The organism is Streptomyces sp. NPDC042346 (assembly GCF_055581845.1).
The window spans coordinates 1-379,801 of record NZ_JBVJEH010000011.1; the positions used below are offsets into that span (position 1 = coordinate 1).

Here is a 379,801-nt window from a genome sequence, read left to right on the forward strand (position 1 = left end):
GGAGCGATCAACGCCCACGACTCATCCGTCAGTTCATGTCGACGCACCACAAACGGAGCAACGACCGACCGACTTTCCGGACACGGCCTAGGGCCTGTCCGGCGGATAAGTGTCCGGCGGATCACGTGACTGCCTCGCGCTCGGGTCACCGGTCTGGGCGCGGGCAGGGTGGCCTGAGGGTCCCACCTGGGCGATCTGGCACGACGGGAAGGTATTCCGGTGCGGCGCACCAGAGAGCCCGACTAGCCTCCCTGACATGCCCCTTGAGATGAACGACACCGTGCGCAGCCTGCTTGACGTACCGCACCCGGCCGTCTTGTCCACCCTCAACCCTGATGGCAGCCCGCAGAGTTCGGTGGTCTGGGTGAGCCGCGACGGCGGCGAGCTGCTGATCTCCACCGAACAGGGCCGGCGCAAGGAACGGAACATACTCCGCGACCCACGCGTCGGCCTGACCGTCTTCGACCTCGCCAACCCCTACCTGTACGTCGAGATCCGCGGCACGGCCACCGTTACCGAGGACGCCGACCGCGCGGTGGCCGTCCGCATCGCCGAGGAATACCTCGGCCCGGGCGGCGGCAAGGAGTACCTGGAGGCCCCGCCGGAAGAGGTACGAGTGGTCGTCCGCATCACCCCGACCAAGATCCTCGGCAACGCCACCAAGACCGCCTAGATTCTGTCCGGCGAGTCATGGGCGGAGCCATAAGCGGATCGCCGCGACTGTGACGGTGCCGTGGAAGACGTAGGCCCTCTTGTCGTAGCGGGTGGCGACATCCCGGAAGTTCTTGCCGGTTGATCGTGCGCTCGACCTCGTCGCGGCGTTTGTAGATCTCGTTGTCGAAGCCGGTGGGCCGGCCGCCCTTGCTGCCGCGGCGTTTGCGGATGGCCCGCTGGTCCTTCGGTTTCGGGGATGGTGTGCTTGATCTGGCGTCTCCGCAGGTAGCAGCGGTTGCGCCGTGAGCCGTGAACCGTATGCCTTGTCGCCGTCGAGGTGGTCCGGCGGGGTGCGAAGGTGACCCCTCCGCGGGCGGGGAACGCGGATGCGCTTCAGGGCCTCGATCATCTGCGGTGCGTCGCCCCTCTGTCCGGGCGTAACCAGGAAGGCCGGCGGCCGGCATCCACCTTCACCCGCGAGATGGATCTTGCTGGTCAAACCGCCCCGGGGCCGGCCGAGTCCTTCGTCGGGGTGGTGGTGCCGGGGCGTTGTCCTTTTCTCGGGACGCGTGGCTTCTTCTTCCGGGCCCCGGCCGCGTGCTGATGGGCCCGACAGGACATCGAGTCAACGCTGACCATGCTCCAGTCGATCCAGCCCGCGAGGTCGGCTTCGGCCTGGACGGCACGCAGGATCCGGTCCCACGTGCCGTCCGCCGACCAGCGCCGGTGCCGTTCATGGACGGTCCTTCGCTGCCGAAGCGCTCGGGAAGGCCCCGCCGCGGTATGCCCGTTCGGAGCTCGAACAGGATCTCCTTGTCCGCCACGCTGCCCCAACGCCGGCAACTACGGCTCCAACCGGACCCACTCGGCATTCGTCAGATCACCCCGCCCCATGCCGGGAACAACGATCGACAATCCGACAGTCACATAGTCCGCCGGACGCTGCCTAGCCGATACCTCTTTCACGACAGCGCCCAGACCGGGGCACACTTCGTGAGCAAGCCGAGGTCCTCGACCGCCGCGACAACGCCCCCGGCCAGGCCGAGGGCGGCGGCCACCACGCCTGCAAACCAAGAGCCCCCGCAAACAGCACGCCTACGAAGACGACCCCGCCCTGTCACCGCCCACGAGGCTTTGACCCCCGCCAGCGGCGCGCCCACGGGCCAGAGCGCCGCCACGCTCGCCAAACAGCACGGAGGCACACCCCGCGCCTGGGAACGCCTTCTCGCAGCCGCCGCGGCAGTCCAGAACGACGGGGCTCCGCACCCGTGACGACGCCCTCCCCCGAGTTCGAACCAGTGCCGCTACGGGTGGTGCTGCCCGGAGGTGGCCAGGAGGCCGTGAGGCGCCTGTACGCACAGAAAACAGCTACCCGACGGGTAGCTCTACCTCGTCTTGGCTTGGGGCGACAAGAGACGGGCACGGTTCCGGAGAACATGAGCACGGAACCGGGGTCCGGCTCGGGTGAGGTTCCCTCAACCAAGGGCGACCTGATATGAGTTGATCATGACTGCTGAAACTCTTGACCCGATGGAGCGCCTGCTCTCAGAGCGGGCTTGTGAGCGGCTGGTCGTCGAGTTCGTCCACCGGCTCGACCTCGGGGACCCGGGGTCGGTAGCGGACCTGTTCACGCGGGACGGCACCTGGGAATGGCCCGCCGGCGACCGCCGCATTGCGGGTCACGATGCCCTGCGCAGCTACTTCGGCAACCGGCCCGCAGACCGACTGTCACGCCGTATATGCACCAACATCCTGGTTACCGTGACCTCTGCGGACACCGCCGCCGCCACCACCTACTTCACCACGTACCGTGTCGACGGCTACAGCGAGGGCCTCATACCGCCGCGACCTCCGGTTCAAGTGGGCCACTACGAAGACACGTTCCGCAAGGTCGAAGACACCTGGCTGCTCACCACGCGGACTCTCTTCCTCTCCTTCGCCGGTCCCACGGAACGCCTCGACGGGCCCGGCCAGTCATGAGAACGGCTCCCAGCCGACCGGCCGTCAAGATGCCTGCGCCACGGAGCGTGACACTCCACAGAACATGATCCAGAACCCCGCTTCGGGAGACGCTGGAGTGATCCCTGGATTCGAACAGGCTCTGTGCGGAGACGAGCCGGACTCCCTCTGTGCAGGGCTACTTCGAGCCATGCGGCTGTTGATCCCGGCGATCGGGTACGGAGCGCGTGGCCACGCCTGCCACACATGCCTCCTGCGATAGCTCCCGGATGGAAGGCCGTGGGGCCCCAGGGGCCGGGGGCAACACCTCAAAGGCGTAACACCCTGTCACTAGCCGCGCATACACAAAGATAAAAGCCCGCGGCGGTCCCTGCCCGAGCAGTTCCGCGACCACGGTGACCGCATCGCCCTGCCGCGTCACGCTGACGAAGCCCTTGGCGGGCTTCGAGGGAGGGAAGACCTGGGCGATCTCCGTATCGGGAAGGCTGCCGTCGGCCGCTGCCTCGCCCAGCCGGTCGCGGAGTCTTTCAGCGTTCTCCCGCAGGTTCTTGCGCGCCTGGGCATCATCACGCGCCGGCTGCGTCTCCAGCCAGATCCACACGCCGACGACGGCCACGAGCAGCAGTCCCAGAATGGTCAGGCATCCGTTGAGAAGGCAGCCACCCGGCGTACCTGTCCGGACCTGTAATCGTCTCGCCATGGGCACAGCGTGTACCGCAGGCACACGACAGGCCCATCCACTCCCCAGTCGTGGCCGAAATGCATCATCACCAGCGAAGTACCTCGCGAGACCTCACAGCCGAATCTCATCGGTATGCCATTCGAACAAGCCGGCCTCACCGCCTGAGGCGCATGTCTCAGACAATCGGCGCTCTCAGCCGCGGGGAGACCATCCGCATCCGCTGCGCCACGCGATTCCGATACTCCGGCGGAGGCAGACAGCGCGCCCACCTGACGATGACGGCAGAGGGCGCCTTCGTCTCGACCGTCGACGACACCGTCTCGAAACTCCAGCTTGGAGCCCAGGCGCCAACCTCAAGATCATCGCTGAGCTGTCGACGAGCGTGTGTGACGTCGCCGGGCGCCGGCTCGACGCCTTGCTGCCAGCCGGGGAGCAACAGCTTCTCCAGCCGGTGACGGCCAGACTCTCGGACGGCGGCGAGGAACGCTCCGCAACCAGGAACAGGGTCCAGCGGATCGCATCGGCCGTGTGGACGAGACGCGCCGCAGAGCTTGAGCCAGAGCCCTGAACGGTTCTGGCACAGCTTTCGTGCAGTGGTGTCGAGGTACCCGTCCCGGTGCCCAGCCAGGTACACCGGAGCATGCCCAGCGGCAGGGCGGCTCCATGAGGCCGGACCTCGCGTGGCCCGGGGCCGCAACTGAGATCATGAACTTGTGTCCGAGGAATCGAACCTGCTGTCAGGCCTTTGGCCGCTCTCGCCGGCCGGCGAGCCCCGCAGGCCCGGACACCCGCTGCCTGGCCTACTACAACCCGTTGACGCTCGGGGCCGTCGACTTCGACAACCTCCATGTGCGGGTGGGGCGCCTCGGCGACGCCGAGATCCTCTACGACATGTCCGAGGCCGAACTGCCCGACTTCAGCCCCGCCAACCTCTGGGCCGAAGACCGCTCATGGGTCCTGTGCACCGACTACGACCTGTGGGCCACCAAGGTCGCCGGGTCTCCAGCCCTCATCGAGGCGCTGCTGAACGACACCGGTGTCGAGGCGGTACGGCTGCCCTGGGCTACCTGAGGACGAGCTGCACCATCCTGTCCCTGCCCAGCGGCCTCGTGATCAGCCTTCCCTAGGTTGTCCCCCGGACCGGGCGAGCCCTCTTCGAGCCGGTGACGCCCACACGGCTCCCCTGGACCCACCCGGCATCGTGGTGCCAGCCCGCGTACCGAGCCCGGCCGGCCCAACGACGGCATGAGGAAATGCCGCGTTCGTGAGACCAAGCCGACGGGCGTCTGTCTGAGAAAGCGGAAGAGTAGCTGGCCAGAAGGCAGGACCTGTGGCACGAGCGGCGAGCCCCTACAGATGGGGTATCTCAGATCCCGTGTCGGAATCACATGGTCGGTTCCGGATGGAACGCGGAGGTGAAAAAGACCGCGAGACCTCCTTCGGCGAGCCATCGCCCTCGTGGCCGAGGCGCGCGTGAGCGGCAGCCCACCGGGGGTCAGGAAGACGGGCGCGGCTGCGGGCGGGTCGTCCCCGGGAGGCAGGTGACCGCCGGGTTGTATGTGGTGAACTGGCCCTTGGGATTCTTCTTCCACAGCCAGAGGTGCAGGGCGTAGTGGACGGGCTGGCCGGGGAAGTTGCCGCGGCTGGGGCCCTTGAAGGGCACCCCGAACATGTACGGCCGGTCGTCGTCCGTCTTCAGGTTCTGGTCGCGGTCGTAGACCAGCCACTCCACGCCGACGAGACGCTTGCCGCCCTTGCCGTCGTCCTCGTAGAAGAGGGCGGTGGGCTGGGCAGGGTCCGTCGAGTTGTCGTAGACGTGGTTGAAATGCGGGTAGCCGAGCGCGCCCGTGCCACCCGCCCGGTCGAAGACGCAGTACTGGTCGGGCTTGTAGCCGGCCCGCACACCGTTCGCATGCTGCTGGTATGGAGCGGTCACCCGATAGGTGACCGCCTTGTCCGCCGCCGCCCTTCCTGGCTCGGGTCCTGCGGCGGCGGGCGTCACTGCGAGCGCGGTGGCGCCGGCCAGGACCAGGGCGATCGTGCGGGCCATATTCGGACTCCTCACAAGCGGCGGCGCTCGGATGCGCCACTAGCCCTTCCCCCACCCGCCTCGCCCATCCCACGATGAGGACATCCGTCGCCCGCCCGGCCGCACCCACGACATCTCCGCCGTCCGCCACGACCACGTCCTGGCCCACCTGCGGGCCGCCGGCCTCGGGACGTTGGCGTACTCGGCTTCCGCAGCCTGGACAACGACATCAGCGACCCCATGACTCTCTGCTCGTCCTGACGAACCTCGAAGTCAGCAGCTGACGATGACCTTCTCCGCGACTCACGCCCACGACCAGCACGAGCACCCCCAGTACCGGTCAAGCCAGCCCTTTGGCCTGGGACTTCAAGGCGGCAGAGGCTCACTGGCCTGAGGGTGGGTCGTGGTCGCCCGTGGCGGGTTGGGCAGGAATGCTTGTTCAGAGCACCGAGCGGATACGGCGGACCAGGATCGAGCCCGCGAGGGCCAGGCCTCCCGCGAGGGCGTAGAGGGCTGCGTATCCGCCGAGGTGGGTGACGACCGGGGCCGCGATCACCGGGGCCAGGACCTGGGGCAGCGCATTGGCGATGTTGATCACGCCCAGGTCCCTGCCCCGGTCCTCCGCGGTCGGCAGTACGTCCGTGAGCAGGGCGAAGTCCACCGCCGTGTACACGCCGAAGCCGAGGCCGAGGACAAGCGAGGCGACGACCGCGCCGGTCCAGGTCTGCCAGACGGCGAGCAGCAGCGTGGCCGCAGCGATGACCAGCCCCGACCGGATGACGTAGGACTTCCGGCGGCCGCTGCGGTCGGAGCGGATGCCGCTGATCACCACCGTGGAGAGCAGGGTGAGCGCGTTGAGCGCCGTGAGGATCAGTACGCCGGTGTCCGCGTCGCCTCCGTAGCGCACCGCGTCGGTCAGGTAGTAGAGCAGGTACATCGTGCTGATGGAGTACGACAGGTTCATCAGGAACCGGGTGAGCCAGGCCCAGCCGAAGTCGGGGTGGCGGCGCGGGTCGATCCAGAAGCCGGCGAGGAAGGTCCACCACTGGAAGGCCGGCCGGTCAGCGGGGGCGAGCACCGAGTCGCGCCGCATCAGGACGTACGGCACGGCCGCAAGCACCGAGAAGCCCGCGCAGGCCAGGTAGCCGGCGGTGATCCCGCCCGCGACCGTGGCCAGTGCCGTGCCGACCAGGATGCCGACGACCTGGGAGACGCCGAGCCAGCCGCCGACCATGCCGCGCTGTCGGGGCTGGACCTGGTCGGGGACGGCGGCGGTGAGTGCGGCGAAGGCCGCGTTGAGGGCGAGCTGGACCAGGCACCAGCCCGCGATCACAGCCGTGACGCTCGCCGCCAGGGAAAGAACCACCAGGCCGGCGGCCCCGCCCGCCACCCCGGCGACCACCCAGGGGATCCGACGGCCCGCGCGCGCCGTCGTACGATCGGACAGCGCTCCGAAGACGGGGTTGGCGACCATCGAGACGGCCGCCCCCAATCCCGTCACCAGGGCGAGAGTGGACGCCTTGTGGTCGGGGGTGAGGTGCTCGGCCTGGCGCGCCAGGAGCAGTTGCAGCGGGCCGAACCAGCCGACCCACACCCCGAGGTTGGCGAGGGACAGCGCGCTCACCCACCGACCGCCGGGCGCAGTGCCCGATTCCCCGGCCACCGCGGCCTTCGGCTCGGCAGTCATCTGCCGCTCTTGATCAGGTCGCGGTACCAGGCGTAAGACTCCTTGGGCGTCCGCGCCAGCGTCTCGTAGTCGACGTGGACGAGCCCGAACCGTTGCCGGTAGCCCTCCGCCCATTCGAAGTTGTCGAGGATCGACCAGATGAAGTAGCCGCGTACGTCGGCCCCCTCGGCCATCGCCTGGTGCAAGGCGCGTACGTGGCCGTCGTGGTAGGCGATCCGGCGCGCGTCCTCGACCCTGCCGGTGCCGGCGTCCGGCCCGTCGCCGTACGAGCAGCCGTTCTCGGTGATGTACAGGGGCGGCAGCCGGTCACCATAGCGCTCGCGCAGCGTGGCGAGCAGCTCGCGCAGTCCGTCCGGAACCACGGGCCAGTCGAAGTCGGTGCGTTCGTACCCCTCGATCTCCCGGAGGGCAAAGGGGAGTCCGGAGGGGATCTCGATTCCGCCGAAGGCGGAGGTGCCGGCCGGCGTCGGCGCGCCGACGAGCATCGGGTTGTAGTAGTTGACCCCGTACCAGTCCAGCGGGGCCGAGATCGTCTTGAGGTCCTCCGACACCGGGCCGGGCAGGAGGGAGTCCAGGCCGTCCGGGTAGGTGCCGGTCAGGATCGGGTCGGCGAAGAGGCGGTTGGTGAGCGTGTCGTACAACTCGGCGGCGGCACGGTCCTCGTCGCTGTCACCGGCGGTCCAGACGGGGCTGTGCGAGGCGGCTATGCCGATCTGGCGGGCACCCGCTGCGCGAAGGGCCTGTACGCCCAGCCCGTGAGCCAGGAGCTGGTGGTGGGCGGCGGGCAGGGCGTCGAAGACGAGCTGCTTGCCGGGGGCGTGTTCGCCCAGGCCGTATCCGAGGAGGGTGACTTCGGCGGGCTCGTTGATGGTGATCCACATGGGCACGCGGTCGGCGAGGCGCTGCGCGACCACCGAGGCGTACGCAGCGAACCGCTCTGCGGTGTCGCGCTCCAGCCAGCCGCCCCGCTCCTCCAGGGCGAGCGGGGTGTCCCAGTGGAAGAGGGTGGGCACCGGGGCGATCCCCGCGGCGCACAGCTCGTCGACGAGCCGGTCGTAGAAGTCCAGCCCCGCGCGGTTGACCGGACCGTGGCCGTCGGGCAGGACGCGGGACCAGGAGACCGAGAACCGGTAGGCGTCTACGCCGAGTTCGCCCATCAACGCCACGTCCTCGCGGTAGCGGCGGTAGTGGTCGGTGGCCACCTCCGCGTGCGAGCCGTCCTTGACGCGTCCCTGCTCGCTGGTGAAGGCGTCCCAGGAGGAGGGGCCCCGGCCGTCGGCCGTGGGCGAGCCCTCGATCTGGAAGGCGGAGGCGGAGACTCCCCAGAGGAAGCCGGCCGGGAACTCGGGTACGGGCGCTGTCATGCGGACTCGCTTCGGTCGGGGGAGCGCGAATCCCTCGACACGGGTGCGGGGAGGCGCTGTCGGGCGGGCTGCTCAAGGCACTTTCGGGTCCCAGGGTCCGCCCTGTCAATGGAAAGTGAACAATCCTCAACTTACGACTGGGGAGGCCGCTGCCTCGCCGTCACACCCCGGACCCCGCGGGCCACCATCACCGGAGAACGCTTCCGCGCAGGCCGACGGGCCGCCGGATCAGCCCCTGGACGGCGGCGACCGTCGGACCAGAACACCGAACGGCACGGGCCGGTACGAGAAGACCAACCGACCGCCGCCATCGACCCGCCGCCATCGACCCCGCCGCCATCGACGTCGCCCCGCCGGTCCCACCGTGACGCTGTCGGTCGGCCCGGAGGGGTCGCCGCCGTGACTCTGCTGAGCCTGCCCCTCGGGGACCGGGCGGAACGCCACTGGTCGCCCAACGGATGCACGAGACAACCGACGACCAGTAGCCAGGGCCACCGGAGACAGATTCCGCCGCCTATCGGAGTTGCCGCAGTCACCATGGCCCGCCAGGTCACCTCGGCTCTGTCTTCCCTCAGTTGGATCCGCAGGGCGTGCTCGGTACGTCCGGGTGACAGTGGGCCTGGGAGGTCAGAACGGCGTAGCCGTTGAGGTGGACGCTTCGCCCGGGCAACGCTCCGTGCGACTGAAGTTCGACGACGAATCCGGGTATTCGAGCGGACGGTTTCCGCCCTGCTGTGCGCGGGCTCTCCAAGCACCCCGGACTCACAAATCGGGGATCTCCCCGATGGCGCAGTCGGACGCGGCCGACGACCATGCACCGCATGGTCATACCCACCCTGCCGACGCCGACCGGGTCTCATCCGGTCGGCACCACATCGGTGTACCTCGAAGATGTCTCCCGCCCGGACCCGTGGGTCGCGGACGTGCCAACGCGCGAGCTGATGATTTCGATCTGGTACCCGGCCGCACGTTCGTCCGGTCCGCGCGCCCGCTACCTGACGCAGGCCGAGTCGGCGGAGATCCTGGCCGGTCAGCCGGCAGCCATCGCGCCCGACGCGCTGAGTTCGGTGCGCACCAACGCCTTCCCGGACGCCCCTCTCGGCCCCGGGCTGCGGCAACTGCCCCTGATCGTTCTCTCGCCCGGCTTCACCCGGCCCCGCGCCACGCTCACCTCGATCGGCGAAGACCTGGCCAGCCACGGTTACATCGCGGTCGCGATCGACCACACCTACGAGACCGCGGCCACCACCTTTCCGGACGGCCGGGTGGCCGCCTTCGCCCTCGGCCGCGGGTTTGCGCGCAACGCCGAGTTCTGGCACAAGGTGAAGACTGGCCGCGCCCGGGACGCCTCTTTCGTACTGGACGAGCTGCTCGGCAACAACCCGCCGTGGGCAGGCGCACCCGTGCTGGACCCGGACCGGATCGGCATGGCCGGACATTCCGCGGGCGGCGCGGCCACCATCGCGGCGATGCTTGCAGACGAGCGTATCCGCGTGGGGATCAACGTGGACGGCAGCACCACCCCTCTGATCCCGCACACGGGCCTGGACCGCCCGTTCTTGTTCTTCGGCCGGGACGGCCAGTACTCTCCCGGCGACGGGCCCGCTGCGGACACCTGGGCCCGAGACTGGCCACTACTGACCGGTTGGAAGCGCTGGCTGGTGGTGGCGGGCACCAAGCACCCGTCCTTCACCGATCTCGGCCTGCTGGCCGACCAGTTCGGTGTGCCGAGCGGCGCGGCCACCTCAGGCCTGCGCACCATGACGATCACCCGCGCCTACCTGCGCGCCTTCTTCGACCAGCACCTGCGTGACGCCCAGCAGACACCGTTCGACCACCTGAACGCGGACCACCCGGAGGTGCGATCCTGCCTGCCGCCTGACCATCCGGTCGGCCACGGATCGAGTTAGGACCTGTCCGGCCGATCATGTGGGGGCCGGATTGAGTGCTTCTTGCCGGGCGCCAACGCCAGCTTCATTCTGGTCAGCGAACAGGCAGTCAGTGATTCGGCGGGACGCGTGACAACTGGAAGCGGCAGGGCGCAGCGTACGACATGGTACTGACGGCCTTGGCGTACGTCCTGCTCGGGCTCGGACTGCTGGGGCTGATCGTTTCCACACCATTCGTACTGGCCGCCGTGGCTCCGGCGAGCGCGGACTGGGGGAAGCTCAGTGACATCAGCCAGACGTACGGGGCCGTGTCCGTCGTGCTCTCAGCCATCGCTTTGGCGGGTGTGGCTCTCTCGCTCCTCTTCCAGGTCCGGCAGGCGCGCACGAGCAACGAGCAGGCCATCAGGGATGGCCATATCCAGCTCGCGACACTCGCGCTGAGCGACCCGAATCTGCTCCAGGCATGGCCACCGCCCGTTGCACCGGTGACCTTGAAGCGGCATCTGATCACGTCTCTCGCTCTCGGAGAGCTGTTGCAGCGCTTCCGCATCGGCCATCTGTCCGTCGAGAAGCTCACGGTGAAACTCGACGAGATCGGCCGGACAAGTCCTAGGGCTTGATCGCCGGTGTAGTCGAGTACACGGTGGGCGGTCACGACTACGAGCTGCCGCCACAGGGGCCAGTGAGCATTTTCAGAGTGCCACTGATCGGGTGACGCGGCCACCGTGACACTGTCGGCCGGCATATCGAGCCACGCTCGTACCGATTCCTGCGCTGCGGGCGCTCGTACCGCGAGTGGATCCGACCTTCGCCGGCATGCACAACCTCGACATGTGGTGCGCCAGGACCAAGATGGAACGGATCGATGCCCTTGTGGCCGACCAGCTCGGGAGGGCCAAGCGCAGGAAGCCCTCGAATGTCATGGAGAACGCCGCGGCCGGGACGACATTCAGGCGTTCGGGAGACTCACCGGCATCGTCGACGGGGAGCGCCGGATCATCGCCACCCCGTCGCTCGCGGTGCCGATCGGCGACCTGTTCCCGGATGTCGATCGCGCCGTCCTGGAGCACGAGATCCGCGAGCTGCTCGAGTGGTACGCGGACACGCTGCGGCCGGACCACCGGCAGTTGCTCTCGCAGTTCCGGTTGGTCGATATGGCGCGCGAGGTGGTCGATGTGGGCAGTGTGGGCACCCGCTGCTGGATCATCCTCATGCTCGGCAGGGACGAGAAGGACCCGCTGCTCATCCAGGTGAAGGAAGCCAAGCGATCGGTACTCGCCAAGTACGCCGGAGGGACACGCCGTGTCGGGTGCCCCGACACGGTCAGGAGTACCAGTCGGCCTCCGTCGGCCGCGCCCGCCGGGGCACATCCCGGGCGGGCATGGGCTTGCGTTCGCCACCCGCGAGCAGCGTGCTGGTCGGATCGCCGCCGAGCCTGCCCGGGAGCGTCACCTCGACATCGATACCGCGAGGCGGGTCGGTGGGCAGGATCCCGGTCAGCACCGTCGTCTGGGCGTGGTGACCATGGGCGATGGCGGCGGCGACCTGTTTCCCATCCACGAGGAGCTCCAGCTCCCGCGTCCCGCCCATCCGCAGGCCCACGGTGACCGAGCAGCCGGCGTGCTCGCAATGAAAGTGATACTCGCGGCCCATGGTTGCCTCCCTGAAGCGCGCGGCCACAAAGCCTCGTCCCTCCATCGTGGCACCGGGTGGCGGCTGCGCCAGCCCTGGATCTCGTTCCCGCGGTCGTCACCCGCCGCGTCGCCTCTCCCAACCGACCGCACCACCGTCGCAGAGCGGAGGAGGGCGCCGGCGTCGCTCCCTCGACCGATACCGCCGCGTCGACCGCCTGCCACGACCCGGCGGCCCGACACGGCAGCCAAGGCCGGCGCGCCCGCCAATTCGTCGACGCCGCCCCACAGCGCAGGAGCGCTCGGATTCGTCGTTGCTCCGGCCGAGGTCGAGGCGCCAGCACTCGCTGGCGCCCCGGGCCGCCTACCGGCCACCAGGGTCGGCTGCTCACGGCGTCTGGGCGCTGTGGTCACATGTCACGTCGGCATCAGGAGTGGGGCGAGGGCGACCGCGCTGTGCAGGACTGGGTTGGTCCTGTCTTGCCAGGTGGTGATGCTCCGCCACTGCTTCACGTGGCGGATGCCGATCCACGACGTCGCGGTGCCTTCAGACCGTGTGGTCGAAGGCTGGTGAGCGGCCTCCGGTGCTGTTCTGCCAGGTCCGGTCGTTGCGGACCATCGGCCTGGGTCCGTTCCTGGACCCAAGGCTCTTCCATGGACGCGGTGAATCGGGTGCCGTTGTTGGCGTTGCCGCCCGTGACGCCGACGGCGAGCGGCCTGCTCTGCCTGGCACGGGACAGGTGAGTCCTGTTTACCGGCCAGGCTGCCTGGCGGTATCGGCAGGCGATCGTTCGGCTTGACGCAGTTCCTGGGGCCGGATGCCCCGGAGCTTTCCGCGTGCCGGTCGGCCGCCTCACTTATGGGGCCCTGCGCGGGGCCGTCGTTCCGCGGGATCTAGGGACGCGATTCAGAGACTGGCCGGTGAGCCGGAAGGGGTTCCGGCGGGTTCTGTGCGCCGGCGGGCCAGGAGGGTCACGGCCAGCGGCACGATGATCAGGTCGAGGGCGACGTGCCACACGCTGAAGGGGTTCGTGTGGAGGAAGAAGTAGCGGTAGATGCCGAGCAGACCGCCGATCGCGGGGAGCACGGCCGCGAGGTGGAGCGCGGCAGGCCATCGCCTGAGGATCGCGATTCCGATCATGAGGTACACGGCGCCGAACCCGGCGGCGCCCAGCACGTTCGCCTCGTGCTGGTAGACGGCGAGTTGTGCGAGGTGGGTGACGCCGGACAGCAGGAGCAGGCCCGCCAGCACCCTGGCGGCCTGCGGGAGGGTCGAGTGTGCCTGGGGCGGTGTGGTCATGGCGAGTGTTCCTTCCGGTGTGCCGGCGGTTCCGGTAGCGGAGCCGCCGGCAGGCTTCAGGGCACGAACAGTACGGTCACCTGACTATTTAGGGAAGGTATGGTGACCTGACCATGTCGAGGAACCCGCATTCCCCCGCAGACACCGGTCAGCTCGCCGACAACCGCCTGGAACCGGACTCACGGCTCGGCGCGCTGGCGCGCCGGCTCGCCGCGATTGTCACCGACCGGGTGCAAGGCGACCTCGCCGGCGAAGGCATCACGGATCTGCGCCCCGCGCACCTGCGGATCTTCGCGGCGCTCGGCCATGACGACGGGGCCCGCGTCACCGAGATCGCCGAACGCCTCGGAAGCACCAAGCAGACCGTCGGCCCCCTGGTCGACGAACTGGTGGCAAAGGGCTACCTCCACCGCCGGCGCGACCCGGCGGACGCGCGAGCAAAGATCGTCGACTTCACCCCTGGCGGAATATCCGCCGCCGAGGCCGCCCGGCGCAGCGCGGAGAACATCGACCGCCAGTGGGCCGACCGGATCGGCGACCGGCGCCTGGCTGAATGCCGCGCCACCCTCTGGGAACTGGTCAACGAAACGGCGAACCCCACAGGGGTCCCTAAGGTTCGACCGTCGGATGTCACTCCCACATCAGGAGTGATGCGAGGGTGACGGCCGCCTTGTAGGACTCGACGGTCCTGTCGTATCGGGTGGCGATGCCGCGCCACTGTTGCAAGCCGTTGAAGCAGCGTCCCCCGACGTTGCGGTGCTCGTAGATCTCGCGGTCTAAGGCCGGCGGCCGGCCGCCGTGGCTGCCGCGCCGGATCCGGTTGCGGCCCTGACACGGGGGCTGCCAGGGCCCACGCGGGGCACCCGGATCTGTTCCATCACGGCGGTGAACCGGGCGCAGACGTTGGAGTTGCCTCCCGTCACGACGAACGCGTTCCGACGGCCCCGGCCGTCGCAATCCAGGCCGATCCTGCTGGTCAGACCACCTCTGGACCGGCCGAGGTGCGCGAAAGCCGGAGTTGGACGAGGGCGACGAGGTGGTCTGAGCACAGCCCCCGTCGAAGGTGAGATTTCAGGTTCTCAGCGCGGGTCCCTGCGCATGCACCACGTGCGGGGGCCGTTGTCGGGGAGCTGAACATCGGCTGCGACCTTGAAGCCGAGGCGCTCGTAGAACCGCACGTTCGCCTCGCTGGAGGTCTCCAGGAACGCCGGACACCCAGCGCGCTCGGCCTCCTCGATGCCGGGAATCAGCACCGCACTGCCGAGGCCCTGCCCCTGAGCCTCGGGGGCGGTTCCCACGGTTTCCAGGAACCATCCCTGCTCCTGGGACCGGTAGGGGGCCATGGCCGCGTCCGCGGCTGCGTAAGCGGCAGCCCGGTCGCCGCTGAGTTCGCCCAGCATCGGCCCGAGTTCAGCGAAGGCGGGCGAGGGATCCTGGCCGGGAACGGCCCATACAGCCACGGCGCGGCCTTCGTCGGCGACCCAGACCCGGCCGTACACCATGCCGATGCGGGTCAGGCACAGCTCCTGGAACCGCCGGATCCGCTCCTCGTGATCGTCCGCTGCGATCACGTGCCGCGTGTAGGGATAGTCGGCGAAGGCGCGGGCGAGGGTATCGACCGCGGCAGGAATGTCGGCGTCGGTGATGGGACGCACGACAGGGGGCTTGGGGTTCTGTGCCATGTTCACCGAGCCACCCTGCCACCGGGTGAATCCCTCGCCAAACCATTTTGCCCAGGGACAGCCGGCGGGGCGACGGGGCCTTTGTCCCGGCCAGGTCAAGAGGGGGATGGGTCAGTCTGGTGTCCCGGCCCGGTCAGGAGGGGGATGGGTCAGTCCGGAGTGATGCCCGTGAGGACGGCGAGAACGGCGAGACGGATGCGGTTGTCTCGGCCCGTCTTCGCCATCAGGCTCGCCACGTGCGTCTTCACCGTGGTGACCCCGAGATGCAGCCGGTCGGCGATCTCCTTGTTGGACAGGCCCACGCCGAGCAGGCCGAGCACCTCCCGCTCGCGCGGGGTGATGGCCGGTAAGGGGAGGTCCGTAGGGGTGTCGGAGGGGGAACGGGCGTGGAGAGCCTGGGCGACGAGTCGGTTGAGGATGTCCCGGCTGAAGGGGGCCTCTCCGTTGGCGGACCGGCGTACGGCATCCAGGATTTCGGTCGGTGGGGTGTCCTTGACGAGGAAACCGCAGGCTCCGGCCGCGAGCACCGGATACAGATGGTCGTCATCGTCGAACGTGGTGAGGGCGACGACCCGGGTGGCAGGGCGCGCCGCCAGGATGCGGCGGGTGGCCGTGATGCCGTCCATGCCGGGCATTCGCAGGTCCATGAGGACGACGTCGGGAGTGAGGCGTTCAGCCAGTCGTACCGCCTCTGCCCCGTTGGCCGCCTCGCCCTGGATCTCGATGTCCTGAGCCTGCTCGAAGAGCATGCGCAGCCCCATGCGGACAAGCTGCTGGTCGTCGACGACGAGGATGCGGATCACAGCTTGGGCTCCATGTCGGATGTGAAGGCGGGCAGTTCGGCCGTGAGTCGCCAGCCGCGAGCCGCGGGGCCCGCATCCAGCCGGCCGCCGAGCAGGTCCACGCGTTCACGCATGCCGATCAAGCCGTGTCCGGATGGGCCCGGGGCCGGTGGCCGGGTTCTTCCGGCCCCGTCGTCATGGATCGTCACGTGTACGGCGTCATCGGCCACCCGGACGGCCAGCTCGGCGTGTGCGCCGGGCCCGCCGTGCTTGGCCGCGTTGGCCAGGCCCTCCTGGGCCAGGCGGAGGACCGCGAGGCCACGTACCGCGTCGAGCCGTGCGACACGGGGATCCACGGAAGCGGTGACGGCCAGGCCGCTCTGGCGGCTGTGGTGCACCACCGACTCCAATGCCGCCGACAGTGCCCCGGGCGAGACCAGGGAACCGGTGTCGGAACCGGTACGGTCCGGGGCGCGCAGTACAGCCACCAGGCGCCGCAGGTCGGTCAGTGCCGCGCCGGCACTGGAGTGCAGGTCGTCGAGGACTTCGGTGATCCGCGGGTCGGTGGTGCTGGTGGCGGCGACGACATGCCGGGCGACACCGACGCGCAGCACCATGGAAGAGACGTGGTGGGCCACGAGGTCATGCAACTCGCGCGCGATGGTGGTGCGCTCCGCTGCGCGGGCGGCCAGCAGCTGTTGCTCGGCGCGCAGTTCCTGCTGTTCCGCGTACTGACGGGCGTGCACTGCGGCGTCGCGGGTCACGCGTACGTACGCGCCCAGGAGCAGTGGCAGGCCTGCGACGATGCCCATCTTGTAGAGCACCGGGAGAAGTTCGCCGGGCAGGTCCTCAAGACGGTTCACAGCGACGGCAAGCGCCAGCGCCGTCGTTCCGGCGGCCAGGCGGCGCCCGGACTGCCGAACCGCCAACTCGAAGAGAGTCACGGCGGCCAGCACCTTCAGCGAAGAGACGGTGCTCGCGCCCAGCGCGTGTGCGACGACGAGCAGGCCCGACTGCGCCAGGAGCGCGCCGAACGCCCACTTCCCCGCGGCCAGGCACAGCACGACCCCGGCGGCGGCAAGGCCCCAGTCCTGTGCTCCGGACGGCCGCTGGAGCAGCAGGAAATCGCCGAGCAGTACGCCGGCGAGCGCAAGGACCCGTATGACGGCGAATCTCCGGTCGAAGGCAAGCTCGATCCAAGATCGGTTCACGCGGCCCACGATAGGCGGGCGCCCGTGCTCCTCGGGTCCTGCCATGGGAGGAGGGCAACTCCTCCTACCGGCCGCGATGTCCGGCCCGAGGAGGGAGTCGTGCGCCCGGCACGGGCTGCCAGTGTGCTCGTCATGGATACGAACACGAACACGAACACGGACACGAGTACCGGCACGAACACGAAGTCCGAGGCCACGGGGCGACGGGCCCTCCTCGGTGGTGCAGCGGCCCTGGGTCTGGCGAGCGCGGCCTTCGGCACCACCGCCCACGCGGTCGGCGCCCCGTCCAGGTCCCGCAAAGCGGTCGGCCGCTTTGCGGGGAAGTCGGTGCTCATCACGGGTGCCACATCGGGTATCGGCAGGGCGGCGGCGAAGGCGTTCGCCGGGGAGGGTGCCCATGTCGGATTCTGTGGCAGGCGAGCCGACTTGGGGCGCCAGGTGGAACGGGAGATCCGGGACGCGGGCGGCGAAGCCACGTACATCCAGGCCGATGTCCGGATAGCCAACCAGGTACAGACCTTCGTGGACCGGGTCGCGAGCCGTTACGGCGGCATCGACGTGGCCTTCAACAACGCCGGCATCGGCGGCGGCAAACTGCCCCATGAGATGAGCGTCGAGGAGTGGGACGACGTCCAGGCCACCAACGCCCGAGGCGTGTTCCTCGCGATCAAGTACGAGATCCCGCACATGCTCAGGGCGCAGCGCGGCGTCATCATCTGCACCTCGTCGTCAGCGGCCGAACAGGCGCGGCCGAACGGCGCCGCATACACCGCAAGCAAGCGGGCGGTGCAGGGAATAGTGAAGTCCGCAGCACTCGCGTACGGGCCTAAGGGAATCAGGCTCAACGCCCTGCTGCCCGGCACCACCGACACCCCCTTCGTCCGCCCGCCGGGGATCCCGGACACGGAATGGGCCAGGTACAAGCAGGCATGGGGGCCGCTCAACGTCGACGGTCTCGAACGGATGGCCGATGCCGAGGAGATCGCACGCGCGGTGCTCGGGCTCGCGTCCGACGACTTCCCCTACATGACGGGTGCGTCGGTCACCGTGGACGGCGGAAGCACCACGGGCCGGAAAATGATCCAGCCGAGCGGTATCTGACGTTGGGCCCTTGACGCCCTTGACCGTTGCGGCGGTCATCGACGGACACCGATGCGGGTGGCGAGCCAGGTCGTCAGTGCGGCCACGCCGATGCCGATCGTGCAGTGGAGGGCGGAGTCGAGTCCAGCAGGGCTGTCCCGGGACCGGAGAGCTCGGTGGTGATTTCGCCCTCGGCCACTCCCCCACCGACCTTCAGGTCGATCCTCTCCGCCCACGTGGGCCTGTGCATGATCGCGCTGTCGTTCCCCGACCTGTTCGGGGGCTCCGAGATCTCACCGGCGGTACGTGACGCGGTGATCGGAAAGGTCACCGGGGACGAGCTGGAAGACACCCGGATCGGTACGGCGACCGTCCTCGCCCAGGCTCTCGTCGGCACCCTCACGGGGACTGCGCCGTCGAGCACGAGCGACCTCGACCGGCTGACCCGCGCGCTGCGGCCTCCGGGGCCGGCCCCGGAGGCGTAACCGGCCTCAGAGGCAGTGTGCCGTACCGCCCTGCTGAGAAGCCGATCCCCTTCGGGTGATGGGGCAGGCATCCCTCCCGGCCCCGACAGGCGCGGAGTACGCCGCCGCGCCCGGCGTCGCCGCACCGAGCTGGTCCAGGATCTCGTCGGCGAGCAGATCCTGCGGGCCCTTCAGCGCATCGGCGGCCGCCCGGTCCGAAGGAAAGACCAACTCGGCCGCGATGTTGTCCTGCACGATCCGGGCGAGGTTGTCCAGGGCCACGAAGACCGGGTCCGAGAGCGGCTCGGCGGCCGCCAGGTCGATCAGATGGGTGGCCACCTTCGCCGGGTTCATGCACGGCCCGATGATGATCGAGTTCTGGTTCAGTTCGGACGTGGCCCACTGGGACAGCACGACCGTGTACAGGTCCTGCCACGCCTCCTCACCGATCCGGGCCCGCCACCTCCGCAGGACTCCCTGCACACCCGCGATCTGGGCCTCGGCCGCGTACCTCATGTTGGTGCGGATGCCCGCGTACACACTGGAGGAGAAGTCCTCGAACGACCGGATGTCGAAGGACCGGGCCTCGGTGGAGACCTCGATGAACGAGAGTGCGCCGTCGAGCACCCGCGCGCACGAGACCACCATCTCCGGCGGGATGCCGGCCTGGTCGAGTTGCCGGCGGGCGGCGGCCAGCGTGTCGGCGTACTGCCGGAGTGGTGTGATCCAGTCGGTGGTCGCGGTGTTCTTGAACGCGACCATGGCGAGGTCGTGCGAATCGATGCGGTCCGCGCCGGGGACGTTCGGAACCCTGTCGCTCAGGTGGGGCGCGATGATCGAGAAGACGCCGAGCGGCACATGGCTCACGGACTTCGCCAGCTCGAACACCTCCCCGACGGGATGCAGCGACTCCTGCGTGCCGTCGTGGACGAGGGTGAACCTTCCGCCCTTGGCGTCGTTCTGGACCACGAGGACGGGACTGAGCTGCGCGATCAGATCCGACTTGAGCGCGGCGTAGTGCGACCGCATGCCGCTGTTGACCGCGACGATCGCGTCGCGGGCACGACCGCGCCGAACGGCCGGGTCGGCGGCGGGTGCCCCGCTCCCGTCCTCGGCCGCCGCCGGTGAGGCCGCGAGGCCCGCCATGACGCCGGCCGCGGTGGTGTGGCCGAGGAAGCTTCTACGTGTGGTCATTCTCCGCCTTCCGTAAGGGCCCACTCGCCGGGCGAGGGGCGGGGAACACGAAGTGGACGGCGCGCGGCCCGCCCTCCCTGCGGGGAAGGCACCGACGCGCCGGTGTTCCCGGCAGACGGACAACGATCCCCAGCAGCCGCGCGCATCGGGTTGTCGCGTATCGGATGGCGCGGCGGCGACCCCGTACCGGCGCGCGGCGCCCGCTCAGCCGGGGGAACCCACAGGTCGTGATCGCTCTCGGCGGCAGGTTCCTCGGCGTCGGCGGGCACATCCGCGGTCGTGAGGGGACAGCCCACTACAGGACGCGTACCGCCGGGGCTGGTGCTGGTCCCGTCGCTTCCCCCAGCACGACGGGCCGGTGGGTGGCCGAGACCGCAACACCGGAGTTGAAGGAGAAACCGGGCACGGCCCGGTCCTCGACTTCTCGGCCTGCCCAGTGATCGTGCTGTACGTCAGGCGCGCGTGAGACATGGGCGGGGCGTCGGCTGTTTCGGCGCTCCGGTCGCGTCGCGCCGGGTCAGTCCGCGGCGGGCCGGAGGAAGTCGGCGCCGACGGACCGGGCCGTCTCCTCGACCGCGTCGCGGTCCTTGTCCGCAGCCGTGAACAGGACCGTGCCGATGCTGCCCTTGTCGCCCCACAGGCACATCGCCCGCAGCGTGCCAGTGGCCACCTCGGTGTACCTGAGGCACCGCATCCAGGCGCCGTGCGGGCCGGCCTCGGCCCGCCAGGTGTCGTGGACGCTGCCGACCTGCTCCGTCTCCTTGGTGAGGATCCCGCCGTCGTACAACCACGACTCCCGCATCTCATGGAAGTCTCCCGTCGTCACGGCCACCAGGTACTCGGCGGCGGCGTCAGGAGCGGCGTCCTCGGCGACGTACACCCGGGCCGTCGACCCTTCCTTCTCGCTGTCGGGCACGGCACCGAACGGGTCGAACTCCTCACGCAGGTCGAAACCTTGCAGCCCCCGGAAGGTGTCGTGAGCGACGATGTCGTAGCGGGGGTAGGAGAGGGAGGAGGCGTACGCCGCGGCGCCGACGACCAGGAGGAGGGCGATTCCGGCCCCGGCGAAGGCGTACTCGCGCGCGGTCACGCGCGGCACAGGCCGCAGCTCCGGCGGCCCGAACCCGTCACCCCCGGCACCCGCCTCTTCATCCGGTACGGCATCGGTAACGGGGGCGGTCATCCGCTCGGCAGCCCTCTCGCGGGCCGTCCGCAGCTGTCTGCGGAGACCGAGGAACGGCAGGCCCAGCAGCAGCCCCACTCCCGTCGCCATGGCGTATGGCACCGTCGGCAGGACGGTGATGCGCAGGACGATCAGCACAGCGACGACCACACCTGCGGCGAAGCGGTATTCGAGGCCCCGGCGCAGCAGCAGGCGCGGCCAGGTCCGTCCGGTGGCGGCGAGAGCGGCCGTTGTCTCGGCAAGCACGGCGAGCCGCAGATCGTGCGGGGCTGCGGCTGCCCACTGTGCGGCCTGAGCGGCGGCAGCCTGAGGCGTGGGCGCTTCGGCGAAGGCACGGGCCGCGTCGAACGACTGCACCCGGCGCACCGAGATCCTGTCCTTGGCGCTCGTGGAAACGGAGCTTCCCGCAGCCTCGGCTCGCAGCAACTCCGGCGAGTACGGCGCGAGTTCTCGCAGACGGGCCAGGAGCACGGGGCCCCGGGCATGTCGCCCCGGCCGGTCCAGGGCGTCGGTGCGGGTGCAGAGTTCCGCGTATCCGGCGAGCAGGCCTATGTCGTCAGGGAAGGAGTCCAAGCCCTCACGGAAGACCCGCTCGGCGGAGTCGTCGTGGTCGTCGTCGTCCTCGGCCATATGGGCACGGGCCAGTGCGAGGAGGAGCCCTGCGTCAGGCCCGTCGGTGTCAAGCGCGGCCCGAGCGGTGGCCCGTGCCTCGGTCGGCCGGCCCGCGGCGACAAGCGCGTCGACCCGCCCTCGCAAGTCGTCACGCACATTGTCCTTGTTGTCGTTCAAGAGTCCCCACCCCTGGTGCAGCAGGCCGGACGAACGCGGCCGCGAGCGCCACTATCGCCCGGACCGGAACCCTGGTCAACCAGAAATCTCCCCCTCTGACCTCCCCTTTTACCGCACAACAGGATGCAATCGGACGCACTTCGGGAACCCGTGCCGCTTGAGCTCCGTCAACCCGGACGGTGTGCAGGACCGCGGGTGGAGTTCGGCGAGGGTGCGTTCGACCTGGCCGAGCCATGACGCATCAGCAGCCATTCTTCGAACGACCGTGCAACCTTGAACGGCTTTCATCAGTCCTGGGGTTGTGGCGTGCTGACGTCACGACCGCATTCTTCGGAAGGAATTCTCTTGAAGGGATCCAGCGCCGTCGGCCGGCGTCACGCCGCCGCGATAGCGGTCGCTCTCGCCGCCACCGGCGGTCTGACGGCTCCGGCCCTCGCGGCCGGGCCGGCGGTTCCCCCCGTCTCGGTACAGGCGACGGTGGAGGCGGAGGAGGGGGTAATCGCCCCGCTGACCGTTCCGGCCGATTCGGTGCTCATCAGTGCCGGGCGTACCGGGATGCTCACCCGGTCGGGGACGGGCAGCGGTACCGTCCACCGCTGGACGCGGCACGCCGACGGTGTGACCACCGTCCTGCCGGGCAGGGCCTATTGGGGCAGCCCGGGCGAGGACCTGGTGGTCACCCAGGCCGGTGCGGTGTTCACGCTCACCGACATGGGCGGGGCGGCGGAGCCGGTCGTGATCGACACGTCCGCGTTCAACACGGCCGCCACCCTCTACCACCTCGAGCGGGTCGTGGGCCGCACGCTGGTGATGACGGCGACGGTCGACGGTGTCTGGCAGCACCGTCTGGTCTCCTGGGAGGCGGGCAAGGTCGTCGACCGGAAGGTGGCCGTGCCGGACGGCGACGTCACCTGGCTCGACCACGCCGCCGGGGCGGGGGCACTCGCGGTGGTCCACCGTCGGGCCGACCACTCCGCGCGTTCCCTGTCCGTGGTGGACCTGGCCACCGGTGCGTTGACGGAGACGTACGCCCTCAAGGTCGAGACGGACATCGCGTCCGTCACCCTGACGCCGACCCATGTGGCCTGGGTGGAGAACCCCTACTCCGTGGACCGCAGGCTTGTAGTCGTCCCGCGGGGCACGAATCAGGCCCAGCCGGTCACACTGACCTCCCCGGGGTACGCCGACGGCACCGTCCTCCAGGCGCTCGGCGACTGGCTTGCCTACGTCAAGCCGGGCGGCGGAACCTCCATATCCCCCAACGGTCTGCACCAGCTCACCGTCCGCTCGGCGAAGACCGGCGAGACGTTCCCGCTCCTCGACCATGCCACCTCGCTCGTCCCCGACGCGAACGGCGATCTGCTCGCCGTCGGCGGCACCCTCGCCCACGGCGAGGGCCTGTACCGGATCGCCCTCGACGAGACCACCGGCAAGCCCGCCGTCACCCTGGTGCGCAGCGCCGGACTGCCGACCGCCCTGACGGTGGTGAAGGAGACCCTGCCGCCGACCGGCACCTTCGACTTCGACCGTGCGGGCGGCAAGCTGAAGGCCGGCTGGACGCTCAGCCGCTTCAACGCCAGGGTGTCGCTGACACTGACGCACACCGCTTCGGGACGCACGGTCAAGATCGGATCCGGCGAGCCCAGAGAGGGCGTCACCGCCTTCCCGCTCGTCTGGGACAGCCGCTACAAGGACGGCCTTCCGGCGTACAACGGCGCCTACTCTTGGACGATGAAAGCCGAGCCCGCCAACGGCATCGGCCCCTCCCTCGTCCGTACCGGCGCCTTCACCCTCAGCCGCGCGCCGCGGCTGCACGACTTCGACGGCAACGGTTCCCCGGACGTGCTCGCCCGCCCCTGGACCGGGTACCTCACGGCGTACGACGTGAGGCAGACCTGGGGCCTTTCCGCTTACCAGGAGCCGTACGAGCTCCCGGTAGGCGGCGGCTGGGGCGACTACGACCGGATCCTCGCCGCCGGCAACCTCGGCGGCACCCGCGACAGCGACCTCGTCGCCCGCGACAAGGCCGGCGTGTTGTGGTTCTACCAGGGCAAGGGCAACTACAAGGCACCCTTCGCCCCACGCACCCGAATCGGCGGCGGTTGGGGAATCTACAACCAGCTCGCCACCGGATCCGACGTCACCGGCGACGGCCGCACCGACCTCCTGGCCACCGACAAGTCCGGCGTGCTGTGGCTCTACTCCGGCACCGGCAACACCACGACACCTTTCGGGGCCCGTAAGAGGATCGGCGGCGGCTGGGGCTCCTACAACCTGCTCACCGCCACCGGGAACCTGGCGGGCGGCCCGGCCGGGGACCTCCTCGCCCGCGACCGCACCGGCGTCCTGTGGCTCTACCTCGGCAAGGGCGACGGCACCTTCGCCTCCCGGACCAGAATCGGTGGCGGCTGGGGCTCGTTCAGGAACCTCATCAACATCGGCGACGCGGACGGCGACGGCCGCAACGACCTGCTCGCGCAGGGCGAGGACCACGCCACGTACGACACCGTCCTGCACCTCTACCGGGGCACTGGCGACTGGAAGACGCCGTTCGCCCCTGCCCAGACGAACAACGTCGAACAACGAGCCTGGATCGGCGACCTTTTCTAGGATCCGACGAACCCGTCTGCCGGCCGCGCGGCACTCTTGCCCGCGGCTGGCAGCGGCTGGCATTGTCCGCGCCTGGATCCCTGCACCGGCGACAAGCTCCACATATCGAGGTCGAGGTCACCCGCCAAGACCTGGGCCAGAAGGGCTTCAAGGTCGTCCCGCGGCGCTGGGTCGTCGAGCGGACCTTCGGCTGGCTCATGAACTACCGCATCGCCCGCGACTACGACACCCACCCGCACCGCTCCGAAGCGACGATCCGCCTCGCGGTGATCGACCTGATGAGCCGCAGGCTCACACGAGAGTCGACTCCGAATCGGAAGGACTCATAGCCGCCGGGCCACGCTGACCCGCGCGCCCTCGCCCCTCATCGCCTGCGGCCAGCGGCCAGCGATGGCACCCGCCACCTCGCGGCAGGCGCCAAAGGCGTTCTCCCGCTCCGGCAACCACCAGTGGTCGGACAGCGACATGCCGGCTTTCTGGATTCCGCACAGCGTCGTGTCGAAGACGCCGAAAGCGTGGGGGGCGTCGGTGGGAAGGCCGTCCGCGACGGCCCTCTCCCCACGCATGTCCATGGGCAAGTACGGCGGCCGCGAGACCCAGAATCTTGTCGATCGGGCCGGATCAGTGAGCCTGTTCATCTCTGAGGACGACACGAGACACCTGCCGCTCCGGCGACAGCGATGTCCCGGGGCGCTCGCGGTCGCAGGGTGGTCAGTCTCCGATGCCGGGCTGCTTCGCGGTGGCACCGTGTCACGAGGCACCCGATCCCCCGGTTTCGCTGGATTCGTACAACCATCCGCACGCTCAAGAGTCATCTAAGGCGAGTGCGCCACAGGCGTATTCGATCCGTTTCCAGGGGGACCCACATGACTCACCACATATCCCTGCGTGCCCGCGTGCTACCGGTCGTGGCCGCCGCGGGGATGCTCGTGCCCGTCGTCGCGGGCGCGGCGCCCGCTTCCGCCGCTACCGCGCCTCGGGTCAGCTGCACGTCGGGCAAGGCCGGGCTCGCCGCCAAGCTTCAGAGGGACATCACCGCCGCCCTCGCCACGCGCACCGGGACCGTCGCCGTCGGCCTGCGCGACCGCACCACGAACACGACCTGCACCCTGCGCGCCACGACCTCGTACGACTCGGCCAGCATCGTGAAGGTGACCGTCCTCGCCACGCTCCTCTGGGACGCCAAGAAGACCAATCGGTACCTGACGTCACGCGAGTCCAACCTCGCCACCGCCATGATCACCAAGTCTGACAACGCGGCCACCACCTCCCTGTGGAACCAGCTCGGCGTCGCCAAGGTGAAGGGTTTCCTGGCGGCCGCCGGCATGACACGGACGGTGCCAGGGTCGGGCGGCTACTGGGGGCTCACCCGGATCAACGTCACCGACGAGCAGCGGCTCCTCTCGCTGATCACGGCCAGGAACTCGGTCCTGAGTGACAACTCCCGCGCCTACATCCTCCAGCTCATGGGGCGCGTCATCACCTCGCAGAGGTGGGGGACCCCGGCCGGCGCGCCCTCCTCCGTGTCCAAGCACGTCAAGAACGGCTGGCTGCAGCGCTCCACGCGCGGCTGGCGCGTTCACAGCATCGGCACGTTCAAGGGTGGCGGCCACGACTACACCATCTCCGTGCTCACCGACGGCAACAGCACGATGAACTACGGAGTGAACACCATCCAGGCCGTGGCCAAGGTGATCCACCGGGATCTGATCCCGACCGCGCCCGCCGCGTCCCGCTACACGCCGACCGCCACGCCCAAGGAGGCGTACATCGCGGTGCCCCAGGCGGAGTCACCTTCACCCGGGATCAGCACGGCCGCCCCTGCAAGATGAGCGCCATCGTCACGCCGCACATTTGATGATCGCCAATCGCCTCGGCGGCCCCCGCGCCGAACGGCAGAACAGCGGTCCGCACCGTAACCTCGGCCGCCAGGGCGCAGCCGACCGGTGGGATGAGCCGGTGCGCAAGATGCGCGAGAAGGCAGGCGCAGCCCAGGGCGCTGGGTGACAACACCGCACGGAACTGACGCACCGCCGCCGCGAGGCGGCACCGTACGAGGCAGGGCCCGGACCGTAATGCGTGGTCCGGGTCCTGCTGCCGCACCCGGCGCGGCCGGTCCCGCTCATCACCACCAGCGCAGCAGTACGCGGTACTCCAGCGGCAATCCCCAAGGCTGGCCGCGCAGTGGTCGCGGGCCAGACGCATGGCCCGCGACCATCGGGCCGAGGGCGAGCTGGAGGGCGTCGCCGGAGGGGAGGGCGGTCGGGTCCAGGGTGCCGAGGCCGGCGGCGGCAACCACGGCCGGTGATCAGCACCCCGCGAGCCCACCCACCATCCGCTACCCGGAGCTGGACCCCATCTGGGGCTTCGCTTTCGACGACCACAGCGAAATGACTCGCCGGCTGCCCAGCGGGACGAGCCGACGGCTGCCGCGCAACGGCGAGGTACGGAGGAGGAGTTCCGTACCCGGAATCGCCGGAACGAAGCTCATTGACCTGGCGTCGCGGCCGGGGTGGACGGCGAGGACGTCCGCTTCCGCCGCGCACGGCTGTCAGGCCGGGCGCGCAAGGTACGCCAGGCCGTGCGCGCCGGCCTCGCCGAGCTTGGCGATGTCCAGCCGGGCCAGGCGATCCAGCGTCTCCAGGTCGACGACATCGACGGTGGAGGAGATGACGCAAGCCACATAGGCGAGTCGGCCGTCGGGAGACGAGGTGATGGTCAACGGGAACCGCCCGACCGCGAGTTCACCCAGGTGCTTGCGGGTGTCGGCAGCGAACACGGTGAGACGGCCCGGTGCGTGGCGTCCGAGTCGCGACCCCGAATCGGGTGCCATGCGTACTTCGCCCGCGAGCAGCTTCCCCGTCGAGGTCAGATGCACCGGCAGGACGATGTCTTCCGTGGGCAGGGTGTCGACGACAGACGCGGTGCGGGCGTCGATGATCCGGATTCCCGTGGTCGGCCGCCCTTCGGCTGCGGCGGAGAAGTCGCCGTAGGGCGCGGCGACGAAGGCGTGAGCGCCGTCGGCGGAGACGGCGAGTCCCTCACTGCCCGGTACCTCGACCTTCGAGGCGAGGACGCCCCGTTCGAGGTCGACGACCGACACGAACGGCGCCTCCTTGTTGGTGGCGTAGCCCGTCCTGCCCGCCGGGTCGATGGCGAACCAGTGCGGGCCGGGCGCGTCGGTGTCGATCCTGCCCACAGGCCGGCGGGTCGCCGTGTCGATCACCACGACACCGCCGGGCCGGTTCGCGGCGCCTTCCACGCTGACGTGGATCCGGCCGCGCGCCGGGTCCAGCGCCAGGCCGTGCGGCCCGTGTTCCGGGCCGATGTCGACGATCTCGACGACCCGGCGGGTGTCGGGGTCGATGACGGCCAGGTCGGTGCGTCGGCCGCCGTTCGCGTGGTAGTAGCCCGAGCGGTACGTCAGCGTGCACCACAGGAGCCGGTGCGTCGCGTCGAAGCACAACTCGTGCGGCTCTGACGGAACTTGTACGTGGCCGAGGTAGCGGTCGGATGCGGCGTCGAAGAACGAGACGGTCGGCCCGCTCTGGCTGACAACGGCCAGGACATCGCCTTCTCGACCGGTACGAGGGGACTGGTGCACAGCGGCTCCTTGGGATGGGGCGGAGGGAGGAATGCCGCGCGCGTTTCCGCGGGCGTCTCCACTCTCCGTGCCGCAGAGCGCCACATCAATGCAAAGATGAGCATCCAATCATTGCCTCAGATGCAAAATTCCAGCTCAGGAGCGATTGATGGATCTCAACCTGCTGCGCGCCCTGGACGCCTTGCTCCAGGACAACAGCGTGACCCGAGCAGCGGAACGCCTTGGTACCTCGCCCGCGGCGGTGAGCCGCACCCTGGCCCGGCTGCGCCGTGCGGTCGGCGACCCGCTGCTCGTCCGGGCCGGCCAGGGAATGGTCCCGACCCCGCGCGCCCTGGAACTCCGGGAAGAGGTGGCCGCGTTGCTGCGCGGCTGCGACAACGTCCTACGGCCCGGTCCCGGTTTCGACGCCGCACGTCTCCAGCGCACGTTCACGGTGCAGGCCGCCGACCTGCTCCTGGTGGGACTGGCCGCGAACCTGACCGAGCGGATCCACGCGGAGGCCCCGCTGGTGGACGTCGTCTTCCTGTCCGAGGCGGTCGAGGGCGGCCCCGGGCTGCGACAGGGCTGGGTGGACGTCGAGCTCGGCGTCCTCGGGCACCTGGACCCGGAGATCCGTACCCGTCAGCTCACGCGGATGACACCTGTCGGCATCGCCCGCCAGGATCATCCCCTCTTCGACGGGCCGATCGACGCCCGTCGGTTCGCCGCGGCCGACCACATCGGCATCTCCCGGCTCGGCAAGCGCCTCGGGCCCATCGATCACGCGCTGGCGGAACTCGGACTACGGCGCCGGACCGCGATCGTGGTGCCCAGCCATACGAGCGCGATGATGCTCGCCCGGGACACCGACCTCGTCGCGCTCAGCCTGGCCGGCTGGCTCCCCGACACCGTCTCCGCCATGGGGCTGCGGACGTTCGCCATCCCGCTCGATCTGGCACCCATGGACCTGGGGATGGCCTGGCATCCCCGCAACTCGTCCGACCCGGGCCACAGTTGGTTCCGCGAGCACCTGGCTGCCGCCGTCCTCGCCCCGGCAGGACTCGGCGACGCCGAGCGCTGATCCGCGGCCTGCACGAACCTGCACCCGGGCAGGGCCTCTGAGGATCCGCGGCCCCGACCCCATGCGCGGGGTCAGGGCTGCGTCAACGATTCTCGGCTTCCCCTCATTCGGCACCCAGGGCTGTGTGTCGCGCCGCCTCCCGGCTGCTCCCCCGGCCGGCACGCGTCAGGCCGAGTGCAGAAACGAACGTCCGTCGGAGACGGCCTCGGCCGCTGCCGACTGCCCCACCTCGGGGTACGTCATCGTCGCCGACGCCACCGCAGCATCGCGGCACGTTGCTGCGAAGACTGCGCCGACCCCGACCTGACGGGGCCTCAGCCGTTGCTTCCGATACCGCGATCGGGCAGGCTCATGTCCCCCGTCGCGGGAGTGCCGTCGGCGACCCCGTAGCGCAGGAAGACGGTCCCCGCAGGGCCGGCCACCGGGGGCGCGAGGAGCGTGACGTTGGTGGGCACCGCGCCGTCGTCGAACACCTTCTTCCCGACGCCGAGCACGATCGGGTGCAGCCAGAGATCGAGACGGTCGAAGAGCTTCTCGCGCAGCAGGGTCTGCACGAGGTTCAGACTCCCGACGACCTTCACGTCCTCATGCCGGTCGCGGATCTCACGCACCGCGTCGGCGAGATCCGGGCCCAGCTGCGTGGACCCGGCCCACGGGAGGTCGGGCCTGCCGCGAGACGCCACGTACTTCGGGACGCTGTTGAACAGCGTGGCGATCTCGCTGTCCTCGCCGCCGTCCTGGTGAGGCCAGTAGGCGGCGAAGATGTCGTACGTTCGCCGGCCGAGCAGGAGCGCGTCCGTGCCCTCGTACGCGGCACCGATCTGCGCCCCGGCAACCTCGTCCAGCAGGGGCGCCTGCCAGCCGCCGAACGGGAATCCCACCGGGTCCTCGTCAGGACCGCCGGGCGCCTGCCCGACAAGGTCGAGGGTCGCGAACAGCTCGATGGTGATGAGGCCCATGGCTTACTCCCGATGAGTCGATTGTCTCCGTCAAGAGATAGGCCTTGCCTGTCGGCCGCCGATTCATCGACGCGACGCAACCCGCCTCGCCCGGTCGAAGGTTGGGCCGTCCGGCCTAAGCGGGCGGCATGCCGGCCGAGGCCCGGCCGGTGGCTCGGCCGATGGCTCGGCTGCTGTCGCTCCACCGGCCGGGCCGAGCATCAGGAGACGGGGAGATCGACGGCACTCGCGCGCTTTGCCTCCGGCGACGGCGTGCCCGATCTCCGACCCGCCGTTCCGTCCTTGGGAACGCTGAAGAAGGCCGTGGCCAAGGCGGTGTCACGCGGTGTCAACACGGTCGGCCTGGGCCTGGGAGCAGGCGCGCCGAAGCCGTCACAGTCCCGTGGCGTCCCTGGCCTTCCTGAGCACCGAGTCGAGCGTGGCCATCGCTCCGTCGCGCCGCCTCGCGCGCTCCGCTCGTTCCTGCGGCACCAATGCCTCGGCGACCTGCACGGCGTAGGCGTCCGGGTCTCCGAAGGCAGCCCGCGGGTGCTCTCCCGTTTCCGCGCAACGCGCCGTGACCTCCTTGATCGCCTGGAGCACGATCGCCCGGTCCACGCCCGGCTGCATGGCCAGCCGTACCTGGAAACGCGCCATCCACTTCTCGCGGTCCTTCTCCTGCGCCGCCTCCGTCGTCAGGTCCTTCTTCGCCACGTGCTCTCCCAGGTGATCAGCAGCCGTCCGTCATGAAGCAGGACGCCAAGTGGTCGACGTGGGTTGCGTGAGCGAGATGCCTCCCGGATCGCCATGCGGGCGATGCAGCGGCACTGGGGCACGCGCGGGCACGGACGCCGTAGGGCGGCATTCCTTTGGGTGACGGTGAGCTCGACCGTACGGCCGAGGAACGCGACCACAGTGCGGGACTCATCACCGCCGGCGCCTGTTGCCGTGGCCTCGGCGAGTGACCTGCCACCGCAACTGCACGCCGCTCACCGGGCGAACAGCCTGGACGCGCCAGGGGGCGATGCCCGTTCGGGCCAACGCCACGCGCTGCGGCCGTGGGGCGCTCGTAGCGTGGTGTGAGGGGATGCTTACGCGGCAGCGAGGAGGTCGTCTGATGAGCAGTCGCAGCATGGTGGCAGCCGGTATAGCCCTGGCCATCGCTTCCGTCACGTCTGTCGCCGCGTTGTCCGGCGTCGCTCACGCGCAGGATCTCGATTGCCGGAACTTCCTCTACCAGGAAGACGCCCAAGCCGAGTTCAATCGGGACACGCGCAACCCTCACCGGCTTGACGAGGACCAGGGGCCCGATGATGGCATCGCCTGCGAAGCACTGCCCAGGCGTACCAGCGCGGACACGGTGCAGCCGCTGAGCCCGAACGCCACTGTCAGCCCGTCGGCGGCCCCCATCGTTCCCGCCCCCGTCGTTCCGAGTCTCGGTACCCGGGCGGGCGTCGGCGGCACGTCAGGTCCCTCGGCTCTCAGCCTGGGCATCGGCCTCGCCCTGGCTGCCGGTGCCAGCGTGGCCGGCGGCCACCTCACGGCACGCCGCCTCACCCGCGGATCGAAGCGGCCGTAAGCGGGAGAGCCACATGAACGCCCGCGCCCCGGCCATCCGGACGGCCGGCCTCCGCGCAGAGCGGGCACGTGCTTCCTCCCCGATGGCTGTAGGGCGTTCCCCGGCCCCTCCCCCGGTTCCAGCGGCAGGAACCGGGGGCCCGGATCGTCCGTGATCCCGGCTTCCACGAGCCGAGGCACCATGACCCGAACAAACGGCCCCCATGTCCTCATACACGGTGGCGTTTTGCGTACGACCAGGTCACCGCGCTCATCAGGGCGGGAATGGCGAACAGCGGGGCGAAGGCGAGCCACCAGACGGTCAGTGCCGTGCTGCTCGACATGTACGTCTGGCTCTCGACGGTGAAGGCGACCACGAGTTGCCACAGCGCCACCAGGACCAGGAGACCCGAGGCGGTCCACGCCAGTCCGGCGAGAGCTCGCGGGCGCAGCGGCTGCCACCGGTCGCTGACGAGGAGCAGCGGAAACAGAGCGGCTGCCTCGGCAAGGACGGAGAGGCCGACGACGTACGCGATGCCCCATCCGGGGATGTCGAAGACGTCGCGCAGCACTTGGTCGCTGTAACCCACGTAGACACCACAGGCCATGGCGATACGCCACAGACCGGACGGGACCGCGCACAGGGCTATGGCATGGGCGGCGCGGCGAGCCCAGACGGGCGCGGGTACGGAGGCAGGGAGAGGAGTGGTGGCTGTCGTCATGACGTACATGCTGTTTCGTACGCGGCTGCCGCACATCGTCCGCCACGGTGGGCTGCCTCCCCCTTCCGGGGGACGGGACACCCGCTGCGGCAGGAGCTGGAGAGGCCTCCGGGTCAGCCGAAAGGCTTGCTTGTCCTCCGAACCGTCCGGCGATTGGCTTCGTCGAGCGCCGCAGTACCGTGACTTCTCCAGACACCGCTCTGACGCTCGTTGAGCCGTGGCTGCCCGTGCCCCCGGGCGCGGACGGGCACGTCTGGCGGCTGCGTGGCGTTCCGCTAGGCCAGGACGGGTAGTGATGCCAGCCCACGGATGAGTCGGGTGTGCCGCCATTCCAGCTGGTCCGCCGGTATGGCAAGGCGGATGCCGGAGAATCGGGTCAGGAGGGCTCTCAGCGCGATCTCCACCTCGGCCTTCGCCAGGGGCGCGCCGACACAGCGGTGAATGCCGTGGCCGAAGGCCAGGTGGGCGGTCGCGTTCCGGTCCAGGTCGAGCCGGTCCGGCTCCGGGAACCGCTCTGGGTCTCGGTTGGCCGCGCCAAGCGCGACCAGGACCGGGACTCCGGCCGGGATACCGGTACCGCCGAGCTCGACGGCTTCCGTGGTGAACCGGAAGGTGGCCGTACTCACCGCCGAGTCGAAGCGGAGCAGTTCATCCAGCGCGGCAGGCAGGTCGCCGGGATTCGCCCGAAGGCGCTCCAGCGCGACTGGGTGCTGGAGCAGTGCCAGAAGTGCGTTGCCGAGGGCGTTGGTCGTGGTCTCGTGGCCGGCCACGAGCAGGAGCACCGCCAGGGAGACCAGCTCCTCCTCGCTCAGGTGATCGTCTCCGTCGCGGGCGGCGATGAGCCGGTCGAGGAGAGAGCTGCCGGGGTCCCGGCGCTTGGTGGCGAGGAGGCCCGTCATGTAGTCGGCCATCGAGTGCGAGGCGGCGTCGATGACATCGGGCTCTCCTGCCGCGAAGAGCTGCGCGGACCAGCGCTGGACATCGGGCCGGTCCGCCTGCGGGACCCCGAGCAGCTCGCAGATCACGATGACCGGCAGCGGCACGGCCAAGCCGGCCACGAAGTCGAACGGCCCGTCGGCCGGCCACTGATCCAGCAGCTCGTCGGTGACCCGGGCGATGAACGGACGCAGCTCCGCGACAGCCCCGGTGGTGAACGCCTTGGTCACCAGTTTGCGCAGCCGGGTGTGCTGGGGCGGGTCGCTCGCCAGCATCGTGTGGGCGACCGCGGGGTGCAGACGGCGCCGTGACCCCTTGCCCGCGAAGAACGCGGCCGTATCCTTCGAAAGGCGAGCGTCGCCGAGGGCTTCTCTGGCTTCCGCATAGCCTGTGACCAGGTAACTGGGGCGCCCGCCGGAGCCGGGGACGGGCCGCACCGGGGATATCGAGCGCATAGCCGCGTAGGCCGGATAGGGGTCCTGGAGGAAGCGAAGCCCCTGAGTCGTGTCGGTCATGTCCTCAGGCTCCGACGTGCTCTGGTCGACCAAGGCAGCGACACGCCCGACACGGCTCGAGATCGTCAATCTGCGACGCGATGGAACGCCGAACTCTGCCCGGGGCCAGGGAGTCGGTTGTCCCTCCGCTTCCCGCGGTCTCGGCCGGCCTCTCTCACCGCTGACCGCTCACGGCTCACGGCTCACCGGCAGGCCGTCAGCTGGCCTTACCTCGCCCGACCGCCACGTCGGGGCGGGGATCGCGAGCGAGCCACTCCAGGCGCCCGCCCGGCGACACCGCCAGGTGCGCGCTTAACCGCCAGGTGCGCGCTTAGACGTGACCGGTGCGGCTGTCGGGGTGCTGTGCGACCTCCTGGGTCACCTGTGCCCGCAGGTCCTTGCCCGACATCCGGTACCAAGCGGAGCAGGCACCTCGACGAGCTCCCGGTATCCGTTGCCGGAGATGTTGGAGAAGTGGGCGAAGACGTCCGGGCCACCGTCCTGGGCGATGAAACCGAAGCCCTTCTAGGCGTTCACCCCCTCAACGATGCCGCCGGCCATACCGCGTGTCCTTCGAACGTGCCGGGGCTACCGGCCGGAGTGCGGTGCTATGCCATCCCCCTGGGGGGAAGGCGCCCGGCCGCCGTCCGTCTGCGGTCCGAACCGTTCAGGCGGCACGGAGCGCCTCTGCGCAGCTGGAGCATTCCCAGTCCCGCTTGTCGGCAGGCAGCCACGGCACGTCCGGGCCGCTGGGCTGATAGGACAATCGCTCCATGTCCTCGGCCGGCATTCCGCAGAGAGTTCGGTCACCCGGTTCCACGGGCACGACATGGACCGCCTCGATGCGTGCCGCAGGATCGCCGGGACCGAAGTCCCCGGCAGCGATCTCCTTGCGCAGTTCCTGCACCACCATGATCTCCATGCCACCACCCTCGGCTCCCACGACAGTCAGCGCATCCCGAAGGACCCCACACCACACGGAAAGCGACCCCGCGCCACCTGCGGCAGGGGTCAAGCCCGAGATGCCCGGGAACGCAGCGCCAATGGCTCACAGACTCCACGTGGCGCGACCACCAGGAGGGCAGGTACGCACCGCGTGACATCGACCGCATGGGGCACCCTGCGCATACACGCCGGGCTGTCTGCGTCCAACGGATCACGCACTCCGCCTGACCACTCAGACCTGCCACCGACCACCTCCCGCCGGCCCTGCCCGACAGGCGCCCGGCCCACAGTCCAGCGAGGCAGATGCGCCGACCGAACTGTGCGGACGAGCACACGCTGAACCGGGGCCGAAAGCGCCGACCCGGGCTACGCGCCACTGGCATTCCGCGACATGAGCCCGCGTAGGCCTTCGATTCCAAGACGTGGAGGCGCGGGACCGCCTTCGACTTACCGAAGCTCCCGCTCCACCGATCAGTTCTGGACACGGCGCCCGAAGACGCCGCCAGAAGTGGTCGGGCCGCCGCCCCGCACGATTCGTGAACCGCCGATGCGCGCGCCGATACGTATACAGGTCACCACGAGCCTGAACTGCGGCGCCGCAGTCGGCTGACGACGGCGTCGTCCCTCCATCCTGGGAGGTCATCGTTCTCGAAGACCAGGGCCCCACAGGCTCCGCGGTCCACAGCACCGTCTCCGGCGCTGACCCGCGCCGGCTCCCGAACCCCTCGCACAGCGCAGCACAGACGACAGACAGGATGCGGGGCCCCCGGGGTTTGCGACCCGGACGCCCATGGCTTTCCGGGCGCCCATAGGCTCGCAGCCGACGACGACAGGAGATCTTCATGTGGAAGCGTGCCCTGGACCGGGCCGGGGTCACTGAGCCACGGCTACGGCGGGACTACACCGAGCAGCGGCGGGCGGTGCGGAGGTTCACGACGGCCGAGTACGCGGCCGCGCGGCTGCTGCTGCCCTCCGCTCTGGTGCCACACGTCGTGGCCGCAGTCGCGTTCATGCACGACACCGACGACCGCATCGACCGCGGGACACACGATGAACGCGCGGCCGCGCTCACCAAGTGGGACGGGCTCGTGCGGAAAGCCTTCGCCGAGGGGGACTCCGCGCTGGGTGTACTGCGTTGCCTGGTACGCACCGCCGAACGCCATCCGGATCTGCGCGCCTACGTGGAGGAGTTCCTGGACGGCTGTGAGCTCGAGGTGGCGTGGCGGAGCATCGCGGACGAGGGGGAACTGGAGCGGTACGTGGAGGGGTACTCGCTGCCCGCGTTGATGCTCACGGCCTGTCTCCTGGCACCCGCGGACGAGGAGGCGCGGGTGGTGTTCACCGGTGGGTGCCATCGGCTCATGCGTGCCATGCAGCGGATCGATTTTCTGGAGGACCTGTCCGAAGATGTGCGAGCGGGCCGGCCCGGTGTACCTGCGGAGGCGGTTGCGCGCCACGGTGCGGATCTGAGCCGGCCCGGTGCGGCGCTGGGCAGGCTTGTCGTGGAGCAGGCGGACCTGGCCGCCGGTGACCTGGCTGCGACGGGCTCTCTCACTGGTGTGGTGGATGCTTCGTACCAGCCGTTCATGCGGGCCCTCATCGGTGTCCAGCGACTCCGCCTCGAGGCCGTACGCCGCGCGGGTGCGTCGTTGGCGACGCGGGCTTCCGGTCCCCCGCCGCTGGCGGCCGCCGCATTGCTGTTGCGGGAGACAGCCGCACGAACCCGGCTCGTTGTGTCCAGGGCGTCGAAGACCCGGTGAGCCCCATGAGCCAGGGCCTGAAGGGGTGTCCGGTCGATCAGGGCGTATCAGCGAAGGCAGTGTCCTGTTCGGAGCCGGGCGAGCAGACACGTCGTCCGATTCGTGCGCCGGCACGCCGCGACCAGCAGTGCCCAGTCCTCCAAGAGAGGACTCCACGCCCGGCCAGGACGAGGGTGCGAAGATGCGTTCGTGATGACAGATGCCGAGTACGGGTTTCGAGATCTGGTGGGCAGACAGCCGTCAGCAGATCCGGCTGAAGCCGTCCGATTCTCGGTATCTCAGGAACGACTTCACAGACTTCATGGGACGTTTCCGTCCCAATTGGCCATCCGAGGTGGGTCAGCCCGTTCGTGATCCCGGGCCCCCGACTCTCGATGAGGTGTGGTTCGCGCTGCGACCTGATGGCCCGTCGGCCAGCTCCCCGTGAGTTCTGGTGAGGTGGCCGACTGTCGTGGCGGGAGCTAGTGCCGTGACCGCAGAGGTTCGCCGGGTTGCCGGTTGGGACCGTGGCCCGGTGCGCTCTCGAACTTGGCGTCGAAGTCGGGGTCGGTGGATTCCTTCCAGGTCTTGGTGCGCTGGAAGGTGATGCCATGCCGCTTGAGTAGCATCCGCAGGGCCTCGCGGCCGACGCGAATCACGCGTCCGTGGACTTTGCGTAGGTAGGCGGTGAGCTTGCGGATCGACCATCGGGTGAACGGCCGGCCGAGCTTGACCGGGCGGTTGGTGGCCGTCTGGATGACGAGGGCTTCGTCGTCATCGCTGAACAAGCGGGGATGGCCTCCCGTCCACCGAGGGTCCAGGCAGGCCAGGCCGATCTCGTTCGAAGCGGTGGATGACATCGCGGACGGTGTCCTCGTCGGCGGCCACGAGACAGGCGATGACCGGGACGGTGTTGGCTCCCGCAGAGGCCAGCAGGATCATCGCCCGCCGGTAGCGCACGCTGTTCGTGCTGCCCCTCCGGACGATCTGCTGCAGCTACTGGCCCTCGTAGTCGGCGATCCTGCTGACTAGAACCCGTGGTGCCACCACGTCTCCTGACGCTGGATCGGGTCGATCGATCCCACCCGATCGCATCGGCAGCCAGACGGGACACCCGTGAACCGGTGCACCTTCCCGGTCGCAGCACAATCGTGTTGACCACCCCGGCAGGCAGTGCTTGAGTCGGCGCGTGGACAGTATTTCTGCCAACCGGCGGTTCTGGAATCAGATCAGCAGCGCGTACCAGCACGAACACGACCCGCAGATCGGCGCAGCGCCCCGACTGTGGGGCACATACGCCATCCCCGACGCGCACCTGCACGCCCTGGGCGACGTCACCGGCAAGCGCGTCCTCGAACTCGGCTGCGGCGCCGGCCAGTGGTCCAGGGCGCTCGCCGCCGAGGGCGCCACCGTGGTCGGGCTCGACCTGTCCGAAGCCCAGCTCACCGCGGCAGCTCGCGCGATGGGAGCGGCCCGCTACCCGCTGGTGCAAGGCACCGCCGAACACCTCCCGTTCGCCGCCGACAGCTTCGACCTGGTGTTCTGTGACTACGGCGGGCTTAGCTGGGCGCCCCCGCACCTGGCCGTCCCACAGGCCGCACGCATCCTGCGCCGCGGTGGGCGCCTGGTGTTCAACGTCGCCAGCCCATGGTTCGAAGCCTGCTACGACGAAGCCGCCGGCCGCGCAACCACGACGCTGCACCAGGATTACTTCGGGCTGGACACCATCGCCGAAGGCCAGGGCGCGGTCAGCTATCAGCTCACCTACGGCAGCTGGATCAAGGTCCTGCGTGGCGCTGGTCTCGTCATCGACGACCTCATCGAGCCGCGGCCCGAATCCGGAACAGCCAACGGCTACAACCAAACCGACCCGCCTGACTGGGCACACCGCTGGCCGGCAGAAATGCTCTGGGTAACCCACAAACCGTAAGCACCGCCGCACCGAGACGTGAAGGCATCCCCTCCCCGGTTGGCCCTGGAAGGTCCCCCACGGGCCATCCGCCGACCAGCGCTGGTGCCGCTCATACACGGTCTTCCACGGACCGAAACGCGCAGGCGGATCCCGCCAAGGCACCCGTGCGCTGCCGGTACAGGATCCCGTTGATGATCCTGCGGTGACTGGCCCACCGGCCGCCGCGCAGCCCTGACTTCGGCAGGCGCGGCTTCAGCCGGACCCACTCCTCATTCGTGAGATATCCCCGTCCCATCACCGTGCCAACGACACGCGCCTAGGACGGCCTCTTTTGACCCCGGGGGAACGGCTTCGTGTGGCCCCACCGAGGAACGGTTTGAAGTGGCCCCACCTGGCAGTCGGTACGGCGGGGATGCACTCGTTTGGAGTAGTGCGGTATTGACCCGGGTTCCAGCCCAGGATCACGCTTTGTGAGTACTTGATTACGGCCGTGCCAGGAGGCCGGATTTTGCAGCGTGTTGAGTTGTTCGAGCGGATCCGTCGCGACCGGAGGCTGGAGAACGCCTCTGTTCATGAGCTGGCCCGCCGTTACGCGGTCCACCGCCGGGTGGTCCGCCAGGCCCTGGACAGCGCTTTGCCGCCCCAGCGCAAGGAGCCTGTGATGCGCCGGTCGGCGCTGGATCCGGCAAAGGGCTGGATCGACGAGATGCTGCGGTCGGATCTGACCGCGCCGCCGAAGCAGCGGCACACCAACAAGCGGATCCTGGACCGGCTGCGCGACGAGTACGGCTTCACCGCCGTCGCCTACACCACCCTCAACGACTACCTGCGGGTCCGCCGGCCTCAGATCAGGGAGGAGGCGGACCGGGCCCGGATGATGCACGAGGGCATGGTTCCGCAGTTCCACCGGCCCGGCGAGGAAGCCGAGGTCGACTTCGCCGAGGTCTGGGTGCGGGTGGACGGCAAGCCGATGCAGTGCCAGCTGTTCACGCTGCGGCTGTCATATTCGGGCAAGGCGGGCCACCGGGTGTTCTCCACGTCGGGCCAGGAAGCGTTCATGCAGGGCCACGTGGACGCCTTCCGGATTCTCGGCGGTGTCCCGACCAGGCACATCCGTTACGACAATTCAAGCTGGCGCTCTCCCAGGTCTGCTTCGGCCGCTCGCGGGTGGAGTCGCAGAGGTGGGTGGCCTTCCGGTCGCACTACGGATTCGACGCGTTCCACTGCAGGCCCGGCATCGAGGGCGCCCACGAGAAGGGCGGGGTCGAGCACGAGGGCGGCCGGTTCCGTCGCTCGCACCTGATCCCGGTCCGGGAGTCCCGGCCCGCTTCGCGGAACTCGGATGCTGGCCGTAACGGCCTCGAAGGCCGGCGCTTCACCCGCCTGTCCTGCGGTGACACGGAGGACCAAGGGACGGGCTTGGCTGTCGCTGACGAGATGGACTTTCGTACTCATGCCACCGCGCGAACGACCGAGCGCATGGCCGTCGGGCTCAGCCTGATCCGGAGCCCGATTTTCCTGGCTCCGGCGGCGTGCTGGTGGGCGCGGCAGACGGTGGAGTCCACCGAGACAGTCCAGCCGATGCCGTCAGCTTCGTCGGCCGCTGCGAGGAGCATGGCGACGATCCGTTCCCAGGTGCCGTCCACGGCCCATCTGAGCAGCCGTATATGAGCGGTCGGGCCCCAGGTCGTCAGGAGTCCGTCTGCGGTTGCGCCCTGACGGTAGAACGGCAGTGGGGCACTCGTGGCTCGAAGGCCCACTGCACGGACAGACAGCCGTGTCGGTCAGGAGCGGTCCTGCCGCTCGGGGAGGCCTTGAGGCGTCGGCGGCGGGAGGTCCGGACCATTCTGCGCCTGGGCGGGCGTGGCCTGGCAGGTCAGGTCCGCGGCCGGCAGCCTGCCTGTCGTCAGATAGGCGGTGGCGGCGGTCCTGTCCGCAGAGGACTTGGAACCGTACTGGAGTCGGCATCGGGGCGCGACACCACCGCCTCCTGCGGCGCGTGTCCGGCGAGGGCGAACGTCTCGCTGACAGCGGTCGACCACCCGGTGCTGCTCCACGACGCCGACGGCTGGGTGCCGGACTGGCGACAGGAACCTCACGACAGTCTGCGTTACCACGGGGGACGGCGGCTCGGCGGGGGCGGGCCGAGGTGATGAGGTGACGAGGTTGTCGATTACCGGCCCCGGAGGGGCGCTACCCAAGGCCGGTACGAGGGACTCTGGAGGTCCGACGAGCAGGACCTTGGAGGCGCCGCCAGGGAGACGTGAGGCAGCCAGGGGGTTCAGGCGGCGGGCAGGGAGACGAAGACCCGTTCCAGCAGGGTGTACAGGGAGTCCCGGTCCTGACCGCTGAGCCTGTCCAGGCCCTCCTGCGTGGTGCGCATCTTCGCGCGGATCGCGTCAGTGACGCGCTCACCCTCGGCTGTGAGGATGACGTTCTTGACGCGCCGGTCGGAGACGCAGGCCTCGCGGCGCACCAGGCCGCGCTTCTCCAGCCGGTCGATGATCCCGGTCATGTTGGAGGCGTCGCAGGTCATGGTCTCGGCCAGGGTGCGCATCGCGGCGGGACCCCTGCGCAGCACGGTCAGGGCCTTGCCCTGGCTCGCCGTGAGGTTCTCGCTCGCCGCCGCGACGGTGAAATCGCCGTAATAGACGCCGAGCGACACGGAGAGCAACTCCATGAGCTGGGCCGTGTCGACGCGGGGAGCTTCTGTCATGGGGGCACTCTAGCCAGAGATACTTGACTACCTCAAGCATTGACCTCTACCGTCTCCTCATTACATGAAGTACTCAAGCATCAAGGTTGTCAAGTAATCGCCACGAGGAGCGTCCCTGTGACCGTCACCACGTCCCCCACCTCCCGCGCCTCCGAGATCCTGTCCCGGCCCGTCGCGCTGAACGGCCTGACCGTCCCGAACCGCATCGCGATGGCGCCGATGACGCGCATGTTCTCCCCCGGCGGAGTCCCCGGCGAGGACGTGCGGTCGTACTACGCCCGACGCGCCGCCGCGGGCGTAGGCCTGATCGTCACCGAGGGGACGTACGTCGGCCACGAGTCGGCCGGGCAGAGCGACCGTGTGCCGCGGTTCCACGGCGAGGAGCAGCTGGCGGGATGGGCGAAGGTCGCCGAGGCTGTGCACGCGGCCGGCGGCACCATCGTGCCGCAGCTGTGGCACATCGGTATGGTGCGCCAGCAGGGCCAGGAGCCCTACGTCGACGCCCCGGCGGTGGGCCCCTCCGGCATCCGCCCCGACGGCACCGAGGGCACGGGCAAGGCCATGACCCAGAGCGACCTGGACGACGTCATCGGCGCCTTCGCCGAGGCCGCCGCGGCCGCGGAGCGCATCGGCTTCGACGGCATCGAGCTGCACGGCGCCCATGGCTACCTCCTCGACCAGTTCCTGTGGGCGGGGACGAACCGCCGTACCGACGCCTACGGCGGCGACCCCGTGGCCCGTACGAAGTTCGCGGCCGAGATCGTGACCGCTGTCCGCGAGACCGTCTCGCCCGACTTCCCGGTGATCTTCCGCTTCTCGCAGTGGAAGCAGGACGCGTACGACGCGCGGCTCGCCCAGACCCCGCAGGAGCTGGAGGCGATCCTGACCCCGCTCGCCGCGGCCGGCGTCGACGCCTTCCACGCCTCCACACGCCGCCACTGGGTAGCCGAGTTCGAGGGCTCGGACCTGAACCTGGCGGGCTGGACCAAGAAGCTCACCGGCAGGCCCACCATCACCGTCGGCTCGGTCGGCCTCGACGGCGACTTCATCCACGCCTTCGCGGGCGAAGGCGCCCCGGTACAGGGCATCGAGGACCTCCTCGACCGCCTGGAGAGGGACGAGTTCGACATGGTCGCCGTCGGCCGCGCCCTGCTCCAGGACCCGGAGTGGGCAGCGAAGGTCCTGGCGGGGCGGACCGACGAGCTCAAGCCGTACGACGCGGCGGCGGTGAAGACGCTGAGCTAGGGCCTGCTTCAGAAGTGGATCAAGTGGCGAGGGCAGCGTCGGCGAGGGCCGTATGCTGCTCTCGCATGAAGGATCTTGGTAGTCAGATCGCATACTGGGACGGCATCGGCGCGACGAAGACGTTCACCCATCCGGTAAATCTCAGCTGGCTGGCAGGGGTGAATCCGAACGCTCGGGTCTTGGACTACGGGTGTGGATACGGCCGTGTCATGGCGGAGATCAGCGATAACGGCTTCTCCGATGTCTCCGGCGTGGACCTGTCTCCGACACTGATCGAACGGGGCCGTGAGTTGCGGCCTGACCTTCGCTTCGAAGTCCTGGACTCTCCGCCGGACCTGACCTACGCCTCGGCGAGGTTCGAAGTCGTCTTGCTGTTCGCGGTACTGACGTGCATCCCCGACAACGATGCTCAGCAGGCACTGGTCGCCGAGCTGAGCCGCGTTCTGGCCCCTGGGGGACTGCTCTACGTCAGCGACGTCGTCCTGCAGGACGACGAGCGAAACCGCGACCGCTACGCCGCCCATGCCCAGCAGTTCGGCACACCGTACGGGGTCTTCGCCACGGACGATGGCGCGGTGTGCCGGCACCACGACATCGCGCACCTGCGCGCTCTGCTGCCGGATTTCGACATGGTGGAGGAGCGCAAGATCGAGGTCGCCACGATGAACGGCCACCGGTCCCAGGCGGTACAGATGCTGAGCCGTAAGCGGTAATGATCGCAGCCACTCGTTGATGACGGCGATGGTGACGGTGGCCTCGTAGCGGACGGCGAGCTTGTCGTACCTCGTGGCCACGGCCCGGTGGCGATGGAGGCGGACGGCGTTGGGCGCGAGCCGTACCGCCTGCCAGAGTGAGCAGTCGTCGATCCGGCTCGTCACGGGCAGGCTGCACGTCTCGCATGCCACGTTGGAGTCGCCTGCTCCGTCGAGGCCGCAGCAGTAGCCGCCGGCCGCTCCGGGATCAGCGGGGTGCCCGTTCCCGAACTCCTGATCAGCGTGGGCCAGCAGGGCGACCCGGGCAGCGGGTTGGTCAGCTCGGCGCCGCATCCCCCACACAGGAAGACGGACGATGCCCTCCGCCAATGAAACAGAGGGCATCGTCGGAGCTCCGTGGCACACCGGCCACGGTGCTGTGAATCCGCTGCGGGCCCAAAGCACAGTCACGCCGCCGAGAATCACCGTTCGAATCCCCGGCGGGCTCTAATGCCTCCCCAAGTGGTCGACATCAGTGTCCAGGCGTCCGGAAGCCTGGACGCCAGAACGCCACGACGGCCTCGTTGAACGGGTCCTTCGGGGGGTGCAATGAGGTGGCGGCCGTGTCGCCCAGGACGGCCGCGATCGGGCGCCACTACGAGGCAGCCGGATCCTGCCGAGCGCCCAGGCGCTCCAGCAGGTCGCGGGCCCCGTCTCAGCCTCTCGCTCGGCACCGCACCACGGACCGAGGCGAGTTCGGCGCGTGCCTGCTCGGCAGCTCCGCATGCTCGGCCAAGGCCCGTTCCTTCGCCATCGAGCACGTCGACCACTGGGTCGCGTTCTTCGGGGTGGACTCCACCGTCTCGGGAACCAGCGCGGGCCACCTGCTCGTCCGTCACCGTCCGAGAGCCACCGGGACGCGGCGTGTCACCCAGGCCGGCGATGCGGAACCGCGGTCCACGCTCGCCCCTCGAGTGCGGCCCGCTCCTCGTCCGACAACGTCGACTCGGCGTTCGACCGGAGCGTCATCGGCCCCACACAGCCACCTGAGCCGGTCAGAACGCGAAGGCCGCCCCGTCGTTCAGGGTGACACCCATGGCGCAGGTGTTGGCGAAGGTGTACTGCCACGACGTGCGGGACCCTTCCCATACTCCGTCCACGGTGACGGTGACGGGGTCGAAGTGCTGCGGGCACATGCGGTCCGGGGCCGGTGAGGCCAGCAGCCCCTCGAAGGCGCCACCCTGGGAGGTGGCCTTGAGCTCGGTACAGGCGGCCTCGGGGGCGGGGTGCGTTCCGCCAGCGGTCGGCGCGCAGCTGAGCGTGACCGCGCGCAGGACGGTAGCCGAACTCGCGTCGGCGCCCTTACTGATGCTCAGCACGACGGCCGAGGGCGCATACAGGCTTTCGGTCCGGGCTTCCGCAACACCGACGGTGCCGACGAGGCAGAGGAGAGCGGACGCGGAGACCGCAGCGAAACGGCGAAGCATGATGGGGACTCACTTTCGATTCGAAGAGTTGAAGTGGCATCTACCTTCCGATCACCACCCCACTTGCGCTTCGGAGTGTGCCTGACACGCAGAGCGACCGCAGCTTCGCGGTCACTAACCGGACACGTCCACCCACACGCCCGTGATCGAATGAACGTTCAGCAGCTCAGACCCGATGGCAGACGACTCCGCCCCCTGCCCGCACCCGCTCCCCCATGGCCCCGCAGCGGCTGCCGGCCTGCACAAGGACGCGTCAGGTTTACCGACCGGTCGTTCAGTACGACCGATTAACGACGGTCACCGGCACGGAGGCCGGCCGACGGCGCCCTTCACACCGGACAACTCCCATGCCTTGTAGTCCTTGCAGCTACCAGACGGCGGTCGGCCGGCAGCGACGACCACCTGGGAGTCGGCATCGAAGATGCTCTGGCAGATGCAGCACACCGGCGGGTGGCTGGAGACCTCCCACGGCGCGGTGCCCGTCGGTGCGCTGAGCGACGCCGCGGGAGTCAGCGGCACCACCCTGGCCACGCAGTTCAAGGCTCACATCGGTGTCACCCCGAAGAAGGTGGCTCGGTGCACCGCTTCGCACCGCCGATCCGGCCCGTGGACGCCCTGCGCCAGGTCGACCGGCCGGAGCACGCTCTCACGGCGGGCTGATTCGACCAGGCCCACTTCAGCAAGGAGATCAAGGACTTCACCGGCCGCACCCCGACGGAATACCTGGCTCCGCGGTGCCGGATCCCGGCCGGGCGGGAGTTCCCGCCGGACGACGGTCCGATGCCTGCTTCTTGATTTTCTCCAAGCACAGCCCTTGCCGAGGCCCGCGCAATCGGAGGCAACCACTCCAGAAGACTTGGTGGTTGAGCTCGTAAGTTCTTCAGGGGCCATGGGACCTGGTCGAGTACGGCAGGCCGTACTCACCTCGCGATGATCAGGGACAGGCCCGCATCGAAGACGTCGGTGGCGGTCAGGCCGACGCGGCGGCCGTCGTTCATGACGCGAGCCACGGTCGGGTAGGCCAGCTCGAACTCCTCGGTGGGCTGTGCTTCGGCGGATTCCTGCTCCTCGATGACGTGGCCGAAGGTGTAGTGGACGGCGGTGTAGATGACGGTGGCCGCCTGCGGCAGGGCCAGTCCGCCGTCTTCCAGTGCGCGCAGCCCGTATTCGGGGATGCGGGCGAGCGTGGGCGTGTTCAGCGGCCGAGCGCCCGCCACGACCCGGGCGCCGTCGGGGTAATTGAGCATGGCGCGGCGCAGGCGGCGCAGCATCTCGTGTAGCCACGGCCGCCAGTCCTGGCCGGGTGGCATCGGCGCCAGTTCGCCGAACTCCTCCCGCAGCATCGCCTCGGCCATGGCCTCCAGCAGCTCGCGCTTGTCCTTGAACCGCCAGTAGATGGCCGGCGCCGTGACATGGAGGCTGGTGGTGAGCTTACGGAAGGTCACACCGGCCAGCCCTTCCTGCTTCAGCAGTTCCAGGCTCTGGCTGACGATCCTCTCTGCGTCCATGGACACCATCGTATAGCGGTGTTACATTCACCTCGATATAACGGCGTTATAGAGAGGTGCGTCATGAATCAGGCACTCGTGGACAGCATGTGGACCTACCTCAAGGCCGGACTGGCCATGGACGTGGAAGCGCTGGACCGGCTGTACGATCCCGAGTTCCAGAACGTGCGGGTCGACCAGGCAGGGCAGACGATCACCCTGACCAAGGACCAGTTCATGGACCGCTTCCGGGCGCTGCGCGAGCAAGGGCAGAAGATAGGTGAGTCCGTCGACGACGTGACCTTCCCGGCCACCACCGACATGGGCGACCAGGCCGCGATCATGATGCGGCGGGTCCAGGACGGCGAGCCGGTGCTCTACACCTTCATCTGGCGGATGACGGACGGGCGTCCGACCACGATCCTGCGCGAGCTCACCTTCGACCGGGACATCAGCTACCTGCTGAGGCTGACCCGCTAGCCGGCCCCGTCGGGAGTCCCTCGCAATCTCGGCGAGTCCCGGCGAAGATCCTCCCGGAGATTCCCTTCGATTGCCCGTGTGTCCCGCCCGCCAGATCACCCTGTTCGCTACCGAACGCCGGCGGATTAGGCAGATCGCCCACTCCCACACCGCCCCCGTACCAGCTCGTGATCCGAGTCCGGATCGTACTGGATGCCGCGCACGGCTACTCCAACGCGCGCATCGCCCAGCGTCGAGACGTGCACATCGACACGGTCCGGCTGTGGCGGGGTCACTACGACAGCGAGCAGGGCGTCAAGAGCCTGGCCGGCCGGCCCCGCCCAGGTCGCCCGCCGACGTTCGGCCCACTGCAGCGGGCCGAGATCAAAGCGCCGGCCTGCCAGTTGCCGGCCGAGAGTGGTGTGCCGCTGTCGCGTTGGAGCTGCGGCGCTGGAGCTGCGGCGACCTGGCACGAGAGGCCGTCGCTCGTGGCCTGGCGACTGCGATCTCGGCCTCCACCGTGCGCCGCATTTGGCCACCTACGCGCTCAAGCCCTGGCAGTACCAGTCGTGGATCTTCATCCGGGACCCGGCCTTCGCGGCCAAGGCCGCCCGCGTGCTGGACCTGTACGCCCGCGTCTGGGACGGCCTCCCGCTCGGCGCGGACCAGTACGTGATCAGCGCTGATGAGAAGACCTCCATCCAGGCCCGCCGTCGCTGTCACCCCACCCTGCCACCCGGTACCTCCCGGATGATGCGCGTCAACCACGACTACGACCGCGGTGGCGCGCCGGCCTACCTGGCCGCCTACGACGTCCACACCGCTCGTGTGATGGGCCGCGCTCGGCCAAGTCCGGGATCGTCCCGTTCATGGACCTGGTAGAACAGATCATGACGAGCGAGCCATACGCCTCGGCCGAGCGGGTGTTCTGGGTCGTCGACAACGGTTCCTCCCACCGCGGCAAGGCCGCCGCCGACCGGTTGGCCGAGCGCTTCCCCACCGCGGTCATGCTGCACACGCCCGTGCACGCCTCCTGGCTCAACCAGCTGGAGATCTTCTTCTCCATCGTGCAGCGCAAGGTCATCACGCCCAACGACTTCACCAACCTTGACCAGGTCGAGGACCGGTTGACTGCCTTCGAGCGTCGTGACAACGAGACCGCCCGACCCTTCCGACGGAAGTTCACCCCGGCCGACCTCGAGGACCTGCCGGTCCGGATCGAGCGGCACGAACAGAAGGAGTCGAACTCCCAGCAGCCCCTCGGCTGCGACCAACAGCCTGCCGTACTCGACCAAGCCGCTTAACCCTCGAAGGACTTACGCACTCGACCACTTAGGGAGAACCCCCATGGGCACAGTGATCATGCATGACGTGGTGTCGGTAGACGGCTACATCGCCGACGAGAACGACGGAGTCGGGCCGCTCCATGACTGGTACTTCAACGGGGATACCCAGCTCACCGAAACCGGCGCCGGAGACGGAGACTACGACCACTCCGAAGGAACAGGCGGCTTCAAGCTCTCGCGTGTCTCGGCGGAGTACGTCCGGCCAATGTGGGAATCGATCGGCGTGATCGTGATGGGCCGCCACCAGTTCGACCTGGTGAACGGCTGGGAGGGCCAGCCGCCCGCGGGCGACCACGTGGTCGTGGTCTCCCACCGGCCCAAGCCCGAGGGCTGGCACCCCGAGGCTTCGTACCACTTCGTCGACGGCGTGAAGGCTGCGATCGAGAAGGCCCAGGAGCTCGCCGGCGACCGAGTCGTCGCCGTGAGCGCCGGCGAAGTGGGCGGCCAGATCCTCGCTGCCGGCCTCGTCGACGAGGTGGCGATGGACGTCGCGCCGGTCGTGTTCGGGTCGGGCAAGCGCTTCTTCGGCAGCTTCGACGGGCAGCAGTTGCTGGAGGATCCCCACGCGGTCATCCAGGGCAACCGCGTGCTGCACCTGAAGTTCAAGGTGCGCCGCTAAGCGAAGCCACCCACAATCTGGTGGGTCCGGATGCTGAATCTGCGAACCAGGCTGGGTCGTCCTCGTAGGGCTGGATGACGACGAAGGGACGGTCCGTGCCGTTCAATCCTCTCCACACCCGATCGACCGCACTTCACCGCCTCGCCCTGTGTCGGTGTACTTCTGAAAGTGTGCACCTGCGTACGGATGTACGTGCTCAGGACCAGGCGATTCAACGGAAGGCGTTGGCATTCTCCGAAGCCCACTGTTGGAACGTGCGGGCCGGCGTTCCGGTGACCTGCGAAACCGTGTCTCGTACCATCAGCAGCTCGTCGTTCACGTCTCCGCCCGTGACGTCGAGCACGGCGTCCGCGGCCTCGGCCCCGAAGACCGCGGCCATCTGTGCGTGGGCCTCCTGACGGCTGATCTCGGCGAAGGGAATCTCCCGGCCCAGTGCTGCCGCGATGGCCTCGACCTGCCGTCGGGCGGTCACCGGCTCTGGACCGGTCAAGGCATACGTGCGTCCCCGGTGGCCAGGCTCTGTCAGCGCCACCCGTGCCACCGCCGCGATGTCCGCAGGGTGAATGGTGGGCAGCGCGGTCTCGGCGTACGGCGCGCGGACGGTCTCGTGGCCACGGATGGAAGCGGCCCACATCAGAGCGTTGGAGGCGAACTGCGTCGGCCGCAGGATCGTCCAGGCCATGCCGCTGGCCTTGAGCAGTTGCTCCACCGCCAGGTTCTCGCCGGCGGGGCCGAGGTGCGGGTGGGTCTGGACGGTGACGGACGACACCAGCACGACGTGCTCCACGCCCGCCTGCCGGGCGGCTTCGAGGATGTCGGCGTCCGAACCCAGACGCGACACAAGAAACAGCGAGCGCACCCCCTCCAGCACGGGCTTCAACGACACCGGCTCTGTGAAGTCGCCCTCCACGGCCTCGATTTGATCCGGCCGTACGAGGCCCGGCGGCCCGGCGGTGCTGCACCTGGCCGTCGCCCTGTCGAGCAACGGTCAGCAGGGCCTGCAGGCCGGTGACGACCTCCGCGCCGAACGCATGCGGCAACTGCAGTCCATGCTCGATCACGCCCGCGACCGTGGCGAGCAGGCACCCGACGCGTTCGACGTGCTGGACCACATCCTGGCCCCGATGTACATCCGCGTCCTGTTCGGCATGGGCCCGCTCACCCCGGACTACATCGACGGGCTGGTCGACCGATTGCTGTGGGCGGGCGGTGACGGTGGAGGGTTGCCCGGAGGGGCCGGATTCTCCGGGTGGCGTACGTCGCCGCTGCCGAGCAGGACGCGGGCCCTGACCCGCATCGGCTCGTCGCCGCGCCGGGCGAGCAGAACCAGCTCGTCGACCCGGGCCGTCATGGGGCCGAGGAGAGCCTCCGCCTTACGGGCGAGGGGGTGCGGGTACGGGGTACGGCCGAGGGACAGGTGCGGGGTGAAGCCGTGCGCGTGCGATCCGCAGAGCGGGAAGCGGAGCTCCAGGGACTCCCGCAGCCGCGCCCAGGGCTCGTGGCCGGCGGCGGCCGGGTCGAGCCAGACGGTGGCGTCCTCGCGGTGTCCGAACCAGTGGACACCCGCCAGGCGGGCGGTGAACGGCGGCGTCTCGGCGAGCGCTGCGGCGACCAGCGGCAGGGCCCGGACGAACTCGGCCTCGGGGACGAACCCGAAGAGCACGTTGACGTGCGGCGGCCAGCGGCGGATCTGTCGGTCGTGTTCGCGGCGAATGTGCTGGATCGGCGGCCACAACTCGGCCGGCGGCAGCCAGGCGACGGCGGTGCGGTTCGTCGACGGGACGGCGAGGACGTCACCGGGTGCCGGGGCCGGCATGGGACCGACCTGCCCGCCGAGGCTCTCGTCGAGCCGGTCGACGCCGGAGGCGCGGTCCCAGACGACCTGGCCGTCCGCCTCGAAGAACACCACCCGATGCCAGGGGATGTCCCCGCCCGGCACGAAGTCGCCGAGCAGGACCCGCTTCGGCGGGGCCCCTCGCACGGCGATCCCCATGACGAACCGCTCGGGGTCGAAACGCGGGTCCCCGAGCACCCGGTCGTAGATCTCGTCGCTGGTGTGCACGTCAGCACCTGCCCTCGACTACCAGAGTGACGCGCTCCTGGTCGGCCCTGCAATGCAGCGCCCGGCCCACCCACCTTGCCGCGGGTCACGGCAGGAGAGCGAAAGACAGCGGCGTTCTTCGCCCCGGACTCCCACCTCGGCCACCAGGGGACAAGTAACCCGCGAGTAGGACTGCTGACGAAGGCCGTTTGCCGACACGGCGCCGCAGCGTCCTTCGCTTCGGAACCAGGGCCGTGGCGTCACCAGGTGCGGTCGAGCAAGTGGGTGAACAGCACGTCCAGTTCCTGTGCTGCGGGGTGCGGCAGGGACGCCTCTCGCAGTGTGCGGCGAGCTGCGTCCAGGTGTCGGCGTGCTTCCCTGTGGGTCCCGGTCCGGCCGCCGGCCTCCTCCACGAGCGCCGCGGCGTGTTCGGCGGTCTCGCCGTCGATCCGGTCGACGGAGTCGAGCAGCACCGCGAGTTCGTGCGCGGCCTTGCCTCCGCCGGCCAGTGCGATGAGCACCGGATAGGTCTTCTTGCCCTGACGGAGGTCGGCGTGGACGGGTTTGCCGGTCACTCTCGGGTCACCCCAGATACCGAGGATGTCGTCCACCGCCTGAAACGCGAGGCCGAGATGGCGACCGGCTCGGTCGAGCGTGGTGACGGTCCTGTCGGGGGCGCCGCCGAGGATCGCGCCGAGCGCGAGCGCGCAGCCCAGCAGGGCGCCTGTCTTCTGTTCGGCCATGGACCGGTACTGTTCCGGCTCGACCGCGCCGGGTCCGCGCCAAGGGCGGTCCTCGAAGCGCAGATCCTCCGCCTGGCCGGACACCAGCGCGTTCAGGGTGCGGCAGAGGTGCCGTACCGCGGCGGCCGTGTGGTGGCCCGGGGTCTCTGCCAGGCTCGTCACTGCCCGGGCCAGGAGCGCGTCGCCGGTCAGGACGCCCGGGCCCGTCCCGTAGGCCTTCCAGACCGCCGGGCGCTGCCGGCGCAGGGCGTCGGCGTCCATGATGTCGTCGTGGAGGAGCGAGAAGGTGTGGACGAGTTCGACGGCGACGGCTCCCGGGACGGCGACGGCGCCGTCGGCGCCGACGGCCTCGGCCCCGAGCACGGCGAGGGTCTGCCGCACCCCCTTGCCCTCGGATCCGCCCGGGTCCGGCTGTCCGGTCACATCGGCCCAGCCCAGCGCGTACGCCGCCATCTCACCGGTCCAGGGGTGCAACCGGCCCACTGCCTCCACCAGCGCGGGCCGGACCCGGTCTCGGCACCGCCGCAGGAGAACGGCCGCCGAGGCCTCGTGCACGCGAGAGGTGCTCACCGCGGTCGCGGTCGCGGCCGTGGCGCCCGGCGCGACGGCGAGTGAGCAGACCGCCAGGGCGGACGTCGGGTGGGCGGGCATCGGGCGGGCGCTCACCGCAGTCCCTCCACGTCGGCCTTCTGCAGGGCTTCCGTCCCGACGGCCGACAGCGTCGGTGCCGCTGCCCCTGGGCCGTCTCCGGTGTGGTCCGGCAGTGGGCCCACCCCCAGTTCGGCCGCGGCCTTGTCCACCATGTCCCGGGCGTGCCGCAGCCCGATGCGGTCCAGCGTCGTGCGGAGCACGGTGAGCTCCGCGGCGGTGTCCGCGGCGTCGCGGCCCAGGCGGGCGTCGGCCTTGACCAGTCCCAGCCGCGACAGTGCCGTACCCCGCGGCTCCTCCATCTCGCGGAACTCCTCCAGCGCCTGCGCGTACAACTCACGGGCTTGCTCGTAGCGGCCCGCCCGGTACAGCACGTTGCCCCGCATCTTGTGGTTGTAGGCGAGCGCGCTCGCCAGCCGTATCTCCCGGCATGCCTCCTCCGCCTGCGACAGCAGGGACAGGGCCCGCTCCACGTCCCCGTCCCGCACGGACACCACGTCGGCGATGCCCCGCAGGGCCCATGCCCATCCGCGTCGGTCCTCGGCTCGCGACGCCGTCTCGGCCGCCTCCTCGAAGAGGGCCAGAGCCCGGTCGTAGGAGCCTGTGTTGCGGTGCATCTGCGCTATGCCCTCCAGCGCCCAGACCGTGTGCCGGGCCTCGCCGCGGCGGCGGGCCTCGGCCAGGAGCTGTTCGTGCAGCCTCCCGACCGCCTCGTAGTCGCCCTGGATGCGCCCGGTCTCGGCGAGCCCCGCCAGCGAGTACCCCCGTACGACGACGTCCCCGCCCCGCTCCCCCATCTCGGCCGCGAGCCCCAGCAGCCGGTACGCCAGCCTGAGCTCACCGCGCTGGCGGGCGAGGGTGCCCCCGCTCCACAGCGCCCACGCCATGGCCCCTTCGTGTCCGGCCGAACGCGCCGCCCGGTAGCTCGCCTTCCACGCCCGGTCGGCCTCCTCGATCCGCCCGAGCCTGCGGCATGCTTCTGCCACGGCCAGCCCGCAGCGCGCCGCCTCCCGCCGGTCCCCGGCCTCCTCGGCCGCCCGGAGTTCCCGGACGCCCCGGGCGAGCACCTCGGGCAGAGAAGCGTTCACCGACAGCGATCCCAGCGCCCCTTGGTACTCCGGCGCCGATGCCATCGCCGGCCTCTCCGTCACCTGACCTGCCATCAGAACCTCCTCGGGTCGACTCGACGATCAAGCCGACGCGACGATCAAGACGCGTGTCCCGGGGCCAGGTTCCCCATCGGTCGCAATGTCCATCTCAGTAGGGGCGCCGGGTCATTCTCAAGTACTACGCGGTGGTCGAAGATCCTCAGCGAGACGTACACCGGTGCGGTCCGTGCGAGGGAGACCTCGTGGCGGCGACAGCGCAGCCGAAGTCACCTCCGTCCGCACGGGTTCCCGGCCGATGCTCCCTTCTCGTGGCGCGATCGGACGTCGTGCCGGCCGGTGGGCGGCCGGGCGCGTCGATGCGCCACGGCCGCCGCGTGCGTCAGTCGGCCGGGCACCCCTTCCACGCCAGGTGGTAGACCGTGCTGATGTCACCGTCCGTGGAGTCCATGGTCATGTAGCTGGTGGCGCCCGGGTTCGATGTGCCGGCGTTCACCCGGAGCTCAGTGTTGATGTTGACGTTGCGCTGCACACCGCAGGGCGCCCACACCAGTTGGGCCCAGTCGGTGTCGTCGGTCGCCTGCCAGTTGTCCTCGTACGGGCCCCGGAAGGTGTGCGTGCGGGAGGCGGTGTTCGGCGAGCCCTGGAAGTAGTACGAGGCCTTCTCCGTGCTGCTCGCTCCGCGCTGGAGCGAGGCGTAGCCCCGGTAGTCGGCACTGGCGATCGCGTACGTGAATCCCTGCGGCACGTGTACGAGGAGGTTCAGCTGACAGTTCCTGCGGGCCGCCGTGGGGGAGGAACCGCCGCCCACCTGCGCGAGGTACTCGCTGTAGGTGACGGTGAAGGCGGTGTTGTCCTCGGAGACGGCGATGGCGGCGGTACCCAGGGGGCAGCCGGATCCGTTCACCGTGGCGATGTCGATGACGATCCTGTCCGGCGGCGGGTCGACGATCGACGACGGGCCGGCCTTGGCGGGCAGGGCCGAGGCGAACAGGGCGGCGACCGCCCCGCTCACGAGCAGGGGAAGTCTCATGTTTCTCCCATCCGGTGCTTCGGTTCCCATGGGCGCGGACGCACGGGTGCGTCCGCGCCACGGGCTGGGATGCCACGCGCCACGCTCGTGTGCGGCGGTCGTCATGGACCTACCGCGGTGAGGCCTGGCGCGAGGAATCGGAAGGGCCGGAATTGCGCAATGGGGTAGTCCAACAGGCAATGGTTGAACTATCATGCGAATGAACTCTGTCCGGCCACCCCGCCGGTGTGAACGGGGATGGTCGAATGCTAGAGGCCCGTGCACGTCGAGGCAGGGCGGCACCCGGCCATTAACCGCCTCCCTGATCGCCTCCTTTTGGCGCGGAAGAGCGCGTGGCACCTCTTGAAGCCGATGCCGATGTGCCCGGGCGGACCTCTCCCGCAGAACGCACGGTGAGGAGATCGCCCAGTCCTTGGTCGAGGACCAGCTCAGGCGCGGCGCGGGAGTCGATGCGACCGAGTACGGCGGCGAACGGATGCTGCCCCGAGACCATTTCCCGCCTGACGGCGAGTGTCTCGTGAGGGTGTCGCTCGTGGTGGGTGCGCCGGCGCCGGTTGCCCGCGTTCAGCTCGCGTAAGGCCCCCGCGGGGGTGGCGGGCCGCGGTCGCAGACCCGCCGCACCCGCCGGTCTGGCGTCCGGCGACGGGTCTGGAGGAGTGGTTCGTTCGGGCTGATGGGCACCCGGTTCCGCTCGTGTGCAGCCGACTGCGCACGAGCGGCCCGCCGCGCAGCGCCGGGGAGGACTACGGGTGCCAGATCTCCTTGATGGTCTTCACGTTGCCCTCGCCGTCCAGCGTGATGTCGTAGATGTTCCCGGAGCAGCTGTACGGCGACTTCACCGCGGCCTGGTCCGTCATGCAGTCACCGGCATGCGCCCACAGCTCGCCGACGGGAACCGTCTTCGTGGAGCCGGGACCGGCGGACAGCTCCGCCTTCACCTCTTGCGCGAACAGGTAGTACTTCGCCTCGCCCTGACCGTGGTAGATCCAGTCGTTGGGCGTGCACGTCGGCTGGGCGTCCTTCGCGGACATCGAGCCCTTCGACGGCGGCACGGCGATCTCCACCATCTTGTGGCCGGCCGGCAGCGTGGGCGACTGCCCGCAGTCGTCGGCAGGCTCGCCCGAAGAGCTCTCGACCGCGGACGGCTGCCCCGACGGCTGGGCGGAGGCCGTAGAGCCGCCGGCCGCGCCGTCGGCGGTGGGGTCCTCCGGGCCGCACGCGGCGACTGCCCCGAGCATGGCGACGACTGCAAAGCTGCTGATGAAACGCTGAGTTGACTTCATGTCAATCCCCCGATGACTGAACAAGTTCGCGATCACGTTCGATCGCTGAAGTGTTCTACATCAGACGGTGGGTCAAGGGCCAATCCGGCGCCGCGTCGGGCAGGGCATCGCATCCCACCGGCCCTGTCCCGATACAGCGTCAGCCACCGGCGGACACGTCGTTCGTAGGTGACGATGGTGGTGGGGCAGTCCCCCGCGAGTCCGAGGAGGGGCGAATGATTCCTCGGCCTTCCGGACGGGTTGCCACTCGCCGGTTTCGGTGACGGCGTCTCGGCGGCGGATGGTGACTGATCCGTAGCTGGTTCGGGTGGCTCCCGCGGCAGAATGCGCGGCTCCCGCGATGTGCGACGGCCCCTACCGCGTGCTAGCGCAGCAGGAACTCCTCGGCGGCCCGGGCCCCGCCGTCGCTGCGGCTCTGGGTGGAGTGGCCCGCCCCGGCGAGAACGACGAGCTCGGCCCGCGGAGTTACGGCCGCCAGGTCGCGGGCCCACCGCACCGGCGTCGACAGGTCCCGGTCGCCGGCGAGGATCAGCACCGGCATCGTCAGGGTGTGGCGGGGCGCGGCTTGGTTGGGGCGCGAGGCGGGCCAGGGCAGGCAGGTCCGCGGGATGCCCTGCGCGCCCGCCGTCTCCCTCTCGAACGGCCAGACCGCCGCCGGCCGGATCCGTTGGACGGCCCGGTTCAGGGTGCGTTCCCGTCCCTCGGCGGGCGCGGAGGCATCGCCCCACGGCCATCGGGAGTCGGCGCAGAGGGTGGCGGCGTGCAGTCCGGAGCTGAACTCCGTCGGCGGTTCATCGGACGGCGCGGAGAACCCGGCGACGAGACCGTCGAGGCGGGCCCGGTCACCGGAGGCGGAGGCATGGATGGCCCCGAGAATGCCGAACCGGGGGTTGTCGAGCTTCGGGTCGATGATGCTCGCGATGACGAGGAGGTTGAACACGCCGACACCGTTGCCGTCGCGCCGGACGACCGTCGCGAGGTCCCGGGCCGGGTCGAAACGGCACTCCTGCTCACGGCAGGCGGTGCGGAGCACCTGCGCGGAATGGCCGAGGGCGTCCTCGTACAGCACGCCCGCACCGTCGAGCGGTACGACGGAGTCGAGGACGAGCTTGCGGACCCGACGCGGATGGGTCAGGGCGTACTGGCCTGCGGTGAACGTGCCGTACGAGACCCCGTCAAGCGTCCAGGAGCCCACGCCGAGGGCGCGCCGGAGGTCTTCCAGGTCGGCCACCGTGTCGGCGGTGGTGTAGAAGTTCCGCTTCGCGCCGAGGTGTTCGGCGCAGGCGGTGACGGCGCCGGGCGTGGGGGCGACGGTGTCACTGCTGCCCACCTCCCGCTGGAGCTCCGGGCAGTCGACCGCCGCGTCGCCGGTGCCGCGCTGGTCGATCATGACCAGCCGGTACTGGGCCAGTGCTTCGGGGAGCCGCTCGCGGATCCGCTGAACGTAGGGGACGCCCGGCTGGCCGGGGCCTCCTGTGAGGAAGAGCAGCGTCCCCCTGGGCGCGTCGGCGGTGCCGAAGACCGCGGTCCGGAGCTTCAGAGTGCCCGGCACGGCGCCCGTACGGTCGAGAAGTACGGTGAGATCGGCGCAGGTCACGTCGGTCTGTCCGGGGCAGGGACGCGGATCGGTGAGCCCTGGTGCCGCGACAGAGGCGGCGGTGGCGGCGGTGCGGGCTGAGGCGTACGGGGCCGGGGCGGCGACTGGTGCGGAGCCCACACATGCGACGGCCGTCAGGGCGGCCGCAACGGCCGTACCGGCTCTGGTCGGGAAGATCATCGTCACGTTCCCCCACGAGGAAGACGGAGCGCCGTACAGCACCCGCGGGGAGCACGGCACCGGCCGGGTCTCCGGCCGCCGCCAGTCTGCGGCGCACCCCGCGCGGGGGCGTTGGACATTCATACGCGATCCGCGAGAACACCCCTCAAGGCGCTGGGGACGTACCCCGTATGGCTGCGGCACATCCGGGTCAGATGGGCCTGATCGGCGAATCCGAAGGCGTACGCGAGGGTGCGCAGGCTGCCCTCGCCCTCCTCAAGCGCGTGCAGGACGCCCCTGAGCCGCAGCTCGTTGCGGTGGTGCGTGAGGGTCGTGCCGGTGACGGCGCGGAAGACGCGGCTGAGATGGTGCGGCGAGACCCCCACCGTGCGGGCCAGCTCGTCCAGGGAGAGCAGGAGCCCCGGGGTTCCGCCGGCCAGGACGGCGCAGACGTCACGGACCAGCCGGGCGTGGGCACGGGCGGCGGCGGGGCGGCCGCTCGTGTCCGTACGCCAGTGTCCGGCGGAGGCGGCCACGTCGTCGAGCAACCGGTGCAGCCGCTCTCCCAGTTCGAAGTCCTCGGCCCCGCGCCGTGCCGCGGCCAGCAGGGCGCGGTGGTGCACGTCGGTGTTGCCGGTGACCGTGAAGCGACGGGAGAGCGGCGGGCCGTCGAACCGGTCGGCGAACAGCTCGCCACCGAACCGGATCTCGGTGGAACGGTCACCGGGGCCGATCGGGTGGGCGACCCGGTGTTCGTCGCCCGGCCGGGTGAGGTAACCGCCGCTCGCGTCGACGAAGAACTCCTCGCCTGCGATCCGGCGGAGGTAGCCGCCGGACCGGGCCAGGACCACGGTGTACCCGTCCGCGTGTCCGGGCCCGACGAATCCCAAGCTGTCCTCGCAGCACAAGATGTCCTCGACGGTGATCCCAGCGGCGCTGATCCGCCCGCGCAGCGCGCCGCGCCGCTCACGAACGGCCTCGTCCTGGAGTAACTCCCCTGTGCTGCGGCCCTCATCGTTCATGCGTTCCTCCCCGTGAGGCCTCGGATCCCCCACCGAGGGGCGGTTCACACCCGCTGGCGGTACGCCGACCGGTGGGCCTGCCCCCCCCTTCAGTACGCGTCGTCGTCTGACGATCGAATTGCCCGGGGACGACACCAAGTCGGAGGAGGCCCCGCCGTACGGGGCGCCAGGGGGCGGGCCGCGGCGAGGGCACCCGGGCCGACCGGCCGCCCCTGGTCCGCACCCTGGCCGCCGGCGAGCGAAGGCGAGTTCTCCCGCTCCGGCCGCGACCCGCGCCGGACTATTCGCTCGGCTCCACATGCGCGTTGTCGAGGTACAGATACAGTCCGCCGTGCTCCGAGCATCTCAAGCCGACAGAGATACGCCGCACAGCATCGTCCTGGCCGACCACCATGGCGACAGCCACCTGAAACACCATGCTTCGGCCGGAGCATCTGAAGTAGTCCCCGGACGACAGCGAAGGAAGCGGGGTCACGGACGGTACGAGTCTCCATGGGAAGACGAGTGAGGGTGAGGGAAACGTCGCAGGGTCGTCCCCGTGCCACAGCCCGATCCCTATGAGGCAGCCCACGCAGTGGCAGTCCCCCGCCCACACCTCGAACTCGTCCACACCGTCCGAGCCGCACAACCGGCAGGCCACCGGCACGGCCACGACCCGCTCGCCCGTCTCTGCCCGCAGAGACCCCTCAACCAACGACATCAAGCCGGCGTACTCCGTGCCCGCTTCGGTCGACTCCGCGTCACACCCGTGGCCATGATCCATCCTGTGATCTTCGCACCACCGATCGCTCGGGTCGGCCGACGGACCGGCGAGGCCACGCCGCGGCCGGCTGGAGGCGGTGAGGGTCGCGGGCGTACAGCTCGGGCAGGTCCTGCGGTTGGCCGGCCCGACGAAGGCGGGTGGCGCAGCAGCTGCCGCGCCACCCGTCCTCTCAGGTCAGTTCGCGTTCACGAGGTCGTGCGCGGGGACGGTCACGGTCCGTCGGCCGGGGGCGCCGCCGAGGACGACCTTCCGCAGCGCACTGTTGTTGTCGAGGTTGGTCTCCTTCAGTCGCTTGGCCGGATTGGCCAGCACCTGGATGTAGTAGGTGCCGTTGGGCACGTCCGTGATGTCGAACGACTGGCCCGGCAGGTCCTGGGTGTAGGTGTCGCCGGATCCGACGTCCAGCACCTCGCGGACGGAGATGGAGTTCTCCTGACCGCAGGCGGTGGACAGGTCGGTGTTGAACGGGTGCCAGTTGGCGTTCTTCACCGTGTAGTCGACGGCGTCGGTGTTGGCCAGGCAGAAGGCCTCCTTGCCGCTGCGCACCGCTTCCTTCTTGTCCGCCTTCAGAAGCCGGTAGCTGGCGAAGTCGGTGAAGTGCCAGTGCACGTGGCCGGGGCGCGGGTCCCACTCCATGGTGCCGGTCGGGGTGTAGCCGACCTGCTTGCCCGCGGCGTCGTAGAAGTACTGGTAGGCGTCCATCTTGGCCTTCCCGGGCGAGCGGAAGCCGTCCACCACGAGCTGGGCCGGACCGGCGTTCCACACGTTGGCGCTGAAGGCCAGGTAGTCCTTGCCCGGGATGTTCTGGCCGCCGTCGCTGATGGTGATGCCGTATGCCGGCAGCGACCGCAGGTCGGGCTTGGGGACGTTCGGGACGGCGGGAGTCCCGCTGGGCCGCTGGGCCCGCGGGGTGAGGGCGGGCGCCTGGCGCGAGCCGTCGGTCTGCCCGGCGGTGTCACCGGCCTGCATGTCGGCACGCGCGGCCTGCTGCCTCTTCACCGCCCACGACACGGCCGGCGGCGCGGCCTTCAGCGGCCCGTGGCCCACGTTGTACGAGGGACCCGCGCCACTGGTCTCCGGTGCGCCGGCCTGGGCGGGGGTCGGAGCGTGCGCCGACCCGTGCCCGGTGTGACCGGCCGGGGCCTGGTGGGCCGCGCCGTGCCCGGCGTGTTCCCCGGCGGTCGCCGACCGGGCGGGCGCGGCGCCGGCGCCCTCCTCCCAACTGCGCTCCTGGACGGTGAGCTTCACGGTCGCGGGCCTGTCGGCGATGCCGAGGAGGTCCCGGTACTTCTTGGCGACCCCGATCTTGGCCGTGTACGTGCCGGCGGCGAGCTTCACCGGCTGGGTGTAGGAACCGCCGTAGGTGTTGGCGGCCCACCCCTTCTCGACGCCCCACACGGAACCGAGGGTGAAGGGGTTGGTGGGGCAGCTCTCCGGATACTTCGAGGTGGAGGGCGCGTCGGGTCGGACCCGTCCGCTGGCGTTGTTCGGGCAGAAGCTTTCCGTCCGGCTGACGACCTTCTTGCCCGTCCTGTCGGTGACGGTGATCTCCGCAAACCCGGGCAGCCCGGCGAAGTCCTTCACCGTGCCCAGAGGCAGCGTCTTGGCCTTGGCCTTGCCGCCCTCGTACACGGTCTGGGTGATGGTCACCGGGTCCTTGTAGGACTTCCGGGTCACCTTGAACTCCAGCGGTGTTCCCTCCGCGGTCAGGTAGGTGCCCAGGTCCAGATAGACGCCCGGCTCCTCCTTCCACGAGGTGAGCGTGACCGAGCCGGTAGCCGCGATGAGACTCAGTTTGGGTCCCGTCGCGGCCTTCGCCTGCTCCGGCGTGGCGGCCATGAAGCCGACCGTCACGGCCATGGCGGCGACAGCCGTGGTGCCGGCGAGCAGCGGACGCCGCAGCCGAATGGTGCGCGTAGTGGTCATCGATCCCTCGTTCTCCGGATGCTGTGACAAGGAAGCGGACAGCGGGCCACCCGGTCCGACGGGACAGGAATACGTCCGGCCGGAGCGATGGCGGGCACTCGCTGCGCCTGCCCCGTGAGATGAGGGGACCGGATGCCCGGTTGTCCGGAGAGTCGAAAGCGTCGGGATGTTGGCCGGAAAACGCCGCTGTGGTGGAACCGGACTGTTGCCACCACGCCGCCCCGTTCGACGCGTCAACGGCCCAACGGGGCGAACCCCTACGTCACGAGGGAGCGGCCTGCCGGGCCACCGCTTCGGCGCCGGGCACCGAGAGCCCGAGGTGGTCGCGCAGGGTGACGCCCTCGTACTCGGAGCGGAAGACGCCGCGTTCCTGGAGCAGCGGGACGACGGTGTCCGCGAACTCGTCCAGGCCGCCCGGCGTGATGTGGGGGACCAGGATGAACCCGTCGGCCGCGTCCGCCTGCACGAGGTCGTTGATCGTCTCGGCGACCGTGGCGGCGGAGCCTACGAAGGTCTGCCGGGACGTGGTCGCGATGACGAGCTCGCGGATCGACAGGTTCTTGGCCTCGGCGAGCTCGCGCCACTGCCGGGCGGTGTCGAGCGGGTCGCGGAACTGGCGGACGCTCGCCCGGCCCCGGGCGATCGTGTTCTCGCCGACCTCAGGGTCGATGTCGGGCAGCGGGCCGTCCGGGTCGTAGGCGGACAGGTCCCGGTTCCATACGTGCTCCAGGTATCTGATCGCGGTCTGCCCGCTGACCTGGAGGCGGCGGACCTCATGGGCGATCTCGTGCGCCTCGGCGTCGGTGTCGCCGAGGACGAAGGTGGCCGCGGGCAGGATCTTCAACTCGTCCGGTGAGCGGCCGTACCGGGGAAGGCGGCCCTTGACGTCGGCGTAGAACTCCCGGCCCTCGTCGAGCGTCGCGTGCCGGCCGAAGATCGCGTCGGCGTCGGAAGCGGCGAACTCTCGGCCCTCGTCGGAGTCGCCCGCCTGGAAGATCACCGGCCGGCCCTGCGGGCTGCGCGGCACGTTGAAGTGGCCCTCGATGTCGAACTGCCGCCCGTGGTGGGCGAAGGCTCCGGCCTTCGCGTCCCTCAGGAAGGTGCCCGACACGGGGTCGGCGACGACCTCCGAGCCGTCCCAGGAGTCGAACAACTCCGTCGCGGTCTTCAGGAACTCCTTCGCGCGGGAGTAGCGCTCCTCACGCGGCAGGAACCCGCCGCGCCGGAAGTTCTCGCCGGTGAAGGCGTCCCAGGAGGTGACGACGTTCCACGCGGCCCGGCCTTCGGAGAGGTGGTCCAGCGAGGCGAACTGGCGGGCCACCTCGTAGGGCTCGTTGAAGGTGGAGTTGATGGTGCCGGTCAGCCCGAGCCGCTCGGTGACGCCCGCCAAGGCGGCGAGCACCGTGAAGGTGTCGGGACGTCCGACGACGTCCAAGTCGTAGATCTTTCCGCCCTGTTCGCGGAGCCGCAGCCCCTCGGCGAGGAAGAGGAAGTCGAACTTGGCGCGTTCGGCGGTCTGCGCGAAGTGGACGAACGAGTCGAAGTCGATGTGGCTGCCGGCCGCCGGATCGCTCCACACAGTGGTGTTGTTGACACCTGGGAAGTGGGCCGCGAGATGGATGCGCTTGAGTGGCTTGCTGCTCATGGTGGGTCCTTCGGGTCCGGGATCAGGCGGCGGGGTGGGCGGCATATCGGCCGACCGGGCGGTCCAGGCCCAGCAGTCCGCGCAGGGTGTCCGCCTCGTACCTGCGGCGGAAGACCCCGCGCCGCTGGAGCTCCGGCACCAGCCCCTGGGTGATCGCGGGCAGGTCGTGGGCGACCACGCCCGGCCTCAGCCGGAATCCCGACAGACCGGCCGTCCGCCAGTCCTGGAGCAGGTCCGCCAGCTGCGCGGACGTCCCGGTGAAGACTGCCGCTTCACTGCTGTACGGGGCGCCCGCGAGCGCGTCGAGGCGACTGCGGCGCGCGTCGGCCGCGGGGGCGTCCTCGCCCAGGAACACGGTGAGGTCCGCGAAGAGGTGCAGCGGCTGCGCCGAGAGCCCGGCGGACTCACGGGCCTGCCGGATCTCCGCGACCGCGGCACGGGCCCCGGCGGCGTCGCGTACGGCGAGGTACCCGACGTCCGTGGACCGGGCGATGAGGCCGTACGCCGCGCCGGCGTCGCCGAGGGCGCCGGCAGTGCTCGCCGCGCTGACGATGGGTTGCCCCTGCGGCGGGCGGGGAGTGATCGACGGCCCTCTGACGCTGAACTGGCGGCCCTCGAAGTCGACGTAGTGCAGCTTGTCGCGGTCGACGAACCGGCCGGTGGCCACGTCCCGGATCTCGGCGTCGTCGTCCCAGCTGTCCCACAGCCGGCGGATCGCCTCGACGTGGTCGGCGGCCTCCTCGTAGGCCTCCGCGTCGGGGAGAGAGACCGCCCTGCGTCCGAAGTGCCGTGCTTCGTGGTCCAGTTGTGACACCTGGATGCGCAGGCCCGCACGTCCTCGGCTGACGTGGTCCAGGGTGGCGATCGCCTTGGATATGTGGAACGGCTCGGTGTGGGTGGCGGTCACGGTCGGGACCAGGCCGATGTGCCGGGTCAGCGGTGCGACGCGGGCGGCGGTGAGTACCGCGTCCAGCCGCCCGCGGACCTGGTCCGTGCGCCCGTCGGGTCCGTCCGCCGAGGACGACTGGAGGGCGAGGGCGTCCTCGAAGGTGACGAAGTCGAGCAGTCCGGCTTCGGCCTCGGTCACGACGTCGGACCAGTAGCGGGCCGTGAAGAGCTCGCCGGGCCGGGCACCCGGCTCGCGCCAGGCGGCAGGGTGCCAGCCCGCGCCGTCGAGCGCGACGGCGAGGTGCAGCGGTTCGGAAGACGCTGATGTGCGTCCGGATTCGGGCGGGGATGCGGACATGTCGAATTACGCCTTCCTGATCGGCCGTGCGAAAAGGAGGCCGATGCGCGTCGCGAATGTAAGGGCGTATGAGAGGAAGAGAAAGGGGCCCTCACCAGTATCTTTTCGAAACGCTACGCCCGAGAGCGGCGCCATACAATGACCGGAATATTAAGAGGACTTGGCAGCGGTGTTGCCGGGCGCGCGGACCGCCGTGAAGGACGGGCGGCGGCGCAGGGTGAAGCCGATCGACTCGTACAGTCGGATCGCCGTCGTGTTGCTCGCGGAGGTGTGGAGGAACGGGACGTCGCCGCGCTCCCGGATGCCCGCGGCGACGGCGCGGACCAGCCGTGTCGCCAGCCCCCTGCCCCGGTGTTCGGGATGGGTGCACACCGCGCTGATCTCGGTCCAGCCGGGCGGCCGCAGCCGCTCCCCGGCCATCGCGATCAGCCTGCCCTGATGCCGGATGCCGAGGTACGTGCCCAGCTCGACGGTGCGGGGCAGGAACGGACCGGGCTTCGTGAGCTCGATCAGACCGAGGATTTCGGGTACGTCGCCGGGTCCGAGCCGCACCGCCTCGGGGGCGGGTTCGGCGCGCAGCGAGGTGTCGACCAGCTGGACGCCGAGGACCGAGCCGACGGCCTCCCATCCGTCGGGCGGGGCCGGCACGCCGGAGAGCGTGGCGATGCCACCGTCGCCGACCAGCCTGTGCAGGTCGGCCCAGGAGTCCGGGTCGGCCGGGTCCGCGAGGGCGGCGAACGGCGAGACGTCCGACGGATAGCGGGCGGCCCGGGAGGGGAAGAGGCCGGTCTCGGGGCGGTCCGCCTGCTCGGCGAAGGCGGCGTGCGGGCCGGACAGCGAGGCCCAGGCTGGATTGTCCAGGACGTGCGGGGACACGAGGGCACCCAGGCTCGTACTCGTACTCGGACCTGCGTTCGTGGTCATGCGGCGGGGCTCTCCGTCCATGGGGCGGCCGGGGGGCCGGGGATTCCGGAGTGGTTACCGGCTGGCCCGCGGGTCGACCTCCGAGGTGATGACGGCCTCGTCGGACAGGTTCCGGGCGGCGGGCGGCTGCGCGCACCGGCCGTTCCTGTCCAGATGAAGAGGCCGCTGATGTCGTTATCCGCGACGTAAGCTAGGCAGCCCGGAGAAGGGCTGTCAACGGGCCTGATATCGGTATTCGCGAAAGCGTGCGGCAATTTCATACGCCGTACACACAACGCCTTCCGGTGAAATAATCCGGGCCGTTCACGCCACGGGAGCTGGCCGTCGCCGCGGCCACGAAGCCGCTGCCGCCTGCGCCCGCAGGGTGGCGACTCCCCCTGCCCCCGTTCTCTTGTTCGTGGCTCCGCATGGGGGCAACGAGGCGGCGGTCGCCGTCGGGATCGGTGTCGTTGCAGCCGACGATGCGCATCATCGGCCTTCCGACCTAGGCTCCCTCTCATGGGACTTCCTGTGCGCACCGACGACGGCAGGCTCCTGGTGGCCGAGGAATGGGGCGATCCTTCGGGTACCCCGGTGCTTCTCCTCCACGGGACGCCCGGTACCCGTCTCGGCACCCTGCTGCCCGGGCTCGCCGCGCAGCACCCCGGCTTCCGGTTCCTCGCCTACGACCGTCCTGGCTACGGGGAGTCCCGGCGCGCCCCGGGCCGCCGGGTCGCCGACGCGGCCGGGGATTCGGCAGCCGTCGCCGATGCCTTCGGCGTCGAGCGGTTCGCGGTGGTCGGCCGGTCCGGCGGGGGCCCGCACGCGCTGGCGTGCGCGGCGCTGCTGCCGGATCGGGTCCGGGCGGCCGCCGTACTGGTCGGGCTCGCCCCGCCGGACGCGGTCGGTCTCGACTGGCACGCGGGCATGACCCCGTTCAACGTGCACGAGTACGGCCTGGCCCGCGCCCATCTGGACGGGCGGGACCCCGGTGGGCTCGAACGGGACCTGGCCGCCCGGGCCGTCGCCATCCGGCGGGACCCGGCACGCCTCCTCGACGACCTGCGTGCCGATCTCTCCCCCCATGACCTCCCGGTCGTCGAGGACCCCCGGGTGCGCGCGGTGCTGCTGCGCACCTATCAGGAGGCCCTGCGGGGCTCGCACCACGGCTGGCTCGACGACTGCCTGGCCTTCGTCCGCCCGTGGGGCTTCGACGTCTCCTCCGTCACTTCGCCCGTGCTGCTGTGGCACGGCCTCGACGACGCCTTCTCACCCGTGGCGCACACCCGTTGGCTAGCCGGCCGGATCCCCGGCGCCGAGCCCGTCCTCGTACCGGACGCCGGTCATTTCGCCGCCCAGCTGGCGCTGCCCGACGTGCTGCGCTGGCTGGACGGTCAGGGCGCGGGGCGCTGATACGAGGTCGAGCGGGCGCCCTTCAAGGCGTCGAGGATCCGCTCGTGGCTGTCCCCGACGACATCGCCGACGCGGACCCTGATGTGGAGCGCCTCGACCTCGTCGACGAAGCGCTGGGAGAAGGCGCCGAGCATCGTCGTCTCGTAGGAGCCGGTGCCCACCAGGGGGAATCTCCCCATGACGACCAGCTGAAAGTCCTCCCCGACGGTGAGCCCGGCCCCGGTCAGCACCTCCGCCACGCCTTGGACGTCGGTCCACGGGGCGGCGGGCTGCGGGTCCTCACCGCGCAGGACGGCCCGGCACTCGTAGGCTTCGACCACCACGGTGTGCGAGCCTCCGTTGAGCAGTCCGACCTGCCATTCGAGTGCGCCGCCCCGCAGGTGCCCGGTCGTCCAGTCGGCGCGCCAACCCAGCATCGGCCGTACGGTGCGGGCGTACTGGGCCCTGGCGAGGACCGCGCCGGCCGCGACCGCGAGCAGACTGCCGAGCGGCTCCATGTCGAGCAGTTCCAGCCGCCACGGCCATTCAGTCCGGGCGGCCGCCGTCATGTTGGCCCGGACGACCTCCCAGCCGAGCACCGCCGTCAGGAGGACGAGCAGCACGATCGGCACCGTGAAGAGCAACGGGCTGCGTCGCACCCGCCGTTGAGCATCCGCCTCGATCGTCGGCCCACCCCGCCTGAACCTGCCCACGGCCACTCCCCCGGTTCTCGCACAACGGTCCCCCGGCCGCGCGTACGGCCCGGGGGGCCTCGACCGGCTCATGGTGCCCGAACCGGGGCGCGGCCGACTAGGTCGTGTCCGGAAAGTAGCGCCGTCTGCCCGGAGGGCAGGAGCCGCGGCGTCTGGTGCGTGCGATCGCAAGGCGCCGGGATGCCCTCGTAGCGGAGCTACGTGGGCATTTCGGCAACGCGGCGAGCGTGCGTGCCAGACGCCGCGGCTCAGGCGGGACTTTCCGGACACGACCTAGGGACTTGTCAGGCCGATCGACCGGAGGATCTGCCGTTCGTACGGCACTGAACCTCTCCGACCTCGCGAGATCCCGCTCCCTGGGCGTCCCGTAAGGCCGGCGCGAGCCGGATCCCTCGCGCACCCCTCACCGACCAGGACTTGGCCAGACCGTGGTCGGAAACGGATGCCTGCGCCTGAGCCAACGCCAGCTCCTCACCGGCCAGGACCCGCTGCGCCGCTGCGCTCGTGGATGCCCGTGTCAGTGACCGACCCGCCGGAAGCAGCGGCAGCATCGGTCTACGGGACGGGGCCTCGATGTTCTCGGGGCCGGGTCGGCTGAAACCTTTCGGCCGTCTCTTCCGTCCCCCTCTCCGGGAGAGCGTAGAGAACCGGCGAGGAGTGGCAGCACATGGGGCTGAAGGGCAAGTACACCGCGCACATAGCCGTGGCGGCATCGGCGGTCGCGATCAGCCTGGCGGCGTGGGGAGCCACCGCGCTGACGGGCACCGAGGCCGCCGCCCGGATCGGGGCGGGCTCGGAGGGGCGGACGAAGGAGCCGGCACCGGGACCGCCGCCGGTGTCGAAGGTGAGGATGCCCGAGGGGATCGCCCATGCCGCCGAGGCGGGCGGGAAGGCCGTGAACATCACCATCGACGACGGGCCCGACCCGCAGTGGACGCCCAAGGTGCTGGACGTCCTCAAGGAACACGACGTCAAGGCGGTCTTCTGCATGGTCGGGCCGCGGGCGAAGGAGTTCCCCGACCTGGTCAAGCGGGTCGTCGCGGACGGGCACCGCCTCTGCGACCACACCACGTCCCACGACACCACGATGGACAAGAAGTCCGTCGCGTACCAGCAGCAGCAGATCCTGGACGCGAAGAAGATGATCGAGGACGCCGCCGGAGGAGCGAAGGTGGAGTACTACCGGGCGCCGGGCGGTGCGTTCACCCCCGACAGCCGGCGCATCGCCGCAGAGGCGGGGATGCGGCCGCTGGGATGGAACGTGGACACCAAGGACTTCGAGAAGCCCGGCACGAGCGCCATCGTCGGCACGGTCAAGAACGAGCTGTCCAACGGGCCGACGATCCTCTTCCACGACGGCGGCGGCGACCGCGGTCAGACCGTCGAGGCCCTCAAGCAGGTTCTGCCATGGCTCAAGGAACAGGGACGCACCTTCAGCTTCCCCGTGCGAACCACCCCCTGAGGATCCGCCTGCCGGCAGGTGTGCGACCAGCCGCAGGCCATCGGCATCCGGCGACTGGCACCCGGTCATCGGCGACCCGACAGCGGACGGCGGGCGGAGGCCGTCGTCGAGTCGCCGCCCCGGCCGTCCGCCGTCATCAGCTGCCGCCGGACGTCAGCCCCTGTCGCCCACCTCGATCACCGCGCTCCTGTTCCTGGGTCGGTGTGCGCGGCACGACGAACCCGGGCTCGTCACCGGCCCGCCTGGGGGCGGGCAGGGCACGTCGGTCGAGCTTGCCGTTGGCACTGATCGGCCGGCTGTCCAGAGTCAGCACCTGGTCGGGGACCATGTGCCCGGGCGCTCGGTCACCGAGCCACCCCCTGAAACGATCAGATACGCAACCCGCTCGCCGCGATGGCCGGGGCGGTCGAGATGATCGCTCCTCAGGGGCGGCGAGTCGGGGCTGCGAGTCAGAGGCTGCGAGCGGTGATGTCGCCGTACGCGGCGGTGGCCTGGATGCTCAGGCCGGGAGTGCCGTCGTTCGTCAGGGAGTTGCTGATGCGGCCGTATGCGGTGCCTGCATCCAGGGAGGCGGAGACGCCGGCGGCGGCGCCGACCGAGATGTCGCCCTTCTGGGTGCTCAGGGTGACCGTGCCGCTCACCACTTCGGCGATGCGGATGTCGCCCCGCGCGGTGCTGATCTCCGCGGAGCCGCCCAGCCGGCCGACCTCGACGTCGCCGTCGGTCGCGGTGAGGCGGAGGCTCGCGGCCTCGTCGATCTTGATCTGGCGGTACGCGCCCTCGAAGGTCACGTCGCCGAGCCGTCCGACGGCGCGGAGTTCGGCGGCTGCGGCCTCGGCCTCGACGCGGGAGCCGGCGGGCAGCTGGACCGTCACCTCGATGGATCCGGTGTTCCCGAGGATCCCGTTCCTCGTCTTCGGGACCTCGATCCGCAGGACACCGTCGGTGTAGGTGACTTCGGTCTGCTCGGCCGTCTTCCCGTCGCGGCTCTTTGTGAGGGCGATTTCCGCGGAGGTGTCGTCCCGGCGGAGGCAGACGTATCCCTCCACCGATTCGACTTCACGAAAGCCCAGATGGATGGTGAAGAACCGGCAGGAAGCGCCCACGTCCTCCACAGTCAACGACACCTTGGTAGCGACAACGTTCATGCACTGAGCATCCGTTGTGGACGAGTTGATCATCAATAGTCGATCATGCAACGCTGGTTAAGCCAGGGGTTGACGAACAAGCGGGGGCGTGGGGGCGCGTGGAGCTGCGCGATATCGAGATCTTCCTGACGTTGTCGGAGGAGCTGCACTTCGGCAGGACCGCCGAGCGGCTGCACGTGTCGGCGGCGCGGATCAGCCAGGCGATCAAAAAGCAGGAACGGTCGATCGGGGCGGAGCTCTTCGAGCGGACCAGCCGCCAGGTCCGGCTCACGCCGGTGGGCGAACAGCTGCTGGGCGATCTACGGCCGGTGTTCCAGAGCCTGAAGGCGAGCGTGGACCGGGCCCGGCTCACCGCCCAGGGCAAGAGGGACATCCTGCGGATCGGTCTCATGGTCACCAACGGCCACGAGCTGAAGCCCTTCTGGGATGCCTTCCGCTCGCAGCACCCGCAGTGGGGCCTGCGGCTCAGCCACAACGGCTACATGGACCCGTTCGCCCCGGTGCGCAACGGCGAGATAGACCTGCTGCTGTCCTGGCTCCCGGTGGAAGAGCCCGACCTGACCGTGGGACCGGTCCTCTTCGTTGAGCCCAGGATCGCCCTGGTGGCCACCGACCACCGGCTTGCCGGCCGCTCGTCGGTGCCCCTGGAAGTGTTCGCGGACCACGGTGTCGTGGGGCCGGATGGCTTTCAGCCCGAGTACTTCCAGGAAATCTTCGTTCCCTCATCAGCGCCCAGCGGTCGTGCCATCGAACGGAAGATCCAGGTCTCGACGCTGGACCAGTTGTACACGCACGTTGCCGACGGGGAAGTCATCCACCTCTTGGGCAACCAGGTCACCCGCTTCTACGTCCGCCCTGACGTCACGTACATCCCCGTCCGTGACTTGCCCCTCCTGCGGTGGGGGCTGGTCTGGCGGTCGGACAACGACAGCCCGATGGTCCGGTCGTTCGTCCGCATCGCCCGCGAACTCGGGACGATGTCCTTGTGAGGGGCCATCCGGCCGGCGTTATGCACACCCCTCGGCCGGGGCAGCCCTACGACACCACCTAACGAAGCACTGAGCCTTTCCAACCTCAGGTTGAGGCGTGGTGCAGGGCGAGCCGCGGTCAGGTACTCGCCGACATGGCCGCCCCCCCTCTCCTCTCCCCCGGCCGCTTCCTCGCCTGGGGCTACAACCCCGACCGCGCCCTGTGCCGCACCCGGCCAACTCAGCGGACACCCCAGCCATGGACGACTGCCATCCCCTGGCTGCCTCAACACCGCACTGACGCCCGACAACCACCGCGCCCTCACAGAGCACCTGGCAGAACTGACGGCATCCACCGCCAACGGCGACCGCCTCGCCCCCTACCTCCGCCGCCCGCTCACCGAACAGCGCACCGCAACCGAAGGCTTCCTCACCCGCCACACACCGGAGACCAGCCCGTGAAACGCCCGCTGTCAGATGCCGACAGATCGGTCAACGGCGCACCTGATAGCGCAGGTGAAGCACCCGGTTGCCCTGAATCACCACGTCAGGATCCTCCAACAGCTGCTGCGCGTGGACCGACCCGAAGTAGCACTTGCCGGACCCGAACACGACGGGTACGACGTCCATGCGCACCTCGTCGAGCAGCCCCGCGGCAAGCACCTGGCCACCGACGTCGCCGGCGGCGACCTCGACCAAGCGGTCACCCGCAAGCTCCTGCGCCTTGGCCATGGCTGCCTCGACGCCGTTCACGAAGTGAAACGGCGCCTCGAGGTCCCAGCCCTCGGGCTCCGGCCGGTGCGTCACGACGACCACGTGGTCGATCCCGCCCGGCGGCTTCCCGTCCCAGCCGTCCGTCAGGTCGAAGACGTGGCGACCGACGATGGTGACTCCGATCCGGTCCCAGTACGGCCGGGTGTAGTCGTAGGACGTCTGCGACACCCTCAGCTCGCCGCTCTCGTCCAACGGGACGTCACCGCTGGACAACCAGTCGAACAGCGGACCGGGCTGGTCATTCTCGTCCGCGATGAAGCCGTCCACCGACACCGAGCCGTACATGACCACCTTGCCCACGGGGCTCTCCTCTGCTTTGGGATCCCCCAAATTAGCGTGTCGTGAGCTGTCGCTCATGTAAGAAATCAATCGGCCGGCGGCGGCCGGCCGTCCGGCGCGTGGCCGGGATGTTCGCGCAGGAACCGTCGCCGGGCTTCGATGTACCGGATCGGCGTGAGTCCGGTGAACGCCCGGAATTCGTGGCCGAAGTCGGCCTGGTCGAAGTAGCCCGCACCACCGGTGAGGTCGCCCCAGTCGATCGGTCCGGCGGGGTTGATCGCGAACACGGTGGCGGCGAAGCGGTGGGTGCGAGCCAGCCGATTCGGCGTGACGCGCTCGGCCATTCGGAGGATCGGCCGGCGACTCGGCGTCCGCGCGAGCGCGATGCGCAACGGCGAGGAGCCCGCTGGCCGGGCCGGACGTTCCGGCGGCCTGAGGACGACTTCGGCGGCGAAACGGCCCGCCAGATCGTCACACAGGCCTGGAAGGAGCTCGCCGAGAAGGGCGTGACCGGGGGCCTGTTACTGCCCGCGATCATCGAGGTCCACGCCAAGCAGGGTAGGCGTCTGCGCGCCGAGCCGATCGCGCAGCTCTACGCCCAGTGTCTCGTCCACCACGTCGGCGAGTACCCCCGGCTCGAGGGCCGGCTCGTCACGTGGATTTCCGGTATGGACTCCCCCGACCGCATGGACGCCGCCGTGCACGCCCTCACCGAACTTGCCGACCCCGCAGCCGTGCCGGCCTGGACCGGTTCGTACGACGACCAGCGTCTCGCTGGCCGCCGCTGAAACCGGATCAGGCAAGCATCCACCAGTAGTGGTCTCGCTGGCTCCCGCACGTGTAGATGATCGCCTGCGCTGCGTCGGACATGCTGCCGTCCAGGATTGCCAGGCATTTCTGGCTGTTCAGGTTGGCCATCCAGTTGACCTGGTTGCCCGGCGCGTACCTGAAGTACCAGTACTGATCTTTGTAGAGCCCGCAGGGGTACTGCGTCACCCGTGAGAAGTCCGCCGTCCCCGCCGAGTCCACTGACCGGAGGCACAGGTGAGACTCCGCGTCGCCTGATCGTGGTGTCGGTGCCGCCGCCGAAGGGTGAGGTGGTGAGACTCGGACAGCGGTCGTGCCGGGCGGTCAGTGGGCGGCGGCGGCCTTGGGGGTCGGCATCAGCTCGTCCCAGAGGGGCCGTGGATTCACCTCGGGTGCGGGCTCTGAACTTCTGCACCCGCACAATGAGTGCGCCTCGTGCGCAGCGCCGTCGTGCGTCCACTCCGCGCCTGCGATGGCGGCACCGCCCGACAGGTTGGGCCCCCCACCCCACCTCGCACAAATGGCACTGTTCGAGCCCGAGGCAGATGACCTCCGCCAGCCGCATTGCCTCGTAGGGCGTGTGTCGGAAGTGCTCTAGGTTGGCTGATGTGAGCACGCGGGGGCGGAGTTACCGATATGTCGGACCGGTCGAGCTGAAGGCTGCGGTCCGGCCTGGCAGCGGCGGGTTCCGGATCCGCTCGGCCGCTGAATTCGGCGACTGGATCGCTGGGCGATCGGCGGCGGAGCTGGCCGAGCCGTTCACCTTCGTGGTCGGCGCGGACGGTGCGCTTCGGCTGGCGCCGCGGCGGAGCGAGCACGTGGCCTGTGCCGGCGGAGCCATGGTTTTGAGTGCTGGCGAGATCGGTTTCGTGCGAGAGGCGGACCGGTGGGCTGTGAGCGAGGTCAGCAACCAGTCCACCGGGTACTGCCCCGACATCGGCTCCTGGTCGGAAGTCGCTCGCGCTCTGGACGACGTAGGGCTCGAACGGCCCTCCGGCTTCACCCATGAGGTGGTGTTCCGGCGGTGTCCTGGTTGCCAGGAGCACAACATCGTGCGCGAGGACGACTTCGTCTGCGTCTTCTGCGGCAGCGATCTGCCGGAGACGTGGAACGTGGATCCCACCGTGTGAAGGCCGAGAGTCACAGCCACTCGTTGATGGCCGCGTCGAGGACGGTCGCCCCGTAGCGGGCGGCGAGCTCGTCGTATCGCGTGGCGACAGCACGGTTCCTCTTGAGGCGGTTGATCCCGCACTCGACCGCATGACGTTCGCGGTAGTCGACCGGGTCGAAGTGCCGTGGTCGGCCACCGCGGGAGCCGAGCTTTCTGCGGTTGTGCGCCTGGTCGGCCTTGTCGGGGATGGTGCAGAGGATTCCACGTCGGCGCAGGTAGGCACGTTCTTGCGGGAGGCGTACGCCTTGTCCGCGCGGACCCGGTCGGGGCGGACGCGTGGCCGGCCCGGCCCGATGGAGGGCACGCGCACCTTCTCCAGTACGGGCTCGAACTATGTCGAACAAGGTCAGAAGCCCATGTCGATCGTGGTCACGGCCGGGCAGCGCGGCGACTCGCCGCCACGGAGATCTGCCGTGCTGACTTCGAGGCGGTATGGCTACGAGCTCAACGCGAGCCCGTTGGTTGATCCGTCCCCGCGATTTCCGCGCCGTCTCGGGGAGGGATCGGTGTATCGGCCGGCCGGGCAGGGCCCTCCTAGGGTTGGAGGGTTTCGGCCGTGGTGACGACGATCAGGGTGTCCTCGTGCGACCAACGGCGCGTTCCGGTCTTCGGCGGGTTGAGGAGCGGGATCCGGGAGCCGCCGGGGCGGTAGCCGAGGGCGGTGGCGCCCTGCCGTCCGGCGGCCTCCACGAGCGTGGCGAAGGGCGCTTCGGTCCCGGCGGGGACGTAGTCGGTGGCGGGGCGGAGGCGGACCGCGTTGCCTTCCGGGGAGAAGAGCTCGTCGAAGGCCGCCGCGAGTTCGACGGTCTGCGAGACCTGGGCCATGAGCAGGCCGACGAGCCGTCCGCCGACCACGAGGTCCGTGTGCGGGCCGGCCGGGGCGAGGGGGCGGTGCTGGGCGTCCGTCAGTTCGGCGATGGTGGGGTTCCGGCGGCCCGACTCGCGCTCGGCGGCGCCGAGCTGGAGGAGGGTGACAAGGGTGTGTTCGTCGGGGTCGGGGTGGCCGTCGGGGCCGCCGAGGACGAGGACGCGGTGTCCTGGGTCAAGGGCGGGGAGGGTCTTCTCACGGACCGTCTCCCAGCCGTTGCGGGCGAGACCGTCGACGATCTCGGGGCCGCGCCGGTTCCAGCCGAGGACGAAGACGCGGCGGGGGGCGGTGCGCATGTCGTCGGCGGTCGCGGGCTTCGCGGACGAGGGGGGCGGGAGCGGTGTTGCCTGGGGCGCGGTCCAGGTCGGTGGGGTCTCGTCCTCGGCCAGGACGACGACGGCGTCGCCGGGGCCGAGGGCTGTCTGCGGCGGCGGGTTGAGGAGCGGCGAGCCGTCCGGGCGCACGAGGCCCACCACGCACCCGTCCGCGCAGGCCGCCCGCAGCTCGGCGAAGGTCCGGCCGCCGAGCCCGGGGACACGGTGGACGTGCAGCTCGGCGCCGGCGAAGTCGAGCAGGTCCTCCAGGACGCGCGACAGTCCGGGTTCGAGGACGCACTGGACGAGGGTCCGGGCCGCGATGCCGTCGACGTCGAGGACGACCGCGCCGGGCCCGGCGGCGAGCCGGGCGGTGGTGACGTACCGGGTCTGCCGGACCGCCGCCACGACACGTACCGGGCTTGCATCACCGACCACGGCTCGCAGCGCGAGCAGCGTCTTGACGACCTGGGTGTCCGCCTCGGGGGTGTCCGGCGGCAGCACCACGACCGCCCCGGCGGCGGCCGGACTGACGCGGGCGAGCGCCGCCGGATCGGCGGGCCGGCCCCGGCGACAGAGCAGCCGGACACGTCGGCCGCCGACGGCGGTGACAGCCGCCCGCAACTCCCGCTCCATGTCGAACTTGTCACGGTCCGCGAGAACCACGACCGCACCGTGCCGCCGCTGGGCATGAGCGGCGAGCAACTCGGCGACAAGCGTCGGAGTCTGCTCGGACCAACCGAGGACCAGTGAGTGGCCGCGCTCCACTACCGTCGACTGGCCGCGCTGGAGCTCGGTCAGCCGGTCGGTGATCGCGGTGGAGACGAGGCCGACGAGGGTCGAGACGTAGAGCAGGGAGACGAGGGCCAGCAGGACGGAGAGGACCATCCGCAGTGGCGGGCCGACCTCGCCGCCGAGCCGGAGGGTCTGGCCGACGGTCCGCCAGACGGTCGCCACCTTGCCCTGGACGGTCTCGGGCGAGCGGCTGTCGGTCCAGACGAGGAGGGCGCTCGCCGGTGCCACCACGGCCAGGCAGACCAGCGCGAGCCAGCCCGCGACCGTGGTCATGCCCTTCACCACGGTCCGGTCCACCCAGTACCGCGTCCGGTCCCGCAGCGACGGCGCGGGCCGGTGGCGGGGCGGGCCGGGGGTAGGCGGGGCCGGGACGGCTGCCGGACGGGACGGCCGCTGGGGCGGGACCGTATATTCGAGCTCTTTGCGCACGTCAGCAGGGTGACGGCGGCACCGGGGCGAAACGCCGTCGACGGGCGCCGTTCATCCTTTCGGGCAGGCGGCCGGGAGTCAGGCGTTCGACCCGCAGGCGCCACCTCGCTCCTCCGTGCGCCCGGGGCGCCGGGTCGGGCCGTGGTTCCGTAGGCGGGGAGGTACGAGGCTCCGCCGAGGCTGAGGCTGAGGCCGAGGCCGAGGCCGAGGACGGTGCCGGGGCCCGTTCGGCGGCGGCGATGGGGCTATATGGAACACACAGATCGAGACCAGGTACACGCGCTCCTGCACGGCAAAACTGCCGACACCGGCCTGCCACATGAGTGACTACAGGGCACCTGCCTCGCAGTGGACCTGCCACCCGTCGCGGACGAGGCGCCCTTCGTCGAGGCATGGGAACCCCTTGCCCAGGCCGGCGCCCTCCACTGGGAGATCGGCTCCTGACCGAAAGATCATTCCGCTGGGAGTTCGACGGACTGCGCTCGTCGAGCAATGTCGGCCCGTCCTCGCGGGCGCAAGGACGGGAGCCGTTCAGGATCTGCCGGCTGAACGCCGCATGAGCCTCATCCAGAGGTGTCGCAAGTGGGAACGGGCGTAGCGGAGCCACCTGGCCGCCGAGGTGTGGAGACGCCTTCGGCAGGTCGTCGGTCTTCATATAGGTGTGGTCGCGAGGGTGACCAACTCTGGCTTCACACACTGATGTGGGACGCCTTCGTCCCATACGCGCAGCCGATGCCGAGGAACCGGTCGCCTAACATCCCGTGTCATGGCGATGTTCGTGCACTTGACCTCAGCGGCGAACGCGCCGCGCATCCGGCGGTCCGGGATTCGGGCGGCCGGCCACGGACAGGGCAGCGCGCGGGGGGTCTACTGCTTCCCGGTCCTGCCGTCGTACACCCTCACCCACCAATGGCTGCGCGAGCTGGCCCGTTTCGGCAGCCGGGGCGGGCTTGTGGCAGTCCACGTACGACTCGACGACGCCCAGGACGTGCTGGTCGGACGCTATACCGACCGGGCGCAGCATGCCCAGACCACCGTTTCCGCGTCAGAGGCAGTACGGCGGATCGCGGCACTGGAGGACCCGCGCGGGTGGGAGGTGTTCGTCCCCCGGGCGATCCGGCCGCGTGAAGTACACCGGGTCCGCACCGCGCCGCAGGTGGCGGGCTGGCGATACCTGCCGGACGCACACGGTGTGCGCCCCTGCACCTGTTTCGGGTGCCGTGTGCGCGGCGGATACGGGGCGCGGCGCCTGCGCGAGCGGTTGCCGCATCCGCTGGATGGTCCGCCGCCGCCCGTCAAGGTGTTGCTCAGCCGGGTCGCGGCCGGTGACCCCGGGGACCCGGCCGCGCTGCGGGAGGTACTGCACTGGTTCGGAATGCGTCGGCGCGGCCCGCTCGCCCAGTTGAGCCGCCTCGCCGCCCACCCCGACCCCGGGGTGCGGGAGGAGCTGGTGTGGGCGGTCGCCCGCTGGTCCACCCCAGGGGTCACTGAGCTGCTGGACGGCCTCGCCGACGACCCGCACTCAGACGTACGGGAGGCAGTGGAAGCAGCCCGAGATCCACAGTGATCGCCGACCCCCGGGAATGAGCAGATCGTCTAGGCGGTGCTGGTCGTGCCGGTCGGCGGAGCCTGCTGGTAGAGCGCCACCAACACGCCGTGCACAGGCTGGTCTTCTGCGTTCTCCTCGGCTTCGTCGACCAGTTGGGTGAGGGTCTCGCCCAGTTCTCTTGCCTTCGCGGGGCTGAGACGCAGGTGGCGCAGTGTCAGGTGGGTCTCGGCGGGAGAGCGGCCCAGCTCGTGGGCGACCGCGGCGAGCATCGCGGCGGTGCCTGCCGCTTGGGGTTCGGCGACGACCATCTGGCGGGCCGTGCGCTGGTGGTACTGCTCGGTGCCGCCGCGGACCTGGCGGGTCTCGGCGATGTGGACGAGCCCGGCTTCGCGGAGCACTTTGAGGTGGTGGGCCACGTTGCCCTTCTTCGCGTCGAGCTGCGCCGCGAGTTGGCTGGTGGTGGCAGGCCGGTGGCCCAGGGCGAAGAGCAGCCGCTGACGCAACGGGTGGGCGAGTGCCGCGAACTGCTCAGGCGCACCGATCTCCAGGACGTCCTCAGGGGGTGGCAGGTAGGGAGGCTGATCACGCATACCGAAAGTGTCTAAACTCTTTGACGCTTCCGCAAGGGTAATGCTCTACTCCCTGTCATGACGACTTCAACGAAGCTTCCGCCGGCCCCTGTTATCGACGAGACAGCCCGGCTCCTGAACGAGCACTACGTCTTCCCCGAGATAGCCGAGCAGCTCTCCGGCCTGCTGCAACGACGCCTCGCCGAGGGCGCGTACGACGTCGACGGCGCCGAGGAGCTCGCCCGTCTGGTCACCGCGGACCTGCAGTCCGTCAACGGCGACCGACACCTGAGGCTGAAGCACCACGCCGACCCGGTGTCCCCGAAGCAGGGCGCGGCCACCCTGGACGCCATGCGCCGGGACTTCGACACCTCGCTGGGCGGTGCGCCCCGGGTGCAGTTGCTCGACGGCGGGGTCGCCGTGGTGGAGCTGGCACCGATGCTGTTCCCGCTGGAGTGGGCCGCCGAACCGCTGGGCGCCGCGCTCACCGTGGCCTCCCGCGCCCAGGCGCTGATCGTGGACCTTCGCACCAACCGGGGCGGCGACCCGGACACGGTCGCCTTCGTCTGCAGTTACCTCCTGGACGAGCGCACCCATCTCAACACCATGCACTGGCGCAGCGACGAGCGCGTTGAGCAGTCCTGGAGCCTGCCGCTCGTTCCCGGCGCGCGGTTCGGTGGCAGCAAGCCGTTGTACGTGCTGTCCAGCAGCAGCACCTTCTCTGCCGCTGAAGAGCTGGCGTACAACCTCCAGCAGCTCGGCCGCGCCGTAGTCGTCGGCGAGCCCAGCCGCGGCGGCGCACACCCGTGCAGGGGCTGGACGGTGCACCCGCACCTGGAAGCCACCATCCCCGTCGGCCGCGCCATCAACCCCGTCTCCGGCACGAACTGGGAGGGCACCGGCGTGCAGCCGGACATCCCTTGCGCTGCCGCTGACTCCCTCGACCACGCGCACACGCTGGCCCTCGCCCGCCTGGCGGGCTGACCCGGTCCGGCTCATCGACAGCACTGCGCGCAGCGCCTCCCCCTGGCCCCGTCAGCGGCTGACTTCGGCGGCGAGGGCCCCGGCTCTCCGGCGGCGAGGTGGCCGGCCCCGGCGTTGTGGTCCGCGCGGGTGGCGCGGCCCGTCGGGGGCGACGGGGCGCTACACCGTGTTGAAGAGGATCTTGTGCTTGTTGGGGAAGAAGGGGTCGGCCCGTGTGAGTTTGGCCTGGACGCTCGCGCCCAGGTCGAGCGTGGCGCCGGACGTGATCTTGCCCATCACGGCGGGTTCCGCCAGGTACACGGTGCCTTCCTTCGGTTTGTTGTCCTCCGCGTCGGTGTTGATGACCAGGCCGCCGAAGACCTCGCCCACCCGGTTCTTGAGAACCGCGGCCTCCGCCAGGTCCACCGCGCGCCGGTCCGCCACCTTCCCCTTCCCCCGCGCCATGTCGCACGGCAGGCAGTACAGGGCGTCGAGCACCCAGTTCGGCGGGGCCTGGCCGGTGCACGCGGCCACGCACAGTTCGCCCGTGTACCGGTCGATCAGGCGCCGCAACGGGGCCGTGCAGTAGGTGTACGGGGCCGCGATCGCCGCGTGGAACGTGTGCTCCGGGACGTGATGGTCGCGGAAGGTGGTGTACTCCGCCTTGAGCAGCATGGCGGTGGCCTCGCTGAGGAAGGCCATGTGCTTGTGGTCAGCCGGATCGAGGGAGTTGACCAGTGCGGCGTACGAGACGCCGGGCTTCCAGTCGATGCCCAGGTGCTGTGCGATGTCGTGCACGCGCCGGACCACGTCCTGGTCGGCCTGTTCCTTCTGGGTCCGCAGGATCCCGGTACCGCTCTCCAGCATGATCCGGGCCGCGGCCATTCCGGTCATGAGGGAGATCTGCTCGTTCCAGCCCTCCACGGGCAGTGCCGCCACGTAGCCCAGCCGGAACGATCCGCCCGCCAGGGTGACCTCCTGGTCCGGCAGGTTCACCGCGACCCCGCCGCGCGCGGCCTCGACCGCTTCCCGCAACTTGCCGATCTCGCGCAGCAGGGCGACGGACTCCTCGGCCGTACCGGCCTCGATGTCCTGCTGGACCCCCTGGTAGCTGAGCTTGGCCCGACTGCAGACCTTGGCCCGGCTAACAGTCGAGTCGGTCACGTTGCCGTCGGCGTCGAGGTCGTGCTGCCACAGCAGGGCGGGGACGACCTGGTCCGGAAGCAGGCTGGCCGGCCCCTCGGAGATCGAGGGCGGGTACAGGGGCACCTTGAGGTCGGGGAAGTACAGCGTCTCGATCCGGTCGTGAGCCTCGGCGTCGAGCGGGCTACCCGCCTTGACGAAGGCGGCCACGTCGGCGATGGCGTAGTGCACGCGGTACCCGCCACCGGGCCGCCGCTCCAGGTACATGGCCTGGTCGAGGTCCTTCGAGGTCGGCGGGTCGATCGTGAACAACGGCAGGTGGGTGGCGTCCTTGTCGGGCAGTTGGAGCCCGGTTTTGGCGTCCTCCGCCGCTTCCAGCACATGCGCGGGAAATTCCGTAGGGGTCTTCAGCTCTGCCCGGAGCTGCTGCAGTGCCTTGAGCAGGGCGTCCTGAGCCTCGCGGGACATGTGCATCTGGCGGCGTCGCATGTCGCGAGCGTAAGGCGGCGACCACGGGGTGGCTCAGTGAGCGGGTCCGGGCGGGGGAAGGAGCAGCGGCCCAGGGAGGTCCTCCCCTGCGGACGCGGGGAGCGGCATCGGCCGGACGGCTCTGCGGCAGAGGTGACACCATGCGGCGTCATGGCAGATGACAGCACCAGTGCGTTTCAGACGGGCCAGACGGGCCTCATCGTCCGGATCCCGGAGGCGGAGCCGGCCGTCGGGCGGTGGCGTGAACGGCTCGACCCCTCGGCCCCGGCCGGGGTCCCCGCCCACATCACCGTGCTCTTCCCGTTCCTCGACGAGAGCCGAACAGACGCGCTTGTCCACTCCGCACTCGCGGACGTACTCGGCCGCCACCAGGCCTTCGACCTGCGGTTCGAGAGATGCGGGCGGCTCCCGGAAGTCCTGTATCTCGTCCCCGAGCCTGACACACGGCTGAGGCAGCTCACGGAGGCGATCGCTGACCGCTGGCCTGAGGCTCCGCCGTACGGCGGCCGGTTCGCCGAGATCGTGCCGCACCTGACCATCGCTCAAGGACAGGACGACGCCGTCCTGGCGGAGATCGAGGCCGACCTCGCCGACAGGCTTCCGTTCACGTCTCGCGTCTCGTCGGTTGAACTCATCGTGTACGACGGCACGAAGTGGCACGTACGGGCGTCGTTCGCGCTCGGAGAGTGAAGCAGGCCATGAGGCTTGGCTGAGCGCTGGTCCGCTGTCCCTCGGGCGGCGGACCAGCGTGGGGCCAGTCGGCCGGCTGCATACCAGGGGCCGAGGACGCAGTCTCCTGAGCCCCCGCGCGGCCCCGGATCGCGGTCGCGGTCGCCCGGCAGGGCGATCGCTCAGGGCGATCCCTCAGGGCGATCAAAACCGACGCCGTTCCTTTACGCGAACGCGTTACAAGTCAACTATCGCCGAACCCCGATCGGGAGATGCATAAAGGATTCATATAAATCCGCTATGCTTCAGGCATGAGTCTCCGAGACGCCGCGCACGGCGCTTCCGATGCCATCGGGTCAGCCCTCTACGGTCTGGCCACCAGGGCCGTGAGACGCCTTCCCCGCGACATGAGCCTGACGTCCGCCGCCACCTTGGCCACCCTGGACAAGACCGGCCCGCGACGGATCACCGATCTGGCGGTGGCCGAGGGCGTCACCCAGCCCGCGATGACCGTCCTGGTGCGGGTGATGGAGGAATCCGGGCTGGTCGTGCGGAAGGGCGATCCGTCCGACAAGCGGGTCACGCTGGTGTGCCTGACCGAGGCCGGCGCGTCGTACGTCCGGACGCGACGCCAGGCGGGCGTCGACGCGTACGCGCGGTTGATCGACGAACTCACCGGTGACGAGGTCGAGGCCTTGGCAGCAGCCCTTCCGGCGCTGCTGCATCTGGCGGAGCTCGAAAGCCACGCCCGAGAGGAGTCGGACCGGTGACCGCGGCCCAGGCTCGTGACCAGCCCATGAGCACTGCCCTGATACGTTCCGAGGCACGTCTGCTGGTCCCCGCCCTGGTGTTCATCGCCCTGGTCGTGGCGGCGGTCGCCAGCCTCGGGACACCGCTCATCACCAGCGTGGCGACCACGTTCCACGTCTCCCTCGACAGCGCGCAGTGGACGCTGACCATCGCCCTGCTCAGCGGCGCCGTCGCCACGCCCGTCCTCGGCCGGCTCGGAGCCGGTCCGCACCGGCGGGCCACGATTCTCGCCACGCTGGCGATCGTCGTCGTCGGCAGCGCGCTCACCGTGCTGCCGCTGTCGTTCGCCTGGCTGCTCGTGGGCAGAGCGGCCCAAGGCGTCGGACTCGGTCTCACGGCGCTGATGATGGGCGTGGCCCGCGACCATCTTCCCGAGGAGCGCAGCGCGGCCACGATCGCCCTGATCTCAGTGGTCTCCATCATCGGAGCCGGCGTCGGCTACCCGCTGGCCGCGCTGCTCGCCGAGTTCGGCGGACTGCGGGCCGCCTACGGCCTCGGCCTGCTCGTCACCGCCATCGCCTTCGTGACCGCGTGGCGCTCCATGCCCGCAGCTCCCGAAGGCCGCTCCGCTCACGTGAACGTGGCCGGTGCGCTCGTCCTTGCGGGTGGACTGCTCCTCGTCCTGTTCCTGGCCGGCGAGAGGAGCCTGTGGAGCCGACACCTCGCCGTGGCGGTGACCCTTGCCGTCGCCGCCGTACTCCTGCTCTGCGTCTGGACCGTTTCCGAACTGCGAACCAAGACGCCCCTGGTCGACGTCCGGGCGGTTCGGCACCCGGCGGTCGCCGGGGCGAACATCGCCATGTTCGTCGGCGGGAGCGGCATGTACCTCCTGCTCACGCTCATCACCCGCTACGCGCAGACGCCGCACAGCGCCGGCTACGGCTTCGGACTGACCACCTTCGTGGCGGGGCTGGTCCTCATCCCGTTCTCCGTGCTGGGGTTCGTCGCCGGCAAGCTCACGCCGCGGGTCCGCGAACGGATCGACGGCCCCGTGCTCCTGGCCGGCAGCGCCGCCATCGTCGGCGGCGGGTTCGTCCTGTTCGCCACCGCCCGGTCCAACCTGGCCGAACTGCTCGCGGCCATGGGCGTGCTGGGCTTCGGCGTCGGCAGCTTCTCGGCCGCCATGCCCGGCGTCATCCTGGCCGTCACCCCCAAGAGCGAGACGTCGAGCGCCATGAGCTTCAACTACGTCGTCCGCAGCGTCGGGTACTCCCTGGGCAGCGCCATCGGCGGTCTGGTCCTGGCCGCCGGCACCGCCACGGACCGCCTCTTCCCGAACGACGACGCCTACACGACCGCGGCGCTGGTCGGCGTCGCCGCGATGGCGATCACGACGATGGCCAGCCTCGCCCTCGCCCTCCGACGCTCACCCGAGACCCATCCGATCACAGCCCCAGCCGGTGTGCCGGGCCTGGGCGGGTCGAGTCGAACCGAAAGCTGAGGATCGAAGCCGTCCGACTTCGACGCCGTCTCCGTCGGCTCGCTGACCCACAGCGCGCCGGCCATGGATCTGAGCATGCTTCTGAACATCAATTCCGAACACAGGAGGCACCGTGGTCAAGGGCTATTGGGTCAGCGCCTACCGCACCATTGCGGACCCCGAGAAGCTGGCTGCCTACAACAAGCTGGCCGGTCCAGCCGTCGAGGCCGCGGGCGGGCGGCTGCTCTCCCGCGGCAGCCGGGTCGTCGCACACGACGCCGGAATCGCCGAGCGCACCGTCCTGATCGAGTTCGACAGCTTCGAACAGGCGGTCGCCGCACATGCGAGTGCGGCCTACCAGGAGGCGCTGGCCGCACTTGCTGACGGCGTCGAGCGCGACTTCCGCATCATCGAAGGCCTCGACTGACGCGCGTGGCTGCGTCGGCGACGGACACGAAGCCGACTGCGGGGATCGCCCCGGCTCGTCAGCGCGCCGCACCGTCGCGAAGAGCGTCAGGCCAGTGGCATCGGCGGTGATGTCCAGTCCGGCGACGGTTCCAGGCAGCGCGGCGGCACGGCGGCACGGACGTCGTCCTCGATGTCGGCGGGGGTGCGTTCGACGAGGTTCCAGCGGCCGATGTGGGTCAGAGCCGGGCGGACTCGATGAGTACGGTCTGGTGGGCCACGGCTTGCCGGAAGAAGTCGGCCAGCGCGGTAGGGCCGACGGTCTGATCCGCCGTGATCGCCTGATTCAGCGGTCCCGGCGGCGCGCACGGGTAAGTCCGACGGTTCGGTCGTCTCGACGTCGATGGCCGTCATCGCGGATCCCCTCGCTGCTCAGCTCCCCTGGTACGGGGCCTAAAGCGTGTTGTAGAAGGCCGTGAAGCGGGCATTTTCCCTGTATGCGTGGGGTGTTGAGGGCTGAGCCGTTGTGGGTGGAGACGTTCACCGGGCTGCGGAGGCGGCAGTTCGAGCGACTCTTGAAGGTCGTCCGTGAACGGGGCGGGAACGGTCCCGGTGGTGGCCGTCCATGGTGTCTGCCGCTGGCGGAGCGGGTGCTGCTGGTGGCTGTGTACTACCGCACGAACCTCACGATGCGACAGCTCGCGCCGCTGTTCGGCGTCTCGCCCGCGACGGTGTGCCGGGTGATCCAGCGGCTGCGTCCGCTGCTGGCGATCGAGCCGGCCACCCGGCCGGCCGACGCGGTGGAGCGGTTGTGGATCGTGGACGGCACGCTGATCCCGGTCCGCGACCGGAAGGCCGGTGCGTCCTCGCGTAACTACCGGTTCTCGGCAAACGTGCAGGTCATCATTGATGCCGACACCAAGCTGGTGGTCGCGGCTGCCCGTCCGGTGCCCGGCAACACCGCGGACGCGAGGGCATGGCGGGACTCCGGCCTGGCTGAGGCGTGCGAAGGCGTGACCGTGCTGGCTGACGGCGCGTACATCAACACCGGGCTCGTCGTCCCGCACCGCAAACGCCCCGGCCGGGCCCTGCTGCCCGGCGAAGAGGAGGACAACGCCGAACACCGCAAAGTCCGGGCCCGCGTCGAGCACGCCTTCGCCCGCATGAAGCACTACAAGATCCTGCGCGACTGCCGCCAGCGCGGCAACGGCCTCCATCATGCGGTCCAGGCCGTCGCCCACATGCACAACCTCGCCCTCGCCTCATGAACCGACCGGCCACGACCCCGGCTCTGACCTGCCCAGACAACACCTTCTGCAACACGCTTTAAGGGCCGTCCCGTAAGGATCCCGCTTGCCTATCCGGTGAGCGCGAGGTTGGGCATCCGGGCGATGCCGAGCATGGCGTGGTGGACGCCGTCGCCTTTGAGGCGGCAGTCGCGGAGGCTCTTCCATGTCTTCATGCGGGCGAAGACGTGCTCGACGCGGGCCCGGACCTGCTTGTGGGAGCGGTTGTGCTCTTCCTTCCAGGCCGGGAGTTCGCGCTGGCCGCTCTGTCGGCGGTGCGAAATAACGAGTCCGGTGCCCGGGTAGCCGCCGTCGGCGATCGTGAGGGTCCTACCGACGGCGGCCTTGGCGCCGGACTCCGCCCATGCCTTGCAGTCGTTGCGGTTCCCGGCGAGCGGCCGGCCGACCACGACGACCAGCCGGGTGTCGGCGCCGATGACGACCCGGTGGTTGGTGGAGTACCGGTAGTTCTTCGACCGCTCGGCGACGGTGTGGTCGCGGGTGGGGACCAGGGTGCCGTCCACGATGAGTACGGGGTCCTTGGCGAACCGCTTGCGGGGCTGGAGTGCGAGCAGGGGGCCGAGGTGGTTGATGACCCGACCGGCCGTGGACTTCGAGTTGCCCAGCAGCGGAGCCAGCTGCCGCAACGTCAGATTGGTGCGCCAGTAGGCCGTGACCAGCAACACCCGGTCCTCCAGCGGCAAACTCCATGGCCAGGCTCGGTGGACCACATCTGCTCCATCGCGCCGCGGCGTGGTCAGCAGTTTGCCGAAGCAGCGCGGACTCAGCCCCGCGAACGAGGTTATCCAGGAAGGCTCCGATGCCGTGATCACACTCGCCACACTCGTGATCATCACTCAGGCCGGCCCAATGCCGAGGCAATCCCACAGTTACGCTGATCGGGGCAGTCCACTGCGCAAGACCGGGGGAAACCGTGAACCGACCACTGCTGTTCCTCGACGTGGACGGGCCGCTCAACCCTTACGCGGCCAAGCCGGAGAGACGTCCCGACGGCTACACCACACTCAGAGTTCCCCGGAACGACGCCCATCAGGACAACAGAGGCCTCTCGTCCCGACGACCCCTGCGAGTCTGGCTCAACCCAGAGCATGGACGAATCCTGCTCCAGCTCGGTTTCGAGTTGTGCTGGGCCACCACATGGATGGACGACGCCAACCGGTGGATCGCCCCGGTCCTCGGCCTTCCGGAACTTCCCTTCGTGGACTTCGGCGATGTCCTGCTCCAAGAACGCCCTGATGGAGTCCACTGGAAGACCGGGCCCCTGGTGGACTACGCAGGCGGCCGTCCCTTCGCCTGGGTGGACGACGAGCAGAGCGAGCTGGATCAGACCTACGTGACCGCCCACCACCAAGGTCCTGGGCTCCTGCACCACGTCAACCCGCGGATCGGCCTACGGGAGAACGACTTCCACACGCTCGCCGACTTCGCCCGGTCCCTGGACACCTCACGAACCACCGGCTAAGCACCTCGCCAGCTCTTCAGGCTGCTCCGCACTCGGAGCCAAGATCTTTGCGGGACAGCCCTTAAAGACGTGGGCGACTTCGTGTTGGCCGTCGGTGAGTGCGATGCCGTGGAGACGCGAGCCGATGCTTTCCAGGGTCGCAGGGCTCGTCGGGCGGAGCGGGCGGGATTCGACGGCGTCGTCCGACAGGGCGTAGTCCTCGCTGGTGCAGAAGAACCCGCGTTCACCGAGGACGATGAACAGGTCGGTTTCGCAGCCCGGGCAGGAGACTTCGTATTCCTCGTTCCCGAGCCCCCAAGCCAGGTGCTCGCTCCATCCCGCGACGCCCTCGAAGCCGAGCATGGATTCCAGGAGGTCGACGTACTCGGTGTGATCGGTCGCGGTCCGGAGATGGCGGTTCGCTGATGCCAGCAGGGCCGCGATTTCTGCCGAGTGCCGTGCGCGAACTTCCTCCACTCCATGCGGCTGCTCGGCGCCCGCCATGATGGCGCCGGCCAGGCCCAGGGCGTTCACGGCTTGTCCCCGGTCTTCGTTCTCGGCCATGCCGGCCAGCCAGGGCAGCGCGGCGAAGCTGGCCGAGTAGACGCTGCCCTGATGACAGAGTGCGGACCACAGGTCACTCCAGAGCTCTGGCGTGGGCTCGGAAGCGATGTGTGCCAGCAGGGCGGGTATGTCTTCGGCGGAGCCGTAGGCATGGCTGAGTTGTGGCCAATCTGTCATGCCAGGAATCTCATCACGCCTGTGGCTGCCGGAAACGACGGGATGGCCGCCGTCTCAAGCGCATTGCACAGACGGCGACGGATGGGCGCGCGTCTCATGCCTGAGCAGGGCTGAAGAGAACGACGGTGTCCGACCACGATCGTGTCGCGCCGCGAGGCCGCACGGGCGACGCTGGAAGCAGGTGCGTCACGGCTGAGCTCCTTACTCACCGGCAGCAAGGAGTGGCGTACTGTGACCGTTTCGGTTGTCGCCTCAAGCAACTCGTGGCCGGCTCGGTGGACGCGGGCGACATCGGCAGGGGAAAGGTCGTGGGTGCGGTGCTCGGAGTCGCAGGCACGGACGATGTGGAGCCGCCGGCTGCGTACGTCGGCCTCGGCAGCAGCCCGCAAGACCGGCGTCCAGGACTGCCCTCACCCTGCCATCGAATCGCGGCGGCCGACCGAGGCCACAGGAGCCAGGACTATGCCGTGGCGGTCTTGGAACCCCTGCCGGCGTTGACGGGCACCTCGCGTCTCACAGCCCTGGGCATCGCATGGCATTTCCTGTGACGACGCACGTTCACCGCTGCGCAGCTGAGAGGACCGGTGCATGCCCGTGGGACGCGACATTGACTACACGGCGTTGTTCGCGGCCACGCCCAGTCCCTATCTGGTGCTGGGTCCGGACCTGGTGATCGTCGACGTCAACGAGGCCTACCTCCGCGCCACCGGCCGGAGCATGCAGGACCTGGTCGGTCAGCACCTGTTCGACGCGTTCCCGGACAACCCGGCGGACGCGAACGCGGACGGAGTGCGGAACCTGAACGCCTCGCTGCAGCGGGTCCTGCGGTCGAAGCAACCGGACACGATGGCGGTACAGAAGTACGACATCCCCGTCGTGGCCCGGCCCGGGACGTTCGAGGAGCGATGGTGGTCACCGATCAACACCCCCGTACTGGGCCCGGACGGGCAGGTGGCGTGGATCATCCACCGGGTGGAGGACGTGACCGACTTCGTCCGCTCCCGCCCGCCCGGACCGGCAGGGGGTCCACTGGCCAGACGGCAGGTGATGGAGGCCGAGCTGTACGCACGGGCACGGGAGCTGCAGCGGCTGAACGAGGAACTGCGGCAGGCACACGCCCGCGAACGCCAGGTCGCAGTGACTCTCCAGGAGGCCATGCTGCACTCGCCTGACCTGGAGCACCACCGGAATGTCGCGGTGCGCTATCTGCCCGCTGTCGGGTCGCTGAACGTGTGCGGCGACTGGTTCGACGTCGTCGATCTGCCCGACGGCTGCTTCGGCGTCGCGGTCGGCGATGTCGTCGGCCACGGCCTGGAGGCCGCCGCCGTCATGGGCATGCTGCGCAGTGCCCTGAGCGCCGCCGTCCGCGCCGTGCACGAACCGGCCAAGTCGCTCGAAGTCCTCGGCCTGTACTCACGATCAGTCGAAGGCGCGCTGGCCACCACCGCCTTCCAAGCCGTGATCGACACTCGTCGCCGACACATCGCGTACAGCAGCGCCGGACATCCCCCGCCCGTTCTGCTGCACCCCGACGGCACCTACGACCTGCTCGTCCGAGCGACCGACCCGCCGCTCGGCGCACGCCCCGAACACGTCACCCGCCCGCAGGCCGGCCTCCCCTACAGCCCCGGTGACACCCTCGTGCTCTACACCGACGGACTCATCGAACGCCGCGACGAGGACATCGACGCCGGACTGCACCGACTCGTCGACGCCCTCACCGACCACGCCCGCACCGGCCCGGACATCCTCGCCGACGCACTACTCGCCCGCCTCGGCGTGGCCGGCGGCGCCCGCGACGACATCGCCCTGGTCGTCGTCCGCCTCTGACCACGCGCACAGGCAGCCGGCTCAGAGGCAGCCGGCTCACAGCGATCCAGACTCAGCGTCAGAGGACCTCTGCCGCCTGTGCCTGTGCCTGTGCTGGTTCTGAGGCAGGGCTGAGGACGAGTTCGGCGGTGAGGGGCGGGGCTTTCGGTCCCGCCCCCCATGGCCGTCTACCGCTGCGAGAGCGCCGGCGTGCGCTCGGAGCCCGCCGAGCGCCGCGCGCGCAGCGAGGACTCAGGCTTTGGCCGTCAGGTCGAGCTCGGGCGATCCGGCCGGCAGGGCCCGGACCGCGGCCTCGGGGGTGGTGAGGCCGGGGAGGATCTGTTGCCACCAGCTGGTCAGGCGGTCGTGCAGGTCGCGGCGGTCGCAGGTGACGTGGGAGAGCATCTGGATGCCGGTGAAGGAGCCCACGACGCTTGCCGCCACGTCCTCGGGGGCCAGCTCCTCCCGGAGTTCGCCTGCGCCCTGGGCGCGCGCCAGGTCGCGGGTGAAGGCTCGTAGCCACCAGTCGTACACGTCCGAGTCATGCGGCTGGAACGTTCCCTGTTCGACTGTGAGCCGTATGCTCGCGCGGAAGAGGGTGTCGGTGCGCAGCCGGTGGGCCAGCTCGTGGGTGAGGTCGATCACCTGCTGCATCGGTGACGAGGAGAGGCTGTGCGACTCGAGCGCCACCTCCAGCTGAGAGGCCATCACACCCTGTGCGATCTCCTCCTTCGACTTGAAGTGGAAGTACATCGCCCCCTTTTTGACGCCGCTGCGCGCCTGGATCTCGTTGATGCTGGCGGCCGCGTAGCCGCGCTCGTCGAAGACTTCGGCTGCCCCCATCAGCAGTCTCCGTCGTGTGGCAATCGCCCGCTCCTGTTGCGCCATGCGAGTGTGTATTCCTTGTTTCCGGGGCGTGTCCGCCGAATGAGAACAGTGACCGATCGCTTCAAAACAAAACGTACGTTGGGTATTGTATGCGGTGCCCGGCGGCGTCGTGCCGCTCCTGGGGAAGCAGCGCAGACAGGAACCGCGACATGTCGATCGACCTTCCGCTTCCACCCACTCTCCCGGACACGCTCCTGCCCGTGGACGAGAACTTAAGCCCCTTCGTCTACGAGCGGTCGGCGTCCCGCGAACTGGTCCACCGGACGGCCATAGGCGAAGTACTGCTGACCGACGACTGGTTACGCATGGGCCCCCACCGCTTCAAGGTGGGAGCGCAGTGGCCGCGTGGGCACGGCTTCTACGAACCGGTCGGTGGCCACTGGCACGACCCCCTGCTGGCCGCCGAGAGCATTCGGCAGGCCTCCTCTCTTGTCAGTCATGTCTTCTACGACCTGCCCCGCGATCATCCGTCCCTGATGACGGAGCTGAGCATCGACCTCGAGCCGGACGCGCTCCTCCTCGACGACCAGCCCGCCAACGTCGAGCTGGCCATCACCTGCACGGATGTGACGTTGCAACGCAATCGCCTCGCGGGGATGACGATGGACGTCGGCCTCACCCGGGGCGCGGTGCGCCTGGGGCGGGGCCGGATGACACTCAACTGCATGTCGGGCTCCGTCTACCGGCGACTACGCGGCGCGCACGCCGAGGTGCCCGCGACCCTGCCCGAGCAGGCCGTTCCCGTGCCCGCGCACGAGGTGGGCAGGGCGCGCGGAAGCGACGTGGTACTCGGGCGGCCGGCGGACGGCGAGGAGGGGTGGCCACTGCGCGTCAACTGGACGCACCCCACGCTCTTCGACCACCCGACCGACCACGTCCCGGGGATGCTCCTGCTGGAGGCGGCGCGCCAGGCGGCTCAGCACGTGCTGGGACCCGGCGCCGTGCTGGTGACCGGCATGGCCAATCGCTTCCACCGGTACGTGGAGTTCGACACCCCCTGCTTCGTCCGGGCCCGGTCGGCCCCGTCCCCGTCCGGTGACGGGGCGTACGAGGTTCGGGTGATCGCCGAGCAGAACGGCACGGCAGTCTACGAGTGCGTCCTGACGGCCCGCACCGAGCCGGCGCCGTCGGGCGGTCGGAGATGAACCGTCCCCGCATCCTCGTGACCGGCGCGTCCGGATTCATCGGCGGCGCGGTCCTTCCGCTCCTGCGCTCCGCGGGGGCCCACGTGCGCGTGCTGGCCCACCGGCGTTCGGTGACGCCGGGTTCGTACGTCGAGATCGTGGACGGCAACCTCACGGACCCCGCGAGCCTGCGCGGCATCTGCCGCGACGTGGACGTGGTCCTGCATCTGGCCTCGTACATCGGCCAGGAAGAAGAACGGTGCGTCGCGGTGAACGTCGAGGGCACGCGCCACCTGGTGGAAGAGGCCGAGCGCGCGGGCGTGGCCAAGTTCGTGCAGTTGAGTACCGCGGCCGTGTACGGGAACGGGCCGTTCCGCGCCCTGCGCGAGGGCGACGTGGAGCCGAGCCCCGTCTCGCCGACCAGCCGCAGCCGACTGCACGGTGAGCAGTTCGTCCTCCGGGCGGGTGGGGCGGTCCTGCGCCCCTACCTCGTCTACGGCATCGGTGACCGGTGGGTGATGCCGGCCCTGCTGCGCATGGTCCGCGCCCTGAGCTCGGGGCTGCCCGAGCGCGGTACCGCGATGCTCTCCCTCACCGAGGTCGGCAGCCTCGCCGCGTCCCTCGCCCACATGGCGGTGAGGACGCCGCCGCGGCGGGCGGCCGGAGTCTTCCACGCCTGCCCGTCCCGGCCGGTCAGCCTGCGCGAACTGGTCGTGGCGGCGCACCGGCAACTCGGTTTCCCTCTCGTGGCCGGCGAGCAGTCGTTCGAGCGTGCCCGCGAGGAGCTGGTGAGCGCCGGGTGCGACGGGCATCTCCTGGATCTGTTCGGTGTCGACCACTGGTTCGACGCGAGCAGGCTCGAAACCGTGGGGGGCCATGCGCCCGAGACCGGCCTCTCGGCCGGCCTGGCGGCCCACGCCGCCTGGTACCGGGAGCAGTTGCTCTGAGCTAGGGCCCGGCTCACCCTCCGCGGGGGAAACCGCCCGGGGGGTGACGCAGAACACAAGGGTCACCCTTCCTTCCAAAACAAACCAAACGTTAGGCTTGCTTCAGAAACAAACCAAACGTTTGGCTTTGAAGACTGACTGTCCTGCTTCCTCTAGGAGAGCTCCATGCCTTCACCGATCGTGATCTTGAGCGACGTCCTTCCCGACGACGCCATCGCCGCACTGAAGGCCACTTGCGATGTCCGCCATGTCGACGGCCGTGACCGCCCGGCTCTGTTCGCCGCGCTGTCCGATGCGGACGCCCTGATCGTGCGCAGTGGCACCCGGGTCGACGCCGAGGCGCTCGATCGGGCGCCTCGGCTGCGTATCGTCGGGCGCGCCGGCGTCGGCCTGGACAACGTGGACACCACCGCTGCCGCCGAGCGCGGCATCATCGTGGTCAACGCTCCCGACTCCAACACCGTGAGCGTCGCCGAACTCACGGTGGGCCTCATCCTCGCCTCCGCCCGCCACATCACCGCCGCGGCGCGCTCCCTCGCGGCCGGCGAGTGGCGCCGGGCCGACTTCACGGGCCTCGAACTGGCGGGCCGCACCGTGGGCATCGTCGGCTACGGCCGTGTCGGCCGGCAGGTCGCGCGCCGACTGGCCGCCTTCGACATGCGGATCCTGGTGCACGACCCGTACGCCGACACCGCCGGCGACGACGTCCACCTCGCCGGACTCGACGAACTCCTCGCAACGAGCGACGTCGTCACCCTGCACCTGCCGAAGAACCCCGGCACCGCGGGGCTCATCGGGGCCAGGGAACTGTCTCTGATGCGGCCCACCGCGTACCTGGTCAACACGGCACGGGGCGGCATCGTCGACGAGACCGCGCTCGTCGAGGCGCTCCGCGAAGGCCACCTGGCCGGAGCGGCGTTGGACGTCTATGCCGCCGAACCCCCGGGTCCGTCACCGCTGTTGGCCCTGCCGAACGTGCTCGCGATCCCGCACCTCGGTGCCAGTACGCCCGACGCCCAGCTCCGAGCCGGCCTGGACGTCGTCCGCAAGGTCCTCGCGGAACTGGCTCCGCTGTCGACCCCGGCGCCCACCGCCGCCTGAGCACCCGTCACCCGCACCCGCATGCCGGAGACTCCCTTGTCTGCTCCCTCGTTAGCCGAGACCGTGCGCTCCCTGATGCCCAGAGCCCGCGACGACCTCGCGGAACTGGTCGCCCTGCGCACCGTCGTCGGCGTCTCGCCCCCGGACCAATTCGACCGCGCGGCCGACCGGATCGCCGCTCTGCTCACGGACGCCGGCTTCCCCGAGGCCCGCCTGCTCTCCACCGACGAGGGCCCCAAGACGGTGTACGCCCGCCGCCCCGGCCCACCCGGCGCACCGACCGTGGTGCTCTACGCGCACTACGACGTCGTCTCCGCGCAGGACGAAACCTCCTGGCGTACGCCCCCGTTCGAGCTCACCGAACACGACGGACGCTGGTACGGCCGCGGCAGCGCCGACTGCAAGGGCAACGTCGTCACGCACCTCACGGCGCTGCGCGCCCTCCAGGAGGCCCAGCCGCACGAGCCCTACCCGGACGTCGACCTGGTCGTCCTCGTCGACGGCTGCGAGGAGCCCGGCGACGGCAGCATCGAGAAGGTGCTGCGTGCCCACCCGGACCTGATCGCGCCGGACGTCGTCATCGTCGCCGACACCGGGAACGTCGCACCCGGCGTCCCCACCCTCACCACCTCCCTGCGGGGCATGGCAGTCGCGGAGATCGAGCTCTCCACACTCTCCACGACACTGCACTCGGGCCAGTTCGGGGGGCCCGTGCCCGACGCGCTGACCGCCCTCGTCCACCTCCTGGCCACGCTGCACGACAGCCAGGGAACACCCCGTGTGCCCAGCCCGGGCACCGCCACCGCCACCAGCACCAGCACCGGCACCGGCACCGGCGAGAGCGCCCCGCCCCGCCGCTCCGACGACTACTCCGAGGCCGACCTGCGTGCCGACGCCGGTGTCCTGGACGGTGTCGCGCTCCTCGGCACGGGCAGCATCGCCGAGCGGCTGTGGAGCCGGCCCGCCGTCACCGTGCTGGCCATCCAGTCACCGCCCCTCGACGACGCCGTGCCCGCGTTGCTGCCCTCGGCGAAGGCGCTGGTCAGCGTCCGCACCCCGCCCGGCTCGGACATTCACCGGGTCCACGAGGAGCTCGCCGACCACCTGCGCGATCACGCTCCTTGGGGTGCGCACCTGGCGATCCGGCGCGTCACCAGCGGCCCGTCCTTTCTCGCCGACTCCGCGGGGCAGGCCTACGCCGTGATGCGCGATGCCCTGCACGACGCCTTCGGCGTGCCGCCCCGTGACGTGGGAGCCGGCGGCTCCATCGCCGTCTGCTCCGCCTTCCGGACGCTCTATCCGGACGCCGAGATCATCTTGTGCGGTGTCGAAGACCCGCCGTCGCACATCCACGGCACCGACGAGAGTGTGAGCCCGCGCGAGATCGCCTCTCTGGCCCATGCCGAAGCCCTCTTTCTGCGCCGCCTGCCCACCTTGCGGACGGACCCGCACGGCTCGGGCCACCACGCTCCCTGCATCCCGTCGACCGGCCCGCAGGAGGACCGATGATCTACCAGCACGCCTGCGACATCGTCACCGACGAGGTCTTCCTCGAACTGGACGGCGTCCTGCCGGACCGGCACCTCTTCCTGAAGCTGGAAGGGATGAATCCGGCCGGTTCGGTGAAGCTCAAGTCCGCGCTGGGCATGGTGGAGGACGCCGAACGCAAGGGCGTGCTCTGGCCCGGCGGCCGGATCGTGGAATCCTCTTCCGGCAGCCTCGGCATCGCCCTGGCCGTGATCGCCGCCTCCCGGGGATACCACTTCACCTGCGTGACCGACCCGAACGTCTCCCCGCAGAGCCTGGCGCTCATCCGCGCCCTGGGAGCCGAGATCCTCCAGGTCACACAGCGGGACCACAACGGCGGCTACCTGGGCACCCGCATCGCCCGCATCCGTGAGATGACCGAGTCCGACCCGGGCCTGGTGTGGCTCAACCAGTACGCCAACCCCGCCAACGCGGAAGCGCACGCGAGACGGACCGCCACCTCGATCCTCAAGAACATCGGGCACGTCGATGTCCTGCTGGTCGGCGCCGGAACCACCGGCACCCTCATGGGCTGCACGCGTCACTTCCGCGCGTTCTCCCCCTGGACGAAGATCGTCGCCGTGGACACGGCCGGATCGGTCACCTTCGGCGGCCTGCCCGGCCCGCGCCACATCCCCGGCCTCGGCACCAGCCGCCGTCCCGAACTGTGCCGGCCCGACCAGGTCGACGAGGTCGTCCTCGTCGACGAGCGCGATGCCGTACGCATGTGCCGACGCCTGGCCCGCGAACACGGACTGCCGCTCGGGGGCTCCACCGGATCCGTACTCGCCGCCCTGGAGTCGATCGCCGACCGGATCCCCGCCGGCTCGCGCGTCGTGGCGCTCTCCCCGGACATGGGAGACCGCTACGTGAAGACGATCTACGACGACATGTGGGTGGCCGACACCTTCGGTACGGGCGTCCTCGACGAATCCGGCAGACGTCCCGTCGCCGCGTGAGCGGACACCCGAGCCCCTGCCCCGACCCCGGACCCGGCCCACGCCGGCGTCCCCGCTCAGACCACCAACGAGACAAGGGATCACCCCGCATGTTCGACTTCCACGTCGTGGGCGGCACCGCCCTGCGCACCCTCATCGACGCCTCCCGTCCCGACATCGTCGAGACGGTCCGCTCCGCCTACCTCACCCACGGCGACGGTCAATCGGTCAACCCGAACAGCTACTTCCTGCGCTTCCCGGAGAAGCCCGACGCCCGCATCATCGCGCTGCCCGCCCACCTCGGCGGCGACTACGGCGTCTCCGGGATCAAGTGGATCGCCAGCTACCCGCGCAACATCGAGCGCAACATTCCCCGTGCCTCGGCCACGCTGCTGCTCAACGACTACGAGACGGGTTACCCCTTCGCCTGCCTGGAGGCGTCCCAGATCAGCTCCGCCCGCACCGCCGCGTCCGCCGTCCTGGGTGCCCAGGAACTCACCGGCGGCCGCACCGCGGACCGGATATGCCTGGTGGGGGCCGGCGTCATCGCGCGCAACATCGCCGAGTTCTTCGCCGCGCAGTCCTGGTCCGTGAACCGCTTCGTCGTCTTCGACCAGAACCCTTCGTACGCCGCCTCGCTCACCCGGCGCATCGGCGAACTGGGCTACGGGGCCGAGCAGGCGGACTCCTTCGAACAAGCCACGGCCGACGCCGACATCGTCGTCTTCGCCACCACCGCGCCCGAGCCCTGGGTGACCCGGACCGACGCCTTCGCCGCCGGACAGACCGTCCTCAACATCTCGCTGCGGGACCTCGGCGCTGACGTCATCGCCGGCGCGCAGAACATCCTCGACGACGTCGACCACTGCCTGACGGCCAACACCTCCCCGCACCTGGCCGAACAGCAGCTCGGGCACCGCGACTTCATCGACGGCACCCTCGCGGACGTGCTGCGCGGCAAGGTCGCCCTCGCGGACGACCGGCCGCGGATCTTCTCGCCCTTCGGGCTCGGCGTCCTCGACCTCGCCGTGGGACAGCGCCTCTTCCAGCAGGCCGTCGACAAGGGCCTCGCGGTCCCTGTGCCGGGCTTCTTCGGCGAGACACAGCGATGGAGCTGACGCCGGCACGCGCCCACTCCCCCGCCTCACGAAAGGCCGCCATGCCGGACACCACCACCACTCTTGCCGACCCCAAGACCCCCGCACCCGTACGGGGAGCGGAACTGGCCGCTCTCGCCGCCGGCCATGCCCAGCGCTTCCCCTGGTACCGCGAACTCCTGCTGCGCCGAGGCGCCCTGGGCTCCGGAGACCTGTCCGACCTCCCTCTTGTCGGCACCGGTCTGCTCGGCGCGCACTACTACACCGCCGAGTACCCGCAGCTGCCGGACGCCTCCGCGTACCACACCTCGGGAACCTCCGGCGGACAGCGCAAGCGCATCCTCTACTCGGCCGCCGACGACGACGCCTACATCGCCCAACGCCGCATACTGTTCGGCGAGTTCACCGCTTCGGTGCCGCGTGGCGCGGTGGCCGTCGCGGACCTCGGCACCGGCCATGCCGCCGCCTCGGCACGACGCGTCTTCCTGGAACTCGGCTACGAGGCGTACGACATCGACTTCACCAGCCCCGTGGACGAGCACGTCGCGAAGCTCAACGCGTGGCGCCCGGACGTCTTCTTCACCATGCCGATGATCCTCGACCGGCTGCTCCAGGCCCGGCCCGCCCTGGACATCCAGCCCCGGAAGATCATGGTCGTGGGCGACGTCGCGCCCCCCGCATGGCGCGCCCACGTGGCCGAGCGGTTCGGCTTACGCCCCGAGGACGTCCTGGACGTGTTCGGCTCCATCGAGATCGGGGCCATCGGCTACTCGTGCGCCGAGACCGGCCTGTACCACTTCCACGACCACATCGTCCCCGAAGTCCTGGCTCCCGAGGAGCTGAGCCGACACACCGAGAACGACCGGGTCCCGTCACGGCAGGAAGGCAGTGGGGCGCTCCTGCTCACGTCCTTCACCCGCGGCTACTTCCCCGCCGTGCGCTACGTGACCGGCGACGCCGTCACCGGTCTGCGCCGCATCCGCCACGCCGGCCGCGAGGTGTTCGCGTTCGAACGCATCGACGGGCGGCTCGCCGGCGACTTCAAGCACGGCGAGCGGATCAGCAACCACGACCTGGCGCAGATCATCGCCGAGGTCTTCCCCGGCCACCCGTTCGAGGCGGGTGACGACGACGGCCTGGTCATCAGGGTCGTCGCCGACACGGTGGACGACGACCAGGTCGCCCGGGTGCGCGCGGCCGTGGACCGGCGGGCTCCCGACGTCGCGCAGATGATCGCGTCCGGCCTGGTCGGACCGGTGCGTGTACAGGCCGTCGCGCCGGACGGGCTCCGGTCCGGCCAGGCCAAGCGCCGTCTCGACCTGAAGGAGGGCTGACCGATGTGCGGAATAGCCGGAACGGTGTCCCTGGGACACGCTCCCGTCCACGCCTCCTATCCCCTCGCCGCCTGCGCCGCCATGGCGCATCGCGGCCCGGACGAGACGGGGTCCTTCACCACGCCCGACGCGGCCCTGGCGATGTGCAGGCTGAAGGTCATCGGCCTGCACGACGGCTCCCAGCCGGTCTTCAGCGACGACGGCACGGTCGCGTGCGTCCTCAACGGTGAGATCTACAACCACCAGGAGCTGCGCGCCTTCCTCGCCTCCCGGGGGCGCCCGGTCCACGGCGGCAGCGACGCGCAGGTCCTGCCGCACCTGTACCAGGAGCTGGGCGAGCAGTTCGTCGAGCGGCTGCACGGCATGTTCGCCGTCGCCGTGTACGACACCCGCAACGACCGACTCGTCCTGGCCACCGACCGGGTCGGCAAGAAGCCGCTGTTCTACGCGAAGCCGGGCGCCGACTCGGTGGCGTTCGCGTCGGAGCTGCCCGCGCTGATGCTGCATCCCGGCATCAGCCGGGACACCGACCCCCTCGCCATCGACCAGTACCTCGGTTACCGGGTCGTCCCCGCGCCGCACACGATCTACCAGCAGGTCCGCAAGCTGGAGCCGGCGACGATCCTGGTCCTGGAGCGGGGCCGGCCCGAACGCCGGAGCAGGTACTGGAAGTTCGACTTCACCGCCGAGCTCACCGACCTGCCGCAGGCCGATATCGACGACCGTATCGACGAGCTGCTCCAGCAGGCCGTGCATGACCGACTGGAGTCGGAGGTGCCGCTCGGCGCGATGCTCAGCGGCGGGCTCGACTCCAGCCTGGTGGTCGCCATGGCCTCCAGACAACTGGACAGGCCCTTGCACACGTTCTCCGTCGGGTTCGAGCACGCCGCCTTCGACGAGTCGGTGTACGCCCGCGCCGTGTCCGAGTACTGCGGCACCCGGCACCACGTCTACCGGATCGGGCCGCAGGACGCGAAGGATGCCGTCGACACCATCCTCAGCCACATGGGAGAGCCGTACGCCTTCCCCTCCGCGATCGCGGCCTCGTGCATGTACAAGCTGGCCAGGCAGCACGTGACCGTCGTGCTGACCGGCGACGGATCCGACGAGATCTTCTGCGGTTACGGCCGCTACCGACGTCTGCGCGACCTCTCGGGCGACGGCGACCTCGCCGACCGCTACGAGCGCATCCTGCTCGACGGCGTCCCCCACGAGCTCAAGAACCGGCTGTACACGGCCGACTTCGCCGCGCGGCTGCCGCGCCAGCCGCACAACTACCTGCGGGCCCGCTTCGACCGCACCGATCCCTCGGTTCCCGACCTGGACCGCGCCATGCAGGTCGACAGCGGATTCTGGCTGTCCGACGCCCAGTTGGTGAAGATCGACCGGATGTCGATGGCGCACTCCGTCGAACCCCGCAGCCCGCTGCTCGACCACCGGCTGATCGACTTCGTGACGCGCATCCCCGCGGACCGCAAGCTCGTCGGCGACCAGGAAAAGGCCCCCCTCAAGCGGGTGGCCGCCCGCTACCTGCCCCGGCAGATCCTGGACCGCCGCAAGCAGGAGCTGGCCGTGCCCCTGGAAAGCTGGCTCGGCACGGAGCTGCGGTCCACCATCAGCGACACCCTGACGTCCGAAGCCGCCCTGGAACGCGGCTACTTCCGCCCGGACGCCCTGCGCTCCACGGTCGCCGAGTTCCGCCCCGAGCACAGCTACGCGCTGTGGACGCTCTACATGCTCGAGCGCTGGCACCAGCTGCAGGAGGACAGCACGGCCCGCGAGACGGCTGCCGTCGTCCACGCCTGACACCCGTGCCTGACGCCCGCGCCCGCGCCCCTGAACGGACCACCCGCCCGCCCGTATCCGTACACAAGCGAAGGAACCACTGTGTCGTCTGCCACCTCGCTCCTGGGTACCCCTCCCATGCCGGCCGAAGGCATCCGGCTCAAGCCCGCGTTCGACGCCGACCGCCTGCTGCGTGAACTCACCTCGGTGCGTGAGCACACCTGGGACCAGCAGCGCGTCTACACCGAGGACGGCGTCGGCGCCTCGACCGACGTCGACTGGCGCTGCCTCGCCCTGCGCAGCCCCGGCGGCGACGGCGACCGCACCGACCCCGGTGGCCCCGGCCCGCAGGACTTCGCGGACACCGTCTGGCTCGACCGCATCCCGTACGTCCGCGACATCCTGGACTCCATCCCGGCCCCGCTGCACGCGGTCCGGTTCATGGCCCTCGGCCCGGACACCGTCGGCATCGACCACACCGACCCCAAGTACGGGCCGCGCTGGGGCGTGGGACGGTTGCACGTTCCGGTCGTGACCAACCCCGGCGCCGTGCTCGTCCTCGACGGTGTCGAACACCGCTGGCAGCCGGGCGAGTTCTGGTTCGGCGACTTCAGCCGCACCCACCGCGTGCAGAACTCCGGCAGCGACCCCCGGGTGCACCTGGTCATCGACGTCCTGGTCACCCCGGGCCTGGCGGCCCTGTTCCCGGAGACCTGGCAGGAGTACTTCCGCGACGGCGAGATCCTCTTCAACCGGCAGGAATCCCCGCAGACCGTCGACGAACGCCGCCGGCTCGGCACCACGCGCTTCTCCCTGCCCGCCACGTTCCACCTGTGGGAGGACGACACCGCGCTCTCGGCCGACCTGCCCCAGGAGACGGCGACGCTGACCGCGGACGGCGACCGGATGGTGCTGCGACTGCCCGGCGACCGGGTCTTCGCTCTGGTGCACCTCGGCGAGAACGAGTACCGCTTCGCCGGCTGGAGCGAGGAGCGCACGCTCCAGATCTTCCCCGACGGCCCGGACCCCAGGGTCGTCCTGCGTACCCGTGAGGGCGGTCACGTGCACGAGCTGCCCCTGCCCGCCGAACGCCTCTCCGCCTGATCCACCACCGTGCGGGGCGTGACACGCTCGCGCCCCGCACCCGACTGAGGGAAGCCATGACAGCCGTCGTCGTCATCACCGACCTGGTCGTGCTGGCCAAGCATCTACGTCTCCTGAGCGCGGCCGAACAGCGCGGTGTGACACCCCTGTTCGTCTTCGGACCCGAGACGCCCGCCAAGGAACTCGCCCGGCACCGCGGCGACCCGGCACACCCGCTCTCCCACCTCCCGGACGAGAACCTCCGCCACGTGACGGACACGTCGCTCGACACGCTGCTGCGCGCGGTCACGCCGTGGCTGCGCGAGCGCTCGGTGCGTGCCGTGCTGAACGTCGGCGAGGTGTTCGTGGAGGCTGCCGGAGCCCTCGCCCAGGCCCTCGATCTGCCCGGTCCCGGCACGCACGCGGCACGGGTCTGCCGCAACAAGGTGCTCCAGCGCCTGGCGGCCCCCGCCCTGGCGCCGCGCTGGACCCTGCTGGACGCGACCCGCAGCACCGCGGCGGACGACTGGGACGCGTTTCCCGCCGTACTCAAACCGGCCTCGCGCATGTCGAGTTCGGGCGTCCGGGCGGTTGCCGGAGCGGCCGACGTGCCCCCGCTCCTGCCCGACTACGGCGCGGACGAACTGCTGTTGCTGGAAGAGCGGATCGACGGCCGTGAGTTCTCCGTCGAGTCGCTGGTGCGCGGCGGACGCGTGCTGTGGGCGGGCATCACGGCGAAGGACACCAATGAATCCGGCACCTCGTTCTTCACCGAGACCGGCCACACCTCGCCCGCGCCCCACCTCACCCCGGAGCAGGAGCGGCTGCTGCTCGGGGCCAACGCGGAGTTCCTCCGGTCGGTCCTGTTCGGCACCGGCATGAGCCACACCGAGTTCCGGCTGACCGCCGACGACCGGGTGGTCCTGATGGAGGCCGCCGCGCGTCCGCCGGGCGACGCCATCACGCGCCTGTGGCGGCTGGCCACCGGTATGGACCTGGACGCCGCCCTGCTGGACCTCGCGCTCGGCATCGAACCGGCCACCGCGCCGCCGCGCCGCCGGGCCCGGCAGGTCTACCTCGACCACCCCCGAGGCCTCCTCGCGGACGTGACCGCGGGCGAGGTCCCCGTGCACTGGGTCAGCGAGCAGGGGCGGTGGCCGGATCTGCCGCCGGTCCCGCAGGAGGCACCGCCCCGCGGCCACGCGGTCCTGGTGAGCCGGCACCACGGCGATGTGCTCGGCGACCTGTCCGACTCACAGGGCCGGTCGGTCTCCGTCGTCCTGGACGCCCCGCTCGACGAGGACCTCGACGCCGCCGCGCTCCGGACGACCCGGTCCGTGACGATCCACACCGTGCAGGCTTCACCCGTCACGGTGCACGAGGAGGCCGTACGGTGACGGGCCACGCCGGCCACACTGGCCACACCAGCCACACCGGCACCGCCGACCGCACAGCCACCGCCGACACCGTGCGTACGGTGCGCGACGCCGCGAACGCGCAGGCCGTGGCCCGGCTCGTCGAAGCCCGCCCCGTCCTGGAGACCGTCGCCCCCGCCGGCGACGTCGTCCCCGGCATGACCGCGCGGACGATCCTGGTCTCCGGGCCACCCATGCCGTGGCGGAGCTACGAGGGCGGGCAGCGCCGGGCCGTCATCGGCGCCGCGCTCTACGAAGGCCTCGCCCGGGACGAGACCGAAGCCGACGCGCTGCTCGCCGACGGCACCCTCACGGTGCGGGCCTCCCACGACCACGCCACCGTCGGATCGCTCACCGGCGTGTGCACCGCCTCGATGCCCGTGGTCGTCGTCCGCGACGAGTCCACCGGCAGACGCGCGTTCTGCCGGATGAACGAAGGGGCCGACCGCGCCTCGCTCACCTTCGGCGTCTGGGACGACGGGGTCGGCACCCGCCTGCGGCACGTCTGCGAGGTCGTGTCACCGGCCCTCGCCGAGACGCTGGACCACATGGGAGGGCTGCCGCTCACCCCGCTCGTCCGCCGGGCCCTGTCCATGGGCGACGATCTGCACAGCCGCCACAAGGCCGCCGGCGCGCTCTTCCGGGCCGCGGTGCTGGATGCCGTACTCGACCTGTCGGCGCGCCGGGTCGAGGAGCGCCATCGGGCTCTGGCCGCCTACCTGCGCTCGGCCGAGTACCTGTTCCTGCACGTCGTGATGGCAGCCGCCAAGGCCGCCGCCGACGGTGCTTCCGGCATCGCCGGCAGCACGCTCGTCACCGCGATGAACCTCAACGAGAAGCAGTTCGGACTGCGGGTCTCCGGACTCGGGCAACGCTGGTTCACCGCTCCTCTGCCGCCCGAGTCCACGCTCCGGGGCCGGCTCTACGACGGCTGGACCACCGACGACCTGGCGTACGTCGGCGGCGAGAGTCTGATCACGGAGACGATCGGCCTCGGCGGCATGGCCGCCGCGGCCGCCATGCCCTTGCAGGACCACTCCGCCGGCACACCGGCCGAGATGATCCGCCTCACCGAGCGCATGTACGACATCACGCTGACGGAGCATCCCGAGTACCGGATCCCCGCCCTGGCCTACCGCGGTGTGCCGTGCGGCATCGACGTGCTGCGCGTCGCCGAGACCGGCGTCGTCCCCGCGATCCATCTCGGCGCGACGCTCCGCTCCGGAGGTCACGCCGGGGCCGTCCTCTTCCGTCCCCCCATCGAACCCTTCCAGCAAGCCGCACGGCTGCTGTCCGTACCGACGGCGTCCTCGACGCCCGGCACCTCATCCACCCCCGCACGACCCGGGAGAACTCCGTGACACCCTCGCCCCCGTCCCGCCCGGACACGGCGACGCCGCCCGCCGCCGTCCCGGAGGGTACCGACCGCCCGGCCGCAGCCCCCGCCGGTTCCGGTTCGCTCCGCAGCTGGCTCGCCGTCGTCGCCGTCGGCATGGGCGTCTTCGCCTTCACCACCACCGAGATGGTCCCCATCGGACTGCTCCCCGCCATGAGCCGCGACCTGGGCGTCTCCGAAGGCACCGTCGGCCTGTCGGTGACCCTGTACGGCGCGATCGCGGGCCTGTTCGCGCCCGTGCTGACGGTGGCGACCCGCAGGATCGACCGCCGGCTGCTGCTTCTTGTGGTCCTCGGCATCTTCGTCGCGGGCAACGTCTTCACCGCGCTGTCGTCCTCGTACGCGGTCCTCATGGTCTCGCGGCTGCTGACGGGCTTCGCCCACGGTGTGATGTGGTCGATCGCCGCGAGCATCGCGATCCGCCTGGTGCCCTCGGGGCAGGCGGTGCGGGCCACGGCGGTCGTCTTCAGCGGCATCTCCATCGCGTCCGTCGTCGGCGTGCCGTTCGGCGCCTTCATCGGCCAGTCCGACTGGCGTACCGCGTTCTGGGCGATCTCGGGGATCGGCGTCCTGATCCTGGCCGCCGTGGCCTTGCTCCTGCCCTCCCTGGAACCACGCAGCGTGGCGCGCCTGTCCGAACTCCCCAAGCTGTTGCGGGACGGCAATCTCCGCATCGCCACGCTCGTCACGGCGGCGATGGTGATCGGCCACTTCGCCGCGTACACCTACGTCGCGCCCTTCCTCGAACAGGACGCGGGCATCCCGTCCGCATGGGTCAGCGGCCTGCTGCTGCTGTACGGGGTGGCCGGCGTCATCGGGAACTTCGCGGGCGGCGCTGCGGCGGCGCGTGCGCTGCGCACCACCACGCTCGCCTGCATCCTGCTGCTCGCCACCGCTGTCGTGCTCCTCGTGGTCAACGGCCGGTGGCATCCCGGAACGATCGTCCTGCTGCTGGTCTGGGGCATCGCCTACACGGCGCTGCCGGTCTGCCTGCAGACCCTCGTCTTCGCCAGTGCACCGCAGGCCCCCGAGGCCGCGACGTCGCTGTACATCGCCGCCTTCAACGTCTCCATCGCCCTGGGTGCGATGGCGGGTGGCTGGGTCGTGGACGCGTCCGGTCCGTCCGCGGTGATGTTCCTCGGAGCCGGATTCAGCATGTTCGCCGCCCTGCTCATGACCCGTTACCGCGTCGCGCGCTCCGAGTAGCGCGCCCCTTTCCGGAGGCTTTGATGACAGCATCCCCGGCCGGACCGGTGGTCGACCTTCGGTCCGACACCGTCACCCGGCCCGATGCGCGGATGCGTGATGCCATGGCCCGCGCGGAGGTCGGCGACGACGTCCTCGACGGCGACCCCACCATGCGGGCCCTGGAGGCGGAGGTCGCCGGGCTCCTGGGCACCGCGGACGCCCTGTGGGTGCCCAGCGGGTCCATGGGCAATCTGATCGCGCTGTGCGTGCACCTCGAACGCGGCGACCGCTTCCTCGTGCCGGACCGCGCGCACCTCCTCGACCTTGAGGTGGGTACGGCATCCTGGCTGGCCGGCGGCATGCCCCAGGCCCTCCCCTGGTCCGACGGCCCCGGTACGCCGAGTCCGGCGGACATCGAGCGGGCGGTCACCCGCGGCGGACCGTACTTCGCGCTGCGGGACCGGCTGCTGTGCCTGGAGAACACGCACAACGCGGCGGGCGGCACGGTCACCACGCCGGCGCAGCACCGCCGGCTGGTCGACGCCGCCCATGACGCCGGGCTGCTGGTGCACCTCGACGGAGCCCGCCTGTGGAACGCCGCGGTCGCCCTCGGTGTGCCGCTCGCGGACCTCGCCGAAGGCGCGGACACCGTCCAGGTCTGTCTGAGCAAGGGGCTGGGCGCGCCGGTGGGTTCGGTGCTGGCGGGCAGCACCGATTTCGTACGGGAGGCACGGCGGCTGCGCAAGATGCTCGGGGGCGGCGTCCGGCAGGGCGGCGTGCTGGCGGCGGCCGGACTGGTGGCTCTGGAGCGCGTGGACCGCCTGGCGGTGGACCATCGCCACGCGCGCCTGCTCGCGGACGGTCTGGTCGACCGCGGGTGGAAGGTCGACCCCCCGCAGACCAACATCGTCATGGTGCCTGCCGATGATCCGCAGGCCACCGTCGCGCTGCTCGCGGAACACGGTGTTCGCACCGTGCCGACGGGCACCGGCGTCCGCATGGTCACGCACTGCGATGTCTCGCGCCCAGACATTCTGCGGGCCATCGAGTCGTTCCCGCAGCCCAGCTGAGCCGTGCCCCGCCGATTCTCTTCACCGGAGGCCCCATGCCGTCGCCTCGTACGCCGCGAAGCCGCCCGCACGACACCGCACCCGGGCTGTCGACCCGGCCGTTGACCCGGCCGCCGACCGATCCTGGGGTCGAGCCGGCGGTGGAACCTGCGGCCGAGCCGGGGGTCGAGCCGGGGGTCGAGCCGGCGGGTGCGCTCCGGTCCGGTGTCCTGCCGCTGGCCGGGGCGGTCGCCGGAGGCGCCGCGCTCGCCCTGGAGTCCGTGGTCAACGGCCGGCTCGGCGCGCACACGGGTTCCGTGGCCGCGGCGGCCTGGTCGAACACGCTCAGTCTGGGCGTCGCGGCGGTGGCCGCGTTCTTCCTCACGGGACTGCGCCCGGCGTTCGCCGCTCTGCGCGCCCGGCTGCGGTCCGGGACCCTGCGGGTTCGGCACTGCCTCGGCGGTGTCGCGGGCGGCAGCATGGTCCTGACCCAGGCGCTGACCGCCGCGACGCTCGGCCCTGCCTCGTACACCCTGGCGCTGGTCTCCGGCCAGACGCTGTGCGGGGTGCTCGTCGACCATCTCGGCCTGGGTCCCGGCGCGCCGCGCCGGGCCACCCGGCGCCGTCTGACGGGTGGTCTGCTCGCCGTGTGCGCCGTGGCCCTTCCGATAATGGCCGCGCCGGACGAGGGGCGTACCCTCGCGCTCGCCGCCTTGCCCTTCCTCGCCGGCTGCGCCCTGTCGTGGCAGATGGCGGTGAACGGCAAGGTGGACGAGGCCGCCGGAGAGCACCCCTACCCGGCGGTCCTGCTCAGTTTCGCCACCGGCTGCGCCCTGATGGTCGCGGCGGTGGCGGGACTTGCGGCGTTCTCCCGGCTTCCCCGGCCCGAGTCCGGACCGCTGTGGCACTACACCGGAGGCCTGCTCGGCTGTGTGGTGGTGCTGTCCGCCGTGCTGGCCGTGCGCCGCATCGGTGTCCTGGCCGCGGGGCTGGGGATGATCAGCGGTCAGGTACTGGGTTCGCTCGTCCTGGGGCCCTTGCTGGGGCAGCCACCGTCGTACCTGGCTCTGGTGGGGGCGGCGCTTCTGATCGGTGCGGCGGTGCTGGCGGCCCCTTCCGCGACCCGGGCCCATACCGGGTCCCTCCCCCGTACCGCGACCCGGGCCCGTACCTCGTCCCTCCCCCGTACCGCGTCCCTCTCCCGGGCCCGGCCTGACCGCTTGTCCGACGGGCCGGGCGCGGGAGGAAACTGACTGCCTGTGGAAAGACAGCAACGTGCCATCCGGTCACGCAACGTCATCCTGCGCGCCGCGGCACAGGTCGTCGACCGGCACGGCCTGACAGCCGCGACCCTTGCCAGGGTGAGCAAGGAGGCCGGGCTCTCCACGGGCGCGATCTACTTCCACTTCGCGGACAAGGACGCACTGGCGTCCGCGCTGGAGGAGGGAGCGGCCCACGCGCTCGACGAACTGGCTGCCGGCCGGGCCCGCGAGATCGCCCCCGCGCTGACCGCCATGGTCGAGACGACCCGCGAACTGGCCCGCCTGCTGGCCCGTGACGTGGTCGTGCGGGCGGGGTTCCAGGTCAGCTGCGACCGTGCCGAGGGAGGCGTGCCGGTCCTGCGGCGCCGTCTCGCCGCCCTCCTGACGCAGCTGCTGGAGGACGCCCGGAGCGACGGAAGCCTCGCGCCCGGCGTCGCGGTCGACGAGGTCGCCGCCACCGTGCTCGCGATCACCGTCGGCGTCCAGATCCTCTCCCGTCAGCCGGACAGCGCCCGGACGGTGGCCGTGGCTCTGGAGCGGTTCTGGCAGACGACGCTGCCGGCGCTGACGGACGGTGTGCACGACGCCGGGACGTAGCAAGCAGCGGCTCGCTCACGACAGGCAGGTGTCCGTTTCGCAGGCGCGGCTGCCCGCCCGGCCGAGGGCCTGCTGGAGGTGACGGGCCAGGCTCTCCGGATCCTGCACGTGTGCGAGGTGCCCCTGGCCCGGCATGACGACGACGCGGGCACGCGGCAGGGCCGAGGCGACGCGGGCGAATACGTCGCCGTAGGGCGGGACGCCCTCGTTCTCGGCTCCGAGAAGCAGGGTGACGGGCATGGGGAGCTCCCCCCACGCGTCGGGTTCGGTGGGGTGTTCGTTGAGGGCCGTCAGTTCCTGGGCGAGCGGGGCGGCCAGTGGGCGGAGGACCTCCCACGCGGCGCTCTGGCGCAGTCGCGCCACGTACTCCGCGGTGAACCCCGATACGTCCCGGTTCACGATCTCCACCGCGCGGTCCAGGTCGTCGGCCGCGGCGGCTTGCCGCAGCGCGTCGAGCACATGGTGGCCGAAGGGCCGTACGACCGGTTCGTACAGGGTGAGCGAGTGGACGGCTTCGAGGCGCTGCGCGGCCGACTCCAGCGCGACGAGCCCGCCGAAGCTCCAGCCGAACAGGTCCACTCCCTGCTCCTCGGCCTGCTCCGCGCCCTCGGCGGCGACGATCGCGTCGAGCACGTGGACGAGATCGTCGATCTCTGTGCGCAGCGTGTAGTGCGGACCCAGTGCGCCACTGGGCTGCCGCCCGCGCCGGTTGAGCACGTAGACCGGTCCGGCCACGTCCAGTGCGTCGACGACCGGCTGCCAGCCGGCGGCATCGGCCATGACACCGGGCACGATGAGAACAGGCCTGCCCGAACCTGCGCGTCGGGTCAACGTCAGCGTGACCCCCTCGCGTTCCACACACTTCAGCACAGCGCCGCAGTCTCCTATGTCGATCCGCTTGCCCGTGAACGGGCGGTACACAGCAGGCCCAACGAGGTGTTCGGATGCGGGAAACGCCGAGTTCACGCCGGACCGGAAACCCACCTTCCGCTCAACCCTCACCACCGGCACGTACCGGCGGTGAGGTTCGCGAGCAACAGGTGAACGGGCGGTGCGCTTCGTTCCCTACGGCATCGACCGGCTCGACGGGTGTTGATCGGCGTGTCTCCGCCCCGGCTCAGGCCGGTCGGTTGGCGGCGTAGGCCTCGATGGCGTCGCGCTGGTACGCGGCCAGACCCGGGGCGATCGCCTCGTACGCGGCGCACCAGACCTCGTTGTCGACGCAGGAGCGTCCGATGGCCCGGAACTCCTCGGCGGAGACGGTACGCAGCTCGGTCAGGCTCCGGTACTGGTCGTCGATCTCGGCCTGTACCGGTTCGGCGTCGGCGGGGTGGCCCGCGGCCATGAGTTCGGCCAGCCGGATCATCTGCGCGGTACGCGCACGGTGCGCGGCGTCGGCGTCGGCCTGGCTCATCGTGGCGGCGCGCTGTGCGACCTCGTCGGCGAGTTCGGGGAAGTCGCGCATGTTGTGCGCGTACTGGGAGGGCTGGACGCCCTCGAAGAGGTTCTCCGGTCGGTTGATGGTCATGGGGTGGCCGTCCTTTCTGGACTGCTCCAGGTCGGCGATCGTGCGGGAGACGGTGTCGGCCAGGGCGTCGATGCGGTCCCGCTCCGCGAGGAGCCGCCGGTGGTGGCCCCGCAGGGCGTCCACCTCGTCGACCTGCTCGGACAGGATCCGGCCGATCTCCGGCAGTCCGACGCCCAGCGCCCGCAGCACAAGGATCTGCTGCAGCAGCAGGAGCTGGTGCTCCTCGTAGTAGCGGTGACCGTTGGTGCCGATCCTGGCCGGCGTCAGCAGGCCGGTCTCGTCGTAGTGGCGCAGGGTGCGGGCGGTCACGCCCGACATCCGGGCCACCTCCGCGATCGGCCAGTCCATCTCCACTCCCGCGTGTGTGTCTCGCCGGGCCGGTCTCTCCGGCCCTGGTCACGACGGTAGAAGCTGCCGCAGCGGCAGCTTCAACCCCGGCGTCCATGTTCCTCCCAGCCGGGCCCGCGAAGGTCGTGGACCGGAGCGGGGCGCGGCTTCGCGCGTACTTCCCGGGGAGTAGTCGGCGGGGTGTGCCGCCCTTGGCAGTAGTCCTCGACTCGGTCTTCGGTGCGACGAATCGGCTTTCGGAGGGCGGGAGTCTGAGGGAGGCCTGAAGAGGATCTATGGAGGGAGGCCTGATGGACGGGCGTAAGAGGATCGTCGGCTGGGGGGTGCTGGCGTTGTGGGTGATCGTGCTCGCTCTCGCCGCGCCGCTGGCGAGCGGGCTCGGTGAGGTGCAGCGTGACCGGGCTGTCGACTACCTGCCCGCGAGTGCCGATTCGACGCAGGTCGCGAAGATCGCCGAGCAGCTGCCCGGCGGGGACTCCACCGACCTCGTACTCGTGTACCACCGTGAGGGCGGGCTGACCGCCGCCGACCGGGCGAGAGCCGCTCGGGAGGTGGAGGAGGTCGCTGCCGACCACCCGCTCACCTCGGTCCCGCGTGCGGTTCCTTCCCAGGACGGGACGACCCTGCTGTACGCGGTGTCCAGTACCGGGCCCGGTACGGACGAGGTGGCCAGGGACACGTTCGTCCGCGAGGTCCGCGAGACGGTGAGCGGTGAGGTCGGCGGGCCCGGTGCGCTGGCCACGGACGCGAGCGAGGTGTACGGCTCGCTCGACGGTCCGCTGCTCTACACGACCGTCGCCGTCGTCGCGGTTCTCCTGATCGTCATCTACCGCAGCCCGTTCCTGTGGCTCGTGCCGCTGGCCGTCGCCGGCGTCGCCGACTATCTGTCGATGGCCGTCACCTACGCCCTGCACCAGGGGTTCGACATCAGTGTCTCCGGCCAGAGCACCGGCGTGATGACGATCCTGGTCTTCGGCGCGGGCACCGACTACGCGCTGTTGCTGGTGTCCCGCTACCGCGAGGAGCTGCGCCGGGTCCCGCGCCCGTACGACGCCATGGTCGCCGCCCTGCGCGGCTGCGGGCCCGCCGTCCTCGCCTCCTCGGGGACCGTGGCGCTGGGCATGCTGTGCCTGCTGGCCGCCGACATGAACAGCAGCCGGGGCATGGGGCCCACCGCGGCCGTCGGTGTGCTGTGTGCGCTCGCCGCGATGATGACCCTGCTGCCGGCGCTGCTCGTCGTGCTGGGGCGGCGGGTGTTCTGGCCGCTGGTCCCCGCGTACGGCAGCCAGGTGAAGGCGGCGCGCCGTTCGCTGTTCACCGCCATGGGTTCGTCCGCAGGCCGGCGTCCCCTGCCCGTCCTGTTCGCGGGCGCCGCCGCACTGGCCGCACTGGCGCTCGGGGTGCTGAACCTGCCCGGAACGCTCAAGCAGGAGGACTCCTTCAGCTCCACCCCCGAGGCCGTCACCGCGATGAAGACGCTGGCCGCCGCGTATCCGCAGATGGGCACGCAGCCCATCACCGTCGTCGCCCCGCAGGCCGATGCCGCCTCCGTGCTGGAACGTGCACGCGGCACCGAAGGGGTCGCGCGCGTCGAACCCGGACGCAGCGGGGGCGGCTGGAGCGAGATCTCGGTCGTCGCGGCGCATCCTCCGCAGTCCGCTGGTGAGACCGCGACCATCCGGGAGCTGCGCTCGCGGCTCGGCGAGGGGGTGTACGTCGGTGGGCCCAGTGCCGAGCAGCTCGACATGGCCGACACCAGCGCGCGGGACCGCAAGGTCGTGGTGCCGTTCGTCCTCGTCGTCGTACTGATCGTGCTGATCGCGTTGCTGCGCAGTCTCGTCGCACCGCTGGTCCTGGTCGCCGCGGTCGTCGCGGTCTGGGGAGCGGCCCTGGGCGTCGGCGGCCTTGTCTTCGAGTGGCTCTTCGGTTTCGAGGGCACCGATCCGGGTCTGGCGCTGCTCTCGTTCGTGTTCCTCGTCGCCCTCGGCGTCGACTACGGCATCTTCCTGATGCACCGGATGCGCGAGGAGTGCCTGGGCGGTCTGGAAGCGGGGCCCGCGGCCCTGGCCGCGCTGCGCACGACCGGCGGGGTGATCGCCTCGGCGGGTCTCGTGCTCGCCGCCACGTTCGCGGTGCTCGTCAACATGCCGATGGTGCAGCTGGCCGAGCTCGGATTCGTGATCGCGGTCGGCGTGCTCCTCGACACGTTCCTGGTCCGTACGTATCTGGTGACCAGTGCGAGTGTGCTCCTGGGCCGCAGGGTGTGGTGGCCCGGTCCGCTGGCGAAGAAGCCTGCGGAAGACGTCGGTTCGGGATCCGATCGGCTGCCCGTAGGGGTGTGATCAGGGGCGGGTGGGGGCTCTGCCGGACTGTCAGGAGCCCCCGCTCGCAGGGAGGATGGACACCATGGACTTCGCAGCGGCTTTCACGCGTGACCCGCAGGCGGCGCCGTATCCGGTCAGGTGCGACGCGACGGCCGCGGCGTTCTTCGCCCTGCTCGCGGCGGTGCTCGCGTTCACGGTCGACGACGGACGGCGCCCGGACCTTCTGGGCTGGGCGCTGCTTGCCGCCGCGCACGTGCCGCTGGCCTGGCGGCGCAAGGCGCCCCTGCCGGTGCTCCTCGCCGTGGTGGCCTGCGTCGCCCCGTATCACGCACTCGACTACATGCACCTGGCGCCGATACCGGCGTCCATGACCGCGCTGTACACGGTCGCGTCCACCGGGCGCCCGAAGCGGACGGTGACCGTGGGGCTCGCGGTCACCTCCGTCACGCTCACCATGCAGCTGTTCGTCAACCCGCACGAGATGGTGGAGCTGCTCAGGGTCTCGGGCTGGGTGATCGCGATGCTGGTCTTCGGTGCGAGCATCCGGCTCTACCGGCAGCTGGTGGCCGGGGTGGTGGAGCGGGCCGAACGGGAAGCGGAGCAGAAGGTCGTCGAGGAGCGGCTGCGGATAGCCAGAGACCTGCACGACCTCCTCGCTCACTCCATCACCCTCATCGGCGTGCAGACATCAGTCGCCGCGCACGTGCTGGTCTCCACACCGGACCGGCTCGACCGGGAGGCGCTCGCCCGGGCCCTGGAGGAGATAGCCGAAACCTGCCGGGAAGCCCGCGCCGAGGTCCGCACGACCCTGGATGTGCTCAGGGCCACCCCCGAGGGACCGCTGCCGGACCTGGCCTCGCTGCCCGATCTCGTACGAGCCTCGGGCGCGGAGCTGACCACGCGGACCGAGAACTGGGCGGAATTGGGGGCTGGGTCCGGGACTGGGGCTGGGGCTGGGGCTGGGACTGGAGCTGGGAGCGGGATGGCGAAGGTTCCGGCGGCGGTCGGCGCGGCGGCGTACCGGATCGTGCAGGAGTCGCTGACCAATGCCGTACGCCACGGGGGCCGGGGAGCGGGTGTACGGGTCGACGTCGGCCTGGTGGAGGACGTGCTGACCGTGCGGGTGACCAACGGGGGTGGCGGATCGCATGGTGTCGGCGGTCCGGGACGTGCCGATACGCCCGAGGGTGCTGGTGGCAGTGGTGGTTCGGGGTACGGGATCCTTGGGATGCGGGAGCGGGCCAGGAGCGTGGGCGGCACCCTGAACGCGGGCCCCCGAGAAGGCGGGGGTTTCGAGGTCTCGGCGGCGCTGCCGCTCACGGTGAAGGAGGTGGCGGTGTGATCCGGGTCCTGCTGGCGGACGACCAGACGCTGGTACGGGCATCGTTCGCGATGCTCGTCGAGTCGGCACCGGACATGGAGGTCGTGGGCCAGGCCGCCAACGGCAAGGAGGCCGTGGAGCTGGCCCGTTCGGCACGTGCGGACGTGGTCGTGATGGACGTCCGGATGCCCGAGCTCGACGGGATCAGCGCGACCCGGCTGATCGCCGCCGACGAAGACCTGGCCGGAGTGAGAGTGCTGGTCCTGACGACGTACGACACCGACGAGCACGTCATGGACGCCCTGCGGGCCGGCGCGTCGGGCTTCGCGGTCAAGGACATCCACCCGGCCGAGCTCCTCGCCGCGATCCGCACGGTGGCAGCCGGGGAGGCCCTGCTGTCACCGGGCCCGACGTCCCGGCTCATCGCCCGCGCCCTCGCACTCCCCCAAACCCCGGTGACAGGCGGACCGGAAGGACTGTCGGACCGTGAACGCCAGGTCCTGACACTGGTGGGCCGGGGCCTGAACAACACCGAGATCGCGGAAGCACTCGGACTCTCCCCCCTCACCGCGAAAACCCACGTCAGCCGCATCATGGGAAAACTCACGGCCCGAGACCGCGCCCAACTGGTCATCGTCGCCTACGAATCAGGCCTGGTGACCCCCGGCCACTGACACAGGGAATGAGGTTCTCTCACAACGCGGGCAGGACGTGCGGCCGGGATGGGTGCACCACGATGTGGCGCGGGACATCGAGCGTGGCAGCATGGGTGACCAATCGCCAAGTATGGACTGGAGGTTCCGGTCGGCGGCGGAGGCCCCACACCAATGATCACCGGAGTCACCAGGGAGCCCGCAGCATGACCGGCACCACGGAGGCCCTTGGCGGGTCGGCCGCAGTCGACAAGGCGGCACGAGGCGTCACGCGCCCGTTCTACGTATACGCCGTGCTCGCCAACTCGCTGTTCCAGCGCGGCGTATTCGTCCTCTTCCTTTATCAGCGAGGCTTCTCCGTCGGGCAAGTGGCCTTGCTGCAGACACTGCTCTACCTGGTCAGCGGACTTGCGGAGTTGCCGACGGGAGTCATCGCCGACGCAATCGGCAGGCGGGCCAGCATCGTGATCGGCCAGATACTGATAGCTGGATGTCTGCTCGGTCAGGTGGCGTTCTCCGACTACTGGGTGTTCCTGACGCTGTTCATCGGGCAGGGCGTGGGCATGGCATGTGTGTCCGGTTCGGACACCGCCCTGCTGTACGACCTGCTCGTGCGTCGTGGTGCAACGGCCGGCTACGTCAAGATCAAGTCCCGGTTCACCATGCTCGGGACGGTCACCTCGGGAGCCGCCATCGCCCTCGGCGGCCAACTGCAGCAGATCTCCTGGGGAGTCGTCTACGCCGGTTCGGCGGCGTGCCTTGTCCTGGCCGTGGTGGTGCTGATGTCACGGGTGCCCGAGGTCCGCGGCGCGGACGCGGTGGACGAGCAGGACGGAGCCGAGGAGCACGCCGACGCCACAGCGTGGCGGGCGATGCTTCGGGTCGCCACACCGGCGCTCGTGACGCTTGTCGTGGTGTCCGGACTGATGCATGCGACGTTGACGCCGTACATCATTTTCACTCAGAAGACCCTCTCCGATCAGGGAGCGGGCACCGCATTGGTCAGCGTGGTCATATCGGCGGGATTCTTCGCCGGCGGGCTCACTCCGCTGCTGTCGGACCGCGCGGACCGGCGCATCGGGTATCGGGTATCGGGTCATCGTCCCGGTGTCTCTCCTGGCGCTCGCCGCGGCACTCGGCCTGAGCGGCCTCGGCCTTGTCTGGGTCACCATCGCCGCGTTCCTGGTCCTGGTCGGGGTTCCCGAGATCACCGCCGTGATCGTGGACAACGTGTTCAACGAGGCAGTGCCGTCGCGCCACCGGGCGAGCCTGCTGTCGATGATCGCCTTCGTGGAGTCGGTGCTCATCGGCATCGGCTATCTCGTCCTCGGCGCGCTCATGGACGGGTTGGGCTCCAGTGTGGGCATGGCCACCTACGCCGCGGTCCCCCTGCTGGCATGTCTACTGTGGCTCCCGGTGCTCTTCCGAGGGGCGCGGGTGACCACCGAGATCGAGAAGTCCTCCGAGTAGCACCGCGCAGGCTGCGACAGAGAACAGGCCGCCGGCGAGGAAGGTGCCCCGCACGTCGGAAAGCGGCAGTACGAGTGCCCCGAGCGCGGCGCCGGCCGCGATACCGGCGTTGTAGGCGCCGGAGTTCGCCGCGAGCGCGATGTCCGTGCGGCGCGGAGCGTAATGCAGCATCGCGTTCTGCGTGGCCATGAACACCGGCCCGAGTGCACCGCCCATCAGCACCAGGAACACCACCGCTGCCACCGGATCGGTGCCGGCCGTGTACAGGCCGAGCATGCCCACTGCCTGAGTGGCCAGGGCAGTGGTCAGCGCGGCATGCGGAAAACGATCCAGCAGAGCCCCGGTGATGCTCACCCCGGCCAGGCACGCAACGCCGAAGGCCATGAACAGGGTGGTGACCGTGCCCGGAGGGAATCCGCTCACGTCGCTGAGGAACTTCGCGAGGTAGGTATATCCCGTGAAAGCCCCGGTAGCGGACAAGCCTCCGGCCGCCAGCACGAATCCGAAGCGGCGGGCATCGGGGCTGATGCCGTAGGCGGCGTGCGCTTCTTCCGGACGTGAGGTCGGCAGCAGAACGGCGATCGTCACCAGGGAGATGATCCCCAGACCCGCAAGCATGGCGACGGGAACGCGCCAGTCACTCTGCCGCCCCAGCCAGGTCCCGGCGGGCAATCCGAGCACGAGGGCGAGCGAACCGGCGACGGACAGTGCCCCGATCACACGCCCACGGAGTGCGGGCGCGAACAGACCCACCGCGACCGGCCCCATCACGGCCCAGAACAGCGCTTGAGCGAGCGCCGTCAGCAGCCGCGCCACGAGAAGCAACCAGTACGAGGACGCCAGCGCGGCGACGAGACTCGACACGACCAGCGCGGCCAGGAGTCCCGTGAGCACGTGGCGTCGGGGCACTGCCCGCATGGCGTACGCGAGCGGCAGCGACGCGACGGCCACCGTCACGCCATAGCCGGTGACCAGAAGACCGACCGCCGACACTGACACCCGCAGGCTTTCGGAGACGACTTCCAGGAGACCGATCGGCAGGTTCTCCGCCGTGTTGAAGGTGAAGGCGGCCAGCATCAGGGCGACAAGAACCGCCGGCCCGTGCCATGGAGCCGGTCGTGGCGCGACCATGCGGCCTTTTCCCGACCTCGCCCGTTGCGCCTGCTGCATGGCACCGTCCATGGAAGTACCTCACCGGGCCCATCGGGCCACCGCAACCCCCTTGAGCTACCTCAGGTGGTCGCGGTGGCTCGCCGGGCTATTCGTGTGGCGTTCCTGGCCCGGCGGGGTCCGGTGTCCCGGCGAGTTCCGCGAGGACCTCCTCCAGCCAGCGCACGTGGGTGACCAGGGCCCTGTCCTTGCTCTCGTGGACGTGGTCCAGGACGCGGGCCATGCGATGCGGGTCCACGCCCGGCAGCCAGGGCTCCTCGCGCATGTCCCGGGCGCGGAAGCGGTCGAGCTGGGCCCGGCGTGCCTCCAGTTCGGTACGTACGAGGGCGATCCGCTCCTCCTCGGTCACGAAGACGGAGAGGAGGTAGCGCGTCAGGAACTCGGGGTCGCCGAAATCGACCGGCGGCTCGTACGGCTCGGCGAGGCGGGCGTGCAGGACGCGTTCGCCGGTAGCGGTGACGCGGTAGACCTTGGAGTCCGGGCGTCCCTCGTTCCGCTCCACGTCGTACGTCAGCCAGTCGTCGGCGGTCATCCGGGCGAGGGTGCGGTAGATCTGGCTCTGCTGGCTGGGGAACCGGCTCATGCGGCCCATCTCACTGCCCAGCCAGCGCTTCAGGTCGTACCCCGTACAGGGACGCATCGCCACGAATCCGAGCAGAACGTGCTCGAACTTCATCTCTCTCCTGTCACCTTTCGACCGCGAAGCCATAGGTGACTAGTCACCTATGGCACTCGGCATCTATGCTCACGGCGCCCACAGCTGGGCCTTCCCCTGCCTCAGGAGACCCTATGACCCTGCCCGCCAGGCGTCTGCCCGCACTGCTGCGGCGCGCGCGCCGCATCGCCCTGCCCCTGGCCGCCGCCGTCGCCGCCTCCCTCGTCCCCGCCGGCGCCGCCCAGGCCCACGACGCCACCGGCCCCACCCTCGTCCGCACCGACAACGGCTGGGTGCGCGGAGCGGCCACCGCCGAGGGGCGCCAGTTCCTCGGCATTCCGTACGCCGCAGCCCCCACCGGCCCGCTGCGCCTGCGCGCCCCGCAGCCCGCCTCCGACTGGGCGGGCGTCAGGGACGCCACCCGGTACGGCGCGTACTGCGCCCAGAACACGTACTGGGCTCCCGGCTTCGAGCAGCAGCGGACCACCGAGGACTGCCTCGACGTCAACGTCTACGCCCCGCCCGCCGGCCGTCACTCCAGCACCAAGCGTCCCGTCATGGTCTGGATCCACGGCGGCGGAAACGTCGGCGGCACCGCCCGCGACATCGTTCCCGACGCCTTCGCCCGCCGCACCGGCAGCATCGTCGTCACCCTCAACTACCGCCTCGGCGCTCTGGGCTTCCTCACCCTGCCCGGCGCCGGCGGCAACTTCGCCCTCCTCGACCAGCAGCAGGCCCTGCGCTGGGTCCGGACGAACATCGGCGCCTTCGGCGGCGACCCGGGCCGTGTCACCCTCGCCGGCGAGTCCGCGGGCGGCAGCGCCGTGTGCAACCAGCTCGCCTCCCCGGCGAGCCGCGGCCTCTACCGCGGCGCGATCATCATGAGCGGCACCTTCGGCAACTGCGCCGGGACCCCGCGCGAGCAGGCCGTCGCCTCCTCCCTCACCTTCGCCGCCGGACTCGGCTGTACGGAAGCGGCGACGGCCGCCGACTGTCTACGCGCGAAGAGCACCAAGGAGATCCTCGACGCGCAGGCCTCCACGCGCCGCTCCTGGGGCTACACGGTCGGCACCCCCCAGCTGCCCGTGCAGCCGGCCGACGCGTTCGCCTCGGGCCGCTCTTCCCGCGTCCCCGTGATGAACGGCGCCACCAGCAAGGAGGGGCTGGTCTTCGCGTACGACTCGTTCGACCGCTGGGGCAACCCCCTCACCGCCGACGCCTACCCGGCGGCCCTCTCCGCCTCCTTCGGCCCGGAGACCGGGGCGCGAGCGCTCGCCCGCTACCCGCTCACGGCGTACGAGCGCCCCGCGTACGCCTACGGCACGGCCTTCGGCGACCAGCTCTTCGCCTGCCCGGCCCTGGCCGTCGACCCGCTCCTCGCCAAGCGGGGCAAGGTGTACGCGTACGAGTTCGCCGACCGCACCTCGCCGCTGTTCGCCTCGCTCCCCCAGGACACGGACTTCGACTTCGGTGCCACGCATGCCGCCGAGCTGAACTACCTCTTCAAGCCGTACGGCATCGCCGCACCGTTCAACGCCGAACAGCGCGCGCTCGCCGACCAGATGACCGACTACTGGGGCTCGTTCGTCCACGGCACCCCGCCCCGGGCCCGCGGACAGCAGCCCATGCCGGAACACGGATCGCGGCCCGGCCAGGTGCTCCAACTCCGCACCGCGTCCGCCGGCGGCAACGCGCCCACCGGCACCCTGAGCGAGCAGCACAACTGCGACCTCTGGAACGCGTCACGCTGAGGCGACGACGACGGGGTGGGTGTCCGCGCGGACACCCACCCCGTCGTCGTCGATTCGGTTGTTCTGCCGTTCTGCCGTTCCGTGTACGCGGGCGGCGGCTACCTCGCCACCTCGGCCGGCACGCCCTGGTCGGACACCGGGCCCCGGGCCGGGGCCGTGTCGGGTACGGGGCCGGTGCCGGCGCCGCCGTCCCCTGCCTGCGACAGGGAGTGGGGCCGGGCCCGGGTGCGCAGGCCGAAGGCGCTGATGACGGTGGCGGCGAGCGCGGCGACCAGCGGCACGACCAGGGCCGCCCGGTAGCCCTCCAGGAGCGCCGCCGGGGACGTACCGTCCGTCGCGGCGATGTCGACGGCGGCGACGAAGGACAGGCCGAGCGCGGCGCCGAACTGGAACGACGTGTACAGCAGGCCGCCGGCCACCCCCTGTTCCTCCTCCGCGACGCCGTCGGTCGCCGCGATGGTGAGCGGCCCATAGGCCAGGGAGAAGGCCAGGCCCAGGATGATCAGGCTCGGGAACATCGCCAGGTACGTCCAGTCCGCGCTGACCGGCAGGAACAGGGCGTAGGCCAGGGCCGCCAGGAGCAGGCCGGCGAAGATCACCCGGGCGTTGCCGAACCGGGCCACGAGCCGGGGGGTCAGCGTCGGGGACAACACGGCGTCCACACCGATGACGATCAGGGCGAAACTGGTCTGCAGCGCCGACCAGCCGCGCAGCTCCTGCAGGTAGAGCACCGCGATGAACTGGAATCCGAAGAAGCCCGCCGCGAACAGCATGCCCGCCAGGTTCGCGCGGACCAGCGAACCGCTGCGGAAGATCCCCAGGCGTACCAGCGGCGAGGCCGACCTGCGCTCGATGGCGACGAACACGGCCAGGAGGGCCAGGCCTCCGGCGATCGTGGCCGCCGTCCAGGCCGCGGAGGCGTGCGCCGCGCGCTCGACACCGAAGACGAGGAGCAGGATCGCGCCGGTGACGGTGAGCGCGCCGGCCAGGTCCACACCCTGCCCTGCACGGTCCGGGCGCGGCGACTTCGGGATGAGGACGAGGGCCGCGACAAGGATGAGGAGCGTGAGGATCACCGGGGCGAAGAAGACCCAGCGCCAGTCGACGGCGGCGAGCAGACCACCCACGACCAGACCGACGGAGAAACCGCCGGCCGCGGTCCCGGAATACACCAGCAGGGCCTTGTTGCGCTGCGGGCCCTCCTCGAAACCGGTGGTGATGATGGACAGGCCCGCCGGAGTCATGAACGCGGCGGCGACGCCCGTCACGAACCGGGCGACGATCAGCATCCAGCCCTCCGTGGCGAACCCGCCCAAGCCGGAGAACAGCAGGAACACCACAAGCCACCCGATGAACATCCGGCGGCGCCCGAACAGATCCGCCGCCCGGCCGCCCAGCAGCATGAACCCGCCGTAACCCAGCACATAGGCGCTCATCACCCACTGAAGCATGCCCGTCGACATCCCCAGATCCTCACGGATCGACGGCAGCGCCACATTCAGCATGGCCACGTCGATGCCTTCGAGGAAGATCGCGCCGCACAACACGAACAGCACACCCCACGCGCGCCCGCTCATACGGCCCGTACCGCCGCCCGAGAACGAATCCACACTGGACACAGAAATCTCTCCTTGCACACAGAGGAACCAACGAAGACGACCGCCCGCACCCCTGACGCGGACGAGCGGAATCCTCTTGAGACACAGGCGAGAAAGGGCGAGGGAGGTCGTGAAGACCCGAACCGACCCGGTTACCTTTCGTCACCACAGGAATCATGCGACGCCCCGGGGAACCGGGGAAGAACGCACTTTGAAGTCACCCAGGCACCTCGGAGGAACCGCCCCCGCACGACGACACGCCTGGGCCGGAGAGCGCCGGAGCCGGGGCCGGAAAAAGATCGGGCGGCGATGTCGAGAAGCCGTGGCCCGCTCCGTCCCCGTAGTGAACACGGCCACAATGGGCCGCACCACACCGAGGAGAACCACCATGGCCAAGTACCTGCTTCTCAAGCACTACCGCGGCGCCCCGGCCTCCGCCAACGACGTCCCCATGGACCAGTGGACTCCGCAGGAGATCACCGACCACATCCAGTACATGCAAGACTTCGCCGCCCGGCTCGAGAAGACCGGCGAGTTCATCGACGGCCAGGCCCTCGCCCCCGAAGGAACCTTCGTCCGCTACGACGGCGAAGGCCGCCCGCCGGTCACCGACGGACCGTTCGCCGAGACCAAGGACCTCATCGCCGGCTGGATGGTCATCGACGTCGACACGTACGAACGCGCCCTCGAACTCGCCGGAGAACTCTCCGCCGCCCCCGGTGCCGGCGGCAAGCCCATCCACGAATGGCTCGAAGTGCGCCCGTTCCTCACCTCGCCCCCCACCATCACCGAGTGACGTCCTCCATGAACGACGCCCTGCTGCGCACCCTCACGCCGAGCGTCCTCACCGTCCTCGTCCGCCGCGGAGCCGACTTCGCGGCGGCCGAGGACGCCGTACAGGACGCCCTCATCGAAGCCGTCCGCCTCTGGCCCGACCAACCACCACACGACCCCAAGGGTTGGCTCGTCACCGTCGCCTGGCGCAAATTCCTCGACGTCACCCGCGCGGACACCGCCCGCCGCAGGCGCGAGGAACGCCTCGACCAGCAACCCCCGGCCGGGCCCGCGGCCGACGCCGACGACACGCTCCAGCTCTACTTCCTGTGCGCCCACCCCGCCCTCACCCCCTCGTCCGCCGTCGCGCTCACCCTGCGCGCCGTCGGCGGACTGACGACCCGGCAGATCGCCCAGGCCTACCTCGTCCCCGAAACGACCATGGCGCAGCGCATCAGCCGCGCCAAACGCACCGTCTCCGGCGTCCGCCTCGACCGGCCCGGCGACGTCGCCACCGTGCTACGCGTCCTCTACCTCGTCTTCAACGAGGGCTACTCCGGCGACATCGACCTCGCCGCCGAGGCCATCCGCCTCACCCGCCAACTCGCGACCACCATCGACCACCCCGAGGTCGCGGGACTCCTCGCCCTCATGCTCCTTCACCACGCCCGGCACACGGCCCGCACCACACCCGACGGCAGCCTCATCCCCCTCGCCGAGCAGGACCGCAGCCGATGGGACACCACCGCCATCGCCGAAGGCATCTCCATCCTGCAAGCCGCCCTCGCCCGCGACCGGCTCGGCGAGTACCAGGCCCAAGCGGCGATCGCCGCACTCCACGCCGACGCCCCGACCACCGAGGAAACCGACTGGGTCCAGATCGTCGAGTGGTACGACGAACTCATCCGCCTCACGGACAACCCCATCGCCCATCTCAACCGCGCCATCGCCATCGGCGAAGCGGACGGACCCCACGCCGGCCTCACCGCGCTCGCAGCCCTGGACCCCGCACTCCCCCGCCACACCGCCGCAACCGCCTATCTCCACGAACGAGCCGGCGACCACGCCACCGCCGCGCGCCTGTACGCGGAAGCCGCCCACCACGCACCCAACCTGCCCGAACGCAACCACCTCACCCAGCAGGCCGCCCGACTCAACAACCACCCACACCCCTAGGTGCTGTCCGGCGGATCATGCGATTCGAGGCACCGGCAGACCCGTGCCTCGCCCTCGACCGCCTTGCCCCCCCTAGAGCTGGTCTCCCCTGCCGGCCGGTTCCGGAGGATGCGGCCCGCCACCGTCCTTGATGTCCTGCTCGCAGGATCGTCCGACGTAGGACTGGTCATTGGGGATCAACAGCACGCCGGCAACCTGCTCGGGGTGCTCGACGGAGAGCCAGTCGTCGCCCGTCAGGGCACCGTCCGGCCCGAACGCCTGAGACGAATAGACCGTCTGGCACCCCAGCGCCACACGCTCCTTGTCGACCGCGCAGGCGTCCACCGCAGGGCCGGAACTCTCGTCGGCGCCGTCGAAGCGGTAGTGGAAGTGGACCCGGTCACCTTGGGAGGGCACCTGCGGGTGGGGCTCAAGGCGCCAGTCGACGACCTCGGCGGTGACGCCGAGAGGCCGCCCGGACGTGTCCTCGACCTGCACCCTGACACCGGCCTCACCGCGCTCCGCCGTCGTGTCGGTGCACAAGAGGGAAGAGCAGCCGGTCAGGGCGAGAATCACCAGAGCCAACGGGGCACCGGCAAGTACCCGTGCGGCGGGGAACACTGAGACGACCTCCGGTCGGGGTGGCGTCGGAGCAGTTTATCCCGGGGCCGGCGGACTCGGACCGCCCTCCTCGTCGAACAGACCCACCCGCCAGACCCACCCGCCGCGCACGACACAGAGGGGCCCCGCGGACGTCGTGGTCCGCGGGGCCCCTCCTGTCGCGCGCGGCGGCTGTACCCGAGCGCTACGGGATGCCGGGCTGTGTGCCGCCTGATGTCGCCAGGCTGAACGCGTCCTGGTCGATGACGCGTTCCTCGCCGTAGAACTTGCCCAGCAGACTGCCGCTGTGCGAGTTCTGCTTCGCGTCGATCATGCAGACGCTGTATCCGTCCGGGCCGGTGGTGATCGTCAGATCCTTGACGTTGCAGTTGGCGTGAACGGTGCGGCCCAGATCGGGATGGGCCGCTGCGCCTTCGTTGCTGGACGCGAACGGGTATTCGTCGCAGGACCGGCCCGCCAGGCGTCGGGCGTCAGCGACCGGGCCCTTGCGGGGGCAGGACTGCTGACGGTTGATGTCCCGCTTGGACTTGTCGGCCTGCCGGTGAAGAGGCCTGCCGGCCGAACCGGGAAGACCGGATGCGATCGCCTCGGCGACGTGCCAGGTCTGTTCGGGGGTGACGGACGTCAGCTTGAACTCGGGCTTCGCCCCGTAGAACACGCACCCCTGACGGAACTTCCCGTTGGACAGCTTCATCGTGGAATCGCACCGAACGGTGGCGACTCGGATGTTGCCCCACCGCGTGCCGGGGATGATGTCGGGGTCCAGGTTCCCGAAGTTCCACTCGATGTTGACGACCGGGTACTTCAGCGCCTGGTCGGCCATCGCCTGTTGCTTCCACTTCACGACGATGACTTTCGACTGGCCCGATTTGATCAGCGACCCGTCGTCGGCTCCGTCGACGCTGTACGACCCGGCAGGCGTGTTGTTGTACGTGAGCTTGTACCGGAACGTGGGCTTGCCCGTCTTCCCCGTCAGGCCGTGGAAGTCGACGCGGAACTCCTGCTGGAACTCGCCCGACTTGTGTGACGTCAGGACACCGGTCTTCACGGTGAAGGGGATCGACCCGGTCTCGGTGCCCCTGGTCATCACATCGACGGCCAGGTCCTTCCAGATCATGCACGCGTGCTTACGCTCCATACGCCACTGCCCGTCCCACGGCTTGTCGAGGCACAGCGGGGAGATGAACGTCCCCTGCGTATCGGGGCCGTCGATGATCGGATCGTCCGGCGGGTCCTCGTCGGAGACCGGCGTCGTGTGCATGCAGGACTCGCCCGCGACGCAGGGCTCCAGCGAGCCGGGCCCCTCCTGGATCACCGGCCCGCCGACACCTTCGGTGTTGGCGTCGACGGCGAAGTCCCCCCACGTCACCGGGACCTCGTCGCCCACGATCGGGTCCGCGTCCCCGTCGTCGGGGTCGACGGCCGCGACCGGATCGGTCGGGAACCCCATCGTCCCGAACTGGAAGTCCTGATCCCACGACGATCCACGCGGCTGCTGGTCCGCGACCGGATACCCGTACGGGCCCTTCTCGTAGCCGGACAGCTCCCACTTGGTCAGCAGCCCGCCGCTGACCGGGTGCGCCCCGTACGCGGCAGTCCAGTAGATCATTCCGTGCTCGAACCTGGCGCCGCTGCCGATCCCGTCCGGCGTGGCGAACTCGTCGGATGTGGGGTAGCCCAGGTAGCCGGCCTCCCATCCGGCTTCGGCCCACTTGTCGCGGATCGCGCCGCGCACGGCGTACGCCTCGTTCAGCTTCCAGTAGATGTCACCGGATGCGAAGTGCTGCCGGCGTCCGACACCGTCGGGGTTCACGATCTCGTCCGATGTGGGGTAGCCGATCGGTCCGGCCTCCCAGCCGTTACGGGCCCACGCCGCGAAGAAGTGGTTGACGACCGGGTGCGCGCCGCCCTGCGGGGACCAGTAGATCGGCCCGTTGATGAACTCGGTGCGTTTGCCGACCCCGTCGGGGTTCGTCAGCTCGTTGGAGTTCGGGAACGACAGGAAGCTGCTCGGGCCGCCGAGCTCGTTGTACTTGTCGCGGATCGCGCCACAGACTTCGTAGGGGGCAGGCCAGTACACCTGGCACCCGTCCGTGGCGCGGGCCTCCATCGTCTCCGCCTTGTCGGCCTGCGCCTTGCTGAACCCCTTGGGCAACCGGTCGCTGTCGGACCGCATCTGTCCCGGGGTGATCGTGGCGTGCGGCCGTAACGTCGGCTTCCACCTCTGTGCCTCCGGGCTGCCGCTGTCGGCGGTCGCGGCGGTCGTCGTCGCGGTGATCAGCAGCGCCGACGCCAGGGCAGCGGCTGCGGCTCTCAACAGGGGCACCGTACGGGCTGGTCGTCTTCTTCTTGTCATCCCACCAGTAGCAAGATGAACGGTCCCGATGGCAAGGCCCGGTGCCCGTGTCGCCGAGGATGGGCGGGAGGTCTTCCCGGACCGATGAGTAGCATGATCGATCATCGATCAAATGGCTCACGGACTTCCACGCGGACCCCGAACGGCCCGCCAAGGTCGCCGCCAACATCCCCATGGGCCGGGCCGGGCAGCCCGAGGAGGTCGCCGGCGCCGTCTCCTGGCTCCTGTCCACTGACGCCGCCTACACGACCGGCGCGGTTCTGCGCGTCGCCGGGGGCATGTAGCGAGGGTGACGACGAGGACTGGTCCTGGGGGCGCCGTGGGTGGCGTAGTGTTGAGCCTACCGACGCGGGGTGGAGCAGCTCGGTAGCTCGCTGGGCTCATAACCCAGAGGTCGCAGGTTCAAATCCTGTCCCCGCTACTGAAGTGACATGAGGCCCGGATCCTGTGGATCCGGGCCTCATGCGTGCTCCCGCCGGCCGAGGGCAGGAGCCGGAAACACGGCGCGGGCGCCCGTGCAGCGAGGCCGCGGTTCTGGAGCTGCGGTCTCGCTGCACGGATGCCTGGGTGTGTCGCGGCGCTAGCCGATGGTGAGGAAGGTGTTCCAGTCGTCCTCGTCGCGGCCGCTGGCGTCGCCGAGCCATTGAGTGGTGCCGCCGCGCATCAGGTACTGGTGGCCGATCGAGTTCACGGCCCAGATGTCGGCGACGCCGTCTCCGTTGGCGTCGGGCGTGCCCAGCACCATGGGGATGGTTGCCCGTGCCCTGACCACGGACATGTACGACCCGGTCGCACGTTTCTCAGGGTCCGAGGACGGCCATGTCCGGCGGGCGAGCACGCAGGTGAACACGACGGATGCGCTTCTCACCGTGGACGGGCGGTGGCTGGACGTGTCCACGGATGTCTGGCAGGAGCAGTCCGAGAACCACGGCAAGGGGTACTTCGGGTTCGCCGACGCCTATCTGCTCGGTCTGCCCGGCGACTGCCTGCTGAGCAGAGTGCGCTTCCGCTGTTGACCGCCCGCGTCGGCAGGCCGGCTCGCGGGCTGTTACGCGCCCGGAGCCCGATACCGGATGTGCTCGGCTCTGCGCAGAGCATCCAGCGTTTCATCGACGCTCAGGAGAACGGTCGTCTCGAACGAGCTGAGCGCGCCGCCTCCGCTGATCGCCAGCGCGACCGCGGCCATCGACACGTTGTCCGGCGCTTCCCAGAGGTTGTAGCCGTCGTGCGTGCCGAAGGCGTACCAGAAGCCGTGCAGCTTCCCGCCGACGGACTCGATGTACGCCTCAGCGGCCTGTGCTCGGTCCTCAGGGTGGCCGATCAGCCTCGCCCACGTCTCCGGCGTGTAGCTGAACCTCGACAGATAGAGCGGCATCGTGTCTCTCTTTCGTTTCGTCGACGATGCCCGCGCCGGGTGGGAGGACGGCCCGGCCGGAACGTGGTTCCCCCGAACGGCCGGGGACGTTGACCGCCATGGCCCACAGTCCTTCTGCTCTCGTCAGGGCAGGATCTCGACGTACCCGTCGGTTCCGTGCACGCGGATCCGCTGCCCGTCCCGGATCAGCCGGGTGGCCTGTTCCACGCCCACGACGGCCGGCAGGCCGTACTCCCGGGCGATCACCGCGCCATGCGTCATCAGGCCGCCCACTTCCGTCACCAGGCCCGCGATGCCGACGAACAGCGGCGACCAGCTGGGGTCCGTGAAGGTCGTGACCAGGATGTCGCCCGCTTCGAGATCGGCATCGGCCATGTCAAGGACGACGCGGGCCCTTCCCTCGACGGTCCCGGCGGAGACCGGTAGGCCGGCCAGAGCGCCGGCCGGCACGTCGTCGCGCCGGTACGCCCCGGTGACGGCCTCGCCATCCGATGTGAGCACCCGCGGAGGTGTGAGCGCGTGGTACGACCGGAACGCGTCCTTGCGCTGCTGGATGAGCCGGCCGTCCACCTGGTGCGAGCGCACGACGTCGTGGAGCTCCTGGAACGTGAGGTAGAAGATGTCCTCCTTCTCAGGAATCACGTCGGCCTGCACAAGGCGCTCGGCCTCCTCCAGCAGGGCCTGCTTGTAGACGAAGTAGCGGCTGACGATGCCGTACTTCGGGTACTCCCGGTACCCGATGAAGGTTCTCACCCGGTCGATCATCCGCTTGGCCTCGTCGGCCTTCCGGTCACCGTCCGGCAGGGCCCGCAAGCGGGACAGCACGTCCTGTTCCTTCTTCCGCGCCTTCTGCCGGCCTTGCTCGAAGCGCCGCCCGGCGGCACCCGGCTCGAAGTTCCTGACGTTGTCGAGGATGACGGGCACGATCGTGGCGGGGTGCTCGCGCCAACGGGGCCTCGTGATGTCGATCTCGCCGACACAGCGCATGCCGTACCGATCGAGGTAGGCCTCAATGGCGTCGCGCGCTTCGGTCCCGCCGTCGAGCTTCGCCAGCTCGTCCAGGAAGCCTTCGTCCTCGACGCCGCCCTGCAGGAACGCCACCACCTCCGGCCGCGGACGGATCACGTCGGCTACGTCGAGCAGCGCCAGTCCCATCTCCGACGTGATGTTGTCGGGGGCGGACAGCGTCAGGGTGTCAGCCGCGTTCTTCTCGCCGAGCCACTCCCGCAGCTTGTCGTTGAGCCACCACGTGGCCTCCATCCCCGCCATGATCGCCTGAAAGCTCAGCGGATCGCCGAGGACCCGCTTGTGCTCCTCGAAGGCCTCCAGCAGGAAGTCGAACAGCGCCGGTCCGCTCTTCGTCCGGATGTCCCGCTCCAAGGCGGCGATGGACACCCGGCTGCGCTCGATCAGCGCGGTGACGACGGCCGGATCGGTCTCGATCGGGGCGGGCGCACCGCCGGCCGGTGGCCCGCCGGGACCCGCGTCCGGGAGGGACGGGACGAAGTCGTCGCGGTCGAGGACGGTCTCCAGAGCATCCCTGACCAGCGGATCTCCCCTCCCTATGACGTCCAGGAGGCCGGCACGGCTCGCGGGCGAGGCCAGGCGCCGGGTGACATCCACGAACAGCCTCCCGCCCGCCTCGTGCATCGGCACCATGGCCGTCAGCTGCCACATGGAGAACCCCAGGGGCCTCATGGGGTCGGTCATCATCTGCTGATGGCCGACGGAGACGTAGACGTGATTCTCCTGCCCGCCGGTCTCGGGGGCGGGTGTGGGGACGGGGAACAGCGTGGTGATCGGCCGACTCTGAACGATCTGGAAGTCGTCGTCGACCAGGCACCATTCGATGTCCTGCGGGCGTCCGAAGTGCGCCTCGATCCGTCGCCCGAGCTGCACGAGCCGCACGGCCTGGGAGTCCGTGAGGGCCGGCTCCTCCTGCCGCTGCGAGTCGATCGCCACTTCCCGCGTACCGCCGGTCGGCAGGGCGTGAACGGCACGCTGCTTGGCGGAGATCGCCTTGGCGACGACCTGGCCGTCCCGCACCTTGAAGTGGTCCGGGTTCACCAGGCCGGAGACCAGGGCCTCGCCGAGGCCGAAGCCCGCGTCCACGGTGGCGACCTTGCGGTTGCCCGTGACGGGGTCGGCTGTGAACAGGACGCCGGCCGCGTGCGGGAAGACCATCCGCTGCACGACCACGGCCATGTGGACCGTACGGTGATCGATGCCGTTCCGCCGGCGGTAGGTCACGGCCCGCTCGGTGAACAGCGATGCCCAGCAGCGGCTGACGTGCCGGAGGATCGCCGTCGGCCCCACGATGTTCAGGTACGTGTCCTGCTGGCCGGCGAAGGAAGCCGTCGGCAGGTCCTCCGCCGTCGCGCTGGATCGGACGGCGCAGGCGGCTTGCTCGCCGAGCCGGGCGAGCTCGCGGGTGATCGCCGACACGAGATCGCCCGGGATGACAGTCCCCTCGATGGTCAGACGAATCTGCGCGCTGAGCGCGCGGATCGCCTCCCGGTCCTCCGGGTTCACGCGCGACAACTGATCGAGTCGTTCGTCGATCGACGGCGCTTCCGCCATGATCCGCCGGAAGGCGTCCGTCGTCACGCAGAACCCACCCGGCACGCGGATGCCGTCGATCTTCGACAGCTCGCCCAGGTGCGCGCCCTTGCCGCCGACAAGCGCGACCTGCGTCTCGTCGACCTCCTGGAGATCCCACACGTACTGATCGGTCATCGTGATCCCTCCAAGACAGCCGTGCTCCGTCGTACTGCGGTGGCCGATCGATTCACCGACGCCTCCCACTCCATCGCACCATCCCTGGTCGCCTTCCCTCCGACGAGTCGCCTGCCCGCTCGTCCCCAGTCGTGCGGCGCGCACCCCGCACCTCCGCACCGGGCACCCACGAACCGCACCGCCGGTCCCACCACTGATTCGACGTCACCGAGTCCCCGATACGTCGACAACGACACACGCACGTCGGGCCCTCATCTCCGCAGGCTGTGGCATCGGCCGACCATTCTGCGCCATGCTCCTCATCGCCGTCGCCCCCCGATGCGTTTCTCCTGATGGCCACAGCACCCCGGCCCTCACCGCATACCGATGCCGAACTAACCTTCGCACCATGGCTTTGCGACCTGACGAGTTCTACGACCACGCACGCACCGCCGCGGATGGCGAGCGCCGGCTCCCTCTCGCCCGCATGACAGGCTGGGACATCAGCCCGTTCGAACCCGACGGACTGCGCGTCGCACCACTGCGCCCTCCGGTCTTGCCCGAGCCTCCGCGGCACGGCGAGGACCCGGCGAACTGCGAGTCATGCCGCGCACGCGGCGACGGGATCTGGTTCAACGACAATTGGCGCCTCACCCGGATCACGGGAGTCGGTGTGCCCCTGGTGCTCATGCTGCACCCGATCGAGCACTACGACATGGCCGACCTCCCCGATGAGCTCGCGGCCGAGCTCGGGGTCCTGTCCACCCACATCGTCCGCCACGTACAGGCCCTGCCACACATCTCGCGGGCCCACGTCTACCGCATCGGAGACGGAGGCGCGCACCTGCACATCTGGTTCTTCGCCCGACCCGAAGGACAGACCCAGCTCTACGGATCGTGGATGCCCGTCTGGGACGACCTCCTCCCGGAATACCCGGCAGAAATCGCCGAGGCAGACGCCGCGATCGTGGCAGACGCCTTGATCACCTCCATCGGAGGCCGCCGCTCCGCCTCCGACGACACACCACACCACTGACCTGCCGGCCGACTCAGCCTTATGCATCGGCTCACCGACGAGGAGCAGTGAGCCAACACCGCTTCCGCGCCTCACGCGACAAGCCGGCAGTGACGCCGGTCGGGTCTTCGGTTGGGGATCATGGCCGGGTGATACGTCGCCACGGGATCGTGTGGCAGTTCCGGACCGGGATGGCCTGGCGGGACGTGCCCGATCGGTTCGGCTCCTGGGCCACGCTCCACACCCGCTTCCGCCAGTGGGCCAAGGACGACACCTTCGAGGGCATGCTCAGAGCCGCCCAGGCCGAGGCCGACGCGACCGGTGACATCGAGGGGCTGGTGTCGGTCGACTCCACGATCGTCCGAGCCGACCAGCACGCGGCCGGGTCCCTGGGCAGCCCTGGACCCGGCCGAACGGCGCCGGTGATCCTCGCCAGGAACGCCCGGCGCAGGGGCGCGTACTCGGGTGCGGTGTTGACCGCCTCCTGATCTCGGGCGGGACGAGGGTCCGTTCCAGGTTCTCGTTGTGGGCGTCGGCCACGGGGTCGGTGTCGCACGACCCCGCGTCGGGGGCGTCGACGTTCAGGGCCTCCGTCTTCACGTCGAGCGGCGCTTTGAGGATGTGAACTTCTGCGGGTCCAGTGCCAGCCAGGTCCGCAGATCCGCGCCGAAGTGGCACGCGGGACAGCGCGCACGGTCGGAGAATCCCCCGACGGCCTTGCCCAGGAGCGTGTCGGCCTCTTCGGCGGACAGACCGAGTTGCCGCAGGAACGGCCGCAGGATCCTCTCGTAGATCAAGGCCTCCGAATGCACTCCGGCCTCGTCGTACGCCCCCTCCGCACGGCTCACCGGAACGTTGACCGCGGTGAGTTCAAGGACGGTTCGGTCCGGCGACATCCCCGGGCGCTCGAACAGCGCTTCCTTGCCCGCGTGACGCCTCACACCCGCTCGCCGTGCCGAGTCACCGCCGGCGCCCCTCCGGCACCAGCCGTCCGGCGCCGCCGCAGCGGCTGCGCCGCCCTGTCCCTGACGAGGAACAGATGCAGCGCCAGCGGGAACAGGAGGAGAGGCAGGGCCGCCCACATCAGCCGCGGCAGACGCAACTGCCCCAACGGCGTGAAAGAGTCGGCCCGATAGCCGAGGGTCACGTACGCGTCGTCCCCGACGGCCTGGGTGTCCAGGAAGGCCAGAGTCGGGTCGTTGTCGTCTCCGGGCTTGTAGAAACCGCCGAGCCGGTAGTAATGCCCGTAACGGTCCCTGCCCTCCGGGCTGAAGTGGACGGTGACGACCTGATCCTGGGCGAAGGCGGGGGACGACCCGTGCTGCGCCTCGTTCCACGTGATGACGCACCCCATCCCCTCGCCCGCCACGCAGTGGGAGGGCAACGGCATGCGCACGGGTTGCCCGAAGCGCATGGCGTAGCCCGGCGAGTCGTACACGGAGTGTGCGATCGCGCCGAACACGGCGACCAGTACGGCGACGGCGACCGGCACCACCGTGAGCGTCACCTGTGCCCGGACCAGGGCCAGGACGGACGTGGTGGCCACACCTGCCGCGGCGACGGCGAGCAGGATCCACCCCGTCGCGTACGGCGGCGGTCCGGTGACGAAGGCGGCGACGCTCAGACACGCCGCTGCCAGCGTCAGCGCGCCCGACGCGTGCACCGCCAGCAGCAGACCGCGTGCGCCCTTGCGGTACCGCAGGACCGGTACCGCCGCCGCCATCAGCACCGGAAGGGTGGCGACCGCCCGGACATGGCCATCGTTCGGCCCCGGGTCGGCCACCGCCAGTTCCACCAGCACAATGGCCACGACGACGGCGAGGGCGACGCAGCAGCCCAGGGTCGCCTCCCCGTCCCAGCCGTCGCGCGTGTCCGCCGTGTCCTTGTCCAGAGTGACGCGCTTGACGTCCGTGGCGGATCCGCCGCCCCGGGGCGGGCTCGCTTCCGGTCTCGTGTCCCCGACCCCCCAGCCGGCGATCAGGCCCGCGAAGGGCACGCCCACCACAGCTGTGACGACCGCCGCGAAGATGCCCTGCCCCAGCGTCATGTGTGCCCTCCGAACTCGCATGGGTGGTCGGTGGACCAACGAGGTTCACTGGCCGACAGTCACACGAACAGCGGTGTCCGCCATGCCCGGGACCCGCGGACCTCGTCCGGCGCGTACCCCTGAGTACAGAGCCAAGCGTCCTCAGGTCATGACGGCCGCCCCCCGAACTGCCAGTTGTGCACCTCGATGTCGGCGTACCGGTCCGGCGTCAGGATCGCGCGTGCCGCGTGCGGGTCCGGCGCCCGGACCAGTGCCGCCGTGCCCAGCCAGGTGGCGCCGCTGTCGGACAGCAGCGGCCCGTAGGCGATCAGCTCGTCCCGGTCTGACGGCACCGTGAGGTCGGCGGCCTGCTCCGCATCGAGACCGAGACCGATCACCAGGTAGCGGTTGCCGCCGGTCCGGCCACCAGGGAAGTCCCACATGGTGCACCCCAGCAGGTTGCGCCACCGCCGTATCAGCACGTCCCGGTAGATGCCGGCCTGATAGCCGGGCTCGTCGAAGGCGAACGCACGGGCGGCGGCGGGATCGGGCAGGTCGAGGATGTGCACGCTGCCGGTGAGCGTGTCGCCGTCGTCGCCGAAGGTCGGGCCTCGGGCGATCATCTCCTTCGCGTACCGGTCCATGTAGGACCAGTGCTCTTCCACCAGCTCGTAGCGCAGCGACAAGGATCCGGGCCGGTCTCGGTGGTAACAGAGGAATTCCATGCGCATAGGGTCCCTCCAAGGAGGAGCCCAGGGCGAGCGGGTTTCACTGCGATCGCCCATCGGCACGCTCGCCCGGAAGCACACGCGCCGACTCCGCTTGGCGGCCGGCGGTCTTCTCCTCACACGGCCCCGTGGCCCCTCCGCCCGGAGCATCCCTCAGCGGACGCCCCCCCAGAGGAGCCGTTCCCGTGCGCGCGGGTCGGGGACGGCGGTGGGGGTCGTGGTGAAGGTCATCGTCGTGCGGGTCGTCTTGTCGTACGCCTCCCAGCCGGGGTCGCCCGTCTTGGCGAAGGAGATCCAGGCGCCGTGCATGGCGTCCGCGAGGGCCTGGGGTGGGCGGTCGCCGAGCAGGGGCGCGTACGACGGGTCGTGGAGGCGGTCGAAGACGAAGGGCAGTTCGAGGGCGTGGCAGGCGCCGAGGGTGCCGTCGAACCGGGGGGAGCGCCAGGCGAATTCGTAGAGGTGGGACCCGGGTACGGCCTCGGCCAGGCGGATGGCGGGGATCCGGTAGAACCAGTCGGTCGCGACCGCGTCGAGGAGTTCGCCCGGGGTGGCGTCGGGGCGGGTGTCCCGGTAGACGGGGAGGGCCTCGCCGGGGTCGAGGCCGTAGGCCGCGGTCATGGCGCGGAGCGAGGATTCCGGGAAGGCCTGGAGGCGCCGCGTCGGGACGAGGAAAAGGCGGTACTCCTCGCGGTTGCTGCCGATGAGGAGGTCGACGTCGCAGTCCGGGCCGGGGAGGGTGAGGCCCGGCCGGACCGGCTCGAAGGGCATCATGTTGAGCACCGCCTCGCCCCACCGCGCCGGGTCTGGATCGGCACTCACCGCGGTACGCAACTCCCCTTGGGCTGCGAGGAGTTCCGGCAGCGGAACGGCCTCGAAAGCCGCCGGGGTCGGCTCGATGCCCAGTCGCTCCGCCAGGCGGGCCGCGATCAGCCGGGCCGATGCCGGGCGCAGGTAGTGGTGGCAGGCTCCGCTCTGGAGGACGGCCCGCCGGAACAGGCCTCGGGCGGCTTCCGTGGTCAGCAGCGTGCCGATGCTCATCGCACCCGCCGACTCGCCGAAGACGGTCACCCTGTCCGGGTCGCCGCCGAAGGAGGCGATGTTCTCGCGGATCCACCGGAGTGCGGCGATCTGGTCGAGCAGGCCCCGGTTGTCGGGGCGGTCGGGCAGGTGCAGGAAACCGTCCGATCCCAGGCGGTAGTTGACGTTGACGCAGACGACGCCGTCGCGTGCGAAGGCGCTCCCGTCGTACCCGGACGCCGAGCCCGAGCCGTTGGTGAACGCGCCTCCGTGCAGCCAGACCATCACGGGGAGGGCGGCTCCCGGCTCCGGGGCGGGGGTCCGGATGTCGAGGTTCAGACAGTCCTCGCCCGGGATGTGGTTCTCCGGGATGAGGGCGTCGAAGGGCGGGGCGTAGGGGGCGTGCGGCGCCGTCGGCCCGTGGGTCGTGGCGTCGCGTACGCCGGTCCAGGGGTCGGGCGGGGCCGGCGCCCGGAAGCGCAGGGCGCCGAAAGGCGGAGCGGCGTACGGGATGCCGAGGAAGGAGGTCACCCCGTCGGGGGAGGTCCGGCCGCGGACCTCCCCCTGCCGCGTACGGCAGGCCGTCATGCCGACAGGACCTCGACGAGTGCCTTGCCGAACTCCTCGGGGCGTTCGAGGTGGACGGTGTGTCCGGCGTCGGCCACGGCGACCTCCCGCACCGCGCCGCCCGCCGCCGCGTAGCGGTCGAGGAGGTGACGCGTCTGCGCCACCATCGGCTGGGCCGGCGTGCCGTCCCAGCCGGGCACGGCGCCGACCGCGCCCAGGTGCGCCAGGTCGAACATCGAGGTGTCCGAGACGATGACGTCGTCCTCGCCCCGGATCCACAGGACCGGCGGCTTCGGGTCGATCAGGTGCAGGTCGTCGACACGGAAGTGGGTCGGGGCGAGGCAGTTGAGCACGCCTCGGGTGCCGGGGGCGATCCCGGGCCAGGCGGTGGACGTCGTGCTGTCGCCCGGGTAGTGGTCGTCGCCGAGGCGGGTGGTGAGCATGGACTCGACGTAGGCGTCCTCGTGCTCGGGCTCGAAGCGGAGCGGCGGCTTGACGTAGCAGGCTGCCAGGACGGAGCGCGGCGAGAGCGGTGAGTCCTCGCCTCGGTCGCCCTCGGCGAGCAGCCGGACGAAGTCCGGGTTGGCCGTGCCGCCGCCCGATCCCGCCCCGTCCTCGGAGTTGAGGGTGCCGTCCGCTCCGTGCGTGCCGCCGAAGCCGTACGGGGAGACCGGGTTGACCAGGGTCAGGGAGCGCACCGCGGCCGGGTGGTCGCGCAGGAACTGTGTGACCACCCCGCCGCCCATGGACCAGCCGACCAGGTGGGCGCGGTCGATGTCGAGGGCGGCGAGCAGCTCGGCGAGGTCGTCGGCGTAGTCCCGCAGGCCGCGCGTGGCGTCGACGGGGAGCGGGTCGGTGCCGCCGAAGCCGCGCAGGTCGACGGCGATGGCGCGGTAGGAGTCCGGCAGCGCGGCCAGGGTGGTGTGCCAGAACGGGGAGGACGAGACGTTGCCGTGGACGAAGACGACCGGTTCGCCCTCGGCGCGGGTCTCGGTGATCTGCTGGGTCAGTCTGCCGGTGGCGACACGGCGGGTGTGGAGCGTGGTCATGTACGGGTCCTTCTCGCGGGTTCTGGTCGCGGGGGCTGGTCGCCGGTTCTGGTCGCCGGTCGTTCAGGAGAGCCAGGTGGCGACCTGGGCGGCGGCCGAGCTGTGCCAGCCGAGTTCGAGGTGGTTGGCGGTGGCGACGGTGGCCTTGCCGCCGACGGTGGGGATGCCCGTGGTGTCGAGCGCGCTGGAGATGAAGACGACGCCGTCGCTGGGTCCGCGGTTCTCGTTGAAGATGCCGACGATGTCGGCGGATCCGCCGGCCAGCAGGTACGTGGTGACGGAGGCAGGCACCCCGGCGGCGTGCAGCGGGGCGATCAGGGATCCGGCGTCGATGGCGGCCTGGATGCCGGTGCCGGCGGTGTAGAAGCCCTGGCCGCCGTAGTAGGTCGTGTACCAGTCCTGGGCGGCGCCGTCGACTCCGTACGTCCCGTCCCAGCGGGCGAGCATCTGGCGCTGGCCGGGGTAGTTGTCCTGTCCGCCGGACGGGGTCATCGAGAACTCGGGGTGTGCGGTGTACAGGCCGTAGCAGGTCATGTGGGAATGCGGCGAGGGCGCGTTGACCTTGCCTCCGCACTCGGGCCAGATGGAGAAGTCGTGGGCCCAGCCGTGGGCGTACGGGTAGTCGTAGCCACCGTTCGGGCCGCCGATGGTGACGAGCCGGCGCACGTCACCGGCGTACGCGCGTCCCCAGCTCGGCTTGAGCGACGACACGTACGCGCGGGTCGACATCTCGCCCTTGCTCCAGCCGACGAGGTCCACCGTGGCGACGCCCAGCTTCGCCTTGATCGCGGCGATCGCGTCGCCGACGATCTGCGCCTGCATCAGGTTGTCGCCCTGTTTGTGCGCGAAGCCGACGGCGAACACGCGGTGGCCGCGCTGGGAGAGGTACTGCATGAGTCCGGTGGACGGGCAGGAGACGGCGCCGCAGCCGTACCCGCCCGATTCGCCGGGGTTGGCCCAGGCGCGGTCCGCGGTGTCGTTGGCGCCGTGCACGAGGAGCACGGGTGTGGTGACGCTGCCGGTGTTCCAGCCGGGGGCCGAGTAGAGCAGGAACCGGCCCGAGGACGGCCGGGAGACTCCGCCGAAGTACGTGACGCGCTTGCCGTCCTGGTCGCCGCGGCCGTCCGCGGGGAAGCCCTCGGTGCGGAATCCGGTGGTCGTGTCGAGGTAGCGCTCGACGCGCTCCCAGCCGTTGGTGACGGTCCCGGCCCCGTAGCTCGCCTCAAGGGTGAGGTACGGGGGCGGGGGGGCGGTCGTCGCGCCGCTCGCGGCGGCGGGTGGCGCCACCACGGCCGCCGCGACGACTCCCACCACAGCGATCACGCGGGCGGCGCGCAGTCGCCACCGGCTCCCAGGACTCCGTCTGTCGGCCATGTTCCGGCCTTTCCCGCTCGTGCGCTCATGGCGCGTCCGCCCGATGGCCGTCCCGGCACCGGGTCCGCACACGGTAGGCGGACCCCCACCCACGGGGCATGTGGGTGAGCCACACAAAGGGAACCGTCCAGGTGGTGCCAGGCACTCAGCAGTTGGGGATCACGGTGCCGTTGTTGTCCCTGGCCTGATCGTTGCCCCACCGCGAGAGGTAGAACGCGGACACCCACTGACCACCCGGCCCGACATCGGGATCGGTCTTCAGCCACCAGTGATTGAAGGAGTCACCACTGCGCACCTCACGACCCCAGGCCTTGCAGTACACGTAACTCGTCCCCTGATACAGGCTCCCCGTCGCCGTGACGCTGGAGGGCGAGGCGTACACCGACGCGTTGGCGAAGGTGTCGACCCAGGGCAGTCCCGGGGTCGGGTCGGGGGTCGGCTCGGGATCGGGCTCGGGCGCCGGCGGAGTGGTCGAGCCGCCGCCCGCGTACAGCCGGATCGCACCGTAGTAGTCGCTGTGCGAGGAGAGGGCGACCACGCGCACGTAGCCCCCGGAGTAGGGCGCTTCCACGATGTAGCCCTGGCCGAGGTAGAGGGCGACGTGGTGGATCGTGGACGCCGTCCCGCCGAAGAACACCACGTCACCGGGGAGCAGGGGGGGCCGTGCCGTCGGCCCGGTAGAAGCGGGCCACCGCGCGGCTGCTGGTCCACTGGGTGCGCGAGGGCCCATCTCGGGAGCTGGTTTACGCGTAGACAATGGACGGCCCTCAGGAGTGAACTGCCGTCAGAGGCAAGGGATTGATGGAAGGCGTCGGCCCTCGCATTCGGCCTCACACGAGCACAAGACCCCGGAGTGGATCTCTTCCTTTCCGGATCCACGGACGAGCAACCGACGCTTATCGGCCAGCACTTGCCCGCCCCGACATGGCCCTGCCACGCACCCTGGCGCCCCGAACCATGGGGCCTCACCACATACGCCGATGGCCACAGCGCGTCCCTACGTTCACAGGGCACTTAGCCTGCCGTTCAACGTCCGACGTCGAACGGCATCTCGAACCATGAAGATGTGATGATGTCGACCATGGCTATCGATTCAGTGGTTGTGCGGCAGCGTGTCGAGGATCTGGATGCGGCTGTGCCCTTCTACGAGAAGTTGACTGGAAGCACCGCTTCGCGGTTCGCCTTTGCCGGCGTCACCCTGGCAAGCGTCGGTCCCTTCCTCCTGTTCGCCGGACCTGACGAGGCAGTGCAGCGAGTGGCGGGTGTGGCGGCGACTCTCGTCGTCGCCGACCTGGGTGCCGCGGTCGAGGAGGCGCGGGCAGAGGGAGCCGAGATCGTGATGCCCATTCAGCCCACTCCGAACGGCCGCCGCGCAGTGCTGCGGCACCCGCACGGCGGGGTCTTCGAGTACGTCGGTGGCAGCCTGGAGGACTGAACGAAGGGGGCAGGGCCTGCCATGTCGATCGGATCTGGCCCCCGTGGCGGTACCTGCCTCCCGACTTCACTCCGTGGAAACCGTCTACGGGTACCTCGCTGCCTGTCTGCCAACCTGCCCTTCGACCGGGCCGCGATCACCCCCGAGGCCGTCTCTCTCCCCCCCCTGCGTCGCCATCGTCGACGCCAGCGCCCGTCTGCCCCAACCAGCGCCGTCGCCACACTGCGAGCGGGCAGCCTCGGCGCCTTCGGAATCCGGCTCGCCCGCCTGACCGGCGCGGCACGGCACGGCACGGCACGGCACGGCACGGCACGGCACGGCACGGCACGGCACCAATCATCGTGATCGCTCTGTGAGCAGGACGGCCGGCGATCACAAGCTCGTCCAGCGCGACACATCTCCAGCGGCGTTTCGGCCACACCCGGCATCGGCAAGAGCCCCTGTCCCACATGGATCGGTGCACACCACACGAACGCGCTTTCGCCTGGTTCTGGGGTTCGAATGACGTCCGAATCAGGCGTGCTCGAGACACAGCCCCCGGTCGTTGAGCCACCGACACATCAACTCGACCACCCGGAGGGCCCGATGCATCCCCGGCCCCCAGTCGCCCCTACACGCCCAGGTCAACCATCCCAGGTCCGCCTCGATGGCGCCCCAAACGGCCGGCTACAGAGGTCGGGAGCACAGTGCGTCGGATACGACGTGGGAGCCATGACCGGCACAGCGCGCCCCCAACCGGCCGTCGAGGAGGACGCGTCGGACTCGGAAGGGCCCACGGAGTTCCGTCCGCGCGCCATCCCACCTTGTTCCAAGGAGGACGATCGTCATGACCGCTGATCTGTCCAGCCTCACCGCCGAGTCCAGCAGTCGGCGTGCCGCCCTGGTTGAGCGCCTCGAAACCGAAGGGGTGCTCACCGACCCGCGCGTGCGTGAAGCCCTGCTGCGGGTCCGCAGGGAGGTTCTCCTGCCGCACGCGTATCTCCGGGTCAGCGGCCCGGCGGCGGATCCGATCGACTGGCGGCTGCTCGATGGCTCCCACCCCGACGACCGGGAGGAGTGGCTCGACCTCGTCCACGAAGGCGACTCCGTCCTCCTCCAGCGTGACGGAGAACCCCTCGACGCCCTCGGGCGCGGGCCGGTGACCGGTGGCCACATGACGTCGATGTCGAGCGGGCTCCCGCTTACCGTCGAAGGGCTGCAGACACTGCAACTCGCAGCCGCGCAAAGGTTCCTGGACCTCGGCACCGGGTCGGGGATCTCACTCGCGCTCGCCGCGACGATCACCGGACCCGGCTGCGCCACCGGCGTCGAACGGGACCCGCACATGGCCGTGTTCACCCAGCGGAACCTGGATCGGCTCGCGTTCGGCGTCCAGGTCGTGACCGGTGACGCGCTCGACGGGCACCCGGCCTCGGCTCCGTACGACCGCGTTCACTCCGGCTTCGGGGTCCCCTGCGTCCCGCCGGCGTGGGTCGAGCAGCTCGCCCCTGGTGGACGTCTGTTGACGACGCTCACCACCGTGACGCCCAGCTGGCCCGGGCAACTGCTCATCACCCTCACACCGCAAGGCCGGATCGAGGCCGTTCTGAGGGGCGGCGTACGCGGCACCCGGCCCCTGCTCGGCTACCAGTGGCTCACCGCCGTCCACCACCGGTCCCGGATCGACGCCGATCCCGGCCGACCGCGCGCCACTCGGCTGGCGCCGCCGGATCGGACGTCGCACGGTTTCTGGCTCGCGGCCTCGCACCTCGCGCCCGGCCTGATGTGGGACATCCGCGACGAGACGATGCGGATCGTCGCCCCCGACGACGACTCCTGGGCCGTGCCCGGCCCCGAGGAAGGAACGGTCCGCGTGCACGGGCCGCGGGATGTGTGGGCCGAATTGGAAGCCCTCCACGACCGCTGGGAGCGGGCCGGCCGCCCGGACACCTATCGGGTCGACATTCCCGGCGGCGGAGGGCCTCAGCACGTCACCTCCGGCGTCGGTCCCTCCGCGCTGGAATGGGCGCTGCCACCGCTGGCAGCTCTCCCCCGCCAGGCCGCCTCCACCGCGCCCCCGCATCAGTCGGCCAGCGAACTGTGAACCGGGACGAAGTCAAGGAGGTGCTTCATGGCTGCTGCCGGCAATGACTCGGCCACCGGGCCGATCTCGTTGTGGCGACACCGCGACTTCCGGAAGTACTTGACCGGGCAGGCAGCCGGCGTGGCCGGGAGTTCGATCAGCTCGACAGCGATCCCCGTGCTGGCCGTGCTCACGCTCGACGCCACCGCCGGTCAGGTTGCCTGGCTGGCGTTCATGGGGCAGCTCCCGCCCGCGCTGTTCGCTCTGCACGCCGGGGCGCTCGCCGACCGGTACTCCAAGCGGAGGCAGATGATCATCGGCGATCTGGTCAGCGCTGTGGCCCTTGCGACCGTGCCGGTGGTCGCGGCCCTGGGAATGCTGACCCTGACTCAGCTCATGGTCGTCGCCGCGGTTCAGGGTGCTGCCGGGGTGCTGCACGACGCGGCGGGGATCAGCCTGCTGCCGCAGCTCGTCGACCGGTCGTTGATCCAGCGGAGCAACAGCCGCGTGGGTGCGCTGTTCGCGCTCGCCGCGACCGGGGGCAGTAGCCTCGGCGCCGCGCTGACCGCGCTGCTCGGCCCGGCCCGCGCCCTGCTCGGGGACGTCGCCTCGTACCTCCTCAGCGCCTGGTGCACCACCCGCATCCAGGTCCGCGAGACCCCGCCGGCACCGGCAGGGAGACGAAGACTGCGCACGGAGATCGCCGAAGGTCTGAGGTACGTACACGGCGACCACCGGCTGAGCGTGCTCACCTGGGTCAACGCGACCACCTCGCTGGCCCTGGCCATGCTCAACACACTGTGGGCGCTGTACCTGCTGCGGGTCCTGGAGATGAGTGCGACGGCCTTCGGCGTGGTGCTCGGGCTCGGCGCCCTGGGCGCGGCCGTCGGCGCGTGGTCCGCCCCGGCCGTCGCCGGGCGGTACGGGCCCGGGCCGATGATGACGGGTGCGCTCGCCCTCACGCCGCTCACCCAGATCCCCCTGCTGCTGGCCTCCCCCGGCCTCGGCTGGGAGATCGGAATCGGCAGCGCACTGTTCCTGCAATTGGCCTGCGCCGGCGCGGCGGGCACCACCCAGCGGTCGATCCGTCAGATCATCACGGAGCCCCGCATGCAGGCCCGGATGCAGGCCGTGAGCACATGGCTGACCTCCGGCGCCCGGCCGTTGGGCGCACTGCTGGCCGGCGGGGTCGGGACCTGGGCCGGAGTGCGACCCGCCCTGGCCGTCGGGGCCTGTCTCCTCGTCGTACCACTCACGGTCCTCTCCCGTTCCCCGCTGCGCACTCTGCGGCAGATGCCCGGCCCGGCCCCTGTGCCGGACGGCCCAGGCGGCGTTGTCCCCCGAACGCTTGCCACCTCCCCGTCGGCAGTACCTGGCCCGGGACCGGCACCCACCACGAGATCACGGGAGGACTCGATGGACGGCGGAACCTCATGAGACAGACCTTGGGAGATTCATGACTCGCAGCGAAGATGCCCCCGTCGCAGCGGTGCCCGCCCCTCGGTTGGCCACCCCGGACGATGCCGGCGAGATCGTCCGGCTGCGTTCGGACTTCGTCCTGTCGGAGCCTCTCGACGAGGAGTGGGTCGGTCGTTGCCGCGATCACCTCGCGTCGCGGCTGGAGCCTGGGGGCGATGCCCGCGCCTACGTTGTCGGCGGGCCGTCCGGCCGGCTGGTCTCGTGCGCGCTCGGACTGATCCACCCCGTTCTGCCGGCGCCGAAGTACCCCAAGGGGCTGGCAGGTCGGATCCACGCGGTGGCCACCGTTCCTGCCCACCGACGCCGCGGCCACGCCCGGGCGGTGCTGGCAGCTCTGCTGGAGCACCTGGAGCGGGATGGGGTCACGCTCTACGAACTGCACGCCAGCGCGGAGGCGGCGCCGCTGTACGAGGAGTTCGGCTTCGCCGGCGATCCCGCGCTCATGCGGATGATCAGGTTCCCGCAGAGCCGGAATGGTAACGCGCGATGACCGAGGGGTGGCTCCCGCCCGAGGTGTACGCAGCCTCATTGCCGGAAGCGACCGTGTTCGGCGCGCTCTTCTTCACCGACATGAACGACTGGCACGTGCAGCTGCACGCCGTCTACAGCGCCGAGCATCCCTGGCAGCTGCCCGGGGTGGACGGCGGAGGCCGGTGAGTGGCCGTGGGAGACCGCGGTGCGGGAGACCGAGGAGGAATCGGGTCCTCCCGCTGGAGGAGTGGCGAGCGCTGATGCCGGTGCGGGACTTCGCGCGGCTCGGTGCCTTCCTGGAGGCCCGCCGAACCGGGGTGGCGGCCTACGTCGGCGACTGCGACTGGGACACGGATACGAGTACGTCCACGAGCACTGGGGAGACAGCACGGTGAACGCAACATCATCGGCGAAGGACTGGAGCGAGCACTACGCGTCGGGCCGCAGCATCATGCCGCTGTCCGTCGTCGAGAAGGCCATGGTGCGCGAGCGGCTCGTTCCGGGCATCGGCCAGGAGGCGCCGCGGGCGCTGGATGTGTGCTGTGGGACGGGCGAGCTCGCCCGACTGCTCGCCGGCCTCGGCTACAGCGTCGACGCGGTCGACTACGCCCCGGGCGCTATCGACCGCGCATCCGACGAGGCCGGGCCGGAGGTCACGTACCACTGCGTCGACGTGACCTCGGGCGACGTCGAGGGGCTCGCGCCCGCTGACGGATTCGATCTGATCACCATCCGGCGGTCGCTGGCACATCTGGGCGACCGTACGAGGATCGTTGCCGAGCTCGCCGGCCTGCTGCGTCCCGGTGGAACTCTGTGCGTGATCACCCCGCATGCCGACCGGTTCCCGCAGAGCCTCCGCGGCATCGCTTTGGACGACTCCGAGATCACTCTGCTCACCGACGGCTGGGAGCACGTCGAGCGCGTCGAGGCGGAGGACTGCACGGTCGTCCTCCTGCGTGGGTCCGGTGTGCGGGCATCGGCCGCGTATCAGGAGAAGGGGCGACCGAGTGCGGCGGCGATGGCCGGCGTCGCGGTCGTCGTGACGAACTCGTACGGGCAGGTGCTGCTGGGCTGGAACCCGTCTCGGAGAGTGTGGGAGCTGCCGGCCGGGAAGGTCGAGCCCCGGGAGGCCTTCGAAGCGACCGCGGTCCGGGAACTGGCTGAGGAAACGAGCCTGCGCGCCGACGCGGAAAGTGTGGTGCTGCTGGGAACCCTGTGCGACGACACCCATGGAATGACTCGGGTCACGGAGGTCGCCCGACTCACCGAATACGCAGGCGAACCGCAGTGCCTTGAGCCCGAGTTGATCGCCCGCTGGGAGTGGCACACACCCAGCCTCCTCGGCTCCCTGCCTCAACCGCTGTTCACCGCGTCCGCGCAGGCGCTGAACACGGCATGGCCCGGTCTGCTGCCCGGTCTCCCGCCCGCGCACTTCACTCCGCGGCCTGCCCCGGCCGGCGGTGAGCGGTCGCGGTTGCGGTTGCGGTTGCGGTTCGGGGAACCCGCGGCGGCAGTGCGGCAGCGTCTTCGGCTCGCCGAGGATCTGACCGAGGCCGGCTGGACGACCTCACCTGCTCTGCGTGCCGCGTTCCAGGTCGTGCCGCGACACGCCTTCATGCCCGAGCAGTCCCTGGACCGCGCGTACGCCAACGAGGCCGTCGCAACCGTGACCACCGACGACGGCACGTCGTTGAGTTCCGTGTCCCAGCCCGAGATGCAGGCCGTCATGCTCGACCGCAGCCGTCTGCGTGAAGGCGGGCACGGTCTGGAGATCGGGGGCGGCGGCTACAACGCGGCCCTCATGGCCGAGCTCGTCGGCCTCACCGGCACGGTGACCTGTGTCGAGTTCGATCCGTACGTGTACCGGCGCACGGTCCGGTTCCTGCAGGAGACCGGCTACGCGGACCGTGTGCGCGTGGTTCTCGGTGATGGCGTGCACGGTGCTCCTGAGCGTCTGGTCCCGCCAGGCGGGTTCGACGCGATCCTGGTCACGGTCGCCTCAATGGACATCCCCCCGGCCTGGACGGCGCAGCTGGCCGACGGCGGCAGTCTCGTGGTTCCGCTGCGGCTCGGCGGCTATACCCGCTGCGTCGCCTTCGAGAAGAAGGGCCCGCTCCTGCGCTCGACGCACGTGAGCCCGTGCGGGTTCGTGTCGATGCAGGGCATCGGCCGCTGGGACGACACCCCGGTCCCCATCGGGAAGTCCGGTTACGGAATCCGTTGGGAGGACACGCCGCCCGCCCCGGTCGACGGACTCGAGCGCGCGCTCGCGGGCGATCCGGTGGAGCTGTGGACGGGAGTATCGGTGGCAGGGGACGAGTCGTACGAGACGCTTCAGCTCTGGATGACCGTCGCTCTCCCGGGCTTCTGCCGGCTGACGGGCGGCCCTGAGCAGGGCCCTGTCCGGATGCCGAAGTACCAGGACGCCGCGGCCATGGTGTCGGGCCGGTCGCTGGGCTGCATGGCCGTCCGCCGCATGGAGCACGACGAGACCACCGGGGTGTCGCGGTGGGAGTTCGGAGCGCAGGGCTTCGGCCCTGACGCCAAAGCCGTCGCCGACACCGTGGCAGGCGCCGTTCACGCCTGGGACCATGAAGTCCGCCGCCACGCGACACCCCTGCTGACCGTCCTACCGGCCACGATGCGCGATGAGCAGGATCCCGCCCGATGCTTCGTCGACAAGGCGCACTCGCGCATCGTCCTCGCCTTTCCCGAGACATCGTCATGACGCCAAGCCCATCCCCCGGCGGCGCCCGCTTGCCGGTATCGACGGCAACTTCCTTCGCTACCTCGGTGCCGACCCCGTCCAGATCAGCGACTACACCACCGGCCACGCTGACGTGCACTGGGCGAATCTCACCCGTCCACCGACCGCCGACGGGCACCCGCCCGCCGTCTGACCTGCACCAACTCATCGGAGGGACCACCTGATGGACACAGACCCGTGGGACACGATCAACGACCTCGCACGCCTTTTCAACGAGTTCGACGCCGAACACGACATCCCGGATGAGGAGCAGTGGACCCTCCAGGTCCTCAAGATGACCGAGGAAGTAGGAGAAGCGGCCCAGGCCGTCATCGGCGCCCGTGTCACCAACCCGAGGAAGCTGCCGACCCACACGTGGCAGGACGTGCACAACGAGATCGCGGATGCGGCGATCGCCTGTCTGGTCGCTCTGGCCCGGATGCGCCCCGACGCCGATACCTTCTTCGCCCGCCTGCTACAGGAGAAGGCCGCCGGCTTCCTCCCTGCCGAATCCGGCACCGAGCACCCGTAGCCACCACCACCCGGCCTCGGCTTGCGCGTGCAGTTGGTCGGGCTGCTGCGGAAGTACGGCCCATCGACGGCCACCCGCCTCGCGGAGCGGCTGGGTGTGAACTCCGGAACGGCCAGCTACCACCTCCGGCAGCTCGGCGCGGCCGGCTTCGTCGAGGAGGACACCGAACGCGGCAACGCGCGCGAGCGCTGGTGGCGTTCGGTGCACCGGACGACCTGGTTCAACGATCCGGAGCTTGCCGAGCAAGAGCCCGAGGCCGCACTGGCCTACCAGCAGTCCGTCGCCTCCATCTACACCCTGCGCACGCAGCAGACCCTGAACGAGCTTCAGACGATGCCCAGCGTGTGGCGGAACACCTTCGACATGAGTGACTGGGCCCTGCGGCTGACGCCCGAGGAGGCAACCGCCCTGTACCGGGAGTTGGCGGAAGTCATCGGGCGCTACCGGCGAGACGCGCCGGAGACGATGGCAAGTGCCCCCGAGGGGGCCGAGCGGGTCGCCGTGATCACGCAGATCCTGCCCGAACTGGATGCGCCTGCCGCGCCGTCGCTCCCTTCCGTCCCGCGGGAAGAGGAAGGAAGTCCGACGGCATGACCAACGACGACTCGAAGGTCGGCGACATACCCGGCAAGAGGTCCTTACGGCCGTTGGGCGGGGTGCTGGCGGCCATGGCCGTGTCGCTGACCGGCACACGGATCTCCGTTGTGGCTCTGCCCTGGTTCGTCCTCGTCACCACCGGCAGCGCCACCCAGACCGGACTGGTCGCCTTCTGCGAGATGGCTCCCTACGTGGTGGTCAAGGCGTTCACCGGACCGCTGGTGGACCGGATCGGCCCGCGGGCCGTTTCCTGGACCACCGACCTGGCCAGCGCGACCGGCGCCGCCGCGGTTCCCCTGCTCCACGCCCTGGACTTGCTCTCCCTCCCCCTTCTTCTGGTTCTGGTCGCGCTGATCGGCGCGGCCCGGGGACCCGGCGACCTGGCCAAGGAGGTGATCGTCCCGGAAGCAGCTGAGCGCGGCCGAGTGCCGCTGGAGCGCGCCATGGGTCTGTCCGGCGTGATCGAGCGGCTCGCCTCCACCATCGGCCTGGCGATCGGCGGTTCCCTGGTGGCGCTGCTCGGCCCCCTGACCGCCCTCGCCGTCAACGCGGGCTGCTTCGCCCTCGGATCGGTGATCATCAAACTCGCTCTGCCTCGCGGCATGGGACACACGGCCGAGGAAGCCTCCTCGCCGGCCAGGAAGACGGAACCGGGCTACTGGCGGCGATTCGGCGAGGGCTTCACCTTCCTGCGCGGCGAGCCACTGCTGCTCACTGTCATCGTCATGGTCGGCATCACCAACCTGCTGGACGCGGCGATCACCTCGGTGCTCGTACCCGTCTGGGCCAGGCAGTCCGGCAACGGGGCGACCGCGATCGGCCTGATGGGCAGCGTGATGGGGGCCGCAGGCGTCGGAGGGAGCCTGATCGCCGCAGTGGTCGCGCAGCGGCTGCGGCGTCGGTTGGTGGTTCTCACCGGGTTCCTGCTGGCCGGGGCACCCAGGTTCCTGATCCTCGCCTTCGACGCCCCGCTGGGGGTGGTGCTGGCGGTCTTCGCGGTCAGCGGGTTCGGCGCCGGATTCGTCAACCCAGTGCTGGGGGCCGTCTTCGTCGAGCGGATCCCCCGCCGGATGCTGGGCCGGGTCAACGCGCTCGGCGACTCATTGTCCTGGGCGGGTATCCCTCTCGGCGGGCTGATCGCCGGGGCAGCGGTGACCGCTGTCGGACTCGTGCCGGTGCTGCTGGCCTGCGGCATCGCGTACTTCCTCACCACGAATCTGGCTGGACTGCGGCGGGAATGGCGGGAGATGGACCGCACGGGTGGGCGGAGTGTCCCGGAGCCGTCCTCCAAGGACGACGCTTCACGAGGCAACGCGAATCTAGCGACATGACGCCGCCGGGTCCGAGTGCCGAACCCTCGCTGAGAATTCCGTCGCCACCGCCGTTGACCAGATCCGCTGGATGCTGCGGCTGCGGCTGCGGCTGCGGTCCCAGGTCCCCTAGGCCGTGTCTCCCCGATCATGAGCTGCTCCAGATGGTGCCGACTGCGAGGGTGACTGCTGCCCAGGAGCGGCGAGCGAGGTGTGGGCAGCCGTTAGCTGCTGTGATTGCTGGTGGCGAGTTCGGGTTGTGGGCTGTGCCGCAGGAGGCGGTCGCCGATGGCGTGGACGACGGCGAGGCCGATGACGAGGATGGCGATGCCTGCGAGGATTTCGAAGCCGCGGTGTTCGGCTTCGACGGCGACCTGGCCGGGGGAGGCGAGGGCGAGGACGATGGCGAAGGTGTAGAGGCCGTACATGAGCCAGTACCTGTTGGCCTGGGTGAGAGCGGCGATGAACGCGACGGTGGCGATGGCCTGGGTGACCCAGACGGACGGGGCGAGGATCGCCACGGGCAGGGCGGCAGCGGCGCCGGCGGCAGTGCCGATGGCCTTGCCCCGGATCCGCTCGCGTTTTCCAGTGACGATGTACAGCGCGAGGATGATGATCGGCTCCGGCACCCAGTAGGGCTCGGTCCACCCGAGCGCCACCCCGAGTGCGGCCGCGGCACCGAGGGCGGCGCCGGACACGAGCGCCACCACGGCGGCCACCTTGACGGGCAGGCGGTCGCCTTCGATGACAGGGGCGGTGCCGAAGCGGTGGGCGATCACGATGCCGTAGCCCACACCGAGGGCCGCCATGATCCCGGAGATCAGCGCGTCGGTGCCGGACGGTGTCGGTGCCGCGAACGTGGCGGCGAAGGCGAGCGTCAGCAGCGGCGGGAGCCAGCCGAAGCCGATCCCGGCCCCCACCACGGCGCCGGTCGCCGCGAGGAGCGCCACCCACCACCAGTCGTAGGCGGTGAGGGCGCCCAGGCCGACCGCAACCCCCGCCGCGGGGGCGAGGTACAGCATGCGGCGGGTTCCGCCGAGCTTCGCCCCGACGACGCCGAGGAGCAGGCCGAGGAACACGGCCCGGGCACCCAGCTGCCCGGCGACGATCCCGGCCACCGCGACCGGCAGCACGATCCCCACTACGACAGCGCCGAGAATGTGCAGCCACCGATGGGCGCCCGACTGCTTGGCCGGAGCCGCTGCCGCGTCCGGCTTCCGGCCGTTCGGAACGTCCCCGTGCTCAGCCTCGCCCACCACACGACCCTTCCCACGTCCGGGGCCAGGGTCTGGCTCACTTGCCTGCCCGGCGCTGCGGTCACCCTACGCAACCGGGCATCCCAGACCGGCGAACGCCACTGACGCATCCGGGTGCGGACAGGTCGCGCACGGCGTGGTCGCCGCGGTCGCAGATTGTTTATCAAGAACTCCTTTTCTGCGCAGCCCCTGTCGTTTTGGGGTGCCACTGGCCCTGCCCCGAACCATGCCTCTCCGATCATCTGACTCGTTGGCTCGATATGACTGGCCGCGGGGATCTGACCGACAGTGAGTGGGAGCGGCTGGCGCCGCTCCTGCCGGTGAGCAACGGGCGCTGTGGCAGATGGCGGGACCACCGGCAGGTGATCAACGGGGTCCTGCATCGGGTGCGGACCGGCGTGCAGTGGCGTGATCTGCCTGAGCGGTTCGGTCCGTGGAAGACCGTGCACAAGAGGCATGTGCAGTGGTCGGCCGACGGGACCTGGGAGCGGCTTCTCCAGCAGGTTCAGGCCGTCGCGGACGCCGAGGGCGCCATCGACTGGGACATCTCGGTCGATTCCACGGTGATGCGCGCCCATCAGCACGCCGCCGGGGCTCGCACAGCGCCTCCGGCCGTGTCCTTAAAGGGGGGCAGCGGTGGTGGAACACCAGATCGATCCGGCGTGGAAGGGCCTGGCTGGCCACCTGGCGGAGGTGGTGCGGCAGGTGAGGGCCTGGGCCGCTCGCGGGGCGGGTTCACCACCAAAGTCCACCTGAGTGCCGATGGCCGGTGTCGGCCGCTGTCCCTATTGGTCACGTCCGGGCAGCGGGCGGACTGCACGCAGTTCGAGCCGGTCATGGAGAAGATCCGCGTTCCGAGGACCGGCTCCGGGCGGCCGGACAGCGTCAGTGCCGATAAGGCGTACAGCAACCGCCGGACCCGGGCCTACCTGCGCAAGCGGGGTATCCGGCACGTGATCCCGGAGAAGGCCGACCAGGCGACGAACCGCGTCAAGCGCGGCTCGCACGGCGGTCGGCCTCCCGGCTCCGACAAGGAGCGGTACAAGAAGCGCAACGTCGTGGAGCGAGCGATCAACAAGCTCAAGGGCTTTCGAAGTGTGGCAACGCGATACGACAAGCGCGGCCATGTCTTCCTCGGCACCGTGACGTTCGCAGCCATCACCATCTGGCTCCGCTCGTGATCGAAGAGACAGACTAGACCCGCCGAGCCGCGCCATGCCACGTATAGGGAGTGCCGGCCCGGCGGCCACCTGACCCACGGCTCGTTCCGGCATCTCCACGCCGGTGTGGTCGGACCACCCGTCACCGAGTACGGGCGCGGCATACCGAGGACGCAGCACGCCCAGCCACGCTGCGCATCGCGCTCCGTTGGGGGTTCGGTGCACTCCAGGAGATCGGCGTTCGCGGCAGCACGATGATCTACTGCATAGAGTGACCATGCGCCTGGCTGGTCCGTACGAGGGCTTCCGGCGGAGAGCGAATGAGGCTGCAATGAGTGAACTGACCAAGCCCGAGATCGACCTTCCGGAGGGTGACGCTCCCACCGAGCTGACCATCCGCGACCTCGTCGTCGGGGACGGGCTTGAGGCGAAGCCGGGCAGGGTTGTCCAGGTTCACTACGTCGGGGTCACCTTCGAGTCCGGAAAGGAATTCGACGCCTCCTGGGACCGGGGCCAGACGTTCAAGTTCGCCGTGGGCGGCGGCAAGGTCATCAAGGGCTGGGACCGCGGAGTCAGAGGCATGAAGGTCGGCGGCCGCCGAGAGATCATCGTTCCCCCGCGCCTCGGCTACGGCAAGCAGTCCCCCTCGCCGTTGATCCCGGCAGGCTCGACACTCGTCTTCGTGGTGGACCTGATCTCCGTCGCAGTCTGAGACCTTCTGTCACCCGGCCTCTCCCTCCGGAACCAAGGCCGGGCAACACCCGCCGTCCGATCGCGCGGCCGTAGACGCCCGCGGTGAGGACGGCCAACCTGTCAGGCTGGCCAGTTGAGGCGGCCGTCCACGATGGCCGGTAGAGACGTGGGCATCTCGTCGGTGACCCAGGCGAACTCCAGGGCTGAGAGTGTGGCCCGCTGACAGGACATGTTGAAGCACCGCGCGCTCGCTGGTGCTCAACGGGCGCGGGTCGACGGAAGGTGGAGCCATGCTCCCGTTGTGAGGTAGCGGGGGCTATCAGCCCGACGCATAGACCGACCGTCGCCGGGGCCGCTCCGCAGGCCGTCCACCCGGCCCCTCGTGACATCGCCGCGCAGCCCTGCAACCGCCCTTACAGCAGAGCCCGTTGCCTGCTGTCGAGCCCCGTGAGAGCATCAAGATTCAACGGTCCGTCTCCTTTCGCTTCCCTTCGCAACACGGACGAAAGAGTGCGGGCCATCGCCATGTCCACGGCTGTGAGCAAGCCGCCAAGATCTGCTAATGACAGGTACCGCTTGATGTACGCAACCGATCTCGCAGAAGCCCGCATCGACGATGCGAGCAACATCTTGGTTGCGCCGTCGATGTTGCACGACCATGACGTGATCAAGGACTTCTTCGGGTCCATCATCACGCCAGAGGACCTTGCTTCCGGTTCGCCCGACCTCGCGCAGAAGACCGTGTACCTGTGCGGCGATGTATCCGGGATCAACGGCCGCCACGTGGAAGCGGCTGCACGGGTGTTCGTTGTTCGGGAGCTATCGCACGGCTACCACGAGGACGTCGACCGGCCTTGGCCCCTCGTCGACCTCGGCCGAGTTCCCGTCCGCGTCCACGGCGTCGGCGTGCACTACCGCCGCTTCTTCGGACTCGGCGCCGATCACTTCGGACGGATCCGTGCGGAGCACGCGTTCCAGTCCCTGACGGAGTCCACCAAGCCTGGAACAGCCCATCGCAGCGGGATCTACCTGACGCCCGTCACACGACACGGTGACGAAGTGCATTTCCGCCTTCTCCGGTGCTCCACGAATCTCTCGGGGCCTACTGAGAACTTTCGCCCGACCGACACGAGCATCGTCGAGGCTCTGAACCACGAGGCTACCGCCGTCTTCCGGAACCACGCACCGCTCAATCACGTTCTCGCTCAGATTTACCACAACACCCCTGCCACAGCCGAGCGCAAGCAGTCCAAGGCCAAGATCTCGTCCCATGCCGACAAGACCAAGGACATGCCCGGCAATGGCGTCATGGCTTTCTGCACCTTCTATGACCGGCTCGACGAGCTGCGGCCCCTTGCCGAAGACCCCTTCGACTACGGCGTGAAGGGCGTCAGCGGGCTCACCACACTCCACTTCCGCCTCAAGAAGACGACCGAAGAACACGACGGGGTCGCGCTCCCCCCGCAGTTCACCGTGACCCTCTATCCCGGGTCCGTGTTCTTCATGCCACTTTCCACCAACCGTCTGTATACACACGAAATCCGGCCCTCAACATTGGACGCCGAGTTGCTCCCGACCCGCCTGGGATACGTGGTGCGCTGTGCGAGTGCCGAAGCCGTTCACAAGAACGGCCACACATTCCTCAATGTGGCCGGAGAATTGGTGAAGCTTGGGCCACCCACGCCGGCCGGTTTGGACGAGCTGCGCAGGCTGTACGCCGAGGAGAACAGAACCTCGTCCTTCATTGATTACGGCGACAAATTTCTCTTCAGCATGAACACGGGAGACTACCTTGCCCCCCGAGCCTAGGATCTCGGATCAGATCCTCTCGTCCGTTTTGCCGACCGATGAGAATCTCTTTGCGGAACTATCCGCGTCGACTCGCTGGGAAGACGTAGGAAAGGGCCGGCGAGGCGCCGTGCTCGCCAGGACCGACGAGGCGGGTGGTGTCCCTCTCGTACGTACTACCACTCGATATGACAGCCCGGCGCAGCGCTTCCAGGCGGTTCACGAACGGCTGGCGCAACAGATTCAAGAACGTGCGGCGCTTACGGTCGGATTCAACAACGCTCTCGTCGAGAGCTACACGAACGCTTACAGAACCATGGGTAGCCATTCCGACCAAGCTGTCGATCTGGCCGACGAGTCGTTCATCGCCGTCTTCTCCTGCTACCAATACCCCGAAGCGAGCCCACCGAGGAAGCTGGTCTTTGAATCAAAGGGGTCTGGTGGCGAGAGGTTCGAAGTCCCCCTCACCCACAACAGTGTCGTCGCGTTTCCTGTCGACTCGAATCGGCGACTCAGGCATAAAATCATCTTGGACGCGCCGGCTCCCACGGCGGACAACCAATGGCTGGGCGTGACCTTTCGAACCTCCAAGACCATCGTTCATTTTCGCGACGGACATGCCTACCTCCCGCAGGGTGCGCGCCTCACGTTGGCCGACGATGAGCAGAGGCGCGAGTTCTACCAATTGCGTCGCCGCGAGAACGATGAAAAGGACTTCACTTACCCCCTGCTGACGTACACCATCAGCGAGAGCGATCTGATGCCACTCCTCTGACCTTGAGGGCTTCGAACCATCTTCCGAGCGCCGCCCGTGTCGGACCTCATTCGCCCGTACCCGACCGTCGTCGACACCGATGACCCGGCGGGGCGGCCGCTGTCACCGCGGAGCCGCACGCGGGGATCGACGCACCGGTCGATGCTCGTGAGAAGCGACGGCGCCCCCAGTCCGCGCAGCCGTCGCAGGGCCTCACCTAGGGAAGCCTCGGCGAGAGCCTTAGTAGCCCTGCGTAGCGCTTCCCACGACAGCCCGGCGCGGCGCCTCTGTAAAACCTGCTTGGCGGATCACGGCGACCGCTGTTACGTTTCCGGAGGCCGTGCAAGAGAACGAGGAGGTGGTACCCGTGAACGCAGTATCGACATGGGTGCTCCCCTCCGGGGTCACGGTCGGACGATAGGCAGGTCGTCCGGGAGCGCCGTTTGAGAGCACTCCCGAAAGGCACGACCATGCATTTCACTTCCGAACAGCACCTCGACGACGGTGTCCTCGAGCGCGAGTTCACCCTCGGCGACATCCCCGGCACGCTGTGGACGCCTGAATCCGCGGCACCCGTTCCGCTGATTCTGATGGCCCACAACAACGGCCTGCCCAAGGCGGCAGCCCGGCTGGTGGCCCGGGCCCGGCACTCCGCGGCATGCGGGTACGCGGTGGCCACCATCGACACCACCGGGTGCGGTGACCGGCCCCGTTCCGCCGCCGACGAGCAAGTTCGCGCCGACCTTCGCCGGGCGATGCAGGCCGGCGAGCCTGTCGACGAGATCTTCGAGTCCCTCGTCGGCCCGCTGGTCGAGAAGGCCGTCCCGGAATGGCGGACCACTCTGGACGCCCTCCTTGCGCTGCCCGAGATCGAGGGCCCCGTCGGGTACTCGGGGTGGACCGCCGTCGGCATCCGTCTCGCGGCGGTCGAGCCGCGCATCGCGGCCGCCGGCTTCTTCGCCGGGGGTTACGTGCCCCGCGCCCAGCGCGAGGAGGCCCGGCAGGTCACCATTCCGCTCCTGTTCCTGCTGCAGTGGGACGACGACGGGAACCCCCGGCAGCGGGCCCTGGACCTGTTCGACGCCTTCGGCACCAAGGAGAAGACGCTGCACGCCAATCTGGGCGGACACACCGGCACGCCGTGGTTCGAGGTGGAGGACGGGAACCGGTTCTTCGGCCGGCACTTGAAGTGAGGCCGGGCCGCCCGGCCGGCAACAGGCGGTAGGTAGGAGCAGTACCGGTCGGGATGCTGCTCTTCGAGGACAGGGCCCGGCTCTCCTCAGCTTCTCCACCGCGGGCCCCTGCCGAGTCGGCAGGGGCCCGCGCTCCGCGAAGACAGCGGTTCAGTTCGCAGCCAAAGTGCCGCCCTGTTCCGTCTCGTAGAAGGAGAGTCCGCAGTGGATGTCTCATACGTCCCACCCTTTGCACCCTGCGGACACCTCCCCCGACCGTTGGTCGCCGTCCGCACGATGCTGCTCGGTGGTCTGCCGGGACGGCGTCGGCGAGGACCCCGCGGTTGCCGAAGCCGATCCATCGGGCGAACCGGTTGAACGACTCTGGGATCTGAGAACTGGGATCAAGAGTCATACCGGCGGGTAGCTTCGTTCGGACACTCTTTCTACCCGAGGAGTACGGCATGAAGACACGTCAGTTAGGCCACCTCCGGATGTCCGTGCTGGCCGTTGCGTTGGCCGCGGTCACCGCGACCACCGTGGGCACCGCCCCGGCTGCGCATGCCGCCGGACCCGTCGAGCTTCGCCTCGTACCGCTCGGTTCCGGCTACGAGGCCGGGCTCCAGCAGCAGGTCGGGTACTGGAATCTGAACCGGCTGTCCGCCGCATCGCTCAACGGCGACGGGTCCGAGGCCGTCGCTCCGGCAGCCGGATGGGATGACACCGCCCGGCCCTGGGCCGGCGGCGGGAAGATCACCAAGACGGTCGGCAAGCTGGTGATGCGCATGCGCAACGCCGACGGAGCGAGCACGACCGACGCCCTCTCGGCCTGCACCGCCACGGTGGTCCAGAGCCGGAACAAGAGTGTCGTGGTCACCGCGGCGCACTGTCTGCGCATCAACTGGGGCCTGAATGCTCCGCTGGACCTGAACCAGGTCGCCACGAACGTACTGTTCATCCCCGACTTCCGGGGCGAGAACCTGCCGCGCGTCGCTCCGGGCACCGACCTGGAGCAGGGCCCCGCGATCGGCCCCGACGTCGCACCGTACGGAGTGTGGGCGGTGACGCGGGCCTGGTGGACCGAAGGCTGGGCGGCACAGGCCAACCACCTCAACAACAACGACATGGTCGCAATGGTCGTCGACAACCCGGCCGACGAACGTCCGATCGAGGACGTCGTGGGCGGCGGCCAGTCGATCGGCTTCAACCCGGCCCGCCAGACGCCGCGCACCAACTTCGGCTACCCGACCGTGAACTTCAAGAGCTACAGCGGCCCCAACTTCTCCAGCACCGGCGCGGCCGTGATCAACGGCTCCCCCAACGTCAACAACGTCCCCGCCGCACAGCAGCGCATCTACGACGGACGCTCCCTGCTGTTCAGTCAGGGCCCGTCCTGGATCAACCGTGAGTGGTGGTGGGACACCAACAGCGACCTGATGAAGACCCAGCTCAGCCCCGGGTCCAGCGGCGGCCCCTGGTTCAAGGACTTCAACCAGACCACAGGGGAGGGCGTCCTGGTCGGCGTCACCTCTCACCTCGCCCAGTCCAGCACCGGCGGACTCGACGCGATCGCCGAAGCCGAGGGCCGTGCACCCAGTCCCTACATGGCCGGGACGAACTTCGGCGACCAGGAGAAGGCCGCCTTCGAAACGGCCCAGTCCGTCACCCCCGGAGCCTGACCATGACGCCTTCTGTGAAGCGCGTCGTGAGCGCGCTGGTCGCGGCCGTCCTTCTGTCGATTACCGCCCCCGCCGCACACGCCACCCCAGCCGCAGACGCTGCGCACGCCTTATCGCGGCCGGCGCTGACCGACGGGTTCGGACTGACTCAGGTCACGAGCGCCGCCGGCTCGGCTCCGACCAACACGGACACCAACTTCGTGATCACGGTGAAGTCCGCCGAGGTCCGAGGCGAGCAGAACATCCGGATCATCCTGCCCGAGGACTACGCGACCCACCCTGCCAAGCGGTACCCGGTCCTCTACTTCCTGCACGGTTCGCCCGACGACCCGGCCATGCCCTTCTACGGCAACGCGGCGCTCACCGGGGCGTCCGGCATGATCACCGTCGTGCCGGACGGCGGCAACCGCGGCTGGTACGCCAACTGGCTCAACCAGAACACCGCCGCCGGAGCCGCGAACTGGGAGAACTTCCACATCAACCAGGTGATTCCGTTCGTCGACGCGAACCTGCGCACCATCGCCACCAAGCAGGCCCGCGCCATCGCCGGCATCTCGATGGGCGGCTTCGGCGCCTTCCACTACGCCCAGCGGCACCCCGAGCTCTTCAGCCAGGTCGGCTCCCTGTCCGGCGACCTGGAGCTGGGCGCCAACCAGATGGCCATGCGCCTGGTGGTGGTCGCCTCCCTGACCAACGCGACCGGTGCGCTGTGCGCCTCCACCTCCGGGACGGTCGGCTGCGACGGTGACGCCTACGCGCCCGGCGTGGACAGCGACGCCCTCTTCGGCACCCCCTACCCGGTGTTCAACGCCGACTGGCGCTGGAACGAAGCCGATCCGGTCGCCAACGCCGCCAAGCTCAGGGGTATGGGCATCCACATCTACATCGGCAACGGTGATGGCGGGAACCACGATGTACGGGAGTGGTGGCTGGAAAGCGGCTCCGTCCATATGAAGGCCGCGCTCGACTCCCTGAACATCCCCGTCCACTACGAGAACTACGGCAACGGCACCGACTGGGGCGAGTACTGCAAGGGCGGCGGCCATGAAGCCGGCTGCTGGTACCAGGATCTCGTCGACCTCATGCCGCGCCTCCAGTCCTCCCTGACCCCGGCCGCCTGAGCCTGGCCACCTGACGCCGGCCACCTGATGCCGGATTCCGGAACGGCAGGTGACACCTGCTACTTCTGCGGCGCGTTGCCACCGAGGGACGCGCCGCGCCTCTTGATCCCCCGGACGACTCCCCCCTACGCTCGGGTAACCACTACGGACCAGGAGCGATGCCGACGTGCCTCACCCCACTGGCGACCAGCGGCTGCGGATCGCGGTGTTCGGCGCGGGCAGTATCGGCTGCTACCTCGGCGGCCACCTCGCCCAGCACGCGGACGTCACCCTGATCGGGCGGCCCTCGGTACTGGACGGGCTGCGCGACGGGGTGAAGCTCAGCGGCGGAGGCCGTCCCGCGGTTCACATCCCCCGGGATCGGCTGACGCTCACGACGGAGCCGGACGCGGTCGCCGACGCCGACTGCGTACTCGTCACCGTCAAATCCGCCGCCACGGTGTCGGCCGGACGGGAACTGGCCAGACGGCTCCGCCCGGACGCCGTCGTCGTCAGCTTTCAGAACGGATTGCACAACGCCCGCCTGCTACGGGACGAACTCCCCGGCATCACCGTGCTCGCGGGGATGGTGCCGTACAACGTCGCGCGCACCGCACCTGACACCTTCCACCAGGGCACGGGCGGGGCGCTGATGCTCGACGGGGGCCTAGCCTCGGCACCGCTCGTGGCGGCGCTGACGGCCGCTGGGCTGCCGGTCGAGCCGCGCGACGACATGGTGCAGGTGCAGCACGCCAAGCTGCTGATGAACCTCAACAACGCGGTGAACGCGTTGTCCGGCCTGCCGCTGCGGGAAGAACTGGGCGCGCGCCCGTACCGGATGTGCCTCGCACTGTGCCAGGAGGAGGCACTGGCGGCGTTCGCCGCGGCAGGAGTCCGACCGGCCCGGCTCGGTCCCGCCCCGGCCCGGCTCATGCCACGGATTCTGCGCCTGCCCGATGCCCTGTTCCGCCGCATCGCCGCGGCCGGGCTCCAGGTGGACGCGCACGCGCGGTCCTCGATGTGGGACGACCTGGAGCACGGGAGGGCGACGGAGATCGGCAGCCTCCAGGGCGAGGTCGTCGCCATGGCGGAACGCCACGGCCTGACCGCACCGGCGAACGCCCGGCTCATGACCCTGGTTCACGAGGCCGAACATGCGAGCGGCGACCGCCGTTCCTGGACCGGCCCTGAGCTGCTGCACGCGGTGCGTCAGCCGTGAGTCGGCCGGATCGCGGATGCACCTGAGGCAGCAGACCCGGTCCGCGTCCTCGTAGTCCGTCACCGGACGCAGTGCGCCACGCTTCCCTCGCATTCCCAGGCTTCCGCCGCGCTTCGGGCGCACTCCAGGTTCGGCAGGGCTTCGGCCGCCCGGCGGGGGCGATACTGCTCTGGTAGTCGCCCCGTCGCCGAACCAGCTCCGGATGCGCGCCGCGCCGGACCGGGCCGCTGGGGATGCACCCTTGTCACTGTCTCCGAAGGGAGCCGTTCATGACCACGGCGAAAGACCTGTTCATCATCGCCATCGGCCGCCCGAGGCCGGATCATGCCGTGGGACAGGGTGACCTGTCGCTCGCACTCGCCGGAGCCGAGTTGATCGATCTCATCAGCGCGGGTGCCATCACCCTGGACGGCGATCACATCGTGCCGGGCAGGCCGCCGACGCTCGACGATCCGCTCCTCGGCGAGGCCGCGGCACAACTCATTCGGCAGGCGCCCTACGAGCGGATCGAGGACTGGCTTTGGCGCCGGGGCCGAGACCTTTCGACCGTGTACCAGACCACGCTGGAGGAGGCCGGTGACCTGACGCGGAAGCGAAGCAGCCGTCTGTCCTTCGGATCAGGAAGCATGGAAACGGTCGATACGCCCAGCAGCCGCCGGGCAGCCGACCGTTGGGACGATGAGGAACCCGTCCTGGCCGCCCTCGCCTCGGTCGTGGGCATCGGCGACGGCCGGTCCGACGACGAGCCCGACCTCGCTGACGAGGCAGTGACGAACGTCGTGGCCACGGTCCACGACGCTGTGATGGAACTGGAGGCCGTACGTCAGAGGCGGACCATCGAGAACGCGGCCTTCGCCAACCTCTGGCGTGGATAAGTCGAGCTCGTGCAGCCTCCGCGGTCGAGGCCGATCACAGGGATGACCGATCGCCCAGGCGTCAGGCGGCGACCAGGCCGGTCCCTTCATCGGAACCGTAGCGGGGACCCGGCGCGATCGGTCCGACCGGTCCGACCGGGTCCACGGCGACAAGGCGTACGCCTCCCGCAAGAATCTGGTCCCTCGCGGCCGTCGACCGCCCGAAGTCGATGCCGAGGGCCACCGGGCTCGACATGCTGTCGAGTGCGGCCCTGATCGCCTCAAATACCACCGCGCGGTGGCTGCCCGCTCCAACAGACTCGCGCTCCGCCACGAGGCGACGGTCCTCTTGGCAGCCGTCAACAAGTGGCAGTGACCAGCGCGTTCGAACTATTCTCAGGGCCCGGTGCTACCCCATCCACTCGCCATCGCGCATGACCACCCTGCCACGGAGTTCCGGTTCTCCGCGCCAGGCGCGCACTGTCCGCGGCGCCACGCGCAGGTACAGGTAGGGGGTCTCTTCCTTACGCGGATCCCAGCCGAACTTGCCCGTGAACGCATCGGCGGCATCCTTCGGCACATCCTGCGCGGAGTAGCACACCGCCTCCCCCTGCAGCAGCACCACATCGACGGTATCCGGCAGTGCGAGCCGTACGCGCGGTTCCTCGCGAGCATTGCGCGCGGTCGCGGAGTCCGCGCCGGTACACATCCACACCGCTTGCCCGTCCCACAGAAACCAGAGCGGCACCTGATGCGGGCCGTGGTCGGGGTGGGCCGTCGACACCCACATGTCGCGCTCTGAGCCGAGCCGTTCCAGGGTGTCCCGCCTGCGCTCCGCCGCGTTACGGCGAATGATCTTCCTATCTTGCATGGACGCTGACCTTAGCCAGCAGGTTCACGGTGCGCATGGGGCGCAGGTCCTAGACCCGGAGGCGGACCCCCTATCCAGCGTCCCACCAGCAGCTACACCGCGAGCGTCAACACGGCGGACAGAGCACTTCACAACACGAGCGCAACCAGCCGGTCGCGGAGCCGTGGCTTCGAACCGACAGCCCCGTGAACGCGTGGCTCCTCAGATGCCCGTAGAGAGTGCCACGTGGCGCCATTCGTCCAGTTCACGCCGCACCCGGTCCAGCTTCGCCTCCACACGCTCGATCGCATCCGCGCCCAACTGCAGGCGCAGCGGCGGCTCGGCAACCTCAGCGATGTCGACTATGGCCTTCGCCGCCTTCGCCGGATCTCCTGGCTGACGGCCGTCGTTGTTGGCCAGTGCCTCTCGCACCGGCCCCGCGCCGGCGACGTAGTCCGCGATGGAGGCCGGTTCGACCTGCATGCTCGAGCTGCTGAGGAAGTCCGTGCGAAAGCCGCCCGGCTCCACGATCGTGACGTGTACGCCCAGCGGGGCCAGCTCGCCGTGCAGTGCCTCGGAGATGCCCTCCAGGGCGAACTTCGACGCCCCGTACAGGCCCGCCGCCGGCGCCGTGGCGAAGCCGCCCACGGAGCCGATGTTCAGGACATGTCCGGATCGCTGGGCGCGCAACGTCGGCAGGGTTGCCCGCAGTGTGTTGAGTACGCCGAACACATTGACGTCGAAGAGAGCGCGGGCGGCTCTGTCGGACGTTTCCTCGATCGCGCCCACGAGCCCATAGCCGGCGTTGTTGACCACGACGTCGATCCGTCCGAACTCCGCCAGGCCGGCCTCCACCGCGGCCGTCAACTGCCCGGGTTGGGTCACGTCCGCGTCCACCACCAGCAAGCCGTTCGTCTTCCCCTGGTACGCCTGGCGCACCGCCGCCCCGTCCCGCGCCGTCGCGATCACGCTGTGCCCGCGATCCAGCGCCTCGCGGGTGATCTCCGCGCCGAGCCCACGCGAGGCTCCGGTGACAAACCAAACGCTCATGTTCTCCCCTTGTTCCGGTCGCCTGACCGGCCGACTTGCTGACGGCTCGACACTAGAAGCTAGAGTCGGGTCTAGATCAAGAGCGGCGTTACGGGGCGGTCATGGACCTGAGCATCGGTGAAGTAGCGAAACGCAGCGGGCTCAGCGTTCACGCACTGCGGTTCTACGAGCGGGAGGGTCTGTTCGCCAACCCTGTTCGCCGCCTGTCCAACGGCCGTCGGATCTATCACGAGGAAGATCTGGAGTGGCTGGCGATCTGCACGAAGCTGCGCTCCTCCGGCATGTCACTGGCGACGATCCGGCAGTACATCGACCTGGCCCGCCAAGGCCCGGGCAACGAGCACGAGCGACTCGAGTTGCTGCGCCGGCACGAGAACCACGTGGAAGCCCAGATCCAGGAACTGCACGAGACCTTGGATGTGATGCGCCACAAGGTGCGGATCTACGAGGATCACCTCGCACGCGGCGAGGCCGACCAGCTCTGGAATCCCTCCCACGCGGAGACTGCCCGAACCGGAACGCACCCCAGGAGCGCCGGCCCCTCAGAGAAAGCATGATCTTCCGGTCATGACCCGTGCGGAGGGGGCGGCCGTCACGCCTACCGCTCCTTCACCCTCCGCGCCCAGTCCGCAGGCGCCTCCGCCTGGCGTACCGGAAGCACGAGCCTGGCCAGGAACGCCCCCGGGGGCGAGCTTGGTCTTGGGGGTGCCGTGAGTAGCGTACTGTTGGACCTACCGACGCGGGGTGGAGCAGCTCGGTAGCTCGCTGGGCTCATAACCCAGAGGTCGCAGGTTCAAATCCTGTCCCCGCTACTGAAGAGACATGAGGCCCGGATCCTGTGGATCCGGGCCTCATGCGTGCTCGTGCACCTCAGCTCCCCGTCAGGGTGGAGTCCACTGCGGTACACCCCGTTCGGCGTGGGCTCAGCGGATCACGGCCGCCCCGGACGCCTTGGCAGCCTGGCGACACTGTGGGTGACCTTGGTGGAGAGAGCGGGGAATCACCTCGCTGCCCCTTCCTGACGGCCGGGTGGAGGTAGGCGTCGGCCGGGCCGCGCGGCAACGTCGATATCTGCGGCAGCGGCCGCGTAGCTCCATTGGGCGAAGTAACCGAAATCTCTATGTACCCGTTGGCTCGATCATGAACAAAATCATCACGACCCTGCTTGGTGCCGGCCTCCTCGCCGCCGGGCTTGCTCCCGACGCGACGGCCACAGGACCCGTCGAGCCGGCCCGGGACGCGCACGTTCAGCTCACCCTCGCTCGTCTGCAGGGTGAGACTGAGGTCATCGGGTTCGCCTGGCTCGACTGTCCCGGCGCCGAGGGCCACAACCACCCGCTCGCACGCGAGGCCTGCCGGGACCTTCACACGGCAGGCGGAGACTTCGACCGCTTGCCGGGCCAGAGCACCGCACTCTGCTCGAACGACTCCGCCACGGTCACCGTAACCGCGCGCGGAACGTACGGGGGTCGCGAAGTCCACTGGGAGCGTACGTATGCGAACGACTGCGAACTCGCCCTCGCGACCGGGCCCGTCTTCGACTTCTGACCCTGCCTGTCTGCCTGCTACCTGAGCAGCCCGCCAACGCAGGTGCAAGCCGGCTTTGACAGCGAGGCCCGCGCGGGAGATGGCGATTCCGCGCGTGCTGGACCTGGCCGTGGCGGCAAGAGGTAGCGGCGATGCATGCACGGACCCCTGGACGACCGCCTCCGCGTCGCCGCCTCCCGAAGGTGGGTGAGCGCCGCGAGGGGGTCGTGCTCCTCCACCGCTGCATCTGTCCCCGGCACGATGTCGTCTCGGCCGAACCAGGGACTCCCGCGGGCTCGTAGACCCCCCTCAGCAGACCTACACCGGGCTCGCCATCTCGCACCGGGGCCGGCGGGTCGGCGAATTGGGTGTCGTTGCTGCCCAGGGGCGCCGCCCCTGTACTCCTCCGTGCACCGGGGGAACTTGGTCGTTCCCCAGCGATCTCAGCTCTCGCCTGCCTCGACGCCTCCACGCAGCCCCCACTCATCGAGCCTCGAGTAGATCAACGCAGTGCGGCCTCCGGGGAAGCCCAACGCCTCTGCCTCCCCGGAGTACACCGCCACCAGAGAGTCAGGGCCTCTCCACCAAGTGTCTGCAACGCCCATCACCTCGCGCACCGGCTCGTATCCGTTCAGCTCGATGCCGTCGACGTCATCGCCGACGAGCTTGGTGACTTGCTTCGCCCACATCGATGCGTGGATTCGAACCACCAACCTGCGGAGTCTGATTCGGGTGAGTCCGGATCGAGGTACTTGGGGCCTCCGTCGTACTGGGACGCGGGCGGCAGGAGCAGACCGCCCGATTTCTGCTGCTGGTAGGGCGCCATCGGTCGATCACTGCCGCAGGAGCCCGAAGGACAGCGGGCCCGGCCCCTTTACGTGTCCTGCGGCATCTCGCCGGGTCGAGCTGAAGCGACCGGCCGTACCTACGCTGAGCTGGTCGACCTTGTACGCGGGCGACCACGGAAGCCCCGGCCCCCGCCTCAGTCACGCAGCGAAAGACGGCAGCTCTCCCACCGCTTCGGCGACACGGCCCGCCAGGTCCTCCCACGGACGCGGAGCGACGACCGGTACGCCGGCCGCCCGCGCCTGCGCGGCGAGCCATCGGCCGTACAGCACGCTGACGCGTGCGCGATGGCGCTGCGGTCCGGCCTCCGGCTCCCGGTGCAGGTAGTTGGCCGTCACCTGCGCCTCGTCGTCCTCGTGGAGGAAGACGGCACGGATCGCACCTCCGGGCGTCGCCGATCCTGGCAGGACGTAGTCCCCTTCCAGGATCACCGGGGTGTCGGTGCCGACATGGTTGGCCACCACCGCCTCGATCGCCGGAGCCAGCGCCTCGGCGATCGCGATCTGCCGCTCGACCACCGACTCGGGCGCGTGAAGTGCAGCCTCCGGGTGAGTGCGCCAGAAGTGGACCTCCGGCAGGTGTTCGGGCAGTGTCACCGCGAGGAGGGCCTCCACGATGTCGTCGACCTCCACGACAGGGACGCCGTACCGTCGTGCCAAGGCCCGGCCGACACCGGTCTTCCCCATCCCCGACGCGCCCCCGACGACGAGCACCCGCCAGTCGGGAAGGCCCCGCACCTCATCCGTACCGTTCACATGGGCAGAGTAACGGGGCTCGACGCCGAGGCGGGCGGTGGTGCCCGGCCGGCCACCGCTCCTACGAAGCGCCGGCGTCGACCCACCGCGTCCCCGTCGGCCACACGCCGGTTTTCGGGGCGGCGGACCGCTTCGACGCGGGGCATCTCTGTCGCATCTGTCGAAGCAACGCCGAAGCCACCGGCGTCACGGCGCCGATACGGGCATCGCGGTGCGTGGTCTTGCCTGCATGTGCAGGTCACGGAGTTCGAGTGTCACCGCTGCGGCGAGGCGGCCTCGGTGGCCCGATACGTGCTCCAGGCGCCATCGAGCGGCGATGGTCGCAAGTGCGAGGGTGGACTCGATCATGCTGAAGGAATCGCCGATGCATTTGCGGGCGCCCGCGGCGAAGGGCAGGAAGGCGTGGCGGGGTGGTTGGGGGTGCGGGGAGGCCCAACGATCGGGGGCGAAGGCTTCGGGGTCGGGGTAGAGGTCGGGACGGTGGTGGATGAGGTACGGGCTGTAGGCGACGCTGGTCCCGGCCGACAGCAGGTACCCGCCGAGGTGCGTGTCGGCGGTGACCGCGCGGGTGAAGAACCAGCCCGGCGGGCGCAGCCGGAGGGTTTCGATGATCACGCGCTCGGTCAGTGGCAGGCGCGGCAGGTCGGCGTGGGTGGCCGGCGCACCGCCCAGGACGGTGTCGACCTCGGTGTGCAACTGCCGCTCGATGTCGGGGTGGCGGGCCACCAGATCCAGTGCTGAGGACAGCGTTGCTGCCGTGCTTTCGATACCGGCCAGGATGAAGGAGACGATCGTGTCGCTGATCTCGGCGCTGGTCATGCCGGGAGTGTCGTCTTCGGGGTCGTGGGCCGACACCAGGGCCGAGAGCAGGTCGCCGTAGTCGGCTCCGTCAGCGCGTCGATCGTTGATGAGGCGCTCGACGGTGGCGTGGAGGCGGGCGCGGGCGGCAAGGTGGGCGCGATTGCCGGGCGTGGGCAGGCGGTCCAGCGGCGGAATCAGGAACATGCGCTGGTAGAGGCTCTTGACCACCGTGGTGACATCGTCGACGAGCCGGCCGTGCGCGGTCGCGGGCAGGGTGTCGGAGAACAGCGTGGCGGTGATGATTCGGGAGCTGGTCGCCATCATCTCGGCGGGCACATCCAGGACCTGGCCGGGAGTCCAGGAATCGGTCGTCTCCTGTAGGCAGGTGGTCATGGAGCGTGCGTAGTCCGGAAGCCGGGCCTGGTGGAAGGCGGGCTGGGAAAGCCGCCGCAGCCGGCGATGCGCTTGGTGCCGGCAGGAGACCAGGCCGTCGCCGATCACTTCTCGTAGGCGGTCGTACAGCGGGCCGCCTTTGTCGAAGATGCGGTCGTCCAGCAACGCTCGCCGGGTCAGTTCCGGATCGCAGATCACGATGACGGTGAGGGGGCCAAGCCGAATACGGACCAGGTCGCCGAGGGCGGGCAGCGAGTTCAGGAACGCCAATGGATCCCGCAGCAGCGGCACGACGTGCCCGACCAGGGGTAGCGCACGGGAAGCGGCGGGAATCGAGGAGATCGTGGGGGTCGTGGGCATGAGGGGTACGTAGCGCAGCCTGGTGGCGTCACACGCGTCCGGCCCGGAAAGCGGCACGTCAGCGGCCGTCACCCGGGCCGCTGTCAGGTTGACGACCAGTGGTGCGCGCACCCCGACCTGGTGAGTTGGCGGTAGCAACGCTCGGGCGTGCGAGGGTGTGACCATGTTGATCGTGATGGCGGGGCTGCCTGGTGCGGGGAAGAGCTCGGTCGCCGAGGCGTTGGGGCGGGAGTTGGCCGCTCCGGTCGTGTCGGTGGATCCGATCGAGGCGGCGATGTGGCGCGCGGGGGTGGCTCGCGAGCAGCCCACGGGCCTTGCGGCGTATGTCGTGGCCGAGGCTGTTGCCGACGGTGTGCTGGCCCTGGGCCAGACGGTGATCATCGATGCGGTCAACGCGGTGGAGGAGGCGCGGGAGCAGTGGCGGTTGCTGGCGGCTCGTCATGGTGTGCCGGTGGCGTTCATCGAGGTGGTGTGTTCGGACACGGCGGTGCATCGCCGGCGGCTTGAGGGCCGGTCCCGGGGCGTCGAGGGCTTCCAGGAGCCGACGTGGGAGGCGGTGGAGCGGCGACGGGAGGAGTTCGTACCGTGGTCGGATCACCGGTTGGTGCTGGACAGCGTGATCGACCTGCCATCGAACGTCGCGGCGGCCCTGGGGTTCCTGGCCGCGGCGCCCTGACTACTGAGCGAGCGGCTGGACGGCGGGCCTGATGAGGAGGGGCGGCCGCGGCTGATGGATCACCCGTACTCCGTCGCATGCCGCTCGTCTCAGGACTGGGCCTCGTACCATCCGTTCGCGTCGCCGCCTTCCGAAGGCGTCGTCGCCCTCGCCGAACGGGGACAGGATCAGCCACACCAGGCATCGACACGGTAGACGGCGGGGTGCAGCAGCGACGCGGTGGCGGTCGAGAGCGGCCGGTGGGAAATGCCGACGCGTGTGTCAGTGGGGCCCCGTACGGTAGCGGCATGTCATCGTCTTCCGTCCTCACCCGTCCCGCGCTCGAAGCGTCCTGGATCAACTCCAGGATTCGTGAACTGATGGACGAGCCGTACAGCGAGAAGCGTGCGGCCGAGTACCAGCGGCTGCTCGTGCTGTGGGACGAGGCGAGCGGGCAGGTGTCCGGGGGGCGTAACCCCGAGTTCGTGACCGCGGCTTGAGCGTTCGTCGCGGGATGCGTCCGCTGTGTGTGCTGAGCTCGGGGCTGTGCGGGGATTCCGGTTCCGTGAGCCTCCGCCGTCTTGAATGCGCAGGTCAAAGGGCTGGACTGTCCGGTTCTCGGGGTGGTCACGCTGGTCTTGGGCGGCAGGCTGCGGAGTAGATCGTCCGTCGGCGCGGCCGGGCTCGACTTGAAGTGAAACGCGATGCGGCAGCGCCGGTGGAGGTGCGCGCTCCCTCCTCCCTCATTTCGGCCCAGGTGTCTCCGGAATTGGCTTGATCCGTCCATAGCGGCATTTTCGGGCCAGCCCGCAGGGTTTTGGACTTCCTTGTTTCCCTCCGCATGAATAGTCGGCGTTGTGGATAGCCTCTGGCTTTGTTCGGCCTTGTTCGGGTCGAATTCATGCCAGGTAAAGCCGCATTCCACGAGGAATTCGTACGGGCGGCCACGGGAAGGGATCGGCAGCGTGAGCCAGCAGGCCGCACCAATGCTCGACACCGAGCAGATGGCCCAGTTCGAAAAACTCGGGTATCTGGTACTCCCCGCCTTCCTTCCGCCCGCGCTGGTGGCGCGGCTGGAGCCGGAGGTCGACCACTGGGTGGACAGCGGGCTACGGACGGACTCGATCGAAGCCTGCCGCGACCCCGAGTCGTTACGACCGCCGTCGGTCATGGAGATCGAACTCCCGGCCCACGGCGAGCTTGTCGCACACCCTCCCCTGATGTGGCTGCTGGACCAGCTCATGGGGAATGACTTCGTCTTCCATCATCTGCACAGCGTCCGGCTGGCCCCGGACGCCCCCGGCAAGAGCTGGCACCACGACTACGAGCGGCCCGCGGGTCGCGGTCGCAGCCATCTGATGGTGCACGCCCTGCACTACCTCGGCGGCCTCGACGCTTCCCAAGGCGGTCTCGCGCTGCTCCCCGGCTCGCACCAGGAGCAGGCGGAGAAGGCCGCACGCGCCCGGTTCGGCTGCACCGAACTGCCGGGCGAGGTCTTGGTCGACGACCTGCCGCCCGGTTCGACCGTGCTGATCCACTCGGCACTGTTCCACACCCGGCGCCCGCCACGCGTCGCGGGTCCCGCGGCGGGCGGGCCTCGCTACATGGTCGACGGTTCGTACTGTCAGACAGGGGTTCGCTGGCAGCCGGTGAAGCCGTACTGGCGTCAAATGCTGGCCCGGGCAAGGGTCTTGGGCTTGGATCACGGCAAGTGGCCGGAGCTCTTCGCCGACCACCACTTCACCGAGTACGCCGTCCCGGCCTGACGTTCCCGAGAGGCACGAACATGATGACCGTCGCACCTGTCTCGTTCGACGAGGTACTTCACCGCTTCCACGAGGAGCACCCGCTCGACCGGGAGTACGAGGGGAACACCAACGACGAGGCGGTGGGGCACCTCCAGGACGCGGACCGCACCATCGGGCGATGGAACAAGGTCCTGCTCGACAGGAGGGACCTGCGCGGCATCATCCTGCCGTGGCATCTCGGTGAGGGCGGGGAACGGGAGCTCATTCCCACGAGCGGGCTGACCGTCGCCCGTACGGTAGCGCTGCTGCGCGCTTCCGGTGCGGCGTACACCCGCTCGAATCCGGTCTGCGGTCGCAAGATCGCGCGCCAGGCGACCAGCGCCTTCACCCCTGTCTTCCTGAGCGTCGGGCCGGCGCCGGGCATCGACTACGACGGTCTGACGGTCAGGCACGGGCTCACCCACCTGGACGGCCTGCACCGCATGGTGTCTTGGGAACTCCACGGCAGGGTCGATTCCGGCACCCGGATCCAGGCGTACGTGGCCGGAGGGCCCGTCGTCGGATCCGGGGCCAGGACCGGGGCCGGGGTCGGCGCCAGGACCGGAGCCGGATCCGGATCCAGGGCCAGGACCGGGGCCGGATCCGGATCCAGGGCCAGGACCGGGGCCGGATCCAGGGCCGGGAGCCTGACCGCTAGCCGCGGCCGACGTACGGCATAGCGGCCGGCATCACCGTGACGGACTGGATGTTCACGCCGACGGGGAGGTTCGCCATGGTGACGACCATGTGCACGACATGAGAGACGTCCATCGTCGGCTCGACCCGGAGGGATCCGTCGGCCTGCCGGACCGGCGGTTGTTCACGGCCCACCGGCGTGACGTTGCCGATGTCTATCTGACCGCACGAAATGTCGTACCGGCGTCCGTCGAGCGACAGGGAGCGGGTGATCCCGGCGACCGCGTGCTTGGCCGCGGTGAAGGCGATCGAGTCCGGGCGCGGGACGTGGGCCGAGGGAGCGCCGTTGTTGATGATGCGGCCGCCGCGGGGGAGCTGGTCCTTCATCATCCGGTACGCGGCCCGTGAGCAGAGGAAGGTTCCCGTGGCGATCGAGTCCAGCACCCGCCGCCAGTCCTCGACGGCCACGTCCTCGGTCGGCGTGTACGGCATCGTGTCGGCCGCGTTGTTGAACAGTACGTCGATGCGACCGAACCGCTCAGCCACCTCGTCGAACAAGCGCGTGACGGCATCGGCGTCGGTGATGTCCGCGACGACCGGCACGGCCTGGCCGCCTCCGCGCCCTTGTTCCGCACCCGCCCGGGCGAGTTCCGCCGTTTCCTCCAAAGCGTCCTTTCTCCGCCCGGCCAGCACCACCGACCACCCGTCCGCGACGAGCGCCAGGGCGCAGGCACGGCCAATGCCGCTGCCCGCACCGGTAATGACAGAGACCTTATGGACCTTTTCGGCCACGAGCACTTCCCCTTACAGGAGCAAGAATGAGTCTCGGAAATCCCACCGCCCCTACCGTTCACGGTGTTCCTGAAATCGGGAACACCAAAACAAGCCAAGCCCTGTTCGAGCGGGCGAAACTCTCACTGGCCGGCGGGATCAGTTCCTCGTCCCGCCTCACCTCTACGGGTACCCGCCCGTATCCGCTCTACATCAGCCGCGGCTCGGGGGCACGAATCGTCGACGTCGACGGAAACGAGTACCTCGACTACCTCATCTCCTACGGCAGTGCGATCCTCGGGCACGCCGCTCCGGCCATCACCTCCGCGCTGACCTCGGTGCTGGAGAACGGCACGATGTTCGGCACCTGCAACGTCCCGGAGATCGAACTCGCCGAGCTGATATGTTCCTCGGTCCCCTGCGCCGATCTGGTCCGCTTCTCGAATTCCGGCTCCGAGGCCGTCCTCGGCGCGATTCGCACCGCGCGCGGATTCACCGGCCGTTCGAAAATCCTCAAATTCGAGGGCCACTATCACGGGTGGACCGACACCCTGGCGATCTCGAACCGCCCCACCGCCGCGCAGGCCGGTCCCTACGAATCGCCCGCGGCCCATCCCCACTCCCCGGGAATCCCCCAGGGCGTCGTGGACGACGTGGTGGTCTGCCCGTGGAACGACGTGGACCTCCTGCGCACGGCGCTCGACGCGCACCGAGGCGAGATCGCTGCCGTGATCTGTGAACCGATCGTGGCCAACAACGCCTGCACGATGCCGCTCCCCGGCTACCTTGAGATGCTGCGCGAGGAATGCACCGCGCGCGGCATCCTGCTGATCTTCGACGAGGTCTGCACCGGCTTCCGTACCGGCCCCGGAGGTGCCCAGACGCTCTTCGGAGTGGTCCCGGACCTCGCGGTCTACTCCAAGGCCCTGGGCGGCGGACTGCCCATCGCCGCCTTCGCCGGCCGGTACGACGTCATGGACAGCCTCGCCACCGGCCGGGTCAAGCACGGCGGCACCTACAACGGCTCCCCGCTGTGCGCCGCCGCCTCCCTGGTCACCCTCACCGAGTTGGCCGACCCGGCCGTCACGGCGCGGATCGACGAGACCGGGCAGCGCGTCATGGAGGCCATCCGCAAAGCTGCCACGGATCATCATGTTCCCTGCGCGGTGCAAGGCGTCGGGGCGATGTTCCAGGTCGTGTTCTCCACCGACGGTGCACCGACGCGGCACTACCGCGACATCTTCCGCCTCGACCAGCACCGCTACGACGCCTTCCGGTACGCCCTCCTGCAGCGTGGCATCCACGCCAACGGCTTCGGGCTGGCCTGCTGGTTCGTCTCCACCGCTCTCACCGAATCCGACATCGACGAGACCTGCCTGGCGATCGACGAGGCGTTCGCCGCGATCCGCACGGCCTGACGGAGCGGCGGTTGAGGAGCTGGGTGGGGTGTGATCGGAGCCGGTGGAAGGTAAATGCGTCGACAGCGCCCTTCGGTACCCGGCAAAGTGGCCGCCCGTGACGAGCAGTGAGCTGTGGACCCGTGCGACCGCCGACCGCTACGACGCCGAGGAGACCGAGACGTTCTCGGCCGCCGTTCTCGGACCGACTCTCGCCTTCCTCGACGAGCTCGCCGGAGACGGCCGGGCACTGGAGTTCGCCATCGGTACCGGACGAGTGGGCGTCCCGCTCCGGGAACGCGGCGTGCCGGTCGTGGGCATCGAACTGTCCGAGCACATGGCGGCGGTGCTGCGGCGCAAGATCGACGAGGACACGCTCCCGGTAGTCATCGGGGACATGGCCACCACGGTCGTTCCCGGTGAGTTCACCCTGGTCTATCTCGTCTACAACACCATCACGAACCTGCTCACGCAGGACGAGCAGGTCGAGTGCTTCCGCAACGCCGCTCGCCATCTGGCGCCCGGTGGCCGGTTCGTCATCGAGCTGGGCGTGCCGCCGCTGCGGTTCCTGCCGCCCGGCCAGGTCGCGGTGCCGTTCGACGTCTCCGAGCGGCATCTCGGCTTCGACACCTTCGACCTCGTCGAGCAGGTTCTCGTCTCGCACCACCTCACCCTCGACGGCGACGACGGCCGCTACCGCCGTGACAGCTCCCGGCACCGCTACGCCTGGCCGGCAGAGCTCGACCTGATGGCACGGATCGCCGGGCTCGATCTGGAACGCCGCGTCGCGGACTGGGACGGGGCGCCGTTCACCCAGGACTCCGCGAAGCACATCTCCGTGTGGCGCAAGCCGATCTGAGGTCGTGAGGAGTTCTTGGACGCAGCTTGTGTGCGTCGTCGTGCCCGGGTAGGAGCTTCGCGCCGTTGCCGGGGCGTCTTCTGTTGGCTGCCCAGATGGTCAGTGCGCACGCGGCGAACCCTGCGCCGAGGAGGCTGGAGCCCGCCCAGCCGTGGGTGGTGAAGAGGGTGGTGGTTGCGGCCGCACCGAGGGCGGAGCCGAGGGAGTAGAAGACCATGTAGCTGCCGATGACGCTGCTGACGCGGTCCGGATGCGCGGCGGTGAGCAGGTGCTGGTTGCTCACGTGCACGGCCTGGACCGCGAAGTCGAGGACCACGATCCCGAGGGTCAAGAGCCATAGCGACCACGGCAGCTGGGCGAGCGCCGCCCACGAGACGATGAGCAGGGTCAGGGCGAATCCGGTGACCGGGCCCGCCCTTCCCGCGTCTGCCCATCGTCCGGCGCGTGCGGCGCCGAGCGCGCCGGCCAGTCCGGCGATGCCGAACAGTCCGATCTGGCTCTCGCTCAGCTGCCACGGCTTGTCCGCCAGCGGCAGGGACAGTCCGCTCCAGAGCGTTCCGAACGATGCGAAGAGGAAGAACGCGATGAGTCCGCGCGTCAGGAAGGTGCGCTCCCTGAACAGTCCTCCTTGCGAGGCGATGGCCTGCCTGTACGTCGTGGGGGTGGCGTGCGTCGCGGGCGTCGCCGGCTTCCCGGGTCGGTTGGGGCGCTGCTCCGGTGGGAGCACAGCGAGGACCAGGGCCGCGAGTCCGAGGGAGACCGCGGCCAGTACCGCGTAGACACTTCGCCAGCCCCACACGTCGGCGAGTACGCCGGCCACCGCCCGCGCGCCGAGGATGCCGACCACGACGCCCGCGGTCACGACGCCGATGTTCCGTCCGCGTTCGTCGGGTGGCGAGGTCGATGCGACGTAGGCCACCGTGATCTGTACGACGACGGCGAACACCCCGGTCGTCGCGAGTCCCACGAACGCCACCCATGTGGTCCATGCCGAGGCCGTCAGGATCATGCCCGCTGCGGTGATCGCCAGGTGCACGGCGATGAGCCGGCGCCTGTCGGCCAGGTCGCCGAGCGGAACCAGCAGCAGGAGGCCTGCCAGGTAGCCGAGCTGGCCGGTCGCGACGATCCATCCGGCGAGCCGTGCCGGTACGCCGAGGTCGTGTCCCATCGGCTGCAGTACCGGCTGGGCGGCATAGATGCTCGCCACAGCGACGCCGCACACCATCGCCAGCAGTAGGCGCCGCCATGCGTTCATTCCGCCCCAGCCCCAATCGGTAGCATATTGCAACTGATTCGACCGTACGGCATGATGGTTTCACTTCGCAACCCATTGGGAGAGGTCATGCCGCGCACCACGACGGGCACCCTGGAGCTCGACTGGACCGACCCCGACTGCCCCGTCGCCCGCACGCTCGACCTCGTCGGCGACAGGTGGAGTCTTCTCGTCATCCGCGACGCGATGGACGGGGCGCGGTCGTTCACCGAGTTCCAGCGACGGACCGGCATCGCCCGCAACATCCTCACCGACCGCCTCCGCAAGCTCACCGCTCACGGGCTCCTCGCCCAGCGCACCGCACCGTCGGGGCGCCGCCAGGAGTACGTGCTCACCGATGCCGGGCGCACCCTCTTCCCCGTCATCCTCACCCTGCGGCAGTGGGGGGAACGGCACACCTTCGCCCCCGGCGAGGCCCATTCCGTCCTCGTCGACCAGAACGGCGCCCCCGTGCCGGAACTCGCGCCCACCGGTGCCGACGGCACCCTCCTCGACGCCGACAACACCCGCGTGGAGAAGACCGGGTAGCAGGAGGACGGCGCCGCCGCTCCTCGGCTCAGGCCCGGGCGGGCCGGTCGGGGGCCGGGAGGTACGGCAGCGGGCCCGGCAGGCCGACGCCGGTCGGACGATCCCCGTCCTCGCACCGCATGACCTCACGCTTCACAGCTGGTGAGTCCAGGCGATCACCAGTACGACGCCGGCGCCGGTCGACGCCACCAGGGCGAGAACGGGCCACAGCCCGACCTTACGACCCCACATCCCGCCCGCCAGACGGGAGTGCAGCCGGCTCAGCTGCCCCAGGGCACCGAGCCCGAGAGCAGCGAAGGGCAGGGCGACGAGGAAGTGCACGACCCATGCCCCGCCCATGGTCGGCCCGCCCCAGGAGTGGTCGTACGGGCCCTGGTCGACCAGCGGGTAGAGGACGCCACGAAGAACGAGCAGGATCTCGACACCCAGAGGGACGAGCGCCAGCAGTCCCAGCGGTACGCACAGCAGCGCATGGGTCAGCAGCCGTCCCGCGCCGGGCTGCCGGGACGACGCCCGCGCGGTGAGAACGTGGCCCCCTGCTCGGGCCCACCACGCACCTGCCCTGTCAGAGCGTCCCGCCGCGACCGCTCCGACGGTCACGACCGCAGCAGGTAGCAGCACCAGGGCGTACCCGACCCGGCGCGCGAATCGTGCGGCAACGGCACCCGAATCGGATGCGGTCGCACCGTCGTCCGCGCGCCTCGAAGCAATGAACGGCATGCCCTGCCCCTACTCTCCCGGTCATCGGCCCTCTGCCGACGACCGGGAGAGTAGGGGCAAGGTTCCGTCCACCACCTCACACCGTGGTGCCGCATCGGCCCCCTACCTCGGTAGGGGGCCAGGGTGTTGGTGCGGGTGAAGAGGGAGGTGGTCCGCCCTCGATTCGGGGCCGGAGTGCGCTGCTGCCCAGGCTCCGTCGAATGGTGCGGGCCACGGGGCGTGAGTGCGCCGGGCGGCCGTGTCGGTGTACTGACGGCGGTGCCTGTGTCAGCGGCCCTGGATCGGTTCAAGGAACTCAAGCCGGTTCCCCAGCTTGTCGAACGCGTAGAAGCGATGGTGACCAGGGAAGTTGTCGTCCCACGTCACGTCCACGCCGTTGAGTTCCAGTTGTTCGGCGAGCGCCTTCAACGACGTCACGAGGATGCCCGGATGCGCCTTCTTGTTCGGGCGGAAATCCTCCTCGACTCCCAGGTGTACCTCCAGGCCGCCACCGCGGAACCAGCAGCCACCGCGGGCGGCGAGCACCGGAGGCTTCTCCAGCTCGGTCATCCCGAGGACACGGCCCCAAAACTCGCGGCAGAGCTCCTCGGCTCCCGGAGGCATGGCCAGCTGTACGTGGTGCAGGCCGTCGAGGGAGTACCGGGGGGTCTCCTGAGTCACATCTCCTCCTCGATGGAATCTTGACGTCAAGATAATGAGGTGGGGATGCGTCCGGCAAGGCCTCAGGCACTCTGACACTCCGGCATTCAGGCCCGGCGGTGTCGCAACGCCGCCTCACTCATCCGGCTGCCCCGTCCCCGTCGTGTATCGCCGCGAGCTCCGCGATCAGGTCCGCGTCGCGCATTCCGGGCAGGGAGTACCCCTCGGCCTCGTCCCAGGGGACATCGAGGTCGTCCATGTGCACGCGCCACTCGGCGTCCGGTACGGCCCGGCGAAGCTCCGTCACGGAATCCAGCACATGGGCGATCACCGGCATCAGACGACCGGGATTGAACGGCATCTTGGTGGACCCGGCGATGACCTCCTCCGGCGAGTCCGCATCCCGGTCGTACAAGTCCAGTGATTCCTCGTCGTCGTACGGAAACGACGCCCTGTGCACGGCGACGACGCGGTCGACGGAGCCCGACTCGGCCTCGGTCAGCGGAGTCGTGCGGCGCGCGCTGTAGTAGAGAGAGACGCTCATGACGCCAGCGTAGGGCGGGGGTCTGACATTGATACTCGTAGCGGGTTCCGGGGGTCGTGGCTCAGGGTCTGACTGACGCTCTGCTGGGCTGTCCTGCGACTGTTCTGTCCGGCCGCCGGAACCCGTTCTCCATGGCTCCGGCCAGGTGGAGCATGACCTGATAGGAGCTTGGCCAGCGGCCCCTTCAATGTCCTGTCTGACCCACCCGGCCGGCGTCACCTCCGGCCCGGAAGGCAGCACACACGATGACAGCGACGACCACACCCGTCACCGAGCTGGATGCGGTGTTCGGCGGGGTGGATTCCCACGCGGACACGATCCACGTTGCTGTCGTCACCGACCGGGGCGGCCACGTGGCGGACGCCGAGTTCCCGACCACGGCAGCCGGATACCCTGCGGCGGTCGCGTTCCTGAGCGCCCACGGCACGGTGACCGCCGTCGGTGTCGAGGGGACCTCCGCCTATGGTCTCGGGTTCACCCGCGCCGCCCGCCGCGCGGGACTGACCGTGGTCGAGGTCAACCGGCCCGATAAGGCGGAGCGTCGCCGGATCGGCAAGTCCGATCCCATCAACGCCTGCGCAGCCGCCCGCGCCACGCTGTCCTGGCGGGCAACGGTCATCCCCAAGGACGACAGCGTCAGCGGCATACGCGCGTTACACAACGCCTCCAGGTCCGCGGTCAAGGCCCGGACCGCCGCCCTGAACCAGATCGCGCACATCCTCATCACCGCCCCGGATGACATCCGCGTCAAGTACGCCGCCCTGCGCGGCAAGACGCAGGTCGACGCCATCGCCCGGCTGCGTCCCACCGGCGACGGACCACGCGTCGCCCTCCTGACCGCCCTGAAGCTTCTCGCCCGCCGGGTCCGGGCCCTGACCGCAGAACACGACACCCTCGCCACCTCCTTGGACACAGCCGCCACCGACAACAACCCGGCCTGCGCGCCGCGTTCGGTGTCGGTCCGGACACCGCGGCCCAGCTCCTGGTCACCGCCGGAGGAAACCCCGACCGACTGCGCTCAGAGGCTTCGTTCGCGGCCCTCTGCGGCGTCGTGGCGGGTTCACTCATAGACGGTGGCGGCCTGAAGGGCTCTGGCCAGGAAAGTCCAGTCCCCTTCCTCGGGGAGCTTCTTCCCGGAGTTTCGATACCAGCCCGGCGAGTCATCCACCCAGGCCGCGAGGGCCTCAAGGAAGCGGCCGAGGCTCTGGTTCTCCCACTCGTGCCCCCGGCGGAGGTAGTCCTGGTGCAGTTCCCGGACGGCGGCGACCAGCTCGTCGCGGCTGCGGATCTCGCTGTCGGGAGTAAGGGCATGGAGGGAAGGTACCTCGCTCCTACGACTCCCCACGCTTGACGATCAATAGGAGCATCAGCGCGGGCCGGCCGGCGGCGGCGCGACGTCCGTGACGACGTATGAGAAGCCTGTCGAGGTTCAGCGGAGCCGGCGTGCGCGCAGGACCACGTCGTCGGTGTGGTGGGCGCCGGCGCCACCCTCGGGTGCCACGCGTGGCCGTTGCTCGTCCACCTCGATCGCCCAGTCGTCGTCGAGCAGACCAAGGACCATCGAGGGCCAGACGTAGTCGGCCGGGTCGAAACCGCTCTCGTCTGCGTGGTGGGTGTCCATCCCCGCGTGATGGACGAGCAGCAGCACGCCACCGGGCGCGACGGCCGCAAGCAGGGCTCGCTCGGCCGCGGCGTCGGGAGTGCGCAGCAGGGCCGGGTACTGCGCGGAGACCAGGTCGAACGAGGCCGGCGAGAGCTCTGCCTCCGTCAGGGTGGCGTGCACCCAGCGGACCGCGACACCGGCGTCCCGCGCATGCCCGGCCGCCCGCTCCAGCGCCACGCCCGACACCTCCAGCGCGGTGACGTCCCAGCCGCCGCGTGCGAGCCAGACGGCGTCCGCGCCCTCCCCGCAGCCCACGTCCAGCACCCGCCCGGGGGTGAGCCCGGCGACCTCGGCCACGAGGGCGCCGTTGGGACGGCCGCTCCACAGCTGCCGGCGATCGGCGTACCGGCTGTCCCACTCCGCTCGTACCGCGGGGTCTCCGAGGTATCCGTCGCCAGGCGCATGGGTACCGGACGTGGGCGATCCCGCCCTGGTGTCGTCAGTCATGCGCCCCACCGTCGCCGAACGCTTCCCGGTCGCGCCACTCCTGTTGCCGGTTCGGCAAAGCGCTGTCGTCGTCCACGGGGCGTGGCGGGGGCGAGGCGTGCTTGAAGCCTCCCTGACGGCGGGGGAGGGTGGATCCATGGCATGGACAGCACCGCAGGTCGAGCGCACCAGGCAGCTCGGCGACCTGGGCACCGTAACCGAGCGTCAGATGCTGGAGGGGTGGCTGAGCTGGCACCGCGAGACGTTGCTGGCCAAGTGCGCCGGGCTTGAGCCGGCCCAGTTGGTGCGGACGACCGTGGAGCCGTCGGATCTCACCCTTCTGGGCCTGGTCCGCCACATGGCAGAGGTGGAGCGATGGTGGTTCCGGCGCGGTTTCGCGGGTGAGGCCATCGGCGATGTGTTCACCGGTCCGGCAGACGGCAACGAGGGGCTCGACGGAGTTCGCGCCGCCGACGCGGAGCGAGACTTCGGAGTGTTCCGGGCCGAGGTCGAGGCGTGCGACGCGGCGGCGGCCGGCCACGACCTCGACGAGACCTTCCCGTCCTCTTACGGAGTTCCTCTCAGCCTGCGCTGGGTCTACGCGCTGATGATCCAGGAGTACGCCCGCCACAACGGCCATGCCGACTTCCTGCGGGAGCGGACCGACGGGGCGACGGGTGACGGGTGACTGAGCGGTTCCCGCCAGGGCCTGTGGTGAGAGTGCCGACGGGCCGGACCAGGTGATGCCCAGGTCCGGCCCGTCGTCCGCTCGTCTCTACAGGTCGAGCTGGTACTGGACCGTCGTGTGTGTGGGCACGTAGTCGAGGCTGTCGCTGATGCGTCTCATGTGCGTGTTGCTGTCGGCGGTGTCGGTCAGGAGGCCACCGAGGTCCGGATAGCGCCCGTGGGCTTCTCGGATCGACTCGGCCTTCATCCATCGGCCGAGGCCGTGTCCCCGGTGCTCGGGCAGCACGCCGGTGCCGTAGTGCTGGCCATCACCCGTGCCGTTGCCGGGGACGACGAGTTCTGTGAACCCGGCGATCGAGCCGTCGGTCGTGTCGATGGCGACGACCGTGTGCAGCTGGTCTCCGCGGTCTCGAACGGCCCTCGCTGCGGCCCGGACCCGGTCCACGTCCCAGGTGACGGTGCCGTAGTCGGTGTCTTCCATGGGCATGTCGTCCATGGCGCGGCGTGAGGCGGCGAACGTCTGGGCGAGGTCGTCGGGGACGGTTCCCCGCCATGACGCCAGCCGGTAGCCGGGGTGCGGACGCTCGATGATCTCGGCCAGGTGCTCTTGTCCGCCGTCGAACAGGCGCAGAAAGGCCGTCCCAACGGGGATGGAATCGGCGTCGGATGCCAGCCATGCAAGGCGTCGGCTGTGCGCCCCGTGAGCGGGGTCGGTCAGCGGGGTGATGCGAAGCGACAAGGTGTCTCCGTCGTGAGGAGGTGGCGAAGGTCAGTACGCGGGCTCACCTGCTGGGCACTCGTACGCATGCGCTCCACACCTCCTCGTCGACAGTGCCGGTCCGGAACAACGTGGACGGCTCGGGCGAACGTAGCCGGACCATCGGTTCCTCGGCAAAGGGTTAACCGAAGGCAGGCGCGACCGTGGGGTCACAGCCACTCGTTACTCCGCAGAGTGCCGCTCGCGGGAATCGCTCTTGCCGAACGCCGGGGGCCGGCCGCCGGGGGAACCTCGCTTCTCGCGGCCTCGTTCACCCTGCGCGCAATTCGCGGTCGGCAGAAGCAGCTGGACTGTCGCCGGCCCCGCGTTAGCGTCGTTTCATGGAACTCACCCAGGTCACCCCTGCTGTCTGGCAACTGGCCTTCCCGGTCGGCCATGTCTACTTCGTGCGCCTGCCCGACGGTTACGCTCTGATCGACACCGCCATGCCGGGGTCCGCCCCCGCGATCCTCGACGCCCTGACGCGGCTGGGCGGCCGCTCGCAGGACCTGCGGCAGATCGTCCTCACCCACTCGCACATCGACCACATGGGCTCGGCTGCGGATCTCGTCGAGGCCACCGGCGCCCGCGTCCTGGCCGGAGCCGTGGACGCCCCGTTCATCCGTGGCACGGCACCCGAACCCCAGCCGGTACACACCGCACCGGAACGCGCGCTTCACGAGCAGATCGTGGCCGGCTTCTCCGATACGTACGCCCAGCCCCTGCGCCATGTGCCGGTGGAGACGGAACTCCACGACGGAGACACCATCGACGGCTGGGGCGAGCCCGTCCACGTCCTGCACGTGCCCGGACACACCCCGGGAAGCATCGCGCTGCACCTCCCCTCCAGCGGCGTCCTGTTCCCGGGCGACATCGTCGCCACCGCGGAGGGCCGGGCGATCCTCGGCCCGTTCAACGTGGACAGGGAGCAGGCCATCGCCTCCTTCCGGCGGCTGGCCTCGCTGGAGGTGGACACGCTGTGCGTCCCGCACGGCGAGCCGGTGCTCAAGGGCGCGAGCGAGGTGCTGCGGGCGGCGACTCCGGAGAACGACTGGGTGTGAGTCGAGCGCCCTGTTCCTGTTCCTGCGCCCGGGCTGCTACGACCGTGTAGCGGTCCCGCAGCCTTCGTGCCCCTCCCCCATCGTCGTACTGCGGTCGTACGGATCGACCGTCCGGCCGTCCGTGCTGCCGGCCTCCGACCCTCCCCCGCCGAACTCCGGCCTGAAGTACCCGGTGGCCTTGCCGCAACCACCGTTGGTCATATGGGTCTTGTACGAGAGGAGGGTGAAGGTGCCTTCCTCGGTGGTCACCTTCATCGGATCGTCCCAGCTCACCACCGTCTCCCGCCGCACGATCGTGCGCACGACCTCGTCGCCGCCGCCCGCCGGTGCGGACGCGTACACGAACGTGACGTCGGCCGTCGCCTCAAGGGCCCCGAGCTTCCCCTCCCCGTACGTGATCCGCCCGCGGGTCTTGACCACATCCCCGACCAGACGCGCCTGCGCCGGGTCGAAACGGCTGAAGAGGAGCCGCGGGTCGTCGTCGTCGCTCGGAGTGCGTAGCGCGGTCGACACGAAGGTCCTGACGTCCTGCTGATGCGGGTTCATCAAGGAGATGGCCTTCTCCGGGCGGCCACCTCGCAGCACGGACGGATCCAGGCTGGACGCGGCGAGGAAGTCGCGTGTCCGCGCGAGCGCCTGCTGCACCTCCGCCTTCGTCAGCCACCCGGTCGCCTTCGCGGCCGGGATAGTGATCCCTGCCGTGCCGTTCGCCCAGCGCGCCGCCGGGGACCCCCGGAACGGGTCGTCGAGTGTGGCCCGCCGAGCCGGCTCGTCGGCCGGCGCGCCCTCCGGTCGTTGCGACTCCTGCGCCAAGGTCTCCCCCGTCGGGCCCTCGTCACCGGACCACCCGACGAAGCCTCCCGGGTCCACCGCCACGACCAGCAGGGCCACCGAGGCCAGCAGCCCGGCTACGTACCAGCCCTTCTTCCTGCGTCGCGGCCGGACGGGTGTGTGCGCCCGCCAGGGCGTCGGCTCCGCGGGCTCCGTCCGCAGTCGGCCCGCCATCTCGCGGGCCCGCGCGGACGGTTCCTTCGGCGCGTCCCCGGCGCCGTCGACCGTGGTGCGCAGGAACTCCTCCCACACCTCGTCCGGCGCCGACGAACCGCCCTGCTCCCCACCCGTGTTCACGCCCGACCCCTCACACCGCGTACGTTCCTGGCCCTCCCCGGGGCCACCGCATGATCGCACACCTCCACGGAGCAAGTCCGCGCAGCTCAGAGCGGCTTCGGTCAGGGTCTGCGAGCTGATCAGGGCCGTCTGGTCCTGGTGGCCGGGACGTCCGGGCCGCAGGAGATGCGGGCCGCCGTCAGGACGGGACTCCCGTCGGCGGGCGTGCAGGCGGCCCTGCAGGCGGCCCTGCTCGCGAGCAGGACGACCACGGCATCGCCATCGGTCGGAAGGGTCTTGTCCGCTGGGCGGCGCGGTCCGGCACGGGACTTGAGCCACTTCAGAGCTCGGGCACGCCCTCCGGCGGCGATCGCCGTGACCGCCCGCGGTCAGCCGCGTACGTGCAGGTCGAAGCCCGTGCGGCCCGCCGGCTCCAGGCCCTCCTTCAGGAGCAGCGACGGGATCTCGTAGTCACCGAAGTTCTGCCGGCGGAACGCGATCGGCTCGGTGGACTCCAGGGTGAGCAGACGCTGCTCCCAGGCCTTGGCGACGTCCGCGTAGTCCTCGTCGCTCATCCGGTCGGTGCCGTGCAGCACGAACGGCGGCAGGACCTCGATGCCCGGGTAGTAGAGGATGCCGTGGTGGATCGGGAACAGCAGATCGTCGATGGGGCCGTTGATCCCACGCGCGGCGTAATGCGACTCCGGGCCGCCGACGGTCACCGACAGCAGCGCCCTCCTCCCCGCGAGGGTGCCCTCGCCGAAGCGCTCGCCGTACTTGGTGTCGCTGTGCTCGCCGACGCCGTACGCGAAGCGGTACGTGAACACCCGGTCCACCCAGCCCTTGAGGATCGCGGGCATCGAGTACCACCACAGCGGGAACTGGAAGATGATCGTGTCCGCCCACAGCAGCTTCTCCTGCTCGGCGAGGACGTCCGGGGTGAGCGTCCCGGCCTCGAAGGCCCGGCCCGAGTCCCGGGCGACCCTCAGCGGGCTCGACGCCGCGGGGCCGTAGTCCGCGGCGTCCACGACCGCCTTCCAGTTCATCGCGTACAGATCGCTCACCCGTACCTCGTGGCCGGCGGTCTCCAGGGTGGACACCGCGAGGTCCTTCAGCGAGCTGTTGAGCGACTTCGGCTCCGGGTGGGCGTGGACGATCAGCGTCTTCATGGGAACTCCCTCGGATCACATACGTTCGGATCGGATGCCTTCGATTCTGGGAGCTGCGGCGCCCGGCGTTCAGGGGCGCGCGTTCCATCGGACGGGACTTCCTGGTATTGGCAGGGCCACCTTCACGGGCACCCGCCGAGGCCATACTGGGAGGCATGGACGATCTTGCGAGCTTCCTGCGGACCCGGCGTTCCCGGGTCGACCCGGCGGCCGTCGGCATCCCCACGGACAGGCGCCGACGGGTCGAAGGGCTGCGCCGCGAAGAGGTCGCGCACCTGTCCGGAGTCAGCGTCGACTACTACGTACGTCTGGAACAGGGCCGCGCGACCCAGCCCTCCGAGCAGGTCCTCGACGCGCTCGCCCGCGTCCTCGGCCTCGACGAGACCGAACGCGGACACCTCTACCGGCTCGCCCGGCAGCGCCGCCGCCCCGCGAAGGCGCCGGGCGGACGGGTCCGGCCCGAGCTGCTGCGCGTCCTCGACCTGGTCTCCGGCGCACCCGCGCTGATCATGGACCACCGCCTGGACGTGCTCGCCGGGAACCGGCTCGCCGGGCTCCTCTTCGGCCGGCCGATGCCGGGCCTCAACACCGCGCGGCACCTCTTCCTCGAAGAGGCCGAGCGCGGTCTCTACGCCGACTGGGAGAAGTGCACCCTCGACGTGGTCGGGCATCTGCGCCTGGCCGCCGGGAAGTTCCCCGACGACCCCCAACTGGCCTCCCTCATCGGCGAGCTGGCGATGGGCAGCGAGCGGTTCCGCCGCCTCTGGGCCCGCGCGGACGTGCGCGCCCGTACGCATGGACGCAAGGCCTACCGGCACCCGCTGGTCGGGCTGCTGGAACTGCACCAGGAGAACTTCGCGCTGCCGGAGGCCTCGGGCATGGAGCTGGTGGTGCTGTCCGCCGCCGCCGGCAGTCCCGCAGAGGACGGGCTGCGCCTGCTCGCGGGCCTGGGTGCGGGCAGCGATGACGCGCATCCGCCGGTGAACGCCCGGGTCCGTGAGTGACGTGCGGTCCGGCACCCGCACGGCAGCCGGACCGTAAGCGATCCCAGCGCACCATTGTTGCCTGCACCGATGCTTCCTGTGCTCGCTGTGCTTCCCAGCACGCCGTCCTATGGTGGGCCGATGCGTACACACCACCCCATCGACCGCCCAGCCGATCTCGACACGGTCCGTGAGTCCTATGACCGAGTGGCCGACACCTACGCCCACATGGTGGTGACGACGGGCATGGGCGACATCCGTCGCCATCCCTGGCTCAAGGCATCCATCGACGCCTTCGCCGACACCGTGGGCGACCTCGGGCCCGTCCTCGACGTCGGCTGCGGGCCGGGGACGGTGACGGCCTACCTCGCCGAACGCGGACTCGACGTGTCCGGGGTCGACCTCTCGCCCCGGATGATCGAGAACGCGCGCCGTATGCATCCGGAATGCCGCTTCAGCGTCGCCTCGGCCACCGAGCTCGACCTGGCCGAGGCGTCCCTGGGCGGCGTCCTCGGGTGGTGGTCGCTGTTCAACCTTCCTCGCGACATCCTTCCCCAGGTCCTCTCCCAGTTCGCGCACGCCCTGAAGCCGGGCGGACACTTCATCACCGGGACGCACGTCGGCGACGAGGACCTGGTGCGCACCGACGCCTACGGAGGCGTACCCGTGCGGTGGACGACGCACAAGTGGCGGCCGGAGCAGCTCGTGGAACTGATCGAGCAGGCCGGGCTGCGTCCGGTCGCCGAGCTCCGACTCCCCGCGGAGGGGGAAGTCGGGCCGGGGCTGGTCGTCATGGCCCAGCGGCCCGTCTGAGGACGCCTGGGCTGGTCGTCGAGGGCCCCGTTCGATTTCCTTCCCTTCCCACCCGGGTGGCAGACACGTGAATTGGGCCCAAGACGCGACCGGGAAAGTATGATCAAGCGATGTCTGACATGACTGAGACCACGCCCGGCTGGCTGACCACGGACGAGCTGGGCACGGCCCGCGCCCGGATGCCGATCCTGTACGTCGAGGCGGTGCCCGTACGCGTGGACGACAGCGGCGAAGTCACCAGCGTCGGTCTGCTCCTGCGGATCGGCGCCGACGGGACGATCAGCCGGACCTTGGTGTCCGGCCGCGTGATGCAGCACGAGCGAGTCCGGGACGCGCTGCTCCGTCACCTGGAGAAGGACCTCGGCCCGGTCGCGCTGCCCCGCGTCCCCGCGTCCCTGCAGCCCTTCACCGTCGCGGAGTACTTCCCCACCGCGGGCGTCACCCCGTACCACGACCCGCGCCAGCACGCGGTGTCCCTGGCCTACATCGTGCCGGTGGCGGGCGACTGCCGGCCGCGGCAGGACGCGCTGGACCTGGTCTGGTTCAGCCCGCAAGAGGCGGCTTCCCCCGCCGTGCAGGATGAGATGCCGGGTGGCCGCGGGGTGCTGCTGAAGCAGGCGCTCGCGCACGTGGGGCACACCTACTGAGATCGGCCGCACCTCTGCCGAGTGCCCGAGCCGGGATTCTCCGGGCACTCCTGGGTGCGCCACGAAAGGGTGCTCCTGCGGGATTCTCCTGACTCCTGTCTGCTCGGCCGTCTAGCGTGCAGACAGGCCGCCGCCCTGCCTTCCGCGGCCATGAGGAGGATCCTGTGTCGTCGTCCTGCGACCCCCGGCACGCTCCCGCCGGCGACGTGAACGCAGCGCTCTTGGTGGTCGACTCCCGGCTCAAGTCCATCTACGACTCCCGAGCCGGGTCCGATCCCGAACAGCAGCGGCTGACCGAACAGTTCATCGCGTCCTTGGGGCCCACGGGCGTCCACGACCTGATCGACGGTGCCTGCACCCTCGTCTACATCTTCATGAAGTGGCTGAGGATGGCCCACGAGGACCACGGCAAGGACGTCATCGAGTACGTGGTCCCCAGCCTCGTGGCCGCGATGGGCAAGATGCCCAAGAGCGTCAGCCCCGAGGCCATCCCCACCATGGCCGGCCTGGTCATCGCTGCCGGCACCGGCCTGAGCCCCAGCCTGTGGCGGCGGCAGTACGGGGACTGGACCAAGGACGAGATGAATCCGCTGGAAGCCACCGCCCTCCTGCTCGCCGAGCACATCAACCGCCTCACCGACGACCAGGACTTCGCCACCCGCCTGGTCACCGAAGCGCTGTCCAGCGTGGAACAGGACCGATGAACCGGCCTTGCTGATTGTTTCAAAATGAGGTGCGCAGGCGGCCCGTCACGCCTCCGGCGGCGGAAGCCCCCGGGCGGGGGTGGCGTTTGCGAATGCGGCTCGCGCTGCTCTGCGGCCGGCCGGAAGGGGGGACTGCCGGGACGCGACGCCGGCCGTTGACAGGTGCGGTGGCCACCCGCGTGCCCGCAGGGGCCGACCGGTCTGTGGCCGGCGTCACGCGACCGCAGGGAGCGCCCTTGACGCGCCACCGGAAGCTGCGCTCCTCAAAAAGAGGGCGGCCCCACCAGAGGCCCGCTGGACACCCCCGCCTCCTGAGCCTCCGGGACCCGAACCCGCGTTGCCCGATCGCCCATCGGAAGCTGCCCTGGCGTCCGTTGTGCCCCGTCGGCCCCGCCGACTAGACAGGGAGGCACGTACCCGTACCACGCCCTTCAGGGGGATTCCCATGCACGCCAAGGACGCACCGAAGCCGTCGACCGCGACGGCGGCCGAGGCGGGCGCCCGCCGTGACGTTTCGCGCGGCGCCACGAGCACCCCTGCGACCGGTGTCGGCGGTGTCCTGTCCCCGCAGACGGTCCTCGCCCTCCAGCGCACGATCGGCAACGCCGCCGTCTCCCGGCTGGTCGAGGAGGCCCGGCACCAGCACGGCGCCGGCTGCGGCCACGCGCAGAGCTCCGAGGCCGCGCCCGCCCCCGTACAGCGTTCCGCCGTGCACGGCGTCCTGCGCAGCTCCGGGAGCCCCCTCGACGACGGCACCCGTGCCGACATGGAGTCCCGGCTCGGCGCCGACTTCTCCGACGTGCGCGTGCACGACGACAGCGCCGCCCGCGCCTCCGCCGCCGAGGTCGGCGCCCGCGCGTACACCTCCGGCAGTCACATCGTCATCGGCGACGGCGGCGGCGACCGCCACACCCTCGCGCATGAGCTGACGCATGTCATCCAGCAGCGTCAGGGCCCGGTGTCCGGCACGGACAACGGCTCCGGTCTGCGCGTCTCCGATCCCTCGGACCGCTTCGAGCGGGAGGCCGAGGCGAACGCCCGGCGCGCGCTGTCGGGCGCGGCTCCGGCGGCGCAGGCTGCCGCGCAGCCCGTCCAGCGCGCGACCGGGGGCACGCAGCCCTCCGTTCAGCGGGTGCCGACGGAGCCGGCGGAGACGACGTCTTCGTCCTCCGCAGCGCCCACGCAGGCGGCGGTGGTCCCGACCGCCCCGATGTTCGGCATCAAGATCAACAGCGCAGCGGATGCGAAGGCCAAAGGACTGACGGCCGAGAACACTCTCGTCGTCAACGCGAATCACTCCGGCGACATGTACCACGTCCGGGCCGCCCTGATCGTCAACCCGGACCTCAGGCTCCTCATGTACGGACTGCTGGACGACTTCGACCCAAAGGCCGACGGAAAGCGGATCACCGAATCCGTGACAAACAGGAGGAGGGCGGAGGAGAAATCCCCGGACAAGGTCGCTGCATCCACCGCGAGGGCGATTGCGTTCAACCAAATAAAGGCCGCTATCGGAGATGAAGTCGGCACATCCTTTCCTACTGGTCATGATCCTGCTGCTGCTGATGCTGAGGCCCAAGTCGCGAAGTGGCGCGAAAAAGAAAAGAAAAGCCGGATCAAGGCGGCCATGGAAACCTCGCCCGAGGCCCTCTACAGGGGCAACCTCAAAGCGGAGACGGACGCAGAAATCGCCACGGAGATCGCCGCGACCCGGGACAACCGCCCCGCGGAGAAGCGCTCCGTCGATCGCAAGGCCCAGCACATGTACCAACTCCACAAGGACCTGCCCGGCCGGGTCTTCTACACCAAAGAGAGCCCGAGGAACCTCAAGATCGGGCACAGCGGCGAGACCAAATCCACCGACGACTTCAAGGAAGGCATGCTGGAGCAGCGGCGCGCCTGGGTCGGTGAAGGGGGTGACGCGGCGGGGATGCAGGACTTCTACCGTGAGTACGCCGCTCCGGACGAGGTCACCAAGCAGGCTTTCGACGCCGCCCACTCGAAATCCGATCACCCGCTGAGCAAATTTAAGACAGGCGTCCGGTACGTCATCGTGAACTACCGGGACAGCGGCCACACCGGGGAGGGGAACGCCCCCGCGCTCGACACCGGACGGGAGGGTCTGACCCAGCTCCAGGACATGATCAGCACGCACCCCGATCTCGGGGGCGCGCGGCCCGTCCTCATCGGCGACATTCCGGGACCGATCCCCACCGACAGGCCGCACCTGCACAAGTACTGGGAGTGGTCCGGGATGACGGGCCGCCGCTCCGAGCTGGCACTGCTGCACTACCTCAATGAGAAGTTCACCATCATCGGCGCGGTCGGCATGCGCAGCGGCGTCACCGACCAGTTCACCTTCGCCGGGATCAAGACCCTGTCGATCGACATCTCCCCGAACCAGGCCAGGAACAGGAACGCCGACGGGAAGGACAACGAGACGGACGCGACGAAGTACCCCTCCAAGGGCTGGGAGCGCGGCGGGAAGCTGGAAGCGGTCTTCGGTTCGCAGTACGGGCGGGCCTTCCTCGGCCAGGAAAGGGCGAACGACCAGGAGGTCACCGACGGCGCGTGGGCGGGCCCCTTCGGGGAGCAGGACCAGGCGATGCTCCATGATGCGATCGCGCACTTCTTCGCCGAGGAACGCGGCGACGGAGGCACCCTCGCGACAGCCGACAACTTCCGGCACTCCTCCCACCCGCTGGACCCGCGCAGCATCGCCGAGCTCGACAAGAGCGATCTGCTGGGCGATGAAAAGAAGGGGGTGATCCGCGAGAGGATCGCGGCGCTGCAGGAGGCGGAAAAGGAAGACAGGAAGAAGAGGGGTCTGCCGACGACCGCGTAGCCGCCCAACACCGTCGCCCAAAGCCATACTTGGGCTCCGCACAGAGTTGAACGACGCTCAGCTACTGTGCGGCCCATGCAGGGGGAACTGGAAGGCAACTCGGGCCTGTTCACGCTCGACGGCAGTGGGGCCGTGCCGCTGGAGGAGGGGGATCCCCGGCAGATCGGAGCTTTCCGGCTGCTGGGGGTGCTCGGGTCCGGTGGCATGGGGCGGGTCTATCTCGGCGCCGTGCCGGGGAAGTTCGCGGCGGTGAAGCGGGTCCTTCCCGTGCTCGCCGAGGACGCGGACTTCCTCGGTCACTTCGGGCACGAGCTGGACAATCTCGCCCGGCTGCCCGCCGTGGCCAACACGAAGCTGCTCCACGAAGCTCCTCGCGAGCGACCGGACGGCCAAGCCGCCGTGGTTCGCGACCGAGTTCATCCCGGGCATCACGCTCAGCGAGGCCATCCGGCTGCACGGCGGGCCGCTGCCCACCGACGCCCTGCGGCGGCTCCTGCGGCACGCCGCCGAGGGGCTGCGGGTCGTACACGGCGCCGACATGGTGCACCGGGACCTCAAGCCGTCCAACGTCATGCTGACCGGCGGCGGCCTCTCCCTCATCGACTTCGGCGTGGCCCGCGCCGCCGACCAGAGCCGTCTGACGAAGACCGGCATGGTCATCGGGACGCCCGCCTACATGGCCCCCGAGCAGGCCGTCGCCGACCGGCAACTGACCGGTGCCACAGATGTGTTCGTGCTCGGAAGCCTGCTGCTGTACGCGGCGAACGGGCGGCCCCCGTTCGGTGACGGGTCGTGATGCCGCGCTTCCACAGCAGACGGCGGTACTTGCCGAAGTCGTCACCCCGGTCGGCATACAGCCGCCGGGGTGTTCGGCGAGGCCGACCTCGCAGGCCCCGGATCGGCGGGACGGCGTCGAGCAGCGGCCAGAGCTGGGTGACGTCGTGCCGGTTGCCGCCGGTGAGTGTGACGGCGAGCGGGGTCCCGTGACGGTCGACGATCACATGGTGCTTGGAACCGGGGCGGGCACGGTCGACCGGCGAGGGGCCGACGTGAAGTGGATCTTCGTTCGTAGTGCGATGGGTGTGGCGGCGGGGTTCAGGTACCGTCGCTCCAGCTGCAATCCCGGTGCTGCAAAGACGGGCGATCGGGCAACGGAAAACCGGGAGTTCCCGTTGCGTGCGCCCCTACCAACCATCGTTCGTCACAGCCATTCGTTGACAGCTGCGATGAGAACGGTCGCCTCGCAGCGGACGGCGAGCTCGTCGCATCGCGTGGCCACAGTTCGGTGACGCTTGAGCCGGTCGATCCCGCACTCGACCGCGTGACGCTCGCGGTAGTCGGCCGGGCCGAAGCGTGGCCGGCACCGCTCCCCCGCCCTGCCCCCTCCCCCCTCGGCCGGCGTCAAGATCGATTGTCAGTGGTGGGTGAGACGGTGGAGGTATCGAGTCGGAACGGAACGAGGGGGAGTCGTCATGTCCGGAAGCCAGAACTACATCAACCACGTCGCTCTTGTGCTGGATGCCAGTTCGTCCATGTCGCACCTGAGCCGCAAGGTCGTCGAAGTCGCCGACCAGCAGATCGCGTACCTTGCCCGCCGGTCGAGGGAGCTGGACCAGGAGACCCGCGTCACGGTGTACGCCTTCGCGGACAAGGTGGAGTGCGTCATCTACGACAAGGACGTGCTGCGCATGCCGTCCCTGAAGGAGCTGTACCGGGTCGGCGGCATGACGGCCCTGCTGGCGGCCGCGCTGAAGTCGCAGCGGGAACTCGCGCAGACGGCGCAACTGTACGGCGACCACAGCTTCCTGACGTTCGTACTGACCGACGGACAGGAGAACGCGAGTCACCGCTGCCCCGGCGCCCCTGCCCGGAATCCGCGTGAACTGCCCCAGGCCGTCGCCGAGATGATCGCGACGCAGGAGGACAACTGGACGCTGGCCGTCCTCGTGCCGGACCAGATGGGCAAGCGCGAGGCCATGCAGTGCGGGTTCCCGAAGGAGAACATCGCCATCTGGGACGCCACGAGCACCCAGGGTCTGGAAGAGGCCGGGCAGGTCATCCAGCAGGCAACCGAGAAGTTCATGGTGGGGCGCGCCCAGGGCATTCGCGGCTCGCGGGCGGTCTTCTCCATGGGTGCGGATGCCGTCAACGAGGAGACCATCAAGGCGGCCGGGCTCACCCCGGTGAATCCGTCGAAGTACCAGGTGATTCCGGTGGCCCGTGACGTGGCGATCCGGGAATGGGTCGTCGAATCCGGCCACACCTACCGTACGGGTTGTGCCTTCTACCAGCTGAGCAAGCCGGAGAAGATCCAGGCGCGGAAGCAGATCGCGGTGCTGGAGAAGAAGACGGACCGGGTCTACACGGGGCCAGAGGCCCGAGCCCTGATCGGCCTGGCGGACGTGGAGACGCGCGTCAAGCCGGACCACAACGACGACTTCACCATCTTCGTCCAGAGCACCAGCGTGAATCGGAAGCTCGTCTCGAAGACGCGGCTGCTGCTGATGCTCTGAGTCTCTGTGGCGCTTACGAAAGGTGTGCGCGGTTCGGGATCCGAGTCGGTGGAAAACCGTTCGATCTGTCGTTCTCCCGCGTACTAGGGTCGGCGACGTGGCAACGAAACTCAATCAGATCATCGCAGTGGAGAAGGGCGTCAAGTCCCGGGCGCACCAGGACCTGACGGCGGCTCATCACGGCCTGCAGAAGCCCGCGTTGCTCGCCGGCATCTCCCGTACCTACCAGCCGAAGGACGAGGAGGGCGAGCAACTGCCGCCCGAGTCCACGCTGGTGCAGGTGAAGGCCGAGGACGTGCTGCGCGACACCGCGCGAGCGCTGACCCGGCTCTTCGATGTGACGGCCACCAAGGACTGGGCGAACTGCGAGGCGCGCGCCGACATCACGGTCGACGGACGCGTGCTCGTGGCGCAGGTGCCCGTCGCGTATCTGCTGTTCCTGGAGAAGCAGTTGACGGACATCAACACCTTCGTCCGCAAGCTTCCCGTACTGGACGCCGCCGAGTCGTGGACGCAGGACCCGTCGACCGACGCGTGGAAGACCGAGGTCGTCCGCACGCTCCGTACGAAGAAGGTGCCGCGCAACCACGTCAAGGCGGAGGCGACGGACAAGCACCCCGCGCAGGTCGACGTCTACTACGAGGACGTGCCGGTCGGTTACTGGACGACGGTGAAGTTCTCGGGTGCGCTGCCGGCCCGGCGGGTCAACGAGCTGTTGGAGCGGGTGGAGAAGCTCCAGCAGGCGGTGAAGTTCGCCCGTGAGGAGGCGAACAGCGCCGAGGTCACCGACCAGCGGGTCGGCGACGCCGTCTTCGGCTACCTCTTCGGGTAGCCGGGACACCACAGACTCCCCGGCCACAGAGAACGGCCGGGGTGCGCGAGGAGCGCAAAGCTGAAGCTGAGCCTTGTCGTGACATCCGCGGTTCCAGTGGAGGTTCGAGTCCTCCTCCCGGCACTTCCTGCCGGGATGGCCCAACCAGGCAGAGGCAGACCGCGGTCAATCTCAGACTATTGCTCCAGACTCAGCATGCGCCGCTCATCGCCGGATCGACCGGGCCCGGGCCCTGGTGCGTCGAAATGCCAGTTCGAATCTGGTCCGCCGAGCTCGATCGGCGGTGGTCCAACGGCAGGACGCGACGCAATGACGAATGACCCGGGTCCTCAAGTGTGCCGGCGTGTGATGTGAGCGGCATCGCCAGGGTCCGGGGGCAGGCTACGCCCTCGGACCCGCTCCTTTCTCTCGACCGCCGTGGCGCGGCCCCTGTCCGAGGATCGTGTGACCGAGGATGTCGAGTGCGGCCCGGCGGCTCCGTCTCAGGGGCGTAAGCGGCCATCGTGGTCGTGCCCGCACCCAAGGAGACCCCGTATGCCGATCCAGCGGATGGACAACGTCCTCATCGTCGTCGACGACCTTGACGCCGTCATCGCCTTCTTCGTCGAACTCGGCATGGAGCTGGAAGGCAGGATGCCCGTCGAGGGGCGCTGGGTGGAGCGTGTCATCGGGATCGACGACGTCCGCCAGGAGGTCGCCATGCTGCGGACGCCGGACGGCCACGGCCGCATCGAGCTGGCGATGTTCCACACGCCGAAGGCGATCCGCGGCGAGCCGGAGGACGCGCCGGCGAACACGCTGGGCATCCGTCGCATCATGTTCGCCGTCGACGACATCGAGGACGTCGTCGCCCGCCTGCGCACCCACGGCGCCGCACTCGTCGGCGAGCTGGAGCGGTACGAGAACAGCTATCGGCTCTGCTACGTCCGCGGCCCTGAGGGCATCGTCGTCGGGCTGGCCGAACAGCTCGGCTGAAGGAAGCCGAACGGTTCACGGTCACCGTCGCGGTGACCGCGGGCGGCGTGGCGGTCGCCCCGGCCATCGCGTTCACCCGGGCGCGGAGGGCATAGAGGGTGCGGAGGGCGCGGAGAGGGTCGTGAGGTAGTCGGTCAGGGCCGCGGCGGTGGCGGCGAGTGGGAAGCGGGAGCCGAGTTGTCCGTCCGGGCGGACGACGAAGCCGGTCGGTCCTTCGGGGCGGTACAGCCGGGCGAACTCCCCCTCGGTGTCGTGGTATCCGGCGACCACGAGGCCGTCCAGGGCGGTCGGCGGTGCTTCCCTGGCCAGGACGGCGACGATCTGCGGTGGGTGCCCCGCCGCCGGGCCGGCGCCGTGTCCCCGTACCACCCCGCCGGCCGCCGCGGCCGCGGCCAGTTCGGTCGGAGCGGACGCGTACAGGAGCAGGACGTGCTCCGTACGGCCCCGCAGGATGTCGAGCAGGCGCAGCGCGTACGTGGCGACCGGGGTGGTCAGGCCGGCGCAGTCCGGGGCGCGGTCGCCGGGCTGGGGCGCGTCGGCCGGGCCGTACGTGCTGCGGGCGAGCGGGCCGCCCCGGTACCCGACGAGGAGTTGGGCTTCGCGGAGCATCAGTGTCCGAGGGTCGACGGTGTCGTTCTCCATGCCCTGGGTGGCATGGCGTACGGTGCGGCCGACGACCTCCTCGCCGACCGGGCGGCGCTCGGCGTCGTAACTGGTGAGCAGGGCGGGGCCCGCCTCGCCGCGGACGACGAGGGCGAGTTTCCAGGCCAGGTTGCAGGCGTCCTGGATGCCGGTGTTCATGCCTTGGGCGCCGGTCGGCGGGTGGATGTGGGCGGCGTCGCCCGCCACGAAGACCCGGCCGTCGGCGTAGCGGTCGACGATCCGGTGGCTGATGCGGAAGATGGACGACCAGCGCATCCGGGAGAGGGTGGCCGGCTTCGGGGCAAGCCGGTCCACGACGGCCTGGATGTGGGACAGCTCGGGGGCGCGGCCGCCTTCCAGGCCGTGCGCCACGCCGTCGCCGCCCACCGCACCGGTGTCCTGCGTCCGGGCGTCGCTGCCTGTCCGGGCCTCGCCCGGGTCCGTGGGCGCCGGCTCCATGGCGAGTGTGGAGAGTTCGGGCGGGACCAGCATCGACATGCGGTAGCGGCCCGTCCCGGGCAACGGGATGCAGACCAGCAGATCGTCGGTGGAGCCGTCGGCGGCCAGGTGGCTGGACCGTACGCCGTAGCCGTACGGCAGGTCCCAGTCGGCCTCGACGTCGGCGAGCATGTACTCCTCGGGGAAGGCGCCGCCCTCGAAGGTGAGGCCCAGCTGCTTGCGCACGATGCTGTGGGCTCCGTCGCAGCCGATCAGATAGCCCACCCGGGCCTCCTCCTCCGCTCCGCTCGCGGTGCGCAGGAGAGCGGTGACGCCGTCCTGGTCCTGGGTGAACGACAGCAGTTCCGTGCCGCGCTCGACGGCCGTGCCCAGGTCGGTGACGTACGCGTCGAGGAGGCGCTCGGTCTCGTACTGCGGGAGCGCGGCGAATCCGTACGGCACTTCGGGCGGCAGCGCGAGCTCGATCCGCGCCCGCTCCTCGCCGTTGACGTAGATCAGCTGTCCGCGCATCTCGGCGGCGGCCTCCAGGGCGGCGCGGGCCAGGCCCATCCGGTCCCAGATCTCCAGGGTGCGCGGCTGGATCCCGACAGCCTTGGCGTAGGGAAGCGGGGCGGCGAGCCGGTCGATCAGACGGCAGCGCACGCGGCGTCGGAGGAGCTCGGCGGCGGCACTGAGTCCGACCGGACCGGCGCCCACGACGAGTACGTCGGTCATACGGGTGCGCGCCACGGCTGCCTCCCAGCGCCCGGCCCCGAGATCGGTCCCGTACTCCATCGTCGCCCGCCGGTCCGCGGGCGGCGACCCGAGTGTCCGGCGGCCGCTCACTGCGCCGAGAAATCGGTGATCGTTCCTCGGTCCGTCGTGGTGCAATGCCCGCATGACGACTCTCGCGGAGAAGGCACTTCTCTTCCGGTCCCTGCACGTCCCCGGCACGCCGCTGGTCCTGCCCAACGCGTGGGACGCCGCATCCGCCCGGGTCGTGGCGGAGGCCGGCGCACCCGCGGTCGCGACGACGAGCGCCGGGGTCGCGTGGTCGCTGGGCCACGGCGACGGGGATCGTCTGAGCCGGGACGAGGCTCTGGGCGCGATCTCTCGGATCACGGCCGCTGTCGCCGCACCGGTCACGGCCGACATCGAGCGCGGCTCGTGGACGGTTCTCCGCTGCCGGTGAACGTCCTCGCGCTGAATCGCTGAATCACCGTCAGGACGCGCTGCTGGATTGGGCGTGTGAGGGATGTGGGAGTGCGAGTGGGAGTCGGGGGCGGACACATGGACTACGTGATCGGAGAACCTCGCGCCGATGAAGCATGGGGCATCGCCCAGATGCACCTCGCCGCGTGGCTGGAGACCTACCCCAACGAAGAGGCAGGCATCGACGAGGCCTGGATCAGGGAGCACCGGGGGCAGACAGCGACGGCGGAGGGCTCTGCTCCGTGGCGCGCGTTCATCGAGCGGACGGCCAGGGAGCCGCACGCGCTCTTCTGTCGTGTCGTCCGCTCCGAGGGGGAGATCGTCGGCATTCTGTGTGGGCGCCGCGACGGCGTCGTCGACCTCGGGCCCATGTATCTCCTGGAGACGGCCCAAGGGAGGGGCGTCGGTGGGCGGTTGATGGGCGCGTTCCTCGCGTGGGCCGGAGAGGTGCCGATGCGCTTGTGGGTGACGGAGTACAACGAGCGGGCCGTCCGCTTCTACGAGCACTACGGCTTCCGGACCACCGGTGAACGACAGCTCTGGCAGGACAGGCTGCCGAACCTCCGCATGGTCCGCCACATCCAGGGATGAGCTGCGCGGGCTCCCTCCGGGTTGCCGTCGGGGTTACTTCCACTCATAGATCTTGGCGGTGGCCTTCCCGCTCTCCTCGACATGGAACTCGAACAATCCGGCGACGCCGGTGAGTCGGGCGAACTTCGCGGCGACGGTTTCGAAGAACAGGGCGCCTCGCCAGTCGACTGCGCCGGATTCGTCGAAGCTGCCCACGCCCGAGCCGTGCCAGGTGATCGTCTCACCGTCCTGGGTCATCAAGACGCCCTGGCCTTCTCCGAACAGGCTGCCGTCGGCTCGTACGACCGATTCGTACGTGCCCATGTCCTTGACCCCGACACCCAGGAGCGTGCCGGTCGCCTGGAAGGACGCCTCCATGACGGGGTGGCCGCCGTCGGTGGACAGCACCCGAATTCCCGTGGTTTCTCCCTGCTCCTCGCCGATAAGTTCACCGAGCATGACGGAACTCCTCTCCGTTTCCCTCCGTCGACGGATGGATCCCCTCTACGGATGGATCCCTTCTTCCGGACTACGCCCGACAACGGGCACTGTCAAACGGGGGGAGCGGTTCCGAGGGCATACCGACCAGGTGTTGCCGATCTTGACGCTTCCGGCGCGCTCGGGGTCAGATGCGGTATCGAGGTGGCGGCCCGACGCATCCGAAACGGCACCGCTCCATGGAGGTCAGGCGGGTTCATCGCGACAGAGGATGCTTTCGATCCCGAGGAGATGCTGAACCTCTACGACTCGGTCGGCTGGGAGGGCTACACCAGCGACGTCGACAGGCTCTGTCGCGGGCTTCGGGCTGCCCAGGAATCGCCCCGACCTGCGTGCCGCGACGCCCTGAACACGACCTGCGCCAAGATCAATCGCAGGTCCGCACATTAGTGTCGGAGGCATGACGAAAACCCTTACCGGCAGTGCCTTCGACTCGCTCCGCCTCGACGCCGTGCCCGACCAGGAGACGCTGCGCCGGACCTACGAACTCCCCAATGACACGGCCATCCGCAAGCAGATGACCGAACTCACCGAGCAGACCCGGCGGTTGATCGGCTGCTCCTCGCTGGTCCTGGTCGCGAGCGCGGACGCCGAGGGCAACTGTGACGTTTCCCCGCGCGGCGGCCCCGCCGGGTTCGTCGCCGTCCTGGACTCACGGACGGTGGCGATACCGGACGCGACCGGCAACAAGCGCCTGGACACCCTGCAGAACGTCATCGCCACCGGGCGCGCCGGGCTGCTGTTCGTCATCCCGGGACGCACCACGACGCTCAGGGTGAACGGCCGGGCCTGCGTCTCCACCCGCCCGGAGCTGCTGTCGCAGCTGACCGCCGTGGGCAAGCCGCCGGCCAGCGCGTTGGTGGTGGGGATCGAGGAGGTCTACCCGCACTGCCCCAAGTCGCTCCTGCGCAGCGGGGCCTGGAAGCCGGAGCAGTGGCTCCCGGCGGACGCCCAGCCGGCCTCGGCCGAGGTGACGCTGGCCCAGCTGCGGATGCCGGAACTGACGATCACCGACATCGAGCAGGCGGAGGCGGACTCGCTGAAGTACCGGTACGAGTAGCGGGCCGACCAGCGAGCGCCGGACCGCCGGACCGCCGGATCCCGGACCGCCGGATCCCGGATCCCCGCAGATCGCTCGCGGGGCATCCCGTTAGCCTCTGCTGGTCCGCCCGGCCTCGGGCGGTCCGACGGAGAGGGTGTGCATGCGTCAGCGGAGAGCGGGCAGCGGGCTGAGAGTCGCGTCCCGCGCACTGGTGCCCTTCGGGCTGGTCCTGACGCTGGGGGGCCTCGGGTACTTCTTCATGAACTACCAGGGGGTCACCGTCATGGGCCAGGCGATGGAGCCCACGCACCGCCAGGGCGAGCGGCTGGTCGTCGAGCACATCGACGTGGGCGAGATACGCAGGGGTGACGTCGTACTCGTCGACGTGCCCGACCGTTATCAGGGCCGACCCGTCCTGCAGCGGGTCATCGGGATGGGCGGCGACCACGTGGTGTCCGACGGAGATCGGATCACGGTGAACGGGAAGCCGGTCGACGAACCGTACGTGCAGCGCGGCGAGCTCGGCCCGGCCACCGAACCGTACGACGTGCAGGTGCCGGACGGGCGGCTGTTCCTGCTGGGCGATCACCGGGAGAACTCGAACGACTCGCGGTTCTTCCTCGACGAGCAGTCGGGCAGTGTCGCGGCCTCCGGAGTGCTCGGGCGAGCGCGGCAGGGTTTCGCCGTGCCGGGGGCGACGATGGCGCTCGGGGCCCTCGGGATCGTGCTGACCCTGGTCGGGATCGGCCTGGGCATCGGGGGGTACGCGGCCGGGCGGAGGACCCGGCGACGGTAGCTCCCGGAGGGGAAGCGTTGGAACGTCTCTGTACGGAGAACACGCTCTCTTAGAATCGAGCTCTCGCAGGACACACGGGGGGTGCGGTCATGGGGGCGTCGAAGTCGCTCGGTCGTCGTGGGTTGATGGTGCTCGGCGGGCTCTTCGTACTGGGCGGCGGTGCCGTCGGATGCGGGTCCGCCGACGACTCTCCCGACCCGGACCTCAGGAAGGTGCGCACCGACGTCGAGCCGCTTCAGCGCCGGTTCCGCGCGATCGGCCGACTGTCCGACCCCCACTGGCTCGGCTACAACCCGAACGACTCGGGGCGCGAATGGATTCCGGACCAGGATCCGCAGGTGCGTGTGGTCGGGGTCGCCCGTCTGCCCGCCGGGGCCGCCAAGGCCGTCGTCGGCAGGCCGATGTACGCCTTCGTCCCCTCGCCGCCGTCCGACATCCCGGAGGAGCTGACGGAGTTCCTGCCCGAGGGCGCCGAGTGGCTGGGCAGCGTCCGCTACGACGAGTACCTCACCAAGTCGCTCTACACGGGCCGGTTCCTCTTCTCCGCCACGACGGACCACGTGTATTTCGACACGGTCAATCCCGAGATCGCGCCGAGCTCGCCGCCTCAGTAGCGGGAACAGCTTCGGTTTCCGGCTGTCGAGTGGGTGTGGGCAGAGTGGAGGTCATGGCGGCCGGGACGTGGAGTGGGCTGGGCGTGGAGGGGTGGGCGGGTCCATGGGTTCTCTGGGGGGCGCGGTGTCGTACGAGGACTGCACGATCTACGTCGACGCCTCGGACGGCTCGACCGTCCTCGCCCGGCTGAGGCTCGTCCTCGGACCGGGCGATGAGGGTGGCGTGCTGGTGGTGGGGCCGGTGCGGGTGACCGGTGACGACAACGGCTACGTCACGGACGACAAGGCCCATCCCTTCGACTTCCTCCAGTGGCCGACCGTCCTGGAGTGCGAAGCACCCGCGGAGGCGCGCCCCGGCACCGTGGTGGACGCGGTCGCCCTCGTCCTGGAAGCCCTGTGGGAGATGGGTTTCACGGCGCTGGCCGCCTGTGACTTCGAGGACGAGTTGCCGGCGAGCGGCGGCCGCGACCGTTATCCCCTCCCGGCGGTGTCGGCGGGCCCGCCTCCCCGGAGGGATGCGGGCCGCCGGTGGCGGCCTCTGCGCCTTCCGCGTTTCCGTCCGGGCGGCGACGACCGGTCCGGCCGATTCGGCTGACCGAAGGTCCTCGATTAGGGCCTGGGGCCGCCCGCGCCGGGGCTCTCACTGGTCACGTCGGAGTTCCTCCAGCCCTGCAAGGGCGGTGTCGATCATCCAGTGCATCACGGACTCGGGCAGCGCCGGATTCCGCACGGCATGCTGCCTGAGGTCGGCGTCGCGCAGGGCCCGGACCATGGACCGCGCGGGCAGTGCGGGGTGCCGGGCCGCCGCGTACCGGACCGAGGCGCTCCCGTCGTCGAGCAGCCGGACCGCCGAGGCCGCCGAGAGCCGGGGGTCGGTCGCCGCCCGGAGCCGTACCTCGCTGTTCTCGTCCCGGCTGAACCGTTCCACCAGGTCGGGGGTGGATTCGGGGTCGTCCAGGGCCAGTTGGCGCAGCCTCGGGTGCGGATCCGTCGCGTACGGGAGCAGGCCTGTACGCGGGAAGTTGGGGTGAGTGCGTGGGCGTCCGGGTGCGCTGAAGCTGCCGTTCCACCACAGCCAGACCTCCAGGAGCATGTCGGCCGGCGCGTCGTCGCAGGACTCGGCGAGGAAGAGGCGTACGACCTTGTCCTCGTCGTGCGCGAGGCGTTCGACGACGTCAGGCGGGAGGTGCCGGGCGCGGGCGACGGTGCTCCTCAGGAGCGGGTGGCACGAGGCGGCGATCCGGCGCATGGCCTCCGGGTCGCCGTGGAGGTCGCGCACCCAGGGCACGTCGTGCCGCATCCCGTCGAGGTCGAGGCGGGTCAGACATTCCGCCCGCTGCGCCTCGGAGAGTGCGGGGTGTACGGATGCCGTTCGGCGGACGTACTCGCTCGCGTCCTCGGTGAGCGCGGCGAGGACGTCGGCCGGCAGGTGGGGATGGGTGGCGAGGGTCTGCCGTACGCCCTCGTCCTCGTCGGCGGCGAGCTGCGCGAGGACCTCGGAGCGCGTGTACGGGTTGCCGGCCAGGGCCCGTCGTGTGTGCGGGTCCTCGTGCGCGGCGAGCAGCGCGGCGACCTCGTGGGTGAGGCGGCGGGACGCGACGGCTTCCCGGTCCGGGGCGAGCGTCTCGTACGCGGCCAGGTCGATCGGGCGACCCCCAGGGGCCTGTTCGTCCGTGTGTCCCCCGTGGGCGCGTGCGTCCCCGTGGGCGCGTGCGTCCCCGTGGGCGCGTTCGTCCCCGTGGGCGCGTTCGTCCCCGTGGGCGCGTTCGTCCCCGTGGCCCCCGTCGCCCCTGCCGCACGCGGCAGCCCGTACGGACGGGACGGGGTCGGTGGCGAGGGTCGCCAGGAGATGCGCCGGGAGGCCCGGGGTGCGGGCGGCTTCGGCGCGTACGAGGGGGGACGAGTCGGTGGCGATCCGCTCGTGTCCGGACTCCGTCAGGCACCCACGCGTCGCGGCGAGCTCGACGAGCAGGGCGCGCCGGGCCGGGCTCTGCTCACCCAGGACGAGCGCGGTCCACTGCTCCGGGGTCAGGGATCGCCGGTGCCTCGCCACCCTGCCGCGGACCTCCGGGTCGGGGTGGGCGATCGCCGCGTCGAGGACGGTGGCGGACAGCGTGTGGTCCAGGAAGTGGACGGTTCCCACGTCGAGCAGCCGGATCAGTACCTCGTCGCTCGCGCCGTCGTTGAAGCCGAGCCACTCCGCCCAGTCCGCCCACAGCCACTTCGTGGGCCGCAGCCGGGCGGTGCGCAGCCCCTCCCACGCGGCCTCGCGCTCTTCGGGGGATTCCCGTGCCGCCGCCCGCGCTTCCTCCTCCCGTCGCTCCCGGAGGTCGCCGACAGCGACGAGCCAGACCTCGTACTCCTCGCAGGTCACGCCGAGCAGGGCGTCCCCGTCGACCGCGAGGGTGACGAACTCGGGCTGTCCGGGGCGGTCGCCGAGGACTCCCGCGAGGTCCCAGGCGGGGGCGAGGCGGACCCTGGCCCAGGTGTCGTCGTCCCCGGCGTGGAGGAGGAACTCGCCCTTCTCGTCGATGATTCCGTGCTCGCGCGCGAGGCGATGCCACTCGGCGTTGAGCGCGGGGACGAGGTCGGGGCGGTCCTCGCGGACGACCGCGGTCGGCACGGTCTCGTACGAGGCGACCGGCCGCCAGGCGGCCGCGGGCGTCAGCACGTTCTCCGTGCCCCACTCCCCCACGATCTCCAGGCCGGCCCGGTCCAGCAGGGCGATCAGTTCCGCCCTCGTACGCCTGTCTCCACGCCCCATGGGCACCATCCTGCCCGAACGCGCGGGCGGGGCCTCGAAGCGGGGGCGCTTCTCCATGCCCGTACGTCCCGTCAGTCCACCGTGCCCCACCACGCTCCGGCGCGCGCGGCGTCCGCCGCCGGGTGGTCGGCCACGCCGTCGCGGAGGGCGAGCCGGGAGACGATGCGGTAGCGGTCGCCCCGGTAGAGGGAACGTACGTACTCGACCGGTCTGCCGGCCGTGTCGGAGGTGATCCGGTCGAAGAGCAGCGCGGGTGAGAGGACCGGCACGTCGAGCAGGGCCGCCTCCTCCTCGCTGAGCACCGTCGGTTCGATGGACTGGACCGCGTGGGCCGTCCGGATGCCGCGCTTCTCGCGCAGGTGGGCGTAGAAGCCGCCCTCCATGTCGGCGACGGTGAGGCCGGGGACCAGGTCGGCGGGGACGTGCAGGTGCTCCAGGGCGATCGGGTCGCCGTCGACGTACCGGAGGCGGGTCACGTGCACCAGCTGTGCCGCCGGGGAGATCGTGAGCTTGCGGCCGATCCGCGCGCCGGCCCGTACGGTACGGAGTTCGAGCACGGTGCTCGTCCAGCTGCCCCGGCTGCGGGGCGCGTCGGCCGTGTGGTGCTCGGCGACCAGTTCCTGGGTGATCTTGTCGGGGGCGACGAACATGCCCCGGCCGTGTTCCCGTACCAGCGCGCCCGTGGCCACCAGTTCGTCGACGGCCGCGCGGAGCGTGGGGCGGGAGACGCCGAGCGTCGCGCAGAGGGTGCGCTCCGAGGGGATGGCGTCGCCGGGGCGGCAGGCGTCGATCACGGTGAGCAGGTGCTCCCGTACGCGCTCGCGCTTGAATGCCGTCCGGCCTCCGGTGTCCGGACGCGGCCGACTTGCCGCCGCGTCCGGGTCCGGCCTGTCCGCCGCCGCGTCCGCCTCTGTCCGGTCCGCTAGGTCCGACGCCGTCCGGCCTCCTGCCTCCGGCTCCGTCCTGCCTCCTCCGTGTGGCTCCATCCCCGGTTCCTCCCCGTCGTTCGGTCGGCTGCGCGTCAGTATGCATCCCCTTCGGTGGAGGAGGTCACGAGGCCGTCGCGGGTGAAGTCGAGGCGGGAGACGATGCGGTAGCGGTCGCCCCGGTACACCGAGCGGACGTACTCGACGGGCCGGCCGGCGGTGTCGAGGGTGAGGCGTTCGATCAGGAGGGCGGGCGACAGGACGGGGACGTCGAGGAGTGCGGCCTCGTCCTCGCTGACGACCGTGGGCTCGATCGACTGGGTGGCCTCCTGGACGTGGACCCGGTGGTGTTCCCGCAGGTGGTCGTAGAGGTCGCCCGCTTCGAGTTCCTCCGGGGTGAGCGCGGCGCCCACCAGGTCGGCCGGGATGTGCAGGTGCTCGATGGCCATGGGCGCGCCGTCGACCAGGCGGAGGCGGGCGATGTAGAGCAGTTCGGCGGCGGGCGAGAGGCGGAGTCTGCGGCCGATCCGGGCGCCCGCCCGGACCGTGGCGGATTCCAGGACGGTGCTGGACCAGCTGCCGGAGGCCCGGGGGACGGCGAAGGCCGTGTCGTCCGGGGCGAGTCGCTGGGTGATCTTGTCGGGGGCGACGAACATGCCCCGGCCGTGTTCCCGTACCAGCGCGCCCGTGGCCACCAGTTCGTCGACGGCGGCGCGGAGGGTGGGGCGGGAGACGCCGAGGGTCGCGCAGAGCGTGCGCTCGGACGGGATCGGGTCGCCGGGGCCGCCGGCTTCGATCAGGCCCAGCAGGTGTTCCCGTACCCGCTCCCTCTTCAGCACCCCGCTGGAGGAGCCGTCCTTCATGTCGCACTCCCTACTGGTCAACTGGTAAGTCCGATACTAGCCGGGCATGTTGACCTGTCGCTGCCTGAACAACACATCTTTTCCCGGGGATTGACGGCGCGATGAGGCCGTGCCACCTTCTGGTCACACACCTGACCACTTGACCAATTGGTCAACTATCCATCGAGGTGCCCGTGCAGACTCTCCCCCGTACCGTCGCCCTCGCGGCGGCCGTCGTCCTCGCCGCCACGGCCTGTAGCGCGACCGGTGACCCGGTCGCCTCCGGCGGAGCGGAGAAGGTGACCGTCTGGATCATGAAGGACAGCGTCACCGACGCCTTCCTCTCCCGCTTCCGCGCCGGCTTCGAGGCGGAGCACGAGGACATCGATCTCGACATCCAGATCCAGGAGTGGGACGGCATCGGCGAGAAGGTCACGGCCGCCCTCGCCAGCAAGGACGCCCCTGACGTCATCGAGGTCGGCAACACCCAGGTCGCTCAGTACGCGGCGAGCGGCGGCGTCCGCGATCTCAGCGACAAGGTCGGCGAGCTGAACGGTGCCGACTGGCTGCCGGGGCTCGCCGAGCCGGGGAAGGTCGACGGCAAGCAGTACGGCATCCCCTGGTACGCGGCCAACCGCGTCGTGATCTACCACAAGGACCTGTTCTCCCGGGCGGGCGTCACCGCGCCCCCGAAGACGCAGGCCGAGTGGCTGGCCGCCACCGCGAAGCTCAACCGGGGCAAGACCCAGGGGATCTACCTCCCCGGCCAGAACTGGTTCACCCTCTCCGGCTTCGTCTGGGAGGAGGGCGGAGATCTCGCCGTCCAGGACGGCACCGCGTGGAAGGGGGCGCTCGACACCCCGCAGGCCCTGGCCGGCATGGACTTCTACCGCCGGCTCCAGGCGCTCGGCAAGGGGCCCAAGGACGCCGACGAGGCGAAGCCCCCGCAGGCCGAGGTCTTCGCCAAGGGCGACGTCGCCCAGATCATCGCCGTGCCGGGCGGGGCGAGGATCGTCGAGGAGCTCAACCCGGCGCTCAAGGGCAAGCTCGGCTTCTTCCCGGTCCCCGGGAAGACGGCGGCCGCACCCGGTGCGGTCTTCACCGGCGGCTCCGACTTCATCGTCCCGGAGGCCTCCACCCACCCCGAGGCCGCGACCGAGGTCGTGGCGGCGCTCGCGGGCGACACGTGGCAGACGGACATGGCGAGGACCATGAGCTACGTCCCCAACCGCACCTCGCTCGCGCGCGTCATCCAGGACGACGCGGGCACGGCCGCGATGGCCGCCGGGGCGGCTCGCGGGCGGGCCACGCCCAACTCCCCGCAGTGGGCGGCCGTCGAGGCCACCAACCCGATCAAGCAGTACATGACCGCCGTGCTGACCGGCGGCGATCCGGCGACGGCGGCCGCGGCCGCGTCCCGGAGCATCACGAAGACCCTCGGATCGTGAGCCGACCAGGACCCGCGCGCGCAAGCCGCCCCTGGGTCCCGCGCCTCCCGCACGGCTCGGCCCTCTGGCCGTATCTCCTCGTCGCCCCCGCCGTCCTGGGCGGCGTGCTCCTCCTCGGCTACCCCCTCGTCCGCAATCTCCTCATCTCCTTCCAGCAGTACGGCATGGGCGAACTCATCCGCGGCGACGCCCCTTTCGTCGGTCTCCGCAACTACCGGACCGTCCTGACCGATCCCGAGTTCTGGGAGGTCGTGCGGCGCACCTTCTGGTGGACCCTCGTCAACGTCGTCCTGATCATGGTGATCGCCACGCTGATCGCCCTGATGATGCGCAGGCTCGGCCGGCGGATGCGGATCCTGGTGACGAGCGGCCTCGTCCTCGCGTGGGCCAGCCCCGTCATCGCCACCACCACCGTCTTCCAGTGGCTCTTCGCGTCCCGCCTGGGCATGGTCAACTGGCTCCTCGTCCGGCTCGGGTTCACGTCCTTCGAGGGGTACTCCTGGCTGGCCGACGGTCCCGCCGCGTTCACGGTGCTCGTCCTGCTCGTGGTGTGGCAGTCGGTCCCCTTCGCCGCGATCACCCTGCACTCGGCGCTGCTGACCGTCCCCGACGAGCTGTACGAGTCGGCCCGGCTGGACGGCGCGGGCGGCCGGCGGATCTTCCTCTCGATCACGCTGCCGCTCCTCCGCCCGCTCTTCGGCCTCGTCCTCTGCCTCGAAGTCATCTGGGTCTTCCGCTGCTTCGCCCAGATCTGGGCCGTCACCAAGGGCGGCCCCGGCGAGGCGACGACGACCCTGCCCGTCTACGCCTACCGCGTGGCCCAGTCCCTGCACCGCTACGACCTCGGGGCGGCCGTCTCCACGCTCACCGTCCTGCTCCTCGTGGCCGTACTCATCGCCTACTTCCACCAGCTGCTCCGACAGGAGGCCGACCGGTGACACCGCGTTCCCTGCGCCGACTCCCCCTGAACACGGCGGCGGCGCTCGTCTTCGCCGTGGCCGTCTTCCCGGTGTACTGGATGGTCCTCACCGCCTTCCGGCCCACCCGCGACATCCAGTCCGAGACCCCGCGGTTCCTTCCGGTGTCCGTCACCCTGGAGCACTTCGGGAAGGCCGTGGCGGCGGACGGCTTCTGGACCTTCTGGCGCAACAGCCTGCTCGTGACCGCCGGGTGCGTCCTGCCGGCGCTGGTGGTGGCGCTCGCCGCCGCGTTCGCCGTCGCCCGGCTGCGCTGGCGCGGCCGGCGGGCCTTCATCCTGATGGTCTTCCTCACGCAAGTGGCGCCGTGGGAAGCGCTGTTGATCCCGATGTACGTGATCGCCCGGGATGCCGGCCTGCTCGACCGGCTGGCGACCCTGAGCCTCGTCTACTTCATGATCACCCTGCCGTTCACCATCGTCACCCTCCGTTCCTTCCTGGCCGCCGTCCCGGCCGAGCTGGAGGAGGCCGCCCAGGTCGACGGCTGCACGCGCGCCGTCGCGTTCCGCCGCGTGACCCTCCCCCTGCTGGCCCCGGGGCTGCTCGCGACCTCGCTCTTCGGCTTCATCACCGCCTGGAACGAGTTCGCCTTCGCCAACATGCTCGTCATCAAGAACCAGGACGACCGCACGCTTCCCGTGTGGCTCTCGTCCTTCTCCAACGTCTTCGGCACCGACTGGGGCGCCACCATGGCCGCCTCCACCCTCTTCGCCCTGCCCGTACTCGTCCTCTTCCTGGTCCTTCAGGGCCGGGTCGCCGCCGGGATGACCGGCGGAGCCGTGAAGGGATAACGCACCCCGATGCCCGCGCCCCGACTCGTCCCCGAACCCACCCATCTCTCGCCCCTGCCGGGCCTGTTCACCTTCGACGCGACCACCGCGCTGAAGGTCTCGCCCGGCGCCGAACCCGCCGCCCGGCTGCTGCGCACCCTGCTCGGTCCGGCCACCGGGCTTCCGCTGCCCACGCGGCCGGCCGGCTCCGTCGTCCTCGCCCTCGACGGCGCCCTCACCGGCCTCGGCGAGGAGGGGTACGGCCTCACCATCGGCACCGAGGGCATCCTGCTGCGGGCCGCGCGCCCCGCCGGACTCCTCGCCGGCGTCCAGACGCTCCGCCAGCTCCTGCCCGTCGAAGCCCTCGGCGTCTCCCCGGCCCCCGGCATCGCGTGGTCCGTCCCCTGCGTGCAGATCACCGACACCCCGCGCTTCCCCTGGCGCGGCTCGATGCTCGACGTCGCCCGCCGCTTCCGCCCCGTCTCCTTCCTCCGCCGGTACGTCGACCTCCTCGCCCTCCACAAGCTCAACGTCCTCCACCTCCACCTCACCGACGACCAGGGCTGGCGCATGCCGGTCGCCGCCCTCCCCCGGCTCACCGAGATCGGCGGGGTGCCGCACGGCGGCGCCTACACCCGCGCCGAACTCGCCGGGCTCGTCGCGTACGCGGCGGAGCGCGGCGTCACGGTCGTGCCCGAGATCGAGATGCCGGGCCACGTCCGCGCGGCCCTCGCCGCCTACCCCGAGCTCGGCAACCATCCGGGACGTACGTATGACGTCTGGGACCGGTGGGGCGTCTGCGACACGATCCTCGGCGTCCACGACGAGGCCCTCGACTTCTGCCGCACCGTCCTGGACGAGGTGATGGACGTCTTCCCGTCCCCGTACGTCCACATCGGCGGCGAGGAGTGCCCCACCACCGAGTGGCACACCTCCCCGGACGCGCGCCGGCGGGCCGCCGAGGAAGGGCTCGCCGGTCCCGGGGCCCTGCACGGCTGGTTCATGGAGCGGATGGGACGCCACCTCCTCGACGCCGGCCGGCAGCCGCTCAGCTGGACCGAGGACGGCGCCGACCTCCCGTCGTACTTCACCGTCATGCCCTGGCGCGACGCCGACCACGGCCGCGTCGCCGTCCGGCGCGGACACCGCGTCGTCATGGCCCCCCACCGCACGACCTACCTCGACTACCCCCAGTCCACGAGCCCCGCCGAACCGCCCGGCCAGGCCGGCGAGGTCGTCGACCTCCGCACGGTCCACGGCAACGATCCGGCGCCGGCGGAGTGGAGCCCCGAGGAGGCGGCCCGGGTCCTCGGCTCCCAGGTCCAGCTCTGGACCGAGTACGTGCCCACCGCCGCGCACGCCGAGTACCTCACGTTCCCCCGGCTCTGCGCCCTCGCCGAGGTCGTCTGGACCGGCCGCCACGACTGGCCCGGCTTCCAGGAGCGCCTCCGCCACCACAGGACCCGGCTCGACGCCCTCGGGGTGCCGCGCCGTCTCTCGCCCACGTCCGTCCCCGTCTGAGGAGAGGAACCACCACCATGAACGCCCCCACGAACAGCACAGGCCTGCGGATCCGTGCCGCGCTCGCCGTCGCCGCGGTGACCGGCCTCGGCGCCACCGCCCTCACCGCGCTTCCGGCGGCGGCGGCCGGTGAGGCCGTCACCGTCCAGTACCGGCAGAGCGCGACCGGCGGCGACCAGGTCGAACCCTGGCTCAAGGTGGTCAACACCGGTGCGGCGAGCGTGCCGTTGAGCCAGGTCAAGGTGCGCTACTACTTCAAGGCCGACGCGGGAGCCTCGTACACCTACGCCTGCTCCTGGGCCGTGAAGGGCTGCGCGAACATCACCGGCACCTTCGGCACCCTGGCCCACCCCACCGCGACCGCCGACCGTTATCTGGAGGTCGGTTTCACCGCCGGCGCCGGTTCGCTCGCCCCCGGCGCGGACACCGGCGACATGCAACTGCGCTTCCACCGCTCCAACTGGCAGCCGCTGAACCAGAACGACGACTACTCCTTCGGGCCGGGCCGGACGACGTACGCGAACTGGGCGAAGGTCACCGCGACCGTCGGCGGCGTCCCCGCCTGGGGCACGGCCCCCGAGGGCGACGAACCCACCCCGACGCCCACGCCCACGCCCACCGGCCCGACCACTCCCCCGCCCACCGGGGCCGCGCTCTTCGACGACTTCGACTACTCCGACCACACCGACCCGGCGATCACGGCCCACGGCTGGAGCGTGCGGTCCAACTCCGGAGGTCCCGGAGTCCCCGGCGCCACCTGGGCGCCCGAGAACGTGACCTTCGCCAAGGAGGGCACGAACTCCGTCATGAACCTGCGGAGTTCGACGGCGGGTACGGGCGAGTCGACCAAGCACACGGAGATCCTCACCCGCGCCTCGAAGTTCAGGAACGGCACGTACGCGGCGCGGGTGCGCTTCTCCGACGCGCCGCTGTCCGGGCCCGACGGCGACCGCGTCGTCCAGACCTTCTTCACCATCAACGACCTCAAGGCCCCGATGGCCGACGACTACGCCGAGTACGACTTCGAGTACCTGCCCAACGGCGGCTGGGGCGAGCCCGCCGACATCCTCTACACCACGTCGTGGGAGACGTACCGACCCGACCCCTGGGAGGCCGTCAACCAGCACTCGGAGGTCCGGGCGAGCTACGCCGGCTGGCACGACCTCGTGCTGACGATCGACGACGACACGATCGTCTACTACGTCGACGGCCAGGAGTTCGGCCGCCACGACGCCCGCTACCTGCCCGAGCGGCCCATGTCCATCAACTTCAACCAGTGGCTGATCGACCTGGCCGGCCAGACCTCGACGACGCCGCGCGCCTACGACCAGAAGGTCGACTACGTCCTGCACGTCAAGGACCAGGTCCTGACCCCGGCCCAGGTGGCGGCCAAGGTGGGCGCGTACCGGTCGGCGGGCACGGCCTTCGAGGACTCGGTACCGGCCGTGTCGTAGTCGCCGACGCGGGACCGGGCTCGGGCCCGGGCCCGGTCGATCGAGGGGAGGACGGAGGAGCGGATCGCGGCGGCCGGTGATTCTGCCGATGCCCGCGCGGCGTGCCGGCCCGACAGTGGCCGAGCCAGTTCACGGCGCGTCCGCCACTCCGTTCCCCCGGTGGCGGCCGCCCCACGACACGAGAGGACGACTCCGTCGTGACACGACACCTCGCCGCGGCCCTGGCCGCCACCTGCCTCACCCTGCTCCTCGCCCCCGGCGTCCAGGCCGCGGACACGACCGCGGGCGCCACCGCCGCCAACCCGTACGAGCGCGGTCCCGCGCCCACCGACGCGAGCGTCGAGGCGCTGCGCGGCTCGTACTCCGTCTCCGAGACCGGCGTCTCCTCCCTCTCCGTCACCGGTTTCGGCGGCGGCACCATCTACTACCCGACGTCCACGAGCGACGGCACGTTCGGGGCCGTCGCGATCTCCCCGGGGTTCACCGCGACCCAGTCCTCCATCGCCTGGCTCGGGCCGCGCCTGGCGTCGCAGGGCTTCGTCGTGTTCACCATCGACACCCTCACCACGCTCGACCAGCCCGACAGCCGCGGACGGCAGCTCCTGGCCGCGCTCGACTACCTGACCCAGCGCAGCTCCGTACGAGGCCGGATCGACACGACGCGCCTCGGCGTGATGGGTCACTCCATGGGCGGTGGCGGAACCCTCGAAGCCGCCAAGAGCCGGCCGTCCCTCAAGGCCGCCGTTCCCCTCACCGGCTGGAACACGGACAAGAGCTGGCCGGAGATCACCACGCCGACCCTCGTCATCGGCGCGGACGGCGACACCGTCGCGCCCGTCGCCACCCACTCCGAGCCCTTCTACGAGAGCCTGCCCGATTCGCTCGACAAGGCGTATCTGGAGCTCAACGGCGCCACCCACTTCACCCCGAACACCTCGAACACGACGATCGCGAAGTACAGCCTGTCGTGGCTCAAGCGGTTCATCGACGACGACACCCGCTACGACCGGTTCCTCTGCCCGCTGCCGCGGCCCAGCCTGACGATCGACGAGTACCGGGGCACCTGCCCCCTCGGTTCCTGACGCTCTGTGCGCCATCACAGAGCGGGGCTCCCGGGTCTGGGCCCTCGCCCAGCCCCGGGAGCCTTCCCCCGTCATCCACGGGTCGGTAGCGTGACCGCCGTGAGCGGAGCGAGCCAAGCCGCCCCGGGCCCTCGGCTGCACGACCGCACGACCGAACTCGCCGCCCTGGCCCGTCTCGCGGCCCGCGTCGATGCCGGTACCCGAGGCGTCCTGTTCCTCACCGGTGATCCCGGCGAGGGGCGTACCGTGCTGCTCGCCCGGGCGGCCGCCGACTTCCCCGGCACCGCGTACCGGATCGCCGCGCCCGGGCATCGCGCGCCGTGGAGCGGAGCGCGTGCCCTGTTCGCCGCCCTGGCCGCGACCCCGTCGGCGGGGCGCAGGGCGCTGCGGCGGGCGCGGGGCGCGGACGGGCTGGGCGCGGCCGTGGCCGACCTCGTGGCCGAGTCCGAGTCCGAGTCCAGCTCTGGCACCGGCACCGATCCTGGACCCCCTCCCGGATCCGGATCGCGACGGTCGGTCCTGATCTGTCTGGACGACCTGCATCTGTGGGACGCCCATTCGCGGGCCGCTCTCACCGCTTCCTGGCAGGAGCCCGGCCTTCCGCGTCTCGGCGGGCGCGGTCACGGCGTTCGGGTCCGGGTGGGCTGGCTCCTGTCGGCCGCCCGGCACCATCGATTCCCCGATGTCCCGGGGGCGGAGACCGTCCGGCTCGGCCGGCTGACCCCGGCCGGTGGCCGGGCCCTCCTGAGCGATGTGTGCCCGGTTCCCCCGGTCCCGTGGGTGGAGGGGCGGTTGCTCGACGAGGCGGCAGGGCACCCGGGTGTGCTGACCGCGACCGTACGGCGCCTCTCCCCCGCCCACCTCACGGGGACCACGCCGCTGCCGCGGCCGGCGACCGACGGCGCCGTGCTCGCCGAGGTGTACGGGGGTCTCATGGGCCGCCTCCCCGCGGACTCCCGCCGCCTGCTCGCCGTGGTGGCCCTGGCGGCCCGCACGGGTTCCGGCGGGCCGGACGCGCCGGACGCGCCGGACGCGCCGACGCACGGGATCGGCATCGACGCCGTCCTCGCCGGGGCACGTGCCGCACGTACCTCGGTCGAGCCGCTCGACGGCCTGATCGCGGACGGGCTGCTGCACCGGAGCGGCGCCACCCTCCGTTTCGAGGACCCGTTCCTCGGTCGGGCCCTGCTCGCCTCGGCGCCGGGGCGGGAGGCCGATCCGAGACCGGGCCGGACCACGGACACGGTGCTCGCCCGGAGCGAGGGTCACCGCGCCGACCGGCTGGGCCCGCCCGCCGCCGTACGCGCCCTCACCCCACTGGCCCGTGGGCGCTCCCAACTGGTACGCGGTCTGGCGGCTCTCGCGAACGGCCCGGTCATGGACGCGCATGAGGCGTTCCTGGAAGCGGCGGAGCTGTTGCGGGAGCGGGCACCCGTGGAGGCCTCCGACGCCCGGTTCCTCGCGATGGAGGCGGCCTGGGCCGGGGGCGACGTCGCCGGTTGCCTGGCCGCCCTGCACGCGGGAACGGGAGTCCGGGGTACGGAGCGGGACTTCGCCGAAGGACTGAGCGCGGCTCTCGCCGTACGGCTGGACGAGGCCCGTGCCGCGCTGGCGCGGGTGGTGGAGCGGGACGGCGCCGCGGACGATCCCCGGCTGCTGCTCCGGGCCGGTTCGGCCGCGCTGGTGCTCGGCGACACGGCCGCCGCGGCGAGGGTGCACGCCCGGGCGCTCGCCCGCGCCCGGGCCGAGGGCCGCACCGCCCTCCTGCCCCGGGCGCTGGAGCACCTCGCCTACGCCGAACTCCGGGCCGGCCGGTACAGCCGGGCCGCGCGCACCGCGAGGGAGGGGCTGCGGGCGGCGGAGCTGACGGGCCAGGACAACGTCGCCGCGCACCAGTACGCCGTCCTGGCGCTGGTGGCCTCGGTGGCGGGCGACGGGAAGGCCGTGCGGGAGCACGCCGGGCGCGCCCTCGCGACGGCGCGCCCCCACGGTCTCGTCCAGGCGGCCACCCTCGCCGAGTGGGCGCTTGCCCGGGACGAACTGGGCAGGGGGCTGGCCGCGCAGGCGACCGCGCGGCTCGTTCCCCTCGTCCGGCCGGGCCCCCGGGGCGGCCACTTCGCGTTGCGGATGCTGGCCGTGCCCTGCTTCGTGGAGGCGGCCGTCGCGTCGGGCCGGAGCGCCGAGGCCCGTGCGGCGGCGGAGGAGTACGCGGTCTGGGCCGCGCAGGGCATCGACCGCCCGGCACCTGCTCAACTGGCCCGCTGCCGGGCGCTGCTCGCGAAGGACGAGGAGTCGGCGTACTGGTTCGGTGAGGCCGTCCGTCGCCACGACAGCTGCGGCAACGACTTCGAGCGCGCCCGCACCCTCCTCGCCTACGGCACGTGGCTCAGGCGCCGCCGTCGCCCGGGCGACGCGCGAGGCCCGCTGCGCGACGCCCTCGTCACCTTCGAGCGGGCGGCGGCGGAGGGCTGGGCCGAGCACGCCCGGTCCGAGTTGCGCGCGACCGGTGGTGCCACCGGTGGCACGTCGGACCCTTCGGCGGCGCGGGAGTTGACCCCCCAGCAGCAGCGCATCGCGCGCCTCGTCGCCCAGGGCGCCACCAACCGCGAGGTCGCCGACCGCCTCGCGCTGAGCCCGCGCACGGTCGACCACCACCTCCGAGGCGTCTTCCTCCGCCTGGGCATCCGCTCCCGTGTCGAACTCCCGGATGTGGTGGGCCGGTGGGCCGCCGCATCCGGGAGCTCGGCACGAGAGGGCCTGCACTGACCTCCGCCGCTGGTCGCCGAGCCGTCGACGGGCGGCGGCGGACGTCGGCGGGCACGGACATGGCCTGCGCGGCGCCCTCGTGGATGGCCTGAACTGGACGCGTCCGCCCGTGGGCGGCGGGGAACGATCACCGACATGCGTCGAGGGAGGGGTACGTGAGGCGATCGACCTCGGAGGAGGCCTGGGGTGGTGTGGCGGAGTTCGTCGCTCTCTCCTCGGCACTCACCGGATTCACCGTGACCGAGCTGGAGAAGACGGGCATGGCCGACGCGTACGCGGAGTTCGTCGCGGAGCGGGTGGACGCCGGTCCGTGTCGCGCCCTGTGCACCGCGCCGGGCACGGACGACGGACCGCCCGAGGGACTCTCCGAGGAGCTCCTGGAACTCGCCGGGTCGATCACCCTGCTCTGGTACACGGGAAGTTGGACCGGTTCCGCCGGCTCCCCGCCCACGGTGGTCTCCGCCCGCGGCTACGCCGAGGGACTGCTGTGGCGCACCCTCGGAGGGCACGCGCCCGGCACCGGCCGGCCCGGGTTCGGGAGCTGGTCCGAGGCGCCCGAGGGAGCCGTCCGATGAGCGCCGCCCCCGCCCCCGCTCCGTACGACGTCATCGTGGTCGGCGCCGGGATCGCCGGTTCGCTCGTCGCCCGGCGGCTCGGCGAGCTGGGGCGGCGGGTGCTCGTCCTGGAGGCCGGGCCCGCGGTGGCCGACCCCGAGGCCGGGCACCAGGCCGCGCTGCACACGTACCTCACGGCCGGGGTGAAGGTGCCCGGGTCCCCGTACGTCCCGAGCCCCGAGGCCGCGTGGCCGGAGGTGACCGACCTGGGCGGCCTGCCCTCGGGCGGGTTCACGGCCGACGGCCACCTGATCCAGCGGGGCCCCCTCCCGTACGCCAGCGGTTACGTACGCGTCAACGGCGGCACCGGGAACGTGTGGACGGGACTGACCCCGAGGATGCACCCGGAGGACTTCCGCACGGCGGAGTTCGGCTACGGCCGCAGCTGGCCGATCGGCTACGACGAGCTGGAGCCCCACTACCGGGCGGCCGAGTACGAGATCGGGGTCGCCGCCGACGTGGACGAACAGCGCGAGCACGTCGGGCTGCCGTTCCCCGAGGGCTACACCTTCCCCATGAAGGCCCTGCCCGTCAGCCATGTCGACCGGATGCTCGCCGCCCGGCTCGACGGCCGTACGCTCACCGACCCGGCCACCGGCGACCCGGTCGTCCTCCGGGTCACCGGCACCCCTCACGGCCGCAACAGCACACCCGACCCTCGGTACGACGGCGGCGCCGGGTACGTCCCGGCGGGCGCGCACGGCCGGCCCGACCCCGACAGCCGGTGCCTCGGCAGCGCCAGCTGCATCCCCCACTGCCCGAGCCACGCCAAGTACACGCCCCTGAAGACCCAGGCCCGCTGGAGCGACTCGGTGACGCTGGTCGACCGGGCCGTCGTCCACCGCGTCCTCGTCGACGGCAACGGCCGCGCCACGGGGGTGGACTACCTCCGCTGGGATTCCGGTTCCGGTCCTGCGACCCCGGGCACGGCCTCCGCCGACGTCGTGGTCCTGGCCGCGCACGCCGTCGAGAACGCCCGGCTGCTGCTCCTGTCCGGGCTCGCCAACCGCAGCGACCAGGTCGGCCGCAATCTGATGGACCATCCGGTGCTGCTCACCTGGGGGCTGCTGCCCGGGCAGGTCGGCCCGTACCGGGGCCCGGGCTCCACCTCGGGTCTGGAGGGGTTCCGCTTCGGGCCCACCCGCCGCGCCCGCGCGCCCTTCCGCGTCGAGATCGGCAACTGGGGGTGGGTGTGGGCCAAGGGGCCCGCCGACGGTGACGTCGCCGCCCTCGTGCGCACCGGCGGCCCGGGCGGCCGGGGGCTCTTCGGCACGGCGCTGCGGACCGCCGTGCGGGAGCGCGTGGGGCGCCAGTTCACGCTCCAGTTCGAGATGGAGCAGGAGGCCGACCCGGCCAACCGCGTCACCCTCGACCCGCGCCACCACGACGCGCTCGGACTGCCCCGTCCGGTGGTCGCGTACGACCTCTCGTCCCACGTCAGGGAGGGCATGGCGGCCGCGCGGCAGGTCTCCGACCGGATCTTCGCCCTGCTCGGCGCCGAGGACCACACCGACGACCCGGCCGGACCGGTCCCGCCGGGCCGCTTCGAGCACCGGGGCAGGACCTACTCCTACCGGGGGGCCGGCCACGGAGCGGGCACCCATGTCATGGGCGACGACCCCGCCACCTCCGTCGTCGACTCCCGGCAGCGCTGCTGGGACCACCCCGGCCTGTACGCCGTGGGATGCGGCAGCATGCCCTCGGTCGCCACGTCCAACCCGACCCTGACCATGGCCGCCCTCGCGCTGCGCAGCGCCGAGGCCATCGCGCGCGAGCTCACCGCTCGCGACCGGCCCGCCGTCATCTCTCCAGGAGCCGCCCCGTGACCCCCCTGCCGTTGCCGCCCGTCCCCGCCCCGTACCAGCTGCCCTTCCACTACGGGGCGCTGCACCAGATCGGCGTCGACTTCCTCGTGGACCCCGAGCCGGTGCGGGATCTCCTGGCGAAGCGTCATCCTGCACTGACTGCGGCCGAGTTCGAGGGGCGGGCCGTGGTGTCCCTCAACTACCAGCTGTACTTCGCCCAGTACGCGTTCGGCGGGGGTGTCACGCAGGAGATCGAGTTCAACGTCATCGCCCACCCGACGGCGGAGGCCCACCGGCTGCCCCGGCTCTCCTACGAGGAGTACGCCCACGGGGTCGACCAGACCCGGCTGCTCGGCATCGCGCGCATCCACGTCCTGTGCGACAACCCGCTGGCGATCGACGCGGGCCGGCGGCTGTTCGCCGAGCCCAAGCATCCGGGCTGGTTCGAGACGACGATGCCCTCGCCCAACGGCCCGGCGGGTGACGCCTGGTCCGTCCGCTGCCGCAAGGCCTCGGCGGCGGCGGACGGCTCGGACACGGTGGTGCGGCACGACGAGGACGTCTTCACCCTCACCGCCGACCTCACCGGTCTGTCCTCGGTCCCGGCGAACAACGCTCCGGTCACCGGCTACGGCACCGACGCCGAGGGGCGCGCGCTGGCGGGGCCGATGAACCTCTACCAGCCCTACCGTCACCACTCCCTCGATCCCGTCGCCGACGCCGACCGGATCCGTCTCACCGTCCACGACGGGACGACGGACCTCGGGCAGGACCTCACGGCCCTGGTCGGGACCTCCCCCGCGTCCGGCGCCTGGACGTTCCAGTCGCCGCCCGTGGCCGCCCACAACCGCGCGTACTACCTGCCCGGCCCGCCGCAGTGAGCGCTACCGCATCAGGCGCGGGACTCAAGGACTTTCGAGGCGCCATTCCTGGCCGGGGGCGCCGCTCGCCGCCCGCTGCACGATCCGTGCCCCGTCGTTCGCGGAGCCGTTCTCCACATCGAGGTACAGGCCGCTCGACACGTTGACGAGGTGGTACCGGTCGCCGGCCGGGGTGGGCACCGGGCGCCACCACTGGTTCGGGCTGTCGGTGTTCGTCCACTGGTCGAGGGCCTGGCCGTCCGTCGGGGAGGCTCCGGGGTTGTCGAGGACTCTGCCGCTGTGGACGTTATGGAAGCGGAAGGAGCCGTCGTAGCCGGGCCGCAGGGTCCACCGCTGGTTGTCCCCGCCGTTCCAGGGCCACTGGATGACGTCGGCGCCGTCGGAGGTCGAGGCCCCCGAGACGTCCAGGACCTTCCCGCTGTGCTGGTTGACCACCCGGAACGTGCCCGTCATGAGGCCGAAGGTGAGCTGGGTCCGGACCCCGGCGGCCAGGGTCACCGTCCGCGCGTGGTCGCCCAGCGGGGAGGGGGCCACGCCGACGGTCGCGGACACCGAGGTGATGCCGCGGCGGCAGACCAGGGTGACGTCCTGGGCGATGTCGGAGACGAGCGTGACGGTGGCGCTGCGGGCGGTCGTGTCCCAGCTCAGGCTCTCCACCAGGATCCGGTTGCGGCCGCGCACCCCTCGGATCGTGCCCCGGGCGAACTCCTCGGGCAGAGCCGGGAGGAGTTCGAGGATTCCCGGGCGCGTGTAGAGCAGTGCCTCGGAGACGACCGCGGGGAGGGCGTTGGCCGCGTCGGCGTTGTAGATGTGCAGATCGGGGTTGTGGGAGGTCATCAGTGAGCGCCGGACCATGTTGTTGCCGAGGATCTTCCGGATGTTGTCGTAGACGCCGGCTCCGTCCTTGAGGCGGGCCCGGGCCAGGGCCCGGTGCAGGCTGCCGTGGGCGGAGATGTTCTCGTCGCCGCGCAGGTCGAGGGCGCGGCGGGAGGCGCGGACGAGGTCGGGCGTCTCCTCGGGGTTGATCTCGTGCAGCGGCCAGGCGCCGTAGAGGTGGTGGACGTGCCGGTGGTCGTAGCGGTCGGCGAGCCCGGGCCAGGACCACTCGGCGAGGGCGCCGTCCTGGTTGACGTCGTACGCGGGAAGCCTGTCGAGCAGGGCGGTCCAGCGGGCCACGCCCTGTCCGGGGCCCTGTTCGACGCCGAGGGCGTGGGCCGCCTCGACCGCGGCGCGGAGCGCGTGTCGGCCGGCCATGATGTCGCCGGTGGCGTTGACGGAGAGCATCTGCCCGGTGTTGGAGGGCGAGTTCTCCATGGAGAAGGAGGGCACGAAGACGACCTTCCCGTCGGCGTCGGTACGGGTGAGGAAGTCCTCGTAGAAGAGGGCGAGTTCCATCAGCGCCGGTCCGAGTCTGTCCCTGAGGAAGGCGTTGTCGCCGGTGACCTGGTAGTACTCCACGAGGGGGTAGAGCAGCCAGTCGGCGCCGCCGGTCCAGCACTGGCCGGGGAAGTCGCCGCCGTTGAAGTGGAGCATGTGGCCGCTCTCGCCGTCGGTGCGGCTCGGGGCGAGGAATCCGCGGGCGCCGTACAGCCGGGTGGCGTTGTCGCGCCAGTCGTCGAGCTGGCCGAGGATCAGGTCGAAGTAGCCCCGCATCGCGGTGCCGTGGCCGAGGATGTTGCCGCCGGCCACCTGGAGGTTGATGTTGGCGTCGGTGGTGAAGTCGTCGGCCCAGGCGCCGTTCCACGAGCCGGACCAGACGCCGGTCAGCCGCGGTGGCAGCACGCCCGAGGAGCTCACGAAGAGATAGCGGCCCGAGTCGTACATCCGCTCCAGGAGCGCGAGGTCGATCGTCGACCGCTGACTGTTCTGGCGTGCCGTCAGCTCGCTGGTGGACAGCCGCCGATCGGCATCGGGTACGCCGAGGTCGAGGGTGCTCGCGTCGAACAGCGCCCGGTGCTGCGGGGTGTGGCGGGCCAGCAGGGTCGCGTAGTCGGTGGGGAGGGTGGCAAGGGATGCGTGCAGGGGCTTGGCGTTCCACTGCCCGGACGACTCGTAGCGGTCGAGTCGGGTGAGCAGCACCACCGTGGCGGCCTTGGAGACGACGAGGGCGGAGCCGGTGGCCGTCACGGCGGCCTTGGTGCCGGTGACCACGACCCGGGTCACGCCTTCGTAGCCGTACGCTCCCTGGCCCGCGGGGTAGGTGCCGCGCAGGTTGAGATAGCCGTCGCGGCCGCTGAGCGTGGCGATCGCGGTGAAGGAGACGTCGTTCGGCACTCCTTCGAGAGCGGTGTTCGCCCTGATGGTGGTGTCGACGGTCCGTCCGGGTGCGGGGGTGAGCTCGTGGACGACGACCCGGTCCGCGCGGGAGACGAAGACGCGGCGCTTCCAGACACCGGAGCTGTCGGTCCACGTGTGGGTGACCTCTCCGGTGCGGAAGTCGGTCACGCGGGCGTAGTTCTCGGCGGTGCTCATCGCCGGGCTGCTCAGCCGCAGTTCGTAGCCGGGGTGGAACGTCTGCGTCCAGCGAAGGGTCCATCCGGAGGCGAACGCGGCGGCGGCACCGCCGTAGTCCCCGGCGAGGGCGCTGTCCCGGACGGCTTCCAGCCGGTCGGCGAGCAACGGCGGTTCGGTGTCGCGTGTGCCGTTGGGCAGGACGAAGCCGTGGTGGTTGAGCAGGATCCGTTCCTCCGTCGGCGTGCCGTACGCCACCGCGCCGTACTCCCCGTTCCCGCTGACGAATCCGTCGGTCCAGGCGGTGGCGGCGGAGGCGTCGTGGATGCCCCGCTCGGGCAACGTGGCCCCCGGCGGGATCGCGGCGGCCGCTCGGGGCGCTCCGAGCCCGGGAAGGGCGACCGCCCCCGCGGCCACGGCGGCGGCCGTGATGAATCGCCTGCGGCCGAGGGGTGCGTCGGGGAGGTGCATGGTGGCGGCTCCGTTCACCGAGGGCAAGTGGTACCGGGTAGCCCAAAGGTGTCGGTCTCGCGCATGTTTACGTAACCATCGGGCGCCGCAAGTGCAGCACGGCGCTCACGGAGGCGTCAATGCCCGTGCCGCAGCCGGGCCCGCGGACACGCCCACGGCGGCCAGGACCGTCAGGTCAGCAGGCTGTTGGGGTGCGAGGACCGGCGCGCGGCGGCGAGGAGGGCGTGGATGCGCGGGCCGGCCTCGCCGATGTCGGTGACGGGGGTGGGGAACGGCAGCCGCGCGTCCCGGTGGCCCACCGGGTACTCCATGCGCAGGGTGATGCCGTAGCGGTCCAGGGCGACCGGCAGGGCGCGGACCAGGCGCCGGTCGGGGCGCGGCCGGACGAGGCGCAGGAGCAGGGGGACGAGTTCGGCGTGGCCGTCGACGAGGTGGGTGAGCATGGCCGCCTCGGAGGAGGCGACGGGGTCGGGGTCCGCCGCGTGGAGCGCGTCCAGGGTGACGTACGTGCGGCCTTCGGCGTCTTCGAGCAGCGCCTGGCCGAACTCCATGCAGGCGCTCTCGGCCGCGTCGTCCGCGTAGTCCGAGCCGAGGAGCCCGGTCACGGTGACGCGCGCCCGCAGGCGCTCGCGTACGGCGATGGGGGCGATGTCCGTGAGTTCCAGACGTACGGGGATGCGCGCACCCCGTACTCCAAGGACACCCTCGGACGAGTCGTGCAGGTGGATGCGGCCCATCGGCCCCGTCCCGTCCAGCAGATGGACCTCCCGGCGGCGCCCGTCGGTGACGACGGTCATCGAGTGCGCCGTGGCCAGCATCGAGCGCACGCGTTCCGCGGGGGTGGGCTGGGTGACGTGGGCACTGAAGGGGCGCATCCGAGTTCTCCAGGGGCGAGGGAAGGAGATGCCCAAGTCGTTACTTAGGCAAGCCTAACCTAACCGATCCTGAGAGTCAGGGGAACCCACAGGGCCGGGCCCGTCGGGTGACGGGCCCGGCCCTCTCGGACAGCGCGCGGTCAGACGCGGTCGGCCGCGATCAGCACGTACTGGAACGAGCCGTCCTTGTACGACTCGATGAACGCCTCCTCGATGCCGGTGACCAGCGACGACGTGGCTCGCAGCTCCCAGTAGGGCAGGGTCGCGGGCGTCAGGTCGACGACCGCCTGCGGGACGAGGCGGTTGTCGGCCATGGCGCGCAGGTACTCACGACGGGAGTGGATGTTGCACTCGAAGTGCGCGTTGATCTGCGAGACCCACTTCGACGGCTGGCCGTACCGCGGGTTCCAGCAGCCGGTGATGGTGACGTAGCGGCCGCCGACCTTGAGGAAGCGGGAGTGCTCGGCGAAGAGGTCGTCCAGGTCGACGTACATGCTCGACTCGTTGTTCCACGAGCCGGCGATGCTGCCCTTCTCGAACGGGGTGTCGAGCATGTTGCAGACGCGGGCGGCGACGTGGTCCTCGATGCCGAGCTCCTTCGCGCGCCGGTTGCCGAACTCGGCCTGCGTGGAGGAGAGGGTGACGCCCTCGACCTTGCAGCCGAAGCGCTGGTGGGCCATGACGCTCGAACCGCCGCGGCCGCAGCCGGCGTCGACGAGCGTGTCGTCCCGCCCGATGACGCCGAGGTGGTCCAGGAGGACCTCGGCCTGCGCCGACTCCAGGCGGTGCAGCTCGGCGATCAGCTTCTTCTCGTACGCGCTGTCCTCGGTGTCGCCGAGGGCGGCGTGGTCGACGTCGCCGATGCCGTAGTGGTGGTGGTAGAGCCCGTCGACGTCGCCTAGGCGCAGGTTCACGGGCCGCGCCTCCTGGTTCCAGTAGCGGGCGATGTCGCTCTGGTAGGGCGACGCCGGAGCCGGAACGAACGCGGAAGTGGCGTTGGCGGAGGTGAGCTCGGTGGTGGTCACAGAGAGATCCATTTCTTACCAGAAGTCGGGCAGGCTGTAGCGAAAGGTGTTGGTGTGGTGCCAGTAGTGGTTGCCGTCGACCCACACGGCGACTCCCCGCAGGAAGCGCTGCACGGTGGGGACGGGACAGGCTGCGGCCAGGGCGGCGGCTTCGGCCTCGAAGTCGAGCATGAGGTCGTTGTGGACCTCGACCGCCTTCAGGTAGGCGTCCCGCTCCGAGAGGTTCTCTCGGTCGGCGATCACCACGGGCAGGTTCAAGTGCCGGCCGGGGCCGGCAAGTTCCTTGGTGTACGAGTACAGGTCGTTGACGATGGTCGTCGCGTTGCCGGCGAGGGCGATGACCCGTTGCATCGCCGGCTGCGCGTGGAGGTCCGCCGGCAGCTCGTAGCCGCCGACGGTGTCGGTGATGGTGGGGCAGGGGCGGAAGTTGTTGAACTGCCGCATCGCCAGGTACTCCCACACCTCCGGCACGTGGTCCGTCTCGGCCCAGGCGGCCTCGGCGAGGTAGCCCATGTGGAGCCGGGCCATGTCGTGCCGGAACCGGTCGGCCTGGGAGGGGGTGGACTGCCGGACGAGGTACTCCATCGCGGAGCGGTAGGCCCGCCGCGGGGCGTCCTCCTGGAGCGACTCCGCCCACTGCGGCGCGTACTCCCCCGTGGTGTGGATGGGGTCGAGCGCGGTGTGCGCGAGGAGCAGCCGCCCGCCGAGACCGATGGGCGAACCGCCGTGGTCCTCGCAGTAGCAGTCGTCGACCGCGTTCTCGGCGACCATCAGCCGCGTCGCGATCATGAGGTGGTCGACGGTCGGGGCGTCCGGGTGGCAGGCGACCATGTAGCGCCCGACGGAGAAGCCGTCGAACTCCCCCTCCCACTCCTCGGGGAACAGGTCGACCTCGTCCACCGCCCAGTCCTTGATCCGGCGGCTCACCTCTTCCACGCGGACCGGGTCGGGCTCCGGCACCGGGTGGTAGTAGAGACCCGGGATGTGCAGGGCGTCCGCCGGCTCCGCGACGGCCGCCGGCTCCGCGACGGGCGGTTCCTCGCGCCGGGCCAGACTCAGGCCCGCCGTGCCGAGGCCGCTCGGGCCCCGCAGGATCCGGCCGAGATCGGGACCGGGAATCCGGCCGGGATCAGGTACCGGCTCCGCCACCGCGGCGGGAACGGGGAGGGTGGACGGCGCGGCGTCCGCGGCTTCGACGCCGACGAAACCGGCCTGGGCGAGGACGTGGGCCCCGAAGTGGGCCGCCGCGGAGGGCAGGCTCGACTGCAGAGGGGAAAGCCCGGGCTCGGGCATCCGTGACTCCTTGAAGGGGATGGGGTGGTCCGTCCCGGATCCCGGGCGTGCTCGCCCGGCCCGGAAGGGTCCGGGCTGTCGTGTCGGTCGGACGGGTGCGGCTCCGGCGGGAGTCAGCCGTGCCTGCGGGCGATCTGGACGTTCTCCAGTACGCCGAGCGCGTTCGGCACCAGGATCGCGGCGGAGTAGTACGTGGTGACCAGGTACGACATGATCGCCTGCTCGCCGATGCCCATGAACCGCACGGACAGACCCGGCTCGTACTCCTCGGGCAGTCCGGTCTGGCGCAGACCGATGACGCCCTGGTTGTCCTCGCCGAGGCGCATGGCGAGGATCGAGCTGGTGTTCTCCTTGCTGATGGGGATCTTGTTGCAGGGGAGGATCGGGACGCCGCGCCAGGACGGGACCTGGTGCCCGTCGAGTTCGACCGTCTCCGGGTAGAGCCCGGCGGCGTTCCACTCGCGCCCGATCGCCGCGATCGTCCGGGGGTGGGCCAGGAAGAGCCGGGTGCCGCGGCGGCGGGTCAGCAGCTCGTCGAGGTCGTCCGGGGTGGGCGGACCCGAGTGGGTCTGGATCCGCTGCTTGAAGTCGGCGTTGTGGAGGAGGCCGAACTCCGGGTGGTTGATGAGCTCGTGCTCCTGGCGCTCGCGCAGCGCCTCGATGGTGAGCCTGAGCTGCTCCTCCGTCTGGTTCATCGGCCCGTTGTAGAGGTCGGCGACCCGGGTGTGGACCTTGAGGACGGTCTGGGCGACGGAGAGTTCGTATTCGCGCGGCTTGAGCTCGTAGTCCACGAAGGCGCCCGGGAGCGTGACCTCGCCGGTGTGGCCGGCCGACATCGCGATCTCGGCCTCGCCGTGACGGTTCTGCCGCTGGAGCGGGAGCGAGCTGAAGGCGTGGAGGTGCGCCTGGAGGCTCGGTGCCGAGGACGCGATCGAGGCGAAGTCGGCGCGGGAGAGGGTGAGCAGGGTGCCGGAGGTCTCGGCGGTGGCGGTGTAGTCCCACCTGGCGTCGGCGTCCAGGAGGGCGTTCTCGCCGAGGTGGTCGCCGTCGGCGAGGACGGAGACCGCGACCTCGTCGCCGTACTTGCCGACGGAGGTCTGGTTGATCCTGCCGTGGGCGATCAGGTGGATCTGCCCGGCGGGGGTGCCGCGCTCGGTCAGCACCTCGCCGGCGCGGAAGTCGCGCCGGACGCACCGGTCGGCGAGCGCGGTGAGCACCTCGACGTCCTCGAAGCCGCGCAGCAGGGCCAGTTCGCCGAGTTCCTGGGGGATCACGCGGACGCGCGGGCCGTCCTGGACGAACTCGATGCGGCCGTCGCCGACGGTGTAGCTCAGTCGGCGGTTCACCCGGTAGGCGCCGCCCTTCGTCTCCACCCAGGGGAGCATCCGGAGCAGCCAGCGGGAGGAGATCTCCTGCATCTGCGGGGTGGACTTGGTCGTGGTGGCGAGGTTGCGGGCAGCCGCGGTGCTCAGGCTGGACTGCCGGGGCGGCGCCACCTGCGCTTCCGGGCCTGTCTCGACGGTCATCGGGGCGAGTTCTCCTTCGGGTGGACGACGGTCGGCGAACGCGCACCGATCCGGTGAAAGAGGAAAAAGGGGGTCAATCTCTGGGAATTCGTCCAGATCCCGGGGAACAGTAACGGCCGGTAAGCCCCGTCCACCCCATCGGTTCGGGATCATTACCCCGAAACAGTGATCTTGCTTCGCGGGAGGTTTATCCGGGCGGCCGACGGTATCCGGCCACGTTCGAAGGGAACGCGAAAGCCCTCCGGCTCCGTGTTCGGGAGCGGGAGGGCTGCGAAGGGGTCAGGGTGTTACGCGCGGCCTGCGGCGAGGTCCATCAGACGGGCGAGGACGCGGCCGCCGGAGGCGGCGACGCCGTCGTGTTCCCATTCGTTGGTGACCCAGACGCGGGAGGCACCGATCCGGCGGGCGGTGGCGAGGGAGATGCCCGCGTCGACGTACATGTCGTCGTGGTAGACGATCGCGGCGAGCGGGACCTCGTTGGCGGCGAGGCGTTCGAGGTCGTAGAGGGGCGGCCAGTCGGTGCGCGCGGCCAGCAGGTCGGCGGCGTCCGCGAAGGGGCGCAGGCCCGCGATCTCCCGGAACATCCAGGGGTACATCATCTCGCCGGTGAGCAGGAGGGGGTCCGCGTCCTCGGCGAACTCGGGAAAGGCGGCCAGGGCGCGGGAGGCCGCCCAGCCGGTCGGGCCGTCCCCCTGTCCGTACAGCGACTCCTGCATGACGGCGAAGAGCGGGTTGTCGGTGAAGCCGGTCAGGGTCATCACCTGGTGGAGGAAGGTGTCGCTCAACTCGCCGTCCGCGTCCAGGGCTTCGTCGAGGAGCCAGTGGACGCGCTCGAAGCCGTCGCCCATGCCGAGGGCGAGTCCGAGGGTGCGCAGGCGGTGCGGGGTGAGGCGGTCGCCGTTCGGGAGGCGGACGTCGTCGGCCGCGAGGAGGTCGGCGATCTTCCGGAGCCGGGGAGCGTCCTCGGGGTAGCGGGCGTAGAGGTCGAGGACGCGGTCGCGGACGCGGGGATAGGTGTGGGCGTAGACGTCGTCGGCGGTGGCGGTGACGCCGGGCAGGCCGCCGGTGACGTAGCAGGCCTTCAGTCCCTCGGGGGCCTGGGAGAGGTAGGTGAGGGTGATGAAGCCGCCGTAGCTCTGGCCGAGGGTCTCCCAGGGGGCGTCGCCGCAGAGTTCGCGGCGGATCAGTTCCGCGTCGGCGACGATCGCGTCGGCCCGGAAGTGGGAGAGGTAGCCGGCGAGCCCGTCCGGCGAGGCGAACCGTGCGGCGGACCGTGCGGTGATCGGGGTGGAGCGTCCGGTGCCGCGCTGGTCGAGGAGGAGCACGCGGTGGGTCGTGAGCGCCTGGGCCAGCCAGCCGGGCGAACCGGCCGACGGGCGGGGCGACTTGCCGCCGGGTCCGCCCTGGAGGTAGAGCAGCCAGGGGAGTTCCTCGCCCGCGCGGGCCGGGTCGGCGACCTCCCGGGCGAAGACCTCGATGGTGGGGCCGTCGGGTGCCTGATGGTCCAGGGGGACGGTGAAGAGGTGGTCGACGGTCGCGTACGCCGGGTTCATGGGTTCCTTCCGCGGCCGCGTGCGGCCGGTCAGATGTGACATTGCATCGATGGGCGGCCGTCGTCCGCCCGTCGAGAGGAGCCTCCATCCGACCGCCGGCCGGTGCCGCTACTTCCCGGTCGGCCGGTCGCCCTTGGCCCACAGGGAGCGGACGTGCCCCAGGTGGCGGGTCATGCACTTCTCCGCGCCCTTGGCGTCGCCGGCGAGCATCAGGTCGAGCAGCTCCAGGTGCTCCTCGGCCGACGGGATGAGGTTGCCGCTCTGGTCCAGGGCGGTGAGCCCGTACAGGCGCGAACGCTTGCGCAGGTCGCCGACGGTCTCGACGAGCCGTTCGTTGCCCGCGAGGCCGAGCAGCGTGAGGTGGAAGAGACGGTCCGCCTCCAGGTAGCCGATGAGGTCGTGCTCGCGGGCGGCGCGCACGATGTCCTCGGCCACGGGCCGCAGCGCCTCCAGGTCCTCGCGGGCGGCGATCCGGGTGATCCTGCCGACCATCGGGATCTCGATGAGCGCGCGGATCTCGGTGTACTGGTCGAGGTCGCGCTCGTCGACCTCGGTGACCCGGAACCCCTTGTTGCGGACGGGCTCGACCAGGCCCTCGCGGGCCAGGTCGAGCATCGCCTCGCGGACCGGGGTGGCGGAGATCCCGAAGTCCTCGGCGAGGGTCGGCGCCGAGTAGACCACCCCGGGGCGGAGCTCGCCCGAGATCAGGGCGGCTCGCAGGGCATGGGCGACCTGGTCGCGCAGCCGCTCCCGGGAGGCGTTGAGGTCGCGGTGGGTCAGGTGCCCCATGACGGTGGTGATCCCTTCGTTCCGGTTGACATCACCACCGTACGATGTCACGCCGCGGAGCCCGCCGGTGCCAGGGTGTACGTCCGGCCGGCCGTGAAGAAGTCCAGCGCGGCCCTGCCCTGCTCGCGCGGTCCGTGGCTGGACGCCTTGGAGCCGCCGAAGGGCAGGTGGAAGTCGACTCCGGTGGACGGGGCGTTGAGCCGGATCATCCCGGTGTCGAGCAGGTCGAGGCCGGTCAGCGCCGTGTTCAGGTCGGCGGTGTGGACCGAGGTGACGAGACCGTACGGTACGGAGTTGGTGATCCGGATCGCGTGGGCCAGGTCGTCGGCGGCCAGCAGGGACGCGACGGGGCCGAAGACCTCTTCGCGCAGGAGCCGGTGCCCCGGGGAGACCTTCTCGACGAGGGTCGGGGTCGCGTACCAGCCGGACCGGTCGGGCACGGTGCCGCCGGCGAGGACGGAGAGCCCTCGGCTGGCCTCGCCGACCTGGTCGCGGGCGTACTCGTGGATGAGCGGCCCGCAGACGGTGGCCGGGTCGGCGGGGTCGCCGACGGGGACGGCCCGCAGCGCTTCGGAGAGCGCCTCGCGCAGCGGGTCGAGCGCGGCGCCGACCGCGATGACGCGGCTGGTGGCAGTGCACTTCTGGCCCGCGTACCCGGCGATGGCGGCGGCGATGTGGGCGGCCGCCTGCTCGATGTCCGCGTCCGGCAGGACGAGCGCCGCGTTCAGGCCGCCCATCTCCGCCTGGACCGGGATGCCCCGGGAGGTCGCGGCCCGGGCGACGGCCTGGCCGACGGGGGTGGAGCCGGTGAAGGAGACGACGTCGGCGGCGGAGACGAGGGCGTTGCCCTCGGTCGCTCCGCCGGGCAGGACGGTGAACACCGCCTCGGGCAGGACCCGCTGGACGATCGCGGCCAGGGCCTGGGCGCACGCGGTGGCCTCGGGGGCCGGCTTGAGGACGACCGTGTTGCCGGTGGCGAGCGCCGGGGCGGCCTTCCAGGTCGGGATGGCGAAGGGGAAGTTCCAGGGCGTGATGAGCCCGGCCACGCCGTGCGGGCGGCGCCGGGTCAGGAGCAGCCCCGCGCCCGCCGCGGTCTCGTGGACCTCGCCGGTCGGCTGGAAGGGGGCCTGGGCGTAGTAGCGCCAGATGGCGGCGGTACGCGCGACCTCGGCCTTGGCCTCGGCGAGCGGTTTGCCCACCTCGCGTACGGCGAGGGCGGCCAGTTCGTCGGCCGCGGCCTCGACGGCGGCGGCGACGGCGCCCAGGGCGGCCGAGCGGGCGGCGGCCCCGGCGAGCAGCCAGCCGGGCTGGGCGGCGCGGGCCCGCTCGACGGTGTCGACCGTCGTGAAGGCGCCGGGTGCCTGGATCCGCAGGAGCACGTCGGCCGGGTCGGCCGGGTTGCGGGAGATGACGGTGGGATGTGCGTCGTTCACAGGAGGAATCCTCCGGGGAAGGGGTCGTCCGGGTCGAGGAAGTACTGCGCGGTGCCGGTGATCCAGGCGCGGCCGGTGACGGTCGGGACGACGGCGGGCAGGCCGCCGACCTCCGTCTCGCCGACGAGCCGGCCGGTGAACTCCGTACCGATGAAGGATTCGTTGACGAAGTCGGTGTCGAGCGGGAGCTCGCCGCGGGCGTGGAGCTGGGCCATGCGCGCCGAGGTGCCGGTGCCGCACGGGGAGCGGTCGAACCAGCCCGGGTGGATGGCCATGGCGTGCCGCGAGCGGGTGGCGTCCGAGCCGGGCGCCTCCAGGTACACGTGCTTGAGCCCGGCGATCTCCGGCTGCGTGGGGTGCACGGGCCGGTCGGGCGAGGCGTTGACGGCGGCCATGACGGCGAGCCCCGCGGCGAGGAGGTCGTCCTTGCGGTCGCGGTCGAAGGGCAGGCCCAGGGAGTCGAGTGCGACGAAGGCGTAGAAGTTGCCGCCGAATGCCAGGTCGTAGGTGACCGTCCCGTATCCGGGGACGTCGACCTTGCGGTCGAGGGCCACGCTGAAGGCGGGCACGTTGGTGAGCGTGACCGCCTTCGCGGCGCCGTCCTCGACGCGGACGTCGACGCTGACGAGCCCGGCAGGCGTGTCGAGGCGGACGGTGGTGACGGGCTCGACGACCGGCACCATCCCCGTCTCGACGAGCACGGTCGCGACACCGATGGTGCCGTGACCGCACATCGGAAGCAGCCCGGACACCTCGATGTACAGCACGCCGTAATCCGCGTCGGGCCGGGTGGGCGGCTGAAGAATCGCACCGCTCATCGCCGCATGCCCCCGCGGCTCGAACATCAGGAGCGTACGGAGATGGTCCAGGTGCTCGATGAAGTGCAGCCGGCGCTCGGCCATCGTGGCACCGGGAATGACCCCGACACCACCGGTGATCACACGCGTGGGCATGCCCTCGGTGTGCGAGTCGACCGCGTGGAAGACATGACGCGTACGCACGGAGTTCCTTTCGACGGACAGCGGGGACGGAGAGCGGGGACGGTGACCGGGGACGGTCGGTCGTGGCGGTGGTCAGCGGTGGCCGTCGGCCACGGCCTTCTCGGTGGCGGTCCGGACGCCGGCCTCGATCGAGCCGGAGAGCGGGTGGCGCGGCGGGCGGGTCGGACCGCCCTGGCGGCCGGCGATGTCCATGGAGAGCTTGATGGACTGGACGAACTCCGTCTTCGAGTCCCAGCGCAGCAGCGAGTGCAGGGACTTGTAGAGCGGCACGGCGGTGGTCAGGTCGCCCGCGACCGCCGCGTGGTAGAGCTCGGCGCAGCTGGTGGGGAAGGCGTTGGGGTAGCCGGCGATCCAGCCGACGGCACCGGCGAGGGCCAGCTCCAGGAGGACGTCGTCGGCGCCGATCAGAAGGTCGAGCTCCGGGGCGAGTTCGGCGATCTCGTACGCCCTGCGGACGTCACCGCTGAACTCCTTGACGGCGACGATGCTGCCGTCGCCGTGCAGGCGCGCCAGCAGGTCGGGGGTGAGGTCGACCTTGGTGTCGATCGGGTTGTTGTACGCGACGATCGGGATCCCGGCCTTGGCGACCTCGGTGTAGTGGGCGCGCACGGCGGCCGGCTCGGCGCGGTACGTGTTGGGCGGCAGGAGCAGGACCGAACCGGCTCCGGCCTCGGCGGCCTGCTCGGCCCAGCGGCGGGACTCGGCGCTGCCGTAGGCGGCGACGCCCGGCATGACACGCGCGCCGTCCCCGGCGGCGGCGACGGCGGTGCGGACGACCTGGGCGCGCTCCGCGTCGGTGAGGGTCTGGTACTCGCCCAGGGAGCCGTTGGGGACGACACCGTCGCAGCCGTTGGCGATCAGCCAGGCCACGTGCTCGGCGTAGGCGTCGTAGTCGACGGAGAGGTCCTCGCGGAAGGGGAGGGTGGTGGCGACCATGATGCCGCGCCAGGGGCGGTCGGTGTTCCAGGTGGAGGCGGTCATGTCGACGCCTGCCTTTCTATAGTGTGTGACATTTTACAGGAAGGGAAAGAAGGGCCCGGCGGGCCCCTCCCCTGGGATCTGTGGGATCTACGGGATCTACGGGATCTGTTCGGAGGGTTCGTCGAGCGCGGCAAGCGTCGAGAGCGGCACGGGGACGGCGAACGGGCGGCGCTCCGCGGGCGGTTCGGCGGCTCCGCCGCGCGCGGCGAGGCAGGACACCGCCGTCCCGCACATCCGACCCTGACACCAGCCCATGCCGGCTCGCGTGAGGAGCTTGACGGTCCGCGCGTCCCGCGCCCCGAGGTCGGTGACCGCCTCGCGCACACGCCCCGCGGTCACCTCCTCGCAACGGCACACGTCCGTCTCGTCCTCCAGCCACGCGGGCCAGCCGGGGCCCGGCGCGTGCGCCGCGGACATGACGTCCGCGAAGGCCCGCATCCGGTCCCGGCGGCGCCGGAGTTCGCCGGCCCGGCCCGCGCCCGCGTCCGCACCGCGGCCGCGCAGCCGGGCGGCGATCGTCCGGCCCGCCAGCTCGCCCTCGGTGCGGGCGAGTTCGGCGCCTCCCACGCCGCCGGTCTCACCCGCCGCCCAGAAGCCGGCCACCGAGGTCTCCTGGAGGTCGTCCAGGGCGAGCCCGAGGGTTCCGTCGGGCAGGGCGCGGGTGGCGCAGCCGACGGCCGTGGCCAGCTCGATCTGGGGCACGAGCCCGTGCCCGACGGCGAGCGCGTCGCAGGCGATGCGGCGGCCCGTCCCCGGTACGGGGGTCCAGTCGCCGTCCAGGCGGCTGACGGTGACGGCCTCGACCCGGTCGGTGCCGTGCACCTCGGTGACCGCGCTGCGCGGCAGCACCCGCACACGGTGCCTGAGCAGTGCGGCCCCGTGCACCAGGGCCTCGGCGGCCTTCGCCGGGTTGGTGACGAGCGCGCGGGGGTTGCGGGCGTACCGCAGATAGCCCGCGGCCTCGACCACGGCCGGGACCCTGGCGCCCGCCGCGGCGAGCGACGAGGCGACGGCGAGCAGCAGAGGGCCGCTGCCGGCCACGACGATGCGCCGTCCGGGCAGCACGAGCCCGGACTTCAGCATGGCCTGCGCACCGCCGGCGCCCACGACTCCGGGCAGGGTCCAGCCGGGGAAGGGGAGCTGGCGCTCGTACGCGCCGGTGGCGAGGAGGAGCGCCCGGGCACGGATCAGGACGGGCCGCTCCTCGGTGCCGTCGGCGCCGGTGACCGCGTGCACCGCCCAGGCCCCGGTGTCCCCGTCGGACTCCCGTACGACGGACCACACGTGGTGGCCGGTCAGGTGGTCGACCGCGCTCGCTCCGAGCCGGCTCCGCAGGTCGGAGAAGGCGGACCAGTCGTGGTGCAGGGCCTCGGGGCGCACCGCTCCGAGAGCGGGTGCGGGGTGCCGGTAGAACTGCCCGCCGGACTGGGTGGAGGAGTCGAGGAGGGCGACGGTGAGGCCGAGTTCGGAGGCGGTGACGGCGCCGGCGAGCCCTGCGGAGCCCGCGCCGACGACCACGAGGTCGTACGGTTCGCGTGCGTTGTGTCCTCTGGGCGTCCCGCCCGGCTCAGACGGCGAGGCGGTCATGACCGTGCCCTTCCTGGGTGGTGATCGCGTCGCCCGGGGTGGCGGGGACCAGGCAGGCCCGGCGGTTGGGTGCACCGTTGATCGTGGCGAGGCAGTCGTAGCACTGGCCGATGCCGCAGAACGCGCCGCGCGGCCGCCCCCCTTCCCGGGTGGTGCGCCAGGCCAGGATGCCGGCGCCCCAGAGGGCGGCGGCGACGGTCTGGCCGGGCAGGGCGGTGACGCTCCGGCCGTCGAAGGTGATCTCGAACGGCGGGTCGGGCTGTGCCCCGACCAGGTCGGCGGGCGTGCGGGCCACGGGCCCTCCTCTCGTGAGGGTGACGGTAGGGGAGCGCATCAGGGCGCGGAGGCGGGTACGGGATCGGATGCGGAGCCGGCTGCGGCCGTGCCGAACCGGTCCGGGCGGAACGGGTCGATGTCGAGGGGCACATCGCCGTTGGTCAGGCAGGCGGCGACGATCAGTCCGGTGACCGGCGCGAGGCCGATCCCGGCGCCTTCGTGGCCGCAGGCGTGCAGCAGCCCGTGGACGCGCGGGTCGGGTCCGATCGCGGGCAGGTGGTCCGGCAGGTAGGGGCGGAAGCCCAGGTAGGTCCGCATGGCCCGGACGGTGCCGAGGACCGGGAACAGGCCGGTGGCCCCGGCGGCGAGGCGGCGCAGGACCTCGGTGGAGAGCGTCCGGTCGAAGCCGACCCGTTCCCGGCTGGCGCCGATGAGGACGGGGCCCGCCGGGGTGCCCTCGACGACCGCCGAGGTCTGGAGGGCCGCCGAGCCGCTGGCCACGTCGGCCACGTAGTCGGCGGCGTACACCTTGTGGCGCACCACGCGCGGCAGGGGTTCGGTGACGAGGACGAAGCCCCTGCGGGGCAGCACGGGCAGGTGGACGCCCGCGAGTTCGGCGAGGGCGCCGCCCCAGGTGCCGGCGGCGTTCACCACGTACGGGGCGTGGAGCTCGCCGGCCGCGGTCCGCACTCCGCGGATCTCTCCGGCTGCTCCGGTGAGGAGGCCGGTCACCTCCTCACCGAGGTGCAGCCGGACGCGGTCGCCGGCCGCCCGCAGCAGTTGGGCGGCGGCGTGGGCGGGCATCACCTGGGCGTCCTGCGGATAGAGGAAGCCGCCGGCGAGGCCAGGAGCGAGGTGGGGCTCCAGATCGTGGAGCCGGTCCCCGGGGACCTCCTGGGCGGTGACGCCCGCCTTCTCCTGACGGGCCGCGAAGTCGCGCAGGGCGCGCATCCCCGACTCGTCGGACGCGACCACGAGGCCTCCCTTGGCCTCGTACTCGACGTGTGGCGGGAGCACGTCCGCCAGCTCCCGCCAGAGGGTGTTGGCGAGGAGGGCGAGTTCGAGCTCCGGTCCCGGCTCCTTGTCGGAGACCAGGAGGTTTCCCTCCCCGGCCCCCGTCGTTCCGCCGGCGACGGAACCGCGGTCGACGACGGTGACGGACAGGCCGGCAAGGGCGGCGTAGTAGGCGCAGGCCGCGCCGACGACGCCGGCGCCGACGACGATGACATCCGAGGGTTTTCTCGTGGGCACGTCAGTAATATTTCACATTGCACTGGCGGTTGCCAAGACCCCGAAACGGAGCATTCCACTCGTCGGGCGCTCCGCCGAGCACCGCCCGGACACGGATGAGTAACGGACTCCCCGATGCCTTGTCAGTGCAATTTCACATTACTATGTTACAGGTCACATTCCAGCCATCGGGCTGTTCGACCGCTCTCTCGGAGTGACCTTCATGAACAAGCGCACGTACACCCTGGCCACCGCTCTGGTGACGGCCCTCGCCCTCGGCACGACCGGCTGTGCCGGCGACGGCAAGAAGTCCGACGGCTCCCGGGACCGCGGCAAGAACCCCGCGATCTCCAACAACGGCGCGGTCGTCGGCGGCACCCCGCAGAAGGGCGGGACGCTGAACATCCTGTCCAACCAGGACTTCACCCATCTCGACCCGGCCCGCAACTGGGTGGTGGGCGAAATGGACTTCGGCTCGCGGCTGCTCTACCGCACCCTCCTCACGTACAAGGCCGCGCCCGGCGCGAAGGGCGGGGAGCTCACGACGGACCTCGCCGAGAACCTCGGTGTCTCCTCCAACGGCGCCAAGACCTGGACCTTCAAGCTGAAGCCCGGCCTGAAGTACGAGGACGGCACCCCGATCACCGCCCAGGACGTCAAGTACAACGTCGAGCGGTCCTTCTCCCCCGACCTGCCCGGCGGCCCCGACTACGCGGCCCGCTACCTCGTCGGCGCCGAGGGCTATCAGGGCCCCGCGCAGGGCAAGCATCTCGCCTCCGTGAAGACCCCGGACGACCGCACGATCGTCTTCGAGCTCCGCAAGCCCTTCGCCGAGTTCCCGTACGCGACGGTGCTCTCCACCTTCAGCCCCGTGCCCAAGTCCCAGGACAAGGGCCCGCAGTACGACAACCGGCCCTTCTCCTCCGGCCCGTACAAGATCGAGTCGTACGCCCGGGACAAGCAGATGGTCCTCGTGCGCAACACCCACTGGAGCGCCGCCACGGACACCGTGCGCAAGGCGTACCCGGACCGGATCGTCGTCACGATGGGCCTCAAGGCCAACCAGATCGACGACCGCCTCATCGCCTCCGCCGGCGGCGACGCCTCCTCCGTCGCCTGGGCCCCGCTCCGCCCCGAGTCCACGCCCAAGGTGCTCACCAAGCCGGACGTCCGGGCGCGGCTCCTCGCCGAGTCGACCAGCTGCACCGAGATGGTCCAGATGCACACCGGCCGCGCACCGTTCGACAACGTCCAGGTGCGCCAGGCCGTGCAGTACGCCCTCGACCGCGAGGCTCTCGTCACCGCCACCGGCGGCCCCGCGCTCAACGACCCGGCCACCGCCCTCATGCCCGGCCTGCTGTACCCCGGCGGCAAGCAGCCCGACACCCTGAAGATCCCGCTCACCGGCGACGTCGAGAAGGCGAAGCAGCTCCTCAAGGAGGCGGGCAAGGGCGGCGGCTTCTCCACCAGCGTCACCGTCTCCACCGGCGACAAGGCCATCGGCGAGGCGATCCAGCAGTCCCTGGGCCGCGCCGGCATCAAGGTCACCATCGAGACCGTCGACCCGTCCGCCTTCTACGACACGATCGGCGACACCAAGAACCGCACGGACCTCGCCTACACCGGCTGGTGCCCGGACTTCCCCTCCGGCTCGACCTTCCTCCCCTTCGTCTTCGACGGCCGCTACATCAAGGAGAAGGGCAACTCCGGCAACCACTCCCTCTTCCGTGACGACGCCACGATGAAGCGCATGGACGAGATCGCCGCGATGACCGACGCCCAGCAGGCGAACAAGGCGTGGCAGGACCTCGACGCGCAGATCCTCGCCAAGGCCCCGACCGCGCCCGCCGTCGTCGAGCGCAAGCCCCTGCTGATCGGCACCAACATCGCCGGCGCCTACGGCCACACCTCCTTCGGCGGACAGATCGACTACGCGACGGTCGGCCTCAAGGACCCCGCGAAGAGCGCGAACTGAAGGACGTCGCCCCGATGACCACCACGCCCACCACATCCGCCACGTCCCCACCGACTGGCACCTCTCCTCCGACCACCGCCGCCCCCGCCGTACGGGCGGGCAACGGTCCCTGGCAGCTCGCCCGTGCGGAGCTGCGCCGCCGTACGTCCGTGAAGCTCTCGCTCGCCGTCGTCCTCTTCTTCGCGCTCCTGACCGTCGCCGCCCCGCTGATCGGTTCGCTGGGCGGCTGGGGCCCCGAGGAGTTCGACAAGAGCGCCGTCGATCCGTACCTGGGCGGCCTGCCCATCGGCCCGCTCGGCGGCGTCTCGGCCGAGCACTGGCTCGGCGTCGAACCCGTCACCGGCCGCGACCTGTTCGCCCGGGTCGTGTACGGCGCCCAGGTCTCCCTGCTCATCGCCTTCTCGGCGACGGCGATCGTCGTCGTCGCCGGGACGGCGGCCGGCATCGCCGCGGGCTACTTCGGCGGCCGCACCGACACCGTGCTGTCCCGGCTGATGGACCTCACCATGTCCTTCCCGTCCCTCATCTTCATGATCGCCATGATGTCGGTGGCCAGGGACGTCAACCGGACGGTCCTGATGACCGTCGTCATCGGCCTCTTCGGCTGGCCCGGCATCGCCCGGATCGTCCGCGGCCAGACCCTGTCGCTCAAGCACCGCGAGTACGTCGACGCCGCCCGCGTCGCCGGCTCCGGGCCCTGGCGGATCCTCTCCCGCGACATCCTCCCGGGCGTCGCCGGGCCGGTCATCGCGTACACCACGCTGATCGTCCCGGGCATGATCGCCACCGAGGCGGCCCTCAGCTATCTGGGCGTCGGCGTCCGGCCGCCCACCCCGTCCTGGGGCCAGATGATCGCCGAGAGCGTCGCCTACTACGACACGGATCCCATGTACTTCGTCGTGCCGAGCCTCTGCCTCTTCCTCACCGTGCTCGCGTTCACCCTGCTCGGCGACGCGCTGCGGGACATCCTCGACCCGAGAGGCAGCCGTACGTGATCCTCTACCTCGGCCGCCGGCTCCTCGGCGTGCTCGGCGTCCTCGTCGCCATCGCCGCCGTCACCTTCGTCATCTTCTACGTCCTCCCCTCCGACCCGGCCGCCGCGGCCTGCGGCAAGTCGTGCAGCACCGACCGGCTGGAGGCGATCCGCGCCAACATGGGCCTCGACGCCCCGCTGTGGAAGCAGTTCGCCGACTTCGTCACCGGCATCTTCACCGGCCGGACGATGGGCACCGGCCAGTACGCCCTGGAGTGCGACTTCCCCTGTCTTGGCTACTCGTACGAGAACAGCCAGAGCGTGTGGGACCTGCTCGTCGACCGGCTGCCCGTCTCGGCCTCGCTCGCGCTCGGCGCCGCCGCGATCTGGCTGGTCCTCGGGCTCTCCGCGGGCGTCACCGCCGCGCTCCACAAGGACACCCTCACCGACCGGGCCCTGATGGTCGGCGCGGTCGCCGCCGCGTCACTGCCCGTCTACTTCACCTCGGTGCTGCTGATCTTCGGGCTGATCCGGGTCTCCGGGCTGCTGCCCTACCCGCAGTACGTGGCCTTCGGCGACGATCCGCTGTCCTGGGCCACCAACCTGCTGCTCCCCTGGCTCGCGCTCGCGATCCTCTACGCCGCGATGTACGCGCGCCAGAGCCGCAGTGCGATGATCGAGTCCATGGCGGAGCCGTACATCCGCACCGCCCGCGCCAAGGGTCTGCCGCGCCGCACGGTCGTCGTCAAGCACGGCCTGCGCGCGGGCATGACGCCCATCCTGACCATCTTCGGGATGGACCTCGGCGGACTGCTCGCCGGCGCCGTGATCACCGAGTCCATCTTCGGACTGCCCGGCATCGGCCGTCTCTTCTACGGCGCGCTGTCCACCGGCGACCAGCCGGTCATCCTCGGGGTGACGCTGCTCGCCGCCACCTTCATCGTCGTCGCCAACCTGGCCGTCGACCTGCTGTACGCCGTCGTCGACCCGCGAGTGAGGTACTGATGGCCTCCCCTGCCCCCGGCCCCGCCTCCCTCCTCTCGGTACGGGACCTCACCGTCACCTTCCCGACGAAGCGCGGCCCCGTCCGGGCCGTCGACTCCCTCTCCTTCGACGTGCTGCCCGGCCGGACCCTCGGCATCGTCGGCGAGTCCGGCTCCGGCAAGTCCGTGACCTCGCTCGCCGTCATGGGCCTGCACACGGGCGCCGAGGTCACCGGCTCCGTCACCCTGGACGGGCGCGAGCTCATCGGCCTCTCCGACCGCGAGCTCAACGGGCTGCGCGGCCGGCGCATGGCCATGATCTTCCAGGACCCGCTCTCCAGCCTGCACCCCTACTACACCGTCGGGGAGCAGATCGCCGAGCACCACCGGGTCCACTTCGGCTCCCGCCGAGCGGCCGCCCGCGAGCGGGCGATCGAGGCCCTCGGCGAGGTCGGCATCCCCGAACCGCGCCGCCGGGCCGGCGAGTACCCCCATCAGTTCTCGGGAGGCATGCGCCAGCGCGTCATGATCGCGATGGCCCTGTCCTGCGAGCCGGATCTTCTGATCGCCGACGAACCGACGACCGCCCTGGACGTCACCGTCCAAGCCCAGATCCTGGAGCTGATCGCCCGGATCCAGCAGGACCGCGGGCTCGCCGTCGTCATGATCACGCACGATCTGGGCGTGGTCGCCCGGGTGGCCCACGACGTCCTCGTGATGTACGGCGGCCGGGCCGCCGAACACGCCCCGGTGGACGCCCTCTTCGCCTCCCCCGCCCACCCCTACACCCGCGGCCTGCTCGACTCGCTGCCCCGGCTCGACGACGAGGACGACGCGCCGCTGCGGACGATCCCCGGCAGTCCGCCGTCCCTCCTCGAACCCGCTCCGGGCTGCGCGTTCGCACCCCGCTGCTCCCGCGCGGCAGCCGGCTCCGACGAGGAACGGGCGCGCTGCGCGGGCGAACGCCCGCTGCTCGTCGGCCCGGAGGGGCATCCGGCCGCCTGCCACTTCCCCGCGTACGAAGGCGTCGCCTCATGACCACGACCACCACCGCGGCCTCGGGCGCGGGCACGAACACGAGCACGACGTCCACGCCGCTGCTCAGCGTGCGGGACCTGACGATGACCTTCCCGGGCCGCCGGTCCCGCTCGGCGCCCGTCCGGGCCGTCGACGGCATCGGCTTCGACGTGGCGGCGGGCGAGACCCTGGGTCTCGTCGGCGAGTCCGGCTGCGGCAAGTCGACCACCGGCCGCATGATCGTGCGGCTCCTGGAGCCGACCGCCGGCTCCGTCTCGTACGACGGCCGCGACATCAGCCACCTGTCGCAGCGGGAACTGAAGCCGCTCCGGCGCGATCTCCAGATGGTCTTCCAGGACCCGCACTCCTCCCTCAACCCCCGCCAGACCGTGGCCCGGATCATCTCCGACCCGCTGATGGTGCAGGGGAGTTCGGCGGCCGACGCCCGCAAGCGGACCGTGGAGCTGATGGATCTGGTGGGGCTCATCCCGGAGCACATCGACCGCTACCCGCACGAGTTCTCCGGCGGCCAGGCGCAGCGCATCGGGATCGCCCGCGCGCTGGCCACCAGCCCGCGGCTGGTCGTCGCCGACGAACCCGTCTCCGCGCTCGACGTCTCCGTCCAGGCGCAGATCGTCAATCTGATGGAGCGGCTCCAGCGCGAGCTGGGGCTCGCCTATCTCTTCATCGCGCACGACCTCTCGGTCGTCAAGCGGGTCTGCGACCGGGTCGCCGTGATGTACCTGGGCCGGATCGTGGAGATCGGGGTGAAGGAGCGGGTGTACGCGGCCCCCGCGCACCCGTACACGCGGGCGCTGCTCTCCGCCGTCCCGCTGCCCGACCCGGCGGCCGAGCGGGCCCGGGAGCGGATCACGCTGCTCGGGGACCCGCCGAGCCCGGCCGCTCCCCCGCCGGGCTGCACCTTCCACCCGCGCTGCCCCAAGGCGCAGGACATCTGCCGGACGGAGGCGCCGCTGCTGCGGATCGCCTCACCGGGCGAGGCGCGGCAGGTCGCCTGCCACTTCCCCGAGGCCGCCTGAGCACGGCGAACGCCCCGGTCCCGCGTGTGCGGGGCCGGGGCGTTCGGTGTGCGCGGGCCCGGAGCGTTCGGTGTGCGCGAGGCCGGGGCGGTCTAGGACTCCGCGAGTGCCGCCGCGTACACGGCGCCTGCCACGGCGAGGTCCTCCCAGGCCATGCCGACGCTCTTGAAGAAGCGCGGGCGCTCGGTCGTGGGGGTGCGGCGGCCGGTCACCAGGTCGGCGAGGTTCCCCACGATGTGGTCCTCCTCGATCGCCCCTTCGGCCGTGGGGACGAGCAGGTCGCCGGCTTCGCGCAGCGCGGCGGCGCGCGCCTCGACGTACACCTCGGAGCGGGCCACGAGCCCGGTGTCGGTCTCGCGGGCGTCCGGCTCGTGCGAGCCGACGGCGACGACGGTGGCGCCGGGGGCCACGAGGGATCCGTCGAAGAGGGGGGTGCGGGCGGTGGTGCAGCAGACGACGAGGTCGGCCTTGGCCACGTCGTCGGGCGTGCCGGTGCGGGCGAGGACGCCGAGCGTCCGCGCGTACCCGGCGAGGGCGCGCGCGGCGATCTGGTTGCGGCCGACGACGATCGCCTCGGAGACGTGGCGTACGGCGAGGACGGCCTCCAGGTGCCCGTACGCCTGCGGTCCGGTTCCGAAGAGGACCAGGCGCAGGGGGCTGCCGCTCGGTGTCAGATGGCGCACGGCGAGCGCGGAGACGGCAGGTGTGCGCAGTTCGGTGAGGGCGGCGCCGTCGAGGAGGGCGACCGGCCGCAGGTTCGCGCCGTCGAGGAGCAGGTAGGAGCCGGTGATGCGGGGCAGGCCCAGGGCGGCGTTGCCGGGGGCCACGCCGGCGATCTTCACTCCGGCGTACGGGCCGAAGGCGGCGGGCATGAGGAGGAGTTCGCCCGCGGGGACGGGGACGGCGGTGCGGGCCGGTCCTTCCTCCGGGTCGAGTCCGGAGCGCAGGACCTCGGCCAGGACGTCGATCGCCGCGGCCGGGCCCAGCAGGCGGGCCGTGGTCGCGGCGTCGATCTGGGTCAGGTGCGTCACAGCAGGAACCCCGTCCCCAGGTCGTCGTGCGGGTCGAGGTGGAAGGTGTGGGTGCCGGTGAGGTACGCCGTGCCGGTGACCTCGGTGATGCCCCCGGGCAGCAGGCGGCCGGTGAACACGGTGCCGGCGGCGGACTCGTGCGTCAGGGTGTCCCCCGGGGCGAGGCGTCCGTCGGCGGCGAGGAGGACGAGCCGCGCGGAGGTGCCGGAGCCACAGGGCGAGCGGTCGATCTGCCCGTCGGCGAAGACGGTGACGTTGCGCTGGCGCGGGCCGTCGGCCCCGGGGGCCTCCGGGAGGTCCTCGTAGAGGATGACGCCGTACACGCCGGAGAGGCGCGGGTCGTCCGCGTGCCGGGTGGCCGGGTGGCCGGCGAGGGCGGCGCGGATCTCCTGGCCGGCGCGGACGAGCGCGGGGAGGGCGGCCTTGCCGGTGTCGAGGCCCAGGTCGGCGGCGGCGACGGAGGCGTAGCAGGCACCGGAGTGGGCGAGGTCGACCTCGACGGTCCCGAAGGAGGTCGTGACGGCGACCTTGCGGGCCGTGAGGAAGGTGGGGATGTTGCGGAAGGTGACACCCGTGGTGCGGCCGGCCTCGCGGTGCACGGTCGCGGTGACGCGGCCCGAGGGCACGTCGATGCGGACGGCGACGTCGCCGTCGTCGGGGGCCGCGACGCGTCCGGTGTCGACGGCCCAGGCGCCGAGCGCCATGGTGCCGTGGCCGCACGCGGTGGAGTATCCGTCCTTGTGCCAGAACAGCACGCCGAAGTGGGCGCCGTCGTCGTCGGCCGGGACGACGAAGCCGCCGTACATGCCGGCGTGTCCGCGGGGTTCCTGGACGAGGAGGCGGCGTACGTCGTCGAGCGGACCCGGGCGCGGGTCCGTGGCGGTCCCGCCGGCGCCGATGACGGTGGCGCGGCGCTCGGCGACGGTGTCGCCGGGGATCGCTGGGAGGTCCCGGTCGACGATCCGGAAGGGTTCGCCTGCGGCGTGGTAGTCGGTGGTGCGCACGGAGTGCGGGGTGGTGCTCACGAGGTACGGCCTCCGGTAAACGGGTTCGGGGGAACGTTCGGTGACGCTTTCCCCGACGGCCTCTGAGGAAGGCCGTCGGGGAAACGGAAGCCGGCCCGGCCCCTCCCCCGTGGGTGAGGCCGGCCCGGACAGACGGGGATCAGCTGCGCAGGGGACCCTCGCAGTTGAAGCTCGACGTGCCGGCTACCCGGGAGGGCCAGATGTCGACGGCGCCGAAGGAACAGTTCATGTCGGCGAGGTTGTTGGTGGCGGCGCCCGCGCGGTCGAGGATGAAGTAGTCGACGGTCTCGGACATGTCCTTGAAGACCTTGTCCGAGTTGTTGGCGTCCGAGAGGTTGGCGGTGATCCGGCCCTTACAGACGAAGCGGCGCTTGCCGGCCTCGCCCGCCTCCACGCAGTCGGGAGTGTTGGCGGTGGCGTTGGCGAAGGCGGTCCTGACGGCGGAGACGTCGTTGTCGCGGAGGCTGCTGTTCGCCGTGTACGTGGTGTTCGGCACGTACAGCTGGTCGACCTTGGCGATCTGGGTGTCCAGGAAGCGGTCGTACGCCTGCTGGAGGCCGGCGTCGGAGCTCAGCCGGCTGCGCCATGCGTCGTACGCGGCCACGTCGTTGTTCCGCTGGTGCGTGTACATCTCGCGGAGCAGCCCGGGGCGCTCGGTCCACAGGAACTCGAAGAAGGTGCCCGCGTAGTTGTAGAAGCGGAAGCCGTCGCCGCTGTAGGTGGCGAAGAGGAGCTGGCCGACGCTCATGCGCGGGCCGCCGCCGGCCGTGTCGTTGATGATGCCCCGGACCAGGGACTTGCGGACGGCGATGCCGTTGTCGCGGGTGGCACCGTCGAAGAACTCGGCCGTGCCCTCGTCCATGGCCGTGGTGCGGTCGCCCTGGTACCAGGGGCCCTGGCCGAAGGTGCCGGGTACGGCGAAGCGGCCGTTGAGGTAGTGGACGTACTCGTGGCGGAAGAGCTCTTCCAGGGTGAGGCTGGAGTCCTGGGGGACGCGGCGCTGGTACGTGTAGAAGGTGGCGCCGTTCTCGATGTAGATGCCGCCGTTGTTCGTGTCGTACCCGGTGATGATCGGGTGGTAGGTCTCGTAGTCGGCGCGGGAGGCGTACAGGACGATGTTCAGGGTGGTGTTGGTGTCGCCGGCGAGCGCCTGCTCGGTGCCGATGACGCGGTGGAACTGCGCCTTGACCTGCTTGCTCGCGTAGTAGAGCTGGTCGACGGTGGCCCGGTCGAGGGCCGTGCGGACCTTGATGCCGCCGTTGTCGTAGGTGTAGGTGTACGGGAAGATCTGCTTCTCGATGTCCGCCTTGCACACGCCGTACGGCTTGCAGGCCTCGTAGAAGTTGAGCCACGAGACGACCTTGGCCCACTGCTGGCTGCCGCTGCCGAAGGTGCTCACGGTCTGGCCGAACACCGTGCCGAGCCCGGCGACGATCTCCGTCTTGAGGGCCGTGACCTGGCCGAAGCGGCCGTACTCGCTGAGGGCGTCGCGGGCCACCCAGGCGTTGGCGGTGCCCTTCAGGTGCCCGTAGGTCGCGAAGGCCTTGAAGGCGGCGCGGTACGACGGGTCGGCGACGACGGCCGCGTGGAAGGCGGAGTCCTGGTTGCCCGGGTAGACGCCGAGGTAGTTGACGGAGAGCGCGGCGAGCGCGGCCCCCGCCCAGGCCGGGTCCAGGTTGGTGGCGGTGTGGGACGGGTCCATGGTGGCGAGGACCCGCTTGACCAGACCGAGCTGGTGGTGGCGCAGGCCCGGGCCGCTCGCGGCGTTGAGGGCCTCGCGCAGGGTGGTGCCGTTGGTCTTGGTGACGTCGAAGGTGCGCGCGGCGTTGCCGAAGGCGGTGACGGCCTGGGTGATCGCGCTCACGGTGGGCGCGTCGGTGGTGTCGATCTCGGTGCGGGAGAAGTCGTGGTACACGACGGCGTGCAGGTACGTGAACATCTCCTCCAGGTGCGAGGAGTTCTTGCCGTCGTGAGAAGGGGCCAGGCTCGATATGCGACGGGCGACGGCCTGCACGTGGGCGTCGGACATCACGGGGACGAGTCGGGCGTCCCACTTCCAGATGAGGCCGTTGAGACAGCCCTCGGAGGTGACGGCCGGGTCGGCGAGGAAGTCGGCGAACTGCTCCGGGGAGAGCCCGGTGATGCCGTCGAGCGTGCAGGGCACGCCCGCCGCGGTGGTGTCGGCGGTCGCGGCGAACGTACGCGCGGTGGGCGCGGTGGCGACGGACTTGGCCTTGCCGGGGACGCGGCCGGCGGCGAGACCGCCCGGGGCGGGGGCGGGTCCGGTCTTCTTGGTGGCGGCGTTCGCGAGGTGCTCGACCTCGTCGAAGGGGTTGGCCGAGGGCTGGGCCTGCGGCGCCGCCGGGCCGGCCACCGGGGGCGCGGGGGCGGGCTGGTTCTCGGTGTCCGCCGCGGAGACCGCGGACTGGCCGGCGGAGGCGAGGAGGGTGACCGCGATGGCGGAAGCAAGCAGGGACGAGCGCACACGCCTGTGGAGGGACAACAGAACTCCTGCTGGTGAGGGGGGTAAGTGCGGGTTCGGTGCGGGGATGGAGCGGGGATTCGCAAGCAAGAACTGCACTGGTTCGCACGGTGTATGACAGCGGTTCATCACCCCGTGTGCGCTGTAACATAGTAATGTGAAATTGCACTGACAACCCCTCCGGCAGCATCAGTTCTCCCGGGCCCCTCGAACCCCTCCCCCAGGTCGCAACAATCCGCCACAAAACCCCACCGCACACCCGCACATGGGGTGGTTCGACGGGGCTGGTCGACGGCTGGTCGACGGGCTGATAGACGACTAGTCGACGGGCCGGCCGACGGTTCCCCGGCCTTCGACGAGGGGAGTCAGGCCGTCGAGGAGCGCCTTGAGGCCGAAGGCGAAGAGAGCGTCGAGCTTCAGGTCATAGCCGCCCTCGAAGGCTCCGACCACCTTGGCGAACGTCGGGAAACGGCCGGATTGCACCAGTTCTTGGAGGGCCGGGGTGCGGCTGTCCATCCACTGGTCCTCCGACTGACCCGTTGCCGCCGCGGCGTGCGCTTCCCTCTCCAGGTGCACGGCCAGGCCCTCGACGTGGCTGTAGAGCAGGACGTGGATGTCGAACAGCTCGGCGGGATCGAGTCCGTGACCGTCGAGGGCTCGCAGCATCCACTCGCCGTGGACCATCAGGTTGGGCACGAGAAGCGGGCGGGTGAGAGAGCCGAGCTGGGCCAGCCACGGGTGCTTGCGATAGAGCGCCCAGAGGGTCCGGGCGCCCAGTTCGATGCGGGGGCGCCAGCCCTCGGGGGCGTCGGAGGGGTAGGACGCCTCGCCGAACGCGGTGTCGGCCATGAGCAGGATGAGGTCGTCCTTGCCGGGGACGTACCGGTAGGGCGACATGGCGGCGACACCGAGCCGTGCCGCGACGCCGCGCATGGAGAGCGCCGGCAGTCCTTCCGTGTCGGCGATGTCGATGGCCGTGCGGACGATCCGGTCGAGGCTCAGCTCCCGCTCGGGGTCCGGGGCGGGTGCCGGTCGCCTACGGGCGGGCGCCGCGGGGGCCGTTCCCGCGACGACCGTGCCGATCCGGGGGCGGGCCTCGACGAGGCCCTCCAGCCGCAGCGTGGTCAGGGCCTTGGTGGCGGTGGCGAGCGCGACGCCCCACTCCCCCGCGATCTGCCGGGTCGAGGGAACCCGGTCCCCGGGGGCGAGTTCACCGTCCGCGATGCGTCGCCGGATCGCGGCGACGATGCGCAGATAGGGCGGGTCGCCGCCCGCGTCCGTGGCCTTCGTCACGTTCCGCCTCCCTCGTTTCCTGTACTAGGACAGACGGTAGCAGCGGCAACGCCGAGCAGAGGGTGGCTGAGCTAGTACAGCCCTGAAATCCGGCCAGTTGGAGCGAGCGTGCGTACGGCGTACGTTCAGTGCGCGTACACCGTACGAAGCACTGGAGGAACCTCACATGCAGACGACCGTGCTCATCTCCGGGGGCGGCATCGCCGGGCCCGTCCTCGCGTACTGGCTGCACCGGCACGGCTTCGCGCCCACCGTCGTCGAACGCGCCCCGGGCCCACGCCCCGGCGGCCAGGCTGTGGACATCCGCGGCGTCGCACTCGCCGTCATGGAGCGGATGGGCCTGCTGGAGCAGGCACGTCACGTCCGGACCCGGATGCGCGGCATGTCGATCCTCGACCCGGACGGCCACGAGGTCGACCGCTCCACCGAGGCGACCTTCAGCAGCGGCCGGCTCGACAGCGAGGACATCGAGGTGCTGCGCGAGGACCTGGTGCGGATGGTGTACGAGCACACGCGCCCCGGCGTCGAGTACCTCTTCGGCGACAGCGTCACCGCACTCGACGAGGACGAGACCGGCGTACGCGTCGACTTCGCTCACGCACCGTCCCGCACCTTCGACCTCGTGGTCGGGGCCGACGGCCTCCACTCCACCGTGCGACGCCTGGCCTTCGGCCCGGAGGAGCGTTTCGCCCACCACCTGGGCAGCTACCTCTCCGTGTTCGGCGCCGACAACTTCCTCGCCCTGGACGACTGGCAGGTGTGGCTGCGGGACGGCGACACGGGCTTCGGCATCATGCCCGTACGCGGCAACACCGAGCTCAGGATCGCCTTCGGGTTCGAGTCCGCGCCCCTCCCCCACGACCTTCGCCGGGGCGACGCCCTGCGGGAGCTCGTCGTGGACAAGCTCGCGTCGATGCGGTGGGAGGGGGCCCGGCTGGCCGACGCCGCCCGGAAGGCGCCCGACTTCTACTGCGACGCCATGGCCCAGATCCGGATGGACACGTGGTCGCGAGGCCGGGTGACCCTGCTCGGAGACGCCGGCTACTGCCCTTCTCCGCTCTCGGGGCAGGGCACCAGCCTGGCCCTCGTCGGCGCCCATGTGCTGGCCGACTGCCTGGCCCGGGCCGAGGGCGACCACCGCGTCGCGTACGCCCGCTACGAGCGGCGGATGCGCCCCTTCGTCACCCTCAACCAGGCACTGGCCACCGAGAATCCCGGCGGACCCGCCTCGGAGGAATCCGGCGCGCACGCCAAGAACGCCCTGTCACTGGACAGCTGAACCGAGCCGCAACGGCGGTCGCCCCTGGTGCCCCTCACGTCACCGTGACCACATATCCTCACCTGACGACGAGACGGCGGGGTACGTGGTGCCGGCCGCACCACGAGCGGGGAACGGAACATGGCGGGGAACGGAACATGACTGAGCCAGCGCCCGGGGACGCACACCCCGAGCCCTCGACCGTGCGCGTGTTCATCGCCCTCGCCCCGCCCGACGACGCGAAGGACGAGCTGGCCCACGCCCTGCGCCCCGCGTACGACGCGTACCCGCACATGCGGTGGAACCGCATCGAGGACTGGCACATCACGCTGGCGTTCCTCGGGGAGCTCCCGGTCTCGGCCGTGCCGCTCCTGCGGCCCCCGCTCGCGCGCCTCGCCGCGACCCGCCGGCCCCTGGAGCTGGGGCTGCTCGGCGGCGGGCACTTCGACGAGCGGGTCCTGTGGAGCGGGATCGACGGGGAGGTCGAAGGACTGCAGCAGCTCGCCGCCGAGGTGCGCGCCGTGGTCCGGGAGTGCGGCATCACCTTCCAGGAGCGGCCGCTGCGCCCCCATCTGACGCTGGCCCGCGCGCGCCGCGACGACACCGCCAGCGTGGTGGAGGCCGCCGCGCGGCTGGCCGGGTTCACCGGCCGCCGATGGCGGACCGAACGCCTCCACCTCGTCGGCAGCAACTTCGGCCGCGGCCCGGCACCGATCCGCTACCGCGACATCGAGGCCTGGGCCTTCGACGGGTCCTGACCCCGGGTGCGAGTCCGGACGCCTCTGCTCCTCTTTTCTCTCCCTTCCCTGGGCCTCCCCGCCGTGATCACCGCCGGGTTATCTTCGTCCGGCGGACGAACATGAGGTGGGGTCATGCGCAGCTATGCCGGAGTGATGGTCGGACATCTGCTGCTCGCCACCGTGTGGTGCTGTCCGGGCCCCTTCGGGCTCGTCCTGGGCTACGTCGCCTGGAGTCAGGGCGAGGAATGGGCCTGGATCGCGCTCGTCGCCGGGCTGGCCTGCTCGGTTCCCATCCCCTTCATGGCCGTCTCGTACGCGCGGAAGCAGTTCCCCCGGATCACCCGCCGGGACCGGCTGAAGCAGGCGGGCGTCCCTTACGGCGATGCCACGTTCGTGTTGTGGGCGCCGCGGTCCCCGCAGGGCCATCCGCGGGCGCGGCTGGCGCGGGCGGACGTCCTGGAGGCGTCACTCGTGCGGTACGCCCCCGAGGGCGAGGCGACGTACACGACGTACGGGGACACCTTCACACCCGACGAGTTCACACCACTGGTGCGGCTGAGGCTGCGGGTGCACGGCGCCGAGGAGACCGACGGGGCGGACTGGACGGACGGGACGGACGGTGCACACGGGTCCGACGGCTCCGCCGGGTTCGAGGTCACGGACGAGTGGCGGGTGCCGTCCCTCTGCCTGTCGGCGGTCACGGCGGGCCGCCTGGCCGTCCTGGTCGATCCGGACGGTTCCTCCGATCCCACCGATCCGTCCGCGCCGGGGAGGGTCACTCCCCTGTGGCCGCGCAGCACGCTGCTCGCGGGCACGAGGACCAGTCGGATCGTCGACCTCGACGGCCGGCTGACCGATGTGACCCGCTACCCCGGTCGGCTGCTGCGGCACATGCGGATCTCCCTGGACGCCGGAGGGATCGACATGGCCGGCGACCTGATCGACCTCCGCGGCCTGGACGCGGCCACGGCGGCGCGCTACACCGCCGTGGCCGAGCGGGACCGTGCTCGACCCGAGAGCCCCGCGCCGGTGACCGAACCGGGTGAGGAGTCCCGGTGGATCGTGGACGACCTGCCGGGTGAGCGGGCGGCGTTCGGCTCCGTCGGCCGACGATGGGCGCGCGACGGTGGTGTCCTCGTACGTGCCCGGTTCCTGCAGATGAGCCCCACGAACACCTTCCAGGACCACGGCCCGGTCCTCGACACCGTGCTGCGGATCCATCCCGCGGACGGCACACCCCCGTTCGACGCCACCCGGCGGCTGACGGTGCCGATGGACTACCTCGCAGTCCTCCACCGCACCAGGGAGGTCGTCCTCTACGTCAGCCCGAACGGCACGTCGTACGTCGTCGACTGGGCCCGTACCAATCTCCTCGCCGGCACCGCCGCGGCCAAGGTCATCGCCCCCGATGGTCGCGAACTCCCCCTGGCGGGACGCCCGGAGGTGATCTGGGCCCTGATGAACCTGCTGGCGTCCCAGGGCCTCTCGAACCCGACATCCGTCCTGGATCTCCGCAAGCGCCGGATGAGCGCGGTGGCGGGGGCGGTCATGGACCTGGTGTCCTAGGAGACGAAGCCCACGACGCCGAATCCCGGGCGGGACTCCACGTGGCGGAGCCAGCCCATGACGTCCATGACGGCATCGACCACCTCGGGCTCCAGCGGCGGGGCGTGGCCCGCCTTCTTGGTCTCTTCGAACTGGGCCAGTGCCGCCAGGCATTGGTCGTGCGTCCACTCGCCGGAGCGCGGCAGGTCGGAGTACGGGAAGCCGGCGGGGAAGCCGCCGCCGTAGCCGAACTCGGCGACCGAGACGGCGGTGATCCGCAGCGCGCGCAGCCCTTCGTCGACCATCTCCAGCCAGTCGCCCCGGAACGGGCTGAAGCAGGAGTTGTCGAGGAAGGAGCCGGTGAGCGAGACGAGGCGCTTGTAGGCGTAGCCGTACTGGAAGGCGTACTGGCCGTCCTCGGGGAAGGGCCCGCCGTACACCACGGTCCGCAGTGCCTCGAACGCGGTGGGGGCGCCGTCCGCTATCTGGGAGGAGAACCAGCTGTCGTCGGACTCCAGGTCGTCGCCGAAGCTGTCGCGGACGACCTGGAGCAGCTGGTCGTCGCGCGAGCCGACGAAGGCCCGCGCGGCCTTGGGGTCGATCAGGTACACGCTCAGGGAGGAACTCATGTCGATCACGTTAGCGACCTGCACTGACAACGCGTTCGCGGGCTCCGATCGGCCGTGTGCGAGTCGCCACCAGGACGGCATCCAGGGGCCGATGGGGCACGGTGGCGGGTGTCGTCAGGCGTAGGGGTCGAAGGGGATGCCGGCCGGTTTGGCCTTGGCCAGGTGGGCGGCGAAGTTGCCGTCCTTGAGTCCGAACACCGCGCTGCCGAAGTCGGCCTGGGTGAGCTTGTCGCGCACTCCCGCGGGGTAGCCGTTCCAGCCGACGAGGCTCGGGAACTGCCAGGTGTGCTGGTGGTTCTCGGGCGGCTCGTCGTTGGAGTTCGCGGGACGGAAGCAGTGCGTGCTGATGCCGTCCTTGTGGTAGACGACCTTGGGGTGGGTGCCGTCCCAGCGGATCTTGTCGCGGCCGTACACCGAGAAACCCCCGTGGGCGGAGGTGGACACGTACTGCGCCTGGTTGTTCTGCACCCACACCACGACGTGCTCCCAGTCGTGCCGGTGTCCGCCGAGCCCGCTGCCGGCCACGGCCTGGTCCTTCTCGAAGTACAGGCCGTAGATGATCGCGCACCAGCCGTTGTTGCACTTGTACCGGGCGTACCCGTTGGTGTTGGTGAGGTCCCACGAGTCGCGGCACTGGCCGTTGAGGGCGCCGGAGGGGTTGAGTCCGCCGTTGACCGTCCCGTCGGCGCCGATGGCGGCGGTGGGGTAGCAGCCGTCCGTGTCGTAGTCGAACGCCGGCTGGAACGTCTGCTCCAGGCCGTCCGCGTTGGCGGGGAGGGCCGGGGGCGGGGCGGCGAAGGCGCTGCCCGGCAGGGCGATCAGCAACGCGAGTGAACTGCCGAGGGTGAGTGCTCCCTTGACGAGGTGGCGCGTGATCCTCACTCCGACTCCCTGACCTGGACTGGACGGCGCGCGCGGCACGGTGGTGCGCGGCGCGGGGGCGCGAGTGACATGCCCATTCCAAGCGTCAGGGAATCATGAACGACCGGAGGGAATCGGCGGGGACTTCCGGAGCCGTACGGCTCAGGCCACGCCCCGCGGGCGGAACTGGACGCTGATGCGGGGTCCGACGGCGCGGGCCGTCTTCGGGACGGCATGCTCCCAGGTGCGCTGGCACGAGCCGCCCATCACCACGAGGTCGCCGTGCCCCAGCGGGAGGCGCAGCGCGACGGGCCCGCCGCCGCGAGGGCGGAACGCGAGGTCGCGGGGGTCCCCGAGGGAGAGGATGGCGACCATCGTGTCCTGCGTGGCGGAGCGGCCGCTCCGGTCGCCGTGCCAGGCGACGCTGTCGCGCCCGTCGCGGTAGAGGCAGAGACCCGAGGTGACGAAGGGCTCGCCGAGCTCGGGCGCGTAGTGGTCACTGAGTGTCTCGCGCGCCACGAGGAGCGCGGGGTGCGGGAGGGGGGCGCCCTCGCGGTAGTACGCGAGGAGGCGCGGCACGGCGACGACACGGTCGTACATCTCCCGCTCCTCAGCCTGCCACGGCACGCACCCGGCCAGCTCCTCGAACAGGGCGTCGGCGCCGTGGAACCAGCCGGGCAGGTGGTCCACCCAGGCGCCGCCGGCGAGCACCGTCCGCCGCACGCCGTCCAGCGAGCCGGGCTCGATGTCGACCCCCTGGTCGAACAGGGATCCCTGGAAGCCGGGGAGGTCGGGTGGACCCGGGAGATCGGGCCGTGGTGCGGCGGTCATGAGTCCAGCATAGACGCACTCTCGAACACCTGAGCGAATATGCCGGCCGGGGAGCCCCACCGGGGACAGCGCGTGGGCGTTGTCAGTGGCGTGCGACAGACTGGCGATCATGTTCACGGGGATCGACGACGTCGACTGGGCGTCCATGGGTCATGCGTACGGCGACGCCTCCGACGTGCCGGGGCTCCTGCGGGGGCTGGTCTCGCCGGACGGGGACGAGCGGGAGGTCGCGCTCGACGGGATGTACGGCGCGGTGCATCACCAAGGGGACGTGTACGACAGCACGGTCGCGTGCGTGCCGTTCCTGTTCGAGCTGGTCGCGACCGCCGGGCTGCCCGGACGGGGCGAGATCGTCGAGCTGCTGCGCTCCATCGACGGCGACGGCCGCGACCCCGAGGAGATGGACTTCTGGTCCGACGACGAGGACGAGTACGCCGCCTGGGCGGAGACCCTCGCGCGGGCGGAGTCGGACACCCGGGCACGCAGCGGGGTGCTCCTCGACGTTCTCGCGGATCCCGACGCGGGGCTGCGGAGGGCCGTGCCCGCTGCGCTGGTGCAGTTGCACGGCGATCCCGCGGAGGTGCTGACGACCCTGCGGCGGCGACTGGCGGTGGAGCGGGACGGAAGCGTCCTGCGGGCGCTGGCGGCGGCCGTGGGAGAAGTGGGCGTCCGGCACGAGGAGTTCACCGAGGAGTCGGGGGCCGCGCTGACCGCCCTGCTCGCAGCCGATGGCGGCCGGGATGACCCGGGGGTGCGGCTGTCGGCGCTCGTACAACTGGCGCGCTGCACGCCCGGTCCCCTGCCGGAGCGCGCGGTCGGGATCGCCCTCGACGTGATGCGCACGGCGCGGGAGGCGGAGGAGGATCCGACGGGCGCCGAGCCTGAGCCCGTACGAGCCCCGGCGACTCCGACACCGACGATGATCTCGTACCTGCGCCGCCTCAAGGCGTCCCAGCGCGGCTCCGTGAAGGCCCCGTGGGCGACGGAGCTGCTCGGGGGCCTGCACCGCGCCCTGGGCGACCGGGTCGCAGAGCGTTTCGCGCTTCTGGAGGATCAGTTGCGCAGCCCCGACTGGGGGCAGCGGCGCGAGGCGATCGACATGGGCGGCCTGCTCCTGACGGGGTGGCGGGGCCCGCACGAGGAGTCCGTTCGACTCCTGGGCGAGCAGCTCCAGGAGACCGACCACCGGATCGTCCGGTGGGCGTCCGAGGAGCTGGAGTGGCTGTACGCGCTCGGGGGCCCGGCGGCTGACGCGCTGGCCGCGCGGGTGGCGGCGGGACCGGAGTTCCTCCCTCAGGACCGATGGAGAGAGACGTCCTACGGGGCGGCGCTGTGCGCGCTCGCCGCGCAGGGAGACGCGCGGGCCGTCCCCGCACTCGTCGAGGTCCTGCGGCACGGCGAGGTGCCGGAGGACCTGGGCGCCTGGATCGGCAGGATGGCCCCGGAGGCGGCCGCGATGCTCGTGCCCGTGCTGCTCGCGAGGCTGGCGCGGATCGCTCCGGGCCAGCAGCCGCGTCGTACGGAGCACCTCCTGAAGGCCGTGGCGGCCACCGGGGACGCGAGGGCGGTCGGACCCGCCCTGCGGATCCTGCGGGCTCCCGAGGACGTGACCCGGCCGGTGCTCGGCGACGCCGTGCGGGCGCTCGGCGCGCTCGGCCCGACCGCGCGCGAGGCACTGCCGGAGCTGCGACGGCTGGTCCGGGACGGCGCGACGCACCTCCGTGTCGACGCGGCCTCGGCGCTGTGGTCGGTCGGGGGCGGGACGGAGGCCGTCCTGCCCGTGCTGTCCTCGGGGCTCACCGCGGACCACTGGTCGGGGCGGCACGACGCCCTGCGCGCACTCGCCCGCATGGGGCCGGAGGCCGCGGCGGCGCTGCCCGAACTGCGCCGGCTCGCCGCCTCGCCCGAGGAGAACGGCGGCTGGGTCGCGGGCGCCCTCGCGACGGCCCTGTGGGAGGCCGGCCGCGATACGGAGGAGTGCCTGCCCGTCCTGCTCCACGCCTGGTCCGCGCACGCGGACAACCGGCCGGACGTGGCGGGCATATGGGCCCGGATGGGGCCCGCGGCCCGGTCCGCCGTCCCGCTCGTCCGCGAGGAACTCACCGCCGCCCGCCGCCACAACAACTCGGGCGGAACGGGCCGCATGCGCTACCGCTGCGCCGCCGACGAACTCCTGCTCACCCACGGGCACGCACTCCTGGAGGCCTGCGCCGAGTGAGGCGCCGCGAGCCCCGGCCGGTGAGACACCGCGTGCGGCGCAGCGGTAGGGGCGTGTCACGGCTCCGCCGTGGGCCTCATCGCACGGCGACCGGCGGCGTGGGGAGCACCGCTTGCTCCTTCGGCTTCACGCGACGCGTCATGCCCACGCCCATCAGCACGATCGCCATGCCCGCCGCTGCCCGCAGGCTGAAGGGTTCGTCGAGGAACAGGAATCCCAGGACCAGCGACACCACGGGCAGCAGATAGCCGACGGTCGCGGCGTTGGTGGCGCCTTCGGCGGCGATGATCCGGTAGGTGAGGTGGAACGTGACGCCCGTGGCGAAGATGCCCAGGATCACGACCGCGATCAGGCCCGACGGGGCGATGTCGACCGGCGGCCGGCCGCCGAGCGGCAGGGCGAGGCCGGTCAGTACCGTCGCGGCGACGAGCTGGGCCGAGGACAGGGAGAGCGTCGCGAGGCCCCGCCCCACGAGGTGGCGTCCCATGTACGCGAAGCCGACCGCGTAACTCGCCGCCGCCCCGACGATCGCCAGGGCGCCCCAGCCGACCTGTCCCGCTCCCTGCCAGGGGGCGAAGATCACCACCACCCCGGCGAAGCCGAGCAGCAGGCCGCCGGCGCGGACGGGACGGAGTCCGCGCTCCGTACCGAGGGCCAGACCGAGCAGCAGGGACCAGAGCGGGGTCGTCGCGTTCAGCACTCCGGCCAGTCCGGAGCCGACGGTCTGCTGGCCGAGGCTGAACAGCGCGAAGGGCAGGGCGTTGCACCAGAAGGCCGCCACGAAGACATGGCCCCAGACGGCCCGGCCGCGCGGCAGGCGCCGCCGGGTCGCCAGACACAGGACGAGCAGGGTGCCCGCGCCGAGGAGGCAGCGGGCCACGGTGACCTGGAGCGGGGACAGCGCCCGCAGGGCCAGCTCGATCCAGAGGAACGTCGACCCCCACAGCAGGGCGAGTACCCCCATCCGGGCCCCGGCCCGCACTCCGCCTTCGGCACTCTTCACGGTCGGTCTCCTCCCTGGAATTCTGCTGAGGAGAGCAACGATGCCGTCCCACTACCGTTCAGCACCATCACAAAATGGTTCACCTCTCTTAAGCTCGGCTACATGCTTGATGTGAGGCGGATGCAGATCCTTCGGGCCGTGGTCACCAGCGGATCGGTGACCGCCGCCGCGGCGGAGCTCGGATACACGCCGTCCGCCGTGAGCCAGCAGGTCACGGCCCTGGAGAAGGAGGCAGGGATCGCCCTGCTCGAACGGGTCGGGCGAGGGGTACGGCCGACGGCGGCGGGCCTGCTCCTCACCCAGTACACGGCGACCGTCAGCCGGACCCTCACCGAGGCCGAGGCCGCACTGGCCGATCTGCGGGCCGGGCGGACCGGCAGTCTCGCCGTCCGCTACTTCGGCTCGGTCGGTCCCGCGCTCGTGGCCCCCGCACTGGCCCGGCTCCGCCAGGAACATCCCGGGATCCGCCTCGACCTCACGCTGCTCGACGCCCGGGAGGCGCTCCCCGAGGTCGCCCGGGGAGACGCGGACGTCGCGATCGTCATCCGGCCGCGCAAGGACACGGCCCCGGGCCTCCGGCTCGTCCACCTGCTCGACGACGAGTACCTCGCCGCGCTCCCGCCCGGGCACCCGCTGGCCGCCCGGCGCGTCCTCGACCTGGCCGAGCTCGCCGCCGAGCCGTGGGTCGGGAGCGAGCCGCAGGGGCCGTGCCTCGACGTGGTGCTCGCGGCGTGCGCGGAGGCGGGATTCACCCCGGACTTCGTGGCGGGGAGCGAGGACTACGCGACCGCGCTGGGGTTCGTCGCGGCCGGTCTCGGCGTCAGCCTCGTCCCCCGCCTCGGCACGGGAGGCGGCCGCCGTACGGACGTCGCCCTGCGCCGGGTACGGAACCCGCGCCCGGTCAGAGCCGTACAGGCCGCCGTCCGAGAGTGCGCACCCGGCCAGCCCGCGCTCACCACACTCCTTGACGCCCTCGCGGAGGCGGCACGGCGGTCCGCGTCGGGGACCGTGCCGCGAGAGCGCGGCTAGCGGGTGTCTTGTCGACGGCGGTGACGCGGTCGTCCAGGGACGGGCTTGACTCTCGGGTGACGCGAGACGGCACAGTCAGTGCCGTGGACAGAAGAAGCATGCTGCCGATCGGGCAGTTCTCGCAGGCCAGCGGCCTCTCGGTCACCGCGCTTCGGCACTACGACGCCAGTGGCGTGCTGGTGCCGGCGTTCGTCGATCCGGTGAGCGGCTACCGGTACTTCCGGCGTGACCAGGTGCGCACGGCGCAGTCGATCAGGGTGCTGCGGCAGCTGGACATCCCGGTCGAGGAGGTGCGCCGGTTGCTCGGCGCCGGCGAGGAGGAGCTCACCGCCGCCCTGGAGGCGCACCTGCGGGCGGCCGAGCGACGGCTGGAAGTGCAGCGCTCCGTGGTCCACAGCCTGTTGAGCCGACTCACCGAGGGAGCAGAGATGACCCACCGCGTCACCGTCCGCCAGGGCACCGCCGAACGGATCCTCGTCCGCGGGGCGACCCTGGACAACTCCGGGCTCGACGCCTTCCTCCGCGACGCCTACCAGCAGATGTACGAGGTCGCCGGGCGTGGCCCGCTCACCTTCACCGGGCCCGCCTTCGTCCGCTTCCACGGGGTCTGCGACGACGAGAACGAGACGCTCGTCGAGGCGTGCCTGCCGTTCTGGGAGGAGGGCGCGCAGCCCTCGGACCTGCCCGACGGGATGACCGTGCGCGAGCTGCCCGAGAACACCCTCGCCTGCACCGAGGTCGAGGGCGCCGCCGCCGCGTTCCCCCGGATCCTCGGCGCGTACGACGCCGTCGCCGACTGGATCACCGAGCACGGCTTCGCCTTCGCGGGCCCGGCCCGGATGGTCTACCGCCGGTGGACCGGGGCACCGGACCACCCGGACAACCGCCTGGAGATCGCCTGGCCGATCGACGAGCCCGCCGACGACTAGGGGGTGTCCGGGCGGTCGATCCGGTAGACGTAGTGGCCGCGGTCGTCGATCGGGTTGTCGGGTTCGAGGGAGGCCTCGGCGATTCGGTGGAGACCCGCCTTTTCCAGGGCACGCCAGGACGGGCGGTTCGCCGTGTGGACGGGGACGATGATCGCGGTGGCCTCGGGATGGTCGGTCCAGGTCGCTCCCACGATCGCCCGGATCAGGCGTGTGCCGTGGCCCCGGCCGACCAGGTCCGGTTCGCCGATCAGGTAGTCGATGGACATCGCACCGTCCGGTACGTCGACCTCCGCCGCCAGCTCGGCCTCGTAGTCCGGGAAGTCGGCGAGGCGGCAGCGCTGGACGAGGCCGATCGGCCGGCCGTCGAGGAGGACGAGCAGGTCCTCCGACGGGTCCTCTCCCCGGGCGGCGGGGCCGAAGTCGCGGGCGACGGCCTCGGGCGAGGTCTCGTGGTTCCACCAGCGCGCGACGTGCGGCTGGGCCAGCCACTGCCCCAGTTGCGGGAAGTCGGGTGCACCGAGGCGGCGCCAGGTGATCGTCATCAGGGCCGCTCCGCAGGTCGACGGCGTGGGTCGTACCCGAAGCAGGGTAGGGGTGGCGGCGGAGGGAAGTCCGGCGAAAACGCGTTTCGCGCCGGGCGTCCGACGACCTAATGTGGCGCGGTGACGACGCAGATGATCATTCTCAATGGTGGTTCCAGCTCCGGTAAGTCCGGGATCGTGAGGTGCCTCCAGGCCGTGCTGCCCGATCCGTGGCTGGCGTTCGGCTGCGACTCGTTCGTCGACGCCCTGCCGGCGAGGATGCAGGCCGCGGACGGAGGAATCGCGTTCGCGGAGGACGGCGAGGTGACCGTCGGGGCGGACTTCCTCGCGCTGGAGGCCGCCTGGCGGGAAGGCGTCGCGACGATGGTCCGCGCGGGCGCGCGGATCGTCATCGACGACGTCTTCCTCGGCGGAGCGGCGTCCCAGCAGCGGTGGCGGACGGCTCTCGGCGACGTACCGGCGCTGTGGGTGGGCGTGCGGTGCGAGAGCGTGATCGCCGCGGGCCGTGAGGTCGCCCGGGGAGACCGGATCCAGGGAATGGCGGCGTCGCAGGCGGAGTCGGTGCACCGGGGCGTGTTCTACGACCTGGAGGTGGACACGTCGCACACCGAGTCCCTGGACTGCGCGCGGGCCATCGCCGCCCGTCTCGGCTGATCTCGAAGGACCGAGACTGACCGCGACGGACCGCGACGGACCGCGACGGACCGCGACGGACCTCGGTGACACGGAGATGCGGGGTGCGGCTTGTCAGGCGACGCGGAGGACGCTCTTGCCCAAGGTTGTCCCCTCGGCGAGGTGCCGCACCGCCGTGTCCAGGCTCCCGAGGGCGTACTCGGCGGTGATGTCCAGGCGGACCTTGCCGTCGGCGACGAGGCCGAGTGCGCGGCGGGCACTGTCGGCGAGCCGCTCGGGGTGGGTCCGAGCGAGCAGGTTGCTGTTGTAGGTCAGAAGTGACGCGCCCTGCATGAGGAGGTCGTTGGCGTCGGCGGAGACGGGTTCGTGCGTGGCGATGTTGCCGTACGCGACCAGTCGGCCGTGTGCCGCGAGCCGCCCGAGGCCGGCGGTGCGGGTCGAGCCGCCGACCGGGTCGAGGATGACGTCGGGCTGCTCGTCGCCGAGCCCGGCCGGGAACTCCTCGCGGAGCAGGAGCCGGTCGTACCCGAACCGTGCGGCGTATTCGGCCCTTTCGGCAGTGCCGACGACACCGACGACGCGGCCCGCTCCGGCCAGTCGGGCGAACTGGGCGGCCAGCGTGCCGACCGAGCCGGCGGCGCCATGGATCAGCACGCTGTCGCCGGGCAGCACGCGGGCGACGGTGTTGATCAGGTCGTAGGCGGTCGGCGCTCCCCACCCGAGACCCGCGGCCGTCCTCAGCGGCAGGCCGCCGATGCCCAGCGTGAGCGTGGCGGGTGCCAGGACCACCTCGGCGTAGGCGCCCGCGGTGGTCAGCGCGGTGACGGCTTCACCGACACGGCGTACGTCGACACCCGCGCCGACCGCGACGATGTGCCCGGACGCCTCGAACCCCGGGACGAAGGGCCGGGGAACGGCGAAGTGGCCGTCCCGGACCATGGTGTCGCCCCACTGGATCCCCGCGTACGCGACGCGGATCGCCACCTGACCGGGGCCGGGGGCGGGCTCTTCCCGCTCGGTCACCCGGTAGTGGTCGTCGATGTCGAGAACGACAGCCTTCATGAATACAGCCCCCTGCGTTGACTCAGTATCCTTACAGTCGAGAACGGTAGGTATCTAAGGTTCCTGAGTCAACCCATGAACCTGTTAACGGCCTGGGAGAGTACGCGGTGGAAGCCCCGATCGAACACGACCTCTGCACCCGGATCAGGCGGTCGGAGCAGGCGCTGATGGCGCACCACGAAGCAGTGCTGCGTGCCTACGGGCTGACCATGACGCAGTACACCGTGCTGTTGACCCTCGCGCGCGAGGGCGGCATGTCCGGCGCCCAACTGGCCCGGTCCTGCGGCGTCACGCAGCAGAGCATGAGCAGCGTGCTGGCCAACATGGAGACCAAGGAACTGATCCGCCGCGAGACGTCCCCCGTGCACGCCAAGGTGCAGATCGCCACCCTGACCGACGCGGGCCGGACGCTGCTGGACCGCGCCTACCAGGAGGTGGTCATCCTGGAGCGCGCCCTCACCGACGCGTTCACGCCCGCCGAACACACCGCACTCTGCGAACTCCTGGAACGCGCCACCGCCGTACTGACCCAGCAGACGCGCCACGCGGCGACCCGGCCCACCCCCTGAGCCCGCGGGCCCACGGCACACGGGCCACGGGCCGCAGGCCGCGGAGACTCAACTACCAAGGGACCACTTCTGGTTGGCCGCGCCCGTGCAGGACCAGATCTGTGCCCTGGTGCCGTTGGCCGACGTGTTGCCGGTGGCGTCGAGGCATTTGTCCGCGGGGATGTTGACCAGGTCGGCCGAGGCGGACTCGTGGCGCCAGAGCTGCGCGCCGGAGCCGTTGCAGGTGTGGAGCTGGACCTTGGCGCCGTCGGTCGTCGCACCCGTGGTCACGTCCAGGCACTTGCCGAGCGCCTGGACCGTTCCGTCGGCCCGGAGGGTCCAGCGCTGCGCCGCGGAGCCGTTGCACTCCCAGAGCTGGACGGGGGTCCCGTCGGCGGTGGCGCCGCCGGCCACGTCGAGGCACTTTCCGTCGAGGCCCCGCAGGGTGCCGGTGCGGTCCTGGCCCCCGGTCGGGGCGCCCGCCCAGGTGAAGGTGGCGGAGGTCCTGCCGGGCAGGGAGTACGTGTAGCGCTGTCCGCCCCAGTTGACGGTCATCGTCTGCGCGTTCGCCGAGTCGTTGTAGGCGAGGAGGGCCTTGGAGCCGTCGGGGTTGCGCCAGGCCACGTTCGGCACGGCCGTACTGGCCGTGGAGGCGATCCGGTGCGCCCCGGGCTTCACGAACTTCGTGAGGTGGCCCATCGTGTAGTACTCGACGGTGTAGTCGACCTGGCCGTGGCGGGAGTCGCCATTGTGGACGGTGATCAGGCCGTCGCAGGTACCGCAGCCGCCGTTGTGCGGGCCGCGGTTCTGGTCGACCGCGAGGGACCACTTGGTCACCGACTTCGCCCAGTTCCGGGTGTAGTCGATGATGTTCATCATGTCCTCGCGCTGCTGGTGGGCGATCCAGGTGCCGCCGGAGTGCTCCGTCTGGAAGGCGTCGAGCTGCGGGTACCGCTCGTGGACCTGGGTCTGCTCGGCGATGTTCCCGCCGTAGCCGTGCCAGGCGACACCGCCGAAGTTCGGGTGGCTGCGGACCGCCGCGTCGTCCACGGTCGGGGCGGCGTAGGCGTCGTACGTGTCCCAGTTCCAGTCGTGGGCCAGCACCTTGGTGGGCAGGCCGGCGGACTGGAGCCTGGGGAGCAGTTCGTTCTTGGTGAAGTACGCGAGCCCCGAGCCGTTCCAGCTCATCGACGGGTAGCCGGAGCAGCAGGTCGGCTCGTTCTGGGCAGTGACGTAGTCGACGGAGACGCCCTGGTCGCGCCAGCCCTGGAGGTACCTCACGAAGTAGTCGGCGTAAGCGCCGTAGTACTCGGCCTTGAGCCAGCCGCCGTTGAGCTGCCCGCTGTCCTTCATCCAGGCGGGCGCGGTCCAGGGCGAGGCGACCAGGGTGAGGCCGGGGTTCAGCTGCCGGGCCTGCCGGGTCAGGGGCAGCACGTCCTGGAGGTCGTGGGCGAGGGAGAACTTCGCGAGCGCGGGGTCGGACTGGCCCGCCGGGAGGTCGTCGTACGTGTAGCCGAACCGGGCCAGGTCCGAGCCGCCCATGGGATTGCGGACGAAGGAGAGGCCGATGCCCTCGGTCGGCGAGAAGAGCTTCTTCATCGTGGCGTCCCTGGTCGCCTGGGTGAGGGCTCCGGAGCCCTTCATGAGCCAGGCGGCGGTGTCGGTGAAGGAGGCGCCACCGCCGGTGAAGGTCTGGTAGCGGGTGTTCTCGTCGACGGTGATGTTCGTGCCGCCACCACCGTTCCCGTCCTGGAAGGCGAGCGGGGTCTGCTGCTGGAGTCCTCGCGTGACGTGCCGGCCGCCGGAGTCGTCCGTGGTGGTGAGCCAGATGTTCACCTGCTCGCCGGAGGCCTGCGCGGGGGCGGCGGAGAGTCCGGTGAGGCCGACGGTGGCGAGGGCGCCCGCGAGGAGTGCTCGGGTGAGGAGCGATCCGGTGCGGTGCGATCCCGTGAGCGGGCCGCCCGGCGGGCGGCTCCGGGTCGATCGGCCTCGGGTCGGGTGGTCGGCGAGCGGTGTCCTGTGCGTCGAACGGAGCATGGTGGTGCCCTTCTCGGCGGGTGTGGGTGGGGGGTCCGCGGACCGAGTCGTGGGTGTTCCGAGGCGTGAGTGAACTGCCGATGGGCCGTCCCGTCAAGGCTCCCCGCATTCACTTCCTGAACGAACAACTCTCTTACTACTGGGCTGACTTGCCCTCATCGCCGTTCCGTCGTGAAGTCTTGACGCCGATCCCGTCCGGCTGTTGACTCTGCGCACGGCACCGGAACCGGTTCCGGAAGCGGTTCCGACAGCGATGTCGTCCCCAGACGCGGAGGCTCCCGATGCGTGTCACGATCGCCGACGTCGCACGTGAGGCGGGGGTCAGCAAGACGACCGTGTCCCGGGTCCTCAACACCGGGGCCGAGGTGGACTCCGCCACCGCCGCCCGTGTTCGTGAAGTGATCGGTCGGCTGGCCTATGTGCCGAGCTCCGGCGCCGTCGGTCTGGCCCGTGGCGCGAGCCGTACGGTCGGCATGCTGACGCCGTCGCTCACCTGGCCCTGGATCGGCGAGGTCCTCCAGGGCGTCGCCGACACGGTCGAGGCCGCCGGGTACGGCCTGCTCCTGTACACCTGCCGCCGGGGGCCCGACTCGGTGCGCCACTTCATCGGACAGGTCTCCGCCCGCGCCTTCGACGGACTGCTCGTCGTCGAGCCGGAGAACACCCTCGACACCCTCACGGACCTGCACCGCCGCGGGCTGCCCGTGGTCCTCGTCGACGACCGCGGGCACCGCCCGGCCTTCCCCTCGGTCGCGACGACGAACCGCGCGGGCGGCGCGTCGGCGGCGGGCCATCTCCTGGCCTCGGGCCGCTCCCGGCCGCTCGTCGTCACCGGCCGCCGGGACTTCGGCTGCGTACGGGAGAGGCTCGCCGGGTTCGTGGACGTCCTGCCCACCGGCCTCGTCGTCGAGGGCGAGTTCACCGAGGCGACCGGCCGGGAGGCCGTCGAGCGGACGCTCGCGGCGCGGCGGCCCTTCGACTGCGTCTTCGCGCACAACGACCTGATCGCCGCGGGAGCGCTGCGCGCCCTGCGCGAGGCGGGCCTGCACGTCCCCGACGACGTCGCCGTCGTCGGCTTCGACGACCTCCCGATGGCCCGGCACACCGAACCGCCGCTGACCACGGTCCGCCAGCCGATGCGGGAGATGGGCAGCGCCGCGGCCCGGATGCTGCTGGCCGGTCTCGGGGGCGGCCCGATTCCCGACGAACCCCTCGTCCTGCCGACCGAGTTGATCGTCCGAGGCTCCGCGCCCGCGCCGTGAGCTCGTAGGATCCCGGCATGCCCGCTGACGACCGCGTGACCCGGTCCTCCCTCTCCCGTCGCCTGAAGCCGATATCGGATCCTCGGCCGATGCCCCTACTGCCCCGACGGATCTGGTCGGACGACGACTGGGACCGCATCCAGCGGGGCTACGCGGCACACGGCATGGACGAGAAGTGGAATGTCTTCACGGAGGGCGACGTCGTCTTCCTGCACCGGAGCTGGACCGGCTTCGGGGTCTACGAGGCGACCTTCGCGCCGGTCGACGGCGGCGGACGGCGTATCACCGGCGCCGTGGTCGAACGCGACCCCGAGCGCCTCAGGGCGACGGACGACGACTACGACGCCGTGATGCTCGAACTGGTCCTCGGCTCCATCGTGCTGGGCGAGCCGTCTCCGGATCTCCGGGCGAAACTGGTGGAGTTGACGCGCCGGGGGGCGAACTCCGACGACGTCCCCGCCGGAGCCATCCAGCACAGTGTGCTGGGGCTGCGCTCGGATCCTCAAGCACCCGCGTCGTGACGGCTCTCGCGTCCTCATCCTTCCTTCCTTCGGCACGTCGACGGGCCCCTTGCCCGCCGGCGGCGTGATCCGCCGATAAAAGACGCGGTCCGGGGGATCCGCTGGGCGTAGGCTTCGGGCGGAATCGATGCGGTGGGGGCGGAGCACATGGCGGCTGGGGTGGAACAGCGGTGGGGGTCGACCCTCGATGCGGTCGTCGTGTACGCACAGGGTGCCGTCTGCACGCGGCTCGCGCGGGGCGTCGTGCCGTCCGACGGACGGGTACGGGTGACGGGGCTGCCCCGTTCACTGGACGCCGGTTCGCTGCGGGCGCGCGTCCGGGGCGGCGCCGGAGTACGGGTCACCGAGGCGCGGGTGGAGGTCGAGGCCGAGCCGCACGGCCCCGAGGTGCCCGACGCGCTGCGGCGCGAGGTCGAGCGGCTCCGCGACGCGTACGCGGCGGCGCGGGGGCGCCGGGACCGGCAGCAGGAGCGCGTCAAGGAGGTCCAGGCCCTCCGCCCGATCGCGCCCGCCCGCAAGCGCGAGGATCCCCACCGCCGTACCCCGGTCGACGCCTGGCTGGAGCTCGCCGACTTCGTCGACGACCGGCTGACGGGACTGCACACGCGCCTCGTCGAGCTGGAGGAGGCGCTGCGCCTCACCGAGCACGAGCTGAGCGTCGCCACCGACCGGCTCGACCGCGCCTCCACCGACGCCCCTGCGGCGCACGTGGACACCTCGGTCAGTGCGGTCCTGACTCTCGACGGCGTCGACGCCGAAGTCCGTGACGTCGAGGTCGAGGTGGAGTACGGGGTGCCCGGTGCCGTCTGGGTACCGGCGTACCGGCTCCACCACCGACAGGGCGACGGCACCGGACGGCTCGTGCTGCGCGCCTCGGTCGCCCAGCGCACCGGCGAGGACTGGACCGGAGTGCGCGTCGCCCTGGCCACCGCCGATCTCCGGCGCCGTACCGACCTGCCGCGGCTCCGCTCGATCCGCGTCGGACGCCGTCAGGCGGCCCCCGCACCGTCCGGCTGGCGCGAGCCCCCGGCGGGGCTCGCCGACCTGTTCTCCGGCTACGACGCGGCGGGGCCGCGTCCTGCCGTCCACGGGGCAGCGGCCTGGGCCGGGGCGGCCGCCGCCGGGCCCGGTTCCGCCCCGCCACCGCCACCTCCACCGCCGCCCCCGGCTCCGTCGGCGCCGCAGGGGTACGGCGGCGCCCCCGAGGCCTTCGGCGGCGGGATGCCCCCCGCCACCGGGCTCCCGCCCGGACGCGCCCGGCCGGCGGGTCCGCCGCCGGAGGCCCGGCGGCGTTCCGTCGACGGGTCCTTCGCGGGTGCCCCCGCTCCCCCGGCGCGCATGGCTCCGTCGGCACCGTCCGCTCCCGGCGCCGCCGCACCGCCGCCTCCCCCGGCGCCGGTGCCCGGCCCGCCGCTGCCGAGCGACGCCGAGCTCGACTACGCCGCCCTGGCCCTGTCCGCCCCCGACGAGCGGGGTGCGCGCAGGGGCCGACTGTTTCCCGACGCCCCGTTCGACGCCGTGGCGGCCGAGCACCGTCGCCGGGCCGAGGCGGTGGCCGCGCTGCCGCTGCCCGGACACGCCGTGCGGCCCCGCGTGTCGGCCGGTTCCTTCGACCACCGCTACGACGCCACCGCCCGCGCCGACATCCCCTCGGACGGCACCTGGCACACCGTCGCCGTCGGTGAGATCCCGGTCGGCCTGCGCACCGAGTACCTCTGCGTGCCGTCCCTGGAGCAGACGGTGTACGCGACGCTGGTCCTCGACAACGCCACCGGTCAGGCGCTCCTCGCGGGGCCGGTCGAGGTCACGGTCGACGACGACTTCCTGCTGACCGCAGCGCTGCCGACGCTCGCCCCCGGCGGGGTCCGCCGCGTCGGGCTCGGGGCCGCCGAGGGCATCCGGGTCACACGGCGCACGAACCTCCACGAGTCGACGTCGGGCCTGCGCAACAACACCACCGTCCTCGACCACCGCGTCCACGTGGAGCTGGCGAACGGGCTCGCGCGGCCCGTCACCGTCGAGGTCCGCGAGCGGGTGCCGGTCACCTCCGATCCGGACGTCCGGATCGAGGAGCGCGCCGACTGGACGGCACCCGCCGAGGACGCGGGGGGCGAGCGTCATGCGCCGGGCACCCGCGTCTGGCGGGTGGAACTGCCCGCAGGTGCCACCACCGCCCTCGACGGCGGTTACGAGATCCGCATCCCGACCGGCAAGGCCCTGGTCGGCGGCAACCGCAGGAGTTGACACCCGCCATGTCCACGGCCCCGAAGCCGATCGCCCTCCCCGTCACCGCCGTCACGTGCCTTGAGGACCGCGCCCACGTCGAACGCTCCGCCGTGCTCGACCTGCGGGCCGGGGTCCAGCGGCTGCGCCTCGGGCCGGTCAGCGCGCTGGCCGTCGGCCGTACGCTCCATGCCGAGCTGACCGCCGACGGGCCCGCGACCGTACTCGACGTGCGGATCGTCCGCGACTGGACGCCGCGCGGCCCGCTGCCGTCGGCCGACGACGACTCCGCCCTGCGCCGCCGCGTCCACGCCCTCGAAGAGGAGCGGGTCACCCTGGAACAGCGGCGCGAGCGGCTCCGCGCCCGTCTCGACCTGCTGGGCAGACTCGCCACGGACGTGCTGCGGGAGATCGGCGAGGGCAGTGGTCACGGCGAGAACGAACGGTCCCGCTGGGAGCGCGAGTTGGACCGGGTGGACGAGGAGCGCGACGAGCACGGTGAGCGACTCCGCACAGTGGAAGCGCGGTTGTCGGCCGCATCCGCCGAACTCGGCGACTCCCACCGTGCAATGGAACTCGCCGAGGACAAGCCCGCCGAGCTGATCGGCCATGTCGAGCTCACCGTGGAGGCCTCGGCCGCCGGGCCGGCCGCCCTGCGGCTGAGCCATCTCACCCCGTGTGCGCTGTGGCGGCCCGCCTACCGGGCCGTCCTCGACGGGGAGTCCCTGACGCTGGAGACCGAGGCGGTGGTCTGGCAGCGCACGGGCGAGGACTGGTCGGACGTACGGCTGACCCTGTCGACGGCCCGGTCGGCGCTGGCCACCGATCCGCCGCTGCTCGGCGAGGACCGGCTGACGCTCAAGGACCGCTCGGCGGCGGAGCGACGTACGGTCGACGTCGAGCTGCGCGAGGAGGAGATCGGGAGCCTCGGCCCGGCTCCGGTGCTCGGTCTGCCGGGCGTCGACGACGGCGGCGAGGCGCGGGTCCTGAGGGCCCCCGTGCCGGTCTCGGTGCCCGGCGACGGGCGCGCCCACCGCGTACCGCTCTCCGCGTTCACGACGGCAGCGCATCGGGAGTACGCCTGCTCGCCCGAGCTGTCTCCCCTGGTCACCCAGGTCGTGCGGTTCGACAACCTGTCCGGCCACGCGCTCCTCGCCGGTCCCGTGGACCTGGTCCGCGACAGCGGTTTCGGCGGTCGCGGCACGCTGGACTTCACCGCTCCCGGCGCCCCCGTAGAGCTGGCCTTCGGCAGCTGCGACGACTACCGGGTCGTCCGGGAGACCGAGGAGACGCGCGACACCACCGGGATCACCCAGCGGACCCTGGTCACCCGCACGGTGCGGCTGCATCTGTCCCGGTTCTCCGCTCCCGGGGAGCGCGGGGAGCGGGTGGTCGCGCTCCGGGAGCGGATCCCCGTCTCCGAGGTGTCGGCGGTGGAGGTGCGTCTCGCCAAGGGCGCGAGCTCGCCGGTGCCGGACGAGGTCGACGCCGAGGGCATCGCCCGCTGGGACGTCGCTCTCCCGCCCGGCGGCCGCCGCACGGTCACCCTCGTCTACGAACTGTCGGCGAGCGCCAAGGTCACCGGTCTCTGACGGCGACGGCGGCAGCAGCAGGCGCAATAGCCGAGCGAACGGTGTCGTCCAGCACAGCATCGAGGCGCGTCAGGTTCTCCTGACGCGCCTCGATGCTGTGCGTCCGTGTACGGCCATGGCCAGAAGCTCTGAATGATGCTTCACTTCTTCCATGGCCTACCGCAAGACCCCCGCCGAAATGCGCCGCCTCGAAACCGCCCGCGACCATCTCGTCGCCCGGGCGACCGAGGTCGTCGCCGAGGTCGGCTGGGCGCAGGCGTCCGTGACGGCGGTCGCCGACGCGGCCGGAATCGCCGCCGGCTCGGTCTACCAGCACTTCCCGTCGAAGGCGGCCCTCGCCGTCGAGGTGTTCCGGCGGGCGTCCGGGCACGAGGTCGAGGTCATCGGCGAGGTGCTGCGCGGCGACGGCGACCCCGTAGAGCGCCTCACCCGCGGCGTCGAGACCTTCGCCCGGCGCGCCCTGGAGAACCGCGGTCTGGCCTACGCGCTCCTCGCCGCGCCCGCCGAACCGGCCGTCGGCGCCGAGCGGCTCGCCTACCGCCTGCGCTACCGGGCCCTGTTCGCCGAGACGGTCGAGCAGGGCATGGCGGCGGGGCTGCTGCCGCCCCAGGACGGCCGGATCACCGCCGCCGCCCTCACCGGCGCGATCGGCGAGGTCCTCGTCGACCCGCTCGCCACTCCCGACGAGGGCAGCACCGAGGAACTCCTCGTCGAGCTCGTCGCCATGGCCCTGCGCTGCGCGGGCGCCGCACCGGCTCCGTGACGCCAGCGCCCCCTTCCATTTCGACGCCAGCGCCCCCTTCCACTTCTCGTCACCCCTCGTCACCCCTCGTCACCCGGAGGAGACCGATGACCGCCACCGTCCCCCGCACCGCCCCGAGCGCCGTGACGCACGAGGTGACCAACCAGCCCCCGCCCCTCGTGGGCCACGACGTCGCCGACGACCCGGTGCTGATCGAGGGGGTGCGCCGCGAGGGCGCGGAGTGGTACCTCGACGACCTGCACCGGGTCGGCCGGCTGGCCGGCAGCGAGGAGACACAGCGCTGGGCCGACGAGGCCAATCGGTACGAGCCGGTGCTGCGCACCCACGACCGCTACGGCCACCGCGTCGACGAGGTCGACTTCCACCCGTCGTACCACGCCCTGATGGACGTGGCGATCAGCGAGGGGCTCGCGGGCAGCGCCTGGGCCGACCCGCGGCCCGGCGCCCATGTGGCGCGCGCCGCCGGCTTCATGGTGTGGAGCAGCACCGAGGCCGGGCACGGCTGCCCGGTCTCCATGACGTACGCGGTCGTCCCGGCACTGCGCCGCTCCCCCGAACTCGCCGCCGTGTACGAGCCGTTGCTGACGAGTCGGGTGTACGACCCGGGGCTGCGCGCCCCCGGCGGGAAGCGCGGTCTGCTCGCCGGGATGGGCATGACGGAGAAGCAGGGCGGCACCGACGTCCGGGCCAACACCACCACCGCCGAGGAGCAGCCGGACGGGACCTGGCGGCTGCGGGGGCACAAGTGGTTCACCAGCGCCCCGATGAACGACCTCTTCCTCGTCCTCGCCCAGGCTCCCGGCGGCCTCTCCTGTTTCCTCGTGCCGCGCGTGCTGCCCGACGGCAGCCGCAACACGTTCCGCATCCAGCGGCTCAAGGACAAGCTCGGCAACCGCTCCAACGCCAGCAGCGAGCCCGAGTTCGACGACACCGTCGCCTGGCTCGTCGGCGACGAGGGCAAGGGGGTGCGCACCATCATCGACATGGTGACCATGACCCGGCTTGACTGTGTGCTCGGCTCCGCGTCCGGCACCCGCGCCGCGCTCGCCCAGGCCGCGCACCACGCGCGCCACCGGTCCGTCTTCGGCGCGCGGCTCGTCGAGCAGCCGCTGATGCGGAACGTCCTGGCCGACCTCGGCCTGGAGTCGGAGGCCGCCACCGCGCTCGCGCTGCGCCTGGCCGGGGCGGCGGACCGCGCCCAGCGCGGCGACGCCAGGGAGAGCGCGTTCCTTCGGCTGGCCACCGCGGTCGGCAAGTACTGGGTCTGCAAGCGGCAGCCGGCCGCGGTCGCGGAAGCCCTGGAGTGTCTCGGCGGCAATGGCTACGACGAGGCGTCCGGCCTGCCCCGCCTCTACCGCGACGCCCCGCTCAACGGCATCTGGGAGGGCTCCGGCAACGTCAACGCCCTCGACATGCTGCGCGCGCTGGCCCGTGAGCCGGAGTCCCTGGAGGCGTTCGGCGCGGAGATCGGGGCCGCCCTCGGAGCGGACCGGCGGCTCGACGCCGCGTGGCGCGAGCTGCGCGCGGAGCTCGTCCTCACCGAGGACGCGCCGCTGCGCGCCCGGCGGCTCATCGAGCGGGCCGCCCTCGTCCTCCAGGGCTCGCTGCTGGTCCGCCATTCCCCGGCCGCCGTCGCCGACGCGTTCTGCGCGTCCCGGCTCGCCGGCGACCGCGGTCTCGCCTTCGGCACCCTTCCGGCGGGCACCGACTTCGCGGCGCTGCTCGACCGCCTGCCCCGGTAGCCGCCCGTCAGTCCGCCGCTTCCGAGTGGCCCACCGAACGGCAGTCCCGGCGCCCGCCCTCTCGTACGAGTCACCCCCGAGGGCGGGCGCCGGGCGCGTACACCGAGGAACGGCACGCCACTTCGCGGGGCAATCGGCCCGTATCGCCGTATCTAGGGTGTCCGCCATGACCACCGCTCCCCCCGCCCACCTCGCCATGTTCTCCATCGCCGCCCACGGGCACGTGAATCCGAGCCTGGACGTCATCCGCGAGCTCGTCGTGCGCGGCCACCGCGTCAGTTACGCCATCCCCGCCCCCTTCGCCGAGAAGGTCGCGGAGACCGGGGCCACGCCCGTCGTCTACGCCTCGACGCTGCCGACCGACGACGACCCGGACGCCTGGGGCACCGCGCCGATCGACCACGTCGAGCCGTTCCTGACCGACGCCGTGCAGGCGTTACCGCAGCTCGCGAAGGCCTTCGAGGAGGATCGGCCCGATCTGGTCCTCCACGACATCACGGCCTATCCGGCCCCCGTCCTCGCCCACACGTGGGGCGTGCCCTCGCTCTCGCTGTGGCCGAACCTCGTGCCGTGGGAGGGGTACGAGGAGGAGGTCGCCGCGCCGAGGTCCGCCGAGCTCAAGGCCTCGCCGCGCGGCGAGGCCTACTACACGCGGTTCGAGGCGTGGCTGGCCGAGCACGGGGTCGACGTCCACCCGGACCGGCTGATCGCGCCGCCGCGGCGTGCGCTCGTGCTCATTCCCCGGGCGCTCCAGCCGCACGCCGACCGGGTCGACGAGTCCGTCTACACCTTCGTCGGCGCCTGCCGGGGAGCGCGGGCCGGGCAGGGCGAGTGGCGGCGGCCGGCGGGCGCGGAGAAGGTGGTCCTGGTCTCGCTGGGGTCCTCCTTCACCAAGCGGCCGGAGTTCTACCGGGCGTGCGCGGAGGCGTTCCGCGCGCTGCCGGACTGGCACGTCGTCCTGCAGATCGGCCGGTTCGTCGACGCGGCCGAGCTCGGCGAGCTGCCGGACAACGTCGAAGTGCACTCCTGGGTGCCCCAGTTGGCGATCCTGCGGGAGGCCGACGTCTTCGTCACGCACGCGGGGGCGGGCGGCAGCCAGGAGGGTCTTGCCACCGCCACGCCGATGGTCGCCGTCCCCCAGGCCGTCGACCAGTTCGGGAACGCCGACATGCTCCAGGCCCTGGGGGTCGCCCGGCACCTGCCGATGGAGGAGGTCACCCCGGAGCGGCTCCGCGAGGCCGTGCTCGGTCTCGTCGGCGACCCCGAGGTGGCGCGCCGGGCCGCCGGGATCCAGGAGGCCATGGCAAGGGAGGGAGGCACGCGTCGCGCGGCCGACCTGATCGAGGCCGAGCTCGAAATGGCCGTGCGGCGCGCGTCCTGACCCCGTGCGCCACGACTCCTGACCCCGTGTGCCACTCCTCCTCACCCCGCACGACGGCCGGATCGTCGTCTTCTCGGGCCGCCGCACGGGCGGGTGCCCGTTCCTCCTCCGGGAACGGGCACCCGCCTCCGTCGTCAGACCACCGCGCCCGAGCGGTCCCGGCCGGCGCCCGCCCGCGCACGCGGTGCGGTCCGTGTCGGGGGCGCGGGGGCCGGGTGGCGGGACTCCAGGGTGACGGCCAGCGGCATCGCGGTGAAGACGGTGGACGCCATGCCGAACACCACTCCGGCGAGGACGGCGACGGAGAAGTCGGTGAGTGAGTCCCCGCCCAGGACGGCGAGCGCCACCAGGACGAAGAGCGCCCCCATCCCGGTGTTGACCGTGCGCGGAAGGGTCTGGGCGACGGCCCTGTCGGCGAGGTCGGCGAGCGGGACGCCACCGCCCCTGCGCCGCAGTTCGCGCAGCCGGTCGAGGACGACCACGGAGTCGTTGACGGAGTAGCCGACGACGGTCAGGAGCGCGGCCAGGAACACGCTGTCGACCGGCTTGCCCAGCCAGGCGAACAGGCCGACGACCAGCAGCACGTCCTGGGTCATCGCCGCGACCGTCGCCGTCGCGTACGTCCAGCGGAACCGCACGGTCAGGTAGAGGAGTTGTGCCGCCACCGCCAGCCCGAGGGCGATGAGGGCGTGGGTGCGCAGCTCCCCGCCGAGGCTCGGGCCGATCAGGTCGTCGCGCTCCACGGCCACCGGTCCCGCGACCCGGGTGAGCGCCTCGCGGATCTCCCGCTGCTCGCCGTCGCCGGTCTCGCGGGTGCGGACCGAGACGTCGTTGTCTCCTGTGGTCTGCACGACGGCGTCGGAGAAGCCCGCGGCGACGACCGCCGCGCGCGCCGTGTCGGCGTCCACGGGGCGTTCGGCCGTGTACTGGACGACCCGGCCGCCGGTGAACTCGACGCCGAGTTCCACGCCCCGGACACCGATCCCGGCCAGGGCCACCATCAGGAGGGCGGCGCAGCCGGTGAGCCAGCGCCGGCGACGGGCCATCAGCCGGGGCACACGGCGGTTCAGCCGCTTCCGCAGCCGGCCGAGGCCGGCGATGCCGGTCACCCCGGGCCGCTTTCGGACGGCGGGCAGGCGCAGTGCCCACTCGGCCAGCAGCCGGGTGATGACCATCGCGGTGAGCATGGAGGCGACGACGCCGATCGCGAGGGTCACGCCGAAGCCCTTGACGGGGCCGGAGGCGAAGACGAAGAGGAGGCCGGCCGCGAGGAGCGTGGTGACGTTGGAGTCCGCGACCGCGCTCCACGCCTTGCCGAAGGCCGTCGCCACCGGACGGCGCGGATCGCGCGCGGCGGGGCGGCCCAGGGCCGCGTACTCCTCCCTGGCCCGTTCGAAGACGAGGACGTTGGCGTCCACGGCGATGCCGACGGCCAGGACGAAGCCCGCGAGTCCGGGGAGCGTGAGCGTGGCGCCGAGGGCGACGACGGCGGCGTACGAGATCAGCCCGTACAGCAGGAGGGCGACGGTGGCGAGGAGGCCGAGGAGCCGGTAGACGACGATGACGAAGACGCCGGTGCAGGCCAGGCCGATGACGGCGGCGAGGGCGCTGGCCCGGATCGCTTCGGCGCCGAGCGTCGGGCCCACGGTGCTCTGTTCGACGGTCGTCACCGGGACGGGCAGCGCGCCGCCCTGGACGAGCGCCGCGAGGTCGCGCGCCTCCTGCCCGGAGAACCCGCCGGTGATCTGCGCGGAGCCGCCGCCGATGCCCGCCCCGCACGGCACGCCGGACTGCATGCCGGGTGCGGAGACGATCCGGTCGTCGAGCACGATCGCGACCCTGCGGGCCGGGTCGCCGGGTGCCGCGCAGGCGGCGTCGCCGGTGAGCCGCGCCCAGGTGGCCGCGGCCCGGTCGCGGAAGGACAGGTCGACGGTCCAGCCGCGGGCGTTCACGGTGTCGAGCGTGGCCGCGGCCTCATCGACGCCGTCGCCGGTGAGCGCGGGTGCCGCCAGGGCGAGGAAGCGGCCCGGCGCGTCCGGGTCGGCGAGGACGCGCGTCCCGTCGCCGGACGCGGGACCGGCCGGTCCTTCGGCGGCGCCGGTGACGGCGTGGAAGGTGAGCTGCGCCGTGCGGCCGATGACCTCGGCGGCCTGGTGCGGGTCGCGGAGGCCGGGGAGCTCGACGACGATGCGCCGCTCTCCGGAGCGGGCGAGCGAGGGCTCGGCGACGCCGAGTCCGTCGACGCGCTTGCGGAGCACTTCGAGGGCGCGGTCGGTGGCCGCGGCGTCGGCGCGGACCGTGGGCGTGTCCTGGGTCTCCAGGACGATGCGGGTCCCGCCCCGGAGATCGAGTCCGAGACGGGGCGGGGTGGTGAGGGTGATCCAGACGGAGAGCGCGACGACGGCGAGCGCGAGGAGCGCGCGCCAGAGGACGGCACGGGAGGACAGGGGTGACATGGGTGACTCCACGGGCGGCGCACGGCGGCGGGCCTCCGCACATGGCGGGGCCCTGCCGTCCGTGCCGGACGAACGGTCGGATGCGCGCCGATGACGGACCGGTCCGGGACATGCCGATGGCCCGGACGGCGGGCGCGGGAGAACGTCAGCTGTGCCGGGGAGTGGGAGGAGCGCGGGGGTCGCGCGGCTCGTGGCGGTCGCCGGGCGGCGCACGCTCACGGCGGGGGTCGCCCGCGAGGACGCCACGGGCGGGTACGGAGAGGTCGACCGCCGCGGCGGCGGGCGCGGCGGGCGGAGCCGGGAACCGTACGGAGTGCTCGACGGCGGCCGGGAGTTCGGCGACGGCGTCGGACGCGAGGTGGGGCGGCTCCGGCGACGTGGTGAGGCGCCCGGATCCGGCGTGCTCGGTGGCGTGCGCGGTGGCGTGCGCGGCGCCGGCGGGCGGTGCCGCGACGGCGGGCGCCGGGCCGGTGGCGGCCGGGGAGGTGGCGGTCAGAGGGGCGGGCGCTGCCTGGGCGCTCGGCGCGGGGATCAGGAGCAGGGACCACAGCGCGCAGAGGATCGCGGGCAGGAGGGCCGTGAGCTGTCGCGCGGCGCGTGCCACTGGTGTCCCCCCTCTTCCCGTTCTCCCTGAAACGCCGTCCCGGTGTCCTGAGTTCCTTCGCGCCTCAGCGTAGACCGGGCGGGAGACGCTCCGGCCACCGGCTCCGGCCACGGGGTACCCGTGCGCACGACGGATGAGTACGCGTGCTCATGTCCGCGCCGCGGAGCCCCGGGACGATGGTCGTGTCACCGCTTCGTCCTCGGATCCAGGGGGCCCGCCCGTGCTCAGCCGTATCGCAGCCAACCTCGTCCCGTTCTTCGGGCGGCTCACCGTCACCACCGACCCCGGGGCGCGTCTCGAACCCGGCAGCATCCTCGTCGTCAACCACACGTCGCTGGCCGACCCGGCGCTCGTGCTCGCCGCGCTGCGCGGGCAGCTGGCCGTCGAGCCCGTCCTGCTGGCCGCCGCGGGTCTGTGGCGGGTCCCGTTGCTCGGCCGGGCGCTGGCCCGCGAGGGTCACGTGCCCGTCCACCGGAACTCGGCGCGGGCCGCCGCCGCCCTGGACCACGCGGCGGTCGCGCTCGCCTCGGGTCGGCACGTGATGCTGTACGCGGAGGGCCGCATCCCGCCCCGCAGGGACGCCGCGGAGAACCCGCCGGAGCTGTTCCGGACCGGGCTCGCGCGGCTGGCGCGGGCGACGGGGGCGCCGGTCGTCCCGATCGGACAGGCCGGTGCCCGCCGGATCACCTCCGGCGGGCGGACGAAGCAGCTCGCCGGGGTCCTCACGGCGCCCGTGCGCAGGCCCGGCCTGCACGTCCACATCGGTGCGCCGCTCCGGCTGCCGGAGGACGTGGCCGCGGCGACCGCCCTGGCCCACGGCGCCGTCACCGAGGCCTGGCGGACGGCGGCCGGGGCGCTGGGCGAGCCGGCCGCCCTGCGCCGGGACTGACGCGTGCGCCGTGCGTCAGGCGGTCTCGGCCTGGGCGCGCGGCGCCGGGCTCGCCTTCTCCTCCGCGTCCGCCAGCCAGAAAAGCAGCGGGGAGAGGACGAATTCGACCGCGGCGAGCACCAGTTGGAACCCGTGGGGCCGGCCCTCCGTGACGAGCGAGAGAACGCGTCCGAGAGCGCCCAGCAGGAACACGGCGGTGAGCCAGCGGACGATCGTGGCGGGGATCGGCCGCTGCCGGGCCGCCCACAGCCAGGCGAGGCCGTACCCGGCGAAGGTCGCGCCGAGGAAGCGGCCCAGGTTGTCCATGGTCGGGCCGGCCGACTCGGCGCCCGGCACCGAGGCGTTGCCGAGGAGGACGTGGAGGATCCCGATCGCCACGCAGGCGTAGCCCATCACCAGGACGAGCCCTCGCAGCACCTTGGCCTTGGTCATGTTCCCAACCCCCGTTCGGAAGGCGTCCGTTCGACGGACGCGTGATCTTCAGCCTACGGGTGCAGGCCGAGGTCGCCGCCGGGCGGGGGTGCGAAGAAGCGCACCAGGTCCGCGTCCGTGACCTCGGGGAGGGTCGGCGGGGTCCAGTGGGGGTCGCGGTCCTTGTCGACGACCTGGGCGCGGATGCCCTCGACGAGGTCGGGGGTGGTCAGCGCCGCGCAGGAGATACGGAACTCCAGGTCCAGGACCTCTTCGAGGGTCGTGAGCGCGCGGGAGCGGCGGAGCGTGGCCAAGGTGGCCTTGAGCGCGGTCGGGGACTTCGCGAGGAGGGTGGTGGCCGCCTCCTTGGCGGCCGGGACGCCGGTGTCGAAGAGCCGCTCGACGATCGCCTCGACGGTCTCGGCTCGGTAGCAGGCGTCGATCCACTCCCGCTGTTCGGCCAGGACGCCCGGCGGGGGCGTCACCGTGTGCCGCGACACGGCCTCGTCGGCGGGCAGGCGGGTCAGGTCCCGGGCCAGGGCGGGGAGTTCGGCGGAGGGCACGACGTGGTCGGCGAGGCCGGCGAGGAGGGCGTCGGCGGCGCCGACGTGGCCGCCGGTGAGGGCGAGGTGAGTGCCGAGTTCGCCGGGGGCGCGGCCGAGGAGGTACGTACCGCCGACGTCCGGGACGAAGCCGATGCCGGTCTCCGGCATGGCCACCCGCGAGCGCTCGGTGACGACCCGGACGGAGCCGTGCGCGGAGACGCCCACGCCGCCGCCCATGACGATGCCGTCCATGAAGGCGACGTACGGCTTCGGGTAGCGGGCGATGCGGGCGTTGAGCCGGTACTCGTCCCGCCAGAAGGCCTCGGAGGCCGTGCCGCCCGCGCGGGCGTCGTCGTGGATGGCGCGGATGTCGCCGCCCGCGCAGAGGCCCCGCTCCCCCGCGCCTTCGATGACGACGGTGGTGACGGCCGGGTCGTGTTCCCAGGCGGTGAGGGCCCGGTCGACGGCGAGGACCATGGTGTGGGTGAGCGCGTTGATGGCGCGGGGGCGGTTCAGGGTGATGAACCCGGCCCGGCCCTCCGTCCGGAGGAGTACGTCGGGCGTTCCGGTCGGCACGATCACTCGGCCCTTTCCCTCGGCTGCTCGTTTCCCGGTCACCGTACCGGTCCCGCGCGGGGTTCGGCTCGATCTGATCGAACACCGGGGGCGGGCTGTTCTACTGCGGGCATGGCAGATCAGAGACAGTGCACGGTGGTCCGGACCGGATCGTACGAGGGTGTCCAGGGGGGTGTGTTCGGTGCCGGCGTCAGCGCGCAGTCGACGGGGGCGGAGCGGCTGTGTCTGCACCGGCTGGTGATGGCGGCGGGGACGCGGGGCCGGCCGCATCTGCACGAGGGGCATGAATCGGCCATCTACATCGAGTCCGGGCAGGTCGAGGTCTGGCACGGGCCGGGGCTGGCCGAGCACGTCGTGCTCGCGGCGGGCGACTACCTCCACATCCCGGCGGACACCCCGCACCTGCCGGTGAACAGCGGCGACCAGGACATGGTGTGCCTGGTCGCGCGGACCGACCCGGACGAGCAGGAGGGGGTACGCCTCCTGGACCTGCCGGTCTGGCTGGAGTCGCGGCTGGGGCCGCTGCCCGTCGGGGCGGGCTGAGCACGCCTGGAATGAGGGCGGGAAGGACTCATCCGCTTCTCGCGGATCCTGATTGCACGGTGCACGGTCATCGATCGACCGCTACCCCGCGTCCTCGATGGCGAGTCCTTCCCGTCCCTTCCATGGAACCACCGCTCCGGTGAGGGCGCGAGCGCCCGTCGGAGCGGGTCCTTCCGGAGACCGGGCGGAATCAGGCCGGGAGCAGGTCCTGGGGGACGCGCACCTGGCGGGGGGTCGCCAAGCGGAGCTCGACGATGTCGCGGACCGTGGGCCACTCCTCGTCCAGGATCGAGTAGAAGGCCGTGTCGCGGACCGCGCCGTCGAGGCCGCGGGAGTGGGCCCTGCGGACACCTTCACAGGTGGCGCCGAGCCGTTCGATCGCGATCCGGGAGCGGGTGTTGCGGGCGTCGGCACGCATCGTGATGCGGCGGACGCCCCAGGTTTCGAAGGCGTGCCGCAGCATCAGGTACTTGGCCTCGGTATTGATGCCGGTACCCCGGGCGTCGCCGGCGATCCAGGTGTTCCCGATCTCGGCCGCGTCCGGGATGGCGGTCAGGGGATCGCCATGGGGCAGGCCGGGAACGGGGGGCCAGATCAGAGGGCCCCGCCAGTAGTCGAGTTCGAGGAAGCGGGTCGAGCCGATGACGCGTTCGTCGGCGGTACTGACCACGGCGAGGGGCAGGCACCGGCCCGCCGCCTGATCCGCGAGGGCGCGGGCGATGTAGTCGAGGGCCGATTCCAGGCCGTCGGGTACGGGGGTGAAGGCGTAGGCCGATCGGTCCGCCCCGCCGGCCCGGGCGAGGGCTTCGGCGTGCCGCATCGCCAGCGGCTCCAGGCGCACGGTGCGCCCGGTCAGGAGAACAGGTACTGGCACGGAACCTCGGGTCTTTCACGGGCAGGGAAAGCTCCCGCCGCGGGTGGGCCGCGGCGGCAGCAGGAGGGAGGTTCTCGCTGGGTGCCGATCACGTCAAGAGAGCGACAAACGAGCAGGTAAAACGGTTCGTCACCGGTGCGAGGAGGACAGTATGCAGCCACAAACGCTCGGAGAACAGAACCCGGAACGAACCCGGATACACGCGTGGGTGAAGCCTCTCGGACACCCGGGTTCGCCGGTCTCACAGGACGGACGGAGCCTCCCGCCAGCCGGACGCCGATCGCGCTCAGACGCAGGTGGGATGGCCCCAGCCGTCGGCGTTCTTCGCGATGGTCTCGCCCTTGTCGTACGCCTTGCCGCAGCGGCAGCGGCCGGAGAATCGGGCCTTGAGCGTGCCGCCGTTCGGGCGACTCCCGCCGGCGGAGGACGAGGCGGATCGGGCCGGGGACGATCCGGTCGACCGGGACGACCCGGAGGGCGCGGAGGAGCGCGTACGGGGCGCGGAGGCGCGTGTCGCGGGTTCGGGCGGCGGCAGCGGGGTGCCGGCGTCGGAGCCGAGGGGCTCCTGCGTGCGGGCGCTGTGGCTGGCCGCGCGGTCGGCAGCGTCGTTCAGGGGGTCTCCGTCGACCTGGTGCGCCGGGACGTAGACGAAATCGACGTCCCGGCCGGTGAGCAGGGCGTCGATGCGGACGACGAGGTCCTTGTTGGCGACGGGGGTGCCCGCTGCCGTCTTCCAGCCCTTGCGCCGCCAGCCGGGGAGCCAGGTCGTGACGGCCTTCATGGCGTACTGCGAGTCCATGCGGACCTCGGCGGGCACGGCCGGGTCGAGGGTTTCGAGCAGTCTCTCCAGGGCCGTGAGTTCGGCGACGTTGTTCGTCGCCCTGCCGAGGGGGCCGGCCTCCCAGCGGTCGACCGATCCGTCGGCTCGGCCGATGACCCATGCCCAGGCCGCGGGGCCGGGGTTTCCCTTGGACGCGCCGTCGCACGCCGCGATGATCTTCTTCACCATCCCACGATCCTGACACGGCGGCGGGGGTGGGCGGCCCCACCCCCGCCGCGGTCAGGAGCTGCCGGTCAGGACGAGCCGGTCAGAGCTGCCGCTCAGCGCCGCCGGTCGGAAGTTGCCGGTCGGCGCCGCCGGTCAGAAGTTGCCGTAGTTGACCTGCCAGGTGGGCAGGCCCATGCGGCGCCACAGGGCGACGACGCGGTCACGGTCGTCCAGGGAGACGCGGACGGCGTAGCGGTGGCGTACGTGGGCGTCGAACAGCTCCGCCTTCACGAGGTCGTCGCCACGGCCGTCGCCGGAGGCCCGCATCCACAGCTCGTCGTAGGGCACGCCGTGGCGCGCGAGCCACTCCTCGGTCATCACCCGGTCGTCCTCGCTGCGGCCCGACAGCAGGACGATCCGGTCGCTCTCCGCCTTCCGGAAGGCACGCAGGGCGTCGCGTACGGAGACGTTGAGCAGATCGAGGTCGCAGCGCTTGAAATCGAACGGGCCGCGGTCGCCGCGCAGCGCGAGGGTGCCGTCGATGTCGCACATGACGGCCGACGGGAGGGCCGGGTCGGGGACGTACGGCGTACCCGGATCGGACCCGCCGCCGAGCCACTCCGGCGTGAGGCGCCAGCCGCCGCGCGTGGCCTTGGCGTGCTTGTCGGCGAGGATCCGGATGATCTCCTCGCCGACGGGCCGCTCGCGGGCCGCGTCCCGGCGGACGCACTCGTCGGCGGGTACGTCGGTGAAGTCGTGGACGACGAAGGTCACGGGCCTGCCCACGACGGCGGCCTTGAGCCTCTTGGGGATGTGCGGGGTCAGGTGGGTGTTGTCGACGACGACGTCGAACCCGTCGTCGACGGCGGCCCGGACGGCGGCGTCCTGGATGTCGAGGACGGTCCGCTCATGGGCGTGCGAACGGCCGCGCTCGGGGGCGGGCACGTCGAGCATGGTCCGGAGGTCGTCGAGGTTGACGCGGCGTACGCGCCCCTCGGCGGCGGCCTGGAGGGCGCGGGCGGCCGTCGTCTTCCCGGAGGCCGGGAGGCCGGTCATGACGTGGACGACAGGCACGGTCAGTTCTCCTCGTCGTGCGTGAAGGGGTCGGAGGCCTCGGGGCGCAGCTGGCGCCAGACGAGGAGGTCGGTGGGGCGCCCGTCGAGGCGCAGGAAGAGCAGGGCGCGCAGGGCGCGGTCGGGCTCGTCGGCGGCGGCGCGGGCGAAGGCGGCGCGGTCGCCCGCGAGGTGGGCGAGGCGCGCGTACGCCTCGTCGAGGGCCTGCTCGCGGCGGGCGGCGGCCGCTTCGAGGCCGGCGATCACCTCGTGTACCCACGCGTCGAACTCGTCGGGGACCTGCTCCAGGAGGGCGTCGAGCGGCTTGCCGCCGGAGGCCTCGACCTCGGCGACGGCGCAGCCGAGGCCCTTGGCCAGCCGGTCCGCGGGCACGGCGGCGAAGCGCTGGATGCCGTGACCGCGCCAGATGTCCCGCTCGGTGACGCCGGTGAGCACCTTGTGGAGGCGTACGTACTCGGCGAGCTTGGCCTTGGCGCGCACGCCGGAGGCGAAGCGGAGCACGAAGCCCTCGGCGTCGGTGCCGGTGGCGGCGGCGCCGCCCGGGAGCGTGTTGGACTCGGTCAGGGCGACCAGCTCGGCGACGGTCATCGCGGGCCAGACGCGGACGACGGACCCGATGGGGCCCCAGGGGCCCGCGGCCTCCGCCAGGGGCGTCTCGGTGCCGTCCGGGCCGAAGGCGGCGAGCAGGACGAGGTCGCGCCGGTCGCCGTAGTTCACGACGATGCGGTTCTGCGGGTAGAGGATCTCGGCGAGGTACGTCACACCGGGCGTCAGGCCCGTGGTGTCGGCGGCGTCCAGGCGGCGCTGCGCCCAGGTGGCCTGGGTGCTGGTGAAGGAGCCCTTGGAGGCGGCGCGCCAGCGGCCGGCGTAGTGGAAGACGACGGCGAGGCTGCCGTCGACCTTGTCGTACACCTCGAAGGACTCGTCGGGCAGCGGCGGCGCGTAGGGGCGGCCCGAGGCGTGCTCGGAGAGGTTGAAGAACTTGGGGAGGGGCAGCGCGACGATCCGCCCGGTGGTGTCGTCGGCGACGAGACCTCGGCAGCGGGTGGTGGCCCGGTTCCAGCGCTGTTCGTACTGGCACGCACGGGTGTACGTGTAGATCGACAGCGGCAGCTCGGGGTGGCTCTTGCGGGCGATGTGCCCGGCCGCGAGGGCTTCGTCGAGCTCCTCGGGCGCCATCAGGTCGTGCAGAGTCAGGGTCTCCTGGCTCATGGGGTCCCTCCCATTGGTCTGATGATCCATTCTCGGGGCGGGCGGGCCCGAAGGACAGCGAATATCCCCGGCGGGGTCCGGGATCGGGCAGGGCGGGCGGCTCCCCGAGCCCGGGCGTGTCGGTGGTGCCCCGTAGACTCGCCGTCGCCCCGCCGGTGACGGAACCGGCGCAGTCGAAGGAAGCGAGCCCCATGAACCACGCGGACGGCACGGCACCGATCTACGCCGAGCTCATACGGGAGCGAGGGGATGTTCCGGCCGACGTCCGACAGGTCGCCGAGGAGGTGCTGCGGGACCTCAGCCGGGTGATCCAGCTGCCGCCGCAGGGCGTTCCGGGTCCGCAGGGTGGCGTCGCGCACGCCGGTGTCGGGGCGCAGATGGCCGTCGCCGGGCACCCGGGTGCGATGGCTCAGAACGGTCCGATGGGCCAGGGCGGTCCTATGGGCCAGGGCGGCCCGATGGGGCAGAACGGTCCCATGGGCCAGGGCGGTCCGATGGGGCCGGGGAGTCCGATGGGTCAGGGCGCCGCGATGGCTCAGGGTGCCGCCATGGTGCAGGCGAGCGGCGCCGTCGTTCCGCACCGGCCGATGCGCTAGGGAGTGTCCGCCCCTGTCATCGGGGCGTTGTCAGTGCCGTGCGTCACTCTGTCTCCCAACAGTCCCGTGCCGCGATCGGACGGGCCTCGTACCGCGATCAGGGGATGACGACATGGCCGAGGTTCTGCTCTTCCACCACGTGCTCGGGCTGACGGAGGGGGTCGCCGCGTTCGCCGGCGAGCTCCGACGGGCCGGGCACACGGTGCACGTGCCCGACCTGTACGAAGGGCGGACGTTCGACGACCTGGAGGCCGGGGCCGCGTACGCCCAGGAGGTCGGGTTCGACGCCCTCACGGAGCGCGGCGAGAAGGCGGCCGAGGGTCTTCCGGCGGGACTGGTGTACGCCGGGTTCTCGCTCGGCGTGCTGCCCGCACAGAAGCTGGCGCAGACCCGGCCGGGCGCTCGCGGCGCGCTGCTGTTCAGCGCCTGTGTGCCGGTGAGCGCGTTCGGCCCGGCCTGGCCGGACGGCGTCCCCGCGCAGGTGCACGCGATGGACGCGGACCCGTTCTTCGTCGGGGACGGGGACCTGGAGGCGGCGCGCGAGCTGGTCGCGGACGCCGGGGACCGCGAGCTGTTCCTGTACCCCGGAAGCGCGCACCTGTTCGCGGAGCGCGGTGCGGAGTCGTACGTACCGGAGGCGACCGGCCTTTGTGTCGAGCGGGTCCTCGGGTTCCTGGGCGGTCTCACCGCGTAAGGCGGGGTCGGGGTCGAGATCGGGTCAGCCGATCGGTCGACCCCGGGGTCGACCGATCGGCCGTCGGCCCGGGGCCGGGCGGCGGACCGTAGCGGACCCGGGGCGGGCGGACGATCGGGGCAGGCGCGGAGACCGCTTCCGGGCGGTGCCGTCCGCGTGCGTCCCGTACCGAGGAGTCCGACATGACGAAGTTCCGCCGTGCGTCCCGTTCCGCCCGGGTCCTCGTGCCCGGCGCGGTGGCCGTCGCCCTGCTCGCTGGCTGCGGCCAGGGGGCGGACGGGGCCGCGAACGCCTCGGGCGCGACAGAGAGCGCCTCGCCCTCCGCCGGTCCGGCCGTCACCGGCACACCGACTCCGTCCGGCGCCTCGGCCCTTCCCGACGCCTCCGCCAAGGCCGCCCCCGGCACGCTGCTCGTGACCGACTTCGGCTCCGACACCGTCACCTTCGTGGACCCCGAGCGCGGTGCCACGGGCTCCGTGAAGGTCGGCACGGCGCCGTACGGCGTCGTCCTCGGTGCCGACGGGCGGGCCTGGGTGGCGACGGCCGAGGGGGTGGCGGTCGTGGACACGGTCCGCCGGGAGCGGCTGGCCCTCGTCCCGTACCGGACGGACAGCGGGCCCGCGACCACGGGCGAGTACCGGGGCGGCGGCATGGGCATCGCGCTCGCGCCGGAGGGCCGGCGGGTGTATGTCGGGGTCAACGTGCCCGGTGGGAACGGGACGCTGGAGGTCCTCGACACGGCGACCCTGCGGTTCACGGACACGGTGCCGGTGGGGCGGCGCCCCTTCGACGTGGACGTGTCGCGGGACGGCGCCGAGGTGTACGTGACGAACCACGACTCCTTCGACGTCACGGTCGTCGCGGCGGGCTCGCTGAGCCCGCGGCGCGTGGAGGTCGCCCCGTACGGGACGGAGGGCGGGCTGGGCTCCTGGCTCAAGCCGCACTACGCGGCCGTGCGGCCCTCCGACGGCAGGCTGCTGCTGCCCTTCGAGGGCGAGCGGCTCGCCGTCGTCGATCCCCGGACGGGCCGGACGACGATCGAGCCGATGACGGCGAACACGCACCAGCACGGTGCCACCGTGACCGCCGACGGGACGCTCCTGACGGTCGGCACGGGGCCGATCGACCCGGACGTGGACGAGGGGCCCTCGCTCACCGTGCGGACGCCCGGCGGGGCCGAGCGGGTCTATCCGCTGGAGGGGCCGCACGAGAGTGTGGCCGTGTCCCGGGACGGGCGCACAGCCTATGTGACCGGCGGGTTCACCCGGGACGGTTACTGGGACGGGCTGACCGTCGTCGACCTCGACTCGGGTGACACCCGGCGTCTCCCCGCGGGCTCGCGGCCGCTGGGGATCGTGGTCCTCTGACCGTCCCGGCGCCCGGAGACGGTCCCGGCGCGGGTCTCGCCGCGGGTCCCGAGGCCGGTCCCGACGCGGGTCAGAGTCCCACGATCAGCTGGATGCAGATGATCTTGACGAGGATGGCGAGGGCGAAGAGCGTCGCGTAGCCGGTGTTGACCCGGCTGTCGGAGACCCTGCTGTTGGCGTACGCGGTGATGGCGGGGTTGCCGACGTAGCCGGCGAGGAGCCCCATCGTGCGGGGCCGGCTCTGGCCGAGCAGCCGGGCGACGAGGACCATGAGGGCGTAACTCAGCACCGCGCTGACGAGCAGCACGGTGAGGAGCTTCAGGCCGAAGAGGGAGAAGGCCTCGCGGCGGAAGGCGTAGCCGGAGGTGAGGCCGACGCAGGCGAGGAAGATCAGCAGGCCGATCTGCCGGAGCGTCAGGTTGGCGCGGGTCGGCAGCACCCACACCAGGGGGCCGGTCCGCCGCAGCCTGCCGAGGACCATGGCCATGACGAGGGGCCCGGCGGCCGTGCCGAGGGACAGCACGGTGGAGCCGATCGTGAGTTTCGGGATGCCGATGAGGAAGCCGGCGGCGAGTCCGAGGCCCATGCTGACGGCGCTGACCTCGCTGACCTTCGCCTCGGTGTCGCCGAGGAAGCCCGTCACCTCCGCGGTGCGTTCGCGGGGCATGACGACGCGGACCCGGTCGTCGAGCTGGAGCAGCAGGTCGTCGTGGGCGAGGAGGTCCTGGTCGCCGCGGCGGACGCGGGTGGCCTTGGCCCCGTACCGGTCGCCGAGGCCGAGTTCGGCGACGGTGCGGGCGGCGAGGTCGGGGTTGGTGAGGAGGATCCGGCGGTAGTCGACGACGTCGCGCCGGTCGAGGAGGTGGGCGGGGGCCTGGACGCCGAGCGCGGCGACGCCGGCGGCGACCGCCTCGGGGCCGCCGACGAGGACGACCTGGTCGCCGGGGGCGAGGGCGTCGAGGTCGCGGGCGACCCGGGGCGTGCCCTCCGCGGGCCGGTGGACGCTGGCGAGGAGCAGCCCTTCGGCGGTACCGGGGACGTCGGCCCAGCGGACGGGGCGGGTCACGTCGACGGTGCGGGTGACGAGCTCCCTGGGGAGTCCGGCGCCGGGGTCGCGGCGGGCGGACCAGCTCCGGACGGCGGCGATCGCCGCGACGAAGAGGATCGTGAGGACGACGGCGAGGGGGTAGCCGATGGCGTATCCGGTGGCGGCCTGGGCCGGGTCGGCGGAGGCGGCCTGGGCGGCGGCGAGGCCGGGGGTGGTGGTGCCGATGCCCGCGTACCCGCCCGCCAGGTAGGGACCGTCGATGCCGAAGACGGTGCTGCCGAGGAAGCCGACGGCGAGGGCGGTGACGACGAGCGCGGCGACGGCGCCGAGCATCACGGCCAACTGGGGCCGGAGTTCGCGGAAGAAGGCCGGTCCCGCTTCGAGACCGACGGTGTACACGTACAGCGCGAGGCCGAGGACGGAGAGGCCGGCGGGGACGGCCGGGCCGATGTCGGGGTCGAGCGCGCCGAGCAGAAGTCCGACGAAGAGGACACCCGCGGCACCCAGCTTGACCGGACCGAAGCGGACCATGCCGAAGAGCGATCCAGCCGCAATGACGATAAAAAGGGTGAACCACGGATAGTCAGCGAAAAATTGCCACATGGGCTTACCCAGTCATATCCGAGGGCATTTTGCACGCTCATACGAAAGGGCGGACAGCGTGACTCGACCGAGGATTCTCGTGGTGGGCGCCGGATTCGCCGGAGTGGCCTGCGTGCGGCGGCTCGAACGGCGGCTCACGGACCGGGAGGCGCTGATCACGCTCCTGTCGCCGTTCTCGTACCAGCTGTACCTGCCGCTGCTCCCCCAGGTGGCTTCGGGTGTGCTCACCCCGCAGTCGGTCGCGCTGTCGTTGCGGCGCAGCGAGCGGCACCGGACACGGATCGTCCCGGGCGGGGCGGTCGGCGTGGACACGGCGGCGAAGGTCTGCGTGGTGCGGACGATCTCCGGCGAGTACGTCACGGAGCCGTACGACCATCTCGTCCTCGCGCCCGGCAGCGTGACCCGCAGCTTCGACATCCCGGGGCTCGCCGAGCACGCGCGCGGCATGAAGACGCTCGCGGAGGCGGTGTACATCCGGGACCACGTCATCGCCCAGCTGGACCTCGCGGACGCGAGCAACGACGAGGCCGAGCGGGCCGCGCGGCTGCGGTTCGTGGTGGTCGGCGGCGGCTACGCGGGGACGGAGACGGCGGCCTGTCTCCAGCTCCTCACCCACAACGCGGTCAAGCGGTATCCGCGGATCGATCCGCGGCTGATCAAGTGGCATCTGGTGGACATCGCACCGAAGCTCATGCCCGAGCTGGGCGACAAGCTGGGCGGCGCCGCGATGGACATCCTGACCCGCCGGGGCATCGAGGTGTCGCTCGGCGTGTCGGTGGCCTCGGTCGACGAGGAGGCGGTGACCCTCACGGACGGGCGCGTCCTGCCCAGCCGGACGCTGATCTGGACGGCCGGGGTGGCGGCGAGCCCGCTGATCGGCACGCTGGGCGTGGACACCCTCCGGGGGCGGCTCGTCGTCTCCCCCGACATGGCCGTACCGGGCCTCGACGGGGTGTGGGGGCTCGGCGACGCGGCGGCGGTGCCCGATCTCGCCAAGGGCGAGGAGGGGGCGGTCTGCCCGCCGACCGCGCAGCACGCGATGCGGCAGGGCAAGGCGCTCGCCGACAACGTGGTGGCGACGCTGCGCGGCGAGAAGACCCACCCGTACGTCCACAAGGACCTGGGGCTCGTGGTCGACCTCGGCGGGATGGACGGGGTGTCGAAGCCGCTCGGCGTGGAGCTGCACGGGATGCCGGCGCAGGCCGTGGCCCGCGCCTATCACTGGTCCGCGCTGCGGACGAACGTGGCCAAGACCCGGGTCATGACGAACTGGCTCCTCAACGCCGCCGCCGGGGACGACTTCGTACGGACCGGGTTCCTCGCGTCGAAGGCGGGGACGCTGCGGGACTTCGAGTACGCGGACGTCTATCTGACGCCGGAGCAGGTACGGCTCCACACGGCCTCGTTCCGCGGCGGGGCGGTCGGGGCCGGCTGACGCGCCCGACCGGCTGCCCCCCTCCGGGCCTCCCGGCCCGGCCGACACGCCGGCCCGGCCTGCCATCGGACCGGCCGGCCCTCGCCTCGCGCGCCCGAGGTCGCCCTCAGCGCGCGAGGTCGGGGGCCGGGCCCATGACGACGACGGGTTCGCGGGCCGGGTCGAGGGCGACCAGGAGGTCGCGGAGCGGGCCGCGCTCCAGGGCGATGCACGCCTGGGTGGGGCCGCCGTGGTCGACGTGGATCCAGACGCCGCCCCCCTTCTCGGCGCCGAGCGGACGCTCCTTGTCGAGGGGGGTGCGGCCGGGCACGCGGTTGTAGTCGATGGCGATGACGTGGTCGAAGGAGCCTTCGAGGGACTCGCCGGAGAAGCCGGTGCCGCTGATGGCGAACTCCTCGTCCTGGTCGTACGGGAGGCGGGCACCCGGGTCGGGAAGCCGCCCGCCCGCGTCGCCGAGCCGGAACACGCCGATCGGGGTGCGCAGGTCCCCCGCGTCGTGGTCGGCGGTCCAGCCGGCGAGCCCGTTGTGGGCGGGCCACGGACCGGCGGCCTCGGTCCACCGGCCCGCCGCGTTCCGCTCGTAGAGCACGGCCGTCGCCGTGCTGCTGTCCACGGTGGCCCCGCTGACCACGAAGGCCTGCGAGGTGCCGTCGGGGATCCGGGCCAGGGTGTCCGGGCCGAGGCCGGGGATCCCGGGCGCGCGTGCGGGGGTCCCGGGCGCGCGGTCGGGGCGGGCGTCACCGGCGGTGGGTGCGGGCGCTGCCGCCGGGGGCTTGGGAGTGGACGGCGCGGGGGCGGGCGGGGCGGCGGGCGCGCAGCCCGTGGACAGCAGGGCCGCGCACAGTGTGGCGGCGCTCAGCAGCGCGGGGGCGCCCTTGCGGACGGGCATGGGGGCATCCTCCTGGCCGGGGGCAATGCAGCGATCCGTACCCGTTCGGCGGTCGGGGCTGTCGCCGGGCCCGCGCCCCCACCCGTACGGAGTACTCCCCCGCCCCGAGGAGAAAACCGTTGACCGGTCGCGCCGGGCGCGGTTTCCTGCCCGAATGAACGATCTTCATGACGGTCTGCGCATCGAACGGGCGGGGAGCGAGGCCCAGCTCGCGGACTGGCGGGCCGTCCACAACACGATCATCCCCACGGCCGTCCTCTCCCTCGACGAGGTACGGGAGCGGGCGGGCCGGAACCGGCTGGACGTCGCGTACCTCGGGGACGTCGTGGTGGGCTGTTCGACGGTCCGGCCGCCGGACGAGGAGACGACGGCCGCGACCGTCATCGCGCGGACCCTGCCCGCCTTCCGGGGGCGGGGGTTCGGGACGGCGCTGTACGAGCGGGGGCTCGCGCACGCGCGGACGCTGAGCGACGAGGGGGTCGAGACGGTGGTCCTCGCCTCGAACGAGGAGGGGCTGCGGTTCGCCCTGGCGCGCGGCTTCGTGGAGGTGGAGCGGTACGTCCTGCCGGGCGACACGGTGCCGTTCGTGGCGCTCCGGCTGGCCTGAAGTCCCCGCTCCCCGACCGCTATCTGACGAATCGTCAGATCATCTCGTCGCGGGTATGGGAACCTTCGCGGCCCGACGCTACCCTCCGCGCATGATTCGGACAGTGGTGTGGGGTACCGGAAATGTCGGGCGCGCGGCCATCCGTGCCGTGGACGCCCACCCGGGTCTCGAACTCGCGGCCGTCCTCGTGTCCGACCCGGCGAAGGTCGGCCGCGACGCGGGCCGGCTCGCGGGGCTCGGGTGCGACCTCGGGGTGGTGGCCGACGACGACGTCGGCGCGGTGCTCGGCGGGCGGCCGGGGGCGGTGGTGTACGCGGCCTCGGGCGACACCCGGCCCGACGGGGCGCTCGCCGACGTGGCACGGGCGGTGGCGGCGGGCGCGGTGGTGGTCACGCCCGCGCTGTACCCGCTGTACGACCAGCGCAACGCGCCGCCGGAGTTCCGCGATCCGGTGCTCGCTGCGGTCGCCGAGGGCGGCGGTTCGCTCTTCGTGTCGGGCGTGGACCCGGGCTGGGGCAACGACGTGCTGCCGCTGCTCGTGAGCGGGCTCGGCGCCACGGTGGACGCGATCCGCTGCCAGGAGATCTTCGACTACTCGACGTACGAGCAGGAGGAGTCGGTCCGGGAGCTGGTCGGGATGGGGCGGCCGATGGAGTACGAGCCGCCGATGCTGTGGCCCTCGGTCCCGACCATGATCTGGGGCGGGCAGGTGCGGCTGATGGCCCGCGCGCTGGGGGCCGAGCTCGACGAGATCCGCGAGACGATGGAGCGGCGGCCGCTGGAGACCACCGTGAAGACGCGGACGATGGGCGTCTTCGAGGCGGGGACGCAGGGCGCGATCCGCTTCGAGGTGCAGGGCATCGTCGACGGCGAGCCCCGGATCGTCATCGAGCACGTCACCCGCATCCACCCCTCGTGCGCGCCGGACTGGCCGGTGCCCCCGGACGGGGCGGGCGCGCACCGGGTGATCGTCGAGGGCAGCCCGCGGATCGAGGTGACGGTGGCGGCGACCGACGAGGGCGAGAACCGCTCGGCGGGCGGCAACGCCACCGCCGTGGGCCGGCTCGTCGGCGCGATCGACTGGCTGGTGGCGGCGGAGCCGGGACTGTACGACGCATTGGACGTACCGCTGAGGCCGGCGGTCGGCAAACTCGGAAGGAGACCGCGGTGATCATCGACATTCCCGAGGGCCAGGAGCCGATCGGGTACGTGTGGGGCGACATGGTCCCGGAGATCGGGACGGCGGCGGCGAACTTCTCGCTGTCGGTGTACGCCCATACGACCCTGGGGCTGCGCGAGTTCGAGGCGGCGCGCCTGCGGATCGCGCAGATCAACGGCTGCGGGTTCTGTCTGGACTGGCGTACCGACCGGGACGGCGAGAAGGTCGAGGAGGGCTTCGACGAGGTCGTCGCGGCCTGGCGGACGACGGAGGTCTCGGAGGCCTTCGACGAGCGGACGCGACTGGCGGCCGAGTACGCGGAGCGGTACGCGCTGGACCACCACGGCCTGGACGAGGAGTTCTGGGCGCGGATGACGGCCCGGTACAGCCAGGAGGAGATCGTGGAGCTGACGATGAGCCTGGGCTCGTGGCTGGCCTTCGGGCGGCTCAACCGGGTGCTCGGTCTCGACACGGTGTGCGTGCTGCCGACGGGGTGAGGCCCGGCGCACGGAGGGGCCGGCCGGTTCTCGAACCGGCCGGCCCCTTCGTGTACCCGCCGGGTCAGAAGTCCTCGGCGATGATGTTCTCGATGTTGCGCTCGGCGAGGGCGGTGATGGTGACGAACGGGTTGACGCTGGTGTTCCCGGGGATGAGGGAGCCGTCCATCACGTAGAGCCCCTGGTAGCCGTGCAGGCGCCCGTGGTTGTCCGTGGCCCGGTCGAGGACGGCACCGCCGAGCGGGTGGTAGGTGAGGTGGTCGCCCCAGATCTTGTAGGCGCCGAAGAGGTCGGTCCGGTAGATCGTCCCCTCCTTGCTGTTGATCTTGTCGAAGATGGACTTGGCCATGTCGATGGACGTCTGCTTCCAGGCCCGGTCCCAGCTCAGGTCGACCTTGCCGGTGGACGGGTTCCAGGTGAACTCGGCGCGGCGCGGGGTGCGGGTGATGGAGAGGTAGAAGGAGGCGTAGGTCTCGATGCCGGTGGGCAGCGGGGCGACCTCGGCGAAGGCGCCTCCGGCCTCCCAGTTGTCGATGCCCGCGGTGGGCATGGAGGACTGGAGTTTCCCGGTCGGGTCCCACATGTGGTTGGCGCGGCCGCACATGACGTTGCCGTTGTCGCCCCAGCCCTTGCCGATGTGCTCGTTGAGCGACGGCAGGGCGCCGGTCGCCTTGAGTCGGGTGAGGAGCTTGCTGGTGCCGACGCTGCCGGCGGCGAAGAAGACCCGGTCGGCACGGACGGTCTTGGTGACGAGGGTGGCGCCGGTGGTGTCGATCTGGTCGATGACGACGGTGTAGCCGCCTCCGGCGGCGGGGCTGACGGAGGTCACCCGGTGGAGCGGGGAGACGTTCACCCTGCCGGTGGCGGCGGCCTGGGCCAGGTACGTCTTCTGGAGGCTCTTCTTGCCGACGTTGTTGCCGTAGATGACCTCGCCCGCCAGGGCGGACTTCTGGACGGACCCGGCGGCCTCCTGCTTCATGTAGTCCCAGTCGTAGACGTTGGGCACGAAGACGAAGGGGAAGCCGGAGCGCTGGGCGTGCTTGCGGCCGACCCGGGCGTACTGGTAGCAGTCCGCGTTCTCCCACCAGTTGACGTCCACCGAGGTGACGCCCAGGCCCGCGTTGGCGCGCGGGTAGTAGGTGGAGTACATCTCGGCCGGGTCGACCGTCGGAAGGATCGCCGGGAAGCGTTCCCGGAGCGGGGTGACGGCCATGCCGCCGTTGACGAGGGAACCTCCGCCGACCCCGCGCCCCTGGTAGACGGTGATGCCGGCGAAGTCCTCGGCGTCGAGGATGCCCGTGTGGATGGGGACGTCCTTGTCGAGCGGGAAGCCGAGGAACTGGTTCAGCGGCTGCTTCGTGCGGGTGCGCAGCCAGAAGGAACGGTAGTCCGGGGTGGTGGTGTTGGCGAAGATCTTGCCGTCGGGGCCCGGGGTGTCCCAGGCCATGCCCATCTCGATCATGTGCACGTCCACGCCCGCCCGGGCGAGCCGCAAGGCGGCGACGGAGCCGCCGTAGCCGGTGCCGATGACGATGGCGCGCACCTGGGATCCGTCGGGGATGGGGGTGCAGTTCAGTCCGGGGACCTCGGCTCGGGCGGGGGTCGTGATCGTGCCGGCGAGGGCGGCGGCGCCGAGAACAGAACCTGTTCCCGCGAGGAAGCCACGGCGGCTGACGTGGCGATTTCCCTGGCCGGGCTGGGGGTGTTCACTCATGTGATCGTCCTCACTCGCGAGTGAATGGGAACACGTTCTACGACCGGCCGCCGAGGAAGTCACGAGAAACTGCCGAGTAACTTCAGGCCGCATACGCCTTCTTGATCGCCTCCGCCATGTACGCGGCGTGGGCCCGCGCCGCGGGCAGCAGCTCCGCCCAGTCCCCGTACTCCCCCGCCAGGTACTGGTCCCGCGCGGCGGCGAGCACCGGCCGGTACTCCTCCGGCAGCTCGCCCAGCACCCACGCCGCCGCCCCGTCCTTCGAACGGATCCGGCCGGTGCGCAGCGTGGTGAGGATCCGGGCCAGGGTCAGCAGCACGTTGCGGGTGTCGCCGTCGAGGTCGGCGAGCAGCTCGGGTACGCCCGCGGCGACCGCGGCCCGCAGATCGGCCCGCGGCACCGCCTCGAAGAGCACGGACGGGCGGGGGCCGTGGAGGGAGAGGTCCCCGGCTCGGGCCATGGCGAGGAGCGGGGCGAGGTCGGGGCAGGGCGCGGGAGCGGGGGTGAGACCGCGCTCGAAGTCGTCGCGGAGCCATTCCCCGTACAGGTACTCGCACACGGGCGGGTAGCGCCAGGGGCGCACGTCGGCGTGGACGACCAGACTCAGTTCGACGGGCCGGGCGGGCCCGCCGTACGCCCGCTCGCCCGAGACGGCGAGCAGGGCGTCCGTGAGGGCGCGGCGCTCCCTCTCCGTGGTGCGCCGGGTCAGGACGACGATCACGTCCACGTCGCTGGTGGGGCGCAGACCTCCGAGGACGGCGGAGCCGTGCAGGCACGCCGCGAGGACGGTGTCCCCGCCGAGGGTCTCGCGGACGATCCCCACGACACGGCGGGCGGCCTCGTGGTCGGCGCCGTCGTGGGCGTGAGCGGGCATGCGGCGGCTCCTGACGGGCGACGGGCGCGGGGCCGTCACCGTACCGTCGCGGCCGGAGGGGGGCTACCGAGGACGGGGCGGCCTGAGACGGGAAGGCCGGAGCAGGGAAGGCCGGAGCAGGAGCGGCCGGAGGAAGGAAGGCCGGAGGAGGAGCGGCCCGACGGTCAGGCGAGTGACGAACCGGGGGCGCCGGTGAGCCGCTCCGGAGTGAGCAGTTCGGCGAGCCGGTGTGCGGGCAGCAGGCCCTTCTCCAGGGTGAGTTCGGCTACCCCCCGGCCGGTGGCGAGCGCCTCCTGAGCGATGGCCGTGGCGGCCGTGTAGCCGAGGTGCGGGTTGAGGGCGGTGGCGAGGCCGATGGAGTTCTCCACGGCGGCACGGAGGGCCTCGGTGTTGGCCGTGATGCCGCTGACGCACCGCTCGGCGAGGGTGAGGCAGGCGGCGCGGAGCGAGAGGAGGCTCTTCGAGAGGGCGTGGAAGATGACGGGCTCGAAGGCGTTGAGCTGGAGCTGTCCGCCCTCGGCGGCCATGGTGATGGTGATGTCGTTGCCGATCACCTCGAAGGCGACCTGGTTGACGACCTCGGGGATCACCGGGTTGACCTTGCCGGGCATGATGCTCGAACCCGCCTGGACCGCCGGCAGGTTGATCTCGCCGAGGCCCGCGCGCGGCCCCGAGGAGAGCAGGCGCAGGTCGTTGCAGGTCTTGGAGAGCTTGACCGCGATGCGCTTGAGGACCCCGGAGAGCTGGACGAAGGCGCCGCAGTCCTGGGTGGCCTCGATGAGGTTGGCGGAGGTCACGAGCGGCAGACCGGTCAGGTCGGCGAGGTTGCGGCGGGCGGTCTCCGCGTAGCCGGGGGCGGCGTTGAGGCCGGTGCCGATGGCGGTGGCGCCGAGGTTGATCTCGTGGATGAGCTCGACGGCCTCGGCGAGGCGCCCGCGGTCCTCCTCCAGCATCACGGCGTACGTGGAGAACTCCTGGCCCAGGGTCATGGGCACCGCGTCCTGGAGCTGGGTGCGGCCCATCTTGACGACCTCGCGGAACTCCAGGGCCTTGGCGGCGAAGGCGTCCTGGAGCACGGCCATGGCGACGAGGAGCTCACGGGCCGCGCCGATCGCCGCGATGCGGATGGCGGTCGGGTAGACGTCGTTGGTGGACTGGCCGAGGTTGACGTCCTCGTTGGGGTGGAGGCGGGCGTAGTCGCCCTTGGCGTGGCCGAGGAGCTCCAGGGCTCGGTTGGCGACGACCTCGTTGGCGTTCATGTTGGTCGACGTGCCGGCGCCGCCCTGGACCACGTCGACGACGAACTGGTCGTGGAGGTGTCCGGACCTGATCTCCCGGCAGGCACCGGCGATGGCGTCGGCCTTGTCGGCGGGGAGCAGGCCGAGCTCCTCGTTGGCGCGGGCCGCGGCCTCCTTGACGGCGGCGAGCGCGTCGATGAGCAGGGGGTAGACGGAGATCGGCGTGCCGGTGATCGCGAAGTTCTCGGTGGCGCGCAGGGTGTGCACGCCCCAGTAGGCGTCGGCGGGAACGTCCCGGTCGCCGAGCAGGTCGTGCTCGCTGCGGACGGAAGGGGTGTGCGGGGCGGGTGCGGAAACCATGGGAGCCGTCCTTGCGGGGAGGGGGAAGCGGCGTACGAGGTATGGGGTACGGGCCGCTGGGAGTACGGGGTACGGGTGCGGGCAGCTCGGCGTGCGGGAGGGGCCGCGCTGAGTACGAGGAGGGGCCGCTCGGAGTACGGGAGCGCTGCCCGGAGTACGGGAGGGCTGCCCGGAGTGCGCGCGCCGGCGTGACGGCCGCCGGCAGTGGCGTGGGTCCGGCGCGCGGGCACGGCTCCGCCGCGGCCCGACGGGCGGTCGCGGGGCCGTACGCCGGCAGGGGGTGCGGGAAGGTTGGCGCCGGTTCGCGGGCGGAGGGTGGGGAACACTCCGCCCGCGAACCGGGGTTTCAGGGGCCCGGGTCAGGGGCCGGTGGGACGGGGGCGCCGGTCGAGCGGTCCGGCCCCCGGGTCGCCGTCCGGGTCAGGCGCGTGTGGCGACGGCCGAGGCCGACCGGGAGCCGCCGGTGGCGAGCGCGGGCTCCGCGCGGACGGGTCCCTCCAGGAGACGGCGCAGGAGCGCGGTGCGGCGCGCGGGGTCCGGGCTGCCGTCCCCCTCGGCGAGGAGTGCGGCGAGGACGGCGATCCGCGCCTGGGCGGCCCGGAGCGTGCCGGTGAGCAGCGCTCCGGCGGCGACGAGGTCGACCGCTCCGCCGCCGGTGTAGATCTCGGCGAGCGGTCCCGCGGGGACGCGGGTGCTCACGGCGACGAGGACGCCCTGGGCGACGGCGTCCGCGACGGCGGCGGCGATCTCGGGGGTGGCGTTGCCCGCGCCGGTCGCTTCGAGGACGAGGCCCCGGGCACCGGCGGCCACGGCCGCCTTGAGGAAGAGCGCGTCGCCGTCGGCGTGGTGCGTGACGATGTCGACCCGCGGCAGCGGAGCCACGCCGGGGGCGGTGGCGCCGGGGTTCGCGGTCAGGGCCGCGTCGGGGAGCGGCAGCGGGGCGGGGCGCTCCGGGAGGCGCTCGACGTCGACGCGGGAGAAGCCGACGCGGCCGAGACGCTCGGCGGAGGGGTCGGAGAAGGCGTCGGCGGCGAGGGTCTGGGTCTTGACGGTGCCGCGGGCCGCGTGGACCCGTCCGTCGAACACGACGAGGACGCCCAGCTCGCGGACGGAGGCGGCGACCTGGAGGGCGTCGTACAGGTTCCCGGGGCCGTCGCCGTCGCCCGTGCCGAAGGGGCGCTGGGCGCCGGTGAGGACGACCGGGCGGGCGTCGGAGTGGTGGAGGTCCAGGAGGAAGGCGGTCTCCTCCAGGGTGTCGGTGCCGTGGGTGACCACGATGCCGTCGACGCCGGGGTCGGCGAACGTCTCGTGGACGGTCCGCAGGAGGGCGAGCTGGTGCGCGGAGGTCATGCGCGAGCTGTTGACGTTGAAGAGGTCGACGACCTCGACGCCGACGCCCTCGGGGAGGGGGGCGGTGGCCAGGACGTCGTCACCGGAGGCGTCGGCCGCGTAGCCCGTGCCCTGCCAGCGGCTGGCGATCGTGCCGCCGGTGCTGATGACGACGATCCGGCGCGGTCCTCCGTCGTTCGTCCGCTTCATGCCTGCCCGCCCTCACTCGATACCGACGTGCGCGTCACACCTACGCGCCCTACATCCGCAACGATAGGACAGGGGCCGCGCAAGACGATTGCCAATTCAGCCCGGCCAGCGGCTGTGCGTGATAGATAATTGCGCCATGGACCGAATCGATCTCCATATCTTGCGCGAGCTCCAGAACGACGGCCGGCTGAGCAACCAGGAGCTGGCCCAGCGGGTCGGGCTCAGCCCCTCCCCCTGTCTGCGCCGGGTGCGCCAGCTGGAGCAGGACGGGGTGATCCAGGGCTACCGGGCGATCATCGACCCGGAGGCGGTCGGGCGGGGCTTCGAGGTGCTCGTCTCGGTGGAGGTGCGACGGGACCGCGAGACGGTGGAGGCCTTCGAGGAGGCGCTCCAGGACGTGCCGGACGTCATCGAGGCGTACCGCCTGTTCGGCAGTCCGGGCTGCCTGCTGCGGATCGCGGTGGCCGATCTCGCGGCGTACGAGCGGCTGTGGATCGAGCGGCTGACGACGCTGGCCGGGGTCACCGAGGTCAACTCGCAGATCATCATGAAGCGGATCAAGGAGCCGAAGGGCATGCCCGTGGACGTCCGGGGCGCCTGAGCGCACCCGAGTACGCCCGAGTACGCCGATCGCGACCGGGCACGTCCCATCACATCACGGCACGGAGGCAGCCTTCGGGTCCTCCGGTCGCTCCATATGCGAGAACGTCACGGAACAGCCTCTTCCTCGTTACATGACAGGTACCTGACGTGTGTCACCCTCCCGATGACACGAAGTCAACACGCGTAGACAGCGGGGCCCTTGAGCCGGTCCCCGCCGCCCCGCGCGTACCGTCCCCGGGAAAGGGCCCCCCATGTCCGTTGTGCGGATCGGCAGATGGAAGGCGTGGGCAGCGGCCGTCGCCGCCACCCTCTTCAGCGTCACGCTCCCCGCGGTCACCGCGACTCCCGCCAGCGCCACGACCACCGCGTACGACACGACGTACTACAAGAACGCGGTCGGCAAGACCGGCACGAGCCTCAAGTCCTCGCTGCACACGATCATCAGCAGCCAGAGCAAGATCTCGTACGACGCCGTCTGGAACGCGCTGAAGGTCACCGACCAGGACCCCAACAACACGAGCAACGTGGTCCTGCTCTACAGCGGCGTCTCGCGCAGCAAGTCCCTCAACGGCGGCGACGTGGGCGACTGGAACCGCGAGCACGTGTGGGCGCAGTCCCACGGCAACTTCGGCACCTCGGCCGGGCCCGGCACGGACCTGCACCACCTGCGGGCGTGCGACGTCCAGGTCAACAGCACGCGCGGGAACAAGGACTGGGACACCGGTGGCAGCGCGGTCAACGGCGCCCCCGGCAGCTACACGGACTCCAACTCCTTCGAGCCGCGCAACGCCGACAAGGGCGATGTCGCCCGCATGATCCTCTACATGGCCGTCCGTTACGAGGGCGACGACGCCTGGGCCGACCTGGAGCCCAACGAGTCGACCTCCAACGGCAGCGTCCCCTTCCACGGCCGGCTCGCGATCCTGAAGCAGTGGAACGAGCAGGACCCGCCGAGCGCCTTCGAGGAGCGCCGCAACGACGTCATCTACGGCACCTACCAGGGCAACCGCAATCCCTTCATCGACCACCCCGAGTGGGTCGAGGCGATCTGGTAGATCGAGCACGACCGACCGTACGTACGCAGCCGGGCCGGGCGCATCGCCCCTGGCCCGGCTGCTTCGCGTCCCGAGGGACCGGCCTCTACGCCTGACCGCTCCCGGCGCCTTCAAACGCGAAATCGCAGATCTTCTCACGCTCTTCGCGCAACCGTGAGGGGCACCCATGAGCCGTTACCCATTCGTTATAAACGGTGATTTTGCCCGCTTCTGCCCCTGTTTGCCGTACGCCGAAGCCCGCATTCCGGCCATGGCGACCGTCGGTGCACCTATCACGTTCCACCGGACCCGAACAAGATCCCAGGGCCAGGAAGTTCGGAGATCCACTCGGTAGCTTCGGCGCCCATGACCACTGCCCGCACGACACCCCCGACGATCGCGGACGGCGCCGAGCTCTGGCGGATCGCCCGCGGCTCGGGGGACCTGGACCTCAACTCGCCGTACAGCTATCTGCTGTGGTGCCGCGACTTCGCCGACACGACCTCCGTCGCCCGTGACGCCTCCGGACGCCCGATCGGTTTCGTGACCGGCTATCTGCGGCCCGACGCACCCGAGACGCTCTTCGTCTGGCAGATCGCCGTCGAGGACGCGCACCGCGGAAGCGGGGTGGCCGGGTCCCTGCTCGACGACCTGTCCGCACGCGTGGCCGCCGACCGCGGCATCAGCCGGGTCGAGGCGACCGTCACCCCGGGGAACCTGGCGTCCGACCGGCTGTTCCGGTCCTACGCGCGCCGGCACGGCGCGGACGTGACCCAGGAGGTCCTCTTCCCGTCGGCCGCCTTCCCCGCGGCGGGACACGACTCCGAGGTGCTGTACCGCATCGGCCCCCTCGGTGCCCCGGTGTCCTGAGCCCCCGTCCGCGCCCCCGTGCACCCCGAACCCCACTCTGGAGAAGAGACTTCGTGACCCTGACCGACATCGCCGCCCCCTCCGTCTTCGAGACCGTCGAATCGGAGGTCCGCAGCTACTGCCGCGCCTGGCCCGTCGTCTTCGAACGCGCCAGTGGCAGCCGGCTGTACGACGAGCAGGGGCGTCCGTACCTCGACTTCTTCGCCGGCGCGGGCTCGCTGAACTACGGCCACAACAACCCCGCCCTCAAGCGTGCCCTCCTCGACTACCTCGCCGACGACGGCGTCACCCACGGCCTCGACATGTCGACGACCGCCAAACGCGCCTTCCTCGAGACCTTCCACGAGACGGTCCTGGAGCCCCGCGCCCTGCCCTACAAGGTGATGTTCCCCGGCCCCACCGGCACCAACGCCGTGGAGGCCGCGCTGAAACTGGCCCGGAAGGTCACCGGGCGGCAGACGGTCGTCTCCTTCACCAACGCCTTCCACGGGATGTCGCTCGGCTCGCTCGCCGTCACCGGAAACGCCGCCAAGCGCGCCGGGGCGGGCGTGCCCCTCAACCACGCCATCCGGATGCCGTTCGACGACTACCTCGACGGGCGCCTCCCCGACTTCCTCTGGTTCGAGCGACTCCTGGACGACGCCGGCTCCGGCCTCGACCACCCGGCGGCCGTGATCGTCGAGACCGTCCAGGGAGAAGGCGGCATCAACGTCGCACGCGCCGAGTGGCTGCGCGGCCTCGCGGAGCTCTGCCGCCGGCACGACATGCTCCTCATCGTGGACGACATCCAGATGGGCTGCGGACGCACCGGCGACTTCTTCTCCTTCGAGGAGGCCGGCATCACGCCCGACATCGTCACCCTGTCCAAGTCCATCAGCGGCTACGGCCTGCCCATGGCCCTCTGCCTCTTCCGGCCCGAGCTGGACGTGTGGCAGCCCGGCGAGCACAACGGGACCTTCCGCGGGAACAACCCCGCCTTCGTCACCGCCACGGCTGCCCTCGACGCCTACTGGCGCGACGGCGCCCTGCGCGAGCGGACCCTGAGCCGCGCGGACCGGGTGGAACGCGCCCTCCTGGACCTGTGCGCGGGCGACGGGCGGACGGGCCTGGCGGTCCGCGGCCGCGGCCTGGTGTGGGGCCTGGAGTTCGCCGACGGAGAGCGCGCCGAGGCCGTGTGCCGGCGCGCCTTCGAGACCGGCCTCCTCGTGGAGACCTCGGGGCCGCGCGGCGAGGTCGTGAAGCTGCTCCCGCCGCTGACCGCGACGGACGACGAACTCGACGAGGGCCTCGGCATCCTGGCCCGCTCCGTCCGGCACACCGCCTGATCCCTCTCCTGACCCGATGACCGGAAAGGCAACACCCCATGATCGTCCGTTCCTTCGACGAGCTGGAGAACACCGAGCGGCACGTGAGGGCCGCCTCGGGCACCTGGGAGAGCAAGCGCATCGTCCTGGCCCGTGAGCGGGTGGGCTTCTCCCTCCACGAGACGGTGCTGTACGCCGGCACCGAGACCGCCATGTGGTACGCGAACCACGTCGAGGCCGTGGTCTGCACGGCCGGCGAGGCCGAGCTCACCGACCACGAGACGGGCCGCACGTACACGATCGTGCCCGGAACGATGTACCTGCTCGACGGGCACGAGCGCCACACCCTCAAGGTCAAGGCGGACTTCCGCTGCCTGTGCGTCTTCAACCCGCCCGTCACGGGGCGCGAGGACCACGACGAGAACGGCGTCTACCCGCTGCTGACCGAACCCGAGCCCGCATCCGACGACGTCTGAGCCCGGCACGACACCGACACCCCTACGCGAAAGGAAGCACGCTCCCCCATGCCCTCCGCACCCACCCGTCCCGTCGACCTCTACCCCACCCGTGGCCCCAAGGAGGAACTGATCGGCCGCAAGGACCCCGTCGTGTGGTCCGAGCCCGGCACGGCGGGCCCGTTCTGGGCCCGTGAACTGGAGGAGTACGACCGCGACGGCTTCGTCACGGTGGACGAGATCGTCACCCCCGACGAGGTCGACGCACTCCGGGCGGAGCTGGACCGGCTCGTCGCCGACCCCGCCGTACGGGCGGACGAGCGGGCGGTCGTCGAGCCCCGTTCCCAGGAGATCCGGTCCGTCTTCGAGGTGCACCGGATGAGCGAGGTCTTCGGCCGGCTGGCCCAGGATCCGCGGGTCCTCGGGCGCGCCCGCCAGATCCTCGGCTCCGACGTCTACGTCCACCAGTCGCGGGTCAACGTCAAGCCCGGCTTCGGCGCCAGCGGCTTCTACTGGCACTCCGACTTCGAGACCTGGCACGCGGAGGACGGCCTGCCGAGGATGCGGACCGTCTCGGTCTCGATCGCCCTCACCCCGAACCACACCACCAACGGCAGCCTGATGATCATGCCGGGTTCGCACCGCACCTTCCTGGGCTGCGCCGGGGCCACCCCCCGGGACAACTACAAGAAGTCGCTCCGGATGCAGGACGCCGGCACCCCCTCCCACGAGGCGCTGACCACCTTCGCCGACGCCTGCGGCATCCGCCACTTCACCGGTCCGGCCGGCTCCGCCACCTGGTTCGACTGCAACGCCCTGCACGGGTCGGGCGACAACATCACCCCGTACCCCCGCAGCAATGTGTTCCTCGTCTTCAACAGCGTCGAGAACCAGCCGGAGGCACCCTTCGCCGCCCCGGTCCGGCGGCCCTCCTTCATCGCCGCGCCCGCCCCGGACCGGTCATGACCGGTCCCGCACACCTCGACCGCCGCCGCTTCCTCGGCAGAACGGCGCTCCTGGGCGGACTCGCCCTCACACCCGGGCTGCTCGCGGCCTGCACCCGCACCCAGGTCGGGTCAGGGGCTCCCAAGGACGACGGCGCGCTCCTGGCGAAGCTGCGGAAGCAGGGCTTCGTACGGGTCGGCTTCGCCGGCGAGGCGCCGTACGGCTTCCAGGACGGCTCCGAGCTCGCGGGCGAGGCCCCGACGCTGCACCGCGAGATCTTCACGGCGCTCGGCGTGGGCGAACTGCGCCCGACGCTCACCGAGTTCGGGGCGCTGATCCCCGGGCTCCTCGCCGACCGGTTCGACGTCGTGAGCGCGGGCATGTCGATCACGCCCGAGCGCTGCGCCAAGGTGGTCTTCTCCGAGCCGGAGTTCGTCTCCCCCACCGCCCTGATGGTCCGCGAGGGCAATCCGAAGGGGGTGAGCGATCTGGCGTCCTGCGCGGCGAAGGGCGCCACGGTCGGCGTGCTGACGGCCGCGGTGGAGGCGTCCTTCGCCAAGGCGGCGGGTGTCCCCGACGGTTCGGTGAAGACGCTGGCCAAGCAGCAGGACGGTCTCGACGCCCTGCTGGCCGGCCGGATCGACGCCTTCGCGCTGACCGCCATCTCCCTGCGCTGGCTCGCGCGGACGAACCGGGGCGCGGCGGTGGAGGTGGCCGAGCCGTTCGTCCCGGTGGTCGACGGCGTACGGCAGCTCGGCGCGGGCGGAGCCGTGTTCCGGCCGGGCGCGACCGGTCTGCGGGATGCCTTCGACATCGAGCTCCGGAAGATCACCGGTGCTCCGGACCGGTTCGTGGAGCTGATCGGGCGCTACGGCTTCACCTCGCGCGAGGTGCCGCCCCGTTCCCTGCGGACCGCCGACCTGTGCGCCGGGTGAGGGGCGGCCGACGTGGCTGACTTCCTCCCCGAGCTCCGCCGGGCGGCGCCCGGGCTCGCCGACGGGCTCCTGGTCACGGCCGAGGCCACGGTGCTGGGCGCCGCGCTCGCCCTGGTCCTCGCGTACGCGCTGGGGCTGCTGTCCCGGTCGGCGCGGCTGCCGGTGCGCGGGGCGGCGCGGCTCGTCGTGGAGTTCTTCCGGGGGACCTCGCTGTACGTGCAGCTCTTCTGGCTGTTCTTCGCGCTGCCGATGCTCGGTTTCCGGCTGGAGCCGCTGGCCTGCGGTGTCCTCGCGCTGGGGCTCAACTTCGGGGCGTACGGCTCCGAGGTCGTCCGGGGCGCGGTGGCCGCGGTGCCCCGCGCCCAGACCGAGGCGGCGATCGCGCTGTCCATGGGGCCGGCGCTGCGGCTGCGGCGAGTGGTACTGCCGCAGGCGCACGCGCTGATGGTGGCGCCGTTCAAGAACCTGCTCGTCCAGCTGTTGAAGGCGACGCCGCTGCTCTCCCTGGTGACGGTCCCCGACCTCACCTTCCGGATCGACCAGCTGCGCTCGGCGACGGGCTCGACGGCCGCCTCGTACCTGCTGCTCCTGGGGCTCTACTTCGGCATGGCCGTCGTGCTGAGCCTCCTCATGAACGCTCTGGAGCGGGCCGCGAAGGCCCGCCTGGGCCAGGAAGGAGGCGTGTGATGTGGGACGGGGAGGCGGCCCGGGCCGCGCTGCCGACCGTACTGGAGGGGTTCGGCGTCACGCTTGTCGCGACCGTACTGGCCTTCGCCGTCGCGGCGGTCCTGGGACTCGTGCTCGCCTTCGCCGGGCGCGCGGCTCCCGCGTGGCTGGCCCTCCCGCTGCGCGGGGCGGCCGGGTTCGTCCGCTCGACGCCGCTCCTGGTGCAGCTGTTCGCGGCCTGGGTGCTGATCCCGGGGCTCGACGCGCCGGCGCTGGGCGTCCTGGTCCTCGGCGTGCACTACGCCACGTACCTCTCCGAGGTGTACCGGACGGGCATCGACGCCGTACCGAAGGGGCAGTGGGAGGCGTGCACGGCGCTGTCGCTGCCGAGCCGGCGGGTGTGGCGGGCGGTGGTGCTGCCGCAGGCCGTCCGCAACGTGCTGCCGCCGCTGGGCAACTACGCGGTCTCCATGTTCAAGGAGACGCCGCTGCTGTCGGTGATCACGGTGCACGAGATGGTCCACGAGGCGAACACGTTCGGGAGCACCCACTTCGCCTATCTGGAGAGCTTCACCCTGGCCGCCGCGGTGTTCCTGCTCGCGAGCTGGCCGACGTCCGTACTGCTGCGACGACTGGAGGCACGCCTTGCCCACTGAGGACCCGGCGGTCCGCTTCGACCTGGTCACGAAGCGGTACGGCGACCACACCGTGCTCGACGGCCTCGACCTGGAGGTCGCCCGCGGGGAGCGGGTGACCCTGATCGGTCCGAGCGGCTCCGGGAAGACCACCATCCTCCGGCTGCTCATGACGCTGGAGCGGGTGACCGACGGCGTCATCCATGTCGACGGGGAGCCCTTCTCACACATGCCGGGCCGCGCGGGCGGGAAACCGGTGCCGGCGAGCGAGCGTCATCTGGCCGAGCGGCGGCGGAAGATCGGCATGGTCTTCCAGCAGTTCAACCTCTTCCCGCACATGAGCGTTCTCGAGAACGTCGTCGAGGCGCCCGTGCACGTCCTCGGCGAGAGCCGGGAGGAAGCGGGACGCAGGGCCCGGGAGCTGCTCGACCTGGTCGGGCTCGCCGACAAGGTCGACGCCCGGCCGACCCGGCTCTCCGGGGGCCAGCAGCAGCGGGTGGCCATCGCCCGCGCCCTGGCGATGCGGCCCGAGATCCTGCTCCTGGACGAGGTGACGTCCGCGCTGGACCCGGAGCTGGTGGCGGAGGTGCTCGACGTGCTGCGGGACATCGCCCGCGGGACCGACATCACGCTGCTGTGCGTGACGCACGAGATGGGTTTCGCCCGGGACGTCTCGGACCGGATCATGATGTTCGACCGTGGCCGGATCGTCGAGTCGGGGCCGGCCGACGAACTCCTGGACGCGCCCGCCGAGGAGCGCACGCGTACCTTCCTGAGTTCGGTCCGCTGAGGGGAAGGTGCGGCCGGGCGCGGGCCTGGCCGCACCTCCTCCCAGCCGTCACCTTCCTCTCGGCCGTCACCCTCCCGGCCGTCACCTTCCTCTCAGGCGTCACCTTCCTCTCAGGCGTCGCCCTGCTGCTCGACCGCCATGCCTTCCCGAAGCTGGTCGAGGCTGCGGGCGAGCAGGCGCGAGACATGCATCTGGGAGACGCCGAGCCGCTCGCCGATCTGCGTCTGGGTGAGTTCCTCGACGAAGCGGAGGTGCAGCAGCAGCCGGTCGCGCGGGGCGAGGGCCTCCAGGAGCGGGGCGAGGGTGTGGAACTCCTCGAAGAGGGCGAGCGCCGGGTCCTCCTGGCCGATGAGGTCGGCCAGGGCGGCGTCCTCGTCGTCGCTGTCACCGGCGGCGAACGTGGCGTCCAGGGACGTCGAGTGGTAGCCGTTGGCCGCGACCTGGGCCTCGATCACCTGGTCCTCGGACAGGTCCATGACCGGCGCCAGCTCCGCGATCCGCGGGGCCCTGCCGAGCCGTGAACTCAGCTCCTCGGTCGCCTTCGCCAGCTCGACCCGTGCCTCTTGGAGCCGGCGCGGGACGTGCACAGCCCAGGTGGTGTCGCGGAAGAACCGTTTGATCTCGCCCACGATGTACGGCACGGCGAAGGTGGCGAACTCCACCTCGCGCGACAGGTCGAAGCGGTCGATCGCCTTGATCAGACCGACCATGCCGACCTGGAGGATGTCCTCCCTCTCGTCGCCGCGGGCGCGGAACCGACCCGCCGCGTACACCACCAGGGACATGTTCATCTCGATCAGGGTGTTCCGGACGTACTGGTGTCCCTCGGTGCCCTCCTCCCGCACCGCCAGTTCCCGGAAGAACACCTTGGACAGGGCACGCGCGTCCCGGGGCGGAACCGCCTGCGGGATCTCGGGACAGGGCAGGTCCTCGCCCGTTCCGCTCGTCGCGTACGTCGTCGTCGCCTCGGCCGGATCGGTCCGCACGGGGACAACCTCCTCTGGCTCGCGGTCCGTTCAGCGGTCCTGGTTCTCGTACCCCGGCTTCCCGGAGGCACTCCTCGCCCGTGCCCGGCCCCTTCCTCATGGGAAGGAGGAATCACCCCGGTGCGAACGGGCAGACGAAACCTGTCAGCTGTTGAGGAACCGGCAAGAACGGAAAGAAAGGGATCCGCCATGACGACCCGGAGCTACACCCGGTCCCCGGCCCTCGGGGCGGACCCGCTCGGCGCCCGGAACGCCGGATGGCCCCCGGTCCGTACGACACCGGCCGAGGCACGGCAGCTCGTACGCCGCATGCTCACGGGTCTCGGCCCTCTGCGGCCCTCCCAGGTCGAGGACCTGCTGCTCGTCACCTCGGAGCTGGTCACCAACGCGCACCGCCACGGGGGCGGCGTCACCGGTTTCGGGATCGGGATCGGACGCGACCGGGTGACGGTGTCCGTGTCCGACGCCAGTAGGGAGTCCCCGCTGTACGAGCTCCGCGAGGAGCTGCGTCCCGGCGGCTTCGGCTGGCCGATCGTGCTGCGGCTGTGCTGCGAGGTGACCGTGGACACGGGCGCGGACGGCAAGACGATCCACGCGGCGGTGGCGTTCGACCGATGACGTCCGACCGTGGAAGGGTGAGCCGATGACCTCACCCTCGTACGAACTCCTCGCCGGCGCCCCGGACTCCCCCGTCCTCCTCCATGTGCCGCACTCCTCCCGGGTGATACCCCCGGACGTGCGGGACGGCATCCTGCTCGGCGACGAGGAGCTGGACCGCGAGCTGGACCACATCACCGACGCCCACACGGCGGAGATCGCCGCCGCGGCCTCCGCGACCGCCGGCAAGGCCCCCTGGCGGTTCGTCAACCGGCTCTCCCGGCTCGTCGTCGACCCCGAGCGCTTCCCCGACGAGCGCGAGGAGATGCTCGCCGTCGGGATGGGCGCGGTGTACACCCGGACGACGCACCGCACCGCGCTCCGGCCTGCCGGTTTCGATCCGACGCCGCTCATCGACCGGTACTTCACGCCGTACGCCGAGGGCATGACCGACGCCGTGGCCGGGCGGCTCGCCGCGACGGGCCGAGCGGTGATCGTCGACGTCCACTCGTACCCGACCGAGCCGCTGCCGTACGAGCTGCACGGCGAGGGGCCCCGTCCCCCGGTCTGCCTCGGCACGGACGCCTTCCACACGCCGCCGGCCCTGCTCGACGCGGCACGGGAGGCGTTCGGCGGGTTCGGGGGCCTCGCGACGGACACGCCCTTCGCCGGGACGTACGTACCCCTGTCGTACTACGGCAGGGATCCGAGGGTGAGCGCGCTCATGATCGAGATCCGCCGTGATGTCTACATGAGCGAGCCGGGCGGCGCGGCGGGAGCGGGAGTGCGGGCCCTCGGCACCGCGCTCGCGGCACTCGTCGACGCCGTGCCGTCGCACCCGACGGCGTAGGAGCGACTCGGCATCGCGACCGGTGTGTGGCCCTGGCCGGTGGACCGGAGGGCGGGCTGTCAGGCAACCGGCCCAGCTCCACGAGCGCCCGGGGCGAAGGCCTGGTGAGCTGTACTGGGAGATCTCCGGTGCCTCACGTCCGGAATCCCGGAGCGTATGGAGGAGGATTCCGTGCCGGACTCAACGACGTCGTACGCCGACCTGCGTGCCCTGGTGATCAACTGCACCCTGAAACGTTCCCCAGAGCGCAGCCACACGCAGGGACTGATCGACATCAGCACCGGGATCATGGAGCGCCAGGGCGTGCAGGTCGAGGTGCTCAGGGCGGTGGACATCGACATCGCGACCGGTGTCTGGCCGGACATGACGGAGCACGGGTGGGAGACGGACGAGTGGCCCGTCATCTACTCGCAGGTGATGGCCGCCGACATCCTGACCCTGGCGGGGCCTGTGTGGCTGGGAGACAACTCCTCAGTCATGAAGAAGGTGATCGAGCGTCTGTACGCCTGCTCGTCGATCCTCAACGACCACGGCCAGTACGCCTACTACGGCCGGGTCGGAGGATGTCTGATCACCGGCAACGAGGACGGCGCCAAGCACTGCGCGATGAACGTCCTCTACAGCCTCCAGCACCTCGGATACGTCATTCCGCCGCAGGCCGACGCGGGCTGGGTCGGCCCGGCCGGCCCGGGACCGTCCTACCTCGACCCCGGCTCGGGCGGTCCGGAGAACGACTTCACGAACCGCAACGCGACCTTCATGACCTGGAACCAGCTCCACCTGGCGAGGATGCTCAAGGATGCCGGTGGCATCCCGGCCCACGGAAACCAGCGTTCCGAGTGGGACGCCGGCTGCCGGTTCGACTTCGAGAACCCCGAGCACCGTTGAGTGCGGGCCGGAACGGTCGGAGGTCCGGCGGAAGTGCACGGCGCTGAAGATCCGCGCAGCCGCCCATGCCCGGTGGTCGGCACGGAGAACAGGTGATGCCCCAGAAGGAGCTCACCGAGCGCATGGCCATCACCCAGCACACGATCTTCGCGCTGGAGTCCGGCGAGCTGGCACCAGGGAAGGCCACCATCAGTTGGCACCAGACCGGAAGGTTGCGCGGTAGTCCCTTGGGCGTCGTCCGGTGTGCTTGGCGAAGAGAGCAGCGAAGGTTCCGGAGTCCTTGTACCCGACCGCGGTGGAGATGCTGGCGACGGTTCGGTCTGTGGTCTCAAGGAGGTGGCGGGCGCGACGGACGCGCGACGACTGTAGGTACTCGAGAGGACTCTGGCCGGTCGCGTCTGCGAAGCGCCGCAGCAGAGTCCGAGTGCTGACCCTGAGTGTGTCCGCCAACGCGGCGAGGTCGTATCGGGCGGCGAGGTTCTGGTCGAGGTGCCGCATGACCTTGCGGGAGAACTCGTTTCCGGGCTGCGGAAGAAGTCGCGCGTCGACGTATGGAGTCTGGGACGACCGCGCAGTGTCGAGGAGCGCCACCCGCGCGGTTGTCCGTGCCACGTCGGCACCGCTGTGCCGGCGGATGAGTTCCAGTGCGAAGTCGTACATGGCGCTGAAGGCCGCCGTCGTCGTCACCCCCTTGTCGGTGACGACGAGACGTTCGGGTCGGACATCGGTCTCCGGACAGCGTCGAGCCAATTCGTCGGCGAGGAACCACGCCGTCGTAGCCCGGCGTCGGTTGAGGAGCCCTGCCTCAGCGAGCAGGAACGCACCGACGCAGATCGAGACGACGGTATTGCCCGCAGCGGCGTGTGAGCGGATCGCCGCAATTTCAGGGGCGAGGGCTACGAGCTTCGCGTCCACGTCGAGGCCCGGCACGAGCCCGAACCCGGGCACGACAAGAACGTCGACCTCACGCAGCGGAGAGACGGCCAACGCCGCCCCACCTGATGCGGCGACGCGACGACGAGGCGAAACAATCGACACCTCGTAGCCGGCGCGGTCCGGACCGGCAACGTGCGTGGCCATCGTCAACAGGTCGGGGACGCCGAACACCTCGGACGCGAAGCAGCCTGGATAGGCCAGGACACCGACCCGCAGCGCGCTCACGCTCGCCTCCTGAGCATCATGCCTATGGCGAGATCGCCCCTTTACATGGCGATCCAGCCTATCGCCTTGTGCGGTGCATCAGTCCACGCTGTCGCCATGAGTGCACCCAACGGTCGTCTTGACGACGCGATCACGGACTTCTCCCGCCGACTGGTGGACGTGGAAGGGGTAGTGAAGACCGTGTATGCCGCGGGTTCCGGGCCGGCCGTCGTGTTGATGCCAGAGATGCCCGGTATCAGTCCTGACGTCCTTCGGCTGGCGCGGTGGGTGCGGGATGCGGGCTTCACCGTCTACGTCCCCTCACTCTTCGGGGTCGACGGTGCCTATCCCACGGTCGAGGGCGGTGAGGAGGTAGTCCGTCGCGCGTGTGTCAGTGCCGAGTTCCGTGCGTTCGCGGGAGGCGGCACCAGCCCCGTCACGGCGTGGCTGCGCGGGCTGGCGCGCCAGGCCCACGCCGAGTGCGGCGGTCCGGGAGTCGGCGCGATCGGACTGTGCTTCACCGGCAACTTCGCACTCACCATGGCGATTGAGCCGGCTGTCATCGCGCCAGTGGTCAACCACCCGTCCCTGCCACTGGACGATCCCGCCGGACTCGAGATGAGCGAAGAGGACGCGCGCGCGGTCCAAGACCGCATCGCGCGCGACGGACTGAAGATCCTCGCCTACCGCTTCGACGACGACCGCTGGTGCACCGGGCAGCGCTTCGCCGCGTACCAGGCACTCCTCGGCGACGCCTTCGACGGCCGCGTCCTTCCGGGCAGTTCCGCAAACACGAACCCGCCCCCGTTCTTCCGCAACGTGGTCGGGTCCCCCCACAGCGTTGTCACCGCCCACCTCGTCGACGAGGACGGACATCCCACGCTGAAGGCCAGGGACGAGATCCTCGCCTTCCTGACCGAACGTCTGAGCCGGTCCGGACACTCAGAGGGCAATCATCAAGACCTGTAGCGCGGCTGCTCAGGCCAGGTCCGGCAGGTTCATCCGCGCAAGCTTGGCCGGGTCGACCACGGCTGTGATGGCGGTGATACGGCCGTCGGTGACGGTGAACGCGAGGACGGAGAGCGGGGTGCCGTCCTCGCGCCAGGAGACGACTCCGGGACGGCCGCCCACGAGGGCTGCCCGGCCCAGGGTGGTCGAGCCGCCGGCGAGCCGCGCGCCGGCGGCGACCTTGGTGGCGCCGAGGGTGACGACCACGCCGCCGGGGGTGTCGACCGCGAGCCGCACCTCGGGGTCGAGCACGCGCAGCAGACCCTCGAAGTCGCCATCGCGGGCTGCTGCCAGGAATGCGGAGACCACGTGGCGCTGTTCCCGGCCTGCGCCGGTCGTCTGCTCGGCTGCCCGGACCTTTCGGCGTGCGCGGCTGGCGAGCATCTTGGTGGCGTCGGTGGACTTGCCGAGGATGCGGCCGATCTCGTCGAAGGGCACCGCGAACAGGTCGTGCAGCACGAACGCCAGGCGCTCGCTGGGCCGGAGTGAATCGAGGACGACGAGGAGCGCGAGCCCGACAGAGTCGGCGAGTACCGCGTCGTCGTCCGGGGCAGGGGCATCGTCGAGCGTCACCGGTAGGTCGGGCAGCCGGTCGTCCAGGGACGCCTCGGGACGTGCCTGGCGCGAGCGCAGGACGTCGAGGCTGATCCGGCCGACCACCGTGGTGAGCCAGCCGGCCGAGCTTCGGCCCGGCACCACACCCGGCCCGGTCTTCCTCGAATCGGACGACCTGCGCGCAGACTTCAAGGTGCTTCGCGACCGCGGCGTGACGTTCGACCAGCCCGAGCCGGAGGACTACGGCTACGGGGTCCGCATCGAGGCTGTGGACCCCGACGGCAACCGGATCTCGCTGCGCCAGCGCGCGGCCTGGCAGAGCCGTGGCGATGGCTGACCGTTCTTGGACCACGGCGTGGCCGGCGCCGGGCGGGCACGTGGCCTCCCGACGGGTCGTCGGGCCGCACGCCGCCATATGAGGAATCCCGTTGGGTTGCTGGGTTCCGGTGCGCTGACTTGGGGCATCTGACCAGGCGAAACATGCGTCAGGGCCCCGCTCGGCATGTGGCGGGATCGTCAACTGGACGGCCGGTGCGCCGAAGGGCCGAACTCGACGTCACGAGTTCGGCCCTTCGGGTTGTTCAGTTCAGCGGTCCGGCTCCTTACACGCCCCTGTCGGGCCCGTACCAGTCCGACTTCTCGTCGTCACCGGACGTGGGACGGCTTTCCAGACGGACCGGGCCGGGGTAGAAGTCGGACTGTCCTGGTTCGAACATCTCCTCCCCCATCAGATACCGGTAGAGCCACTCCGAGAAATCCATTTGGTGTTCATGGAAATCCTGCTCATCCCTGCCGCAGGAGAGGATCCGCCACCGATGGCCTTCGGTCCCGGGAGCCACGAAGACGTATTGACTCCTGTCCGTGGAGGCGAGAGGGATCATTCCGGAACCGCCGCCGAAGATCGGTCCGTCGATTTCGAATCCGGGGCAGGACGCTTCCGGTTCCCATTCGACGTCCTGGAAGTCCTCGATGACGTCCGCCATCCACTGACCGAGCGGAGAGTGGGCGTTCGCCGGATGATCGAGGTACAGGTGACCGTTCAGCTGGATCGGAGCGTACTCGTCGACCAGCCGCCGATAGTCCGGGGGAAGCGGAGCGCCCAGTGCCTCCTCGCACGGTCGCCAGGCGTCATGCCCGGCGAAGACGTGCCGTGGTTCTCCGAGGAGCGCCGTGACGGCCTCGTGATAGTCGACCATCTCGCCACCTATCTCTTCTTCTTCTGCGGGCAGTTCGACGTCCCGACCGTGACGGCGGTCTTGTCCGGATTGTTGTACACGGTGCAGTGCTTCCACTCACCGCTGCCCACGACCGAGTAGTTGTACTCGATCCTCGTGGGGATGCCGCTGCCGGACCTGTCGTAGTACGGAACGACCGAGAGCGTCACTCTCTTGCCCGATTCCAGGGCTCCGCGAATGTCCTTCTCGATCGTGTCGCGGATGTAGGGCGAATTCACCCAGTAGTACTGCGGCACGAGGTTGCGTAGGTCGGTGCCCGATCCTCCTCCGAGGTTCGGGATCAGGTGCCCGTTGTTCGCCTTCTGGCCGGGCTGGCTGTTGATCTCATCGTAGCCCGGTGGACGGAGTCGGTCGTTCGTGTGTGTGCCCGGGCCGTTGGGAAACGCCTTCGTCGTCAGGTCCTTGGAATCAAGGATCCCGTAGACGCCCGTCGCACGGCATTCCTCCCGATGGGAGAACGTGTCCAAGTACCGCTCTCGCGGAAGGTACACCTGATGCCCGTTCTCGCTCCTGCCCGGGCCGTCGTCACATTGGCCGTCCGTCCGGTCCCGCCACTTGTTGTCACCGTCCCCCTGCTTTTCCAGCGCCGGGTCCGGGGAACCGACGACGACCGGCGTGAAGATGGCGATGGCGAGTGCGTCGAGGACGGCCTGGGCCGTGAAGACGGTGGCTGCCGCGGCCGTCGCCTCGGTGAGCACCGTGGCCGTCCCGGCCACCACGAGCGCGATGATCGGGGGCAGATCCGGGGCGGGAATGGGGTTGGGGCCGTTCCAGGGCGGGTCGTACACGGGGACCGGCTGGGTCACCGGCGGCCGCTTGTCGCCACCGCCACGGCCGCCGTGGCTTCCGCCACCACCACCACCGCCACCGCCGCCGCCACCGCCACCGCCCCAGTCACAGCGCCTGCCGCAGATGGATTCCTCGGTCTCCCAGAGCATCTGCCAGCCCCACGCGGAGCTCTCGCCCGCGATCGCCTGCTGACGCTCGTATTCGGCCTGGTTCCAGATGATCATCGCGTGCCCGGTCGGGTCGGTGCCGTTGAGCGGGCTCGCGTTGGCGTAGGTGTAACGGTTCGCCTGGACGGACGGCTCCGGGTCGAGCCGCCAGGTGTCGCGGCTGGTGAAGCCGCTGATCCCCGGCTGGTACCAGCGGGCGGCCATGTTGACCTCCCCGGTGGAGCCGTCCGTCCAGCCCGACTGGTAGCCGAGGGACGGGTTGGTGCCGGTGGACGCGGTCACGTTGCCGAAGGCGTCGTAGGCGCGGGACGAGGAGACCGTGGTGCCGTCCGCGGAGAGGCCGGCGACCACGTCGGTGTGACCGTCGGTGATCACGAGCCGGGCCGAGCCCGGCGTACCGGTCGTGGCGGTGGCGAGCAGCGTGCCGTCGGGCCCGCGACTGTAGGCCGACGTGCCGTCCCCCACCAGGTCGTTGGAGCCACCGTCGTACGTGAAGGCGGTCCCGCCCTTGGTCATGACCCGGTCGAGCGAGTCGTACGTGAAGGTGCTCGTGCCGTTGTTGACCGTGCGCTCGAAGGCGTCGGAGTTGATGACCCGGGTCGTCCCTCCGTCGGTGACCGACTTGATGGTGCCGCGGGCGGAGTAGTCGAAGGTCTGCGTGCCCCAGGTCTGGACGCGGTTGCGGGAGTCGTAGGTGGCGGTGGTGTCACCCTTCTTGGTGAGGTTGCCGGACTTGTCCCACTCGAAGGCGGTGGTGGTTCCTCCGCCGGTCTCCGAGGTCATGCGCCCGGCAAGGTCGTAGGCGTACGTCTCCGGCGCTGCTCCGGCCGTGCCGGTGGTCGTCTTCCTGGTCAGCCGGTCGTCGAGGTCGTACTCGTAGGCCGAGCCCTGGACCACGGCGCCCGTCCCGGTCTTCTTGACGCTGTCGTCCGCGAGCCGGCCCAGGGCGTCGTACGTGTACGAGCGCTTCGCGCCGATCGTGAACGTGCCGCCGGCCGCGGGGCGGGCGTACTCCTGCGCGGTCGGTCGCCCGGCCGCGTCGAAGTCGCTGCGCACCTGAGTACCGGTCAGCGGGTCGCTCGTGGTGTCGAGACGGCCGGCCGGGTCGTAGGTGAAGGCCGTCGTGCCCGTCGCGTCCGTGCGGGACGTCATGTTGCCGTCCGCGTCGTACGCGTAGGCGGACGTGCCCGACGGGCCGTCGCTGCGGAGGAGTTGCCCGCGGTCGTCGAACTCGTAGGTATTGCCCGCGAGGACTCCGTCGCCGCCCACTCCGGTCAGCCGGCCGGCGAGGTCGTACGACAGGGTGCGCGGCCGGGTCGCCACCGCGGTGCCGGAGCCGGTCTCGCCGGTCAGCCGGCCCAGGGCGTCGTACGTCTTGTTGCGCTTGACGTTGCCGGGCAGCAGCGCGGTGACGATCTGGCCGGCCGCGTCGTAGACGTTCGTCCACGTGCGGTTGGCCAGGGCGGGGTGGAGCGTGGTGCTGGGCTCGATGGTCGATTCCGGCAGGCCCCACGCGGTGAAGGTGTAGTACGTCGCCTTTCCGCGACCGTCGGTCAGGCGGGTGCGGTGCCCCGCCGCGTCGTAGCCGAAGGCCGTCGTGATCGAGTCGGTCGCGGTGACCGGTTCGATCTCCTTGGTCATCCGGCCGAGGGCGTCGTAGGTGTAGGTGCGCCGGGCGCCGGTGGCCGAGACCGCCGCGGTGATGTTCCCGTCGTTGTCGTACTCGGTCGCGACCGACCGCAGGACCGTCGTTCCGGTGCCGTAGTCGGAGACCGCGACCGGTCGGCCCGTGACGTCGTACGCCGTGACGGTCTTGCGCCCGGTGGCGTCCTTCGACTCGGTCCGGCGGCCGAGGCCGTCATAGGTGAACCGGGTGATGCCGGCGAGCGGGTCCGTGACGGTCAGGAGCCGGCCGGCCTTGTCGTAGGTCGCCGATGAGCGGCGCCCGCCCGGCGTCGTGGACTCGGTCTGGTTGCCCGCGTCGTCCCAGACGAAGCGGGAGACGAGGTTGGCCGGGGTGGGCCTGCGCTCGATCGTGGTGGCGGTGAGCCTGCGGCCCAGCTCGTCGTAGGTGGACTCGGTGCGTGCTCCTGTCGGGTCGGTCGCGGACAGCGCCAGACCGGTCGGGGTCCAGCTGTAGGTGGAGACGCCGCCGGCGGAAAGGCCGGTGGTGGTGCCGCCGAGGGTGGTGCCCCCCGGAGCCTGGAGCCCCTGGGCGCCGCCGACCTCCGGGTCCGTGGCGCCGACCAGGTTGCTCATCTGGTCGTACCGGTAGGACCGGGTGCGGCCGAGCGGGTCGGTGGTGGAGACCGTGTTCCCGAGCTTGTCGTACGTCGTGCGGGCCACGGCCGTGATCGGCGTCGTGGCACCGGGCGCCGTGTAGTCGGGCAGCGTGACGGCGACGGAGCGGCCCAGCTTGTCGTGCTCCACCCGGGTCACCAGGCCGCGGGCGTCGCGGGTCTCGGTGGCCTCGCCGAAGGTGTTGTAGCCGGTGAGGGTCCTGGGCGTGACGGCCGCGGCCGTACCGCCGTTCTCTTCGGCCTGCACCTGCGGCTGCGTCGTCTCGACCAGGCGGCCGAGGACGTCGTGGCGGCTGGTGGAGGTGTTGCCCCGCGGGGAGACCTCGGTCAGCGGGAGTCCCCGCTGGTCGAAGGTCGCGGAGGTGACCCGGGTCCCGGTGCCGTCGGTGACGGTCGCCTTCTTCGGGTTGCCCAGCGCGTCGTACTCGGTGGTCGACGTGAGCTTCCGGCCCGAGCTGTCGATCGACCGGGTCTCCTCGGTGATCCTGTCGTCACCGTCGTAGGCCGCGGTCGTGACGCGGTTCAGGCCGTTCGGGTCGAACACCGAGCGGGTGACCCGTCCGGTGGCGTCGATCGTGCTGACCGTCGTGCGTCCGCCGCTCTCGGTCCGGGACACCGTGTTGCCCGCGCCGTCGTAGAGCGCCGACTCCAGGACGACGTCCTTCTTGGCGCCGTTGGCCTGGGTGACCTGCTTCGCCGTCGACGTGGCCTTGAGACCGTCGTCGTAGTAGGTGAAGGCGGTGGTGGCGCCCATCGCGTCCGTCGTCGAGGCCGGCCGGCCCGCCGGGTCGTAGGCGTGGGAGACGAGGACCAGATCGCGCGTCAGGCCGGACGGGTCGCCGGTCCAGTTCTTGAGGACCGACTCGGCCAGCTGCCCGCGCTTGGTGAACGCGTGCGTGACGACGTTGCCCTCCGGGTCCGTCTCGCGGATGACCCGGCCCAGCGTGTCGTGCCCGAAGGTCGACTCGTTGCCCGCCGCGTCCGTGACGCTTTCGTTCAGTCCGAAGGCGTCGTAGCGGTACGTCGTGGTGCGGGTGGCGTCGCCGCCGGTGGTGTCCTGCGTCGACTCGGTGAGCAGGTGCCCGTCCGCGTCGTAGGTGCGGGTGGTCTTCGCCGTGTGCGTGACTCCGGTGATCTCGTTCTGGATGCCGGGGCCCGTCTCGGAGACGACCCGGGACATCGCGTCGTACGTGTACGACGCCGTGACACCGCCGGGCGTCGCGTCGGAGACCTGGGTCTCCGTCAGCTTCCGGCCGACGCCGTCGTAGGTGAACGTGGTGACGAGCCCGGAGGGTGCCGTCGCCTTCGCCAGGTCACCGCTCGCGAAGTACGCGTACGAGGCCGTGGCGCCGCCGGTGGTCCTGGTCGTGGCGACCAGACCGGCCGGTGTGGTGCCGCCACCGACCGCGGGCTCGGTGCCCGTGGTGTAGGTGGTCGACTTCGTCCGGCCGTCCGCCAGGGTGACGCTGTCGATCAGGCCGAGGGCCGTGTACGAGGTCGACGTGCGGTAGCGGTCGTCGGCGGGGCCGCTGGACCGGGCGTCACGGACGGCCGTGGGCTTGCCGTTGCGCGGGTCCAGCGGGTCCGCCGCGTTGTGGTGGTACTCCGCGAACGAGGTCCAGCAGGAGTTCGCGTCCCGGCACGTCGTCGTCGAGACGGTGTTGCCGCGCTCGTCGTGCCCCGTGGTGGTCGCGTGACCGTTCGGGTCGGTGACCGTGTGCAGGAAGCCGCCGGTGTCGTACGCGAAGGTCGTGGTGCCGCCCTCCGCGTCCGTCGTGGCGACCCGGCGCTGGCCGCGCACCGCGTCGAAGGTGCTGCTCGTCTGCGCGCCGCCGGGGTCGGTGACCGTCACCGTCGAGGAGAGGGAGGAACCCGAGGCGTTCGTACGGGCGCTGTGGTGCCTGGCGACCTGGTCGGCCGTGAGCGCCCGCGGGTAGACGGCGACCTCGTCGATCCGGCCGGTGAAGTAGTTGACCCCGTCGCCCGGGGACGCGGGCCAGTACTTGGTGTAGCCGGCGCCGATGTAGGCGAGCTTGTTCGTCTCGTGCGTGACCGGCACGTCGGTGGCCTGGGCGACCTGGGCGCCGTCCAGGTACAGCGTCTGGGTTCCGCCCAGGGCGGTCACCACGGCGTGGTGCCACTCGTCGTCCGTCACCGTGTTCGGCGAGGTGTTGGTCGCGCCGACACCGCGGGTGAAGTACTGGCCGTGGAGCTTGTTGTCGGAGCCGACGTACAGGACGGGCGCGTACGCGACGGCGTCCGGGAGCGGTTTCTCCTGGTCACTGAAGAGCACGCCCGGCTTGGTGGTCTTGAACCAGAGCTCGACCGAGAGGTCGGTCTGCGGAAGGTGACCGCCGGCGAGTTCGGCGTAGCCGTCGCCGGCGAACTGCGCCGCCGATCCGTCACCCGGACCGAACGCGCCGGAGGCGCCGAGCGTGGCCTTGGTGTAGGTGCTGGTGCCTCCGGTGACGGCGACCCTGTTCACGGCAGTGGTGCCGCCGGTCTCGTCGAGCTGCCAGTACCCGGAGGGAGCGTCCGCCATGACCGTGCCCCGGTACTGGGTTCCGCTGCCGGAGACCAGGCGGGTGCGGGCCTTGTAGTGTTCCGCGACGGTCTGGGCGCTCAGCTCCTTGGTGTAGAAGGCGGCCTCGTCGAGCCGGCCGTCGAAGTAGCGCGTCGCGCGTGCCTGCCCGTCCCACTCCTCGCTGGAGTAACCGGCGCCGAGGTAGGCGTGGGCAAGGGTCTCCGGCTTGACCACACCGGTCTTCGAGCCGATCTTCACGCCGTCGAGGTACAGCGACTGTCCTGCCGGACCGCCGGTGATCACGGTGTGGTGCCACGTGCCGTCGGCGACGGCGACGCCACCCATGACAGGCCAGCCGGCCGAAGGACCGTCCCACAGATGGCCGCGCAGCTTGCCCTCGCCGTCGACGAGCAGGCTCGCGTTCCACATGGTCGGGGTGGCGCCGAGCTCGGCGTTCTGCAGACCGAGCAGGACGCCACTGGGCTTGTCCGTCTTGAACCACAGCTCGACGGAGAGCGAGGTGGCGTCGCTGATGGACTCGGCCGGAACGGAGATCGCGCCCTTGGCCCCGTCAAGGGTCACCGCGCCGTCGTCGCCGTCGAGGAAGGCGCCGAAGCCACCGAGGGTGACGCCGTCACGGTAGGAGCCGTTGCCGCCGGTCGAGATGTCGTCCAGGGCCGCGGCGCCGCTGCTCTCACCGAGACGCCAGTAGTCGACCGGGCCCGCGCCCCGTACCGCGTTCGCGTACGCCTCGGAACCCGACGCGTAGCGGGGTGCGGATATCTGCCACACGCCGCCGTTCTCGTCGGTGACCTTGGTGGCCCGCTCGGTGTCGCTGTCGTACTCCGCCGTGCCGCCGGTCCGGCCCGAGGGCAGGGTCACCTTCGACAGCTTGGCCGCGCCGGTGCGGGCCGCGTGGTGCGCCCGGACCGAGCCGGCGTCGAGAGCGCGGTGGTAGACCGCGACCTCGTCGATGAGGCCCTTGAAGTAGCGGTTGCCCGTGGCCGCGATCCCGTCCCAGCCGCTGTTGGAGTAGCCCGTGCCGAGGTAGGCGTACGTCTTGCCGGCGTGGTCGACCGGACCCGCGAGGGTCCCCACGGCGGTGCCGTCCAGATACAGCGTCTGGTTGGTTCCGCTGCTCGTGAGCACCGCGTGGTGCCAGGCGTTGTCGGTGACCGGGGCGGTGGAGGTGATGGGTACCAGTCCGCCGTCCGCCTTCTCGAAGGCGCCGCGGAGCTTGCCGGCGGCGTCGATGGCGAGCACCGGGTTGTAGCGGACGGGGGGTGTCGGGCCCACCGGAGCGTCCTGGAAGCCGACGAGCGCCCCGCCGGGCTTGTCGGTCTTGAACCACAGTTCGACCGACAGCACGGTGGACGGGGCCAGGGTCGACTCCGGCAGCTCCACGAAGGAGCTCGTGCCGTCGAAGGACGCCGCCTTGTTGCCGGTGCCCGTCAGGGCGCCTGCGCTGCCGAGGCCCGCGTCACGGTAGTGCGCCGCGTTCATGCCGGTACGGGAGACGGCGTCGCTCCGGGCGGTCTCGCCCTCGCTCTCGCCGAGACGCCAGTAGGCCACCGGATTGGCGTCCTGCACCATGCCCCGGTACTGGGAACCCGCGGTGTACTCGTACACCGTGCACGCCGTCGTCGACGTGGGCGGGCAGACCTTGACGAGCTGGTCGCCCTGGTAGGTGTACGACCAGACGAGGGCCGGGGCGGACGGGCCGACCGCGTCGGTGGAGACGGACGCGACGTGCGCGCCGCTCCAGGTGAACGTCAGCGACCGCTTGGACGGCGCGTCGGTCGCCTTGGTGAGCTTGCCGCCGGTGTAGGTGAGGAGTTGCTCGCGGGCGTGAGCGTCCTTGACCTTGGTCAGCAGGCCGGTCGCGTCGAAGGTGTACAGCGCCGCGGACGCGTCGCGGAGCGTCCAGCCCCCGCCGGAGACGGCGGTCAGAACGCCCTGCGAGCCGGAGGGTGCGCTGTAGCTGTTGTCGGCGTTCTTGCCGAAGCGGACCTGGGCGCCGTTGGCGAGGGTGATCACGACGCTGCCGTCGGGCTCCGGGGCGGCCCGCATGTCCCAGCGGGTCGCCCAGCCGGCGCCGAAGGCGCTGGTCCTGCGCGGGTCCTGCGAGTTGTACGTACGGGTGACCGCGAGCTCCGGGCCGACCGAGGGCACGGCGGCGTCCGTCGCGGCCGTGGCGTAGTTGCCGGACCGCTCGTCGAAGCGCCGTCCCGGGGCGGCACCGCCCAGGTGGGAGGTGATGAGGGGCTGCGGGACCTGCGTGGTCAGGATCGAGGGCGTGGTCCGGGCGGACTGGTCCTTGCCGTCGTTGGCGTAGCCGTACCAGGCGTAGGTCTTGGCCCAGTTCAGCCAGCCGGACGGAACGGTCCAGCTCTGCGAGGCCGCGTGCGTGTTGCCACGGCAGTTCTTCCGGGTGTCCCTGCCTTCGACCTCACACACCTCGAACTGGTACGTGAGGGAGCCGGGGGACTTGTCCATGTCGGTGGCCGAGAGCCACAGCGTCGGCGTCAGGGTGTCGACGAGGGTGCCGCTCGGCGGCGCCGCCCCGGTGAGGTAGGGCGGTGTGTTGACGGCGTCGAAGGTGATGGCCACTCCGGGGACGCCGTCGGCCGCGAAGCTCGACACGCCGTACTCGTCCATCGTCCACACCAGCGTGTAGCGGCCGGGGGCGAGCGGGGCGATCTTGGCGTCGACGGTCGCGGAGGCGCCGGGTGCCACGTCGTAGGGCATCGGCGTCCACCGGATCTTGCTCCAGTAGTCACCGCCCACCATGTTGCCGTTTCCGTCGTACAGGTCGTAGCGCAGCTTGTAGTTGCTGCCCTTGCCCCAGGTCTCCCGGCCCCGGTTGGTGACGGTGATCTTGAAGGCGCCCTCGGTCGTGGCCGTCATCGGCTGGACCCACTGGCCCAGCTGGTAGGTGGCGCCGTACTTGGTCCAGGTGACGTCGAGCCGGGGGTTGCCGTTCGGGTAGTCGTCGGAGCCGAACTGCTTCCACGCGGAGGAATCCGAGGTGGAGGCCCGAAGCGCGAGGCCGTAGTTCGGCTTGCGTCCGTGGGTCCAGTCGTCGATGAGCTGACGTCCACCGGCGCCCAGGTCGATGCCTTCCCAGGCGGGCTTCCCGCAGGGGAACACCTGGCCGTCGTTGCTCCACCCGTGAGCGAAGCTCTTCGAGGCCAGGGCGTCACCGGTGGCCGGGCCCGGCCACGCGGAGGTCGAGGTCTCCGACCAGTTCGAGGTGATGGGATGCACGGTCACCGGACGCGCGGTGCACGAGTAGGACCAGGTGTTGAAGAGGTTGAGCTGTGCGCCCAGCACCCACGCGTTGCTCAGCGAGCTGCTGACGCCGTCGAAGCGCAGGAAGGACGCGGCCCGGTTCCCTCCACCGTTGGACGTGCCCACCTTGAGCACCGTGTCGGAGGAGAAGTTCTGGTTGTACGAGGCCTGGACGTACGTGCCGGACGACGCGCCCTCACGCGTGGCGGAGGGGTCCACCTTGACGGGGAAGACCCGTTCCGGGGCCGAGAGCCACTTCTTGTCCAGGGAGACGACCAGGACCTGGCGGCCGCCCTCCCGCACGAGGTCGTAGCCGACCCCTGAGGAGATGACGCCCTCGTGGGAGTTCGGGGCCTGGCGGGAGTCCTCCATCCAGCCGGCGGGCATCCAGCCCTGCCGGCGGCCCGAGCCGTCGACGAAGGCGACGCCGCCGTGGCCGTCGAGCTGCGCCGTCAGCCCTTCGAGGGCCAGCGGGAACCGCCACCGGGTGGGGGCGTCGGCGCTCTTGAGGATGAGCGTCTCCTTGACCGAGCTGCTGCCGGCGATGAGTTCCACGTCCGCGGAGGGACGGGCCTCGGGGTAGGTGATGACACTTCCGGCCACCTTGCCCCGCGTGTGCGCGACGCCCTCGATCCCCCATCCGATGGCGGCGGAGTCGTTCACGCCGAGCCGGACCAGGGTCCGCGCGTCGGCGTACTCGGCAAAGCGCAGCCGTTCCTCGGTGGAGCGCGGTTCCCAGTCGGCGCCGGAGCCGGTCACGGCGCGCGTCCCGGTCTGCGACGTGCGGGCCAGAGCGGTGTCGATGCCCTTCCATGTCCCGTCGGAGGAGCGGAAGTTGACCGGCTCGTTGTAGTAGCGGGTGGTGAAGGTGCCGTCCGGGTTGGCGAAGGTGCGGGCGCGCTCGGTGCGCTTGGCCGGCACTTCGGTGCTGGTCTTCGCGTCGAAGCCCTTCGGCGGCGCCATGGTGGGCGCCGGGACCTTCGCGAACGGAATCCTCGACGGAGGCTTCGCGGCGCCTCCCCGCCCGGGCGGCGCGGTGCCGCCGTCCGGCGGGAGTTCGCCCGGCGCCTTCAGCGGGCCGCTCCGTCCCCCTCCCGCCGCCGCGTCGGTGGCGTCGCCGGCGGCGCTGTGGCCGCGCCAACGCGCCGATCCCCATTGCTGTTCCGGCAGTTCACCGGGACTGGAGCCGGGTTGTGCGATGTCCCATCGGTTCACCGCTAGTGCGGCCTGTTCCGTACCCGCCAGAGTGGCCATGACGAAGGCCACCAGGAGTACCAGTGGTCGCGCTGTGCGCACGGATGTCCCCCATGTAGATGATCAGTGGGGTTGTCCTATCTACTTTCACAGCGAACTCACAACATTCGGCCGGAATTTGACGCACCATGCACGGTCCCGGGTGTGCCGAACCGAACTCCGATTGCCCGTATACCTCGACAAACAACCCCATGACAACCCTCCCCTGGTGGTGAAGATCACTCATCAAACAGGTCGGGGTGCGCCACGCCTCACGGCCTCGGTCCCGCTTGCCATGCACCTCGACCGCGTGCTCAAGCCGCATGGAGCGGGCCTTGTCCCGGCCTTGGGCGCACACGCGCCGTCGACGCTCAAGTGAATCTTTAGCGGGCGGTCCCACTGTGGGGAGTCAGCAACGCCTCAGCCCGCTTCCGCCGATCTGGAGCCCCAAGGTGATCACCGACACCGACCTCACCCGTCGCCTCCTGCCCGGTGACGGGCCGGGAGAGTTCTTCCTGCCGCCGCTGCCGCGGCTGCTGCCCGCGGGCTACCACCCCGACGCCGCCCGCATCGAGATCGCCTCCAACGGCTGGGTGCGGCGGATGCTGGCGGACTGCTTCGACTCCGAGGAGTCGCTGCTGTTCTTCCTGCGTCAGCGCAACGGGATCTACGGGCCGCTGACGGTGCCGTACGCCGAGACGGGCAGGGCCCAGAACATCGCCGACTGGTACCAGTTCGTCACGGTGATCGACAGCTTCGTCTCCGACGAGGCGGCACTGGGCGCCGACCACGCGGCGGCCGCCGAGACCTTCGCCGCCGTCGTCGCCGACCTGCGCGAGGGCGGGGTCGGCGGCCCGGCCGCGAGCCTGTACGGCCGCGCCGCCCAGGACCTGTGGCGGCGTATCGCGGCCGGGATGAGCGCAGGGCAGGTCGATCGGCTCGTCGCGGCCCTCGAGGCGTTCCTGCGCGGGTGCGCGGAGGAGATCCGCAGCAAACTCGACAAGCGGGTACCGCAGTTCGAGGCGTGCATGCGGGTGCGGGTCGACAGCTTCGGGTGCGAGTTCTTGGAACTGCTCACCGAGTACGCGGCCGAGGTCGACATGAGCCGGGCCGCCGCAGAGGGCCTGTTCGACGAGGTCCACCACCACGGCATGCGGCAGCTGATCCTCGTCAACGACCTGCTCTCGTGGCGCAAGGAGTACGCCCAGCAGGACACCATGACGACCGTCCGCGTGCTGTGCGAGGTCGAAGGGCTTGAGCTGCAGGACGCCGTCGACCGGCTGTGCGCCCTCGTGGAGCACCACGAACGCGCCTACATCGCGGCACGCGACGCGGTGCTGGCCGGCCCCCACGGGCACGGCGAGGACGTCCGCGCCTATCTGTCGGGGCTCGACCATCTGATCGGCGGAAGCCAGGAGTTCGAGTATCTGACACCGCGCTACTTCGGCGACGGCTCGGTGTGGGACGGCTCGACCTCCGGCTGGATCAGTCTCACCGCGTCGGTGGCCCGCTTCCGTGACGCACCCGCTGCCCCGCCGAGCACCCGACCCACCCGATCGCTGGTTTGAGGAGCGCCGTGACCACCGTCCCGCCACCGCCCCGCACGATGTCCTACGCGCTCGCGCCCGGGGCCCTGCCCCTGCTCGGCCACGCCGTGCCGCTTGCCCGCCGACCGCTGGAGTTCCTGACCGGGTTGCCCCGGCACGGGGATCTGGTGGAGGTCCGGCTGGGGCGCCGCCAGGCCGTCATGGTCTGCCACCCCGAGTTGATCAAGCGTGTGCTGCTGGAGCCGCGAACCTTCGACAAGGGCGGGCCGCTGTTCGAGAAGGCCGAGCAACTCGTCGGCAGCGGGCTGTTCGCGGCGACCTGGGAGCCGCACCGCAGGCAGCGGCGGATGATGCAGCCGGGCTTCCACAAGTCGCGGATGCCCGGGTACGTGGCGGTGATGCGGCAAGAGATCGCGGCGCTGCTCGACGGCTGGGCCGACGGCCAGGAACGCGACGTACGCGACGAGATGCACACGGTGACGCTCCGCATCGCCTCGCGCACCATGTTCACCAACCCGATGAGCGGGCGCGCCGCGGCCGAGGTGCAGGAGTGCATGCCGATCATCAACCGCGGCGTCTACAAGCGGATGGTCGCGCCGACCTCGCTGCTGGAGAAGCTGCCCACCCGGGAGAACCGTGAGTTCCAGCTCGCGCACGAGCGGATGGAGCAGGTCGTCGACGAGACGATCGAGCAGTACCGCAGTGCGGGCGTCGACCATGGCGACCTGATGTCGATCCTGATCGGCGCGGTCGACGAGGGCTCCGGGCAGAACATGTCCGAGACGGAGATCCACAAGCAGGTCATGACGCTGCTGGCCGGCGGCATGGAGACGACGGCGAACGCGATCTGCTCGGCCCTGCACCTGATCACCGAGCACCCCGAGGTCGAACGGCGGCTGTGCGCGGAGCTCGACGAGGTGCTGGCCGGCAGGCCGCCGGAGTTCGAGGACCTGCCCCGCCTGCCGTATCTGTACCGGGTGCTGTACGAGACCCTGCGGATCCGTCCGCCGGTGTGGCTGCTGACCCGGATGACGACATGCGACACCGAGCTGGGCGGCCACCGCATCGGCCGGGACACCATCGTGCTGCTCAGCCCCTATCTGCTGCACCACAACCCGGACCTGTTCGCGCGGCCCGAGACGTTCGACCCGGACCGGTGGCTGCCGGAGCGCGTCGACGACATCACCGAGGCTGCCATGCAGCCCTTCATCATGGGCAACCGCAAGTGCATCGGTGACAAGTTCGCGCTGAACGAGGCGATGATCGTCATCGCGACGATCCTGTCGGGCTGGTCGCTGCGGATGATCCCGGACGCCAAGCGGGTCTCGCTGCCCGAGGCGACGCTCGGCCCCGGCCCGATGCCGATGGTGCTGCACCGCCGCGCTGCCGCGCATGACACCCCGGCGCCCTCGGCCCGACCGGGCGAATGCCCCTACCAGGGCGGGCGTTCATGAGCTGGGCCGCTGCGGCACCGGCCCAGGCCCCGCACGGGCTGCCGGTCGTGGGCCATGCCGTGCAGTTGTGGCGGCGCCCGCTGCCCTTCCTGCGTGAGCTGAACGGGCGCGGCGACCTCGTGACGCTGCGCCTGGGCCGCCACCGCGCCTATCTGGCGTGCGGCATCGACGCGGTGCGCACCGTGCTGCACGATCCGCGGACGTTCGACAAGGGCGGCCCGCTGTTCGAGAAGGCCCGGCTGCTGGTGGGTGACGGTCTGGTCAGTTCGGACTTCGCCACGCACCGCAGGCAGCGCCTGCTGATGCAGCCCGCGTTCGGCACCTCGCGGCTTCCCGGCTACACCGGGCTGATGGCCGAGCGGATCGACACGGCGCTGAACCGGTGGCAGCACGGCCGGACACTGGACGTGGGCCGGGAGATGCACACGCTGGCCCTCGAGGTCGCGGCACGGACGATGTTCGGTGCCCAGCTGGGCGAGCGGGCCGTCACCGAGGTCGTCGCGAGCATGCCGCTGGTCATGCGGGGCGTCTACCGGCGCATGCTCGTCCCGGCCGACTGGGTGCACCGCCTGCCGCTGCCCGCCAACCGCCGCTTCGACCAGGCCCGGGCCACGATGCACCGCGTCATCGCCGACACCGTCCGCTCCTACCGTGACGCCGGGAAGGACCACGGCGACGTCCTGTCGATCCTGGTGAGCTCCCGCGACGAGCACGGTTCGTCACTGAGCGACGCCGAGATCCACGACCAGGTCATGACGCTGCTCATCGGGGCGACCGAGCCGCCGGGCTCCGCGCTGACCTGGGTGTTCCAGCTGCTGTCGGAGCATCCCGAGGCCGAGCGCGCCCTGCAGGCCGAGGCCGACGACGTGCTGCGCGGCAGGCCGGCCCGCGCCCTGAGCGCGGCGGACCTGGCGCGCCTGGAACACACGCGGCACATCGTGCTCGAGGCACTGCGGCTCTACCCGCCGGCGTGGCTGCTCAGCCGCGTCGCCACCAAGGACACCGACCTTCTGGGCCATCCGGTGCCCAAGGGTGCCACGGTGCTGTTCAGCCCGTACCAACTCCACCATGACCCGGACGTGTTCCCGCATCCTTCGCGCTTCGACCCGGGCCGCTGGCGCTCCCCCTCCCCCGCCGCCCGCGCCGCACTGCTGCCCTTCGGGGCCGGCAACCGCAAGTGCATCGGCGACGAGGTGGCCCTGACGGAACTGTGCCTCGCGGTCGCCGCCGTGGCGTCCCGGTTCAGCCTGCGGGCCGTTCCCGGTACGACGGCACGGCCCCTGGTCCGTGCTTCGCTCGGTGCCGAGCACGTTGTGCTGAGAGTCGAAGCACGTACCCCCCGCGGCGCGGCCACCGGCGGCGCGTCGGTCGGGTCCCGGGCGGTGGCGTCATGACCCAGACGACACTGCCGGCCCGTCTCGTGGACGCCCCCCTGCGCCCGCCCGTCGAGGGCATGCGGCCCACCGCGGCGTACGGTGTGCTGGCCGGGCGGCTGGGAGCCGCCACCGTGCACGCGGACCTGCGGGCCTGCCTGGAGGGCATCGACACCGTCGTCCGCGCCGCGCCGCTGGTCATCCCGCCGGCGATGGCCGACGTCTTCTCGGGCGGCAAACGGCTGCGTCCGCTGCTGGTCCTGGCCGTCGCGCACGCCGCCGGCCCGCCGTCGGCGAGCACGCGCGGCCGCGCCGTCAGCGGTGCCCGCGCCGTGGAACTGCTGCATCTGGCAAGTCTCGTCCACGACGACATCATGGACGAGGCGGTGACCCGGCACGGGGTCGCGACCATCAGCGCACGGGCCGGCAACAGCCGCGCCCTGCTCACCGGCGACTACCTCATCGGCCACGCGCACGCCGCCGCTTCCGGCCTCGGCGCCGAGGCCGGAACCCTCCTGGGCCACACCCTGGTGCGGCTGTGCGAGGGCCAGGCCGAGGAAGCCTCCACACTCTTCGACGCCGACCGCGGTGAACAGTCGTACTTCAGGGCGATCGGCGGGAAGACCGGTGCCCTGATCGACGCGGCGTGCCGCACGGGCGCGCTCGCCGCAGGACTGGACGCCACCACGACCCGGGCCCTGGGGCGCTTCGGCCACCATCTCGGCGTGGGGTTCCAACTCCTCGACGACATGCTTGACCTGACGGCGAGTCAAGCCTCCACGGGCAAGCCGGTGGGGCACGACATCGCCAACGGCGTCTACACCTACCCCACGCTCTGGGCGCTGCGCCGCGACCCCGGGCTGCGGCGGCTCCTGGAGGAACTCGCCCGGTGCGAAGGGCCACGCACCGGGCCGGCCGGCGAGGCGGCACACCGGGTCCGTGCCTCGGGTGCGCTCACCGCGACCCGGCGGGCGATCGCCCGCCGGCGTGAACGCTGCCTGGGAATCCTGGACGAGGCGGTCGACGGAATCGGCCCCGAAGGCGTCGGCCTGCTGGCCGATCTCGCCATCGCCGTCCTGAGCCACCGCGGCGTCTGACCGCAGGACAGGGGGCGGTGAGGGTCCGAGACCCCACCGCCTCCACCGTTCTTCCCGCTCTTGCCTCTCTCGCCGTCTTCACATGCCGATGCGCTCGGTGCGGGACCCCGGCTGCAAGCCCGAGTTCCCGAACCCCGAGCACCGCTGACCGGACGTCAAGGGCTCTGGAGGGCGAACAGGCCACCCTCGTTTTGGATTGTCGGAGGATCATCAATACGATCCGGCGATGATCACGAGAAAACGGCTGGCGACCGGGGCGGTCGCGCTGCTCGCCGTCCTGACCGCCGCGCTCCTGCCGACGAGCGCGGCCGCCGACGAGCCGGTGGCGAAGGAATCCCCCAAGGTCGAGCTGGTCCTCGACGTCAGTGGGTCCATGCGGGCCAAGGACATCGACGGCAAGTCCCGCATGGCCGCGGCCAAACAGGCCTTCAACGAGGTCCTCGACGCGGTGCCCGAGGAGGTCCGGCTCGGCATCCGTACGCTCGGCGCCGACTACCCCGGGCCCGACCGCAAGCGGGGCTGCAAGGACACCCGGCAGCTCTACCCGGTCGGCCCGCTCGACCGGACCGAGGCGAAGACGGCCGTGGCCACCCTCGCCCCGACCGGCTGGACGCCGATCGGTCCGGCGCTGCTCGGCGCGGCCGAGGACCTGGAGGGCGGCGACGCCACCCGCAGGATCGTGCTCATCACGGACGGCGAGGACACCTGCGCCCCCCTCGACCCCTGCCAGGTCGCGCGGGAGATCGCGGCGAAGGGCATCCACCTCGTCATCGACACGCTGGGCCTCGTGCCGGACGCCAAGACCCGGCAGCAGCTCACCTGCATCGCGGAGGCGACCGGAGGCACGTACACCTCGGTCCACCGCACCGACGAACTCTCGCGCCGCGTGAAACAGCTGGTCGACCGCGCCGCCGACCCGGTCGTCACCCCCGTGGGCACGAAGGGTGCGGCGCGGTGCGTCGACGCCCCGCAGCTCAAGGCCGGCCTGTACACCGACCGCGAGACCTTCGGCGAGCACCGCTGGTACCGGGTCGACCTGCTGCCCGGCCAGGAGCTGCGCGCCTCCGTCAGCGTGTCGGCCGACCGGGCCGTCAACAACGACTACGGGGTGCTGCTGCGCGCGGTCACCCTCCACGGCCGGGAGATCGTCCGCGGCTCCGAGGCGGGTGACGGGCGTACGGACGTCATCTCGACCGGCCTGCGCTACCCGAAGCCGGACCTCGACGACGCTCCCGGGGACGCCAAGCCGGCCGCCGAGACCGTCTGTCTCCAGGTCAGCAACTCCTTCTCCGCTCCCCCGTCGGTCAAGACGACGCCCGGCATGCCGATCGAGCTGACGGTGGACGTCGTCGACGGCCCGTCGGCCGCCTCGGACGTGGCCGCCTTCGGTCTCGGCCGGGGCTGGTGGCTGCTCGGCGTGCTCGTGCTCGCCGGGTTCCTGGCCGGTCTGCTCTGGGGCTGGGTGTCCCGCTGGCGCGTCGCTGTCTGGAGGACCAACTGATGCGTACGGTACGCATGCTCGCCACGGCCGCCCTCGCGGGCGCCGCGCTCCTCGGTCTCGCGGCGCCGGGCGCCTCGGCCGACACCACCCCGACCGCGGACCCGAGCGCGAGCGCCGGGCCGACGGAGGCCGGGACCACGTTCCGTACCGCCGCGAGGTTCCTCCCGGGGCAGCAGGCCACCGCGCAGGCCGCCACGGGTGACTACCTGTACTGGGTGTTCCCGGCGGACACGGGGCAGCGGCCGACGGTGAACGCCACGGTCACGCTGCCCGACGCGGCGCTGCGGCACGGCCCCACCACCTGGCGGGTCGACGTCTACGACGGGCTGCGGCGACGTCAGCCGTGCATGTACGGGACCCAGTCCCGTACGGCCGGCAAGGAGACCGCGTCGGTGGCGCTCGCCTGTGTGCTGCGGCCGGTCCGCGCCTCGGCCGACGCCTGGGCGAACGACCCGCTGCCCGGCAGCTACTACGTCCGGCTGACCGTCACCGGCCTGTCGGACGAGGACCTCGGCCAGCCGTTCACGGCCAGGGTCGGGGTGACCACCCTCGACAAGGGCGGCGCCTACGCCACGGACGGCTCGCTCGCCGCGCCGCTCGTGCCGGGGGCGACCACCGCCGACCAGGCGGAGGCGGACGCCGACGCGGGCCGGCCCTCCGCCGTGGAGGCCGCGGCCCCGGAGGACGGCTGGTCCTCGGGCTGGTGGTCGGACCGCTGGATCTGGACCGTGGCGGGCGGCGTCCTCGCGGCGATCGCAGGCGTCGGCGGTTTCGTCCTGACGCGCGGCTCGGGCCGCCCGTCCCGGGTCCCGCCGGCCGTCTGAGCCGACCCTTCCGTCCGTACGAAGGCCCCCACCGCCCTGGCGCGGTGGGGGCCTTCGCACACTCCGGCCGCACTCAGGAGGAGGTCCGGTGAGCGGGGAAGCCGTGGGCGCGGGCTCCCGCGACGACGGCGACGACGGGGACCAGGAGGAGCAGGACGCTCCAGGGGAGGGCGCCCGCGCCGAGGGCGCCGAGGAGCAGGCCGCCCGCGAGACCGCCGGCCGCCATGGCCGCGTTCCAGAGGCTGACCAGCATCGTCTGGGCGGTGTCGGCGGCGTCCCCGCCCGCGTCGGCGACGGCCGTCTGGAGCAGTGTCGGCGCCCCGCCCCAGCCCAGGCCCCACAGCCCGGCGGCCACCAGGACGAGCGCGGTGCTCCCGGCCGGTACGGCGAGGGCTGCGGCCCCGACGGCGACGAGGAGGGTCCCGGCGAGCGTCAGGGCCCGCAGCCTGCGGTCGATGTACCGGCCGGTGATCCAGATCCCGGCGAGCGAGGCCACGCCGAACACGAGCAGGACGAGCCCGGTGGAGCCGCCCAGGCCGAGGTGGCCGAGGTAGGCGGCGACGTAGGTGTAGAGGACGGTGTGCGCCAGGACGAGGGCGAAGGTGACGGCGAGGACCGGCAGGACGCCGGGGACCTTCAGCGTCCGAAGGACGGGGGCGCGTCCGCCGCGGCCCTCGCCCGGCAGGTCGGGCACGGCGAGCGCGATCCAGGCGAGGAGTCCGGCGGCGATGACGGTCATGGCGGTGAAGGCGGCCCGCCAGCCGATGGCGGCGCCGAGGAAGGTGCCCGCCGGGACGCCGAGCGAGAGCGCGAGCGGGATGCCGGTCATGGCGACGGCGACGGCCCGGCCCTGGAGGTGCGGCGGGGCGAGGCGGCGCGCGTATCCGGCGAGCAGGGCCCAGGCCACCCCCGCGGCGACGCCGGCGAGGAAGCGGGCGCCCATGGTGAGGGCGTACGAGGAGGAGACGGCGGTGACCGTGTTGGCGGCGGCGAATCCCGCGACCGAGGCGAGCAGCAGGCGCTTGCGGCGCCAGTCGGCGGTGCGGGCGGCGAGGGGAACGGCGGTGAGGGCGGTGCCGAGGGCGTAGACGGTGACGGACTGGCCGGCGGCGGCCTCGCCGACGCCCAGGTCGGCGCTCATGCCGGGCAGGACGCCGGCGGGGAGGGTCTCGGTGAGGCTGGTGACGAAGACGGCGGTGGCGAGGGCGAGCAGGGCGGGGAGGGGAAGTCGGTCGGAGTGCTTGGGGTGGCCGGGGGTCGTCGTGGCGGAACCGGCCGCCACTGTCGCGTGGTTGCTCATGGACCTATGCTCGAACCCTCACATTGATGTGAGGGTCAAGCGAGTCCCGGGAGGGGGCGTCCCATGCGCATCGGGGAGCTGTCGGAGCGCACCGGCACACCGCGCAGGCTGCTGCGCTACTACGAGGAGCAGGGCCTCATCGTCGCCGATCGGCTGCCGAACGGCTACCGCGTCTACGACGAGTCGAATCTGGACCGGGTCGTGCAGATCCGGGGGCTCCTCGACGCCGGTCTGCCGACCCGGATCATCAAGCAGATCCTGCCGTGCCTGAACAAGCCGAGGGTCATCCACTTCCCGGACGCGACACCGGAGATGCTGGCCACCCTTGAGGGCGAGCGGGACCGGATGTCCGAGCGGATCCGGTGCCTGACCCGGAACCGGGACGCGGTGGCCGAGTATCTGCACGCCGTACGGGAGAAGTTGGCGGCCGGCTCGGCGTAGGGGGTGTCCTGTCGATCTGGCCGGGCGCGCGGGGTTCGGGCCGGGTCGACGCAGACGGACGGGTACCTCGTTGCCGCGGACGACCCGGCTGACCCGGATGGCCCGGCTGACCCGGCCGAGCACACTCCTGGTCATTCCATGCGCCGGGACCCTTCGAGGACGGCCTGCCGGATGCGGTGGTAGGTGCCGCACCGGCAGATGTTGCGGATCGTGTCGAGGTCGGCCTCGGTGATCTCCCGCCCGGCCTCCCGCGCCCGGCGGACCGTCGCCACCGCCGCCATGATCTGGCCCGGCTGGCAGAAGCCACACTGGGCGACGTCGAGGTCGAGCCAGGCCTCCTGCATCGGATGGAGGTCGCTGCCCACGGTGTCGGGGAGCCCCTCGATCGTGGTGACCTCGTCGGTCGGGGCGAGGTCGTCGACGGGCACGGCGCAGGGCGTGAACGCCTTGCCGTTGAGGTGGCTCGTACAGGCCCGGCAGACGCCGACCCCGCAGCCGTACTTGGGTCCGGTGACGCCGAGGACGTCCCTGAGCACCCAGAGGAGCCGGACGTCGCCCTCGACGTCGGCGGTGACGGCCTTGCCGTTCAGGATGAAGGTGTGCTGCGGCACGGGGACTCCAGCTCTCAGATGGTGCGGTCGCGGCCGTCGGTGGGCGACGCCGGGACGGGCGGGACGGTCGGCAGGGGGGTGAAGGCGAGCGGTTCGGCGTGATTGACGGGGAAGACCGTCGGCATCGTGCCGGTGGCCCGCCCGTAGGCGCAGGCGACGGAGGCCATGGCGCCGGCGACCGCCAGCTCCCCCGCGCCGCCCGGCTTCTCGCCGTTCGACGGCATCACGATGATCTCCAGCTCGGGCGGGGTGTTCCACTGCCGCGTGTAGAAGTACTGGTCCCAGCTGCCTTCGAGGAAGTGTCCGTCGCGCAGGTGGAGTCCGGACGTGAGGGTGACGGCGATGCCGTCGGCGATGCCGCCCATCATTTGGGCCTCCAGACCGCGCGGGTTGACGGCGAGCCCGACGTCGACGGCGCACACGACCTTGGTCACGCGCGGCCCGGTGTACGCGTTCGGGACCGTCCGCCCGGTGGTCTCGGGACGGCAGTCGATCTCGGCGAGGACGGCGACGAAGGAGTGGTACTCGGCGTGGACGGCGATGCCCTGGGCGGTGCCGGGCGCCATCGTCCGCCCCCACTCCCCCGCTTGGGCGACCTTGTCGAGGACGGCGCGGGCCCGCGGGTCCTTCATGAGCCCGCGTCGCAGCGCGTACGGGTCCTTGCCCATGCGGCGGGCCAGCTCGTCCATGACGAGCTCCTGGGCACAGCGCACGTTGGGCGAGTAGATGCCGCGCATGGACCCGGTGTTGAAGCCCTTGTCGGTCTCGGAGAGCAGCTGGGTGGTGACGCCGAGGTGGTAGGGGCTGACCTGGGTGAGCTGGAACATCGTCTCGGAGAAGGCGAGATCGGCGACGGGCAGCCGGGCCACCTCGGCGGTGAGCAGCTCGCCGATGCCGTGCCCGAAGTCGGTGGCCACGGAGGTGTGCCGCTGCTCGTACGTGAGGACCTCGCCGAGCGAGTACGTGGCACGGACCCGGGAGGTGGACATCGGGTGCGTACGGCCCTGGCGGAAGTCGTCGGTGCGGTGCCACATGAGCTTGACGGGCTTGCCGAGGGCGCGGGAGACCTCGGCGGCCTCGTGGGCGGCGTCGTGGAAGAGCTTGCGGCCGAAGGAGCCGCCGCCCTCGGTGACGTGGACGCGGACGGCGGTGGGCGGCAGACCGAGCTTGAGGGCGATCTGCTCCTGGGCGACGATCGGGGCCTTGACCGAGGCCCAGATCTCCGCGGAGTCCTCCCGTACGTCCGCGATGGCGCAGTTCGTCTCCAGGGCGGCGTTGCTGGCGAAGTGGAAGGTGAAGCGGGCGTCGACCGCCTTGGTGAGGAGCGGCAGCGGCGGGACCACCAGCGGGAGTTCGGCCCGGCGGAGCTTCGCCAGGACGGTGGCGTCGGAGGCTCCCTCGGCGGTGCCGGGGCCCCAGTCGACGCTGAGTGCCCGGACGGCGTCGACGCACTGGCCGAAGGTGCGGCCGCGGACGGCGACGCCGGTGGAGACGGTGACGACGTCGGTGATGCCGGGCATGGCGCGGACCTCGGCGAGGTTGGCCACGGAGCGGACGGTGCCGTTGATGGTGGGCGGGCGGCAGATCATCGTGGGCAGCGCGTCCGGGACCTGGAGGTCCATCGCGAACTTCTTGCGGCCGGTGACGGCGTCGAGGGCGTCCAGCCTGCGCTGCGCGGTGCCGATGACGCGGAAGTCGGCGCGGTCCTTGAGCTCCACCTCCACCGCCGTGTCGGCGAGGGCCGCCGCCTTCGCGGCGAGTTCGCCGTAGCCGAGGAGCGTGCCGGCCGGGGAGACGACGGCGCCGGCCTTCGTCGTGAGGGTCTCGACGGCGTCGCCGAGGACGAGGGCGGCGGCGTGCAGCAGGCGGCCGCGGGCGACGGCGGCGGCGACCCGGATGGGGGTGTAGGTGGAGTAGGTGGTGTTGGAGCCGCCGGTCAGCTGGTTGAAGAGGAGCTCGGGCCGGGCGTCGGCGAGGGTGACCTTGACCTTGTCCAGGGGCAGGTCGAGTTCCTCCGCGACGATCATGGCGCTGGAGGTGGTGACGCCCTGGCCGACCTCGGCACGGGGCAGGGCGAAGTGGGCCGTGCCGTCGGCGTCGACGCGGATGGTGATGAGGTTGCTGGTGGGCAGGGCCGCGAGGGTCAACAGCTCGTTGAGGTCCAGGAGCTCGGCCGGGCCGGGCAGGGACGGGATGAGCGCCGGGGCCGCGGCGGCGGCCTGCCGGGGCGCGAGGGCCTCGGCGCCGAGCTGGGCGGCGACGGTGAGGGTGGGCGCGGCCAGGACGTACCCGAGGAACCGCCGCCGGCCGATGCCGGGTTCGCTCCCGGCGGGCGGCGCGGAGGGCGCGCCCCCGTCCCCGGTACCGCTCATGTCGTCCTTGTCCCGCGCGGGGTGCCGCCTCGGCATGCGGTGTGCCCTTTCGTCATGGTCCCGGCCTGGGTCCCGGTCTTGGCCCCGGTCGTGCTCCCGGTCGTGTTCCCGGTCTTGCTACCGGTCTTGCTACCGGTCTTGCTACCGCCGGGTATCTTCCGATGCGACGATCATCGCTCATGCGGGGGACCTCCGGGAACCGTTCGGAGGGATGCCGCCGGTAGGGTGCCGCGATGACCGAAGCCGCGCACCTCACCGCCACCCGCCGTTCCTACGACACCGTCGCCGTCGACTACGAGCGGCTGCTCGGCGGCCAGTTGGCGACGACGCCGCTGGACCGGGCGATGCTCGCCGCCTTCGTCGAGCAGGTGAACACCCTCGACGGACCGCGCACGGTGGCCGATCTCGGATGCGGTACGGGGCGGGTGGCGTCGCATCTGCGGGAGCTGGGCGCGGAGGTCTTCGGCGTGGACCTGTCGCCGGGGATGGTCGCGGTGGCGCGCGACACGTACCCGGGCGTGCGCTTCGAGGTGGGGTCGATGACCGCGCTCGGCCTGCCCGACGCCTCACTCGGCGGGGCGCTCTCCTGGTACTCCACGGTGCACATGCCGGAGAGTGAACTCGCCGCCTCCTTCGCGGAGTTCCACCGCGTCCTCGCGCCGGGCGGGTTCGCCCTGGTCGCCTTCAAGGTGGGGAACGAGAAGGTACGGCTTGAGCGGGCGTACGGTCACGAGGTCGCGCTCGACGTGTACCGCTGGTCGCCGGACCGCGTCGCGGAGCTCCTGGCCGGCGCCGGCCTGGTCGAGACGGCCCGCCTGGTGCGGGAGCCGGGCCCCGACGACAGCACGCCCCAGGCCTTCCTGCTGGCTCGCAGGCCGCGCGACTGAACCCGGCCGCCGCAGGAGCGGAGCTGTGCCCGGGAGACCCGGGCGCGCTGGCCGCCGCCCGCGATGAGGGCGTTGACGGAGGCCATGGGGTCGCCACCCGCCGACCGGACGAGCAGCGCGCCCAGCAGCACAGGACCGAGGGCCACCGCGAGGGCCGTACCGGTGGCGGTGACGTGCTGGAGAGGCCGGGCGGTGGGCCGGGTGGCGGGCCGGGTCGTGGGCCGGGCGTCGGAGGTCATGCCTCTATTCCAGCGGCCGGCGGCGGCCCGCGTATCGGTCGACGTACTCAGCCGGGGCGGCGCGACCTACTCACCTGCTCGCGGAGAAGACGGGGCCTGTACCACCGAAGTCCGCGTGGCGGCCTTCACACGTCCGGCAGCGGATCGAGGTCCAGAAGCATGTCGAGCGACCGTGCGCCGTCCGCCCCGGTGAAGGAGCCGACCGGACGGAAACCGTTCTTCTCGTAGTAACGGATGGCGCGCGGGTTGTCGGCGAGGACGCCGCCCCACAGGATGATCCTCTTCCTGCCCAGACGCCGTGCGACATCCGCGATGAGCGGGAAGACGCGCGTTCCCACTCCTTTCCCCTGGTAGTCGTCGGCCAGGGTGGGGCCGAAGCGGCAGTCGGTCACTGCGAGGCGGATGCCGGCCTCCTGGTAGCGCGCGATGTCGTCGGGGTGGAGATCGAGACTGAATTCGAGGAGGCCGACGATCCTGCCGGCCGGTGCCTCTTCGAGCACCAGCCTGAGCTTGTCGTAGCGTGCGATCGCGTCACACAGTTCGCCGGCGGCCACGAGGTCGTATCCGTCGTACGTGCTGAACCGCCTGGACTCGGGGGACAGTCCCTCGAGAAAGCCGGCCAGACGCCCCGCGTCGGCCCGGACGAGTGGACGGAACACCACCTCCGACCCGCCTTCCAGCACCAGCCGGCGCGTCAGCACCAGCGGATCGTCGGCAATCTCCGTCAGCGTGAGCACCCCCACCCCAGCACCCCCCACAACCGCCACCTGCTCGGACTTCGATGGACGAACGAACTGACGATCAATCTACGGTGACAACGCTCACCGTTCGTTGTCACAGGCCAGCAGCCCAAGGGACTCCCGCCGGCGGGCTTCTTCGGAGATCCTCGGGGGAATCGAACATCCCGGGGCATCCCGGGCCGGAGTGTGGAGGCGCGACCGCCGTGACGAGTGAGACGAGTGAGACCCGCGAGGCGGCTGACGGCACGGCGTCGGCCCCGACCCCGAGCCGGGCCGTTCTCGTCGTGCAGCACGAGGAGGACGCCGGTCCCGGTCTCGTCGGTGACCACCTCGTACGGGCCGGTCTCCGCCTCGACGTGGTGCGGGCCTGGCAGGGCGAGCCCCTTCCGGAGGACCTGCGCGGCCACGCGGGGCTCCTCGTCCTCGGCGGGTCCGTCAACTGCCGGGACGACGGGGCCGCCCCGTGGCTGCCCCGGGTCCGTACGCTCGTCCGGGAGGCGGTCGCCGGTGAGGTGCCGCTCCTCGGGATATGCCTGGGCGGGCAGATCGTCGCGGACGCCCTGGGCGGTTCTGTCGTGACCCGGACGCGGGGGCCCGAGCTGGGCGCCGTGCCGCTGCGGCGGCTGGCCGCCGCCGACGGCGATGCCGTACTCGGCGGGGTGCCGGAGGGGGCTCGGGCCGCGCAGTGGCACTGGGACGAGATGGACCGGCTGCCGGCGGGCGCCGTACCGCTGCTCACCGGTGACGACTGCCCGTACCAGGCGTTCCGGGTGGGGCCCGTGGGCTGGGGGCTCCAGTTCCATCCGGAGGCGGAGTCCGGCACGGTCGCCCGGTGGGCGGAGGCCGACGACGCGCAGGTCCGCGCGGACGGCGGCGACCCGGCGGCCGTGGTGGCGTCGGTACGGGAGGCGGACCCGGAACTCCGCACCGTCTGGGGCGCGGTGTCCGAGGCGTGGGGCGCGGTCGTACAGGCCCATGCCCGTCGCACGCACCGCATGCGTCATGAGCCATGAGTCATGACTCATGAGTACTGAGTCATGAGTGCGGATACTTACGTCCCGGGGTGGCTGCGCGACGGGCGCGTCCGCTTGGCGGGGCGGTGACCGTGGGATTGTGTGGCGGTCGACGTACCGCCACCACCACCGCACCACGACGAAGGAGCCGCACCGCCATGGCCGACTATCGGATCGAAACCGTCCGCACCGGGTACCGGAACTGGACCGCCCGCAACGACCGGGGCGCGGAGGTCCGGATGGCCGCCGCCGACGACGCGGACGCGCAGCCCTCGTTCACTCCGGTCGAGTTGCTGCTCGCGGCGATGGGCGGGTGCGGCGGCCTGGTCGTCGACCGGACCGCGCGCGCCGTGGACCACGACGACCTGCGGATCGTGGTGGAGTCGGTCTCGGGCCCCGAGGACGACGGCCGGGTGGGCCGGATCAGGGTCAGCTACGAGTTCGAGCTGCCGGACAACAACCCGAAGGCGGAAGAGGTGTTCGCCCGGGCGGTGCGTCTGACGCACGAGAAGTTCTGCACGGTGAGCCGAACCGTCGAGCACGGCGCACACGTCGAGGCGATCCTGCCGGACGGCACGGTCGGCTTCGAGGGCTGACCGAAAGCCGGGGCCGGCGAGCACGGGAGACAGCCGGTTCGAGCTGGTGCGGTGAACGGGCCCGCGCTGATCCACGTACGCTCCAGCGCGGACTGGCACGTGACGCTCCGGGATCGGAACCCGAAGGACGCCTCCTAGGCGTTTTCCGACAACGGATCTCGCCTATGCGCGGGCACGGAACGGGCCCTCGGCGGCGAAGGCGTGGGCGGCGAAGCGTTCGCCCATCCGGCGGTACGCGGCGGGAGAGGGGTGCAGGCCATCGGGTAGGTCGTCCACGTCGGCCGGGCCGAGCAGTTCGCGTCCGTCGAGGTGGTGCAGGTGAGGGTCGTGTGCTTGCCGGGCCGCCACGATTCTCGCCAGCTCGTCACGGACCACCTGCAGCGACAACGCCCCACGGGCCAGCTCGGCCGGGTCGCCCAGCGCGGTGATCCTCCCGTCCCCGCCCATCGCGGTCGGGCCGGGACGCTCGTCGAGTGCCGGGCAGCTCACCGGGGAGATCACCAGCAGCGGGGTGTCCGGGTGGCCGTCCCGGATCGTGTCCAGGAATCCGTGCACCGCCGGGCCGAACGTCCGCAGTCGGAAGGTGGCCAGGCCCACGATGTTGACGCCCGTCTTGAGGCTGATCAGGTCGGCGGGCAGGTCGCGGATCGTCCGGGCGACATAGGGGTCCAGCATGTCGTTGCCCGGCTGGCTGAGGTTGGTCACCTCCACGCCCCCGAGCGACGCCGCCACCACGGGCCAGGTGCCGGTGGGGCCGTCGGCTTCGAGGCAGTGGCTGATGGAGCTTCCGTGGTGCACCCACAGGGGCCGACCGTGGGGCAGGGGCGCCAGGACCTCGCCGTCGGCGCGGAGCGCCACCAGTTCCGTGGGGGTCTGCTGCGGCAGCCACAGCTCGACGTTCTTCATGCCGCTCGGCAGACCGGCGAACCGTGCCGTTCCCGGCTTCCCCGGGATCAGCCGCTTCGCGGCCCCGGGGCCCGCCATCCGCACCACATGACCCAACGGAGCTCGTCGGCGGCCGGAAAGCGCACCGTCCACCGTCAGTTCCAGCATCCCGGTCGGCCGGGGCCGGGGGTCGCCGTCGAGCTGCCCCGTGGAGGTGAGGACCTCGAACTCGAGCACCCGCGCGTCGGTGCGGAACACCAGCCGCACCCCCGAAGGCATCACCGTTCCCCCGTAGACCGACGGGTCCTGGTACTGCTCCTTGGTCCACGCCGGCAATCGGCGCGGCATCACCCCCGCCGGCGTCCTCTCCAGGTCCAGCGCACCCCGTACCTCCACCGGCCCGCCCACCAGCGGATACTCCCGCATCGCCCCTGTCACCCGACCGCTCCCGCTCAACCGTTCGGCGTGGCCGGGGACCACACGCCGAACCACTGCTCGGCGCCGTACTCCTCGAACCGCTCCACCTCGGTGAATCCCAGCTTCGCCGCGAGGCGCATCGCGCGGTCGTTGGCGGTCCGGGTGGTGAGCACCACCGGCTCGCCGCGCCGCGCGTCGGCGAACCAGGCGAGTGCCGCCGCGCACGCCTCGGTTGCGTACCCGTGTCCCCACGCCTGCGGCAGGACCATGTAGCCGAGTTCGGCCTCTCCGGCTTCGGGACGGACGTGACCCGGACGGTCCGCGTCGCGCCGGTCGAGCGTGATCATTCCGATCATCGCTCCGTCGAGGTCGATCACGAAGAGGCCGGGGCGCCGCCCGGGCACCTCGGGGACCGCCCGTTCGAGCTCATCGCGCGGGCGGGCGCCACCGACGTAGGTGCCCACCTCCGGCGAGGCGAACAGCTCGATGAACGCGGCACGGTCCCGGTGCTCGGACGCGCGGATGACGAGTCGTTCGGTCCGTATCGGGGCGGGCGGCCAGGCAAGGGTTTGGTGTCCGGTCATGGTCGGCAACCTAGCGCACGCCTGCGGGAGTTCGACGGAAGACACCCCCTAGCCGACCGTGACGTGGGCGAGGGCCCAGGAGGTGTGGTCGAAGGACGTCCTGGCGTTGGCGTCCGTCACCTCCAGGCGCAGGACGCGGACACCGCGTACGTCCACGTCCACCGGTACGGGGCCGGTGGCGGCCGTCAGGGTGGGGGTGGTGAGGAGCACGCGGTCGTCGCCGTACACGGTGGCGCGGGTGGCGCCCGTGGAGCTCTGGCGCGCCGAGAAGTCGTCGATGCCGACGAGGGCGGTGAACCGCTTCCCCGCGCCGCCGAGGTGGTAGGACACGTCGCTGTACGCGTGGACTCCGAGGCCCTTGGGGTACGTGGTGCCGCCGAAGGCGATGGGGGTGCCGTCGCCGGCCCCGTTCTTGCCGTTGGAGCTGTCGCGCTCGACCGGGCCCCAGCCGTTGACGGCGCTGATCCAGGGCAGGTCGGAGAGGTAGCCGTCGCGGGTGGGTGCCGGGGGCGGGGTGGTGACGACGCCGTCCGCGGCGTACCGCACGGGGCCGCCGGGCGCGAGGGCGGTGCCCTCGGCGGTCAGCGTCCACGGGGTGGCGGCCGGGGCGCCGGCGGGCGGGGTGACCTGCCAGGCGGCGGAGATGCGGGCGCCGGGGGCGAGCTGTGCGGCGGCGGTGGCCGTGGTGGCCCGTACGGTCCAGCCCGCGGGGGCGCGCAGGGCGACGGCGGCCTGGTTCCAGGCCCGTGCCGAGCCGTTGGCGAGGGTGGCGGTGACGGCGAACGGCTGTCCTGGCACGGCGAGCTGAGGGATCGTCAGGGTCGCGCCGAACGCGGCTCGCGGGTACTCGTCCTGCCAGGAGGAGCGCATGAGCGCGACGAGTTCGGCGACCCGCGCGGGGTACCGGGCCGCGAGGTCGGAGGTCTCGCCGAGGTCGGTGGCGAGGTCGTACAGCTCGACCTGCCACTGGTCGTCGGGCAGGGCGTGGTCGCGGACGGGGGCGAAGCGCACCGCCTTCCACCGGTCCTTGCGGAGCGCCTCCGCGAGCCAGGTCGCCCGCTTCTTGTCCTGCGCGTCGGCGCGGGCGGTGACGCCCCGCTCGTCGCGGAACCAGTAGAGGTGGTCGTGGTGGGCGGCGCTGCCGCCGCCCGCGAGGAGGGGCGCGGCCGACAGGCCGTCCACGTCGGACGGTGCGGGTGCGCCGCCGAGTTCGGCGAGGGTGGGGAGGAGGTCGGTGAGCGGGGTGGGGCGGTCGCTCGTGCCGGGCAGGACGCGGCCGGGGCCCCAGGCGACGAGGGGGACGCGTACACCGCCTTCGTACAGGTTGCGCTTGTAGCCGCGCAGCGGTCCGTTGGCGTCGAACAGGTCGGGATTGACCCCGCCCTCCTCGTGGGGGCCGTTGTCGCTCGTGACGAGGAGGACGGTGTCGTCCGCGAGTCCGAGGGCGCCCAGCCGGTCGACGACGTCGCCGACGAGGGCGTCGAAGAGGCTGACCTGCGCGGCGTGGCCCTTGTTGGCGGCGGTCCAGGTCCGGGAGGCGTACGCGCCGGTGTCGGGGATGTCGCTGGGTGCGTGCGGCACGGTCGGCGTCAGCAGGAGGAGGAACGGTTCGGCGGCGTGGCGGTCGAGGAAGTCGAGGGCACGCTGCCGCAGCAGGTCGGGCGCGTAGGTGCCCTTGGCGCCGCCCGCGTTCCCGGGCACGGGCTCCTTGGCGCCGTTGTGCCAGAGGTACTCGGGGTAGTACTGGTGCGCGTGGCCGTGGTCGATGTAGCCGTGGAACTCCTCGAAGCCGCGGGCGTTGGGGTGGCTGTCCTGGCCGGCGCTCTCGGGCCCGAAGCCCCATTTGCCGATCACGCCGGTGCGGTAGCCGCGGGCCCTGAGTACCTGGGCGAAGGTGGTGTCGGCGGCGGTGAGGGAGCCCTGGGCGCCGGACGGGTTGGCGCGTACGGTCGCGTGCCCGGTGTGCAGTCCGGTGAGGAGGGAGCAGCGGGAGGGGGCGCAGACGGCCGCCGTCGAGTAGGCGTCCGTGAACCGGAGTCCGTCGGCGGCGAGCGCGTCGATGCGCGGGGTGGAGATGAGCTTCTGCCCGTACGCGCCGAGCTCGCCGTATCCGAGGTCGTCGGCGAGCACCACGATCAGGTTCGGCGGGCGGGTGGTGTCCTCGGGCACGGCGGCCCCGGCCGGTCCCGCGACGGCCCCGAGGAGCCCGACGGCGCCGACGGCCCCACCGGCACCGACGGCCCCGCCGGCCCCGCCGGCGCCGGTCGCGGGGAGCCCGCCGAGGCCGAGCGTGGCGGCGGACCCGGCGAGGAAACGGCGGCGGCTGGACATGACGGGGCTCCTCGGGCAGGGCGGCGGGCGCGGCTGACGGCGCTTCAGGAGGCGTCCCGGGGCACTGTCGTGCGGCTCCCGGGGCCACAGCCGATCATCCGCGCGCCCTCCCCCACGGACCATGCACAGCGCATGAAGAACGTGTGACACGGTCCGCGGGGAGCTCCGCGGGAGTATTCCCGCTCAGTCCAGCCAGATCGCGCGGACAGCGCTCAGCGGGTCGTCGGCGATCCGGGGCTCGGCGTCCCAGATCATCGTGGCGCGCTTGTCGGAGGTGTAGCGCGGCCAGTCGGCACCCGGGTCCTGGTCGGTCACGAAGGCGACCCAGGCCCGGTGGACGGCGTCGGCGAGTGCGCGCGGCGGGGTGTCCCCGGCGACGGGGGCGACGCCTTCGGAGTCGAGGACGTCGAAGGCGAAGGGCAGGTCGAGGCAGTGGAAGGCGATGCCCATGACCGGCGAGCGCCAGGCGAACTCGTAGAGCCAGGTGGGCTGTTCCCGCGCGGCGCGGGCGTCCGCGACGGCGAGGTTCGGGGCGCGGAAGACCACGTCGGTCATCGCTTGGCCGAAGAAGGAGGCCTCGCCACCCGCCGCGTACGCCTCGGTGAAGGCGTCGGTACGGGCGGCGTCGAGGCCGACGCCGCCGAGCAGGAGCGGCACCGGAACGCCCTCGGGCGCGGGGACCATCGAGAACTCGTGCTCGGTGAAGCCGAGCATCAGCGGGACGCCGTCGCCCGCGCCGCCCGTCGTCAGGGCCTCCTGCGCGGGTACGGGGATCAGCTCGCCGTCCGCGAAGGGGGCGAGGGCCAGCATCGGCGGCAGGCCCTCGCGGTCGGGGCCGTCCTCGGCCAGCCGGTCCTGGAGCGCGAGCATCTCGTCGTCGCCGAGGTCCCGCAGCGCCGCCGCGGTGGCGGGGACGCCGGTGCGGGAGGTGAGGAGCCGGGCGGCGGCGCGGGCGACCTCGGGGCCGTCGGGGCGCAGGACCGCGCCGGAGACGGAGATCACGCCACGGAAGAGGTCCCGGGCGGACGGGACGGCGAGCAGGGTCTGGACGGCTCCGCCGCCGGCGCTCTGTCCCGCGATGGTGACCTTGGCCGGGTCGCCGCCGAAGGCCGCGATGTTGTCGCGGACCCATTCCAGGGCGGCTATCCAGTCCCGTACGCCGCGGTTGTCGGGGGCGTCCTCCAGGTGCAGGAAGCCCTCGATGCCGAGCCGGTAGCCGAGCGAGACGACGATGACGCCGTCGCGGTTGAAGGCGGCCCCGTCGTACCAGGGGCTGGCGGCGGAACCGGCGACATAGCCGCCGCCGTGGATCCAGACGAGGACGGGAAGCCCGGCCTCCGGGTCGGCGCCGGGGGTGAAGACGTTGAGGTTGAGGACGCCCTCGCCCGGGATGGTGGGCTCGGGGATGATCACGATCTCACCGAAGGGGCGGCGCTGGGCCGTCGGGCCGTACGCGGTGGCGTCGAGCGGCTCCGTCCACGGCTCCGGCGGGACGGGCGCGGCGAACCGCAGGTCGCCCACGGGAGGCTGCGCGTACGGGATGCCCAGGAAGCGGAGGCTGCCGTCGGCACGGCGTTCGCCGCGGACGGGTCCTCGGGTGGTGGTGACGGTCGTGCTCATGCGGTCCTGCTCCTTCTGCGCGGGGGCGACACGGGTGCCGGACCAGGAGCGTGTCACCGTCGACTTACACGTGTCAATCCTGATGTCGGCGCCGCCGTTCCGAGGCGGCCCCTCAGCCCGTGTGGACGGTGGCGCCCTTGGTATCCGTCCCGCCCTCGGCCCCGCCCTCACGACCGGCCTCGCTACCGCCCTCACGACCGGCCTCGCTACCGGCTTCGCTACGGGCTTCGCCACTGGCCTGGCCACCGGCCTCGCTGCCGGCCTCGCCACCGGCCTCGCGCCGAGGAAGCAGCAGCGGCGTCGCCAGGAGGAGGACGCCCGCGAGGGCGATCGCCTCCCGGGGCCCGGCGAGGCCCGCAAGCAGGCCCCAGAGGGCGGTCAGGGTCGCGGTCACCGCCTTGCCGGTGACCGACCAGGCGGTGAGGGTCCGGACCACCCGGTCGGTCTCCGTCACGCGGAGCCGGTGGGCGGCGAACACCGGATTGAAGACGCCGATGCAGGTGATCAGCGCCAGCTCGACGGCCATCACGAGCAGGAGTCCGGTGACTCCGGGGTGGATGAAGACCAGGCCGACCGGCCAGCACACGCGCAGCGTGCCCGACACGAGGAGGACCCGGTGGCGGCCGAACCGTTCGACGAGCCCGGGCGCCAGCCGGGCGCCGACGAGGCCGCCGAGGCAGGGGACGGCGAACGCGAGGCCGTACTGCCAGGGGGTGAACCCCAGCGGCCCGAGCATCAGGACGGCGAGCAGGGGCGCGGTGGCCATGATGAGGCCGTTGACCAGGACGGTGTGGAAGAACAGCGGACGCAGCAGGGGGTGGGCGAGGATGTGACGCCAGCCTTCGACGAGGTCGCCGAAGCGTGCTCCGGACCGCTCGGCCCTTCGGGGGCGGGGCTCCCGGCCGCGGATCGCCCGGATGCCCGCCGCCGAGAGCAGATAGCTGACGGCGTCGGCTGCCACAGTGGCGACGGGGCCGAGGAGGGCGATGAGGGCGCCGCCGAGCGGCGGCCCGACGACGGTGGCGGTCCAGGTCGTGGACTCCAGACGGGCCTGGGCGGTGACCATGGCCTCCGGTCGGACCAGCGCCTTCAGGCAGGCACCGGCGGCCGCGCCGAAGGTGATGTCGGCCGCGGCGACGACGACCGAGACGAGCAGGAGCTGGGCGAGGCCGAGCCGGCCGAGGGCGTACGCGACGGGGACGCTCAGCAGCGCCGCGCACCGGACGAGGTCCATCGCGATCATCACCGACCGCTTGCGGCGGAACTCCACCCACGGTCCGAGCGGGATCGCGACGGCCGCGCCCACGGCCGCCCCCACGGCGGCGAGCGAGGCGACCTCGGCGGCGCCCTTGTGGAGCACCGTGATCGCCAACAGGGGGAAGGCGCTGAACGCGAGCCCGGTGCCGAGTGCGCTCGCCCCGTACGCCGCCCACAACCACCCGAAATCGCGCCCCGGCGCCACCCGTCCGCCCGCCATGCCCGTACCCCTCTCCGCGACGCGTCGAACCACCGCGAACAACCGCGCGTCGCCGGCCACCATCCAAGCGACTCCCCGATACCGGGAGCAAACAACTCGATCAGCAACAGCGGACAACCCAGGGTTGTAGGCTCGCGTCGTGGATCTCGAAGCCGTACGCACCTTCCTCGCCGTTCTGGACTCGGGGCGGTTCCGGCAGGCCGCCGACGAACTGTCGATCACCCAGCAGGCCGTCTCCAAGCGCGTCGCCGCCCTGGAGAAGGAGCTGGGCGTACGGCTCCTCACCCGTACCGCGCACGGCGCCGAGGCCACGATCGACGGCCAGGCCTTCCTCCCGCACGCCCGCGCCCTCCTCCACGCCGAGGCGCGGGCGATCGCGTCCGTGCGGCCGGGCAGCCGCGCGCTGCGCGTGGACGTGATCGGCAGGCGGCTGGCACCGGCGGCGCTGCTGCGCGCGTTCCACGGGGCGCACCCGGAGATCGAGCTCGACGTCGTGACGCTGTTCGACGCCGAAGCGGCGGTCGCCGCCCTGCGGTCCGGCACGATCGACGCGTCCTTCCGCGCGGTCACCATGCCCGGCATGCACCTCCCCGAGGGCATCGGGGCCCTGCCGGTCCTGGACGAGCCGATCCAGCTCCTCACCGGACCGGCCCACGCGCTGGCGTCCGCCCGTTCCGTCACGCCGGCGCGGCTCGCCGGGCACCGGATCTGGGTGCCCGGGATCGTCAGCGGAACCGAGTGGGCGGCCTACTACGCCGACCTCGCCGCGGCGTTCGGGCTCACGATCGAGGTGACGGGCCCCGACTTCGGGACCGAGCCGCTCCTCGACACCGTGGCCGACTCCCCCGAGCTCGCGACCTTCGTCGGCGAGGGAACGCGCCTCGTCTGGCCCGAGGCCCACGACCTGCGGCGCATCCCCGTACACGACCCGACGCCGGTCTATCCGCACTCGCTGCTCTGGTCCGTGGACAATCCGCACCCCGCGCTCCTGGCCCTCCGCGACCACCTGTCCGCTCCCGCCGCCGAGCGCTCGGAGGCCGACATCTGGACACCCTCCTGGGCACGCCCGCGCACGCGGCGTCCCGCGCTCTAGAATCGGATCAACCGGCAGCAGGACGGCGGTCCTGGGGGAAGGCGGTGCGCGATGAGATGGAACCTCGATACCGTGATCGGCGTGCTCGTCGGCCTCGTCGGGGTGGGACTCATCGCGGCGGGCATCGTCTGGAAGGGCCGCGCCGTACGACCGTTCGCCGCTTCCCGGGCACGGTCCGTCGCCCAACGGGAGTACGCACGCGATCTCCAGCGGGCGGCCGACCATGTGATCGCCACGGCCCGCCGCTCCGCAGGCGACGGCGAACCGGCCATCGTCACGGTCGAGGCCGTGGTGCGGGTGACGCGAGACCGCTACGGCTACGCGGCGGTGGAACGATGCCACGCGGCGGCGGCACTGCGCCGACGCTTCGAACACTGGCGATGCGCCGTCGACTGCGTCACGGACGCGTACACGTAGGGGCCGTCCCGTAGCTGCCTGCGGACGGCGGCCTGACAGCCGCGAGTCCCCGCGTGTAGCGTCGCCCCATGACCGACGAGATCACGGCCAGGGCAGGTAGAGAGTTCTACACGTTCGACGGCCGGATCCTGGAGATCTTCGGCAACTATCCGACGCGGTTCCACATCCGGAACATGGACCTGCGGGTCACGGGCCCCGACCGGAAGGGGAGGCGGACCGTCGAGGTCATCGCCGGCCCGCCCGAAACCCCGGCGACGCGCCACACTTGGCACCACTCGGCCGAGGAATGGCAGCGGGCGCAGGGCCTGGAAGCCCTGCTGGAAGCGGTACGGGCGGGAATCGCGTCGGCCCGCGAGCACGGAGCCTGAGGGTTCCCCGCAGATCCCCGACGGCGGCACGTCGCCGCATCGCCCGAGCGAACGTCCCCTGCACGCCAGTAACCACACCTTGGACAGAGGGAAAGGGACAGCCCCGCCACTACGGCACGTTCCACCCGAGCACGACCGGCAGGCCATGCTCGTAACCCAGCGTGTTGATCGTCCCCGGATGCGGATGCCCGAACTGCCGCGCGGCCGACGCGTCGAGCCCGAGCCAGCGCGCGGCGAGAATGCGTGACAGGTGGCCGTGGGCGACGACGGCCACGTCGCCCTTGTCCAGCAGCGGCCGGACCCGGCCGAGGAAGGCGTCGACCCGCGCCGTCACGTGCCCGAGGTCCTCGCCGGCATCGACGCCGTCGCGCCACAGCTCCCAGCCGGGCCTGAGCTCCTGAATCTGCTCGGCGGTCAGCCCCTCGTAGCGACCGTAGTCCCACTCGATCAGGTCGGCGTCGGGCTCCGCGCCGCTCAGCCCCGCCAGTTGGGCGGTCCGCACGGCGCGAGTCAGCGGGCTGCTGTAGCCGGCGGCGAACTCCCGTCCAGCCAGCCGAGGCGCCAGCGCACGCGCCGCGCCCTCCCCCGCCTCGGTCAGCGGCAGGTCGGTACGCCCGGCATGCTGACCGGTCCGGCTCCATACGGTCTCGCCGTGCCTGACCACCACCAGCTCACCCATGGCGAAGGACCCTATCCCACACTGAACACAGGGCGAACGTAGCCTGATACGACAGCTCCAAAACGGCGATGCAGGAGGGTGCAGGGGTGGATCGAAAAGCACGACGGGCTGCGGGGACACAGTCCTTCACGGATCTGCTCCGGCATCCGAGTCGCCTCATCGAACAGTTCACGGGAGATGCTCGGCATCGCGCCGATGCGGACGTCGCAGCGTGGAACACCGGAGAGGCTCGCGAGGTCTCCGCGTTCCTTCGCAACCGCTCTCATCAGGTGTCGAGCGGGAGTTCCAACAGCTCCTCCGGAGGTTGGAAGCCGGAGCGTTGGTAGAGCGGGGTGCTGCGCTCTGAGGGCCAGACGATCAGGCCTTCCAGGCCGGCGCTGCGTGCGTGCTGCTTCAGGGCCTCCAGGAGCGCTGCACCGGCTCCCTTGTTCCGTTGTGACGGCAGGACGAAGAAGTTCGTGACATAGCCAAACGGGTTGTTGTCCGCGTACGGCTCCGGCATCCGCTCCACCAGGCAGAGGAAGACGTGACCGCAGATCTCGCCGTCGGTCTCCGCGACCCAGGCCGACCAGTGGCCATCGCCGAGCCGGTCGCGGATCCAACGCTCGGCCTCTTCCACGGGCCGGGCAGGGGTGGGCGGTTGCCCGTCGTCGTCCTCCTGCTTGAACGTCCACCGCAGTTCGGCCAGGACCCGGGCGTCGGAGGGCCGGGCCGGACGCACGATCGCATCGGTGGTCATGGCGGCGAGTTTCGCCCTTGCCGCACGGCGAGGCAAACCGATTTGCGGCGAGGTCGGCCCGCACCCGGGCAGAGTGCCTGACGGGGAACACCAGCGGCTGAGACCATCAACGGCGTGATCACGTGGATGTACCGCACCCCGCTCTGGGTGGTGACAGTGGTGTGCGCCATAGCGGCCGGTCTGCTCCTCGTCGGCACCGTCGCGCACGTCACCGACCTGCTGCGCCATGGCCTTCAGCCGTACGACTGGGCTCCGAGGTGGCTCAACCTCTATTGGTCCTCGCTGGCGCTCCTCGACCCGCTCGCAGCTGCGCTTCTGATCAGCGGCAAGCGTCGAGGGACGGACCTCGCCTGCGTCATCGTGGCGACCGACCTCGCCGCCAACTGGTACGCCACCTACGGCATCCAGCACAGCAGCCTCGCCGCTCAGCCCGGCCTGCAACGACTGGTCGTGTTCACCGCCCTCGTCCTGGGCACGGCACCGTTCGTCCGACGGCTCCTCTAGCGCCGCATCAGGCAACGTTCGCCCTCGATCCGCAGCAGTCGTCGCCCCTCGTCGTCGTCGATCTCACGAACCCTCACACGTTCAGCCACGTGATCATTCTGGCTGCCCGCTTCCAGACCATGGCGGGCCGCAGACCTGACTGCTGACGGATCAGAGGGAAAGGCAAAATGGAATCATGGATGCTGGACTCGCCGCGCTGCTCGGCGCCGCAGTAGGTTCTTTCGCCACCATCGGCGCGGCGATGGTGAACGGGCGTGCTACCGCACGCTCGCAGTCCGGCCAGTGGCGTAGGCAGCACCGCAGGGACGCCTACGCGAACTACCTCGGCGCTCTTCACGACCGAGACGTCGCCATGGACGCGGTGTTGGGAGCACTCCAGCCAGAGACTCCTGACCTGCGGGATGTGGACGAGAAGGTCCACCGTTTCGTCGCACTGGCTCGGGACGTCCATCGTGCCGTTGAAGTTGTCAGCCTTGAAGGTCCGCCTTCGACAGTGGAAGCAGCCGACCGTGTGGCTCACGCATCCCGCGACCTCTCCAACGTGATGCGGCGGATGGTGGAGAACGCCCATTCAGGAGACTCCTCCCAGAAGGTGGTGGACACCGCTCTCGCCGCCGAGCGACAGCACACCCTCTACCAGGCCGTGAAGGGCTTCCGCACGGCAGCCGGTGATGTTCTTGGCAATGCGAACTGACCACTCCGCCGTTGCACCATCAGGGCGGGACACCCCTCATCACGGTGTGATTCGGCATAGTCCGGTCACCAGGTCGATGCCGCCCAAACACGGCAACCGGACGATGCGTCACGTCGGGGCGAACGCTGCCTGATGCGGCACTAGATCGTGATCGCCTTTCCCCACCGCTGCGGTTCACGGGGCGCGGAAATCCGTGGACGGGCCCGGGGAAGATCACGTACGGTGTGGCTTCACGCCCTGAGACGGATGGAAGGAGGCGAGTGCCGTGCAGTTCACCACATTCCAGCGCTCCCTTTTCCACCATCCCGGCGTGGTTCGTCAATTCTGACCGGGAGCGCTCCAAGCAGCCTGTTTCCCGGAGGAATCCATGACCGATCCGGTCATCCGCTCGCTCTCCGCGAGCGACGCTCATCTCTTCGACGCACTCCCCGACCCCCTGGGCGCCCGTGAGAAGCATCGGCGTACCCGGTTCCGCCCCGACTGGAAGCGCGTCGCCCTGCGCGACGGCGAGGTCGTCGCACGCGGCGCCTGGTGGGGCGGGCCCGACGACTCGGAGCCCGTCAACATCAACTGGTTCGACGTGGCCGAGGGCCAGGAGGAGGCCGGGGCCGAACTCCTGCGCTCCGCTCCCTGGCAGGTCGAACTCGAGATCAACCTGCCCGGTGGCTGGCGGGAGAAGACCGACCTGCGCGCCGCCGCCGAGGCGCGCTTCGCCGCCGCACGAGCCGCGGGGTACGAACTCCTGGTGGAACGCTTCCTGTACCGCTGGACTCCGGAGCGGGGTCTGCCCGAGCGGCCCGGACGCCTGCGCTTCGGCGCCGAACCCGACGACGCCGTGTTCCTCGACGCGTTGCGCCGCATCCACTCCGTCACCCTGGACGCCCACGCGCTCAGGGCCATCGAGGAGGGCGGCCTCGACCAGGCCGCGCAAGAGGAGCTCGACTTCTTCCACTGGTGCCCGTCCCCACGGGAGTGGTGGCAGGTCGCCCACACGCCGGAGGGCGACCTCGCCGGCATCCACATCCCGGCGCACAACCCCTCCGGACCGACCATCGGCTTCATCGGAGTCGTCCCGGAACAGCGCGGTCGCGGCTACGCCTACGACCTCCTCGCGGAGTGCACCCACTTCCTCGTCGAGCAGGGCGCGGAGTTCGTCAGCGCGGCGACGGACCGGGGCAATTTCCCCATGGCCGCGAACTTCGCCAAGGCCGGCTTCCCCGTCACCAGTGAACGCATCAACTTCCACCCGGCGGGCCGAGCCTCCTAGCGAGGAACAGCACGCGGTGAGCGGTCCGGTCCGAGGGCAGGTCCGGACCGCTTGTCGTGCCCGGTGTCGGTCCACTGCTTCTTCAGCCCGTGTGCTTGCGCTGCCGGGGCAGGGTTTACGGAGCGAGTGATAGCTCCCTTGGGTGAGGGGGGATCGTTTCCTCCACAGCCATTCGGGTGACGGCCGTCCTGGCGGCGTATCCGGGCGGACACACTGGCTGCCCGCGAAGACGTCACCTGAAGGAGCACTCCATGAAGACCCTCCGCAAGGCGCTGGCCGTCGCCGTTGCCGCCGCGGCCCTGAGCACGGTGTTCGCGACGCCCGCTCAGGCAGGGCGAGGGAGTTTCGCCTACAGCGTGGAAGGCTGGTTCGGGGGATTCGAGTTCACCGATCCCGAGGACGGGCGCTGCTACAACACGATGGCCGAAGCACACGGGCCGGCCAACCACACCGACCGCCTCGCCGTTCTGTTCCGGGGTACGGACTGCCACGACGGTGCGATCGTGACCTTCCTCGAGTCGGGTCAGAACGCGCCCGATCACTTCGGTTCGGTGAAGTTCCTGATCAGGTGAGACGGCGCGAGGTGCGGTCACCTGCGGTCCGGCGTCCGCGGTCGGCTCGTTGTCAGTGTGCTCGTGCATGATCGGCTCGTCAGTTCTTCTACGGAGGCGGGGAAGTGCCATGCCGATCACCAACCAGCAGGTAGCAGGGCACGCGTTTCTGCGGCCGCTCTACGCGGACTCGTACTTCCCCGATCACGTCGTCGACCGGGGCAGGGCGATCCTGTTGCGGCTGTGCGAGCGGATCGAGGCGGAGCGGCCCTCGGAGCTGGCGGCGCTGTACGTGCTCACCCGTGCCGCGACGGAGGAGTTCAACCTTCTGGAGGCGGAGTTCGAGGCGGCGGGGAGTGAGATCGAGACCGTCGCGCGTGAGGCGATCGCCGAGGACTTCTGGGCCGTCGCGTCGGCGTACGGGTTCGCGGACGCGGACGTCGAGGAGCTGATCGGCGGCCGGGACTGGTGAGCGGGGCCTGAAGGGTCAGGGCCGCCTCAGCGATCCGTGCGGCGCCGAACGAGTGGACTCGGCGGGACGCTCCTCGGAGGGCGGCCTCCGCCCGGGGTTCGGATGGTGATGTGGCTGCCTGCTCCCCCGACCTGGAAGAGGCGCCTCCGAGATGCGACGCACCCCCACCCGACGTCTGTTCGCCGCAGCGCTGCTCGTGGCGTCCGTGCTGGCCCCGATGGCCGTGGCCCCGGCCCCGGTCGCCCACGCCGCGGGCATCGACCGGCACGACAAGGACGACTGCCCGCCGGGCGGACTCGGCCCCGAGGTGAACGCCCGGCTGGACAAGGCCATCGAGGACGTACGCAAGAAGGCCGGCATCCCCGGGGTCGTCGTCGGCGTGTGGATGCCGGGCAAGGGGAGCTACGTCCGCGCGACCGGCGTCGCCGACACCGTGACCCGCGAGCCGATGTCCGCCGGCTCGTACATCCGGATCGGCAGCGAGACCAAGACCTTCACCGTGACCGCGCTGCTCCAGCTCGTCGACGACGGCCGGGTCGGTCTCGACGACCCGATCTCGAAGTACGTCCCCCACGTGCGCAACGGGCACCGGATCACGCTCCGTCACCTCGCGGAGATGCGCAGCGGCCTGTTCCCGTACACGTCCGACGCGGACTTCGTCCACGACCTGCTGAGCGACCCTCAGCGCCCCTTCACCCCGGAGGAGCTGCTCCCGTACGGCATGAAGCACAAGAACACCTTCAAGCCGGGCACGCAGTTCCAGTACTCCAACACCAACCTCGTCCTGCTCGGCCTGGTCGTCGAGAAGGTGACCGGTCAGCCGCTCCAGGACGTCATCCGCAACCGGGTGCTCCGCCCGTCCGGCCTGTTCCACACGCTGTTCCCGGAGGGCGCCGAGTTCCCCGAGCCGCACTCGCACGGCTACACCGACCAGACGCTGAGCGGCAAGGTCGAGGACGCCACGGACTGGAACCCGAGCTGGGGCTGGGCGGCCGGGGCGATGATCTCGAACCTGCACGACCTGCGCCACTGGGCCGAGGTCGTCGCCACCGGGAAGCTGCTCAGCCCGGAGACCCAGGCACAGCGTCTCAAGACGCTGCCGACGGGCTTCCCCAGCACCACGTACGGCCTCGGCATCTTCGAGACCGAGGGCTGGATCGGGCACAACGGCTCCCTGCCGGGGTACGAGACGGTGACCGTCTACCTGCCCTCGCAGAAGGCCACCCTGGTCCTCATGCTCAACACGGACATCCGCCGCGTCGCCGATCAGGAACCGTCCACGCTGCTCGCCCAGGCGGTCACCCGGATCATCACCCCGGACAACGTCTACGACGGCGGCAACGTCACCCCGCGCCGGTCCTGAACGAGCTCGACCGAGAGTTGTGCGCCCAGTTCCTCGAAGCCCAGTGCGGCGGCGACCCGCCGCGAGGCCGGGGGACGGGCGCGCCACTGGGGCAGCAGTCCGGCGGCGAGCGCGTGGGCGACCGCCGCCGATGCCACGGTCCGTGCACATCCGCGTCCCCGCGCGGCCGGCGCGGTCAGCACGCTGAGGTGGGCGGTCCGCCGGGGCCATGACCGGTAGCCGGCGGCGGCCACCGCATCGCCGTGATCGCCGGGATCGCCGTGTTCGCGGAGTACGAACGCCGGGGACGTGATCTCGTCCAGGGCGGCTTCCGCCGCGTCCTCGGGGCCCGCCGTCCGCTCCAGGGCGCGCACGGCCGGGTGGTGGCCATCGGCTCGCTCCACCTGCGAGGACGCCTCTGCCGGGCGGAAGTTCTCCGGAGAGACGTACGCCAGTGCGGCCGGGCCCAGCAGGGCCGTCACGGGCAGGACGTCGCGGACCGCTGCGGCGTCCGCCAGGGCCTCCACCGGCAGCCCCCGCAGCGCCTGGAGTACCGTCGCCGCGGTGTGCTCGTCCGGAGCGGTCACGAGCGCCGATCCGCCGAGGGTCACGATTCCGACCCAGCCCGTGGGACACAGGTCCGACTCCGGGGACACGACCACGTTCACCGCACCCGCCGCCGGCGGGAACGACGCGGGCACGCCCGCCAGGTCCTCCCACAGCCGCCGGGCGGCGGCGAGCAGCGGTGCGACAGGGGGCTCGGGGCGGATCGTCACGCGCGTTCTTCGGGTGCGGGCGTGCCCTGGTGGTAGTACATCCGCAGGGGGGTGTCGCCCGGCGCTCCGGGGGTGCGCCGCCACACCGAACTGCGGCGGACTCGACGGCCGTCGTGCACACACTCGTACGTGAGGTGGACGATTCCCGGGGCGAGTACCGCGCCCGTGAAGGCACCGGGTTCGTGGCGCGGGCCGCTCTCGCTGCTGCCGGTCAGCTCGGGGAGCGCGGCGAGCATCTCCTCGTACGTCCAGCGGCGGCCGGAGGCACCGACCTCGACGAACTCGGGGTCGAGGAGTTCGGTGGCGAGGGCGCGGGAGCCGCGGACGGTCGGGTCCAGCAGACGCAGTTCGCCCTCGATGGCCTCGGTGATCTCGGGATCCTGGGTGGTCATGGGGGCATTATGGCTGGTCGGGTGGGGTCGGGCCCGGGATTTTTCGCCCGGGCCCGACCCGTCCGTGTTCGTGCCCGCGTTCCGTTACTCGAAGGCGGCCGCCGCCTCCTTGAGGGCCGCCGCGACGGCCTCGGGTGCGTCGGGGCCGGGTGCTCCGGGGCGGTAGGTGACGGAGCGGAGCCTGCCGGTGAAGCGGAAGGAGCGGTGGCGTTCGAAGAGGGGCCACGAGACGGGGGACTTGCGGTCGACGCCCACGCTGATGCCCTGGAAGGGTGCCATGCCGACGAGCTGGTGGACGCTGTCGGGCGCGGCCCGGTGCTCGCCGTCGACGAGCACGGTGAACCGCCAGCGCAGGCCCTCCTCGGCGGTGGCGACGAGGACGATCTCGTGGGGGCCGGGGGCGAGCGGGCCCGCGTCGGTCTCGTGGAGGCGGCCGTACTCGTTGTACGCGAAGGCCAGCCGGCCGTTCTCGACGTAGAGGCTGTAGCCGCCGCCCTGGTCGCCGTGGGAGACGAGGACGCCGTCGCCGGTCTCCTCGACCGCCACGGTGATGTCGAAGGAGCGCAGGGAGACGAGCCTGGACGAGCGGTAGCGCTCCAGCTCGGGGGTGCCGGGCAGCAGGGTGACGGGGCGGCTGAGGCGCTGTTCCGCGGGGTTGCGGCGGGCGAGGGCGCCGCTGTGGTCGGGCAGCGGGAAGACGCCGTTGCGCCAGGCGGCCTCCTCCCAGGCCGCTGACAACTCCTTGACCAGCTCGGGCTGTTCGGCCGCCAGGTCGTGGATCTCGGTGGGGTCGGTGCGGATGTCGTACAGGGCCCATTCGGAGTCGTCGTAGGGCGTGCCGGGCCAGTGGAGGGTGACGAGTTTGCGGCCGTCGCGGTAGTGGCTGCGGTTGCCGGTCATCTCGCAGTACTGCTCGGGGTGGGTCGACGCGTGGGCGGGGTCGGCGAGGACGGGGGTGAAGCTGATGCCGTCGGGCTCCTGGAGCGGGATGCCGCGGCGGCTCTCGGGCCGGGCGAGACCGGCGAGTTCGAGGAGGGTGGGGGCGATGTCGGTGACGTACTGGTACTGGGAGCGCAGCCCGGTCGCGAGCCTGCCGTCGCGTACCCCTTCGGGCCAGGAGAGGACGAAGGGGACGCGGACGCCGCCCGCGTAGGTGTGGCCCTTGTAGAGGCGGAAGGGGGTGTTGGAGGCCATGCCCCAGCCGCGGGGGTAGTGGACGAGGCTGCGGGGGCCGCCGATGAGTTCGGGGTCGCGGTCGACGTCGGGGTCCCAGTCTCCGGGGAGGCGGGGGTGGTGGACGAAGCGGCTGAAGTAGGAGCGGGTGCCTTCCGCGCCGCCTTCGCCGGTGCCGCCGTTGTCGGAAGTGAAGACGATGACGGTGTTGTCGAGTTCGCCGAGGGCGGCGAGGGTGTCGGTGAGCCGGCCGAGGTTCTGGTCGATGTTGTCGACGAGCGCCGCGTACACCTCCATGTAGCGAGCGTAGAGCCGCTGCTGATCGACCGTCAGGAACTCCCAGGCGGGGACGTCGAGTCCGGCCTCGCTGTTGCGGTCGGGGAGTTCGGTGCCGGGCGGGAAGAGGCCGGCGGCGATCTGGGCGGCGAAGCGGCGCTCGCGCAGGGTGTCCCAGCCCTCGTCGTAGCGGCCTCGGTGGCGGGCGATGTCCTCGGCCTTGGCCTGGAGGGGGCCGTGGACGGCGTTGTGGGCGAGGTAGAGGAAGAAGGGCTTGTCGGGGTCGTGGGCGCGCAGGGACTTCACCATGGAGATCGCCTGGTCGGTGATGTCGTCGGTGTAGTAGTAGTCGTCGGGGAACTCGTCGATGTCGAGGGGGCTGTTGTCCCGGACGAGCTGGTGCGGGTGGAAGAGGCTGGTGAGGCCCTCCAGGACGCCGTAGTACTGGTCGAAGCCCTTCTGCAGCGGCCAGTTGGCGCGGTCGTCGGCCGCGTTGGAGGCGGAGTCGCGGACGAGGTGCCATTTGCCGACGGCGTAGGTGGCGTAGCCGGTGTCGTGGAGGAGTTCGGCGAGGGTGGGGATGTCGTCGGCGACCTCCATGCCGTAGCCGGGGAATCCCGGGTCGGAGTTGGCGACCATGGCGTAGCCGACGCGGTGCGGGTTGAGGCCGGTGAGCAGGGCGGCGCGGGCCGGCGAGCACAGCGGCATGGTGTGGTAGTTGGTGAGCCGCACGCCGTCGTCGGCGAGGCCGTCCAGGACCGGTGTGGGGATCTCGGAGCCGAAGGGTCCGATGTCGCTGAAGCCCATGTCGTCGACGAGGACGACGACGATGTTGGGGGCCTTGGCCGGCGGGGTCGTGCGGCTGGGCCAGGCGGGCTCGGACTCGGCGAAGGTGCGGCCGACGCGGCCGGGGAAGCCTTCGTAGGGGTCGCGGCGGGGTGCGGTGCTCATGCGGGGGCGGGTCCTTCCGGATTCGGGGGAAGTGAGCGGGCGGTGCGGAATCCGCCGTGGCCGGTCGAGGAGTCCGGGGTGTTGTGGGAGCGGGCGGCGACCCGGTAGCGGTTGCAGTAGGAGGTGTGGCAGAGGTAGGAGCCGCCTCGGATGACGCGCTCGGCGGGGCGGGCGGCATCGGATGGCGGGGCGAAGGCGTCCTGGCACCATTCCCAGACGTTGCCTGAGGTGTTGTACAGGCCGTGGCCGTTGGGTGCGTACGCCGTGACGGGCACGGTGCCGATGTGTCCGCCGGGGCGGTCGGAGCGGTACGGGAAGTCGCCGGTCCAGGTGTTGCACCGCTCCTCGCCGCCGGGGGTGAAGTCGTCGCCCCACGGGTAGCGGGCGCCGTCGAGGCCGCCGCGGGCCGCGTACTCCCACTCGGCCTCGGTGGGCAGCCGGACGTCCGCCCAGGCGCAGTAGGCGAGGGCGTCGTCGTACGAGACGTGGACGACGGGATGGTCGGCGCGGTCCCGGATGCCGGAGCCGGGGCCCTCGGGGCTGTACCAGGCGGCGCCTTCGACCCCCAGCCACCAAGGGGCCTGCTCCACCCGGCCGAGGACGTGGCGGGCGGCGGCGGGGTGGAGCAGGAGGTGGAAGACGAAGGAGGAGCCGAAGCGTTCGGCGTCGGTGCGGTACCCGGTGGCCCGGACGAACTCCGCGTACTGGGCGTTGGTGACGGCGGTGGCGTCGATCACGAAGGCGGCGACGGTGACCTCCCGCACGGGTCCCTCGCGGTCGGCCGGGTAGCCCTCGTCGAAGGCGTCGCCCATGCGGAAGGTCCCGCCCGGCAGCTCCACCATGGGGCGGGGCGGCGGGGCGGTCCGTACGGTCGGCAGGGGAAGGAGGTCCACGGTCCCGGCGGCGCCGGCCGCTGCCGTACAGCCGCGTCCGGGGGTGCAGCAGGCGCTCACTCGGCCACCACCCCGGCGGGTACGGGAACGGGGACGGGTACGCGGGCGGGAACGGCTGCCGGTACGGGTTCGGGCGCGGCGGCGAGGAGCGCGCGGGTGTACGGGTCGCGGGGGCGCTCGCACACCTCGTCGGCGCCGCCGGTCTCGACGATCCGGCCCTCGTGCATGACGGCGATGCGGTGGCTGACCTGGCGGACTACGGCCAGGTCGTGGGCGATGAAGACGAGGGCGAGGCCGAGGTCGCGCTGGAGGTCGGTGAGGAGGCCGACGATCTGGGCCTGGACGGAGACGTCGAGCGCCGAGACGGGTTCGTCGCAGATGAGGACGGCGGGCTCGGGGGCGAGGGCCCGGGCGATGCCGACGCGCTGGCGCTGGCCGCCGGAGAAGGAGCGCGGGTGGCGGTCGGCGGCGGCCGGGTCGAGGCCGACGAGCCGCAGGAGTTCCGCGACGCGCTCGGTGCGCTCCCCCGGGGCGACGGTCCCGAAGGCGCGCAGCGGTTCGGCGATGATCTCCCCGACGGTCATGCGGGGGTTGAGCGAGGCGTACGGGTCCTGGAAGACCATCTGGACGCGGCGGCGCACGGCGTGCAGTTCGGCCCGGCGGGGGCGCGTGACGTCCCGGCCGTCGAGGACGATCCGGCCGCCGTCGGCGGGGTGGGCGTGGGCGAGGACCCGCGCGAGGGTGGACTTGCCGGAGCCGGATTCGCCGACGATGCCGAGGGTCTCGCCCGCGGCGAGGGTGAGCGAGACGCCGTCGAGCGCGGTGAAGGAGCGGCGGCCGCGGTCCTTGTAGGTCTTGCGGATCCCCTCGGCGCTGAGGACGACGGCGCCGGGTGCGGGCCGGTCGATCCGGAGGGGCGGCGGGGGCGGCGGCGGCAGGGGTGTGGTGCGTTCGGCGGCGGGCAGGCAGGCGGCGCGGACGGTGCCGGTACCTGTGTCGGTACGTGTGTCGGTACCCGCGTCGGTCCCTGTGCCGGTGGCCGGGCCCGTGCCCGTCGCGATGCCCGTCCCGGTGCCCGCTCCGGTCACGGCGGTGAGCGGCGGGACGGTCGTGTGGCAGCGGTCCTCGACGAGGGAGCAGCGGGCGGCGAAGGCGCAGCCGGCGAGCGGCAGGGAGAGGTTGGGCGGGGTGCCGGGGATGCCGGTGAGCCGGGTGCCCGAGGGGGCGGAGAGCCGGGGCACGGCGGCGAGGAGGCCGGCGGTGTAGGGGTGGCGGGGGTGGGACAGGACCTCGGCGGTGGGGCCGGCCTCGACGACGGTGCCGCCGTACATGACGAGGACCCGGTCGCAGGCGCGGGCGACGACGCCCATGTTGTGGGTGATGAGGACGAGCGCGGTGCCGGAGGTGCGGGTGAGGTCGCCGAGGAGGGTGAGGATCTGGTCCTGGACGGTGGCGTCGAGGGCGGTGGTGGGTTCGTCGGCGAGGAGGATGTCGGGTTCGCCGGCGAGGGCCATGGCGATGAGGACGCGTTGGCGCTGGCCGCCGGAGAACTGGTGCGGATGGTCGTCGAGGCGGCGTTCGGCGTCGGGGATGCCGACGAGCCGGAGGAGTTCGACGGAGCGGGCGCGCCGGGCGGCCTTGTCGCGGCGGCCTCCGCGCTTGGTGTGTCCGTCGTGGGCGCGCAGCACCTCGTCCAGGTGGCGGCCGACGGTGAGGACGGGGTTGAGGGCCGTCATCGGGTCCTGGAAGACCATGCCGATACGGGCTCCGCGCACGGCCCGCAGGGCGGGCTCGTCGGCGGTGGCGAGGTCCTGCCCGTCGAGGCGGACGGAGCCGCCGCTGATCCGGCCGGTGCCGGGGAGCATCCGGAGGAGGGCGAGGGCAGTGGTGGACTTGCCGGAGCCCGACTCGCCCACGACGGCGAGCGTCTCGCCGCGGCGGAGCGTGAAGGACACGTCCCGGACGGCGTGCAGCGCCCCGCCGTCCGGGGTCGTGAACTCCACGTCCAGGCCCTGGACTTCGAGGAGCGGCGGGGTGGTCATCGGCGTATCTCCCGGTTCAGTGCCTCGGCGGTCAGGGAGAGGCCGAGGACGAGCGCGGTCACGGTCACGAGCGGTCCCGCCGCGAAGTGCGGGGCCTGGGCGAGGTAGGGCATGGACTGGCTGAGTACGGCGCCCAGGGTGGGTTCGGGGGGCCGTACCCCCACGCCGAGGAAGCTCATGGCGCCCTCGATGAAGACGGCGACGGTGAGCGAGACGGCAAGCTGGACGACGAGCGGGTCGGCGGCGTTGGGCAGGATGTGGCGGGTGAGGATCCGGCCGCCGGAGGTGCCGCCGACGCGGGCGGCCGTCACGTACTCCCGGCCGCGCTGGACGAGGATGCCCGTGCGGAGGAGCCGCCCGAAGACGGGGATCTCCGCGAGGGCGATGACGAGGATCACGGGGGTCCGGCCGGGGCCGAGGATCGCGGTGACTGCGAGCGCCAGGATCAGTCCGGGGAAGGCGAGGACCAGGTCGAAGGCGCGCTGGACGACGGTGTCCGCGACCGGGTGGGCGGCCGCCCCGAGGGCGAGGAGGCAGCCGAGGGCGGCGCCGAGCGGGACGGCGACGGCGATGATGCCGAGGTCCGCGCGGATGCCGTGGAGCAGGCGGGAGAGAAGGTCGCGGCCGAGGTCGTCGGTGCCGAGGGGGTGGCCGGGGGTGCCGGGTCCGGCGAGCGCGAGGGCGCTCTGGTCGGTGGGGCCGTGGCCGGAGAGGAGCGGGGCGAGGAGCCCGGCGAGGACGACCAGGCCGACGAGGGCGAGGCCGGTCCGGCCGCGGGCGGTGGCGAGGGCGGCCCGGTAGGGGTGAAGGGGCCTGCGGGCTCGGGCCGTTTCGACGGTGGCTGGGGACGGTTTGACAGCGCGGGTTGTCATGGTCACTCCCACCTGATCCGGGGGTCGAGCCAGGCATGGGCGAGGTCGGTCAGGAGCTGGACGAGGACGAAGACGGTGACGAGGAGGAGCAGGAGGTCCTGGACGACGGGGTAGTCGCGGCGGACCAGGGCCTGTTCGGCGAGCTGGCCGAGGCCCGGCCAGGCGAAGATCGCCTCGACGAGGACGGCGCCGCCGAGGAGGTGGCCGGTCTGCATGCCGAGGAGCGTGACGACGGGCGGGAGGGCGTTCGGCAGGGCGTGGCGCCAGAGGAGGCGCCGGGGGGCGATGCCGGCCGCGGTGGCGGTGCGGACGTAGTCCTCGGCGAGGGCGCGCCCGATGCTGTCCTCCAGGTAGCGGCCGAGGACTGCGGCGCTGGGCAGAGCGAGGCAGAGGGCGGGCAGCAGGAGGTACTGGACGCCGAGGTCGGGTGCGGTGAGGAGCGGGACGCGGCCGCCCGGGGGCAGGACGCCGAGGAGGACGGCGAAGAGGAGGACGAGGAGGACGCCGGTGACGAAGGGCGGGACGGCCAGTGCTCCGGTGGTGAGGATCCGTACGGTGCCGCGGAGCCAGCGGTTGTGGGAGGTCGCGCCGACGATGCCGAAGGCGGTGCCGAGGACGACGACGAACAGCAGGGCGCCGAGGGTGAGTTCGACGGTGGCGCCGATGCCGTCGCCGATCAGGTCGGCGGTCTGGCCGCCGATCGCGTAGGAGGGTCCGAGGTCGCCGGTGAGGAGGCCGCCGATCCACCGCGCGTACTGGGCGGGCAGGGGGTCGTCGAGGCCGAGGCGGGCCCGGATGGCGGCCTCGGCCTCGGCGCTCGCGTCGGGTCCCGCGAGGACGGCCGCGGGGTCGCCGGGGACCAGCCGGAGGACGGCGAAGACGAGGAAGGAGGCGAGGAGGGCGGAGGGGAGTCTCCGCAGCAGATAGCCGCGCATCTCAGCCCGCCAGGTAGGCGTCGTCGAGGTTGAGGTAGGAGAACTTGTTGAGCGTGACGCCGTGGAGCTTCTTGGCGGAGACCTGGACGGCGCCGCGGATGGCCAGGTCGATGATGAACGCCTCGTCGAGGAGCGTGTCGGTGATCTGCTGCCGGAGGGTGTTGGCGCGGGCGCCGTCGGCGGGGGTGGTCCAGGCCTCGCGGACGACCTTCGTGTAGGCGGCGGAGCGGAACTTGGAGGTGTTCTTGGCCTCGTTGAAGGGGTAGGCGCTGACGGCGAGGGTGGACGGCTGGACCTGCGCGAAGCCGTGGCTCATCGTCCAGAGGCCGGGCATGTTCTGGGAGATGAGGTTCTTCTGGGCGGCGGCGGAGTCGGTCGGCTGGAGGGTGACGTGGACGCCGATCTGCCGGAGGTCGTACTGGACGGCCTCGGCGACCGCGGTCTCGCCGGGCAGGTTGACGTGGAGGAGGGGCAGGTCGAGGCGGGTGTGGCCGGCGGACTTGAGGAGCTCGCGGGCCTTTCCGGGGTTGTGGGTGTAGTGGGTGCGGCCTGCTTCGGTGAAGGCGGGCGAGGACTTGGGCCAGGGGGTGGCGGAGGCGAGTCCGTAGCCGCCGAGGACCTGCTGGAGGATCCGCTCGCGGTCGATGCCCCAGGCGAGGGCCTGCCGGACGGTCTTGTCGTTCAGCGGGGCGACGGTGGTGTTGACGCCGAGGTACACGGCTCCCCCGCCGGTGGCGTACTCGTTGATGGCGAGTTCGGGGGTGGCGGCGACGACGGCGAGGTTCTTCCCGGGGACGCTGAAGGAGAGCTGGGACTGGCCGGTCCTGAGCGAGGAGAGGAGCGCGTCGGCCTGGGGCACGACACGGAGTTCGACGCCGTCGAGGTAGGGCCGGCCGGGCTGCCAGTACGTCTCGTTGCGGGTGAGGCTGACCCCGGAGCCGGGGCTCCACTTGGTCAGCCGGAAGGGTCCCGTACCGATGAGCTTCTTGCCGGTGACGGCGTCCTCGACGCTGTGCCGATCGGTGATGATCATGAACTCGAAGAGGTCGAAGAGGTTGTTCACCGGGTGGGCGAGCTTCAGGACGAGCTCGTGGTCACCGCGCTTCTCGAAACCGGTGACGGCTGCGGCCGTGGCCCTCAACTGGGCTGCGCGGAGCGGGTTCTGAAGGTTCTTCACCGCGAAGATCACGTCGTCGGCGGTGAAGGGCCGGCCGTCGTGGAAGGTGACGCCGGTGCGCAGGGCGAGGGTGATGCTGCGGCCGTCCTTGGCGTACTCCCAGGAGGTGGCGAGTTCCGGCTGCGGCTTCAGCCCGTCGTCGTAGCGGGTGAGGGTGTTGTAGATCAGCCGCTGCTGGAGCGACTGGGCGCTCTGGGCGAAGAGCAGGCTGGGCGTGAAGTCCGCGTTGACGGCGACGCTGAGGGTGCCGCCGCGCCGGGGCTGCGCGCCCGCCTTGCCCGCCTCGCCGGCCTGGCCCGAGGGGGCTTCGGTCTCGGAGACCGCTGAACGGCAGCCCGCGAGACCGAGCCCGAGGAGCAGGGCGCCGCCGCCCGCGGCGCGCAGGGTGGTGCGCCGGGTGGGAGCGGTGGGCGTGGTGGGGTACGACTCGGTCATCGTTGCCTGCCTGTGAAAGAGGTCGGAGGGCGCGGGGTGCGCGCATTCCTTCCGCTGCGGGAGAAATGCGCGCACCGGGCACGCGGGGGACGCGGGATGCGCGGTACGGGACGGGGTGTGACGGTGTACGTACGGCGAGACGGCCGGTCCGGCGGCCGTCAGTGGTTGCCGGTGGTTCCCAGTGATTGCCGGTGGTTCCCAGTGGTTGCCAGGAGTCGTCGCCGGCCGTCGGTGGCCGGGACGACAGGGCGCGAAAGGGGGCCGGAAGGCTGTGGGTCCGGGGGTGTTCGGCGCGGCCGGGGCGGAGTCAACGCACCCGAAGGGACGGAGTCAGCGCACCCGCCGGGGCGATCGGCCGAGCAACCGGAGCAGAGGGGTCAGCCGTGAAGGATCAGATGCGGACGGCACAGACCGCACTGGCCTGTCGACAGAGGTCGACGTGCCTGCGGGAGATGAGGCGCATGTCCGGATTCACGGGAGCAATATGACAGCGGCTCCGCGAGGCGGTCAACCGGTCATGCCCGCATTCTGAGACGACATCACCCTTCCCGGCCCTCGCCGAGCAGCTCGTCGACCGTCCGAAGAGGCCTTCTGAACAGGGGATTCAGCAGAACCGTGCCCGCCGCGACGGGCAGCGTGGCCGGTCCGGCATGTGGACTGACGATGCGTTCGGGGTCGTCGCAGACGTGCGAGAGGTCGATCGCCGCCCCGCGGATCTCCTCCAGATAGTCCGGTTCGAGGACGCTGGCGTGCTCGGTCACGACGACCAGGTCGGGGTTGAGGACGTCGATGAGCAGCGCGATGGCGCGCCCCACCGCCCGCGCCCGCTCGCGCAGCAGGCGATCGGCGCGCCGGTCCCCCGCCGCCGCCGCGTCCACGACGAGGAAGGTGTCGGGCTCGGGGACGATCCCCCTGCGCACGGCGGTGAGACCGAGCGCGGTGTTCGAGGCGGTCGCCTCCAGGCAGCCCGAACGCCCGCACGGGCAGGGGACGGTGGAGTCCGGTACCGGCAGGTGCGCCACGTCGCCGGCCGCCGAACCGGGGCCCTGGTGCACGATCCCGGCGAGACCGACGGCCGCGTCGACGACGTTGCCGATGAAGAGGTGGACGAGGCTGCGCCGGGCGGCGGGACGCCCGAAGAGGATCTCCGACTGGGCGATGGAACGGGCGTGGTTGTCGAGTCGTACGGTGTGCCCGCCGAGGCCCCGGGCGAGCTCCGCGGCCAGCGGGCGGCGACGCCAGCCGAGGGCGTCGTGGCGGACGACGACTCCCGCCGCGGGGTCCACCCAGCCGCCGACGGCGGCGCCGACGCCGAGCAGCGGGCGCCCCTGGGTGTGCTCGTCGAGGAAGCCCCGCAGGGCGCGGGCGACGGCGGCGGGCAGGCCGTCCGGCGCGGTGCCGCCGTGCGGGTGGGTACGGCGGGCCAGGACCCGGCCGCGCAGGTCGACCAGGCCGAACGTCGAGCTGGGCACGCCGAGATGGACGCCGCCGACGACCGGCCCGCCCGATGCTCCGATGTGCAGGTCGACGGGGATCTGCGGTCGTCCCACACCGCCGCCTCCGGTCAGTTCCGGCAGCTCGCGCAGGAGACCGAGCCGGGTGAGGTCGGTGGCCTGGCGCGAGACGGCGGCCGGGCTGAGACCGGAGAGCCGGGCGACCGCGCCGCGGGCGACCGGGCCGTGGTCGAGGACGGTCCGCAGCACGGTGGCGGCGTTGGCCTCGCGCCGGCCGTCGCCCGCCATCCGGGAAGCGTGGGAGGGGGTCGTCATGGGTGCCTCTCTGCGTCACTGTTGCGGCGGTGTGAATTCGCGGGGCCGTCGGCGGCGGGGCCGTCGAGGCTCCGCCCGTGCGGGCCGATCCCTCGGAGTGGTGACGCATCGCCGCTGGTCAGCAGGGGTGCTGCGGGCGAACTGGGCTGCGGAGACCGAGGAGGACGGCGCCGGGCAGGCGCCGATTCAACCATCACGGGGCGCTGTTCGGGGCCCGGACGGTCGCTTGACGTCCCGCGACGGCCGCTGCCAGTCTCCGGGACATGTTCGCGACCTCCTCGTGTCCCGCCGGCTCCGGCGCCTGATTCTCGCGACCCCTTCGCGTGACGGGCTGGCCGCCCGTACCCGCACCACTCCGGCGCGCTGCGCCGCCTCCGTACACCGCTCTCGTGCGACGTACTCCCGTACTCCCGTGGTCCCGCACACCGGTAGTCCCGTACTCCGGTGCGCCTCCCCCGGTCGGCCGGTTCCTCGTCGTCACGTCATTGCTTCCGCTCCGGAATTAATTCCTGAGCGCGTTCACACACACCTCCGAAAGGACCACTCCACCATGTCGACCACGACCACCACCGTCACCGTTCAGAAGGTCGGCGGCCGCCTCGGCGCCGTCATCTCCGGCGTCCGCCTCGGCGGCGACCTCTCAGCCGAGACCGTGGCCGAGATCCGTGCCGCGCTCCTCGCGCACAAGGTCGTCTTCTTCCGTGGCCAGGACCACCTGGACGAGGAGGCCCACGAGGCCTTCGGCAAGCTCCTCGGCACCCCCGTCGCGCACCCCACCGTCCCCTCCGTCGACGGCCGTTACTCCTTCCCCATCGACTCGGACCACGGCGCCCGGGCCAACCAGTGGCACACGGACGTCACCTTCGTGCCGGCGTACCCGGCCTTCTCGATCCTGCGCGCGGTGACCATTCCGCCGTACGGCGGCAACACCCTCTGGGCCAACACCGCGACCGCGTACGCCAAGCTGCCCGAGCCGCTCCGCGCGCTCGCCGACAGCCTGCGCGCCGTGCACTCCAACGACTACGACTACGCGGCCCTGCGCCCGGGCGTGCTGCCCGAGCAGCTCGCGCGCTTCCGTGAGGTCTTCGCCTCGACGAAGTACCTGACCGAGCACCCGGTCGTGCGGGTCCACCCGGAGACCGGCGAGCGCACGCTCCTCCTCGGCAACTTCGTGCAGCGGATCAACGGCCTCACGGGCGCCGACTCCCGTGCCCTGCTCGCGCTCTTCCAGTCGCACATCGAGCGCCCGGAGAACACGGTGCGCTGGCAGTGGCAGGTCGGCGACGTCGCCATCTGGGACAACCGCGCCACCCAGCACTACGGCGTCGACGACTCCGACGACCACGAGCGCAAGCTGCGCCGGGTGACCATCGACGGCGACGTGCCGGTCGGCGTGGACGGCGCCGCCTCGGTCCTCCTCGCGCCCGAGTCCGTCCCGGACCCGGCGTTCGGCATCGCCTCCGGCGCGTCCACGAAGGAGCCCGTCGCTGTCTGACCGGGGGCGCCCGGAAGGGCCGACGGCGCGGCGTTCCTCCCGTCCTGGGGCGCGCCCCAGGACGGGAGGGATACGTCAGGTCGGGGAGTTCGTCAGGACGGTGGGTGCGTCAGGACGGAAGTCGGGACGGAGGCCGGGACGGGGTGCGTCAGGAACCGGACGACTGGGCGTAGTCGCCGAAGCCGACCCAGTCGAGGGCGACGCAGGCCTCGTCGCCGAGGACCCATGCGTCGTGTCCGGGCTTGACCTCCATGAAGTCGCCGGCGCCGAACTCCACCGACTCCCCGTCGTCCATGACGACCTTCATCTTGCCGCTGACGATGTATCCGACGTGCGACGCCTGACAGCTGTCGGTGCCGGCGATCGGCTTCACGTGCTTGGACCACTGCCAGCCCGGCTCGAACACCGCACGGCCGACCGCTCCGCGATCGCCGTTGATCAGGTCGAGCCTGCCCTTGCCGTCCTCGAAGGGACGGGTCTCGTCCGCTGAATCGAAGCTCTTCTGTACGATCCCGGCCATCACGCTCTCCCGGCGGTGGAAAGGCCTGGCCCCGAGTCCACTTCCAGGCTACGCCGGGCCGGCCGGGCCCACCTTCGTTTGGTGGTTCCGGGCATATTCACGGGGCGAATTCTGTGCGCTTCCCCTAGCGGGTAAACCTACACATAAAGGACAGATAAGCGCACAATGGAGCCGCGGCATGATTGCCACACAAACGGTCAGACGCGCATGACGCCATAAGGAGGCGAGTCGTATGGCCGACGTCTCTCACCGTCCCGGTGATATCGCGGGACACCCCGATGCGTCGGAAATGCGGGATCGTTACGCCCGCATGCTCCAGACCCGAGGTGTCGCGGCGGTCGAGGAACTCGTGGTCCTCGCCGGAATCTACGCGGCGGTCTCCGCGTGGACGGTTCATTTCTCCGCCGCCCAGCCGGAACTCGCCATCAGCAACCTGGTCGTCGGCATCGGCATCGCGGCGCTCGGCCTCTGCATGTCGATGGCCCCCGAGCGGTCGCAGGACCTGAACTTCGTCGTACTGATCCTGGGCGTCTGGCTGATCGTCGCTCCGTGGCTGGTCGGGCAGAACCCCGACACCGGCACGATCCTGAGCAACGTGATCACCGGTGCGTGCGTCTGCCTGTTCTCCCTCACGGCCGGCGGGCTGCTCATGACCAAGAGAAGGACGTGACCTACTGACCTCTCCCGGAACGGCGGCGCCTCCCCTACGCGGAGGCGCCGCCGTTCACCGCGTCCGTCCGGCGACCGCGAGCGGCATAGAGCCGGTACGGAGCGTTTGCCCGTGCCGCCTTGTGCACGGTGGCGCACGACCGGTGTCCGCGGCCGCGCCTAGCCTCGCCCCATCGGCACCAACGAGGGGCGGTACCAGCGGTGAACTGGCACATCCATGACTATCGCGAGAGCGATCTCGCGGCCGTCGTCCATCTGATCGACACCACGGCCGAGCTCGGGCAGGAGTCCGTGTTCTCGCTCGCCGAGTGCATCGGGGCCCTCACCTCCCGGCAGCCGGCCGTGGTCGCCGTCCACCAGGGCGCGCCCATCGGCGCCGCGCTCGCCTGCGTCTCCGGCGAGCGGGCCTGGGTGATGCGGATCGCGATCTCCTCGGCGTGGCGCGGCCGCGGCCTGGCCAGTGCCCTCCTCGTGGAGCTGGAGCGGCGGCTCGTGGCGGCCCGGGTCGGGCGGATCGCGTACGTCCTCCCGGAGGAGGAGCTCCTCGGCGAGGGTCTGCTGAACGCCGGGTACACGCGGCAGCCGGCCGTCGCGTACTTCGAGAAGGTGGAGCCGCTGCACGGGCCCGCCGCCGGACTCCTCGACGACCTCGGCGGACGGCTGCTCCCCGGCGACCTGTGGGCGAAGGTCGCCGGGATGGAGCGGGAGAAGGACCTCATCGAGCGCCGGGTGGTCCTGCCGCTCGCCGAGCCGGAGCGGGCCACCCGGCACGGGGTGCGGCCGCCGCGCGCGGTCTGTCTCTTCGGCCCTCCCGGCACCGGCAAGACCACGTTCGCGCGGGGCATCGCCTCCCGGCTCGGCTGGCCCTTCGTGGAGATCCTGCCGTCCCGGCTCGCCGACGAGGGGAACCTCGCCGCCGCGCTGCGCTCCGCGTTCGCGCGGATCGCCGAACTGGAGCGGGTCCTCGTCTTCATCGACGAGGTCGAGGAGATCGCCCCGGTCCGCTCGGAGCCCGCGCAGCCCGGCGGCATGCACGGCGTCACCAACGAACTCCTGAAGCTGATACCGGGTTTCCGGGAGCGGGACGAGCGCCTCCTCGTCTGTGCCACCAACTCGATCCGCTCCCTCGACCCGGCGTTCCTGCGCCCCGGCCGCTTCGACTACCTCATCCCGATCGGTACGCCGGACAAGGTGGCGCGGGCCGCGATCTGGGCCCGCTACACGGACGGCCGGACGGACGTCGACATCGACGAACTCGTCCTGGCGAGCGATCTGTTCACCCCTGCCGACATCGAACACGCGGCCCGGATCGCCGCTCAGGCCTCCTTCGAGCGGGACCTGGTCGCGGTCGGCGGCCGGGGCGCGGACGACCCTACGCCGGGGGCGAGCACGGCGGACTATCTGGAGGCCATCGGGCAGTGCCGCCCGACGGTCACCCCCGAGATGGTCGAGCAGTTCGCCTCGGACATCACGACGCACGCCCGGACCTGAGGGCGAACTCCTCGTGCGCGGCGTCCAGTTCGGCTCGGTCGGGCGGCTGGGCGCCGGCGCGGGAGACGGTGACTGCCGCCGCGCTGCCGGCCCGGTCGAGCAGCCGCGCGAGCTCCTCGGCGGAGAGCTCGCCGAGCGCCGCCCTGTCCTGCCCGGCGAGGGTGTCGAGGACGGCGGACATGAAGGAGTCGCCCGCGCCGACGGTGTCGACGACGGAGACCGGCGGCGCCCCGGCGGCGACGGCGTGGTGCCGGGTCAGGGCGAACGAGCCGTCCGCGCCCCGGGTGACCAGGACGACGGCCGGTCCGAGGGTGAGCCAGCGGGCCGCGACCGCGAGCGGGTCCTCGCCGGGGTGGAGCCAGGCCAGGTCCTCGTCGCTCGCCTTGACGAGGTCGCTGAGGGCGACGCAGCGCTCGACCCGGGCGACGGCTTCGGCGTGCTCCCCCATCAGCTCCGGGCGGACGTTGGGGTCGTAGCTGACCGTGACCCGGTCGCGGAGCCGCCCGGTCTCGGCGAGCACGGTGTCCGCGCCGGGCGCGGTGACGGCGGCGATCGAGCCGATGTGCAGATGGGAGGGAGACGCGTCGGCCTCCGCAGCCGCTCCGGCCTCCAGGGTCCAGGCGATGTCGAAGGTGTACGTGGCCCGGCCCCGCTCGTCGAGGCCGACGACCGCCGAAGGGGTGCGCGCGGGTGTGCCGCCGAGGGCGATCCGGACGCCCGCGCCCGTCAGATGGCCGGCGATCAGCCGGCCGGCGGGGTCGTCGGCGAGCTGGGTGAGCAGGGTGACGTCCCGGCCGAGGCGGGCGAGACCGTAGGCGACGTTGGCGGGGCTGCCGCCCGGGTGGACGCGGTCGGCGGCGCCGGAGCCCGCGGGGGCGCGGACGATGTCGGCGACGCACTCGCCGATCACCAGGAAGGACATGGGTCGGCGCTCCTCGGCGTAGGTGTCCCGGACGCGGGTGCCCTGGTGGACGACCCGGAGATGGTACGTCGCCGCGGGCTCCGGCCGTCATCGGGCCGCTGTCACTATCGTGTGCACGAAGGATGGCGGCGTGACTCGCCGGCGGTGTCGGCGGCGGTGCGGGGGAAGGACTTTCCGGTGGCGACGGTGGAGACGGTCGAGGGGCTCGCGGTCATCGCGTTCGGCGACGGGAAGGAGCTGGAGGCCTGGTTGGAGAAGCACCACGGGGACACCCCGGTATCTGGCTGCTGCTCGCCAAGAAGGGCAGCGACCTCCCCTCGCCGACGGCGGACGAGATCCTCGACGGCACGCTCGTCTACGGCTGGATCACCGGCAAGCGCATCGCGCGCGACGAGCACACGTACCTCCAGAAGATCACCCCGCGCCGGCCGCGGAGCCTCTGGTCCCAGGTCAACGTCCGCCAGGTCGAGGCGCTCGACGCCGCCGGCCGGATGCGCGAGCCGGGCCTCGCCGAGGTGCGGGCGGCACAGGCGGACGGGCGGTGGGAGTCCGCGTACCCCTCCCAGAAGGACGCGACCGTCCCGGACTACCTGGCGGTCGCGCTCGCGGCGGATCCGCGGGCCTCGGCGGCCTTCGACGCCCTGGGGAAGACGGACCGCTACCTGGTGATCCTGAGCCTCTGGCAGGCGCGTACGGCGAAGACGCGGGCGGCCCGCCTGGAGCGGGCCGTGGCGGCGCTCGCGGCGGGCGGCCGGCCCCGCTGAGCGCGGGCCGGCCGGTCACGGCGCGGCAGGTCAGTCACGGCGCGGCAGGTCGGTCGCGGCGCAGCCGGTCAGTCTCGGCGCTGCCGGTACAGGACCTGGTGGGCGTCCCACTCCACGAAGGACTCCGCGTGCTCCATGCCGACGGCCTCCAGGAGGCGGCGCGAGCGGTCGTTGGCCTCCTGGGTGACCGCGACCACGCTCGGCGTGCTCTCCAGGATCCGTGCGACGACCGCGCCGACGGCCTCCCGGGCGTAGCCCCTCCCCCAGTGCTCGGGCAGGAACTGGTACGACACCTCCGTCTCCCCGTTCCGCGCGCCGGGCTCCACGGTGACGAGCCCCAGCAGGACGTCGTCCTCGGCCCGGATCACGGCGTGGAACCCGGCCGCCCCGACGATCCGCCGCTGCCGGATCCGGACGACGGGCTCCGTGACGGGGCCGCCGAGGTGATGCCGCACCTGGGGGTCGGTCCACAGCCGGGTCACGGCCGCGAGGTCGCCACGGCGCACGCTCCGCAGGAGCAGCCGGTCGGTGGCCGGCGGCGCGGGCGGCGCCGTGGTGGGGGTCGATGTCGGAGTCGGGGAGACGGGCATGGTTCCGATCCTCTCAGCCCGCCCCCGGGAACGACACCGGTGGTCCCGCACGTTACGGTCCTCGGATCGACGACGGTGTGGAGGTGGCGGGGGACGTGGGGACAGTCGTACGGCTGTGGGCGGCCGGGGAATTGCCGTACCGCGACGGGCTGTACCGCCCGGACGACACCGGCACGGAGGTGCACGTGGAGGGCCCCGGGGCGTACCACCCGGACGCCCGGCAACCGATCCCGTTCCGTCTCGGCGATCCGATCGACGTGGACCGGGCCGTCGAGGAGGACGGCACCGCGGAGGTGGACCACTTCTTCGAGAGCGCGCTGCCGGACGGATCGGGACGGATGTGCGGCGGCGGCGCCGGCATGGGCAACACCGGCCACCTCGCCCGTCTGAACCCCGACGGCTCCTTGCGCTGGGTGGCCTTCATGTACTGCTCGAACCCGTTCGTGGGGGTGCGCTACGAAGGAACGGCGGCCGTCTTCACCAACGACTGGGGAAACGAGCTGCGCCTCGACCTCGCCGACCCCTCGCTCGCCTGACCCGACCACCGGAGCCCTCCACCATGCCCATCCGTGTCCTCCAGGGACTCGCCCTCCTCGCCACCGGCCTCCTCACGGGTGCCTTCGGGTACGGCGCGGCCAACCTCGTCCCCACGTTCAACGCCGTACCGCTCGACATGCGGCTCTCCTTCCACGCCGAGCTGATGAAGATGAACGGCATCACGATGCAGGCGGCCATGGCGGTGTCGACGCTGAGTGCCCTGACCCTCGCCGTCCTCACCCGCGGCCGCGCCCGGCTGATGGCGGGCGCGGCGGCTCTGCTGACGCTCGCGTCCTTCCTCATCACCCGCCTCGGCAACGTGCCGATCAACGGTCGCATCAAGGAGTGGGCGCTCACCGCGGCCCCCGCCGACCACGCGGAGATCCTGCGGCGCTGGGAGCTGTTCAACAACCTGCGCACGCTCACGGCGCTCGCCGCGTTCGTCTTGTTGATCGTCCTCTGCCTGTGGCGTCCGGGGGCCGTCCCACCCGCCGCACCCGCTTCGGCCCAGGACCCGGCCGACGCTACGGCCCAGGAGACAGCCAAGCGCTCGGCCTAGTCCGAGCGGCCGACGCGGGTCCGGTCCCCCGGCCGAGGCGGGGTGGGCGCCGGTGACACCAGGATGAGCGTCATGAAGATCGGAATCCTCGGAACAGGCAATGTAGGACGGGCTCTCGCTGCCGGCTGGCTGCGGGCGGGCCACGACGTCGTCCTCGGGTCACGGCGGCCCGGTGACGAAGAGCTCCTCACCGGGCTCAAGGAGCTCCACCGGGCGGGGTTACGGGTCGACGACCCCGCCGGGACCGCCGCGCACGCGGAGGTCCTCGTGAACGCGACCCCGGGCACGGCCTCCGTGGCGCTGCTCGCGTCGATCGGCGCCCCGGCCCTCGCCGGGAAGGTCCTCCTCGACGTCGCGGTCGGCTTCCTGGAGGACGAGTCGCTCTCGCACCCGGTCGTCAGCCTCGGCGAGGAGATCCAGCGGGCGTTCCCGGAGACCCGCGTGGTGAAGACCCTCTGCACGATCGACCGCGAGGTGATGGTCGCACCGGACTCCCTGGCGGGGCCCAGCACGCTCTTCCTCTCCGGGGAGGACGCGGAGGCCAAGCGGGTCGTGGGCGGGCTCGTGACCGACCTCGGCTGGCCCGCCGATTCGCTGCTCGACCTGGGCGGCATCGCCACCGCCCGGGGACAGGAGCATTTCGCGCTGCTCTTCGTCGGGATCGCCCTGTCGACGGGCACCTTCGCGTTCAACATCCGGGTCGTGCCTCCGGCCGCCCACGACGAACAGAGCTGAGGGCGAACGCCGTTCGGCCCCGCTCCCCGCTCCCCGCTCCCCGCTCCCCGGTGCCTCAGTCCGCCACGGCAGCCGTCAGGGCGGCCTTGATCGCCGGCCAGTCCGGGGCCGTCGGCTCGTACGTCTCCGTCGCGGTGGCGACGTCCTTGTAGCCGCTGGACGTGACCACGCACACCACCGGGCCGTCGTTCTCGCGTGGCCCGTGGGCCCGCAGACCGGCGAGGCCGGCCGCCGACGAGGTCTCGCACCAGAGCCCCTGGGAGGCCAACTCCACACGGGCTGCGATCATCTGATCGTCCGTCACCGTCCGCGCCGCTCCCCCGGTCGTCCGGACGGCGAGGACGCCGCGGTAGCTGTTGATCTCGCAGTCGATGGCGTAGGCGAGGGTGGGCCCGACGGGGACGCGGGCGGTGGGGCGGCCGGTGCGGAGGGCCTCGGTGAGCGCGCCGGCGGCGGCGGGCTCGGTCGCGTACATCCGGGGGACGGAGTCGGTCACCCCGAGTCGGGCGAGCTCCTGGAACCCCTTGGCGACTCCGAAGAGCAACTCGCCGTATCCGGTGGGGAGGTGGACCGCCGCGGGAGCCCTTCCGAGGTCGAGGGCGATCTCGTACGCGAGGGTCTTGTAGCCCTCGGGGCCGAAGGGGTGCCCGGTGTGGGCGGTGTCCGTGACGCTGCTGACGGCCTGGAAGTCGAGTTCGTCGACGATCCGGCGCATCAGGGGGCGGACCGACGCGTACGGGACGGTCAGGACCGTCGCCCCGTAGGCGCGGAGGTGGGAGGCCACGGCGGGCGGGGCGTGCGGGGAGGTGAAGACGGCGCAGGGCAGTCCGGCGCGGGCCGCGTAGGCGGCGGCCGCAGCGCCGTGGTTGCCGGAGGAGGAGACGACGATCCCGCGCGCGCCCGAGGCGACGGCGGCACTGACGGCGACCCGGTTGAGGCGGTCCTTGTGGCTCCATGTGGGGTTGCGCGACTCGTCCTTGACCCAGACGCCGTCGGAGAGCGCGACCATCGGGGTGTTGCCCTCGCCGAGGCCGGGCGCCGCGAGCGGCGGGAGCAGCGGGGCCCACCGTTCGAGGCCATGGGCGGCCGGGCGCGTGAACAGGTCGGCCGGGACCTGGTCGTACGCGTAGTCGATGTCGAGGGGATACGCGACCTCGTCGGTGGAGGTGACGGGGCAGCCCGCCGTGAGCGGCGGCCACAGCGGGTGGCGCACGGAGGGATCGGCGAGCGAACGCTGGGCGGTGGCGAGCGAGCGGTGTGCCGTGGCGGGCTGGTTCACACGATGGCCTTTCGGGTGGTGGTGCCGTCGACTCTCCGGTTCGAGGGGCGGTCCGGTTCAGCCCATGCGGCGGCGCAGCGCGGCGAGGGCGCCCGGCCGGCGGCCGGGGACCTTCTCCCGCAGCGCGACCAGGGCGGGGCCGAGGGAGTCGGCCCTGGCACGGTCACCGATCTGCTCCCACTGGTGGTGGGCCCGGTCGACGGCCGCCTCGACGTCGGGGTCGTCCGCCTGTTGCCGCAGGGCGAGTCTGAACTCGGCTGCCGACAGCCACAGTTCGCAGCTGCGGGCCGGTTCGCCGGCGAGGCGGGCGAGGTCGGCCCGCACCTCCGTCCAGTGCACGGCCTCCGCGGACCGGGGTCCGTGACGGCGCAGGGCATCGCTCTCCCAGGCGGCGGCCACCGCGGCCGCCTCGCCGTGCCGGCCGGCCCTCGCGGCTTCGAGGATCGCGGGATGCGGATCCTGGGCGACGGCGGGTGCCGGTGCGGGTGCGCGTGCGGGAGGAGCTTGGTACGGAGGAGGAGCCGGGTGCCCAGCAGGAGCCTGGTGCGGTACGGGAGCCGCGTACGGAGCAGGAGCATGGTTCGTCACGGGGGCCGCGTACGGAGCGGGGGCCGGGTTCGAGGCGGGAGCCGGGTTCGGGGCAGGGGCCAGGTTCCCGGGGGCCAGGAGGAGCGCCTCCGGGGCGGGCGTGTGAGCCGCCGCACGGATGGCCGCCTCGGCGTGCATCGCGGGGTGCGGCGGACGGGCGCCGGCGCGCCAGAGCTCCGCCCAGGCGCGGAGGTAGTCGGGGGTCGTGGGCTCGCCCCGGCGCGGGGCCGGCGTCACCCGTCCGTACAGGTACGGCCCGGGGCCCAGGTGGAGCAGGTCCGGTGCGGCCGCGAGGCGCTGCCAGACCTCGGGGTCCGCCGCGAGGTCGGCGACCACGGTCGTGGTGCCGGGGGGCCGTCCGCCGAGTTCGCCGGCCAGCCAGTGCCAGGGCAGTGCCGTGTAGCGCAGGGTCGCCGTGGTGGTGCGGGCAAGGGCGAGATGGGGCAGGAACTGCCGTTTGTCGAGATGGAGTTGGCCCGCGAGGAAGAGGACGAGGGGGCCGGGGCTCGCCGCCGCCGCGCGCAGGCGGGTGAGGACGGTCTGGGGGTCCAGCGGGTCGGCGAGTTCGACGACGGTGGCGGTGGCCGTGCCGGTGAGGACGGCGGGCGGTACGGCGGCGAGAGCCGGCAGTACGGACGCGGCGTCCATCGCGCGGCCCCGTCCGGCGGGCGCGGCGGCGAGCAGCACCGCCGTACCCACATCGTTCACACCCGCCCCACCCGTACCCGCCGCGCCCGTGACCGTACGCACACCCTCGTCCGCACCCCCGCCCGGATGTATGTCCGCACCCGGATTCACGCGCGGCCGCGCGTCGGCCGGCGCGCCCGTACGCGCGCTCGTTCCCCGCATCCGCGTACCTGCCGCGTGCGTGCTCACCGTGCCGTTTCCGTCGTCGATCACCACCCCCGCACCGTAACGCGTCGCGGCCTGTCCGATAATCGTCGGGCCGTTGGCATATGTCAGAAGCACCACCGGATCGAGTGTTGCCAAATCCCTTACGAGCTGTCTCGGGCTGTGCAACAGTCGAGGACGGGCCTCCTTTTCCCACCTGGCCGCGCCGCGCCTGTATCGGAGTACGACATGCCGTCCCATCTGTTCGCGGACCGTCCCGCCCAGCCGCCGGAACCGGATGCGGTGGACGCGCTGATCTCGCAGACCCGTCGCCTGCGCGGCGAGGTGGACGCCGTCCGCCGGGACTCAGTGACGGACGACGACGATCCCCAGCAGCGGTGGCAGCGTGCCCTGTGCGACCTCGCGGTGCACCAACTCGACGACTTGGGCGCCCACTTGGGGCAGCTCCGGGTCGGCGTCCCGGAGGGGGCCGCACCCGGGACCGACGCCAAGGCCGACGCCGATCCCGAGGCCGTCCTCGGCACGGCACTCACCGCCGACGCCGCCCCCGGTACCGCCTACGGCGAGGCCCCCCCGGCCCGTACCGGCTCGCTGCTCTCCCGCGTCGGCAGTGCCGAGTGGAACCTCCTCACCGACGAGGTGAGTTGGTCCGAGGAGCTGTTCCAGATCTTCGGCCGCCCCCGCGAGAGCGGCCCGATGTCGCTGGACGAGCTGCCCTCCATGGTCTTCGCCGAGGACCAGTCCGTCCTCCAGGGAATGGTGACGGACTGCCTCATCGACGGAAAGCCGATCGACGGCGAGTTCCGGATCATCCGGACGGACGGCCGTGTACGTACCGTCCACATGACGGGTGAGCCCGTCCTCGACGCCGACGGCTGCACCGCCTCCATGTGGGCCGTTCTCCGCGACGTCAGCGAACTGCGGCGCAGCCAGCGGGCGGTCCGCGAGAGCCGGGACAGCCTGGAGCGCAGCCGTCACATGGAGCGCACCGAGCGACGCGTCGCCGTCGAGCTCCAGGAAGCGGTGCTCCCGCCGTGGCGCGGCTCGCTCCGCTTCGCCCACGACGGCCCCGCCCCGCTCGACGTGGCGGCCCACTACCTGCCGGCCGCCAGCACCGGCCTCATCGGCGGCGACTGGTACGACGCGCTGGCGCTGCCGGGCGGCGACGCCCTCCTCACCGTCGGCGATCTGACGGGCCACGGGGTCGCCGCGACCTCCTCGATGGCCATGCTCCTCGGCGCGCTGCGCGGCATGGCCGTGGCCGGAATCCGCCCCGGCGCCCTGATGGGCCACCTCAACCAGCTCCTGGAGACCTCCGTACAGCCCGCGCTCGGCAGCGCGATGTGCTGCCGGTACGACCCGGTCGCCCAGACACTGACCTGGTCGCAGGCCGGGCACCCCGCCCCGCTGCTCTTCCGCGACGGGACGGGGCTCGCCCTCCGCCGGCCCGAGGGCGTGCTCCTCGGGGCGACGAGCGGCGGGAGGTACGGCGAGACCGAGACCCGCCTGCTCCCCGGTGACCTGCTGGTGCTGCACACGGACGGACTGACCCGTGGCAGCGGCGTGCACGACGACACCGGCACGCGACGGCTGCTCACCCTCGGCCCCCGGCTCACCGAGGCGCGGGACGCCCAGGAATGCGTGCGCGCGGTGATCGAGGAGTTCGGCGAGGAGCCGCGCGAGGACGACGCCTGCGTGATGGTGGTACGCGTCGGCCACTGACGGAGCCAGGAGTCGTCGAGCAGCCCGGGATCACTGACCGGTTCCGGGTCGCCGACGTGTCCGGCTTCCGGGTCGCCCCCTTCGCACCCCGCCCCCATGAGAGGACCAGGGCCCCGCGATGTCCTCAGGCGGGGCTCACGCCTCACCCGTTCTCGGCCGGTTGACCGGCGACTTGGGCAGGGCGAGCTCGATCTCCTCGCGCAGGTCCTCGATCTTCGAGTGACCCGCGTACTGCCCGGTGAGCCGGTACATCTCCCGCAGCCGGTGCCACGTCCGGTGGGACGAGGTCTCCCCCATGGAGACGAGAGCGAGCCTGGCGTACCGGTCGGCCTGCTCCGGGTCGTCCGCGATGAAGCACGCCGAGGCCATCGAGATGAAGTCGAAGAGCTTCGAGCGGTTGTGCCCCTGACTGCGCAGCTCCAGGGCGAGCCTGGCGTGCCGCTGCGCGGGGACCGCGGCGGAGGCGTCGTGATCGGCGAGGGTGCGGTAGGCGAGGGCCTGCATGCCGTGCATGTCGGCCTCGTCGAAGTTCTGCATCCAGCTGGGCGGTTCCACGTCCGCCCGGTCGGAGACGAAGAGCTCCTCCGCCTCGCCCAGCGTCCGCTTCATGGCCTGGCCACGCCCCATCGAGGCCTGCGCCCAGGCCTCGATCGTGTGCAGCATGGCCTGCGTCCGCGGCAGCATCTCCTCGCCCCCGCCGGCCTTAGCCAGCTTCATCAGGTCGAGGGCGTCGTCGGGCCTGCCCAGGTGCACCATCTGGCGGGCGGCCCGGGACAGCGCCTCGCCTGCCCGGGGACGGTCGCCGCCCTCGCGGGCCGCGTGGGCGGCGATGACGAAGTACTTCTGCGCGGTGGGTTCAAGACCCACGTCGTGGGACATCCAGCCGGCCAGGACGGCCAGGTTGGCGGCGACGCCCCAGAGGCGCCGCTGGAGGTGGTCGGCGTGGCGGTAGGCGAGCATGCCGCCCACCTCGTTGAGCTGGCCCACGACGGCCTTGCGCTGGAGGCCGCCGCCTCGTGAGGCGTCCCACGCGCGGAACACGTTCACCGAGTACTCCAGCGCCTCGATCTCCTCCGACCCGACGGGGGCGGCCTCATAGCGGTCGAACCCGGCGGGGTCGGCGTGGAGGGGATCGGTGGCGCGCTGGGCGGTGGCCTTTCGTGCGGGGTCGGTCTGCAGCCAGTCGTACATGCTGCTGCTGAGTGCGGAGCCGGCGGCGAGCGCGGCACCCGCGCCCACCAGGCCGCGTCGGTTGAGCATGAGGTCCATTCCCGTGAATTCGGTGAGGACCGCAGCCGTACGATCGGGTGGCCAGGGCAGGTTGTCAGGGTTGTCGTCGTTCCTGACGGCCTGCCGCTTTCCGGCGCGCCCGTGTCGTTCGAACCCGAGGTCCTCGATGGTCACGACACGGCCGAGTCGCTCGGTGAACAGTGCTGCCAGCACCCGGGGGACGGGATCGCGCGGGGTCTCGCCCCGGTCGATCCACCGCCGCACCCGCGAGGTGTCGGTCGCCAGCTGGGGGTGGCCCATGGCCGCCGCCTGCCGGTTGACGAGTCTCGCGAGTTCGCCCTTGGACCAGCCGGCCAGGCCGAACAGGTCTGCCAGGCGGGTGTTGGTTTGTCCGGTCACGTCTAAGCCCCCAGGTTCTCGGCTGAGTTGACAGTAACCCCCTGTCATAGGGCTGGCGACTATTCGCCAGGGTTCGCCAGGGTGCGCCCGATGTTCCGCCACCCGCGCCCGGGTGTCAGGTAGGAACGCGCCACCCCGCCCCGCCGACCGGCCCTCATTCCCCAGGGTGCGGACCCGGGGGCGGGCGGGGCGACGCACGCAACTCGTCGGACCACGAAGGGATCTGTCACCTCCATGTACACAGCATCGTCCTCCGTGTCCGCCCCGCCCCGGCCGCAGCACCGCATCGTCCCGGCGGGTGCCGGGCCGTACCTCGCCCCCGCGCCCCAGGCCGTACGGCCCCGGCGCTGGACGGGCGGCACCGGCACACAGCCGGTGAGCGGAAGACTCGACCTGTCCGGCCCGCAGGGGGCGCAGCTCAAGATGGCGATCGCCTCGGTGCACCGCATCTGCCCGGAGTTCAATCCGGTCCAGGTGCTGCGCCGCAGCGGTCGCTCCGTGCTGATCGTCGGGACGACCGGGCGGACGACGGCGGTCGCGAAGTGTTTACTGGACCACTCCCCCGCGTGGGTCGAGCGGTTCCGTCACGAGATAGCTTCCTACCGCTCCTTCGTCCGGCACCGGCCGCCGGTGCGGGCGCCCCGGCTCATCGCCGCGGACCCGGAGAACTGCACGCTGGTGATCGAGCGGATGCCCGGACGGGCGGCGGCGCTCTCGCGCCACCCCGTCGAGGCCCCGCCCCGCGCCGACGTGCGGGCGGCGCTCGGTGCGATCGCCCGGCTCAACGCCTGGCGGCCGCCGGCCGGGACCTTCGACGCCCCGCTGGACTACGGGACGCGGATCGCGCGCTACCACGAGCTCGGTCTCTTCACGGACCGGGACCGGGACGACCTGCAGAAGCTGCTGCACGGTCTGGCGCACGCGGGCGGCCGGCAGGGCATGGGCCAGTTCTGTCACGGTGACGCCCTGCTCTCCAACATCCTGCTCTCCCCCGCCGGTCCGGTCCTCGTCGACTGGGAGCACGCGGGCTGGTACCTGCCCGGTTACGACCTGGCGACGCTGTGGGCGGTGCTCGGTGACGCGCCGCTGGCCCGGCGCCAGATCAGTCAGCTCGCCCAGCAGGCGGGCCCGGCCTCCCGGGACGCCTTCCTGGTGAACCTGATGATCGTGCTGACGCGGGAGATCCGTACCTACGAGACGGCGGTGCAGCGCACCATCAAGGAGGCTCCGCCGGCCGGTACCGTCCCGGTGCCCTCCGGTGCGCTCTCCGCCGGTGAGGAACAGCGGCTGCTCCTGAGGCGGCTGCACGACGACTGCGCCATGGCACGGCGGGCCGTGCGCGCGGCGGTCGGAACGCGCTGAAGGGGCGGGTCCGGCCGGCGACACGGGGGTGGGGGGGGGGGGGGCCCCCCCCCCCGCCCCCCCCCCCCCCCCCCCCAACAACCCCGCCACCCAGACGGGGCGGCCGGAACCCGAAACGTGGGACCCCCCCCCCCCGCGCGGCAGGCCGGG

General features: G+C 71.2%; 336 protein-coding genes, 2 tRNA genes and 19 pseudogenes. 195 read left to right on the plus strand and 162 right to left on the minus strand.

Features of this window, described 5'->3' with window-relative positions; all coding sequences use genetic code 11:
• Nucleotides 1-256 precede the first annotated feature (256 nt).
• Nucleotides 257-673 (plus strand): PPOX class F420-dependent oxidoreductase, encoded by a 417-nt coding sequence (locus ACZ6K0_RS33645; RefSeq protein WP_376410688.1) that lies wholly within the window; start codon nucleotides 257-259, stop codon nucleotides 671-673.
• A 15-nt stretch (nucleotides 674-688) separates the two neighbouring features.
• Here ACZ6K0_RS33645 and ACZ6K0_RS33650 read toward each other — a convergent pair.
• Nucleotides 689-1,497 (minus strand): annotated as a pseudogene (locus ACZ6K0_RS33650) (IS5 family transposase).
• A gap of 663 nt (nucleotides 1,498-2,160) precedes the next feature.
• Here ACZ6K0_RS33650 and ACZ6K0_RS33655 point away from each other — a divergent pair.
• Complete coding sequence (locus ACZ6K0_RS33655; RefSeq protein ID WP_376410685.1) at nucleotides 2,161-2,634, plus strand: nuclear transport factor 2 family protein; 474 nt, start codon at nucleotides 2,161-2,163, stop codon at nucleotides 2,632-2,634.
• A gap of 157 nt (nucleotides 2,635-2,791) precedes the next feature.
• On the opposite strand, the gene ACZ6K0_RS33660 is transcribed toward ACZ6K0_RS33655, so the two are convergent.
• Entirely contained in the window at nucleotides 2,792-3,313 is a 522-nt protein-coding gene (locus ACZ6K0_RS33660; RefSeq protein WP_469236112.1) for a hypothetical protein, read from the minus strand.
• A 795-nt stretch (nucleotides 3,314-4,108) separates the two neighbouring features.
• On the opposite strand from ACZ6K0_RS33660, the gene ACZ6K0_RS33665 reads away from it, so the two are divergent.
• A complete protein-coding gene (locus tag ACZ6K0_RS33665; RefSeq protein WP_469236113.1) occupies nucleotides 4,109-4,366 on the plus strand; it encodes a hypothetical protein in 258 nt (85 codons plus the stop codon).
• Nucleotides 4,367-4,790: 424 nt separating this feature from the next.
• Here the strand turns inward: ACZ6K0_RS33665 and ACZ6K0_RS33670 are convergent, their stop codons facing one another.
• The 3 genes from ACZ6K0_RS33670 to ACZ6K0_RS33680 form a co-directional block, all read right to left on the minus strand.
• A complete protein-coding gene (locus tag ACZ6K0_RS33670; RefSeq protein WP_469236114.1) occupies nucleotides 4,791-5,345 on the minus strand; it encodes a hypothetical protein in 555 nt (184 codons plus the stop codon).
• A gap of 418 nt (nucleotides 5,346-5,763) precedes the next feature.
• Nucleotides 5,764-7,011 (minus strand): MFS transporter, encoded by a 1,248-nt coding sequence (locus ACZ6K0_RS33675; protein WP_469236115.1) that lies wholly within the window; start codon nucleotides 7,009-7,011, stop codon nucleotides 5,764-5,766.
• The gene (locus tag ACZ6K0_RS33680) at nucleotides 7,008-8,375 is read right to left on the minus strand and encodes a GH1 family beta-glucosidase (protein ID WP_469236116.1); all 1,368 of its coding nucleotides are present in this window, start codon (nucleotides 8,373-8,375) and stop codon (nucleotides 7,008-7,010) included. Before ACZ6K0_RS33680 ends, ACZ6K0_RS33675 begins: the two co-directional genes overlap by 4 nt.
• Nucleotides 8,376-9,196: 821 nt before the next feature.
• On the opposite strand from ACZ6K0_RS33680, the gene ACZ6K0_RS33685 reads away from it, so the two are divergent.
• The 3 genes and pseudogenes from ACZ6K0_RS33685 to ACZ6K0_RS33695 form a co-directional block, all read left to right on the plus strand.
• Nucleotides 9,197-10,285 carry an alpha/beta hydrolase family protein gene (locus ACZ6K0_RS33685; RefSeq protein ID WP_469236117.1) on the plus strand — a complete coding sequence of 363 codons (1,089 nt, stop codon included), beginning with the start codon at nucleotides 9,197-9,199 and terminating at the stop codon, nucleotides 10,283-10,285.
• 158 nt (nucleotides 10,286-10,443) lie between these two features.
• Nucleotides 10,444-10,884, plus strand: a complete 441-nt coding sequence (locus ACZ6K0_RS33690) for a DUF6082 family protein (RefSeq protein WP_469577552.1) — start codon at nucleotides 10,444-10,446, stop codon at nucleotides 10,882-10,884.
• A gap of 216 nt (nucleotides 10,885-11,100) precedes the next feature.
• Nucleotides 11,101-11,541 (plus strand): annotated as a pseudogene (locus tag ACZ6K0_RS33695) (DUF2252 family protein); the annotation flags it as partial.
• 46 nt (nucleotides 11,542-11,587) lie between these two features.
• Here the strand turns inward: ACZ6K0_RS33695 and ACZ6K0_RS33700 are convergent.
• Nucleotides 11,588-11,917 (minus strand): hypothetical protein, encoded by a 330-nt coding sequence (locus ACZ6K0_RS33700; RefSeq protein WP_376410665.1) that lies wholly within the window; start codon nucleotides 11,915-11,917, stop codon nucleotides 11,588-11,590.
• An 885-nt stretch (nucleotides 11,918-12,802) separates the two neighbouring features.
• Complete coding sequence (locus ACZ6K0_RS33705; protein ID WP_469236119.1) at nucleotides 12,803-13,195, minus strand: hypothetical protein; 393 nt, start codon at nucleotides 13,193-13,195, stop codon at nucleotides 12,803-12,805.
• A gap of 113 nt (nucleotides 13,196-13,308) precedes the next feature.
• Here ACZ6K0_RS33705 and ACZ6K0_RS33710 point away from each other — a divergent pair, with 113 nt between their 5' ends.
• Entirely contained in the window at nucleotides 13,309-13,857 is a 549-nt protein-coding gene (locus ACZ6K0_RS33710; RefSeq protein WP_469236120.1) for a MarR family winged helix-turn-helix transcriptional regulator, read from the plus strand.
• A 417-nt stretch (nucleotides 13,858-14,274) separates the two neighbouring features.
• On the opposite strand, the gene ACZ6K0_RS33715 is transcribed toward ACZ6K0_RS33710, so the two are convergent.
• The 3 genes from ACZ6K0_RS33715 to ACZ6K0_RS33725 all read right to left on the minus strand — a co-directional run bounded on the left by ACZ6K0_RS33715 (nucleotide 14,275) and on the right by ACZ6K0_RS33725 (nucleotide 16,915).
• Nucleotides 14,275-14,877: a GNAT family N-acetyltransferase gene (locus ACZ6K0_RS33715; protein ID WP_469236121.1), complete on the minus strand. Its 603-nt coding sequence runs from the start codon at nucleotides 14,875-14,877 to the stop codon at nucleotides 14,275-14,277.
• A 149-nt stretch (nucleotides 14,878-15,026) separates the two neighbouring features.
• Complete coding sequence (locus ACZ6K0_RS33720; RefSeq protein ID WP_469236122.1) at nucleotides 15,027-15,680, minus strand: response regulator; 654 nt, start codon at nucleotides 15,678-15,680, stop codon at nucleotides 15,027-15,029.
• The gene (locus tag ACZ6K0_RS33725) at nucleotides 15,677-16,915 is read right to left on the minus strand and encodes a sensor histidine kinase (protein ID WP_469577555.1); all 1,239 of its coding nucleotides are present in this window, start codon (nucleotides 16,913-16,915) and stop codon (nucleotides 15,677-15,679) included. Before ACZ6K0_RS33725 ends, ACZ6K0_RS33720 begins: the two co-directional genes overlap by 4 nt.
• Nucleotides 16,916-17,197: 282 nt before the next feature.
• Here ACZ6K0_RS33725 and ACZ6K0_RS33730 point away from each other — a divergent pair, with 282 nt between their 5' ends.
• Nucleotides 17,198-17,971 carry an SDR family NAD(P)-dependent oxidoreductase gene (locus tag ACZ6K0_RS33730; protein ID WP_469577557.1) on the plus strand — a complete coding sequence of 258 codons (774 nt, stop codon included), beginning with the start codon at nucleotides 17,198-17,200 and terminating at the stop codon, nucleotides 17,969-17,971.
• Between the two features lie 155 nt (nucleotides 17,972-18,126).
• Nucleotides 18,127-18,435 (plus strand): hypothetical protein, encoded by a 309-nt coding sequence (locus tag ACZ6K0_RS33735; RefSeq protein WP_469236125.1) that lies wholly within the window; start codon nucleotides 18,127-18,129, stop codon nucleotides 18,433-18,435.
• A gap of 6 nt (nucleotides 18,436-18,441) precedes the next feature.
• On the opposite strand, the gene ACZ6K0_RS33740 is transcribed toward ACZ6K0_RS33735, so the two are convergent.
• The gene (locus ACZ6K0_RS33740) at nucleotides 18,442-19,608 is read right to left on the minus strand and encodes a twin-arginine translocation signal domain-containing protein (RefSeq protein WP_469236126.1); all 1,167 of its coding nucleotides are present in this window, start codon (nucleotides 19,606-19,608) and stop codon (nucleotides 18,442-18,444) included.
• 517 nt (nucleotides 19,609-20,125) lie between these two features.
• Nucleotides 20,126-21,580, minus strand: a complete 1,455-nt coding sequence (locus ACZ6K0_RS33745; protein WP_469577561.1) for a hypothetical protein — start codon at nucleotides 21,578-21,580, stop codon at nucleotides 20,126-20,128.
• A gap of 345 nt (nucleotides 21,581-21,925) precedes the next feature.
• Between ACZ6K0_RS33745 and ACZ6K0_RS33750 the strand changes: the two genes are divergently transcribed.
• Nucleotides 21,926-24,190 (plus strand): FG-GAP-like repeat-containing protein, encoded by a 2,265-nt coding sequence (locus tag ACZ6K0_RS33750; RefSeq protein WP_469236128.1) that lies wholly within the window; start codon nucleotides 21,926-21,928, stop codon nucleotides 24,188-24,190.
• Between the two features lie 104 nt (nucleotides 24,191-24,294).
• A pseudogene (locus ACZ6K0_RS33755) lies at nucleotides 24,295-24,519 on the plus strand (IS5 family transposase); the annotation flags it as partial.
• Here the strand turns inward: ACZ6K0_RS33755 and ACZ6K0_RS33760 are convergent.
• Nucleotides 24,514-24,828: a hypothetical protein gene (locus ACZ6K0_RS33760; RefSeq protein WP_469236129.1), complete on the minus strand. Its 315-nt coding sequence runs from the start codon at nucleotides 24,826-24,828 to the stop codon at nucleotides 24,514-24,516. The pseudogene ACZ6K0_RS33755 and the gene ACZ6K0_RS33760 sit on opposite strands and share 6 nt — an antisense overlap.
• Before the next feature lie 228 nt (nucleotides 24,829-25,056).
• On the opposite strand from ACZ6K0_RS33760, the gene ACZ6K0_RS33765 reads away from it, so the two are divergent.
• Together ACZ6K0_RS33765 and ACZ6K0_RS33770 are read left to right on the plus strand one after the other, a co-directional pair.
• Nucleotides 25,057-26,022, plus strand: a complete 966-nt coding sequence (locus ACZ6K0_RS33765; RefSeq protein ID WP_376410629.1) for a serine hydrolase — start codon at nucleotides 25,057-25,059, stop codon at nucleotides 26,020-26,022.
• Between the two features lie 52 nt (nucleotides 26,023-26,074).
• Nucleotides 26,075-26,197, plus strand: a pseudogene (locus ACZ6K0_RS33770) (DUF6243 family protein); the annotation flags it as partial.
• A gap of 544 nt (nucleotides 26,198-26,741) precedes the next feature.
• Here the strand turns inward: ACZ6K0_RS33770 and ACZ6K0_RS33775 are convergent.
• Nucleotides 26,742-27,794 carry a YncE family protein gene (locus ACZ6K0_RS33775; protein WP_469236131.1) on the minus strand — a complete coding sequence of 351 codons (1,053 nt, stop codon included), beginning with the start codon at nucleotides 27,792-27,794 and terminating at the stop codon, nucleotides 26,742-26,744.
• 148 nt (nucleotides 27,795-27,942) lie between these two features.
• Between ACZ6K0_RS33775 and ACZ6K0_RS33780 the strand changes: the two genes are divergently transcribed.
• The gene (locus tag ACZ6K0_RS33780) at nucleotides 27,943-28,854 is read left to right on the plus strand and encodes a LysR family transcriptional regulator (RefSeq protein WP_469236132.1); all 912 of its coding nucleotides are present in this window, start codon (nucleotides 27,943-27,945) and stop codon (nucleotides 28,852-28,854) included.
• A 314-nt stretch (nucleotides 28,855-29,168) separates the two neighbouring features.
• Here the strand turns inward: ACZ6K0_RS33780 and ACZ6K0_RS33785 are convergent, their stop codons facing one another.
• Nucleotides 29,169-29,813, minus strand: a complete 645-nt coding sequence (locus ACZ6K0_RS33785; RefSeq protein ID WP_469236133.1) for a dihydrofolate reductase family protein — start codon at nucleotides 29,811-29,813, stop codon at nucleotides 29,169-29,171.
• 372 nt (nucleotides 29,814-30,185) lie between these two features.
• Nucleotides 30,186-30,506, minus strand: a complete 321-nt coding sequence (locus tag ACZ6K0_RS33790) for a hypothetical protein (RefSeq protein WP_469236134.1) — start codon at nucleotides 30,504-30,506, stop codon at nucleotides 30,186-30,188.
• 403 nt (nucleotides 30,507-30,909) lie between these two features.
• Here ACZ6K0_RS33790 and ACZ6K0_RS33795 point away from each other — a divergent pair, with 403 nt between their 5' ends.
• Entirely contained in the window at nucleotides 30,910-31,371 is a 462-nt protein-coding gene (locus ACZ6K0_RS33795; protein ID WP_469236135.1) for an excalibur calcium-binding protein, read from the plus strand.
• Nucleotides 31,372-31,579: 208 nt separating this feature from the next.
• Here ACZ6K0_RS33795 and ACZ6K0_RS33800 read toward each other — a convergent pair whose 3' ends face one another.
• From ACZ6K0_RS33800 to ACZ6K0_RS33815, 4 genes and pseudogenes are all read right to left on the minus strand, one after another.
• The gene (locus ACZ6K0_RS33800) at nucleotides 31,580-32,080 is read right to left on the minus strand and encodes a hypothetical protein (protein ID WP_376410907.1); all 501 of its coding nucleotides are present in this window, start codon (nucleotides 32,078-32,080) and stop codon (nucleotides 31,580-31,582) included.
• Nucleotides 32,081-32,346: 266 nt separating this feature from the next.
• Nucleotides 32,347-33,522, minus strand: a complete 1,176-nt coding sequence (locus ACZ6K0_RS33805) for a cytochrome P450 family protein (RefSeq protein WP_469236136.1) — start codon at nucleotides 33,520-33,522, stop codon at nucleotides 32,347-32,349.
• 411 nt (nucleotides 33,523-33,933) lie between these two features.
• Nucleotides 33,934-34,062, minus strand: a pseudogene (locus ACZ6K0_RS33810) (cold shock domain-containing protein); the annotation flags it as partial.
• A gap of 106 nt (nucleotides 34,063-34,168) precedes the next feature.
• The gene (locus ACZ6K0_RS33815; RefSeq protein WP_376410606.1) at nucleotides 34,169-34,423 is read right to left on the minus strand and encodes a hypothetical protein; all 255 of its coding nucleotides are present in this window, start codon (nucleotides 34,421-34,423) and stop codon (nucleotides 34,169-34,171) included.
• A gap of 865 nt (nucleotides 34,424-35,288) precedes the next feature.
• On the opposite strand from ACZ6K0_RS33815, the gene ACZ6K0_RS33820 reads away from it, so the two are divergent.
• On the plus strand, nucleotides 35,289-36,206 hold the full coding sequence (locus tag ACZ6K0_RS33820) for a squalene/phytoene synthase family protein (RefSeq protein ID WP_469236137.1): 918 nt from the start codon (nucleotides 35,289-35,291) through the stop codon (nucleotides 36,204-36,206).
• Between the two features lie 521 nt (nucleotides 36,207-36,727).
• On the opposite strand, the pseudogene ACZ6K0_RS33825 reads toward ACZ6K0_RS33820, so the two are convergent.
• A pseudogene (locus tag ACZ6K0_RS33825) lies at nucleotides 36,728-37,181 on the minus strand (helix-turn-helix domain-containing protein); the annotation flags it as partial.
• Between the two features lie 193 nt (nucleotides 37,182-37,374).
• On the opposite strand from ACZ6K0_RS33825, the gene ACZ6K0_RS33830 reads away from it, so the two are divergent.
• Nucleotides 37,375-38,115 carry a class I SAM-dependent methyltransferase gene (locus ACZ6K0_RS33830; RefSeq protein WP_469236138.1) on the plus strand — a complete coding sequence of 247 codons (741 nt, stop codon included), beginning with the start codon at nucleotides 37,375-37,377 and terminating at the stop codon, nucleotides 38,113-38,115.
• A gap of 57 nt (nucleotides 38,116-38,172) precedes the next feature.
• Here ACZ6K0_RS33830 and ACZ6K0_RS33835 read toward each other — a convergent pair.
• Nucleotides 38,173-38,392, minus strand: a pseudogene (locus tag ACZ6K0_RS33835) (transposase); the annotation flags it as partial.
• Nucleotides 38,393-38,587: 195 nt separating this feature from the next.
• On the opposite strand from ACZ6K0_RS33835, the gene ACZ6K0_RS33840 reads away from it, so the two are divergent.
• Nucleotides 38,588-39,400, plus strand: a complete 813-nt coding sequence (locus ACZ6K0_RS33840) for a transposase (protein ID WP_469577666.1) — start codon at nucleotides 38,588-38,590, stop codon at nucleotides 39,398-39,400.
• Here the strand turns inward: ACZ6K0_RS33840 and ACZ6K0_RS33845 are convergent.
• Together ACZ6K0_RS33845 and ACZ6K0_RS33850 are read right to left on the minus strand one after the other, a co-directional pair.
• Nucleotides 39,355-39,773, minus strand: a pseudogene (locus ACZ6K0_RS33845) (transposase family protein); the annotation flags it as partial. The gene ACZ6K0_RS33840 and the pseudogene ACZ6K0_RS33845 sit on opposite strands and share 46 nt — an antisense overlap.
• A 605-nt stretch (nucleotides 39,774-40,378) precedes the next feature.
• Nucleotides 40,379-40,813: a MarR family winged helix-turn-helix transcriptional regulator gene (locus ACZ6K0_RS33850; RefSeq protein WP_469236139.1), complete on the minus strand. Its 435-nt coding sequence runs from the start codon at nucleotides 40,811-40,813 to the stop codon at nucleotides 40,379-40,381.
• A gap of 117 nt (nucleotides 40,814-40,930) precedes the next feature.
• Between ACZ6K0_RS33850 and ACZ6K0_RS33855 the strand changes: the two genes are divergently transcribed.
• A complete protein-coding gene (locus ACZ6K0_RS33855) occupies nucleotides 40,931-42,058 on the plus strand; it encodes an NADH:flavin oxidoreductase (protein ID WP_376410595.1) in 1,128 nt (375 codons plus the stop codon).
• A gap of 65 nt (nucleotides 42,059-42,123) precedes the next feature.
• Nucleotides 42,124-42,771: a class I SAM-dependent methyltransferase gene (locus tag ACZ6K0_RS33860; protein ID WP_469236140.1), complete on the plus strand. Its 648-nt coding sequence runs from the start codon at nucleotides 42,124-42,126 to the stop codon at nucleotides 42,769-42,771.
• 1,034 nt (nucleotides 42,772-43,805) lie between these two features.
• Here ACZ6K0_RS33860 and ACZ6K0_RS33865 read toward each other — a convergent pair.
• Together ACZ6K0_RS33865 and ACZ6K0_RS33870 are read right to left on the minus strand one after the other, a co-directional pair.
• The gene (locus ACZ6K0_RS33865; protein ID WP_469236159.1) at nucleotides 43,806-44,150 is read right to left on the minus strand and encodes a subtilase-type protease inhibitor; all 345 of its coding nucleotides are present in this window, start codon (nucleotides 44,148-44,150) and stop codon (nucleotides 43,806-43,808) included.
• Nucleotides 44,151-45,157: 1,007 nt separating this feature from the next.
• On the minus strand, nucleotides 45,158-45,745 hold the full coding sequence (locus ACZ6K0_RS33870) for a TetR/AcrR family transcriptional regulator C-terminal domain-containing protein (protein ID WP_469236141.1): 588 nt from the start codon (nucleotides 45,743-45,745) through the stop codon (nucleotides 45,158-45,160).
• Nucleotides 45,746-45,808: 63 nt separating this feature from the next.
• Between ACZ6K0_RS33870 and ACZ6K0_RS33875 the strand changes: the two genes are divergently transcribed.
• From ACZ6K0_RS33875 to ACZ6K0_RS33890, 4 genes are all read left to right on the plus strand, one after another.
• Nucleotides 45,809-46,204 carry a nuclear transport factor 2 family protein gene (locus tag ACZ6K0_RS33875; protein ID WP_469236142.1) on the plus strand — a complete coding sequence of 132 codons (396 nt, stop codon included), beginning with the start codon at nucleotides 45,809-45,811 and terminating at the stop codon, nucleotides 46,202-46,204.
• A 510-nt stretch (nucleotides 46,205-46,714) separates the two neighbouring features.
• Nucleotides 46,715-47,065, plus strand: a complete 351-nt coding sequence (locus ACZ6K0_RS33880) for a hypothetical protein (protein ID WP_469236143.1) — start codon at nucleotides 46,715-46,717, stop codon at nucleotides 47,063-47,065.
• Nucleotides 47,053-47,487, plus strand: a complete 435-nt coding sequence (locus ACZ6K0_RS33885; protein WP_469236144.1) for a transposase — start codon at nucleotides 47,053-47,055, stop codon at nucleotides 47,485-47,487. The genes ACZ6K0_RS33880 and ACZ6K0_RS33885 overlap by 13 nt, the downstream gene beginning before the upstream one ends.
• Nucleotides 47,488-47,530: 43 nt before the next feature.
• On the plus strand, nucleotides 47,531-48,148 hold the full coding sequence (locus ACZ6K0_RS33890) for a dihydrofolate reductase family protein (protein WP_469236145.1): 618 nt from the start codon (nucleotides 47,531-47,533) through the stop codon (nucleotides 48,146-48,148).
• A gap of 211 nt (nucleotides 48,149-48,359) precedes the next feature.
• Here ACZ6K0_RS33890 and ACZ6K0_RS33895 read toward each other — a convergent pair whose 3' ends face one another.
• Complete coding sequence (locus ACZ6K0_RS33895; RefSeq protein ID WP_469236146.1) at nucleotides 48,360-49,133, minus strand: NAD(P)H-binding protein; 774 nt, start codon at nucleotides 49,131-49,133, stop codon at nucleotides 48,360-48,362.
• On the opposite strand from ACZ6K0_RS33895, the pseudogene ACZ6K0_RS33900 reads away from it, so the two are divergent.
• Nucleotides 49,081-49,347 (plus strand): annotated as a pseudogene (locus ACZ6K0_RS33900) (TetR-like C-terminal domain-containing protein); the annotation flags it as partial. The gene ACZ6K0_RS33895 and the pseudogene ACZ6K0_RS33900 overlap by 53 nt on opposite strands.
• Here the strand turns inward: ACZ6K0_RS33900 and ACZ6K0_RS33905 are convergent.
• The 12 genes and pseudogenes from ACZ6K0_RS33905 to ACZ6K0_RS33960 all read right to left on the minus strand — a co-directional run bounded on the left by ACZ6K0_RS33905 (nucleotide 49,317) and on the right by ACZ6K0_RS33960 (nucleotide 64,284).
• Nucleotides 49,317-50,210, minus strand: a complete 894-nt coding sequence (locus ACZ6K0_RS33905; protein ID WP_469236147.1) for an RNA repair domain-containing protein — start codon at nucleotides 50,208-50,210, stop codon at nucleotides 49,317-49,319. The pseudogene ACZ6K0_RS33900 and the gene ACZ6K0_RS33905 sit on opposite strands and share 31 nt — an antisense overlap.
• A 239-nt stretch (nucleotides 50,211-50,449) precedes the next feature.
• Nucleotides 50,450-51,502 (minus strand): polyprenyl synthetase family protein, encoded by a 1,053-nt coding sequence (locus ACZ6K0_RS33910; RefSeq protein WP_469236160.1) that lies wholly within the window; start codon nucleotides 51,500-51,502, stop codon nucleotides 50,450-50,452.
• 92 nt (nucleotides 51,503-51,594) lie between these two features.
• A complete protein-coding gene (locus ACZ6K0_RS33915; RefSeq protein WP_469236148.1) occupies nucleotides 51,595-52,743 on the minus strand; it encodes a tetratricopeptide repeat protein in 1,149 nt (382 codons plus the stop codon).
• A 325-nt stretch (nucleotides 52,744-53,068) separates the two neighbouring features.
• A complete protein-coding gene (locus tag ACZ6K0_RS33920) occupies nucleotides 53,069-53,719 on the minus strand; it encodes a DUF4360 domain-containing protein (protein ID WP_469236149.1) in 651 nt (216 codons plus the stop codon).
• A 370-nt stretch (nucleotides 53,720-54,089) separates the two neighbouring features.
• A pseudogene (locus tag ACZ6K0_RS33925) lies at nucleotides 54,090-54,332 on the minus strand (carbonic anhydrase); the annotation flags it as partial.
• Between the two features lie 130 nt (nucleotides 54,333-54,462).
• Nucleotides 54,463-54,957 (minus strand): hypothetical protein, encoded by a 495-nt coding sequence (locus ACZ6K0_RS33930; protein ID WP_469236150.1) that lies wholly within the window; start codon nucleotides 54,955-54,957, stop codon nucleotides 54,463-54,465.
• 409 nt (nucleotides 54,958-55,366) lie between these two features.
• A complete protein-coding gene (locus tag ACZ6K0_RS33935) occupies nucleotides 55,367-56,779 on the minus strand; it encodes an alpha/beta fold hydrolase (protein ID WP_469236151.1) in 1,413 nt (470 codons plus the stop codon).
• A gap of 119 nt (nucleotides 56,780-56,898) precedes the next feature.
• Entirely contained in the window at nucleotides 56,899-57,780 is an 882-nt protein-coding gene (locus ACZ6K0_RS33940) for a helix-turn-helix domain-containing protein (protein ID WP_469236152.1), read from the minus strand.
• Nucleotides 57,781-58,717: 937 nt separating this feature from the next.
• Nucleotides 58,718-60,469: a lysyl oxidase family protein gene (locus tag ACZ6K0_RS33945; RefSeq protein ID WP_469236153.1), complete on the minus strand. Its 1,752-nt coding sequence runs from the start codon at nucleotides 60,467-60,469 to the stop codon at nucleotides 58,718-58,720.
• A 262-nt stretch (nucleotides 60,470-60,731) separates the two neighbouring features.
• Complete coding sequence (locus ACZ6K0_RS33950; RefSeq protein ID WP_376412488.1) at nucleotides 60,732-62,114, minus strand: NtaA/DmoA family FMN-dependent monooxygenase; 1,383 nt, start codon at nucleotides 62,112-62,114, stop codon at nucleotides 60,732-60,734.
• A 22-nt stretch (nucleotides 62,115-62,136) separates the two neighbouring features.
• Nucleotides 62,137-63,360 carry an LLM class flavin-dependent oxidoreductase gene (locus ACZ6K0_RS33955; RefSeq protein ID WP_469236154.1) on the minus strand — a complete coding sequence of 408 codons (1,224 nt, stop codon included), beginning with the start codon at nucleotides 63,358-63,360 and terminating at the stop codon, nucleotides 62,137-62,139.
• A gap of 150 nt (nucleotides 63,361-63,510) precedes the next feature.
• On the minus strand, nucleotides 63,511-64,284 hold the full coding sequence (locus ACZ6K0_RS33960) for a GNAT family N-acetyltransferase (protein WP_469236155.1): 774 nt from the start codon (nucleotides 64,282-64,284) through the stop codon (nucleotides 63,511-63,513).
• 498 nt (nucleotides 64,285-64,782) lie between these two features.
• On the opposite strand from ACZ6K0_RS33960, the gene ACZ6K0_RS33965 reads away from it, so the two are divergent.
• Complete coding sequence (locus tag ACZ6K0_RS33965) at nucleotides 64,783-65,676, plus strand: alpha/beta fold hydrolase (RefSeq protein WP_469236156.1); 894 nt, start codon at nucleotides 64,783-64,785, stop codon at nucleotides 65,674-65,676.
• On the opposite strand, the gene ACZ6K0_RS33970 is transcribed toward ACZ6K0_RS33965, so the two are convergent.
• The gene (locus ACZ6K0_RS33970) at nucleotides 65,658-66,314 is read right to left on the minus strand and encodes a hypothetical protein (protein ID WP_469236157.1); all 657 of its coding nucleotides are present in this window, start codon (nucleotides 66,312-66,314) and stop codon (nucleotides 65,658-65,660) included. The genes ACZ6K0_RS33965 and ACZ6K0_RS33970 overlap by 19 nt on opposite strands.
• 721 nt (nucleotides 66,315-67,035) lie before the next feature.
• Here ACZ6K0_RS33970 and ACZ6K0_RS33975 point away from each other — a divergent pair.
• A complete protein-coding gene (locus ACZ6K0_RS33975) occupies nucleotides 67,036-67,830 on the plus strand; it encodes a polysaccharide deacetylase family protein (RefSeq protein WP_469236158.1) in 795 nt (264 codons plus the stop codon).
• A gap of 449 nt (nucleotides 67,831-68,279) precedes the next feature.
• Here the strand turns inward: ACZ6K0_RS33975 and ACZ6K0_RS33980 are convergent, their stop codons facing one another.
• Nucleotides 68,280-68,978, minus strand: coding sequence for a DUF4097 family beta strand repeat-containing protein (locus ACZ6K0_RS33980; protein WP_469577575.1), 699 nt, complete (start codon nucleotides 68,976-68,978; stop codon nucleotides 68,280-68,282).
• A 98-nt stretch (nucleotides 68,979-69,076) separates the two neighbouring features.
• Here ACZ6K0_RS33980 and ACZ6K0_RS33985 point away from each other — a divergent pair, with 98 nt between their 5' ends.
• Entirely contained in the window at nucleotides 69,077-69,967 is an 891-nt protein-coding gene (locus ACZ6K0_RS33985) for a LysR family transcriptional regulator (RefSeq protein WP_469230606.1), read from the plus strand.
• A 471-nt stretch (nucleotides 69,968-70,438) separates the two neighbouring features.
• Here ACZ6K0_RS33985 and ACZ6K0_RS33990 read toward each other — a convergent pair whose 3' ends face one another.
• Together ACZ6K0_RS33990 and ACZ6K0_RS33995 are read right to left on the minus strand one after the other, a co-directional pair.
• Entirely contained in the window at nucleotides 70,439-71,020 is a 582-nt protein-coding gene (locus ACZ6K0_RS33990) for a dihydrofolate reductase family protein (RefSeq protein ID WP_376412461.1), read from the minus strand.
• Nucleotides 71,021-71,085: 65 nt separating this feature from the next.
• Nucleotides 71,086-71,343, minus strand: a complete 258-nt coding sequence (locus tag ACZ6K0_RS33995) for a hypothetical protein (protein WP_469230604.1) — start codon at nucleotides 71,341-71,343, stop codon at nucleotides 71,086-71,088.
• Nucleotides 71,344-71,505: 162 nt separating this feature from the next.
• On the opposite strand from ACZ6K0_RS33995, the gene ACZ6K0_RS34000 reads away from it, so the two are divergent.
• Nucleotides 71,506-71,787 (plus strand): hypothetical protein, encoded by a 282-nt coding sequence (locus ACZ6K0_RS34000; RefSeq protein ID WP_469230602.1) that lies wholly within the window; start codon nucleotides 71,506-71,508, stop codon nucleotides 71,785-71,787.
• 7 nt (nucleotides 71,788-71,794) lie between these two features.
• Here the strand turns inward: ACZ6K0_RS34000 and ACZ6K0_RS34005 are convergent, their stop codons facing one another.
• Complete coding sequence (locus ACZ6K0_RS34005) at nucleotides 71,795-72,043, minus strand: RICIN domain-containing protein (protein WP_469230640.1); 249 nt, start codon at nucleotides 72,041-72,043, stop codon at nucleotides 71,795-71,797.
• Nucleotides 72,044-72,414: 371 nt separating this feature from the next.
• On the opposite strand from ACZ6K0_RS34005, the gene ACZ6K0_RS34010 reads away from it, so the two are divergent.
• Complete coding sequence (locus tag ACZ6K0_RS34010; RefSeq protein WP_376412453.1) at nucleotides 72,415-72,936, plus strand: hypothetical protein; 522 nt, start codon at nucleotides 72,415-72,417, stop codon at nucleotides 72,934-72,936.
• A 10-nt stretch (nucleotides 72,937-72,946) separates the two neighbouring features.
• Here ACZ6K0_RS34010 and ACZ6K0_RS34015 read toward each other — a convergent pair.
• Nucleotides 72,947-73,308: pseudogene (locus ACZ6K0_RS34015) on the minus strand (IS5 family transposase); the annotation flags it as partial.
• A gap of 203 nt (nucleotides 73,309-73,511) precedes the next feature.
• Nucleotides 73,512-75,227 carry a CASTOR/POLLUX-related putative ion channel gene (locus ACZ6K0_RS34020; protein WP_469230600.1) on the minus strand — a complete coding sequence of 572 codons (1,716 nt, stop codon included), beginning with the start codon at nucleotides 75,225-75,227 and terminating at the stop codon, nucleotides 73,512-73,514.
• A gap of 922 nt (nucleotides 75,228-76,149) precedes the next feature.
• Between ACZ6K0_RS34020 and ACZ6K0_RS34025 the strand changes: the two genes are divergently transcribed.
• The gene (locus ACZ6K0_RS34025; RefSeq protein WP_469230598.1) at nucleotides 76,150-76,950 is read left to right on the plus strand and encodes a HEAT repeat domain-containing protein; all 801 of its coding nucleotides are present in this window, start codon (nucleotides 76,150-76,152) and stop codon (nucleotides 76,948-76,950) included.
• 29 nt (nucleotides 76,951-76,979) lie between these two features.
• Here ACZ6K0_RS34025 and ACZ6K0_RS34030 read toward each other — a convergent pair whose 3' ends face one another.
• On the minus strand, nucleotides 76,980-77,522 hold the full coding sequence (locus ACZ6K0_RS34030) for an ArsR/SmtB family transcription factor (RefSeq protein WP_469230596.1): 543 nt from the start codon (nucleotides 77,520-77,522) through the stop codon (nucleotides 76,980-76,982).
• Between the two features lie 57 nt (nucleotides 77,523-77,579).
• Here ACZ6K0_RS34030 and ACZ6K0_RS34035 point away from each other — a divergent pair, with 57 nt between their 5' ends.
• A complete protein-coding gene (locus tag ACZ6K0_RS34035) occupies nucleotides 77,580-78,485 on the plus strand; it encodes a S41 family peptidase (protein ID WP_376412441.1) in 906 nt (301 codons plus the stop codon).
• A gap of 159 nt (nucleotides 78,486-78,644) precedes the next feature.
• Here ACZ6K0_RS34035 and ACZ6K0_RS34040 read toward each other — a convergent pair whose 3' ends face one another.
• Nucleotides 78,645-80,096: an RNB domain-containing ribonuclease gene (locus ACZ6K0_RS34040; protein WP_469230593.1), complete on the minus strand. Its 1,452-nt coding sequence runs from the start codon at nucleotides 80,094-80,096 to the stop codon at nucleotides 78,645-78,647.
• A 150-nt stretch (nucleotides 80,097-80,246) separates the two neighbouring features.
• Here ACZ6K0_RS34040 and ACZ6K0_RS34045 point away from each other — a divergent pair, with 150 nt between their 5' ends.
• The 4 genes from ACZ6K0_RS34045 (at nucleotide 80,247) to ACZ6K0_RS34060 (ending at nucleotide 83,422) form a co-directional block, all read left to right on the plus strand.
• Nucleotides 80,247-80,786 (plus strand): 2'-5' RNA ligase family protein, encoded by a 540-nt coding sequence (locus tag ACZ6K0_RS34045; protein ID WP_469230591.1) that lies wholly within the window; start codon nucleotides 80,247-80,249, stop codon nucleotides 80,784-80,786.
• A gap of 290 nt (nucleotides 80,787-81,076) precedes the next feature.
• A complete protein-coding gene (locus ACZ6K0_RS34050; protein WP_376412432.1) occupies nucleotides 81,077-81,535 on the plus strand; it encodes a MarR family winged helix-turn-helix transcriptional regulator in 459 nt (152 codons plus the stop codon).
• 26 nt (nucleotides 81,536-81,561) lie between these two features.
• On the plus strand, nucleotides 81,562-83,016 hold the full coding sequence (locus tag ACZ6K0_RS34055; RefSeq protein WP_469230589.1) for an MFS transporter: 1,455 nt from the start codon (nucleotides 81,562-81,564) through the stop codon (nucleotides 83,014-83,016).
• 112 nt (nucleotides 83,017-83,128) lie between these two features.
• Nucleotides 83,129-83,422 (plus strand): DUF1330 domain-containing protein, encoded by a 294-nt coding sequence (locus tag ACZ6K0_RS34060; protein WP_327700538.1) that lies wholly within the window; start codon nucleotides 83,129-83,131, stop codon nucleotides 83,420-83,422.
• Nucleotides 83,423-83,508: 86 nt separating this feature from the next.
• On the opposite strand, the gene ACZ6K0_RS34065 is transcribed toward ACZ6K0_RS34060, so the two are convergent.
• Nucleotides 83,509-83,814, minus strand: a complete 306-nt coding sequence (locus ACZ6K0_RS34065) for a hypothetical protein (protein ID WP_376412426.1) — start codon at nucleotides 83,812-83,814, stop codon at nucleotides 83,509-83,511.
• 83 nt (nucleotides 83,815-83,897) lie between these two features.
• Here ACZ6K0_RS34065 and ACZ6K0_RS34070 point away from each other — a divergent pair, with 83 nt between their 5' ends.
• Complete coding sequence (locus ACZ6K0_RS34070; RefSeq protein WP_376412423.1) at nucleotides 83,898-84,668, plus strand: transposase family protein; 771 nt, start codon at nucleotides 83,898-83,900, stop codon at nucleotides 84,666-84,668.
• A gap of 89 nt (nucleotides 84,669-84,757) precedes the next feature.
• Here the strand turns inward: ACZ6K0_RS34070 and ACZ6K0_RS34075 are convergent, their stop codons facing one another.
• Nucleotides 84,758-85,528 carry a transposase gene (locus ACZ6K0_RS34075; protein ID WP_376412420.1) on the minus strand — a complete coding sequence of 257 codons (771 nt, stop codon included), beginning with the start codon at nucleotides 85,526-85,528 and terminating at the stop codon, nucleotides 84,758-84,760.
• Nucleotides 85,529-85,620: 92 nt separating this feature from the next.
• On the opposite strand from ACZ6K0_RS34075, the gene ACZ6K0_RS34080 reads away from it, so the two are divergent.
• The gene (locus ACZ6K0_RS34080; protein ID WP_376412418.1) at nucleotides 85,621-86,169 is read left to right on the plus strand and encodes a hypothetical protein; all 549 of its coding nucleotides are present in this window, start codon (nucleotides 85,621-85,623) and stop codon (nucleotides 86,167-86,169) included.
• Here ACZ6K0_RS34080 and ACZ6K0_RS34085 read toward each other — a convergent pair.
• Nucleotides 86,152-86,889 (minus strand): hypothetical protein, encoded by a 738-nt coding sequence (locus ACZ6K0_RS34085; protein WP_469230586.1) that lies wholly within the window; start codon nucleotides 86,887-86,889, stop codon nucleotides 86,152-86,154. The two genes, ACZ6K0_RS34080 and ACZ6K0_RS34085, sit on opposite strands and share 18 nt — an antisense overlap.
• A gap of 588 nt (nucleotides 86,890-87,477) precedes the next feature.
• On the opposite strand from ACZ6K0_RS34085, the gene ACZ6K0_RS34090 reads away from it, so the two are divergent.
• Complete coding sequence (locus ACZ6K0_RS34090; RefSeq protein ID WP_469230584.1) at nucleotides 87,478-88,719, plus strand: PP2C family protein-serine/threonine phosphatase; 1,242 nt, start codon at nucleotides 87,478-87,480, stop codon at nucleotides 88,717-88,719.
• Between the two features lie 231 nt (nucleotides 88,720-88,950).
• Here the strand turns inward: ACZ6K0_RS34090 and ACZ6K0_RS34095 are convergent, their stop codons facing one another.
• Nucleotides 88,951-89,586, minus strand: coding sequence for a ScbR family autoregulator-binding transcription factor (locus tag ACZ6K0_RS34095; protein ID WP_376412409.1), 636 nt, complete (start codon nucleotides 89,584-89,586; stop codon nucleotides 88,951-88,953).
• A gap of 149 nt (nucleotides 89,587-89,735) precedes the next feature.
• Here ACZ6K0_RS34095 and ACZ6K0_RS34100 point away from each other — a divergent pair, with 149 nt between their 5' ends.
• From ACZ6K0_RS34100 to ACZ6K0_RS34170, 15 genes are all read left to right on the plus strand, one after another.
• The gene (locus ACZ6K0_RS34100) at nucleotides 89,736-90,731 is read left to right on the plus strand and encodes a ScbA/BarX family gamma-butyrolactone biosynthesis protein (RefSeq protein WP_469230582.1); all 996 of its coding nucleotides are present in this window, start codon (nucleotides 89,736-89,738) and stop codon (nucleotides 90,729-90,731) included.
• A complete protein-coding gene (locus tag ACZ6K0_RS34105; protein ID WP_469230580.1) occupies nucleotides 90,728-91,657 on the plus strand; it encodes an NAD-dependent epimerase/dehydratase family protein in 930 nt (309 codons plus the stop codon). The genes ACZ6K0_RS34100 and ACZ6K0_RS34105 overlap by 4 nt, the downstream gene beginning before the upstream one ends.
• Nucleotides 91,658-91,822: 165 nt before the next feature.
• Nucleotides 91,823-92,758, plus strand: coding sequence for a hydroxyacid dehydrogenase (locus ACZ6K0_RS34110; RefSeq protein ID WP_469230578.1), 936 nt, complete (start codon nucleotides 91,823-91,825; stop codon nucleotides 92,756-92,758).
• 21 nt (nucleotides 92,759-92,779) lie between these two features.
• Nucleotides 92,780-94,267, plus strand: a complete 1,488-nt coding sequence (locus tag ACZ6K0_RS34115; RefSeq protein ID WP_469230576.1) for a M20/M25/M40 family metallo-hydrolase — start codon at nucleotides 92,780-92,782, stop codon at nucleotides 94,265-94,267.
• A complete protein-coding gene (gene sbnA, locus ACZ6K0_RS34120) occupies nucleotides 94,264-95,244 on the plus strand; it encodes a 2,3-diaminopropionate biosynthesis protein SbnA (RefSeq protein ID WP_376412394.1) in 981 nt (326 codons plus the stop codon). Before ACZ6K0_RS34115 ends, sbnA begins: the two co-directional genes overlap by 4 nt.
• Before the next feature lie 89 nt (nucleotides 95,245-95,333).
• Complete coding sequence (gene sbnB / locus ACZ6K0_RS34125; RefSeq protein WP_376412391.1) at nucleotides 95,334-96,341, plus strand: 2,3-diaminopropionate biosynthesis protein SbnB; 1,008 nt, start codon at nucleotides 95,334-95,336, stop codon at nucleotides 96,339-96,341.
• A 41-nt stretch (nucleotides 96,342-96,382) separates the two neighbouring features.
• Nucleotides 96,383-97,654, plus strand: coding sequence for a phenylacetate--CoA ligase family protein (locus ACZ6K0_RS34130; RefSeq protein ID WP_376412388.1), 1,272 nt, complete (start codon nucleotides 96,383-96,385; stop codon nucleotides 97,652-97,654).
• A gap of 3 nt (nucleotides 97,655-97,657) precedes the next feature.
• On the plus strand, nucleotides 97,658-99,460 hold the full coding sequence (gene asnB, locus ACZ6K0_RS34135) for an asparagine synthase (glutamine-hydrolyzing) (RefSeq protein WP_376412385.1): 1,803 nt from the start codon (nucleotides 97,658-97,660) through the stop codon (nucleotides 99,458-99,460).
• Nucleotides 99,461-99,541: 81 nt separating this feature from the next.
• A complete protein-coding gene (locus ACZ6K0_RS34140) occupies nucleotides 99,542-100,543 on the plus strand; it encodes an aspartyl/asparaginyl beta-hydroxylase domain-containing protein (RefSeq protein ID WP_469230573.1) in 1,002 nt (333 codons plus the stop codon).
• 56 nt (nucleotides 100,544-100,599) lie between these two features.
• Entirely contained in the window at nucleotides 100,600-101,919 is a 1,320-nt protein-coding gene (locus ACZ6K0_RS34145; protein ID WP_376412378.1) for an ATP-grasp domain-containing protein, read from the plus strand.
• Nucleotides 101,916-103,298 carry an oxamate carbamoyltransferase subunit AllG family protein gene (locus ACZ6K0_RS34150; protein ID WP_469230572.1) on the plus strand — a complete coding sequence of 461 codons (1,383 nt, stop codon included), beginning with the start codon at nucleotides 101,916-101,918 and terminating at the stop codon, nucleotides 103,296-103,298. Before ACZ6K0_RS34145 ends, ACZ6K0_RS34150 begins: the two co-directional genes overlap by 4 nt.
• Nucleotides 103,295-104,539, plus strand: a complete 1,245-nt coding sequence (locus ACZ6K0_RS34155; RefSeq protein ID WP_469230571.1) for an MFS transporter — start codon at nucleotides 103,295-103,297, stop codon at nucleotides 104,537-104,539. The genes ACZ6K0_RS34150 and ACZ6K0_RS34155 overlap by 4 nt, the downstream gene beginning before the upstream one ends.
• A gap of 23 nt (nucleotides 104,540-104,562) precedes the next feature.
• Nucleotides 104,563-105,591, plus strand: a complete 1,029-nt coding sequence (locus tag ACZ6K0_RS34160) for a threonine aldolase family protein (protein WP_469230569.1) — start codon at nucleotides 104,563-104,565, stop codon at nucleotides 105,589-105,591.
• Nucleotides 105,592-105,731: 140 nt separating this feature from the next.
• Nucleotides 105,732-106,823, plus strand: coding sequence for a DMT family transporter (locus ACZ6K0_RS34165; RefSeq protein ID WP_469230567.1), 1,092 nt, complete (start codon nucleotides 105,732-105,734; stop codon nucleotides 106,821-106,823).
• A gap of 6 nt (nucleotides 106,824-106,829) precedes the next feature.
• Nucleotides 106,830-107,429 (plus strand): ScbR family autoregulator-binding transcription factor, encoded by a 600-nt coding sequence (locus ACZ6K0_RS34170; protein WP_469230565.1) that lies wholly within the window; start codon nucleotides 106,830-106,832, stop codon nucleotides 107,427-107,429.
• Between the two features lie 15 nt (nucleotides 107,430-107,444).
• Here the strand turns inward: ACZ6K0_RS34170 and ACZ6K0_RS34175 are convergent, their stop codons facing one another.
• Together ACZ6K0_RS34175 and ACZ6K0_RS34180 are read right to left on the minus strand one after the other, a co-directional pair.
• Complete coding sequence (locus tag ACZ6K0_RS34175) at nucleotides 107,445-108,440, minus strand: alpha/beta fold hydrolase (RefSeq protein WP_469577589.1); 996 nt, start codon at nucleotides 108,438-108,440, stop codon at nucleotides 107,445-107,447.
• Nucleotides 108,441-108,546: 106 nt separating this feature from the next.
• A complete protein-coding gene (locus tag ACZ6K0_RS34180; RefSeq protein ID WP_376412360.1) occupies nucleotides 108,547-109,305 on the minus strand; it encodes a MerR family transcriptional regulator in 759 nt (252 codons plus the stop codon).
• A 290-nt stretch (nucleotides 109,306-109,595) separates the two neighbouring features.
• Here ACZ6K0_RS34180 and ACZ6K0_RS34185 point away from each other — a divergent pair, with 290 nt between their 5' ends.
• From ACZ6K0_RS34185 to ACZ6K0_RS34200, 4 genes and pseudogenes are all read left to right on the plus strand, one after another.
• Nucleotides 109,596-111,647 carry an MMPL family transporter gene (locus tag ACZ6K0_RS34185; protein WP_469230563.1) on the plus strand — a complete coding sequence of 684 codons (2,052 nt, stop codon included), beginning with the start codon at nucleotides 109,596-109,598 and terminating at the stop codon, nucleotides 111,645-111,647.
• A 64-nt stretch (nucleotides 111,648-111,711) separates the two neighbouring features.
• Nucleotides 111,712-112,971 (plus strand): sensor histidine kinase, encoded by a 1,260-nt coding sequence (locus tag ACZ6K0_RS34190; protein WP_469230561.1) that lies wholly within the window; start codon nucleotides 111,712-111,714, stop codon nucleotides 112,969-112,971.
• A complete protein-coding gene (locus ACZ6K0_RS34195; RefSeq protein ID WP_469230559.1) occupies nucleotides 112,968-113,624 on the plus strand; it encodes a response regulator in 657 nt (218 codons plus the stop codon). Before ACZ6K0_RS34190 ends, ACZ6K0_RS34195 begins: the two co-directional genes overlap by 4 nt.
• 185 nt (nucleotides 113,625-113,809) lie before the next feature.
• Nucleotides 113,810-115,073: pseudogene (locus ACZ6K0_RS34200) on the plus strand (MFS transporter).
• Here ACZ6K0_RS34200 and ACZ6K0_RS34205 read toward each other — a convergent pair.
• On the minus strand, nucleotides 115,005-116,204 hold the full coding sequence (locus ACZ6K0_RS34205; RefSeq protein WP_469230636.1) for an MFS transporter: 1,200 nt from the start codon (nucleotides 116,202-116,204) through the stop codon (nucleotides 115,005-115,007). The pseudogene ACZ6K0_RS34200 and the gene ACZ6K0_RS34205 overlap by 69 nt on opposite strands.
• A 127-nt stretch (nucleotides 116,205-116,331) precedes the next feature.
• Entirely contained in the window at nucleotides 116,332-116,919 is a 588-nt protein-coding gene (locus ACZ6K0_RS34210; RefSeq protein WP_376412346.1) for a PadR family transcriptional regulator, read from the minus strand.
• Nucleotides 116,920-117,032: 113 nt separating this feature from the next.
• Between ACZ6K0_RS34210 and ACZ6K0_RS34215 the strand changes: the two genes are divergently transcribed.
• Nucleotides 117,033-118,649 (plus strand): carboxylesterase/lipase family protein, encoded by a 1,617-nt coding sequence (locus tag ACZ6K0_RS34215; RefSeq protein ID WP_469230557.1) that lies wholly within the window; start codon nucleotides 117,033-117,035, stop codon nucleotides 118,647-118,649.
• Nucleotides 118,650-118,747: 98 nt separating this feature from the next.
• Here ACZ6K0_RS34215 and ACZ6K0_RS34220 read toward each other — a convergent pair whose 3' ends face one another.
• Nucleotides 118,748-120,226, minus strand: coding sequence for an MFS transporter (locus ACZ6K0_RS34220; RefSeq protein ID WP_469230634.1), 1,479 nt, complete (start codon nucleotides 120,224-120,226; stop codon nucleotides 118,748-118,750).
• A 409-nt stretch (nucleotides 120,227-120,635) separates the two neighbouring features.
• Here ACZ6K0_RS34220 and ACZ6K0_RS34225 point away from each other — a divergent pair, with 409 nt between their 5' ends.
• Entirely contained in the window at nucleotides 120,636-121,043 is a 408-nt protein-coding gene (locus tag ACZ6K0_RS34225) for a YciI family protein (protein WP_376411758.1), read from the plus strand.
• 8 nt (nucleotides 121,044-121,051) lie between these two features.
• The gene (locus ACZ6K0_RS34230) at nucleotides 121,052-122,197 is read left to right on the plus strand and encodes an RNA polymerase sigma factor (RefSeq protein WP_469230632.1); all 1,146 of its coding nucleotides are present in this window, start codon (nucleotides 121,052-121,054) and stop codon (nucleotides 122,195-122,197) included.
• Between the two features lie 72 nt (nucleotides 122,198-122,269).
• On the opposite strand, the gene ACZ6K0_RS34235 is transcribed toward ACZ6K0_RS34230, so the two are convergent.
• Nucleotides 122,270-122,797: a hypothetical protein gene (locus ACZ6K0_RS34235; RefSeq protein ID WP_469230555.1), complete on the minus strand. Its 528-nt coding sequence runs from the start codon at nucleotides 122,795-122,797 to the stop codon at nucleotides 122,270-122,272.
• A 184-nt stretch (nucleotides 122,798-122,981) separates the two neighbouring features.
• A complete protein-coding gene (locus ACZ6K0_RS34240) occupies nucleotides 122,982-125,114 on the minus strand; it encodes a NucA/NucB deoxyribonuclease domain-containing protein (protein ID WP_469230553.1) in 2,133 nt (710 codons plus the stop codon).
• Nucleotides 125,115-125,272: 158 nt separating this feature from the next.
• On the opposite strand from ACZ6K0_RS34240, the pseudogene ACZ6K0_RS34245 reads away from it, so the two are divergent.
• Both ACZ6K0_RS34245 and ACZ6K0_RS34250 read left to right on the plus strand, forming a co-directional pair.
• A pseudogene (locus tag ACZ6K0_RS34245) lies at nucleotides 125,273-125,437 on the plus strand (SDR family oxidoreductase); the annotation flags it as partial.
• 63 nt (nucleotides 125,438-125,500) lie between these two features.
• A tRNA-Met gene (locus tag ACZ6K0_RS34250) sits at nucleotides 125,501-125,574 on the plus strand.
• A 159-nt stretch (nucleotides 125,575-125,733) separates the two neighbouring features.
• Here the strand turns inward: ACZ6K0_RS34250 and ACZ6K0_RS34255 are convergent.
• Nucleotides 125,734-125,895, minus strand: a complete 162-nt coding sequence (locus tag ACZ6K0_RS34255; protein ID WP_469230551.1) for a hypothetical protein — start codon at nucleotides 125,893-125,895, stop codon at nucleotides 125,734-125,736.
• A gap of 100 nt (nucleotides 125,896-125,995) precedes the next feature.
• On the opposite strand from ACZ6K0_RS34255, the gene ACZ6K0_RS34260 reads away from it, so the two are divergent.
• Entirely contained in the window at nucleotides 125,996-126,169 is a 174-nt protein-coding gene (locus ACZ6K0_RS34260) for a hypothetical protein (protein WP_469230549.1), read from the plus strand.
• Nucleotides 126,170-126,201: 32 nt separating this feature from the next.
• Here the strand turns inward: ACZ6K0_RS34260 and ACZ6K0_RS34265 are convergent, their stop codons facing one another.
• Both ACZ6K0_RS34265 and rph read right to left on the minus strand, forming a co-directional pair.
• The gene (locus tag ACZ6K0_RS34265; RefSeq protein WP_376411749.1) at nucleotides 126,202-126,528 is read right to left on the minus strand and encodes a GYD domain-containing protein; all 327 of its coding nucleotides are present in this window, start codon (nucleotides 126,526-126,528) and stop codon (nucleotides 126,202-126,204) included.
• Between the two features lie 123 nt (nucleotides 126,529-126,651).
• Nucleotides 126,652-129,264, minus strand: coding sequence for a rifamycin-inactivating phosphotransferase (rph, locus tag ACZ6K0_RS34270; protein ID WP_469230547.1), 2,613 nt, complete (start codon nucleotides 129,262-129,264; stop codon nucleotides 126,652-126,654).
• Between the two features lie 388 nt (nucleotides 129,265-129,652).
• Between rph and ACZ6K0_RS34275 the strand changes: the two genes are divergently transcribed.
• Entirely contained in the window at nucleotides 129,653-130,279 is a 627-nt protein-coding gene (locus tag ACZ6K0_RS34275) for a hypothetical protein (RefSeq protein ID WP_469230545.1), read from the plus strand.
• A gap of 128 nt (nucleotides 130,280-130,407) precedes the next feature.
• On the plus strand, nucleotides 130,408-130,746 hold the full coding sequence (locus ACZ6K0_RS34280; protein WP_469230543.1) for a transposase: 339 nt from the start codon (nucleotides 130,408-130,410) through the stop codon (nucleotides 130,744-130,746).
• A gap of 108 nt (nucleotides 130,747-130,854) precedes the next feature.
• Here ACZ6K0_RS34280 and ACZ6K0_RS34285 read toward each other — a convergent pair whose 3' ends face one another.
• From ACZ6K0_RS34285 to ACZ6K0_RS34315, 7 genes are all read right to left on the minus strand, one after another.
• Nucleotides 130,855-131,199 (minus strand): hypothetical protein, encoded by a 345-nt coding sequence (locus ACZ6K0_RS34285; protein ID WP_469230541.1) that lies wholly within the window; start codon nucleotides 131,197-131,199, stop codon nucleotides 130,855-130,857.
• The gene (locus ACZ6K0_RS34290) at nucleotides 131,196-132,305 is read right to left on the minus strand and encodes a hypothetical protein (RefSeq protein ID WP_469230539.1); all 1,110 of its coding nucleotides are present in this window, start codon (nucleotides 132,303-132,305) and stop codon (nucleotides 131,196-131,198) included. The genes ACZ6K0_RS34285 and ACZ6K0_RS34290 overlap by 4 nt, the downstream gene beginning before the upstream one ends.
• A gap of 146 nt (nucleotides 132,306-132,451) precedes the next feature.
• Entirely contained in the window at nucleotides 132,452-133,009 is a 558-nt protein-coding gene (locus tag ACZ6K0_RS34295) for a YciI family protein (protein ID WP_469230537.1), read from the minus strand.
• Between the two features lie 156 nt (nucleotides 133,010-133,165).
• Nucleotides 133,166-134,617, minus strand: a complete 1,452-nt coding sequence (locus ACZ6K0_RS34300) for a carboxylesterase/lipase family protein (RefSeq protein WP_469230536.1) — start codon at nucleotides 134,615-134,617, stop codon at nucleotides 133,166-133,168.
• The gene (locus ACZ6K0_RS34305; RefSeq protein ID WP_469230527.1) at nucleotides 134,614-135,645 is read right to left on the minus strand and encodes an alpha/beta hydrolase; all 1,032 of its coding nucleotides are present in this window, start codon (nucleotides 135,643-135,645) and stop codon (nucleotides 134,614-134,616) included. Before ACZ6K0_RS34305 ends, ACZ6K0_RS34300 begins: the two co-directional genes overlap by 4 nt.
• Before the next feature lie 63 nt (nucleotides 135,646-135,708).
• Nucleotides 135,709-137,019 carry an esterase/lipase family protein gene (locus ACZ6K0_RS34310; protein ID WP_469230525.1) on the minus strand — a complete coding sequence of 437 codons (1,311 nt, stop codon included), beginning with the start codon at nucleotides 137,017-137,019 and terminating at the stop codon, nucleotides 135,709-135,711.
• Nucleotides 137,020-137,164: 145 nt separating this feature from the next.
• Nucleotides 137,165-137,749 carry an NlpC/P60 family protein gene (locus ACZ6K0_RS34315; protein ID WP_469230524.1) on the minus strand — a complete coding sequence of 195 codons (585 nt, stop codon included), beginning with the start codon at nucleotides 137,747-137,749 and terminating at the stop codon, nucleotides 137,165-137,167.
• Between the two features lie 351 nt (nucleotides 137,750-138,100).
• Between ACZ6K0_RS34315 and ACZ6K0_RS34320 the strand changes: the two genes are divergently transcribed.
• From ACZ6K0_RS34320 to ACZ6K0_RS34360, 9 genes are all read left to right on the plus strand, one after another.
• On the plus strand, nucleotides 138,101-138,454 hold the full coding sequence (locus ACZ6K0_RS34320) for a VOC family protein (RefSeq protein ID WP_469230522.1): 354 nt from the start codon (nucleotides 138,101-138,103) through the stop codon (nucleotides 138,452-138,454).
• Between the two features lie 826 nt (nucleotides 138,455-139,280).
• Nucleotides 139,281-140,537, plus strand: a complete 1,257-nt coding sequence (locus ACZ6K0_RS34325; RefSeq protein WP_469230520.1) for a methyltransferase domain-containing protein — start codon at nucleotides 139,281-139,283, stop codon at nucleotides 140,535-140,537.
• Between the two features lie 27 nt (nucleotides 140,538-140,564).
• A complete protein-coding gene (locus ACZ6K0_RS34330; RefSeq protein ID WP_469230518.1) occupies nucleotides 140,565-141,953 on the plus strand; it encodes an MFS transporter in 1,389 nt (462 codons plus the stop codon).
• Between the two features lie 19 nt (nucleotides 141,954-141,972).
• Nucleotides 141,973-142,485 carry a GNAT family N-acetyltransferase gene (locus tag ACZ6K0_RS34335; protein ID WP_469230516.1) on the plus strand — a complete coding sequence of 171 codons (513 nt, stop codon included), beginning with the start codon at nucleotides 141,973-141,975 and terminating at the stop codon, nucleotides 142,483-142,485.
• Nucleotides 142,486-142,523: 38 nt separating this feature from the next.
• Nucleotides 142,524-142,652: a hypothetical protein gene (locus tag ACZ6K0_RS34340; protein ID WP_469230514.1), complete on the plus strand. Its 129-nt coding sequence runs from the start codon at nucleotides 142,524-142,526 to the stop codon at nucleotides 142,650-142,652.
• A 205-nt stretch (nucleotides 142,653-142,857) separates the two neighbouring features.
• On the plus strand, nucleotides 142,858-145,194 hold the full coding sequence (gene fxlM, locus ACZ6K0_RS34345; protein WP_469230512.1) for a methyltransferase, FxLD system: 2,337 nt from the start codon (nucleotides 142,858-142,860) through the stop codon (nucleotides 145,192-145,194).
• Between the two features lie 202 nt (nucleotides 145,195-145,396).
• Complete coding sequence (locus ACZ6K0_RS34350) at nucleotides 145,397-145,744, plus strand: MazG-like family protein (RefSeq protein ID WP_469230510.1); 348 nt, start codon at nucleotides 145,397-145,399, stop codon at nucleotides 145,742-145,744.
• A 21-nt stretch (nucleotides 145,745-145,765) separates the two neighbouring features.
• Nucleotides 145,766-146,338, plus strand: a complete 573-nt coding sequence (locus ACZ6K0_RS34355) for a helix-turn-helix domain-containing protein (protein WP_376411699.1) — start codon at nucleotides 145,766-145,768, stop codon at nucleotides 146,336-146,338.
• Nucleotides 146,335-147,672, plus strand: coding sequence for an MFS transporter (locus ACZ6K0_RS34360; protein ID WP_469230508.1), 1,338 nt, complete (start codon nucleotides 146,335-146,337; stop codon nucleotides 147,670-147,672). Before ACZ6K0_RS34355 ends, ACZ6K0_RS34360 begins: the two co-directional genes overlap by 4 nt.
• 203 nt (nucleotides 147,673-147,875) lie before the next feature.
• Here ACZ6K0_RS34360 and ACZ6K0_RS34365 read toward each other — a convergent pair whose 3' ends face one another.
• Nucleotides 147,876-148,907: an FUSC family protein gene (locus ACZ6K0_RS34365; protein WP_469230506.1), complete on the minus strand. Its 1,032-nt coding sequence runs from the start codon at nucleotides 148,905-148,907 to the stop codon at nucleotides 147,876-147,878.
• Nucleotides 148,908-149,167: 260 nt separating this feature from the next.
• Between ACZ6K0_RS34365 and ACZ6K0_RS34370 the strand changes: the two genes are divergently transcribed.
• The 9 genes from ACZ6K0_RS34370 (at nucleotide 149,168) to ACZ6K0_RS34410 (ending at nucleotide 159,347) form a co-directional block, all read left to right on the plus strand.
• On the plus strand, nucleotides 149,168-150,088 hold the full coding sequence (locus ACZ6K0_RS34370; RefSeq protein ID WP_469230505.1) for an IS5 family transposase: 921 nt from the start codon (nucleotides 149,168-149,170) through the stop codon (nucleotides 150,086-150,088).
• Between the two features lie 310 nt (nucleotides 150,089-150,398).
• Nucleotides 150,399-150,779, plus strand: coding sequence for an FKBP-type peptidyl-prolyl cis-trans isomerase (locus tag ACZ6K0_RS34375; RefSeq protein WP_376411687.1), 381 nt, complete (start codon nucleotides 150,399-150,401; stop codon nucleotides 150,777-150,779).
• A gap of 560 nt (nucleotides 150,780-151,339) precedes the next feature.
• Nucleotides 151,340-152,569: a hypothetical protein gene (locus ACZ6K0_RS34380; protein ID WP_469230503.1), complete on the plus strand. Its 1,230-nt coding sequence runs from the start codon at nucleotides 151,340-151,342 to the stop codon at nucleotides 152,567-152,569.
• On the plus strand, nucleotides 152,553-153,323 hold the full coding sequence (locus ACZ6K0_RS34385; RefSeq protein WP_469230501.1) for a 2OG-Fe(II) oxygenase family protein: 771 nt from the start codon (nucleotides 152,553-152,555) through the stop codon (nucleotides 153,321-153,323). The genes ACZ6K0_RS34380 and ACZ6K0_RS34385 overlap by 17 nt, the downstream gene beginning before the upstream one ends.
• A 449-nt stretch (nucleotides 153,324-153,772) precedes the next feature.
• A complete protein-coding gene (locus tag ACZ6K0_RS34390; protein ID WP_469230499.1) occupies nucleotides 153,773-154,495 on the plus strand; it encodes a dienelactone hydrolase family protein in 723 nt (240 codons plus the stop codon).
• A 443-nt stretch (nucleotides 154,496-154,938) separates the two neighbouring features.
• Nucleotides 154,939-156,153, plus strand: a complete 1,215-nt coding sequence (locus ACZ6K0_RS34395) for a trypsin-like serine peptidase (RefSeq protein WP_469230498.1) — start codon at nucleotides 154,939-154,941, stop codon at nucleotides 156,151-156,153.
• 2 nt (nucleotides 156,154-156,155) lie between these two features.
• Nucleotides 156,156-157,274, plus strand: a complete 1,119-nt coding sequence (locus tag ACZ6K0_RS34400; RefSeq protein WP_469230496.1) for an alpha/beta hydrolase — start codon at nucleotides 156,156-156,158, stop codon at nucleotides 157,272-157,274.
• A 166-nt stretch (nucleotides 157,275-157,440) separates the two neighbouring features.
• Nucleotides 157,441-158,472, plus strand: coding sequence for a 2-dehydropantoate 2-reductase (locus tag ACZ6K0_RS34405; protein WP_469230494.1), 1,032 nt, complete (start codon nucleotides 157,441-157,443; stop codon nucleotides 158,470-158,472).
• A gap of 269 nt (nucleotides 158,473-158,741) precedes the next feature.
• Nucleotides 158,742-159,347: a GOLPH3/VPS74 family protein gene (locus ACZ6K0_RS34410; RefSeq protein ID WP_469230492.1), complete on the plus strand. Its 606-nt coding sequence runs from the start codon at nucleotides 158,742-158,744 to the stop codon at nucleotides 159,345-159,347.
• A gap of 61 nt (nucleotides 159,348-159,408) precedes the next feature.
• Here the strand turns inward: ACZ6K0_RS34410 and ACZ6K0_RS34415 are convergent, their stop codons facing one another.
• From ACZ6K0_RS34415 to ACZ6K0_RS34425, 3 genes are all read right to left on the minus strand, one after another.
• Nucleotides 159,409-159,660, minus strand: a complete 252-nt coding sequence (locus ACZ6K0_RS34415) for a hypothetical protein (protein WP_469230490.1) — start codon at nucleotides 159,658-159,660, stop codon at nucleotides 159,409-159,411.
• A gap of 75 nt (nucleotides 159,661-159,735) precedes the next feature.
• Nucleotides 159,736-160,197, minus strand: coding sequence for a pyridoxamine 5'-phosphate oxidase family protein (locus tag ACZ6K0_RS34420; protein WP_469230488.1), 462 nt, complete (start codon nucleotides 160,195-160,197; stop codon nucleotides 159,736-159,738).
• A 201-nt stretch (nucleotides 160,198-160,398) separates the two neighbouring features.
• A complete protein-coding gene (locus ACZ6K0_RS34425) occupies nucleotides 160,399-161,226 on the minus strand; it encodes an oxidoreductase (RefSeq protein ID WP_376411660.1) in 828 nt (275 codons plus the stop codon).
• Nucleotides 161,227-161,327: 101 nt separating this feature from the next.
• On the opposite strand from ACZ6K0_RS34425, the gene ACZ6K0_RS34430 reads away from it, so the two are divergent.
• From ACZ6K0_RS34430 to ACZ6K0_RS34440, 3 genes are all read left to right on the plus strand, one after another.
• Nucleotides 161,328-161,783, plus strand: coding sequence for a MerR family transcriptional regulator (locus ACZ6K0_RS34430; protein WP_376411657.1), 456 nt, complete (start codon nucleotides 161,328-161,330; stop codon nucleotides 161,781-161,783).
• 181 nt (nucleotides 161,784-161,964) lie between these two features.
• Nucleotides 161,965-162,038 (plus strand) — tRNA-Met (locus ACZ6K0_RS34435).
• Between the two features lie 328 nt (nucleotides 162,039-162,366).
• On the plus strand, nucleotides 162,367-162,774 hold the full coding sequence (locus ACZ6K0_RS34440; protein ID WP_469230485.1) for an SSI family serine proteinase inhibitor: 408 nt from the start codon (nucleotides 162,367-162,369) through the stop codon (nucleotides 162,772-162,774).
• Nucleotides 162,775-163,196: 422 nt separating this feature from the next.
• On the opposite strand, the gene ACZ6K0_RS34445 is transcribed toward ACZ6K0_RS34440, so the two are convergent.
• The 3 genes from ACZ6K0_RS34445 to ACZ6K0_RS34455 all read right to left on the minus strand — a co-directional run bounded on the left by ACZ6K0_RS34445 (nucleotide 163,197) and on the right by ACZ6K0_RS34455 (nucleotide 165,908).
• Nucleotides 163,197-163,466, minus strand: a complete 270-nt coding sequence (locus ACZ6K0_RS34445; RefSeq protein ID WP_469230484.1) for a hypothetical protein — start codon at nucleotides 163,464-163,466, stop codon at nucleotides 163,197-163,199.
• Between the two features lie 273 nt (nucleotides 163,467-163,739).
• Nucleotides 163,740-164,354 (minus strand): hypothetical protein, encoded by a 615-nt coding sequence (locus tag ACZ6K0_RS34450; RefSeq protein ID WP_469230482.1) that lies wholly within the window; start codon nucleotides 164,352-164,354, stop codon nucleotides 163,740-163,742.
• A gap of 186 nt (nucleotides 164,355-164,540) precedes the next feature.
• Nucleotides 164,541-165,908: a cytochrome P450 gene (locus ACZ6K0_RS34455; RefSeq protein WP_469230480.1), complete on the minus strand. Its 1,368-nt coding sequence runs from the start codon at nucleotides 165,906-165,908 to the stop codon at nucleotides 164,541-164,543.
• Nucleotides 165,909-166,071: 163 nt separating this feature from the next.
• Here ACZ6K0_RS34455 and ACZ6K0_RS34460 point away from each other — a divergent pair, with 163 nt between their 5' ends.
• From ACZ6K0_RS34460 to ACZ6K0_RS34475, 4 genes are all read left to right on the plus strand, one after another.
• Nucleotides 166,072-166,584: a P-loop nucleotide/nucleoside kinase family protein gene (locus tag ACZ6K0_RS34460; protein WP_469230478.1), complete on the plus strand. Its 513-nt coding sequence runs from the start codon at nucleotides 166,072-166,074 to the stop codon at nucleotides 166,582-166,584.
• A 287-nt stretch (nucleotides 166,585-166,871) separates the two neighbouring features.
• Nucleotides 166,872-167,063 carry a hypothetical protein gene (locus ACZ6K0_RS34465; RefSeq protein WP_469230476.1) on the plus strand — a complete coding sequence of 64 codons (192 nt, stop codon included), beginning with the start codon at nucleotides 166,872-166,874 and terminating at the stop codon, nucleotides 167,061-167,063.
• Nucleotides 167,064-167,528: 465 nt separating this feature from the next.
• Entirely contained in the window at nucleotides 167,529-168,329 is an 801-nt protein-coding gene (locus ACZ6K0_RS34470) for a phytanoyl-CoA dioxygenase family protein (protein WP_469230474.1), read from the plus strand.
• A 23-nt stretch (nucleotides 168,330-168,352) separates the two neighbouring features.
• Complete coding sequence (locus tag ACZ6K0_RS34475) at nucleotides 168,353-169,030, plus strand: DUF6309 family protein (RefSeq protein ID WP_469230472.1); 678 nt, start codon at nucleotides 168,353-168,355, stop codon at nucleotides 169,028-169,030.
• Here ACZ6K0_RS34475 and ACZ6K0_RS34480 read toward each other — a convergent pair.
• Nucleotides 169,005-169,778, minus strand: a complete 774-nt coding sequence (locus ACZ6K0_RS34480; protein WP_469230471.1) for an SDR family oxidoreductase — start codon at nucleotides 169,776-169,778, stop codon at nucleotides 169,005-169,007. The two genes, ACZ6K0_RS34475 and ACZ6K0_RS34480, sit on opposite strands and share 26 nt — an antisense overlap.
• Nucleotides 169,779-169,804: 26 nt before the next feature.
• Here ACZ6K0_RS34480 and ACZ6K0_RS34485 point away from each other — a divergent pair, with 26 nt between their 5' ends.
• The gene (locus tag ACZ6K0_RS34485; protein ID WP_376411627.1) at nucleotides 169,805-171,175 is read left to right on the plus strand and encodes an aspartate aminotransferase family protein; all 1,371 of its coding nucleotides are present in this window, start codon (nucleotides 169,805-169,807) and stop codon (nucleotides 171,173-171,175) included.
• A gap of 97 nt (nucleotides 171,176-171,272) precedes the next feature.
• Nucleotides 171,273-172,013 (plus strand): class I SAM-dependent DNA methyltransferase, encoded by a 741-nt coding sequence (locus ACZ6K0_RS34490; protein ID WP_469230469.1) that lies wholly within the window; start codon nucleotides 171,273-171,275, stop codon nucleotides 172,011-172,013.
• Here ACZ6K0_RS34490 and ACZ6K0_RS34495 read toward each other — a convergent pair.
• Entirely contained in the window at nucleotides 171,964-173,268 is a 1,305-nt protein-coding gene (locus tag ACZ6K0_RS34495) for an MFS transporter (RefSeq protein ID WP_469230467.1), read from the minus strand. The genes ACZ6K0_RS34490 and ACZ6K0_RS34495 overlap by 50 nt on opposite strands.
• A gap of 87 nt (nucleotides 173,269-173,355) precedes the next feature.
• On the opposite strand from ACZ6K0_RS34495, the gene ACZ6K0_RS34500 reads away from it, so the two are divergent.
• On the plus strand, nucleotides 173,356-173,814 hold the full coding sequence (locus tag ACZ6K0_RS34500) for a winged helix-turn-helix transcriptional regulator (protein ID WP_469230465.1): 459 nt from the start codon (nucleotides 173,356-173,358) through the stop codon (nucleotides 173,812-173,814).
• A 132-nt stretch (nucleotides 173,815-173,946) separates the two neighbouring features.
• On the opposite strand, the gene ACZ6K0_RS34505 is transcribed toward ACZ6K0_RS34500, so the two are convergent.
• The 3 genes from ACZ6K0_RS34505 to ACZ6K0_RS34515 all read right to left on the minus strand — a co-directional run bounded on the left by ACZ6K0_RS34505 (nucleotide 173,947) and on the right by ACZ6K0_RS34515 (nucleotide 175,717).
• Entirely contained in the window at nucleotides 173,947-174,414 is a 468-nt protein-coding gene (locus ACZ6K0_RS34505) for a hypothetical protein (protein WP_469230463.1), read from the minus strand.
• Nucleotides 174,415-174,801: 387 nt separating this feature from the next.
• Nucleotides 174,802-175,137 (minus strand): VOC family protein, encoded by a 336-nt coding sequence (locus tag ACZ6K0_RS34510; protein ID WP_376411767.1) that lies wholly within the window; start codon nucleotides 175,135-175,137, stop codon nucleotides 174,802-174,804.
• 175 nt (nucleotides 175,138-175,312) lie between these two features.
• Complete coding sequence (locus ACZ6K0_RS34515) at nucleotides 175,313-175,717, minus strand: hypothetical protein (RefSeq protein WP_376411615.1); 405 nt, start codon at nucleotides 175,715-175,717, stop codon at nucleotides 175,313-175,315.
• Between the two features lie 245 nt (nucleotides 175,718-175,962).
• On the opposite strand from ACZ6K0_RS34515, the pseudogene ACZ6K0_RS34520 reads away from it, so the two are divergent.
• Nucleotides 175,963-176,427, plus strand: a pseudogene (locus ACZ6K0_RS34520) (IS110 family transposase); the annotation flags it as partial.
• Nucleotides 176,428-176,777: 350 nt separating this feature from the next.
• Here ACZ6K0_RS34520 and ACZ6K0_RS34525 read toward each other — a convergent pair.
• Both ACZ6K0_RS34525 and ACZ6K0_RS34530 read right to left on the minus strand, forming a co-directional pair.
• Entirely contained in the window at nucleotides 176,778-177,062 is a 285-nt protein-coding gene (locus tag ACZ6K0_RS34525) for a DUF7660 family protein (protein ID WP_376411609.1), read from the minus strand.
• 84 nt (nucleotides 177,063-177,146) lie between these two features.
• Nucleotides 177,147-177,827 (minus strand): class I SAM-dependent methyltransferase, encoded by a 681-nt coding sequence (locus ACZ6K0_RS34530; protein ID WP_469230461.1) that lies wholly within the window; start codon nucleotides 177,825-177,827, stop codon nucleotides 177,147-177,149.
• Nucleotides 177,828-177,963: 136 nt separating this feature from the next.
• Here ACZ6K0_RS34530 and ACZ6K0_RS34535 point away from each other — a divergent pair, with 136 nt between their 5' ends.
• On the plus strand, nucleotides 177,964-178,494 hold the full coding sequence (locus ACZ6K0_RS34535; protein WP_469230460.1) for a DinB family protein: 531 nt from the start codon (nucleotides 177,964-177,966) through the stop codon (nucleotides 178,492-178,494).
• A gap of 87 nt (nucleotides 178,495-178,581) precedes the next feature.
• Here the strand turns inward: ACZ6K0_RS34535 and ACZ6K0_RS34540 are convergent, their stop codons facing one another.
• On the minus strand, nucleotides 178,582-179,232 hold the full coding sequence (locus tag ACZ6K0_RS34540) for a GNAT family N-acetyltransferase (RefSeq protein ID WP_376411599.1): 651 nt from the start codon (nucleotides 179,230-179,232) through the stop codon (nucleotides 178,582-178,584).
• A 359-nt stretch (nucleotides 179,233-179,591) separates the two neighbouring features.
• Between ACZ6K0_RS34540 and ACZ6K0_RS34545 the strand changes: the two genes are divergently transcribed.
• Nucleotides 179,592-180,311, plus strand: coding sequence for an MBL fold metallo-hydrolase (locus ACZ6K0_RS34545; RefSeq protein WP_469230458.1), 720 nt, complete (start codon nucleotides 179,592-179,594; stop codon nucleotides 180,309-180,311).
• Between the two features lie 36 nt (nucleotides 180,312-180,347).
• On the opposite strand, the gene ACZ6K0_RS34550 is transcribed toward ACZ6K0_RS34545, so the two are convergent.
• Nucleotides 180,348-181,439 (minus strand): hypothetical protein, encoded by a 1,092-nt coding sequence (locus ACZ6K0_RS34550; RefSeq protein WP_469230456.1) that lies wholly within the window; start codon nucleotides 181,437-181,439, stop codon nucleotides 180,348-180,350.
• Nucleotides 181,440-181,807: 368 nt separating this feature from the next.
• Complete coding sequence (locus ACZ6K0_RS34555; protein ID WP_376411590.1) at nucleotides 181,808-182,587, minus strand: NAD(P)H-dependent oxidoreductase; 780 nt, start codon at nucleotides 182,585-182,587, stop codon at nucleotides 181,808-181,810.
• 155 nt (nucleotides 182,588-182,742) lie between these two features.
• On the opposite strand from ACZ6K0_RS34555, the gene ACZ6K0_RS34560 reads away from it, so the two are divergent.
• From ACZ6K0_RS34560 to ACZ6K0_RS34585, 6 genes and pseudogenes are all read left to right on the plus strand, one after another.
• On the plus strand, nucleotides 182,743-183,591 hold the full coding sequence (locus ACZ6K0_RS34560; RefSeq protein ID WP_376411587.1) for a helix-turn-helix transcriptional regulator: 849 nt from the start codon (nucleotides 182,743-182,745) through the stop codon (nucleotides 183,589-183,591).
• 120 nt (nucleotides 183,592-183,711) lie between these two features.
• Nucleotides 183,712-184,383 (plus strand): class I SAM-dependent DNA methyltransferase, encoded by a 672-nt coding sequence (locus ACZ6K0_RS34565; protein ID WP_469230454.1) that lies wholly within the window; start codon nucleotides 183,712-183,714, stop codon nucleotides 184,381-184,383.
• A 119-nt stretch (nucleotides 184,384-184,502) separates the two neighbouring features.
• Nucleotides 184,503-185,030 (plus strand): NUDIX hydrolase family protein, encoded by a 528-nt coding sequence (locus ACZ6K0_RS34570; RefSeq protein WP_376411764.1) that lies wholly within the window; start codon nucleotides 184,503-184,505, stop codon nucleotides 185,028-185,030.
• Nucleotides 185,031-185,194: 164 nt separating this feature from the next.
• Complete coding sequence (locus tag ACZ6K0_RS34575) at nucleotides 185,195-185,734, plus strand: hypothetical protein (protein WP_469230452.1); 540 nt, start codon at nucleotides 185,195-185,197, stop codon at nucleotides 185,732-185,734.
• A 766-nt stretch (nucleotides 185,735-186,500) separates the two neighbouring features.
• On the plus strand, nucleotides 186,501-188,579 hold the full coding sequence (locus tag ACZ6K0_RS34580; protein WP_469230450.1) for an eCIS core domain-containing protein: 2,079 nt from the start codon (nucleotides 186,501-186,503) through the stop codon (nucleotides 188,577-188,579).
• A 105-nt stretch (nucleotides 188,580-188,684) separates the two neighbouring features.
• Nucleotides 188,685-189,372: pseudogene (locus ACZ6K0_RS34585) on the plus strand (serine/threonine-protein kinase); the annotation flags it as partial.
• On the opposite strand, the pseudogene ACZ6K0_RS34590 reads toward ACZ6K0_RS34585, so the two are convergent.
• Nucleotides 189,365-189,628, minus strand: a pseudogene (locus tag ACZ6K0_RS34590) (transposase); the annotation flags it as partial. The pseudogenes ACZ6K0_RS34585 and ACZ6K0_RS34590 sit on opposite strands and share 8 nt — an antisense overlap.
• 423 nt (nucleotides 189,629-190,051) lie before the next feature.
• Between ACZ6K0_RS34590 and ACZ6K0_RS34595 the strand changes: the two are divergent.
• The 4 genes and pseudogenes from ACZ6K0_RS34595 (at nucleotide 190,052) to ACZ6K0_RS34610 (ending at nucleotide 192,899) form a co-directional block, all read left to right on the plus strand.
• Complete coding sequence (locus ACZ6K0_RS34595) at nucleotides 190,052-191,092, plus strand: vWA domain-containing protein (RefSeq protein WP_469230448.1); 1,041 nt, start codon at nucleotides 190,052-190,054, stop codon at nucleotides 191,090-191,092.
• 97 nt (nucleotides 191,093-191,189) lie between these two features.
• Complete coding sequence (locus ACZ6K0_RS34600) at nucleotides 191,190-191,924, plus strand: DUF7873 family protein (protein ID WP_376411570.1); 735 nt, start codon at nucleotides 191,190-191,192, stop codon at nucleotides 191,922-191,924.
• 35 nt (nucleotides 191,925-191,959) lie between these two features.
• Nucleotides 191,960-192,047: pseudogene (locus ACZ6K0_RS34605) on the plus strand.
• Nucleotides 192,048-192,458: 411 nt separating this feature from the next.
• Nucleotides 192,459-192,899 (plus strand): VOC family protein, encoded by a 441-nt coding sequence (locus ACZ6K0_RS34610; RefSeq protein WP_469230446.1) that lies wholly within the window; start codon nucleotides 192,459-192,461, stop codon nucleotides 192,897-192,899.
• A 72-nt stretch (nucleotides 192,900-192,971) separates the two neighbouring features.
• Here ACZ6K0_RS34610 and ACZ6K0_RS34615 read toward each other — a convergent pair whose 3' ends face one another.
• On the minus strand, nucleotides 192,972-194,729 hold the full coding sequence (locus ACZ6K0_RS34615) for an FAD-dependent monooxygenase (protein ID WP_469230445.1): 1,758 nt from the start codon (nucleotides 194,727-194,729) through the stop codon (nucleotides 192,972-192,974).
• Nucleotides 194,730-194,877: 148 nt separating this feature from the next.
• On the opposite strand from ACZ6K0_RS34615, the pseudogene ACZ6K0_RS34620 reads away from it, so the two are divergent.
• Nucleotides 194,878-195,144: pseudogene (locus ACZ6K0_RS34620) on the plus strand (isocitrate lyase/phosphoenolpyruvate mutase family protein); the annotation flags it as partial.
• A 125-nt stretch (nucleotides 195,145-195,269) separates the two neighbouring features.
• Nucleotides 195,270-195,782 carry a GNAT family N-acetyltransferase gene (locus ACZ6K0_RS34625; RefSeq protein WP_376411565.1) on the plus strand — a complete coding sequence of 171 codons (513 nt, stop codon included), beginning with the start codon at nucleotides 195,270-195,272 and terminating at the stop codon, nucleotides 195,780-195,782.
• A gap of 33 nt (nucleotides 195,783-195,815) precedes the next feature.
• Here ACZ6K0_RS34625 and ACZ6K0_RS34630 read toward each other — a convergent pair whose 3' ends face one another.
• Nucleotides 195,816-196,220: a hypothetical protein gene (locus tag ACZ6K0_RS34630; protein ID WP_376411562.1), complete on the minus strand. Its 405-nt coding sequence runs from the start codon at nucleotides 196,218-196,220 to the stop codon at nucleotides 195,816-195,818.
• 439 nt (nucleotides 196,221-196,659) lie between these two features.
• Here ACZ6K0_RS34630 and ACZ6K0_RS34635 point away from each other — a divergent pair, with 439 nt between their 5' ends.
• The 4 genes from ACZ6K0_RS34635 (at nucleotide 196,660) to ACZ6K0_RS34650 (ending at nucleotide 199,306) form a co-directional block, all read left to right on the plus strand.
• Nucleotides 196,660-197,319, plus strand: coding sequence for an MSMEG_1061 family FMN-dependent PPOX-type flavoprotein (locus ACZ6K0_RS34635; RefSeq protein ID WP_469230443.1), 660 nt, complete (start codon nucleotides 196,660-196,662; stop codon nucleotides 197,317-197,319).
• A gap of 142 nt (nucleotides 197,320-197,461) precedes the next feature.
• On the plus strand, nucleotides 197,462-198,097 hold the full coding sequence (gene lepB, locus ACZ6K0_RS34640; protein ID WP_469230441.1) for a signal peptidase I: 636 nt from the start codon (nucleotides 197,462-197,464) through the stop codon (nucleotides 198,095-198,097).
• An 89-nt stretch (nucleotides 198,098-198,186) separates the two neighbouring features.
• Nucleotides 198,187-198,711: a hypothetical protein gene (locus ACZ6K0_RS34645; RefSeq protein ID WP_469230439.1), complete on the plus strand. Its 525-nt coding sequence runs from the start codon at nucleotides 198,187-198,189 to the stop codon at nucleotides 198,709-198,711.
• A 103-nt stretch (nucleotides 198,712-198,814) separates the two neighbouring features.
• On the plus strand, nucleotides 198,815-199,306 hold the full coding sequence (locus tag ACZ6K0_RS34650; RefSeq protein ID WP_469230438.1) for a hypothetical protein: 492 nt from the start codon (nucleotides 198,815-198,817) through the stop codon (nucleotides 199,304-199,306).
• 45 nt (nucleotides 199,307-199,351) lie between these two features.
• Here the strand turns inward: ACZ6K0_RS34650 and ACZ6K0_RS34655 are convergent, their stop codons facing one another.
• The 3 genes from ACZ6K0_RS34655 to ACZ6K0_RS34665 all read right to left on the minus strand — a co-directional run bounded on the left by ACZ6K0_RS34655 (nucleotide 199,352) and on the right by ACZ6K0_RS34665 (nucleotide 203,264).
• On the minus strand, nucleotides 199,352-201,475 hold the full coding sequence (locus ACZ6K0_RS34655) for a PE-PGRS family protein (RefSeq protein WP_469230436.1): 2,124 nt from the start codon (nucleotides 201,473-201,475) through the stop codon (nucleotides 199,352-199,354).
• Between the two features lie 71 nt (nucleotides 201,476-201,546).
• The gene (locus ACZ6K0_RS34660) at nucleotides 201,547-202,461 is read right to left on the minus strand and encodes a GntR family transcriptional regulator (protein WP_469230434.1); all 915 of its coding nucleotides are present in this window, start codon (nucleotides 202,459-202,461) and stop codon (nucleotides 201,547-201,549) included.
• 35 nt (nucleotides 202,462-202,496) lie between these two features.
• The gene (locus ACZ6K0_RS34665) at nucleotides 202,497-203,264 is read right to left on the minus strand and encodes a GntR family transcriptional regulator (RefSeq protein WP_469230432.1); all 768 of its coding nucleotides are present in this window, start codon (nucleotides 203,262-203,264) and stop codon (nucleotides 202,497-202,499) included.
• 167 nt (nucleotides 203,265-203,431) lie between these two features.
• Here ACZ6K0_RS34665 and ACZ6K0_RS34670 point away from each other — a divergent pair, with 167 nt between their 5' ends.
• From ACZ6K0_RS34670 to ACZ6K0_RS34715, 10 genes are all read left to right on the plus strand, one after another.
• Nucleotides 203,432-204,691 carry an extracellular solute-binding protein gene (locus tag ACZ6K0_RS34670; protein ID WP_469230430.1) on the plus strand — a complete coding sequence of 420 codons (1,260 nt, stop codon included), beginning with the start codon at nucleotides 203,432-203,434 and terminating at the stop codon, nucleotides 204,689-204,691.
• The gene (locus ACZ6K0_RS34675) at nucleotides 204,688-205,629 is read left to right on the plus strand and encodes a carbohydrate ABC transporter permease (RefSeq protein ID WP_376411532.1); all 942 of its coding nucleotides are present in this window, start codon (nucleotides 204,688-204,690) and stop codon (nucleotides 205,627-205,629) included. The genes ACZ6K0_RS34670 and ACZ6K0_RS34675 overlap by 4 nt, the downstream gene beginning before the upstream one ends.
• Nucleotides 205,626-206,459 carry a carbohydrate ABC transporter permease gene (locus ACZ6K0_RS34680; protein ID WP_469230428.1) on the plus strand — a complete coding sequence of 278 codons (834 nt, stop codon included), beginning with the start codon at nucleotides 205,626-205,628 and terminating at the stop codon, nucleotides 206,457-206,459. The genes ACZ6K0_RS34675 and ACZ6K0_RS34680 overlap by 4 nt, the downstream gene beginning before the upstream one ends.
• Before the next feature lie 9 nt (nucleotides 206,460-206,468).
• Nucleotides 206,469-207,959 carry a beta-N-acetylhexosaminidase gene (locus tag ACZ6K0_RS34685; RefSeq protein WP_376411526.1) on the plus strand — a complete coding sequence of 497 codons (1,491 nt, stop codon included), beginning with the start codon at nucleotides 206,469-206,471 and terminating at the stop codon, nucleotides 207,957-207,959.
• Nucleotides 207,960-207,976: 17 nt separating this feature from the next.
• Entirely contained in the window at nucleotides 207,977-209,413 is a 1,437-nt protein-coding gene (locus tag ACZ6K0_RS34690; protein WP_469230426.1) for a cellulose binding domain-containing protein, read from the plus strand.
• Nucleotides 209,414-209,610: 197 nt separating this feature from the next.
• Nucleotides 209,611-210,495: a bis(hydroxyethyl) terephthalate hydrolase gene (gene bdeA / locus ACZ6K0_RS34695; RefSeq protein WP_469230424.1), complete on the plus strand. Its 885-nt coding sequence runs from the start codon at nucleotides 209,611-209,613 to the stop codon at nucleotides 210,493-210,495.
• A 99-nt stretch (nucleotides 210,496-210,594) separates the two neighbouring features.
• The gene (locus ACZ6K0_RS34700) at nucleotides 210,595-213,261 is read left to right on the plus strand and encodes a helix-turn-helix transcriptional regulator (protein WP_469230422.1); all 2,667 of its coding nucleotides are present in this window, start codon (nucleotides 210,595-210,597) and stop codon (nucleotides 213,259-213,261) included.
• A 155-nt stretch (nucleotides 213,262-213,416) separates the two neighbouring features.
• The gene (locus ACZ6K0_RS34705; RefSeq protein ID WP_376411514.1) at nucleotides 213,417-213,836 is read left to right on the plus strand and encodes a hypothetical protein; all 420 of its coding nucleotides are present in this window, start codon (nucleotides 213,417-213,419) and stop codon (nucleotides 213,834-213,836) included.
• Nucleotides 213,833-215,701 carry a GMC family oxidoreductase gene (locus ACZ6K0_RS34710; protein ID WP_469230420.1) on the plus strand — a complete coding sequence of 623 codons (1,869 nt, stop codon included), beginning with the start codon at nucleotides 213,833-213,835 and terminating at the stop codon, nucleotides 215,699-215,701. The genes ACZ6K0_RS34705 and ACZ6K0_RS34710 overlap by 4 nt, the downstream gene beginning before the upstream one ends.
• Nucleotides 215,698-216,561 carry a hypothetical protein gene (locus tag ACZ6K0_RS34715; RefSeq protein ID WP_469230418.1) on the plus strand — a complete coding sequence of 288 codons (864 nt, stop codon included), beginning with the start codon at nucleotides 215,698-215,700 and terminating at the stop codon, nucleotides 216,559-216,561. Before ACZ6K0_RS34710 ends, ACZ6K0_RS34715 begins: the two co-directional genes overlap by 4 nt.
• A gap of 24 nt (nucleotides 216,562-216,585) precedes the next feature.
• On the opposite strand, the gene ACZ6K0_RS34720 is transcribed toward ACZ6K0_RS34715, so the two are convergent.
• The 13 genes from ACZ6K0_RS34720 to ACZ6K0_RS34780 form a co-directional block, all read right to left on the minus strand.
• A complete protein-coding gene (locus ACZ6K0_RS34720; RefSeq protein WP_469230417.1) occupies nucleotides 216,586-219,483 on the minus strand; it encodes a glycosyl hydrolase family 95 catalytic domain-containing protein in 2,898 nt (965 codons plus the stop codon).
• A 170-nt stretch (nucleotides 219,484-219,653) separates the two neighbouring features.
• Complete coding sequence (locus ACZ6K0_RS34725) at nucleotides 219,654-220,358, minus strand: DUF2470 domain-containing protein (RefSeq protein ID WP_469230415.1); 705 nt, start codon at nucleotides 220,356-220,358, stop codon at nucleotides 219,654-219,656.
• 140 nt (nucleotides 220,359-220,498) lie between these two features.
• Nucleotides 220,499-221,395: a geranyl diphosphate 2-C-methyltransferase gene (locus ACZ6K0_RS34730; protein WP_469230413.1), complete on the minus strand. Its 897-nt coding sequence runs from the start codon at nucleotides 221,393-221,395 to the stop codon at nucleotides 220,499-220,501.
• 3 nt (nucleotides 221,396-221,398) lie between these two features.
• A complete protein-coding gene (locus ACZ6K0_RS34735) occupies nucleotides 221,399-222,676 on the minus strand; it encodes a family 2 encapsulin nanocompartment cargo protein terpene cyclase (protein ID WP_469230411.1) in 1,278 nt (425 codons plus the stop codon).
• 113 nt (nucleotides 222,677-222,789) lie between these two features.
• A complete protein-coding gene (locus tag ACZ6K0_RS34740; RefSeq protein WP_376403949.1) occupies nucleotides 222,790-224,202 on the minus strand; it encodes a family 2B encapsulin nanocompartment shell protein in 1,413 nt (470 codons plus the stop codon).
• Nucleotides 224,203-224,489: 287 nt separating this feature from the next.
• Nucleotides 224,490-225,755, minus strand: coding sequence for an alpha/beta fold hydrolase (locus tag ACZ6K0_RS34745; RefSeq protein WP_469230409.1), 1,266 nt, complete (start codon nucleotides 225,753-225,755; stop codon nucleotides 224,490-224,492).
• Between the two features lie 108 nt (nucleotides 225,756-225,863).
• A complete protein-coding gene (locus ACZ6K0_RS34750; RefSeq protein ID WP_376403953.1) occupies nucleotides 225,864-226,544 on the minus strand; it encodes a GntR family transcriptional regulator in 681 nt (226 codons plus the stop codon).
• Between the two features lie 47 nt (nucleotides 226,545-226,591).
• On the minus strand, nucleotides 226,592-227,977 hold the full coding sequence (locus ACZ6K0_RS34755) for an aldehyde dehydrogenase family protein (protein ID WP_469230407.1): 1,386 nt from the start codon (nucleotides 227,975-227,977) through the stop codon (nucleotides 226,592-226,594).
• Nucleotides 227,974-228,978 carry a proline racemase family protein gene (locus ACZ6K0_RS34760; protein WP_469230405.1) on the minus strand — a complete coding sequence of 335 codons (1,005 nt, stop codon included), beginning with the start codon at nucleotides 228,976-228,978 and terminating at the stop codon, nucleotides 227,974-227,976. The genes ACZ6K0_RS34755 and ACZ6K0_RS34760 overlap by 4 nt, the downstream gene beginning before the upstream one ends.
• A gap of 72 nt (nucleotides 228,979-229,050) precedes the next feature.
• Nucleotides 229,051-229,959 (minus strand): dihydrodipicolinate synthase family protein, encoded by a 909-nt coding sequence (locus ACZ6K0_RS34765; protein WP_469230403.1) that lies wholly within the window; start codon nucleotides 229,957-229,959, stop codon nucleotides 229,051-229,053.
• A gap of 96 nt (nucleotides 229,960-230,055) precedes the next feature.
• Complete coding sequence (locus ACZ6K0_RS34770; protein WP_469230401.1) at nucleotides 230,056-231,546, minus strand: FAD/NAD(P)-dependent oxidoreductase; 1,491 nt, start codon at nucleotides 231,544-231,546, stop codon at nucleotides 230,056-230,058.
• Nucleotides 231,527-231,841: a (2Fe-2S)-binding protein gene (locus ACZ6K0_RS34775; RefSeq protein WP_376403963.1), complete on the minus strand. Its 315-nt coding sequence runs from the start codon at nucleotides 231,839-231,841 to the stop codon at nucleotides 231,527-231,529. Before ACZ6K0_RS34775 ends, ACZ6K0_RS34770 begins: the two co-directional genes overlap by 20 nt.
• Before the next feature lie 38 nt (nucleotides 231,842-231,879).
• On the minus strand, nucleotides 231,880-233,073 hold the full coding sequence (locus ACZ6K0_RS34780) for an NAD(P)/FAD-dependent oxidoreductase (RefSeq protein ID WP_469230399.1): 1,194 nt from the start codon (nucleotides 233,071-233,073) through the stop codon (nucleotides 231,880-231,882).
• A gap of 202 nt (nucleotides 233,074-233,275) precedes the next feature.
• On the opposite strand from ACZ6K0_RS34780, the gene ACZ6K0_RS34785 reads away from it, so the two are divergent.
• Genes ACZ6K0_RS34785 through ACZ6K0_RS34805 form a run of 5 tightly spaced genes read left to right on the plus strand, consistent with a single transcriptional unit; the run spans nucleotide 233,276 to nucleotide 239,040 of the window.
• Nucleotides 233,276-235,027 (plus strand): ABC transporter substrate-binding protein, encoded by a 1,752-nt coding sequence (locus tag ACZ6K0_RS34785; protein WP_469230397.1) that lies wholly within the window; start codon nucleotides 233,276-233,278, stop codon nucleotides 235,025-235,027.
• A 14-nt stretch (nucleotides 235,028-235,041) separates the two neighbouring features.
• Nucleotides 235,042-236,022 (plus strand): ABC transporter permease, encoded by a 981-nt coding sequence (locus tag ACZ6K0_RS34790; RefSeq protein WP_376403969.1) that lies wholly within the window; start codon nucleotides 235,042-235,044, stop codon nucleotides 236,020-236,022.
• Complete coding sequence (locus tag ACZ6K0_RS34795) at nucleotides 236,019-237,005, plus strand: ABC transporter permease (protein WP_469230395.1); 987 nt, start codon at nucleotides 236,019-236,021, stop codon at nucleotides 237,003-237,005. Before ACZ6K0_RS34790 ends, ACZ6K0_RS34795 begins: the two co-directional genes overlap by 4 nt.
• Entirely contained in the window at nucleotides 237,005-238,021 is a 1,017-nt protein-coding gene (locus ACZ6K0_RS34800; protein ID WP_469230394.1) for an ABC transporter ATP-binding protein, read from the plus strand. The genes ACZ6K0_RS34795 and ACZ6K0_RS34800 overlap by 1 nt, the downstream gene beginning before the upstream one ends.
• Nucleotides 238,018-239,040, plus strand: a complete 1,023-nt coding sequence (locus ACZ6K0_RS34805) for an ABC transporter ATP-binding protein (RefSeq protein WP_376403975.1) — start codon at nucleotides 238,018-238,020, stop codon at nucleotides 239,038-239,040. Before ACZ6K0_RS34800 ends, ACZ6K0_RS34805 begins: the two co-directional genes overlap by 4 nt.
• Nucleotides 239,041-239,132: 92 nt before the next feature.
• Here ACZ6K0_RS34805 and ACZ6K0_RS34810 read toward each other — a convergent pair whose 3' ends face one another.
• From ACZ6K0_RS34810 to ACZ6K0_RS34825, 4 genes are all read right to left on the minus strand, one after another.
• Nucleotides 239,133-240,071, minus strand: coding sequence for an ornithine cyclodeaminase family protein (locus tag ACZ6K0_RS34810; protein ID WP_376403977.1), 939 nt, complete (start codon nucleotides 240,069-240,071; stop codon nucleotides 239,133-239,135).
• Entirely contained in the window at nucleotides 240,068-241,096 is a 1,029-nt protein-coding gene (locus ACZ6K0_RS34815; RefSeq protein WP_469230392.1) for a proline racemase family protein, read from the minus strand. The genes ACZ6K0_RS34810 and ACZ6K0_RS34815 overlap by 4 nt, the downstream gene beginning before the upstream one ends.
• 139 nt (nucleotides 241,097-241,235) lie before the next feature.
• Entirely contained in the window at nucleotides 241,236-243,599 is a 2,364-nt protein-coding gene (locus tag ACZ6K0_RS34820; protein ID WP_376403981.1) for a collagenase, read from the minus strand.
• Nucleotides 243,600-243,896: 297 nt separating this feature from the next.
• On the minus strand, nucleotides 243,897-244,871 hold the full coding sequence (locus tag ACZ6K0_RS34825; protein ID WP_469230390.1) for a TetR/AcrR family transcriptional regulator C-terminal domain-containing protein: 975 nt from the start codon (nucleotides 244,869-244,871) through the stop codon (nucleotides 243,897-243,899).
• 166 nt (nucleotides 244,872-245,037) lie between these two features.
• Between ACZ6K0_RS34825 and ACZ6K0_RS34830 the strand changes: the two genes are divergently transcribed.
• The 3 genes from ACZ6K0_RS34830 to ACZ6K0_RS34840 all read left to right on the plus strand — a co-directional run bounded on the left by ACZ6K0_RS34830 (nucleotide 245,038) and on the right by ACZ6K0_RS34840 (nucleotide 248,435).
• The gene (locus tag ACZ6K0_RS34830; protein ID WP_469230389.1) at nucleotides 245,038-246,150 is read left to right on the plus strand and encodes an FAD-dependent monooxygenase; all 1,113 of its coding nucleotides are present in this window, start codon (nucleotides 245,038-245,040) and stop codon (nucleotides 246,148-246,150) included.
• A 137-nt stretch (nucleotides 246,151-246,287) separates the two neighbouring features.
• The gene (gene thpR, locus ACZ6K0_RS34835; protein WP_469230387.1) at nucleotides 246,288-246,887 is read left to right on the plus strand and encodes an RNA 2',3'-cyclic phosphodiesterase; all 600 of its coding nucleotides are present in this window, start codon (nucleotides 246,288-246,290) and stop codon (nucleotides 246,885-246,887) included.
• A 114-nt stretch (nucleotides 246,888-247,001) separates the two neighbouring features.
• On the plus strand, nucleotides 247,002-248,435 hold the full coding sequence (locus ACZ6K0_RS34840) for a hypothetical protein (protein WP_469230385.1): 1,434 nt from the start codon (nucleotides 247,002-247,004) through the stop codon (nucleotides 248,433-248,435).
• Here ACZ6K0_RS34840 and ACZ6K0_RS34845 read toward each other — a convergent pair.
• The 3 genes from ACZ6K0_RS34845 to ACZ6K0_RS34855 form a co-directional block, all read right to left on the minus strand.
• Nucleotides 248,432-249,043 carry a DUF7691 family protein gene (locus ACZ6K0_RS34845; protein ID WP_469230384.1) on the minus strand — a complete coding sequence of 204 codons (612 nt, stop codon included), beginning with the start codon at nucleotides 249,041-249,043 and terminating at the stop codon, nucleotides 248,432-248,434. The genes ACZ6K0_RS34840 and ACZ6K0_RS34845 overlap by 4 nt on opposite strands.
• Nucleotides 249,044-249,157: 114 nt before the next feature.
• Nucleotides 249,158-249,925 (minus strand): NPP1 family protein, encoded by a 768-nt coding sequence (locus ACZ6K0_RS34850; protein ID WP_376403993.1) that lies wholly within the window; start codon nucleotides 249,923-249,925, stop codon nucleotides 249,158-249,160.
• A gap of 141 nt (nucleotides 249,926-250,066) precedes the next feature.
• Complete coding sequence (locus ACZ6K0_RS34855) at nucleotides 250,067-250,735, minus strand: alpha-ketoglutarate-dependent dioxygenase AlkB (protein ID WP_376403995.1); 669 nt, start codon at nucleotides 250,733-250,735, stop codon at nucleotides 250,067-250,069.
• Between the two features lie 109 nt (nucleotides 250,736-250,844).
• Here ACZ6K0_RS34855 and ACZ6K0_RS34860 point away from each other — a divergent pair, with 109 nt between their 5' ends.
• Nucleotides 250,845-252,953: a PBS lyase gene (locus ACZ6K0_RS34860; protein ID WP_469230382.1), complete on the plus strand. Its 2,109-nt coding sequence runs from the start codon at nucleotides 250,845-250,847 to the stop codon at nucleotides 252,951-252,953.
• A 76-nt stretch (nucleotides 252,954-253,029) separates the two neighbouring features.
• Here the strand turns inward: ACZ6K0_RS34860 and ACZ6K0_RS34865 are convergent, their stop codons facing one another.
• Nucleotides 253,030-253,917: a DMT family transporter gene (locus ACZ6K0_RS34865; protein WP_469230630.1), complete on the minus strand. Its 888-nt coding sequence runs from the start codon at nucleotides 253,915-253,917 to the stop codon at nucleotides 253,030-253,032.
• A 141-nt stretch (nucleotides 253,918-254,058) separates the two neighbouring features.
• On the opposite strand from ACZ6K0_RS34865, the gene ACZ6K0_RS34870 reads away from it, so the two are divergent.
• Together ACZ6K0_RS34870 and ACZ6K0_RS34875 are read left to right on the plus strand one after the other, a co-directional pair.
• The gene (locus ACZ6K0_RS34870) at nucleotides 254,059-254,985 is read left to right on the plus strand and encodes a LysR family transcriptional regulator (protein WP_469230380.1); all 927 of its coding nucleotides are present in this window, start codon (nucleotides 254,059-254,061) and stop codon (nucleotides 254,983-254,985) included.
• An 83-nt stretch (nucleotides 254,986-255,068) separates the two neighbouring features.
• Complete coding sequence (locus ACZ6K0_RS34875; protein ID WP_469230378.1) at nucleotides 255,069-255,914, plus strand: MerR family transcriptional regulator; 846 nt, start codon at nucleotides 255,069-255,071, stop codon at nucleotides 255,912-255,914.
• Here the strand turns inward: ACZ6K0_RS34875 and ACZ6K0_RS34880 are convergent.
• Entirely contained in the window at nucleotides 255,911-256,456 is a 546-nt protein-coding gene (locus tag ACZ6K0_RS34880) for a GNAT family N-acetyltransferase (RefSeq protein ID WP_469230377.1), read from the minus strand. The two genes, ACZ6K0_RS34875 and ACZ6K0_RS34880, sit on opposite strands and share 4 nt — an antisense overlap.
• A 132-nt stretch (nucleotides 256,457-256,588) precedes the next feature.
• Between ACZ6K0_RS34880 and cpt the strand changes: the two genes are divergently transcribed.
• Complete coding sequence (cpt, locus tag ACZ6K0_RS34885) at nucleotides 256,589-257,110, plus strand: chloramphenicol phosphotransferase CPT (RefSeq protein WP_376404522.1); 522 nt, start codon at nucleotides 256,589-256,591, stop codon at nucleotides 257,108-257,110.
• A gap of 93 nt (nucleotides 257,111-257,203) precedes the next feature.
• On the opposite strand, the gene ACZ6K0_RS34890 is transcribed toward cpt, so the two are convergent.
• Nucleotides 257,204-258,151 carry a quinone oxidoreductase family protein gene (locus ACZ6K0_RS34890; protein ID WP_469230376.1) on the minus strand — a complete coding sequence of 316 codons (948 nt, stop codon included), beginning with the start codon at nucleotides 258,149-258,151 and terminating at the stop codon, nucleotides 257,204-257,206.
• A gap of 107 nt (nucleotides 258,152-258,258) precedes the next feature.
• Between ACZ6K0_RS34890 and ACZ6K0_RS34895 the strand changes: the two genes are divergently transcribed.
• Nucleotides 258,259-258,720: a MarR family winged helix-turn-helix transcriptional regulator gene (locus ACZ6K0_RS34895; RefSeq protein ID WP_469230374.1), complete on the plus strand. Its 462-nt coding sequence runs from the start codon at nucleotides 258,259-258,261 to the stop codon at nucleotides 258,718-258,720.
• A gap of 48 nt (nucleotides 258,721-258,768) precedes the next feature.
• Here ACZ6K0_RS34895 and ACZ6K0_RS34900 read toward each other — a convergent pair whose 3' ends face one another.
• A complete protein-coding gene (locus tag ACZ6K0_RS34900) occupies nucleotides 258,769-260,736 on the minus strand; it encodes a ricin-type beta-trefoil lectin domain protein (protein ID WP_469230372.1) in 1,968 nt (655 codons plus the stop codon).
• Nucleotides 260,737-261,017: 281 nt separating this feature from the next.
• Between ACZ6K0_RS34900 and ACZ6K0_RS34905 the strand changes: the two genes are divergently transcribed.
• From ACZ6K0_RS34905 to mgt, 7 genes are all read left to right on the plus strand, one after another.
• Nucleotides 261,018-261,998, plus strand: a complete 981-nt coding sequence (locus ACZ6K0_RS34905) for a LacI family DNA-binding transcriptional regulator (RefSeq protein WP_469230370.1) — start codon at nucleotides 261,018-261,020, stop codon at nucleotides 261,996-261,998.
• A gap of 89 nt (nucleotides 261,999-262,087) precedes the next feature.
• Entirely contained in the window at nucleotides 262,088-262,519 is a 432-nt protein-coding gene (locus ACZ6K0_RS34910) for a hypothetical protein (protein ID WP_469230368.1), read from the plus strand.
• A 147-nt stretch (nucleotides 262,520-262,666) separates the two neighbouring features.
• Nucleotides 262,667-264,763: a DUF4139 domain-containing protein gene (locus tag ACZ6K0_RS34915; RefSeq protein ID WP_469230366.1), complete on the plus strand. Its 2,097-nt coding sequence runs from the start codon at nucleotides 262,667-262,669 to the stop codon at nucleotides 264,761-264,763.
• 8 nt (nucleotides 264,764-264,771) lie between these two features.
• On the plus strand, nucleotides 264,772-266,334 hold the full coding sequence (locus ACZ6K0_RS34920) for a mucoidy inhibitor MuiA family protein (protein WP_469230364.1): 1,563 nt from the start codon (nucleotides 264,772-264,774) through the stop codon (nucleotides 266,332-266,334).
• 151 nt (nucleotides 266,335-266,485) lie between these two features.
• Nucleotides 266,486-267,097, plus strand: a complete 612-nt coding sequence (locus ACZ6K0_RS34925; protein ID WP_376404019.1) for a TetR/AcrR family transcriptional regulator — start codon at nucleotides 266,486-266,488, stop codon at nucleotides 267,095-267,097.
• Between the two features lie 86 nt (nucleotides 267,098-267,183).
• Nucleotides 267,184-268,839: an acyl-CoA dehydrogenase family protein gene (locus tag ACZ6K0_RS34930; protein WP_376404021.1), complete on the plus strand. Its 1,656-nt coding sequence runs from the start codon at nucleotides 267,184-267,186 to the stop codon at nucleotides 268,837-268,839.
• Nucleotides 268,840-269,005: 166 nt separating this feature from the next.
• Nucleotides 269,006-270,220: a macrolide-inactivating glycosyltransferase gene (gene mgt, locus ACZ6K0_RS34935; RefSeq protein WP_469230362.1), complete on the plus strand. Its 1,215-nt coding sequence runs from the start codon at nucleotides 269,006-269,008 to the stop codon at nucleotides 270,218-270,220.
• Between the two features lie 134 nt (nucleotides 270,221-270,354).
• Here the strand turns inward: mgt and secD are convergent, their stop codons facing one another.
• Nucleotides 270,355-272,676, minus strand: coding sequence for a protein translocase subunit SecD (secD, locus tag ACZ6K0_RS34940; protein WP_469230360.1), 2,322 nt, complete (start codon nucleotides 272,674-272,676; stop codon nucleotides 270,355-270,357).
• Between the two features lie 145 nt (nucleotides 272,677-272,821).
• Nucleotides 272,822-273,280 (minus strand): hypothetical protein, encoded by a 459-nt coding sequence (locus ACZ6K0_RS34945; protein ID WP_469230358.1) that lies wholly within the window; start codon nucleotides 273,278-273,280, stop codon nucleotides 272,822-272,824.
• 220 nt (nucleotides 273,281-273,500) lie between these two features.
• Between ACZ6K0_RS34945 and ACZ6K0_RS34950 the strand changes: the two genes are divergently transcribed.
• Complete coding sequence (locus ACZ6K0_RS34950) at nucleotides 273,501-274,169, plus strand: lysophospholipid acyltransferase family protein (protein WP_469230357.1); 669 nt, start codon at nucleotides 273,501-273,503, stop codon at nucleotides 274,167-274,169.
• A gap of 15 nt (nucleotides 274,170-274,184) precedes the next feature.
• Here the strand turns inward: ACZ6K0_RS34950 and ACZ6K0_RS34955 are convergent, their stop codons facing one another.
• Complete coding sequence (locus tag ACZ6K0_RS34955) at nucleotides 274,185-274,601, minus strand: DUF4345 domain-containing protein (protein ID WP_376404029.1); 417 nt, start codon at nucleotides 274,599-274,601, stop codon at nucleotides 274,185-274,187.
• A 53-nt stretch (nucleotides 274,602-274,654) separates the two neighbouring features.
• A complete protein-coding gene (locus ACZ6K0_RS34960; RefSeq protein ID WP_469230628.1) occupies nucleotides 274,655-275,701 on the minus strand; it encodes an enoyl-CoA hydratase/isomerase family protein in 1,047 nt (348 codons plus the stop codon).
• A gap of 111 nt (nucleotides 275,702-275,812) precedes the next feature.
• On the opposite strand from ACZ6K0_RS34960, the gene ACZ6K0_RS34965 reads away from it, so the two are divergent.
• The gene (locus tag ACZ6K0_RS34965; RefSeq protein ID WP_469230355.1) at nucleotides 275,813-276,244 is read left to right on the plus strand and encodes a cupin domain-containing protein; all 432 of its coding nucleotides are present in this window, start codon (nucleotides 275,813-275,815) and stop codon (nucleotides 276,242-276,244) included.
• 190 nt (nucleotides 276,245-276,434) lie between these two features.
• Here the strand turns inward: ACZ6K0_RS34965 and ACZ6K0_RS34970 are convergent, their stop codons facing one another.
• The 4 genes from ACZ6K0_RS34970 to ACZ6K0_RS34985 all read right to left on the minus strand — a co-directional run bounded on the left by ACZ6K0_RS34970 (nucleotide 276,435) and on the right by ACZ6K0_RS34985 (nucleotide 280,391).
• The gene (locus ACZ6K0_RS34970; RefSeq protein WP_469230353.1) at nucleotides 276,435-277,118 is read right to left on the minus strand and encodes a GNAT family N-acetyltransferase; all 684 of its coding nucleotides are present in this window, start codon (nucleotides 277,116-277,118) and stop codon (nucleotides 276,435-276,437) included.
• Between the two features lie 286 nt (nucleotides 277,119-277,404).
• Complete coding sequence (locus tag ACZ6K0_RS34975) at nucleotides 277,405-278,127, minus strand: ribonuclease H family protein (RefSeq protein ID WP_469230351.1); 723 nt, start codon at nucleotides 278,125-278,127, stop codon at nucleotides 277,405-277,407.
• A 132-nt stretch (nucleotides 278,128-278,259) separates the two neighbouring features.
• Nucleotides 278,260-279,180, minus strand: coding sequence for a phosphatase domain-containing protein (locus tag ACZ6K0_RS34980; RefSeq protein ID WP_469230349.1), 921 nt, complete (start codon nucleotides 279,178-279,180; stop codon nucleotides 278,260-278,262).
• 2 nt (nucleotides 279,181-279,182) lie between these two features.
• Nucleotides 279,183-280,391 (minus strand): RNA ligase, encoded by a 1,209-nt coding sequence (locus tag ACZ6K0_RS34985; protein WP_469230347.1) that lies wholly within the window; start codon nucleotides 280,389-280,391, stop codon nucleotides 279,183-279,185.
• 191 nt (nucleotides 280,392-280,582) lie between these two features.
• Here ACZ6K0_RS34985 and ACZ6K0_RS34990 point away from each other — a divergent pair, with 191 nt between their 5' ends.
• The 3 genes from ACZ6K0_RS34990 to ACZ6K0_RS35000 all read left to right on the plus strand — a co-directional run bounded on the left by ACZ6K0_RS34990 (nucleotide 280,583) and on the right by ACZ6K0_RS35000 (nucleotide 283,048).
• Nucleotides 280,583-280,987 carry a hypothetical protein gene (locus tag ACZ6K0_RS34990; RefSeq protein ID WP_469230345.1) on the plus strand — a complete coding sequence of 135 codons (405 nt, stop codon included), beginning with the start codon at nucleotides 280,583-280,585 and terminating at the stop codon, nucleotides 280,985-280,987.
• A 112-nt stretch (nucleotides 280,988-281,099) separates the two neighbouring features.
• Nucleotides 281,100-281,681, plus strand: coding sequence for a dienelactone hydrolase family protein (locus tag ACZ6K0_RS34995; RefSeq protein ID WP_469230344.1), 582 nt, complete (start codon nucleotides 281,100-281,102; stop codon nucleotides 281,679-281,681).
• Nucleotides 281,682-281,863: 182 nt separating this feature from the next.
• Complete coding sequence (locus tag ACZ6K0_RS35000) at nucleotides 281,864-283,048, plus strand: YncE family protein (protein ID WP_469230343.1); 1,185 nt, start codon at nucleotides 281,864-281,866, stop codon at nucleotides 283,046-283,048.
• 70 nt (nucleotides 283,049-283,118) lie between these two features.
• Here the strand turns inward: ACZ6K0_RS35000 and ACZ6K0_RS35005 are convergent, their stop codons facing one another.
• On the minus strand, nucleotides 283,119-284,699 hold the full coding sequence (locus ACZ6K0_RS35005) for an aspartate-alanine antiporter-like transporter (RefSeq protein WP_469230342.1): 1,581 nt from the start codon (nucleotides 284,697-284,699) through the stop codon (nucleotides 283,119-283,121).
• A gap of 58 nt (nucleotides 284,700-284,757) precedes the next feature.
• Between ACZ6K0_RS35005 and ACZ6K0_RS35010 the strand changes: the two genes are divergently transcribed.
• A complete protein-coding gene (locus ACZ6K0_RS35010) occupies nucleotides 284,758-286,134 on the plus strand; it encodes an NAD(P)/FAD-dependent oxidoreductase (protein ID WP_376404049.1) in 1,377 nt (458 codons plus the stop codon).
• A 106-nt stretch (nucleotides 286,135-286,240) separates the two neighbouring features.
• On the opposite strand, the gene ACZ6K0_RS35015 is transcribed toward ACZ6K0_RS35010, so the two are convergent.
• Nucleotides 286,241-287,023, minus strand: coding sequence for a hypothetical protein (locus ACZ6K0_RS35015; RefSeq protein ID WP_469230340.1), 783 nt, complete (start codon nucleotides 287,021-287,023; stop codon nucleotides 286,241-286,243).
• Nucleotides 287,024-287,177: 154 nt separating this feature from the next.
• On the opposite strand from ACZ6K0_RS35015, the gene ACZ6K0_RS35020 reads away from it, so the two are divergent.
• The 3 genes from ACZ6K0_RS35020 to ACZ6K0_RS35030 all read left to right on the plus strand — a co-directional run bounded on the left by ACZ6K0_RS35020 (nucleotide 287,178) and on the right by ACZ6K0_RS35030 (nucleotide 289,286).
• A complete protein-coding gene (locus tag ACZ6K0_RS35020; protein WP_469230338.1) occupies nucleotides 287,178-287,630 on the plus strand; it encodes a GNAT family N-acetyltransferase in 453 nt (150 codons plus the stop codon).
• Between the two features lie 91 nt (nucleotides 287,631-287,721).
• On the plus strand, nucleotides 287,722-288,801 hold the full coding sequence (locus tag ACZ6K0_RS35025; protein WP_376404054.1) for an NAD(P)H-dependent amine dehydrogenase family protein: 1,080 nt from the start codon (nucleotides 287,722-287,724) through the stop codon (nucleotides 288,799-288,801).
• Entirely contained in the window at nucleotides 288,798-289,286 is a 489-nt protein-coding gene (locus ACZ6K0_RS35030) for a carboxymuconolactone decarboxylase family protein (protein WP_376404056.1), read from the plus strand. The genes ACZ6K0_RS35025 and ACZ6K0_RS35030 overlap by 4 nt, the downstream gene beginning before the upstream one ends.
• A 64-nt stretch (nucleotides 289,287-289,350) precedes the next feature.
• Here the strand turns inward: ACZ6K0_RS35030 and ACZ6K0_RS35035 are convergent, their stop codons facing one another.
• From ACZ6K0_RS35035 to ACZ6K0_RS35050, 4 genes are all read right to left on the minus strand, one after another.
• Nucleotides 289,351-291,000: a GMC oxidoreductase gene (locus ACZ6K0_RS35035; RefSeq protein WP_469230335.1), complete on the minus strand. Its 1,650-nt coding sequence runs from the start codon at nucleotides 290,998-291,000 to the stop codon at nucleotides 289,351-289,353.
• 82 nt (nucleotides 291,001-291,082) lie between these two features.
• Nucleotides 291,083-291,874: an aminoglycoside adenylyltransferase family protein gene (locus ACZ6K0_RS35040; RefSeq protein WP_469230334.1), complete on the minus strand. Its 792-nt coding sequence runs from the start codon at nucleotides 291,872-291,874 to the stop codon at nucleotides 291,083-291,085.
• Nucleotides 291,875-292,038: 164 nt separating this feature from the next.
• Nucleotides 292,039-293,472 (minus strand): aspartate ammonia-lyase, encoded by a 1,434-nt coding sequence (locus tag ACZ6K0_RS35045; protein WP_376404062.1) that lies wholly within the window; start codon nucleotides 293,470-293,472, stop codon nucleotides 292,039-292,041.
• 420 nt (nucleotides 293,473-293,892) lie between these two features.
• Nucleotides 293,893-295,011, minus strand: coding sequence for an asparaginase (locus tag ACZ6K0_RS35050; RefSeq protein ID WP_469230332.1), 1,119 nt, complete (start codon nucleotides 295,009-295,011; stop codon nucleotides 293,893-293,895).
• A 136-nt stretch (nucleotides 295,012-295,147) separates the two neighbouring features.
• On the opposite strand from ACZ6K0_RS35050, the gene ACZ6K0_RS35055 reads away from it, so the two are divergent.
• The 10 genes from ACZ6K0_RS35055 (at nucleotide 295,148) to ehuA (ending at nucleotide 303,248) form a co-directional block, all read left to right on the plus strand.
• Nucleotides 295,148-295,612: an Lrp/AsnC family transcriptional regulator gene (locus ACZ6K0_RS35055; RefSeq protein ID WP_024757018.1), complete on the plus strand. Its 465-nt coding sequence runs from the start codon at nucleotides 295,148-295,150 to the stop codon at nucleotides 295,610-295,612.
• Between the two features lie 253 nt (nucleotides 295,613-295,865).
• Nucleotides 295,866-296,669: an endonuclease I family protein gene (locus tag ACZ6K0_RS35060; RefSeq protein ID WP_469230330.1), complete on the plus strand. Its 804-nt coding sequence runs from the start codon at nucleotides 295,866-295,868 to the stop codon at nucleotides 296,667-296,669.
• Between the two features lie 345 nt (nucleotides 296,670-297,014).
• Nucleotides 297,015-297,518 (plus strand): diaminobutyrate acetyltransferase, encoded by a 504-nt coding sequence (ectA, locus tag ACZ6K0_RS35065; protein ID WP_469230328.1) that lies wholly within the window; start codon nucleotides 297,015-297,017, stop codon nucleotides 297,516-297,518.
• 53 nt (nucleotides 297,519-297,571) lie between these two features.
• Nucleotides 297,572-298,843 (plus strand): diaminobutyrate--2-oxoglutarate transaminase, encoded by a 1,272-nt coding sequence (gene ectB / locus ACZ6K0_RS35070; protein WP_376404071.1) that lies wholly within the window; start codon nucleotides 297,572-297,574, stop codon nucleotides 298,841-298,843.
• 38 nt (nucleotides 298,844-298,881) lie between these two features.
• Nucleotides 298,882-299,298: an ectoine synthase gene (locus ACZ6K0_RS35075; RefSeq protein WP_376404073.1), complete on the plus strand. Its 417-nt coding sequence runs from the start codon at nucleotides 298,882-298,884 to the stop codon at nucleotides 299,296-299,298.
• A gap of 48 nt (nucleotides 299,299-299,346) precedes the next feature.
• The gene (gene thpD, locus ACZ6K0_RS35080) at nucleotides 299,347-300,243 is read left to right on the plus strand and encodes an ectoine hydroxylase (protein WP_376404075.1); all 897 of its coding nucleotides are present in this window, start codon (nucleotides 299,347-299,349) and stop codon (nucleotides 300,241-300,243) included.
• Entirely contained in the window at nucleotides 300,240-301,157 is a 918-nt protein-coding gene (ehuB, locus tag ACZ6K0_RS35085; RefSeq protein ID WP_469230326.1) for an ectoine/hydroxyectoine ABC transporter substrate-binding protein EhuB, read from the plus strand. Before thpD ends, ehuB begins: the two co-directional genes overlap by 4 nt.
• A gap of 12 nt (nucleotides 301,158-301,169) precedes the next feature.
• On the plus strand, nucleotides 301,170-301,844 hold the full coding sequence (gene ehuC, locus ACZ6K0_RS35090) for an ectoine/hydroxyectoine ABC transporter permease subunit EhuC (RefSeq protein ID WP_376404079.1): 675 nt from the start codon (nucleotides 301,170-301,172) through the stop codon (nucleotides 301,842-301,844).
• Nucleotides 301,844-302,479 carry an ectoine/hydroxyectoine ABC transporter permease subunit EhuD gene (gene ehuD / locus ACZ6K0_RS35095; protein WP_376404081.1) on the plus strand — a complete coding sequence of 212 codons (636 nt, stop codon included), beginning with the start codon at nucleotides 301,844-301,846 and terminating at the stop codon, nucleotides 302,477-302,479. Before ehuC ends, ehuD begins: the two co-directional genes overlap by 1 nt.
• Complete coding sequence (ehuA, locus tag ACZ6K0_RS35100) at nucleotides 302,469-303,248, plus strand: ectoine/hydroxyectoine ABC transporter ATP-binding protein EhuA (protein ID WP_376404083.1); 780 nt, start codon at nucleotides 302,469-302,471, stop codon at nucleotides 303,246-303,248. The genes ehuD and ehuA overlap by 11 nt, the downstream gene beginning before the upstream one ends.
• Nucleotides 303,249-303,358: 110 nt before the next feature.
• Here the strand turns inward: ehuA and ACZ6K0_RS35105 are convergent, their stop codons facing one another.
• Nucleotides 303,359-304,234: an RNA polymerase sigma factor SigF gene (locus ACZ6K0_RS35105; protein WP_469230324.1), complete on the minus strand. Its 876-nt coding sequence runs from the start codon at nucleotides 304,232-304,234 to the stop codon at nucleotides 303,359-303,361.
• Nucleotides 304,235-304,423: 189 nt separating this feature from the next.
• On the opposite strand from ACZ6K0_RS35105, the gene ACZ6K0_RS35110 reads away from it, so the two are divergent.
• The 3 genes from ACZ6K0_RS35110 (at nucleotide 304,424) to ACZ6K0_RS35120 (ending at nucleotide 306,569) form a co-directional block, all read left to right on the plus strand.
• On the plus strand, nucleotides 304,424-304,852 hold the full coding sequence (locus ACZ6K0_RS35110) for an ATP-binding protein (RefSeq protein ID WP_469230322.1): 429 nt from the start codon (nucleotides 304,424-304,426) through the stop codon (nucleotides 304,850-304,852).
• 25 nt (nucleotides 304,853-304,877) lie between these two features.
• Nucleotides 304,878-305,681 (plus strand): N-formylglutamate amidohydrolase, encoded by an 804-nt coding sequence (locus tag ACZ6K0_RS35115; protein WP_469230320.1) that lies wholly within the window; start codon nucleotides 304,878-304,880, stop codon nucleotides 305,679-305,681.
• A 156-nt stretch (nucleotides 305,682-305,837) separates the two neighbouring features.
• Nucleotides 305,838-306,569 (plus strand): flavodoxin family protein, encoded by a 732-nt coding sequence (locus ACZ6K0_RS35120; protein ID WP_469577642.1) that lies wholly within the window; start codon nucleotides 305,838-305,840, stop codon nucleotides 306,567-306,569.
• A 189-nt stretch (nucleotides 306,570-306,758) separates the two neighbouring features.
• On the opposite strand, the gene ACZ6K0_RS35125 is transcribed toward ACZ6K0_RS35120, so the two are convergent.
• Nucleotides 306,759-307,730 (minus strand): GlxA family transcriptional regulator, encoded by a 972-nt coding sequence (locus tag ACZ6K0_RS35125; protein ID WP_469230316.1) that lies wholly within the window; start codon nucleotides 307,728-307,730, stop codon nucleotides 306,759-306,761.
• A gap of 96 nt (nucleotides 307,731-307,826) precedes the next feature.
• On the opposite strand from ACZ6K0_RS35125, the gene ACZ6K0_RS35130 reads away from it, so the two are divergent.
• Complete coding sequence (locus ACZ6K0_RS35130) at nucleotides 307,827-308,678, plus strand: dienelactone hydrolase family protein (RefSeq protein ID WP_469230314.1); 852 nt, start codon at nucleotides 307,827-307,829, stop codon at nucleotides 308,676-308,678.
• Nucleotides 308,679-308,687: 9 nt separating this feature from the next.
• On the opposite strand, the gene ACZ6K0_RS35135 is transcribed toward ACZ6K0_RS35130, so the two are convergent.
• Nucleotides 308,688-309,416, minus strand: coding sequence for a sigma factor-like helix-turn-helix DNA-binding protein (locus tag ACZ6K0_RS35135; RefSeq protein ID WP_469230313.1), 729 nt, complete (start codon nucleotides 309,414-309,416; stop codon nucleotides 308,688-308,690).
• A 67-nt stretch (nucleotides 309,417-309,483) separates the two neighbouring features.
• Between ACZ6K0_RS35135 and ACZ6K0_RS35140 the strand changes: the two genes are divergently transcribed.
• Complete coding sequence (locus tag ACZ6K0_RS35140) at nucleotides 309,484-309,609, plus strand: hypothetical protein (RefSeq protein WP_469230311.1); 126 nt, start codon at nucleotides 309,484-309,486, stop codon at nucleotides 309,607-309,609.
• A 265-nt stretch (nucleotides 309,610-309,874) separates the two neighbouring features.
• Here ACZ6K0_RS35140 and ACZ6K0_RS35145 read toward each other — a convergent pair whose 3' ends face one another.
• Nucleotides 309,875-310,468, minus strand: coding sequence for an SMI1/KNR4 family protein (locus tag ACZ6K0_RS35145; RefSeq protein WP_469230309.1), 594 nt, complete (start codon nucleotides 310,466-310,468; stop codon nucleotides 309,875-309,877).
• An 8-nt stretch (nucleotides 310,469-310,476) separates the two neighbouring features.
• Nucleotides 310,477-320,874, minus strand: coding sequence for a LamG-like jellyroll fold domain-containing protein (locus tag ACZ6K0_RS35150; RefSeq protein WP_469230307.1), 10,398 nt, complete (start codon nucleotides 320,872-320,874; stop codon nucleotides 310,477-310,479).
• Between the two features lie 389 nt (nucleotides 320,875-321,263).
• Here ACZ6K0_RS35150 and ACZ6K0_RS35155 point away from each other — a divergent pair, with 389 nt between their 5' ends.
• The 6 genes from ACZ6K0_RS35155 to ACZ6K0_RS35180 all read left to right on the plus strand — a co-directional run bounded on the left by ACZ6K0_RS35155 (nucleotide 321,264) and on the right by ACZ6K0_RS35180 (nucleotide 328,607).
• Complete coding sequence (locus ACZ6K0_RS35155; RefSeq protein WP_469230305.1) at nucleotides 321,264-322,379, plus strand: terpene synthase family protein; 1,116 nt, start codon at nucleotides 321,264-321,266, stop codon at nucleotides 322,377-322,379.
• 8 nt (nucleotides 322,380-322,387) lie between these two features.
• A complete protein-coding gene (locus tag ACZ6K0_RS35160; protein ID WP_469230303.1) occupies nucleotides 322,388-323,812 on the plus strand; it encodes a cytochrome P450 in 1,425 nt (474 codons plus the stop codon).
• Entirely contained in the window at nucleotides 323,809-325,206 is a 1,398-nt protein-coding gene (locus ACZ6K0_RS35165; RefSeq protein ID WP_469230299.1) for a cytochrome P450, read from the plus strand. Before ACZ6K0_RS35160 ends, ACZ6K0_RS35165 begins: the two co-directional genes overlap by 4 nt.
• Nucleotides 325,203-326,282: a polyprenyl synthetase family protein gene (locus tag ACZ6K0_RS35170; protein WP_376404110.1), complete on the plus strand. Its 1,080-nt coding sequence runs from the start codon at nucleotides 325,203-325,205 to the stop codon at nucleotides 326,280-326,282. The genes ACZ6K0_RS35165 and ACZ6K0_RS35170 overlap by 4 nt, the downstream gene beginning before the upstream one ends.
• A gap of 226 nt (nucleotides 326,283-326,508) precedes the next feature.
• The gene (locus ACZ6K0_RS35175; RefSeq protein ID WP_376404113.1) at nucleotides 326,509-327,783 is read left to right on the plus strand and encodes a VWA domain-containing protein; all 1,275 of its coding nucleotides are present in this window, start codon (nucleotides 326,509-326,511) and stop codon (nucleotides 327,781-327,783) included.
• Entirely contained in the window at nucleotides 327,783-328,607 is an 825-nt protein-coding gene (locus ACZ6K0_RS35180) for a hypothetical protein (RefSeq protein ID WP_469230298.1), read from the plus strand. The genes ACZ6K0_RS35175 and ACZ6K0_RS35180 overlap by 1 nt, the downstream gene beginning before the upstream one ends.
• Before the next feature lie 73 nt (nucleotides 328,608-328,680).
• Here the strand turns inward: ACZ6K0_RS35180 and ACZ6K0_RS35185 are convergent, their stop codons facing one another.
• A complete protein-coding gene (locus ACZ6K0_RS35185) occupies nucleotides 328,681-329,907 on the minus strand; it encodes an MFS transporter (RefSeq protein ID WP_469230296.1) in 1,227 nt (408 codons plus the stop codon).
• Between the two features lie 63 nt (nucleotides 329,908-329,970).
• Here ACZ6K0_RS35185 and ACZ6K0_RS35190 point away from each other — a divergent pair, with 63 nt between their 5' ends.
• On the plus strand, nucleotides 329,971-330,348 hold the full coding sequence (locus ACZ6K0_RS35190) for a MerR family transcriptional regulator (protein ID WP_376404119.1): 378 nt from the start codon (nucleotides 329,971-329,973) through the stop codon (nucleotides 330,346-330,348).
• A 131-nt stretch (nucleotides 330,349-330,479) separates the two neighbouring features.
• On the opposite strand, the gene ACZ6K0_RS35195 is transcribed toward ACZ6K0_RS35190, so the two are convergent.
• Together ACZ6K0_RS35195 and ACZ6K0_RS35200 are read right to left on the minus strand one after the other, a co-directional pair.
• The gene (locus ACZ6K0_RS35195) at nucleotides 330,480-330,959 is read right to left on the minus strand and encodes a (2Fe-2S)-binding protein (RefSeq protein WP_024757086.1); all 480 of its coding nucleotides are present in this window, start codon (nucleotides 330,957-330,959) and stop codon (nucleotides 330,480-330,482) included.
• A 14-nt stretch (nucleotides 330,960-330,973) separates the two neighbouring features.
• Nucleotides 330,974-333,367, minus strand: a complete 2,394-nt coding sequence (locus tag ACZ6K0_RS35200; protein WP_469577648.1) for a xanthine dehydrogenase family protein molybdopterin-binding subunit — start codon at nucleotides 333,365-333,367, stop codon at nucleotides 330,974-330,976.
• A gap of 197 nt (nucleotides 333,368-333,564) precedes the next feature.
• Here ACZ6K0_RS35200 and ACZ6K0_RS35205 point away from each other — a divergent pair, with 197 nt between their 5' ends.
• Complete coding sequence (locus ACZ6K0_RS35205) at nucleotides 333,565-334,218, plus strand: class I SAM-dependent methyltransferase (protein WP_469230293.1); 654 nt, start codon at nucleotides 333,565-333,567, stop codon at nucleotides 334,216-334,218.
• Nucleotides 334,219-334,582: 364 nt separating this feature from the next.
• On the opposite strand, the gene ACZ6K0_RS35210 is transcribed toward ACZ6K0_RS35205, so the two are convergent.
• Nucleotides 334,583-335,194: a GNAT family N-acetyltransferase gene (locus ACZ6K0_RS35210; protein ID WP_469230291.1), complete on the minus strand. Its 612-nt coding sequence runs from the start codon at nucleotides 335,192-335,194 to the stop codon at nucleotides 334,583-334,585.
• Nucleotides 335,195-335,400: 206 nt separating this feature from the next.
• On the opposite strand from ACZ6K0_RS35210, the gene ACZ6K0_RS35215 reads away from it, so the two are divergent.
• Together ACZ6K0_RS35215 and ACZ6K0_RS35220 are read left to right on the plus strand one after the other, a co-directional pair.
• A complete protein-coding gene (locus ACZ6K0_RS35215) occupies nucleotides 335,401-336,210 on the plus strand; it encodes a type 1 glutamine amidotransferase (protein WP_469230289.1) in 810 nt (269 codons plus the stop codon).
• 158 nt (nucleotides 336,211-336,368) lie between these two features.
• Nucleotides 336,369-336,806, plus strand: a complete 438-nt coding sequence (locus tag ACZ6K0_RS35220; protein ID WP_125743993.1) for an OsmC family protein — start codon at nucleotides 336,369-336,371, stop codon at nucleotides 336,804-336,806.
• 162 nt (nucleotides 336,807-336,968) lie between these two features.
• Here ACZ6K0_RS35220 and ACZ6K0_RS35225 read toward each other — a convergent pair whose 3' ends face one another.
• The 5 genes from ACZ6K0_RS35225 to ACZ6K0_RS35245 form a co-directional block, all read right to left on the minus strand.
• A complete protein-coding gene (locus ACZ6K0_RS35225) occupies nucleotides 336,969-338,117 on the minus strand; it encodes a GDSL-type esterase/lipase family protein (protein WP_469230287.1) in 1,149 nt (382 codons plus the stop codon).
• A gap of 26 nt (nucleotides 338,118-338,143) precedes the next feature.
• Nucleotides 338,144-338,692: a GNAT family N-acetyltransferase gene (locus tag ACZ6K0_RS35230; RefSeq protein ID WP_469230286.1), complete on the minus strand. Its 549-nt coding sequence runs from the start codon at nucleotides 338,690-338,692 to the stop codon at nucleotides 338,144-338,146.
• Nucleotides 338,693-338,740: 48 nt separating this feature from the next.
• Entirely contained in the window at nucleotides 338,741-341,023 is a 2,283-nt protein-coding gene (locus ACZ6K0_RS35235) for a sulfatase-like hydrolase/transferase (protein ID WP_469230284.1), read from the minus strand.
• Between the two features lie 183 nt (nucleotides 341,024-341,206).
• Entirely contained in the window at nucleotides 341,207-342,643 is a 1,437-nt protein-coding gene (locus ACZ6K0_RS35240) for a carboxylesterase/lipase family protein (RefSeq protein WP_376404139.1), read from the minus strand.
• 112 nt (nucleotides 342,644-342,755) lie between these two features.
• Nucleotides 342,756-344,120, minus strand: coding sequence for an MFS transporter (locus ACZ6K0_RS35245; RefSeq protein ID WP_469230283.1), 1,365 nt, complete (start codon nucleotides 344,118-344,120; stop codon nucleotides 342,756-342,758).
• A gap of 139 nt (nucleotides 344,121-344,259) precedes the next feature.
• On the opposite strand from ACZ6K0_RS35245, the gene ACZ6K0_RS35250 reads away from it, so the two are divergent.
• The 3 genes from ACZ6K0_RS35250 to ACZ6K0_RS35260 all read left to right on the plus strand — a co-directional run bounded on the left by ACZ6K0_RS35250 (nucleotide 344,260) and on the right by ACZ6K0_RS35260 (nucleotide 345,998).
• Entirely contained in the window at nucleotides 344,260-345,213 is a 954-nt protein-coding gene (locus tag ACZ6K0_RS35250) for a LysR family transcriptional regulator (RefSeq protein ID WP_469230281.1), read from the plus strand.
• 51 nt (nucleotides 345,214-345,264) lie between these two features.
• Nucleotides 345,265-345,630, plus strand: coding sequence for a hypothetical protein (locus ACZ6K0_RS35255; RefSeq protein WP_469230279.1), 366 nt, complete (start codon nucleotides 345,265-345,267; stop codon nucleotides 345,628-345,630).
• 68 nt (nucleotides 345,631-345,698) lie between these two features.
• Nucleotides 345,699-345,998, plus strand: coding sequence for a hypothetical protein (locus ACZ6K0_RS35260; RefSeq protein ID WP_469230277.1), 300 nt, complete (start codon nucleotides 345,699-345,701; stop codon nucleotides 345,996-345,998).
• A gap of 109 nt (nucleotides 345,999-346,107) precedes the next feature.
• Here ACZ6K0_RS35260 and ACZ6K0_RS35265 read toward each other — a convergent pair whose 3' ends face one another.
• Nucleotides 346,108-346,677 carry a histidine phosphatase family protein gene (locus ACZ6K0_RS35265; RefSeq protein WP_469230275.1) on the minus strand — a complete coding sequence of 190 codons (570 nt, stop codon included), beginning with the start codon at nucleotides 346,675-346,677 and terminating at the stop codon, nucleotides 346,108-346,110.
• A 265-nt stretch (nucleotides 346,678-346,942) separates the two neighbouring features.
• Nucleotides 346,943-347,416, minus strand: a complete 474-nt coding sequence (locus ACZ6K0_RS35270; protein WP_469230273.1) for a GNAT family N-acetyltransferase — start codon at nucleotides 347,414-347,416, stop codon at nucleotides 346,943-346,945.
• Nucleotides 347,417-347,530: 114 nt separating this feature from the next.
• Here ACZ6K0_RS35270 and ACZ6K0_RS35275 point away from each other — a divergent pair, with 114 nt between their 5' ends.
• From ACZ6K0_RS35275 to ACZ6K0_RS35300, 6 genes are all read left to right on the plus strand, one after another.
• On the plus strand, nucleotides 347,531-347,920 hold the full coding sequence (locus tag ACZ6K0_RS35275; protein WP_469230271.1) for a hypothetical protein: 390 nt from the start codon (nucleotides 347,531-347,533) through the stop codon (nucleotides 347,918-347,920).
• A gap of 175 nt (nucleotides 347,921-348,095) precedes the next feature.
• Complete coding sequence (locus ACZ6K0_RS35280; protein WP_469230269.1) at nucleotides 348,096-348,614, plus strand: proline dehydrogenase; 519 nt, start codon at nucleotides 348,096-348,098, stop codon at nucleotides 348,612-348,614.
• 367 nt (nucleotides 348,615-348,981) lie between these two features.
• Nucleotides 348,982-349,881 carry a GNAT family N-acetyltransferase gene (locus ACZ6K0_RS35285; RefSeq protein WP_469230267.1) on the plus strand — a complete coding sequence of 300 codons (900 nt, stop codon included), beginning with the start codon at nucleotides 348,982-348,984 and terminating at the stop codon, nucleotides 349,879-349,881.
• 251 nt (nucleotides 349,882-350,132) lie between these two features.
• Nucleotides 350,133-350,453 (plus strand): hypothetical protein, encoded by a 321-nt coding sequence (locus ACZ6K0_RS35290; RefSeq protein WP_469230265.1) that lies wholly within the window; start codon nucleotides 350,133-350,135, stop codon nucleotides 350,451-350,453.
• 109 nt (nucleotides 350,454-350,562) lie between these two features.
• A complete protein-coding gene (locus ACZ6K0_RS35295) occupies nucleotides 350,563-350,904 on the plus strand; it encodes a DUF5713 family protein (protein WP_469230263.1) in 342 nt (113 codons plus the stop codon).
• A gap of 151 nt (nucleotides 350,905-351,055) precedes the next feature.
• Entirely contained in the window at nucleotides 351,056-352,267 is a 1,212-nt protein-coding gene (locus ACZ6K0_RS35300) for a serine hydrolase domain-containing protein (protein ID WP_469230261.1), read from the plus strand.
• Here the strand turns inward: ACZ6K0_RS35300 and ACZ6K0_RS35305 are convergent.
• The 10 genes from ACZ6K0_RS35305 to ACZ6K0_RS35350 form a co-directional block, all read right to left on the minus strand.
• Nucleotides 352,231-353,022, minus strand: coding sequence for a GNAT family N-acetyltransferase (locus ACZ6K0_RS35305; RefSeq protein ID WP_469230259.1), 792 nt, complete (start codon nucleotides 353,020-353,022; stop codon nucleotides 352,231-352,233). The two genes, ACZ6K0_RS35300 and ACZ6K0_RS35305, sit on opposite strands and share 37 nt — an antisense overlap.
• Complete coding sequence (locus tag ACZ6K0_RS35310) at nucleotides 353,019-353,414, minus strand: nuclear transport factor 2 family protein (protein ID WP_376404165.1); 396 nt, start codon at nucleotides 353,412-353,414, stop codon at nucleotides 353,019-353,021. The genes ACZ6K0_RS35305 and ACZ6K0_RS35310 overlap by 4 nt, the downstream gene beginning before the upstream one ends.
• Nucleotides 353,415-353,498: 84 nt before the next feature.
• On the minus strand, nucleotides 353,499-355,814 hold the full coding sequence (locus tag ACZ6K0_RS35315; protein ID WP_469230257.1) for an arylsulfatase: 2,316 nt from the start codon (nucleotides 355,812-355,814) through the stop codon (nucleotides 353,499-353,501).
• A complete protein-coding gene (locus tag ACZ6K0_RS35320; protein WP_469230255.1) occupies nucleotides 355,811-356,767 on the minus strand; it encodes a formylglycine-generating enzyme family protein in 957 nt (318 codons plus the stop codon). Before ACZ6K0_RS35320 ends, ACZ6K0_RS35315 begins: the two co-directional genes overlap by 4 nt.
• A complete protein-coding gene (locus ACZ6K0_RS35325; RefSeq protein WP_469230253.1) occupies nucleotides 356,764-358,749 on the minus strand; it encodes a dipeptide ABC transporter ATP-binding protein in 1,986 nt (661 codons plus the stop codon). The genes ACZ6K0_RS35320 and ACZ6K0_RS35325 overlap by 4 nt, the downstream gene beginning before the upstream one ends.
• Nucleotides 358,746-359,627 carry an ABC transporter permease gene (locus ACZ6K0_RS35330; RefSeq protein ID WP_469230251.1) on the minus strand — a complete coding sequence of 294 codons (882 nt, stop codon included), beginning with the start codon at nucleotides 359,625-359,627 and terminating at the stop codon, nucleotides 358,746-358,748. The genes ACZ6K0_RS35325 and ACZ6K0_RS35330 overlap by 4 nt, the downstream gene beginning before the upstream one ends.
• Nucleotides 359,624-360,556: an ABC transporter permease gene (locus ACZ6K0_RS35335; RefSeq protein WP_469230249.1), complete on the minus strand. Its 933-nt coding sequence runs from the start codon at nucleotides 360,554-360,556 to the stop codon at nucleotides 359,624-359,626. The genes ACZ6K0_RS35330 and ACZ6K0_RS35335 overlap by 4 nt, the downstream gene beginning before the upstream one ends.
• Before the next feature lies 1 nt (nucleotide 360,557).
• Complete coding sequence (locus ACZ6K0_RS35340) at nucleotides 360,558-362,168, minus strand: ABC transporter substrate-binding protein (RefSeq protein WP_469230247.1); 1,611 nt, start codon at nucleotides 362,166-362,168, stop codon at nucleotides 360,558-360,560.
• A 391-nt stretch (nucleotides 362,169-362,559) separates the two neighbouring features.
• A complete protein-coding gene (locus tag ACZ6K0_RS35345; protein WP_351768172.1) occupies nucleotides 362,560-362,631 on the minus strand; it encodes a putative leader peptide in 72 nt (23 codons plus the stop codon).
• 76 nt (nucleotides 362,632-362,707) lie between these two features.
• Nucleotides 362,708-363,937: an ROK family protein gene (locus ACZ6K0_RS35350; protein WP_469230245.1), complete on the minus strand. Its 1,230-nt coding sequence runs from the start codon at nucleotides 363,935-363,937 to the stop codon at nucleotides 362,708-362,710.
• Nucleotides 363,938-364,487: 550 nt separating this feature from the next.
• Between ACZ6K0_RS35350 and ACZ6K0_RS35355 the strand changes: the two genes are divergently transcribed.
• Nucleotides 364,488-365,432, plus strand: a complete 945-nt coding sequence (locus ACZ6K0_RS35355) for a TauD/TfdA dioxygenase family protein (protein WP_376404179.1) — start codon at nucleotides 364,488-364,490, stop codon at nucleotides 365,430-365,432.
• A gap of 148 nt (nucleotides 365,433-365,580) precedes the next feature.
• On the opposite strand, the gene ACZ6K0_RS35360 is transcribed toward ACZ6K0_RS35355, so the two are convergent.
• Nucleotides 365,581-365,952 (minus strand): cupin domain-containing protein, encoded by a 372-nt coding sequence (locus ACZ6K0_RS35360; RefSeq protein ID WP_376404181.1) that lies wholly within the window; start codon nucleotides 365,950-365,952, stop codon nucleotides 365,581-365,583.
• 310 nt (nucleotides 365,953-366,262) lie between these two features.
• Here ACZ6K0_RS35360 and ACZ6K0_RS35365 point away from each other — a divergent pair, with 310 nt between their 5' ends.
• Complete coding sequence (locus ACZ6K0_RS35365) at nucleotides 366,263-366,622, plus strand: SPW repeat protein (RefSeq protein ID WP_376404183.1); 360 nt, start codon at nucleotides 366,263-366,265, stop codon at nucleotides 366,620-366,622.
• A gap of 200 nt (nucleotides 366,623-366,822) precedes the next feature.
• Nucleotides 366,823-368,112: an ATP-binding protein gene (locus ACZ6K0_RS35370; protein ID WP_376404185.1), complete on the plus strand. Its 1,290-nt coding sequence runs from the start codon at nucleotides 366,823-366,825 to the stop codon at nucleotides 368,110-368,112.
• On the opposite strand, the gene ACZ6K0_RS35375 is transcribed toward ACZ6K0_RS35370, so the two are convergent.
• Nucleotides 368,090-369,034, minus strand: a complete 945-nt coding sequence (locus tag ACZ6K0_RS35375) for a carbohydrate kinase family protein (RefSeq protein ID WP_469230242.1) — start codon at nucleotides 369,032-369,034, stop codon at nucleotides 368,090-368,092. The two genes, ACZ6K0_RS35370 and ACZ6K0_RS35375, sit on opposite strands and share 23 nt — an antisense overlap.
• Nucleotides 369,035-369,220: 186 nt before the next feature.
• Between ACZ6K0_RS35375 and ACZ6K0_RS35380 the strand changes: the two are divergent.
• A pseudogene (locus tag ACZ6K0_RS35380) lies at nucleotides 369,221-369,798 on the plus strand (YdeI/OmpD-associated family protein).
• A gap of 68 nt (nucleotides 369,799-369,866) precedes the next feature.
• On the opposite strand, the gene ACZ6K0_RS35385 reads toward ACZ6K0_RS35380, so the two are convergent.
• Entirely contained in the window at nucleotides 369,867-370,388 is a 522-nt protein-coding gene (locus ACZ6K0_RS35385; RefSeq protein ID WP_469230240.1) for a GNAT family N-acetyltransferase, read from the minus strand.
• 95 nt (nucleotides 370,389-370,483) lie between these two features.
• Between ACZ6K0_RS35385 and ACZ6K0_RS35390 the strand changes: the two genes are divergently transcribed.
• The 3 genes from ACZ6K0_RS35390 to ACZ6K0_RS35400 all read left to right on the plus strand — a co-directional run bounded on the left by ACZ6K0_RS35390 (nucleotide 370,484) and on the right by ACZ6K0_RS35400 (nucleotide 372,219).
• Entirely contained in the window at nucleotides 370,484-370,924 is a 441-nt protein-coding gene (locus ACZ6K0_RS35390) for a hypothetical protein (protein ID WP_469230238.1), read from the plus strand.
• A gap of 23 nt (nucleotides 370,925-370,947) precedes the next feature.
• Nucleotides 370,948-371,484 (plus strand): anthrone oxygenase family protein, encoded by a 537-nt coding sequence (locus ACZ6K0_RS35395; protein WP_376404193.1) that lies wholly within the window; start codon nucleotides 370,948-370,950, stop codon nucleotides 371,482-371,484.
• A 72-nt stretch (nucleotides 371,485-371,556) separates the two neighbouring features.
• Nucleotides 371,557-372,219: an NADPH-dependent F420 reductase gene (locus tag ACZ6K0_RS35400; protein ID WP_376404195.1), complete on the plus strand. Its 663-nt coding sequence runs from the start codon at nucleotides 371,557-371,559 to the stop codon at nucleotides 372,217-372,219.
• A gap of 55 nt (nucleotides 372,220-372,274) precedes the next feature.
• On the opposite strand, the gene ACZ6K0_RS35405 is transcribed toward ACZ6K0_RS35400, so the two are convergent.
• Nucleotides 372,275-373,498: a threonine synthase gene (locus tag ACZ6K0_RS35405; RefSeq protein WP_376404197.1), complete on the minus strand. Its 1,224-nt coding sequence runs from the start codon at nucleotides 373,496-373,498 to the stop codon at nucleotides 372,275-372,277.
• Nucleotides 373,499-373,555: 57 nt separating this feature from the next.
• The gene (locus tag ACZ6K0_RS35410; RefSeq protein WP_469230236.1) at nucleotides 373,556-374,794 is read right to left on the minus strand and encodes a hypothetical protein; all 1,239 of its coding nucleotides are present in this window, start codon (nucleotides 374,792-374,794) and stop codon (nucleotides 373,556-373,558) included.
• A gap of 372 nt (nucleotides 374,795-375,166) precedes the next feature.
• Between ACZ6K0_RS35410 and ACZ6K0_RS35415 the strand changes: the two genes are divergently transcribed.
• Nucleotides 375,167-376,660, plus strand: coding sequence for a PP2C family protein-serine/threonine phosphatase (locus ACZ6K0_RS35415; RefSeq protein ID WP_376404201.1), 1,494 nt, complete (start codon nucleotides 375,167-375,169; stop codon nucleotides 376,658-376,660).
• 135 nt (nucleotides 376,661-376,795) lie between these two features.
• Here ACZ6K0_RS35415 and ACZ6K0_RS35420 read toward each other — a convergent pair whose 3' ends face one another.
• A complete protein-coding gene (locus tag ACZ6K0_RS35420) occupies nucleotides 376,796-378,289 on the minus strand; it encodes a DNA-binding protein NsdB (RefSeq protein WP_376404203.1) in 1,494 nt (497 codons plus the stop codon).
• Between the two features lie 234 nt (nucleotides 378,290-378,523).
• Here ACZ6K0_RS35420 and ACZ6K0_RS35425 point away from each other — a divergent pair, with 234 nt between their 5' ends.
• A complete protein-coding gene (locus tag ACZ6K0_RS35425) occupies nucleotides 378,524-379,651 on the plus strand; it encodes an aminoglycoside phosphotransferase family protein (RefSeq protein ID WP_376404205.1) in 1,128 nt (375 codons plus the stop codon).
• Nucleotides 379,652-379,801: the final 150 nt, after the last annotated feature.

What these genes read in the sequence shown, in the direction of transcription:
- ACZ6K0_RS33705 (WP_469236119.1), bottom strand. Translation starts at nt 13,195, where the DNA reads ATGACCACACCGCCCCAGGCACACTCGACCCTCCCGCAGGCCGCCAGG.
- ACZ6K0_RS34215 (WP_469230557.1), top strand. Translation starts at nt 117,033, where the DNA reads ATGACCCTGCCCGCCAGGCGTCTGCCCGCACTGCTGCGGCGCGCGCGC.
- sbnA (WP_376412394.1), top strand. Translation starts at nt 94,264, where the DNA reads ATGATCTACCAGCACGCCTGCGACATCGTCACCGACGAGGTCTTCCTC.
- ACZ6K0_RS34055 (WP_469230589.1), top strand. Translation starts at nt 81,562, where the DNA reads ATGAGCACTGCCCTGATACGTTCCGAGGCACGTCTGCTGGTCCCCGCC.
- secD (WP_469230360.1), bottom strand. Translation starts at nt 272,676, where the DNA reads ATGTCACCCCTGTCCTCCCGTGCCGTCCTCTGGCGCGCGCTCCTCGCG.
- ACZ6K0_RS34350 (WP_469230510.1), top strand. Translation starts at nt 145,397, where the DNA reads ATGGACACAGACCCGTGGGACACGATCAACGACCTCGCACGCCTTTTC.
- ACZ6K0_RS34750 (WP_376403953.1), bottom strand. Translation starts at nt 226,544, where the DNA reads ATGGGGCACCTGACCCACCGCGACCTCAACGCCTCCCGGGAGCGGCTG.
- ACZ6K0_RS34530 (WP_469230461.1), bottom strand. Translation starts at nt 177,827, where the DNA reads ATGACTGACGACACCAGGGCGGGATCGCCCACGTCCGGTACCCATGCG.
- ACZ6K0_RS34955 (WP_376404029.1), bottom strand. Translation starts at nt 274,601, where the DNA reads ATGACCAAGGCCAAGGTGCTGCGAGGGCTCGTCCTGGTGATGGGCTAC.
- ACZ6K0_RS34040 (WP_469230593.1), bottom strand. Translation starts at nt 80,096, where the DNA reads ATGCGACGCCGCCAGATGCACATGTCCCGCGAGGCTCAGGACGCCCTG.
- ACZ6K0_RS35285 (WP_469230267.1), top strand. Translation starts at nt 348,982, where the DNA reads ATGACCGATCCGGTCATCCGCTCGCTCTCCGCGAGCGACGCTCATCTC.
- ACZ6K0_RS34745 (WP_469230409.1), bottom strand. Translation starts at nt 225,755, where the DNA reads ATGAACCCGGCGTACGCGACCGTCGACCACCTCTTCACCGTCCCCCTG.
- ACZ6K0_RS34290 (WP_469230539.1), bottom strand. Translation starts at nt 132,305, where the DNA reads ATGACGCTGGGGCAGGGCATCTTCGCGGCGGTCGTCACAGCTGTGGTG.
- ACZ6K0_RS34625 (WP_376411565.1), top strand. Translation starts at nt 195,270, where the DNA reads ATGGACTACGTGATCGGAGAACCTCGCGCCGATGAAGCATGGGGCATC.
- ACZ6K0_RS35255 (WP_469230279.1), top strand. Translation starts at nt 345,265, where the DNA reads ATGAGATGGAACCTCGATACCGTGATCGGCGTGCTCGTCGGCCTCGTC.
- ACZ6K0_RS34545 (WP_469230458.1), top strand. Translation starts at nt 179,592, where the DNA reads ATGGAACTCACCCAGGTCACCCCTGCTGTCTGGCAACTGGCCTTCCCG.
- ACZ6K0_RS35360 (WP_376404181.1), bottom strand. Translation starts at nt 365,952, where the DNA reads ATGGCCGGGATCGTACAGAAGAGCTTCGATTCAGCGGACGAGACCCGT.
- ACZ6K0_RS34830 (WP_469230389.1), top strand. Translation starts at nt 245,038, where the DNA reads ATGCAGACGACCGTGCTCATCTCCGGGGGCGGCATCGCCGGGCCCGTC.
- ACZ6K0_RS35415 (WP_376404201.1), top strand. Translation starts at nt 375,167, where the DNA reads ATGCCGTCCCATCTGTTCGCGGACCGTCCCGCCCAGCCGCCGGAACCG.
- ACZ6K0_RS33930 (WP_469236150.1), bottom strand. Translation starts at nt 54,957, where the DNA reads ATGCTCGGGGCAGTCGCCGCGTGCGGCCCGGAGGACCCCACCGCCGAC.
- ACZ6K0_RS33890 (WP_469236145.1), top strand. Translation starts at nt 47,531, where the DNA reads ATGGGCACAGTGATCATGCATGACGTGGTGTCGGTAGACGGCTACATC.
- ACZ6K0_RS34735 (WP_469230411.1), bottom strand. Translation starts at nt 222,676, where the DNA reads ATGCCCGAGCCCGGGCTTTCCCCTCTGCAGTCGAGCCTGCCCTCCGCG.
- rph (WP_469230547.1), bottom strand. Translation starts at nt 129,264, where the DNA reads ATGACCGATCAGTACGTGTGGGATCTCCAGGAGGTCGACGAGACGCAG.
- ACZ6K0_RS33950 (WP_376412488.1), bottom strand. Translation starts at nt 62,114, where the DNA reads ATGAGCAGCAAGCCACTCAAGCGCATCCATCTCGCGGCCCACTTCCCA.
- ACZ6K0_RS35165 (WP_469230299.1), top strand. Translation starts at nt 323,809, where the DNA reads ATGAGCTGGGCCGCTGCGGCACCGGCCCAGGCCCCGCACGGGCTGCCG.
- ACZ6K0_RS34045 (WP_469230591.1), top strand. Translation starts at nt 80,247, where the DNA reads ATGGCAGATGACAGCACCAGTGCGTTTCAGACGGGCCAGACGGGCCTC.
- ACZ6K0_RS33800 (WP_376410907.1), bottom strand. Translation starts at nt 32,080, where the DNA reads ATGTACGTCATGACGACAGCCACCACTCCTCTCCCTGCCTCCGTACCC.
- ACZ6K0_RS34990 (WP_469230345.1), top strand. Translation starts at nt 280,583, where the DNA reads ATGAACCACGCGGACGGCACGGCACCGATCTACGCCGAGCTCATACGG.
- ACZ6K0_RS34090 (WP_469230584.1), top strand. Translation starts at nt 87,478, where the DNA reads ATGCCCGTGGGACGCGACATTGACTACACGGCGTTGTTCGCGGCCACG.
- ACZ6K0_RS34635 (WP_469230443.1), top strand. Translation starts at nt 196,660, where the DNA reads ATGACGAAAACCCTTACCGGCAGTGCCTTCGACTCGCTCCGCCTCGAC.
- ACZ6K0_RS35400 (WP_376404195.1), top strand. Translation starts at nt 371,557, where the DNA reads ATGAAGATCGGAATCCTCGGAACAGGCAATGTAGGACGGGCTCTCGCT.
- ACZ6K0_RS34630 (WP_376411562.1), bottom strand. Translation starts at nt 196,220, where the DNA reads ATGCTCGGTGAACTTATCGGCGAGGAGCAGGGAGAAACCACGGGAATT.
- ACZ6K0_RS35120 (WP_469577642.1), top strand. Translation starts at nt 305,838, where the DNA reads ATGGAGGAGGATTCCGTGCCGGACTCAACGACGTCGTACGCCGACCTG.
- ACZ6K0_RS33995 (WP_469230604.1), bottom strand. Translation starts at nt 71,343, where the DNA reads ATGGCCGAGCGCGTCACGCCGAATCGGCTGGCTCGCACCCACCGCTTC.
- ACZ6K0_RS34870 (WP_469230380.1), top strand. Translation starts at nt 254,059, where the DNA reads ATGCTTGATGTGAGGCGGATGCAGATCCTTCGGGCCGTGGTCACCAGC.
- ACZ6K0_RS33870 (WP_469236141.1), bottom strand. Translation starts at nt 45,745, where the DNA reads ATGGACGCAGAGAGGATCGTCAGCCAGAGCCTGGAACTGCTGAAGCAG.
- ACZ6K0_RS34110 (WP_469230578.1), top strand. Translation starts at nt 91,823, where the DNA reads ATGCCTTCACCGATCGTGATCTTGAGCGACGTCCTTCCCGACGACGCC.
- ACZ6K0_RS33885 (WP_469236144.1), top strand. Translation starts at nt 47,053, where the DNA reads ATGGACCTGGTAGAACAGATCATGACGAGCGAGCCATACGCCTCGGCC.
- ACZ6K0_RS34050 (WP_376412432.1), top strand. Translation starts at nt 81,077, where the DNA reads ATGAGTCTCCGAGACGCCGCGCACGGCGCTTCCGATGCCATCGGGTCA.
- ACZ6K0_RS35355 (WP_376404179.1), top strand. Translation starts at nt 364,488, where the DNA reads ATGTCGACCACGACCACCACCGTCACCGTTCAGAAGGTCGGCGGCCGC.
- ACZ6K0_RS34465 (WP_469230476.1), top strand. Translation starts at nt 166,872, where the DNA reads ATGTCATCGTCTTCCGTCCTCACCCGTCCCGCGCTCGAAGCGTCCTGG.
- ACZ6K0_RS33700 (WP_376410665.1), bottom strand. Translation starts at nt 11,917, where the DNA reads ATGGGCCGCGAGTATCACTTTCATTGCGAGCACGCCGGCTGCTCGGTC.
- ACZ6K0_RS34975 (WP_469230351.1), bottom strand. Translation starts at nt 278,127, where the DNA reads ATGGTGAAGAAGATCATCGCGGCGTGCGACGGCGCGTCCAAGGGAAAC.
- ACZ6K0_RS35230 (WP_469230286.1), bottom strand. Translation starts at nt 338,692, where the DNA reads ATGACCGGACACCAAACCCTTGCCTGGCCGCCCGCCCCGATACGGACC.
- ACZ6K0_RS34030 (WP_469230596.1), bottom strand. Translation starts at nt 77,522, where the DNA reads ATGCGTGATCAGCCTCCCTACCTGCCACCCCCTGAGGACGTCCTGGAG.
- ACZ6K0_RS34690 (WP_469230426.1), top strand. Translation starts at nt 207,977, where the DNA reads ATGAACGCCCCCACGAACAGCACAGGCCTGCGGATCCGTGCCGCGCTC.
- ACZ6K0_RS34315 (WP_469230524.1), bottom strand. Translation starts at nt 137,749, where the DNA reads ATGGGCCCTCGCGCACCCAGTGGACCAGCAGCCGCGCGGTGGCCCGCT.
- ACZ6K0_RS33935 (WP_469236151.1), bottom strand. Translation starts at nt 56,779, where the DNA reads ATGATCTTCCCGACCAGAGCCGGTACGGCCGTTGCGGCCGCCCTGACG.
- ACZ6K0_RS35245 (WP_469230283.1), bottom strand. Translation starts at nt 344,120, where the DNA reads ATGGCGGGCGGACGGGTGGCGCCGGGGCGCGATTTCGGGTGGTTGTGG.
- ACZ6K0_RS35025 (WP_376404054.1), top strand. Translation starts at nt 287,722, where the DNA reads ATGATTCGGACAGTGGTGTGGGGTACCGGAAATGTCGGGCGCGCGGCC.
- ACZ6K0_RS34840 (WP_469230385.1), top strand. Translation starts at nt 247,002, where the DNA reads ATGCGCAGCTATGCCGGAGTGATGGTCGGACATCTGCTGCTCGCCACC.
- ACZ6K0_RS33655 (WP_376410685.1), top strand. Translation starts at nt 2,161, where the DNA reads ATGACTGCTGAAACTCTTGACCCGATGGAGCGCCTGCTCTCAGAGCGG.
- ACZ6K0_RS33945 (WP_469236153.1), bottom strand. Translation starts at nt 60,469, where the DNA reads ATGACCACTACGCGCACCATTCGGCTGCGGCGTCCGCTGCTCGCCGGC.
- thpR (WP_469230387.1), top strand. Translation starts at nt 246,288, where the DNA reads ATGACTGAGCCAGCGCCCGGGGACGCACACCCCGAGCCCTCGACCGTG.
- ACZ6K0_RS35020 (WP_469230338.1), top strand. Translation starts at nt 287,178, where the DNA reads ATGAACGATCTTCATGACGGTCTGCGCATCGAACGGGCGGGGAGCGAG.
- ACZ6K0_RS33920 (WP_469236149.1), bottom strand. Translation starts at nt 53,719, where the DNA reads ATGAGACTTCCCCTGCTCGTGAGCGGGGCGGTCGCCGCCCTGTTCGCC.
- ehuD (WP_376404081.1), top strand. Translation starts at nt 301,844, where the DNA reads ATGTGGGACGGGGAGGCGGCCCGGGCCGCGCTGCCGACCGTACTGGAG.
- ACZ6K0_RS35350 (WP_469230245.1), bottom strand. Translation starts at nt 363,937, where the DNA reads ATGACGACCCCCTCCCACGCTTCCCGGATGGCGGGCGACGGCCGGCGC.
- lepB (WP_469230441.1), top strand. Translation starts at nt 197,462, where the DNA reads ATGCGTCAGCGGAGAGCGGGCAGCGGGCTGAGAGTCGCGTCCCGCGCA.
- ACZ6K0_RS34320 (WP_469230522.1), top strand. Translation starts at nt 138,101, where the DNA reads ATGGCTATCGATTCAGTGGTTGTGCGGCAGCGTGTCGAGGATCTGGAT.
- ACZ6K0_RS34730 (WP_469230413.1), bottom strand. Translation starts at nt 221,395, where the DNA reads ATGGATCTCTCTGTGACCACCACCGAGCTCACCTCCGCCAACGCCACT.
- ACZ6K0_RS34685 (WP_376411526.1), top strand. Translation starts at nt 206,469, where the DNA reads ATGCCCGCGCCCCGACTCGTCCCCGAACCCACCCATCTCTCGCCCCTG.
- ACZ6K0_RS34475 (WP_469230472.1), top strand. Translation starts at nt 168,353, where the DNA reads ATGACCGTCGCACCTGTCTCGTTCGACGAGGTACTTCACCGCTTCCAC.
- ACZ6K0_RS33680 (WP_469236116.1), bottom strand. Translation starts at nt 8,375, where the DNA reads ATGACAGCGCCCGTACCCGAGTTCCCGGCCGGCTTCCTCTGGGGAGTC.
- ACZ6K0_RS34900 (WP_469230372.1), bottom strand. Translation starts at nt 260,736, where the DNA reads ATGCTCCGTTCGACGCACAGGACACCGCTCGCCGACCACCCGACCCGA.
- ACZ6K0_RS35000 (WP_469230343.1), top strand. Translation starts at nt 281,864, where the DNA reads ATGACGAAGTTCCGCCGTGCGTCCCGTTCCGCCCGGGTCCTCGTGCCC.
- ACZ6K0_RS34995 (WP_469230344.1), top strand. Translation starts at nt 281,100, where the DNA reads ATGGCCGAGGTTCTGCTCTTCCACCACGTGCTCGGGCTGACGGAGGGG.
- ACZ6K0_RS34430 (WP_376411657.1), top strand. Translation starts at nt 161,328, where the DNA reads ATGGACCTGAGCATCGGTGAAGTAGCGAAACGCAGCGGGCTCAGCGTT.
- ACZ6K0_RS34930 (WP_376404021.1), top strand. Translation starts at nt 267,184, where the DNA reads ATGACCGCCACCGTCCCCCGCACCGCCCCGAGCGCCGTGACGCACGAG.
- ACZ6K0_RS34275 (WP_469230545.1), top strand. Translation starts at nt 129,653, where the DNA reads ATGGCTTTGCGACCTGACGAGTTCTACGACCACGCACGCACCGCCGCG.
- ACZ6K0_RS35300 (WP_469230261.1), top strand. Translation starts at nt 351,056, where the DNA reads ATGCGACGCACCCCCACCCGACGTCTGTTCGCCGCAGCGCTGCTCGTG.
- ACZ6K0_RS34460 (WP_469230478.1), top strand. Translation starts at nt 166,072, where the DNA reads ATGTTGATCGTGATGGCGGGGCTGCCTGGTGCGGGGAAGAGCTCGGTC.
- ACZ6K0_RS34375 (WP_376411687.1), top strand. Translation starts at nt 150,399, where the DNA reads ATGAGTGAACTGACCAAGCCCGAGATCGACCTTCCGGAGGGTGACGCT.
- ACZ6K0_RS34725 (WP_469230415.1), bottom strand. Translation starts at nt 220,358, where the DNA reads ATGCGCCCCTTCAGTGCCCACGTCACCCAGCCCACCCCCGCGGAACGC.
- ACZ6K0_RS34100 (WP_469230582.1), top strand. Translation starts at nt 89,736, where the DNA reads ATGTCGATCGACCTTCCGCTTCCACCCACTCTCCCGGACACGCTCCTG.
- ACZ6K0_RS34880 (WP_469230377.1), bottom strand. Translation starts at nt 256,456, where the DNA reads ATGACGATCACCTGGCGCCGCCTCGGTGCACCCGACTTCCCGCAACTG.
- ACZ6K0_RS33725 (WP_469577555.1), bottom strand. Translation starts at nt 16,915, where the DNA reads ATGGCAGGACCCGAGGAGCACGGGCGCCCGCCTATCGTGGGCCGCGTG.
- ACZ6K0_RS34115 (WP_469230576.1), top strand. Translation starts at nt 92,780, where the DNA reads ATGCCGGAGACTCCCTTGTCTGCTCCCTCGTTAGCCGAGACCGTGCGC.
- ACZ6K0_RS35185 (WP_469230296.1), bottom strand. Translation starts at nt 329,907, where the DNA reads ATGAGCAACCACGCGACAGTGGCGGCCGGTTCCGCCACGACGACCCCC.
- ACZ6K0_RS34865 (WP_469230630.1), bottom strand. Translation starts at nt 253,917, where the DNA reads ATGGGGGTACTCGCCCTGCTGTGGGGGTCGACGTTCCTCTGGATCGAG.
- ACZ6K0_RS34395 (WP_469230498.1), top strand. Translation starts at nt 154,939, where the DNA reads ATGAAGACACGTCAGTTAGGCCACCTCCGGATGTCCGTGCTGGCCGTT.
- ACZ6K0_RS35235 (WP_469230284.1), bottom strand. Translation starts at nt 341,023, where the DNA reads ATGTCCAGCCGCCGCCGTTTCCTCGCCGGGTCCGCCGCCACGCTCGGC.
- ACZ6K0_RS33960 (WP_469236155.1), bottom strand. Translation starts at nt 64,284, where the DNA reads ATGACCACGAACGCAGGTCCGAGTACGAGTACGAGCCTGGGTGCCCTC.
- ACZ6K0_RS34860 (WP_469230382.1), top strand. Translation starts at nt 250,845, where the DNA reads ATGTTCACGGGGATCGACGACGTCGACTGGGCGTCCATGGGTCATGCG.
- ACZ6K0_RS34645 (WP_469230439.1), top strand. Translation starts at nt 198,187, where the DNA reads ATGGGGGCGTCGAAGTCGCTCGGTCGTCGTGGGTTGATGGTGCTCGGC.
- ACZ6K0_RS33815 (WP_376410606.1), bottom strand. Translation starts at nt 34,423, where the DNA reads ATGGAGATCATGGTGGTGCAGGAACTGCGCAAGGAGATCGCTGCCGGG.
- ACZ6K0_RS35340 (WP_469230247.1), bottom strand. Translation starts at nt 362,168, where the DNA reads ATGACCGAGTCGTACCCCACCACGCCCACCGCTCCCACCCGGCGCACC.
- ACZ6K0_RS34790 (WP_376403969.1), top strand. Translation starts at nt 235,042, where the DNA reads ATGACCACCACGCCCACCACATCCGCCACGTCCCCACCGACTGGCACC.
- ACZ6K0_RS34845 (WP_469230384.1), bottom strand. Translation starts at nt 249,043, where the DNA reads ATGAGTTCCTCCCTGAGCGTGTACCTGATCGACCCCAAGGCCGCGCGG.
- ACZ6K0_RS34965 (WP_469230355.1), top strand. Translation starts at nt 275,813, where the DNA reads ATGGCAGATCAGAGACAGTGCACGGTGGTCCGGACCGGATCGTACGAG.
- ACZ6K0_RS33675 (WP_469236115.1), bottom strand. Translation starts at nt 7,011, where the DNA reads ATGACTGCCGAGCCGAAGGCCGCGGTGGCCGGGGAATCGGGCACTGCG.
- ACZ6K0_RS35110 (WP_469230322.1), top strand. Translation starts at nt 304,424, where the DNA reads ATGACGACCCGGAGCTACACCCGGTCCCCGGCCCTCGGGGCGGACCCG.
- ACZ6K0_RS35045 (WP_376404062.1), bottom strand. Translation starts at nt 293,472, where the DNA reads ATGGTTTCCGCACCCGCCCCGCACACCCCTTCCGTCCGCAGCGAGCAC.
- ACZ6K0_RS35295 (WP_469230263.1), top strand. Translation starts at nt 350,563, where the DNA reads ATGCCGATCACCAACCAGCAGGTAGCAGGGCACGCGTTTCTGCGGCCG.
- ACZ6K0_RS35145 (WP_469230309.1), bottom strand. Translation starts at nt 310,468, where the DNA reads ATGGTCGACTATCACGAGGCCGTCACGGCGCTCCTCGGAGAACCACGG.
- ACZ6K0_RS34360 (WP_469230508.1), top strand. Translation starts at nt 146,335, where the DNA reads ATGACCAACGACGACTCGAAGGTCGGCGACATACCCGGCAAGAGGTCC.
- ACZ6K0_RS33860 (WP_469236140.1), top strand. Translation starts at nt 42,124, where the DNA reads ATGAAGGATCTTGGTAGTCAGATCGCATACTGGGACGGCATCGGCGCG.
- ACZ6K0_RS34065 (WP_376412426.1), bottom strand. Translation starts at nt 83,814, where the DNA reads ATGACGGCCATCGACGTCGAGACGACCGAACCGTCGGACTTACCCGTG.
- ACZ6K0_RS34335 (WP_469230516.1), top strand. Translation starts at nt 141,973, where the DNA reads ATGACTCGCAGCGAAGATGCCCCCGTCGCAGCGGTGCCCGCCCCTCGG.
- ACZ6K0_RS34440 (WP_469230485.1), top strand. Translation starts at nt 162,367, where the DNA reads ATGAACAAAATCATCACGACCCTGCTTGGTGCCGGCCTCCTCGCCGCC.
- ACZ6K0_RS35270 (WP_469230273.1), bottom strand. Translation starts at nt 347,416, where the DNA reads ATGACCACCGATGCGATCGTGCGTCCGGCCCGGCCCTCCGACGCCCGG.
- ACZ6K0_RS34665 (WP_469230432.1), bottom strand. Translation starts at nt 203,264, where the DNA reads ATGAAGGACGGCTCCTCCAGCGGGGTGCTGAAGAGGGAGCGGGTACGG.
- ACZ6K0_RS33715 (WP_469236121.1), bottom strand. Translation starts at nt 14,877, where the DNA reads ATGGCACAGAACCCCAAGCCCCCTGTCGTGCGTCCCATCACCGACGCC.
- ACZ6K0_RS35310 (WP_376404165.1), bottom strand. Translation starts at nt 353,414, where the DNA reads ATGACCACCCAGGATCCCGAGATCACCGAGGCCATCGAGGGCGAACTG.
- ACZ6K0_RS34655 (WP_469230436.1), bottom strand. Translation starts at nt 201,475, where the DNA reads ATGGGGCGTGGAGACAGGCGTACGAGGGCGGAACTGATCGCCCTGCTG.
- ACZ6K0_RS34225 (WP_376411758.1), top strand. Translation starts at nt 120,636, where the DNA reads ATGGCCAAGTACCTGCTTCTCAAGCACTACCGCGGCGCCCCGGCCTCC.
- ACZ6K0_RS35290 (WP_469230265.1), top strand. Translation starts at nt 350,133, where the DNA reads ATGAAGACCCTCCGCAAGGCGCTGGCCGTCGCCGTTGCCGCCGCGGCC.
- ACZ6K0_RS35425 (WP_376404205.1), top strand. Translation starts at nt 378,524, where the DNA reads ATGTACACAGCATCGTCCTCCGTGTCCGCCCCGCCCCGGCCGCAGCAC.
- ACZ6K0_RS35035 (WP_469230335.1), bottom strand. Translation starts at nt 291,000, where the DNA reads ATGAGTGAACACCCCCAGCCCGGCCAGGGAAATCGCCACGTCAGCCGC.
- ACZ6K0_RS33785 (WP_469236133.1), bottom strand. Translation starts at nt 29,813, where the DNA reads ATGGGCCTCATCACCATCGAGCTGTTCGCGACCCTCGACCTTGTCGGG.
- ACZ6K0_RS34145 (WP_376412378.1), top strand. Translation starts at nt 100,600, where the DNA reads ATGACAGCCGTCGTCGTCATCACCGACCTGGTCGTGCTGGCCAAGCAT.
- ACZ6K0_RS35260 (WP_469230277.1), top strand. Translation starts at nt 345,699, where the DNA reads ATGACCGACGAGATCACGGCCAGGGCAGGTAGAGAGTTCTACACGTTC.
- thpD (WP_376404075.1), top strand. Translation starts at nt 299,347, where the DNA reads ATGCCCTCCGCACCCACCCGTCCCGTCGACCTCTACCCCACCCGTGGC.
- ACZ6K0_RS35075 (WP_376404073.1), top strand. Translation starts at nt 298,882, where the DNA reads ATGATCGTCCGTTCCTTCGACGAGCTGGAGAACACCGAGCGGCACGTG.
- ACZ6K0_RS34500 (WP_469230465.1), top strand. Translation starts at nt 173,356, where the DNA reads ATGCCGCGCACCACGACGGGCACCCTGGAGCTCGACTGGACCGACCCC.
- ACZ6K0_RS34660 (WP_469230434.1), bottom strand. Translation starts at nt 202,461, where the DNA reads ATGGAGCCACACGGAGGAGGCAGGACGGAGCCGGAGGCAGGAGGCCGG.
- ACZ6K0_RS33955 (WP_469236154.1), bottom strand. Translation starts at nt 63,360, where the DNA reads ATGTCCGCATCCCCGCCCGAATCCGGACGCACATCAGCGTCTTCCGAA.
- ACZ6K0_RS33710 (WP_469236120.1), top strand. Translation starts at nt 13,309, where the DNA reads ATGTCGAGGAACCCGCATTCCCCCGCAGACACCGGTCAGCTCGCCGAC.
- ACZ6K0_RS34565 (WP_469230454.1), top strand. Translation starts at nt 183,712, where the DNA reads ATGCGTACACACCACCCCATCGACCGCCCAGCCGATCTCGACACGGTC.
- ACZ6K0_RS34305 (WP_469230527.1), bottom strand. Translation starts at nt 135,645, where the DNA reads ATGACCACGCTCCACACCCGCCGTGTCGCCACCGGCAGACTGACCCAG.
- ACZ6K0_RS34210 (WP_376412346.1), bottom strand. Translation starts at nt 116,919, where the DNA reads ATGAAGTTCGAGCACGTTCTGCTCGGATTCGTGGCGATGCGTCCCTGT.
- ACZ6K0_RS35050 (WP_469230332.1), bottom strand. Translation starts at nt 295,011, where the DNA reads ATGAAGCGGACGAACGACGGAGGACCGCGCCGGATCGTCGTCATCAGC.
- ACZ6K0_RS35180 (WP_469230298.1), top strand. Translation starts at nt 327,783, where the DNA reads ATGCGTACGGTACGCATGCTCGCCACGGCCGCCCTCGCGGGCGCCGCG.
- ACZ6K0_RS34265 (WP_376411749.1), bottom strand. Translation starts at nt 126,528, where the DNA reads ATGCCGCTCTATCTGTCGAGGTTCAGCTACACGCCGGAGACGTGGGCG.
- ACZ6K0_RS34920 (WP_469230364.1), top strand. Translation starts at nt 264,772, where the DNA reads ATGTCCACGGCCCCGAAGCCGATCGCCCTCCCCGTCACCGCCGTCACG.
- ACZ6K0_RS34400 (WP_469230496.1), top strand. Translation starts at nt 156,156, where the DNA reads ATGACGCCTTCTGTGAAGCGCGTCGTGAGCGCGCTGGTCGCGGCCGTC.
- ACZ6K0_RS33975 (WP_469236158.1), top strand. Translation starts at nt 67,036, where the DNA reads ATGGGGCTGAAGGGCAAGTACACCGCGCACATAGCCGTGGCGGCATCG.
- ACZ6K0_RS33940 (WP_469236152.1), bottom strand. Translation starts at nt 57,780, where the DNA reads ATGAACGATGAGGGCCGCAGCACAGGGGAGTTACTCCAGGACGAGGCC.
- ACZ6K0_RS34485 (WP_376411627.1), top strand. Translation starts at nt 169,805, where the DNA reads ATGAGTCTCGGAAATCCCACCGCCCCTACCGTTCACGGTGTTCCTGAA.
- sbnB (WP_376412391.1), top strand. Translation starts at nt 95,334, where the DNA reads ATGTTCGACTTCCACGTCGTGGGCGGCACCGCCCTGCGCACCCTCATC.
- ACZ6K0_RS34570 (WP_376411764.1), top strand. Translation starts at nt 184,503, where the DNA reads ATGACTGAGACCACGCCCGGCTGGCTGACCACGGACGAGCTGGGCACG.
- mgt (WP_469230362.1), top strand. Translation starts at nt 269,006, where the DNA reads ATGACCACCGCTCCCCCCGCCCACCTCGCCATGTTCTCCATCGCCGCC.
- ACZ6K0_RS34095 (WP_376412409.1), bottom strand. Translation starts at nt 89,586, where the DNA reads ATGGCGCAACAGGAGCGGGCGATTGCCACACGACGGAGACTGCTGATG.
- ACZ6K0_RS33820 (WP_469236137.1), top strand. Translation starts at nt 35,289, where the DNA reads ATGTGGAAGCGTGCCCTGGACCGGGCCGGGGTCACTGAGCCACGGCTA.
- ACZ6K0_RS33765 (WP_376410629.1), top strand. Translation starts at nt 25,057, where the DNA reads ATGACTCACCACATATCCCTGCGTGCCCGCGTGCTACCGGTCGTGGCC.
- ACZ6K0_RS34765 (WP_469230403.1), bottom strand. Translation starts at nt 229,959, where the DNA reads ATGACCGCCTCCACCTGGAACACCGACCGCCCCTGGCGCGGCATCATG.
- ACZ6K0_RS33805 (WP_469236136.1), bottom strand. Translation starts at nt 33,522, where the DNA reads ATGACCGACACGACTCAGGGGCTTCGCTTCCTCCAGGACCCCTATCCG.
- ACZ6K0_RS34370 (WP_469230505.1), top strand. Translation starts at nt 149,168, where the DNA reads ATGACTGGCCGCGGGGATCTGACCGACAGTGAGTGGGAGCGGCTGGCG.
- ACZ6K0_RS34425 (WP_376411660.1), bottom strand. Translation starts at nt 161,226, where the DNA reads ATGAGCGTTTGGTTTGTCACCGGAGCCTCGCGTGGGCTCGGCGCGGAG.
- ACZ6K0_RS35005 (WP_469230342.1), bottom strand. Translation starts at nt 284,699, where the DNA reads ATGTGGCAATTTTTCGCTGACTATCCGTGGTTCACCCTTTTTATCGTC.
- ACZ6K0_RS34380 (WP_469230503.1), top strand. Translation starts at nt 151,340, where the DNA reads ATGTACGCAACCGATCTCGCAGAAGCCCGCATCGACGATGCGAGCAAC.
- ACZ6K0_RS35130 (WP_469230314.1), top strand. Translation starts at nt 307,827, where the DNA reads ATGAGTGCACCCAACGGTCGTCTTGACGACGCGATCACGGACTTCTCC.
- ACZ6K0_RS35015 (WP_469230340.1), bottom strand. Translation starts at nt 287,023, where the DNA reads ATGCCCGTCCGCAAGGGCGCCCCCGCGCTGCTGAGCGCCGCCACACTG.
- ACZ6K0_RS35115 (WP_469230320.1), top strand. Translation starts at nt 304,878, where the DNA reads ATGACCTCACCCTCGTACGAACTCCTCGCCGGCGCCCCGGACTCCCCC.
- ACZ6K0_RS35220 (WP_125743993.1), top strand. Translation starts at nt 336,369, where the DNA reads ATGGCCGACTATCGGATCGAAACCGTCCGCACCGGGTACCGGAACTGG.
- ACZ6K0_RS34720 (WP_469230417.1), bottom strand. Translation starts at nt 219,483, where the DNA reads ATGCACCTCCCCGACGCACCCCTCGGCCGCAGGCGATTCATCACGGCC.
- ACZ6K0_RS34130 (WP_376412388.1), top strand. Translation starts at nt 96,383, where the DNA reads ATGCCGGACACCACCACCACTCTTGCCGACCCCAAGACCCCCGCACCC.
- ACZ6K0_RS34230 (WP_469230632.1), top strand. Translation starts at nt 121,052, where the DNA reads ATGAACGACGCCCTGCTGCGCACCCTCACGCCGAGCGTCCTCACCGTC.
- ACZ6K0_RS33780 (WP_469236132.1), top strand. Translation starts at nt 27,943, where the DNA reads ATGGATCTCAACCTGCTGCGCGCCCTGGACGCCTTGCTCCAGGACAAC.
- ACZ6K0_RS35055 (WP_024757018.1), top strand. Translation starts at nt 295,148, where the DNA reads ATGGACCGAATCGATCTCCATATCTTGCGCGAGCTCCAGAACGACGGC.
- ACZ6K0_RS34770 (WP_469230401.1), bottom strand. Translation starts at nt 231,546, where the DNA reads ATGACCGCCTCGCCGTCTGAGCCGGGCGGGACGCCCAGAGGACACAAC.
- ACZ6K0_RS34855 (WP_376403995.1), bottom strand. Translation starts at nt 250,735, where the DNA reads ATGACCGCCGCACCACGGCCCGATCTCCCGGGTCCACCCGACCTCCCC.
- ACZ6K0_RS33685 (WP_469236117.1), top strand. Translation starts at nt 9,197, where the DNA reads ATGGTCATACCCACCCTGCCGACGCCGACCGGGTCTCATCCGGTCGGC.
- ACZ6K0_RS34025 (WP_469230598.1), top strand. Translation starts at nt 76,150, where the DNA reads ATGGCGATGTTCGTGCACTTGACCTCAGCGGCGAACGCGCCGCGCATC.
- ACZ6K0_RS33670 (WP_469236114.1), bottom strand. Translation starts at nt 5,345, where the DNA reads ATGGCCCGCACGATCGCCCTGGTCCTGGCCGGCGCCACCGCGCTCGCA.
- ACZ6K0_RS34650 (WP_469230438.1), top strand. Translation starts at nt 198,815, where the DNA reads ATGGGTTCTCTGGGGGGCGCGGTGTCGTACGAGGACTGCACGATCTAC.
- ACZ6K0_RS34455 (WP_469230480.1), bottom strand. Translation starts at nt 165,908, where the DNA reads ATGCCCACGACCCCCACGATCTCCTCGATTCCCGCCGCTTCCCGTGCG.
- ACZ6K0_RS34420 (WP_469230488.1), bottom strand. Translation starts at nt 160,197, where the DNA reads ATGCAAGATAGGAAGATCATTCGCCGTAACGCGGCGGAGCGCAGGCGG.
- ACZ6K0_RS34310 (WP_469230525.1), bottom strand. Translation starts at nt 137,019, where the DNA reads ATGGCCGACAGACGGAGTCCTGGGAGCCGGTGGCGACTGCGCGCCGCC.
- ACZ6K0_RS33850 (WP_469236139.1), bottom strand. Translation starts at nt 40,813, where the DNA reads ATGACAGAAGCTCCCCGCGTCGACACGGCCCAGCTCATGGAGTTGCTC.
- ACZ6K0_RS34085 (WP_469230586.1), bottom strand. Translation starts at nt 86,889, where the DNA reads ATGACAGATTGGCCACAACTCAGCCATGCCTACGGCTCCGCCGAAGAC.
- ACZ6K0_RS35385 (WP_469230240.1), bottom strand. Translation starts at nt 370,388, where the DNA reads ATGCCCGTCTCCCCGACTCCGACATCGACCCCCACCACGGCGCCGCCC.
- ACZ6K0_RS35335 (WP_469230249.1), bottom strand. Translation starts at nt 360,556, where the DNA reads ATGCGCGGCTATCTGCTGCGGAGACTCCCCTCCGCCCTCCTCGCCTCC.
- ACZ6K0_RS34580 (WP_469230450.1), top strand. Translation starts at nt 186,501, where the DNA reads ATGGAGTCCCGGCTCGGCGCCGACTTCTCCGACGTGCGCGTGCACGAC.
- ACZ6K0_RS34915 (WP_469230366.1), top strand. Translation starts at nt 262,667, where the DNA reads ATGGCGGCTGGGGTGGAACAGCGGTGGGGGTCGACCCTCGATGCGGTC.
- ACZ6K0_RS34610 (WP_469230446.1), top strand. Translation starts at nt 192,459, where the DNA reads ATGCCGATCCAGCGGATGGACAACGTCCTCATCGTCGTCGACGACCTT.
- ACZ6K0_RS34740 (WP_376403949.1), bottom strand. Translation starts at nt 224,202, where the DNA reads ATGACCGTCGAGACAGGCCCGGAAGCGCAGGTGGCGCCGCCCCGGCAG.
- ACZ6K0_RS34800 (WP_469230394.1), top strand. Translation starts at nt 237,005, where the DNA reads ATGGCCTCCCCTGCCCCCGGCCCCGCCTCCCTCCTCTCGGTACGGGAC.
- cpt (WP_376404522.1), top strand. Translation starts at nt 256,589, where the DNA reads ATGATCATTCTCAATGGTGGTTCCAGCTCCGGTAAGTCCGGGATCGTG.
- ACZ6K0_RS34035 (WP_376412441.1), top strand. Translation starts at nt 77,580, where the DNA reads ATGACGACTTCAACGAAGCTTCCGCCGGCCCCTGTTATCGACGAGACA.
- ACZ6K0_RS35325 (WP_469230253.1), bottom strand. Translation starts at nt 358,749, where the DNA reads ATGACCACCCCGCCGCTCCTCGAAGTCCAGGGCCTGGACGTGGAGTTC.
- ACZ6K0_RS35205 (WP_469230293.1), top strand. Translation starts at nt 333,565, where the DNA reads ATGACCGAAGCCGCGCACCTCACCGCCACCCGCCGTTCCTACGACACC.
- ACZ6K0_RS34390 (WP_469230499.1), top strand. Translation starts at nt 153,773, where the DNA reads ATGCATTTCACTTCCGAACAGCACCTCGACGACGGTGTCCTCGAGCGC.
- ACZ6K0_RS35365 (WP_376404183.1), top strand. Translation starts at nt 366,263, where the DNA reads ATGCTCCAGACCCGAGGTGTCGCGGCGGTCGAGGAACTCGTGGTCCTC.
- ACZ6K0_RS35375 (WP_469230242.1), bottom strand. Translation starts at nt 369,034, where the DNA reads ATGTCCTTCCTGGTGATCGGCGAGTGCGTCGCCGACATCGTCCGCGCC.
- asnB (WP_376412385.1), top strand. Translation starts at nt 97,658, where the DNA reads ATGTGCGGAATAGCCGGAACGGTGTCCCTGGGACACGCTCCCGTCCAC.
- ACZ6K0_RS35175 (WP_376404113.1), top strand. Translation starts at nt 326,509, where the DNA reads ATGATCACGAGAAAACGGCTGGCGACCGGGGCGGTCGCGCTGCTCGCC.
- ACZ6K0_RS34070 (WP_376412423.1), top strand. Translation starts at nt 83,898, where the DNA reads ATGCGTGGGGTGTTGAGGGCTGAGCCGTTGTGGGTGGAGACGTTCACC.
- ACZ6K0_RS34495 (WP_469230467.1), bottom strand. Translation starts at nt 173,268, where the DNA reads ATGAACGCATGGCGGCGCCTACTGCTGGCGATGGTGTGCGGCGTCGCT.
- ACZ6K0_RS35315 (WP_469230257.1), bottom strand. Translation starts at nt 355,814, where the DNA reads ATGAGCACCGCACCCCGCCGCGACCCCTACGAAGGCTTCCCCGGCCGC.
- ACZ6K0_RS33965 (WP_469236156.1), top strand. Translation starts at nt 64,783, where the DNA reads ATGGGACTTCCTGTGCGCACCGACGACGGCAGGCTCCTGGTGGCCGAG.
- ACZ6K0_RS34020 (WP_469230600.1), bottom strand. Translation starts at nt 75,227, where the DNA reads ATGACCACGGTCGCGGGCTGGCTCGCGCTGGTCTGCCTGGCCGTGGTG.
- ACZ6K0_RS35060 (WP_469230330.1), top strand. Translation starts at nt 295,866, where the DNA reads ATGTCCGTTGTGCGGATCGGCAGATGGAAGGCGTGGGCAGCGGCCGTC.
- ACZ6K0_RS33795 (WP_469236135.1), top strand. Translation starts at nt 30,910, where the DNA reads ATGAGCAGTCGCAGCATGGTGGCAGCCGGTATAGCCCTGGCCATCGCT.
- ACZ6K0_RS34710 (WP_469230420.1), top strand. Translation starts at nt 213,833, where the DNA reads ATGAGCGCCGCCCCCGCCCCCGCTCCGTACGACGTCATCGTGGTCGGC.
- ACZ6K0_RS33740 (WP_469236126.1), bottom strand. Translation starts at nt 19,608, where the DNA reads ATGACCACACGTAGAAGCTTCCTCGGCCACACCACCGCGGCCGGCGTC.
- ACZ6K0_RS34905 (WP_469230370.1), top strand. Translation starts at nt 261,018, where the DNA reads ATGCGTGTCACGATCGCCGACGTCGCACGTGAGGCGGGGGTCAGCAAG.
- ACZ6K0_RS34220 (WP_469230634.1), bottom strand. Translation starts at nt 120,226, where the DNA reads ATGAGCGGGCGCGCGTGGGGTGTGCTGTTCGTGTTGTGCGGCGCGATC.
- ACZ6K0_RS34805 (WP_376403975.1), top strand. Translation starts at nt 238,018, where the DNA reads ATGACCACGACCACCACCGCGGCCTCGGGCGCGGGCACGAACACGAGC.
- ACZ6K0_RS33645 (WP_376410688.1), top strand. Translation starts at nt 257, where the DNA reads ATGCCCCTTGAGATGAACGACACCGTGCGCAGCCTGCTTGACGTACCG.
- ehuB (WP_469230326.1), top strand. Translation starts at nt 300,240, where the DNA reads ATGACCGGTCCCGCACACCTCGACCGCCGCCGCTTCCTCGGCAGAACG.
- ACZ6K0_RS34535 (WP_469230460.1), top strand. Translation starts at nt 177,964, where the DNA reads ATGGCATGGACAGCACCGCAGGTCGAGCGCACCAGGCAGCTCGGCGAC.
- ACZ6K0_RS33760 (WP_469236129.1), bottom strand. Translation starts at nt 24,828, where the DNA reads ATGAACAGGCTCACTGATCCGGCCCGATCGACAAGATTCTGGGTCTCG.
- ACZ6K0_RS34295 (WP_469230537.1), bottom strand. Translation starts at nt 133,009, where the DNA reads ATGGAATTCCTCTGTTACCACCGAGACCGGCCCGGATCCTTGTCGCTG.
- ACZ6K0_RS34300 (WP_469230536.1), bottom strand. Translation starts at nt 134,617, where the DNA reads ATGACGGCCTGCCGTACGCGGCAGGGGGAGGTCCGCGGCCGGACCTCC.
- ACZ6K0_RS33980 (WP_469577575.1), bottom strand. Translation starts at nt 68,978, where the DNA reads ATGAACGTTGTCGCTACCAAGGTGTCGTTGACTGTGGAGGACGTGGGC.
- ACZ6K0_RS35240 (WP_376404139.1), bottom strand. Translation starts at nt 342,643, where the DNA reads ATGAGCACGACCGTCACCACCACCCGAGGACCCGTCCGCGGCGAACGC.
- ACZ6K0_RS35265 (WP_469230275.1), bottom strand. Translation starts at nt 346,677, where the DNA reads ATGGGTGAGCTGGTGGTGGTCAGGCACGGCGAGACCGTATGGAGCCGG.
- ACZ6K0_RS34985 (WP_469230347.1), bottom strand. Translation starts at nt 280,391, where the DNA reads ATGAGCCAGGAGACCCTGACTCTGCACGACCTGATGGCGCCCGAGGAG.
- ACZ6K0_RS34560 (WP_376411587.1), top strand. Translation starts at nt 182,743, where the DNA reads ATGGACGATCTTGCGAGCTTCCTGCGGACCCGGCGTTCCCGGGTCGAC.
- ACZ6K0_RS34555 (WP_376411590.1), bottom strand. Translation starts at nt 182,587, where the DNA reads ATGAAGACGCTGATCGTCCACGCCCACCCGGAGCCGAAGTCGCTCAAC.
- ACZ6K0_RS34410 (WP_469230492.1), top strand. Translation starts at nt 158,742, where the DNA reads ATGACCACGGCGAAAGACCTGTTCATCATCGCCATCGGCCGCCCGAGG.
- ACZ6K0_RS33915 (WP_469236148.1), bottom strand. Translation starts at nt 52,743, where the DNA reads ATGGCAGGTCAGGTGACGGAGAGGCCGGCGATGGCATCGGCGCCGGAG.
- ACZ6K0_RS35190 (WP_376404119.1), top strand. Translation starts at nt 329,971, where the DNA reads ATGCGCATCGGGGAGCTGTCGGAGCGCACCGGCACACCGCGCAGGCTG.
- ectA (WP_469230328.1), top strand. Translation starts at nt 297,015, where the DNA reads ATGACCACTGCCCGCACGACACCCCCGACGATCGCGGACGGCGCCGAG.
- ACZ6K0_RS34180 (WP_376412360.1), bottom strand. Translation starts at nt 109,305, where the DNA reads ATGGACTGGCCGATCGCGGAGGTGGCCCGGATGTCGGGCGTGACCGCC.
- ACZ6K0_RS33660 (WP_469236112.1), bottom strand. Translation starts at nt 3,313, where the DNA reads ATGGCGAGACGATTACAGGTCCGGACAGGTACGCCGGGTGGCTGCCTT.
- ACZ6K0_RS34925 (WP_376404019.1), top strand. Translation starts at nt 266,486, where the DNA reads ATGGCCTACCGCAAGACCCCCGCCGAAATGCGCCGCCTCGAAACCGCC.
- ACZ6K0_RS34510 (WP_376411767.1), bottom strand. Translation starts at nt 175,137, where the DNA reads ATGCCTCCGGGAGCCGAGGAGCTCTGCCGCGAGTTTTGGGGCCGTGTC.
- ACZ6K0_RS35200 (WP_469577648.1), bottom strand. Translation starts at nt 333,367, where the DNA reads ATGCCGAGGCGGCACCCCGCGCGGGACAAGGACGACATGAGCGGTACC.
- ACZ6K0_RS34325 (WP_469230520.1), top strand. Translation starts at nt 139,281, where the DNA reads ATGACCGCTGATCTGTCCAGCCTCACCGCCGAGTCCAGCAGTCGGCGT.
- ACZ6K0_RS34160 (WP_469230569.1), top strand. Translation starts at nt 104,563, where the DNA reads ATGACAGCATCCCCGGCCGGACCGGTGGTCGACCTTCGGTCCGACACC.
- ACZ6K0_RS34515 (WP_376411615.1), bottom strand. Translation starts at nt 175,717, where the DNA reads ATGAGCGTCTCTCTCTACTACAGCGCGCGCCGCACGACTCCGCTGACC.
- ACZ6K0_RS34185 (WP_469230563.1), top strand. Translation starts at nt 109,596, where the DNA reads ATGGACGGGCGTAAGAGGATCGTCGGCTGGGGGGTGCTGGCGTTGTGG.
- ACZ6K0_RS34205 (WP_469230636.1), bottom strand. Translation starts at nt 116,204, where the DNA reads ATGGTCGCGCCACGACCGGCTCCATGGCACGGGCCGGCGGTTCTTGTC.
- ACZ6K0_RS35040 (WP_469230334.1), bottom strand. Translation starts at nt 291,874, where the DNA reads ATGCCCGCTCACGCCCACGACGGCGCCGACCACGAGGCCGCCCGCCGT.
- ACZ6K0_RS34190 (WP_469230561.1), top strand. Translation starts at nt 111,712, where the DNA reads ATGGACTTCGCAGCGGCTTTCACGCGTGACCCGCAGGCGGCGCCGTAT.
- ACZ6K0_RS35395 (WP_376404193.1), top strand. Translation starts at nt 370,948, where the DNA reads ATGCCCATCCGTGTCCTCCAGGGACTCGCCCTCCTCGCCACCGGCCTC.
- ACZ6K0_RS34330 (WP_469230518.1), top strand. Translation starts at nt 140,565, where the DNA reads ATGGCTGCTGCCGGCAATGACTCGGCCACCGGGCCGATCTCGTTGTGG.
- ACZ6K0_RS33875 (WP_469236142.1), top strand. Translation starts at nt 45,809, where the DNA reads ATGAATCAGGCACTCGTGGACAGCATGTGGACCTACCTCAAGGCCGGA.
- ACZ6K0_RS34105 (WP_469230580.1), top strand. Translation starts at nt 90,728, where the DNA reads ATGAACCGTCCCCGCATCCTCGTGACCGGCGCGTCCGGATTCATCGGC.
- ACZ6K0_RS35170 (WP_376404110.1), top strand. Translation starts at nt 325,203, where the DNA reads ATGACCCAGACGACACTGCCGGCCCGTCTCGTGGACGCCCCCCTGCGC.
- ACZ6K0_RS34595 (WP_469230448.1), top strand. Translation starts at nt 190,052, where the DNA reads ATGTCCGGAAGCCAGAACTACATCAACCACGTCGCTCTTGTGCTGGAT.
- ACZ6K0_RS34890 (WP_469230376.1), bottom strand. Translation starts at nt 258,151, where the DNA reads ATGAAGGCTGTCGTTCTCGACATCGACGACCACTACCGGGTGACCGAG.
- ACZ6K0_RS34785 (WP_469230397.1), top strand. Translation starts at nt 233,276, where the DNA reads ATGAACAAGCGCACGTACACCCTGGCCACCGCTCTGGTGACGGCCCTC.
- ACZ6K0_RS34910 (WP_469230368.1), top strand. Translation starts at nt 262,088, where the DNA reads ATGCCCCTACTGCCCCGACGGATCTGGTCGGACGACGACTGGGACCGC.
- ACZ6K0_RS35280 (WP_469230269.1), top strand. Translation starts at nt 348,096, where the DNA reads ATGGATGCTGGACTCGCCGCGCTGCTCGGCGCCGCAGTAGGTTCTTTC.
- ACZ6K0_RS35225 (WP_469230287.1), bottom strand. Translation starts at nt 338,117, where the DNA reads ATGCGGGAGTATCCGCTGGTGGGCGGGCCGGTGGAGGTACGGGGTGCG.